General features: G+C 68.5%; 351 protein-coding genes, 2 tRNA genes and 1 other annotated feature (1 of these 354 running past the window's edge). Of the genes, 135 read left to right on the top strand and 218 right to left on the bottom strand.

Going from position 1 to position 381,784, the window contains the following annotated elements; all coding sequences use genetic code 11:
• The 6 genes from EPO52_RS13845 to EPO52_RS13870 all read right to left on the bottom strand — a co-directional run.
• A protein-coding gene (locus EPO52_RS13845) for a glycogen debranching protein (protein WP_290807474.1) crosses the window boundary here: on the bottom strand, positions 1–22 show its beginning. It extends 1,703 nt beyond the left edge of the window; only the first 22 of its 1,725 coding nucleotides appear in the window; it begins with the start codon at positions 20–22; the stop codon falls past the left edge of the window.
• Positions 19–1,959 (bottom strand): beta-L-arabinofuranosidase domain-containing protein, encoded by a 1,941-nt coding sequence (locus EPO52_RS13850; protein ID WP_290807477.1) that lies wholly within the window; start codon positions 1,957–1,959, stop codon positions 19–21. The genes EPO52_RS13845 and EPO52_RS13850 overlap by 4 nt, the downstream gene beginning before the upstream one ends.
• Positions 1,960–1,963: 4 nt before the next feature.
• A complete protein-coding gene (locus tag EPO52_RS13855) occupies positions 1,964–2,782 on the bottom strand; it encodes a carbohydrate ABC transporter permease (protein WP_290807479.1) in 819 nt (272 codons plus the stop codon).
• Complete coding sequence (locus tag EPO52_RS13860) at positions 2,779–3,747, bottom strand: sugar ABC transporter permease (protein ID WP_290807481.1); 969 nt, start codon at positions 3,745–3,747, stop codon at positions 2,779–2,781. The genes EPO52_RS13855 and EPO52_RS13860 overlap by 4 nt, the downstream gene beginning before the upstream one ends.
• A 66-nt stretch (positions 3,748–3,813) precedes the next feature.
• Positions 3,814–5,079, bottom strand: coding sequence for an extracellular solute-binding protein (locus tag EPO52_RS13865; protein WP_290807500.1), 1,266 nt, complete (start codon positions 5,077–5,079; stop codon positions 3,814–3,816).
• A gap of 46 nt (positions 5,080–5,125) precedes the next feature.
• Positions 5,126–6,130, bottom strand: coding sequence for a LacI family DNA-binding transcriptional regulator (locus EPO52_RS13870; RefSeq protein ID WP_290807502.1), 1,005 nt, complete (start codon positions 6,128–6,130; stop codon positions 5,126–5,128).
• A 385-nt stretch (positions 6,131–6,515) separates the two neighbouring features.
• Here EPO52_RS13870 and EPO52_RS13875 point away from each other — a divergent pair, with 385 nt between their 5' ends.
• The 7 genes from EPO52_RS13875 to pgi all read left to right on the top strand — a co-directional run bounded on the left by EPO52_RS13875 (position 6,516) and on the right by pgi (position 14,189).
• Positions 6,516–7,946 (top strand): FAD-dependent monooxygenase, encoded by a 1,431-nt coding sequence (locus EPO52_RS13875; RefSeq protein ID WP_290807504.1) that lies wholly within the window; start codon positions 6,516–6,518, stop codon positions 7,944–7,946.
• A gap of 128 nt (positions 7,947–8,074) precedes the next feature.
• On the top strand, positions 8,075–8,932 hold the full coding sequence (locus tag EPO52_RS13880) for a MetQ/NlpA family ABC transporter substrate-binding protein (RefSeq protein ID WP_290807506.1): 858 nt from the start codon (positions 8,075–8,077) through the stop codon (positions 8,930–8,932).
• Positions 8,929–9,993, top strand: a complete 1,065-nt coding sequence (locus tag EPO52_RS13885; RefSeq protein ID WP_290807508.1) for a methionine ABC transporter ATP-binding protein — start codon at positions 8,929–8,931, stop codon at positions 9,991–9,993. Before EPO52_RS13880 ends, EPO52_RS13885 begins: the two co-directional genes overlap by 4 nt.
• Positions 9,990–10,658, top strand: coding sequence for a methionine ABC transporter permease (locus EPO52_RS13890; protein ID WP_290807510.1), 669 nt, complete (start codon positions 9,990–9,992; stop codon positions 10,656–10,658). The genes EPO52_RS13885 and EPO52_RS13890 overlap by 4 nt, the downstream gene beginning before the upstream one ends.
• Positions 10,655–11,833: an aminotransferase class I/II-fold pyridoxal phosphate-dependent enzyme gene (locus tag EPO52_RS13895; RefSeq protein WP_290807512.1), complete on the top strand. Its 1,179-nt coding sequence runs from the start codon at positions 10,655–10,657 to the stop codon at positions 11,831–11,833. The genes EPO52_RS13890 and EPO52_RS13895 overlap by 4 nt, the downstream gene beginning before the upstream one ends.
• Positions 11,834–11,844: 11 nt before the next feature.
• Positions 11,845–12,318, top strand: a complete 474-nt coding sequence (locus EPO52_RS13900) for an S-ribosylhomocysteine lyase (RefSeq protein WP_290807514.1) — start codon at positions 11,845–11,847, stop codon at positions 12,316–12,318.
• A gap of 128 nt (positions 12,319–12,446) precedes the next feature.
• Positions 12,447–14,189: a glucose-6-phosphate isomerase gene (gene pgi / locus EPO52_RS13905; protein ID WP_290807516.1), complete on the top strand. Its 1,743-nt coding sequence runs from the start codon at positions 12,447–12,449 to the stop codon at positions 14,187–14,189.
• Positions 14,190–14,226: 37 nt separating this feature from the next.
• On the opposite strand, the gene EPO52_RS13910 is transcribed toward pgi, so the two are convergent.
• Positions 14,227–14,760, bottom strand: a complete 534-nt coding sequence (locus tag EPO52_RS13910; RefSeq protein ID WP_290807518.1) for a hypothetical protein — start codon at positions 14,758–14,760, stop codon at positions 14,227–14,229.
• Positions 14,757–15,110 carry a PadR family transcriptional regulator gene (locus tag EPO52_RS13915; RefSeq protein WP_290807520.1) on the bottom strand — a complete coding sequence of 118 codons (354 nt, stop codon included), beginning with the start codon at positions 15,108–15,110 and terminating at the stop codon, positions 14,757–14,759. Before EPO52_RS13915 ends, EPO52_RS13910 begins: the two co-directional genes overlap by 4 nt.
• Before the next feature lie 132 nt (positions 15,111–15,242).
• Between EPO52_RS13915 and EPO52_RS13920 the strand changes: the two genes are divergently transcribed.
• The 11 genes from EPO52_RS13920 to EPO52_RS13970 all read left to right on the top strand — a co-directional run bounded on the left by EPO52_RS13920 (position 15,243) and on the right by EPO52_RS13970 (position 23,227).
• Positions 15,243–16,064 carry an alpha/beta hydrolase gene (locus tag EPO52_RS13920; protein WP_290807522.1) on the top strand — a complete coding sequence of 274 codons (822 nt, stop codon included), beginning with the start codon at positions 15,243–15,245 and terminating at the stop codon, positions 16,062–16,064.
• A gap of 54 nt (positions 16,065–16,118) precedes the next feature.
• Positions 16,119–16,343 (top strand): hypothetical protein, encoded by a 225-nt coding sequence (locus tag EPO52_RS13925; RefSeq protein WP_290807524.1) that lies wholly within the window; start codon positions 16,119–16,121, stop codon positions 16,341–16,343.
• Between the two features lie 177 nt (positions 16,344–16,520).
• Positions 16,521–17,255, top strand: coding sequence for an alpha/beta hydrolase (locus tag EPO52_RS13930; protein ID WP_290807526.1), 735 nt, complete (start codon positions 16,521–16,523; stop codon positions 17,253–17,255).
• Positions 17,256–17,367: 112 nt separating this feature from the next.
• A complete protein-coding gene (locus EPO52_RS13935) occupies positions 17,368–17,718 on the top strand; it encodes a helix-turn-helix transcriptional regulator (protein WP_290807528.1) in 351 nt (116 codons plus the stop codon).
• A gap of 129 nt (positions 17,719–17,847) precedes the next feature.
• Positions 17,848–18,186 (top strand): PadR family transcriptional regulator, encoded by a 339-nt coding sequence (locus tag EPO52_RS13940; RefSeq protein WP_290807531.1) that lies wholly within the window; start codon positions 17,848–17,850, stop codon positions 18,184–18,186.
• A 2-nt stretch (positions 18,187–18,188) separates the two neighbouring features.
• Positions 18,189–18,566 (top strand): DUF1048 domain-containing protein, encoded by a 378-nt coding sequence (locus EPO52_RS13945; RefSeq protein ID WP_290807533.1) that lies wholly within the window; start codon positions 18,189–18,191, stop codon positions 18,564–18,566.
• Positions 18,566–19,372: an ATP-binding cassette domain-containing protein gene (locus EPO52_RS13950; RefSeq protein WP_290807535.1), complete on the top strand. Its 807-nt coding sequence runs from the start codon at positions 18,566–18,568 to the stop codon at positions 19,370–19,372. Before EPO52_RS13945 ends, EPO52_RS13950 begins: the two co-directional genes overlap by 1 nt.
• The gene (locus tag EPO52_RS13955) at positions 19,369–20,133 is read left to right on the top strand and encodes an ABC transporter permease (RefSeq protein WP_290807537.1); all 765 of its coding nucleotides are present in this window, start codon (positions 19,369–19,371) and stop codon (positions 20,131–20,133) included. Before EPO52_RS13950 ends, EPO52_RS13955 begins: the two co-directional genes overlap by 4 nt.
• A 64-nt stretch (positions 20,134–20,197) precedes the next feature.
• A complete protein-coding gene (locus EPO52_RS13960; RefSeq protein WP_290807539.1) occupies positions 20,198–21,220 on the top strand; it encodes an NADPH:quinone reductase in 1,023 nt (340 codons plus the stop codon).
• A 152-nt stretch (positions 21,221–21,372) separates the two neighbouring features.
• Positions 21,373–22,617, top strand: a complete 1,245-nt coding sequence (locus EPO52_RS13965; RefSeq protein WP_290807541.1) for an ice-binding family protein — start codon at positions 21,373–21,375, stop codon at positions 22,615–22,617.
• Between the two features lie 109 nt (positions 22,618–22,726).
• A complete protein-coding gene (locus EPO52_RS13970; protein WP_290807543.1) occupies positions 22,727–23,227 on the top strand; it encodes a MarR family winged helix-turn-helix transcriptional regulator in 501 nt (166 codons plus the stop codon).
• On the opposite strand, the gene EPO52_RS13975 is transcribed toward EPO52_RS13970, so the two are convergent.
• Entirely contained in the window at positions 23,184–24,170 is a 987-nt protein-coding gene (locus tag EPO52_RS13975) for an isoprenylcysteine carboxylmethyltransferase family protein (RefSeq protein ID WP_290807545.1), read from the bottom strand. The genes EPO52_RS13970 and EPO52_RS13975 overlap by 44 nt on opposite strands.
• 258 nt (positions 24,171–24,428) lie before the next feature.
• On the opposite strand from EPO52_RS13975, the gene EPO52_RS13980 reads away from it, so the two are divergent.
• Positions 24,429–24,785: a VOC family protein gene (locus EPO52_RS13980; protein ID WP_290807547.1), complete on the top strand. Its 357-nt coding sequence runs from the start codon at positions 24,429–24,431 to the stop codon at positions 24,783–24,785.
• Between the two features lie 3 nt (positions 24,786–24,788).
• Here EPO52_RS13980 and EPO52_RS13985 read toward each other — a convergent pair whose 3' ends face one another.
• Genes EPO52_RS13985 through EPO52_RS14000 form a run of 4 tightly spaced genes read right to left on the bottom strand, consistent with a single transcriptional unit; the run spans position 24,789 to position 27,393 of the window.
• Positions 24,789–25,202 (bottom strand): hypothetical protein, encoded by a 414-nt coding sequence (locus EPO52_RS13985; RefSeq protein ID WP_290807549.1) that lies wholly within the window; start codon positions 25,200–25,202, stop codon positions 24,789–24,791.
• A 29-nt stretch (positions 25,203–25,231) separates the two neighbouring features.
• Positions 25,232–26,059 (bottom strand): twin-arginine translocase subunit TatC, encoded by an 828-nt coding sequence (gene tatC, locus EPO52_RS13990; protein ID WP_290807551.1) that lies wholly within the window; start codon positions 26,057–26,059, stop codon positions 25,232–25,234.
• Between the two features lie 5 nt (positions 26,060–26,064).
• A complete protein-coding gene (locus EPO52_RS13995; protein ID WP_290807553.1) occupies positions 26,065–26,349 on the bottom strand; it encodes a twin-arginine translocase TatA/TatE family subunit in 285 nt (94 codons plus the stop codon).
• 45 nt (positions 26,350–26,394) lie between these two features.
• A complete protein-coding gene (locus tag EPO52_RS14000) occupies positions 26,395–27,393 on the bottom strand; it encodes an intradiol ring-cleavage dioxygenase (RefSeq protein WP_290807555.1) in 999 nt (332 codons plus the stop codon).
• A gap of 222 nt (positions 27,394–27,615) precedes the next feature.
• Between EPO52_RS14000 and EPO52_RS14005 the strand changes: the two genes are divergently transcribed.
• The 3 genes from EPO52_RS14005 (at position 27,616) to EPO52_RS14015 (ending at position 30,217) form a co-directional block, all read left to right on the top strand.
• The gene (locus EPO52_RS14005; protein ID WP_290807557.1) at positions 27,616–28,320 is read left to right on the top strand and encodes an RraA family protein; all 705 of its coding nucleotides are present in this window, start codon (positions 27,616–27,618) and stop codon (positions 28,318–28,320) included.
• An 82-nt stretch (positions 28,321–28,402) separates the two neighbouring features.
• Positions 28,403–29,425 (top strand): hypothetical protein, encoded by a 1,023-nt coding sequence (locus EPO52_RS14010; RefSeq protein ID WP_290807559.1) that lies wholly within the window; start codon positions 28,403–28,405, stop codon positions 29,423–29,425.
• Between the two features lie 96 nt (positions 29,426–29,521).
• Entirely contained in the window at positions 29,522–30,217 is a 696-nt protein-coding gene (locus EPO52_RS14015; RefSeq protein ID WP_290807561.1) for a 3'-5' exonuclease, read from the top strand.
• Positions 30,218–30,224: 7 nt separating this feature from the next.
• On the opposite strand, the gene EPO52_RS14020 is transcribed toward EPO52_RS14015, so the two are convergent.
• A complete protein-coding gene (locus tag EPO52_RS14020) occupies positions 30,225–31,085 on the bottom strand; it encodes a helix-turn-helix transcriptional regulator (RefSeq protein ID WP_290807563.1) in 861 nt (286 codons plus the stop codon).
• Positions 31,086–31,186: 101 nt separating this feature from the next.
• On the opposite strand from EPO52_RS14020, the gene EPO52_RS14025 reads away from it, so the two are divergent.
• The gene (locus tag EPO52_RS14025; RefSeq protein ID WP_290807565.1) at positions 31,187–31,867 is read left to right on the top strand and encodes an SDR family NAD(P)-dependent oxidoreductase; all 681 of its coding nucleotides are present in this window, start codon (positions 31,187–31,189) and stop codon (positions 31,865–31,867) included.
• 16 nt (positions 31,868–31,883) lie between these two features.
• Here EPO52_RS14025 and EPO52_RS14030 read toward each other — a convergent pair whose 3' ends face one another.
• From EPO52_RS14030 to EPO52_RS14040, 3 genes are all read right to left on the bottom strand, one after another.
• Positions 31,884–32,936 carry an alcohol dehydrogenase catalytic domain-containing protein gene (locus EPO52_RS14030; RefSeq protein ID WP_290807567.1) on the bottom strand — a complete coding sequence of 351 codons (1,053 nt, stop codon included), beginning with the start codon at positions 32,934–32,936 and terminating at the stop codon, positions 31,884–31,886.
• A 224-nt stretch (positions 32,937–33,160) separates the two neighbouring features.
• Positions 33,161–33,562: a RidA family protein gene (locus tag EPO52_RS14035; protein WP_290807569.1), complete on the bottom strand. Its 402-nt coding sequence runs from the start codon at positions 33,560–33,562 to the stop codon at positions 33,161–33,163.
• Between the two features lie 42 nt (positions 33,563–33,604).
• Complete coding sequence (locus tag EPO52_RS14040; protein WP_290807571.1) at positions 33,605–36,004, bottom strand: glycoside hydrolase family 3 C-terminal domain-containing protein; 2,400 nt, start codon at positions 36,002–36,004, stop codon at positions 33,605–33,607.
• 98 nt (positions 36,005–36,102) lie between these two features.
• Here EPO52_RS14040 and EPO52_RS14045 point away from each other — a divergent pair, with 98 nt between their 5' ends.
• The 3 genes from EPO52_RS14045 to EPO52_RS14055 are packed head-to-tail and all read left to right on the top strand — an operon-like array spanning position 36,103 to position 37,490.
• On the top strand, positions 36,103–36,969 hold the full coding sequence (locus tag EPO52_RS14045) for a glycosyltransferase family 2 protein (protein ID WP_290807573.1): 867 nt from the start codon (positions 36,103–36,105) through the stop codon (positions 36,967–36,969).
• Between the two features lie 5 nt (positions 36,970–36,974).
• Positions 36,975–37,238 (top strand): hypothetical protein, encoded by a 264-nt coding sequence (locus tag EPO52_RS14050; protein WP_290807575.1) that lies wholly within the window; start codon positions 36,975–36,977, stop codon positions 37,236–37,238.
• A 9-nt stretch (positions 37,239–37,247) separates the two neighbouring features.
• A complete protein-coding gene (locus EPO52_RS14055; RefSeq protein ID WP_290807577.1) occupies positions 37,248–37,490 on the top strand; it encodes a hypothetical protein in 243 nt (80 codons plus the stop codon).
• Between the two features lie 71 nt (positions 37,491–37,561).
• Here EPO52_RS14055 and EPO52_RS14060 read toward each other — a convergent pair whose 3' ends face one another.
• The 21 genes from EPO52_RS14060 to EPO52_RS14160 all read right to left on the bottom strand — a co-directional run bounded on the left by EPO52_RS14060 (position 37,562) and on the right by EPO52_RS14160 (position 58,704).
• Positions 37,562–38,173: a hypothetical protein gene (locus EPO52_RS14060; RefSeq protein WP_290807579.1), complete on the bottom strand. Its 612-nt coding sequence runs from the start codon at positions 38,171–38,173 to the stop codon at positions 37,562–37,564.
• Positions 38,174–38,189: 16 nt separating this feature from the next.
• Positions 38,190–39,113 (bottom strand): RluA family pseudouridine synthase, encoded by a 924-nt coding sequence (locus tag EPO52_RS14065; protein WP_290807581.1) that lies wholly within the window; start codon positions 39,111–39,113, stop codon positions 38,190–38,192.
• A gap of 1 nt (position 39,114) precedes the next feature.
• Positions 39,115–39,684: a signal peptidase II gene (gene lspA / locus EPO52_RS14070; RefSeq protein ID WP_290807583.1), complete on the bottom strand. Its 570-nt coding sequence runs from the start codon at positions 39,682–39,684 to the stop codon at positions 39,115–39,117.
• On the bottom strand, positions 39,674–40,318 hold the full coding sequence (locus tag EPO52_RS14075) for a DivIVA domain-containing protein (RefSeq protein ID WP_290807585.1): 645 nt from the start codon (positions 40,316–40,318) through the stop codon (positions 39,674–39,676). Before EPO52_RS14075 ends, lspA begins: the two co-directional genes overlap by 11 nt.
• Before the next feature lie 126 nt (positions 40,319–40,444).
• Complete coding sequence (locus tag EPO52_RS14080; RefSeq protein ID WP_290807587.1) at positions 40,445–40,750, bottom strand: YggT family protein; 306 nt, start codon at positions 40,748–40,750, stop codon at positions 40,445–40,447.
• Positions 40,751–40,757: 7 nt separating this feature from the next.
• Positions 40,758–41,249, bottom strand: a complete 492-nt coding sequence (gene sepF, locus EPO52_RS14085; RefSeq protein ID WP_290807588.1) for a cell division protein SepF — start codon at positions 41,247–41,249, stop codon at positions 40,758–40,760.
• Positions 41,250–41,288: 39 nt separating this feature from the next.
• Complete coding sequence (locus EPO52_RS14090) at positions 41,289–41,984, bottom strand: YggS family pyridoxal phosphate-dependent enzyme (protein ID WP_290807590.1); 696 nt, start codon at positions 41,982–41,984, stop codon at positions 41,289–41,291.
• Positions 41,985–41,995: 11 nt separating this feature from the next.
• Positions 41,996–43,201, bottom strand: coding sequence for a cell division protein FtsZ (ftsZ, locus tag EPO52_RS14095; RefSeq protein WP_290807592.1), 1,206 nt, complete (start codon positions 43,199–43,201; stop codon positions 41,996–41,998).
• A 141-nt stretch (positions 43,202–43,342) separates the two neighbouring features.
• Positions 43,343–44,632 carry an FtsQ-type POTRA domain-containing protein gene (locus tag EPO52_RS14100; RefSeq protein ID WP_290807594.1) on the bottom strand — a complete coding sequence of 430 codons (1,290 nt, stop codon included), beginning with the start codon at positions 44,630–44,632 and terminating at the stop codon, positions 43,343–43,345.
• Positions 44,629–46,068 (bottom strand): UDP-N-acetylmuramate--L-alanine ligase, encoded by a 1,440-nt coding sequence (gene murC, locus EPO52_RS14105; protein WP_290807596.1) that lies wholly within the window; start codon positions 46,066–46,068, stop codon positions 44,629–44,631. The genes EPO52_RS14100 and murC overlap by 4 nt, the downstream gene beginning before the upstream one ends.
• A gap of 16 nt (positions 46,069–46,084) precedes the next feature.
• On the bottom strand, positions 46,085–47,197 hold the full coding sequence (locus tag EPO52_RS14110) for a UDP-N-acetylglucosamine--N-acetylmuramyl-(pentapeptide) pyrophosphoryl-undecaprenol N-acetylglucosamine transferase (protein ID WP_290807598.1): 1,113 nt from the start codon (positions 47,195–47,197) through the stop codon (positions 46,085–46,087).
• Entirely contained in the window at positions 47,194–48,450 is a 1,257-nt protein-coding gene (gene ftsW / locus EPO52_RS14115) for a putative lipid II flippase FtsW (protein WP_290807600.1), read from the bottom strand. The genes EPO52_RS14110 and ftsW overlap by 4 nt, the downstream gene beginning before the upstream one ends.
• Positions 48,404–49,969, bottom strand: coding sequence for a UDP-N-acetylmuramoyl-L-alanine--D-glutamate ligase (gene murD, locus EPO52_RS14120; RefSeq protein WP_290807602.1), 1,566 nt, complete (start codon positions 49,967–49,969; stop codon positions 48,404–48,406). The genes ftsW and murD overlap by 47 nt, the downstream gene beginning before the upstream one ends.
• Entirely contained in the window at positions 49,969–51,063 is a 1,095-nt protein-coding gene (gene mraY, locus EPO52_RS14125) for a phospho-N-acetylmuramoyl-pentapeptide-transferase (RefSeq protein WP_290807604.1), read from the bottom strand. The genes murD and mraY overlap by 1 nt, the downstream gene beginning before the upstream one ends.
• Positions 51,060–52,484, bottom strand: coding sequence for a UDP-N-acetylmuramoyl-tripeptide--D-alanyl-D-alanine ligase (murF, locus tag EPO52_RS14130; protein WP_290807606.1), 1,425 nt, complete (start codon positions 52,482–52,484; stop codon positions 51,060–51,062). Before murF ends, mraY begins: the two co-directional genes overlap by 4 nt.
• 4 nt (positions 52,485–52,488) lie before the next feature.
• The gene (locus tag EPO52_RS14135) at positions 52,489–54,081 is read right to left on the bottom strand and encodes a UDP-N-acetylmuramoyl-L-alanyl-D-glutamate--2,6-diaminopimelate ligase (protein ID WP_290807609.1); all 1,593 of its coding nucleotides are present in this window, start codon (positions 54,079–54,081) and stop codon (positions 52,489–52,491) included.
• Between the two features lie 27 nt (positions 54,082–54,108).
• Complete coding sequence (locus EPO52_RS14140; protein ID WP_290807610.1) at positions 54,109–55,881, bottom strand: penicillin-binding protein 2; 1,773 nt, start codon at positions 55,879–55,881, stop codon at positions 54,109–54,111.
• Between the two features lie 36 nt (positions 55,882–55,917).
• On the bottom strand, positions 55,918–56,571 hold the full coding sequence (locus tag EPO52_RS14145; protein ID WP_290807612.1) for a hypothetical protein: 654 nt from the start codon (positions 56,569–56,571) through the stop codon (positions 55,918–55,920).
• On the bottom strand, positions 56,568–57,542 hold the full coding sequence (rsmH, locus tag EPO52_RS14150) for a 16S rRNA (cytosine(1402)-N(4))-methyltransferase RsmH (protein ID WP_290807614.1): 975 nt from the start codon (positions 57,540–57,542) through the stop codon (positions 56,568–56,570). The genes EPO52_RS14145 and rsmH overlap by 4 nt, the downstream gene beginning before the upstream one ends.
• A gap of 104 nt (positions 57,543–57,646) precedes the next feature.
• Positions 57,647–58,078: a division/cell wall cluster transcriptional repressor MraZ gene (gene mraZ, locus EPO52_RS14155; protein ID WP_290807616.1), complete on the bottom strand. Its 432-nt coding sequence runs from the start codon at positions 58,076–58,078 to the stop codon at positions 57,647–57,649.
• Between the two features lie 236 nt (positions 58,079–58,314).
• Positions 58,315–58,704, bottom strand: a complete 390-nt coding sequence (locus EPO52_RS14160; protein ID WP_290807619.1) for a DUF3040 domain-containing protein — start codon at positions 58,702–58,704, stop codon at positions 58,315–58,317.
• A gap of 133 nt (positions 58,705–58,837) precedes the next feature.
• On the opposite strand from EPO52_RS14160, the gene EPO52_RS14165 reads away from it, so the two are divergent.
• Positions 58,838–59,890 (top strand): polyprenyl synthetase family protein, encoded by a 1,053-nt coding sequence (locus EPO52_RS14165; RefSeq protein WP_290807620.1) that lies wholly within the window; start codon positions 58,838–58,840, stop codon positions 59,888–59,890.
• Positions 59,891–59,950: 60 nt separating this feature from the next.
• Here the strand turns inward: EPO52_RS14165 and EPO52_RS14170 are convergent, their stop codons facing one another.
• On the bottom strand, positions 59,951–60,286 hold the full coding sequence (locus EPO52_RS14170; RefSeq protein ID WP_290807622.1) for an Rv2175c family DNA-binding protein: 336 nt from the start codon (positions 60,284–60,286) through the stop codon (positions 59,951–59,953).
• A 135-nt stretch (positions 60,287–60,421) separates the two neighbouring features.
• On the opposite strand from EPO52_RS14170, the gene pknB reads away from it, so the two are divergent.
• Positions 60,422–62,422, top strand: a complete 2,001-nt coding sequence (gene pknB / locus EPO52_RS14175; RefSeq protein ID WP_290807624.1) for a Stk1 family PASTA domain-containing Ser/Thr kinase — start codon at positions 60,422–60,424, stop codon at positions 62,420–62,422.
• A gap of 125 nt (positions 62,423–62,547) precedes the next feature.
• On the opposite strand, the gene EPO52_RS14180 is transcribed toward pknB, so the two are convergent.
• From EPO52_RS14180 to EPO52_RS14190, 3 genes are read right to left on the bottom strand one after another with little or no spacing between them, the layout of a single operon-like run.
• Entirely contained in the window at positions 62,548–63,873 is a 1,326-nt protein-coding gene (locus EPO52_RS14180) for a class II 3-deoxy-7-phosphoheptulonate synthase (RefSeq protein WP_290808261.1), read from the bottom strand.
• 58 nt (positions 63,874–63,931) lie between these two features.
• Positions 63,932–64,645, bottom strand: a complete 714-nt coding sequence (locus EPO52_RS14185; protein ID WP_290807626.1) for a lysophospholipid acyltransferase family protein — start codon at positions 64,643–64,645, stop codon at positions 63,932–63,934.
• Positions 64,646–64,649: 4 nt separating this feature from the next.
• Positions 64,650–65,612 carry an ROK family glucokinase gene (locus tag EPO52_RS14190; RefSeq protein ID WP_290807628.1) on the bottom strand — a complete coding sequence of 321 codons (963 nt, stop codon included), beginning with the start codon at positions 65,610–65,612 and terminating at the stop codon, positions 64,650–64,652.
• Positions 65,613–65,716: 104 nt separating this feature from the next.
• Here EPO52_RS14190 and EPO52_RS14195 point away from each other — a divergent pair, with 104 nt between their 5' ends.
• Entirely contained in the window at positions 65,717–67,540 is a 1,824-nt protein-coding gene (locus EPO52_RS14195; protein ID WP_290807630.1) for a long-chain fatty acid--CoA ligase, read from the top strand.
• A gap of 73 nt (positions 67,541–67,613) precedes the next feature.
• Here EPO52_RS14195 and EPO52_RS14200 read toward each other — a convergent pair whose 3' ends face one another.
• Together EPO52_RS14200 and EPO52_RS14205 are read right to left on the bottom strand one after the other, a co-directional pair.
• The gene (locus EPO52_RS14200; RefSeq protein WP_290807632.1) at positions 67,614–68,105 is read right to left on the bottom strand and encodes a peptide deformylase; all 492 of its coding nucleotides are present in this window, start codon (positions 68,103–68,105) and stop codon (positions 67,614–67,616) included.
• Between the two features lie 53 nt (positions 68,106–68,158).
• Positions 68,159–71,566: a pyruvate carboxylase gene (locus EPO52_RS14205; RefSeq protein WP_290807634.1), complete on the bottom strand. Its 3,408-nt coding sequence runs from the start codon at positions 71,564–71,566 to the stop codon at positions 68,159–68,161.
• 75 nt (positions 71,567–71,641) lie between these two features.
• On the opposite strand from EPO52_RS14205, the gene EPO52_RS14210 reads away from it, so the two are divergent.
• Positions 71,642–72,451: a ParA family protein gene (locus EPO52_RS14210; RefSeq protein ID WP_290807636.1), complete on the top strand. Its 810-nt coding sequence runs from the start codon at positions 71,642–71,644 to the stop codon at positions 72,449–72,451.
• A gap of 94 nt (positions 72,452–72,545) precedes the next feature.
• Here EPO52_RS14210 and EPO52_RS14215 read toward each other — a convergent pair whose 3' ends face one another.
• The 3 genes from EPO52_RS14215 to EPO52_RS14225 form a co-directional block, all read right to left on the bottom strand.
• Entirely contained in the window at positions 72,546–73,094 is a 549-nt protein-coding gene (locus EPO52_RS14215) for a MerR family transcriptional regulator (protein ID WP_290807638.1), read from the bottom strand.
• A gap of 168 nt (positions 73,095–73,262) precedes the next feature.
• Positions 73,263–73,973, bottom strand: coding sequence for a MerR family transcriptional regulator (locus EPO52_RS14220; RefSeq protein ID WP_290807639.1), 711 nt, complete (start codon positions 73,971–73,973; stop codon positions 73,263–73,265).
• A complete protein-coding gene (locus EPO52_RS14225; protein ID WP_290807641.1) occupies positions 73,973–74,452 on the bottom strand; it encodes an FHA domain-containing protein in 480 nt (159 codons plus the stop codon). Before EPO52_RS14225 ends, EPO52_RS14220 begins: the two co-directional genes overlap by 1 nt.
• Before the next feature lie 98 nt (positions 74,453–74,550).
• Here EPO52_RS14225 and EPO52_RS14230 point away from each other — a divergent pair, with 98 nt between their 5' ends.
• The gene (locus EPO52_RS14230) at positions 74,551–75,399 is read left to right on the top strand and encodes a DUF1295 domain-containing protein (RefSeq protein WP_290807644.1); all 849 of its coding nucleotides are present in this window, start codon (positions 74,551–74,553) and stop codon (positions 75,397–75,399) included.
• Between the two features lie 18 nt (positions 75,400–75,417).
• Here the strand turns inward: EPO52_RS14230 and EPO52_RS14235 are convergent, their stop codons facing one another.
• Complete coding sequence (locus EPO52_RS14235; protein WP_290807646.1) at positions 75,418–76,248, bottom strand: aldo/keto reductase; 831 nt, start codon at positions 76,246–76,248, stop codon at positions 75,418–75,420.
• A gap of 17 nt (positions 76,249–76,265) precedes the next feature.
• Positions 76,266–76,718, bottom strand: a complete 453-nt coding sequence (locus EPO52_RS14240; protein ID WP_290807647.1) for a pilus assembly protein CpaE — start codon at positions 76,716–76,718, stop codon at positions 76,266–76,268.
• 90 nt (positions 76,719–76,808) lie between these two features.
• Here EPO52_RS14240 and EPO52_RS14245 point away from each other — a divergent pair, with 90 nt between their 5' ends.
• A complete protein-coding gene (locus tag EPO52_RS14245) occupies positions 76,809–77,906 on the top strand; it encodes an alpha/beta hydrolase (protein WP_290807649.1) in 1,098 nt (365 codons plus the stop codon).
• An 11-nt stretch (positions 77,907–77,917) separates the two neighbouring features.
• On the opposite strand, the gene EPO52_RS14250 is transcribed toward EPO52_RS14245, so the two are convergent.
• The 3 genes from EPO52_RS14250 to EPO52_RS14260 all read right to left on the bottom strand — a co-directional run bounded on the left by EPO52_RS14250 (position 77,918) and on the right by EPO52_RS14260 (position 81,911).
• Positions 77,918–80,959 (bottom strand): helix-turn-helix transcriptional regulator, encoded by a 3,042-nt coding sequence (locus tag EPO52_RS14250; RefSeq protein WP_290807651.1) that lies wholly within the window; start codon positions 80,957–80,959, stop codon positions 77,918–77,920.
• A 2-nt stretch (positions 80,960–80,961) separates the two neighbouring features.
• Positions 80,962–81,144, bottom strand: a complete 183-nt coding sequence (locus EPO52_RS14255) for a hypothetical protein (RefSeq protein WP_290807653.1) — start codon at positions 81,142–81,144, stop codon at positions 80,962–80,964.
• A gap of 143 nt (positions 81,145–81,287) precedes the next feature.
• A complete protein-coding gene (locus tag EPO52_RS14260) occupies positions 81,288–81,911 on the bottom strand; it encodes a PadR family transcriptional regulator (protein ID WP_290807655.1) in 624 nt (207 codons plus the stop codon).
• 130 nt (positions 81,912–82,041) lie between these two features.
• Here EPO52_RS14260 and EPO52_RS14265 point away from each other — a divergent pair, with 130 nt between their 5' ends.
• The gene (locus EPO52_RS14265) at positions 82,042–82,998 is read left to right on the top strand and encodes a Dyp-type peroxidase (protein WP_290807657.1); all 957 of its coding nucleotides are present in this window, start codon (positions 82,042–82,044) and stop codon (positions 82,996–82,998) included.
• On the opposite strand, the gene EPO52_RS14270 is transcribed toward EPO52_RS14265, so the two are convergent.
• Complete coding sequence (locus EPO52_RS14270; RefSeq protein ID WP_290807660.1) at positions 82,995–84,377, bottom strand: NtaA/DmoA family FMN-dependent monooxygenase; 1,383 nt, start codon at positions 84,375–84,377, stop codon at positions 82,995–82,997. The two genes, EPO52_RS14265 and EPO52_RS14270, sit on opposite strands and share 4 nt — an antisense overlap.
• A 77-nt stretch (positions 84,378–84,454) precedes the next feature.
• Here EPO52_RS14270 and EPO52_RS14275 point away from each other — a divergent pair, with 77 nt between their 5' ends.
• Positions 84,455–85,033 (top strand): XRE family transcriptional regulator, encoded by a 579-nt coding sequence (locus tag EPO52_RS14275; RefSeq protein WP_290807662.1) that lies wholly within the window; start codon positions 84,455–84,457, stop codon positions 85,031–85,033.
• A 9-nt stretch (positions 85,034–85,042) separates the two neighbouring features.
• Here the strand turns inward: EPO52_RS14275 and EPO52_RS14280 are convergent, their stop codons facing one another.
• On the bottom strand, positions 85,043–85,894 hold the full coding sequence (locus tag EPO52_RS14280; RefSeq protein ID WP_290807665.1) for a mycofactocin-coupled SDR family oxidoreductase: 852 nt from the start codon (positions 85,892–85,894) through the stop codon (positions 85,043–85,045).
• A 94-nt stretch (positions 85,895–85,988) separates the two neighbouring features.
• Positions 85,989–86,321 carry a metalloregulator ArsR/SmtB family transcription factor gene (locus EPO52_RS14285; protein WP_290807667.1) on the bottom strand — a complete coding sequence of 111 codons (333 nt, stop codon included), beginning with the start codon at positions 86,319–86,321 and terminating at the stop codon, positions 85,989–85,991.
• A 67-nt stretch (positions 86,322–86,388) separates the two neighbouring features.
• Between EPO52_RS14285 and EPO52_RS14290 the strand changes: the two genes are divergently transcribed.
• Together EPO52_RS14290 and EPO52_RS14295 are read left to right on the top strand one after the other, a co-directional pair.
• Complete coding sequence (locus tag EPO52_RS14290; RefSeq protein ID WP_290807669.1) at positions 86,389–87,321, top strand: NAD(P)H-binding protein; 933 nt, start codon at positions 86,389–86,391, stop codon at positions 87,319–87,321.
• 140 nt (positions 87,322–87,461) lie between these two features.
• Positions 87,462–88,640 carry an IS481 family transposase gene (locus EPO52_RS14295; protein ID WP_290807671.1) on the top strand — a complete coding sequence of 393 codons (1,179 nt, stop codon included), beginning with the start codon at positions 87,462–87,464 and terminating at the stop codon, positions 88,638–88,640.
• Between the two features lie 54 nt (positions 88,641–88,694).
• Here the strand turns inward: EPO52_RS14295 and EPO52_RS14300 are convergent.
• The 7 genes from EPO52_RS14300 to EPO52_RS14330 all read right to left on the bottom strand — a co-directional run bounded on the left by EPO52_RS14300 (position 88,695) and on the right by EPO52_RS14330 (position 94,782).
• Positions 88,695–88,767, bottom strand: a tRNA-Ala gene (locus tag EPO52_RS14300).
• A gap of 79 nt (positions 88,768–88,846) precedes the next feature.
• Complete coding sequence (gene rsfS, locus EPO52_RS14305; RefSeq protein WP_290807673.1) at positions 88,847–89,218, bottom strand: ribosome silencing factor; 372 nt, start codon at positions 89,216–89,218, stop codon at positions 88,847–88,849.
• 12 nt (positions 89,219–89,230) lie between these two features.
• On the bottom strand, positions 89,231–90,352 hold the full coding sequence (locus tag EPO52_RS14310) for a hypothetical protein (RefSeq protein ID WP_290807675.1): 1,122 nt from the start codon (positions 90,350–90,352) through the stop codon (positions 89,231–89,233).
• A complete protein-coding gene (gene nadD, locus EPO52_RS14315) occupies positions 90,349–90,996 on the bottom strand; it encodes a nicotinate-nucleotide adenylyltransferase (RefSeq protein WP_290807677.1) in 648 nt (215 codons plus the stop codon). Before nadD ends, EPO52_RS14310 begins: the two co-directional genes overlap by 4 nt.
• 9 nt (positions 90,997–91,005) lie before the next feature.
• Positions 91,006–91,230 carry a hypothetical protein gene (locus tag EPO52_RS14320; protein WP_290807679.1) on the bottom strand — a complete coding sequence of 75 codons (225 nt, stop codon included), beginning with the start codon at positions 91,228–91,230 and terminating at the stop codon, positions 91,006–91,008.
• 65 nt (positions 91,231–91,295) lie between these two features.
• The gene (locus EPO52_RS14325) at positions 91,296–93,425 is read right to left on the bottom strand and encodes an acyltransferase family protein (RefSeq protein WP_290807681.1); all 2,130 of its coding nucleotides are present in this window, start codon (positions 93,423–93,425) and stop codon (positions 91,296–91,298) included.
• Between the two features lie 76 nt (positions 93,426–93,501).
• Positions 93,502–94,782 (bottom strand): glutamate-5-semialdehyde dehydrogenase, encoded by a 1,281-nt coding sequence (locus EPO52_RS14330; RefSeq protein WP_290807682.1) that lies wholly within the window; start codon positions 94,780–94,782, stop codon positions 93,502–93,504.
• A gap of 63 nt (positions 94,783–94,845) precedes the next feature.
• Between EPO52_RS14330 and EPO52_RS14335 the strand changes: the two genes are divergently transcribed.
• On the top strand, positions 94,846–95,757 hold the full coding sequence (locus EPO52_RS14335; protein ID WP_290807684.1) for an EamA family transporter: 912 nt from the start codon (positions 94,846–94,848) through the stop codon (positions 95,755–95,757).
• Positions 95,758–95,810: 53 nt separating this feature from the next.
• Here EPO52_RS14335 and proB read toward each other — a convergent pair whose 3' ends face one another.
• The 4 genes from proB to rplU form a co-directional block, all read right to left on the bottom strand.
• Positions 95,811–96,650 (bottom strand): glutamate 5-kinase, encoded by an 840-nt coding sequence (gene proB / locus EPO52_RS14340; protein ID WP_290807686.1) that lies wholly within the window; start codon positions 96,648–96,650, stop codon positions 95,811–95,813.
• The gene (obgE, locus tag EPO52_RS14345) at positions 96,647–98,155 is read right to left on the bottom strand and encodes a GTPase ObgE (protein WP_290807688.1); all 1,509 of its coding nucleotides are present in this window, start codon (positions 98,153–98,155) and stop codon (positions 96,647–96,649) included. Before obgE ends, proB begins: the two co-directional genes overlap by 4 nt.
• Positions 98,156–98,257: 102 nt before the next feature.
• Positions 98,258–98,518, bottom strand: coding sequence for a 50S ribosomal protein L27 (gene rpmA / locus EPO52_RS14350; RefSeq protein WP_290807690.1), 261 nt, complete (start codon positions 98,516–98,518; stop codon positions 98,258–98,260).
• 12 nt (positions 98,519–98,530) lie between these two features.
• Positions 98,531–98,839, bottom strand: coding sequence for a 50S ribosomal protein L21 (gene rplU, locus EPO52_RS14355; protein ID WP_290807692.1), 309 nt, complete (start codon positions 98,837–98,839; stop codon positions 98,531–98,533).
• Between the two features lie 179 nt (positions 98,840–99,018).
• Between rplU and EPO52_RS14360 the strand changes: the two genes are divergently transcribed.
• Positions 99,019–99,297: a DUF4031 domain-containing protein gene (locus EPO52_RS14360; RefSeq protein WP_290807693.1), complete on the top strand. Its 279-nt coding sequence runs from the start codon at positions 99,019–99,021 to the stop codon at positions 99,295–99,297.
• An 84-nt stretch (positions 99,298–99,381) separates the two neighbouring features.
• Here the strand turns inward: EPO52_RS14360 and EPO52_RS14365 are convergent, their stop codons facing one another.
• Entirely contained in the window at positions 99,382–102,228 is a 2,847-nt protein-coding gene (locus EPO52_RS14365) for a ribonuclease E/G (protein ID WP_290807695.1), read from the bottom strand.
• Between the two features lie 310 nt (positions 102,229–102,538).
• Between EPO52_RS14365 and EPO52_RS14370 the strand changes: the two genes are divergently transcribed.
• The 3 genes from EPO52_RS14370 to EPO52_RS14380 all read left to right on the top strand — a co-directional run bounded on the left by EPO52_RS14370 (position 102,539) and on the right by EPO52_RS14380 (position 104,053).
• The gene (locus tag EPO52_RS14370) at positions 102,539–103,153 is read left to right on the top strand and encodes a vitamin K epoxide reductase family protein (protein WP_290807697.1); all 615 of its coding nucleotides are present in this window, start codon (positions 102,539–102,541) and stop codon (positions 103,151–103,153) included.
• A 236-nt stretch (positions 103,154–103,389) separates the two neighbouring features.
• Positions 103,390–103,539: a hypothetical protein gene (locus tag EPO52_RS14375; protein WP_290807699.1), complete on the top strand. Its 150-nt coding sequence runs from the start codon at positions 103,390–103,392 to the stop codon at positions 103,537–103,539.
• Positions 103,540–103,618: 79 nt separating this feature from the next.
• Entirely contained in the window at positions 103,619–104,053 is a 435-nt protein-coding gene (locus EPO52_RS14380) for a hypothetical protein (RefSeq protein WP_290807700.1), read from the top strand.
• A gap of 76 nt (positions 104,054–104,129) precedes the next feature.
• Here the strand turns inward: EPO52_RS14380 and ndk are convergent, their stop codons facing one another.
• From ndk to EPO52_RS14405, 5 genes are all read right to left on the bottom strand, one after another.
• Complete coding sequence (gene ndk / locus EPO52_RS14385; RefSeq protein WP_290807702.1) at positions 104,130–104,555, bottom strand: nucleoside-diphosphate kinase; 426 nt, start codon at positions 104,553–104,555, stop codon at positions 104,130–104,132.
• Between the two features lie 73 nt (positions 104,556–104,628).
• A complete protein-coding gene (locus EPO52_RS14390; RefSeq protein WP_290807704.1) occupies positions 104,629–105,003 on the bottom strand; it encodes a DUF4233 domain-containing protein in 375 nt (124 codons plus the stop codon).
• A complete protein-coding gene (locus EPO52_RS14395; RefSeq protein WP_290807706.1) occupies positions 105,000–106,493 on the bottom strand; it encodes a folylpolyglutamate synthase/dihydrofolate synthase family protein in 1,494 nt (497 codons plus the stop codon). The genes EPO52_RS14390 and EPO52_RS14395 overlap by 4 nt, the downstream gene beginning before the upstream one ends.
• On the bottom strand, positions 106,486–109,980 hold the full coding sequence (gene ileS, locus EPO52_RS14400; RefSeq protein WP_290807708.1) for an isoleucine--tRNA ligase: 3,495 nt from the start codon (positions 109,978–109,980) through the stop codon (positions 106,486–106,488). Before ileS ends, EPO52_RS14395 begins: the two co-directional genes overlap by 8 nt.
• Before the next feature lie 254 nt (positions 109,981–110,234).
• Entirely contained in the window at positions 110,235–110,834 is a 600-nt protein-coding gene (locus EPO52_RS14405) for a TetR/AcrR family transcriptional regulator (protein ID WP_290807710.1), read from the bottom strand.
• 172 nt (positions 110,835–111,006) lie between these two features.
• Between EPO52_RS14405 and EPO52_RS14410 the strand changes: the two genes are divergently transcribed.
• The 4 genes from EPO52_RS14410 (at position 111,007) to EPO52_RS14425 (ending at position 116,327) form a co-directional block, all read left to right on the top strand.
• The gene (locus EPO52_RS14410) at positions 111,007–112,638 is read left to right on the top strand and encodes an ABC transporter substrate-binding protein (RefSeq protein WP_290807713.1); all 1,632 of its coding nucleotides are present in this window, start codon (positions 111,007–111,009) and stop codon (positions 112,636–112,638) included.
• Positions 112,639–112,783: 145 nt separating this feature from the next.
• Positions 112,784–113,767 (top strand): ABC transporter permease, encoded by a 984-nt coding sequence (locus EPO52_RS14415; protein WP_363340451.1) that lies wholly within the window; start codon positions 112,784–112,786, stop codon positions 113,765–113,767.
• The gene (locus EPO52_RS14420; RefSeq protein WP_290807717.1) at positions 113,764–114,657 is read left to right on the top strand and encodes an ABC transporter permease; all 894 of its coding nucleotides are present in this window, start codon (positions 113,764–113,766) and stop codon (positions 114,655–114,657) included. The genes EPO52_RS14415 and EPO52_RS14420 overlap by 4 nt, the downstream gene beginning before the upstream one ends.
• The gene (locus EPO52_RS14425; RefSeq protein WP_290807719.1) at positions 114,654–116,327 is read left to right on the top strand and encodes an ABC transporter ATP-binding protein; all 1,674 of its coding nucleotides are present in this window, start codon (positions 114,654–114,656) and stop codon (positions 116,325–116,327) included. The genes EPO52_RS14420 and EPO52_RS14425 overlap by 4 nt, the downstream gene beginning before the upstream one ends.
• Before the next feature lie 80 nt (positions 116,328–116,407).
• Here the strand turns inward: EPO52_RS14425 and EPO52_RS14430 are convergent, their stop codons facing one another.
• The 3 genes from EPO52_RS14430 to EPO52_RS14440 form a co-directional block, all read right to left on the bottom strand.
• The gene (locus EPO52_RS14430) at positions 116,408–118,087 is read right to left on the bottom strand and encodes an AMP-binding protein (protein WP_290807721.1); all 1,680 of its coding nucleotides are present in this window, start codon (positions 118,085–118,087) and stop codon (positions 116,408–116,410) included.
• 347 nt (positions 118,088–118,434) lie between these two features.
• Positions 118,435–118,890, bottom strand: coding sequence for a MaoC/PaaZ C-terminal domain-containing protein (locus tag EPO52_RS14435; RefSeq protein WP_290807722.1), 456 nt, complete (start codon positions 118,888–118,890; stop codon positions 118,435–118,437).
• A 62-nt stretch (positions 118,891–118,952) separates the two neighbouring features.
• On the bottom strand, positions 118,953–119,255 hold the full coding sequence (locus EPO52_RS14440; RefSeq protein ID WP_290807724.1) for a hypothetical protein: 303 nt from the start codon (positions 119,253–119,255) through the stop codon (positions 118,953–118,955).
• Between the two features lie 171 nt (positions 119,256–119,426).
• Here EPO52_RS14440 and EPO52_RS14445 point away from each other — a divergent pair, with 171 nt between their 5' ends.
• Positions 119,427–119,888 (top strand): DUF559 domain-containing protein, encoded by a 462-nt coding sequence (locus EPO52_RS14445; RefSeq protein WP_290807726.1) that lies wholly within the window; start codon positions 119,427–119,429, stop codon positions 119,886–119,888.
• Here the strand turns inward: EPO52_RS14445 and ispG are convergent.
• From ispG to EPO52_RS14475, 6 genes are all read right to left on the bottom strand, one after another.
• Entirely contained in the window at positions 119,878–121,029 is a 1,152-nt protein-coding gene (gene ispG / locus EPO52_RS14450; protein WP_290807728.1) for a flavodoxin-dependent (E)-4-hydroxy-3-methylbut-2-enyl-diphosphate synthase, read from the bottom strand. The two genes, EPO52_RS14445 and ispG, sit on opposite strands and share 11 nt — an antisense overlap.
• An 81-nt stretch (positions 121,030–121,110) precedes the next feature.
• Entirely contained in the window at positions 121,111–122,439 is a 1,329-nt protein-coding gene (locus tag EPO52_RS14455; RefSeq protein ID WP_290807730.1) for a site-2 protease family protein, read from the bottom strand.
• Positions 122,440–122,508: 69 nt separating this feature from the next.
• Complete coding sequence (locus EPO52_RS14460; RefSeq protein ID WP_290807732.1) at positions 122,509–123,594, bottom strand: 1-deoxy-D-xylulose-5-phosphate reductoisomerase; 1,086 nt, start codon at positions 123,592–123,594, stop codon at positions 122,509–122,511.
• Positions 123,595–123,743: 149 nt separating this feature from the next.
• Positions 123,744–124,742 (bottom strand): FKBP-type peptidyl-prolyl cis-trans isomerase, encoded by a 999-nt coding sequence (locus tag EPO52_RS14465; protein WP_290807734.1) that lies wholly within the window; start codon positions 124,740–124,742, stop codon positions 123,744–123,746.
• A 44-nt stretch (positions 124,743–124,786) separates the two neighbouring features.
• Positions 124,787–126,124 carry an MFS transporter gene (locus EPO52_RS14470; RefSeq protein WP_290807736.1) on the bottom strand — a complete coding sequence of 446 codons (1,338 nt, stop codon included), beginning with the start codon at positions 126,122–126,124 and terminating at the stop codon, positions 124,787–124,789.
• Positions 126,125–126,171: 47 nt separating this feature from the next.
• Positions 126,172–127,584, bottom strand: a complete 1,413-nt coding sequence (locus EPO52_RS14475; RefSeq protein ID WP_290807738.1) for an MFS transporter — start codon at positions 127,582–127,584, stop codon at positions 126,172–126,174.
• A gap of 76 nt (positions 127,585–127,660) precedes the next feature.
• On the opposite strand from EPO52_RS14475, the gene EPO52_RS14480 reads away from it, so the two are divergent.
• Positions 127,661–128,752 (top strand): glycoside hydrolase family 76 protein, encoded by a 1,092-nt coding sequence (locus EPO52_RS14480; RefSeq protein ID WP_290807740.1) that lies wholly within the window; start codon positions 127,661–127,663, stop codon positions 128,750–128,752.
• Between the two features lie 20 nt (positions 128,753–128,772).
• On the opposite strand, the gene EPO52_RS14485 is transcribed toward EPO52_RS14480, so the two are convergent.
• Positions 128,773–129,243 (bottom strand): hypothetical protein, encoded by a 471-nt coding sequence (locus tag EPO52_RS14485; RefSeq protein WP_290808277.1) that lies wholly within the window; start codon positions 129,241–129,243, stop codon positions 128,773–128,775.
• The gene (locus EPO52_RS14490) at positions 129,206–129,706 is read right to left on the bottom strand and encodes an OsmC family protein (protein WP_290807742.1); all 501 of its coding nucleotides are present in this window, start codon (positions 129,704–129,706) and stop codon (positions 129,206–129,208) included. The genes EPO52_RS14485 and EPO52_RS14490 overlap by 38 nt, the downstream gene beginning before the upstream one ends.
• 51 nt (positions 129,707–129,757) lie before the next feature.
• Between EPO52_RS14490 and gabT the strand changes: the two genes are divergently transcribed.
• Together gabT and EPO52_RS14500 are read left to right on the top strand one after the other, a co-directional pair.
• A complete protein-coding gene (gene gabT / locus EPO52_RS14495; RefSeq protein WP_290807744.1) occupies positions 129,758–131,131 on the top strand; it encodes a 4-aminobutyrate--2-oxoglutarate transaminase in 1,374 nt (457 codons plus the stop codon).
• A gap of 268 nt (positions 131,132–131,399) precedes the next feature.
• A complete protein-coding gene (locus EPO52_RS14500; RefSeq protein WP_290807746.1) occupies positions 131,400–132,389 on the top strand; it encodes an asparaginase in 990 nt (329 codons plus the stop codon).
• Between the two features lie 598 nt (positions 132,390–132,987).
• On the opposite strand, the gene EPO52_RS14505 is transcribed toward EPO52_RS14500, so the two are convergent.
• From EPO52_RS14505 to EPO52_RS14560, 12 genes are all read right to left on the bottom strand, one after another.
• Positions 132,988–133,875, bottom strand: a complete 888-nt coding sequence (locus tag EPO52_RS14505; RefSeq protein WP_290807748.1) for an ABC transporter permease — start codon at positions 133,873–133,875, stop codon at positions 132,988–132,990.
• Complete coding sequence (locus EPO52_RS14510) at positions 133,872–134,783, bottom strand: ABC transporter permease (protein WP_290807750.1); 912 nt, start codon at positions 134,781–134,783, stop codon at positions 133,872–133,874. The genes EPO52_RS14505 and EPO52_RS14510 overlap by 4 nt, the downstream gene beginning before the upstream one ends.
• 11 nt (positions 134,784–134,794) lie before the next feature.
• Entirely contained in the window at positions 134,795–136,015 is a 1,221-nt protein-coding gene (locus EPO52_RS14515) for an ABC transporter ATP-binding protein (protein ID WP_290807752.1), read from the bottom strand.
• Positions 136,015–137,232, bottom strand: coding sequence for a spermidine/putrescine ABC transporter substrate-binding protein (locus tag EPO52_RS14520; protein WP_363340466.1), 1,218 nt, complete (start codon positions 137,230–137,232; stop codon positions 136,015–136,017). The genes EPO52_RS14515 and EPO52_RS14520 overlap by 1 nt, the downstream gene beginning before the upstream one ends.
• 191 nt (positions 137,233–137,423) lie before the next feature.
• Positions 137,424–137,966 carry an FHA domain-containing protein gene (locus EPO52_RS14525; RefSeq protein WP_290807753.1) on the bottom strand — a complete coding sequence of 181 codons (543 nt, stop codon included), beginning with the start codon at positions 137,964–137,966 and terminating at the stop codon, positions 137,424–137,426.
• A gap of 5 nt (positions 137,967–137,971) precedes the next feature.
• A complete protein-coding gene (locus EPO52_RS14530) occupies positions 137,972–140,368 on the bottom strand; it encodes a transglutaminaseTgpA domain-containing protein (protein WP_290807754.1) in 2,397 nt (798 codons plus the stop codon).
• Positions 140,368–141,690 carry a DUF58 domain-containing protein gene (locus EPO52_RS14535; protein ID WP_290807755.1) on the bottom strand — a complete coding sequence of 441 codons (1,323 nt, stop codon included), beginning with the start codon at positions 141,688–141,690 and terminating at the stop codon, positions 140,368–140,370. The genes EPO52_RS14530 and EPO52_RS14535 overlap by 1 nt, the downstream gene beginning before the upstream one ends.
• Positions 141,687–142,658, bottom strand: a complete 972-nt coding sequence (locus EPO52_RS14540; RefSeq protein ID WP_290807756.1) for a MoxR family ATPase — start codon at positions 142,656–142,658, stop codon at positions 141,687–141,689. The genes EPO52_RS14535 and EPO52_RS14540 overlap by 4 nt, the downstream gene beginning before the upstream one ends.
• A gap of 16 nt (positions 142,659–142,674) precedes the next feature.
• Entirely contained in the window at positions 142,675–148,692 is a 6,018-nt protein-coding gene (locus EPO52_RS14545; RefSeq protein ID WP_290807757.1) for an Ig-like domain-containing protein, read from the bottom strand.
• The gene (locus tag EPO52_RS14550) at positions 148,689–150,128 is read right to left on the bottom strand and encodes a serine/threonine-protein kinase (protein WP_290807758.1); all 1,440 of its coding nucleotides are present in this window, start codon (positions 150,126–150,128) and stop codon (positions 148,689–148,691) included. The genes EPO52_RS14545 and EPO52_RS14550 overlap by 4 nt, the downstream gene beginning before the upstream one ends.
• A gap of 6 nt (positions 150,129–150,134) precedes the next feature.
• Positions 150,135–150,977, bottom strand: a complete 843-nt coding sequence (locus EPO52_RS14555; RefSeq protein ID WP_290807759.1) for a protein phosphatase 2C domain-containing protein — start codon at positions 150,975–150,977, stop codon at positions 150,135–150,137.
• A gap of 31 nt (positions 150,978–151,008) precedes the next feature.
• The gene (locus EPO52_RS14560; protein ID WP_290807761.1) at positions 151,009–152,076 is read right to left on the bottom strand and encodes an FHA domain-containing protein; all 1,068 of its coding nucleotides are present in this window, start codon (positions 152,074–152,076) and stop codon (positions 151,009–151,011) included.
• A 177-nt stretch (positions 152,077–152,253) separates the two neighbouring features.
• On the opposite strand from EPO52_RS14560, the gene EPO52_RS14565 reads away from it, so the two are divergent.
• Genes EPO52_RS14565 through EPO52_RS14580 form a run of 4 tightly spaced genes read left to right on the top strand, consistent with a single transcriptional unit; the run spans position 152,254 to position 156,018 of the window.
• On the top strand, positions 152,254–152,721 hold the full coding sequence (locus EPO52_RS14565) for an Lrp/AsnC family transcriptional regulator (RefSeq protein ID WP_290807763.1): 468 nt from the start codon (positions 152,254–152,256) through the stop codon (positions 152,719–152,721).
• The gene (locus EPO52_RS14570; protein WP_290807765.1) at positions 152,718–154,106 is read left to right on the top strand and encodes an aspartate aminotransferase family protein; all 1,389 of its coding nucleotides are present in this window, start codon (positions 152,718–152,720) and stop codon (positions 154,104–154,106) included. Before EPO52_RS14565 ends, EPO52_RS14570 begins: the two co-directional genes overlap by 4 nt.
• A gap of 2 nt (positions 154,107–154,108) precedes the next feature.
• A complete protein-coding gene (locus EPO52_RS14575; protein WP_290807767.1) occupies positions 154,109–155,542 on the top strand; it encodes an FAD-binding oxidoreductase in 1,434 nt (477 codons plus the stop codon).
• Positions 155,543–155,601: 59 nt separating this feature from the next.
• Positions 155,602–156,018: a hypothetical protein gene (locus EPO52_RS14580; protein ID WP_290807769.1), complete on the top strand. Its 417-nt coding sequence runs from the start codon at positions 155,602–155,604 to the stop codon at positions 156,016–156,018.
• Between the two features lie 22 nt (positions 156,019–156,040).
• Here EPO52_RS14580 and EPO52_RS14585 read toward each other — a convergent pair whose 3' ends face one another.
• From EPO52_RS14585 to EPO52_RS14595, 3 genes are all read right to left on the bottom strand, one after another.
• Positions 156,041–157,234 (bottom strand): DUF4192 family protein, encoded by a 1,194-nt coding sequence (locus EPO52_RS14585; protein WP_290807771.1) that lies wholly within the window; start codon positions 157,232–157,234, stop codon positions 156,041–156,043.
• Between the two features lie 183 nt (positions 157,235–157,417).
• Positions 157,418–157,972, bottom strand: a complete 555-nt coding sequence (locus EPO52_RS14590) for a YceI family protein (protein ID WP_290807773.1) — start codon at positions 157,970–157,972, stop codon at positions 157,418–157,420.
• 93 nt (positions 157,973–158,065) lie between these two features.
• Positions 158,066–158,563 (bottom strand): hypothetical protein, encoded by a 498-nt coding sequence (locus EPO52_RS14595; protein ID WP_290807775.1) that lies wholly within the window; start codon positions 158,561–158,563, stop codon positions 158,066–158,068.
• A gap of 71 nt (positions 158,564–158,634) precedes the next feature.
• On the opposite strand from EPO52_RS14595, the gene EPO52_RS14600 reads away from it, so the two are divergent.
• A complete protein-coding gene (locus tag EPO52_RS14600; RefSeq protein ID WP_290807777.1) occupies positions 158,635–159,819 on the top strand; it encodes a hypothetical protein in 1,185 nt (394 codons plus the stop codon).
• 126 nt (positions 159,820–159,945) lie between these two features.
• On the opposite strand, the gene EPO52_RS14605 is transcribed toward EPO52_RS14600, so the two are convergent.
• Positions 159,946–160,968, bottom strand: coding sequence for a DNA-3-methyladenine glycosylase 2 family protein (locus EPO52_RS14605; protein WP_290807779.1), 1,023 nt, complete (start codon positions 160,966–160,968; stop codon positions 159,946–159,948).
• Positions 160,969–161,132: 164 nt separating this feature from the next.
• Positions 161,133–162,200 (bottom strand): NUDIX hydrolase, encoded by a 1,068-nt coding sequence (locus tag EPO52_RS14610; protein WP_290807780.1) that lies wholly within the window; start codon positions 162,198–162,200, stop codon positions 161,133–161,135.
• Between the two features lie 58 nt (positions 162,201–162,258).
• Here EPO52_RS14610 and folP point away from each other — a divergent pair, with 58 nt between their 5' ends.
• Genes folP through EPO52_RS14630 form a run of 4 tightly spaced genes read left to right on the top strand, consistent with a single transcriptional unit; the run spans position 162,259 to position 165,233 of the window.
• Positions 162,259–163,143 carry a dihydropteroate synthase gene (gene folP / locus EPO52_RS14615; protein WP_290807782.1) on the top strand — a complete coding sequence of 295 codons (885 nt, stop codon included), beginning with the start codon at positions 162,259–162,261 and terminating at the stop codon, positions 163,141–163,143.
• Positions 163,140–163,925 (top strand): pyrimidine reductase family protein, encoded by a 786-nt coding sequence (locus EPO52_RS14620; RefSeq protein ID WP_290807784.1) that lies wholly within the window; start codon positions 163,140–163,142, stop codon positions 163,923–163,925. Before folP ends, EPO52_RS14620 begins: the two co-directional genes overlap by 4 nt.
• Positions 163,918–164,520 (top strand): GNAT family N-acetyltransferase, encoded by a 603-nt coding sequence (locus EPO52_RS14625; RefSeq protein WP_290807786.1) that lies wholly within the window; start codon positions 163,918–163,920, stop codon positions 164,518–164,520. Before EPO52_RS14620 ends, EPO52_RS14625 begins: the two co-directional genes overlap by 8 nt.
• Positions 164,517–165,233 (top strand): trimeric intracellular cation channel family protein, encoded by a 717-nt coding sequence (locus EPO52_RS14630; protein ID WP_290807788.1) that lies wholly within the window; start codon positions 164,517–164,519, stop codon positions 165,231–165,233. Before EPO52_RS14625 ends, EPO52_RS14630 begins: the two co-directional genes overlap by 4 nt.
• Positions 165,234–165,327: 94 nt before the next feature.
• Here the strand turns inward: EPO52_RS14630 and EPO52_RS14635 are convergent, their stop codons facing one another.
• A complete protein-coding gene (locus tag EPO52_RS14635; RefSeq protein ID WP_290808266.1) occupies positions 165,328–167,847 on the bottom strand; it encodes a DEAD/DEAH box helicase in 2,520 nt (839 codons plus the stop codon).
• 90 nt (positions 167,848–167,937) lie between these two features.
• On the opposite strand from EPO52_RS14635, the gene EPO52_RS14640 reads away from it, so the two are divergent.
• On the top strand, positions 167,938–168,315 hold the full coding sequence (locus EPO52_RS14640) for an RNA-binding S4 domain-containing protein (protein ID WP_290807790.1): 378 nt from the start codon (positions 167,938–167,940) through the stop codon (positions 168,313–168,315).
• 65 nt (positions 168,316–168,380) lie between these two features.
• Entirely contained in the window at positions 168,381–170,534 is a 2,154-nt protein-coding gene (locus tag EPO52_RS14645; protein WP_290807792.1) for a hypothetical protein, read from the top strand.
• Positions 170,535–170,611: 77 nt separating this feature from the next.
• On the opposite strand, the gene EPO52_RS14650 is transcribed toward EPO52_RS14645, so the two are convergent.
• Positions 170,612–171,985, bottom strand: coding sequence for an MFS transporter (locus tag EPO52_RS14650; RefSeq protein ID WP_290807794.1), 1,374 nt, complete (start codon positions 171,983–171,985; stop codon positions 170,612–170,614).
• 75 nt (positions 171,986–172,060) lie between these two features.
• Here EPO52_RS14650 and EPO52_RS14655 point away from each other — a divergent pair, with 75 nt between their 5' ends.
• Together EPO52_RS14655 and EPO52_RS14660 are read left to right on the top strand one after the other, a co-directional pair.
• Positions 172,061–172,702: a TetR/AcrR family transcriptional regulator gene (locus tag EPO52_RS14655; RefSeq protein WP_290807796.1), complete on the top strand. Its 642-nt coding sequence runs from the start codon at positions 172,061–172,063 to the stop codon at positions 172,700–172,702.
• A gap of 88 nt (positions 172,703–172,790) precedes the next feature.
• Positions 172,791–173,387, top strand: a complete 597-nt coding sequence (locus EPO52_RS14660; protein WP_290807798.1) for a TetR/AcrR family transcriptional regulator — start codon at positions 172,791–172,793, stop codon at positions 173,385–173,387.
• Here EPO52_RS14660 and EPO52_RS14665 read toward each other — a convergent pair.
• From EPO52_RS14665 to EPO52_RS14680, 4 genes are read right to left on the bottom strand one after another with little or no spacing between them, the layout of a single operon-like run.
• Positions 173,366–174,370: a hypothetical protein gene (locus tag EPO52_RS14665; protein WP_290807800.1), complete on the bottom strand. Its 1,005-nt coding sequence runs from the start codon at positions 174,368–174,370 to the stop codon at positions 173,366–173,368. The two genes, EPO52_RS14660 and EPO52_RS14665, sit on opposite strands and share 22 nt — an antisense overlap.
• Before the next feature lie 59 nt (positions 174,371–174,429).
• On the bottom strand, positions 174,430–176,172 hold the full coding sequence (locus tag EPO52_RS14670; RefSeq protein WP_290807802.1) for an FAD-binding oxidoreductase: 1,743 nt from the start codon (positions 176,170–176,172) through the stop codon (positions 174,430–174,432).
• Positions 176,169–176,921: a lysophospholipid acyltransferase family protein gene (locus EPO52_RS14675; RefSeq protein ID WP_290807804.1), complete on the bottom strand. Its 753-nt coding sequence runs from the start codon at positions 176,919–176,921 to the stop codon at positions 176,169–176,171. The genes EPO52_RS14670 and EPO52_RS14675 overlap by 4 nt, the downstream gene beginning before the upstream one ends.
• Positions 176,921–177,778: an SDR family NAD(P)-dependent oxidoreductase gene (locus EPO52_RS14680; protein ID WP_290807806.1), complete on the bottom strand. Its 858-nt coding sequence runs from the start codon at positions 177,776–177,778 to the stop codon at positions 176,921–176,923. The genes EPO52_RS14675 and EPO52_RS14680 overlap by 1 nt, the downstream gene beginning before the upstream one ends.
• Before the next feature lie 172 nt (positions 177,779–177,950).
• Here EPO52_RS14680 and EPO52_RS14685 point away from each other — a divergent pair, with 172 nt between their 5' ends.
• The 5 genes from EPO52_RS14685 to EPO52_RS14705 are packed head-to-tail and all read left to right on the top strand — an operon-like array spanning position 177,951 to position 183,786.
• Positions 177,951–178,844, top strand: coding sequence for a hypothetical protein (locus EPO52_RS14685; protein WP_290807808.1), 894 nt, complete (start codon positions 177,951–177,953; stop codon positions 178,842–178,844).
• A 4-nt stretch (positions 178,845–178,848) separates the two neighbouring features.
• Complete coding sequence (locus EPO52_RS14690) at positions 178,849–181,233, top strand: SDR family oxidoreductase (RefSeq protein ID WP_290807810.1); 2,385 nt, start codon at positions 178,849–178,851, stop codon at positions 181,231–181,233.
• A gap of 13 nt (positions 181,234–181,246) precedes the next feature.
• On the top strand, positions 181,247–182,041 hold the full coding sequence (locus EPO52_RS14695) for a ferritin-like domain-containing protein (protein WP_290807812.1): 795 nt from the start codon (positions 181,247–181,249) through the stop codon (positions 182,039–182,041).
• Positions 182,042–182,087: 46 nt separating this feature from the next.
• Positions 182,088–182,522 (top strand): YdeI/OmpD-associated family protein, encoded by a 435-nt coding sequence (locus EPO52_RS14700; RefSeq protein ID WP_290807814.1) that lies wholly within the window; start codon positions 182,088–182,090, stop codon positions 182,520–182,522.
• Positions 182,523–182,562: 40 nt separating this feature from the next.
• The gene (locus tag EPO52_RS14705) at positions 182,563–183,786 is read left to right on the top strand and encodes an LCP family protein (RefSeq protein ID WP_290807816.1); all 1,224 of its coding nucleotides are present in this window, start codon (positions 182,563–182,565) and stop codon (positions 183,784–183,786) included.
• A gap of 62 nt (positions 183,787–183,848) precedes the next feature.
• Here the strand turns inward: EPO52_RS14705 and EPO52_RS14710 are convergent, their stop codons facing one another.
• Positions 183,849–184,010, bottom strand: a complete 162-nt coding sequence (locus EPO52_RS14710; protein ID WP_290807818.1) for a hypothetical protein — start codon at positions 184,008–184,010, stop codon at positions 183,849–183,851.
• Between the two features lie 43 nt (positions 184,011–184,053).
• On the opposite strand from EPO52_RS14710, the gene EPO52_RS14715 reads away from it, so the two are divergent.
• Positions 184,054–184,674 carry a DNA-3-methyladenine glycosylase I gene (locus EPO52_RS14715; RefSeq protein ID WP_290807820.1) on the top strand — a complete coding sequence of 207 codons (621 nt, stop codon included), beginning with the start codon at positions 184,054–184,056 and terminating at the stop codon, positions 184,672–184,674.
• A 70-nt stretch (positions 184,675–184,744) separates the two neighbouring features.
• On the top strand, positions 184,745–185,068 hold the full coding sequence (locus EPO52_RS14720) for a GNAT family N-acetyltransferase (RefSeq protein WP_290807822.1): 324 nt from the start codon (positions 184,745–184,747) through the stop codon (positions 185,066–185,068).
• Between the two features lie 28 nt (positions 185,069–185,096).
• Here the strand turns inward: EPO52_RS14720 and EPO52_RS14725 are convergent, their stop codons facing one another.
• The 3 genes from EPO52_RS14725 to EPO52_RS14735 all read right to left on the bottom strand — a co-directional run bounded on the left by EPO52_RS14725 (position 185,097) and on the right by EPO52_RS14735 (position 187,697).
• Positions 185,097–185,480, bottom strand: a complete 384-nt coding sequence (locus EPO52_RS14725; protein ID WP_290807824.1) for a VOC family protein — start codon at positions 185,478–185,480, stop codon at positions 185,097–185,099.
• Positions 185,481–185,608: 128 nt separating this feature from the next.
• Positions 185,609–187,210: an AMP-binding protein gene (locus EPO52_RS14730; RefSeq protein ID WP_290807826.1), complete on the bottom strand. Its 1,602-nt coding sequence runs from the start codon at positions 187,208–187,210 to the stop codon at positions 185,609–185,611.
• 76 nt (positions 187,211–187,286) lie between these two features.
• Positions 187,287–187,697, bottom strand: coding sequence for a nitroreductase/quinone reductase family protein (locus tag EPO52_RS14735; protein WP_290807828.1), 411 nt, complete (start codon positions 187,695–187,697; stop codon positions 187,287–187,289).
• Between the two features lie 93 nt (positions 187,698–187,790).
• Here EPO52_RS14735 and EPO52_RS14740 point away from each other — a divergent pair, with 93 nt between their 5' ends.
• Entirely contained in the window at positions 187,791–188,756 is a 966-nt protein-coding gene (locus EPO52_RS14740; protein ID WP_290807830.1) for an NAD(P)H-quinone oxidoreductase, read from the top strand.
• 3 nt (positions 188,757–188,759) lie between these two features.
• Here the strand turns inward: EPO52_RS14740 and EPO52_RS14745 are convergent, their stop codons facing one another.
• The 4 genes from EPO52_RS14745 to EPO52_RS14760 all read right to left on the bottom strand — a co-directional run bounded on the left by EPO52_RS14745 (position 188,760) and on the right by EPO52_RS14760 (position 193,031).
• Positions 188,760–190,634: a hypothetical protein gene (locus EPO52_RS14745; RefSeq protein WP_290807833.1), complete on the bottom strand. Its 1,875-nt coding sequence runs from the start codon at positions 190,632–190,634 to the stop codon at positions 188,760–188,762.
• A gap of 95 nt (positions 190,635–190,729) precedes the next feature.
• Positions 190,730–191,764, bottom strand: a complete 1,035-nt coding sequence (locus EPO52_RS14750; RefSeq protein WP_290807835.1) for a DnaJ domain-containing protein — start codon at positions 191,762–191,764, stop codon at positions 190,730–190,732.
• Between the two features lie 57 nt (positions 191,765–191,821).
• Positions 191,822–192,673 (bottom strand): universal stress protein, encoded by an 852-nt coding sequence (locus EPO52_RS14755; protein ID WP_290807837.1) that lies wholly within the window; start codon positions 192,671–192,673, stop codon positions 191,822–191,824.
• Between the two features lie 28 nt (positions 192,674–192,701).
• Entirely contained in the window at positions 192,702–193,031 is a 330-nt protein-coding gene (locus EPO52_RS14760; protein ID WP_290807839.1) for a nuclear transport factor 2 family protein, read from the bottom strand.
• A gap of 169 nt (positions 193,032–193,200) precedes the next feature.
• Here EPO52_RS14760 and EPO52_RS14765 point away from each other — a divergent pair, with 169 nt between their 5' ends.
• On the top strand, positions 193,201–194,256 hold the full coding sequence (locus EPO52_RS14765) for an LLM class flavin-dependent oxidoreductase (protein WP_290807841.1): 1,056 nt from the start codon (positions 193,201–193,203) through the stop codon (positions 194,254–194,256).
• 105 nt (positions 194,257–194,361) lie between these two features.
• On the opposite strand, the gene EPO52_RS14770 is transcribed toward EPO52_RS14765, so the two are convergent.
• Positions 194,362–194,868: a methylated-DNA--[protein]-cysteine S-methyltransferase gene (locus EPO52_RS14770; RefSeq protein WP_290807843.1), complete on the bottom strand. Its 507-nt coding sequence runs from the start codon at positions 194,866–194,868 to the stop codon at positions 194,362–194,364.
• The gene (locus tag EPO52_RS14775) at positions 194,865–196,556 is read right to left on the bottom strand and encodes an AlkA N-terminal domain-containing protein (protein ID WP_290807845.1); all 1,692 of its coding nucleotides are present in this window, start codon (positions 196,554–196,556) and stop codon (positions 194,865–194,867) included. Before EPO52_RS14775 ends, EPO52_RS14770 begins: the two co-directional genes overlap by 4 nt.
• Before the next feature lie 133 nt (positions 196,557–196,689).
• Here EPO52_RS14775 and EPO52_RS14780 point away from each other — a divergent pair, with 133 nt between their 5' ends.
• Both EPO52_RS14780 and EPO52_RS14785 read left to right on the top strand, forming a co-directional pair.
• Positions 196,690–197,799 (top strand): M4 family metallopeptidase, encoded by a 1,110-nt coding sequence (locus tag EPO52_RS14780; RefSeq protein ID WP_290807847.1) that lies wholly within the window; start codon positions 196,690–196,692, stop codon positions 197,797–197,799.
• Positions 197,777–198,151, top strand: a complete 375-nt coding sequence (locus EPO52_RS14785) for a protealysin inhibitor emfourin (RefSeq protein ID WP_290807848.1) — start codon at positions 197,777–197,779, stop codon at positions 198,149–198,151. The genes EPO52_RS14780 and EPO52_RS14785 overlap by 23 nt, the downstream gene beginning before the upstream one ends.
• Before the next feature lie 28 nt (positions 198,152–198,179).
• On the opposite strand, the gene EPO52_RS14790 is transcribed toward EPO52_RS14785, so the two are convergent.
• From EPO52_RS14790 to EPO52_RS14845, 12 genes are all read right to left on the bottom strand, one after another.
• Positions 198,180–198,953 carry a phosphate ABC transporter ATP-binding protein gene (locus EPO52_RS14790; protein ID WP_290808269.1) on the bottom strand — a complete coding sequence of 258 codons (774 nt, stop codon included), beginning with the start codon at positions 198,951–198,953 and terminating at the stop codon, positions 198,180–198,182.
• 446 nt (positions 198,954–199,399) lie between these two features.
• Positions 199,400–200,248 (bottom strand): sortase, encoded by an 849-nt coding sequence (locus EPO52_RS14795; protein WP_290807850.1) that lies wholly within the window; start codon positions 200,246–200,248, stop codon positions 199,400–199,402.
• A 104-nt stretch (positions 200,249–200,352) separates the two neighbouring features.
• Positions 200,353–201,150, bottom strand: a complete 798-nt coding sequence (locus EPO52_RS14800; RefSeq protein ID WP_290807852.1) for a hypothetical protein — start codon at positions 201,148–201,150, stop codon at positions 200,353–200,355.
• Positions 201,147–202,229, bottom strand: coding sequence for a hypothetical protein (locus EPO52_RS14805; RefSeq protein WP_290807854.1), 1,083 nt, complete (start codon positions 202,227–202,229; stop codon positions 201,147–201,149). The genes EPO52_RS14800 and EPO52_RS14805 overlap by 4 nt, the downstream gene beginning before the upstream one ends.
• Positions 202,230–202,390: 161 nt before the next feature.
• On the bottom strand, positions 202,391–203,440 hold the full coding sequence (locus EPO52_RS14810) for a hypothetical protein (RefSeq protein WP_290807856.1): 1,050 nt from the start codon (positions 203,438–203,440) through the stop codon (positions 202,391–202,393).
• Positions 203,441–203,459: 19 nt separating this feature from the next.
• Entirely contained in the window at positions 203,460–204,563 is a 1,104-nt protein-coding gene (locus EPO52_RS14815) for a hypothetical protein (protein ID WP_290807858.1), read from the bottom strand.
• A 112-nt stretch (positions 204,564–204,675) separates the two neighbouring features.
• Complete coding sequence (locus EPO52_RS14820; protein ID WP_290807860.1) at positions 204,676–207,258, bottom strand: hypothetical protein; 2,583 nt, start codon at positions 207,256–207,258, stop codon at positions 204,676–204,678.
• A 167-nt stretch (positions 207,259–207,425) separates the two neighbouring features.
• Complete coding sequence (pstS, locus tag EPO52_RS14825) at positions 207,426–209,018, bottom strand: phosphate ABC transporter substrate-binding protein PstS (RefSeq protein WP_290807861.1); 1,593 nt, start codon at positions 209,016–209,018, stop codon at positions 207,426–207,428.
• A gap of 5 nt (positions 209,019–209,023) precedes the next feature.
• Positions 209,024–210,394 (bottom strand): phosphate ABC transporter permease PstA, encoded by a 1,371-nt coding sequence (gene pstA / locus EPO52_RS14830; protein WP_290807863.1) that lies wholly within the window; start codon positions 210,392–210,394, stop codon positions 209,024–209,026.
• A 4-nt stretch (positions 210,395–210,398) separates the two neighbouring features.
• On the bottom strand, positions 210,399–211,535 hold the full coding sequence (gene pstC, locus EPO52_RS14835) for a phosphate ABC transporter permease subunit PstC (RefSeq protein ID WP_290807865.1): 1,137 nt from the start codon (positions 211,533–211,535) through the stop codon (positions 210,399–210,401).
• A 109-nt stretch (positions 211,536–211,644) separates the two neighbouring features.
• Positions 211,645–213,879, bottom strand: a complete 2,235-nt coding sequence (locus EPO52_RS14840) for a PASTA domain-containing protein (protein WP_290807867.1) — start codon at positions 213,877–213,879, stop codon at positions 211,645–211,647.
• Positions 213,872–214,834: a lytic transglycosylase domain-containing protein gene (locus EPO52_RS14845; RefSeq protein WP_290807869.1), complete on the bottom strand. Its 963-nt coding sequence runs from the start codon at positions 214,832–214,834 to the stop codon at positions 213,872–213,874. The genes EPO52_RS14840 and EPO52_RS14845 overlap by 8 nt, the downstream gene beginning before the upstream one ends.
• Positions 214,835–215,181: 347 nt before the next feature.
• On the opposite strand from EPO52_RS14845, the gene EPO52_RS14850 reads away from it, so the two are divergent.
• The gene (locus EPO52_RS14850; protein ID WP_290807871.1) at positions 215,182–215,994 is read left to right on the top strand and encodes an ATP-binding cassette domain-containing protein; all 813 of its coding nucleotides are present in this window, start codon (positions 215,182–215,184) and stop codon (positions 215,992–215,994) included.
• A 345-nt stretch (positions 215,995–216,339) separates the two neighbouring features.
• On the opposite strand, the gene EPO52_RS14855 is transcribed toward EPO52_RS14850, so the two are convergent.
• A complete protein-coding gene (locus EPO52_RS14855; protein ID WP_290807873.1) occupies positions 216,340–217,242 on the bottom strand; it encodes an oxygenase MpaB family protein in 903 nt (300 codons plus the stop codon).
• A 71-nt stretch (positions 217,243–217,313) separates the two neighbouring features.
• Between EPO52_RS14855 and EPO52_RS14860 the strand changes: the two genes are divergently transcribed.
• Entirely contained in the window at positions 217,314–218,717 is a 1,404-nt protein-coding gene (locus tag EPO52_RS14860; RefSeq protein WP_290807875.1) for a geranylgeranyl reductase family protein, read from the top strand.
• Between the two features lie 222 nt (positions 218,718–218,939).
• Here EPO52_RS14860 and EPO52_RS14865 read toward each other — a convergent pair whose 3' ends face one another.
• The 12 genes from EPO52_RS14865 to mftA all read right to left on the bottom strand — a co-directional run bounded on the left by EPO52_RS14865 (position 218,940) and on the right by mftA (position 231,662).
• On the bottom strand, positions 218,940–220,814 hold the full coding sequence (locus EPO52_RS14865) for a cellulase family glycosylhydrolase (RefSeq protein WP_290807877.1): 1,875 nt from the start codon (positions 220,812–220,814) through the stop codon (positions 218,940–218,942).
• 208 nt (positions 220,815–221,022) lie between these two features.
• Positions 221,023–222,393, bottom strand: coding sequence for a mycofactocin biosynthesis glycosyltransferase MftF (mftF, locus tag EPO52_RS14870; RefSeq protein WP_290807879.1), 1,371 nt, complete (start codon positions 222,391–222,393; stop codon positions 221,023–221,025).
• A gap of 515 nt (positions 222,394–222,908) precedes the next feature.
• A complete protein-coding gene (mftE, locus tag EPO52_RS14875) occupies positions 222,909–223,640 on the bottom strand; it encodes a mycofactocin biosynthesis peptidyl-dipeptidase MftE (protein ID WP_290807882.1) in 732 nt (243 codons plus the stop codon).
• A 64-nt stretch (positions 223,641–223,704) separates the two neighbouring features.
• The gene (gene mftD / locus EPO52_RS14880; RefSeq protein ID WP_290807884.1) at positions 223,705–225,021 is read right to left on the bottom strand and encodes a pre-mycofactocin synthase MftD; all 1,317 of its coding nucleotides are present in this window, start codon (positions 225,019–225,021) and stop codon (positions 223,705–223,707) included.
• 343 nt (positions 225,022–225,364) lie between these two features.
• Positions 225,365–226,234, bottom strand: a complete 870-nt coding sequence (locus EPO52_RS14885; protein ID WP_290807886.1) for a vWA domain-containing protein — start codon at positions 226,232–226,234, stop codon at positions 225,365–225,367.
• A 117-nt stretch (positions 226,235–226,351) separates the two neighbouring features.
• The gene (locus tag EPO52_RS14890; RefSeq protein ID WP_290807888.1) at positions 226,352–227,272 is read right to left on the bottom strand and encodes a MoxR family ATPase; all 921 of its coding nucleotides are present in this window, start codon (positions 227,270–227,272) and stop codon (positions 226,352–226,354) included.
• 26 nt (positions 227,273–227,298) lie between these two features.
• Entirely contained in the window at positions 227,299–228,141 is an 843-nt protein-coding gene (locus tag EPO52_RS14895; protein WP_290807890.1) for a mycofactocin-coupled SDR family oxidoreductase, read from the bottom strand.
• Positions 228,142–228,157: 16 nt separating this feature from the next.
• Positions 228,158–228,991 carry a mycofactocin-coupled SDR family oxidoreductase gene (locus EPO52_RS14900; protein WP_290807892.1) on the bottom strand — a complete coding sequence of 278 codons (834 nt, stop codon included), beginning with the start codon at positions 228,989–228,991 and terminating at the stop codon, positions 228,158–228,160.
• Between the two features lie 51 nt (positions 228,992–229,042).
• A complete protein-coding gene (locus EPO52_RS14905; protein WP_290807894.1) occupies positions 229,043–229,852 on the bottom strand; it encodes a mycofactocin-coupled SDR family oxidoreductase in 810 nt (269 codons plus the stop codon).
• Positions 229,853–229,914: 62 nt separating this feature from the next.
• On the bottom strand, positions 229,915–231,234 hold the full coding sequence (gene mftC, locus EPO52_RS14910) for a mycofactocin radical SAM maturase (RefSeq protein WP_290807896.1): 1,320 nt from the start codon (positions 231,232–231,234) through the stop codon (positions 229,915–229,917).
• Positions 231,231–231,521 (bottom strand): mycofactocin biosynthesis chaperone MftB, encoded by a 291-nt coding sequence (mftB, locus tag EPO52_RS14915; RefSeq protein WP_290807898.1) that lies wholly within the window; start codon positions 231,519–231,521, stop codon positions 231,231–231,233. Before mftB ends, mftC begins: the two co-directional genes overlap by 4 nt.
• 9 nt (positions 231,522–231,530) lie before the next feature.
• Positions 231,531–231,662 (bottom strand): mycofactocin precursor MftA, encoded by a 132-nt coding sequence (gene mftA / locus EPO52_RS14920; protein ID WP_290807901.1) that lies wholly within the window; start codon positions 231,660–231,662, stop codon positions 231,531–231,533.
• 94 nt (positions 231,663–231,756) lie between these two features.
• Here mftA and mftR point away from each other — a divergent pair, with 94 nt between their 5' ends.
• The 6 genes from mftR to EPO52_RS14950 all read left to right on the top strand — a co-directional run bounded on the left by mftR (position 231,757) and on the right by EPO52_RS14950 (position 238,344).
• Positions 231,757–232,371 carry a mycofactocin system transcriptional regulator gene (mftR, locus tag EPO52_RS14925; protein WP_290807902.1) on the top strand — a complete coding sequence of 205 codons (615 nt, stop codon included), beginning with the start codon at positions 231,757–231,759 and terminating at the stop codon, positions 232,369–232,371.
• Complete coding sequence (locus tag EPO52_RS14930; protein ID WP_290807904.1) at positions 232,368–234,170, top strand: GMC family oxidoreductase N-terminal domain-containing protein; 1,803 nt, start codon at positions 232,368–232,370, stop codon at positions 234,168–234,170. Before mftR ends, EPO52_RS14930 begins: the two co-directional genes overlap by 4 nt.
• Before the next feature lie 135 nt (positions 234,171–234,305).
• On the top strand, positions 234,306–235,058 hold the full coding sequence (locus tag EPO52_RS14935; RefSeq protein WP_290807906.1) for a class I SAM-dependent methyltransferase: 753 nt from the start codon (positions 234,306–234,308) through the stop codon (positions 235,056–235,058).
• Positions 235,059–235,092: 34 nt separating this feature from the next.
• Positions 235,093–235,464 (top strand): hypothetical protein, encoded by a 372-nt coding sequence (locus EPO52_RS14940; protein ID WP_290807909.1) that lies wholly within the window; start codon positions 235,093–235,095, stop codon positions 235,462–235,464.
• Entirely contained in the window at positions 235,461–236,936 is a 1,476-nt protein-coding gene (locus EPO52_RS14945) for an MDR family MFS transporter (RefSeq protein ID WP_290807911.1), read from the top strand. The genes EPO52_RS14940 and EPO52_RS14945 overlap by 4 nt, the downstream gene beginning before the upstream one ends.
• Positions 236,937–236,967: 31 nt before the next feature.
• Complete coding sequence (locus EPO52_RS14950; protein ID WP_290807913.1) at positions 236,968–238,344, top strand: LssY C-terminal domain-containing protein; 1,377 nt, start codon at positions 236,968–236,970, stop codon at positions 238,342–238,344.
• A 41-nt stretch (positions 238,345–238,385) separates the two neighbouring features.
• On the opposite strand, the gene EPO52_RS14955 is transcribed toward EPO52_RS14950, so the two are convergent.
• From EPO52_RS14955 to EPO52_RS14965, 3 genes are all read right to left on the bottom strand, one after another.
• Entirely contained in the window at positions 238,386–238,736 is a 351-nt protein-coding gene (locus EPO52_RS14955; protein ID WP_290807915.1) for a hypothetical protein, read from the bottom strand.
• Positions 238,737–238,851: 115 nt separating this feature from the next.
• Positions 238,852–239,676, bottom strand: coding sequence for a hypothetical protein (locus EPO52_RS14960; protein ID WP_290807917.1), 825 nt, complete (start codon positions 239,674–239,676; stop codon positions 238,852–238,854).
• 48 nt (positions 239,677–239,724) lie between these two features.
• A complete protein-coding gene (locus EPO52_RS14965; protein ID WP_290807919.1) occupies positions 239,725–240,399 on the bottom strand; it encodes a hypothetical protein in 675 nt (224 codons plus the stop codon).
• Between the two features lie 111 nt (positions 240,400–240,510).
• Here EPO52_RS14965 and EPO52_RS14970 point away from each other — a divergent pair, with 111 nt between their 5' ends.
• Both EPO52_RS14970 and EPO52_RS14975 read left to right on the top strand, forming a co-directional pair.
• Positions 240,511–241,152 (top strand): helix-turn-helix domain-containing protein, encoded by a 642-nt coding sequence (locus EPO52_RS14970; RefSeq protein WP_290807921.1) that lies wholly within the window; start codon positions 240,511–240,513, stop codon positions 241,150–241,152.
• 127 nt (positions 241,153–241,279) lie between these two features.
• Positions 241,280–242,857: an MDR family MFS transporter gene (locus EPO52_RS14975; RefSeq protein ID WP_290807923.1), complete on the top strand. Its 1,578-nt coding sequence runs from the start codon at positions 241,280–241,282 to the stop codon at positions 242,855–242,857.
• A gap of 13 nt (positions 242,858–242,870) precedes the next feature.
• Here EPO52_RS14975 and EPO52_RS14980 read toward each other — a convergent pair whose 3' ends face one another.
• The 12 genes from EPO52_RS14980 to EPO52_RS15035 form a co-directional block, all read right to left on the bottom strand.
• On the bottom strand, positions 242,871–243,263 hold the full coding sequence (locus EPO52_RS14980) for a type II toxin-antitoxin system VapC family toxin (RefSeq protein ID WP_290807926.1): 393 nt from the start codon (positions 243,261–243,263) through the stop codon (positions 242,871–242,873).
• Entirely contained in the window at positions 243,263–243,493 is a 231-nt protein-coding gene (locus EPO52_RS14985) for a type II toxin-antitoxin system prevent-host-death family antitoxin (RefSeq protein WP_290807929.1), read from the bottom strand. The genes EPO52_RS14980 and EPO52_RS14985 overlap by 1 nt, the downstream gene beginning before the upstream one ends.
• 26 nt (positions 243,494–243,519) lie before the next feature.
• Positions 243,520–243,774, bottom strand: a complete 255-nt coding sequence (locus EPO52_RS14990) for a DUF4253 domain-containing protein (protein ID WP_290807932.1) — start codon at positions 243,772–243,774, stop codon at positions 243,520–243,522.
• A 397-nt stretch (positions 243,775–244,171) separates the two neighbouring features.
• Positions 244,172–244,882, bottom strand: coding sequence for a TMEM175 family protein (locus EPO52_RS14995; protein ID WP_290807934.1), 711 nt, complete (start codon positions 244,880–244,882; stop codon positions 244,172–244,174).
• Positions 244,875–245,486, bottom strand: coding sequence for a TIGR03086 family metal-binding protein (locus EPO52_RS15000; protein ID WP_290807937.1), 612 nt, complete (start codon positions 245,484–245,486; stop codon positions 244,875–244,877). Before EPO52_RS15000 ends, EPO52_RS14995 begins: the two co-directional genes overlap by 8 nt.
• Positions 245,487–245,585: 99 nt before the next feature.
• Positions 245,586–246,878 carry a glycosyltransferase gene (locus EPO52_RS15005; RefSeq protein WP_290807939.1) on the bottom strand — a complete coding sequence of 431 codons (1,293 nt, stop codon included), beginning with the start codon at positions 246,876–246,878 and terminating at the stop codon, positions 245,586–245,588.
• Positions 246,875–249,415 carry a glycoside hydrolase domain-containing protein gene (locus EPO52_RS15010; RefSeq protein ID WP_290807942.1) on the bottom strand — a complete coding sequence of 847 codons (2,541 nt, stop codon included), beginning with the start codon at positions 249,413–249,415 and terminating at the stop codon, positions 246,875–246,877. Before EPO52_RS15010 ends, EPO52_RS15005 begins: the two co-directional genes overlap by 4 nt.
• Complete coding sequence (locus EPO52_RS15015; RefSeq protein WP_290807944.1) at positions 249,412–249,612, bottom strand: hypothetical protein; 201 nt, start codon at positions 249,610–249,612, stop codon at positions 249,412–249,414. The genes EPO52_RS15010 and EPO52_RS15015 overlap by 4 nt, the downstream gene beginning before the upstream one ends.
• Positions 249,613–249,644: 32 nt before the next feature.
• Positions 249,645–250,175 (bottom strand): hypothetical protein, encoded by a 531-nt coding sequence (locus EPO52_RS15020; protein WP_290807947.1) that lies wholly within the window; start codon positions 250,173–250,175, stop codon positions 249,645–249,647.
• A 57-nt stretch (positions 250,176–250,232) separates the two neighbouring features.
• Positions 250,233–250,982, bottom strand: coding sequence for a hypothetical protein (locus EPO52_RS15025; RefSeq protein ID WP_290807950.1), 750 nt, complete (start codon positions 250,980–250,982; stop codon positions 250,233–250,235).
• Positions 250,979–251,488: a hypothetical protein gene (locus EPO52_RS15030; RefSeq protein ID WP_290807953.1), complete on the bottom strand. Its 510-nt coding sequence runs from the start codon at positions 251,486–251,488 to the stop codon at positions 250,979–250,981. The genes EPO52_RS15025 and EPO52_RS15030 overlap by 4 nt, the downstream gene beginning before the upstream one ends.
• Positions 251,485–252,696 (bottom strand): hypothetical protein, encoded by a 1,212-nt coding sequence (locus tag EPO52_RS15035; RefSeq protein ID WP_290807954.1) that lies wholly within the window; start codon positions 252,694–252,696, stop codon positions 251,485–251,487. The genes EPO52_RS15030 and EPO52_RS15035 overlap by 4 nt, the downstream gene beginning before the upstream one ends.
• A gap of 149 nt (positions 252,697–252,845) precedes the next feature.
• Between EPO52_RS15035 and EPO52_RS15040 the strand changes: the two genes are divergently transcribed.
• A complete protein-coding gene (locus EPO52_RS15040) occupies positions 252,846–253,448 on the top strand; it encodes a DinB family protein (protein ID WP_290807956.1) in 603 nt (200 codons plus the stop codon).
• On the opposite strand, the gene EPO52_RS15045 is transcribed toward EPO52_RS15040, so the two are convergent.
• Complete coding sequence (locus tag EPO52_RS15045; RefSeq protein ID WP_290807958.1) at positions 253,426–254,016, bottom strand: cupin domain-containing protein; 591 nt, start codon at positions 254,014–254,016, stop codon at positions 253,426–253,428. The genes EPO52_RS15040 and EPO52_RS15045 overlap by 23 nt on opposite strands.
• A gap of 196 nt (positions 254,017–254,212) precedes the next feature.
• Here EPO52_RS15045 and EPO52_RS15050 point away from each other — a divergent pair, with 196 nt between their 5' ends.
• Together EPO52_RS15050 and EPO52_RS15055 are read left to right on the top strand one after the other, a co-directional pair.
• The gene (locus tag EPO52_RS15050; RefSeq protein ID WP_290807961.1) at positions 254,213–255,046 is read left to right on the top strand and encodes a hypothetical protein; all 834 of its coding nucleotides are present in this window, start codon (positions 254,213–254,215) and stop codon (positions 255,044–255,046) included.
• Positions 255,043–256,758, top strand: coding sequence for a polysaccharide deacetylase family protein (locus EPO52_RS15055; RefSeq protein WP_290807963.1), 1,716 nt, complete (start codon positions 255,043–255,045; stop codon positions 256,756–256,758). Before EPO52_RS15050 ends, EPO52_RS15055 begins: the two co-directional genes overlap by 4 nt.
• 113 nt (positions 256,759–256,871) lie before the next feature.
• On the opposite strand, the gene EPO52_RS15060 is transcribed toward EPO52_RS15055, so the two are convergent.
• The gene (locus EPO52_RS15060; RefSeq protein ID WP_290807965.1) at positions 256,872–257,714 is read right to left on the bottom strand and encodes a nucleotidyl transferase AbiEii/AbiGii toxin family protein; all 843 of its coding nucleotides are present in this window, start codon (positions 257,712–257,714) and stop codon (positions 256,872–256,874) included.
• Positions 257,711–258,250 (bottom strand): hypothetical protein, encoded by a 540-nt coding sequence (locus EPO52_RS15065; protein WP_290807967.1) that lies wholly within the window; start codon positions 258,248–258,250, stop codon positions 257,711–257,713. The genes EPO52_RS15060 and EPO52_RS15065 overlap by 4 nt, the downstream gene beginning before the upstream one ends.
• 210 nt (positions 258,251–258,460) lie before the next feature.
• On the opposite strand from EPO52_RS15065, the gene EPO52_RS15070 reads away from it, so the two are divergent.
• From EPO52_RS15070 to EPO52_RS15090, 5 genes are all read left to right on the top strand, one after another.
• Complete coding sequence (locus EPO52_RS15070) at positions 258,461–258,907, top strand: ArsR family transcriptional regulator (RefSeq protein ID WP_363340527.1); 447 nt, start codon at positions 258,461–258,463, stop codon at positions 258,905–258,907.
• Positions 258,904–259,392, top strand: coding sequence for an SRPBCC domain-containing protein (locus EPO52_RS15075; protein ID WP_290807970.1), 489 nt, complete (start codon positions 258,904–258,906; stop codon positions 259,390–259,392). Before EPO52_RS15070 ends, EPO52_RS15075 begins: the two co-directional genes overlap by 4 nt.
• A 77-nt stretch (positions 259,393–259,469) precedes the next feature.
• Complete coding sequence (locus EPO52_RS15080; protein ID WP_290807973.1) at positions 259,470–260,114, top strand: dienelactone hydrolase family protein; 645 nt, start codon at positions 259,470–259,472, stop codon at positions 260,112–260,114.
• The gene (glsA, locus tag EPO52_RS15085; protein ID WP_290807976.1) at positions 260,111–261,388 is read left to right on the top strand and encodes a glutaminase A; all 1,278 of its coding nucleotides are present in this window, start codon (positions 260,111–260,113) and stop codon (positions 261,386–261,388) included. The genes EPO52_RS15080 and glsA overlap by 4 nt, the downstream gene beginning before the upstream one ends.
• Positions 261,385–261,531 (top strand): hypothetical protein, encoded by a 147-nt coding sequence (locus EPO52_RS15090; protein WP_290807979.1) that lies wholly within the window; start codon positions 261,385–261,387, stop codon positions 261,529–261,531. Before glsA ends, EPO52_RS15090 begins: the two co-directional genes overlap by 4 nt.
• A 27-nt stretch (positions 261,532–261,558) precedes the next feature.
• Here EPO52_RS15090 and EPO52_RS15095 read toward each other — a convergent pair whose 3' ends face one another.
• Positions 261,559–262,395 (bottom strand): class II glutamine amidotransferase, encoded by an 837-nt coding sequence (locus tag EPO52_RS15095; RefSeq protein WP_290807981.1) that lies wholly within the window; start codon positions 262,393–262,395, stop codon positions 261,559–261,561.
• Positions 262,396–262,454: 59 nt separating this feature from the next.
• On the opposite strand from EPO52_RS15095, the gene EPO52_RS15100 reads away from it, so the two are divergent.
• Positions 262,455–263,849, top strand: coding sequence for an MFS transporter (locus tag EPO52_RS15100; protein ID WP_290807984.1), 1,395 nt, complete (start codon positions 262,455–262,457; stop codon positions 263,847–263,849).
• An 8-nt stretch (positions 263,850–263,857) separates the two neighbouring features.
• On the opposite strand, the gene zwf is transcribed toward EPO52_RS15100, so the two are convergent.
• Positions 263,858–265,330, bottom strand: a complete 1,473-nt coding sequence (gene zwf / locus EPO52_RS15105) for a glucose-6-phosphate dehydrogenase (RefSeq protein ID WP_290807987.1) — start codon at positions 265,328–265,330, stop codon at positions 263,858–263,860.
• A 220-nt stretch (positions 265,331–265,550) separates the two neighbouring features.
• Between zwf and EPO52_RS15110 the strand changes: the two genes are divergently transcribed.
• The 11 genes from EPO52_RS15110 to EPO52_RS15160 all read left to right on the top strand — a co-directional run bounded on the left by EPO52_RS15110 (position 265,551) and on the right by EPO52_RS15160 (position 277,732).
• Positions 265,551–266,174 carry a hypothetical protein gene (locus EPO52_RS15110; RefSeq protein ID WP_290807990.1) on the top strand — a complete coding sequence of 208 codons (624 nt, stop codon included), beginning with the start codon at positions 265,551–265,553 and terminating at the stop codon, positions 266,172–266,174.
• Entirely contained in the window at positions 266,171–267,466 is a 1,296-nt protein-coding gene (locus tag EPO52_RS15115) for a serine/threonine protein kinase (RefSeq protein WP_290807993.1), read from the top strand. The genes EPO52_RS15110 and EPO52_RS15115 overlap by 4 nt, the downstream gene beginning before the upstream one ends.
• Before the next feature lie 135 nt (positions 267,467–267,601).
• Positions 267,602–272,299: an FtsK/SpoIIIE domain-containing protein gene (locus EPO52_RS15120; protein WP_290807996.1), complete on the top strand. Its 4,698-nt coding sequence runs from the start codon at positions 267,602–267,604 to the stop codon at positions 272,297–272,299.
• 47 nt (positions 272,300–272,346) lie between these two features.
• Complete coding sequence (locus tag EPO52_RS15125) at positions 272,347–272,643, top strand: WXG100 family type VII secretion target (RefSeq protein WP_290807999.1); 297 nt, start codon at positions 272,347–272,349, stop codon at positions 272,641–272,643.
• Positions 272,644–272,646: 3 nt separating this feature from the next.
• The gene (locus EPO52_RS15130; RefSeq protein WP_290808002.1) at positions 272,647–272,937 is read left to right on the top strand and encodes a hypothetical protein; all 291 of its coding nucleotides are present in this window, start codon (positions 272,647–272,649) and stop codon (positions 272,935–272,937) included.
• Positions 272,930–274,528: a hypothetical protein gene (locus tag EPO52_RS15135; RefSeq protein ID WP_290808006.1), complete on the top strand. Its 1,599-nt coding sequence runs from the start codon at positions 272,930–272,932 to the stop codon at positions 274,526–274,528. Before EPO52_RS15130 ends, EPO52_RS15135 begins: the two co-directional genes overlap by 8 nt.
• On the top strand, positions 274,521–275,081 hold the full coding sequence (locus EPO52_RS15140; RefSeq protein ID WP_290808008.1) for a hypothetical protein: 561 nt from the start codon (positions 274,521–274,523) through the stop codon (positions 275,079–275,081). Before EPO52_RS15135 ends, EPO52_RS15140 begins: the two co-directional genes overlap by 8 nt.
• Positions 275,078–275,746, top strand: a complete 669-nt coding sequence (locus tag EPO52_RS15145; protein ID WP_290808011.1) for a hypothetical protein — start codon at positions 275,078–275,080, stop codon at positions 275,744–275,746. Before EPO52_RS15140 ends, EPO52_RS15145 begins: the two co-directional genes overlap by 4 nt.
• Before the next feature lie 135 nt (positions 275,747–275,881).
• Entirely contained in the window at positions 275,882–276,652 is a 771-nt protein-coding gene (locus EPO52_RS15150) for a lysophospholipid acyltransferase family protein (protein ID WP_290808014.1), read from the top strand.
• A 178-nt stretch (positions 276,653–276,830) separates the two neighbouring features.
• Positions 276,831–277,250: a helix-turn-helix transcriptional regulator gene (locus EPO52_RS15155; RefSeq protein WP_290808017.1), complete on the top strand. Its 420-nt coding sequence runs from the start codon at positions 276,831–276,833 to the stop codon at positions 277,248–277,250.
• A gap of 77 nt (positions 277,251–277,327) precedes the next feature.
• Entirely contained in the window at positions 277,328–277,732 is a 405-nt protein-coding gene (locus EPO52_RS15160) for a VOC family protein (protein ID WP_290808020.1), read from the top strand.
• Between the two features lie 138 nt (positions 277,733–277,870).
• Here the strand turns inward: EPO52_RS15160 and EPO52_RS15165 are convergent, their stop codons facing one another.
• Positions 277,871–278,344, bottom strand: a complete 474-nt coding sequence (locus EPO52_RS15165; protein WP_290808023.1) for a PGPGW domain-containing protein — start codon at positions 278,342–278,344, stop codon at positions 277,871–277,873.
• An 83-nt stretch (positions 278,345–278,427) separates the two neighbouring features.
• A complete protein-coding gene (locus EPO52_RS15170; RefSeq protein ID WP_290808026.1) occupies positions 278,428–279,126 on the bottom strand; it encodes a DUF4190 domain-containing protein in 699 nt (232 codons plus the stop codon).
• Between the two features lie 74 nt (positions 279,127–279,200).
• Between EPO52_RS15170 and EPO52_RS15175 the strand changes: the two genes are divergently transcribed.
• Positions 279,201–279,440 carry a hypothetical protein gene (locus EPO52_RS15175; RefSeq protein ID WP_290808029.1) on the top strand — a complete coding sequence of 80 codons (240 nt, stop codon included), beginning with the start codon at positions 279,201–279,203 and terminating at the stop codon, positions 279,438–279,440.
• A gap of 72 nt (positions 279,441–279,512) precedes the next feature.
• Here the strand turns inward: EPO52_RS15175 and EPO52_RS15180 are convergent, their stop codons facing one another.
• From EPO52_RS15180 to EPO52_RS15195, 4 genes are all read right to left on the bottom strand, one after another.
• Positions 279,513–279,734, bottom strand: coding sequence for a hypothetical protein (locus EPO52_RS15180; RefSeq protein ID WP_290808032.1), 222 nt, complete (start codon positions 279,732–279,734; stop codon positions 279,513–279,515).
• 9 nt (positions 279,735–279,743) lie between these two features.
• Positions 279,744–280,709 carry a DUF2599 domain-containing protein gene (locus EPO52_RS15185; RefSeq protein ID WP_290808035.1) on the bottom strand — a complete coding sequence of 322 codons (966 nt, stop codon included), beginning with the start codon at positions 280,707–280,709 and terminating at the stop codon, positions 279,744–279,746.
• 105 nt (positions 280,710–280,814) lie between these two features.
• On the bottom strand, positions 280,815–282,470 hold the full coding sequence (locus tag EPO52_RS15190) for an ABC-F family ATP-binding cassette domain-containing protein (protein WP_290808038.1): 1,656 nt from the start codon (positions 282,468–282,470) through the stop codon (positions 280,815–280,817).
• 42 nt (positions 282,471–282,512) lie between these two features.
• Positions 282,513–282,977, bottom strand: a complete 465-nt coding sequence (locus EPO52_RS15195) for a MarR family transcriptional regulator (RefSeq protein ID WP_363340542.1) — start codon at positions 282,975–282,977, stop codon at positions 282,513–282,515.
• 23 nt (positions 282,978–283,000) lie between these two features.
• On the opposite strand from EPO52_RS15195, the gene EPO52_RS15200 reads away from it, so the two are divergent.
• Genes EPO52_RS15200 through EPO52_RS15210 form a run of 3 tightly spaced genes read left to right on the top strand, consistent with a single transcriptional unit; the run spans position 283,001 to position 287,167 of the window.
• Complete coding sequence (locus EPO52_RS15200) at positions 283,001–283,288, top strand: hypothetical protein (protein ID WP_290808041.1); 288 nt, start codon at positions 283,001–283,003, stop codon at positions 283,286–283,288.
• Positions 283,289–283,338: 50 nt separating this feature from the next.
• Positions 283,339–284,070, top strand: a complete 732-nt coding sequence (locus EPO52_RS15205; protein ID WP_290808043.1) for a hypothetical protein — start codon at positions 283,339–283,341, stop codon at positions 284,068–284,070.
• A 10-nt stretch (positions 284,071–284,080) separates the two neighbouring features.
• Complete coding sequence (locus EPO52_RS15210; protein ID WP_290808046.1) at positions 284,081–287,167, top strand: DUF2207 domain-containing protein; 3,087 nt, start codon at positions 284,081–284,083, stop codon at positions 287,165–287,167.
• Positions 287,168–287,193: 26 nt separating this feature from the next.
• Here EPO52_RS15210 and EPO52_RS15215 read toward each other — a convergent pair whose 3' ends face one another.
• From EPO52_RS15215 to EPO52_RS15230, 4 genes are all read right to left on the bottom strand, one after another.
• Positions 287,194–288,909, bottom strand: coding sequence for an AarF/UbiB family protein (locus tag EPO52_RS15215; RefSeq protein ID WP_290808049.1), 1,716 nt, complete (start codon positions 288,907–288,909; stop codon positions 287,194–287,196).
• Positions 288,910–288,913: 4 nt separating this feature from the next.
• Positions 288,914–289,489, bottom strand: a complete 576-nt coding sequence (locus EPO52_RS15220) for a PadR family transcriptional regulator (RefSeq protein WP_290808052.1) — start codon at positions 289,487–289,489, stop codon at positions 288,914–288,916.
• A gap of 163 nt (positions 289,490–289,652) precedes the next feature.
• Positions 289,653–290,555, bottom strand: a complete 903-nt coding sequence (locus EPO52_RS15225; RefSeq protein ID WP_290808055.1) for a polysaccharide deacetylase family protein — start codon at positions 290,553–290,555, stop codon at positions 289,653–289,655.
• A 112-nt stretch (positions 290,556–290,667) separates the two neighbouring features.
• Positions 290,668–292,308 (bottom strand): DUF4407 domain-containing protein, encoded by a 1,641-nt coding sequence (locus tag EPO52_RS15230; RefSeq protein ID WP_290808058.1) that lies wholly within the window; start codon positions 292,306–292,308, stop codon positions 290,668–290,670.
• 219 nt (positions 292,309–292,527) lie between these two features.
• Here EPO52_RS15230 and EPO52_RS15235 point away from each other — a divergent pair, with 219 nt between their 5' ends.
• A complete protein-coding gene (locus tag EPO52_RS15235) occupies positions 292,528–294,156 on the top strand; it encodes an MFS transporter (protein WP_290808061.1) in 1,629 nt (542 codons plus the stop codon).
• Here EPO52_RS15235 and EPO52_RS15240 read toward each other — a convergent pair whose 3' ends face one another.
• Positions 294,157–294,672: a MarR family transcriptional regulator gene (locus tag EPO52_RS15240; protein ID WP_290808064.1), complete on the bottom strand. Its 516-nt coding sequence runs from the start codon at positions 294,670–294,672 to the stop codon at positions 294,157–294,159.
• Between the two features lie 99 nt (positions 294,673–294,771).
• On the opposite strand from EPO52_RS15240, the gene EPO52_RS15245 reads away from it, so the two are divergent.
• A complete protein-coding gene (locus EPO52_RS15245) occupies positions 294,772–295,710 on the top strand; it encodes an NADP-dependent oxidoreductase (protein ID WP_290808067.1) in 939 nt (312 codons plus the stop codon).
• A gap of 158 nt (positions 295,711–295,868) precedes the next feature.
• Here EPO52_RS15245 and EPO52_RS15250 read toward each other — a convergent pair whose 3' ends face one another.
• The 3 genes from EPO52_RS15250 to EPO52_RS15260 all read right to left on the bottom strand — a co-directional run bounded on the left by EPO52_RS15250 (position 295,869) and on the right by EPO52_RS15260 (position 298,212).
• A complete protein-coding gene (locus tag EPO52_RS15250) occupies positions 295,869–296,129 on the bottom strand; it encodes a DUF6458 family protein (protein WP_290808070.1) in 261 nt (86 codons plus the stop codon).
• A 263-nt stretch (positions 296,130–296,392) separates the two neighbouring features.
• Positions 296,393–297,562: a cation:proton antiporter gene (locus EPO52_RS15255; RefSeq protein WP_290808073.1), complete on the bottom strand. Its 1,170-nt coding sequence runs from the start codon at positions 297,560–297,562 to the stop codon at positions 296,393–296,395.
• Positions 297,563–297,612: 50 nt separating this feature from the next.
• On the bottom strand, positions 297,613–298,212 hold the full coding sequence (locus EPO52_RS15260) for a TetR/AcrR family transcriptional regulator (RefSeq protein ID WP_290808076.1): 600 nt from the start codon (positions 298,210–298,212) through the stop codon (positions 297,613–297,615).
• 130 nt (positions 298,213–298,342) lie between these two features.
• Here EPO52_RS15260 and EPO52_RS15265 point away from each other — a divergent pair, with 130 nt between their 5' ends.
• Positions 298,343–298,690 (top strand): DoxX family protein, encoded by a 348-nt coding sequence (locus EPO52_RS15265; RefSeq protein ID WP_290808079.1) that lies wholly within the window; start codon positions 298,343–298,345, stop codon positions 298,688–298,690.
• Between the two features lie 22 nt (positions 298,691–298,712).
• On the opposite strand, the gene EPO52_RS15270 is transcribed toward EPO52_RS15265, so the two are convergent.
• Positions 298,713–300,353 carry a hypothetical protein gene (locus EPO52_RS15270; RefSeq protein WP_290808082.1) on the bottom strand — a complete coding sequence of 547 codons (1,641 nt, stop codon included), beginning with the start codon at positions 300,351–300,353 and terminating at the stop codon, positions 298,713–298,715.
• 102 nt (positions 300,354–300,455) lie between these two features.
• Here EPO52_RS15270 and EPO52_RS15275 point away from each other — a divergent pair, with 102 nt between their 5' ends.
• The 3 genes from EPO52_RS15275 (at position 300,456) to EPO52_RS15285 (ending at position 302,628) form a co-directional block, all read left to right on the top strand.
• Complete coding sequence (locus EPO52_RS15275) at positions 300,456–300,671, top strand: hypothetical protein (protein WP_290808084.1); 216 nt, start codon at positions 300,456–300,458, stop codon at positions 300,669–300,671.
• A 141-nt stretch (positions 300,672–300,812) separates the two neighbouring features.
• Positions 300,813–301,757 carry an alpha/beta hydrolase gene (locus EPO52_RS15280; RefSeq protein WP_290808086.1) on the top strand — a complete coding sequence of 315 codons (945 nt, stop codon included), beginning with the start codon at positions 300,813–300,815 and terminating at the stop codon, positions 301,755–301,757.
• Between the two features lie 67 nt (positions 301,758–301,824).
• On the top strand, positions 301,825–302,628 hold the full coding sequence (locus EPO52_RS15285) for a hypothetical protein (protein ID WP_290808088.1): 804 nt from the start codon (positions 301,825–301,827) through the stop codon (positions 302,626–302,628).
• 12 nt (positions 302,629–302,640) lie between these two features.
• Here EPO52_RS15285 and EPO52_RS15290 read toward each other — a convergent pair whose 3' ends face one another.
• Positions 302,641–304,218, bottom strand: coding sequence for a lipid II flippase MurJ (locus tag EPO52_RS15290; RefSeq protein WP_290808091.1), 1,578 nt, complete (start codon positions 304,216–304,218; stop codon positions 302,641–302,643).
• A 68-nt stretch (positions 304,219–304,286) separates the two neighbouring features.
• The gene (locus EPO52_RS15295) at positions 304,287–304,565 is read right to left on the bottom strand and encodes a hypothetical protein (protein ID WP_290808094.1); all 279 of its coding nucleotides are present in this window, start codon (positions 304,563–304,565) and stop codon (positions 304,287–304,289) included.
• A gap of 207 nt (positions 304,566–304,772) precedes the next feature.
• Between EPO52_RS15295 and EPO52_RS15300 the strand changes: the two genes are divergently transcribed.
• Positions 304,773–305,018, top strand: coding sequence for a hypothetical protein (locus EPO52_RS15300; protein ID WP_290808096.1), 246 nt, complete (start codon positions 304,773–304,775; stop codon positions 305,016–305,018).
• Between the two features lie 92 nt (positions 305,019–305,110).
• Entirely contained in the window at positions 305,111–305,320 is a 210-nt protein-coding gene (locus tag EPO52_RS15305) for a hypothetical protein (protein ID WP_290808099.1), read from the top strand.
• Positions 305,321–305,403: 83 nt separating this feature from the next.
• Here the strand turns inward: EPO52_RS15305 and EPO52_RS15310 are convergent, their stop codons facing one another.
• On the bottom strand, positions 305,404–305,730 hold the full coding sequence (locus tag EPO52_RS15310) for a hypothetical protein (RefSeq protein WP_290808101.1): 327 nt from the start codon (positions 305,728–305,730) through the stop codon (positions 305,404–305,406).
• A gap of 220 nt (positions 305,731–305,950) precedes the next feature.
• On the opposite strand from EPO52_RS15310, the gene EPO52_RS15315 reads away from it, so the two are divergent.
• On the top strand, positions 305,951–307,183 hold the full coding sequence (locus tag EPO52_RS15315) for an exonuclease domain-containing protein (RefSeq protein ID WP_290808104.1): 1,233 nt from the start codon (positions 305,951–305,953) through the stop codon (positions 307,181–307,183).
• Between the two features lie 14 nt (positions 307,184–307,197).
• Positions 307,198–308,088: an FRG domain-containing protein gene (locus EPO52_RS15320; RefSeq protein ID WP_290808107.1), complete on the top strand. Its 891-nt coding sequence runs from the start codon at positions 307,198–307,200 to the stop codon at positions 308,086–308,088.
• A gap of 24 nt (positions 308,089–308,112) precedes the next feature.
• Here EPO52_RS15320 and EPO52_RS15325 read toward each other — a convergent pair whose 3' ends face one another.
• From EPO52_RS15325 to EPO52_RS15340, 4 genes are all read right to left on the bottom strand, one after another.
• Complete coding sequence (locus EPO52_RS15325) at positions 308,113–309,378, bottom strand: hypothetical protein (RefSeq protein ID WP_290808110.1); 1,266 nt, start codon at positions 309,376–309,378, stop codon at positions 308,113–308,115.
• A 126-nt stretch (positions 309,379–309,504) separates the two neighbouring features.
• Positions 309,505–312,789 (bottom strand): UvrD-helicase domain-containing protein, encoded by a 3,285-nt coding sequence (locus EPO52_RS15330; protein ID WP_290808112.1) that lies wholly within the window; start codon positions 312,787–312,789, stop codon positions 309,505–309,507.
• The gene (locus EPO52_RS15335) at positions 312,786–315,365 is read right to left on the bottom strand and encodes a PD-(D/E)XK nuclease family protein (protein WP_290808117.1); all 2,580 of its coding nucleotides are present in this window, start codon (positions 315,363–315,365) and stop codon (positions 312,786–312,788) included. The genes EPO52_RS15330 and EPO52_RS15335 overlap by 4 nt, the downstream gene beginning before the upstream one ends.
• A 780-nt stretch (positions 315,366–316,145) precedes the next feature.
• A tRNA-Pro gene (locus tag EPO52_RS15340) sits at positions 316,146–316,218 on the bottom strand.
• A gap of 276 nt (positions 316,219–316,494) precedes the next feature.
• Here EPO52_RS15340 and EPO52_RS15345 point away from each other — a divergent pair.
• Both EPO52_RS15345 and EPO52_RS15350 read left to right on the top strand, forming a co-directional pair.
• Positions 316,495–317,481 carry a DNA-processing protein DprA gene (locus EPO52_RS15345; RefSeq protein ID WP_290808121.1) on the top strand — a complete coding sequence of 329 codons (987 nt, stop codon included), beginning with the start codon at positions 316,495–316,497 and terminating at the stop codon, positions 317,479–317,481.
• Between the two features lie 11 nt (positions 317,482–317,492).
• Positions 317,493–318,218, top strand: coding sequence for a DUF6349 family protein (locus EPO52_RS15350; protein WP_290808124.1), 726 nt, complete (start codon positions 317,493–317,495; stop codon positions 318,216–318,218).
• On the opposite strand, the gene EPO52_RS15355 is transcribed toward EPO52_RS15350, so the two are convergent.
• A complete protein-coding gene (locus EPO52_RS15355; RefSeq protein WP_290808128.1) occupies positions 318,208–319,023 on the bottom strand; it encodes a hypothetical protein in 816 nt (271 codons plus the stop codon). The genes EPO52_RS15350 and EPO52_RS15355 overlap by 11 nt on opposite strands.
• Entirely contained in the window at positions 319,020–319,919 is a 900-nt protein-coding gene (locus tag EPO52_RS15360) for a DNA-processing protein DprA (protein WP_290808131.1), read from the bottom strand. The genes EPO52_RS15355 and EPO52_RS15360 overlap by 4 nt, the downstream gene beginning before the upstream one ends.
• A gap of 215 nt (positions 319,920–320,134) precedes the next feature.
• Between EPO52_RS15360 and EPO52_RS15365 the strand changes: the two genes are divergently transcribed.
• Entirely contained in the window at positions 320,135–320,509 is a 375-nt protein-coding gene (locus EPO52_RS15365; protein WP_290808134.1) for a sulfate permease, read from the top strand.
• A 13-nt stretch (positions 320,510–320,522) separates the two neighbouring features.
• Here EPO52_RS15365 and EPO52_RS15370 read toward each other — a convergent pair whose 3' ends face one another.
• Positions 320,523–320,969, bottom strand: a complete 447-nt coding sequence (locus EPO52_RS15370) for a hypothetical protein (protein WP_290808137.1) — start codon at positions 320,967–320,969, stop codon at positions 320,523–320,525.
• Positions 320,970–321,031: 62 nt separating this feature from the next.
• Positions 321,032–324,610, bottom strand: coding sequence for a MobF family relaxase (gene mobF / locus EPO52_RS15375; protein ID WP_290808139.1), 3,579 nt, complete (start codon positions 324,608–324,610; stop codon positions 321,032–321,034).
• Between the two features lie 281 nt (positions 324,611–324,891).
• On the opposite strand from mobF, the gene EPO52_RS15380 reads away from it, so the two are divergent.
• Both EPO52_RS15380 and EPO52_RS17825 read left to right on the top strand, forming a co-directional pair.
• Positions 324,892–326,048, top strand: a protein-coding gene (locus EPO52_RS15380) for an IS3 family transposase (RefSeq protein ID WP_290808142.1) whose coding sequence is annotated in 2 segments (ribosomal slippage) — positions 324,892–325,168 and positions 325,168–326,048 — 1,158 coding nt in all. Because the reading frame shifts where the segments join, the coding sequence is not laid out codon by codon here.
• A gap of 57 nt (positions 326,049–326,105) precedes the next feature.
• Positions 326,106–326,384, top strand: a complete 279-nt coding sequence (locus EPO52_RS17825; protein WP_363340564.1) for a hotdog domain-containing protein — start codon at positions 326,106–326,108, stop codon at positions 326,382–326,384.
• 217 nt (positions 326,385–326,601) lie between these two features.
• On the opposite strand, the gene EPO52_RS15385 is transcribed toward EPO52_RS17825, so the two are convergent.
• Together EPO52_RS15385 and EPO52_RS15390 are read right to left on the bottom strand one after the other, a co-directional pair.
• The gene (locus tag EPO52_RS15385) at positions 326,602–328,008 is read right to left on the bottom strand and encodes an FAD-binding oxidoreductase (RefSeq protein WP_290808145.1); all 1,407 of its coding nucleotides are present in this window, start codon (positions 328,006–328,008) and stop codon (positions 326,602–326,604) included.
• A gap of 145 nt (positions 328,009–328,153) precedes the next feature.
• A complete protein-coding gene (locus tag EPO52_RS15390) occupies positions 328,154–329,566 on the bottom strand; it encodes a PucR family transcriptional regulator (protein WP_290808148.1) in 1,413 nt (470 codons plus the stop codon).
• A gap of 220 nt (positions 329,567–329,786) precedes the next feature.
• Between EPO52_RS15390 and purU the strand changes: the two genes are divergently transcribed.
• From purU to EPO52_RS15410, 4 genes are all read left to right on the top strand, one after another.
• Entirely contained in the window at positions 329,787–330,647 is an 861-nt protein-coding gene (gene purU / locus EPO52_RS15395; protein ID WP_290808151.1) for a formyltetrahydrofolate deformylase, read from the top strand.
• A 70-nt stretch (positions 330,648–330,717) separates the two neighbouring features.
• A complete protein-coding gene (locus EPO52_RS15400) occupies positions 330,718–333,195 on the top strand; it encodes an FAD-dependent oxidoreductase (RefSeq protein ID WP_290808153.1) in 2,478 nt (825 codons plus the stop codon).
• 220 nt (positions 333,196–333,415) lie between these two features.
• The gene (glyA, locus tag EPO52_RS15405) at positions 333,416–334,699 is read left to right on the top strand and encodes a serine hydroxymethyltransferase (protein ID WP_290808155.1); all 1,284 of its coding nucleotides are present in this window, start codon (positions 333,416–333,418) and stop codon (positions 334,697–334,699) included.
• Between the two features lie 5 nt (positions 334,700–334,704).
• On the top strand, positions 334,705–335,598 hold the full coding sequence (locus tag EPO52_RS15410) for a bifunctional methylenetetrahydrofolate dehydrogenase/methenyltetrahydrofolate cyclohydrolase (RefSeq protein ID WP_290808157.1): 894 nt from the start codon (positions 334,705–334,707) through the stop codon (positions 335,596–335,598).
• 272 nt (positions 335,599–335,870) lie between these two features.
• On the opposite strand, the gene EPO52_RS15415 is transcribed toward EPO52_RS15410, so the two are convergent.
• From EPO52_RS15415 to EPO52_RS15425, 3 genes are all read right to left on the bottom strand, one after another.
• The gene (locus tag EPO52_RS15415) at positions 335,871–336,176 is read right to left on the bottom strand and encodes a PucR family transcriptional regulator ligand-binding domain-containing protein (protein ID WP_290808159.1); all 306 of its coding nucleotides are present in this window, start codon (positions 336,174–336,176) and stop codon (positions 335,871–335,873) included.
• Positions 336,177–336,547: 371 nt separating this feature from the next.
• Positions 336,548–338,125, bottom strand: a complete 1,578-nt coding sequence (locus tag EPO52_RS15420; RefSeq protein ID WP_290808162.1) for a carboxyl transferase domain-containing protein — start codon at positions 338,123–338,125, stop codon at positions 336,548–336,550.
• A 72-nt stretch (positions 338,126–338,197) separates the two neighbouring features.
• Positions 338,198–338,860 carry a TetR/AcrR family transcriptional regulator gene (locus EPO52_RS15425; protein WP_290808165.1) on the bottom strand — a complete coding sequence of 221 codons (663 nt, stop codon included), beginning with the start codon at positions 338,858–338,860 and terminating at the stop codon, positions 338,198–338,200.
• A 253-nt stretch (positions 338,861–339,113) separates the two neighbouring features.
• On the opposite strand from EPO52_RS15425, the gene EPO52_RS15430 reads away from it, so the two are divergent.
• Entirely contained in the window at positions 339,114–340,241 is a 1,128-nt protein-coding gene (locus tag EPO52_RS15430; protein ID WP_290808168.1) for an extracellular solute-binding protein, read from the top strand.
• A gap of 1,283 nt (positions 340,242–341,524) precedes the next feature.
• Here EPO52_RS15430 and EPO52_RS15435 read toward each other — a convergent pair.
• The 12 genes from EPO52_RS15435 to EPO52_RS15490 all read right to left on the bottom strand — a co-directional run bounded on the left by EPO52_RS15435 (position 341,525) and on the right by EPO52_RS15490 (position 355,121).
• Positions 341,525–342,601, bottom strand: coding sequence for an ABC transporter ATP-binding protein (locus EPO52_RS15435; protein ID WP_290808170.1), 1,077 nt, complete (start codon positions 342,599–342,601; stop codon positions 341,525–341,527).
• Positions 342,602–342,682: 81 nt separating this feature from the next.
• A complete protein-coding gene (locus EPO52_RS15440; RefSeq protein WP_290808173.1) occupies positions 342,683–344,455 on the bottom strand; it encodes a biotin carboxylase N-terminal domain-containing protein in 1,773 nt (590 codons plus the stop codon).
• Positions 344,456–344,486: 31 nt separating this feature from the next.
• Entirely contained in the window at positions 344,487–345,218 is a 732-nt protein-coding gene (locus EPO52_RS15445) for an MBL fold metallo-hydrolase (protein ID WP_290808176.1), read from the bottom strand.
• Positions 345,219–345,257: 39 nt separating this feature from the next.
• On the bottom strand, positions 345,258–345,854 hold the full coding sequence (locus EPO52_RS15450; RefSeq protein ID WP_290808179.1) for a CoA pyrophosphatase: 597 nt from the start codon (positions 345,852–345,854) through the stop codon (positions 345,258–345,260).
• Positions 345,851–346,579, bottom strand: coding sequence for an SDR family oxidoreductase (locus tag EPO52_RS15455; RefSeq protein ID WP_290808182.1), 729 nt, complete (start codon positions 346,577–346,579; stop codon positions 345,851–345,853). Before EPO52_RS15455 ends, EPO52_RS15450 begins: the two co-directional genes overlap by 4 nt.
• On the bottom strand, positions 346,576–347,031 hold the full coding sequence (locus EPO52_RS15460; RefSeq protein WP_290808185.1) for a MaoC/PaaZ C-terminal domain-containing protein: 456 nt from the start codon (positions 347,029–347,031) through the stop codon (positions 346,576–346,578). Before EPO52_RS15460 ends, EPO52_RS15455 begins: the two co-directional genes overlap by 4 nt.
• Before the next feature lie 2 nt (positions 347,032–347,033).
• Positions 347,034–347,474 carry an OB-fold domain-containing protein gene (locus tag EPO52_RS15465; RefSeq protein WP_290808188.1) on the bottom strand — a complete coding sequence of 147 codons (441 nt, stop codon included), beginning with the start codon at positions 347,472–347,474 and terminating at the stop codon, positions 347,034–347,036.
• Entirely contained in the window at positions 347,475–348,635 is a 1,161-nt protein-coding gene (locus EPO52_RS15470; protein WP_290808190.1) for a thiolase domain-containing protein, read from the bottom strand.
• Positions 348,636–348,664: 29 nt separating this feature from the next.
• Entirely contained in the window at positions 348,665–350,380 is a 1,716-nt protein-coding gene (locus EPO52_RS15475; protein WP_290808193.1) for an ABC transporter permease subunit, read from the bottom strand.
• A gap of 59 nt (positions 350,381–350,439) precedes the next feature.
• A complete protein-coding gene (locus EPO52_RS15480; protein WP_290808195.1) occupies positions 350,440–352,014 on the bottom strand; it encodes an AMP-binding protein in 1,575 nt (524 codons plus the stop codon).
• A 1,196-nt stretch (positions 352,015–353,210) separates the two neighbouring features.
• On the bottom strand, positions 353,211–354,176 hold the full coding sequence (locus EPO52_RS15485) for an IS481 family transposase (protein WP_290808198.1): 966 nt from the start codon (positions 354,174–354,176) through the stop codon (positions 353,211–353,213).
• Positions 354,177–354,281: 105 nt separating this feature from the next.
• Positions 354,282–355,121 (bottom strand): IclR family transcriptional regulator C-terminal domain-containing protein, encoded by an 840-nt coding sequence (locus EPO52_RS15490; protein ID WP_290808201.1) that lies wholly within the window; start codon positions 355,119–355,121, stop codon positions 354,282–354,284.
• Positions 355,122–355,436: 315 nt separating this feature from the next.
• Here EPO52_RS15490 and EPO52_RS15495 point away from each other — a divergent pair, with 315 nt between their 5' ends.
• Both EPO52_RS15495 and EPO52_RS15500 read left to right on the top strand, forming a co-directional pair.
• Entirely contained in the window at positions 355,437–356,321 is an 885-nt protein-coding gene (locus tag EPO52_RS15495; RefSeq protein WP_290808204.1) for a thiamine pyrophosphate-dependent dehydrogenase E1 component subunit alpha, read from the top strand.
• The gene (locus tag EPO52_RS15500; protein WP_290808206.1) at positions 356,314–357,300 is read left to right on the top strand and encodes a transketolase C-terminal domain-containing protein; all 987 of its coding nucleotides are present in this window, start codon (positions 356,314–356,316) and stop codon (positions 357,298–357,300) included. Before EPO52_RS15495 ends, EPO52_RS15500 begins: the two co-directional genes overlap by 8 nt.
• Here EPO52_RS15500 and EPO52_RS15505 read toward each other — a convergent pair.
• The 9 genes from EPO52_RS15505 to EPO52_RS15545 form a co-directional block, all read right to left on the bottom strand.
• A complete protein-coding gene (locus tag EPO52_RS15505; RefSeq protein ID WP_290808209.1) occupies positions 357,258–357,908 on the bottom strand; it encodes an RraA family protein in 651 nt (216 codons plus the stop codon). The two genes, EPO52_RS15500 and EPO52_RS15505, sit on opposite strands and share 43 nt — an antisense overlap.
• On the bottom strand, positions 357,905–358,762 hold the full coding sequence (locus tag EPO52_RS15510; RefSeq protein ID WP_290808212.1) for an ATP-binding cassette domain-containing protein: 858 nt from the start codon (positions 358,760–358,762) through the stop codon (positions 357,905–357,907). Before EPO52_RS15510 ends, EPO52_RS15505 begins: the two co-directional genes overlap by 4 nt.
• Positions 358,763–358,824: 62 nt before the next feature.
• The gene (locus EPO52_RS15515) at positions 358,825–359,409 is read right to left on the bottom strand and encodes a hypothetical protein (RefSeq protein ID WP_290808215.1); all 585 of its coding nucleotides are present in this window, start codon (positions 359,407–359,409) and stop codon (positions 358,825–358,827) included.
• Positions 359,406–360,641: an aconitase/3-isopropylmalate dehydratase large subunit family protein gene (locus EPO52_RS15520; RefSeq protein WP_290808219.1), complete on the bottom strand. Its 1,236-nt coding sequence runs from the start codon at positions 360,639–360,641 to the stop codon at positions 359,406–359,408. The genes EPO52_RS15515 and EPO52_RS15520 overlap by 4 nt, the downstream gene beginning before the upstream one ends.
• Positions 360,642–360,652: 11 nt before the next feature.
• Positions 360,653–362,023 carry an MmgE/PrpD family protein gene (locus EPO52_RS15525; protein ID WP_290808222.1) on the bottom strand — a complete coding sequence of 457 codons (1,371 nt, stop codon included), beginning with the start codon at positions 362,021–362,023 and terminating at the stop codon, positions 360,653–360,655.
• Positions 362,024–362,034: 11 nt separating this feature from the next.
• Positions 362,035–363,090, bottom strand: a complete 1,056-nt coding sequence (locus tag EPO52_RS15530; RefSeq protein ID WP_290808226.1) for an ABC transporter ATP-binding protein — start codon at positions 363,088–363,090, stop codon at positions 362,035–362,037.
• Positions 363,087–364,091 carry an ABC transporter permease gene (locus EPO52_RS15535; RefSeq protein WP_290808228.1) on the bottom strand — a complete coding sequence of 335 codons (1,005 nt, stop codon included), beginning with the start codon at positions 364,089–364,091 and terminating at the stop codon, positions 363,087–363,089. The genes EPO52_RS15530 and EPO52_RS15535 overlap by 4 nt, the downstream gene beginning before the upstream one ends.
• 11 nt (positions 364,092–364,102) lie before the next feature.
• Positions 364,103–365,677, bottom strand: a complete 1,575-nt coding sequence (locus tag EPO52_RS15540) for an ABC transporter substrate-binding protein (RefSeq protein ID WP_290808230.1) — start codon at positions 365,675–365,677, stop codon at positions 364,103–364,105.
• A 68-nt stretch (positions 365,678–365,745) separates the two neighbouring features.
• The gene (locus EPO52_RS15545; protein WP_290808233.1) at positions 365,746–366,663 is read right to left on the bottom strand and encodes an ABC transporter permease; all 918 of its coding nucleotides are present in this window, start codon (positions 366,661–366,663) and stop codon (positions 365,746–365,748) included.
• 245 nt (positions 366,664–366,908) lie between these two features.
• Here EPO52_RS15545 and EPO52_RS15550 point away from each other — a divergent pair, with 245 nt between their 5' ends.
• From EPO52_RS15550 to EPO52_RS15575, 6 genes are all read left to right on the top strand, one after another.
• Positions 366,909–368,549, top strand: coding sequence for a thiamine pyrophosphate-binding protein (locus EPO52_RS15550; RefSeq protein ID WP_290808236.1), 1,641 nt, complete (start codon positions 366,909–366,911; stop codon positions 368,547–368,549).
• An 11-nt stretch (positions 368,550–368,560) separates the two neighbouring features.
• Positions 368,561–371,083 (top strand): CoA transferase, encoded by a 2,523-nt coding sequence (locus EPO52_RS15555; RefSeq protein ID WP_290808239.1) that lies wholly within the window; start codon positions 368,561–368,563, stop codon positions 371,081–371,083.
• 43 nt (positions 371,084–371,126) lie between these two features.
• On the top strand, positions 371,127–371,501 hold the full coding sequence (locus EPO52_RS15560; protein ID WP_290808242.1) for a zinc ribbon domain-containing protein: 375 nt from the start codon (positions 371,127–371,129) through the stop codon (positions 371,499–371,501).
• Entirely contained in the window at positions 371,494–372,645 is a 1,152-nt protein-coding gene (locus tag EPO52_RS15565) for a thiolase family protein (protein WP_290808244.1), read from the top strand. Before EPO52_RS15560 ends, EPO52_RS15565 begins: the two co-directional genes overlap by 8 nt.
• A 28-nt stretch (positions 372,646–372,673) precedes the next feature.
• Positions 372,674–374,149, top strand: coding sequence for an aldehyde dehydrogenase family protein (locus tag EPO52_RS15570; protein ID WP_290808246.1), 1,476 nt, complete (start codon positions 372,674–372,676; stop codon positions 374,147–374,149).
• Between the two features lie 152 nt (positions 374,150–374,301).
• A protein-coding gene (locus EPO52_RS15575; protein ID WP_290808249.1) for an IS3 family transposase occupies positions 374,302–375,566 on the top strand; the annotation gives its coding sequence in 2 pieces (ribosomal slippage) (positions 374,302–374,605 and positions 374,605–375,566; 1,266 coding nt in all).
• Positions 374,601–374,735: a sequence feature (AL1L pseudoknot), on the top strand. Its footprint overlaps the gene before it by 135 nt.
• Before the next feature lie 93 nt (positions 375,567–375,659).
• Here EPO52_RS15575 and EPO52_RS15580 read toward each other — a convergent pair.
• From EPO52_RS15580 to EPO52_RS15600, 5 genes are all read right to left on the bottom strand, one after another.
• Positions 375,660–376,922, bottom strand: coding sequence for an iron-containing alcohol dehydrogenase (locus EPO52_RS15580; protein WP_363340591.1), 1,263 nt, complete (start codon positions 376,920–376,922; stop codon positions 375,660–375,662).
• The gene (locus EPO52_RS15585; protein WP_290808252.1) at positions 376,883–378,319 is read right to left on the bottom strand and encodes an amidase family protein; all 1,437 of its coding nucleotides are present in this window, start codon (positions 378,317–378,319) and stop codon (positions 376,883–376,885) included. Before EPO52_RS15585 ends, EPO52_RS15580 begins: the two co-directional genes overlap by 40 nt.
• Before the next feature lie 25 nt (positions 378,320–378,344).
• Positions 378,345–379,277 carry an ABC transporter permease gene (locus EPO52_RS15590; RefSeq protein WP_290808255.1) on the bottom strand — a complete coding sequence of 311 codons (933 nt, stop codon included), beginning with the start codon at positions 379,275–379,277 and terminating at the stop codon, positions 378,345–378,347.
• A gap of 29 nt (positions 379,278–379,306) precedes the next feature.
• Positions 379,307–380,824 (bottom strand): sugar ABC transporter ATP-binding protein, encoded by a 1,518-nt coding sequence (locus tag EPO52_RS15595; protein WP_290808257.1) that lies wholly within the window; start codon positions 380,822–380,824, stop codon positions 379,307–379,309.
• A gap of 23 nt (positions 380,825–380,847) precedes the next feature.
• The coding region (locus EPO52_RS15600) for a sugar ABC transporter substrate-binding protein (protein WP_290808258.1) at positions 380,848–381,784 on the bottom strand (937 nt) is incomplete at its 5' end.

The following is a 381,784-nucleotide window of genomic DNA, read 5'->3' on the forward strand; positions in this document are numbered from 1 at the left end:
CCGCCGCCGACGGTGCCGTCACGCTGTTCCCTCGAGCGGCAGGAAGACGCGCATCGTGGACGGGCCGCGCTCCGCCCATCGGTGATACGGAACCAACGAGAGCTCGATCGGCCCTGAGCCGACGGATGCCGGCGCGCTCGACGCATAGGGCAGGTCACTCTCCGTCCCGGGCAGAGCAACGATCTCCGCGGTGACGCGGGCGCCATCCGCCTCCGACACCGGGAGAGCGCGCACGTCGAGCCGCACCGCATCGATCCCGACCCCGGCCGGCAGATCGGTCGACTCGAGGCAGAGCACCAGCGGACCGCGCTCGATGGCCGCGCTGCCGCGCACGGCATCGATCCGGAGGTCGGGCCAGGTGAATCGCGGCTCGACCGGGAGCTCGATCACGATCCGGTCGCCCGCCGCGAAGGTTCTGCGGATGTCGGCCCAGCCCGGCTCGACCGGCTGGGGCTCTGCCCCGTCGACCATCACGGTCGCGCCGTCGGCCCAATCCGGGATCCGGAGACGCAACCGCGACTCTCTCTCCGGAGCGCTCTGCACGAGGATGCTGATCGTCCCCTCCTCCGGGTACGCCGTCTCGGTGCGGAGCGAGAACCCGCCCAGCCGCAGCTCGCCGGCCGCGTACTGCAGCACCGCGATCCCCTCCTCGTCGGCCGCCGCGAGGTAGGCACCCAAAGACGCGAGAGTGCGGGCCACATTCGTGGGACAACACGAGACGTCGAACCAGGGCGCTCGCACACCACTTTCAGCGCGGTTGTTGACTCCGTCGAACGCCTCCGCACCCCGCTCACGCTGATGGAGCGGATTCGCATAGAAGAACGACCGGCCGTCGCCGCTCGGGGAGGTGGCGACCACATTGAACATCGTGCGCTCGATGAGGTCGGCGTACCGCACCTCCCCCGTCGCCAGGTAGAGCCGCCAGGCGAGCATGATCGATCCCACCCCCGCGCAGGTCTCGCAGTAGGCGCGGTCGGCGGGGAGCTCCCAGTCGTCGCCGAACCCCTCGTCCTGGTGCCGCGATCCCATTCCGCCGGTGACATAGGTGCGGCGGGCCACCGTGTTCTCCCACTGACGCACCACGGCGTCGAACAGCACCCGGTCATCGGTCTCGACGGCCACGTCCAGAGCTCCCGCCGTGAGGTAGAGGGCTCTGACCGCATGGCCGCGCAGAACGGTCGCATCCCGGACCGGCGTGTCGTCCTGGAAGTACTCCGCCGACAGCAACGGGATCTCCGGCAGGAGGCCGTGCCCTCGGCGTTCCACGAACAGCCCTGCCAATTCGAGGTAGCGACGCTCGCCGAATGCGCGCCCCGCTTCGACGAGCGCCACCTCTATCTCGGGATGACCGCACACCGCGATGCGGCCGGCCGGCCCGAATTCTTCGTACAGCTGATCTGCCGCGCGCCGCGCGATCTGCACCAGCCGATCGTCACCACCACTGCGCTGCTGCGCCACCGCCGCCTGCAGCAGGTGACCGACGTTGTAGAGCTCGTGCCCCATCGCCAGGTCGGAGTACCGGGACGGGAGCCCGGGATGCCCGAACGCCGTGTTGAGGTACCCGTCGGCATCCTGCGCGTCGCCCACGCGCTCCACGAGCGCATCGAATGCCGTCTGCAGACCGGGATCGGCGGAGCGGGCGAGTTCCCAGGCCATCGCCTCCAGGAGCTTGTAGACCTCCGAGTCCGAGAACTGCCAGCCGGGACGGTCGGTGATCGTCTCCCCGCGGGCCACCCGGTCGAAGTTCTCCAGCCAGCCCAGCCGCTCCATCCACTGCAGGCAGTGCTGCAGGGTGGCGCGGGCATTGACGTTCTGGCGACGGCCCCAGAAGCCGATCGGATCCAGCGTCGCGTCGGTGATGCCGATCCCTCGACGAGGTCCCGACGAGGGGATGACCGGCGCCGATGCCGAGGCGGCGAGATCGGGGGCCGCCTCGGCGGCGGAGACGGACAGAGTCACGGGTTCAGTCCTTCACTGCGCCGGCGGTGACACCGGCGGCGACGTAGCGCTGGGCGACGATGAGCAGGATCGCCGCGGGGATGGAGGCCACGACGGCGGTGGCCATGATGGCGTTCCACTGCGTCGTGTTGTTGCCGATGTACGAGTAGATGCCGAGGGTCACGGGCTTCAGCACGGAGTTCCTCGCCAGGGTCGACGCGAACACGAAGTCCGACCACGCCCAGAGGAACGCGAACAGCGCCACGGTCAGAGCCGAGTTGCGGCTGAGCGGCATCACCACCGAGATGAAGGTGCGCCAGGCACCCGCTCCGTCGATGCGCGCCGCTTGGAGCAGTTCGCGGGGAAGTCCGCTCATGAAGGCCGTGAACAGCAGCACACCGAAGGGCACGGCGATGGTGGAGTCGGCGAGGATGAGTCCCCCGACGCTGTTGAGCAACCCGAGCCGCACGTAGATCGCGTAGAAGCCCATCGCCATGACGACGCCGGGGATCATCTGGGCCACCAGCAGCACGAAGTTCAGAGTGCGGCCACCGCGCATGTTCAGCAGCGCGATGGCGTAGCCCGCCGGCGCCGCGATGACGAGCGTGAGGGCGACGCAGCCCAGCCCGATCAGGAGGCTCGTGCCGAGGTTCGGCAGCTGCTGACGCAACACCTCGGTGTAGCCGTCGAGGGTCGGGTCGGTCGGGAAGATGTGCGGAGGGCTGAGTCGGAGGTCCTGCGTCTTGGTGAACGACACGTTCACCATCCAGTAGACGGGGAAGAGCATCAGAGCGGTGAACACGATGCCGAGCATCGTCTTCCACCACGGGCGCCGGGCGGTCATGAGTTCTCCTGACGCCGCTGCATCTTCAGATAGATGAATCCGAAGATCAGGGCGATGATGATGAGGATGTTGCCGACCGCGGCGGCCGGCGAGAGGTCGGGCTGGCCGGTTCCGAAAGCCTCTCGGTACGACCAGATGGCCAGGGTCGTCGTGGAGTTCGCCGGGCCACCGCTCGTCATCACCCAGATGATGTCCACGACCTTCAGGGTGTAGACGAGCCCGAGCAGGAGCGTGATGGCCGACACCGGTCGCAGCAGCGGGAACGTGATGCTCCAGAACTGCCGCCAGGCGCCCGCACCGTCGAGTGAGGCTGCCTCGTAGACGTCTTCGGGGATGCTCTGCAGGCCGGAGTAGAGGATGACCAGGTTGAACGGGATACCCAGCCAGATGTTGGCGATGATCACCGCGATCATGGAGGTGTCGGGCGAGGTGAGCCAGTTGATCTGGCCGATGCCGAAGGCCTGCAGGAACGAGTTCACGATGCCGTTGTCGCTGTTCAGCATCCAGGCCCAGGTCGATCCGGAGACGATGAGGGGCAGCAGCCACGGCACGAGGAACAGCGCCCGCAGGATGCCGCTGAGGCGGAAGCTGTTGCGGAAGAACACCGCGAGCGCCAGTCCGATCGCGTACTGGAAGATCAGAGAGCCCACGACGAACACCACGGTGTTGCCGAGGGCCTGACCGAACAGCGGTGAGGTGACGACGTCGATGTAGTTCTGCAGTCCGACGAACTCCGCATTTCCCTGCACGAAGGCCCGCACGGTGTAGTCGTGCACGCTGAGATCGATGCTGCGGATCAACGGATACGCGTAGAACGCGAGCAGGTACACCACGAGTGGTGCGGCGAACCCTGCCGCGGCCCAGCGCGAGCCGTTCAGCCCCGCCCGCCGGCGCTTGCGCGGGAGCTCCGCGACCGGAGCGGCGTCGCGTTCCGGTCGCGTGTCCGGCACTGTTTTGATGGTCATGACCAGTCCTTCATCGGATGTTCCGGGGAGGACGGGCGGTTCGCCCGCCCTCCCCGGAATCGGGTGCTACTTGCCGTTCGTCGCAGCGGATGCGGCCTGCTGGGCCGCGGTGAGCGCATCCTGAGGCGTCGACGCCCCGGAGAGAGCACTCTGCACAGCCGTCCACAACTGCTCGGAGATCAGCGGGTAGTCGGTGCCGAGGTTGTCGCTGGTGCGCCCCTTGGCGGCCTTGACGGCCGAGACCCAGGTCGTGAGCTCAGGGTGCTCCTCCAGCAGCTTCGACTGACCGTCGCTGGTCGGCGGGATGTAGTAGGCGAAGGTGTTGGCGGTCTCGACGAAGCCCTCCGGAGTCGTCATGCAGTCGACGATCTTCTTGGTGGTCTCGTAGCGGGAGGTGTCTTTCTGCACGGGAGCGGTGATGAACTCGCCACCGGTCGGGGCAGGGGCGACGCCGGAGTCGATCGCCGGCAGCTCGATGACGCCGGTCGCGAAGCTCTGCTTGGCAGCGCTGTCGACCTGCCAGGTGCCGTTCTCCGCGAAGGCGAAGTCACCCGTGATGAACTCCTCCCAGCTGGTGTTCTGCGAGTTGCCGATCACCGACTGCGGGGCGTAGCCCTGCTTCACCCAGTCGGTCCACAGCGTGAGCGCCTTGACGGCCTCAGGCGAGTCGAGCTGCGTGAGGTCGGCACCGGAGCCCCAGAACCAGGGCAGGAACTGGAACGAGCCCTCTTCGGTGTTGATCCCGGCGAAGGTGATGCCCTTGTGGCCCGCCGCGGTGACCTTGGCGAGTGCGTCGCTCAGCGCCGACCAGCTCGTGATCGAGGCCGGGTCGACACCGGCTGCCGTGAGGATGTCGGCGTTGTAGTACAGCGCGAGCGTGTTGGCGCCGATCGGCACACCATAGTCGCTGCCGTCCAGCTCACCCGCGGCGAGCAGGTTGGCGTCGAGCCCGGAGGTGTCGAGACCGAGCTCATCGGTGGTGGTGAGCATCCCGGTGTCGGCGAGGGTCGAGACGGCGGGGTTGTCCAGCAGGATCACGTCGGGCGACGTGCCCTCCTGGGCCGAGAGGAGTGCCTGGTTCGTGAGCGACGTCGTGTCGTAGGCGGTTCGCTCGATGGTGACCCCGGCCTCGGTTCCACAGGCCTGGACCCGATTGGCCCAGTCCGACCCCTCCTCGTGCTGGGGGTACGGGTCCCACCAGGTGTACGTGCCGCCGGCGGAGTCGGTCGCTGCCGCATCACCTCCGCCGGAACCGGTGCAGCCTGCGAGAGCGCCAACTGCGAGTGCTGCGACGGCGACGACGATCGGCGCGCGGAGCTTCTTGGTGATCATGCGTGTTCCTCCTTGAACAAGTCCGGAGACCGGACCCCTTGGTGTGTTACTGACGGGTCGGCGGTACAGAAGTACTGCCGCGGTCGTCGATCCTGGGCGCGAACAGATCGACAACGGGTGATTCCGCATCAACGGTGCCTTCGATGCGGGAGACGAGACGCTCGACAGCGCGGCGACCCAGTTCGTCGGCGGCACTGTCGATGGCGGAGTAGGGAAGCGAGAAGGTTCGGGCGAAGTCGTCCGAATAGCGACCGATCACGGAGATGTCGGCCGGTGAGGCGAGTCCGCGCGACTGCAGCACGTTCGGCAGCGCAGCGGCCGCTGCCTCGTTGTTCAGCAGGAGGCCGGTGGCCTCCGGATGGGCATCGAGAAGATTCGCGAGCTCCACACCGATCTGCGGCTGGCTCGATGCTCCGAAGTGGTGGTGGAGCTCGACGCCGAGCTCGGCGGCCCGCTGCTGGGCCGCGTTCGCGAGCCTCGAGACGTACGCCCCGCCCCGCTCCAGCACGTGCTCCGGCTGGGAGACCAGGATGAGGCTCCGGTGACCGAGCTCGTGCAGGGTCTCCACCATGAGCCGCCCGGCCGCGACGAAGTCGAGGTCGAACACGTCGAGGCCCGTCGGGTCGCCCGGCAGACCGACGAGAGTGCCGGGCTGGCTCGCAGCGCGGAGGAAGCCCAGCCGGTCGTCGCTCTCGGCCACGTTCAGCAGGATGAACCCGTCGACCATTCGCGATTCCGAGATGCGCCGGAGAGCGGCCACACCGTCTTCATCCGTGATCAGCAGCGTGTCGTAGCCGCGGGCTCGGGCCTCGTTCGTGACGCCGAGGATGTACTGGAGCATCGCGGGGGCGAACTCGTCTTCGAGAAAGCGGGCCAGCAGGCCGAGCACCTGCGTCTGCGAGGTCGCGAGCGCCTTGGCCCCGGCGTTGGGTGTGTAGCCCAGATCCCGAACCGCCTGCTCGACCTTGTCGCGCACTTCGGCGGAGATGGAGCGTTTGCCCGACAGTGCGTACGATGCCGTACTGCGTGAGACACCTGCGACGCGTGCCACGTCTCCGATCGTTACCATCTTCGTCTCCATCGACTTGTCGAACCGGTTCGATTCGAACCGGTTCGAAACTAGCAACGATGGTCGCCGGATGCAAGAGGCAATATGCGAAGCGCTCGCGGGCGGGTGCTGGCGACCGCCGACCGGCACCCCGGACGCGATCGCAGATGCCCGGCGTACGCGGTACGACGCGCGGCATCGGCCCGCGGAGAGCGATGAGATGAAGCGGCCACACCCGCACGGCAATCGGCAGGCCCGGTCACGCCGGGCTCATCTCCGTGCCACTACCAGGATATCGCGTCGCCGGGGGCTTGCGGCAAGCACCCCTCGACGAGGCAGAATGGCTGGTCGCGGGCCGATTGTCGGCACCGCGGGAAGGGGGATCCCGGTGTTCGACGTGATCATCAGTGGGGGCGGACCGACGGGGATGATGCTCGCCGCCGAGCTGCGGCTGCACGATGTGGAGGTGCTCGTGCTCGAGCGCGACATCGAGCCGAGCCGCGCCGTGCGATCGCTGGGCCTTCACCCGCGCAGCATCGAGATCCTCGACCAGCGTGGTGTGCTCGACCGCTTTCTCGCGGTGGGGCGGCGGTATCCCGGCGCCGGCGGCAGCCTCGCCGGAATCGTGCCGCCGCACCGGGTGCCACTCGACTCGGCGCACGACTACATCCTCGGGCTCCCCCAGCCGGTGACCGATCGGCTCCTCACCGAGCGAGCGATCGAGCTCGGCGCGCAGCTCCGCCGGGGAGCGGCCCTGACCGGCTTCGACCACGACGATCACGGCGTCACCGTCGACCTGGCCGACGGTACGCGCCTGCGTTCACGCTGGCTGGTCGGATGCGACGGCGGGCGCAGTCTGGTGCGGAAACAGCTCGGCATCCCCTTCCCCGGCGAGGCCGCCACCACCGAGTGGCTGCTCGGAGAGGTCGCCGTGACCTCGACCCCCGAGGAGATCGCCGCGGTGTCCGACCGGGTGCGGGCCGTGCATCGGGGGTTCGGGATCGGGCCCGCGGACGACGGACTGTTCCGTGCCGTGGTGCCCGCCGCATCCGTCGCCGCGGATCGCACGGTGGCTCCGGCGCTCGAGGAGTTGCGAACTCAGCTGAGGGCATTCGCGGGCACCGACTTCGGCGCGCATGCGCCGCGCTCGCTGACGCGGTTCACGGATGCCACACGACTCGCGGAGCGCTACCGGGTGGGACGGGTGCTGATCGCCGGAGACGCGGCGCACGTGCATCCGCCGCTCGGTGGGCAGGGTCTGAACCTCGGCATCCAGGATGCCTTCAACCTCGGCTGGAAGCTGGCCGCCGACGTGCGAGGATGGGCGCCCGCCGGGCTGCTCGACAGCTACTTCCACGAGCGGCATCCGGTGGCCGAGGAGGTGCTCACGCTCACCCGCGCACAGAGCGTGCTGCTCTCCCCCGAGCCCGGGCCGCAGGCGGTGCGGCGGCTGCTGACCGAGCTGATGGGCCTCGATGACGTGAGCCGCGCGATCGGCGAGAAGGTGAGCGGCATCGGCATCCGCTACGCCCTCGGCGGCGACGGGCACTCCGTGACCGGCACCCGGATGCGCGATCTCCCCCTCTCGTCAGGTCGCCTCTACGACCACCTCCACGCGGGTCGCGGTCTCCTCCTCGACACCACCGGCACGCTGTCGACGCACGGCTGGGACGATCGCGTCGACCACCTCGTCGACGGCACCCCGCGCCTCGAGGCACCCGCAGCGCTCCTCCGCCCTGATGGCCACGTGGCCTGGACGGGCACCGACCAGGATGCCCTCGAACCGCACCTCCTCCGCTGGTTCGGCACGCCCCGCTGAGGCCCACCGATCGAGTGTTGCGCTGTGTGACCTCAGGAATCGGCTGTCGCTCGCCGTCTGGCTACTGTCGATTCCGGCGTAGATACAGCAATCGGCGCCCCCTCCGTCATCCAGCAGAAGAGGCCTTCATGAAATCCGTTCGCATCGCACTCCTCGGAGCGGCCGCCGCCGCCATCCTGCTCGGAACCGCCGCCTGCTCCAGCGGCGGCGACACGAGCGCAGCCACCTCGACCGACGGCGCATCCGCCGGCAAGACCGACATCACGATCGGCTTCAACCCCGGCCCGTACAAGGAGATGTTCGACGGGGGCATCCTCCCGATCCTCGAGGCCGAGGGCTACACCGTCACGGATCAGGACTTCACCGACGGCATCGTCGTGAACGTCGCCGTCTCCAGCGGCGAGATCGACGCCAACATCATCCAGCACCCCGTCTACATGCAGTTCGTGAACGACCAGGAGGGCATCGACAACGCCGCCCTGGTGCAGGTGCCGACCCCCCGCATGGGCCTGTTCGGTGGCAAGTCGACCTCGCTCGACGACGTGAAAGACGGCGCCACGGTCACCGTGCCGAACTCGCCGTCGAACCTCTACCGCGGTCTCCTCATCCTGCGCGACGCCGGGCTGATCGATTTCGATGACATCGACGACCCCAACACCGCCGATGTCTCGATCATCACCTCGAACCCGCACAACCTGAACATCACGCCCATCGAGAACGCCCAGCAGGTGCCGTCGCTCCAGGATGTGGATTACGCCACCATCCAGGGCAACTTCATCATCTCCGGCGGCCTCGACTACAACGATGCCCTGGCGGTCGAAGACCAGCCGCTCGAGTTCTCGAACGTCGTCGCGGTGCGCTCCGAAGACGTCGACTCCGATTGGGCGAAGGCCATCAAGGCGGCCTACCAGTCGCAGGAGTTCATCGACTACATCAAGGGCGACTCGCAGTACGACGGCTACAACCTGCCCGAATGGTTCAATTGAGCGCACAGTCTCCTTCGAGCCCCGTGGCCGAACGCTCGAGTGAGGGCCGCATCGTCTTCGACGGCGTGTCGAAGACCTTCACCACCCAGAAGAAGGTGGCGACGGCGGCCCTGCGGGACGTTCGCCTGGAGATCGAGCCCGGCACGATCTTCGGTGTGATCGGCTACAGCGGTGCCGGCAAGTCGACGCTGATCCGGATGGTGAACGGTATCGAACGGCCCACCTCAGGTCGCGTGCTCGTCGACGGCATCGACGTGGGAGCGCTGCGAGGCGCGAAGCTCCGCACCGCGCAGAAGCGCACCGGCATGATCTTCCAGCAGTTCAATCTGCTCGACACCGTTCGGGTGCGCGACAACGTCGCGATGCCGCTGCGCCTCGACGGGGTGGGTGTCGCCGCCGCCCGAGCTCGGGCCGAGGAGGTTCTCGATTTCGTCGGTCTCGGTGCAAAGGCGGGAAGCTTCGCCGGGGAGCTCTCGGGCGGTCAGAAGCAACGCGTGGGAATCGCACGGGCTCTCGTGCGCAACCCGCGCATCCTGCTGTCGGATGAGGCGACCAGCGCTCTCGACCCCACCACGACGGCCCAGATTATCCAGCTGCTCCGTGACATCAACGCGGAGTACGGCACCACGATCCTCGTGGTGACCCACGAGATGGACGTGATCAAGGATCTGGCGAGCGAGGTGGCCGTGATGGCCGACGGCGCGATCGTGGAGCAGGGCTCCGTGCTTGACACCTTCCTGCACCCGCGCTCCCCCATCACCCGCGACTTCGTCACCACCGTGGTGCCCCAGGGCCTGCCCGACCGCGTGGTCGACCACCTCGGCGGAGACGGCCTCTGGCGGCTGCTGCTCGTCGACGACGAGGTGACGCAGCCGCTCGTCTCCGACCTCATCACCCGGTTCGGCGTCGAGGTGAACCTGCTGCACGCCGACATGACCGAGATTCAGGACCACACGGTGGGCCAGATGATCGTCAAGGTGACCGGCCCTGCCGCGCAGGTGCTCGAGGCGCGCGCCTATCTGCAGGAGCGGGTCGTGCACGTCGAGGAGGTGCAGGCATGAGCGGTGACAAGTGGACCCTCATCACCCCCGAGATGTTCTTCAAAGCGCTCGGCGAGACCCTGCAGATGCTCGGCGTCTCGCTCGTGCTGGGCTCGATCCTCGGCGTACTCATCGGCGCAACGCTCGCGCTCACCCGAGCGGGTGGGGTGCTCGAGAACAAGCCGATCAGCCTCGGGCTCGCCGTGGTGGTGAACCTCATCAGGTCATTGCCGTTCATCATCCTCCTCGTGGCCATCCTTCCGTTCACCCGGCTAATCGCCGGCACGAGCATCGGTGTCTGGGCAGCAATCGTGCCCCTCACCGTGATGATCGCGCCCTACATCGGCCGACTTGTGGAGAACTCGCTGCTCGAGGTGCCCCGTGGAGTAGTGGAGGCCGCGCGAGCGATGGGCGCGTCGCCCTGGCAGATCTTCTGGCGCTTCATGCTGCCCGAGGCTCGTGGGTCGCTGATCCTGGCCGTCACCATCGCCTCCGTCGGCCTGCTCGACGCCACCGCGATGGCGGGCACCGTGGGCGCCGGTGGAATCGGCGACCTGGCGATCTCCTACGGCTACCAGCGGTACGACACCTTCGCGATGATCCTCACCGTCATCACCCTGATCGTGCTCGTGCAGGGCATCCAGCTGCTCGGAACGGTCATCGCGCGCCGGTTCAGGCGGCGGTGAGCGTGGTCGACTTCCGGCCCGCGGCCCGGGTGCAGGCCCTGCCGCCGAACTTCTGGGGCGAGATGGATCGCGAGATCCTGCGTCTGTCCACCGAGCCCGGCCCGCGGATGATCGACGTCTCGAAGGGCAACCCGGATCTGCCCACCCCCGAACACATCGTGGCGGCAATGCAGCGCGAGGTGGCGGACGCGGCCAACCACCGCTATCCCGCCTACGTGGGCCGAGCCGCCTTCCGGGAGGCCGTGGCGAAGCGCTACCGAGACGACCACGGCGTCGGGATCGACCCGGATGCGCAGGTGGCCGTCTTCCACGGCTCCCACGAAGCGATCATGGCCGCCGTGCTGTCGCACGTCGACCCGGGCGAGGCCGTGGTGCTGCCGGATCCGGGCTACCCGATGTACACCTCGGCCACCGACCTCGCGGGCGGCCGGATCGTGCCGCTGCCGCTCGAAGAACCGGGCTACCAGCCCGACTTCGCCGCGCTCGACCAGCTGGAACGGGCCGCGATTCTGCTGCTCAACTACCCGAACAACCCCACCGGAGCGCTCGCCACCCCGCAGGCGTTCGAGGGCGCCATCCGTTTCGCCGAGCGCACGGGGGCGGCCTTCGTGCACGACTTCGCCTACTCGTCGCTGGGCTTCGACGGGCGCACTCCCCTGTCGGCCCTCGCCGTCGACCGCGACTTCGCGGTGACCGTCGAGGCGCAGACCCTCTCGAAGACGTACAGCATGGCCGGCTGGCGCATCGGATTCGCGGCCGGCAACACCTCGCTCATCTCTGCCATGAAGCGCTACCAGGCCCAGGCGTTCAGCACGATGTTCGGCGCCTCGCAGGAAGCCGCAGCGGCGGCCCTGGGCGGCGACCAGTCCGCCGCCCTGGAGCTGGTGCGCGTCTACGAGCGACGCCGCGACCTCGTGGTGACGGGCCTCCGACGCATCGGCTGGGAGGTCACAGCGCCGGAGGGTACGTTCTTCGTATGGGTGCGATTGCAGGGCCACGACACCGACGCGCTGCGCTTCGCGCGGGAGCTCCGGGAGGAGGCCCGGGTCGCCGTCGCACCCGGTGACGGCTTCGGGCCTCGAGGTCGGGGTCACATCCGAATCGGCCTCGTGAACGACGAGTCCACACTGAACGAGTTGATCGAACGCCTCGATGCGTTCGCGAACAAGAACTGAGGAACTGACTGATGGCCGAGATCGAGAGCTTCACCCTGGACCACACTGCCGTGCTCGCCCCCTATGTGCGCCGCATCGGCGTGGAGCACGGACCGGGCGGCGGCACCATCACCAACTTCGACGTGCGGCTGACGCAGCCGAACGTGCAGGAGATCCCCACCGCGGGCATCCACACCCTCGAGCACATGCTCGCCGGCCTGCTGCGCGACCGCATCGACGGGGTGATCGACCTCTCGCCGTTCGGCTGCCGCACCGGCTTCCACCTGCTCATGTGGGGCGAGCCCGAGGTGGCGGATGTCGTCGCAGCGCTCTCCTCGAGCCTCCGCTTCATCGCCGAGGAGGCCGTCGAGGCCGACATCCCCGCCGTGTCGGCGCTCGAGTGCGGCAACTACCGCGACCACTCGCTGCACACCGCGCGCGAGTGGGCGAAGGTCGTTCTCGACGCGGGTATCAGCCTCGACGCGTTCGCCCGCGTCGGCGTCTGACCGGTGCGGCCCGGCCGGCTCCGGGGGACGCGGAATTTCGCCCTGTGAGCCAGTCGGGACCGGTAGGTTCTGTGGTGGGCGTCTCGCGGTGTGACGGGCGCCCGCACCGCCTGCGAACTGGAGAGATCATGGCCGAAGCGACGCCCCTCGACCCCACCACCACCGACGCCTGGAAGGCACTCGGCGGCATCGCCTCCGGGTTCGCCCCCGACCTGCGCGGATGGTTCGCTACCGACGCGAACCGCGCCGAGACGTATACCTTCCAGGCCGCCGATCTGACGGTCGACCTCTCGAAGAACCTCATCACCGAGGAGATCCTCGCGCACCTCCTCGCTGTGGCGAAGGATTCGGGCGTCGCCGAACGCTACGAGGCCATGATCGCCGGCGAGCACATCAACGTCACCGAGAACCGGGCCGTGCTGCACACCGCCCTGCGCCGACCCGCTGCCGACGCATCAGGAGCCGGCGAGCTCGCTCCCCCGGCCGGCTTCGTGGTCGACGGTGCCGACATCGACGCCGAGGTGCACGCCACCCTCGACAAGGTGTTCGCCTTCGCCGAACGCGTGCGCTCGGGCGAGTGGACCGGCGTCACCGGCAAGCGCATCGAGACCGTCGTGAACATCGGTATCGGCGGCTCCGACCTCGGGCCCGTGATGGTCTACGAAGCACTCAAGCCCTACGTGCAAGAGGGCCTCGAGTGCCGCTTCGTCTCCAACATCGACCCCTCCGACATCTACGAGAAGACGGCCGGTCTCGACCCCGAGACCACCCTCTTCATCGTGGCCTCCAAGACCTTCGGCACGCTCGAGACCCTCACCAACGCCCGCCTCGCGCGACAGTGGCTGTGGGAGCGACTGGGCGCATCCGGATCCATCGCCGACACGGAGGAGGCGCGCACCGCCGCCGTCGCCAAGCACTTCGTGGCCGTCTCCACGGCCCTCGACAAGGTGGCGGCGTTCGGCATCGATCCCGAGAACGCGTTCGGGTTCTGGGACTGGGTGGGCGGCCGCTACTCGGTCGACTCGGCAATCGGCACCTCGGTGGCGATCGCGATCGGGCCCGACGGCTTCCGCGACTTCCTCGGCGGCTTCCATGCCATCGACGAGCACATGCGCACCACGCCGCTCGAGAAGAACGTGCCCGTGCTGATGGGGCTGCTGAACGTCTGGTACACGAACTTCCTCGGCGCACAGAGCCACGCCGTGCTCCCGTATGCGCAGTATCTGCACCGCTTCCCGGCCTACCTGCAGCAGCTCACGATGGAGTCGAACGGCAAGAGCGTGCGGTGGGACGGCTCCCCCGTCACCACCGACACCGGCGAGATCTTCTGGGGTGAGCCGGGCACCAACGGCCAGCACGCCTTCTACCAGCTCATCCACCAGGGCACGCGCCTCATCCCGGCCGACTTCATCGCGGTGGCCAACCCCGCGCATCCCCTGAAGGATGGCACGGGCGACGGCCACGCGGTCGAACCGGGCGCCGACGTGCACTCGCTCTTCCTCGCCAACTTCTTCGCGCAGACCAAGGCGCTCGCGTTCGGCAAGACGGCCGACGAGGTGCGCGCCGAGGGCACGGCCGAGTCGGTGGTTCCGGCGCGGGTGTTCAGCGGCAACCGCCCCACGACCTCGATCCTCGCGCCGGCGCTCACGCCGTCGGTCGTGGGTCAGCTGATCGCGCTCTACGAGCACATCGTGTTCACCGAGGGAACCATCTGGGGCATCGACTCGTTCGACCAATGGGGTGTGGAGCTCGGCAAGCAGCTCGCCCTGCAGATCGCTCCCGCGGTCGACGGGGATGCAGCGGCGCTCGAGTCGCAGGACTCGTCGACGAAGGCGCTCATCGCGAAGTACCTGTCCCTGCGCACGAACTGAGAGGTCGACCGGGGTGCCGATCGCTCGGCGCCCGTGCTCACCGCCAGGTGCGGCGGAGATACGAACTGACGAAGATGTTCGTGATCAGCGGGATGACCAGGAAGGCCGCCAAGCCGATCAGGCCCGAATCCGTCTTGCGGAACACGAGCAACGCCACGATTCCGACGACTGTTCCACCGATCGACGTGAGGATGGCGCGGCGCTTCTCCGCCGGACGCCAGCGGTCGCCCACGCCGATCATCACCAAGCCGGCGATCCACCCGAGTGCGGCGACGTACCAGCCGACCGTCAGCACGATCGCGGTGATCGTGGGATAGGTCGTCGACGCGGGCGCAGTGCGCGGTGCGCCGGAGGGGGCGTCGGATGCGCTCTGCGCTGCCGCATCCGCCGCGATCCTCTGCGGGTCGCCCAGCCCGGCGATACGCTCGCGCGCCTCGGCGTCGGTGAGGCCCTGCAGCTCGCCCGCGACATCCGTCACGATCTCGGTGCGCACGGCCGCGGGAGCCGCGGCGAGTGCGGCCTCCAAGTCGGTGACGTACTGCCGGGCGGTGTCGCTCGTGGGTTCGGTCATGAGGCCTGTCCTTCCTGGGGAGGTCGATCGGGGGCGGTGACGGCGTCGACCGCGAGCGCGAAGGGGTGCCACTGCTCGCGGAACTGCTGCAGCTGGGCCGAGCCTTCCGCGGTGAGCGTGTAGTACTTGCGCGGGCGGGCCGAGTCGGACTCGTCGGCACGGGCCACGATCAGGCCCTGCGCGCGCAACCTCGCCAGGAGCGGGTAGAGCGTGCCGATGCTGCCGATGAGGCCGAATTCGACGAGTCGTTCGGAGATCTTCCAGCCGTAGGCGGGTGCGTGTTGCAGGAGGCCGAGTACGCAGTACTCCACCACGCCTTTGCGCAGCTGGGCGCCCACCTCACTTGTCATGCATAACAGCATATGCTGCATCGCCAGGTATGACCAGTGACCTGCACAGACGCGCCCTTGCGGATTCCGCTCGAGGTTGTAGAAGGGAGAGGGGCCGCGGGTCTCAGAACGGGGGCACACATGGCGCACCACATGATCACACTGCCGTCGGGCGACACGGTCGGGTTCTCGGCAGCGGGCGATCCCCTGTCCGACCGGCTGGTGCTCTTCTGTCTGCCGACCCCGGGAGCGGGGATGTTCGACCCCGACCCGGTCGTGACGAACACCTGGGGAGTCCACCTGGTCTCCCTCGACCGCCCGGGCTACGGGTCGACTCCCCCCGGCACGCGCGGCAGTCTCATCCAACACCGGGCCGATGACCTGGCCGCCTTCCTCACCGCGTCGCGGGATGCGGCGCGCTCCTCGGGTGCGACGGTGTTCGGGCCCGCCGGAGTGGTGGGGTGGGGCACCGGAGGGATGGTGGCTCTCTCGCTCGCGGCGCGGCATCCGGAGCTCGTCGACCGGGTGGCGGCCTTCCAGACCGCCGCGCCCCAGGGCCACACGGTCGACCCGGCGTCGCAGTCGCTGCCCCCGTTCAGGATGCCCTCACTCGGCATCGCGCCCGACCACGCGCTGCTGGAGCGACCGGGCGTGAGGAGTCGGCTCGAGCGGATGCTCGCAGCCGCCGCCGAGCAGGGCGACGCGGGCACCGCTCACGACCGGCGCGCACTCGCCGATCGGTCGTGGGCGAAGGAGCTCGGCGCCATCCGCGCTGACGTGCGCCTGATCTACGCCGACGACGCGAGCGATGTGGGCCGCGACGATGGGGCGTGGTACCGGCGGCGGATCCCATCGGCACGGGTCGTGCGGGTGACGTCGGACGGAGCGCTGGCGCTGGTCACGGAGTGGGACCGCATCCTCGCCCACGTGGCGCCCGACCATGGCGGCCTGTCGGCCGCAAGCCGCGAGGGCTGAACGGCGCCGTGATCTCACGAGCCGGATCCATCCAGGGGGTCTAGGGTCACGAACATGAGCGATGAGAACACGCAAGACCAGCCCATCATGAGCGGTTCCGACGACGCCACCGACCACGAGAAGTCGGACGGGCGAGACGCCCAGGAGCGCGCCGACGCCGCCTTCTACAAGGATCACGACAAGGCGAAGGCCAACCAGCCCGACCCCGACCCGGCGGTGTCGAGCTACGCCAACCCGTCGAGCAGCGATCTCTCTCACGACGAGCGCTCCGAGGACTGAGCCGGCCCCGGCGGCGCGACGCGGATTCGCACACGGATTCGCACGAGCGGCGCGATATTCCGCTCGCCTTCCGGGATCTTTGCGCGAACCCGCATCCGCCCGATCACCCCCAGGCCGGTGTCGCTGCTGTCGGCGGAATCGGGCGCGCAAGCGGCGAGCGGGTCGTACGGTCGTCGTATGACTGACGCGAACGATCATCCCACCGTGGTCTTCATGCACGGCGCCCTGGTGTGCGACGGGGAGTGGTGGTGGCGGCCCACCGCCGAGCTGCTCTTCGAGCGCGCGGGCATCCGGAGCCGCGCCGTCGCCCTGCCATCGTGCGGGGAGGCTCCACCGCCAGCGGGCACCGAGGGACTGGTGGCGGATGCGGCAGCCCTCCGTGCCGTGCTCGATGAGTTCTCCCGCGCCTCCGCGATCGTCGTGGGCCACTCCTACGGCGGAACCGTCATCGCCGAAGCCGGACAGCATCCGGCCGTCGCGCACCTGCTCGCCATCTCGTCGTATCTGCCGGAAGCGGGGCTGTCGCAGGGCGCGATCATGAGCGGCGAGAGCGACTCGGTGACAATCGGCGACAACGGCGACGGCACACTGAGCGTGTCCGGCTACGACGCGGCGTCGTTCGGCGCTCGCTTCCTGCACGACGCGGATGAGGCCACCCGACATCACGCCTGGGAGCGGGTGACGGCGCAGAGCGTGGCCGCATTCGTGACGCCCACGAGCGCCGTCGGCTGGGAGGGCGTCGACTCGACGTACATCGTCTGCAGCGAGGACCGCAGCACATCGCTCGCTCTCCAACGCGAGCACGCTAGCCGGGCCACACGGTCTGTCGAGGTGCCGACCGGGCACCATCCGTTCGTCACCCGGCCCGACCTGGTTGTCGAGCAGATCGAAGCGATGCTCGCATCCGGCTGAATCGCGGTGCCCGCTCTCGTCGGGCTGCCCGCTGTCGGCCGACTGTCTGCTCTCAGCTGAATCCGGCCGTGCCCACTGTTCTCCGGGTCGCCGGGCGTTGTTGACTGTGCTCATGAGCCAGTCCCCGCAGCGAAACGAATCCACTGATCCCTCCGCGCGCCCGGCTCCGGAGCGCCTCTGGCGGCAGGTCGTCGGTGAAGAGCTGCGCGCCATCCGTCTCGACCGCGATGAATCGCTGCGCACGGTCGCGATGCGAGCCCGGGTCTCTCCCCAGTACCTCTCGGAGATCGAGCGCGGCTTCAAGGAACCCTCGAGCGAGATCCTCGCCGCGATCGGAGCCTCCCTCGACACCTCCCTCCTCGACCTCACGACGGCGGTGGCCGACCGTCTCGCTGCGTCGTCGGGGCCGAGTCGGGCATCCGCCGCCCGCGTCTCGGCCGCCGCGTTCGCGCTGGCCGCCTGACGAGGCGAGCAGATCCGCAGATGCCGATCTGACCTCCGGGCTCATTCGGTATTCGGTATTGCTACCTACCGGTAGTCGGCGTTACTATCTACTGGTACTCAGCGTCACTGAGTAGATGGAGGAGTCCGGATGGCGAAGCTGATGACCGAGATGCTCAAGGGCACTCTGGAGGGGATCGTGCTGGCGACCCTGGCCGCGCAGCCCGCCTACGGCTACGAGATCACCGCCCGCCTGCGTGATCAGGGATTCTCGGACATCGTCGAGGGCACCGTGTATGCGCTGTTGCTGCGCATCGAGCAGCGCGGCCTCGTGGACGTGGAGAAGGTGCCCTCGGAGAAAGGGCCGCCTCGCAAGGTCTACGCGCTCAATCCGCGGGGTCGCGAGTACCTCGATGAGTTCTGGCAGAGCTGGACCTTCCTCGCCCAACGCATCGAACAGTTGCACCACACCGTCGAAGGAGAGAACTGATCATGGCCGCCAAATGGATCGAAGCCCTCACCGGCTCGCTCGAACAGAAGAAGCAGTACAAGCACGACAAGGGCCGCATAGACGCGCTTCCCGCCCCCTATGGCGCGGCAGCGAAGGCGATGCACCGTTACCTCATGCACTCCGGCGGCATCACCGACGGCGACACGCTCATCACGATGTTCGGCGACCTCGCCGACCTGTGGGAGCGCGCCGCTGCCGACGAGACGCCCCTGCGCGACATCGTCGGCGACGACCCCGTCGACTTCGCCGAGACCTTCGCTCAGGCGTACACCGGCACGCACTGGATCGACAAGGAGCGCGCACGCCTCGTGAAGGCCGTCGACGATGCCGAGCACGGCCAGCCCCGGGACGCCGACTGATGAGCGCCGCCACAGCGGCCGTTCCCGCCTCCGCCCCCGGTGCAACGGCCGAGCCCGCAATCCGGGTGCAGGGCATCACGAAGTCGTTCAAAGACGTGCACGTCCTGCGCGGGGTCGACTTCGAGGTGGCCCCCGGCACCGTCTTCGCGCTGCTCGGCTCGAACGGAGCCGGCAAGACCACGCTGGTGCGCATCCTCTCCACCCTGCTGGCACCGGATGCGGGCACCGCGACCGTGCACGGCTTCGACGTCATCGGCGACGCCGCCCGCGTGCGCGAGTCGATCAGCCTCACGGGGCAGTTCGCGGCGGTCGACGATGTGCTGACGGGCCGCGAGAACCTGCAGCTGGTGGCTCGACTGCGGCACCTGCACAGCCCCGGCCGCATCGCCGACGACCTGCTCGCGCGGTTCTCGCTCACGGAGGCCGGCCACCGGCGCGCCGCCACGTACTCGGGCGGAATGCGGCGGCGGCTCGACATCGCGATGAGCCTGATCGGCGAGCCGCCTGTGATCGTGCTCGACGAGCCCACCACCGGGCTCGACCCACAGGCCCGCATCGACGTGTGGAGCACCATCGAGTCGCTCGCCGAGAGCGGCACGACCGTGCTGCTCACCACGCAGTACCTCGATGAGGCCGAGCAGCTCGCCGACCGCATCGCGATCCTGCACGAGGGCACCATCATCCAGAACGGAACACTGGCGGAGCTCAAGAAGCTCCTGCCGGCCGCCACCGTCGAGTACGTCGAGAAGCAGCCTTCGCTTCAGGACGTCTTCCTCGCACTCGTGGCAGGGCGGGGCGGGCAATGACCACACATGTCCTGAGCGACACGGGCGCACTCACCCACCGCTCGCTCCGCCACATCCTGCGCAGTCCCGACACGATCATCACCACGGCGGTCACGCCCGTGGCGCTGATGCTGCTGTTCGTCTTCGTGCTCGGCGGCGCGATCACCACCGGTTCCGACGAGTCGTACGTGAACTACCTCCTGCCGGGCATCCTGCTCATCACCATCGCCTCCGGCATCGCCTACACGGCGTACCGGCTCTTCCTCGACCTGCAGAGCGGCATCGCCGAGCGCTTCCAGTCGATGCCGATCGCCCGATCGAGCGTTCTCTGGGCCCACGTCTTCACCTCGCTCGTGGCGAATCTCGTGTCGGTGACCGTGGTGATGGGGGTGGCCCTCCTGCTCGGATTCCGCTCGGGCGCCTCCGTGGCGGCCTGGCTCGCGGTGGCGGGCATCCTGATCCTGTTCACGCTCGCCCTGACCTGGATCGCCGTGATCGCCGGTCTGTCGGCCAGGTCGATCGACGGCGCGAGCGCATTCAGCTACCCGCTCATCTTCCTGCCCTTCATCAGCTCTGCCTTCGTGCCCACCGACTCGATGCCGGCGCCGGTGGCCTGGTTCGCCGAGAACCAGCCGGTGACGAGCATCGTCGACACCATCCGGGCGCTGTTCGCCCAGCAGCCGGTGGGCGGGTCGATCTGGGTGGCCCTCGCGTGGCTCGTGGGGATCCTCGTGGTGGCGTACGTGTTCGCGATACTCGCCTACCGGAGGCGTCTGCGCTGACCCTCGTCCCGTGCCCGGACATTCGCCGGAATGCGTACGGGTGCTTCAGGGGTTGGATGGAGGCATGAGAGCGATCGTGTATTCCGAGAACGGTGCATCCGATGTCCTGCAGCTGGTCGAACGACCGCTGCCCGAACCTGCGGCCGGCGAGGTGCGCGTGCGCATCGCCGTGTCGGCGGTGAACCCCACCGACTGGAAGAACCGCGCAGGTAGCACCGCTCCGAGCGGCGGCGAACAGGTGCCGAACCAGGATGGCGCGGGCGTGGTCGATGCCGTCGGTGCCGGAGTCACGTCGGTGGTTGCGGGTGACCGGGTGTGGATCTTCCTCGCCGCCTACCAGCGACCGACGGGAACGGCCCAGGAGTTCACCGTGGTGCCCGCAGAACGCGTGGTGAAGCTGCCCGACGGCGCGTCGTTCGACGCCGGGGCATCGATGGGCGTGCCCGCGATGACCGCGCACCGGGCGCTCACCGTGCACGAGGACGGACCGGCACGGCTCTTCCCCGGCGCGCTCGAGGGCCGTACCGTGCTCGTCGCCGGTGGGGCGGGGGCCGTGGGTCACGCCGCCATTCAGCTCGCCCACTGGGCCGGCGCGACCGTCATCACCACGATCTCGTCCCCCGCCAAGGCGGCTCTGGCCGCCGCCGCGGGGGCGGACGTGATCGTGAACTACCGCGACGAGGATGCGGCAGCCCGCGTCCGTGACGCCGCACCCGACGGCGTCGACCAGGTGGTGGAGGTCTCGCCCGCGCGCAATGCCGCCCTGAACGCCGCGGTGCTGAGAAACCACGGCTCCGTATCGGTGTACGCCAACGACGGCGGCGACCACATGACGGTGGACGTGCGGGCGCACTTCGCGCTCAACATCCGCTACCAGTTCCTGCTGCTCTACACGATGGGTGCCGAGGCCCACCGGGCTGCGGCCGAGGACATCACGGCCGCACTCCGCGACGGCGCTCTGGATGTCGGAGAGGCGGCCGGCCTGCCCCTCACGCGGTTCGCGCTCGAGCAGACCGGCGCCGCGCACGACGCGGTGGAGCAGGGCGTGGTCGGCAAGGTGCTGATCGATCTCCCGCCCCGGAAATGAGTTCCGAGATGCACGGGCGATTGGCAGGTTTGGTTGAATAACTGAACCAGTTGCCCCATTTGGCCCCGGATTGCTGTATACCTCAAGTACCGGGGATCACGCGAGCGTCGTCGACGCTTCACATGTGCCTCTCCCACTCAGGCAGGACCATCATGGTCAGCACGCCGTCCCTCCGTCCGCTTGTCGCCCTCCTCACCGGCTTGGGGCTGGCGACCTCGATGCTTCTCGTCTCGGCCTCCTCCGCGTCGGCGGATCCTGTCGCCGATGGCCCGATCGACCTCGGCACGGCAGGCACGTACGGCGTGCTCGGCGCGAGTGAGGTGACCAATACCGGCCCGACAGTGGTGAACGGCGATCTGGGCATCTCCCCCGGCACGTCGATCACCGGCTTCGGCGGGCTGGGCAACGGCATCGTGAACGGCACCGTCCACCAGACGGATGCCGAAGCCCTCCAGGCACAGGCGGACGCCACCACGGCCTACAACACCGCTGCGGCACTCACTCCGATGCCGACCGCCTACGACGAGCTGACGGGCCTCAGCCTCACCCCCGGTGTGTACCGGGGCGGTGAGATGATGCTCTCGAACAACGGCACACTCACCCTCGCGGGTTCGGCGAGCTCGGTCTGGGTCTTCCAGGCGGCATCGACTCTCACCATCGGCTCGGCGACCCGAATCGTCATCACCGGCGGTGCGAGCGCGTGCAACGTGTTCTGGCAGGTCGGCAGTTCGGCCTCGATCGGCACCTCTGCCCGGTTCCAGGGCACGGTGCTCGCCGACCAGACCATCACCGCCACCACCGGTGCGCGGATCGTCGGCCGTCTCCTGGCCCTCAATGCCGCCGTCACGCTCGACACGAACACGATCACCGCCCGTGCGGGATGCGCTCCAACCGAAGCTCCGATCATCACCTCCGACTCGCCGCCGAACGCGACCGTGGGCACTCCGTACGAGCACATCGTGACGGCATCCGGAACCCCCGCGCCCAGCTACACGGTCACGGGCGACCTCCCCGCAGGACTCACACTCGACTCGACCACGGGCGCCATCACCGGCACCCCGACCACACCCGGAACGAGCACGTTCACGATCACGGCCGACAACGACACGTCACCCGCCGATTCCGTGGAGTACACCGTGGTGGTTGAGGGGGCTGTCGTCAGTGGCGGCGGATCCGGGACGGGTGAAGGAACAAGCCCCGGCACCTCCACCGGTGGCGGCACCAGCACGGGCGGATCATCCGGCCAGCTCGCGGCAACGGGCATCTCGCCCGCCGTTCCCGCCGTCTCCAGCCTGGTTCTCCTGCTCGCGGGTGCGGCACTCGTGATCGCCCGACGGCGCCGCGTCATGACGGTGACAGCGCGACCCATGGCCGATTCGGTCCCGCCACGGCACTGATCCAGCGAAACGATCACCACTGAGTCACGGAGTGTGCTTCACTGGCACCCTGCGGATGTTCATCGGATCATGATGACGGATGCTCGCGGACCCTGACGAAAGGTCCTTTGTGAGCCACTCCACGATGTCGATCGACGACGACCCCGAGGGGTCTCCCAGAACGCCGATCGAACTCCTGGAGGCCATGTCGGGCCTCCAGACCGCAGATGCCCTGTTGCGCTGGCGCATGCGGGACAGGCTCCAGCTGAAGGCCAACGAGATCGTGGCGATCGAGTATCTCGCCCGCCTCCTCAACATCGGCCAGCCGGTGCGCGCACTCGACCTCGCCCGCGCACTCGGGGTGACGAACAGCGCAACGAGTGTCATTGTGGCAAGCCTGATGAAACGAGGCTTCCTGACACGATCCGACAATCCTCGAGACGGCCGAGGTCATCTCCTGCACCTCACACCCGAAGCCATGACCGCCATCGCTGACTCTCTCGGCGACAGCCGCGCAGAGCTCCGCGAGCTCTTGGCGGGCCTGTCCTCCCGGGAATCCAAGCGCGTCGTCGTTCTCCTGCACGCGATCACGGATTCCCTGAATCACGGCGGACTGGTTCCTGCGGCCTGACCCCGTTGCCATCGGGATCACGGAATCGTGGGAGCCAACAGCGCACCGCGCGTCGGTAGCGGCGGAAGTCGTCACCGAAGCGGCTCTCGAGATCGGCCTCCTCGTGCGGCCTCACCACCAGGTTCCACACCAGTGACCCCGCGAGCGCGTAGACCACCACGAGCCACGAGCTCAGGATGAGGCCCACCGCGACGCCCTGTGCGATCCCGGCCAAGGCCATGGGATTTCGCACCCACCGGTACGGCCCGGCAACCACCAGGTGGTTGGGCATCGCGGAGGGCAGGGGCGTTCCTTTGCCCCAGGTCGACATCGTCACCGCCGACCAGATGCCGAGCGCGCTCGCGAACACGAGCACGGCCACGCCGAGGGGCACCGCAACGGCCGACAGGGCCGGATGCGGTTCGGTCACGCCGACCCTCCACCGCTCCTCGAGAAAATGGATGGCCAGCGGGATGACCGCGAGGAAGAGCCCCCAGAACGCGGCGATCTGCACGAATGTGAGCACGACGTGGGAGGAGTCCGCACGTCGGCGGTCGGCGACACGGAACGCGAACGGCCCCCGGACCACCCACTGAGTGGGAATTCGGCGCAGCACGACGGCGCAGCCCGCCACTCCCGAGCCGATCGCGGCAGCGCCCATGATCACCACGCCCCATCCCGCTTCGGTCGTCACCGTCGCGAAGATCGCGAGGCCGACCGCAACCAGCACGGTCCATCCGGCGCTCACCACGGCCGCCCATCGGATTCCTCCTGCCGCGAGAGCCGACCCGACCACGAAGAGCGGCACGTCGAACACCGCGACGGCCACCGGATGCAGGCTCCCGATCGTGATCTCGCGCACCCCGGGCACCAGGAAGACGCCCACCCACCAGGCGGCTCCCCCGAGCGCCTGAACGGCGAAGTACATCCGCCCCCACCAGACGAGTGATGGTGCCGCGGTCATACTCCAGGGTACCCGCCTGCGTCCGGCGGGCCTGATCCGGCCGCACGACGAACCAGCCAGCTCGCTGCGAGGGCCGGTTGTGCCTCGGAGAGGTCGACCAGCGCCCATTCCACGGAGGGATCACCGTCGTGCGGAGGAGATGGCACCCGCGCGGTCGGGATGACCCACGGGTCGCTCCACTCGCCGGGGTCGAAGAGTCGGTGCGCGACGTCGCCGACAGTGTGGCACGACGGCGCAGGGGCGTGGCACTCTGGAGGAATGGAACGTGTGAGTGGGATCGGCGGGTACTTCGTTCGGGCCGCCGATCCGGAGGCGCTGGGCGCGTGGTACCGCGACTGTCTGGGGCTCGACGCCGACGAGAACGGTCTCTGGCATCCGGATGCGGGTCCCACCGTCTTCGCCGCCTTCGACGCCGGCACCGACTACTTCGGCCGCCGCGACCAGCAGACGATGCTCAACTTCCGCGTGCGAGACCTCGACGCGATGCTCGCCCAGCTCCGCGCGGCAGGCGCCGAAGTGGCCGATGACGTCCAGGAGATGGACGGCATCGGCCGGTTCGGCTGGGTCACCGACCCGGAGGGGAACCGCATCGAACTCTGGCAGCCCGCTCCATAGCCATCAGAGCCGGATGAGGTGACCGTCGCTCGAGCGGCGGAACGCGGGTTGCGCAGGCTCTACGGGCTCGACGTCCGCCGAATCCGGAACCGCCGGAGAGGCGCCGATGGGAGCGATCGTGTCCTGGTTCTCGGCACCGGAGCCCGATCCGCCCACGGCATCCGAGTCGGGTGCCAGCGCCTCCTGCACGATCCGGCGTGGGTCGAAGCGCCGAGGGTCGAGCTTCGTCCAATCGGTCTGCTCGAACTCCGGACCGAGCTGTTCCACGGCACGTGCCTTGGCGGTCTCGGTGAAACCGCGCACGGCGCGGACCAGGTCGGCGAGCTTGGACGCGTAGTGCGGCAGGCGTTCGGGTCCCAGGATGAACGCCGCGAAGACCGCGATCACGATGAGCTTCTCGAAGGTGAGGCCGAGCATCGGATTCTCCTCTCAGGTCGGGGTGGGCGTCAGACGGGGACGGGTTCGGATTCGGGCACGAGATCCCCGAGCGGCCGGTCGGCGGATGCGGCGGCCGTGGCGGCCCGACGCTCGACGGCCCGGTCGTGCAGCAGCGCGATCACGGCTGCTGCGGCGAACAACGCCGCCATCGGGGCAGCGAGCAGGAACATCGACATCACGTCGGCCGCGGGTGTGGCGATGGCTGAGAAGAGAACGATCCCGACCAGCACGAGCCGCCAGCTCCGCACCACCGACCGCCCCGGCAGCACGCCGATCGCATTCAGCAGCACCACGAACACGGGAAGCACGAAGGCGACGCCGACGGCCAGCACGAGCTTCATCACGAAATCGACGTAGTACGAGGCCGCGAGGAGCGTGCTGTCCTCGACGGGCGCGAAACCGGCGAGCAGTTCCACGATGTGTGGAAAGAGCAGGAACCCCACCACGCACCCGGCCAGGAACAAGGGAGCGGCGGCGAAGAAGAAGCCCAGCGTGTATCGACGTTCCCGACGCGTGAGGCCGGGAACGAAGAACGCGAACAGCTGGTGCAGCCAGACCGGGCTCGAGATCGCGACACCGGCGAACACCGCGATGCGCACCTTGAGGTCGAACGCGCCGCTCACGCTGTCGTAGTTGAGGCTCGCATTGCGCGACTCCGCGAGGGCCGTGATGGGGGCCCGCAGGATCTCGAGTATCTGGTCGGACAGCAGATAGCCGATCGCGGTGCCGATCACCAGGCCGACCGCCACCCGCACGGCACGCGAGCGCGCCTCACGGAGGTGGTCGGCCAGTGGCATCGTGCGGGCATCCGGCGGTTCCGCTGTCAGCGGGGCCATGACCCTCAGCGCCCTTCAGATCCGACAGCAGACGGCCGAGGCGCGACCGGCAGTGCCGCGGCCGTGTCTGCGCCCGCGAACGGCTTCGTGGCGGCCGACGGCTCGGCCGGAGTGCCGGTCGCCGCTTCGACGCTCTCGCCCTGCGCGTCCTTCAGCTCGGTCTTGAAGATCTTCATCGACTGCCCGACGCTCTTGGCGAGCCCCGGGAGTTTCGTGGCGCCGAAGAAGAGCAGGACGACGGCGAGGAGGATGAGCGCGTGCCATCCGGTGAGGTTCTGGAGGAGTCCCATGAGAGAGCCTTTCTAGGTGGGTGTGATTCGAAGGGAGTGTCGCGGTCAGCGTCCGCCGCCGGAGGCTCCGCCGCCCGAAGGCACGGAGCCCGCCGTGGTCGCGGTGCTCGTGTCGACTCGCACGGTGAGCGACACCTGGTAGCCGGAAGTCGCGTCACCCGTCACCGTCGCCAACTGCAGCGCGCCGCTGTCATCGCTGAACACGTTGTCGGTGTCGAGGCTCACCTGCGACAGGTTGTTCGACGATCCGTCGTAGTCCGACAGGGCGTACACCGTCTCGCACGTCTCCTCCGGCATCGCGATCTGCGACGTGGAGATCGCGTTGGTGGAGTCGGTGATGTCGTCGACCGAGGGGTAGACCTCGAAGTGGATGTGCGGCCACCGTCCCGAGTAGCAGGCCGGGTAGTTGGAGGTGAATGAGACCACCCCGGAGCTGTCGGCCACCTGCACTCCGCGGAGGTAGGTCTCGTTCTCGATGCCGCTGGAGTACATGGAGTATCGTCCCTCGTTGTCGCAGTGCCACACGTAGACGGCCACGCCGGCGAAAGGCGCGTCGCCGTTCGCCATGTCGAGGACTGTGAGGGTCAGCGCGATGGGAACTCCCGTCGCCGTCGCCCCGCCGTCGATGCTCGAGCGGATGTCGCTGCGCACGATGCCCGACTGCTCGAGCACATCGACCCCGTTCGAGCCGTCACCCGGATAGGGCCCGGCCGTCTCATCCGGGATCTCACCCGCGGGGAGTGCGACGCTCGGGCTGGCGGTCGCCGTGGCGGTGCCCGCCGCGGTGGTGCCGGAGGCGGTGCTGCCCGACGCGGTTGCGGATGCGGTGCTCCCGGTGGCCGCGGACGTGTCCGTGGTGCACGCGGCGAGAGTGACGGCACCCACACCGAAGCCCACGAGGCTGAGCACGGCGCGCCGGCTCACCAGTGTGCGGATGTCGAAGGCGACACCCTGATCGACGACTTCCTCATCGGCCCGGTCGAGCAGTCGGCCTTCGTAGGCCGGGCCCTCGGGGGTGCGTTCTGGTTCGGGGATCCTGGTCATCTGAATCACTCATCTCGTCATGATCGGTAGTGGATGTCCCCACTATCGATGCGCGTTCAATGAGCATCCGATGACGTGTCTATGAGCCCCCCAAGAGATCCGGCGATAACCGTGCAGTGCGAGACATCCCCCGGATGCCACGACAAGCGCCCCCAGCACGCACATTCCGGGCGCGGCATGCCTCGCTCGCTACGGTGAGCACACACCTGAACGGAGCCGACCATGGACGACCTCGATCTGCAACGCACCTACCGCGACCTCACCACCCCGCACGTGGCCGACGCCCTCATCCGGCTCGGTCTCCCCGTGCGCTGTGCGCCGGCGCGGATGCGGCCGCTCCAGCACGGCCTCCACCTGGTCGGCCGGGTGCGGCCCGCCCGTCATTCAGGCAGTGTCGACGTGTTCCTCGAAGCCCTCGAGCGCTCGGCACCCGGTGAGGTGCTCGTGGTCGACAACGCCGGGCGGGACGACGAGGCCTGCGTGGGTGACCTCGTGACGCTCGAGGTGAAGAACGCGGGGCTCGCCGGCATCGTGATCTGGGGGCTGCACCGCGACACGGCCGAGCTCCGCGACATCCGCCTCCCCGTCTTCAGCCAGGGCGCCCTGCCCACGGGGCCGCAGCGCCTCGATCCACAAGACGCAGACGCCCTCGACGAAGCCCGGGTGGGTGACCATCGCGTGTCCCCCGCCGACTTCGCGTTCGGCGACGACGACGGAGTGCTCTTCGCACCGCTCGACCTGGCGGCCGAGATCGCAGAGCTCGCGGCACTGATCCGCGACACCGAGCGTGCCCAGGCCGAGCGGATGTCGCGGGGAACGACACTGCGTGAGCAGACGCGTTTCGGCGCCTTCCTCGCGGCCCGCGACGCCGAGGGCACCACCTTCCGCCAGCACCTCCGCCGCCTGGGCGGTGCCATCGAGGAGTGAGTCGTGGCGGCCCACCCCTCTGTGCCGTACGTTTGAGCAACCACGCGGACACCGCGCGGGGGCGGGACGAAGGGGATCTCGGATGTCGGAGCACAGGCTGAACCGCGCGGCTCTCCCTCTGCCCGCCCGCGACCTCGCCGCCGAAGCGGAGGTGCGCGCCACCGGCCGGCAGACCTTCCTGCGCCACGTCTTCACCCGGCTCCCCCTCGTGAGCGCGTTCGTGATCACCATCAACCTCTTCGTGCAGGTGCGCGGCGACGTGGGTCTCGCCGTGGCCATCGCGCAGAATCTCACCTTCGGTGCCATCGCCGTGATCGTGCTGCTCAATCTCGTGACCTACATCATGGTGGGCGTGATGGTGGCTCTCATGCCGATGGTGTTCGATCCCGACTTCAACCGCTGGGTGCGCATCGTCGGCGGTCTGGTGCTCGTGCTCTTCGCCACGGTTCTCGTGTACACGGCATCGTGGCTGCTGCTGGTCGCCCTGCTCGTGGTGTTCGTGGTGATCGGACTAGTGGTGCGGCTTGCCCGCCGCAAGAACCCCCTACCGGAAGTGGATGGCGCGTCCATCCGGGCCGAACTCGAGGCGCCGGTGCCGCCGGCCGACACCGAGCTGCGCGGATTGTGGCTCGAGGGGCGTGCACTGCTCCGCGCGATCGACGCCCCCGGCCCCCCGCCCACGGCGGCCGAGACCGCGCCCGGTCCCGAACTGGAACCACGCACGTTCGCCGAGATCGTCACCGAGTGGAACGCCCGCTCCGCTCTCATCCGCGGCTACCGCTCGAATTCGCTCACCCGAGTGGCCTTCACCGGCATCGTCGGCTTCGTGGCCCTGTTCGGCATCATGGTGCTCACCCAGCCGATCCGGTTCGCCCCTCTCGAGCTCGTCTCCATCTCGAACTCGGCACCCGAACGAGGATTCGTGCTGCTCAACGGAGCTCGGGGGTTGTTCGTGCCCGACCCGTTCGGCACGGTGCAGTTCATCACCGCGACCGACATCACGTCGGTGCAGCTGTGTGAAGACACCCCGCACTGGTGGTCGACCTCGGTGATCGAGTTGATCTCGCCGAGCACCTCGAGCGGCGTGGACTGCACCGCAGCCTGAACCACGCATCCTGAGCACGCATCCTCGAGCGCTGAAGCGGATGTCGGTGGCCGGCTCTAGCGTCGAGCCGACCCTGTTCCGACCGAATCGAGCACCATGGCACCGCGCGGCTTCGCCACGATCGACTTCGAGACGAGCGGCCTCGCGCCTTCGCGCGGCGCCCGGGCGCTCGAGATCGCGGTGGTGCACTCCGACGCCGACGGGGTGGTCACCGGCCGGTGGGACACCCTGATCGCCGTCGACGGATCGGTCGGGCGCTCCGACATCCACCGCATCTCCCGTTCGGCGCTCACCCACGCTCCGGCGTTCGGCGGTATCGCGCCGCGCCTGCTGCGCCTGCTGCGAGGGCGCGTCGTCGTGGCCCACAACGCGGGATTCGACATCCGGTTCCTCGTGGCCGAGCTCGCACTCAGCGGCTATCACGTCGATCACCCCCTGATCTCGCTCTGCACCCAGCGACTCGCCCGCACCTACCTCCCCGGCATGCGCCGGTCGTTGCGGCACCTGTGCGAGGTGTTCGGCATCCCCCTCGACGGCGCCCACCGGGCCTCGGTGGATGCGCTGGCCACGGCCCGATTGCTCGAGTGCTACATCGCGAACACGGCCGACCGCGCGCTGTTCGAGGAGGCGCTCGACCGGGCCGCCGCAGCCCCGTGGCGTCCGCATCCCGGCACGCCCGCCGAGTGGTACCCCCGGGAGGCCGCCGTCGCGCACTCCACCTGGCCGTCGTTCGCGCGCTCGGGCGATGCCACTCCTCCCCTCCCTGCACAGAGAGGGCCTGCCCCGATGTGAACCGCCCTCAGACGGTGGCCACCGAGGCGGCCTGCGCGACCGGCATCGCCTGCAGGCCCGTCACCCGGAGCAGATCGAGCCTGGCCTCGTCATCGCTTCCCGGCGCCACGGTGTACACCACGATGCGCAGGTCTCCACCCGGCACCGTCAGCACGTCGCAGTCCACGGTGATCGGCCCGACGGATGTGCGCACCATGGTCTTGCGGCTCGCCCGGTGTTCGGCCACGCGCGCCTCCGCCCAGCGCCGCTCGAACTCGGGCGACGCCTCGCGCAGGCGCACCACGAGCTGAGCGAGCGACTCGTCACGCGGATAGCGGCCCACCGCACTCCGCAGATCGGCGGCGAGATCGCTCGCGAAGTCTTCCTCGTGCTGGGCGTCGAACTCGACGCCGCTGTGGCCCTCCGTGAAATGCCGCCACACGAGGTTGCGCCGCAGGCCGGTGTACTCCGACGGGTCCCCGGTGAGCGCGGCCCAGAGGGGATTCCACAGCAGGATGTCGTGGGTCGTCGTGAACACCGCGAGCGGCACGTCGCCCAGCCGGTCGACGAGACGCTGCACTCCCGGGGTGATGTGCCGAGGCACGAGCCCGATCGCGGGCGCCGCCGCCCCGGCCACCCGGTAGAGATGGTCGCGCTCGGTCTCCGTGAGCCGCAACGCGAGAGCCAGCGCACCGAGCAGTTGAGGAGACGGATGCTCCGCCCTCCCCTGCTCGAGCCGCACGATGTAGTCGACGCTCACGCCGGCCAGCGCGGCGAGCTCCTCCCGGCGGAGGCCGGACGTGCGGCGGCCCGAGCCGGCCGGGAGCCCGACATCCGCCGGGCTGACACGGTCGCGCCAGGATCGCAGGACGGAGGCGAATTCGCTCATGCATCCCATCCTCCCCCTGACCCGCCGCCCGGGGTGGTACTCGCGGTCCCACCGTCGAGCGATGCCTGGTCGATCCGCGCACCCGGGCACAGCATGGAGACATGACGACAACACTCATCACCGGGGCCAACAAGAGCCTCGGCCTCGAAACCGCCCGCCGCCTCCTCGACGCGGGTCACACCGTCTACGCAGGGATGCGCGACCTCACGACGGGCGACGCCGTGAGCGCGCTCGGCGCCCGCCCGGTGCAGCTCGACGTCACCGACCAGTCGAGCGTGGATGCGGCCGTCGCCTCGCTGCCCGACCTCGACGTGCTCGTCAACAACGCGGGTGTGCTGGGCACCTCGTTCGGGGTCGATGACCTCGATGCCGAGGCGATGCAGCGCACCTTCGACACCAACGTCTTCGGCATCATCCGCGTCACCCAGGCGGCGCTTCCTCTGCTGGGCCGGTCGGAGCATCCGGTGATCGTGAACGTGGCCTCCGGTGTGGGCTGGCCGCGCTTCCTCAGCACCGAGGGGCACGACGAGTTCCAGGTCCCTGCCATCCCCTACGCCGCGTCGAAGGCGGCGGTGATCGCGCTCACGGTGCAGTATGCGAAGAACCTGCCCGCGTACCGCGTCAACGTGAGCGACCCGGGCTACACCGCCACCGACCTCAACCGGCACAGCGGGCACCAGACGGTGACCGAGGGAACGGATGCGACCGTCGCGCTGGCTCTGGTCGGCCCCGACGGCCCCACCGGCGAGTTCCACAACCGGCACGGCCGCATCGAGTACTGATGAGGGATGGCCGGCCTTAGACCGACTGCCCTTCCGCGGCCATCGACCTGAGGTCGAGCAGCAGCTTCGGGCGGGTGCGCCGCTTCTCGGCGAGGAGGGTGAAGGCCTCCATCGCCTGCTGCCAGGGCAGCACCCGCTCGATCAGCTGCTCGGTCGGGAACCCCGGGGTGGCGATGAGCTCGGCCATGCGGCCGTAGTGGTCGAGGCCGTGGAAGATGCCGTAGAGGGCGATGCCCTTCATCGTGATGAAGGCCGGCACGAAATCCGGCGTGCCACGGTTCACCACTCCCACGAGCGCGGCCCGGCCGCCGGGCTTCAGCATCGTGCCGAGCATCGCGATGGAATCCGGATGCCCCGACGCCTCGATCACCACGGTGTAGGCGTTGTCGCCCACCTCGTCGGGCGCGAGGCATCCGCTCGCCCCCATCTCACGCGCAAGGGCGAGCCCGTCGTGGTTCGTACCGATCACGTCGACGTGCCGGGTGACGGTGAGCGCGACAGCCAGCGCGAGGAGGCCGAGGGCGCCCGTGCCGATCACGGCCACGCGGTCGTCGAAGCGGATGCCCGTGGTGAGCACCGCGTTCACCGCGGTGACCCCGGGTTCGATGAGCACGGCATCCCGGAGCGAGGTGCCCTCGGGCAGCTTCGTGAGGGCGGTGGCGGGCATCGCGATGTAGCGCGCTGCCGCACCCTGCCGACCGGCGAGGCCCACTTCCTGGTGATCGTCGCACGCGCTACGGAACCCCGCCTGGCACGGGCCGCACGCGCCGCAGGTGACGAGCGTCTGCCCCACGACCGCATCGCCCGGCACCACCGAGGAGACGCCCTCCGAGACGGCTCGCACGATGCCGGTCCACTCGTGGCCGAAGATCAGCGGGTACTCGGAGAGGCCCTGCTCGATGAAGAAGCTCGTGCCGTTCAGCAGCTCGACGTCGGTGCCGCAGATGCCGAGGTAGGCCACCTCGACGAGCACCTCGCCGGGCGCCTCTGCAGGGATGGCGGCGGTGCCGGGCGTGATCTCGTGCGGGGAGATGCGGAGAACGGGCATGTCGCCCACGGGCCAGGTCATGATGTCGGAACCCCTTCGATCCGTCGGCTGAATGCTGTCGAAGACTAGTGCATCACGCCTTCCAGGGACTGCTGTCGCGCCACGGTGCGAGATCGACCTCGTTGCCCTCGGGGTCGGCCAGGGTCCACCACTCGGGCGCCCCCGCGTCACTCACGATGCGCCCGCCACCCGCCAGTCGCCGGTGCCCTCGGCGGCACGGAACTCGCGGGGCGAGATCGAGTCGCTCATCGCAGCACCGCGGCCACCGCCGCGATCTCCACGAGCGCACCGGGGACACCCAGTCCCGAGACGCGGGCCGCCGTGACGAGGGCGGGCTCGTCCGAGGCGAGCCGGTGGGCGATGGCGCCGTAGCCCGCACCGAGGTCGGCGCCGTCGACGAAGAGCACGGTCCATTGCACCACGTCGTCGAGCGAGGCACCGGCCGCCGCGAGGGCGGTCGTGGCGTTCTCGAGGGCGCGCACCGACTGCGCCGCCACGTCGCCCTCGCCGACGAGGGCTCCGTCGGCATCGACGGCGTTCTGGCCGCCGACGTAGATGGTTGTGGCGCCGGGCGGCACGACGGCAACGTGGCTGAAGGCCGGGCTGGAGACGAGCCCCCGGGGGCGGATGCGCTGGATCGCTGTCATGCCCCTCACGATCCCACACGCCTCCGTCATCCGGGAAGGCCTTCAGCCCGTCCGGCGGCCTCGAGCCCTCCGGCCGCGGCGCGACAGGAGATTCACCACGCGGAGCAGCCGCATCGTCCCGCGACGGCCGAGCAGCCCCTCGCTGACGGTGGGCAGCATCCGGAACGTCAGCTGCGCCACGACCTCGCCGGCCACCTCCACCACCCCGTGCTCGTCGGGCGCCCCGATCGTCCTCACGGCCTGGCGCTGCATGTAGCGGAACAGGATGCGGCCCACCCGGGTGCGCTGCATGTCGCGGATGGCGGTGTCGAGCGTGAACCGGCCCGGCTGGGCGGTCGTGTTCGTCGGAAGCGCCCGGCCGAGCAGCCGCTCGAAGTCGGCCGCCGGGAACCCGGAGGCGCGGCGGGGCGCCCGGTAGACGCCTTCGTCGGCGACGTGTGGGACCGCAGCATCCGGTCGCCCGAGCTGCACGGTGGAGTGCCACAGGATGTCCCTCGACGACCGGCCGAGGCGCAGCTCGAACCTGCCGGGTTCGAGCACCCACGCGCTCTCCGCGGGTGACCAGAACTGAAAGGCCCGCGCACCGAGACGGATGACCACCTCCCGCTTCTCCCCCGCGTCGAGCTCCACCTTCGCGAATCCGCGCAGTTCCTGCTCGGGCCGGAACACGCTCGAGTCGACGTCGTGCACGTACACCTGCACCACCTCCGAGCCCGCCCGGTCGCCGGTGTTCTCCACCACGAGGCATACCTCGACGGTGTCGTCGCCCACGGCCTCGACGGCCGCATCCGCCCACTCGAAGGTGGTGTAGGAGAGCCCGTGGCCGAACGGGAACGCGACGTCTTCGTGCGCGCTGTCGAACCAGCGGTAGCCGAGGTACAGACTCTCGCGGTATTCGAGCGCGGCCCGCCCGAGGGGCAGGTGGGAGACAGGATGGTCGGTGTACTGCTCCGGGAACGTCTCGGCGAGCCGTCCCCCGGGTTCGGAGACCCCGAGCAGAACATCGGCGAGGGCGCTGCCGCCCGCCTGGCCTCCCAGGTAGCCCTCGACGATGGCGGGCACATCGTGGCGCCACGGCAGTTCGACCGGTGACCCGTTCTGCAGCACGACGACGGTTCGGGCGTTCGCCTTCCGCACGGCCTCGACGAGCCGGTCGTGCGCCGGCGGCAGTCGCAGATGGCTGCGATCCACACCCTCGGTCTCGAAGGTCTCGGGAAGACCCACGACCACGATCGCGACATCCGCCGCCTCCGCCGCCGTCACGGCCTCGGCCACCTGCTCGGCACTCGACGCGCTGCTCGCCCGGTCGTACCCCTCCGAGAAGGTCACGTCGGCCGCCGACTCCCCGAGTGCCTCCAGCAGTGTGTCGACGCGGGTCGCCACCACGTGCGAGCTGCCCGCGCCCTGGAACCGCGGCTCCGACGCGAAGGCGCCGATCACCGCGATGCGGCTCGACGGGTCCAGGGGCAGCAGACCGTCGTTCTTCAGCAGTACGGTGCCCGCGGCGGCGGCCCGTCGCGCCAGCTGGTGGTGCCCGTCGAGGTCGACTCCGCCGGTTCCGTTCGGAGTACGCCCGTAGCGCTCGATCAGCGACAGGATGCGCCGCACCGACTCCTCGAGGTCCGCTCGCCCGAGCACTCCCGACCGCACGGCGTCGCGCACGTACCGGTCGTCGGAGCGGCCGACGCCCGGCATCGCGAGATCGGCGCCCGCCGGGATCGACAGCGTGCGATCCCACACCGCGCCCCAGTCGGAGAGCACCACCCCGTCGAACCCCCACTCCCCGCGGAGCACGGTGCCGAGCAGCCAGGGGTTCTCGCTGCAGTGCTCGCCGTTCAGCTTGTTGTAGGCGGCCATGACCGTGGCCGGACGCTCCTCCACGACGATGTGCTCGAAGCTCGCGAGATACAGTTCGCGCAACGCGCGCTCGTCGACCACGGCGTCGATGCCGTAGCGGCGCTGCTCGGTGTTGTTCGCCGCGAAGTGCTTGAGGGAGGCGCCCACGCCCGTGCTCTGCACGCCGGCCACCCAGGCGGCGCCCATGCGCGACGAGAGGTGGGGGTCTTCGGAGAAGTACTCGAAGTTGCGTCCGCCGATCGGCGTGCGTTTGAGGTTCACTCCGGGTCCGAGCAGCACGGCCACCTCGTGGCCGGCGGCCTCGCGCCCGAGCGCCTCCCCCACGAGCCGCATGAGGGCCGGGTCCCAGGTGGAACCGAGCAGCGCCGCGGTCGGGAAGCAGGTGGCCGGATGCGAGTCGAACATCGACATCCCCGAGCCGGCGTGGGGCTTCCGCACGCCGTGCGGTCCATCGCCGAGCCGGATCGACGGAATGCCGAGGCGCGCGATCGCGGTCGTGGTCCACGCATCCTCGCCCGCGGTGAGCGACACCTTCTCGGCGTCGGTCATGCGCGCGATCAGCTCGCCGGGGGTCATGTCGGTCATCTGCACTCAATGGTAGAGGGCTTCGCGCTCTGCCAGACTGGCAGCACCGCACCCGTGTGCGTCTCGCCGCCCGCCCACCCCGACCGAAGGACGCCGCCGTGACCGATGACATCACCCTCCCCACCGTCTCGATCGTGATCCCGGCCTACAACGAGGAGGCCGGCATCCGGCACTGCCTGGTGGCGGCCATCGAGCAGACCGTTCCGGCCCACGAGATCATCGTCGTCGACAACAAGTCGACGGATGGCACCCGGGCCGCCGTCGAGGCGATGCAGGCCGCGTTCCCCGAGGCGAACATCCGCCTGGTGACGCAGGATGCCGAGCAGGGCATCACCCCCACCCGCAATGCCGGGTTCAATGCGGCCACGAGCGACGTGATCGGCCGTATCGATGCCGACTCGGCACTCATGCCGAACTGGGTGGAGCAGGTGCAGCTCGCGTTCGCGGGCGGCGAGTTCGTGGCGGCGAGCGGTCCCGTCGAGTACTACGACATGCCGATGCGCGCCTTCGGGCACCACGCCGATGACACCTTCCGCAAGCTGCAGGTCAAGCTCGCCGGAAAATACGTCTTCCTCTTCGGCACCAACATGGCCATCACCCGTGAGGCCTGGCTCGCGGTGCGCGACCACACGTGCGCCGACCGCGAAGATCTCATGCACGAAGACCTCGACCTGGCTGTGCACCTCGCGCTCGATGGGTTCAAGATCGGCTACGTCTCGGCAATGGTCGTGGGCATGTCGGCCCGCCGCCTCGACTCGGCGCCGCGCGACTACTACTACTACGTGGAGCGGTTCAAGCGCACCTACGAGCACCACGGCATCCGCGACATCCGTCTGCTCGCGCCGATGGCCGTGTTCCTCGGCATCTACCCGGCCCTGCACGCCCAGCGCCGCCTCCTCGAGCGCCGCACGCCGCAGCAGTGGGGCGGCCGCCCGAAGCCCGCCGACGCGGCCGCGACCGAGTAGCCCGCATGAGTCCAGCCCCCGGCTCCCCTCTGCATGATGCCGGCCCGAAGGGTCCGATCGGCTCCGTCGTGAACGTGATCATGTGCGGTGGGTTGATCGTCTTCGCGGTCACCGCCGGCATCGTCCAATCGATGCCGCCGTTCTTCTTCATTGCCGCGATCGGCGTCTTCATCGAGATCCAATTCGTCCGCATCATGCTGCGCGCGGTCCGGCGCACGCGCGAAACCGACGCCGCTACCGACCGCGTCGACGCATCGACTCGGGACTGAGCGAACACGATGTTCGAGATAATTCCGGTCATCGGCCTGGGCGGCGCTGTCGTCGTGGGTGTCTTGCTCATCGTCTTCCGTCGGCAGTTCGCCCGATTCACGCAGGAGATGAACAGCGAGACCGAGATCGACCGCTCCGCACCTGTCCCGCGCCGCTATTCCCCCGGCTGGGTCGCCTTCGGCGGAGCGTCGTTCGTCGCATTCGGCCTCATCGTCGGCACATTCGAGGTGGTGCGCCTCGTCACAGGCTGACGCCATCACCTCGCGGCTCACCATCGGCGCCCGCGACGGCCAGCTCCCCCGGCGGCGCGCCCGGCGGTCGGTCAGATGCGCGGTGGGGGCGGCTGCGCGGCCCGCCGGAAACGGTGGCGACGCACGGCCAGAAGGATGCCCAGCGCGGGCATCCCGATCAGGAACAGCCAATACACGACGATCCCGGTCACCCAGAGTCCCTCGGCGAGCGACGCCCCCTGCCGGGCGGCCTCGACGCTCGCCTCGGTGACCGGTGCGATGCTCCCGACCGACCCGCTGCGCACGGCAATGGGGTCGTCGTCGAACACCACGAGGAACGAGAGCTCGGCGGGATGGTCTCCCGAGGGCGGGAAGCCCCAGTTCTCGTCGGCGGACAGCGTGATGGTGTCACCGGCCGATGCGCCGTGCGCGTCATCCGGGATCGTGACCTCGTAGAGGCCCGTGTCCACCGGCAGACCCGACGACGTGTCGGTTCCCACCAGCTGCCCGGTCAGCACCGCACTGCGCCCGACCGCATTCTGCTGGAGGGCGAGATCGTCGGCCGCGATGTCCTTCGCCCCACCGAGAAGACCGAGCACGACGAGGCCCGGCAGCACGAGCAACGCGAACACGAGCCACACCGGCCACGAGGCCAGAGGCCGCCGCCGAGGCACGAGGGTCGGGAGTGGCGGCAGAGCGGTCATGGGACGCGGTCTGCGGTCAGTCGTCGCGCACGACGTCGAGCGCGTGCTGCAGGTCGGCCGGGTAGTGGCTCTCGAACGACACGTACGCGCGGGTCTCCGGATGCACGAAACCGAGCTTCATGGCGTGCAGCCACTGCCGCTCGAGGCCGAGTCGCGCCGACAGCGCCGGATCGGCCCCGTACATCGTGTCGCCGCAGCACGGGTGCCGCTGTGCGGCCATGTGCACTCGGATCTGATGGGTGCGCCCCGTCTCGAGATGGATCTCGAGCAGGGTCGCCGCCCGGAATGCCTCGAGCGTCTCGTAGTGCGTCACCGAGGGCTTGCCCGCGGCCGTGACCGCGAACTTCCAGTCCGACTTGGGGTGACGGCCGATCGGCGCGTCGATCGTGCCCGAGAAGGGGTCGGGATGCCCCTGCACCAGCGCGTGGTAGATCTTGTCGACCTCGCGGTCGTGGAAGAGCCGCTTCAGCCAGGTGTAGGCCTCCTCCGTCTTCGCCACCACCATGAGGCCGCTGGTGCCCGCATCCAGCCGGTGCACGATGCCCGCTCGCTCCGCGGCGCCGCTCGTGGCGATCCGGTAGCCCGCACCGGCGAGGGCGCCGAGCACGGTGGGCCCGGTCCACCCCACGGAGGGATGCGCGGCCACGCCCACGGGTTTGTCGACCACGATGATGCTGTCGTCGTCGTACACCACGTCGAGCTCGGGCACGACGACCGGGATGATGCGCGGTTCTTCGCGCGGCGACCACTCGACCGAGAGCCAGGTGTCGCGGCGGAGCTTGTCGCTCTTGCCCACCACACGGCCGTCTACGCTCACGCCGCCGGCGTCGACGACCTCAGCCGCGAATGTGCGTGAGAAGCCGAGCAGCTTGGCGATACCGGCGTCGACGCGAGAACCATCGAGGCCGTCGGGAACCGGGAGCGTGCGCGATTCCGCCACGTCAGACCTTCTCGGATTCGTCCTCGACGGGCGCGGGTTCGGGCTGGGGCTCGGGGTCGCGCGAACCGCGCTTGCCGTCGAGACCCACGCCGCGGATCGTGAGGATCAGGAACAGCACCATGGCGGCCGTGATCGAGACATCGGCGAGGTTGAAGATGGCCGGCAGCAGCGGGATCGTGATGAAGTCGATCACGTGCCCCACACCGAAGCCGGGCTCCTTGAACAGCCGGTCGATCAGGTTGCCGATCGTGCCGCCGAGCAGTAGACCGAACACCCACGCCCAGGCGAACGAGCGGATGCGCCGGGCGAACCAGATGATGAAGACGGTGACCGCGGCGGCGAGGATCGAGAAGATCCAGGTATATGCATTTCCGATCGAGAAGGCCGCGCCGGAGTTCTTCACAAAGTGAAATTGGATGAGGTCGCCCACAACGGGGACGACCTCACCCAATTCGAGGTTCTGTACGACCAGGAACTTTGCGACCTGATCGATGACGATCGACGCTGCCGCGACGACGATCAGAACGATCAGGACCCGGGGGGTGCCTTTCGAGCTGTCGCTATCCGCCAAAGCCGCTGAAGCTCGACGTGGTCGACGGCGCCTTGTCGCTGTCGACGCTCGACGAGGTCAGGTCTTTGAGCTGGTCTTCGATGTAGGTCTTGAGACCCGCACGGTAGTCCTTCTCGAAGGTGCGCAGCTCGTCGATGCGGTGCTCGATGCCGGCCTTCTCCTGGTTGAGACGGGCCAGCTCGTTGCGCTGCTTGGTCTCGGCCTCGGCCACGATACGGGCGGCCGTGGCGTGACCCTCGGCGATGAGGGCGTCGCGCTTGTCGGCACCTTCTTTGACGTGCTCGTCGTGGAGACGACGGGCGAGCTGCAGGAGGTTCGTGGTCGAACCGGTCTCGTCGTCGACATCGGCCGCGGGGGCGGCGACAGGAGCAGCGGCGACGGGCGCGGGAACCTCGGCGACGGGTGCCGGAGCCTCGACGACCTCGTCGGCGGTCTCGGCCGCAGGGGCGGCTGCCACCGGAGCGGATGCACCGGACTCGAGCTGAGCCTTCAGCTCCTCGTTCTCCTGGGTCAGACGTCGGAGCTCGACGACCACCTCGTCGAGGAAGTCATCGACCTCGTCCTGGTCGTATCCCTCGCGGAACTTGGTCTGAGAAAATCTCTTGTTAACAACATCATCCGGAGTTAACGCCATGGTTTTCCACCTTTATTGCTTCGACAAACAGTGATAACGCGTTGCTAACCGTAGCAACATTCCGAACGAACGTCCCGTGAACAGGACGGATTCGCGTGGAGCCGTCGCTTCAGGATACATGCGCCTTCAGGCGGATCGCACGAAACCCGCGACGGAGAGGGCCACGATGACGAGGAGCATCGTGATGCTCCAGCCGAAATCCAGCGCGATCGCGCCCACCCGCAGTGGCGGGATGACTCGACGGAAGAACCGGATCGGCGGATCCGTGACCGTGTACGCCACCTCGGCGAGCACGAGCACGGCTCCGGACGGCCGCCAGTCACGACGAACCGTCCGGACGAGGTCGAGGATGAATCGACCCCACATCAGGAAGAAGTAGAGCAGCAGAGCGAAATAGACGACGGTCGCGACGATGGCGACGAGTGAACCCACTCAGTAATTATGACTGTACGAAGAAGGAGGATTCCGCACGCGCCTCGCCACCGGCGTCTCCGGAGACCGAGACGTGCGACGGCGAGAGCAGGAAGACCTTGCTCGTGACGCGCTCGATCTTGCCGTAGAGACCCTGCGAGAGGCCGCCTGCGAAGTCGATGAGGCGGCGCGCGTCGGCATCCGTCATCTGCGACAGGTTGATGATCACCGGGATGCCCTCGCGGAAGTTCTCGGCGATGATCTGCGCGTCTTTGTACTGCTTGGGGTGGACGGTGAGGATCTCGTTCATTTCAGCAGGTGCCACATTCTTGGGAGTGGTGTGCGATGTCTTGCGGAGAGGTGTCACAGGCGCACGATTGGCGACCGGCTGGGCCGGCGCGGCCTGGGGGTGCGGAACGGGCGCGACGGGAGACTTCGCGGGCGCGGCTTCCGCCTCGTACTCGAGCTCTTCGTCAGCGAGACCCAGGTACACCATGGTCTTGCGAAGTGGGTTGGCCATCAGAACCTCCGGTTGCAGTTACTTTTCCTAAACCCGAGATTAATCGCGTGGTGGCCGGTTTCCGGTGATTGCCGTGCCGATGCGCAGGTGTGTCGCGCCCTCGGCGATGGCTTCGGCGAAGTCGTGCGACATGCCCGCCGAGATCGCGCGGGCGCTCGGCACCACCGCCGTGACGGCCTCGCTGAGTGTGCGCAGCCGCGCGAAGGCGGCCCGCGGTTCCTCGTCGAGCGGCGCGACGGCCATCACACCGAGCAGGCGCAGGCCGTCGGCGGCAGCGGCACGCTCGGCGAGGGCCGGCAGCTCCTCGGGTCGCACTCCCCCGCGCGCAGGATCGTCGGTGAGGTTCACCTGCAGGAAGATGTCGAGCGGATGCTCGGCCGAAGCCAGCTGGTCGACCAGCGCCTCGCGGTCGACCGAGTGGATCACCGAGGCGTACTCCCGGGCCTGGCGGGCCTTCTTCGTCTGCAACTGGCCCACGAAGTGCCACGCCAGATCGAGGTCGGCGAGTTCGGCCGCCTTCTCCCGCGCCTCCTGGTGGCGGTTCTCGCCGAAGTCGCGGAGGCCGAGAGCGTGCAGCTCACGCACCAGCGAGGCGGGATGGAACTTCGTGATCGCGATGAGCGTCAGGGCGGAGGCGTCACGGCCGGCGGCGCGGGCCGCATCCGCGATGGCCCCGGTGACCCGCTCGACACGTTCGGCGAGCGGGACCGGGGAGTGCTCCGGGGAGTCGGTCACGGCGGAGGCTCCTACTTCAGGAAGTCGGGCACGTCCAGGTCGGCGTCATCGTCTTCGGAGGCCGGGTCGAGGGCCACGGCACCGGTGAGCCCGAGATCGGCCGCGGGGGTCGACCAGGACTGGGTCGAGGCCTCCTCGGCCGGCTCCGCCTTCTGCTCGCGCCGGAGGGTCGCGGTGGCGGTGCCGCCACGGCCGAAGGGGTCGACCTCCTCGGAGTTGCCGACGAAGCTGCCGCGACGGGTATCGGCGGCCGGAGCGCTCGAGGAGGGCTCGCCTCCGTCGAATCCGGCGGCGATGACCGTGACGCGCACTTCGTCGCCCAGCGTGTCGTCGATGACGGCACCGAAGATGATGTTGGCCTCGGGGTGCACCGCATCCTGCACCAGCTTGGCGGCATCGTTGATCTCGAAGATGCCGAGGTTCGACCCGCCCTGGATCGAGAGCAGCACGCCGTGCGCACCGTCGATCGAGGCTTCGAGCAACGGGCTGGCGACGGCCAGCTCGGCGGCCTTGATGGCCCGGTCGGCGCCGCGTGACGAGCCGATGCCCATGAGCGCGGACCCCGCACCCTGCATGACCGACTTGACGTCGGCGAAGTCGAGGTTGATGAGACCCGGCGTGGTGATGAGGTCGGTGATGCCCTGCACACCGGCGAGCAGCACCTGGTCGGCAGTGGAGAACGCCTCGAGCATGCTGATGCCGCGGTCGCTGATCTCGAGCAGGCGGTCGTTCGGCACCACGATGAGGGTGTCGACCTCGTTCTTGAGAGTGGCGACGCCGTCTTCGGCCTGGGCGGCGCGGCGCTTGCCCTCGAAGCCGAAGGGCTTCGTGACGACACCGATGGTGAGTGCACCGATCGACTTGGCGATGCGGGCCACGACGGGCGCGCCACCGGTGCCGGTTCCACCGCCCTCACCGGCCGTGACGAAGACCATGTCGGCCCCGGCGAGGGCCTCCTCGATCTCCTCGGCGTGGTCTTCGGCGGCGCGTCGGCCCACCTCGGGGTCGGCGCCGGCGCCGAGGCCGCGGGTGATCTCGCGGCCCACGTCGAGCTTCACGTCGGCGTCGCTCATCAGGAGCGCCTGCGCATCCGTGTTGATGGCGATGAACTCGACTCCGCGGAGCCCGAGCTCGATCATGCGGTTGACGGCGTTCACGCCACCGCCGCCGATGCCGACGACCTTGATCACGGCGAGGTAGTTCTGGTTTGAAGTCACGTCCGGCCTCCGCTGGAACCTTAAAGTTCAACTTGAAAGTTAAAGTTATTCCGAGTATGTATTTCCTACGACGAAGCTACGCGACGAAATTCGGCCAGCCCGGATGATCCCCCGCGTGTCGGCACGGAGTTCGCAATCGGATCAGCGGATGACGGGGCTCTGCGGGCTCGATACGTCGTACTCGACGACCTTGTTCGGATCCTGGGTGGCGATGAGGCGCTCCAGGATGCGCGACTTGAGGTCGCTGTCCTCCGCACTCCCCCACACCACGCGCTGGCCCACTCCGCCGAACACCATCGTGACGCTGTCGGGCGTACTGCCGCTGACCCGGTCGACCTGACTGAGGATCGCGTCGGGGAGCGAGGCGAGGACGGCGGCAGCGGCATCGAAGCCACGGCTGCCGATCTGGGTGCCGCCGAGGTCGATGAGGGGGAATCCCGCGATGCGCTCGGCCGACTGCTGCACGGTCACTCCGGCGGCATCGATCAGATCGAACCCCGCCGCCGACTGCACCTGCGCCACCGGTCGCCGCTCGACGATGCGCACGGCGAGGGTGTCGGGCGGCCTCGCCTCGACGGAGTACGACGCGATCAGGGGGAACCCGGCCAGCTCCGACTCGATCGCGCCGTAGTCGACGAGGGCGAGCGGCTTGCCGATCTGCGGCTGGAGCGCCGCAGTGACGGATGCCGCGTCGAGCCGCGAGGTGCCCTCGATCGCCAGCGTCCGCACGGCGAGCAACGGCGAATAGGCCGCGAGCAGCACCACGAGCACGAGACCCGCGAGGGAGGCACCGACCACGATCCAGGTGAGCCGCCGCCGGCGCGACCGCTGCGTGAAGCGCCGCGCCTCAGAGCGCTCGTAGCGCCGACGCCGACGGGTGGCCTTGCGCAGCTCGCGCCGTGCGTCGCCGCTGGCGTAGTCGGGGACCGATGGAGCGGACGGATCCGCAGTCTCCCGGCCACCGGTGCGGAGTGGGGGCGCCGTCGTGGTGGCATTGCCCGCACCGGAACCCAGCCGGGTGACCGGCACGGTCTCGGCCGCATCGGGGCCAGCGGTCGCGGCCGCAGATCCCCGGCCACGCGTGCCGAGCCGTCCGATCGGCGCGGTCTCCGCCGCATCCGGGGTCACCGACGAGGTCGGAGCGCCGTTCCGGCCGCGGGCACCGAGACGGCCGATAGGCGCTGTCTCGGCGGCATCCCGGGGAGCCGTCGGCGGCGCGACCGCACCTCGACCGCTCGTGCCGAGGCGCTCGATCGGGGCGGTCTCCGCCGCATCCCGGGCCGAGACCGAGGTGCGCGGGGGCTTCGGTGGACGGGCGGCCGCCTGCCGCTCCGTCGTCTTCGCACCACGGCCACGGCCGCGCGCAGGTGGCTCTGTCGGCTCGGGCTCCGCGGGCGGGGGTGGCGGCGTGATGCCGGGTGGTCGTTTCACGCTCCTCCTGGTGCGGAGGTGGTGGCCTCGAGCTCACCCTCTCCCGACGCCCGCTCGAGCGACTCGAGCAGTTGCGGCACGATGAGGTTCACGTCGCCGCAGCCGAGCGTCACCACGAAGTCGCCGGGCTCGGCGATCTCGCCGAGGTAGTCGGCGGCGCGCTGCCAGTCGTCGATGTACGCCACGTGCGCGGGGTCGGCGAAGCGCTCCGATACCAGGGCGCCGGTGACGCCCTCGATCGGGTCTTCGCGGGCGCCGCACACCTCGAGCACGATCGTGAAGTCGGCGGTGCGCTCGAGCGTCTCGGCGAATTCGCCGGCCATGAGCTTCGTACGGCTGTAGAGGTGGGGCTGGTGCACCGCGATGATGCGCCCCTCCCCCACGACGGTGCGCGCGGCGGTGAGGGCTGCATCGACCTCCGTGGGGTGGTGCGCGTAGTCGTCGTACACGCTGACGCCGCCGACGGTGCCGTGGAGCTCGAACCGCCGGCCGGTGCCGCCGAACGCGCCGACCGCGGCGACCGCCGCATCCGGAGCGAAACCGAGACCCACCAGAACCGCCACCGCACCCGCGGCGTTGATGGCGTTGTGGTGCCCGGGAACACGCAGGCGGCCGGGGTAGCTCGCCCCCTGGTGGTCGATCACGAACGAGACCGGGCCGTCGGCCACGATGGAGTGCACGCGGAAATCGGCGTCGGCGGCTTCACCGAAGGTCGAGACCCGCGGATGCGCCAGTCGCGACGACACCCGCAGCGCCCCTGCGTCGTCGGAGGAGATCACCACGAGTTCGTTCGCGGCATCCGCGAACTGCACGAAAGCGTCTTCGACGGCCTCTTTCGAGCCGTAGTGGTCGAGGTGGTCGGGGTCGACGTTCGTGATGAGCGCGACGGCGGTGTCGTAGAGCAGGAACGAGCCGTCGGACTCGTCGGCCTCCACCACGAAGAGCTCGCCGTCGCCGAAGGCCGACGAGGTACCGAGCTCGGAGATCACCCCGCCGTTCACGAAACTCGGCTCCTGGTCGAGTTCGAGCAGCGCGGTGACGATCATCCCGGTCGACGTGGTCTTGCCGTGCGCGCCCGCCACCGAGATGAGGCGGCGGCGGTTCGTGAGCCAGGCGAGGGCCTGCGAGCGGTGCAGGATGGTCATCCCGCGCTCTCGGGCGAGCAGGTACTCGGGGTTGTCGGGCCAGAGCGCGCTCGTCACCACGAGGGTGTCGGCGTCGCCCACGTTCGCGGCGTCGTGCCCCACCGCCACGGGGATGCCGATGGCGCGCAGCTTGGCCGCGGTCTTCGAGTCGGTGCGGTCGGAGCCGGTCACGGTGAGGCCGGATGCGGCGAACAGGCGGGCGATGCCGCTCATGCCCGCCCCTCCGATGCCCACGAAGTGCACGGCGCCGAGGGTTTCGGGGATCTCGATGTCGAGGTCGGGCTTGATCATGGGTTCAACGTTACGCTCACGCGGAGACGTCCTTGTTCAGCACGCGCCCATCGAGCGCCCGCTGCACGAGCGCCGCGAGCCGGGCGTCGCCGTCGGCGATACCGGTGCTCCGGGCCGCGGCGGCCATCGTGGCGATGCGCTCGGGGTCGGCGAGGATCGGTAGCACCGTGCTCTGCACCCAGTGCGGGTCGAACGCGGCATCGGCCACGAGGAGCGCGCCGCCCGCATCGACGAGATCGGCGGCGTTGAAGCGCTGCTCGCCGTTGCCCACGGGGTACGGCACGAGAACCGACGGGATGCCGAGGGCACCGATCTCGCACACGGTCGAGGCTCCTGCCCGGGAGAGGGCGAAGTCGGCCACCGCCAGGGCGAGATCCATCCGGTCGCAGTACTCGAGGTAGGCGTATCCGGGCAGGCCCGGGTCGGAGACCTCGGAGCGGTTGCCGGCGATGTGCAGCACGTTCCAGCCGGCACCCAGCAGGGCGGATGCCGACGCGTGCACCGTGGCGTTGATGCGCCGGGCGCCGAGCGACCCGCCTGTCACGAGCAGCGTGGGCCGGGCCGGGTCGAGGCCGAAGAACGAGTGCGCCTCGGCGGCGGCGCGGGAGCGGGCATCCGGGTCGGCCAACGCCGTCACCTCGGTGCGCAGCGGCATGCCCACGAGGGTCGCGTGCGGCAGCGGGGTGGCCGCGAATGTCACTCCCACCCAGGGCGAGTACCGCGCGCCGAGCCGATTGGCCAGCCCCGGCTTCGCATTGCCCTCGTGGATGACGAACGGCACCGACGCGCGCCGCGCGGCGAGGTACCCGGGCGCGGAGGCGTAGCCGCCGAAGCCCACCACGACGTCGACGCCACGCGTGCGGATGGTGCCGGCCACCGAGGCGATCGTGCGCCGGAAGGCCCCCGGGAAGCGCAGCGCGGCGCCGTTCGGCCGGCGCGGGAACGGCAGCCGCGGGATGGTGAGCAGCTCGTAGCCGCGCTCGGGAACGAGCCGGGACTCGAGGCCTTCTGCCGTGCCGAGCACGAGGATCTCGGCCGACGGATCACGGCGGCGCAGTTCGTCGGCGGTGGCGAGCAGGGGGTTCACGTGCCCGGCCGTGCCGCCTCCCGCGAGGAGGTACGCGGTCACCGTGCGGCCTGTTCCCTGCTCTGGCCCGCGTTCTCACGGGCCACCCCGAGCACGATGCCGATCGCCGCCAGAGTCGTGAGCAGAGCCGAGCCTCCCGAGGAGATGAGCGGGAGCGGCACTCCGAGAACCGGCAGCAGCCCCACGACGACGGCGATGTTCACGAACGCCTGGCCGACGAGCCACACCATCACCGCACCGGTGACGACCTTCGAGAACATGTCGTTCGACGAGCGGATGATGCGCACGAACGCGATGGCGAGGGCGATGAAGAGCAGCAGCACCACGATGGCGCCCACGAGCCCGAGCTCCTCGCCGATGATCGCGAAGATGTAGTCGTTGTCGGCCGCGGGCAACCACGACCATTTCGCCTTGGAGTTGCCGAGCCCCACCCCGAACACGCCGCCGTTGGCCATGGCCCACTCGCCGTGCTGGGCCTGCCAGTCGGTGCCCTCGTAGTCGGTTCCCTTGCCGTTGAAGAACGCGGCGATGCGGTCGGAACGGCTCGCGCTCGAGAAGGCCACGATCACGGCGATGATCGCACCGGCGATCACGGGGAGGATGAGCATCCGGATCTTGATGCCGGCGAAGAAGAGGGCACCGAACACGAGACCCGCCATGATCATGACGGTTCCGAGGTCACCACCGAGCAGCACCAGCAGGATGGCGCCACCCGCCACGGGCAGGATCGGGATGACGATGTGCCCCATCTTGCCGAGCAGCATCTCCTTCTTGGCGAGGATGGCGCCCATCCACACCACGAGGGCGAGCTTCACCAGCTCGGAGGGCTGGAAGGTGTAACTGCCGATGGCGATCCAGTTGAGGTTGCCGCCCACTTCGTCGCCGAGAGGGGTGAACACGAGCATCTGCACGCCGATGGCCACGAAGATGGCGAGCCAGGCCCAGCGTTTCCAGAAGCGGATGGGCAGACGCGACACCACGAGCATCAGCGGGATGCCGATCAGCGCGAAGAGTCCCTGTTTCGAGAACACGCCGAAGAAGCCCTGCCGCTGGGTGAACGAGTCGATCGAGCTCGACGAGAGCACCATCACGAGTCCGAGCAGCACGAGGAAGAGCGTGGTGCCGAGCAGGAGGAAGTAGTTGCCCGACTCGGCCGTGAACACCTGGCCGAGCGAGATGCGTGCCGAATACGCGCTTCCGGATGCGGCGTCCTGCGCGTTCTGGCTGTTCTTGGAGTTCTGAGGAGACCTACTCCGGCCGAACCGCGGGAGGGTTCGCGTGGGAGTCGTCACCATCCGTGCCTCCCACATGTCTGCGCACTGCCTGCGCGAACCGGTCGCCCCGGTCGGCGTAGTCGTCGAACTGATCCATCGAAGCCGCTGCCGGTGCGAGCAGCACCACGTCTCCGGGCTCCGCCGCGGCCGCCGCCAGAGCGACTGCACGCGACATCACATCACCAGTCTCATCGTGGTCGACCTCGAACACGGGAAGCTCCGGCGCGTGTCGCCGGATGGAGGCCAGCACCTCGTCGCGCTCGACCCCGATCACGACGACGGCGCGAACCCGAGAACCGGGCGGCGTGCCATCCGGGGCGCCCTCGGGCACGCCGACCGAAGCCCGCACGAGCGGGTCGATGTCGACGCCCTTGAGCAACCCACCGACCACCCACACGATCGAGGGATAGGCGCGGATCGACGCTTCGGCCGCGTGCGGGTTCGTGGCCTTGGAGTCGTCCACCCAGGTCACGCCGCCTGCGGTCACGATGTGCTCGATGCGATGGCGGTCGAGCGTGAAGGTGGCGAGGGCGGCACGCACGGCCTCCACCGAGATGCCGTAGCTGCGCGCGAGAGCGGCCGCGGCGAGCACGTCGGCCACGGTGTGCGGAGCACCGAGCCCGCGCGAGCGCAGCTCGTCGAGCGTGGCGATCTCGAGCGCCGAGTCCCGGCGTTCGTCGAGAAACGCCCGGTCGACGAGGATTCCATCGACCACACCGAAATCGCTCATGCCGGGAACGCCGAGACCGAAACCGATGGCGCGGGCGCCCTCGATCACCTCGGCCTCCTCCACCATCGACATCGTGAGCGCATCCGCCTTGTTGTAGACACAGGCATGCCGGGTGTTGGTGTACACGCGCGCCTTGGCGGCCGCGTAGGCCTCGAACGAGCCGTGCCAGTCGAGGTGGTCGTCGGCCACGTTCAGCACCACGGAGGCATAGGGCGACATGCTCGACGTCGAGTGCAACTGATAGCTCGAGAGCTCCACCACGAGCACGTCGAAGCCCTGCGGGTCGCGGATGGCGTCGAGCACAGGGATACCGATGTTGCCGCACGGCGCCACACGGTGGCCCGCGGCCAGCAGCATCGATGCGGTGAGTTGCACCGTGGTGGTCTTGCCGTTGGTGCCGGTGACGGCGATCCAGTCGGCCGGGGCTCCTGTGTCGGCGCGCACGACCTTGTCGCGCACCCGCCAGGCGAGCTCCACGTCGCCCCAGACGGCGATGCCCCGCTCGCCCGCCCAGACGAGCAGCGGGTCATCCGGGTGGTAGCCGGGCGAGGCCACCACGAGTTCGGGCTCGAAGTCGGCGAGTTCGGCCGGCACCTCGCCCTTCGGTGCCAGAACGAGCCGGGCACCGATCACGGGCACGAGGTCGGAGTACTCCTTCGAGGCCTTCTCGGCCACGACGAGAACGGATGCGCCCAGCTCGGTGAGGGTGTCGGCCACTGAGAAGCCGGTGACGCCGAGCCCCAGCACGGCCACCCGCAGGCCCGTCCAGTCGGCGTGCCAGCTGCGGAGCTCGTCGAGATCGCGGCTCATCAGCGCGAGAGCCACTCGAGGTAGAAGGAGCCCACGGCGCCCGCCACGAGGAGACCCCCGATGATCCAGAAGCGCACCACGATGGTGACCTCGGCCCACCCCTTCATCTCGAAGTGATGGTGCAGCGGGCTGGCCCGCCAGATGCGTTTGCCCTTGGTGAGCTTGAAGTAGGTGAGCTGCACCGCCACCTGGCCGGCCACGATCACGAAGATACCGCCGATGAGGATGAGGAGCAGTTCGGTGCGGGCGAGGATGGCGAGGGCGGCCAGCGCACCACCGAGGGCCAGCGAGCCGGTGTCACCGAGGAAGATCTTGGCGGGGTTGGTGTTCCACCAGAGGAACCCGATGAGCGCTCCCACGATGGTGGCCGCCACCACGGCGAGATCGAGCGGGTCGCGCACGTCGTAGCACTTGTCGAGAACGTCGAAGTCGAGCGTCGAGCTCTGGCACGACTGGTTGAACTGCCAGAAGCCGATGATCACGAAGGAGCCGATGGCCAGGATGCTCGACCCCGGCGCGAGCCCGTCGAGCCCGTCGGTGAGGTTCACGGCGTTCGAGGTGGCGATCACCATCACCGAGATCCAGATCACGAACGCGATGGTGCCGGCGATGACCCCCCAGGCGAGGAAGTCGAACGGCAGGTCGCGGATGAACGAGATCTGGGTCGAGGCCGGCGTCTCGCCTGCGGAGTTCGGGAACTGGATGGCCAGCAACGCGAACACCACGCCCACGATGACCTGGCCGATGATCTTCGCGATGGGGCTGAGCCCGAGGCTGCGCTCCTTGTGCACCTTCAGGAAGTCGTCGAGGAACCCGACGAGACCGAGCCCCGTCATGAGGAACAGCACGAGCAGGCCCGACACGGTGGGCGGCTCCTGCGTCACGAGTGCCGACACGAAGTAGCCGAAGAGCACCGCCAGGATGATGACGATGCCGCCCATCGTGGGCGTTCCCCGCTTGACGTGGTGGGCATCCGGGGTGTCGATGTTGATGAACTGACCCCAGGCGAAGCGCTTGAAGATGCGGATGAAGACGGGCGTCAGGAAGAGCGAGAACGCCAGCGACAGAGACGCCGATGCGAGCAGTGTGATCACGAGTAGGCCTCCGCGATGCGATCGCCGAGGAACCGGAGGCCCGCGGAGTTGGACGACTTCACGAGGATGAGGTCGTCGGCGCGGATGTCGCGCGAGATCAGCTCGAACGCCTCGTCGGCGTCGGCCGCGAACACGGCCTCGCCGTCCCAGGAGCCCTCGTGGTTGGCGGCGAGATGCAGAGCGCGGGCGCCCTCTCCCACCACGAAGAGCTTCTCGATGTTGAGCCGCACCACCATGCGGCCGATGCGGTCGTGCTCCTCCACCGAGAACTCGCCGAGCTCGCTCATCTCGCCGAGCACCGCGACGGTGCGCTGGCCGGGCTCCGCGATCTGCGCGAGCGTCTTGAGGGCGGCCGACATCGAGTCGGGGCTCGCGTTGTAGGCATCGTTGATCACGCGCACGCCGTCGCGGCCGCCCATGAGCTCCATGCGCCAGCGCTCGGCACGGATGACCGACTCGAGCCCCTCGACGATCGAATCGATCGGCACCCCGAGCACGTGGGCGGCGGATGCGGCAGCCAGCGCGTTCATCACGTGGTGCTCGCCGAGCACGGCGAAACGCACGGGCCGGCTCTCGCCGTTCGGCAGGTGCAGCACGAAGCTCGTGCCCGATCCCGTGGCGTCGATGTCGGTGGCGCGCACCTGCGCGGCGTCCGAGAGACCGAACCACAGCACCTGAGCCGCGGTCTTGTCGGCCATGCCGGCCACACGGGTGTCGTCGATGTTGAGCACGGCCGTGTCGGCCGGCAGGAGGTCTTGAACCATCTCGGTCTTGGTGGCGAGTGTCGTCTCGATTCCGCCGAACTCCCCCGCGTGGGCGAGGCCGACGGTGAGCACCACGCCGACGTCGGGCTTCGCCATGCGGATGAGGCGGGTGATCTCGCCTTTGCCGCTCGCCCCCATCTCGGCCACGAGATACCTCGTGCCGAGAGTGAGCTTCAGCATCGTGAGCGGGGCGCCCACCTCGTTGTTGAACGAATCGCGCGGCGCGACGGTCTCGCCCACCCGCTCGAGGATGGCCTTCAGCAGGTTCTTGGTGGTGGTCTTGCCGTTGGAGCCCGTGATGCCCACGATCTTCAGCTCGCCACCGGCCTGCACCCGGCGCACGACCTCGGTGGCGAAATGACCGAGCGCGAGCACGGAATCGGCCACCACGATCTGTGGCACGGCAACGGGCGCCGGCTCCTCCACGACCACGAGGGCGGCGCCGGCCTCGACGGCCTGCGGCACGAAGCGGTGACCGTCGTCGAACTCGCCGCGCTTGGCCACGAAGATGTCACCCGTGCCGATGAGGCGCGAGTCGGTGTCGACGGTGCCGTCGACGATGGAATCGGCCGACCAGCCGGCGGCTTCGGCGTCGGGAAGGATCACGAGGTCGCCTTGCAGCGCTTCGGCGATCTCGGTGAGTGTCAGGTGGAGCATGGGTTCAGAGCCATCCGTGTTCGTGGAGCGCATTGCGCGCATCGTCGCGGGCGGAGTAAGGGATCCGCTCCCCCGCGACCTCGTGGTAGTCCTCGTGGCCGGGGCCGGCGTAGAGGATGACGTCGTTCTCGCCCGCGATGTCGAGTGCGGCGCGGAAGGCGGCCCGCGGATCGGGCACCTCGTGGAGCTCTCGCTCCGGAACGGCCTCGCGGGCCGCCTTGAGCAGCACCGAGCGGATGGCCGCGGGGTCTTCGTACCGCGGGTGGAAGTCGGTGATCACCACGGCATCCGAGAGCCGGGCGGCGATGGCGCCCATGTCCTCGCGCTTCGAGGGGTCGCGGTCTCCGTCGGCACCGAACACCATGATGATGCGGCCGTCGGTGACGCGGCGGATCGACTCGAGGGTGGAGACGAAGGCATCGGGGCTGTGGCCGTAGTCGATGTAGACGATGGGGCCCTCGTCGCCCGAGATCTTCTCGGCGCGGCCCGGGATGTACACGTCGATGCCCGGCACGCGGTCGGGATCGTAGTCGGCGTCGTTCTCGTCGTCGCGCGGCTCGTTGAGCGCGTGCGCGATGGCCTCGAGATCGAAGCCCGACTCCACGAGCATCACGATGGCGAGCGCAGCATTGGCGGCCATGTAGCTGCCGAGGAGGGGAACCGAGGTGGAGAACTCACGGTGATCGGGGCCGCGGAGGGTGAAGTAGGTGCGGTCGACCGTCTCCTCGTCGACCGTGAGGACCCATTCGGCGTCGGCCTCGGTGGAGGCCGTCGTGGAGATGGTGGTGAGCGGGATGCGGGACTGCGCCACGAGCCGGGAACCCCAGTCGCCGTCGACGATCACCACGCCGCGCTTGGCGCGATCGGGCTGGAAGAGCTCGCTCTTAGCCTCGAAATAGGCCTCCATCACCCCGTAGTCGTCGAGGTGGTCGTGCGAGAGGTTGGTGAAGCCCACCACGTCGAACACGATGCCGTCGACCCGGTGCTGGGTGATGGCCTGGGCGGAGACCTCGAGCACGACCGAGCGCACATCGGCCTCGCGCATGCGGGCCAGCATCGCGTGGATCTCGGTGGCCTCGGGGGTGGTCAGCTTCGACACGATGGTCTCGTCGCCGATGCGGCGCTCGGCCGTGGTGCTCAGACCGGCGGTGATGCCGAGCTGGCGCAGGATGGCCTCGAGCAGATAGGCCACACTCGTCTTGCCGTTCGTGCCGGTGACGCCGAAGAGGGTGGGCGGGTCTTCCCGGGTGCGGTAGATCCACGCGGCGAGCTCGCCGAGGGCGAGCCGCGGTTCGGGTGTGACGATGATGGGCAGCCCGCTGTCGGCAGCGATCTCGGCACCCTCGTCGTCGGTGAGGATCGCGACCGCGCCGGCCTCCCTGGCGGCCTCGGCGAACGAGGCGCCGTGGAAGCGCACGCCCTTGAGCCCCACGTAGAGGTCGCCCGGGTGAACGTCTTTCGACGAGATCGTGATTCCGCTCACCACGTCGGCCACAGGCGCGCCGCGGTGCTCGAAACCGAAGTCCTCGACCAGATGCGGCAGCGACCGAGAGATCGGATGCTCGGGTCGTAGAGCCGAAGAGCCCCGATCAGCCACTGGTCTCCTTCGTGATCACGTGCGTACTCAGTACGTCGTCGGCAAGTCGGGTGCGGGTTCCGTTGACGGCAGCACCCGGTTCTCTTTGAGAACCTGCGACATGACCTTCTGGAAGACCGGCGCCGCAGCAAGAGCCGACTCAATGGTAACGGGCTTCGCGATGGTGACCGAAACGACGTACTGCGGATCGTCGGCCGGAGCGAGGCCGGCGAGCGACGTGATGTAGCTGTCGCCGTAGGCACCCGAGCCGTCGCTCATCTGCGCGGTACCGGTCTTCGCGGCCACCCGGTAGCCCGGGATCTGCAGGTCGGCTTTGGCGTAACCGCCGGTGACCACGGTCTCGAGCATGTTGACCGTGTCGTTCGCGGCCTGGGCCGACACGACCTGCTGGCCCGTCGTATCCGGAACGTCGGTCATGGTGCCGTCGGCCTGGCGACAGCCCTCGACGAGCTGCACCGGGAGCCGCACGCCGCCGTTGCCGAGGGTCTGGTAGAGGCTGGCGATCTGGATGGCGGTGGTCGACACGCCCTGGCCGAACGTGGTGGTGAGGTTGGTCTGGTCGTCCCACTGGTCCCACGGGGCGAGGATGCCGCCCGACTCGGCGGGGAAGCCCACCTCACTCGGGGTGGTCATGTGGAACTTCTCCATGTAGTCGTAGCGCTGCTCCGAGCTCAGCAGCTCGCCGAGCATGGCCGTACCGGTGTTCGACGACTCCTGGATGACGCCGGCGAACGTCAGCCGCAGCGGGTCGGTGTGGAACTCGCTGTCGCGCGTCGAGGCACCGTTCGGGTCGGTGAAGATGTAGGGCGCTTCGACCTGCGTCCCCACGTTCGCGAGCCCTGCATCCAGAACGGATGCGGCCGTGAGCGCCTTGAAGGTGGAGCCGGGCTCGAACGGTGCCTGGAACGCGATCGAGCCGCGGTCTTCGGCGGGGGTGGCGTCGACGTTGTTGGGGTCGACGCTCGGGTAGTCGGCCACGGCGAGCAGCTTGCCCGTCTTCACCTCCTGCACCACGACGGTTCCCCAGGCGCCGCCCACCTCCTGCACGCGTGCCGCGAGAGTCTGCTGGGCGAACCACTGCAGGTCGCTGTCCAGGGTGAGCACCGCGGTACCCCCCTGCACGGCCTGCACCGCGGTCTCTGTGGTGCCGGGGATGGCGACGCCGTCGGCGCCGCGCTGGTAGGTCTCGAGACCGTCGCTGCCGGCCAGGCACTCGTTCTCCAGCTGCTCGACACCGGCCTGGGCCGAGCCGTCCGAGCCCACGAAGCCCACGACGCTGCCGGCCACCGCTCCGTTCGGATAGGTGCGCTGCGGCTCGGAGGAGTAGTAGAGCCACGGGATCTGGAGGTCGCGGATGGAGCGGAACGCATCGACGTCGATGTTGCGGATGACGTAGGCGAAGTTCGACGTGGGGTCGGCGGTGAGGATGCCGAGCACCTGGTCTGCGGTCTGGCCTGTGATGGCACCGATCTCGGCAGCCGCCTGATCGGGCGTCACCGTGCTCACCGTGCCGTCGGCCGCGGTGCGATCGAAGGCGGCGACCGAGAGCGGCGAGGCCGTGACGTCGTAGCGCAGCACCGAGGTGGCGAGCACGGTGCCGTCGTTGTCGACGATGTCGCCGCGGAGACCGTAGGTGCTCGTCTGGGCGGAGAACTTGTCGAACGACGCGGCGTTCAACTCGTCGGCCTGCACGATCTGGATGGTGATGAGTCGCACCACGAAGACGGCCACGATGGCCACCACCGCGAAGACGGCGACCGCGGCGCGACGCTTCGTCGACCGGCTGGCGACGGCGGTCACAGGAACGGCTCCGGGGAAACGGTGATTCGCACGGCGCTACTGCGTGATCGGTGAGGGAAGTGCACCCTGCCACGGTACGTCGGTCGACTGCTGAGTCGCGGGAGGCGCGCTCGGGGCTTGCGCAGCCGCTGCCGCCTCGGCCGCCGACGCGGCCATCGGAGCGGCGAGCAGGGAGTTGGGAATGAGGGCCTGACCGCCCGTGAGGGTTGCCGTTCCGCTGGCCGCCACCGGTGAGCCCAGCACCGCGCCATCCGAGAGCCGCAGGTACACCGGAGCGCTGTTGGCCACCATGCCGAGCGACTCGGCGCTGGCCGCGAGGTTCTGCGGGGAGGAGAGCTTGTCGAACTGCTCGGTGAGCACCTGGTTCGACCGGTCGAGTTCTTTCTGCTGCTGCTGCAGCGACGAGATCTCGTAGGCGCCGTCGGAGAGGCCGATGGAGAGCATGAGCTGCGTCACCACGATGGCCAGCACCCCGGCCACCACGACGGCCGCGTAGGCGATCTTGGGCCGCTGGCGCTTCTGGGTGCGGCTCGGAACGATCTCGATGCGCGGGGTGAGCGCGGGCAGACCGTCGCCGAGGCGTTCACCCGGCAGGTCGTAGTCGGGCAGATCGAAGTCGGGCTGGGCCGAGCCGGTGCGGCCGAGGCTCATTCGTGGGCGCGCCATGGTGGCTCCGGCGGTGTTCGTCATGCGATGCTCCTGATCTTCTCGGCAGCACGGAGGCGCACGGGGATGGCACGGGGGTTACGGGCGCGTTCGGCGTCGTCGGCGAGCTCGGCACCGCGCACCAGCAGCTTCAGTTCGGGCCGGTGCTCGGGCAGCTCGACCGGGAGGCCGGCCGGGGCGGTGGAGACCGAGCGCTTCTGCAGCTCGCGCTTCACGATGCGGTCTTCGAGCGACTGGAAGGCGAGAACCACGATGCGGCCGCCCACCACGAGGGCTTCGATGGCCTTGGGCAGTGCACGCTCGAGAACGGAGAGCTCGGCGTTGACCTCGATGCGCAGGGCCTGGAAGACCCGCTTGGCCGGATGCCCCGAGTTCGAGAACTTCGCCGGGGTGGCGGCCTGGATGATGTCGACCAGCTGGCCGGAGCGCAGGATCGGCCCCTCGGCGCGGGCGGCCACGATGAACCGGGCGTAGCGGTCGGCGAGTTTCTCCTCGCCGTAGTCGCGGAAGATGCGGCGCAGATCGGCCTCGGAGTAGTTCGCGACGATCTCGGCCGCCGTGAACGACGCCGTGTCGTCCATGCGCATGTCGAGCGGGGCATCCTTCGAGTAGGAGAAGCCGCGCTCCACCTCGTCGAGCTGCATCGACGAGACGCCGAGATCGAAGAGGATGCCGTCGACACCCTCGATGCCGAGACCCTCCAGGGCCTCGTCGATCTCGTCGTAGACGCAGTGCACCAGGTCGATGCGGGAGGAGAAGCGCTCGAGCCGCTCCCCCGCGAGGCGGAGAGCTTTGGGGTCGCGGTCGAGACCCACGAGGTGCAGTTCGGGGAACGCCTCGAGGAAGGCCTCGGAGTGACCGCCGAGACCGAGGGTGCAGTCGACGAGGATGGCGCCCGGGTGGCCGAGGGCCGGACCGAGCAGGTCGATCGTGCGCTCGAGGAGCACCGAGGTGTGGATGTCGGAGAAGCGGGAGCTGTCGTGGGTGTCGGCCATGAGCATCCGGTTTCTGGTTCGTAACCCCTGATCCCCATCCATTCCGACCTGGCACCGGGGAAGTGCGCCAGGGCGATGAACGGCTGGGAGTCAGGGGCGGCGACTCAGAAGAGCCCGGGGATCACCTCCTCGTCGGTCTCGGAGAAGGCGGCCTCTTGCGCGGCGAGGTAGGTGTTCCAGGCCTCGGCATCCCAGATCTCGGCGCGGCTGCCCGCCCCGATCACCACGAGATCGCGGTCGAGGTGGGCGTAGCTGCGCAACGGGGCGGGAACCGTGACGCGGTGCTGCTTGTCGGGGGTCTCGGCGCTGGCACCGGAGAGGAACACGCGGAGGTAGTCGCGAGCCTGCTTGCTCGTGACGGGGGCCTGGCGGATCTTCTCGTGCAGGTCTTCGAACTCGCGCGTCGAGAAGACGTAGATGCAGTTCTCCTGGCCGCGGGTCATGACCACACCGCCGGCGAGTTCGTCGCGGAACTTGGCGGGGAGGATGATGCGCCCTTTCTCGTCGAGCTTGGGGGCATAGGTGCCAAGGAACACGACCTCCCCCCTTACTCTTCGGCCAGAATCGTGGGCAAGCTCCACTTTACTCCACTTTGCACCACCAATCAACGACATTCGCGCTTTGATGGTGTTTTGGGCGGGAAATATCCGCGTGATTTCAGGGATCTCAAGGGTGGAGGGAAATGGAGGGATCTCCCACTCCGCGTCCTACTTTCGGGCACAAAAAAAGACCGGCCCGAAGGCCGGTCTCATTCGTGGGGAGGGAAGTGGAGCTACTCGTCCCGATCGTCGTCGCGTCGTTCCCAGCGGTCGTTCAAGCGGTCCATGAAGCCCGACTTGGCCGCACCACTGCGGGGAGCGGATGCCGGAGCGGCACCCGGCATGGCCGTGGCGCTCGCGGAGCGCTTCGAACGACGCAGAGCCAGGAGCACGCCCGCGAACATGGCGATGAAGCCCACGATGCCGATGATCGGCTGGTGGAAGACGACACCCGCGATCACCACACCCAGGCCCAGAATGCCGACGAGAATGCCGAGCACGAGGGCCCCGTAATTCAATCGGCCTCTGCCGCCACTGACCGCCGACACGAAATCGGCATCGTTGTGGTAGAGACTGCGCTCCATCTCATCGAGGAGTCTCTGTTCTTGCTCCGAAAGCGGCATCCTATTTCACCTCAGGCTCGGGACCGACGCGTGGTAGTGCTGATTGTAGTGCGCGCAGTCTGGCTAGGCTAGGCGAGTGATGGAAAGCCCGCGCCTAGTCAATCTGGTCGACTCACGAATCAACGAATTCCTCGTGTCTCGTGACTCCATTGTCGAACGTATCGCGCCTGAGCTCGCTCCGTTCACGCAGTACTCCCGGGATCTTCTCAGCGGTGGCAAGAGGTTCCGCGCCCAGTTCTGCTACTGGGGATGGCGGGCGGTCTCCCCCGCCAACACCGCATCCGCCGTTCCGAGCGAGAACGACCTCGATGTTCTGGTCGATCTGTGCGCCGGGCTCGAGATCTTCCACGCCGCCGCGCTCGTTCACGACGACATCATCGACAACTCCGACACCCGCCGCGGAATGCCGTCGGTGCACCGCCGCTTCGAGTCGCTGCACCAGGGCGAAGGCTGGCGCGGCCCCGGCCGCACCTTCGGCGAAGGCAGCGCCATCCTGCTCGGCGACCTCCTGCTCGCCTGGAGCGACGAGCTCATCGCACACGCCGTGCTCGGTGCACCGTCGCTCGAGACGCACCTCGCCACCCGGGCGGCCGTCGACCTCATGCGCACCGAGGTGACGCTCGGCCAGTACCTCGACCTCATGGAGGAGCGCGCGTGGCCCACCGTCGGCCTCGACGAATCGCTGGACAGGGCGTTGCGCGTCATCGTCTACAAGTCGGCGAAGTACAGCGTCGAGGCGCCGCTCGTGATCGGTGCGTCGTTGCGAGGCGCATCGACCGCGCAACTCGACAGCCTGCGACGCTTCGGCCTCCCCCTCGGCATCGCGTTCCAGCTGCGCGACGACCTGCTCGGCGTCTTCGGCGATGCGGAGCGCACCGGCAAACCCTCGGGAGACGATCTGCGCGAGGGCAAGCGCACCGCGCTCGTCGCTCTCACCCGGGCACGCCTCGACCCGCCGTCACGCCGCCTCTTCGACGAACTGCTCGGCGACCCCGACCTCGACGACGCCCAGATCCGCATGCTGCAGCAGACCATGCGCGAGACGGGTGCCGTGCTGGAGATCGAGACCATGATCGCGGAACGGCTGAAGGCGGCGCTCGGGGAGCTGGAGCGGGCATCCCTCGGCGACACGGCGCGCGCCGAACTCGCGTCGTTGGCGCGGAGGATCACGCAGCGCGAGAGCTGAGTCCCGTCCCGCACCTGCGCAGACGGCTGCGCTGCGCCTGCGGCTCAGCCGGCGGCAGCCTCAGAGCGCCTGCGCGATGCGCCGCACCTCGGCCTTGCGGCCGGCGCGGAGGGCCTCGATCGGCGAGGTGTCGAGGAGGTCGTTGGGCTCGAGGAGCCATTCCATGATCTCGTCGTCGCTGAAGCGGTTGTCGGCGAGCACGATGATGGTGCCGCGCAGCTCCGTGAGCGGCTCGCCCTCACGGATGAAGCTCGAAGGCACCGACACCACTCCATCGCGGCGCACGGCCACGAGGTGGCGGTCTTCGATCAGGCGTCGCACGCGGCTGGGCGTGAGCCCGAGCAGGTCGACGAGGTCGGGAACGGTCAGCCACTCGGTGGCGGGCAGATCAGTCACGAGTACAGATTGCCACGCATTCCGCACCCCCGGTCAATCCGGTTGCGTCACGAAAGCATTAAGTTCCCCCGCGGATGCCGGATCACCCAGTGTCTATGCGGGGAACTGGATATGCCGCTCTCTAGACTCGATGGCGTGACCAGCGCCCCGCCCGACCCCATGATCGGACGTCTCATCGACGGCCGCTATGACGTGCGGTCGCGGATCGCGCGTGGCGGCATGGCCACGGTCTATCTCGCCACCGATCTGCGCCTCGAGCGCCAGGTGGCCATCAAGATCATGCACGGTCACCTGGCCGACGACGCCGTCTTCAAAGAGCGCTTCGTGCAGGAGGCCCGTTCGGCGGCCCGGCTGGCGCATCCGAACGTCGTGAACGTCTTCGACCAGGGGCAGGACAGCGACATGGCCTATCTGGTCATGGAGTACCTCCCCGGCATGACGTTGCGCGACCTCCTGAAGGAGCGCGGGCAGCTCACCACCGAGCAGACCGTCGATGTGATGGACGCCGTGCTGGGAGGCCTCGCGGCCGCCCACAAAGCCGGCATCGTGCACCGCGACCTGAAGCCGGAGAACGTCCTCCTCGCCGACGACGGCCGCATCAAGATCAGCGACTTCGGTCTCGCCCGCGCCGTCTCGGCCAACACGGCGACAGGCCAGGCATTGCTCGGCACCATCGCCTACCTCTCCCCCGAACTCCTCACCCGGGGAACCGCGGATGCCCGCAGCGACATCTACGCGGCCGGCATCATGATGTACGAGATGCTCGTCGGCGCCCAGCCCTACGTGGGCGACCAGCCGATGGCCATCGCGTTCCAGCACGCCAACGACCAGATGCCCACGCCGAGCGATGCGAGCCCGGCGGTGCCCGAGCAGCTCGACGACCTCGTGCTGTGGGCCACCAGGAAAGAGCCCGACGAGCGGCCGAGCGACGCACGCGAGATGCTCGAGCGGCTCCGCGTCGCGGAGTACGAGATCGCCGGAACCCGCCGCGCGCAGGCCGCCACCGGTCGCACCGTCGTGCTGCCCGACACGTTCGACGCCGACCTCGACCAGGCCCAGACGCAGGTGCTCGAGGCACGCAGACGCACCGGTTCCACCACGGTCGTCAGTTCGGTCACTCCCGCCACCACGGTCTACGGCACCTCCATCGCCGCTCACGACCAGGGGGCGGATGCGGGCGACATCCCGACCCGGCCGGGCGACGCCCTGGCGCGCAAGGCCGGCTCACGCCGAAAGCGCGGTGCCTGGATCCTCGCGATCATCCTCGTGGTGGCCGCCGGACTGGGTGTCAGTGCGTGGTACTTCGCCGCCGGCCCGGGAGCGTCGGTGACGGTTCCTGCCGACCTCGCCGGCAAGCCCGTCGCCGAGGCGGAGGCCTCCCTCGACGCCCTGTCGCTGCTGCACACCCAGACCCAGCAGACCGACCCCACCGTTCCCGCCGGAGTCGTGATCTCAACCGACCCCGCGGGGGGCACCCCCGTCGGGCAGGGCTCCAGCATCACCCTCGTGGTCTCGGCGGGCCCGGCCATGCTTCCCGTGCCCGGCCTCGCCGGTACCTCCGAGGCCGACGCCACGGCAGCCATCCAGGCCGCCGGATTCACGCTCGCCGACCCCGTGGCACGCCAGTTCGACTCCGACGTCGAGAGCGGCGTGGTGATCGCGGCGCTCGGCGCCGACGGCGCCGCGATCGGTGCGACCTATCCCGAGCAGCGGCCGATCACCCTCGTGGTGTCGCTCGGTGCGGTTCCGAATGTCGTGGGGCAGTCCCCGGACGATGCGATGGCGGCTCTCGGCGAGGTCGGCCTCGTGGGGGTCGACGGTTCACAGGACTTCAACGATGAGATCCCCGCCGGCGAGGTCTACCAGGCGATCACGACCACCGACCCGGTGCGCCCCGGCGACAGCATCACTCTCAACGTCTCGCGCGGCCCCGAGCCCGTCACGGTGCCCGGCAATCTCAATGGCATGTCCTGGAGCGAGGCGAAGCCGCTCCTCGTCGACCTCGGCTTCGACCTCCAGTACAACGCGGTCGCCGATGCCTTCCCCGACACCTTCAAGGTGAGTGCCACCGACCCGGCGGGGGGCGCGAGCGTGCCGAAGGGCTCGAAGCTGGTCGTCAGCTTCTCTGTGTTCTAGTTGGTGTCTACCAAAGCGATACGGCCCCGGTTTTCGTTCACGCGGCCGTGTAACTACGCAAATAGAGAGGACCGAGGCCGTATACGACCTCGGTCCTCTCTATTTCTCTAGTTGCGCGGCTGCTCCTAGCGCTTCAGTTCCTCTGCGACCAGGAACGCGAGCTCCAGGGACTGCATGTGGTTGAGGCGGGGGTCGCAGAGGGATTCGTAGCGGGTGGCGAGGGTGTCCTCGTCGATGTGCTCCGATCCGCCGAGGCACTCGGTGACGTCGTCGCCGGTGAGCTCCACGTGGATTCCGCCCGGGTGCGTTCCCGCAGCCCGGTGCGCCTCGAAGAAGCCCTTGACCTCGTCGACCACGTCGTCGAAACGACGGGTCTTGTAGCCGTTCGGCGTCGTGAGCCCGTTGCCGTGCATGGGGTCGGTGACCCACAGGGGCAGTGCGTCCGATGCCTTGATCGCCTCGAGCAGGGGCGGAAGGGCGTCGCGCACCTTGCCCGCGCCCATCCGTGTGATGAAGGTGAGGCGGCCGGGCTCCCGGTTCGGATCGAGCTTGTCGATGAGCCGCAGCATGTCGTCGGCGGTGGTGGTCGGGCCGAGCTTCACGCCGATCGGGTTGCGCACCCGGGACAGGAAGTCGACGTGACCGCCGTCGAGGTCGCGCGTGCGCTCCCCGATCCACACGAAGTGGCTCGACGTGTTGTACGGCGTGCCGGTGCGCGAGTCGATGCGGGTCATGGGGCGCTCGTAGTCGAACAGCAGCGCCTCGTGGCTCACGTAGAACTCGGTGCGCTTGAGGGCCTCGAAGTCGGCCCCGCACGCCACCATGAACTTCACCGCGCGGTCGATCTCGCCCGCGAGCTGCTCGTAGCGCACGTTGGCCGGGTTCGAGGTGAAGCCCTTGTTCCAGGTGTGCACCTGACGCAGATCGGCGAAGCCGCCCTGCGTGAATGCACGGATGAGGTTCAGCGTCGACGCCGCCATGTGGTATCCGTCGAGCAGCCGCTGCGGATTCGCGGTGCGCGACTCCGGCGTGAAGTCGTAGCCGTTCACGATGTCGCCGCGGTAGGCGGGCAGCGTGACCCCATCGCGGGTCTCCGTGTCGCTCGAGCGGGGCTTGGCGAACTGGCCGGCCATGCGGCCCATCTTGATGACAGGCATCGAGGCGCCGTACGTGAGCACCACGGCCATCTGCAGGATGGTCTTGACCCGGTCGCGGATCTGGTCGGCCGTGGCACCGGCGAAGGTCTCGGCGCAGTCGCCGCCCTGGAGCAGGAACGCCTCACCGCGGGCGGCGGAGGCGAGCCGGGAGCGCAGGTTGTCGACCTCGCCCGCGAACACGAGCGGAGGCAGGGTGCCGATCTCGCGCGACACGGCCTCGACCGCGTTCTGATCGGGCCACGACGGCTGCTGCTTCACCGGGAGGGTGCGCCAATAGTCGAGACCCGCGATCACCGATTCATCCGCTTCGACGATGAGCTCTGTTGGATCTACCACTGGTCGTTTCCCGTATCTATTTGGATGGCGCCGGCGCTGCCGGCCGCGTGACTCTCACGCGCTTCTCCTTGACCGAAGTCGCATACACGTCGGCGTATTCCTGACCGCCCAGGCGGTGGAGCTCGTACATGATCTCGTCGGTCACGGAGCGAAGGATGAATCGGTCGGATTCAAGCCCCTCGAACCTAGAGAAATCTAGTGGCTCCCCGATGATGATGCCAATCCTCCGGATCTTGGGGATCTTGGTTCCGATCGGCATCACCTTCTCGGTGTCGATCATGGCCACGGGGATGATCGGCACGTGGGCCTCGAGCACCATCCGAGCCACACCGGTGCGGCCGCGGTAGAGCTTCGCATCGGGGCTGCGGGTGCCCTCGGGGTAGATGCCCAGCAGTTCACCGCGGGCGAGCACCGCGAGACCGGTGTTGAGCGAGGCCTCGGAGGCCTTGCCGCCCGCCCGGTTGATGGGCAGCTGGCCCGAGGCGGTGAAGAACAGCCGCGACAGGAAGCCCTTGATGCCCTTGCCCGTGAAGTACTCGCTCTTGGCGAGGAAGGAGACGTGGCGGTCGACCACCACCGGCAGGAACACCGAGTCGCTGAACGAGAGATGGTTCGATGCCAGGATCGCGCCACCGGTGGCGGGGATGTTCTCGAGCCCGATCACCCACGGCCGGAAGAAGGTCTTCAGAACGGGTGCCACAACCAGGTACTTCGCGAGGAAATAGAACATCGGCTCAGATCGTCTCGGCGTAGTGGCGGGCGAGATCGGCGGCGCCGACCACTCCCGCGTCGTTGACGAGCTCGGCGATCGCGAACTCGGGTTCGGGATGGTAGCCCCGGGCGGGAAGGGTCTCGAGGAAAGCGAGACGGATGGGCTCCAGCAGCTTGTCGCCGGCCTGGGCGACGCCCCCGCCGATCACGAAGAGCTGCGGGTCGAGCACCGCGGCCAGGCTCGCGGCGGCCTGCCCGAGCGACGAACCGAGGGTGCGCAACGCGGCCAGGGCTCCCGGGTCGTCGATCTCCACCAGGGCGCTCACGTCGAGGCCGGTGAGGAGGCCGTTGCGGGCCCGGACGGATGCGAGCGCCTGCCCGATCCCGCCGGCATCCGCCAGCTCGTTCGCGATGCGCAACAGAGCGCGGCCCGAGCCGTACTGCTCGATGCATCCGTGTGCCCCGCAGCCGCAGGGCAATCCGTTCGGCACCACGCGCAGGTGGCCGAGCTCGGCGCCGGCGCCGAAGCCGCCGCGGAAGAGGGTGTCGCGGCTCACGATGGCGCCGCCCACACCGGTGCCGATGGTGAGCATCACCATGTCGCTCACGAGCCGGCCGGCGCCGAAGCGGAACTCGGCCCAGCCGGCGGCGTTGGCGTCGTTCTCGATCACGATGTGCAGACCGAGCCGCTCCTGCAGCTTCTCGCGGAAGGGCTCGTTGCGCCAGCTGATGTTGGGTGCGTAGTAGACGATCGACTGCGAGGCGTCGATGAAGCCGGCGGCCGCCACACCGACGGCGACGACGGTCTCGCCGAGCTCGGCCTGGCCGGCCGAGAGGTGCTGCACCATCGCGACGACCGTGTCCTCGATCACCTGGGGCTCCGACGCCGACGTGGGGCGGCGGTCGTGGGCCACGATCTGCCCGAGCTCGTCGACGACGGCTCCGGCGATCTTCGTTCCGCCGATGTCGATACCGATCGCCCGCATGCGACGTGGTTCCTTTCGATGGGGATGACCGCATCCAGGAAGGGCTCGGATGCACCAAGTAGAGTGTAGAGGAGATGCACTCGACCGGTACCGAAGGAGCTGCCGTGGACCAGTATTTCGTCCCTCCCGTCGTCACAGCCGACCCCGAGGCGAACGCCACCGACCTGCTCATCGAGCGGGTCAGACTCACCCCCGACAATCCCCTGTTCGCCGTCCCCGACGGCGACGGCTGGCGGGATGTGACCGCCGCCGAGTTCCTCACGCAGGTGAGGGCTGTGGCGAAGGGCCTGATCGCATCGGGCATCGAGCCCGGCGACAAGATCGGCCTCATGTGCAAGACCCGGTACGAGTGGACGTTGATCGACTTCGCCACCTGGTTCGCCGGTGCCGTTCTCGTGCCGATCTACGAGACCTCCTCCCCTGCGCAGGTGCAGTGGAACATGAGCGACTCCGGCGCCACCGCCGTCATCCTCGAGACCGCCGATCACTTCGCGCGCTTCGACGAGGTGCACGCCGACCTCCCCCTCGTCACCCGCGTGTGGCAGGTCGACCTCGGCGACCTCGACAAGCTGGCTGCGGCCGGTGGAGCGGTGTCCGACGAGGAGGTGGAGCGCCGCCGCTCGCTGGCCAAGGGCTCCGATCTCGCGACACTCATCTACACCTCGGGCACCATGGGCCGGCCGAAGGGCTGCATCCTCACGCACTCCAATTTCGTGGAGCTCTCGCGCAACGCCGCCGTCGTGATGAGCGACATCGTGAAGCCCGGCGCATCCACTCTGCTCTTCATCACGACCGCCCACGTGTTCGCCCGGTTCATCTCGATCCTGAGTGTGCACGGCGGTGTCAAGGTGGGCCACCAGGCCGACACGAAGCAGCTCCTGCCGGCGCTCGGCTCATTCAAGCCCACCTTCCTGCTGGCGGTGCCGCGAGTGTTCGAGAAGGTCTACAACTCCTCCGAGCAGAAGGCCGAGACCGGCGGCAAGGGCAAGATCTTCCGGAGTGCTGCCGCCGTCGCGGTGCAGCACTCCGAGGCCCTGGATGCGGGCAAGGTGCCGCTCGGGCTGCGCCTCAAGTTCGCCCTGTTCGACCGGCTCGTCTACTCCAAACTGCGCGCCGCCCTCGGGGGCAACGTTCAGTACGCCGTGTCGGGCTCTGCTCCGCTCGGTCATCGGCTCGGCCACTTCTACCGCAGCCTCGGCATCACCATCCTCGAGGGCTACGGGCTCACCGAGACCACGGCGCCCGCCACGGTCAACCTCACCGACAAGTTCAAGATCGGCACGGTCGGCCCTGCACTGCCGGGAGTGGGCCTCAAGATCGCGGCCGACGGCGAGATCCTCGTCTCCGGCATCAACGTGTTCGCGGGTTACTGGCAGAACGATGCGGCCACCGCCGAGGTGATGGACGGCGAGTGGTTCCACACCGGCGACATCGGCCAGCTCGACGACGAGGGCTTCCTCACCATCACGGGCCGCAAGAAGGAGATCATCGTCACGGCCGGGGGCAAGAACGTCGCTCCGGCAGCGCTCGAAGACCCCATCCGGTCGAACCCGCTCGTGGGTCAGGTCGTGGTGGTGGGCGACCAGAAGCCCTTCATCTCGGCCCTCATCACGCTCGACTCCGAGATGCTGCCGGTCTGGCTCGCCAACAACGGCCAGTCCGAGACGCTCACGGTGGCCGAGGCGGCCGAGAACCCGGCTGTCCTGGCCGAGATCCAGCGGGCCGTGGATGCCGCGAACGCGCTCGTGTCGCGCGCCGAATCGATCCGCAAGTTCGTGGTGCTCACCACCGACTTCACCGAGGCCTCAGGGCACCTCACACCGAAGCTCTCCATCAAGCGCAACGTCATCCTGAAAGATTTCGCGCCCGTGATCGAGGGCCTCTACTCGGCCGCTCCGGCAACCGAGGGCCAGTCCCTGGTGCACTGACCCTCCTGGCGACTCGCCAAAAATCGGCCTTATTCGTTCTGAATGGCCCGATTTTTGGCGAGTCGCGACGAGGTCAGAACCAGGTGGACTCGCGCACCTGCCGCATGGCCTCGCGGCGGGTGGGCTTGTCGAGACGGTCGAGGTAGAGCAGGCCGTCGAGGTGGTCGGTCTCGTGCTGCAGCGCCTGCGCCAGCACGCCCGTGCCCGACACCTCGACGGGATTGCCGTCGAGGTCGATGCCGGTGGCTCGGGCGAACGGATACCGGCTGGTCTTGAACCAGAGATCGGGCACCGAGAGGCACCCCTCGTCGATCAGCTCGGGCTCCCCCGACAGTTCGACGATGACGGGGTTGATGATGTAGCCCACCACGCCGTCGACGTTGTAGCTGAAGGCCCTGAGGTTCACCCCGATCTGCGACGCGGCGACCCCGGCCCTGCCCGGAACCCTGACGCTGTCGAGGAGGTCGTCGACGAGGCCCCGCACGCGCTCGTCGATCTCTCCGATCGGGTCGGACACGGTCTTCAGCACGGGGTCGCCGAACAGGCGGATCTCACGAACGGTCACAGCGGTGGTTCAACTACTCTCTGGTGTCTCACGGATGGGCGTGCGGGCGGCGTTCACGCGCCCGGCTCGATCACGACGATCAGGTCGCCGGCCTCGACCTGCTGGGTGGCGGGGATCGCGAGCCGGGTCACGGTTCCGGCGACGGGGGTGGTGATCGCCGCCTCCATCTTCATGGCCTCGATGGTGGCGACGGGCTGGCCGGCGGCGACGGATGCTCCCACCTCGACCTTCAGCGTCACCACACCCGAGAAGGGTGCCGCCACCTGGCCTGGTTTCGATGCATCCGCCTTCTCGGCCGTCTTCGTCTCGACCTTCACCGAGCGGTCGCGCACGTTCACCGGGCGCAGCTGGCCGTTGAGCGTGGTCATGACGGTTCGCTCGCCCTTCTCGTCGACCTCGCCGATGGCCTCGAGACCCACGAACAAGCGCACGCCCTTGTCGATCTCCACCACGTGCTCGGTACCGGGCTGGAGCCCGTAGAGGTAGTCGACGGTGTCGACCATCGAGAGGTCGCCGAACAGTTCGCGCAGCTGCTCGAACTGACGGGTGGGCGCGGGGAACAGCAGACGGTTGAGCGCGGCACGGCGGTCGAGCGAGCTGCGCGCCAGTGCCGTGCGGTCGTCGTCGGTGAGGGGGGTGACGCCGATCTTGATGTCTTTGCCCTCGAGCACCTTGGTGCGGAACGGCTCGGGCCATCCGCCGGGCAGCTCACCGAGCTCGCCGGCCATGAAGCCCACCACCGAGTCGGGGATGTCGTAGTTCTGCGGGTTCTCGGCGAAGTCGGCCGGGTCGGCCTTCACGGCCGCGAGATGCAGGGCGAGGTCGCCCACCACCTTCGACGACGGAGTGACCTTGGGGATGCGCCCGAGGATCTGGTTGGCGGCGGCGTAGAGATCTTCGATGCGTTCGAAGTCGTCGGCGAGGCCGAGGGCGATGGCCTGCTGGCGCAGGTTCGACAGCTGACCGCCCGGGATCTCGTGCCGGTAGACACGGCCGGTCGGGCCGGGCAGGCCCGACTCGAAGGGCCGGTACACCTGGCGCACGGCCTCCCAATAGGGCTCGAGGTCGCTCACCGCGGCCAGAGACAGGCCGGTGTCGCGCTCGGTATGCGCCATGGCGGCCACCAGGGCCGAGAGCGAGGGCTGGCTCGTGGTGCCCGACATGGGAGCGGATGCCACATCCACCGCGTCGGCTCCGGCCGCGCTCGCGGCGAGCAGCGTCGCGAGCTGGCCCCCGGCGGTGTCGTGCGTGTGCACGTGCACCGGCAGCTCGAACTCCTGCCGGAACGCGGCCACGAGCTTGGCCGCCGCCGCAGGCCGCAGCAGCCCCGCCATGTCTTTGATGGCGAGGATGTGTGCGCCGCTCGCCACGATCTGCTCGGCGAGCTTCAGGTAGTAGTCGAGCGTGTAGAGGTCTTCGGCGGGGTCGAGCAGGTCGCCGGTGTAGCACACGGCCACCTCGGCGATCGTGGTGCCGGTGGCCAGCACCGACTCGATGGCAGGGCGCATCTGCTCGACGTCGTTGAGGGCGTCGAAGATGCGGAAGATGTCGATACCGGATGCGGCGGCCTCCTGCACGAAGGCATCCGTCACCTCCGTGGGGTACGGCGTGTAGCCCACGGTGTTGCGGCCGCGGAGCAGCATCTGGATGGCCACGTTCGGCAGCGCCTCGCGGAGCGCGGAGAGCCGCTCCCACGGGTCTTCGCCGAGGAAGCGCAGCGCCACGTCGTAGGTGGCACCGCCCCAGGCCTCCACGCTCAGCAGCTCGGGCGTCATCCGGGCCACGTAGGGTGCGACCGTGACGAGATCACGGGTGCGCACACGGGTGGCGAGGAGCGACTGGTGGGCATCGCGCATCGTGGTCTCGGTGACCGCGAGCGGTGTCTGCGCGCGGAGGGCCGCGGCGAAACCGACCGGGCCGAGCTCGAGCAGGCGCTGCCGGGAGCCCGCCGGCGCCTCGTGGGAGAGATCGATTGCCGGCAGCTTGTCGATGGGGTCGACCGAGCCGACGCGGGCGCCGTTGGGCTGGTTGACCGTGACGTCCGAGAGCCAGTTGAGGATCTTCGTGCCACGGTCTTTCGACTGGTGCCCGTTCAGCAGCTGAGGGCGCTCCTCGATGAAGCTCGTGCTCAGGTCACCGGCCGCGAACGACGGGTCTTCGAGCACACCCTGAAGGAACGGGATGTTCGTGGAGACGCCCCGGATGCGGAACTCGGCCAGGGCGCGCCGGGCACGACGCACGGCGGCCGGGAAGTCGCGGCCACGGCAGGTCATCTTCGCCAGCATCGAGTCGAAGTGCGGCGAGATCTGCGCGCCCACATCGACGGTGCCGCCGTCGAGCCGCACGCCCGCGCCGCCCGGCGACCGGTACGCCGCGATCTTGCCCGTGTCGGGGCGGAAGCCCGCCGACGGGTCTTCCGTGGTGATGCGGCACTGCAGCGCCGCGCCGTGGAGCACGATGTCGGACTGCTTCAGACCCAGGTCGGCGAAGGTCACGCCCGACGCGATGAGCATCTGCGACTGCACGAGGTCGACATCCGTCACCTCCTCGGTGACCGTGTGCTCCACCTGGATGCGCGGGTTCATCTCGATGAAGACGTGCTGGCCCGCGCGGTCGCCCACCGTGTCGACGAGGAACTCGACCGTTCCCGCATTGACGTAGCCGATCGACCTGGCGAACTTGATGGCATCGGAGTGCAACGCGGCACGCAGCTCATCGGAGATGTTGGGGGCCGGGGCGATCTCCACGACCTTCTGGTTGCGACGCTGCACGGAGCAGTCGCGCTCGAACAGGTGGAAGGTCTCCCCCGCGCTGTCGGCCAGGATCTGCACCTCGATGTGCCGAGGCCGCAGCACGGCCTGCTCCAGGAACATGGTCGGGTCGCCGAACGCGCTGTCGGCCTCACGCATGGCCGCCTCGAGCGCACCGCGCAGTTCTTCGGGCGTCTCGACCCGGCGCATCCCGCGCCCGCCGCCGCCCGCGACCGCTTTGGCGAAGACCGGGAAGCCGATCCCGGCGGCCCCGGCGATGAGCTCTTCGATGTCGCGCGTGGCAGGAGTCGACTTCAGAACGGGCACGCCGGCGGCGATCGCATGCTCCTTCGCCGTGACCTTGTTGCCGGCCATTTCGAGCACGTGCTCACCCGGCCCAATGAACGTGATGCCGTTCTCCGCCGCGGCCTTCGCCAGCTCGGGATTCTCCGACAGGAACCCGTAACCCGGGTAGATGGCGTCGGCGCCACTCTCCAACGCGACACGGATGATCTCCGACACGTCGAGGTACGCGCGAACCGGATGGCCGACCTCACCGATCTGGTAGGCCTCATCCGCTTTCAGCCGATGCATCGAGTTGCGGTCTTCGTAGGGGAACACCGCAACGGTCTTCGCACCCAGCTCCACAGCGGCGCGGAACGCCCTGATCGCAATCTCGCCACGGTTGGCAACCAGAATCTTCGTGAACATCGAGACCTTTCGGTGGCATGCGCGCACAGCGAACAGTTAGGTTCTCTAAGCCTAGTGAAGGTAACGTTGTCGATTGTGCATGTACTCAGCGTCTCTTCCCTCAAGGGGGGTGTGGGCAAGACCACAGTGACGCTCGGGCTCGCTTCCGCCGCGTTCGCCAAGGGTCTTCGCACCCTCGTGGTCGATCTCGACCCCCAGTCCGATGTGTCGACCGGCATGGACATCCGTGTCGCCGGCCACCTCAACGTGGCCGATGTGCTGGCCTCTCCGAAGGAGAAGGTGGTTCGCGCCGCCATCGCGCCCTCGGGGTGGACGAAAGACCGCGGCGGCAAGATCGATGTGCTCATCGGATCGCCTTCGGCCCTGAACTTCGACGGGCCGCACCCGTCGATCCGCGACATCTGGAAGCTCGAAGAGGCGCTCGCCACGGTCGAGAACGAGTACGACCTCGTGCTCATCGACTGTGCTCCGTCGCTGAATGCGCTCACCCGAACAGCGTGGGCCGCATCCGACCGCGTCTCCGTCGTCACCGAGCCCGGGCTCTTCTCCGTCGCCGCCGCCGACCGCGCGCTGCGTGCGATCGAGGAGATCCGTCGTGGTCTCAGCCCCCGCCTCCAGCCGCTCGGCATCATCGTGAACCGCGTGCGGTCGCAGTCGCTCGAGCACCAGTTCCGCATCAAGGAGCTGCGTGACATGTTCGGGCCGCTCGTGCTCTCTCCCCAGCTCCCCGAGCGCACCTCGCTCCAGCAGGCCCAGGGCGCCGCAAAGCCGCTCCACGTCTGGCCGGGCGAGGGAGCCCAGGAGATGGCCCGCAACTTCGACCTCCTCCTGGAGCGCGTGATGCGCACAGGCCGCGTCGGCGAATACGCCGACCTGAAGGCCTGACCCTCTTCGCGAGTCGCCAAAAAACGCCCTAAACCGAAGGTTTTAGGGCGTTTTTTGGCGACTCGCGAGGAGTGGGGCGGCGCGGAGGATGCGCTCAGACGGCCTTGCGGGTGGCGCGGCGGGCGGCGAGCTCGTCGGCCGGGTCGGCCACCGTGCTGTCGATGTCGACGAGGCTGTTCTCGACCTCACGGAGCACCTTGCCCACGGCGATGCCGAACACGCCCTGGCCGCGGCTGACAAGGTCGATGACCTCGTCGTTGGAGGTGCAGAGGTAGACGCTCGCGCCGTCTGACATGAGAGTGGTCTGCGCCAGGTCGTTGATGCCTGCTTCACGGAGCTGGTTGATGGCCGTGCGGATCTGCTGCAGGGAGATGCCGGTGTCGAGCAGCCGCTTCACGAGCTTCAGCACGAGGATGTCGCGGAAGCCGTAGAGACGCTGCGAGCCGGACCCTGCTGCACCGCGCACGGTGGGCTCGACGAGCGCGGTTCGCGCCCAGTAGTCGAGCTGGCGGTAGGTGATGCCTGCAGCTCGAGCCGCAACGGCACCGCGGTAGCCGGCCGACTGGTCGAGGTCGGGCAGACCGTCGGTGAAGAGAAGTCCGAGATCGTAGCGAGAATCGTCGTTCTGGCTTAGCTCGCTCATCAGGGCCTTCCGTCATTCGGGCAGCCGGAGCATCCGGAGCCGTCTTGTGCTTCCTCCACGGTAGCGATGCCGACCGCCCGGAGCAACGACATCACGACTTCGCCATCGGCGTGTCGCGGCATCGGTGCCAATCGTTACCGGCCGCACCGCCCGGCGTTGCACCCGACACTAGGGAGCGATACGAGACAGCGCCGAGCGGATGAGGCTCGAGCGCACCACTTCGAGCTGACCCGCGATCTCCATCGCCATCTCGGCGACCTTGGCACGACTCGACGGGTCTCGGCGACGCGCCACCGGCATCAGCGCGCTCTCGATGAGACCGAGTTCGCGCTCCGTGGCCTGCCGGAAACCGCGCAGGTGACGTGGCTCGATGCCGCTTCGCTGCAGTTCGACGAGCGCCCTGAGCACCACGAGTGAGTCTTCGCCGTAGGCGTCTGCCGGCGCGAGCACGCCCGCGGTGAACGCATCCTGGACCAGCATGGGCGACGCGCCCGACTCGCGGGTGAGGTCGTCACGGCTGAGCCGGCGGCCGGTCTGCAGGATGGATGCCCCGCCCGGCAACGCCGCACCGGGCATCGGCGGGTTGAGACCCGCGTCGACGTCGGCCAAATAGTCTTTGATGACGGCGAGCGGCAGGTAGCAGTCGCGCTGCATCGTGAGGATGAGGCGGAGTCGGCTCAGATCGTTCTGCGAGAACTTGCGGTAGCCCGATTGCGTGCGCGCCGGATGAACAAGCCCGCGCTCCTCGAGAAAGCGCAGCTTCGACGGCGTGAGGTCGGGGAAGTCGGGAGTGAGCTTTGCCAGCACCTGGCCGATACCGAGAAGAGAGGCCGGCGCCGACTGAGCTGACGCGGAGGACGAGGATGCTGCGGACGCCACTACTGACCCGCGGCGGTGACCACGTCGATGCGTGATGGGTAGAACGTGAGGCGGAACTTGCCGATCTGCACCTCGGCGCCGTCGTCGAGGAGCGCCTCCTCGACGCGAACGCCACCGACGTAGGTGCCGTTCAGCGAGCCGAGGTCGCGCACCACGAACGAGTGGCCGTGCCGCACGAACTCCGCGTGGCGGCGTGAGACGGTGACGTCGTCGAGGAAGATGTCGGCGTTGGGGTGACGACCGGCGGTGGTGACCGAGGTGTCGAGCAGGAAGCGGGCACCCGAATTCGGGCCGCGGCGCACGATGAGAAGGGCTGAGCCCGACGGGAGCGCGGCGATGGATTCGAGCTCCTCGCCGGTGACGCCGCCCTCCAGCGCCGCGAGCTGCGCGGCGAACTCGCCGGTGAGCGAGAGCGTCGTGTCTGTCGGGGTGGGGACAGGGATACTCGTGGTGTGATCGGTGTTCGCGTCGTTCGTCATCCAGCTGCCCTCCTTGCTGCGTCCAGCGTAGCCGATCCGGCACCCCGCTCGACCGCCAATTCCCTCCGGATGCGCTGGTAGCTGGCTACACTCGGCTCATGGTTCCCGTGATCGTGTCGCTCTGGGTGCTCGCAGCCGTCTGCCTGGTCGTGTGGGTACTGTCGCTCGCCACCAAGGAGTACTCCTGGGTCGACCGCATCTGGTCGGTGATCCCGGTGGTGTACGTGTGGATCTTCGCCGCGGCAGCCGGTCTCGCCGACCTGCGGCTCGATCTCCTGGCCGTGGTGGTCACCCTGTGGGGCGCCCGGCTCACGTTCAACTTCGCCCGCAAGGGCGGGTATGCGCCCGGCGGTGAGGACTACCGCTGGGCCATCCTGCGCACGCGGATGTCGCCCTGGCAGTTCCAGCTCTTCAATCTGTTCTTCATCACGATCTACCAGAACCTCATCCTGTTCCTCATCGCGATGCCCGCGCTGATGGCGTATGAGAACCGCACGACGCCGTTCGGAGTTCTCGACGGCGTGCTGTTCGCCGTCTTCCTCGCTCTGCTGGTGGGTGAGACGGTGGCCGATCAGCAGCAGTGGAACTTCCACCAGTGGAAGAAGGCGGAGACCGCCGCGGGGCGGCAGCCGCATCCGCGGTTCCTCCAGACCGGGCTGTTCCGCCTGTCACGGCACCCGAACTTCTTCTTCGAGCAGGCACAGTGGTGGGTGGTGTTCTTCATCGGCGCGGTGGCGGCCGGCACGGTGCTGCAGTGGACCGTTGCAGGCGCCGCGTTGCTCACTCTGCTGTTCATCGGCTCGACCGTCTTCACCGAGAGCATCTCGCTCAGCCGGTATCCGGAGTACGCCGCGTACAAGAAGAGGACGTCCGCACTCATCCCCTGGTTCCCCGGAAAGGGGAACGCGGAGACGGGCACGGACGCCCCGGTCTCGGTGAACCCCTGAGCGGGGCTCACGCCGTCATCAGTTCACGCTGAGCGGGTGGCTTCCGTTGCGGCCGTCTTCGCCCCGGTCGAGGGTGGCGATCGTGGCGAGCTCGGCCGACGACAGCTCGAAGTCGAGGATGTCGAAGTTCTCGGCCATCCGCTCCTTGTTGTTGCTCTTCGGAATGACGATGTTGCCGATCTGGAGGTGCCAGCGCAGGATCGTCTGCGGCACCGACTTGCCGTGGGCGGCCGCGATGGCGGCGAGCTCCTCGGAGTCGTTGATCTTGCCCTGGCCGAGCGGGCCCCAGGCTTCGATGGCGATGCCGTGCTCGCCGGCGAATGCCCGCAGTTCGGCCTGCTGGAAGTCGACGTGGAGCTCGACCTGGTTCACGGCCGGCACCACGCCGGTCTCGGCGATGATCCGCTCGAGGTGGTCGACGGTGAAGTTCGAGACACCGATCGAGCGCGCCTTGCCCGACTCCTGGATCGTGGCGAGAGCACGCCACGCATCGACGTAGCTGTCGCGCTCGGGCGAAGGCCAGTGGATCAGGTAGAGGTCGACGTAGTCGGTGCCCAGGCGGGCGAGGCTCTTGTCGATGGCGGTGGCCGCATCGGCCTGGTCGTCGTTCCAGAGCTTGGTGGTGATGAAGAGGTCGTCGCGGGCGATGCCCGATTCCTTCACGGCGTGGCCGACGCCCTCTTCGTTGTGGTAGATCTTCGCCGTGTCGAGGTGGCGGTAGCCCACGTCGAGGGCGTCGCGCACGATGCGGTTGGTCTTGTCGGGGTCGACCTTGAAGACCCCGAAGCCGAGCTGGGGGATCTCGAGTCCATCGGAGAGGGTGACGAGAGGCACTGCATTTTCAGTCATGCATCCAGCCTATTCGGCTATCCCGGGTCATCGGCATCGCTGACGAGACTCTGCACGATGAGGTCGAGCACCGCCTCGCCATAGGCGTCTTCTGCGGTGGACGCCTCGTAGCTGCGCTCCTGCCCCCGGATGACGGCGGTCACGACATGGAGCGGCTCGCCTTCGAGGTGCTCCCGCTGCAGCGAGCGGAATCCGTCGCGCAGCACACCGCGCAACTGGTCTTCCCGGGGCAGCCAGAGGGCGTCGCTCACATCGACCGAGTCGAGCGCCCACTCGGTGGTGCCGTTGAACCCGATGAGCTGGCCGCCGGGGTGGTCGTGCACCTCCACGGTCATCTCGCTGACGGTGAAGACCTCGCCCGCGTCCTGCTCCGGGCCGTCGACGGTCTCCACCACGAACCTGTCGCCGGATCGCGGATGCCAGCGCAGACCGGCGGTGCGCAGGGCACGGGCGAGCTCGATGGAGATCATCTGCCCATCATCCCAGCGTTCGCCCTCCTCCCCCTGTGGATCTGCGCGTTCCCGACCAATCCGGCAGCACACCCGCTCCGAAGAGCCCCTATGACCCGAGTTGTGAGGGTGGGACACGAGGCCGACGGGTACGCCCCTTTCGATCTCGTACCCGACCCCGCGCGGTTCGGGCTCGACACGACGCGGGTCGCGACCGCTCTCGGCGACGTCGTGGTGCGCTCGTCGCTGCGACGCACCGGCACCGCCGCCCTCATCATGCTGCACGGCGCCGCTGGATCCTGGACGACCTGGACGCCGCTCCTGGCCGCCGCCGAGCTCCGGGGCCGGCCGCTGACCGATATGGTGGCGATCGACCTCCCGGGTTGGGGCGATTCGCCCTTCCCGGAATCCGGTCGCGATCGTGGCGTCGATGCCTACGCCCGCGCCGTGGCAGAGGTCGCACGGGTACTCGGATATGCCGAGTGGTCCGTGGTCGGACACTCGCTCGGCGGGTTCATCGCTCTGCATCTCGCCGCGATCGAGCCCCGCGCCACACGCGGCGTCGTGCTCGTGTCGGCCACGACGTTCTCCGTGATGCGGGCTGCAGCGCACCCGGTAGCCGGGGTGCGGCGGATGCCCGCGTTCGTGGGGCTGCTGGCGGTGATGCGGGCTTTCGCGCCTGGCCGAGGCGCCGCATCCGCTGTGCTCCGCGGGCTTCGCGAGATCGGGCTTCTTCGCCGGGTGATGGCCCCCCTCTTCGCCCGGCCGAGTCGGGTGCCGGCCGGAGTGCTGTCGGCCCTGGCCGACGAGATCAGGCCGCGCTCGTTCTGCGCGGCGAGTGAGGAGGCGGCGCGCTATCGGCCCGAGCAGCACTGGGGGCGCATCCGCTGCCGGGTGACCTCGTTGCGCGGGGCGCACGACGTGTTCGTGCGCCCGAGCGACGACGACGGGCTGCGGGCGCTGGTGACGCACACCGACCTCCAGGCTCTGGATACCGCCGGGCATTTCGCTCACATCGAGGTGCCGGATGCGGTGCTCGACGCGGTGGAAGACGTCGCGCGGCCGGCGTCGAAGCGCCGTGCAGGGGCGGAGGCAGGGGCAGAGGCAGGGGCAGGGGCAGGGGCAGGCGCGGAGGCAGGGGCAGAGGCAGAGGCTCTCCCGCAGGGTGACCGGCCACACAGCGGGGCGCCACGCGACCCCGCGGGCTGACCACCGGTCGGTCAGTGGTCGACGGCGCCGATCGATCCGAACGACCGGGCGAGGAACGCCGCCTCGGTGCGGGTCGTGGTGTTCGTCTTGCGCAGGATGTTGGACACGTGCACGCTCGCGGTCTTGACGCTGATGAAGAGCCGCTCGGAGATCTGCCGATTGCTCAGCCCCTGCGCGAGGAGGCTGAGAACCTGACGCTCGCGATCGGTCAATTCGTCTTCGACGCTGCGCACTGCGGGGGGTTCGGCGGCTGAGCCGCCCGCCGAAGCGGATCGCGAGCCCGAGACCTTCACCAGGCCGATCCGGCGCTCGAGGTCGTCGATTCGGGCGGTGAGCAGAGCGAACCCGATCGCGTCGGCGGCCCGGCGCGCTTCGTGGGCGATGCGATGCGCTTCGGCGCGGTCGCCCGTGACCGCTCGTGCCTCTGCCTCGCGGAAGAGCGAGTAGGGCGCGAGGTGGGCGGGCGCCGCGAACTGCGCGCAGGACTCGACCGCCGCGGCCCACAGCGCGGGGTCGGTACCGGTGCGGTCGGGCCCGCCGAGTTCGGCGTCGATCACGGCGAGATAGGCCGTGGAGGTGGGCCAGAAGGCGATCTCGGCGGCGGCTGCTCGAAGCCGCCGCTCGATTCGGTCGAGCACATCGAGGTCGGTGGCCTCTTTGTCGCGGGCATCCACCGCCGAGGCGTGATCAGCATGACTCGAGTCGGCGGAGCGCGGGTGGCTCGCCGACGTGTCGTCGAGCGCGATGCCGGATGCACGGGCGCAGCCGAGCACCCGCGCCGCGGTGGCGAGCAGGGGCAGGTCGTAGGCGGGGAAGAGACGGTGTTCGGCGGCGAAGACGATGCGCACCTCAGCCCAGGCCTCTCGCAGATGGTCGCCGGCGAGTGCGATCTCCCCCGCCACGGCCGCAAGGCCGAGCCGCGACTGGGCGTCGATGCGCCGCTGGCGGCTGAGCTCCGAACGCCAGCCCCGCAGCATCCGCTCGGCCGCAGCGAGATCGCCGGAGCGCAGGGTGGAGTGCAGCTTCAGCCGCTGCAAGTGCGCGCTGAAGCCGATCGGCGGGTCGAGGTCGAGGGCCCGGTCGAGCAGCTCATCGGCTCGTGCGGTGTGGCCCAGGGCGGCCAGCGGGGCGATGACGTTCGAGAGCAGCATCGCACCCGAGGTGCGCTCCACCCCGAGCAGCCGCGCCCTCTCGGCACCCGCCTCCGCCACCTCCACCGCCTCGGCGAAACGGCCGAGCAGGTAGAGGGCGTCGGACTCGTTCACGAGGAACCGGAGACGCGCCGAGTCGTTGCCGACCGCAAGCTCGCCCGCCAGCGCGAGGTCGGCGAGGCCGCCCTCGATGTCGCCGGTGTTCAGCCGCGACAGTCCACGGATGTTCGCCGCCACCGACATGCGGGCCCGGGACTCCACGTGCTGGGCCTCGTCGAAGGCCGCATCTGCGGTGTCGATGGCCTCGCCGAAGAGCGCGTCGAGCATGAGCCGCGCCGCGAGTTCGCCCAGCACGTTGGCCCGGAGCACGCTCCGCGGGTGACCCTCGAGAACACCGAGCGCCTCGCGGAGCAGATCGATCGAGCCCGTGTACCCCACGTTGGCGAAGAAGGAGGCCTTGTCGCGCAGCATGCGGGCGAAGAGCTCGGGATGTTCCGCCGCCGACGAGCAGGCGATGGCCTCGTCGATCAGGGCGATCGCCCTCTCGCTCTCACCCGCATTGCGCAGGATGTAGGAGGTCTCGGCCAGCAGCTCGACCCGGGTTCGCGACGCGAGGCCCTCCGCATCCGGAACCTGCTCCCAGAGCTCGAGGGCGCGCTCGCCCATGCGCGCCGCCGTCGCGTTGGCGAACGAGGCGCGGGCCTCGGCCATGGCGGCGAGCGAGGCGGTGAAGGCCGCCGTGAGGTTGTGCGCCGCCATCCAGTGGTAGGAGATGGCCGTGGCATCGGCGCCGCGGTGCTCGAGAGCCTGCGCGTAGCGGGTGTGGAAGCGCATCCGCTCCCCTGGCAGCAGCTCGTCGTGGACAGCCTCCCGCACGAGCGCGTGCCGGAAGGAGTAGGCGGTGTCGTCGACCACGAGAACGCGCGCCGCCACCGCCTCCCGCGCCGCCTCGTCGATCTCGCCGGGCGAGGAGTCGCCGACATCCGCGAGCAGTTCGTGCTCGACGCGGGCTCCCCCGGCAGCGATGAGCCTCAGGATGCGCTGCGCCGCGTCACCCAGGTTGTCGTAGCGGGCGAGGAGCAGCTCGCGCAGGGTGTCGGGCAGTGCCTCGGCCGACAGCACCTCGCACCCCACGATCTCCTCGATGAAGAACGGCACGCCGTCGGTGCGCTGCACCACCAGGTCGAGGTCGGCTTTGTCGAGCGGGGCTCCGGTGATGCTGGTGGTGAGCTGTCGCACCTGCTTGCGGTTGAGGCGTGCGAGCTCGAGGCGCGACGATCGGCGGTTGCGGTCGAGTTCGGTCATCCAGCCGCGCAGGGCGTGACCGCGGCCGATCTCGTCGCTGCGGTAAGTGAGCACCACGAGGATGCGCGCGTCTTCGAGCATGCGCAGAAGAAAGCGCAGCAGCCCCAGGGTGGCCTGATCGGCCCAGTGCAGGTCTTCGATCACGATGACGAGCGGTTGATCGCGGGCGATCACCTCGAGAGCGGTTGCGACGGCGTCGAAGAGCTGGTCAGGACCGCCCCTGCCGGCCGGGACCCCCGCAACCGAGGGTGCGGCCCCTTCGTTCAGCTCGGGCAGCAGGATGGCCAGGGACTCCCGCGCCGGCCCGGCCGCGTCGAGCATCGTGTCAGCTCCCACCGCCGCGAGCAGGCCTCGCAGTGCCGAGACGAGGGGCGCATAAGGCGGCGCGTCGCGATCGAGGTCGACGCACTGACCGCGCAGCACCACCACGTCGGCGGGCACCCCGGCGAGGAATTCGCCGACGAGCCGCGTCTTGCCGATCCCGGCCTCGCCGCCCACGACGACGACACGCGTGGAACCGGCGCCGGATCGGCCGAGGGCGTCGAGCAGCGTCTCGAGCTCGCTCTCGCGGCCGATGAGCGCCGTACTCGTCTCCATGGTTACATCGTGCCACCCGCTGCCGACACCCGTCGGAGCCAGCGCACCAGCCGCGTCGAGACGGTCTCGGGCGTGACCTGCTGGGCGAGGCGCTCCTCGACCACGCGCCGGTGCTCGAGTTCCTGCGCGAACCGTTCCTCCTCCGCCTCGTGCAGCCAGAGGAAGTTGTATTCGGTGATCATCATGGTGTCTGCCCTTCTCGATGTCTCGAGATTCCTCGCTGAGGTGGGGGCAGGACATCAGGAGGATGCCCTATCTCTGCCCGGGCACGACGAAGGCGGGGCGGACCGATCACTCGGTCCGCCCCGCGGATGTCACCCTTCCGACGTCAGTCGGCGAGGATGAGGTAGAGCGCGCGCCGCGCCTCGTCGAGCTTCTCGACAGCCTGCGTGCGCTGCTCGTCGGTGGCCGCGAAGCGGAACTGCTGCACGACTCCCATGAGCTTGCCGAGGCTCTCCTGGAACTCACTGTCAGCGGCGGAGCGGCCGGCCGTGGCCTTCCAGGCCGCAGCGAGCTCGTCGGCGTGCTCGGCCACATAGGCCGTGCCCGACTCGGTGAGCTCGAACTCGGTGCGTCGACCATCTCCGGTGGAGACGATCAGCTCCTCGTCGACCAGCTGCTGGAGGGTGGGGTACACCGAGCCGGGGCTCGGGCGCCACACTCCCCCGCTCTTCTCCGCGATCGCCTTGATCAGGCCGTAGCCGTTCGAGGGCGCCTCGGCGAGGAGCGAGAGGATGGCCGAGCGCACGTCACCGCGGCTCGCGCGCTGCGGACCACGCGGGCCGAAGCCGGGGCCGAAGCCGCCGAATCCGGGACCGCCGGGGCCGAAGCCCCGACCGCGACCGCCGTCGTGGCCGTGCGGACCACGCTGCCAGGAGCTGCGGTCGGGATGGATGCGACCCTGACGAGGGTCGTGGTCGTGATGACTGGTTTCGTTGTGAATGCGTCGCATGATGCATCCGCCTTTCTGTTCTGAAATCTGAGTGTCGCGATCGTTTCGCGATGTGTTAAAGATATATCGCTTAAATCGTCTTGTCAAGTCACCGATATATCGCTTCTTTTCACGGTCTTAGAATCGCACCATGCACGAAGAGCCCTGGGACCGCACTCCGATCGAGCCGCAGAGCGTCGACGCGCCGCTCTCCACGGCCGCCGTCTTCCTCGTCGTCACCATCGCCGACGGCGACGACGCCGCAGATCGGGCCCGCGAGGTCGTCTCCGACATCGGGTCGCTCGTGCGCGCGGTGGGCTTCCGCGATCTCAACGCCCACCTCTCCTGCAACGTCGGCATCGGCTCGGACGCCTGGGACCGCTTCGGCCAGGCCGAACGCCCTGCCCAGCTGCGCCCCTTCTTCGAGGTGCGCGGGCCGGTGCACACCGCGCCGTCGACTCCGGGCGACCTGCTGTTCCACATCCGCGCCGAACGGCCCGACCTCTGCTTCGAGCTCGAGCGGCTGCTGCTCGACAAGCTCGGCGACAGCGTCACCGTGGCCGACGAGGTGCACGGTTTCCGCTACCTCGATTCCCGCGACCTGCTCGGCTTCGTCGACGGCACCGAGAACCCCACCGGCGCCTCGATGTCCCGCGCGGCCCTCGTGGGCGAGGAGGATGCGGCATTCTCCGGCGGCAGCTACGTGGTGGTTCAGAAGTACCTGCACGACCTCACCGCGTGGAGTGCGATCCCCACCGAGCTGCAGGAGAAGATCATCGGCCGCACCAAGTTCGACAACGTCGAGCTCGAGGAGCAGCCGGGCGAGCGCAAGTCGCACAAGTCGCTCAACACCATCACCGACGCGAACGGGGTGGAGCACGACATCCTCCGTGACAACATGCCGTTCGGCCGGCCCGGGCAGGCCGAGTTCGGCACCTACTTCATCGGCTACGCACGCGAGCTCTGGGTGATCGAGGAGATGCTGCGGCACATGTTCGTGGGCGACCCCGTGGGGTCGTACGACCGCATCCTGGATGTCTCCACCGCCGTCACCGGCTCGACCTACTTCGTGCCCTCGAACGACGTGCTCGAGGGCCTCGGAGATTAGGCCTCCTTCTCCCGTCCCGCGCGGAATCCCCATCCGCGGTGAGTGGCCGGGAGATGCGCGTCACCATCGGGGAAGAGACGTTCGCGCAGCGTCGCTCCGGAGTACTCGCTGCGGGCGAGCCCTCGCTCGCGCAGTACGGGCAGCAGCAGCTCGATCAGATCGTCGTACGTCTCGGGCGTCATATGCGGCTGGATGAGGAAGCCGTCGACACCCGTCTGCTCCACGAACTCCTGCAGCTGGTCGGCCACCTCGCCCGGATCGCCCACGAAGACGCTGCCGTTGATGCCCGTGCGCCGGAAGTTCTCGAGGATGTCGCGCACCAGCGGGGCCGGCTTGCCGTCCTTGCCGAGATAGCGTTCGAGGTTCGACTGGCCCATCTCGGTTCTCGTCTGCGCGATCGGTTTATCGGGGTCGAGGGCGAGCAGATCGATGCCCGTGTTGCCCGCATAGATGGCGGCAGCGCCCTCCGGCGTCGACATCGCGAGCATCTCGGCGTGCTTCGCCCAGGCCTCCTCGCTCGTGGGGGCTGTGATGAACAGCGCGCCCACCATGATCGTGATCGAGTCGGCGGGCCGCCCCTCCGCCTCGGCGCTCTCGCGGATGCCGCGCACGTTCGCGGCGACGGTGGCGGGCTCTCCCCCGCCCACGAAGACCGCCTCGGCATTGCGGCCGGCGAACTGCCGACCACGACCGGATGCCCCCGCCTGCACGAGCAGCGGTGTGCGCTGCGGCGACGGCGGCATGCTCATGACGCCGTCGGTGCGGAAGTAGGGGCCGTGGTGGTGCACGATGCGCACCTTGCCCGGCTCGGCGTAGACGCCTCGCTCCTTGTCGAGAACGAGAGCATCGTCGTCCCACGAGCCCTCCCACAGGGTGAGATTCACGTCGAGATAGTCGTCGGCCATGTCGTACCGGAGGTCGTGGCCGATGAGTTCCTTGCCCATGAGCGCGGCCGCGGTCGCTCCTGAGGATCCGGTGACGATGTTCCAGCCGATCCGGCCGTCGGTGAAGTGGTCGAGGGTCGTGAAGCGACGGGCGTTCGCTGCGGGGGGCTCCACCGTGGTGGAGGCCGTCACGATGAAGCCGAGGTTCGTCGTCGCGGCGGCCAGTGCGCTGATGACGGGCATCGGGTCGCCCTGCGGGATGCCGCGCCCCTCCCGAACCGAGGCCTCGATCAGCTCACCGTCGAGGGCAGGGAAGCCGTAGCTGTCGGCGAGGAAGAGGAAATCGAGCTTGGCCTCCTCGAACCGCTTGGCGAGAGCCGTCCAATGGCTCAGCTTGGTGAAGTCCGACGAGGTGTCGCGCGGGTTCTGCCACGCCGACCCCACGGTGCCGTTCGGGCCGATGTACTGGAAGATGCCGAGCACGAGTGGTTTCATGCCATATTTATCTCATAAATATTTTGCGGCCCGATTTCGGGCCGTTACGAACACGTGAACAGAGTCAGGGAGGCCGGGTGAAGTCGACGGGGCCGCTCGACGCCGAGGCGATCGCCATGGGCGCGCGCATCCGGGGGCTCCGAATCGAGCGCGGCCTCACGCTGGTTCGACTGGCCGGTGAGACCGGGATGTCGCAGCCGTTCCTCTCGCTCGTCGAGCGCGGGCACGCACGCCTCAGTCTCGCCTCCATGGCGAAGATCGCGCGCGGGCTCGGCGTGCCCCCGGGGTCGCTCCTGGCGCGCCCGTCAGCCGATCGTCACTCGGGTGCGGGGACGGACGTGGTGCACGCGGATGTCCCGCGCACGCCGGAGGGAGTGCGCACCGTCTGGCAGCTTGCCCAGCTACCGGGTGGACTCTTCGGCACCGAGATGCACGGCACCGAGATGACGTTCAGCGAGTATGCGGAGCACGATGAAGACGAATTCCTCTACGTGCTCGCCGGCACCCTCGAGGTCGGGCTCGACGACGGCACGGTTCACCGCCTCTCTCCCGGAAGCAGCCTCGCCGTGGCCGCCGGAGTGGCGCACGGATGGCGTGCCATCGATTCCGGCGGCTACCGCGTTCTGACGGTCACATCGGGCGGCGACTGGCACTGATCCGGGCGGCTACTTCGGGTCCATATTGATCCCCGCCATCGCCAGGTGGCCGGAGTCGACGGGAAGGGTGATGCCCGTGACATTGGAGGCCATCGCCGAGTTGAGGAACACGGCCGCGTTCGCGATCACCTCAGGAGGCATGAACCCCGATCCCTTCAGGACGCCGAACGTGCGGCCGGCGGCAAGGAGGTCGTCGCGCGTGCCGCCGGCGTGGCCGGCCATCATGTCGTAGCCCTGCTGGTTGTCGGTCATGCCGGAGAGGATGGTGCCCGGGTTCACGGTGTTGGCCCGGATGCCCTGTGGTCCGAGTTCGAGGGCGATCGACTTCATGAGGCCCACCACGCCGAACTTGGCCGCCGCATAGTGCGAGTAGAAGGCACCCCCTTCGAGCCCGTTGACGGAGGAGGTGAGCACGATGGAGCCACTCTGGCGCTCGATCATGTGAGGGACGACGGCCTTCACCGACTGCCAGACGCCCGTGAGGTTGATGTCGATCATCTCCTGCCACTGCTCCCGCGTCATCTCGGCCACCGGACCGAGGGTCCAGATGCCGGCATTGGCCACCAGGCAGTCGATCTGGCCGAACTGGGCGAGGCCCTGCGCCACGGCGTCGTCGAGTGCAGCTTGGTCGCGCACATCCGCTTCGATGGAGAGCACCCGGCGGTCCTGCTCCTCGACCAAGCGCACCGTCTCGGCCATGTCCTCCGCGGTGGTGTGGGCGTAGGGCACCGTGGCGAACGGCTGCGTCGTGTCGATGAACACGATGTCGGCGCCCTCCTTGGCCGATACGACGGCGTGCGCACGGCCCTGGCCGCGGCCTCCGCCGGTGATGAAGACGACTTTCCCGTCGAGAAGACCCATCTCTCCTGCTCCTTCGCTCCAGGCCGCATCATTGCGGCACTCGGTGCCACAAACGATACTCGCGCCGCGGTGCAAAGACCAGAGATGTGCTGCCCTACGCCTGCGCCTCCACCGCCGGCCTGGCGCTGCGCTTCCGCACCTCGCGCAGCACGATCTGCTCGGGGCAGACCGTCGACAGGAAGTCTCCGACCGACAGGGCGAGTCGCTCGCCCACGAGGGAGTAGAGGATGCGGTTCGCGTCACGTCGCTCGGTCACGAGGCCTGCTTGACGCAGTACGGCGAGATGCCTCGAGATGGTGGGGCCGGTGGCGCTGAAACGGGCGGCGATCTCCCCCGCAGCCAGCTCGCCGTCTTTGAGGTCTTGGAGGATCTGCCGGCGGGTCGGATGCGCGAGAGCGGAGAAGATGTCTGACGCGGTATCTACCATACTTGCAATATAGCACTTCTGCAAAATACAGTGTAGCTTCATTGCTAATAAGCGAAGGAGTTCGATCATGCAGATTGCCATCACGGGTGGAACCGGTTTTGTCGGCCGGCACCTCGCTGAGCGCCTGAACCCCACGGAGACGACGATCGTCTCGCGGCGCACCGGCACGTCGATCGGCGACGTCGACGCCCTCACCGCGGCTTTCGCCGGATGCGACGCCATCGCGCACTGCGCCGGAATCAACCGCGAGATCGGCGATCAGACCTTCGAGCGAGTGCATGTGGAGGGCACGCGAGCGGTGATCGAAGCCGCTCGTCGTGCCGGGGTGACGAGGATCGTCATGCTCAGTTTCCTCCGCGCCCGCCCGAACAGCGGCTCGGGGTATCACGATACGAAGTGGGCCGCCGAAGAACTGCTGCGCCACTCGGGATTGGACTACACCATCCTCAAGGCGGGCATGATCTACGGCCCGGGCGACCACATGATCGACCACGTCACCCGCGCTGTGCGCACCCTCCCTGTGTTCGCCACCGTCGGCTTCCACGAGCGGAAGGTACGCCCCGTTCCGGTAGCTGACGCCGTCGACGTCCTGATCGCCGCGCTCGAGGGGCGGGTCGCCGATCCCACAGTGGCCGTCATGGGAGCGGAGGAGCTGGACCTCGGCGCCGCCGTCCGCAGGATCGCCGGCGTGGCAGATCGGCATCCTCTCTACGTGCGCGCGCCCATCTGGTCGATCCGTGCTCTCGCCCAGCTCACGGAGTGGCTGATGGTGACCCCGCTGGTCGCAAAGGCGCAGGCCCGGATGCTCGCGGAAGGAGTGAACGAGGCCGCGCCACCCGCGCCCGAGCTGCCGGAGGATCTCCGACCGAGGAGGCCGTTCGACGAGGCGAGTATCCGGGCCGCGATGCCCGACGGCCGATTCGACCTGGGCGACCTCCGGGTCACCCGCTGGTGTCGTGCTCGACGGGGTTCGCGCCATCGTGTCTCGGCGACGGTCTAGGCGCAGGCGGATGCGAAAAGGCCCGCGGAATACCGCGGGCCTTTCGTGTTCTCGGTGGACCCGAGGGTGTCTGGGTTCAGGACATCGTTGATAGATGAGTCGCGACATCGTTGATAGTAGGTGGTCTTCGATGATGGTTCATGTCAAAAGCCCGCGTGATTGTCTTGTCTGTCGTCCACCAGGGCCTGACCAAGGCTGACGCAGCCCGCAAGTTCGATGTTTCGTGGCAGTGGGTGAACACCCTCGTGACCCGCTACCAAACCGGTGGCCTTGACGCGCTCGAGCCGCAGAGCCGACGACCTCGCAGCAGCCCGAACACCACACCCGAGGCGACCCGGTCGCGGATTCTCCAGCTCCGCCGCCAGCTAGAAACCGATGGTCTCGACGCGGGCCCCGTCACTATCGCCTGGCACCTCGAACGCGAAAGGATCAACGTCCCCGCAATTTCCACGATCCGCCGCATCCTCAACAACGCGGGACTGATCGTGGCCGAGCCGGCGAAACGACCCCGATCTTCCTTCATTCGTTTCGCCGCAGATCAACCGAACGAGACCTGGCAGTCCGACTTCACCCACTGGGCTCTCGCCGACGGAACCGATGTCGAGATCCTGAACTGGCTCGACGACCATTCACGGCTACTGCTGTCCTGCACCGCCCACACCCGCGTCACCGGCCCTCTCGTCGTGACCAGCTTCACCCGCAACATCAATGAATACGGGCCGCCCGCATCCACACTGACCGATAACGGCACCGTCTACACCGCCCGGTTCACCCGCGGGAAGAACGCGTTCGAATACCTGCTGACGAGCCTGGGAATCACCCAAAAGAACGGCCACCCCTACCACCCTCAAACCCAGGGAAAGATCGAACGGTTCCACCAGACCCTGAAACTCTGGCTCGGAAAACAGCTCCCCGCTATGACCATCTCCGATCTTCAAGCACACCTCGATCGGTTCCAGATCATCTACAACGAGCACCGCCCCCACCGGGCACTCGATCGCCACACCCCCCAGCAGGCATACGACGCCACCCTCAAAGCAACCCCGCAGAACGCCCCGCTGGCAGCGCATTACCGAGTCCGAACCGACACCGTCGACCGCGACGGGAAAGTCTCCATCCGACGCGCCGGAAAAATGCATCACCTCGGCATCGGCCGCGCACACACCACCGAACCCGTGATGATCCTGATCGACGAAAACACGGCGACGGTCACCCATCTCACCACCGGCGAGATCCTCAGCAACCACCTCATCGAACCCGAGAAAAGCTACTGGCGAGACCACAACAAAAAGCCCGGCCGATGGCCGGGCCCTTCATGAATATCAACGATGTCCCGACACATCTATCAACGATGTCCCGACTCATCACATCGGTGGACCCGAGGGGATTCGAACCCCTGACCCCCTGCATGCCATGCAGGTGCGCTACCAGCTGCGCCACGGGCCCAGATAACTGGGCGCCATTTCCGCACTCGGCGGAAACAACTTGTCTAGATTACTACACGCTGAGAGCTCTCGCGACCACGTCAGGCGTCGGCCGCGGCGACACTCAGTGGAACGACCGGGCAGTCCTTCCACAGTCGCTCGAGCGAGTAGTACATGCGGTCTTCTTCATGGAAGACGTGCACCACGAGGTCGCCGAAGTCGAGCAGGATCCAGCGCCCCTCGGAGAAGCCCTCACGACGGATGACCTTCGAGCCGGCCTCGCCGAGGCGGTCGCTGATCTCCTCGGCGATGGCGACGACATTGCGCTCGTTGCGCCCGGAGGCGAGCAGGAACACATCGGTCAGCGGCAACGGACCCGACACATCGAGAGCCACGAGATCGATGGCCGACTTGGAGTCAGCGGCCGTCGCGGCGAGCTGAGCGAGATCGAGAGAATGAGTGGAAGCAGTCACGAAGACTTTCTTTTAGAAGACGCGGAACACGAAGACGGCGAGCAGCAGGCTGACGACGCCCACCGCGAGAACACCTGCCGTGATGGCGAGAACGACGGGGGCGTTGGCACGCGCCCGCTTGGGAGGAGCGATCAGCGACGTCGACGACGTGTTGGTGCTGATGGCACGGCTCGCAGCCACCGGCGCGACATCCGAGCCGAGCTCGACCTCGCCGCGTTCGAGCAGCGTGTCGAGGTCGTTCGACTCGAGACCGGATGCCGGAGCACCCATCGCCCCGAAGCTCGCCGGAAGATCGATCGATCCGGTGATGATGACCTCACCGGTCTCGTCGAGAGCCGTTCCGACGTCGCCCGAACCCGGGACCGTGGGAAGCACGAGCGCGCTGGTGGTGGAGATGGAATTGGCTGCGGCGGCATTGCGGAGCGACAGCAGGTCGTCGAACGACGAGGGGAGCTCCTCGCTCGACACCCGTGCACGCTCCGACGGGCTCTGGAACAACGGAGCCAGAGGAGTGCCGGCGGCCGCAGCGGCCGCGGCCTGCTCCTCGGCCGCGACGTGTGCAGCGGCCTCAGCGGTGGGGTCGACGGTCTCGGCCATCGGCACGTCGATCACCATCTCCTCCACCACCGTGTCGGCGGAGTCGACGGGGCTCGTCACGATCTCAGCGTGCTCCGCCGTGTCGTCATCGCCCTCGTCGGCGAAGTCGCTGTCGTGCGAGGGAAGCGTCACGGGCTCCGACAGGGGCACGACGTTGATCAGCGGATGCACGGTCGTGACGGGCTCGGAGTCGTCGACCGCGTCGTCGGAGACGACCTCGGGGATGATCGTGTCTTCGACGATCTCGTCGGACTCCTCAGCGGCGGCAGGAGCATCCTGAACCGGGGTGGCAGCCACAGGCGCCGGCACGTCGGCCGGACCCTGGTCGCGCAGTGCACGCCGAGAGGGCGCACCGGCATCGACGGACTCACCGGCAGCGGCAGCCTCAGCGGCTTCGCGCTCGGCTTCGGCCTTGCGCGCGGCCTCGGCCTCTTCGGCCGCCTTGGCGTCGGCCTCGCGCTCTTTGCGCGGTTTCTGGCGCTCCAGTTCACGTAGCTGGCGCCGCGTCAGCGGCTGCTCATCGTGCGACAAACTCATTCAACACTCCGATATAGATGGTGCTTGGTGATGTACTGAACGACACCGTCGGGTACCAAGTACCACACCGGAAAACCCCGGCCGACCCGGCCGCGGCAGTCAGTGGACGATATCGCGAGCGCAGGAACTTCCAAATAGCTTACGTCCTGGCGCGGCAAAGATGAAACTGCGAAGGTGTGACCTGGCCGGGAGACCGCCACGAAGTGGGCGAGATCCCACAGTTCGTCGACATCTTTCCAGCTGAGGATCTGGGTGATCGCGTCGGCCCCGGAGATGAAGAAGAGATCGGCATCCGGATACGCCGTGTGCAGATCACGCAGGGTGTCGATCGTGTAGGTGACACCGCCTCGGTCGATGTCGACCCGGCTCACCATGAACCGCGGGTTCGACGCGGTGGCGATCACGGTCATCAGGTACCGGTGCTCGGCCGAGGTGACGGGCTGCTTGTGCCACGGTCGGCCGGTGGGCACGAAGACCACCTCGTCGAGACCGAAGGACGTGGTGACCTCGCTGGCCGCCACGAGGTGCCCGTGGTGGATGGGATCGAACGTGCCGCCCATCACACCGATACGACGACGTCGCCCCGGTTCGGGCTGCACGGACTCCTCCGGCTGATCGCCCCTCGAGGGCGAACTGTTCGACATCCCGATGGTCTAGTGATCCGCACCCGTGCGATCGGCGTGCCCGTGCACGTCGTGCGTGGCCGCGAACCGCGCGGACTTGTGCGGGTGGCGGTTGGCCACGTCGCGGTAGCTCCAGGTGACGAGCCCGAGCGCGACGAACACCACGGCGGCGATGAGGCCGAAGACGATGGGAGGGAAGGGCAGCTCGTTGGGGTGGTCGACGGCGACGGCGAGAACACTGACGAGAACGGACATGACTACTCCCACGGGTATCGGCGGCCGGAAGCCGCTCGATCGGAACGAACTCTCCTACGATACCGCTACTTGCGCGATTGGCCCGAACTCACCTGATCGGGTGTTTCGGCCGGGGGGCGGGGTAACGGGTGGTCGTACAGCCGCGGAGCGAGGCCGCGCAGCTGCGCATCCACCGCCCAGGCCAGGCTCCGTGCGAACGGGTCGGTCAGGTGGTTGTCGTCACGGAAGCTGATGACGTTGCCGATGGCGGAGTAGCAGACCCCCTCGGGACAGATCACGTCGGTGACGTCGATCACGCCCAGTGCGGGATCCCGCTCGTGAACGAGACCGACCCGCGACGGCTCGACGACCCGCGCCTCGTTCATCCTCCGCGAGCACGCGGGCACATCCGGATGACTCGACGACAGGCAGTCGGCGGCACTGAATCCCGTGAACAACGGGGTCTCGGTGATCGCCACCATCGGGTAGCCCGCTGCCTGGATCGTCTCGTACTGCCGGGCGTAGTCACCCACGATCGCATCGACGAATTGCGGTGGTTGATCGAGGGCGTACCACATGGGTGAGGTCACCACGAGATCGGGGTGGAGGTCGTTCACGAAATCCGGGATCGCCGCGTTCCACGCGAGGCAGGACTGCGTGACGGGATATCCGTCTCCCACAGGCCCGTCAGGGCGGATCAACGGGCACGACCGTTTCGCAGCCAGGACCACCCGCCAATGCTCGCGGGCGCCGATCTCGTCGAGAGCGGGCAACCACATCGCCGCATGGCTGTCGCCCAGCAGCAACACGGTGCTGCCGCCGTCGGGGTCGCCCGCCTCGCAGCGGGCGATGCCCACTGTGCCGTCGAGCGCCAGACACTCCTCGGTGAGCTGCCGCTCGAGTGTCTGCAGTGCCAACACATCAGGGCCGGGCACCGTCGGCACATCGGGGAAGGTGCTCCGGTCGAACGCAGGATCGAGCAGCCGCGCGCCCGGTGAATTCGCGTCGCTCGTCGCGACCCGCTGTTCGTCGACCACCCGCACGAGGTCGGCCTGCAGCAGCCCGGCCGCGAGAGCACTGACGGCCAGCAGAGCGCCACCGAGCAGCAGAGGATGGCGGCGGATGCGGCGGCTTCGCGAGTCGTTCGAATCGGCGGCACCGGCCGCGTGCGTCTGGAAGGCCCGCTCGACGAACCGTGTCGAGACCCACGCGACGACAACCGAGCCCGCCGCCACGATCACCACCGCGCGGCGCGAGAGGGTCGGGGTGCCGAGCAGCGCAGCGGCGAACACGATCGCGGGCCAGTGCCAGAGGTAGAGGCTGTAGGAGATGTCACCCACCCAGGTGACCGGCCGCCACTCGAGCACGCGCTGCACACGGCTGACCTCGACGCCCGACCCGCCCGCGATCACCGCGGCGACACCGAGCGTCGGGAGAAGCGCCACAGAGCCCGGGAAGACGGTCGAGCCGGTGATCACCACGAGGGAAAGAGCGATCGCCGCGAGCCCGCCGAGCGCGAGCCCGCGCGACCAGGCGCGCGTGGGCCGGATCGAGGGAAGCCACAGCGCGAGAGCTGAGCCGATGAGCAGTTCCCAGGCCCGGGTGAACGTCGAGAAGTAGGCGATCTCGGGAATCGTCGACGAGGCGACGACGGAGTAGATCAGGGAGGCCACGGCCAGCACCGTGATCACGGCGCGCAGAGTCGCGATCGACCGCCACCTGCCGCGGGCGGCCGCGAAGACGGCGCCCACGATCACAAGCGGCAACGCGAGGTAGAACTGCTCCTCCACCGAGAGCGACCAGAAGTGCTGCAGCGGGCTCGGAAGCTCGGTGGCGTGCAGGTAGCTGACGGACGATCCCGCCAGCACCCAGTTCTGCACCGAGGCGGCGGAGGCCACGATCTGCGTCGCCACCGTGGTCCACTGCGAGAGAGGCAGCAGAACGACGGTGGCGATCGCCGTCGCGACCAGCACCACCGTGGCGGCCGGCATGAGGCGACGGATGCGCCGGCCCCAGAACCGGATGAGCCGCACCCGTCCTGTGCCGATCGCCTCCTTCGCGAGGTGGGAGGTGATGAGGTAGCCCGAGATCACGAAGAAGATGTCGACACCGACGAAACCGCCGGGGAGCCATCCGGGTCTCAGGTGGAACACCAGGACACTGAGCACGGCGATGGCGCGGAGCCCCTGGATGTCGAGGCGGCGCGTCGAACTCATCGGCACCTCGGTCGACTGACGGGGATCGACCCCGGTGGCCGACCGCAGTCGACTCTACACCAAACCCGAGCTTTGCTCAGCTACGCGACTGACCGCTCCCCCGCACCAGCCACTTGGTGCTCGTGAGTTCGGGCAAGCCCATCGGGCCACGCGCGTGCAGTTTCTGAGTAGAGATACCCACCTCGGCACCGAAGCCGAACTCGCCCCCATCGGTGAAACGGGTGGAGGCGTTCACCATCACCACGGCCGAGTCGACCTCGTTGAGGAACCGCTCGGCGTTGCCGAGATCGTTCGTGATGATCGACTCGGTGTGATGGGTCGAGTAGGTGCGGATGTGCTCCATGGCCTCATCGATGCCGCCCACCACGCGCACGGCGAGGTCGAGGCTCATGTACTCGGTCGCCCAATCCTCCTCGGTGGCGGCCACCGCATCCGGGAACAGTCGCCGCGTGGCGTCGTCGCCGTGGATCGTGACCCCGGATGCCGCCAGCTCGGCGAGCACGGAGGGCAGCAGGCGGGCGGCCGAGGCCTCGTGCACGAGCAGCGTCTCGAGCGCGTTGCACACGCTCGGCCGCTGCACCTTGGCGTTGTGCACGATCTCGGTGGACCAGTCGAGCCGCGCCGACTCGTCGAGGAACACGTGCACGACGCCCGCGCCGGTCTCGATCACGGGCACCTTCGACTCGGTCACCACGGTGTCGATGAGCTGGGCGCTGCCGCGGGGGATGAGCACGTCGACGGCTCCGCGGGCGTGCATGAGGCGCTTGGCGCCGTCACGGCCGAACTCGTCGATGGTCTGCACCGCGGCAGCCGGCACACCGACCGAGGCGAGTGCATCCTGGATCAGCGACACCAGCACTCGATTGGTGTTCTCGGCCGCGGACCCGCCGCGCAGCACCACGGCGTTGCCGCTCTTCAGCGCGAGCGCGGCGATGTCGACCGTGACATTCGGGCGGGCCTCGTAGATGGCACCGACGACACCGAAGGGCACGCGAACCTGATCGATGCGCACCCCGTTCGGCAGGTTGCGGCCCCGGATGCTCTCCCCCACCGGGTCGGTGAGCGCGATGATCTCGCGCACGGCCGCGGCGAGTGACGCCAGGCGGGCAGCGTCGAGCCGCAGCCGGTCTTGAAGGGCGACGGAGAGGCCGTTCTCGCGGCCGTTGGCGAGATCGAGGTCATTGGCGGGCACCACGACGTCGGCGCCGGTCTCGATCGCCTGCGCGATCGCCTCGAGCGCTCGGTTCTTCACGTCGGTCGTGGTGGTGGCCAGAGCGATCGACGCCTCACGCGATGCGGCCAGTTTCTCGTCGAAACCCGACGCGAGCGCGACGCCGGGAGCGGTAACCTCAGACATGCTCGAAGTCTACGCGTTCGTCGGGTGGCGGCGTCCGGGCCGGTGTCTCGGGCAGTACCTCCGATGATTCTGATCGTCGTTCTGGCGCTGACGTCGAGTCTCGCCTACGGTACGAGCGACTTCTTCGGCGGGGTCGCGGCTCGGCGGCTCTCGGTGCTGCCGGCGACACTCGTGAACTACGTCTTCGGTACCGCCGTGATCGGCCTCGCCCTGCTGTTCGGCGGCTTCACCTGGAGTGCGGATGCGCTGATCGCCGGTTCGGCCGCCGCGGTCTTCGCCGTGGTGGGCTTCATCACGTTCTACGCCGCACTCGCCATCGGTCCGATGTCACTTCTGGCGCCCGCCATCGCCCTGGTGTACGCGGTCGTCCCCGTGGCGGCGGCGGTGCTGCTCGGCGAGGCTCTGCGCCCGCTCGGGTGGTTCGCCGTGGCGCTGGCCATCGTGGCGACGCTGCTCATCTCGGTGCAGCCTGCCGGCTCGCCCGTGCGGGTGACCCCCGCCGGGATCGTGCTCGGACTCATCTCGGGCGTCTTCCTCGGCGCCTCGATCGTGGCGCTCGATGCGGCACCCGCCGACTCCGGCCTGTCCCCCGCCTTCATCGAGATGGCGGGTGGGGTGCTCGTGCTGCTTCTCGTCACGGGGCTCCTCCGTGTGCTTCGCCTCCGGCCGGTCTGGCTGGCTGCGGCACCGGCCGAGCCGGCCGCATCCGCCGACGGTCGTGCACTGCGCAACCGTGTCCGTCGACGCGCGTGGCTCGCCGCGATCAGCGCGGGGGTGCTGCTCGGCACCGCGAACGCTCTGCTGATGACCGCACTGCATCTCGGCAACCTCGCCGCCGTCTCCGTGCTGTCGAGCCTCTATCCGCTCACCACGGTGCTGCTCGCGGCGATCGTGTTGCGCGAACGCGTGTCACGGCTGCAGGTGGGCGGCATCGCCCTGGCGATCGTGGCGGCGGTGCTGCTCAGCCTGTCGTGAGGGCGGTTGCGAAGCCGCTGACGCGCCATCCGCTCGCTCGGTGGATCGCCCGCTCAGTCGAAGGCGAGCGCGATCGAGCCCGTGGGGGTTCGCTCGGCCGACACGGCGGACGGCTCGAACCAGGTGCCGACCTCGGCACCCAGAAGGGCCTCGGCCACCAGGGCGGTGGAGGTGATGAGCACGGCGGTGCCGGCGGCGGCCGCCAGGCGCGCCGCGGAGACCTTGGTTCCCGCTCCCCCGGTTCCGACGCCGGCTGCGCCGATGTCGCCGAAGGTGACGCCGGCCAGATCGTCGCCGATGGGCACGGTGGAGATCTTCACCGCACCGGGCTCCTGCGGTGGGCGCGTGTACAGTGCATCGACGTCGGAGAGCAGGATCAGGGCATCCGCCTGCACCAGCTGCGACACGAGGGCCGCCAGTCGGTCGTTGTCACCGAAGCGGATCTCGTGCGTGGCCACGGTGTCGTTCTCATTCACGATCGGCAGGATGCGCAGGCCGAGCAGCCTGTCCATCGCCCGCTGCGCGTTCGAGCGGTGCGTGGGGTTCTCGAGGTCGCCCGCCGTGAGCAGCACCTGGCCGGCCACGATCTTGTAGCGGTCGAGGCTGTCTTGGTAGCGGAAGATCAGCACGTTCTGGCCCACTGCCGCCGCCGCCTGCTGGGTGGCGAGGTCGGATGGCCGGGCGTCGAGCGCGAGGTAGGGCATGCCGGTGGCGATGGCGCCGGAGGACACGAGGATGATCTCGGTACCGCGCGCGTGCGCGGCCGCCAGAGCATCGACCAGGGGCGCGATCTGACCGGTGTTCTCGCCGCTGATCGACGAGGAGCCGACCTTCACCACGACACGACGGGCCGCGGGGATCTCCGATCGCGAGGCGATGAGCCGTCGGGTCACGACTCGTCCTCGTCGTGCCAGAGCCCCGCTTCCTTCTCGCGCACCAGTTCGGCACGGGCGGCCGCCTTGGCGTCCATGAGTTCGTAGTACTCCTCGCGGCGCTGGTTGCTGGTGCGGCGCTGCGGACCCTCGAGCCGGGCATCCGTTCCGCGAGGCGCGGTGACGAGCTCGGCGGTGGAGGTGAGCGTGGGCTCCCAGTCGAACACGATGCCGTTTCCCCGGCCGATCACCACGGTAGAGCCGGCGACCGCACCCGACTTGAAGAGCTGGTCTTCGACGCCCAGCTTCGCGAGCCGGTCGGCGAGGAAGCCCACGGCCTCGTCATTGGTGAAGTCGGTCTGCTGCACCCAGCGCTCCGGCTTCTGGCCGATGATGCGGTAGATGTTGCCGTGCGAACCGCCCTCGACCTTGATGACGAAGCCGGTGTCGTCGACGGCCTTGGGGCGCATGACGATGCGGGTGGGCGCGGGAGCCTCGGCGGCCTTCTTGCGCTCGGCCTCCACCAGGTCGCCGAGGGCGTAGGAGAGCTGACGCAGGCCCTCGTGGCTCGCGGTCGAGATCTCGAACACGCGATAGCCGCGGGCCTCGAGCTCGGGCTTCACGAACTCGGCGAGCTCGCGCGCCTCAGGGACGTCGATCTTGTTCAGGGCGATGAGCTGCGGCCGCTCCAGCAGCGGCAGCTGGCCCTCGGGAACCGGGTAGGCGCCGAGCTCGGCCTGGATGATCTCGAGGTCGCTGATGGGGTCGCGGCCGGGCTCGAGCGTGGCGCAGTCGAGCACGTGCAATAGGGCGCTGCACCGCTCGACATGACGCAGGAACTCGAGGCCGAGCCCCTTGCCCTCACTGGCACCCTCGATGAGGCCGGGTACATCGGCGATCGTGTAGCGGGTGCTGCCCGACTCGACGACGCCGAGATTCGGATGCAGCGTGGTGAACGGGTAGTCGGCGATCTTCGGCTTGGCGGCCGAGAGTGCGGCGACGAGACTCGACTTGCCCGCGGAGGGATAGCCCACGAGAGCGACATCGGCCACCGTCTTGAGCTCGAGCAGCACGTCGCCCTGCCAGCCCTCGGTGCCGAGCAGTGCGAAGCCGGGGGCTTTGCGCTTGGTGGTGGAGAGGGATGCGTTGCCGAGACCGCCCTGACCACCCTCGGCGACCACGAAGCGCATGCCGGGCTCGGCCATGTCGATGAGCTCGGCGCCATCCGCGTCTTTGACGACGGTGCCGACCGGAACGCTCAGCTCGAGCGTCTCGCCGTTGCCGCCTGCGCGGTGATCGCCCATGCCGGGGCCGCCGTTGGACGACGAGACGTGGGGGTGGCGATGGAAGCCGAGCAGCGTCGTGGTCTGGGAGTCGCTCACCAGAACGATGTCGCCGCCGTGACCGCCGTTGCCGCCGTCGGGGCCTGCCAGGGGCTTGAACTTCTCGCGGCGGACGGACACGCATCCGTTGCCGCCGTTGCCCGCCCGGAGGTGAAGGGTGACGTGGTCGACGAAAGTCACCATTCCGGTTCCCTCACTTGTCTCTTGTGTGTGTGTTCGTAGAAAAAAATAAAGCAGGGGCAGGCGATAAGCCCACCCCTGCTTCGAAGCTTCGGTGCTGTGGAGTTACTCCGCGGCCGCTGCGACGATGTTGACGACCTTGCGGCCGCCCTTGGCGCCGAACTCGACCGAGCCCGCGGTGAGAGCGAACAGCGTGTCGTCGCCGCCACGGCCGACGTTCACGCCGGGGTGGAAGTGCGTGCCGCGCTGGCGGACGATGATCTCGCCCGCGCCGACGACCTGACCGCCGAAGCGCTTGACGCCCAGACGCTGTGCGTTGGAGTCACGACCGTTGCGAGTGGAACTCGCACCCTTTTTGTGTGCCATCTGCCCTGATCCTTACTTGATTCCGGTGACCTTGACGCGGGTGAGCTCCTGGCGGTGGCCCTGGCGCTTCTTGTAACCGGTCTTGTTCTTGAACTTCTGGATGACGATCTTCGGGCCGCGGAGGTCTTCGAGGACCTCGGCGGTGACCTTCACCTTGGACAGCGACGTGGCGTCGGAGGTGATGTTCTCACCGTCGACGAGCAGCACGGCTGCAAGCTGGATGTTGCCGTCTTTGTCGGCCTTGATCCGGTCGAGGGTGACGATGGTGCCGACCTCGACCTTTTCCTGCCGACCACCGGCGCGCACAACTGCGTAAACCAATTTACGTACCTAACTTTTTAGGGGCCCAAAGCGCAATCTGCAACGCCTGGAAGACTTGGCGACTCGAGAGCTCACATTCTGTCGAACAAGCTCTACGCACACCAGCGGTCAAGCCTATACGATGCGAGGTACCGGGTCAAACCGGCCGAGGCCCTGTCACGGGTGCCATACTCAGCTGCGTGACCGTGTTGATCGACCAGCCGATGTGGCGTGCCCACGGTACCACCTGGGGCCACCTTGTCAGCGACGAATCGCTGGAAGAACTGCATGAATTCGCGGCGCGTGCAGGATTACCCCCGCGCAGCTTCGACCTCGACCACTACGACGTGCCCGTCGACCGGTACAACGAGCTCGTGGCGGCGGGGGCGCTGCCCGTGAGCTATCGCGACCTGGTGGTGCGCCTGCGTGCCTCGGGCCTCCGCGTGCGCGGCAAAGACCGCCCGGCCCGCCCCCACTGACCTCACCCAACCCCTCCTCGCGAGTCGGCGATTCTGGCCCTAAAGCGTCGCTTATGGGGGCAAGATCGCCGACTCGCGAAGAGGTCAGTTCGTGGGCGGGGTGTCGATCGGAGCCGAGACCACCGCTGTCGTCGAGACGCGGCGGCTGCGGGAACGGCCCTGGCCGGGCTGCTTGGGCTCGGGGAGCGCATCGAGCACCGAGTCGAGCAGGTGCGACGCCTCTTCGGGCTTCACGCGAGGGGTGCGCACCGCCTTGGTGACCGGGATGTCGAGGATGGCGATCGCCGGCTCCGGAGCGGCCGCAGGGGCTGCCACACGACGCGAGGTGCGCGCCGGGCGCTCGGCCTTGGCCTCGGGTACCTCGACCGCCGCAGGGGCGTCCTGAGCCTCGCGTACGACGGGCACGGAGACGGATGCCTCGGCGTCGCGGGGTGCGGAATCGGCGGCCTGCTCGGCGGAGGCCGGGGCCTGCTCGGCGGGCGCAGCATCCGGAGTCGCGTTCGAGACCTCGGTGTTCGCACCCCTGCCACGCGACTTGCGGCGGCGGGACGCCGACTTCTCGGCGGCCACCGGGACGCCCGAGAGAGCCTCGACGGGCTGATCGACGGCGGTCGACGTGGAGGGGGCCGACGCCGCATCCGGAGTCGACGTGATGTCGGGGACCGAGGCCGCGCCATCGACCGGGGCGTGAGCCGCCGCGATGGTGGACGCGGCGATCTTGGCCAGGGCGTTCTTCGCGTCATCCGTGATGGCGTGGGTGACTCCGGTGGCGGGGGCGCCCGAGCCGGTCGAACCCGATCCGGCGGAACCGCCGTTCGACGAGCCGCCGGTGCCGTTCGACCCCGAGTTGCCTCCGCGGCCGCCACGACGTCCACCGCCGTTGCCGCTGCCGTTCTGGCTGCGGTCGGACGACGGCGGTCCGCCCACTGAACGGTGCCGCACCACCGGATCGTGATGCACGATGATGCCGCGGCCGGCGCAGTGCTCGCAGGGCTCGGAGAACGACTCGAGCAGGCCGAGACCGAGCTTCTTGCGCGTCATCTGCACGAGACCGAGCGAGGTGACCTCGGCCACCTGGTGCTTGGTGCGGTCGCGCGAGAGGCACTCGATCATGCGGCGGAGCACGAGGTCGCGGTTCGACTCGAGCACCATGTCGATGAAGTCGACCACGATGATTCCGCCGATGTCACGGAGCCGCAGCTGCCGCACGATCTCTTCGGCCGCCTCGAGGTTGTTCTTGGTGACGGTCTCCTCGAGGTTTCCGCCGGAGCCCACGAACTTGCCCGTGTTGACGTCGACCACGGTCATGGCCTCGGTGCGGTCGATCACGAGCGAACCACCGGAGGGCAGCCAGACCTTGCGGTCGAGCGCCTTCTCGATCTGCTCGGTGACGCGGTACTCGTCGAACGCGTCGCGCTCGCCCTCGTACTTCTCGACGCGGTCGAGGAGGTCGGGGGCAACGGCAGCGAGGTAGTTCTCGATGGTGGCCTGAGCCTCGTCGCCGGAGATGACGAGCTTGTGGAAGTCCTCGTTGAAGACGTCGCGCACGATCTTGATCAGCAGGTCGGGCTCGGAGTGCAGCAGGTGCGGGCCCTGCTTGGTCTTCACGAGCTCGCTGATGTGGGCCCACTGCGCGGTGAGTCGGTTGACGTCGAGGGTCAGCTGCTCCTCGGTGGCGCCCTCGGAGGCGGTGCGCACGATCACGCCCACGTTCTCGGGCAGCACCTCCTTGAGGATGCGCTTCAGACGAGCGCGCTCGGTATCCGGCAGCTTGCGGGAGATGCCGTTCATCGAGCCGTTGGGCACGTAGACGAGGTAGCGGCCCGGAAGGCTGACCTGGCTGGTGAGGCGCGCACCCTTGTGGCCCACCGGGTCTTTCGTGACCTGAACGAGCACGGTGTCGCCCGACTTGAGCGCGAGCTCGATGCGGCGGGGCTGCGACCCCTTGCCCTCGTTGGCCTCGGCGGCGGCGTCCCAGTCGACCTCGCCGGAGTAGAGCACGGCGTTGCGGCCGCGGCCGATGTCGACGAAGGCGGCCTCCATGCTCGGCAGCACGTTCTGCACCCGACCGAGGTAGACGTTGCCGATGAGGGAGGCGTCCTGCGCCTTGGCGACGTAGTGCTCGACGAGCACACCGTCTTCGAGAACGCCGATCTGGATCTTGTCGTTCTTGGCGCGCACGACCATCACGCGGTCGACGGCCTCGCGGCGCGCGAGGAACTCGGCCTCGGTGACCACGGGGCGGCGGCGGCCGGCATCGCGGCCGTCGCGGCGGCGCTGCTTCTTGGCCTCGAGGCGGGTGGAACCCTTGACGCGCTGCGGCTCGGTGATGAGCTCGGGCTCGCGCTCACGCTCGCGGGGAGAACGGACCTTGACGACGGTGTTCGCGGGGTCGTTGTCGCCCCCGCGGTTCTCCTCGCCGCTGCGTCGGCGGGAGCGCCGGCGCACGTTCGACTCGGCCTGATCGTCACGGTCGCGCGGGTCGCGGTCGAGCGGATCGCGGTCGTCACGCCCGTCACGGCCGCCGCGGGGCGGCAGGGGCGGGAGGTCGGGCAGATCCGGCGCCTGGAAGATCAGCGAGGTGGTGCTGAGCGGACGCACGGGAGGCTTCGCCTCGGCATCGGATGCGGCATCCGGAGCCGTGTGGCTGCCCGTGAACGGTGCCAGGCCGGGCTCGTCGTCGACGAGCTGCGGCGCGATGGCGGCCTGCCCGGCGTCTGCGGCAGCCACATCCGGAGCGGCGGGCGAGGACGCATCGGGCGCGACCGGAGCGGTTACGGCCGGTTGCGTCGGGGCCTCGGGGGCGACCGGAGCCACGGGCTCCGACTTCTTCACCGCTCGGCGGCCGCCGAACAGGCGGGTCTTGCGCCGTGCCGTTCCTTCTCCGTTGTCGGTGTTGCTTCCATCATTGTGTGAATTTTTCTCCACCATCTCTGGTGCACTCCTTGCCAGCCGGGGGTCTGCACCCACCGGCAGGTACTCTCACGAGCGAAGCATCGCGTTCGCGATTTGCTCCGCCAATCTCACTAATGCGCCGGCCCGACAGTGGGTCGAACCTGGTCGCTCTGTCTGGTTCATGTCGGGTCAGGTGTCGCGGTGCGTGCCGCTCGCTGAGCCGCACATCCGGACGACGAGCCCGAAAAGCCTTCGTTGGCGGTTCACGTGACGGTCACGGGAACCTCATCCGATTATCGCACGCATTCCCAGAATGCTCGCGAAGACGCTATGCAATAATCCGAACGTGCCCGCCGATACCGCAGAATACCGCCGCCCCATCGGCCTTGCCGTCTTCCTCGTCGTGGCCGGCCTGGTGGGCTGGTACTCGTCGTTCGACCTCACGCTGGAGAAGATCCAGACGCTGATCAACCCCGACTACGTCCCCACCTGCAACATCTCGCCGCTCGTCACCTGCGGGCCGAACATGGCCAGCTGGCAGGGCTCGCTGTTCGGATTCCCGAACCCCGTGATCGGAGTGGCGGCCTTCGTGGCGCCGATCGTGGTGGGTGTGGCCATCCTGGCCGGGGCGCGCTTCGCGAAGTGGTTCTGGGTGATCTTCAACCTGGGCTTCGTGCTGGCGCTCGTGTTCGTGATCTGGCTGATGTCGCAGAGCATCTTCGTGCTGGGCACGCTCTGCCCCTACTGCATGCTGGTGTGGTCGGTCGTGATCCCGCTGTTCTGGTACGTCACGGCTTTCAACCTCAAAGAGGGTCACTTCGGCAACCGGGGAGCCAGCCGCGAGATCGCGGCGCTGCTCTATCCGTACATGTGGGTGCTGACGCTGCTCAGCTACCTCGTGATCGTGGTGCTGGCGCAGGTGCGCCTCGACGCCATCACCTCGATCATCAGCTCCCTCTGACCGAGAGCGATACCATGAATAAAACTCAGCTAAAGTACAGCATCTTCCCTCGTAGCTGAGCTAATCTCATCTCTCCCCGGTACCCTCCGGGCATGAGAGAAATTACTGACAATGATCCGCTCCACAAACCACCTATTCCGTGCGTTCTCACTCCTGACGGATCAGGCTGTTCCAACGGCGGAGGGCAAGGAGGTGCCGACCCGTGGTCGATAAGCATGTTCTACTCGTCTGGCACCGTGGGTCACGATCACCTGTATCAGCGCACCAATGGCGGCAATGTCAGCGCCGATGACGCGAACAAGCTGGCGCGCGCGCTTAACTATCGCGTCTGCATCCCCTCGGCCCGCCCGGGAGTCAAGGTGAAAGTGGCGGTCTGCCAGGACTGAACAGGGCCGCTCCGCTCGTCTGCCCGACAGGTGGGCGGAGCGGCCACGGATTGCACGAGAGTCACGCCAGGAGACCTCGATGACCTCACGCGAGGAGCCGGCCCTGTCGTATCTGGCGTTCTGCGAAGACATCCTGTGGGTGGCGCACGCGGATCGCGACAGGGTGGCCGATCGTCTCGGGCAGCCCGAGATCGAGTACGACGTCGGGGACCGTGTGTTCGCGTCGTGGGGCAAGCTCGACGTTGTCTTCGCCCGTGGGCGGATCCGCAGTCTCACGCTCGCCGGAGGGGCACTTCGCTCCCATGCGGCGCTGAGCGCGCAGGCACGGGAATGGGCGGCTGCCGTGAGCGGCGCAGAGCAGCTGCGTCGGATTCTCGATGTTGCGGGTGAACGCTATCTCGAGATACCGAGCGGTAGCGAAGAATCCGGCGACTGGACGACGTTCCGGGTCGAGAACGGGATGGAGATCGACGTCTCCGATGCTGTGCTCGCCGTCACGTGGCACCGACGCTGATCGGCACCCTCCAGCGGATGCGCGCTGTCTGACGTTCCGCGCCGGTCAGGACGGGCGCGGAACGTCAGAACGGCAGTCAGAACCAGAGGGCGAGTTCGCGGGACGCGGACTCGGGCGAGTCGCTGCCGTGCACGAGGTTCTGCTGCACGGCGAGGCCCCAGTCGCGCGCGAGGTCGCCTCGAATGGTTCCGGGAGCGGCCGTGGTGGGGTCGGTGGTGCCGGCGAGCGACCGGAAACCCTCGATCACGCGGTTGCCTGCGATGCGCAGCGCCACGATGGGGCCCGACTCCATGAACTCGACGAGGGGCTCGTAGAAGGGCTTGCCCTGGTGCTCCTCGTAGTGCTTGGCGAGCAGCTCGCGGTCGGGCTCGATCAGCTTGATGTCGACGAGCTGGTAGCCCTTCGCCTCGATGCGGCGGAGGATCTCACCGGTCAGGTTGCGGGCGACGCCGTCGGGCTTGACGAGAACGAGGGTTTCTTCGACGTACGTGGGCACGATCATCCTTCCGAGGGGCCGCCTCAGGCGGCGCGAATTGTCCGATGACACCCTAGCGGGCGAATCCGGCGGGAGACTCTCAGGCGTCGCCCTGGGCCTCTTGCGCAGCGGCCCAGGCCGCCTTCTGCCGGTCGATCTGGGCGCCCTTGACCATGCAGTAGATCCACAGGCCGATGAAGATGGCCGCCACGAAGGCGAGCATCGGCACCAGGAAGCAGGCGGCCACGATGACCGCCTGCAGCACCCAGCCGAGGGCGTAGCCACGACCGAATCGCATGACGATGAGCGAGGTGGCCAGCAGCAGGGCGCACACCACCGCGCCCCCGCCCAGGGCCAGAGGTGCGGGCAGCGCCTTCAGCCCGAAGATCACGAGAGCCGCGAAGAACATCACCACCGACTCGAAGACGAGCACGATGGAGGCGAGGCTCTGCCTGACCGATCCTCCGCCTCTCACTCGGCACCCTCCTGCTTCCAGCCCTCACGCCCCGCGAGGGTGATGACCTCGCCCACCAGGGTGATCGAGCCGGTGACGAGCACCGCACCCTTCTCCGATTCTCCCGCGAGAGCTCGTGCCTCGTCGAGAGCGGTGAACAGATCGGGTTCGACCACCACACGATCGGCGCCGACGATGCCCACCACGATCGACGCCAGCTCATCGGGGTCGATCGCGCGCTCGGACGACGAGCTGGTGATCACGAACTCCGCCACCGCAGGATCGAGGGCGCGGATGATGCCCTCCACGTCTTTGTCGGCGAGCACCGCCACGACGGCCACCACCTTGTCGAACGTGAAGTACTCCCCCAGCGCTCCGGCCAGCGCGACCGCACCGCCCGGGTTGTGCGCCGCATCCACCAGCACCGTGGGCTCGGTGCCCACGAGCTGGAGCCGGCCGGGCGAGGTGGCCGTGGCGAATCCCTCCGTGACGACGTCGTCGACGAGCGCCCGGGATCCGCCACCGAGGAAGGACTCGACCGCCGCCACGGCGAGGGCGGCGTTGTGGCCCTGGTGGTTGCCGTACAGCGGCAGGAAGATGTCGCGGTAGGTGCCCGCGAGGCCCTGGATGCTCACCAGCTGGCCCCCGACGGCCACCGTGGACTCGAGCATCCGGAATCCGTCGCCCTCCACGGCGAAGGTGGCCTCGGAGAGCTCGGCCGCCCTCTCGAGCTCGACCAGCGCCTCGGCGGACTGCGCGGCACTGACGACCTGCGCGGCCGGCTTGATGATGCCCGACTTGGTGCGCGCGATCTCGGCCACCGTGTTGCCGAGGCGCGCGGTGTGGTCGAGCGAGATGGGTGCGAAGACGGCCACCTGACCGTCGGCCACGTTGGTGGAGTCCCACTCGCCGCCCATGCCCACCTCGATCACCGCGACATCCACGGGCGCATCGGCGAAGGAGGCGAAAGCCAGAACGGAGAGCGCCTCGAAGAAGGTGAGGTGCGGCTCGCCCTCGGCCTCGAGCTCTTTGTCGGCGAGGTCGATGAACGGCTCGATGTCGCGCCAGTTCGCGGCCAGCGCCTCGTTCGAGATGGGACGGCCGTCGATCATGATGCGCTCGTTGAGCCGCTCGAGGTGCGGGCTCGTGAAGAGCCCCGTGCGGAGGCCGTAGGCGCGCAGGATGCTCTCGATGATACGGCTCGTCGAGGTCTTGCCATTGGTGCCCGTGATGTGGATGACGGGGTACGCGCGCTGCGGATCGCCCAGCAGCTCGGCCACCCGGCGGGTGGCGGAGAGCCGGGGCTGAGGCGCCGCCTCGCCGAGCCGCGCGAGCAGGGCCGCGTAGACCGCGTCACCCTCCTCGAGGAACTCGTCGGGCGCGTCGAGCCCGACATCGTCGAACTCGTTGTCACCCCGCCCGACGTACTCGGGAGCGTCGTTCTCGGTGTCGGGATCGTTCGGGTCGTCGGCGGGCGGACCGAAGTCGCCTCCGAAGAACTGGTCAGACATTCTGCGTCACCGACTTCCGGCTCACGGCGATGATGAACTCGTCCTGATTGGCGTACTTGCCCGCGGGGATGCGGGCGAAGTGCTCGGGGGCGGACTGCGCGACGCTGCCGAGCCACTCGGAGGCGAGCACGTCGCGGTTCTCCTCGAGCCCGGGCGTGCCGAACGGCGAGTGCACGGCGAAGTCGGTGGCGAGGGTCTCCCCCGCGATGTCGACCGCCCCGGATGCGACATCCGGGGTCTCCTCCCCGGCCACTGCCTCGGGCGCGAGCGCTGCGGCGACCGCCGCGGCATCCTCGTCGCCGAAGAACACCAGGTCGAGCGCGATGCGGTCGGAGACGTCGAAGCCGGCCGACTTGCGCGCATCCTGAACCGCACGGATCACGTCGCGGGCGAGCCCCTCGGCCTCAAGGGCCGGAGTGAGCGTGGTGTCGAGCAGCACGAAGCCGCCGGCCGGCAGGAGGGCGAGAGCCGTGGTGGCCCCGGCACCGGCACCCGGTTCGGCCGAAGCCGAGGCGGACGCCGCAGCGGCTTCGAGCACGAGTTCGTACTCCCCCGCGAGAAGCTGGATGCCGCCCGCGGTGACGACGCCGTTCTCCTCCGACCACTGGCCCTCGCGAGCCGCCTTGATGGCCTGCTGAACGGTCTTGCCGAGGCGCGGACCCGCGACCCGGGCGTTCACCGTGAGACGGGAGGTGATGCCGAACTCCGCCGCACTCCGGTCGGTCTGCTCGACGAAGCGCACGCTCTTCACATTGAGCTCGTCGCGCAGGATCGACTCGAACTGCACCAGATTGTCGGCCCCGTCGGCCACGATCGTGAGTCCGGCGAGCGGCAGACGCACGCGCAGGCCGTTGAGCTTTCGGAGCGAGAGCACGGTCGACGAGATCGAGCGCACGGTGTCCATGGCGTGCACGAGGCCGGGATCGGCCGGGAAGGTGTTCGCGTTCGGCCAGTCGGCGAGGTGCACGCTGCGGTCGCCGGTGAGCCCCTTCCAGATGGAGTCGGAGACGAGCGGGATGAGCGGAGCGGCCACTCGGGTGACCGTCTCGAGAACGGTGAAGAGGGTGTCGAACGCGGCGTGGTCGTCGCCCGACCAGAAGCGGTCGCGCGACCGGCGCACGTACCAGTTGGTGAGCACGTCGGCGAAGTCGCGCAGCTTGGCGGAGGCCAGAGTCGCGTCGAGACCCTCGAGATCGGCCGTGACATCCTGCACCAGCTCACGGGTCTTGGCGAGCAGGTAGCGGTCGAGCACATCCGTCGAGTCGGTTCGCCACTGGGCGTCGTAGCCGCCCTCCTCCGCCGAATTGGCGTACAGCGTGAGGAAGTAATAGGTGCTCCAGAGCGGCAGCAGCAGTTCACGCACTCCCTGGCGGATGCCCTCCTCGGTGACGATCAGGTTGCCGCCGCGCAGCACCGAACTCGACATGAGGAACCAGCGCATCGCATCCGAGCCGTCGCGGTCGAAGACCTCGGAGACGTCGGGGTAGTTGCGCAGCGACTTCGACATCTTCTGCCCGTCGGAGCCCAGCACGATGCCGTGACTGATGACGTTCTTGAAGGCGGGACGGTCGAAGAGCGCAGTGGAGAGCACGTGCATCACGTAGAACCAGCCGCGGGTCTGCCCGATGTACTCCACGATGAAGTCGGCGGGGCTGTGGGTGGCGAACCAGTCCTCGTTCTCGAACGGGTAGTGCACCTGCGCGAACGGCATCGACCCGGAGTCGAACCACACGTCGAACACGTCCTCGATGCGGCGCATGGTGCTCTGCCCGGTGGGGTCGTCGGGGTTCGGGCGGGTGAGCTCGTCGATGAAGGGACGGTGCAGATCCGGCTCGCCGTCTCGGTTCAGCGGCAGCGCGCCGAAGTCGGCCTCGAGCTCGGCCAGCGAGCCGTAGACGTCGGTGCGGGGGTACTCGGGGTTGTCGCTCTTCCACACCGGGATGGGCGATCCCCAGTAGCGGTTGCGCGAGATCGACCAGTCGCGGGCGCCGGAGACCCACTTGCCGAACTGCCCGTCTTTGACGTTCTCGGGCACCCACTCGATCTGCTGGTTGAGCTCGCCCATGCGGTCGCGGATGGGCGTGACACGCACGAACCAGCTCGACACCGCCTTGTAGATGAGCGGGTTGCGGCAGCGCCAGCAGTGCGGGTAGCTGTGCTCGTAGCTCGCCTGACGGAGGAGCCGACCCTGCTCGCGCAGCAGCTGCGTGAGCGGCTTGTTGGCGTCGAAGACCTGCAGTCCCTCGACCTCGGGCACGGTGGAGAGGAACCGGCCGCCATCGTCGACGGAGATGATGACGGGGATGCCCGCCGCCTCGCAGACCTTCTGGTCTTCCTCACCGTAGGCGGGGGCCTGGTGCACGATCCCGGTTCCGTCGGAGGTCGACACGTAGTCGGCCACGAGGATCTGCCAGGCGTTCTGGGTGCCCCACTTCTCGGTGTCGGCGTAGTGGTCCCAGAGCCGGTCGTACGCGACGCCCTCGAGCTCGCGGCCTGTGATGGTGCGCGACACGGCCGCCTTGGCCGCCGCGGCGTCGTCGTAGCCGAGCTCCTTGGCGTAGTTGCCCACGAGGTCGGTGGCGAGGAGGTACTCGGCGCCGAGCACGGTTGTGGTGACGCTGCCCGCTCCGGATGACGCATCCGCGCTCTCTCGCTTCACCTCGGCGTCTGCGGTACCGTTCGGGCCTGCCGGCACGACCGCGTATTCGATGTCGGGGCCGACGGCGAGGGCGAGGTTGGTGGGGAGGGTCCACGGCGTGGTGGTCCAGGCAAGGGCCCTGACCGCCGTCAGGCCGAGCGCCTCCGCGCGGCTGCCGACGAGCGGGAACGTGACGGTGACGGTCTGGTCCTGACGCATCTTGTAGACGTCGTCGTCCATCCGGAGCTCGTGGTTGCTGAGCGGCGTCTCGTCTTTCCAGCAGTACGGCAGCACGCGGTAGCCCTCGTAGGCCATGCCCTTCGAGTGCAGCTCCTTGAAGGCCCAGAGCACGCTCTCCATGAAGGTGATGTCGAGGGTCTTGTAGTCGTTGTCGAAGTCGACCCAGCGGGCCTGGCGGGTGACGTACTCCTGCCACTCCTTCGTGTACCTCAGCACCGAGCGGCGGCTCGCGGCGTTGAAGACCTCGACGCCCATCTCCTCGATCTGGCTCTTCTCGGTGATGCCGAGCTGCTTCATGGCCTCGAGCTCGGCGGGCAGGCCGTGGGTGTCCCAGCCGAAGCGACGGTCGACCTTCTTGCCCCGCATGGTCTGGAAGCGCGGGAACACGTCCTTGGCATACCCCGTGAGCAGGTGGCCGTAGTGCGGGAGTCCGTTGGCGAAGGGCGGACCGTCGTAGAAGACCCACTCCTGGTTGCCCTCGCGGTTCGCGATGGAGGCCTTGAACGTGTCGTCGTTCTGCCAGAACTCGAGCACGCCCTTCTCCACCTCGGGGAAGCTCGGGCTCGGTACGACTGAGGAGAACTCGTCGGAATCTTTGGGGTACGTCATGATGCTCCTGGACGGCGGGGATGCTGCAGCTGCCTGTTCCACGAGGACGGTGCGGGCTCTCGCCTCCACCGTGGTACCACCTCGCTTGCCGCACGCCGTGTCGAGCCACTTCTGCTCGACTCCGTTGCGCGGCCGCTCGTTCTTAGGCTGTGACGGGCCCGACCCGTCCGGTTCTACCGGGCACCCCTTGCGGGATGCCTTTCTTCCGGAGACTCACCGGTGATTGCCGGTTCGACGCCATGCTGCTCACCATTCTACCTGATAGGCGGGGTGGCGAAGCCGGTGAGCACCGGATGCACGACCCGCTCCAGGTAGGACTCGAGGGACTCGCGGCGCGGACCGGCCGCGGCCCAGCGACCGACGGCGGCGGCGGCCGCGCCCAGCACCGCGAGCGCGATGGCACGGGCCCGGAAGCCCGCATCCGCGCCGGTGAGACGGGGAGCGAGATAGGTCTCGATGGCGTCGGCGTGCGCGAGCGCGCGGGCGAGGCCGGTGGCGCGGAGCTCGTCGTCGACACCCATCACCTCCCACTGGGTGAGCACGAGGGGTGCGCGGGCGGCGCCGAAGCCTCGCGCGGTCTGCCGGAGGGCGTGTTCGACGCCCTCGAGGGGATCGAGGTCGTCGGGGATCGCCACGAGCGCCATCTCCAGTGCGCTGCGGCTTGCGTCGAGCTCGACCCAGAGCAGGTCGCTCTTGGAGCCGAAGTAGTTGAAGAAGGTGTTGCGGCTCACTCCGGCGCGCTGGGCGATCTGCTCGATGGTGGTCTTCGCGTAGCCCTGTTCGAGGAAGAGCTCGGATGCCGCCTCCTCGAGCATCGGCTGGGAGGAGGCTCTGGGGCGACCCGCACCGCTCATCGGCTTTCCTCTCCTGCACCATCACGGACTCCGCCGGTTCTGTACCCGGATCGGCGGATGGGAATAACTGCACCGGGTCCAACAATTAGACTGGGTGGCGATCACAGCAGATCGCTCCCCCACCATTCCACACGAGACAGGTTCCGTCGTGCCACTGCACCATCGCTCCCGCATGATTTCGCTCGCCGGCGTCGTCACCGCATCCGCTCTTCTCATCGCCTTGGCGGGCTGCGCCGCGGATGCGCCGGTGTCCGTCGATTCCACGCCCGTGGCGGGCGGCACGCTCACCTACGCGACCGGGTTCGGCGAGCCCACCTGTCTCGACCCGCACGTGGGCGGCAACATGCCTCAGGCACTCGTGGGCACGAATGTGCTGGAGTCGTTGTTCTCGCAGGACGAGTCGGGTGCGATCGTGCCGTGGCTGGCATCCGGTGCCACCGTGTCGGAAGACGGGCTCACGGTCGACGTGGCGCTGAACGAGGGCATCTCGTTCACCGATGGCACCCCGTTCGACGCCGACGCGGTGGTGGCGAACATCACGCACATGAAAGACCCGAACACGGCGTCGTCGACGGCCATCCTCGCCCTCGGCAAGGTGACCTCGGTGGAGGCGGTCGATCCCCTCACCGCACGGTTCACCCTGTCGGAGCCCGACAGTGCGCTGCAGGAGTCGCTGGCGCAGACCTGGCTCGCGATGGAGTCGCCGGCGGGGCTCGCCCGGGGAATGGACGCGAACTGCGAGGCGCCCATCGGCACCGGTCCGTTCGTGTTCTCGGAGTGGGTGAAGCAAGACCACGTCACACTCACCCGCAACGAGGCCTACAACTCGGCGCCCGCGGGCGCGGCCCACTCGGGCCCCGCCTACCTCGACACGATCGAGTGGCGATTCATCCCCGACACCGCCACGCGCTTTGCGGCGCTGCAGTCCGGCCAGGTCGACGTCATCGACGAGATGCAGCCCGACAACGTGGTGGCGGCGGCGTCGAGCGATCAGTTCGACGTGCTGACGGGAGCTTTGCCGGGCGCCTCCATCCGACTCGAGCTGAACTCGGGCTACGCCCCCTTCGATGACGAACGCGTGCGGAAGGCGTTCATCGCCTCGGCCGATGTGAACCCGGGCATCGAGAGCCTGTTCTTCGGCACGGTCGACCGCTCCTACTCGGTGCTGTCGACCTCCACTCCGTACGGTGCCTCGTTCGAAGACGACTACGCCATCGACACCGACAAGGCGAACACCCTTCTGGACGAGGCCGGCTGGACGTCACGCGACAGCGACGGAACCCGGATGAAAGACGGCGAGCGCCTCGTGGTCGACTTCCCGATCTCCACGAACCAGTCGATCCCGGCCGAGCAGTCACTGTTCGAGCAGATCCAGGCCACCACGAAGGAGGTCGGATTCGACGTGGAGCTCCACCCGCTCGACCTGTCGAGCTGGTATGCGGCGCTCGGGTCGTGGGACTTCGACGTGACGAGCGCCATCTACACGAAGAACTCGCCCGACGTGCTGCGCATCCTGTACCACTCCGACAACATCATCCCGGCGCCGAGTGGCTACCACCCCAACAACGCGCACGTGTCGATCCCCGAGCTGGATGCGCTGCTCACCGAGGCCGGTGAGACCTCCGATGCCGCGGTGCGCGAGAAAGACTACGCCGCCGCGCAGAAGCTGCTCGCTGACGGGGCCTACGTTCTGCCGCTGTACGACCACCTGCAGAAGATCGGCTACTCCACCACGGTGCAGGGGCTGACGCTGCTGCCCACCCTGCAGATCCCGTACTTCGGCGACACGTGGGTACAGGGCTGAGGCAGAAGGCCCGGGCAACGGACACTCCATGACGAATCGACGGAGTTCTGGGCTTTCGACGGCTCCCGGCTCCGTCGATTCCGGCGGAGCCGCCGATTCTCCGTCGACTCCGACGGCGGAGTGTGGGGGCAGCAGGATCGGCGGGGTGGCCGGGCGGGTGGGGGTTCGGGTGCTCGGCGGGGTGTTCGTGCTCTGGGCGGCGGCGACCCTCACGTTCTTCGGGCTGCGGCTGATCCCGGGCGACCCGGCGCAGGCCATCCTCGGCGGCCCGGGATCGCAGGCGAGCGCCGAGGCGCTGGCCGCCGTGCGGGCCGAGTACGGACTCGACCAGTCGATCTGGGTGCAGTACGTGCAGTACCTCGGGCGGCTCATCACCGGTGACCTCGGTTCGTCGTACTCCCTCCGGATGCCCGTGGCCGAGGTGATCGGCGCGCAGATCGGTGGCACGCTGCTGCTCGCCGCGCTGTCGCTCGCGGTCGCCTGGGCGATCGCTCTCGGCCTCGCCACCTGGTCGACGCGCGGCGGACGCGTGGCCGGCGCCGTCGCATCCGGGCTCGAGATCGTGGCGGCCGCGGTGCCCCACTTCTGGCTCGCCACCGTGCTGGTGCTCGTGTTCAGCACGACCCTGCGCTGGCTGCCCGCGGTCTCCACACCCGGGCCGGCGGGCCTGGTATTGCCGGTCGTCACGCTGGCACTGCCCCTCGCGGGCTTCCTGGGCCAGGTGATGCGCGAATCGGTTCTGGATGCGCTGGCCTCCCCGTTCGTGGTCTCGGCCCGGGCGCGCGGCGAGACCGAGAGCGGCGTGCGGTGGCGGCACGTTCTGCGGCACGGGGCACTCCCGGGCATCGCCCTCTCCGGGTGGGCGTTCGGCTGGCTGATCTCGGGAGCGGTGGTGGTGGAGACGATCTTCGCGCGCCCGGGCCTCGGCCGCACCCTGCTGAACGCCGTGCAACTGCGTGACGTGCCGCTCGTGATCGGCGTGGTGCTGGTGGTGGCGCTCGGCTACGTGCTCATGACGGTGCTGACGGATGCGGCCTCCCGCCTCGCCGACCCGCGACTCGCCCAGCCCGGGGCCACGGGCCGGCGAGTCGCAGATCCGGTGCTCACTCCGTCGGGGGGATCGCGATGACGCTGCTCGAACCCGAGGTCGAGTCCGATGCCGGGCGACCTGCCGACGGCCGGCGCGGTCACGCGGGATCCGGGCATGGGAGCGCGCGCGGCCGGGTGCTCGGGGTCGCCCAGTGGGTGGCACTGGGGGTGATCGGAGTGCTGCTCGTGGCGGCCGTGCTGCCCGGGCTGCTGGCGCCGGGTGATCCGCTGGCCATCGACCCGGCGCAGGCGTTCCTGTCGCCGCGGTGGGGGCATCCGTTCGGCACCGACGAATCGGGGCGCGACATCTACACACGGGTCGTGCACGGCGCGGCTCCGTCGCTCGTGATCGGCGTCGCCGCCACCGGCATCGGCATCGCGCTGGCCCTCGTGCTCGGATTGGCGGCCGCCCTCGGTGGGCGGGTCGTCGATTTCGGGGTGAGCAGGTTTCTCGAGGTGCTGTTCGCCTTTCCAGGGCTGCTGCTGGCCCTGCTCGTGATCACGGTCTATGGCCCTGGAGTGGTGACATCGACGATCGCCGTGGGGCTCGCCACGGCACCGGGGTATGCCCGCATCATCCGCTCGCAGGCCCGTGCCGTGGCCGGAGCACCCTACGTCGAGGCGGCCGTGGTGCTCGGGCGGTCGCGGGCGCGCATCCTGGGGCGGCACATCCTGCCGAACGCCCTGCTGCCCGTGTTCGTGCTGGTGACGCTCGGCATCGGTCAGGCGATCGTGTGGGCGGCGGCGCTCAGCTACCTCGGACTCGGCGCGGAGCCGCCCACCGCCGAGTGGGGTGCCATGCTCTTCGCCGGCAAGAACTACCTGGCCACCGCCTGGTGGATGACCTTCTTCCCCGGGCTCGCCATCGTGGTCGCCGCCGCAGCCACCACCGTTCTCGGCCGCGCCCTGCAGAAGCGGGGTGCGCGATGAACGATGCACCTCTCGTTCGCGTCGAGAACCTGCGGGTGGGATTCGGGGCCCCGGGCGGGCCGGCGGTGGTCGACGGGGTGTCGTTCGAGCTGCACGCCGGGCGCACGGTGGCGCTCGTGGGCGAATCCGGCTCCGGCAAATCCGTCACCGCCCGGTCGCTCGTGGGGTTGGTCGGCGCGGGCTCGTGGGTGGCCGCCGGCGCGCTCGACGTGGGCGGAGCATCCGTTCTCGGCCCGGCGGATCGCGGCGGGCGCACACGTGGACCGTCGGCCGCGGCGTGGCGACGCATCCGGGGCCGGCAGATCGGGCTCGTTCTGCAGGATGCGCTCGTGTCGCTCGATCCCCTGCGGCCGATCGAGCGGGAGATCGGCGACGCCCTGAGGCTGAACACGCCGTTGTCGGCGGCCGCGAGACGAACGCGCGTGCTCGAACTGCTCGAGGCGGTGGGCATGCCCGAGCCGGCCGAGCGGATGCGGCAGCGCTCCGGAGAGCTCTCGGGAGGCTTGCGGCAGCGGGCCCTGATCGCCTCGGCCATCGCCGCCGATCCGCCCGTGCTGATCGCCGATGAACCCACCACCGCGCTCGATTCCACCGTGCAGGCGCGGATCCTCGAGCTGCTCGAAAGCATCACCGCGCGCGGGACAGCGTTGCTGTTCATCAGCCATGACCTGGCCGTGGTGTCCCGTCTCGCCGACGAGGTGCTCGTGATGCGCGGCGGGCGCGTGGTGGAGTCGGGCCCGACCGAGGCCGTGCTCGGCGACCCGCAGCACGAGTACACCCGCGCGCTCGTGCGCGCCGTGCCCACGGGTGTGGCCCGCGGCATCCGCCTCTCGGCGCCGCGGCCCGCAGCCGCCATGCCCCCGCCCGCATCGGCGAGCAATCAGGATTCGCGCGAAACCGCTCCGGAGAGCGCTCACGATGATCCCTCGCGGCAGCGTGTGGTGCTCGACGTGCGCGGGGTCAGCAAGCGCTTCGCCCGACGGATGGCCGTCGACGACGTGTCGCTCCAGGTTCCCCGCGGGGGCACCCTCGGCGTGGTGGGGCAGTCGGGTTCGGGCAAGACCACGCTGGCCCGCATCATCCTCGGACTCACGCCGCCCGACGCCGGCAGCGTGCTGCTCGAGGGCGGGGCCTGGGTGCCCGCGCCCGAACGGGTTCGCCGGCCACGAAGGCCCCGACTGGGGGCGGTGTACCAGGATGCTCTCTCGTCATTCGACCCGCGGCTGACCGTCGGCCAGATCCTGGCCGACGCGGCCGGCGATCGCAGCCGGGTGACCGAGTTGCTCGACGACGTGGGCCTCGCCGGGCAGGTCGCGGATGCGCGGCCGCTCGACCTCTCCGGAGGTCAACGCCAGCGGGTCTCCATCGCCCGGGCGCTGGCTCCTCGGCCCGGCCTGATCATCTGCGACGAGCCCGTCTCGGCCCTCGACGTCACCATCCAGGCCCAGGTGCTCGACCTCTTCGACGAGTTGCAGGAGCGCCACGGGTTGAGCTACCTGTTCATCTCGCACGACCTCGGCGTCATCCAGCACATGAGCGACACGATCGCGGTGATGCACGACGGCAGGGTGGTGGAGCAGGGGTCCGCCGCGGAGGTGTTCTCGAACCCGCAGAGCCCGTACACCCAGTCGCTGCTCGCGGCTGCGCCGCGTCTCGGCCGCTCGGCCTGAGCGACGAGTCGTAGACAGCCGCGAGCGATTCCCTCGGGAATCCCGGCCGCACGCGACGGGCCACACTCGCGACTTGCGCGTCAGAGACGATCGCTCCGCCATTCCGACGCGATCTCCACACCGTCATCGAACGCCTCCTGCTCGCGGTCGCGCAGCTCCACCCGGCGGATCTTTCCCGAGATCGTCTTCGGCAGGTCGAAGAACTCGAGGCGGCGCACGCGCTCGTACGCCGACAGCTCCGAGGCGCTGTGCGTGAACAGGGCGCGAGCGGTCTCGGCGTCGGGCTGCCACCCTTCGGCCAGAGCGACGTAGGCCTTCACCACGGTGTGCCGCGTCGCATCCGGAGCCGGCACCACCGCTGACTCGGCCACGGCCGGATGCCGCAGGAGCACACTCTCCACCTCGAACGGCGAGATCTTGTAGTCGGACGACTTGAAGATGTCGTCGGTGCGGCCGATGAACGTGATGGTGCCGTCATCCGCCTGCTCGGCGACGTCTCCGGTGTGGAAGTAGCCGCCGGCGCGCGCTTCGGCTGTGCGTGCCTCGTCGGCGAGGTAGCCCGTCATGAGGTTCACGGGAAGGGACGCGAGATCGAGGCAGATCTCGCCCGTGGTGGCGGGCTCACCGCTCACCGGGTCGATGATCGCGATCGAGATGCCGGGCAGGGGCCGACCCATCGAACCGGGCACCACCGCACCGCCGGGTGGGTTGGCGATGAGGGCGGTGGTCTCGGTCTGGCCGTAGCCGTCGCGGATGGTGAGACCCCAGGCATCCTGAACCGCCGAGATCACGCCCGGGTTGAGTGGTTCGCCGGCCGAGAGCGCCTCGCGGAGCTTGCGGGGCTTCGTTCCGAGTTCGGCCTGGATGAGCATCCGCCACACGGTCGGCGGCGCGCAGAAGGTGCCGACGCCGGCTTCGTCGAGCTTCTGACGCAGGGCGATCGGATCGAAGCGCCCGTAGTTGTAGACGAACACGGTGGCCTCGGCGTTCCATGGCGCGAAGAACAGGCTCCAGGCGTGCTTGCCCCAGCCCGGTGAACTGATGGCGAGGTGCACGTCGCCGGGACGGAGACCGAGCCAGTAGAGGGTCGACAGGTGACCCACCGGGTACGAGACGTGGCTGTGCACCACCATCTTGGGTTTCGACGTGGTGCCGGAGGTGAAGTAGATGAGGCACGGGTCGTCCGAGTTCACGGTGACCGTGGGGCTGATGCCGATGCCCTCGAGCGACTCGTCGTAGTCTCGCCAGCCCTCGGTGGCGCCGCCCACGACGATGCGGGTGTAGTCGCCCTCGAGGCTCGCGAACTTGGCGGTGTCGGCGCGATCGACGATCACGTGACTCACCCGCCCGCGCTCGAGCCGATCGGCGAGGTCGGCGGTGGAGAGCAGAGTGGTGGTGGGCAGGATGACGGCACCCAGCTTCATGATGGCGAGCATCGACTCCCACAGCTCCACCCGGTTGCCGAGCATGAGCATCACGTGGTCGCCCTGCTCGACGCCGGCCGCGGAGAGCCAGGCGGCCACCTCGTCGGAGCGCCAGCGCATCCGGTCGAAGCTGACGCTGGTGTCACGGCCATCTTCTTCGACGATGCGCAGTGCGGTCTTCTCGTTGCCCACGGCGATGGCGTCGAACCAGTCGACGGCCCAGTTGAAGTGCTCCCCCACATCGGGCCACACGAACGCAGCCTCGGCCGCCGCTGCGTCGTCGCGGTGCTCGATCAGGGTGGTGCGGGCGGCCCGGAGGTTCTCGGTCGGGTTCATCCCTCTAGTCTGCCGCGTCCCATCGCGCGCAGTGCGCACGACATCCGTGTCGTCACGGCCTTGTACGGCGATCATGAATACGGTTCTCCACGAAGGCGGATGCAGAATGCACGCCGCGGAGAATCGGGACGATGGCGAGGAAGACTGAGCTCAGCAAGGCGCTCGAACGCGAGTGGGAGGTGTGGGTGCGGCAGAGGGCCTCCAGGACGACACCGTGCGTCACTCCCTGACCTACATGCTGGTGACTGCCCGGGTGCATCATGGCACCAACGACGGGTTCGGGGCACCCGTCGTGCCTTCATCTCCGAACCGGACCTAGGCCGCCCGGATGCGGCGAGGGCGCTCGATCAGGCGGCGGCGCGGGTGAGCATGAGCATGTCCATGCGGCCCGACTGCACCACGTCGCCGTGCTGGTTGCGGAGGGTGAGCATCCGCTCGACCACGCCTGTCGTGCCCGACGAGGTGAGCCGCAGACCCAGGATCTCCACGGTGCAGGTGAGGGTGTCGCCGATGAAGACCGGCGCCGCGAAGCGCCAGCCGTCGATGCCGAGCAACGCGACGGAGCTGCCCTCGAAGACGCCCGTGCGGGCGATGAGGCCGAGCGCCAGGGATGCGCCGTAGAGGCCGTTCACGATGCGCTGGCCGAATCTCGAGGCGGCCGCGAATTCCGCATCGGTGTGCAGCTGGTTGTTGTCGTTGGTGAGCGCCGCGAACATCACGAGGTCGGTCTCGGTGACCGTCTTGCCCGGGGTGACGAACACCTGTCCGGTCGCGAAATCCTCGAAGTAATGCGTCTCTGCCATGCAGCCAGAGTAGCGAAGCTCCCCTACTCCACTCGGGAGGGGGTCGTGGATTCGTCCACAGATCACGACGCGCCGGGCGTCGAGCGTAACCCGCACGGCACGATCGACGGATGCTCCTTGCCACCCTCGCCGCGCTCGGCGGCGTTGCGGCCACCCGCATCCTCCTGCACGAGCACGGCGTGCACGAGCGGGAGCTGCGAGCGGCTGTCGCTCGCGGCGACATCAGGCGCGTGCGCCAAGGCTGGGTCGCGCTTCCGGCGGCAGACCCCGACGTGGTGGCGGCCGTGCGGGTCGGCGGGGCACTCACCTGCACCTCCGTGCTCCGCCACACGCGCGTCTGGACCGATCACGACCATGGCGTTCACGTGCGCGTCCTGCCTACCAACGCCCGGCTCAGCTCTCCCCTGGATCGGGGCCGCCCACTTGGGGCCCGGAGCTCCGTCACGGTCCATCGTCCGGGGTGGGCGCCGACCCCGACGGAGGCTGTCGACTGCTTCACCACCGCCCTGGCAGTCGCTACCCGGTGCCAACCTCGGATGTCAGCGATCGCCACGCTGGACTCAGCACTCAACCTCAAGCTCACCACCCTGTCGGCTCTGCAGGATGTGCTCGCGCCATTGCCGGCGAAGTATCGCGCCTACCTCGACCTCGTCGGTCCCTCGGCACAGTCCGGGTTGGAGACCAAGACACGCCTCGCCCTCCGGAGCAGGCGAGTACGGCTGCGGAGCCAAGTGCGCCTGCCACGTGTCGGCAAGGTCGATCTGGTGGTGGGCGAACGGCTCGTGCTCGAGCTGGACGGCTACGAATGGCACTCCCGGAAGGCCGACTTCGAAGAAGACCGACGCCGCGACCGCGAGCTGACCTCTCAGGGCTACCAGGTTCTCCGTCTGAGCTATGCGCAGGTCACGACCGATTGGCCGGGCTGCGAAGACGCGATTCTGGGCATGATCCGGCTCCGCCGCCACCTCTGGCCACGACGAGCCCAAATCAGGCGGTGACCACCTGCGGGCTGCCGGTGACGTCGGACGGCATCTCGGCGGCGAGGCGGTTGGCCTCCTCGATCAGCGTGGCCACGATCTCCGACTCGGGCACGGTCTTGATCACCTCGCCCTTCACGAAGATCTGGCCCTTGCCGTTGCCCGAGGCCACACCGAGGTCGGCCTCGCGCGCCTCGCCGGGCCCGTTCACGACACAGCCCATCACCGCAACCCGCAGCGGCACGCTCATGCCTTCGAGCCCGTCGGTCACCGCGTTCGCGAGCGAGTACACGTCGACCTGCGCGCGCCCGCACGAGGGGCACGACACGATCTCGAGCTTGCGCTCACGGAGGTTCAGCGACTGCAGGATCTGCAGTCCCACCTTCACCTCTTCGGCAGGCGGCGCCGACAGCGAGACGCGGATGGTGTCGCCGATGCCCTCCGACAGGAGGATGCCGAACGCCGTGGCGCTCTTGATGGTGCCCTGGAACGACGGCCCCGCCTCGGTGACCCCGAGGTGCAGCGGCCAGTCGCCACGCTCGGCGAGCAACCGGTACGCCTTCACCATGATGATCGGATCGTTGTGCTTCACCGAGATCTTGAAGTCGTGGAAGTCGTGCTCCTCGAACAGCGACGCCTCCCACACGGCGCTCTCAACGAGCGCCTCGGGGGTGGCCTTGCCGTACTTGGCGAGCAGCGACGGCTCGAGCGAACCGGCGTTCACACCGATGCGGATCGACACCCCGGCAGCCTTGGCCGCCGCGGCGATCTTGCCCACCTGGTCGTCGAACTTGCGGATGTTGCCCGGGTTCACCCGAACGGCCGCGCACCCCGCATCGATTGCCGCGTACACGTAGTTGGGCTGGAAATGGATGTCGGCGATCACCGGGATCTGCGACTTCTTCGCAATGATCGGCAGCGCCTCGGCGTCATCGCGCGAGGGCACCGCCACACGCACGATGTCGCAACCGGATGCCGTGAGCTCGGCGATCTGCTGCAGCGTCGCGTTGATGTTCGGCGTGGGGGTGGTGCACATCGACTGCACGCTCACGGGGGCGTCACCCCCGACGAGCACCTTGCCCACCTTGATCTGGCGGGACTTGCGCCGCGGAGCGAGGGTTTCGGGCGGGGGCTTGGGCATCCCCAGGTTGATTGCAGGCACGGATCCAGTCTAGAACCGCAGTCTGGATACGCGGTCAGCGCAGGGTGAATAGCCCGGGACGAACCGACGGATGCCCGCGGCTCAGCCGAAGACGTTGATGGGCTTCACGATGTCGGCGTAGACGAGGAGTGCCGTCATTCCGCCGAACAGGATGACCACGGCGAACGTCAACGGCATGAGCTTGGCGGCGTCGACCGGCCCCGGATCCTTGCGTTTGAACAGCCTGGCCCAGCCGCGCCGGATGGCCTCCCAGATCGCCGCGGCCACATGACCGCCGTCGAGCGGGGTGAGCGGCACGAGGTTGATCACGAGCAGCGCAACGTTCAGGGAACCGAGGAGCCCGAGCAGGCTGGCGGCCTTGGAGGCGAGAGGGATCGTGTCGATCGACGCGATCTCGCCGGCCACCCGGCCGACGCCCACCACGCTGATCGGCCCGTTGATGTCGCGCTCCCCCGAGCCGAACGCGGCCTGCGCCACGTCGTAGAGCCGCTGCGGGAGGTTCACCACGAGGTTCACCGTGCTGGCGATGTTCTCGCCCACCATGGGCAGCACCGCGGTGATGGGCTGGGGCACCAGCTGGCTCGCGGCCCCGATGCCCACGAAGCCCACTTCCTGGGTCTGCTTGGTGCCATCGGCGTTGGTGACGACGGCACCCGTGTCGTCGGTGACGTACCGCTCGGTGAGCAGCGGGGTGATGCTGAGCGTGACCTCTTGGCCGTCGCGCTCCACCACCACGGGTAGCGCGGTTCCGGCGGAGTCGCGGATGATCTCGGTCGACTGGTCCCAACTCGTGATGGGGGTGCCGTCGATGCTCACGAGCCTGTCACCCGGCTGCAGTCCTGCCGCAGCGCCCGGCGACGCGGCGTCGCCCGCCTCGCAGTCCTGCCGGTCGCTCGTGGCCGGCAGCACACAGGCCGACACGCTGCCGACGGTGGTGGAACTCTGCGCGGTGCCGAACCCCACGAGCACGATCGAGAAGAACACCACGGCCAGCACGAGGTTCATGAACGGGCCGCCGAGCATCACGATGATGCGCTGCCAGACCGGCTTGCGGTAGAAGGCCCGGTCTTCGTCGGTGCCGATGGTGAGCTGTGACTGGGCACGCGCATCCTGAACCATCGACTGGAAGAAACCGGTGCTGTTCGCCACCGCCTTGCCGCCGCTACGACGCGGCGGGAACATGCCGATCATCGAGATGTAGCCACCGAACGGGATGGCCTTCAGGCCGTACTCCGTCTCTCCCCGCTTGCGCGAGAAGATGGTGGGGCCGAACCCCACCATGTACTGGGTGACCTTGATGCCGAAGAGTTTCGCGGGCACGAGGTGGCCCACCTCGTGGAGCCCGATGGAGACGGCGACGCCGACGGCGATGATGAGTACGCCGAGAATGAACTGCAAGACCGTTTCCACACCAGGACACTACCCTGGCGCGGAATGAGGCCGCTGATCGTTGGCTGAACGCCGGATGTGGGGTCTCCGTCAGGCGTGGGCGATGAGCTGATCGGCCGTCGCTCGAGCCCACGACTCCGCGTCGGCGAGCGACTCACGAGTCACGGTCTCCCCCGGCATCTCGTGGGCGTCGACGACCCGCTGCACGGTGTCGACGATGTCGAGGAATCCGATTCTCCCCGCGTGGAACGCGGCCACCGCCTGCTCGTTGGCGGCGTTGAACACCGCCGGGTAGCTTCCCCCCGCACGGCCCACCTGCTTCGCCAGGGCGACGGCCGGGAAGGCCACCTCGTCGAGCGGCGCGAACGTCCACGAGTGCGAGGCCGTCCAGTCGATGGGGGCGCCTACCCCCGGCACGCGCGCCGGCCAGTCGAGGCCGAGGGCGATCGGCAGCCGCATGTCGGGGGGCGAGGCCTGGGCGATGGTGGAGCCATCCGTGAACTCCACCATCGAGTGCACGACCGACTGCGGATGCACCGTCACCTCGATGTCGGCGTAGGCCACGTCGAACAGCAGGTGCGCCTCGATCACCTCGAGCCCCTTGTTCACGAGGGTGGCCGAGTTCGTGGTGACCACGAGGCCCATGTCCCAGGTGGGATGTGCGAGGGCTTCGCGGGGTGTGACATCCGTCATCTCCGCACGGCTGCGCCCACGGAACGGGCCCCCGGATGCGGTGAGCACGAGCCGCGCCACCTCGTCGGCGGTTCCGGAGCGAAGGGCTTGCGCGATGGCCGAGTGCTCGGAGTCGACGGGCACGATCTGGCCGGGCTTCGCGGCCCCGCGCACGAGGTCGCCGCCCACGATGAGGCTCTCCTTGTTGGCGAGCGCGAGGGTGCGGCCGGCCTCGAGAGCGGCGAGGGTCGGACCGAGTCCGACCGATCCCGTGATGCCGTTGAGCACGACGTCGGCCTCGACATCGCGCACGATCTGCTCGGCATCGAGCTCACCGAGCCCGGTGTCGTCGACGTGGAACTCGGCCGCCTGGGCGTCGAGCGCCGCGCGGTTCGTGCCGGCCACAAGACCCACCACATCGAACTTGTCGGGGTTGGCCCGGATGACGTCGAGCGCCTGAACGCCGATGGAACCGGTGGAGCCGAGGATGATGACGCGTTTCACGGTGCCATCCTCCCATCCGCGCCGCCGTTCCGCCTGCGCGAGCGCAGGCGGCGGGAGGACTACCGGCGTAACTAGGAGAATCCGTGAGACCGACGCCGTATAGGGCCTCGGTCTCACGGATTCGCGTAGTTACCCGGTTCTGTGTGGGATCAGCCTGCCGTCTGGGTGGCCGAGGCAGAGGCCAGGATGTCGATCACGAAGACGAGCGTGTCGGTGCCCGAGATGCCGGCCGAGCTGTTGCCGTCGGATCCGTAGCCCTGGTCGGGCGGGATCACGACGACGACCTGCGACCCGACGGTCTGGCCGACCATCGCGGCCGCGAAGCCGCTGACGACGCCGGTGGTCTGGAAGGTGCGCGGACCGCCGTTGCCCCAGCTCTGATCGAAGATGGTGCCGCTGCCCCAGATCAGACCCTGGTACTGCACGGTGACGTTGTCGCCGTCGCCCACGACCGCTCCGTCGCCCTTCTTGAGGGTCTCGACCTGCAGCGTGCTGGGCGGGTCGGTGGCCGGGATGGAGACGGTGGGGGCTCCGTCGTCGGCGAGCGTGACGGTCGGGAAACCGTCTTGTGCGGGCTGGTCGGTGCCTTCGGCCCGGGTGGGGATGATGCCCTCGATGTCGGCCACCATCACGAGCGTGTCGCCCGCGGCGATGCCGAGCGACGAGTTGCCCGAGTCGCCGAACGCGTCAGCCGGCGGGATGACCGCGACCACACGCGAGCCCACCGGGGCACACGCCACGGCCTCGACGATGCCCGGGATGTACTGCGTGGAGTCGACGGTGAGCTGAAGCTGGGTGCCGCCCTCATCGAGCGTGGAGAACACCTTGTCGCCCGAGGAGCCGTTGTAGATGGTGAAGTCGATGGTGGCCACCGACCCGAACTCGACGTTGTCGCCGTCGCCCTCGGTGACGATGGTGCGCTGGGTGGAGTCGACGGTGAGCGGACCCTGGAAGGCGGTGGTCGGGGCGGCACCGAAGTCACCGGTGACGGTGACGCTGTCGGATGCGCTGCCCGAGCTCGCGCACTCGGTGGAGCCCGCGGCACCGGCGGTGGGCGTCGAGGTGGCGGTGGGCTCCGACGAGGAGCACCCCGCGAGAAGCAGTGTTGCCGCGACGGCGGCGGCCGCGACGGCCGTGATTGAACGCATGGGTCCTCTTCGTTGGAATCGTGGGGATCGCGAGTCAGTCTTGCTCAGTCGCCTTGGTCCAAGCTGGTGACCGGCTGAGAGCGCAAACGATGTGACACAAGCGTGATGAGACCGCACACGCCCACGAACACGGCGCCGGCGGCAGTGATCCCGAAGCCTCCTCGGGCGGAGACCTCGTCGATCACGATACCGGCCAGAGCCGACCCCACGGTGACGCCGATGCTGAGCGCGGTCGACGGCCAGGCCAGCGCTTCGGTGAGCCGGGAGCGGTGGACCCGGCTCTCGACGAGCGCCATGCCGGAGATCAGCAGCGGCGTGGTGGCGAACCCGGCCACCAGCAGAACGGCACCGATCGCCGGCAGGCTCGGCATGAACGCCACCACCGGAACGAGAAGGCCGTAGACCACCGCCGACACCCCGACCCGCAGCACGAGCGGGGCGCGCAGCCGGAGCGCACCGAAGGCAAGGCCCGAGATCACGCTGCCGAGCGCGAACAAGGCCAGCACGATCCCCGCGGCGGCCGGCTGCCCCTGCTCGGCCGAGAAGGCCACGGCGGTCAGGTCGAGGGAGCCGAACACCGCGCCGACACCGAAGAACACCGGCAGCGAGCCCATGAGCCCCGACGGGATACGGCGCAGGAACGGCGCGCGATCGGGACGGGCATCCGGATGCACGGCCGGCGTCGTGCGCCGAAGTGCGATGAGCGCGCCCTGGCCCACGATGCCGAAGACGAGCCCCACCGCGAAACCGAGAGCGGGGTCGATGGCTGCGGCGAGGATGGTGACGACCGGCGGACCGATCACGAACACCGATTCGTCGGCCACGGATTCGACCGAGAACGCGGTGTGCCGGCGCCCTTCGTCGGGCAGCAGGGCCGACCAGCGCGCTCGGGTGGCCGAACCGACATCGAGGGCCGTGCCGCCCACGAGGAAGGCGAGGGGGAACCACATCCCTTCCGGTAAGCCCCCCAGCACCGCCCCCACGAAGGCGAGGGCCAGCAGCGTGGAGCTCACGAGGCCGGCGGCCAGCACGGGGCGCTGGCCCCAGCGGTCCATGGCGCGCGACCAGAGGGGGCCCACGAACGCCGTGCCGAGCACGAGTGCGCCGGCCACGGCCGCGGCGAGCGTGTAGCTGCCGGTGACACCGGCGACGAGGAGTACCGAGCCGATGCTCAGCGTCGAACGCGGCAGACGGCCGAGCCAGCCGGCGGCGAAGAACGCGGCCGATCCGGGCACGGCGAAGATGGCACGGTAGGCGTGGCGGCGGGGCGACGCGGTGCGGCGACCATCGGAGAGTAAGGAAGCGGCGTCGGATGCCCCGGGCCGGGTTGACTGCGTGGGGTGGGCGGGCTCTGCGCCAGGATGCTCCTCGGGAGCGTGCACGATCGTCTCGGCCTTCTGGTCACAGCGAAGGCGGGACAGCCCACCGGCTACTCGGGTGACGTGCCGAGCTTATCGGAGCCGGCCGCCGCCGTGGGAGCCGAGTGCCGCGGGTTGCGGATGCCGATCAGCGACACGGCGCCCCCGGCGAAGAAGAACACGGCCGTCACCATCGCCACGCGGTGGAACCCGCCGAGATCGAGCACGATGGAACCCGCGATCACGCTCGCGAATGCCACCGCGATGAGACCGGCGACGCGCGACACCGCATTGTTCACCGCGGAGGCGATCCCCGATCGTGCCGGGTCGATGGCCCCGAGGATGGCGGCCGTGAGCGGCGCGACCGTGATGGCCATGCCGAGCCCGAACACCACGATGGCCGGCAGCACCTGGGTGAGGTAGTCGGCGCTGCCGTCGATCCGCAGCATGAGCAGGAACCCGGTTCCCGCGAGGAACGGCCCCACCGTCATGAACAGGCGCGGACCGATGCGCCCGCTCAGCCGGCCGAACAGCGACGACAGACCGATGAGCAGGAGGCTCGTCGGGATCATCGCGAAGCCCGCCTGAGTGGCGCTGTACCCCGCAACCTGTTGCAGGAAGACCGCGAGGCTGAAGAACCCGAGCGAGAGCGCACCGTAGATGAGGAACGTCGACACATTGCCCACCCAGAAGTTGCGCACCCGGAACAGCGTGAGCGGCAGCATCGGCTGGCGGGTGAGGCGCTCGTTCACGATGAATCCGGCGAGCGCCAGGATGCCCACGACGAGCGGAACGAGCACCACCGGCGACCCCCAGCCGAAGTTCGACTGCTCGATCAGCGCGAACACGGGCAGACCGAGGCCGAGGATGCCGAGCACCGCCCCCACCCAGTCGATCGTCACCCCCGGGAGTCGCGGATGGTCGGCCTCGAGCTTCGTGAGGAGGATGAGGGTGATGGCGATCGGCAACACGTTGATGCCGAAGACGTAGCGCCAGGAGAGCTGGTCGACGAGAACGCCGCCGAGGATGGGGCCGGCGATGTTCGCGACACTCGTGAACGCCGTCCAGGTTCCGATCGCGCGGCCCTGCGCGGGGCCTGTGAAATTCGCGAGGATGATCGCGAGCGACGACGGCACGAGCAGCGCCCCCGCGATGCCCTGCAGCGCCCGCGAGACGATGAGGAACTCGACGGTGGGCGCGAAAGCGCAGAGCAGCGACGTCACACCGAAGCCGATCAGGCCCGCGAACAGTACCTTCTTGCGGCCGAACACGTCGGAGAGCGATCCCGCGAGAAGGATGACGGCGCCGAGGGTGATGAGGTACGCGTCCACCACCCACTGCTGCGTCGACAGGGCGCCGCCGAGGTCGCGGCTGATAGCGGGCAGCGCGACGTTGATCACGGTGGCGTCGAGGAACGACACGAACGCGGAGAGGATCGCCACGACCAGCACGAACCGTTGCTGTCTCGTCATCGACTCTGCCATGGCCTCAGTCAAGTGCATCCGGCGACGGAACGCGAGACGGGTGCGCCGCGAGGGGGCCCGCGCGTAGGGTGGGCGCGTGACACAGGATGCGGCCGACTGGCCGGCGCGGGCCGACACCGCGCAGCGTGCTCTGAGTGACGACTTCGGCACGCGTTTCGCCCGGCTCCGATACCGCAACGGCTCCCGCCCGCTGAGTGTGCGCCCCTTCGCGTTCAACTACTGGTGGTTCGCCCACCTGATCGAGGCGCGGGTCGATGCCTTCGAGCGGAGCGGCGACGAGTACTGGCTCGCCGACGCCGAGCGGGTGCTGGCCCGTCTGCGTCGCCGCAACGGCGGCCGGCTCGAGAACGACTACTTCGACGACATGGGCTGGCTCACGATCGCGTTGCTGCGGCTGCACGAGGCCTCGGGGCGGGGGCCGCGACTGGATGACGCCATCGAGCTCTGGGGCGACATCCGCCGATCGGGCTGGAACGATCTCGAGGGGCCGAGCATGGCCTGGCGCCGCTCGCAGCTCGACTACAAGAACGCCCCGAGCACCGGCGCCTTCGCGATCGCGTCGGCGCTGCTCGCACGGCTGACGGACTCGGCCGAGTACGACGAGGCCGCCCGCGAGTCACTGGCCTGGTTGGAGGCCCGGCTCGTGCGGCCCGACGGGCTCGTGGCCGACGGCGTGAACCGGCTGGGCGACGGCCGGGTCGACGATGAATGGCTGTTCAGCTACAACCAGGGGCTGTACATCGGCGCTCTGGTGGCATCACACGCCAGGTCGGGCGAGACCGCTCCCCTCTCGCGAGCTCTTCGCACCGCGAGCGCCACGCTGGCACGGCTTGCACCGGACGGCGTCATCGCGGGAGAGAACGCCGATCTCCATGCCCGCGGTGGAGGCGACATCGGGCTCTTCAAGGGCGTCTTCGTGCGCTATCTGGGCCAGCTGATCGAACGTTCGGATGCGGCGGGGATCACGTCTGGCGGCGACGCGGCTGCCCCGGTCGAGGCCGCACGCCGCTTCATCCGCCGGGGCGCCGACCTCGTGTGGGCCGAGCGGGCGCGCACCGGCTCGCTCCGGGTCGGTGACGACTGGTCACGCCCGGCGCCACCCGTGACGGCGCTCTCGACGCAACTGAGCGCCGTCATCCTGCTCGAGACGCGGGCGCGTCTGACCTGATGCCGGAGGCCGAGGGCCGCTCAGGACTCCAGCACGTGCGGCACCACCACAACCGCGCCCGGGCTCTCCACGCTCAGCACGGCCGCCCGCGAGAGGTCGAGGTGCGGCGGCCCCACGAGCGGAGCCACCCCCTCGAGGTCGTCGAGATCGATGCGGATGCCCGCATCCGCTCGGCCGCCGTGCCGATCGGGGTGCGGCACTCCCCCGAAGACCGGGTCGGCGATCGACACCTCGAGCGAGACGGGTGCAGCTCTCGTCACCGCGACGACAGTCAGCTCGACCGTGCGGCGGAGAGCCGTGAACGGCACGGATCCGGGGCCGCGCAGGTCGTCGTAGAGCTGGAGCACTCGCTCGGAGAAGGCCTGGCCCGCGCTGCCGCGGAGTGTGCGGCCGATCACGAAGAGATCGACCACGACGGCGTCGGCGGCGTGCATCGGCGTGGGCAGAACCGGTTCAGGCGACGGGATCGGCGGCAGTGCCGATGTCGGCACCCAGCACCGCCCGCGGCTCGTGGCGCACCGGGAAGTTCACCGAGTTCGCGATGAAGCACTTCTCGGAGGCCTCGCGATGCAGGGTCTCGAACAGCGCGGGGTCGATCGGCTCGGCGAGGGTCACCACCGGCTTGAGCAGCACGTCGGTGAATCGGCCCCCGTCGCCGATCTGCTCCATCGTGCCCTCTGCGGCATCCGAATAGTCGGTGACCACCACGCCATGCGTCACCGCAACATGCAGGAAGGAGAGCATGTGGCACTCGGCGAGGGCTGCGAGCAGCAGCTCCTCGGGGTTCCAGCGATCGGCGTCGCCGCGGAACGGCTTGTCGGCGGATGCCTCGATGCCGTGCTTCCCGGCCGCCGTCACCGCGCTCTGCCGACCGTAGTCGCGGTAGCCGCTCGTGCCGGTGCCTCGATTGCCAAGCCAGGCGACATCCACCCTGTAGTGATGCTCATGGTTCACCCCGCCATGCTAACGCCGCCCGGAGCAGCCCTGGCCTAAACTTCTAGGACTATGACTGACACCACCGACGCACCCGTCGCCGCCCCTGTTTACTCGATTCCCCAGGAACGGAAGATCGTCACCGCGATCCCCGGCCCGAAATCGCAGGAGCTGCACCAGCGACGTGTGGCGGTCGTGCCGCCCGGGGTGTCGAGCGCCCTCCCGGTGTACATCGCGAAGGCGAACGGCGGCATCCTCGTCGATGTCGACGGCAACCAGTTCATCGACCTGGGCGCGGGTATCGGCGTCACCACCGTCGGCCACACCGAGTCGGCCGTCGTGGCCGCTGCGGCCGCTCAGCTGCACGACGTGGTGCACACCCTCTTCACCATCACTCCCTACGAGGAGTACGTGCGGGTGGCCGAGTTGCTCGCCGAGCACACCCCCGGCGACTTCGCGAAGCGCACCGTGCTGGTGAACTCCGGCGCAGAAGCCGTGGAGAACGGCGTCAAGATCGCCCGCAAGCACACGGGCCGCAACGGCATCGCGGTGCTCGAGCACGCCTACCACGGCCGCACGAACCTCACGATGGCCATGAACTACAAGGCCGCGCCCTACTCCACCGGGTTCGGGCCGTTCGCCGGCGATGTCTACCGCGCCCCCAACTCCTACCCGTACCACGACGGACTGTCGGGTACCGAGGCGGCGGCACGCACCATCAACTACCTCGAGAAGACGGTGGGAGCATCCGATCTGGCCTGCCTCGTGGTGGAGCCGATCCAGGGTGAGGGTGGATTCGTGGTTCCGGCCGACGGATTCCTGACGGCCCTCCAGGAGTGGTGCACGTCGAACGGCATCGTGTTCATCGCCGACGAGATCCAGAGCGGCATGGCCCGCACGGGTGCGTACTTCGCCAGCGAGCACTTCGGCCTCGTGCCCGACATGGTGCTGAGCGCCAAGGGCATCGCGGGCGGTCTGCCCCTCGCGGGCGTCACGGGCCGGGCCACCATCATGGACTCCGCCCAGCCCGGCGGCCTCGGCGGCACCTTCGGCGGCAACCCGGTCGCGGCAGCTGCGGCCATCGCGGTGTTCGAGCAGATCGAGAAGAACTCGCTGCTCGACGAGGCGAAGCGCATCGAGCAGACGCTCACCGCCGGCCTGCTCGAGCTCCAGGAGAAGTACGACATCATCGGCGACGTGCGCGGCATCGGCGCGATGGTGGCCATCGAACTCGTGGAGCCCGGCACCGGAGCCACCACGAAGACGCCGCACGCCGAAGCCGTGAACGCGATCGCCGCCTACGCGGCTCAGCGCGGTGTTCTCGTGCTGACCGCGGGCACCTACGGCAACGTGCTGCGCTTCCTGCCGAGCCTCGCCGTGAGCGACGAGCTGCTCACCGACGCGCTCTCGGTGATCGACGAGGCCTTCGCCTCGCTCGCGAGCTGAGCGACGCCGTGGTGGTCGCGCTCGACACTCCACCGGCGAACGACGGCGTTCGAGGAGAACGACGGCGCCAGGCTCCGTCGTTCGCTCGCCACCGACCAGAACTCCGTCGTTTGCAGCATCGGCGATCGAGTGGCGGCGACCTGGTCGGCGCATCCGATGTCGCGAGACGACGGACCTCCGGGGAGACGACGGGGTCAGGCTCCGTCGTTCGCCGCGCATCCGCAGAGACTCCGTCGATTTCGGGCGCCAGCGCGAGGATGCCGTTGTGGTGAGCGAGCAGGGCGAGGCCGGGACGGCCTCCGTGGGCGAGTCGGTCGAGCTCGCGGTCGTCGACCGCAGCGGGTTCGTGGAGTCGCGCCACATCGGCTCGGCCGTGGTGCTGGATGCGCGGGGCGAGGTGGCGATCAGCGTCGGCTCCCCCGGCCTGCCGGTGTATCCCCGCTCGTGCATGAAGCCGTTCCAGGCCCTCACCGTGCTCGAGTCGGGCGTCGAGCTCGATCCGGTGCAGACGGTGCTCGCCACAGCGAGCCACGCGGCGACGCCCGCGCACATCGAGGTGGTCGAGTCGATCCTCGCCCGCGCCGGCCTCACCGCCGACGCGCTGGGGTGCCCCGCCGACTGGCCGGGCGACTCGGCGGCGCGCGACGGCGTCATCCGCGCGCACGGTCACCGCGAACGCCTGTACATGAACTGCTCGGGCAAGCACGCGGCCATGCTGCTCGCCTGCGTCGAGAACGGCTGGGACACCGCGAGCTACCTCCACCCCGCGCACCCGCTGCAGCAGCGAATCCTCGCGGTGGTGGAGCGGGAGACGGGTGAGCCGGTGGCGCACTCGGGGATCGACGGATGCGGCGCACCTGTTCACGCGCTCACCCTCACCGCCCTGGCGCGGGGCATCGGCCGCATCCGCCGGGCCGACTCGGGCGCGGCGAAGTGGCTCACCGACAGCATCCTGGCGAACGGCTGGGCCATCGACGGCCCCGGCCGCGCGAACACGGTGGTGATCGAGCGTCTCGGCGTGGTGGCGAAGCTCGGCGCGGAGGGCGTGATGGTGATGGCCACGCCGGACGGCGCATCCGTAGCCCTGAAGATGCTCGACGGCAGCCTGCGCGCGGCTTCGCTGGTGGCGCTCACCCTCTTGGCCCGACACGGATCGCTCACGGCACCGCAGGTCGACGACCTCACGGAGTACCTCGACCTCACGATCTTCGGCGGCGCCGAGGCCGTGGGCCGCATCCGCGTCTCCCCCACCCTCTAACCCGCCGCGACTTGCCACAACTTGTGGCAAGTCGGCCGCCACACCCACAACGAGCGGCAACTCGTTCTGCGGACACGCGCGCACTGCCGAGCCACCCTGCCGGCCCGCGCGCTCAGCGACTTGCCACAACTTGTGGCAACCAACCCGCCACACCCACAAGAAGAGGCAAGTCGATCCGCCGACGTGCTCGCGTGCGGCAGTAACCGGCCCGCACGCTCAGCGACTTGCCACAACATGTGGCAACCAACCCGCCACACCCACAAGAAGAGGCAACTCGATCCGCCGACGTGCTCGCGTGCGGCAGTAACCGGCCCGCGCGCTCAGCGACTTGCCACAACTTGTGGCAACCAACCCGCCACACCCACAACAAGAGGCAACTCGATCCGCACACGTGCTCGCGCGCGGCACCTGCCGGCCCGCGGGCACGGCGACTTGCCACAACTTGTGGCAACCAACCCGCCACACCCACAACAAGTGGCAACTCGATCCGCACACGTGCTCGCGCGCGGCACCCGCCTGCCCGCGCGCTCAGCGACTTGCCACAACATGTGGCAACCCGCGGCGACTTGCCACAACTTGTGGCAAGTCGGAGAGTGCGTCAGGGCAGGAGCTTGGCCAACCGCTTGGCTCGGGCCGCACGGGAGACCTGGGCCACCACCACCAGCACGAGCGCGAGCAGGAACACCGCCGAGGCGATCACGTTCACCTGGGCCGGGATGCCACGGGCCGCCGCGATGTAGATGAACTTCGGGAAGGTGTCCACCGAGCCCGAGTTGAAGTTCGTGATGATGAAGTCGTCGAAGCTCAGGGCGAACGAGAGCAGCGCGGCCGCAGCGATCCCCGGCAGCAGCAGCGGGAACGTGATGCGCCAGAACACCTGTGACGGCGACCCGTACAGGTCGCGCCCGGCCTCTTCGAGCGCCGGGTCGAGCGACGCCACCCGCGCCTTCACCGTCACCACCACGAAGCTGATGCAGAACATCGTGTGCGCCAGGATGATCGTCAGCAGCCCCTTCTCCGTGCCGAGCGTGAGGAACTGCGCTGCGAGCCCCGCACCCAGCACCACCTCGGGCGTGGCCATCGGCAGGAAGAGCAGAAGACTGATGGCCGACCGCGCCTTGAACCGATAGCGCACCAGGGCGATCGCGATGAGTGTTCCGAGCGCCGTGGCGAGCACCGTCGCCGTCAGCCCCACGATGATGCTGTTGCCGAACGACTCGCACAGCCCCTGCACCGAGCACACCGAGGTCCACTTGTCGAACGTGAAGCCCTGCCAGGCGATGTTGAGCTTGCCCGAATCGTTGAACGAGAACACGAACGTGTATGCGATCGGGATGAGCAGGAACAGCAACGCGAGCACCGTGTAGATCGGCAGCCCGAGCCCACGGAACCGGATGCGCCGACCCGGCCGGGAGGGGGAACCGGATGCGGGCCCCGCATCGAACATCGCCTCATCGAGCCCCCGTGCGGGCGTGACGCCGCTCATATCAGGTCCTCCGTTCCCGCGCGCCGCACGTACAGCCCCACGATCACGAGGATCACCGCCATCAGCACGATCGACAGCGCCGCCGCCGCCGGATAGTTCTGCAACACGAGGAAGTTCGCCTCGATCGCATTGCCCACCATCGCCGTCGACGTGGAGCCGAGGAAGTCGCGGCTCGCGTTGATGTAGTCGCCGGCCGCCGGGATGAACGTGAGCAGCGTGCCCGACACGATGCCCGGCATCGAGAGCGGGATCGTGACCTTGCGGAACGTGGTCCACGGACTCGCGTACAGGTCGGCACCCGCCTCGAGGTACCGCACATCGAGCCGTTCGAGCGTCGCGTAGAGCGGCAGTGTCATGAACGGGATGAAGTTGTAGGTGAGACCGAAGATCACCGAGAACGTGGTGCCCGTGAGGTGCCCGTCGGAGGGCAGGATCGCGACCGACTTGAGGAACTGCACGATCGGCCCCTCATCCGACATGATCTGCTTCCACGCCAGCGTGCGCAGCAGGAAGCTGATGAAGAACGGAGCGATCACGAGCGTCAGCATCAGGCTCTGCAGCAGCGGCCAGCGCCGGGCCTTCACCCCGATGAAGTAGGCGATCGGGTAGCTGATCACGAGCGCCAGCACGGTGGCGACCACCGCGAATCCGAAGGCGCGCAGGATGAGCGGCCAGTACTCCCCGATCGCATCGGTGTAGTTCTCCCACCGGAACGCCGTGACGTAGTCCCCGATGTCGCCGTACAGATCGGGCGCCTGGAACGACGTGATGACGAGGGAGATGAGCGGCGCCAGGAAGAACAGCAGCAGGTAGGCGATGCCGGGCAGCAGCAGCACGAGCGCGATGAAGCTGCGCTTGCGCGGCGCCTGTTCGACGGCGGCCTGCGAGGAGAAGGCGGTGAAGGCCATCGGATGCGCCCCTAGGCCTGTTCGAGCTCTTCTTCGAGCGCGATGCGGCGCTGAATGGCGATCGACTCGGTCGAGTCACCCGGCCCGACAGGAGAAAGCACTGAGCGGGGAATGTCGACCGGATCGTCGTCGAGCCCGAACCCGTGATCCGCGTTCCACGACACCCAGGCCTCGGTGCCCACCGTGGCCACCGGACCGAACACCATGTTCTGCGCGAACACCACGAGCTCTCCGATGCCGGGCACCTCGATGAGGTACTGGGTGCTCACACCGCTGAACGAGACATCCGTCACCCGACCGGGACCGAGGATGTTACGGCCCGCCGCGGGCGCGGGAGCCTCCGTGAAGAGGGTGAGCTTCTCGGGCCGCACACCGATCGCGACCTCGCCGGCGTGCCGCTGGGCGCGCGTGCGCGGCACCACGATCGGCACCCCGGCGACGTCGACCGTGATGGCGTCGGCGGTCGAGGAGACGACCGGCCCGGTGAAGAGGTTCGACTGTCCGAGGAAGTTGGCCACGAAGGCAGTTCTCGGCAGCTCGTAGAGCTGCTCGGGGGCACCCATCTGCTCGATCTTGCCCTTGTTCATCACGGCCACGGTGTCGGCCATGGTCATGGCCTCCTCCTGGTCGTGCGTGACGTGCAGGAACGTGAGGCCCACCTCGGTCTGGATGGTCTTCAGCTCGAGCTGCATCTGCCGCCGCAGCTTCAGGTCGAGGGCGCCGAGCGGCTCGTCGAGCAGCAGGAGCGCCGGGCGGTTCACGATCGCGCGGGCCAGCGCCACGCGCTGCTGCTGCCCGCCCGAGAGCTGGGCGGGCCGGCGGGAGGCGAGGTGGTCGAGCTCCACGAGCTTGAGAGCCTCGTGCGCCTTGCCCACGGGATCCGGCAGTTTGCGCCGCCGCAGCCCGAAGGCCACGTTCTCGAGGATCGTCATGTGCGGGAAGAGCGCGTACGACTGGAACACCGTGTTGACGGGCCGCTGGAACGGCTTGGTGTCGGTGACGTCCTTGCCGCCGATGAGGATCTGCCCCGCGGTCGGCTCCTCGAGTCCGGCCACGAGTCGCAGCGTGGTGGTCTTGCCGCACCCTGAGGGGCCGAGAAGGGCGAAGAACGAGCCGGCCGGGATCGACAGGTCGAGCGATTCGATGGCGGTGAAGCCGGGGAAGCGCTTGGTGATGCCGACCAGCTCGAGGTCGGCGCCGCTCTCGGCGAACGAAGCAGTGGATGCGGCCATCAGCTGCCCAACAGAACCTTCTGGAACTGGGCCTGGTAGTCGTTCTCCTCCTGCGGCGTGAGCGTGCGGAACACGTGCACCGTGGAGAGCGTGTCGTCGTCGGGGAAGATCAGCTGGTTCGCGGCGAGCTCGGGATCGATGGCATCCATCGCCTCCTTCGCACCCACCACCGGCGTGACGTAGTTGACCCAGGCGGCGAGCTCGGCGGCCACCTCGGGCTCGTAGTAGTAGTTCATGACGGCCTCGGCGTTGGCCTTGTGCGTCGCGCCCATGGGAACGATGAACGTGTCGTTCCAGAGCGTGCCGCCCGCATCCGGGATCGCGAACTCCCACTTGTCGCCCGCCGTGGCGTTCAGCGAGGTGATGTCGCCCGACCAGCAGATGGCCGCGTAGGTGTCCTCCGACTGGAGGTCGTTGAGGTAGGCGTTGCCCTTGATGTTGCGGATCTGGCCGTTGGTGACCTGCTCGGTGAACGCGTCCATCGCGTTCGCGAACTGATCGTCGCCCCACTCACCCGTGATGTCGGTGCCCTGGCTCAGCATGATGAGCCCCATGGTGTCGCGCATCTCGGAGAGCACGCCGACGCGGCCCTTGAGCGCCGTGTCCCACAGCTCGTCGACGCTCGTCAGGCCGTTCGGCACCTTCTCCTTGTTCCAGCAGATCCCGGCGAAGCCGCCCTGCCACGGCAACGACATCTTGCGGCCCTCGTCGAAGTCGGGGTTCGCGAACGACGGACTGAGGTTGGAGATGTTCGGGATGTTGGCGTGATCGAGCTCCTGCAGGTACCCCTGGCGCACCAGGCGTGCCACCATCCAGTCGGTGAGGCACACGGTGTCGGCGCCGATGTCCTGGCCGAGCGCCAGCTGGTCTTTGACCTTCGCGTAGTAGCTGTTGTTGTCGTCGACGCTCACGTTGTACGTGACCGTGATGCCCGACTCGTCTTCGAAGCCCATGAGCGTCGGGTAGTTGCCGCTGTCGTCTTCATCCATGTACGAGGGCCAGTTGTCCCAGGTGAGCGTCTTCTCCGTGGCCGACACGTCTTTCGCCGGGGTGAGTGACTTCTGGTCGGAGGAGCAGGCGGCCAGGGCGAGCGCCGTGGCGCCGATCCCCGCGGCGCCGAAGAGACCGCGACGGCTGAGCTGGAGCGACCGTGCGCGCTGCAGGGCCTGGGAGTGACGGATCGCCTGCAGGATCATCGGGTCTTGTGGTGGTGTCACGAGTCATCCTCTTCACTGGTCGCGCCGGGAAACGAAGTGAATCCGATACTGGCACAGCGGATGACTGCGAGAACAGTGACGGCAACGAAAAACACCGTCTTGAAACATAAACTTTACGAAATCGGTGGCCCCGGCCGGTGGGAGCATTGGTTTTCGTCTGCGAATCAGGCGATTCGGTGCGGACAGTCGGTTCAGTGCACGTCGAAGAACGCGTCGCCGATGCCTACCCGGGTTCCGCGCGGCACGACGGTTCGCACTCCCGGCTCCAGCTCGATCGGCTGCAGCAGGTCGAGGCCGAGGCGGGTTCCGTTCGAGGAGCCGCGGTCGGCGATCCACAGGCTGCCGTCGTCGACGCCGAACTCGAGGTGCGTCTTCGAGACGCTCCGGGCGGGATCGATGAGCTGTACGAGGTAATCGACCCGCTCGCCCTCGCGCGGGGCGGGGTTGCGGCCCACGAGGCCCGATCCGGACACCCGGATGCTCTCGCCCGTGCTGAAGACGAGGCTGAACAGCGGGCGCGGGCGCTCGGCGGGCTTGGGAGCGGGTTCGACGGCTCTGCCGGAACCGGCGGCGTCGGCCGGACGGGACTCGTTCGCGATCGCGTCGAGAAGCGCCTTGCGGTCGTACCGCGCGGTGTCACCCAGAGTGGGACGCGGTGTGATGGCGGATGTACCGCACTCCCCGCACAAGACGGCTCCGGCCGTCAGCGTGGTGCCGCAGGTTCTGCACTTCACCGGTTCTACCGCCTCTTCGTCTCGCTCACCCCATGATAGGTGCGGTGCCCGGGGTCGCGGAGCGAGCGCGGCGACACGCGCGCACGCAGGCGGGCGAACCAGCCACGGTCACCGTGCAGCCGGCGACGCTCCTCGTCGCTCGTGGCCCACAGCACGGCGAGCTGACCCTCGTCGGGCGGATCGGGCGAGTAGAGGGCGCCGTCGACGCGATCCGCGAGCTGAACCGAGCTCAGCCCGCCGATCGCCCGGGCCGCCTCGCGACGGGTCGCATTGCGCGGCGGAGCCAGGTCGGCGTCGCGAGCGGCGTCGACCAGTTCCGCCCAGCTGCCGGCGGCGCGCTCGCGCGGGCTGCCGCGTTCACGACGGCGGGCGCGGCGTCGGCTCTTCAGCACGATCACCGTGAGGAAGGGTGCCAGGACGATCGCGAGCACCGCGAGCACGATTCCGGCGATCGCGGCAATGCGCAGCAGAGTGGCGAGCAGCGCACCGTCGGGTGTCTCGTTCTGATCGTCCTGCTGCAGCGGAGCCGATTGCACCTGATCACCGAGGTCGTCGGCGGCCGGAGGCACCACCTGGGGCGGCTGCACCGCGGTGCTGTCATCGGTGATCGGCTTCTCGGGGATGGGACGCGGCTCCGGGGTCACGTCGAGGGCCACCCAGCCGGACTCGGCCGTGTATACCTCCACCCACGCGGTGGCATCGCGGCCGTGCAGGTCGACGGATCCGGACGCCGTGGACTCCGCTCCCGCCCCCGCCACGGTCGCCCCGTCGGGGATCACGAAGCCGAGCGCGACCCGGGCGGGGAAGCCCGCCGCTTCGGCGAGCAGGGCGCCGGCCGTCGCGTACTGCTCGGCATCGCCGACCATCGGCGTGGCGGTGAGCAGCTCCTGGATGCGATCGGAGCCGTGTCCGGAACGACTGAAGACCTCCCCCTCCAGGCCGCTCGAGACGTAGCCGGCGGCGAGCCCGGCGACGATCCCGGCGAGCCGCTCGCCCGGCGAGGCGGAGGCGGGCGCCCACTCGGCCGCGCGCGACGAGACCGCATCCGGTACGTCGCCCGGCGCGGTGAGCGAGACGGTGCCGGTGCCCGGCGTCAAGGCGGTGACGGGCACGCCCGCGGTCGCATCCCCCACCTCGGAGGTGAGCTGGTAGCCGTCGCCCGCGGTCAGCCCGTGCGTCGTCGCCGCGGTGCGGAGGAACGAGCTGTAGTAGAGCGAATCCTGGAGGGCCGCCGCATCCGGGCCGGTGAAGCTCACACGGAGCGGGTCGCCGAGGGTCGGCACCCAGACGCCTGTGTAGTCGCCCACCTCCACCTGGGTGGTGACGGATGCGGCGCTGCCGCCCTGGTTCGCAGCGAGACGCTCGGGCACCCGGGCGAACAGGGCACCCGCGCCATCCGCTGCGCCGACGGAGAAAACGACGCCGTCGTAGTCGTCCATACGGGCCACCACGAGTCGCGAGCCCGCCGGCGCACCGGTGACGGTGAGCACCACCGAGTCGGCCTGCGGTGCTTTGAGGTAGGCACGGTAGCCGGCGAGCGGGCTGGCGTAGTCGCCGGGCTCGAACGGCTGCTGCACGGTGTCGCGGAGGGCGGAACGCTCGGGCGTGGGCACCGCGGCCGTGACGGCCACGGCGGCCACGAGGGCCACGGCGATCACGCCGGCAGCCGCGGCCACGGTGGCCGGCCGGCTGCGCCGACCCGATCGGAATCGCGACTCGGAGTCGGCCAGTGCGAGCCACGTCACCACGAGGATCGCGAATCCCCCACCCACGACAAGCGGCGCGAAGCCCTCCGATCCGCCGAAGGCGAGGCCCGTGACGAGCACACCGGCGGCCGGGACGACCGCCAGAACACGAAGCGCCGGCCGAGCGACGCGGCAGCCGATGCTGACGCCGATCACCGAGGCCGTCAGCAGAAGCACGAAGACGGGCACGAGAAGTGCCTGGTAATCCCCCACGGGGATCTCGATGGTGAGCAGCTGCCGCCAGCCGGCGACGGTGGTGACCGCGAGATCGGCGAGCCCCGGCAGGGTGGGGAGCACGCCCCAGAGCGCCTTGGTCGGCACGGCGAGCGGAACCCCGAGCACGAGCCAGAGCACCACGACGGAGACCGCGACGGCCGGAGCCGGCCACCGGCCCCGCGCGGCGACGATGCCGAGTAGCGCACCCGCCGTGACGGTGATCACGGCGAGCAGCAGGAAGGCTCTGGACTCGTAGACCGGCCACCACGTCAGGGCGGCGACGAGAGTCAGTGCTTCGAGCACCGCTCCCGTGAGCAGCAGCCGGCCGAGCGGTGGGCGCTCGGGCGCGTCGCCCCGCCGAGCGGGCGAACTCGGCGGTGTACTGGGGGCCGCGACGGGCGGTATCGCGCCCCCCGCGCGTGCCGTGAGTGTCTGTGCCATCACACCCCCGCCGCCCGGGTGAGCACCCGCACCAGGTCGTCGAGGTAACCGATGCGTGAGATGCGCAGCGAGTCGATGCGCACGAGCGTGGCCTCGGCCTCGGGCAGGGCGACCACCGCCACCACCTCGACACCGATCGGGAAGTGGGATGCCGCGGCTCGCAGGTCGCGGGCGGTCACCGTGCTGCCGCACGCGATGAAGACCACCGAGGCATCCGGAGCGGATTCCCCCACCGACCGCGCCACGGCGCTCACCCGGGCCGCGCGCGGTGATTCCTGCACCCCGCTCAGGTCGTCGAGCAGATCACGCGGTGAGCGCACCCTCAGCCGGCCCGAGGGCGCGGCTCCCGCGACCGCGGTCGCGGCCCCTGCCCCGGCCGCGCGCGTCGCCGGCCGAGCACGCGTCCCGTTCCCGCCCGCCGGAGCACCTGGTGCGGCGCGGAGCGACCTCCACCGGCGCCCGACGGCATTCCGCGACGACGAGCGCGCAGGCTCACCCGCGAACACCGACACCGTCGAGCCGTCGACGATGGCGCGACTGCCGATCGAGGCCACGACACTCACGGCGAGCTCGAATTCCGCCGCATCCGCGTAGTCGGCCTCGGCGAGCGACTGCAGCACGATGAGGTGGCTGCGCCGCGTCTGCTCGAACTGCCGCACCAGGAACGCACCGGTCTTGGCCGTACTCTTCCAGTGGATGTGCCGCCGGTCGTCTCCGGGCATGTAGGCGCGCAGCGCGTGGAACGAGATGTCGCTGTCGGTGAGATCGGCGGTGGGGATGCCCTCCAGGTCGCGCAGCAGACCCGTGGCGGAGAGGGCGAGCGCGACGGTGGCCGGATGCACGTACAGCTCCGCCGCGGCCGAGCGCACCGAGTCGCGGCGAGCGAGTCCGAGGGGGTCGCGGCGAACCACGGTCACCGGGCCGAGCGGGATGATGCCGCGGTGCACCGTGGGCACGGAGACGAGGATGTCACGCGACTCCCCCGCGGCGAGCGGAGGCAGCCGCACGGACTCGACTCCGTCGCCCACCACCAGCTCGGCGAGGCGGGCGCGCCGACGACGCGAAGACTCGTTCGCCACACGCACCGCCACCGTCGCCACGTCGCCCGCCACCACGTGCCGGTCGCGCACCTCGATCTCGATCGTGCCCGTCGTGCGGCCCACCAGGAACGTCGCCGCGACGAGCGCCAGCACGACCGCGAAGAGACCGGCCACGAGCAACTCGGTCCAGCCGAACACGAGACCGCCCACGACTCCGGCGACCCCCATCACCACCACGACCCAGCCGCTCGCGGTGACGAGCGGGCGACGGCGCTCGGTCATGCCACCGAGGTGTCGCCCGGGGGCGGGACATCGAGGAGGATCTGCGAGATGACCCCCAAGGCGCTCACTCCGTCGAACTCGGCCTCGGGGTCGAGCACGAGACGGTGGGCGAGCACGGGGCCTGCCAATGACTTCACGTCATCGGGCACCACGTAGTGCCGGCCGGCCGAGGCCGCATAGGTCTTCGACGAGCGGATCAGGGCGAGCGCCGCGCGCACGCTCGCGCCGAGACGGGTCTCCGCGACATCCCGGGTGGCCTGCACGAGCCGCGAGACGTAGTCGTTGATCGTGGGGTCGACGTGCACGCTGCGCGCTTCGGCGGCCAGGAGGCTCACTCCCTCAGCCGTGATGACGGGTGGCAGCGACTCGCCGTGCGCCCGCTCCGTGGCACCGGCGAGGATGCGCAGCGTGGTGGAGTGGTCGGGATAGCCGATCGACGTCTTGATGAGGAATCGGTCGAGCTGCGCCTCCGGCAGACGGTAGGTGCCTGCTTGCTCGATGGGGTTCTGCGTGGCGATCACCATGAACGGCTCACCCACGGGATGCCCGGTGCCGTCGACCGTGACGCGCCCCTCCTCCATCACCTCGAGCAGAGCGGCCTGGGTTTTCGGGCTCGCGCGGTTGATCTCATCCGCCAGCACGACGTTCGCGAAGATCGGACCGGGGTGGAACGTGAACGAACCGGTGCGCTGATCGAAGACGCTGACACCGGTGATGTCGCCCGGGAGGAGATCAGGCGTGAACTGGATGCGGTTGCTCGTGCCGCGCACGCTGTCGGCGATGGCGCGGGCGAGGCTCGTCTTGCCGGTTCCCGGGGCGTCTTCGAGCAGCAGGTGGCCCTCGCTGAACAGTGCGGTGAGAGCGAGCCGGACGACGTGCGACTTGCCGTGAAGGGTCTGCTCGACAGTGGCGGTGAGCTTGTCGAACACGTCGGCGAACCGGACGGCCTGCTCGGCGGTCATCGTCATGGTGGAACCTCTTTCGTTAGCCAAGGTACACATACTCCCGTGAGCCGATCACGACGAGGAGCCACGCGTCGCCGACCGCGGCCGGGGTCGACGGGGTGCACGTGGTGGGGGTGACGGTTCGGCCGGCCGGGTCGGCCGAGGGGGTCACGGCTCGCGGCCCGCAGTAGTACTGCGGCACCAACCCTCCGTTCGAGGGGTCGGAGGTCCAGCGCCAGCTCGTGCCGTCGTACACCGGGTCGCCCGCGAACTGGAAGGTGATGCTCGGCTCGGGAGCCGAGATCGGCGCGGAGGCCGCGCCGCACACCTCGACGCCGCCCCAGACCGAGCAGGCCCGCAGGGTGAAGCGATAGGTGTCGCCGAAGGCGCCACCGGTGAGCGAACGGGGGAAGCCGCCGAGCGTGAACGACTGCGGCGACCCCACCGGGGCGTCTGCCGAGTCGAGCTGCTGCACGTAGTACCGCGGATTCGACGGTGCCGCGGGGGTGGGCGCCGAGTCGACCCGCACGTCGACGGTCTTGCCGCTCTGCACCATGGTCATCGACACCTGAGAGGCGTCGACCTGGCCGGGGCTCGGATAGGCCACGGCCGTCACGATCGACGAGGCGGTGCAGCCGGCCGCGTTGTAGCCCCAGACGACGAAGGAATAGGCGGTGTCGACGGCGGTGAGTCCGGTGAACGTGGCCGTGCGCGCATCCGCCGAGACCGCCTGCTGTGCCACGACGGATCCGCCCGCCTGCGGAGCAGTGGGGCGGCCGGGGGCGGGGGTCGACACCGAGCAGGCCTGAGCGCCGCCCGGAACCGAGGTGGTGCCCGGCGCGAGCTGCTGGGCGTAGTAGCCGGCCACCGCGTTGCCGTTGCCCGCGAAGTCGGGCCAGCTCAGGGTGACGGAGCCCGGTCCGCTGTCGAGGTTCGCGACGGCCGAGACCCCGGATGCGCTGGGAGCGCCGTACGGCGTGCCGGCTGCGCTCGACGACGGCCACACGGCGAGGGCCGGGTAGGCGCCGTTGCGGGCCGTGACGGTGATGGTGGTGGAGGAGCCGTTGGCGAGACCGCGCACGACCGTCGAGCATCCGGAGGCGTCGCACTCCGAACCCGTGGCGTCGACGGTGGCGACCGACTGAGAATTGGCCGTCACGTCGTACTGCCGCACCGCCGAACCGCCGGCACCCACCGAGGCGGCGCCCCAGCGCACCTCGAGCGCACCATCGAGGGGGGCGAGGGAGATCGCTCCGGGTGCCGAGGGCAGGAGGTCGGACCAGACCGGCACCGAATAGGTGGCGGGGTCGGATGAGCCCTGCCCGTTCACCGCCACGACGGTCAGCGTGACCGCATTGGTGGGGCCGTTGCCCGGCGTGGTGACCGCACAGCTGGTGGAGACGCACCGCGTGGTGACCGAGGACCCGGCCGCTGTTCGGGCGGTGACGTCGAATCCGGTGATGGGCGAGTTGTTGGCCACGCCCGGCGAGAAGCGAAGGGCGATGCTGCGGTCGGAGAAGCCGGTGACCGCGAGCCCGGTCACCGCCCCCGGCCTGTCCTGGACGGCGATGCGCACGGTACCCCACACCGCCCGCTCGGGGTCGCCGGTGCCGTCCTGCACCTGGTACTGCACCACGATGTCGGCCGGCGCAGCATCCGGAGCAACCGTGACCTGAAGAACGCTCTTGTCGGCGCTCGGCACGATCGTGACTCCCGCCGGCAGGGCCGCGGCGTCAGCGCCGCGTACCGCCACCACGGTCAGGGGGGTCTGCGGGAAGGGATTGGTGGCGGAGTCGTTCGCCAGCACGTCGACGGGGGTTGTCGTGCCCCGCGGCGCGATCACGGAGTCGGTGGCCGGCGCGGCCAGAGGTTTGGTGCTGGGCACCACGGTGACGTCGATGCGGCCGGACGTTCCGGCCAGCCCGTTCGAAGCGACACCGATCGCGAAGGCGCCGGTCGCCCCTTTCTTCACGCCGACGTCGACGGAGATGGTGAGCGTGGAGCCGAGCAGCACCGCCGAGAAACCTGCCGGCTTCGGATCCAGCACCTGATAGCTCAGCGTGCCGGCCGCAGACGCCGTGCTCGTGAGCTTCGTGAGGTCGATCACCTTCTGCTGGCCGGGTTCGAACTCGAGCACGGCGCCGTTGAAGACGGGTGGCTGGTTGTCTCGGGGAGTGACGGTGATCGGCAGCACGAGCGTGGCGGTGCGCGCATCCGGCCCCGTACCGTCGGCGACCTCGAACGAGAGCGAGGCGGGCCCGAAGTACTTGTCGGCACTCGTGAACACGAGCGTGTCGTCACCGGAGACGAGCGGACTGCCGTCGGCATGCGTGGCCCGCACAGTGTTGGGGTCGGAGATGACCACGTCGCGGCCGCCCACCGCCACGACGTAGTCGTTCACGTCGATGCGCAGAGTGGTGCCCGAGACGACGCTCAGTTTGGGTGCACCGGTGCGCAACTGCGGGAGGGCATCATCGCTGCCGGGCACCCAGATGAATCCGTTCGAGCGCACGTTGGGGTCGTCGGGGTGCGCCACCGTGAAGGGGATGACCTGGCGCTGCTCCTTCACCTGCACCCGGATGCGCCCGCCGTCGACCCGCGCGACGTCGGAGTAGGCCGGAAGCACCGACAGCCAGAGGTCGGCCGGGCTGCCCTCGGCGAAGAACACGTTCTTCAGCACGTCGACCTCCACCTCGTCTTTGCCGAGGATGTCGGTGAGCCCGAGCACGGTATCACTGACGAGGGGCCGCGCGAGCGGGGCATCCGACCGTACATCGACGGTGGCGAAGGCGGAACTCGTGCCGCCGCGCTCGTTCGCGATCGTGTAGATGAAGCCGTAGCGGCCCTCCGCACCCGGGAGCACCACCCGCAGCATGTCGTCGACCACGCTGGCCGTGGCACCGTCGGTGACCGGCTCGACGCCCGTGACCCGGAGCGCGCTGCCATCCGGGTCGGAATCGTTGTCGAGCACCCGCACGGTGACGGTCTTGCCGGGCCGCGCGAGTACCTCGTCGGGCGTGGCCACGGGGTTGCGGGCGCCGTTCTCGCGAGGGCTGACTCCGACCCGTATCGTGCCGCTCGCACGGGCGCCGAGCCGATCGACCACCGTGTAGGTGAAGGTGTCGGTTCCGGTGGAGTAGTCGCCGGCCTCGTAGTCGATCCAGTCGGTTCCGGTGTCGCTCACCGCGCCTTTCTCGGGAACCGAGTCGAGGCCGAGGAACTGCACGGAGTCGCCGTCGGGATCGATTCCCGAGAGGGGGATCGGGATGCGCACGGTCTCGCCCGCGATGACCCGCGCCGTGACGAGCGAGGGCACGGGGGCCGCGTTGGCCGTGGCGTCCGCCTCGCGCACGCTGATGGTGACCTCGGCGCTCGCCCACTGGCCGTCGGGCGCGTCGACGCGGTACACCGCGGTGAAATCGCCGGGGGTGCCGGGGGCCAGGTAGCGCAGGTGCGAGCCGGAGGTGAAGAGCAGCCCGGAGTCGGGCCCGAGCCCGCGCACGAGGTCGGGGGCGAGCGTGAGGGCGTCGCCATCCGGATGCACGTCGTTGGCGAGCACGGGGATGTCGACCACGTCGCCCACCCGCACCGACGCCGAGTCGGCCACCGCCACGGGCGGCTGCCGGAGGGTGGGCTCGGGCATCTCGATCACGGTGACCGAGCCGGTGGACTCGGCGAGGCCGTTCGTGACCCGGTAGCCGAACGACGCGGATCCGCTGTCGAGAGGAGCCGTGAGCGTCACCCGGATGAGGCGCTGCTCGAGCACCTCCACGCGGTAGCCCGATGTGGCCGCCACCGGGTCGACCCCCGACACGATCAGCACCCCGCCGGCCGGATCGAAGTCGCCCGCGAGCACGTCGACGAGCACGCTCGTGCCCTGGCGGGCGAACGCCGAGTGCGGCACGGTGACGGGCTTCGTGTTGGCGTCGGGCGGCAGGCTCGCGATCACCCGGATCACCCCGGACGCCGTGCGCGTGCCATCCGTCACCGCATAGTCGACGATGCGGTCGCCCGCCTGCTCGGCGGTGATGCGCACGACCCCGCCCGAGTAGTCGGGGTTCAGGGTGATCTGCTCCTGCGCGGGCACGTTCGAGAGTCGCAGTTCGGGGCCACCGCCCTGCACGTGCTCGAGCGGCGACACCTCGATCTCCTGACCCACGTGCGCGAGCACCACGAAGCCGTCGGCGGTGAGGGGCACCTGCTCGGGCGAGTGCGACTGCACCGAGAGCGTTCCGGCGGATGACGCCCGCCCGTCGCTCACCGTGAGGGCCACCTCCTTGGCGCCGGACGACTGCCCCGAGTCGGTGAACGTCACCCGGCCGTCGGGCGTGAACGCCACAGCGTCGGGTGCCGCGGTGCCCGCGGTCTGCAGGTAGAAGGCGTCGCCGTCGGGGTCGAACCAGTCGCTTCGGATGTCGGCCTCGGCGCGGCCGCCGAGCGCCACGTCGATCGAGGTCGCGCTGCTCTGCACCGGCGGGGAGTTCTCCTCCGGGGAGCGCACGGTCACCCGCACGACGGCGGCATCGGTGCCGCCGCGACCGTCGGAGACCGTGTAGCCGAAGCTGATCTCGCCGGAGGCGTTCGCCGGCAGGGTGAGCTGCAGCTGCTGATCGTCGGAGATGCGCTCGACGCTCCAGTCGACGCCGGAGGGGACATCGACCGAGTCGATCACCACGACATCGCCGTTGGGGTCGTAGTCGTTCAGCAGCACCGGCAGCACGGTGGAGCGGCCGGGTCGGGCACCGAGGTCGTCGTCGTTCGCCACCGGAGGCCGCTGGGTCGGATCGGCCACCACCGGCTGGTCGGTGACGGTGTCGGTCGCGGCGTTGTCGGTCGAGGTGTCGGGGAGAAGCGCATCCCAGTTGTCGATCGGTGCGTTCTGGCGCGTGACGTCCCAGGAGCGGCCCGACACGGCGTCACTGAGCAGCACGCCGTCTCCGCCGTTGGTTCGGAAGGTGAGCGAGTCACCGGATGCGGCGCCCTCGAGAGTGCCCGACACGGGATCGCCGGCGCACTGCGACCAGGTGGTGCCGTCGGTCCAGGCCGCGTACCAGCATCCGTCGACCCGCACGGGGCGCACGGAGGTGCCGGAGCGGCCGTCGGCCAGCACGGTGACCGAGCCGTCGGCGAGCGAGACCTGTTCGAGAGTGGAACCGGTGGCCACCAGCACGCCGGGAGCGGCAGTGGAGGCCTGTTGGAGCCACGAGCGGGCGGATGCGGCCACCGCCCCTGTTCCGGCCGAACCGGCTGGGTCGTCGACGCCGGTGTTCTGGCCGGTGGTGCCCGCGGCGTCGACGCTCGAGCCGGGGTCGGTCGCCGCGCCGCCGACCGGGAAGACCCCCGAGGTCGTGATCACCGATCCGCTGGTGCGATCGAGTACCGCCCAGGTCTCGCCCACGGCCGTGATCGACAGCGAGTCGTCGCTCTGCACCTCGATCGGCCAGCTCGCCGCACCGTCTGCTGCAGTGGCGCCCGCGCCGGGATCGATGGCGAACACCGAACCCGTGGCGCTCGACACCGCGAACACCGTGCCGTCGGCCGAGACCACGGTGTCGCCGCCGGCTCCGAGAGTGACGTCCGGCGGTGCCGAGGCGTCGAACGCCGAGAGCGCACCCGGTGTGGTGAACCAGACATCACCCGTGGTGTAGGAGGTGATCACGGCGACCCCGGCGGTGAGGGCGATGTCGACGTCGCCGACGGGGAGCGCGATCGTCTCCCCCACATCCGCCGCGGCCGTGTCGATCAACCGCGCCTGGCCGCCGCCGAGTTCGCTCACCACGACCGTCTGCCCGAACTGGCTCACCGAGAGCGAACCCGATTCGACCCGAACGGCCGAGTTGAGCTCGCCCACCATGGGGTTGGCGCGGCCCGCCGCCTGATGCAGATTGCTGGTGACCCACACAGCAGCATCGTCGAGGTCGATCTTCTGGGCGGTGTAGCCCGTCGACACAGCGGCCGAGACGGCCACGAGCGTGCCCACCAGGGTGGCGCCCGCGATGGTGGCGGCGAGCGACTTGTGCGAGGTGATCCAGGCGCCGGCGCGCGAAGCGCTCGTCATCCGAGGCTCGCGCACTTCTCGGAGCTGGCCTCACCCGACTTGCCCGAGCGCACCACGGCGACGGTGATGCACACCGACGACCCACTGGTGGGATAGGCGGCGAACTCGCGGCTGCGCTGCACCGAGCTCTGCCCGCCCGTGGTGGTGACACGGTAGCTGTCGGCCGAGCCGAGGCCCGGGTCGTCCCAGCTGAAGAGCACGCGGTCGCCCTGGGTGGTGGCCGTGATGGTGCCAACCTGGGGGATGCCGCGTGCGGAGAGCTGCTGGGCGATCGCCACGCCGCCGCCCACGAGGCCGAGCAGCACCACGACGGATGCCGCGATGAGCCAGACCCGGCGCGACTCGGGGCGGCGCCCGTCTCGCCCGCCCGACCCGCGGTCGCTGCGGCTGCGGCTGCGCGAGCCGGTGGTGGCGGTGCGCGAATCGGTCGAACCCGATCCGCCGGTGGCGGAGATGCCGCGTGACCCGGCGGCGCCGCTCCGCCGACGCCGCCGCGAGCCGCTCGGCACGGCATGCAGCACGGTGCGGTCGATCGGATCGCGGGCGAAGTCGCTCGCCCACTCCGCCATCGCGATCTCCGCGGTGGTCTGGCTGAGGCCGAGCTCGCTCTCGACGCCTTGAAGTTCGCGCAGCAGCTCGAGCGCCGAGGACTGCCGTGCGGCAGGGCTCTTCGACATGCCCCGCCCGAGGATGCGCTCGAGCGACACCGGCACATCCGTGCGCCCGATCGGAGCGAGACGTGCTTTGGCGATGCGCTTCGCGAGCTCGCCGGGAGTCGACCCACCACCGGCAACTTCGAACGGCGACCGGCCCGCGAGGAGCGAATACAGGGTGGCGCAGAGAGCCCAGACCTCAGAGGCGACCGTGCCCTGAGTGGTCTCGGCGATGACCTCGGGGGCCGACCACGGAATCGACAGGCCCACCGCCTCCGCCGCCGCGGCCGCACCTCGGGTCGACGACGAGATGCCGAAGTCGGAGAGCACCGGCGACCCGTAGGCCGTCAGCAGGATGTTCGACGGCTTCACGTCACGGTGCAGAATGCCCTGCTGGTGCGCCGTGTGCAGGGCTCCCGCGATCTTGACCCCGATGCGCAGCACCTCTGCCACCGGGAGGGGCTCACGACGGTAGCTCTGCCCGAGCGACGAGGAACAGAGCTCCATCACCAAGAAGGGCCGGCCATCGGATGACACACCCGCCTCGTACACGGTGAGGATCGACGGATGCGCGCTCAACGTGGCCATCAGGTCGGCCTCGACCTGGAACATCCGCCGCACCTGCTCGTTGACCACCTCGGGCAGCATCACCTTCACGGCCACCTGGCGGCGCGGCATGTTCTGCTCGAACAGGAACACGTCGGCGAAGCCGCCCGAGCCGAGCACCCGGAGAGCGGTGAAGCCGGGCAGCGCGGGAGGGGCGGAAGGAAGTCGACGAGCCACGTCTGCTCAGTCCAGGTCGGGATCACGCCGACGGGAACCGCTGCCCGAGCCGCCCTCCACGTCGGAACGCTCGTCGGACTCCACATCGACCACCACGACGGTGACGTTGTCGCGGCCGCCGTTGGCGAGGGCGGCCGCGAGCAGTTCGCTGGCGGCGTGCTCGGCCGAGGACGTGGTGGAGAGATAGTGCTTGATGCCGTAGTCGGTGAGTTCTTTGGTGAGGCCGTCGGAGCAGGCGAGGATGCGCTGCCCCGCCACCACCGGCAACGTGGAGTAGTCGGGGATCGGCTTCTCGTGGAAGCCCACCGCGCGGGTGATGACGTTGCTGTCGGGGTGGTGGTCGGCCTGCTCCTTGGTGATGAGGCCCGCGTCGATGAGCTCTTGAACGACGGAGTGATCGACCGTGAGCTGCTTCAGCTCGCCCTCGGCGAAGAGGTAGACACGGGAGTCGCCGATGTTGAACACCATCCAGGCGAGGTCGTCGTCGACCTCGGCGAGGGCCACGCCGGTGACGGTGGTGCCGGTGCCGAGCACCGACTCGTCTCCCACGCGGTCGATGTCGGAGAGGGCGCGCAGGAGCTGCTTCTCGATGGCCTCGGCGGTGGTGACCGCATCCGTGATCTCGCCGAGCCGCTCCACGACGGCGGCGCTCGCGATGTCACCGGCGGAGTGCCCGCCCATGCCGTCGGCCACGGCGAAGACCGGGAGATCGGAGATCGAGCTGTCTTCATTGCCGGCCCGTTTGTTGCCCACGTCGGAGAGCGCGGCCCATGACAGGGTGACGCGACGCGGGTGCGCGCCCTGGCGCGTGACGTTGACGCGCGCGCTCGTTCGACCGATCTGGGTCACTGGATTTGCTCCTGACAGTTATCCGGGAATCCTAAACGGTGATCCCGGAGGTTCCCCGGTCTCGCGACGAGATGTGGATAACGTTTCCGTCGCCGATTTCGACGATAGCCGACCCGGTCACCACCACCGAATCACCTTGCCGCAGCCGGGTGACCCGCGCGCCCTCTTCTGACACCCGCGTACCGTTGCTCGATCGGAGGTCGGTCACCACCGCCGTGGAGCCGACGGGAGCGATCTCGACGTGATTGGCCGAGACGGCGCTGGTGGGCGAGGCGACCTCGACGAGCACCGCCTGCTCGCCCGAATAACTCTGGCGTGGACGGGGTCGACGGCCGATCACCACAGGGTGGTCGAGGGGCCGGGCCGGGCCGTCGCCCACCCGCAGCTCGAAGGCGGCGGGCCCTGAGGGGGGTTGCTCGGCGGCCGGTCGTTCCGCGGCGGGTCGTTCTGCAGCGGGCGACTGTGCTGCGGGCGACTCTGCGGCGGGTTCCTCACGGCCAGGTGGAGGGGTGTCGAGGGTTCGGGCGGAGACGATGGTGTCGTCATCCGGGTCGCCTGCCCGATCGGAGGCCGCATCGTTCCTCAGGGGCGATACCGGAGCGGCATCGCACTCCGGGAGGAAGTCGTCGCTGGAGTCGGCCCAGACCACCCGGGAGGCGCGCACGATACCGGTGACGAGCCGATCCGCACCGGCGGGCAGCCGCAGCGCCGACTCGGGGACCGGAGGGAGGGTGCCGGCCGTGACGCCGATGACATCGACGAACTGGGCGAGCGCCCACGGTTCGGCGCCCTGCGATCCGAATCGCCGCGACCCGCCCACGGAGAGCACGTCGATCGCCGCCGAACCACGAACCACGGCCAGCACGGTGCGCGGCCCGCTGGAGTCGAAGCTCACCACGCTGAACGAGGCGGCTTCGGTTGCGCCCCGCAACGGGATGCTCGACACCACCGACTCGAGGGATGCACCCTCCGCCTGCATCGCCGCCCACACGGCGTCGAGCACGGCGGCGGGCAGCTCGCTCGGCAGCGCCGCCATGATCGGCCACGCGGCCAGAACGGTCCACTCCCCCTGGGCGGGAACGAATCGAAGACTCCCCATGCGGCCCACGGTACCGGCAAAGACCTCCGGACCCGGTGGATGCCCGCCATCCGCGCGGCTGACGCGCTCTCGACCGCCTGCCCACACATCGCCGACAACTGATGTTTTCGGCACTCATCGGCCTGATCTGCTACGGATTCGCTTGCCGAGGGGGTTTCCACCTGACAGGATCGAGCCATGAGCACGAAACCGCGGTCACCTCAGCTCGACGACACCTCCAAGGCCATCATCGAGCAGTTGCAGGATGACGGCCGCCGCTCGTATGCCGAGATCGGCAAGGCCGTGGGTCTCAGCGAGGCCGCCGTGCGGCAGCGCGTGCAGAAGCTCACCGACTCCGGTGTGATGCAGATCGTGGCCGTCACCGATCCCCTGCAGCTCGGGTTCTACCGGCAGGCGATGATCGGCCTCAAGGTCTCGGGCGACACCCGGGTGGTGGCGGATGCGCTCGCCACGATGCCGTCGGTCGACTACGTGGTTCTCACCGCGGGAACCTTCGACATCCTGGCCGAAGTCGTCTGCGAAGACGACGACGACCTGATCACGCTGCTGAATGCCGAGATCCGGCAGCTCGACGGCGTGATCTCCACGGAAACATTCGTCTATTTGAAGCTGCACAAGCAGCTCTACAACTGGGGTACACGATGACACGAAGCACTCGCACCGAAGCCGAACTGCAGACGATGGCGAAAGACCATCTGTGGATGCACTTCGCCCGCCAGTCGGTGATGGAGTCGGGCGGGGGTGTTCCCATCATCACCAAGGGCGATGGCCACCACATCTGGGACTCCCGCGGCAAGAAGTACATCGATGGCCTGTCGGGTCTCTTCGTGGTGAACGCCGGCCACGGTCGGCGGCGCCTCGCCGAGGTCGCGGCGAAGCAGGCGGAGGAGCTCGCGTTCTTCCCGATCTGGTCGTACGCGCATCCCTCCGCCATCGAGTTGGCCGACCGGCTCGCCGATCTGGCGCCGGGCGACCTCAACCGGGTGTTCTTCTCGACCGGCGGTGGCGAAGCCGTGGAGACGGCGTTCAAGCTCGCCAAGTACTACTGGAAGCTGCAGGGCCGCCCCACGAAGCACAAGGTGATCTCGCGCTCCATCGCCTACCACGGCACTCCGCAGGGCGCTCTGGCCATCACCGGCATCCCCGCGATGAAGGAGATGTTCGAGCCCGTCACCCCCGGCGGTTTCCGGGTACCCAACACCAATTACTACCGCGCCCACGAGGCCGGCTTCGAGGGAACCGAGGAGGCCTTCGGCCTCTGGGCCGCGAACCGCATCGAGGAGATGATCCAGTTCGAAGGACCGGAGACGGTCGCCGCCGTCTTCCTCGAGCCCGTTCAGAACTCGGGCGGATGTTTCCCCCCTCCTCCCGGCTACTTCCAGCGGGTTCGCGAGATCTGCGACAAGTACGACGTGCTTCTCGTGAGCGACGAGGTGATCTGCGCCTTCGGCCGCATCGGCAACTACTTCGCCTGCGACACCTACGGCTTCGTGCCCGACATGATCACCTGCGCCAAGGCGATGACCAGCGGCTACTCCCCCATCGGCGCCACCATCGTGAACGAGAAGGTCTACGAGCCCTTCAAGACCGGAAACACGTCGTTCTACCACGGGTACACCTTCGCGGGACATCCGGTCTCGGCCGCCGTGGCGCTCGAGAACCTCGACATCTTCGAGGAGGAGAAGCTGAATGAGCGCGTGCGCGAGAACTCGCCCCTCTTCCGCCAGAGCCTCGAGCGCCTCACCGATCTGCCGATCGTGGGCGACGTGCGCGGAGACGGCTATTTCTTCGGCATCGAGCTCGTGAAGGACAAGGCCACGAAGGAGACGTTCGACGACGACGAGTCGGAGCGCTTGCTGCGCGGCTTCCTGTCGAAGGCCCTCTACGACGCCGGGCTCTACTGCCGCGCCGACGACCGGGGCGACCCGGTGATCCAGCTGGCACCCCCGCTCACGATCGGGCCGGCGGAGTTCGACGAGATCGAGCAGATCCTCCGCGGGGTGCTCACCGAAGCCTGGACGCGACTCTGATCGTGCCGAGCTCAGGGTCCGCGGGCGCGGCGACCGACTATCGCGGCGTCTCCTTCTGGTTCGACTCGCTCGCGGAGTCGGGTGATGATGCGCTCGTGCCGCGCGCTCCTCTCGCGGGTGATCTGACCACCGATGTCTGCATCGTGGGCGGCGGTCTCACCGGCCTCTGGACGGCCTACTACCTGAAGAAGGCCGACCCTTCCCTGCGCATCACGGTGGTGGAGAAGCAGATCGTGGGCTTCGGTGCGTCGGGGCGCAATGGCGGTTGGTGTTCGGCGCTCTTCCCGAAGTCGACGGATGCGCTGCGCCGGCTCTACGGCGACGATGCCGCCCGGCGTCTGCGCGAAGCGATGATCGACACGGTCGACGAGGTGGGGCGCGTCTGCGCGCAGGAGGGTATCGACTGCGATTTCGTGAAGGGCGGAACCATCGTGTTCGCCCGCGACACGGTGCAGCGGCGCGCGGCCGTGGCGGACGTCGACGAAGCCCGTGCGTTCGGAACCGACCCGCTCGAACTCGTGACCGCCGGATCGCACGACGAGTCGCGCGCCCGTTCGCTGGCGGCCACCTCCTCGCTCGCCGCCTCGTTCGACCCGGCCTGCGCCCGTGTGCACCCGGGCAAGCTCGTGCGCGGGCTCGCGCGCGTCGTGGAGAGCCTGGGCGTGGTGATCGCCGAGCAGTCGGAGGTGGTGGAGTGGGCACCCGGTCGGGCTCTCTACGCCGGCATCGGTGGCGAGGGACTCATCACCTGCGACCAACTCGTGATCGCCGTCGAAGGCTATGGCGCGCAGTTCCCCGGTGTCGGCCGGCGGATCATGCCGCTCTACTCGCTCATGATCGCCACCGAGCCGCTCGACGACGCCGTGTGGGAGGAGATCGGGATCGAGCACGGCACCACCTTCTCCGACTACCGCCACCTTCTGATCTACGGTCAGCGCACCGCCGACAACCGCTTCGCCTTCGGCGGCCGGGGCGCCCGGTACCACTGGGGCAGCTCCGTCAAGCCGGAGTACGACCGTGTCGGCCGCGTGTTCGAGCACCTGGAGTCGACGCTGGTCGACCTCTTCCCCGCGGCTCGCGGCACGGCAGTGACGCATCGATGGGGCGGACCACTCGGGGTGAGCCGCGACTGGCACGCCTCGGTGGGTTTCAACCCGCGCACCGGGGTGGGCTTCGCCGGCGGATACGTGGGCGACGGCCTCAGCACCACGAACATCGCGGGTCGCACCCTGACCGACCTGATCCTCCGCCGGTCGACCGATCTCACCGCGCTGCCCTGGGTGAACCACCTCTCGCCGAAGTGGGAACCGGAACCATTCCGGTTCATCGGCGCGAACCTCGGTCTCGCCGGCACGAGCGCCGCCGACCTCGAGGAATCGGTCACCGGTCGCCGATCGATCACGGCCAGACTCCTCGGCCCGCTCACCGGCCACTGACACCACTCCCTCTCGGTGTCTTCTCATTCGCATCCCGTCGATGTGAGTTATCATCACGTGTGAATTCTCGTCTCTGGTCGTGGCTGCACGATGCATCGATCACCAGCGCTGACGTCGTCGACGACTGGATCGATCTCGCCATCGAGTGCGAGCTCGCCGTCGGACGCCCTCTTCTGGTGGAGCGCATCCACGTCGAGCTCCACGGAGTGGAGACGTTCCGAGTGCGGAACGTCGTCGAAGGCACCGCTGTGGAGCTGGCTCCGAACGGTGGATGGAGTTTCGACGTGCACGCCGAGCAACACCACGATGGTGCTCTTCTCGTCACGGGTGACGTACGCAAGCCGCCCGACACGTGTGACGTCGGCGAACTGACGATGACGTATCGACGCGAATTCGTGCGATTCGACGACTCGACGCGATTCACTGCCGAGCAGTTCGACGACGTACTCCTTCGCAACTGGAAGGAACCCTGGTGAGTCCGCGCCGCGTCAGCGCGCGTCAGGCGATCCACTCCGGCAAACGGCCCGAGCGCATCATCTGCCGGAGCAACTGCGCGAGCTGGTAGCCGTCGTCGGCGCTCGTGGCCGCGTCGAGGTAGCCCGCGGCGGCAGAACCGCGGCCCCGGCACCACTCCAGCCACGCGAGCATCGAGAGCACCGGGGCGGCCAGGGAGTCGGGAACTCGCTCGGCGACGGAACGCAGCACGTCGATCGACCGCCGCAGCTGTTCCGCAGCGGGTGCCCTGCTCCCGGTTCCGAGCACCGTCTCGAGCAGGTCATCCGGGGCATCCGCCGCGCCGTGCTGGCCGACGTCGAGCGCCGACACGATCGCGGCCTCGAAACCCCAGGCGCAGAGCATCAGGACGCAGTCGCGCACGCTCGTGGTGCGCAGGCTCCAGGCGAGGGCGATCGCCCGGGCGTCGCTCGCGAACGCGGCTTCCGACGCGAGCACGCTCTGCCACTCGAGGAGTTCATCGACGAGGTCGCGCTCAGGCCCGGTCTGACGCCGTTCGAGTGCCGCCACGGTCGCCATCGCCCGGGCGAGCCGTCGCTGAGTGGGCCGGACGACCGGCACGAACGGCCCGTGATGAGCATCGTGATCGCGCGACCCATCCGATCCACCCGGCCCACCCGACCCGCCCGACCCGCCCGGGCGCGACGTCGCCGACCTCGATCCGGCCGAGACGACGGGCGCGGATCGAAGCCTGGTGCGCTCCCCGCAACTCACGAACTGCCGACCGCCGAGGGTGTTCGCCGCCACAAGGTGCGACCAGTATCCACCCCTGACGCGATAGACGCCGCCGAGAGGGAAGCCGGCCGCGTGCATCCGCTCGGCGACGTCGTAGACGAACTGGCCGAGCGGGCGATACGCATGATCGTGATACATCACCAGTTCGACCGACCGGGCGCCGGAGAGCTGCGAGACCATGCCGGTGACCGTATGGGCGAAGTGATCGGCCTCCTCGAGCTCACGCCCACTGCGGGCTCCGCTGCGCCCGCGGGTGCGCGCCGCATCAGAACCGAGAGACGGCGGGAGATCGACCCTCAGCACGGCGGAAGCCATGCGGGGCCGTCGCACGAGGACGGCGAGGCTGTGCTCCGGGCGGAAACCCAGAACGGCCTCGATCTCGTCGAAGACGGTGGTGGGAGCGGGACCGGTGCCGGTGACCGGCGAGGCTGAGATCGTAGACATGACGCCAGTGTCGCGACCACCGAGGTCAGGATGCGGGCAAGACCGCCTTCTGTGCAGAACTCAGCCCGGGCGCCGACCTGTGCACAACCGCCTGACCCCGGCCCGCACGCAGAGAAGGGCCGCTCCCCGCCGCATCCGGACACCGGACGAACGAGAAGCGACCCTTCGGGACGTCGCTGCGGACTACGCCTGCAGAGCGGCCTGCACGTTGAGCGTGATGGTGACCTTGTCACCGACGAGCACGCCACCGGACTCGAGTGCGGCGTTCCAGTTCACGCCGAAGTCGTTGCGGTCGATGACGGTGGAGGCCTCGAAGCCGGCCTTGTAGTTGCCGTACGCGTCGGCGCCGAAGCCGCCGAACTCGAAGTCGAACGTGACCGGCTTGGTGACACCCTTGATGGTGAGGTCGCCGTCGACCTTGTAGTCGCCGCCATCCTGGCGCACGCCCGTGGACACGAAGGTGATCTCGGGGAACTCGGGGGCGTTGAAGAAGTCGTTGGTGGCGAGGTGGCCGTCACGGTTCTTGTCGTTGGTGTTGACCGAGGCGACGACCGCCTTGGCGGTGACCTTGGTGTCGAGGGGGTTCTCGCCGGTCACGAAGGTGGCGTCGAAGTTCTCGAACGTGCCCTTGACCTTGCTGATGAGCATGTGGCGAACGCTGAAGCCGACCTCGGAGTGCGAGGGGTCGATGGTCCAGGTGCCGGCCTTGTAGCCGGGGATCTCGATGGTGTCAGTCATGGTGTCTCTCTTCGTGTCGTGAATGAGTCGTGGTGAGGCGCGAAGACGGCCCAGTCAATACAAATGCATCGACCGACGAGATTATTCCGGATCTCACCGAAGAATCTCGATCATCAGCACCCAGGCGTTCAGAACCGCCGTGATGAAGATGGTGATGAAGCCGGCCGCGACGTGCACCAGGCCCGTGGGCGATCCCGTGGCTGTCACGATGCCGCCGAAGACGACCCAGAGGAGAGCCCCCACCCCGAGGATCGCGTTCACGATCTTGCTCACCAGCGGGGCACCGGTGGAGGCGGCGAACATCCGCCTCGCCGCGTCGATCTGGAAGCACACGGCGACGAAGCCGAATGCGGCCAGCTCGACGCCCAGCCACAGCGCGGCCTGGCCGGGGATGAGCATCGCCGACGCGGAGACCAGGATCACCATGACCGAGGCGATCGTCGCTCCTGCTCGGGCCGCCAGGCCCGGACCGGCGATGATCTCCTTCACGTTCACGGAGATCGCCACCATGATGAGACCCGCGAGTGCCCCGGCGGCACCGGCCGTGGCCACGGCGAAATCATGCCACGGTTCCAGATCGAGCGGTTCCATGGCGAAAGCGTATCGGGACGCGCGACACGCGATCCCCTCAATTTTCACTTTCGTCACATACCCTGGAGGTCATGTGGAAGCCCTCTGCCCGTGGCTGGGGTGCGGCCGTCGCCATCGCCGCACTCGTGGCGGGTGCGAGCCTGCCCGCATCGGCGGCCCCGATCGGAGCGGATGCGACATCCGCCGTCTCCGCCTCGAACCTCATTCGCGACGACTACCCCACGTGGGACCAGGTGAATGCCGCCAAGGCGAATGAGCAGGCCAACCAGGCCGAGGTGGCGAACATCAACGCCCTGCTCGACAATCTCGAGGCCGAGTCGGCACGGCTCGCCGACGAGGCCCTGCAGCGCGGGCAGGAGTACCTCAAGGCCAGCTACGACCTGCAGGCGGCCACCGGCTACGCCGACACCCTCTCCGCCCAGGCCGACACGGCCACCGCCGACGCCGACCGGGCCACCGCGCAACTGGGCAAGCTCGCCGCCCAGCTCTATCGCTCGAGCGGCGACTCCACCCTCAACCTCATCCTGAATCAGAACGATTCGGACTCCCTGCTCTATCAACTCGGCACCATGTCGAAGATCACGGAGCAGACGGCGCTCGTGCAGGCGAGCGCCGAGACGGCCCGGAACACCGCCGATGCCCTCACGAAGCAGGCCCAGACCGCCGAGGCCGAACGCGACCGCCTCGCCCAGGAGGCCGACGCGCGCCTGAAAGACGCCGAGGCCGCGCAGGCCGATGCCGACGCCCAGCTCGCCTCTGCGCAGGCCACCAGCTCCACTCTCGTGGCCCAGCTCTCGTCGCTGAAAGACACCACCGTGCAGGTCGAGAACGCCTACCGCGCCGGCGAAGCCGCGAAAGCGGAGGAACAGGCCAAGCAGCGCGCCGCGGCGGCCGCCACCGACGCCCCGGGCAGCGCCTGGGTTCCGAGCAGCAGCGAGATCGCGTCGCCCGCCGAGGCTCAGGCCTACGCCCAGAGCATCCTGGGCAACTACGGATGGGGCGGCGACCAGTTCTCGTGCCTCGTGCGGTTGTGGATCGGCGAGTCCGGATGGCGCGTCAACGCCTACAACGCCTCGAGCGGCGCCTACGGCATCCCGCAGTCGCTGCCGGCGTCGAAGATGGCGTCGGTGGGTGCCGACTACATCACCAGCGCATCGACCCAGATCATCTGGGGCATGAACTACATCTCCGACCGCTACGGAACGCCGTGCAACGCGCTCTCGCAGTGGACGGCACGCAACCCGCACTGGTACTGAGCGCCGGCGCCCGAGGTGCGCATCCCGCCGGGTAGTTCCCCGCGGGCCGCACCCCTCGCGAGCCGGCGCCCTCGCGAGCCGGCGCCCTCGCGAGCCGGCGCCCTCGCGAGCCGGCACCCTCGGCGGTCAGTGCCCTCGGTGGTCCTGGATGGTCATCCGCGGCCCGTGCCGCTCCGGCCTGAACCCGCTCGCGAGCACCAGGCGCACGATGCGCTGACGCTGGCCCGCCCACGGCTCGAGCAGCTCCGCGAGGCCGTCGTCGTCGACCGGCTCCCCGACGAGGGCCGAGCCGATCCACGAGGCCAGGTGGTAGTCGCCGAAGCTCACCGCGTCGGGGTCGCCGTGCGAGCGCTGGGCGGTCTCGGCCGCCGTCCACCCGCCCACGCCGTTCACGGTGCGGAGCAGCCGCCAGAGGTCGTGCCCTCCCGTGTGCACCGCGGTCGACCGCTCGAGCGACCGGGCAACGACGGCGGCCTGGATGACGGTCTTCGACCGCCGCGGATCGACACCCGCCCGGTGCCACTCCCACGAGGGGATGCGCCGCCAGTGCTCGGGCAGGAGCGGCAGCCGCATCCGCTCGGGTGCCGGCCCCGGCGCCGCTTCACCGTTCCGGGTGACCAGGATGCGCCACGCCCGCAAGGCCTCCGCCGACGTGACCTTCTGCTCCACGATCGCGGGAGCCAGTGAATCCAGCACGCGGCCCGTGCGGCAGAGCCGCAGCCCGGGGTTGCGATGCGCACTCGAGGCGAGCAGATCGTGCGCCGAGGTGTCGAGGTCGCTCCAGTCGTCGTCGAGACCGAGCAACTGCGGCGCCTGGTGCAGAGCCTCGGATGCTCCGCTCCCCCATGCACGCAGGCGCACCTCGGTGCGGGTGCCGGTGACGAGGAGCGTGACAGGCCCGGCGACCGTGCGGTAGGCCAGCCAGACACCGGCATCGTCGAAGACCACGCACGGATCTCCGGGGCCGCGTCGGAGAGGCCCGAGCGTGGCCCGCACATCGAGCGGGAACCGCAGCGCGATGCGCGCCTCGAGCGACGGCGTGCCCGCATCCGGAGCCGCGGATGTCGCGAGGCCACGGTGCTCGGCGACCCGCTCGCCACGGGCACGCGTCGCCCCGGGAGGGCGCGGGTGCGATCGGGCGATGCTCATCGTGCCAGAAGACTACGCGACACCACGGACGCCGGCTCGCCCCGCGACGCGACGCCCTCGGATGTGCTCGCGAACGAAGGAGTTCGGCGGGATATCCGGTGTGAGACTCCGTCGTTCGCCGGTATCCGCACGGAAATCCGTCGTTCGACGTGGCGTGCGGGCGGTCAGGCCGCCGCGAGGTCGTCGAGCAGGGCCAGCAACCAGCCCGGGCCGCGCACGTCGGCACCCAGGGCACCCACCCGTGTGGCGAGCTCACGATCGGCCGTGACCACGATCGTGGAAGCCGGGGCAGGGACAGGGGCTGGCGAGCCAGCGGCACCCGGTGCGCCAGCGGCACCCGGCGCCGCGAGCATGCCGGCGATGGTCGCCACGATGGTGTCGTCACCGGAGCCCTCCGCCGGCACCACGCTGAGGAGCCCGGCCACGAGTCCGTCGTCGGGCGCATCCGGAGTCCGTGTGGTCGACGCGGCGGGCAACTCGGCCTCGCGCGCCTTTCCTTCGACGATCACGGTGATGCTCGGCCAGGAGCGGCCGATCGGGCCGGCCGGAGCAGAGGTGGCCGGGCTGCTCGAGGGCGCGAAATCCCCCGAGGTGCCCGACGCCTCCGCCCGCGAGAACTCGGCCGATGCGATGCCGCGCCGTGCGAGCTCGGCGAGTCGAACGAGCAGGGCCTCGTTGGCACCGAGCCGGTCTCTCCACCAGCCATCGGGCCGCGAACCCACCACGTTGGCCGCATCGACGACGACCCGGATGCGCTCACCGAGCCGGCTGCGCAGCTCCGGCCACGCCGACTCGAAGCCCGGATGGAGGGGAAGCGTCTCGACCTCGTCGACCGGCACCCACCGCAGCTCGAGGCTCTCCGCGTCACCGATCGCCGGCTCGAACGGGCGGGCGGCTCGCATGACGACCGTGACGTACGACCAGTAGCCGAGATCGAGGGTGGACGTGAACGCGATCTCGAGCGCATCCGCCGGCACTCCGGCCTCCTCGCCCGCCTCGCGGATGGCGCCGTCGACCGCCGACTCACCCGCGTGCCGCGCGCCGCCCGGCAGGCCCCAGGTACCGCCGAAGTGGCTCCACTCGGCCCGGTGCTGCAGGAGCACGCCCGCCTTGTCGTCGTGCACGAGTAGTCCGGCCGCGCCGTAACGCCCCCAGAACCGGCGGCCATCAGGACCCTCCACCCAGGCGTCTCCGCTGTCGCGCGGATGCAGGCGGGGCGGAACTCCGGTCATGCCTCCACCTTCTCACGGGTACGAGCGCGGCACGGCCCCGACCGACCATTATGGACACATGATCGCCCTCCCCCCGATCCGCCGGCCGGTGCGCAGCTTCGGTTCGCGGCAGATCGATTTCGACCGACGCATCGCCGTGATGGCGATCGTGAACCGCACCCCCGACTCGTTCTTCGACCAGGGCGCCACCTTCGCCCTCGACCGCGCCGTGGAGGCCGCCCTGCGCGCGGCCGACGACGGGGCCGACTGGGTCGACATCGGGGGCGCCAAGTTCGCACCGGGGCCCGAGATCGCGGCCGCCGAAGAACTCGACCGCGTGCTGCCCGTGGTGGAGGCGGTGGCGGCGCGGAGCGACGTCGTGATCTCGGTCGACACTTTCCGTGCCTCCGTGGCCGAGGCCGTCGTGGCGGCGGGTGCCCACGTGATCAACGACACCACAGGGCTGAGCGACCCGGCCATGGCCGAGGTGGTGGCCGCATCCGGAGCCTCGCTCGTGATCACCCACTCGCTCGCCGAGCCGCGCCGCCCCTACCCGCAGCCGCGGTACGACGACGTGGTCGACGAGGTGCGCGCCTTCCTCGAGGAGCGGGTCGATCGGGCTGTCGCCGCCGGCATCGGTGAGCACAAGCTCTTCATCGACCCCGGCCACGACCTCAACAAGAACACGCTGCACAGCCTCGAGATCACCCGCCGCTTCGACGAGATCGCCGCCATCGGGCTGCCGGCCCTCGCCGCGGTCTCGAACAAGGATTTCGTGGGCGAGTCGCTGGGCGCCCCGCGCCCGGAGCGGCTCGAGGGCTCGCTGGTGGCGGCCACGACCTGTGCGCTGCTCGGCGCCCGGATCGTGCGCATGCACGATGTGGTGGCCTCGGTGCGGGCGATGCGGATGCTCGAGGCCGTTCTCGGGTTCCGCGAGCCCGTGTTCGCGGAGCACAACGTATGAGCGGCATCATCCGGGCCGATGTGAGCGGGGCGGCTGCTGCCCTGGGCACCGCCGAACTCCTCGACCTCTACGCCCCCGCCGACCGTGCGCAGCCCTGCATCCGCGTGAACTTCATCCAGTCGCTGGATGGTTCGGCCACCGTGGCCGACCTCTCCGGCGCGCTCGGCTCCCCCGCCGACAAGGCGGTGTTCGACGTGCTGCGCGCGGTCTCCGACGTGGTGCTCGTGGGGGCGGGCACAGCCCGTGCGGAGGGCTACGGCGCGCTCACCGTCGGCGACTCGTTCGCGAGCTGGCGGCGTGCGGCCGGACTCTCCGAGCATCCGGCCATGGCGCTGGTGAGCGGCCGCCTCGCCCTCGACCCGGCGAGCGACCTCTTCGCGAAGTCTCCCACGCCGCCGCTGGTGTTCACGACGGCATCCGCCCCGCGGGAGGCGCGAACCCGCCTCTCCGAGGTCGCCACGGTGATCGACGCGGGCGACGAGCACGGACGGGTCGACCCGTCGCTCGTGCGCACGGCCCTGCTCGATCGCGGACTCGCACAGGTGCTCTGCGAGGGCGGCCCCTCACTCTTCGGCGACCTGATCGCGGCCGACCTCGTCGACGAGTTCTGCCTCACTCTCAGCCCGATGCTCGAGGGGGGTACCGGCCCGCGCATCGCGGCAGCGCACGGCGATCCCGCCGTGGGCCTGCCCCACGCGATGCGCCTCGCCCATCTGCTGCGGAGCGACAGCATGCTCCTCACCCGCTGGGTGCGCCCCCGCGACGAGGCCACCGATGCCTGAGCGAGCGGATGCCACGACCGTGCGCCTCTGGAACCGCGATGACGACGCCGAGACGAGCCGTCTCTCCGAGCTCCTCACGCACTACCACCGTGCGACGGAGAGCGAGAAGGCGCAGTGGGCCGCGACCGAACCGTGTGAGAAAACGGGGGTCCATCGACACTATGTCGATGCCACCCCCGAATCCCATACCGTTCGGAATCAAGTTCGTGCCGCGAGGCTGCCCGAGGCCTATCGCGCCGAGATCGACGACCCCCACCGCGCCTTCCGCACCGCCGCCGTGCTCCTCGCCCACGCTCCGGATACGGTCGTCGGATGCGCCGTGCTGGCGGATGCCGGCGACGGGCACCGGAGCGAGCCGCCACAGCTCGAGCTGAAGCGGCTCTGGGTCGAACCGGCTGCACGCGGACACGGCGCCGCGGCCGGCCTCGTCCGAGCGGCCATCGAGAGCGCAGAACACGCGGAAGCCGTTCTGCGCCTTTCGGTCTGGAGCTGGCGCGACGGTGCCATCCGGCTCTACGAACGCCTCGGCTTCGTTGTCGTCGCGTCGTGGGATGCCCGTCCCGACCTCGTCTGCCTCGAACGGAGCCCATCGTGATCGCTCGCCCACCCGCCGAAAAGTCCCGCGCGACGGCGACGCCGACCGGCGGCCGCACCTCATCCCGGCCGAGCGGCTGGTCGCGGCACTCGAGTCGCAGCACGCTCGCCTTCACGGTGGCCGACCTGCTCGCGACGCTCCTGTTCGCCTTCGAGGGCGCCCGGCTCGCGGCCGATGCCGGGCTCGACGTGTTCGGCATCGCCGTCGTGGGCTGCGTCTCGTCAATGGTGGGCGGCATCCTGCGCGATCTGCTGCTGGGCGACGTGCCGCCGTTCGCGTTCCGCTCGCCCTCGCGCATCCTCATGGGCCTGCTCGGCTCCGTGGCCGCGTTCCTGGTGGTGGCATCGGCCGCCCAGACCCCGGATGACGTGTTCGCGGTGCTCGACGCCCTCGGCCTCGCGCTCTTCGCCATCACGGGCGCCGAGAAGGCCCTCGATCACGGCTCGAACGGCTGGGTCGTCGTCATCCTCGGCACGCTCACCGCGGTGGGCGGCGGGATGACGCGCGACGTCCTGCTCGGCGGCATCCCGAGCGTGCTCACCTCGAGCGTCTACGCCTCGGCGGCCGCCGCGGGCGCCCTCGCGGTGCTCATCTCGGCGCGAGCGAGGCTCACGCCGCCCGTGGCCATGACGATCGGCTTCATGGTCTGCGCGAGCCTGCGCATCCTCGCCATCGCCTTCGACTGGCAGCTCCCCACCCTCGTAGCACGCTGACCCCGCGGCCCCACCCGCGCGGGGTCGCAAGATTTGTCGCGAAATCCCTCGAAGGGCGACAAATCCTGCGACCCCGCGCGGAACCCGGTCCTTGCTAGAGCTGGTCGACCGCGAGGATGCGCACGATGGCGGCGCCCTGGTCGTTCGAGGCGGCCAGGTCGATCTCGGCCGTGATGCCCCAGTCGTGGTCGCCGGCCGGGTCGTCGAAGATCTGGCGGGCGCGCCACACCGTGGGGGTCTCCTCGAGGATCAGCAGCGCCGCACTCCGTGCGTGCGGGCCGATTCCCACCGAGTCGTGCACGTCGTAGTAGTCGTCCATCGCGGTCGCCCAGCGGTCGGCCGTGAACCCGGATGCCGCATCCAGCTCCCCGAGCTCGTCCCACGCCTCGCGTGCGGCGAGGGTGACCCGCCGGAAGAGCTCGTTGCGCACCAGGATGCGGAAGGCCCGCGGATTCGACGTGAGCAGCTTCGGCGCCGGTGGCACGATCGGCTCCTCGAAGGCGCCCGACGCCGAGCCCGCGGCGAGCGCCGCCGCGACCGCGTCCGGGTCGACCAGGGCCTCCCACTCGTCGAGCACGCTCGAGTCGGTCTGCCGCACCAGTTCGCCGAGCCACTCGATGAGGTCGAGGAGGTCGTCGTTCTTCAGCTCGTCGGGCACGGTCGAGCGCAACGTGCGATACGCATCCGAGAGGTAGCGCAGCACGAGGCCTTCCGAGCGCGCGAGCTTGTAGAACGCGATGTACTCGCCGAACGACATGGCCCGTTCGTACATGTCGCGGATCACCGACTTCGGCGCGATGTCGAAGTCGCCGATCCACGGCTGGGTCGACCGGTAGGTGTCGAACGCCTCCGTGAGCAGCCCCTCGAGGGGTTTCGGATGCGTCACCTCCTCGAGCAGGTCCATGCGCTGCTCGTACTCGATGCCCTCGGCCTTCATCGCCTGCACCGCCTCGCCGCGTGCCACGAACCGCTGCGCCGAGAGCACGGGGCGCGGGTCGTCGAGGATCGCCTCCGTCACCGACACCACATCGAGCGCGAAGGTCGCCGACGACTCGTCGAGCAGTTCGTAGACGGCGAGCGCAAACGGCGACAGCGGCTGGTTCAGCGCGAAGTTCGGCTGCAGGTCGACCGTGAGCCGGATGCTCACCTCACCGGTGGCCGTGTTCGTCACCTGCTCCACGACCTCGGCGGTGCGCAGCGTGCGGTAGATGGCGAGGGCCTGCCGGATGAGGGCGAGCTGCTTCGGGCGCGGCTCGTGGTTGTCTTCCAGCAGGGCCCGCATGTTCGCGAACACGTCGCCCCCGCGGGCGATCGTGTTGAGCACCATCGCATGCGTGACGGTGAGCTGCGAGGTGAGCGTCTCGGGCTGGGCCGCGATGAGCTTCTCGAAGCTCGGCTCCCCCCACGACACGAAGCCCTCCGGCGCCTTCTTGCGGATGAACTTGCGGCGCTTCTTCGGGTCGTCACCGATGCGCGCGAGCGCCTTGAGGTTCTCGGTCTCGTGCTCGGGCGCCTGCACCACCACGGTGCCCGCGGTGTCGTAGCCCGCGCGGCCGGCGCGACCCGCGATCTGGTGGAACTCGCGGGCGGTGAGCTGGCGCATCCGGGTGCCGTCGTACTTCGTGAGCGCCGAGAGCAGCACGGTGCGGATCGGCACGTTGATGCCCACACCGAGCGTGTCGGTGCCGCAGATCACGCGCAGGAGCCCGCGTTGCGCGAGACGCTCGACCAGCCGGCGGTACTTCGGCAGCATGCCCGCGTGGTGCACGCCGATGCCCATCCGGATGAGCCGCGACAGTGTCTTGCCGAACGCCGTCGTGAAGCGGAACGGGCCGATCAGCTCGGCGATCTCGTCGCGCAGCTCGCGGCTGGCCACCTTGATGCTCGAGAGCGCCTGGGCGCGCTCGACGGCGGCGAGTTGGGAGAAGTGCACGATGTACACGGGGGCGCGGCTCGTGGAGAGCAGCTCTTCGACGGTCTCCTGGATGGGCGTGGTGGCGTAGGTGTAGCTGAGGGGCACGGGACGCTCGACCCCCGTGATCACGGTGGTCTCGCGGCCGGTGCGGCGGGTGAGGTCGTCGGCCAGCCAGTCGACGTCGCCGAGTGTGGCCGACATCAGCACGAACTGGGCCTTCGGCACCGCCAGGATCGGGATCTGCCAGGCCCAGCCCCGGTCGGGCTCGGCGTAGAAGTGGAACTCGTCCATCACGATCTGGCCGACCTCGGTGTCGGGCCCGTGTCGCAGCGCGAGATTCGCCAGGATCTCGGCGGTGGCGCAGATGATGGGCGCGTCCGGGTTCACCGAAGAGTCGCCCGTGACCATGCCCACGTTGGCGGCGCCGAAGATGTCGACGAGGTCGAAGAACTTCTCCGAGACGAGCGCCTTGATGGGGGCGGTGTAGTAGCTGCGGATGCCCTGGGCGAGTGCCGTGGCGTGCGCCCCCACCGCCACGAGCGACTTGCCGGTGCCGGTGGGCGTGGAGAGGATGACGTTCTCACCCGACACGATGGCGAGCACCGACTCGTCCTGCGCCGGATACAGGGTGGTGCCGCGAGCGTCGGCCCAGGCCGCGAAGGCGTCGTAGGCCGCATCCGGATCGAACGGGGTCGGCATCGCGGGAGGGTTGGGCACGCACCAAGCCTAGGTGCGGGTGCTCGCCTCGGCGCCGATGTGGGTGTCAGGGGGATGTGCCAGGCTCGGGGCATGTCCGAATCGGTGCGCGTCGACAGTTGGCTGTGGGCCGCGCGCGTCTACAAGACGCGGTCGCTGGCCACCGCGGCGTGCCGAGCCGGGCACGTGCGCGTGAACGGCGAGCGGGTGAAGGCGTCGCAGAGCATCCACGTGGGCGATGAGGTGCGGTCGCGCATCAGCGGTTTCGACCGCATCCTGAAGGTCACCGGGCTCGCGGTGAAACGCGGTTCGGCCACGGTCGCGGCCACCATCTTCACCGATCTGACACCGCCCCCACCGCCGCGCGAGGCCGTCGCCGCCGTGCCTGTTCGCGATCGCGGTGCCGGCCGGCCCACGAAGCGCGACCGTCGCGAGATGGAACGGCTACGCGGTGTCAGGGACGACTACTAACCTTGTCTCCGACGGCCTGTAGCGACGAGCGGCCGCCACCCGACACCGACGCCCCCAGGAGCATCATGTCCAACCCAGACCCCACCGACGCCACGAGCATCTTCGACGAGCAGAACGCGCACGAATACGCACCGGATGGCACGGTGGCGCCGGCCGCGGCCGACCCCGTTCCGGCTGCCGCACCCGCGCCCGGCTCCGTTCCCGGCGGAGGTACCGTTCCCGAGACCGGCTACGTGCTCACGGGCCGCGATCGCACCGCGCTCAAGTTCGTGGGAGCATCCCTCTCCATCGGCACCAGCGAGTTCAAGGCGCGCTACGACGCGGCCATCGACGACCTCTACCGTCAGCACTTCATCGACCCCAAGGCCCGCCCCGCCTACGAGCCGCCCGTGATCGTGCCCGCCGAAGAGGTGGAGGGCGACGACGACCCGCTCGAGATCATCAAGTCGCAGCTCGGTCTCGTGATCGACGACCGCCGCGTGCGCGACACCGCGCGAACGGACGCGGAGCACCAGCTCTCCGTCACGTCCGCGCAGCTCGCCGACATGACGGCCCGCTACGAGAGCACCCAGGCCCGGCTCGACGCCACCGAGGAGGCGCTGCGCGGCCGCGAGGCCGAGCTCGCCGCACTGCACCAGCAGCTCGCCGACGAGACCGCGGCCCTGCGCACCCAGCTCGCCGACGAGAACGCGGCGCACGAGGCCCGCTTCGCCGACGAGACCGGTCGGCTGCAGGCAGAGCTGGCCTCCACCACCACGCGCCTCACCGAGGAGCACCAGGCCTCGAGCGCCGGGTACGAGCAGCAGATCGCCGGTCTCGTGGCCGCGCACGCCCTGCAGCTCGACGAACTGCGGGGCGCGCACGCCACCCAGATCGAGCAGCTCACCGGCTCGCACTCGACTCAGCTCGAGCAGCTGAACGCATCGCACTCGACTCAGCTGCAGGAGCTGAGCGCGGGTCACGCCGCCGAGCTCGAGCAGCTGCACTCGGGGCACGCCACCGAGTCGGAAGAGCTCCGCGCCCACGACGAGCGGATGCGGGCCGAGAACGCCGCCGCACTCGAACAGCTCACGGCGGCCCATGCGGCCGAACTCGAGCAGGTCCGCGCCGCCCAGGCCGCCGAGACCGAGCAGCTGCGGGCCGCGGCGACCGCCGAGGCCGAACAGCTGCGCGCCGAGCACCAGGCCGATGTCGAGCGTCTTTCGGGCGAGAACGAGTCGCTGCGCGCCGAGCACGCCGACGAGATCGCCCGGCTCGCAGCAGAGGCCGACGACCTGCGCAGTGCTCACGAGGGTTCGACCTCGGAGCTCGAAGCGGGTGCCGCGGCAGCCGCCGCCACCGCGTCGGCACTCGAGGAGGCTCAGGCGCGCGTGGCCGAGCTCGAGTCGGAGCTCGCCGAAGCCCGCGCCGCCGGCGGCGCCACCCTCGACGAGGAGCGCGAGCGTGTGGCCGTGCTCGAGAGCGAACTGGCCGAGGCCCGGCTCGCCGGCGCATCCGATTCCGACTCCGACGCACTCGACGCCGCACAGGCTCGCGTGGCCGAGCTCGAGTCGGAGCTCGCCGAGGTGCGCCAGGGGGTACAGCAGGGCGACGCCGCCGACACCGAGCTCGCCGAAGCGCGGGGCCGGGTCGAGGAGCTCGAGCGGGAGCTGGCCGACGTGCGCGAGTCCGAGGCATCCGGTTCGGGCGATGCCGACCTCGCCGAGAGCGTCGACACTGCGGCCCTCGACCAGGCGCAGGCGCGGGTGGCCGAGCTCGAGAGCGAGCTCGAGGCCGCACGGGCCGAGAACGAGCGGCTCGTCACGGCGCACGATGAGGCCCTGGCGGTGGCCGGTGCCGAGACCGTCGTGGTCACGGGCGATGCCACCGCGCTGGAGGAGTCGCGCGCGACCATCGACACGCTCGAACGCGAGCTCGCCGATGCCCGGGCCGAGATCGGCATCCTGGCCGACGAACGCGACCGGGCGCTCTCCGACGCGGCCATCGCACTGAACGACCGCGAGCAGCTGAGCGACTCCCTCATCCAGCTCCAGGCCACCCGCAACATCTCCGAGCGCACTCTCGAGACGGAGCTGCACGCGTCGAAGGCGCTCGTGGCCGAGATCGAAGACATCGCCACCAGCCAGCTCTGCGCCGAAGACGAGACCGACGACTACGCCGTGGGTGCCAACGACTCAGCCGTGCTCGTGCTCAATGCCATCGCGGGTGCCGCCGACTGACCCGCGCCTGCAGGTCGCGCGAAGGTGTCTCCCACCACGGATCGAGACACATTCGCGCGACCTGAGTTGCGTGGAGGCTAGGCGGGCTTCAGATCGAGCGGATGCGCGAGCTCGTCGCTCGGCATACGCGCCCAGATGATGGCCACCACCGCGATCACCACCGGCACGGCCCCGGCCACCACGAACGCCGGGGCGATGCCGATCGCCTCGCCCACCGGCCCCGCGATCGCCATCGAGACCGGCATGAACGCGAGCGACACGAAGAAGTCGAGACTCGAGACCCGCCCCAGCATCTCGGGTGGCACGCGGCGCTGCAGCAGCGTTCCCCAGATGACGGTGGCCGCCGCGGCGGTCACGCCCACCACGAACACGGCCACGGCCATCACCCAGAGCTGCGAGGTGAAGCCGATCACGACGAGGGGCAGCGAACCGGCGCCCCAGAGCAGCACCATCACCGTGAGATAGCGACGCGGCAGAGGGCGCGATGCCACCACGATCGACCCCACGACCCCGCCCACGCCGTAGGCGGCCAGCACCACGGCGAACGCGCCCGGCCCGCCACCCGTCTGATCGCGCACGGCGAACGGCAGCAGAACCTCGATCGGACCCATGATCACGAGGATCAGGAGGCTCGCGAACAGCAGCGTGCCGAGCAACCAGGGCGTGCGGCCCATGTACCGGAAGCCGGCACCCAGGTCGGCGAACACCCCGCGCACGGCTGTCGGTCCGCCGGGGCGGGTCGCTGACGACGTCTCCCCCGCGGGCCGCCCCGGTGCGGCAGCGCCGTGCTCGGCCGCGAACGCGGGGCCGTCGGTCGAGGCCTCGGCCGCGAGGGCGACATCCGATCCCCCGCGTCGAAGAGGGGTGGGTTCGAGAAAGGCGAGACCCGTGACCGCGAGCAACTGCGAGCCGGCCACCACGGCGAAGGCGAGGCCGGGAGAGGCCGCCGCGATGACGGCGCTCGCCACTGCGGGGCCGCCCGCGTAGAGCACGGCCGGCCGGAGCACACCCTCGACGCCATTGGCGGCAAGCAGATCGTCCGCGGGCAGTACCGAGGGCAGCAGGGCCGAATACGCGGGATAGAAGAAGCCGCCCGCTGCGCCCAGCACGATCGAGAGCACCACGAGGTGCCAGAGCGCGAGGTGGCCGGTGAGGGTGACCGCGGCCGTGAGAGCCACGATCACGGTCTTCGTCGATTCGACGGCGATGAGGATGCGCCGCTGCGGCACACGGTCGGCGACCACTCCGCCGAACAGAACTGCCGCGATGAGCCCGGCGCTCGCCCCCGTGGCGACCAGTGAGAGGTCGACAGGGCTGCCGCCGACGGCGATCACCTGCCACACGATCGCCACCAGCCAGACGCCTTCGCCGAAGAGCGATAGCGTGAGAGCGCTGACCAGAACGCGGTACTGACGAACGCGGAAGGGGCGCAGGGCGCGCGGTGCGGCCATGCGGCGTCACCTCCCGTTCATTCGGATGTTCATGTGTACACTGTCCACAAGAGTAGCGGGAACCCGAGGACCACCATGAGCGACGAGCGTGCGGTCAATGCTCGCACGACCTACCGACACGGAGACCTGCGCGAGGCTCTGGTCGAGGCCGGCGTCGAGATGGCGCGCGAGGGAGGGCCTCGCGCCGTCGTGTTGCGCGAGGCCACCCGCCGCGCCGGGGTGTCGCCCAATGCGGCCTATCGTCATTTCACCGACCGGGATGCTCTGCTGCAGGTCGTCTCCGACACCTGCCTCGGCTTCGCGGCCGATCGCATCGAAGCCGAGTTCGACGCGCATCCGCCCACGGGCGACGCGGAGGCGGACGCCCGGATGATGCTCCGCTCGGTCGGCACCGGCTACATCGGTTTCGCCCGCGAGGAGCCGGGCCTGTTCCGCACGGCCTTCTCGGTGCCCGACAACCTGCAGCGCGCCGGCGACGCGAGCAAGGCGGGCCGCCGCGGTCGTACTCCGTTCCAGCTGGTGGGCCTCGCGCTCGACGCGCTCGTGGCCACGGGGGTGCTGCCCCCCGAACGCCGCCCTGGCGCCGAGTTCCAGGCCTGGGCCACCGTGCACGGCCTCGGCATGCTCGTGATCGACGGCCCCCTCCGCGGCCTGACCGACCCCATGATCGACGCCGCGACAGAACGCCTGCTGGACATGGTCGACCGCGGGCTCTAGGTCATGCAAGCGACCCCGTCGCGGTGCGTGCGGCGGACCGGCCACCTCCCTCACGGCCCCCACCGCCCCCTCCACTAGACTCACCCTCATGACCGACGCCGTCGAGCCCTCCCCCGCGGGAGCCGACGAGCGGATCGTGGCCGCCACGCTGCAGTTGCTGCGCGACCGAGGTCCGGCTGGGGTGAACGTGGAAGCGGTGGCCGCCGCATCCGGTGTCGCGAAGACCACCATCTATCGCCGCTACGAAGACCGCGAGGCACTGCTCGCCGCCGCCATCGATGCGGCCACGACCGAGGTCACGCTGCCGAGCGGCATGTCGACCTACGACACTTTGCACTGGCTCCTCGGCGCGGCCCGTGTCCGGGTGCAGGAGATCGTGGGGCGCGGCACCGTGGCCGCCATCCTCATCGACGACGACGCACCGTTCACCGAACAGCTGCGTCTCATGATCCGGATGCGCAGCCACCAGCTCGTGTCATTCCTCGACGAGGCGGTGGCCCGAGGCGACCTGCGCGAGGGCCTCGACGTGAAGCTCGTGGTGAGCGTACTCCTCGGCGCATCCGTGGGTCACGTCATCCGGGGCGGCGAACCCGACGAGGAATGGGCCGACCGCCTCCTCACCCTCCTCTGGCCGGCCCTCACACCCCCACCTCCAGTGCCGCCTCAGGGGCGATCGATCCGGTAGAAGTCCGTCACGACAGTGCGATGGTTGACGGCCGCGCTTCCCTCATTGACTTTGGTCTTCACCGCGCCGATGGATGACACGCCGACATCGACGCTCTCTCCGCCGTCTCCGCCCGACGAGTGCAGAAGCAGGACAATCGTCTCCGTTTGCCCTGGGAGCAGATCGTCGGTGTAACAGACAAGTCCCTCGGCCACCTGACAGTACGCGTCTTTCGGAAGCGTGGGGAACCCGTCGACGGAGTATCCGGCGAGATCGAACTGCACATCGGCGATGTTCAGCTTGCTGCTCGAGTTCGTCAGATCGACTCGTAACAAGAAGTTCGCCGAGCCGAGCCTGGTCATCACCCCCTGAACCGCGACAGCGCCGTTCACTGCCGGAGTGGCGGGTACACCTGGCACCGACATGAGGTCAGCCGACGGCGCGACACTTGTCGTCATGTAGATCGGACCATCTTTCGAGGTGCGACAGTCGAAGAAGACGTTCTCGGACGGGATTCCATCTCGCCCCCAGGTGTCGATCGACATCGTGAAGGTCTGGTCATCGCGCTTCATCACAGCGATCTGTCCGACGAGCTTTCCGCGGAGCCGGAAGGACGACGTGCTGACCGTCACTCCGTCGTAGGGATGAGTGTCCTTTCGAGTCACCCACGTCGATCCGAGGAAGTCCATGATCCCTCGAGGAAGACCGGACGACTCCCATCCGAATTTGCAGGCACCACCTGCCGCACCCCAGTGCTCTTCTCCGCCCGCGCCGTCGACGGACGGGCAGCTGATACCGGCAGCTTTGGCAGCACTCGCCAGACTGGGCCCGAGAACGCAGCCGAGAGCCTGTGCCGGTTCGGCCGAGACCACGGCTCCTCCGGCGAGGAGAGCAGCGCATGCGGCCACGGCAGCAGCTCGTGCGCCGAGGCGCGCCAAAGACATCTTCAATCTCATCATCGGGATCCATTCATAGAAACTGTCGGCCTGCGCTGGACCGTTCATGGGTGCGCGGCAGTCACCGTAACAGTTTTATGAGTTTTCCTCAATACAAGACCGAGGCGCTAGGGGGCGGGCACCTCTGTGGGGGTGGCGCGCGGGGCGTTGGCCAGGACCTCGGCCACGTCGGCGGCCGTCAGGGAGACCGTGCCCAGCACCTTGCCCGGGTTGAACTGCTGCGCCGGGTCGGCCGAGTCGAAGAGGCCCTGCATGAGCGCCACACCCCCGGAGGAGATGTCCTGCTCCATCCACGGGGCGTGCTCCGTGCCCACACCGTGGTGGTGCGACAGCGTGGCGCCGGTGTCCATGAACGACTGCTGGATCGACGACTTCACCACCTCGTACTGCGCGATGGGGTCGTCACCGTGCACGAAGGCGAAGGTGAAGTAGAGGCACGCGCCCGAGTGGTAGGAGTGCGAGAGGTGGCACATGATCCAGCCGTGCACACCCAGCGCGTCGTACGCGGCCTGCGCGGCGGCGACGGTTCCGTCGTAGACCTCCTGGAGCTTCGACCACGGCGCGGCCGTCTCCGAGACATCCGCGGCCGCACCCCGGTCGAGCAGGAAGTCGCGGAGGTAGGGCGTGTCGAACTTCTTCTGGTCGTAGAGGGCACCGGGGCCCTTGCCCACGCCGAGTCCGCCGTGCTTCTTCACGATCGCACCCACGAGCTTCTTCTCGTAGGAGACGTGCGAGGCCGATCCCTCGTAGCCGATGAACGAGAGGCACATGTCGTCGAGCACCCAGCCGCGGCGCTTCAGCACCGACATCAGGATGCTCTGCGCGGCCCCCGAGACGCCCTTCGACGCCTTACGGGTGGCCAGGGAGAAGCCGCTCTCGCGCGCATCCGAGACGCGGGTGATCGACGGTGAGGCGTCGGACTCCGAGATCTCGTGCATGGCCGCGAGCCCGGCCTTCCAGTTCGGGAAGAAGTAGGCCTGCACCTCGCGCACCTCGGGGGTGCGGTGCACCTGCACGGTGACCTCGGTGATGACACCGAGACGGCCTTCGGAGCCGATGATCATCTCGCGCACCGACGGCCCGGTGGAGGTGGAGGGCAACGGCCGCAGGTCGACGATGGTGCCGGGACGCACCATCCGGAGCCCGCGCGCGATGTCGGCGATGTCGCCGTACTTGTCGCTCTGCATGCCGGAGGAGCGGGTGGCCACCCAGCCGCCCACGGTGGAGTGGGTGAAGCTGTCGGGGAAGTGCCCCATGGTCCAGCCCTTGGCGTTCAGCTGCTCCTCTATGTCGGGGCCCTGGGCACCGGCCTGGATGCGGGCGAGGCCCGACCCCTCGTCGATCTCGAGCACGCGGTCGAGACGACCGAGGTCGATCGACACGATGGTGCGCTGCTCGTCGGGCAGCGGCTCCAGCGAGCCGGCGATGTTGCTGCCGCCGCCGAACGGGATGATCACGGCGCCCTCGGCGACCGCGGCGTCGACGATCTGCTGCACGTCCCACTCGTCGCCGGGGTACACCACGATGTCGGGAACGCGCGCGATCTCGTTGCGGCGGATGCGCAGCAGGTCGCGGATCGACTTGCCATAGGTGTGGATGACGCGCACCTCGTCGGTGGTGAACGCGTTCTCCTCCCCCACGATGGCCACGAGCGAGGCCTCGAACGAGGGCGAGAGCCGCGGAGGTGCGATGGTGAGCTCGTCGAACGAGAGCGGCGGCACGGGAGGCGTGCGAACATCCAGGGCGACGGCCTTCTGCACGAACGGCACGAAGTCGGGCTTGTCCTCGAAGTGGAAGCCGATACCCTCGAGGCCCCAGCCCCACCACTTCATGTGCTTGACGTCGGTCATGCGGCTCCCTTCGTGGAGTTCCTGGAGATCGTGCGCAACGGCACGGCGGGGATGGCGGCGGTGCCCGACCCCGTCGAGTGCAACCGGCGCACTTCGGATGCGATGCGGTTCGAGAACTGGTCGGGCGTCTCGCCCGGGAGGCTCAGCATGGGAGCCCCGAAGATGACGGCCACGGGCGGCCGACCGGGGAGCGGCCAGTTGCGGCCGCGCGGCATCGCGAGGCTCGCGCCCACGATCGCCACGGGCACGCACGGCACGTCGCACGCCATCGAGAGTGCGGCGGCGCCGGCCTTGAAGTCGGCCATCTCACCGGTCTTCGAGCGGGTGCCCTCGGGGAACACCAGCAGCGGCACACCACGGCCGAGCAGCTTCTTCGACACGCCCTGCTTCTGTGCGGTGCCGGTGCGGTCGATCGGGAAGGCGTTGAAGAAGAGCGACGTCAGGATGCGCCGCCACCAGATGTCGAAGAAGTAGTCGGCGGCGGCCCCGGCGGCGAGGTACCGGCCGAGACGGCGGGGCAGCGAGCACATGATGAGCGGGGCATCCAGGTGGCTGGAGTGGTTGGCCACCGCGATGAACGCGCCCTGCACGCCCTTCACGGCGTCGTGCCCGCGTACGGTGACACGGGTGATCGACCAGACCACGGGCTTCAGCACCATGCGCTGCGCGACGAAGCGCATGCTGGCCATCACGCCGGAGGTGAAGCGGTCTTTGGGTGCTCTCAGAAGATGCGGATGCTTGTCGGTCATCAGTTGTCGTTCGACCCCACCTTCTCGTTCTCGGTGTTCGATGCGGACGGATGCTGTGCAGAGGTGTTCGAGGCGGGCGCCGCTGCCGGTTTGTTGCGGCTCGACGAGATACGCCCGGAGATCCAGCGGATGACCCGGCGCGGCAGATGCCGGGTGAAGAAGAACAGCACCTTGAAACGCTTCGACGGCACCGACAGCACCTTGCCCCGGGCCACGTCGCGAAGGCACTCCTCGACGAGCTCGTCGACGTCGAGCCACAGCGCGTTCGGGATCGACTTCGTGCGGATGCCCGCCCGGTCGTGGAACTCGGTGTGCACCCAGCCCGGCAGCACCGCGCTGACCTGCACGTTGGTGCTCTTCAGCTCGACGGCGAGCGACTCGGTGTAAGCGGTCGTCCACGCCTTCACCGCCGAGTAGTCGCCCGTGGCGATGGTGCCGGCCACGCTCGAGACGTTCAGGATGGTGCCCTTGTGGCGCGCCGTCATGGCGCGTCCGGCGGCGCCGCCCAGCACGAGGACGGCGAGGCACATCACGGCGAGCGCCCGCTCGTGGATCGACACGTCGCGATCGAGAAGCGAGCCGTGGATGCCGAAGCCGGCGTTGTTCACCAGGAAGTCGATGGGGCTGTCGGTCGACTCGAGCCGGGCCGCGACCCGGTCGATGTCGGCGCGCACGGCGAGGTCGGCCGAGATGATCTCGACCTTCGTCGCACCGTCACGGCCGAGTTCTTCGGCCATGCTGCGGAGCCGGTCTTCGTCGCGCGCCACCAGCACGAGGTCGTAACCCCGCAAGGAGAGTGCACGAGCGAATGCGGCACCGATACCGGATGTGCCACCGGTCACGAGAGCCGTCGCCATGCTGCTTAGGATACGCTACGGAGTGCGTAGCGTCAGACGTGCGCCGCAGTCCAGCACCTCACATACGCCACGGGTATGCCGCCCACGCGGAGGGATTCCGTTGTCCGGAGAGCACACGATGTCGGTCGAAGAACCAGCCCCAGTCGAAGATTCGGCACCCGCGCGTTTCGACGTGCGCGATTTCGCACGCACCGCGGTGGGCAGCCACCGCGACGAGATCGACCTCGAGGCATTCGAGTCGCAGCCCCTCGAGCCCGCGTCCCTACGAGTGCTCGCCTACGCCCGTGAGCTCGAACGCTCGACCATGACGTATCTCCGCAACGTGCTCGTCACCCCCACCCACAAAGACGCGCGGGTCACCGCCTTCCTCACCACCTGGGCGTTCGAGAAGTTCTGGATCGCCGACGCCTTCGACGTCATCGTGCGCGCCCACGGCATCGACCCCACCGCCGGCCCGAAGCCCGGCCGCGTCAAGGCGTTCTCGCTCGAGGTGGCCGAACGTGCCACACCGATCGTCGAGGCGTTCCGCGCCAACTCGATCGGCCCCGATGTCATCGGCCTCCACCTGTCGAGCGTCACGATCGACGAGTGGATCACCGAGGCGGCCTATTCCCGCCTCGCCGAACTCGACCCGCACCCCGTGCTCGTGGCTCTGCTCGAGCGCGTGCAGCAGGTCAAGGCCCGCCACCGGCTCTTCGTCGAGGTGGATGCGCGGCGGCGCCTCGAGCAGTCGCCCAAGGCACGTTCCCTGGCGAAGCGGGCGCTCCCCCGCGTCGCCCTCCCGATCGGCGCGGCGAGCAACGCGGCATCCGAAACCGCCTTCTTCTACGAAACACTGGTCGACGCGGCTCTGGCCTCGTCGATCGACGACCGGGTGCGCGCCCTGCCGAGCCTCGGTTCGCTCCACCTCGTGACGACGGCACGCACCAAAGCCCTCAGCGGAGACAAGGGTCGGCAGAACAGCGCCGCCTCCGTCGCCCGGTGGATCGGCCGCACCACCGCCACACTCACCCACCCGCTCCACACCGACTCCCCCACCAGCCCCAGCACACGAAAGGCGGACTGACCGGATGGCCAACACCACCCCGAACGACACCGCGATGCAGCCCGCGAACCCCGAGTTCCCCGATTTCACCCTGGGCTCGTCGCATGTGCTGCTCACCGGCGCGACCGGATTCGTGGGTCAGGCCGTGCTGGAGCGTCTGCTGTCGTCGCATCCCGACACCCGCATCTCCCTGCTCATCCGGCCGAAGTCGACGACCACCGGCGAGGCGCGCCTCACCACGCTGCTGAAGAAGCCCGTGTTCCGTTCCTGGCGAGAGCGCGTCGGTGAAGACGAGGTGGCCCGCGCGGTGCGCGAGCGCCTGACCGTGGTGCAGGGAGACCTGGCGAACCCGGGCGAACTGCCCGGCGACCTCGACGTCGTCATCCACGGCGCCTCCACCGTCTCGTTCGACCCGCCCATCGACGAGGCGTTCCAGACCAACGTCGACGGCGCGACCGGCATCTACGGCGCCCTGCTCGCCTCCGGCAGCAATCCGCACGTCGTGCACGTCTCCACCGCCTACGTCGGCGGCATGCGCAAGGGCGTGTCGCCCGAGGCCTCGCTCGAGCACGACATCGACTGGCGGGCCGAGAACTACGCGGCCCGATCCGCCCGCCGTCGGGTCGAGATGGCTTCGCGCCAGCCCGAGGTGCTGCGCTCGCTGCTCGCGAAGTCGCGCGCAGCGCTCGGCAAGGTCGGACCCCAGGCCGTGGCCCAGGACGCCGAGGCCGCCCGGATCGAGTGGGTCAACAAGCGCCTCATCGACTACGGCCGCATCCGCGCCGAGTCCCTCGGCTGGACCGATGTGTACACGCTCACCAAGGCCTTCGCCGAGCGCGCCGCCGAAGAGCTCTGGGGCACCGCCGGCCATCGGCTGTCGATCGTGCGCCCCTCGATCATCGAGAGCGCTCTGCGGCATCCGTTCCCCGGCTGGCTCGACGGCTTCAAGGTGGCCGACCCGCTGATCATGGCGTACGGCCGCGGACAGCTGCCCGAGTTCCCCGGCGTGCCCGACTCGATCCTCGACGTGATCCCGGTCGACTTCGTGGTGAACGCCATCCTCGCCGCCGCCGTCACACCGGCGAAGGTCGACGAGCCGAACTACTACCAGATCGTGTCGGGCGCACGGAATCCGCTGCCCTTCCACACGATGTACGAGAACGTGAAGGAGTTCTTCACGACCAACCCGATGTCGCGCGAGGGCGACGAGATCGTGGTGCCGTCGTGGCGCTTCCCCGGTGGCCGCTCGGTCGAGCGCACACTGCGCCTGCAGGAGCGGCTCGCCGCCACCGCCGACAACGCGGTGGCCCGGATGCCCTCCACCACCCGCACCCGCAAGTGGACGCAGGCGCTCCACCAGCGCCAGCGCGGCCTCGACCAGCTGCGCTACTTCGCCGAGCTCTACCGCGCCTACGTGCAGACCGAGCTGATCTTCGACGACCGCAACACGCGGGCCCTGAACGCAACCCTCCCCGACGACGTCACGGCCGACCGCGGCTTCGACGTGGTGGAGATCGACTGGCACGACTACTTCCAGAACATCCACTTCCCCTCGATCACGGGTCTCACGAAGGCCTACGCCAACCGGCCGGCCGGCAAGGCCCGGGCGAAGCGCGCCCTGCCGGTGCGCAGCGACGTGCTCGCCGTCTTCGACTTCGAGGGCACCGTCGTCGAGTCGAACCTGGTCGAGCAGTACCTGTGGGTGCGGCTCTCGTCGATCCCGAAGGCGCAGTGGCCGCAGGAGTTCGCGTCGCTCATGCTGTCGGTGCCGAAGTTCCTCCGTGTCGACCACCGCGACCGGGGCGAGTTCATCCGCACCCTGGTACGCCGGTACAAGGGCATCCGCGTCGACGACCTGCAGCAGCTGGTGCACGGCAGCTTCGGCGCCGCCATGCTGTCACGGGCGATCCCGGATGCGCTCGACCGCGTCGCGCAGCACCGCGCCGCCGGTCACCGCACGGTTCTCGTGACCGGGGCGACGTCATCCGCCGCCGAACCGTTCGCGCCGTTCTTCGACGAGGTGATCGCCGGGGAGATGCACTCCTCGAAGGGCGTGCTCACGGGGTACCTCGCAACTCCCCCGCTGGTCGACGAGGCGCGTGCCGCCTGGCTGCGTGAATACGCGGCGACGCACGGCGCGAATCTCACCCAGTCGTACGGCTATGGCGACTCGCTGGCGGATGTCGCGTGGCTCCAGTTGCTGGGAAACGCCACAGTGGTCAACCCCGACACCGAACTGTATCGGCACGCGCAACGAACCAAGTGGACGGTGGAGGACTGGACCAGACGTTCATCCGAACGTCAGCTGGCGCCCGGTAATCTAGCTGTACTGCCAGATGTGACCCGCAAGGGTGGCACCTCCGCCGAACCCGAGGAAGGAGACCGGTCGAACACGGGCGACGCCCGCTGACACCGAGACACCCATGGCTTTCGATATCGACCGCTACACCGAGACCTCGCAGAAGGTCGCCTGGCAAGACCTCGACTTCTCCGACTTCCGCACCAACCCGCTGCCCGAGGGCACGCTGCGCTCACTGCGCTACATGTGCGACATCGAGTACCACACGGTGTGCTACCTGCGCGACATGCTGGTCACGCCCTCGCACAAGGATGAAGACGTCACCGCCTTCATGACCATGTGGAACCGTGAGGAGTTCTGGCACGGCGAGGCCCTCGCCGCCGTTCTCGCCGAGCACGACGTGATCGTCGACTTCGACGAGCTGAAGGCCACCCGCCTGAAGCTCGGCTGGAAAGACCGCCTCGACCCGGTGAAGCAGTCCCTGCTCGGCAACATCGTGGGCTCCGGCTTCATCGCCGTTCACATGGTGTGGGGCGCCGCGAACGAGTGGTCGGCGGTCGCCGCCTACAACCGCCTGGCCGACCTCGAGCAGCACCCCGTGCTGGCCGAGCTGCTGCGCCGCATCGCGAAGCAGGAGGCCCGCCACGTGGCGTTCTACGCCACGCAGGCCCGCGAACGCCTCGGCAAGAGCAAGAAGGCGCAGGTGCTCGCGCGCTTCGCGCTGAAGAACTTCTGGGGCCCCGTGGGGTCGGGCGTCATGACGGATGACGAGGTCAAGCACGTGATGGGCCACCTCATGGGCGGCGCAGAAGGCCGCAAGGAGGCCGCCAAGATCGATGCCCACATCGCCAAGATGCCGGGTCTCGAGGGTCTCACCATCGTGCAGGACGCACTGACGGCTCGCGGTATCGCCGCATAGCATTCCGCGCCTGCCGCCACCGGCGCTTCTGCGCCATACTGCTGACATGAAGTTCACCACCACCGTGCTCTCCAGCGGCAAGACGTCGACCGGGCTGCCTGTTCCCGAGAGCGTGGTCGAGGCGCTCGACCGGGGCAAGCGCATCCCCGTCGTGGTCACCATCAACGGCTACAGCTATCGCTCCTCGATCGTGTTCTACAGCGGTCAGTACCTCATCGCGCTGAGCGCCGAGAACCGCACGGGCGCCGGCGTGGCCGCGGGTGACGAGATCGAGGTCGACGTGGAGCCGGATGACGCTCCGCGCGAGGTGGAGGTTCCGGCAGAGCTCGCCGCCGCGCTGGCGGCGGATGCCGATGCCGCGGCCGCGTTCGCCGCGCTCTCCTACAGCAACAAGCGCCGTATCGTGCTCTCCGTCGAGGGCGCGAAGACCGATGCCACCCGGGAGCGCCGCATCGCGAAGGCGCTCGACGAACTGGTCTGAACCCGTCGAACTCTCAGGTGAACGTGGGTACCTTCGAGGAATGAGTTCGAGTCAGGTGCAGCACGGGCGCCAGCGCACCCCCTCCCGAGTCGGCCTCGTGATGCGCACCATCGGCATCGCCGTCGCGGTCGCGCTGGTCAGCACGGTCGCCGTCGCCGGATACGCGTACACGAACATCACGGGGCAGATCAGTGCCGCCGCCGTCGACATCGGCGGCGACGAGCCCGTTGTCGCTCCCCCGTTCCTCGGTGCCATCGAGGGCGGCTTCAACATGCTCGTGGTCGGAACCGACAACGACAGCAACCAGGGCACCGCCTACGGCGAGCGTGATGCGACCCTCAACGACGTCAACATCCTGATCCACGTCGCGGCCGATCACCAGAGCGCCGTGGTGGTGAGTTTTCCGCGTGACCTCGTGATCCCGCAACCCGAGTGCGACGACTCCGACGCCGTGAGCGCGCAGCCGCTCAACGCGTCGTGGGAGCGCGGCGGGGAGAACGGACTCGGCTGCGTGGTCGCCACCATCCGCGACCTCACCGGGCTCTCCATCCCCTACGCGGCCGCCACCTCGTTCAACGGCGTGATCGAGATGACCAATGCCGTCGGCGGCGTGCAGGTCTGCCTCGCCGGGCCCATCGACGATCCCTACTCCGGACTCAATCTGCCGGAGGGCTACAGCACGATCGCGGGCGCGGATGCCCTGGCCTTCCTGCGCAGCCGGCACGGCGTCGGCGATGGCAGCGACCTCGCCCGCATCGGCTCGCAGCAGCAGTACCTGTCGTCGCTCCTGCGCACGATCAAGGATTCGAGCACACTGAGCGACCCCACCAAGGTCTACGGCCTGGCCCAGGCGGTGGCGCAGAACATCACGCCGTCCACCAGCCTCAAGGGCGCAGACACGCTCGTGTCGCTCGCGCTCTCGCTGAAAGACGTCGACCTCTCGAAGGTCAACTTCGTCTCCTACCCGGTGACGGCCTACGTCGACGACGCCAACAAGGTGCAGCCGAACGAGAGCCTCGCGGCCCAGCTCGTGGAACGCATCGCCACCGATCAGCCGTTCTCGCTGGATGCCAACTCCACCTCGACCGGGTCGGTGGTCGAGCCGTCGACCGACGCCGCCACCCCGACCCCCACCGAGACGGCGGAGCCCACGGTTCCGGACGCCACAGCGGCGCCCACCGACTCGGCGGCGACGCCCGACGTGATCGAGGGTCTCAAGGGCCAGCCGGCGAGCGTGCAGACCTGCGCCGAGCCCGCCGACTAGGGAGCGGACGGCAGCGAGCCGGAGGGAAGCGGCCGATCGGCGGCTCAGCCGCCGGTGTGGTTCTAGTGGCGACGCTGCGTCGGCAGCACCGAGAACACGATGAACAGCGACGCGGAGACGCAGAGGATGCCCGCGAAGAACACCCAGGCGTTCTCGAGCAGTCCGAACAGGAACAGACCGAGGAGGAAGAGCAGGATGGCTCCGATTGCTGCGAGCACGTTCATTCTGTGATCCTCCGATTCCGTGGCTTGTTCAATACTAGAGGGTGTGAGCGATGCGACCGGGGTTGTGCGGGGCGACGACGGGCTGGCCCGGCCGGTGTGGGCATCCGTCGACCCGCTGCTGCGGGAGTACTACGACACCGAGTGGGGCATGCCGGTGCGCGACGAGCACGGGATGTTCGAGCGACTGAGTCTCGAGGGGTTCCAGTCGGGGTTGTCGTGGGCCACCATCCTGCGGAAGCGTCCGGCGTTCCGGCGGGCCTTCGACGGCTTCGACCCGGAGATCGTGGCCGGCTACGGCGAGAGCGACGTGGAGCGGTTGCTCGACGATCCGGGGATCATCCGGAACCGGGCCAAGATCGTCGCCACCATCGGGAACGCCCGGGCCGCACTCCGCCTGCGCGACGACAGGGACGCGCCGGGCGGTGGAGGTCTCGCGGCCTACATCTGGTCGTTCCGGCCGGCGGCGACACCGGAGCCCGAGACGTTCGCCGACATCCCGACCACGTCGCCGGAGTCGATCGCCCTCGCTGAGGGGTTGCGGTCGCGCGGCTTCCGCTTCGTGGGACCCACCACCATGCACGCCCTGATGGAGGCGGCGGGCATCATCGACACCCACCTGATGGCGAGTCACCGGCGCGGATCGTCGGGAGTCTGGTCGCGCTGACCGGCGTCGGGCCGTGAACGGGATGCCCCAGGGTCTGGTCACGACGGCGCGCATCTGGTTCCCTGGAGGAATGAGCGACGAAACCGAGACCCCCGAGGTCGTGCACACCCCCGACAGCCACCGCTACGTGCTCGAGGTAGGCGGCCGCATGGTGGGCTTCACCGAGTACACCGATCGCGGCAACCAGCGCGTGTTCCTGCACACGATCATCGATGAGGCCGAAGGCGGCAAGGGCTACGGCAGCACCCTCATCGCCGGCACCCTCGCACAGGTTCGGGATGCGGGCCTGCATGCCGTGGCCATCTGCCCGTTCGTCGACGCGTATGTCAAGAAGCACCACGAGTTCGACGACATCATCGACCCCGTGTCGATCGAGCTGCGCGCGTCGCTCTAGTTCTCGGGTCCTCTCGTTCTCGGATCCTCTAGTTCTCGATGAACGAGAGGATGTTGCCCGACGGGTCGAGGAACCACGCGATGTCGGGGCCTCTGTCGATCGCCTTGCCGCGCATGATGCCCTTGTCGTCGTGCGGCATCCCCTCGTAGCGCTCCATCACGACGCCCTCGACCGCGAGCGCATCGACCGCCGCGTCGATGTCGTCGACCACGAGGTTGAGGATGGTGAACACCGCCGGCACGTGGTCGGCTTTCGGGTAGGCGATCACGTCGGCGCCGCCGGGCAGGGTGATGTTCAGGATGCCCATCTCGTTCAGCTCGGCCGGCAGACCGAGGGTCTCGCCGTAGAAGCGCTTCGCCTCGTCGACGTCCTTCACGCTGAAGCCGCTGAACCCGTGCGTGAAATCGATCATGGTGTCTCTCTCCTCCCACTCGCTGGTCTGGATCTTCTACCGCTGTTCATGACGCTCCCCGCCGATCATGACGGGCGCAGAACGTCACTGAGGGCGCCGAGCCGAACGGCGCGGCGCGGGCGTCACGGTCAGGCGAGCGCGGCGTGGCGTCCTGTTCGCGCCCGCAGGTCCTTGCGCAGGATCTTGCCCGACGTCGACTTCGGAATCACCTCGATGAACTCGACGAGTCGCACCTTCTCGTGCGGAGCGACGCGCTCGGCCACCCACTCGATCACGATCCCCTCGTCGAGCCCGGAGCTCTCCCGGCGCACCACGTAGGCCTTGGGCACCTCCTGGCCGTCGTCGTCCTCCACGCCGATCACGGCGGCGTCGACGACATCCGGATGCGACAGCAGCACCGCCTCCAGCACGGCGGGCGCCACCTGGTAGCCCTTGTACTTGATGAGCTCCTTGAGCCGGTCGACGATCGCGTAGACGCCCGAGGCATCGACCGTGGCGATGTCGCCGGTGTGCAGCCATCCGTCGCTCTCGAGCGTGTGCGCGGTGGACTCCTCGTCGTTCAGGTAGCCGCTCATCACCTGCGGGCCGCGCACGAGCAGCTCACCCGGCACGCTGGGGCTGCCGTCGGCGGGAACGTCGACGTCGAGCCCCGTCTCGGGATCGACCACGCGGCACTCGGTGTTCGGCACCGCCAGCCCGATCGACGAGCGGTCGATCTCGGTGCGCCCGACCGGGATGACATGCGTCACCGGGCTCGTCTCCGTCATGCCGTAGCCCTGGCACACGGTGCAGCCGACGCGAGCGGCCACGGCATCCGCGAGACTGCGGTCGAGCGGCGCGGCGCCCGAGAAGATGACGTCGACACTCGAGAGGTCGAAGTCGTCGACCAGCGGATGCTTCGCCAAGGCCACTGCGATCGGCGGGGCGATGAAGATCCACGTGCACGAGTGCTCGCTCACGGTGCGCAGGAAGTCGGCGAGGTCGAACTTCGGCATGGTCACGAGGCTCGCGCGTTTGAGCAGCGCGTAGTCGAGCAGCACCGACATGCCGTAGATGTGGAAGAAGGGAAGCACGGCGAGCGCCCGGTCGTCGCGTTCGAGCGGAATGATCTCCCGGCACTGCAGCACGTTCGCCACGAGGTTGCGGTGCGTGAGCATCACGCCCTTCGGGTGGCCCGTGGTGCCCGAGGAGTAGGGCAGCACGGCGAGGTGTGTCGCAGGGTCGAAGGTGACCTCGGGCGGAGCCGCACGGTCGAACAACAGGTCGCGGAGCGACGGGTGCCCCTGCGCGCCGTCGATCACCACGAGCCGCTCCGGCGGGATGCCGACCGCCGTGGCCGCCTCGAGCGCCTGCGGGTACAGCGGCGACACGGTGAAGAGCCAGCCGGCATCCGCACTCTGCAGCTGTTTGGCGATCTCCCCCACGGTGTAGAGCGAGTTGATCGTGGTGGCGGTGCCACCCGCCCGCAGAACGCCGTGGAACACCGTGGCGAATGCCGGAACGTTGGGGCACAGGATGCCCACCCGGTCGCCCACGACGAGCCCGCGTGCTGCGAGCGATCCGGCGAGCGCATCCACCTGGGCCACGAGCTGGCGATAACTGGTCTCGTCGCCGGAGGGGCCGTCGACGAGCGCCACGCGGTCGAGGTCGGTGTCGTCGAGCCCCGCGAAGAGGAGGTCGTAGACACTCACATCGGGGATGTCGATGTCGGGGAAGGTCGAACGGGCCATGAGCTATCTCCTTCGATACTCGTTGGGCTATTTGACTACCGAGTACACCTCTGCCGCAAGGGTCTCTCCCGGTTGCTCAGCGTCGGTGCAGGGCCAGCACGGGAATCGTGCGGCTGGTGCGCTCCTCGTACTGCCGGAATCCCTCGCTCGCGGCCGTGAAGCGCGCCCAAGCGGCATCCCGCTCGCCACCGTGCAGTTCTTCGACATGCACGGCCACGTCGCCATCCGGCGTCTCGATCACGATGTCGGGGTGCGCGAGCAGGTTGTGGTACCAGGCGGGGTTGTCGGGCGCACCCGCCTTCGAGGCGGCCACCAGCCAGCCGGTGCCGTCGTCGGTCCGCAGAGCCATCACCGGGGCGACACGCTCGATGCCCGACTTCGCGCCCACGTGGTGCAGCAGCACGAGGCTGCGGCCGAATCCGGCCAGGGTGACGGTGCCGCCGTTGGCGCGGAACTCGTCGATGACCTGCTGGGTGAAATCAGCCACGGATGTCTCCTTCGGAACGGACGCTCACGGTCGCCGCCCGGTCGACCGGGCACCGTGCTCACGATGGTATCGCCGTCGGCGTAGCGTGAAGGCATGAGAGCGATCGTCGTGAAGGAACCCGGAGCTGCATCGATGCTGGTCGAGGCGGAGGTGGAGGAGCCCGTCGCCGGCCCGGGCGACGTGCTGATCGAGGTGGCCGCCGCCGGAGTCAACCGGGCGGATGTGCTGCAACGCGAGGGTCACTATCCGTCACCGCCCGGATCGCCCGCGTGGCCGGGGCTGGAGGTCTCCGGAACCGTGCTCGAGGCGCCCGAGCTGAGCGGCTTCGCGGTGGGCGACGCGGTGTGCGCACTGCTGGGCGGGGGCGGTTACGCCGAGCGGGTCGCCGTACCGGCCGGCCAGGTGCTGCCCGTTCCCGTCGGGATCGACCTCGTGGATGCCGCGGGACTGCCCGAGGTGGTGGCCACCGTGTGGTCGAACGTGTTCCTGCTCGCCGACCTGCGCGCCGGCGAGACCCTGCTCGTGCACGGCGGATCGAGCGGCATCGGCACGATGGCGGTGCAGCTCGGCCGGGTGTTCGGCGCTCGCGTGGCGGTGACGGCTCGGTCGTCGTCGAAGCTCGAGGCGTGCGCGGAGCTGGGTGCCGACATCCTCATCGACTACACGGTCGACGACTTCGTGGAGCGGATCAGGGCGGAGGCCGGTGGGGCCGACGTCATCCTCGACGTCGTCGGCGGCGACTATCTGTCCCGGAATGTTCGGGCGCTCGCGGTGAACGGGCGCATCGCCAACATCGCCAGCAGGGGCGGCACCTCGTCGCTCGACCTGAACGCGCTCATGATGAAGCGGGGAACGATCCGCTCGACGAGCCTCCGCGCCCGCCCGGCCGACGAGAAGGCCGCGATCGTGGCGAGCGTGCGCGAGAACGTCTGGCCCGTGATCGAGAACGGCGCGGTGCATCCGGTGATCGGCGCGCGCTTCCCCTTCGCCGAGGCGGCGGCGGCTCACGAACTGATGGAGAGCTCGTCCCACATAGGCAAGATCCTGTTGGAAGTGTGACCCCTACTCCTCCGCCAGCACGATGATCTTGTCGCCCTGCCCGAGGGTGATGCGGTCGGCCTTCGGTGGATTCACGTGCACGCCGTAGGCGCGGTCGGGGTTGCGGGCGTCGGCGGCGAGGCGATAGCCGATGGCGGTCTCGCCCGCGCGGGCACAGGCCTCGAGCACCGTGTAGAAGTCCACCGGGGCACCTGCGGCGATGTAGGCATCCGCCGGGCGCAGGTAGATCTCGCTCCCCTCACTGGAGAAGAGCGTGGCGAACACCTCGGCCAGCAGCCGGTTCTCGCTCACCTGCGAGAGCATGAGGCTCACGAGTTTCTCGCTCACGATGAAGTCGTCGGCGTTCGTGACCTCGGCCAGCTCCCGGTTGCGGTCGTCGAGCATCTCACTCACCACGTTGAGGTCGATGGCGGTGCGCTCGGCGATGTCCCGCAGATGCAGCAGGGTGATGAGGGTTCGCGCATCCGCCCGCTGCGCCGACTGCGTCTCCTTCGCGGCCAGCACGATCACGTGGTCGGTCTCATCGACGTGCAGGGAGTCGAGCACGGCACGATTGGTGGGATCGGCGTTCTGGTACGAGACGTCCACGCCGGGCAGCAAAGGCAGCTCTCCGGGATCGTCCTGCGCGACGATGCGCACGGTCGATCCGGCGGAGACGTATTCCTGCAGTTCGCCGAGCATCATCCGCAGCCCCGAATTCGTGCCGAGGATGAGGGTGTGCTCGGGATGGGCGGGGAGCTCCTGCGGGGCCACGATCGCTGATTCATCCGGAGCCACCGGCGGGGCGAGCGCGATCGTGCTGTCGTCCTCGGCGATCACGATGAGCCGGTCGGATGCGCCGAGCACGGTGTCGCCGGGCGGGTTGATGGCGACCTCCGCTCCCCGGATCACCCCGATCACGCTCGAGCGCGCGAAGGAGCGTTGCGCCTCGGCATAGGTCGAGCCCAGCAGCGCGGGCTGGTCGGTGAAGTAGATCTCGTCGCCGCCGAAGTCGAGCAGCTCGGTGTAGACCACGCTGAGGCCGCTCTGCCGGCAGGTCTGGACGGTGACCCGGCTGATGAGCTCGCTCGCGAGCACCCAGTGCACCTCGTCGCGGCCCACGAGACGCGCGGCCTCGAGGTTGGCGGGGTCGTCGAGCTCACCCACCACGTGGTACTGCGTCTCGGGGCGGCCCGGGCGGTGGGTGAGCGCGAGGGCGATCTTGATGGCCGTGGAGTCGGGATCGTCGTCATCCGACGACGAGAGCAGGATGATGCTGCGCGCGTCGTCCGGAGCGCCGAGCAGCAGGTCGATGGGGTTCATCGGGTCGCCGCTCCGGCAGATCACCCGGGTGCGCCCGGTTGGGCCCACCTCGGCGCGGATCGCCTCCTCCATCTCCACCTTGTCCCGATCGGCCACGATCACGATCGCGCTTGTGCGCCGGGACTCGTTGGCCACCACGAGTTCGGAGATGATGGTGAACACCTTCGGGCTCCAGCCCAGGATGAGGGTGTGATCGGACTCGAGCACGCGTGACCGGCCCTTGCGCAACTGGTCGACCTTGGAGTCGAAGGCGCCCGAGACGATGCCGATGAGGCTCGCCACGATGAGCAGGCCACCGATCGTGACCACGAGCATCAATCCGCGGAAGCCCCAGCCCACGTCTCCGCCGAGCGTGCCCGCGTCGATGGCGCGCATGAAGTTGCCCCACACGATCTCGAGGAAGTCGGCGCTCTCGGCGTCGTCGGGATAGGCATGGACGACGTACACGATCACCGCGAGAACCACCACGAACACCACAGTGGCCGCGCCGAGCAGGAGCATGAGGGCGACGGGGCCCCGCGACATCCAGTTGTCGAACCGGTACCTCAGGCGTTCTCGCAATGGCGCCTTCGTCATCGTTCCCCCTTCGGCACGGTGATTGAACACTAGTGGCCGCTCCGGGGTCGCTCACGCCTCCGGTGCCCCCGTTTTCGGGGGGTGCGGGCGGCCTCTCAGGCGAGCCGGATGCCGCTCTGCAGGCGGGTGCGCAACTCGAACGCGCGGTCGATGCTCGTGCGGTCGGCCCCCGCGAACGAGCTCGCCGCCCCGCCCGCGCCGTTGCGCAGCAACTGCGGCAGGAGCGAGCGGCGCACCACCACCGAACCGGCGAGGCGGCCGCGCGTCACCTCCTCGAGGGGCTCCGTGAGCGCGTCGTCGGGAACCACGATCACGAGTGCGGTGAACCGCACGCCGAGGGAGCGGCCGAGCGCCTTCGCACCCCGGCTCAGCTCGTGCAGGGGCTCGGCATCCGGATGCAGCGACTCGCCCACGAGCTCGTCTTTGCGCAGGCGCACCGCCCCGCCCCAGTCCTCCGACTGGATGGCGAACAGACCCGCGGGACCGAGAACGACGTGGTCGATGGTCTCGGGCACGCCGCCCGAGGACCGGCCGGTGAGCACGTTGTTCCAGATCGTGTACCCGATGCCGAGGGTGGAGACGAGGCCCGCGGTCGACTCCTCGGCGATGGCCTTGGCGAGCCAGGCGCGCACCTCACGCGGTGCCGAGCGCACGAGGGCGGGGTCGTAGGGATCGTCGATGGTGACGCCGCGGCCCACCCACTCGCGGATGAGATTCAGATACTGCTCGCGCTCCTGGCCGCCCGGATGGCCGTAGGTGCGGGCACGCACGGAGGAGCTGGCGGCGCGGCCGTTGCTCGCGCTGCTTCCCCGGCCGCCCGGGCCGTATGCGGAGCCGAAGCCTGTGGCCGAGGTGGATGCGGACCCGGATGCGCCGGCCGGGTGCGCGCCGCCGTCGCCGCCGCGGCCCCCGAATGCCGAGGCGCCGCGATCATAGGCGGCGCGTTCTTCGGGGGTGCCGATGCGCTCCCAGGCGCGCTGCACGGCCACGAAACGCACAGAGTCGCCGCCCGTGTCGGGATGCGTCTGCCTCAGCAGCCGACGGTACGCCCGCCGCAGCTCGTCGTGTCCCACGCCGGGATCGACACCCAGGACCTCGTAAGGGGTGGGGGCGGCAGGACTGTCGGGCACGGGTTAACGATAGCTGGGCCCGCTGTGCTCATTGCTGACTGTGCTGGTCGCCGGCGACTAGACACTCACGCGGATGACCAGGGTCGGGGTCGTGGCGTGCACCAGCACGTCGTGGCTGACGGAGCCGAGGAGGAAACGGGAGAGGCCGCGTCGGCCGTGGCTGCCCACCACGAGCAGGGCGGCATCCGTCGACGCGGTGAGCAGTGCGGTGACCGGCGAGTCGAGCACCACCTTCGTCGCCACCGTGACCGCGGAGGTGTCGACGTGCGCGAGCGCGGTGGCGACACCGGCCTGCGCGCGCTCCTCGAGAGCGTCGTAGAGAACCGTGTCGTCGCCGAACTCCGACATGGTCATGGGCGGCAGGGTCCAGGCCGAGAGAACCGTGAGGGGCTCCCCGAGCCGGGCGGCCTCGGCCACCGCCACAGCCAGCACCGACGCGGAGGCCTCACCGCCGTCGATTCCCACGACCACCCCGGTGCGGTGCCCGTGCGAGACGTCGGGGATGACCGCCACCGGCACCGTCGAGGCCGCGGCCACACGCAGGCTGACGGCACTCGTGGTGAGACGTTCGTAGAGGTCTTTGCGGTAACTGCCGACCACGAGCATCTGCGCGCCGGTCGCCTCCGCTTCGGCGCACAGGACCGCAACGGGATCACCCGCGAGCACGCGCGGTGTGACCTGGGCGTGCGGAGCCTTCGAGTCGGCGTGGAAGGCGGCTTCCGCCAGCACGACCGCACCCTGCTGCTCGAGATGAGGGGTGGCGGTGAAGGCCTCCGAGTCCCAAGAGGTGTCGGCCACATAGAGCACGTCGACGTCGAGACCTGCGGCCTCGGCGCGGCGGAGCGCCCAGTCGAGGGCGACCTTCGCCGAGGGTGATCCGTCGTAGCCCACCAGAATCGTGTCGCTCATGAGCGTCTCTCCCCCTCAGCCGGTGCGGTCAGCCCGTGATGTCGACGCGGCTGATCAGGTCGTCGACGATCGTGAAGGCCATGGTGCCCCCGCCGTTGAAACCATTGCCGGTGACCTGGATCGATACCGCGTAGATGCCATTGTGCACCGTGAACCCGGTGACCTCGAAATGGCTCTGCACGCCCATGTTGTCGGTCTCGTTCCACCGTGCGACCTCATCGCGGCCGGTGTACGTGTGACCCCAGTCGTCGAGCACGGCATCGGCGGCGAACGCGGAGAGGAACCTCTCGCGGTCGGCGTGGTTGGTGGCGTCGAAGAAGTGGGCGATGGCGGGCGGGAGCGTCTCGGAGCCGGTCATGTCTCCATCCTGGCGGCTCGTGCAGCCTCTCGGGGCGGATTCGAATGGGGCTCACAGAAGGCGGTGCCCGCACGGAATACTGGAGCGGCAGGGGGCGTTCTCGACTTCATACGTTCGCATGAATCACCGTGCGCCCACCCCGCATCGTGCACCAGACAGAGGAGCCACCATGGCCGCCACCGCAGACAGCATCCAATTCGGGCTCGACACCTTCGGTGACGTCACCGCCGACGAGTCCCCGGATGCGGCGGGCGAGCTGCTCCCCCCGGCTCAGGTACTCCGCCACCTCGTCGACCAGGGCGAGCTCGCCGACCAGGTCGGCATCGACTTCATCGGCCTCGGCGAGCACCACCGCGACGACTTCGCGGTCTCCGCCCCCGAGGTCGTACTGGCGGCCATCGCCGCGCGCACCTCGCGCATCCACCTCGGCTCGGCGGTGACGGTGTTGTCGTCGGACGACCCGATCCGCGTGTTCCAGCGCTTCTCGACGCTCGACGCGGTGTCGAACGGCCGCGCGGAGGTCATCCTCGGGCGCGGCTCGTTCACCGAGTCGTTCCCGTTGTTCGGGTTCGAGCTCAGCGACTACGAGCGCTTGTTCGAGGAGAAGCTCGAGCTGTTCGCGGCGGTGCGGTCGCAGAACCCGGTGACCTGGTCGGGGTCGACGCGGGCTCCCCTCACGGAGCAGCGCGTGCATCCGCCGCTCGAGAACGGACTGCTGAAGACATGGGTGGGCGTGGGCGGGAGCCCCGAGTCGGTGGTGCGCACGGCGCGCTACGGATTCGCGTTGATGCTCGCCGTGATCGGCGGCGACCCGGTTCGCTTCGCGCCCTACGTCGATCTCTACCACCGGGCACTCGCCCAGTTCGAGCAGCCGGAGCAGCCCATCGGATTGCACTCCCCCGGGCACGTCGCTGCGACCGACGAGGAGGCGCGCGAACAGCTCTGGCCGCACTATCAGCGACAGATGAACCGCATCGGCCGCGAGCGCGGCTGGTCGCCGATGGGTCGCGCACACTTCGAGCAGGAGGCAGGCCCGTCGGGTTCGCTGTACGTGGGCTCGCCCGAGACGGTGGCCACGAAGATCGCGGCGACCATCCGCACCCTCGGGGTCGACCGCTTCGACCTCAAGTACGGCAACGGACCGCTTCCCCACTCGGCTCTCATGACGAGCATCGAGCTGTACGGCACGCAGGTGATCCCGCGAGTGCGCGAGCTGCTGGCCTGATCAGCGGGCCGGCGGCCACGGCACGATTCAGCGACTCTCGGCACAGCCACGCTTCTCCGGCGGAGCCTTCGCCGAGAATCGCTGATTCCGGCGGGCCATCGCGCCCTAAGCCGACGCGGCGGCGGCCTCTCGGGCGAGGAGGGATCGCTTCACGTCGACACCCCAGGCGAATCCGCCCATCGAGCCGTCGGTGCGCAGCACGCGATGGCAGGGCACGAAGAGCGCCGGAGCATTGCGGGCACAGGCGCTGGCCGCGGCGCGGACAGCGGTGGGACGGCCGAGAGCGACCGCGAATTCCTGGTAGCTGAGGGGGTGCCCGGGCTCGATCTCGCGAAGGGCGGCCCAGCCCTTCTGATGGAACTCGCCGCCCGTCTGCACCACCTCGACGGCATCGATCGCCGTCACGTCGCCGGCGTAGTAGGCGCGCGCGGCCGCGGCGGCCGCCGTCTCCCCCTGCTCGAGCTCCGCCGGCCGGATGCTCGGCGCGAGCCGGCCGAGGAGGGCGGCCGGGTCATCGGTCCAGCCCGACGCCAGCACCCTGTCGTTCTCGTCGGCGATGATGCCGAAGGGGCCGTCGGGGGTGTCGATGAACTGGATGGTCGCGGCGGTCATGAGATCTCCTCGGGGGTGCGGATGCGGGTGGATCGGGTTCGTGGTGTGGTGGCAGCGGTCGGCGTGGTGGGCGGGGCCGGGGTGCCGCCCGCCGGAGCCCGCTTGGCGTCGGCGGCGGCCCGCCAGAGGTGGAGGGAGAGGTAGGAGCGCCAGGGCGAATACGCGGCCGCCCACTCCGAGAGTGCGCGGGGAGCATCCGGAGCTCCGAGCGCGCGGGCACCCGAGCGGATCGCCACGTCTCCCGTGAGCAGCTCGTCGGGCCGGCCGAGAACCCGCATCGAGACGTAGCCGGCCGTCCAGTCGCCGATGCCCGCGAACGCGGTCAGGCCACGGCGCTGCTCCCCGGCGTCGTCACCGAAGGAGAGTTCGAGCGACCCGTCGGCGAGAGCGCGGGCGACCGCGACCACCGTGGCGATCTTGGCGCGCGGGCCGGTGAGCACGGATTCGGCGTGCTCCGCGATCTGCGCCGCGGTCGGGAACAGCAGCGTCGGCTCGAGCGCTGCGTCCGATGACGATGCACGCGGCGACCCCGCGGCGGCGGACGACCCTGCTCCCACCATTGGCTCCGCCGGCTCGGCGGCGCCCGTCGGTCCGGCTCCTGCGGGGCCAGGCCGATGGTCGGGTCGGTGTGCCGGGGCCAGCGGCGTGCCGGCGGCCGCGGCGAGACGGTGCAGCAGCGTGCGGGCCGCCACGACGGTGATCTGCTGGCCGAGGATCGCGCGGAACAGCATCTCGTGGGCGTCGACCGCGCCCGGCATCCGGATGCCGGGCACCGCATTCACCCGCGCCGCCACGGCCTCATGGCCCACGCCGACGAGCGCCTCGTCGATCGCCGACGGATCGGCGTCGAGATCGAACAGGCGACGGATGCGCGCCACCAGGGTGGGCAGATCGGAGAGCGCCGTGAGCCGGGCATCGAGCATCAGACGCCCCGCACCCGAGTGGGCGAAACGGACGGTGAAGCGGGCCGGACCGCCGGGAAGCAGGAGGGAGCGGTGGTAGCTGTCGGGCTCCGCCACCTCGACTCCCGGGATCGCCCGCTCCGCGAGCCACGTGAACACACCCGCTGCATCGAAGGGCTCCCGATAGGGCAGGGCGAGGCTGATCGAACCGGGGGCAGCCCCATCCGCCGCCGCCGATCGCGACCGGATCTCACTCGGCGTGAGCTGGAACACCTCGGCGACGGTGTCGTTGAACTGCCGGATGCTGGCGAACCCGGCCGCGAAGGCGATGTCGCTCATCGAGAGGGCGGTGGACGTGAGCAGGGTGCGCGCGGTCTGCGCGCGGTGGGCACGGGCGAGCGCGAGAGGACCCGCTCCGAGCTCGTGCTGGAGCACGCGGGCGAGGTGTCGCGACGAGTACCCGAGCTGCGCGGCGAGGCCGTCGACGCCCTCGCGCTCGACCACGCCGTCGCCGATGAGGCGCATCGCGCGCCCCGCGAGGTCGCCGCGCAGGTTCCAGTCAGGCGTGCCCGGCACCGCCTCGGGCAGGCAGCGCTTGCAGGCGCGGTAGCCGGCCTCGTGGGCGGCGGCGCTCGTGACGTAGAACGTGACGTTCGCCGGTTTCGGCGTGCGCGCCGGACAGCTCGGACGGCAGTAGATGCCCGTGGATCGCACGGCGGTGATGAACTGACCGTCGAAGCGGGAGTCGCGCGACTGGATGATGCGGTAGCGCTCGTCGAAGTCCATGACACGAGTCTCACACGGGGCGACGACACTCTCTAGCGGAAATCGGACACGGCAGTGAGCACCCGTCGACAGCGGTCACCGGATGCGCCGACCTCCCCTGTGCGCTGTCGGCGGCCCGACGTAGGGTCGCACCATGGCGCATTCGATCGTTCCTCCGTACCTCCTGGCCCGTCTCGCCGAAGCCGACGCCGCGTCGATGCAGCGCGCCGCGAGTGCCGCCCGGCGCTCGTTGCGCAGTGAGCCCGCGGTTCGGGCGGAGCGCCGGCGCGAAGGGCTGGCCGCACCGCTGCCTGCCGCATCCGCCTCACAGAACGCCGCACTGAAGCGCACCATCGCCGATGCGGCGAACACCGAGCTGCTGCCCGGCCTCGTGGTGCGCAGCGAGGGCGCACCCGCCACCGACGACCCCGCGGTCAACGAGGCGTACGACGGGCTCGGCGCCACCCATGCTCTGCTGCTCACGGCGTTCGGGCGCAACTCCGTCGACGGGCGCGGACTGCCGCTCGACGCCACCGTGCACTACGGCGACGACTACGACAACGCGTTCTGGGACGGCGCGCGAATGGTCTTCGGCGACGGCGACGGCGAGGTCTTCAATCGCTTCACCGCGTCGCTCTCGGTGATCGGCCACGAACTCGCGCACGGCGTCACGCAGTACACCGCCGCCCTCGTCTACGCGGGGCAGTCGGGCGCTCTGAACGAGTCGTTCTCCGACGTGATCGGAGCATTGGTGGAGCAGCATGCCCGCGGTCAACGAGCGAATGAGGCGAGCTGGCTCATCGGCGAGGGCCTCTTCACGGCACAGGTCGAGGGCACGGCGCTGCGCTCGATGGTGGAGCCGGGCACGGCCTACGACGACGACGTGCTGGGCCGCGATCCGCAGCCGGCCGACATGGCGGGGTATGTGCAGACCCGAGACGACAACGGGGGCGTGCACCTGAACTCCGGAATCCCGAACCGGGCGTTCGCTCTGGCCGCGATCGAGCTCGGTGGTTTCGCGTGGGAGCGCGCGGGCCGCGTCTGGTACGACGCGATCTCGGGCGACGGCGCACGCGATGAGGGGGATGGCGCCGCTCCGCCGCGCGCGCGTCTCAGCTCGACGGCGACGTTCCTCGAGTTCGCCGATGCGACGGTTGCCTCCGCCCGAGCGTTGTTCGGCGAGGGGTCGGCGGAGGCTGCCGCCATCGCGGCCGCATGGGTTACCGTGGGCGTGAGGAGCGATGACCGACCAGCAGCAGGATGATCGAGACGGCGACGTGGCCGACCGGGGCCCGGCGCTGCACGAGCGCGGCTCCGACGCCGCTCCGCGCGGAGCGCTGCGCATCACGGTGTCCCGCACAGGCGGCGTCGCCGGACTCGCCCCGCACTGGAGCGTGATGGTCACCGAGGAGAAAGACGTCGACTCCTGGTTGTCGCTCGTGGAGTCGTGCCCGTGGGATGCACCCGCTCCCGGCATCGGCGGAGAACCCGACCGCTTCGTCTACACGATCCGCGTGCTGCAGCCCGACCATGAACGCGACGCCCGGGTGCCGGAGCGCGCGCTCGACGGCCCGTGGGCCGACCTCGTCGCCCGCGTCAAAGACGCGAGCCGCTGAGCGGCGACCGCGTGGGCGGAAGCGGGGATCAGCCGAACACGCCGTTCACGTAGTCGTAGGTGCGGGGGTCGATCGGGCTCGAGAACATGGCCTCCGTCGAGCCGTGCTCCACGATGTGGCCCGGCTGGCCCTGCGACGCGAGGAAGAAGGCGCACTGTGTCGACACCCGCTGCGCCTGCTGCATGTTGTGCGTCACGATCACGATGGTGACGTCGTTCACCAGCTCGAGCATCGTCTCCTCGATCACGCGGGTCGACGTGGGGTCGAGCGCCGAACAGGGCTCGTCCATGAGCAGCACCCGTGGCGTGACGGCCAGCGATCGGGCGATGCAGAGACGCTGCTGCTGGCCGCCCGAGAGGCCACCACCCGGCGCCCGCAGGCGATCCTTGACCTCTTTCCAGAGCCCGGCCTTGGTGAGGCTGGTCTCGACGAGGTAGTCCTTGCGATCGCGGTCGGCCTTGGTTCCCGTGAGCTTCAGACCGGCGAGGACATTGTCGTAGATCGACATCGCGGGGAACGGATTGGGCTTCTGGAACACCATCCCGATGCTCTTGCGCGCCTCCACGAGCTTGCGCGACGGGTCGTAGATGTCGTCACCGTCGAGCAGCACCTCTCCCGCGAGACTCGCCGACGGGATGAGCTCGTGCATCCGGTTCAGGATGCGCAGGAACGTCGACTTGCCGCAGCCGGAGGGGCCGATGAGCGACGTCACCACACCCGCGGGCATCGTGAGCGACACCCGGTCGAGCACCTGGTGGTCACCGAACCACGCGGTGATGTTGCGCGCGTCGAGCTCGGCCAGCGGCGGCCGGTCGAGCAGCAGCACCTGCTGCTCGAAGGCGCGCGCCGAGTCGGCTCCGTTCACCTGCTGCTGGACCGTGACCGGCCCGCGCGGCACGGGCGGCACGAACGGAGCGGTGAGCGGCATGCCGGAGTCGGGGTGCGTCGCACGAGGCGGCTGCTGAGCGGCGATCGGATGCGCGCCCTGCCAGCCATCGCGGGTGACCGTCGGGCGGCCCTTCATGATGCGGCGCTGCTCCCGGCGGCTGAGGGGCGGCATCATCACGGTGATGTCGGACGGCACGTAATGGGCCTCCGCGGCGGGCTCGACCGGCTCGGGGTCGGAGGCGGGAACGTGGTCGAGCGTCGTGCCGGGCGAAGGAGCCGCGGGGAGCTCGGTGTTCGCCGCATCCGGAGCGGTCGCGTCGTCGGGTGTCACGTCGGTCATCGGGTTCCGTTCTGCGGATGTCACAGCAAGTTGGGCAGGAGTCGGGTGATCTGGTCGGCCACGAGCAGCCCGGCGAGGAACATCACGGGCACGAACACCACCCACATCTTCTGGGCACCGATGCGGCGGTAGGCCCACACCGCGGCGATCTCGGCCACGATGAAGAACTGCAGCGCGAACACGAGAGCCCAGACGGTGGTGGTGTCGGTGGCCATCGGGAGGTACTCCGGCGACATCGTGCTGAAGACGGTCTGACGTTTGCCGGCCGGCTCGACCGGGGAGGTCAGTTCGGCGTCGACCCAGGCGGTGCCGCTCGGGATGTAGGCCGGTCCACGCGCGGTCTGCAGGATGAGGCGGCTCTCGCTGCCCGTGGGGTTCGGCGGCCCGGGGTCGCCGGCGTAGCGCACGCCGATCACCTCGAACTCCTGGATTCCCTGACCCGTGAGCACCGTGAACGGCGTGCCGGGCGTGAGCTCCTGGATGCGGCTGAACGGCCCGCCGTAGGAGGCGGCTCGGCCCATCACGACGCTCATCCCCTGCTGACCGGGCAGGACGGTGTCTCGACGATGGCCCGGTCCCGACTTGGTCTCGGCGGAGGAGGTGCCCTCGACCACCGTCTCGTACACCCCGATCGAGGGGATGGAGATGATGGCGACGGGGGCGCCGTCGACCAGCAGCTTGTCGTCGAAGTCGCCCTCGCTCACCGGCGCGGTGCCGGCGGCGAGCTGCGCCCGGAACGTGTCGGTGAGCTGCTGCTGCGCCACGACGTGCTGCAGGTGGCTGAGCAGCATGAGATTCAGGACGAAGGCGAGCAGCAGCGCGGCCACGATCGTGAGCAGGGTTCTCGAGAGCACCTGCGTGGGACTCATCGGCTCGAGCGGTTGCATCGACCGCGGCATGCGGCGCGGCATCCGCGGGGGCTTCATGGGCGGCGAGGCCGGGGGCGGGGGTGGCCCCTGGAGCGGAGGAGCGGTCACGCGGTCGACCCCGCGGCCGGCTCGACGGCGAGCCCGGACACCGAGCCTGCGCGCACGATCCGCACCACCGCGTACGCCACGCCGCCGATCGCGAGCAGTGCCAGCAGGAACCACGGCGGCAGCACCACGAAGGCGTCGCGGGTGAGCGGCTGCAGTTCCTCCCCCGCCACGGTCGTGGGCGGCGTGAGGGTCATGTGCGCGGTGGCGAACGTCCACTGGCCGACGCCCGTGAGGGTCGCCGAGACCACCCGCGACTCGCCGGGCTTCAAGGCCGTGACCTCCACCGGGTCGACGGCGCTCAACTCGGCGCCGAAGGCATTGGTCACCCAGAACCGCGAGGTGCTGTCGATCGTCTCGCCGGAGACGTTGCGCACGGTGTACTGGACGGCCAGATCGCCCGCGAGCGGATCGATCGACGGCGAATACGCGGTCGTGAGCCCGCTGACGTAGAGGATGCCGCCGATGCTGAACTCGTCGGCCGCCGGCGCGGGCGGCGTGATCGACCCCGTCACCACGGTCGAGGCGTCGACCGTGGTCTGCGTCTGTGTGGTGGTCGCACGGCTCGCACCCGCCGGCGCACCGGCGGACGACGAGCCGCTCCCACCCGCCGTCTGTCCGGGTGCCACCTGCACGGTGATGTTGTAGTCGTTGTCGCCGCCATCGACGGCCTGGGCCGTGCCACCGCCCGACAGCACGGCGAGGAACCCCACCACCGCGACTCCGATCAGGGTCGCCTCGCGAAGAGGATGCCGTCGCGCGCGGCGCTGAGGACCGGCGGACCGGGCCGTCATCATCGGGTCTCGTTCGAGCCGGGTGCCGTGCCCGCGCCCGTGCCGACCGCCACCGGGGCCTCCTCGCGCGCCTTACGACGCGCCTCGGCCTCGGTGTACGCGATCCAGTCGCGCGCGGTCTTCTCGTCACGACGACGGCGCAGCACCAGGAAGCCCCAGACGCCCAGGCCGAGAACGATCAGAACGAGCAGGAGCCACGGCACGGCGAAGGTGATGGTGTCGCGATTCACCTGGGTGAGCGGGCCGGGATCGAGCGCATCCGGGTCGACGGTCGGCTGCAGGGAGACGTAGGGGTTGAGGTAGCCCAGCTGCGGGATGCCCGAGACGGTCATGGTGATCGTGCGGGTCGCACCGGGCAGCATCTCCGCGAGGTCTTGCCGCGTCTGCTCGCCCGCACCGATTCCGAAGTAGGTGTTGACCCCGGCCACCATGGTGGCTCCGAGCGCCACGTTGCCGGAGTTCTGCACGGTGAAGGTGATGTTCGTCTGGCCCGTGAACGGGTTGAACTCGCCCTGGTAGTCGGCGGCGATGCTCGAGATCGTGAGAGCCGGCTCGAGATCGCCGGGAACGCGGATGTACAGCCGGGTGGCCACGCGCCGGTCGACGAGGATCTGACCGTCGGTGGACGTCGACGAGATCACCATGCCCGACGCGTGGTCGCCGGGTGCCGCATCCGCCGGCACGGTGACCGTGAAGGGGACGACCTGCGAGGCGCCCGGGTCGAGCGGGATCTCGAGCGACGTCGCTCCCCCGTCGAAGGTCACCCAGCTGCCGCCGTCGGTGGGCACCGAATCGGTGTCGAGGAGGCCGTAGGAGCCGTCCTCTGTGTTGTAGGCATCCGTGGCGAACACCTTGAGGGTTCGCGCGGTGGTGCCGGTGTTCTGCACGACGTAGTTGTCGGTGACCTGCTGGCCCGGCTCGACCGAGTAGCTGAACCGCGTGCGGCCGTCGCTCGCGGTCTCGCTGGAGGGCGCTCCGGAGATGCCGTCGGTGTCGTCGGCGTGAGCGGATGCGACAGGCAGCGCCACGAGGACGCCGGCGAGTGCCAGCGTGGCGAGGGCCGCGGCGAGAGGGCGGCGCACAGCGCGATTCAGAGCGGGGATGAGAAGCACAGTTGATTAATCCAAGAGGAGTTGGCGCAGCGGCGGCGGGATGATGAAGGAGGGGTGAACGGCACCCTGCCGGTGGGTGCCGTGTGCGAACGGAAAGGGGGCCGCGATCTCTCGCGGCCCCCTCCCGGTGGTTACTTCGAGGCCAGCGTGAGCGTGAGCTTCGAGGTGTAGGTACCGGCCGGCATGTTCGACGGGGAGACGAACTGCAGGTCGGCGTTGAGCTTCACGGCACCGGATGCGGCCGTCGAGTTCGACTGGGCGAACAGCGACGGGTACGAGGCCGAGCCGGCCACCTGGGCGGCCGAGACGGTCACGTTGGCGTTCGTGCCCACGAGCTTCGGCGCGACGCCGAGCTGCGAGGCCGCGATGACCTTGGTGTTGTCGGCCGCGTTGGTGAACTGCGTGACCGTGGTGGTCAGAGTCCAGCCCGGGTGCGAGGTGTAGCGCTCATCGGTGACGGTGAACTCGCCGAGAGTACCGGTCGAGGTCGAGAGACCGTTGACCATGGCGGGGTTGCCGATGGCCGCGGTGGTGACCGACGGAGCCGACAGGCTGAGGGCGCCGTCGGGAGCCGACATCGTGGTGGCGTTCAGGTTCACGTCGAACGAGTTCGCCGAGGGCTCCTCGGGGGTCGTCGCCGTGGGGGTCGCGAACGTCCACGCGCCGCCGGGCGCCACGGTGATGTACGTGTAGTACACGCCGCCGTCGGCCACGGTGAGCTGGTTGTTCTTCATGAAGGCGAAGCCGACGCTGAAGTTACCACCGGCACGAACGGTGGCCTGCGCGCCACCGGTCTGTGCGCTGAGCTGGAGCTGGGGAAGCCAGACATCCTTGCTGCCCTCGACGAAGTCGCTCAGACCGAACGCGATCCACTTGGTCTGGTCGAGCTCGTCGCCGCGGTTGGAGATGAAGGTACGCACCGAGGTGGCGTCGGAGGAGCCGGGGAACTTCGCCTCGACGTCGGTGTCGTTCGGGCGGCCGATGACGGCCTGCTCGAACGGCAGCGAGGTGCCGGGGGCGTAGATGTCTCCGTTGTTGGCGTCGGCGATGTACACCGGGCCCTTGGAGCCGACGGTCGCGACGGGCTCGCCGGCGGCCTGAGCGCTGAGCGCGCTGCCCGCGACGAGGGCGGCGGCGAGAACGCCGACGGCCGCGACGCGGATGGTTTTCGTGCGGAACATGGTGAGGATGCCTTTTCTGCTAGAGGGTGGCGAACGCGCGGATGAGGGTGGTGCTCGAGGGGGCGAGGAAGCCGAACTTGCGCTTGGCTGCTCCGGCGGTGCTGCTGAAGGTTCCGGTGTTGGTGAGGCTGAGTGCGTTGTCCGGGTTCAGCAGTGCTGCGAGGTTGGCGTCGTACTTGGCATCGCTGGGGTTGATGCGGGCGTACTCCACGACGAGGTAGGTGTCGCGGCCGAACGGAGCGGCGTTGTAGAACGAGGCGTTCGCCGCGAGAGCGGTGCCCGTTCCGGTGAAGGGAGCGACGCCGTTCGGCGACCCGAGCTTCACGTTGCTGCCGGCGGCGATGGTGCTGACGCCGGTGACGCCGTTCGTCTGGGCGATCCAGCTGGCGGCCGAGAACGGGATGATCTCGTCGGCCGCGAGGATCGACGCGTCGTTCTCCGGGGTGAGGTTGTTCACGTCGTTGACGGTCGAACCGAGGGTGGTGACACCGATCGCGCTCAGGAAGAAGCTCCGGGTACCGGAGGTGCTCTGCGGGATGCGGGGCTTCACGGTGGTGGTGCCGATCACGACGGGCGTGTTCGACTCGTAGATCTGCTTGAGCTGAGCGGTGGTCAGCGAAGCGAGGTCGGAGTTGGTGCCGTTGTAGGCGTAGGCCACGGCGTCACGGGCGTAGGGCACGTAGGCCAGCAGGCCGTTGGCGTTGGCGTTGCTGCCGGCGCCGCTCGACGAGCGGGCGATGTCGACCTGGCCGGTGATGGCCTTGGCCGGAACGCCGGCGTTGCCGGAGTAGTTGGCACCGGTGATCGACGCGCGGAGAGCGGTCACACCGGCGCCGGAGCCGGACGGACGGCCGAAGAACGGGCCGCCCTGCTTGGTCTGGATGGCGGCGGTGCCGAAGGCGTCGAAGCCACCGATCGTGTTGCCGCCCGAGGTGATGCGGATGGACGAGCCACCGGCGCGGGTGCCGTTGATCAGCGCGTTGGTGGAGTCCTGGAGGGTGTCGGAGCCGACGAGCACGTAGCCGTTGGAGACGGGCTCCGCGTTCGCGGGAAGAGCGAGGCCGAGGCCCGCCAGAGCGACGCCGACGGCGGCGCCGATTGCGACCACTTTCTTCATCTTCACTTCGAGTTGTTCCTTTCGGGAAGGGTGACCGAGCGTCCGCGGCGCGGCAGCTTCGACTTGGGATCCCAGCGACCGCTGTGAGCGCGGGAATCGGGTCCAAGAATGAGGGGCATCAGACACGTCTCCTGATGCGGGTGATGATGGGCACGGCGAGGGCGGCCAGCAACCCGGCGACGATCGCCAGAGGAACGGCCGCCGAGAGCGCTCCGATGTCGGCGTCGGCCTTCGTGGGACTGCCGAGCAGGGAGCCGGATGCGGTACCCGTGGCCGACGGGTCCGATGCCGGGGCCGCCGCGGCCGGCACCGCTGCCGCTGCAGCGGGCGCCGCCGCAGCCGCGGGTGCGGCGGCCGCGGGGGCTGCGGCCGGGGCCGAGGTGGCTGTCGGAGCCTTCACCGGGCCGGCGGCGATCTTCGCGGCCGCCGCGATGGCCTGGGTCTGCCAGCCGGACGGGATCGGGGCGTACCCGGCCGGCAGGGTGCCGATCGCGGTGCCCTGCTCCTGACCGGAGGTGGCGGCGTAGTTGATGAAGTTCGCGTAGTCGGCGCGCACCGTGGCATCCGTCATGGCCGGATTGGCGGCGACGTATACGGCCATGGCGAGCGGATAGGCATCCGGAGCGCCCTTGGCCGCCGACGACGTGGGGTCGAAGCGGTACACCTGGGGCTGCGCGGGGTCGGCCGTCATCGCGGCGGCCGCGGCGGCGAGCGAGTCGTCATCCGGCCCCACGAACTTGCCCGCCGGATTCAGCAGCTTCGCCTGAAAGACCTGGTACTTGGCCGCCGAGCCGGTGTCGGTGATGCCCATGACGCGCTGGAACCCGGGGAGGTTGCGGTCGGCCTTCTTGTACTTCGGCGGAACCGAGACCGCGTCCCAGTCGCCGAGGATCTGACCGTTGCCCCGGAGGATGAGCCGTGCGCTCGTGGCGAAGTCGTTCGTGTAGGGGCGCCAGGTGACCACGTTCACCGGCCCCTTGCCGGTGGAGTCGGTCGCCTGCTCGGTGGGGTCGCCCTTGGGGAAGTTGTCGCGGGGGTAGGTGATCATGGTGTCGCCCGTGCCCTGGGTGTGGAAGACGTCTGCATTCGGCGAGCTCCACGGGTTCACCTTCATGCCGTAGCCGTCATCCGCGCCATTGAGGAAGGCGACGGCGTCGGCGTCGGCGAGGATGTAGTCCCACACGGCCCGGGCGCTGTCCGAGCGTCCCTGCGGCACGATGAGGTCGGCGAGTGCGGGTGAGGCGATCGACTGGTACTGCCAGTCGCTGTCCTGGTTCACCGCGAGGAAGTCGGGGTCGAAGGTGATGCTCCGGGGATTGTTCCCCAGATGCGCCTTGTCCTTGGCCGAGCCGGGAACCGAGTCGGTGTAGGAGTACGTCAGCAGCTTGGCGAGGAGCCTCGGCGTGAGATTCATCGACTCGTACGGCAGCCGCTGCCGCCCCGTGACCTCGTCTTTGATGTCGGCCGGGATGTTCGCGAACTGGTTCACCTCGCGGTCGATCGAGAAGCCGATCGAGACGCCCGTCAAGGCGATCGGCGCGTACGTGAGCGAATCGGTGGTGTCGGGTGTGCTCAGGGCGCGCGATGTCAGAGCCATCGGTTTCGTGGCGGTGCCGCTGTTGGCCGCCTGGAGGGCATCCGACTCGGCCGAGACGATCGCGGTGTAGGCCGATCCGCCCTTGGCGCTGCAGAGGGTGGGCTGCCAGGAGGCGATGGCCACCGAGGGCAGCTCGCTGCCGGCCAGCTGGCGCTCCGTGCCGCCGATCTTGCAGCGGGAGTCGGCGGGGAGGAAGTCGAGCTTGATGGCGATGCGGTGCTTCCAGCTGTCCCAGAAGAGACCGGAGTTGCGGATCGACGTCTCGTTGGCATCGTTCGTGCCGCGGGGCACCACCACGAGCCAGCACGCCAGGTGCGGTGTCTCCCCCTTGGCGTCCTTCTTGCTGGATCCGCAGCCGAGACCGGGCGACTGCACGACGGTCTGCATCTCGAACTTGACCGCGCCCGTGCCATCGGCGCCCGAACCGGCCCAGTTGATCTCGTTGGTCGTGAACTGGGTGAAGTACTGGTTGTTGTTGAGGTCGATCTTCTCGCTGGCGTCCTTCTTCGCGTCGGCGTAGACGTTCTGACCGGTGATGTCGTTGAGAACGACCTTCTCCACCGAGCCGCCGTCGGCGCCGTGGAACGGGATGCCCGTGTAGGTGGGGCTGTTGGTCGAGGTACCGGGGATCGTGTACGGAGCGTCCTGCTCGGGGATCGGGTTGCGGTAGCTCACGAGCGCGTCGCGCTGAGAGCCCTGTGACACGAAGCCGCCGTACTGGCAGGTGGTGCGGTCGGGGCCGCCGTCGGCATCCGTTCCCCAGCACTGCATGATCTGGAGGAAGTTCGAGCCCGCCGTACCCCCGGAGGGGGCTTCGGACTTGATGCCGCCGGTCCAGCTGATCTGCACGCCCTCGGCCTGGAGGTCGCGCGTCTTCGATACGGTCACCGCGAGGTCGGGCATGGGGGCGTTGTCGATGTCCTTGTCCTGCAGGTTCGCCGCGACCGTCACGACGGAGGAGGTGTCCGCCTGCGCGGGCGTGCCGAACGAGATGCCGCTGACGACGCTCAGCCCTCCGACGAGCACGCCGGTGACGACTCCGGCGACGACGGAGGCCAACCAGGGACGCCGGGGTGACCGGCGGTGGCGGGCGGAACGGGACACGGGTGACTCCAAGCTGAACCCAGGGGATTCGTGGTAACGGCGCCAAAGTATGGGCGCAGGGTGTCGGTGGGATGAACAGCGTGGGAAGGAGACTTCCCTCCGAGGTTTCGCCCTGTGGTCAGATGCGCCCGGATGCCCCGCGAGCGGGGGTCAGCGGTGCGGAGGCGTCAGGAATCGCGGCCCGCGCGCTTGATGCGGCGGGAGGCCAAGGGGGGCACGACGATGACGACGATCAGCAGGACGCCCGCGGCGATCATGAGCACCTGCTCCGGGCCGAGACCGGAATCCGGCAGGGAGAAGGGACTGGACACCGCGGCACCGCCGACCGAGCTCCCCCCGCTCACGAGGGCCCCGTTCTCGTCGTAGACGGCTGCGGCTCCGGATGTCGCAGCCCCCGCTGCGGTGCCGGCCGCCGCCGCGGCACCCGCCGCAGCCGCCGTGGCCGCATCCGGAGCGTTCGCGGTCTCGGTCGGCGTGGCGGCCGCACCCGCGGTGCCCTTCGCGCACTGGGTGGGACCCTTCTGGTCGCATGCCTCGGGCTGGGGGGCATTGGCGGCGAGCACGCTCGAGCCGTCGGCGCCGATGTTCGGGTTCTTGCAGGTGCTGACGTCGATGCCCGTGCCCCCCGCGCCCGGGATCTTCGAGATCTGTTCGGATCCCGCCTCCACGAGGTTGAGCGGCAGCGCCGAGTAGCCCAGGGCACCCGCGACGCTCTGCCCTTCGCAGAGCATGTACCGCGCGAAGGTGCCGAGGGTGGCGCCCTTCTTCTCGGTGAAGACCTTGTTGGTCGTGGTGGGGATGATCATGTACGAGTAGCTCGACAAGGGGTACGTGCGCGGGTCGCTCGAGTTGTAGACGTTGTCGAGGATCTGCGTGAGGTACCGGTCGGGGCTCGGATCCGTGTCGATCTGCGCCTGCGTCAGCGCCACGGCCACCGACGACTCGGTCGGCTCGATGTAGTACCCGGCGTTGTTGAGCACCTTGGCCACCGGGAACCCGGAGTTGAGCGCATAGGAGTACTCGACGTAGGTGATGGCGCCCTCGCCGTAGCTCTGCGAGACGTAGCCCGCCACACCGAGGGAGCCGTTCTGGGCCTTCATCGAGCCCTTCACGACGTATTGCGAGGTCATGAGTCCGCTCGGCTGGTAGGCGCTCCACAGGCTCGGGTACTGCTTCGACATCCAGAGCGTGAACTGCGCGGTCGAACCCGATCCGTCGGATCGCACGACCGGCACGATCGGCTTGTCGGGCATCGTGAGGCCGGGATTGTCGGCCTGGATGGCCGGGTCGTTCCAGTTGGTGATCACGTTGGTGAAGATCTTGGTGATCACCTCGCCGCTCAGGCGGAGATTGGTGACCTGCTTGCCGTTGATCTTCACGTTGTACATGAACGCGGTGCCACCGGCCACGATCGGCATGTAGGCGTAGCCCGACGTGGGCACCTCGGGCGGCGATCCGTCTTCCGGGTTCGTCTGGAACGGGATCTCGCTGACCGCGAAGTCGACGGTCTGGTTGATGAACTCCCGTCGCCCGGCCGAGGAGCCGAGTCCGTTGTAGTTGACGCTCATCGAGTAGTTGTCCTGCACGGTCTTGCGCCACTGGTCGATCGCGTTCTGCGACCAGGTGGAGCCCGCGCCCGTGATGGGCTCGTAGCTGTCGGCCTGAGCGGGCACGGCGGTACCGGCGAAGGCGCCGAGCACGAGGAGCACGAACGCCAGGACGGCGGCGGACGTGCGGGCGATGCGGAGGGTCGGGGTCACGCGGGTCATTCCTCGGGTGTCGTGGCAGGGGCGGGGGTGGGTGCGGGTGCGGATGCGGATGCGCTCGGGCGAGAGGGGTAATCGCCGCGGGCGACCCGGTCTTCGAGGATCGTGATGCGGTGCAGGTCGCGCATCGACTCGGCCCGCGCGTTGCGGCGCTGCCGGTCGGAGAGCTGGCCGGGGCCCTTGCCGCCGATCATGCGCGCCACGATGAAGAGGGTGAGCACCAGCAGGATGAGCACGGCCGCCGTGCCGAACCCCCGGGCCACCATGTTCGGCTCGGGCGAGCGCACGAAGTCGAACACCTGCAGCGGGAGCGAGATCATCGGCCCCGAGAACGGGTTGACGTTCATCACGGCGGTCACGCCCGAGGTGAGCAGCACGGGCGAGGTCTCGCCGATGCCGCGCGCGGTGCCGAGGATGACGGCGGTGACGAGGCCGGAGCGCGCGGTCGGCAGCACCACGTGCCACACCGTGCGCCAGCGCGTGGTGCCGAGCGCGTAGGAGGCCTCCCGGAGGTTTCCCGGAACGAGGCGCAGCACGACATCCGAGGCCCGGATGACGATGGGCAGCATCATGACCGTGATGGCGAGGGATGCCGCGAAGCCCGACCTCTCGTGCGTCACGAGCTGGATGACGGCCGCGTAGATGAACAGGCCGGCCACGATCGACGGCAGGGCGGTCATGGCGTCGGAGATGGTGCGCACGAAGCGGGCGAACTTTCCGCCCACCTCGTTGAGGAACACGGCGGTGGTGACGCCGAGCGGGATGGTGATGGCGAGGGCGATGGAGATCTGGATGAGCGTGCCCACCACCGCGTGCAGGATGCCGCCCGAGGTGAGCGGGTCGAGCGGGCCCGTGGTCTTCATCGTCTCGGTGAAGAAGTTGAGGTGCAGCACGGCGTCACGGCCACGGGCGAGCGTGTAGATCGCGATGAACACGAGGGCGCCGACCAGGATGGTGCCGGCGCTCACCATGAGCACGGTGGCGAGCTTGTCCTTCACCTCCTGGCGGTCGGCGCGCACCGCCACCAGCAGCAGGTAGATGCCGATGAAGGCGACGTAGGCGATGATGAACCACCCGATCGCGCCCGTGAGCGGGGCGATCCAGCCGAAGAGCAGGGTGGAGAACGCCATGCCGCCGGCGAGCGCTCCGATGATGTTGAACTTCTCGTCGATGGTGACGGCGTGCAGGCCGCGACGCGGGCCGATCTCGATGCCCTCGCTCGAGGGGATGACGGTCGGCGCTGCCCCGCCGTGGTCGGAGTCGGAGTCGGAGTCGGTCTCTGAGTCGTCGAACTCGAGGGCGTCGAGCTCCTCGGTCATCGTGTCGTCGAGGAGGCCGTCGCCAGCCGGATGCTCGTAGGTGGTCGTCATCCGATCACTGGCTCTCTGCGCCGGAGCGCGATCGGGCCACGATGGTCGAGGCGGTGAAGTTCACGATGAGCGTGATGATGAAGAGCACGAGGCCCGCCGCCATCAGGGCCGAGAGGCCGAACTCGCTGGCCTCGCCGTAGCGCAGGGCGATGAGCGCGGAGATCGAGTTGGTGCCGGTCTTCAGCACCTGCCAGTTGATGGTGAACACCGGGGAGATGATCATGTACACCGCGATGGTCTCGCCGAGGGCGCGGCCGAGGCCGAGCATGGTGCCTCCGATGATGCCGCCGCGGCCGAACGGGAGCACGACAGCGCGGATCATGCCCCAGCGGGTGCCGCCGAGCGCGAAGGCGCCTTCGCGCTCGCCGATCGGCGCCTGAGAGAAGGCCTCGCGCATGACCGAGGCCTGGGTCGGCACCACCATGAGGCCCACCACGATTCCGGCGATGAAGGCCGAGGAGGTGAAGGCGCTCGCCTCGGTGAGCGTCTCGCCGTTCTCGCCCGTGACGGCGAAGATCGGGATGAAGCTGAAGTAGTGCGAGATCCAGCGGGCCACCGGGATCATGGCGTCCTGCAGGAAGAACACACCCCAGAGACCGAACACGATGCTCGGCACGGCGGCCATCAGGTCGACGAGCGAGATCATGAAGGAACGGAGCGTGCCGCGCACCACCTCGGAGAGCAGGAGGGCGGTGCCGAACGCGAGCGGGAAGCCGGTGCAGAGCGCGACGAGGGCCACCGTCACCGTGCCGAAGAGCACGGCGGCGATGCCGAAGTTCTGGGTCTCGGGCGACCACTCCTGCGTCCAGAGGAACGACGGACCGGCCACCTGCAGCGCCGAGCCCGCCCGGAGGGTGAGGAAGAGGCCCACGAGGAGCATGATGCCGACCGTGGTGGCACCGGCGGTGTACGCAACCGTCTGGAAGACCGTGTCGGACGTCGAGCGGCGCGACACCAACGACCTGGGCCGCGGAGCCGAGTCCGCGGCGTCGTTGCGCGGCGCGCCGCCCTCGCCTCCGGCTCCACCAGCACCGGCGGTGCCTTCGCGGTCGGTCGCACCCTCGAGAGGAGCGATCACATCCGTGCGCTCGTTCTCGAGTAAGACGTCCTCGATCGTCTGGAAGACGTCCTTATCCGTCACGAGCAACCAACCATGCCGCTGATGCTCGGGGCCGGAGGTGAACGAAGGGAAGCCGTGGAGTGAAGGGGCCGTTTCGGGGGAATGGAGAGAGCGGCGGGAGCATCGTCGGTCACCCCCCGTTCGCGGGGGCACCGGGATCGTCGGGGTCGGGGGCGGGTGTGCCGGTGGGAGTGGGTGTCGAGGTGGGGGTGGGGGTCGGCGTCGGCAGGGGCGCGGCCGAGCGCGGCACGGCCACCAGCAGAGTCACCGTCGAGCCGAGCCTCGCCTCGGTCCCTTCGACGGGAACGGTGCCGAGCACAGTGCCTTGCGGCGCATCGTCGCCGCGGGTGGTGATGATCACCTCGAAGCCGGAGCTGCGCAGGCTCGAGAGCGCGTCGGACTGCGCGGCACCGCCGGTGCGCGGCACGACGTTGGAACCGGATGCGACCACCAGGTCGACCGTGCTGCCGACCGCGGCCTGGCTGCCGCCCGCCGGGTTGTGGCTCAGAACCGTGTCGGCCGACTGGGTGGAGTTCTGCGGCGTGACGGTCCCCACGGTCAGGCCGGCTGCGGTCAAGGCGTCGCGGGCCGCGGAGAGCGAGAGTGCGGTGAGAGGGGGCACGGCGATCATCGGGGCGGCGACGCTCTGCACCACCGGGGTGGTCGTGGGGGTGACGGAGACGGTCGGCTCGGGAGCGGGTGTCTCGGGGCCCGCACCGAACGTCGCGGAGCCGGCATTGCCCGCGGCGAGGGCCCAGGCCACCACCACGATGGCGGCGGCGAGGGCGACGAAGACCCAGAGCGCGGCTGATCCGCGGGGCGTTGGAGCCGTGCCGGCGCCGGTGCCGGCGCCGGGACCGCCTCCGCTGCCGCGACCGGCTCCGGCGGTGGCCGGTGCGGTACTGGGCGCGCCGGTGCGTGTGCCCGACGGGTAGGCGGCCGTGGGCCGATTCGGGGACGCCTGGACCGTGGATGCCGCCGAGCCCCCGGAGCGGGCACGGGCACGCGGGAGTACCGCGGTGGCGGTGTCATCGCCAGACGCGGGTACATCGTCCGCCGTCAGTCGGGCCGCCGACGCCAGGGCCGCTGCGCCGGCACCCGCCATCACCCGGGTGGCGTCGTGCGAAGCATCCGGGGCCGGGCCATCGATCGCGCGCAGGTGCTGGGCCGCGGCGCGCACGGCCACCTGCATCGCGGCGGCGTCGGGGAAGCGGGATGCGGGGTCTTTCAGCATCGCCCGCACCACCAGGCGGTCGAGGGAGCGGGGCGTTCCCGGCCGTTCGACCGACGGCACGGGTGGCGGCGAGTTGAGGTGGGCGAGCATGACCGCGCGACGGGAGTCACGGACGAACGGCGCGTGGCCCACGAGCGCGAAGTAGAGCACCGCGCCGAGCTGGTACAGGTCGCCGCGCTCATCGACCGGCTCACCGCGTGCCTGCTCGGGCGAGAGATAGCTCACGTTGCCGAGCACGCCGAGCGCGGTGTCGGGAGGGGCCGGCGCGGCATCGGCGGGGGCTGGGGCGGCGGCGGGAGCGTCGCTGGAGGTGGTGGTGGTGGTGGTGGCGGCGGTGGCACCCGGAGCGGGGGGACCGGCGATGGCGAGGCCCTCCAGGGCGGGCACGGCTTCGGTCGTGGGCGCCGCATCGGGGAAGGTCGCCGCGCCGGGGGTGGCAGCCGCGCGGGGTGTGGCGGCCGCGCCGGGGGTGGCGGCCGCGCCGGGGCTGGCAGCCGCGCGGGGGGTGGTGGCCGCGCGGGGGGTCGTGGCCGCGCGGGGGGTCGTGGCCGCGCGGGGGGTCGTGGCCGCGCGGGGGGTCGTGGAACGGAGCACGTCGGAACCCAGGGCGGCGCGGCCGGCGGCATCCGCGAGTCCGAAGTCGACGAGACGCACCCCGGAGGCGCGCAGCACGCCGCGTGGGTCGCGGGCGATCATGATGTTGGCCGGAGAGATGTCGCGATGCACCAGGCCGGTGTCGTGCGCGTGAACGAGAGCCGACAGAACACCGTCGGCCACGGCGAGCGTCTCGGCGAACGTCAACTCGCCCTCGTGCTCGACCAGTTCGGAGAGGCTGACCCCGGGTGCGAACTCGAAGGCGATCCAAGCCTGCGGGTCGTTGTCGCCCGCGTGCACGCCCATCCCGATCACCTCGACGATGTTCGGATGCTTCAGGTCACCGGCCGTGCGGGCCTCGGCGAAGAAGGCCTCGCGGGCCTGTTCCGAGCGCGAGAAGTGCGGGTGCAGGATCTTCAGCGCGATCGTCTCGCCGGTGTCGAGATCGACCGCTTTGAACACCGAGGCCGAACCGCCGCTGCCGAGCAGTTCGCCGAGCCGGAAGCGGGAGGAGATGAGTCCGTCGGCCTCAGCCATTCGACGCCGCACCCGACGCGGCCCGCGCCATGTACTCGTTCGCGGTGGCCGCGACGAGGTCGACGTAGCTCTCGACGTGGTTGTAGGAGAACACGGCCGCGCGCCAGCCGGCCGCATCCGTCACGCTGCCGCTGTGGCACAGGTAGCGCGCCGCCGCCAGCGCCGCATCGTCGATCTGCTGCGGGTCGGCCCGGCCGTCGCCGTTGCCGTCGGCGCCCCAGCGCTGCCAGGTCTGCGGGATGAACTGGAGCGGTCCCACCGCGCGGTCGTGCGTGGTGTCGCCGTCGAAGGCTCCGCCGTCGGAGTCGGAGATCGCGTCGTACTCGCCGCCGTCGAGGGCGGGGCCGATGATCGCGGGCGTCGTGGCGCCGTCGCTGCCGATCGCGGAGCCCGCGTGTGTGCCGTGGCCGGATTCGACGGCACCGAGCGCGGCGAGGGTGTTCCAGCCGAGGCCGCACGAGGGTTGCTCGGATTGCAGGGCGAGCGCTGCGCCGGCGTAGCCGATGAGGGCGCGCACGGGGATGCCGGTGGTGGCGGCGGTGGTTGCCGCCCAGTCGGCGGAGACCGTGGTGGCGGCTGTCCAGGAGCGGTCGGAAGCGGGGGTTGTGGATGCGCCCGAACCCGTTGCAGGAGACGAGGTCGCGGGAGCGGATCCGGAGTCTGAGTCTGTGCCGGTGCCTGTGCCGGTGCCGGTGCCGGTGCCTGCGCCTGCGCCTGCTCCTGCTCCAAGGGTCGTGCCGCCGGCCACCTGGCCGGTCGCGGCACCTGTCGAGGCGGCGCCCTCCCCCACGATCGGCGCGGGCACGACCGCCGCCGCCGAGTCGGCTCCGTCGCCCCAATCGGAGGCGGTCGACGTGCTCCGCGGTGGCGCGGCCGAGACCGCGCCGACCGCGAGCCAGGAGGCGAGCGCGACCAGGGCGGAGATCAGCAGTCCGAGACCGACGCGGGCACTCATGCCACGAACCTTTGCGCCGCGTCATGAAGGGGAGGCGTCCACGAGGTGAAGGAGGGGTGTCGCGCCGCTGACCGGCCGCCGGGGCGCTCTCCGTCCCGGGCGACAATCGGGGCCGACCCACCACCGGCTTGCCACAAGATGTGGCAACCCCCGCGCGGAACCAACACTTAGCGGCAAGTGCACGCGCAGATAGCGGCAAGGCACGCGCAGCCCCGCGATCCCACACATCGACTTGCCACAAGATGTGGCAACCCACGTGCGGTACCAACACTTCGCGGCAAGTGCACCGGGCCGCGGGAGCTCGACGGGTGACCGGGAGATCGAGTGCGGTATCGGAGAATGGAGCGGTGACGACCGCCGCTCCCCCGCACGACACCGTTCTCGAGCTCCGCTCCGTGCGATTCGTGCGCGGCGGGCGCGCGCTGCTCGACGACATCTCGTTCTCGGTCCGGCCCGATGAGCACTGGGCGCTGATCGGGCCGAACGGGGCGGGCAAGAGCACGATCCTCAGCCTGTGCGGGGCGGTGCAGCATCCGACGAGCGGTGAAGTGTGGGTGCTCGGCGAACAGCTCGGTCGGGTGGAGCTGCAGGCGCTGCGGCGGTCGATCGGGCACGTGAACCCGCGGCATCCGCTCACGTCGGGCCTGAGCATCCTCGATGTCGTACTCACCGGGCTCACCGGCACTGTCGAGCGGGTGCCGCGGTGGGTCCCCAGCGGTTCTGAGCGCGATCGGGCGCAGGCGACCATCGCGCTGCTCGGGCTCTCGGGCAAGACGGATGAGCCGTGGACCACGCTCTCACAGGGCGAGCGTGGGCGCACACTCATCGCGCGGGCGCTGATGACCGACCCGAGACTGCTGCTGCTCGACGAGCCGTCGACGGGGCTCGATGTCGCCGCGCGGGAGCAGCTGCTCGATACCCTCGACGAGGTGCGGGCGGCTCATCCGGGACTCGCCTCAGTGCTCGTCACCCATCACCTCGAGGAGCTGCCCACCACCACGACGCACGCCCTGCTGCTGGCCGACGGCCGCATCACGGCGAGCGGCCCGGCCGCCGAGGTACTCACGACCGCTGCAGTGAGCGCCTGCTTCGACCATCCGATCGCGATCGACCGTGCCGAGGGCCGCTGGCACGCCCGCAGCGGCCGCGCGCCGCGCTGACCGGGTGGCGCCCGCTTCCGGACCGCAGAAGAAAACGCGGGTTCACCCACAGAGTGTCGACGAGGGCCCGCTTTCTGGTGCATATCGGCAGCCAGGCCACCCGCAGCACCGACGCACCACCTGACATGGCACTGGGGCCGCTTCCGAACCGCAGAAGAAAACGCGGGTTCATCCACAAAGTGTCGACGAGGGCCCGATTTCTTCTGCGGTTCGGCGCTAGAACGCCCTCAGCCTCGGCGCGCCCGACCACGTGAGCCTGGGGCTGAATGCCAACCGTATGAGAAAAGGGGGCGCCAGCTCCCTAGTGTCGATGGGGGGCCGGTTTCTCATACCGTTCGGCCGAACCTACGGGGTGCCCGCGCCATAAGTGACGCGGATGCGCGCCAGGTAGCGCCGGCTCGGCCAACGCCGCACGCGTGGGGGCAGCACGCGGTAGACGCGCGTCGAGACCGCCATCAAGCGGTCGAAGCGGCGCTGCTGCGCCTTCGACCAGGTGAAACCGAAGGCGCCGCGAAGCGCGTCGGGCAGCAGCGCCACGGTTACGAAGCGAGCGAGCGGCATGCCTGCCCGCAGGGCGACCGGGGCATTCTGCGCCCTCAGAAGAGCCGCGGCAACCGACCGCACCGTGGCGTCGACCCGCAGGCCGGCGATGGCGTGGTCCCAGTAGGCGCGGAAGTCGGCGCGCGTCTCGGGCCAGAGCTCGAGTGGCATCTGAAGCGCGGTTCCGAGAACGGCGTACTCGCGGTAGACGTGCTCCGCGGCATCCGGCGCGAGGGGGCCGTAGGTCTTCTCGTACAGCGTGATCGCCGTGTCGTACAGCGTGGCCGCGACCCAGAGCTGCAGCTGGGGGTCGCGCGCGTCGTACCGTGGATCGGTGTGGTGCGCATCCTGACGTCCGGCGGTAGCCGACACCGCCGCCGGCTGTGCGGAGGCAATCCCTTCCGTGACGGTGGCTGCGCGAAGATCGGGGACGGGCGCCGAAGGCGCAGCACCCCGGGGCGGGTTGCTCACCGGGGCGTGCGCGCGGTTCACCGCCCTGCGCATGGCACGGATGTCGTCATCGGAGCCGTTCGCCAGCGCATAGACGTAGCTCAGAGTGGCGTTGAGACGCTTCATCGGACGGAGCGCGAAATCGCTGTGGCGGGCGACGCCGTAGCCGATCGCCGGATTCGCGATCTGCAACAGGATGGCCCGCCCCGCACCGGCGAGAAGGATGCTCTCGGGTGCGATGTCGGCGAGCCTCGGCATGGCGGCGACGATAGCATCCGAACCCGTGCGATCGAGCGGCGGAGCACCGCCGCGAAGGCTAGCCTTGAGCCATGCCGCGCGGTTCAGACTCCCCCGATGCGGATGCCCCGCCCGGTGCCTCACCCGATTGGGCCGGCGACTCCGATCTCTGGGACGTGATCGTCGTGGGCGCAGGCCCCGCCGGCTCCACGGCCGCCCGCACGGCCGCACTCGGCGGCGCGCGCGTGCTCCTGCTCGACAGGGCGCGATTCCCCCGCTACAAGACCTGCGGCGGCGGGCTTCTCGGCGAATCGCTGGCGCTCATCCCGGAGGCCGCTCGCGCCACGATCGAGTCATCCGTGCAGGAGACGGTGTTCACCGACCGCTTCCGCCGACCCTTCACCCTCCGACGCCCCGCCGCCTACCTCGCGATGGTTCGCCGCCAGGAGTTCGACCAAGCCCTCGTCGACGCCGCCGTCGAGGCGGGCGTGCACTTCGTCGACGGCGTCGCCGTGCGCGGCATCGAAGAGACCGAGCGGATGCCGGCCGCCGCACCCGATGGGCTCGGTGGAACGGCAGAACCACGGTGCGCTGCCGGCTCGCACCCCACCGTGACCGTGCGCACCGACCGTGGCAGCGCATCCGCCCGCGTGCTGATCGGAGCCGATGGTGCCGGCGGACGCATCGGGCGGTACGTCGGCGTCGACCTCGGCGGGATCGACCTCGGACTCGAAGACGAGGTGGCGATGCCCTCCGACGACTCCGGATGGCGCGACCGCGTCTTCCTCGACTGGGGCGCCGCCGCCGGCAGCTACGCCTGGGTCTTCCCGAAGCGGGATTCGCTCACGGTCGGCGTGATCCAGCGCAAGGGCTCGCCCGACGAGACCCGCGACTACCTCGCCGCCTGGCGCAGCCACCTCGGGCTCACGGATGCGGCCACCCTCCACAGCTCCGGACATCTCACCCAATGGCGCACCACCGCCTCTCCGCTCCGCCGTGGTCAGGTGATCGTTGCGGGCGAATCGGCCGGGTTGCTCGAGCCCTGGACGCGGGAGGGCATCTCGTTCGCCCTCCGCTCCGGCGCGTGGGCCGGCGAGGCGGCCGCCGCCGCGACCACCCGCACTGGCGCGGGAATCGGAGTTGCGACCACGCTCGCCGCCGCGACGACGCTCGCCGATGCCGATGCCGATGCCGATGCCGATGCCGATGCCGGGGCCGGGGCCGGGGCCGATGCCGGAGCCGCGACCGCCCACGGCACCGCCGCATCCGCCGCGCTCGACACCTACGTGGCTCGGGTGCGCGCTGTGCTCGAGCCCGAGCAGGTCGTGGGCGACCGCATCCTCGCGGCTTTCGAACGCCGCCGCGGACTCGTTCACGCGCTGCTGCGTACTCCCGCCGGTGCCCGCTACTTCGTTCGCTTCTGCCGCGGCGAGACCACACTCGCACGCCTGGCCAAGCACCGGGTCGTGATGCGCGTCGTGCGCGCCCTCTCCTGACGCGGGAACACACCCACCCCGCGCGATCGAGGATCGACGATCGACGATCGACCAGGCTCACCCGATGAGCGATCAACACGCCGCCCCCACGGGCACCACCAACGAGCGAGCGGCGCGCCTCCGGTGGGCGCAATCCGTGGCCCAGGCCGAGCGCACACAGGCGCGACCGGCGAGAGATGCACGGCCGCAGCATCCATCGCGCGCCCCGGCGCAGCCGCCGCGTCAGTTCGTGGTGGTGAGCGAGAACGCGGGCGACTTCGGCGCCGAGGTCGCAGCCACCTGCACACCCGCGGTGAGGGTCTGCCCCGGAGCGATGTAGCGGCCCCAGTCGGCGCCGGTGCAGGTGACGGTCTTGTCTTTCACGGCGCAGGCCATGCCCCAGGCGTTCACGATGGAGGTGGCGTTGGCATCGGGCCACGAGATCGACCATCCGGCCGCGCCTCCGGAGTTCGAGATCGACACTTCGGCGACGTAGCCCGCCGGCCACTCGCTCTGCAGGTCCCATTCCGCGGCCAGTTGCCCGGCCCCTCCGGCGTCGGGCACCGATGGCGTAGAGGGTGCCGAGGGCCCGGGGAGGGTCGGCACCGCGGGCTTGGCCGGCCCCGGATTGCCCTCCCCCGCCGCTCCGCCGATCCTGCCGCCCGGTGACGGCACCGCCGTCGGTGACGGCGACACGGGGGGAGCAGGCACGGGCGTGGCGGGCGCCGTGGTCGGCGCAGGCGCAGGCGCAGGCGCGGCCGGAGCGTGCGGCTCCACCGCCGACCCCGTGCCGATCAGCGGGGCGAGCAGCGCCAGCTTGTCGGCCTGAGGCGTGACCCAGTCGTCTTTGACGATGCCGCCCGTGTCGCCGCTGTTCGGGTTGAACGACCAGTACGCGAAGCTGATGCCGGTGTCGGAGAGGTACGACACGATGCTCTCGAACCAGGCCCGGTCGGATTCCGTCTCCACCTTCGACCCGAACTCGCCGAGCAGCACGGGCGCGATGTTCTGCTCCGCCAGGTAGCCCCAGTTCGACGACCACACCTCGCGCAGGTTCGCGGGATAGTCGGATGCCGAGAACCACGTCTGTGCGTAGATCGACGCCGGGTAGTCGTGCGGCGAGTACACGACGCGATCGGCCACGTCGAGCGACACGGGAGCGTCTCCCGCATCCGCAAGACCGCCGCCCCACCAGGTGCTGCCCGTGGACTGCTTCTCGACACCCTCGACCACGATGAGCAGATTCGGATTCGCCGCCAGCACGGCATCGCCCGCCCGCTCGGCCGCGGCCTGCCAGTCGGTCGAGGGATCGCCGCACCCCCAGCACGCGGTGCCGTGGGGTTCGTTGTGCAGATCGACCCCGATCACGGCGGGCTCGGCCGCGTAGCGCTCGGCGAGCATCACCCAGTCGGCGATCCAGGTGGCCTCGGGGTAGCGGTCGGTGTACCAGAGCTCCGACTGTGCACCCGAATCGGGCCGGTGCCGGTCGAGGATGACGTTCAGCCCGTACGACTTCGCCCCCTGGATGACCGCGTCCATCAGCTGCAGCGGCGAGAGCCCCGCGAGGGTCGGGTTGGCCGCTTCGTTGATCGACGAGCTCGCGGACTGCGCGAGGCACTCGTTCGAGTACGGCAGGCGGATGGTGTTGAACCCCATCGACGCGATCTGCGCGAGGCCGGAGTCGAGGCTGATCGACCAGAGACCGTGCGGCGCGCAGTTGCCTGTCTCGAGCCCGAACCAGGAGATGGCCTTGATCACGTACGGCGATCCGTCGGCCGTCTCGATGGTGGCGCCGTCGGTGTGCAGCCATCCGGAGACCGGCCGCTCGGCCACGACGGGAGCGACTTCGGCGGGGAGTGGGGTCGCCGCTGCGCCCCCGATGGGGTCGGAGGTGGCGCTGCCCGAGTGCATGACACCGCTCGGCAGTACCGCGGATGCCTCGGCGCTGCCTGGCTCCGCGTCAGAGGCGGAGCCGCCGATCGGCTGGGCCGATGCGCTCGCCGGGAGCGCGGAGAGCGAGCTCGTTCCGACCGTGCCGAGAACCAGGAGGACGGCGGCGGCGAGCGCGACGACGCACGCGCGAACCCGGCGCCCTCTCCTGCCACTCGATCGACCCACGGTCGCCCTCCCCTTGATCTGCTTGCCGCACCCGATCGGTGCGCTCGCGGGCGACGACTCTGCGCACCGCGGCCGAGCCCTCTCTGCTCAGAGGCGCAGAATATCACCCGCCCGTGTCGCGGGCATTTCGCTCGACCGCGCCTGTGGAACCCAGCCGGCTGTCGAACGCTGTGGAGGAGTAGTCAGCCCGCCGGCACCCGGACTCGCGTCAGCGACGGCGCCGGATGTCGGGCAGCAATGCCCCCCACGACCGCCCGCGAAGGGCGCTCATCCACACCCCCGCGCCGTACGCGAGGTCGTCGAGCCGACGCGCCACCGCGAACCGCACCGGGTCGAGCTGCGCCTTGGTGCGTCGCCGCTCGATGGCCACGTCGACGAGATGCGCCACCAGCACGGCCCGACGGAGCCGCGGGGAGAAGAGGCATCCGATCGCCACCGCGGGCCACCAGTGCCGCAGCAGAAGCGCCATCGCCTGCACGAGCGAGGCCGCGAGCCCGTTCGCGGTGAGGCCGGCCGCGACGCGCACCGGATGCTCGCTGGCCCTCAGCTTGCCCGCCAGCTGCCACACCGTGACGGCACAGATGCCGAGCGCCACCGGCACCGACCAGCGGCGCTGAGCGAGCAGGGCGGCCACCGCCGCCGCGCTCCACGGAGCGAGCACGGCGGGGGCGATGTCGTGCGGATGCCGCTCGGCGAGCGGATGGGCGCCCGTGCCGTAGAAGGCCTTGCGTTTCAGCCAGGAGCCCACCGAGGTGCGGTGCTCGTGCCACACGGTCGCCGCGGGCTCGTAGCGCACGCGCAGGCCGCGATCGGCGAGAGTCCACACGAGGTCGACGTCTTCTCCCACGCGCATCCCGTCGGCGAACCCGTCGCCGAGCAGGTCGACCCGGGCGAGCAGGAATGTGCTCGACACCCACGACACGGGGGCCCGCTGCCGCACGATCGCCGGTTCCTCGCCGAGGTCGAGTGACGACCGCGCGTCTTCGTACCGCCCGATCCAGTTGAGCCCCTGCTCGCCGGGGAGCCCGAGCACGCGAGGCGCGGCCAGGGCGACCTTCGGGTCGGCGAAGTGGCGCAGAAGGGTGTCGACGGCATCCGGATGCGCCACCACATCCGAGTCCACGAACGCCACGAACGGCGTCGTCACCGCGCGCAGTCCCGCATTGCGGGCGCCGGCGGGTCCGAGATTCTCAGGGAGGGCCACGAAGCGGGCGCCGTGCCGCTCGGCGATCGCCCGCTGGCCGGGCACGTCGTCGGAGCAGTCGTCGACCACGATCACCGCTCTCCCCGCGCCCAGGCTGTCGAGCAGCCGTTCGAGTGCGGCGGGTCGATCGCGCACCGGGATCACGTAGGTGACCTGGCCGATGTCACCCGCGGGCAAGGAGGACACGACGGGATCGGCGATCCCGCTCTCGACGAGCCGATCGGCCAGCACGGCGGTCTGGCGGTCCCGGATGCGCAGGGTGCGCCCCTCGAACAAGGCCGCGGCCGCGGGCTTGAGGTACAGCACCCGCGTCGGGGCGCCGCCGATGAGCGCTCGGCCGCCATCCTTCACCCGCACCCGACGGTTGAGCCGCACCACGCTCCCGATGGGCAGGCCGTCTCGCTCGCCCGGCGCCGCAGAGGCACCACTCGCCCCGCGATCCCCACTGCGAGGCGCGGGCGCAGCTCGCTCCGGCTGCGCCGACCCGGCGCCATCCGCCCCGCGATCCCCGCTGCGAGCCGAGGGCGCAGCTCGCTCCCGCTGCCCCGACCCGGCGCCACTCGCCCCGCGATCCCCGCTGCGAGGCGCGGGCGCAGCTCGCTCCGGCTGCGCCGACCCGGCGCCACTCGCACGGGAGCCTCCGTCGTGAGGCAGGGCTGCGCCCGCCGCTGACGTCGCCGCGGCATCGTCACCGGGCCCGGGCCCGGGCGCACCATCGTGAGGCTGGGCTGCACCCGCCGCCGACGTCGCCGCGGCATCGTCGCCGGGCGCGGGCGCACCATCGTGAGGCTGCGACTCGTCACGAAGCGCCGTCGCATCCGCGATCCCATCCGACGAGCGGCCTGGGGCGGGGTGCACGGGTTCGCCGCGCGAGTCGGAGGGCGGGAGGATCACGGGCGCGGCACCGCCAGCTGTCCGCGGGAATCGGGGGCGTGGGCGAGCACGCGGGAGGTCGCATCCGCCACCATCGTCGCGAGGAGGGCGGCTCCCTCCTCCGCGGTCGCACCGGTGGGGTCGCCGAGCACGCCCGTCGGCGACACCGCGGTGACACCCCCTGAGGTGAGCTTCGGCAGGAGCTCGGCCATCGGTGCGGTGGCTCCCGCCTCCGGGAGCGGCGACGCGACGGCGGATGGCCGCAGCCAGAGCATGAGCGACGTCTCGGTGCGGCCCGCGTGCGCGTCGGCGCCCGGCGCCGCACAGGGCAGCCAGCCCACATCGTGCCCCTCACCGAGCATCTGCGGCACCGCCGACGCGAGCGTGGGCACGTTGCCGCCGTGCGCGTTCACGAACACGATCCGGCCGGCCCAGGTCGACAGCGACCGCACCAGTTCCACGATCACGAACCGCAACGCCTCGTGCCCGATCGACACCGTACCGGCGAACGCCTGGTGCTCGCCGCTCGCCCCGAAGTTCAGCGCGGGCGTCACGACGACGGATGCCGCACCGACCGCCGCTCGTTCCAGGGCGTCAGCCGCGCCTTGCGCTACGGCGGTTGCGATCGCCGCATCCGTGTCGAAGGGCAGATGCGGCCCGTGCTGTTCCGTCGATCCGATCGGCACGAGCACGAGCGGGCGCGGGGGCACGGACGGCCACGCGATCTCGTCCAGTCTCAGCGCGCTCACCCGTTCAGGCTAACGCCGACCGAACGCACTCGGCCGGGTCGTCGACGAGGCAGAGCACGCGTCGCTATTTCGCCTCGGCCTCGGCCTTGGCGAGCGGCTTCGTGGTGGACGTGCGGCGCACCGTCTTGGGTGCGGCCTTCGCCGGCGGTGCGGTCGGCGCATCCGCGGCCACGGCCCCCGTGCCCCCGGTCGCCGCCGAGCCCTCGTCGCCCGTGCCGATCGCCCGCTCGAAGCCCGCCGGGATCGACAGGTCGGAGCGACCCAGCTCGTGCACCGAGGCGTGTCCCGTGCCGAGCACCGCGGAGTCGAGCCCGCCGCGAAGGATGTCGAGCACGTTCTCCACGCCTGCCTGCCCGTTCGCGGCCAGGCCCCACAGGTACGCGCGACCGATCATCACGGCGCGTGCGCCCAGCGCGAGCGCCTTCGCCACATCGCCGCCGCGCCGAACACCGCCGTCGAGCACGACCTCGATCTGGTCGCCGACGGCCTCGGCCACCGCGGGCAGCATCCGGATGGTCGCCGGCGTGGTGTCGAGGTTGTTGCCACCGTGATTCGACACGGAGATGGCGGTGACCCCGATGTCGACGGCGCGCTTCGCGTCATCGACCCGGGACACTCCCTTCAGCATGAACGGCCCGCCCCATTCCGTGCGCAGCCACTCCACGTCCTCCCACGAGGGCGGAGGAGTCTGCATCCACTCGTAATAGGCGCCGAAGAACGTCGGAGCGTCGCCTCCGGGAGGCTGCAGGTTGGGGGCCGTGAGGTCGGGCAGCGTGAGCGAGCGGGCGAACTGCCACAGCCACTTCGGATGCGGCAGCACGTTCGGCGCGAACTGCACCATGGTCTTGAGGTCGAGTTTCTCGGGAATCGACGGGCTGCCCCAGTCGCGTCCATTCGAGAACGACCAGTCGAGCGTGGCGATGAGGCCCTTCGCGCCGGCCTTGCGGGCGCGGTCCATTCGCTGGATCATCGCGTCCCGGGTGCCCGTCCAGTACATCTGGTACAGCGTGTTCGGGTTGGCGGCCGTGACCTCCTCGACGGGCTTCGAGGCGAAGGAGGAGAGCCCCATCGGGATGCCGCGATTGGCGGCGGCGCGGGCCACGGCGACTTCGCCATCCGGATGCACCGCCTGCACGCCCGTGGGCGAGATCATCACGGGGAACGAGAGGTCGAGCCCCATCACGCTCGTCGTCAGGTCGCGTTCGGCCTTGTGACCGGCGACGTGAGGGGCGAACCCGAGCTCGGTGAACGCGGCGAGGTTGTCGTCGATCGTGGCTCCACGCTCCGAGCCCGCCACGAGGGCTCCGTAGACCGAGCTGGGCAACCGCTTCTTCGCGCGGCGCTGGGCCTCGGCCACCGTCTCGAACCATGCATTCGCCATCGAAGTGCCTCTTCTCTCGTCAGATCACCAGCGATCCACATCATTGTAGTCACCTATTGACACCGGGTGCCATAACTACTTCGCGGCCCACAATCCACTTGCCACAAAGTGTCGGCCCCACCCGCGACTTGCCACAACTTGTGGCAACCCGACGCCTACACCCGCGCGCCAGCCCGCGCCCGCACATCCACTTGCCACAAAGTGTCGGCCCCACACGCCGCTTGCCACAACTTGTGGCAAGCCGACGCCCCACACCCGCACGCCAGCCCGCGCCCGCACACCCACTTGCCACAAAGTGTCGGCCCCACACGCCGCTTGCCACAACGTGTGGCAAGCCGCGGGCTCAGCGGTCACGGAAGAGCGCGCCGAGCGCCGGCGCGATGTCGTGGAACGTGCGGATGGCCCGGAACCCGCCCCGCCCGATGCGCGCCAGTTCCCGCCCGAGCTCCACATCCTTCTCCCCACTCGTGTCCAGCAGCACATCGAGTCGCGGCAGGCGACCCGCGAACGGCCGCGGATCCGGTCCGGCGTTGTGCACGCAGTCCGAGAGCAGCACCACGCGCGCGTTGCGTGGTGGCACGCCGGCGAGCTGCTGAGCGGCGAGCTGCAGCGGGAACGCCACGTTCGTGAGCCCCCGTGCCGGGATGCGCAGCATCTCGTCGAGCAGCTCCATCGGGCGCACGGGGGCGCCCAGCTTCTGGAGCACGGCCGCATCCGACCAGAAGGCGATCACCCCGAGCTGATCCTGAGCGAGCTCGGCGGCGAGCGCCCCCACGGTCGCCGCCGCCGTGCGCACCCGCTCCCCCTTCATCGACCCCGACACATCCACCAGCAGCACCACGGAACGTCGGGCGCGCACCCGCTCGCGCACGATGATGTCCTCGTCGTCCGGAACGGGACGCTCGGCGAGCATCTCCAGTGTGCGATCGAGGTCGATGTCGTCGCTCCCGCCGCGGTACGGCACCGATGCGAAGTGCCCGGCCCCCCGATCGCGCGCCGAATCGACCTTGGGCTTCGGTACCGACAGCCGCGCCGCGATCTCGGCCGCCCGCGCCCGCACGACGGGGTCGAGCTGCAGATCCTCGTCGGAGAGCACGGTCACGTCCGACGGGTCGTCGGTGAACCCCGCGCCCGACCCCGTCGGCTTCGAGGCACCCGGCCGCCCGCGCCCCGGTTGCGGGCGCAACACCAGTCCACCGGCCCCGGCCGCCACATCGAACGCCGTCGGATCTTCGTCGAGCTGCTTCGGCTTGCGCTTCAGCGGCGTGCGCGACCCGCCCTTCGCATCGGGGTTCCGGCGCGTGATCGGCGAGTCGGCCTCGACCGCTCTTCATCCCGGATCGGCGCGAGCCGGCTCCAGGATGAAGCGGTCCTCCCAGATCTCCCGCAGCACCCGCTCGGGCGTGGTCTCCGCGGCCTCATCGACATGGATGCGGCCCGACAGCGCCACGAGCATCGCGTCGTAGACCGTGTCGCGATACTCGTCGTCCGACGGATCGCTGAGCTCCCGCAGCGCGAACAGCTCGTGCGCCACGAGGGCGCAGTCGATCGCGCCGCGCACGCTCGAGCCCTGCCGCACATCCGGATGCTCGCGGGTCGCCCGGGTGACGGCCACCGCGTCCGGGATCAACCGCTCCGCCAAGCCACCGAGGAGACCCGTGCGCAACGCCACGATCCCCCGCTCGGCCTCGGCATCCTGATACCCGACCACGATCCTGTTCAGTCGGTCGGAGACCGAGGTCGACAGTCGCGTCGTGCCGACGTTGTCGAACGGATTCATCGACGCGATCACCCTGAATGTCGGCAGCGCCTCGATGCGGCCCACCCTCGGCACCTCCACGGCACGGTCGGCCATCGCGGTGAGCAGGGTGTTGAGGGTGTCCTCGGGGGCACGGTTGAACTCCTCGATGTAGAGGAAGCCGCCCTGCCGCATCGCTTCGACGAGGGGGCCGGCCACGAAGTTGTCGGCGCTGTAGTCCTCCCGCAGCACGCGCGCGGGGTTGTGGTGCCCCACGAGCTTCGCGGGGGTGAGATCCGCGTTGCCCTCCACGAAGAGCAACGGGATGCCCCACTCCTCAGTGATCGCCTTGAGCATCGTGGTCTTGGAGGTACCGGGTGGGCCCTCCAGCACGAGATCGCGCCCGGCGGCCACCGCCGCGAGCGCGAGTTCCAGCTCGCGCTCGCGGCCCACGAGGTGCGCAGCGATCCGGCGCCGTGTGTCGCCGACATCCGTGCCGGTCTCGGTTCCCATCCGCATCCTCTTTCGTGACTCGTCGCTTACTTCACCGTGTAGCCGGCGTCGACCTTGAGCTCGGTGCCCGTCACGTAGCGCGCCTCATCCGAGGCGAGGAACAGCACGGCGTTCGAGATGTCGACGGGCTCCACCCACGGGATGGGCAGCGCGTTGATGCCCACGAAGATGGGTGCCGCCTCCTCTTTCGTGGGATGCGGGTTGTCGGGCATGAAGAGGCGGTAGGTGGCCTCGTTCTGGATCATGTCGGTGTTCACCGAGGTGGGGTGCACCGTGTTCACCCGGATGCGGTGCGGGGCCAGCTCCAGCGCCAGGGTGCGCATGATGCCCACCACCGCGTGCTTCGAGGCGGTGTAGGCCACGACATTCGGCGTTCCCTTGAGACCGGCCGTCGAACTGGTGAGGATGATGGACCCACCCGTCCCCTGCTCGATCAGGTGCGGGATCACCGCCTTGGCCGTGTGCCACACGCCCTTGGCGTTGATGTCGTTCACCATCTCCCACTCGGCATCCTCCACCAGCTGAGACTGCTCGCCGAACGCGAAGATACCCGCATTGGCCGAGACGATGTCGACGTGCCCGAGCTCGGCCACGCCCTCATCCAGCGCCGCCTTCAGAGCGGGGTAGTCGCGCACGTCGGCCTTGCGGGCCACGATGCGGCGGTCGAGCGCCTCGACCTGGCGCACCGTCTCGGCGAGATCCTCCTCCGTCGCCCCGGCGTAGTACTTCTCCATGCCGGGTATCGATTCACAGATGTCGACCGCGATGATGTCGGCGCCCTCCTGGGCCAGCCGCAGCGCATGGCTGCGCCCCTGACCTCGTGCCGCGCCCGTGATGAACGCGACCTTGCCTTCTACTCGTCCTGTCATGATGCTCTCCTCTCGCTCACTTGATCGCGGCGCCCGCATCGACGGGGAGCATGACTCCCGTGACGTAGCGCGACTCGTCGGATGCCAGCCAGAGCACCGCGTTGGAGATGTCCACCGGCTCCACCCACGGGATGGGCAGCGCGTTCATGGCGATCGCCGCATCCGCGAAGTCCTTCTGCGTCGGGTTCTCGATGTCGGGCCTGAACAGCTTGTAGGTGCCCTCGTTCTGCACCATCGGAGTGTTCACCGTGGTGGGGTGGATGCTGTTCACCCGGATGAAATGCGGCGCGAGTTCGAGAGCCAGCGTGCGCATGAGCCCCACCACTCCGTGCTTCGCCGACACGTAGTGCCCGATGTTCGGATACGCGAAGATGCCCGCGTCGGAACTCGTGAGGATGATCGATCCGCCGTTGCCGCTCGCCTTGAGGTGCGGGATCGCGGCCTTCGCCGCGCGCCAGACCCCGTTCAGGTTGATGTCGATCATGTCGGTCCATTCCTCTTCGGGAATGTCTTCCGCGGCGTGCGGCGACCCGGCGATGCCGGCGTTCGCCGACACGATGTCGAGCCGGCCCAGTTGGGCCACACCGTCGTCGAGCGCCGCCTTCAGCTGATCGAAATCGCGCACATCCGCCTTCGTGGCCACGATGCGGCGGTCGAGAGCTTCGACCTGGCGAACGGTCTCCACGAGATCTTCCTCGGTGGCGGGCGGAGCGTTGTTCGCGGCGACTCCCTGGCAGATGTCGATGGCGATGATGTCGGCGCCCTCCTGGGCCAGCCGGAGCGCGTGGCTCCGGCCCTGGCCACGGGCCGCGCCCGTGATGAATGCCACTTTTCCTTCTACACGCCCCATTGCGTGCTCCCTTCTCGTGTACTGCGGGTGCGCCCGTCGACGGGCGCGGGTTCAGAACTGGGTGTTCCCCGCGTCGACCGTGAGCTCGAGGCTCGTGACGTAGCGCCCCTCGTCGGACGCGAGGAAGAGCACGGCGTTCGACTGGTCGACCGGTTCGGTGATCTCGATGGGCAGCAGGTTGGCGAGCATCCCCCCGAGCTTCGGATGCGCCTCGAGGAGCGGCCCGAAGGCGCCGCCCCCGAGGGTACCCATCGGGGTGTTCACACCGGTGGGGTGGATCGTGTTGACCCGGATGTTGTACTCCGCCAGCTCGGTGGCGTACGAGCGCATGAGCCCCACCACCCCGTGTTTCGAGACCACGTAGGCCGACAGGAACGGCAGACCCTTGATGCCGGCCGCCGAGCTGGTGAGGATGATCGATCCCCCGCCGTTGGCGATGAGGTGCGGGGTGGTGAGCTGGAGCGTGTTCCAGGCACCGGTGAGGTTCGTGCCGATGGTCTGGTTCCACACGTCGACCGAGGTGTTCTCCCAGTCGGCGATCACGCAGATGCCCGCATTGGCCACCACGATGTCGAGCTTGCCGAGCTGCGCCACGCCGTCGTCGATCGCGGCCTTCATGGCGTCGCGGTCACGGATGTCGGTCTTCGTGGCGATGATGCGCCGGTCGAGCGCCTCGACCTGGCGCACGGTCTCGGCGAGGTCTTCCTCGGTCGACGACGGGTAGTCGATGTTCGGGATGTGGTCGGCCAGGTCGACCGCGATGATGTCGGCGCCCTCCTGCGCCAGTCTCAGAGCATGGCTACGCCCCTGACCACGGGCGGCTCCGGTGACGAATGCGACTTTTCCTTCTACACGCCCCATTGCGTGCTCCTTTCTGTTGTGCACGCGGGTCGCGATTCGGCCCGTGGCCTTTCTGCCGGAGGTCAGGCCTCCGGGTTGAATCCGGCGAGGGGGTTCTCCTCGCACGCGCTGACGGGCGGCCGGTCGGGCCGGGTTAGCGACAGGGTGATCGGCACGCCACGCTTCTTCGTGCTGATGAGCCCTGTCGGGATGGGCTTGCCGTCGCGGCGGGGGCCACGCACGGTGGAGTGCGAGTGGTCGCCGTCGGGCTTCGGGATCGAGCCGTCCATCGTGCGTTTGGTGAGCGCGTCCTCGCCGAAACCGCGCACGCACTCCGGGTCGGGCCCGTCGAGGGGCAGGCCCGTGAAGAACTTGGCGGCCATGCATCCGCCCTTGCACGAGTCGAAGAACGAGCAGCTCGTGCACGCGCCGCCGGACTGCGGCTGGCGCAGCCGCGTGAACAGCTCCGAGTTGCGCCAGACCTCCTGGAAACCACCGGTCTCGCGCACATTCCCGGCGAGGAATTCGTCGTGGATCGCGAACGGGCAGGCATACACGTCACCGATCGGATCGATCAGGCACACCACCCGTCCCGCGCCGCAGAGATTGAGGCCCGGGAGGGCCGATCCGTAGGCCGAGAGGTGGAAGAACGAGTCACCGGTGAGCACGCCGTCGCCGTGGGCGACGAGCCAGTCGTAGAGTTCGCGCTGCTGCTCGGGCAGGGGATGCAGTTCGTCCCAGACATCCGCGCCGCGCCCCGACGGGCGCAGACGGGTGAGACGCAGCTGGGCGCCGTACTCATCGGCGAGGGCCTTGAACTCGTCGAGCTGCGGGATGTTCTGACGGGTGCAGACCACGGAGATCTTGAAACCGGTGAAACCGGCATCCTTCATGTTCTGCATGGCGCGCAGCGCCGTGGCATAGGAGCCGGGGCCACGCACATGGTCATTGACCTCGGCCGTGGCGCCGTCGAGCGAGATCTGCACGTCGACGTAGTCGCTGCTCGCGAGCTTCTGAGCCACCTCCGGGGTGATCTTCACCCCATTGGTCGAGAACTTCACGCCCACCTTGTGAGCCGTCGCGTAGTCGACGAGCTCCCAGAAGTCACTGCGCACCGTGGGCTCGCCGCCACCGATGTTCACGTAGAACACCTGCATGCGCTCGAGCTCGTCGATGACGGCCTTGCACTCGTCGGTGCTCAACTCCCGCGGGTCTCGGCGGCCCGACGACGAGAGGCAGTGCACGCAGCTCAGGTTGCAGGCGTAGGTGAGCTCCCAGGTGAGACAGATGGGCGAATCGAGCCCGAACTCGAAGAGATCGACCAGGCGGCCGGGCTTCGTGGGGCTGGATGGCGCGGGAGGGGCGGGCTTCGGAGGTTCGGGGCGAGCATCCAGAAGGGTCATGACTGCCTTTCGATCACCATCGACGACTGAGCGAGGGTGCCGAGCGCCGTCTGGTAGCGCGGAGCATCCGCCTCGGAGATGCCCGCCGTGGCGAAGGCGACTCGGAGAGAGGACGAATCCGCGAGCGACTGCACCGCTCGGAGCAGCGTGCGGTCTTTGAGGAAGGAGAGCTTGCGGGTGCCGAAGTGGTACAGCAGGGCACCGAAGGGCTCGGGTCGCACGGAGACTTGGGGATGGAGATCCCACGCCGTGTCCAGATCGGGCCCGGACGTGATCGGGGCTACCATGTCAGCGACTCAGTAGACGCCGCACATACCGTCGATCGAGACCTCCTCGACCAGCGAATCGGCTTCGATCACCGACTCCACGTCTCTCGCGGCACCGGAGTCGGTGGCCTGGTCGATGGTGGTGCTGTCACGTTCACTCATGGGATTCTCCTCATGGTCGTATTCGTCTACGTCGTCGAACCGCTGTGGTGAGACGATACTAATGACACCGAGTGCCGAATGGAAGGGGGAACCGGTGACCGACTCGCAGACCGGCACCGCGCGCCTCGGCCGCCTGCCCTCCACCACGCGGTCGGAGCTCAGCCATCTGGCGCTCCAGCTCTTCATGGAGAACGGCTTCGAAGCCACCACGATCGACGACATCGCGCTCTCGGCGGGCATCGGACGGCGCACCTTCTTCCGCTACTTCCCGTCGAAGAACGATCTCCCGTGGGGCGACTTCGACGCTCTGCTCGCGCAACTGAGAATCCGCTTGCACGACCTGCCGCGGGAGCAACCGCTCGTGGAGTGCCTCCGGCTGGCCGTGATCGAGTTCAACCGGTTCCCCGCCGAGGAGATCCCCTACCACCGGCGCCGAATGGACCTGCTCCTGAACGTGCCGTCGCTGGTGGCGCACTCCACCCTCCGCTACGCGTCGTGGCGACAGGTGATCGCCGAGTTCGCCGCCGACCGCCTCGGGCTGCCGCACGACCACCTCGAACCCCAGGTGATCGCGTGGACCGCCCTCGCCGTGTCGATGTCGGCCTACGAGGAGTGGCTGAAGCACGACGACGCCGACCTCAGCGAGCTCCTCGACACGGCGTTCCGCATGCTCGGCAAGACGGTCACGGAGGCCGGTTCTCCGTCGTGAGCGACTCCGCAGCGCGAGCCGACGCCGTCGCTGCCGCCAGCGGCGCCGACATCCACGTCGGCGCCGACACCACTGTGGACGTCATCGTCGTCGGGGCCGGCGGCTCGGGCGCGCCGCTCGCGGCCCGGCTGAGCGATGATCCCGGATGCCGCGTGCTCGTGCTGGAAGCCGGGCCCGTGCCGCGCACGGCGAACGAGTTCCCTCCCGAGCTGCTCGATGCGGCGGGGCTCCGTGGAGCCGACCCCGCGCATCCGGACACGTGGGAGCACCCGGCGCTCCTCACCCCCTCGCGGCCGTATGCGCTGGCGCGCGGCCGCATCCTGGGCGGATCGACCACGATCAACGGCGCCTACTTTATGCGCGCCCGGCGCGCCGATCACGACGACTGGGTCGCGGCGGGGCTCGCGGAGTGGAGCTTCGAGGAGTGCCTGCCGTTCTGGCGGGCGCTCGAGACCGACGAGCGCTACGGCGACACCGCGTTGCACGGAGGATCCGGCCCGATGCCGGTGACGCGCACCGTGGGCGCCGACGGCGGGCGGGCACCCGAGGGCGCACCGATCGATTCGATCATCGAGGCGGCCACCGTGCCCGCCAGCCCTGGCCCGCCCGCCGCGCCCGGCTCCCCCACACGGCCAGACGCCCGCCCCGCGGCCGGCTCCCTCACACACCCGGAAACGCCCGCCGTGGCCCGCCGGACTCACGTGGATTCTCGCGGCCGGCCACAGACGATCACGACATCGTTCGCCGCGGCGTGCCGCGCGCTCGGGTTCGCGGTGGAAGCCGACAAGAACGGCGACGAGGCGGCCGGGTGGGGTCCGCTGCCGATGAACGTGAAGGGCGGCATCCGCTGGAACACGGGGCTCGCCTACCTCGTGCCGCTGCTCGGCGTGCGGCCGAACCTCGAGGTCCGCGGCGGCAGCGAGGTGCGCCGCGTGCTGTTCGAAGGAACCCGTGCGGTGGGAGTCGAGTACGTCGACACCCACGGCTCGGTCGGCGTCGCTCGCGCCGAACGGGTCGTGCTCGCGGCAGGGGCGATCGCCTCTCCCACGATCCTGTTGCGCTCGGGTGTCGGACCGGCCGCCCAGCTGCACCACCACGGCATCCGCCTTGTCGCCGACTCGCCCGTGGGCGCCTCCTTCAGCGACCACCCGCAGATCGCCCTGCGCTGGATCCCGGCCGAATCACCCGTCGGGACCGCACCGTCCGGCACGGCGCTCGAAAGCGTGCTGAATGCCGAGCTCGACGACGGCGGGGACGTCGAGCTGCTGCCGCTGATGCGGCCGCTCGACGAGCTGCTCACGGGCGAGCTCTCGGGTGATTCTGCCCTCACGATGCTCGTGGCCCTGCAGAATCCGGAGTCGCGCGGCGAACTGCGACTGTCGGAGGACGGGCCCGAGCATCCGCCCCTCCTCGACTATCGCTCGCTGGGCACGGCGGCCGACGTCGAGCGGATGCGCGCCGCCGTGCGCCTCGTCGTCGCGGTGCTCGAGTCGGCCGCATTCGAGGCGGTCTCCGACGGGCTCGCCGACCTCGATCGCGCCACGATCGACGACGACGGGCGCCTCGATGCGTGGATCCAGGCGAACCTCGGCACGGCACTCCACCTCTGCGGCACCGCGCCGATGGGCCCCGACGGCGACGAGCGCTCCGTGGTCGACCCGCACGGCCGCGTGCGCGGCGTGACGGGGCTGCACGTCGCCGACCTCTCGATCATCCCGGCGGTGCCGCGTCGCGGCCCCGCCGCGACGGCCGTACTCGTGGGCGAACGCGTCGCGGCCTTCCTCCGCGCGGGCAGCTGATCGGCCAGCACGGCCGCGACCCGAGTACCTGCCGGATTGCGAGGCACCGGAGGGGCTGACGACATCGGCCGTGCAGAATACGGCGATCATTCGGGCGAACAGCGCGACGCCAAGGCACGATGCGAGGATGAGGGCATGGAGAAGGATCACGATCTCGCCCGCACGTTCGGCGCCGAAGCCGCCGCCTACGACCGCGGCCGCCCGGGCTACCCCGCCGACGCCGTCGAGTGGATCCTCACCCGCGCCGCCACCGACGACGGCGCGCTCCCCGATGTGCTCGACCTGGGCGCCGGCACCGGCAAGTTCACCGCCCAGCTCGTCGGCCGCGCCGCATCCGTCACCGCCGTCGAACCGGATGCCCGCATGCGCGCCCGCCTCGAATCGAACCTGCCCGGTGTGGTCGCCTTGGACGGCTCGGCCGAGAGCATCCCGCTCGGCGACGACTCGGCCGATGTGGTGACCATGGCGCAGGCCTGGCATTGGGTCGACGTTCCCGCGGCGTCGGCGGAGATCGCGCGCATCCTGCGCCCCGGCGGCGTTCTCGCCCTCGTCTGGAACGTTCGTGACGCCGCCACCGCGTGGGTACGCGACCTCACCGCGGTGATGGGCTCCTCGATCGCCGAGGACTTCGACACCGTCGAGCCCCCGCTCGGCGCTCCGCTCAGCCGCGACGCCTACGCCGAATTCCGCTGGAGCAACCCGCTCGACCGCGATGAGATCGTGGCCATGGTGACGTCGCGCAGTTATGTGATCGCGATGGAGGAGGGAGCCCGAGCCATTCTGCTGCAGAACCTCGACGAGCTCCTCACCACGCACCCTGATCTCGCCGGCCGAACCGTCTTCGATCTTCCGTATGTCACCCGCGTCACCATTGCCCGGGCCTTCTGAACAACGCGCCCGCCCGGGAGGTTACGATCGAGCAATGGCTTCCGTCACGCTCCTCCGGCCGAGCCGCCACACCGTTCTCCGATCCTTCGCCGGCCACCTCGAGAAGCCGCCGGCCGAGGTCTTCCCCGCACTTCTCGATCGCCTCGCGGCGCTCGACGGCGTCGACGCCGACCACCTGGTCGCGGATCCGGCCGAGCGGTTCGCCGTGGTTCAGGGCGACTGGTGGTACCGCGGCGAGTACCGGGTGCGCGCCGCCGACGCGGGAGCGGATGCTGGCTCGGTGGTCGAGTACGAGATCGTGAACGTGGCGCCGACCTGGCACTGGGCGGGTCCCGTGGCGGGCCGGGGCGTCATCCGGTCGGCCCCGGCCGACTTCCAGGCCGTGCTCAGCGAATTGGCCCGATGACCGCCGTCGCCGACGGCATCGGCTTCCGCTCCGCCCGCGGTCCGGTGCTGATCGCCCTCATGCTCTCCACGGGCCTCGTGGCGATCGACTCCACGATCCTCGCCACCGCCGTGCCCTCGATCGTCGACGACCTCGGCGGCTTCGCGCAGTTCCCGTGGCTGTTCTCGATCTACCTGCTCGCGCAGGCCGTCGCGGTGCCGCTCTACGCCAAGCTCTCCGACATGGTGGGGCGCAAGCCGATCATCCTGATCGGCATCGGCCTGTTCCTCACCGGCTCGGTCTTGTGCGGCTTCGCCTGGAGCATGCCCGCGCTCATCGCGTTCCGCGCTCTGCAGGGCCTCGGCGCCGGGGCCGTGCAGCCCATGGCCATCACCATCGCGGGCGACATCTACACGGTCACCGAACGTGCCCGCGTGCAGGGCTACATCGCGAGCGTCTGGGCCGTCTCGTCGGTCGTCGGCCCGACACTCGGCGGGCTGTTCGCCGAATACCTCTCGTGGCGCTGGATCTTCTTCGTGAACGTGCCGCTCTGCATCCTCGCCGGTGGGATGCTGCTGCGCCGGTTCCACGAGAACGTCGCGCGCCGCCGCCACACGCTCGACTACGCGGGCGCCGCACTGCTGGCCGTGGGCGTCAGCGCCATCATCCTGGGCTTGCTCGAGGGAGGGCAGGCCTGGGCCTGGGACGCGCCGCAGAGCTTCGCCGCCTTCGCCCTCGGACTCGTGGCGCTCATCGCGTTCGTGCTCGTGGAGCGCCGGGCGGCCGAGCCCATCCTGCCGCTCTGGGTGTTCTCACGACGTCTCCTGCTCACCACCACCGGGCTCAGCCTGATGGTGGGGGCGATGCTCATCGGACTCACCTCCTACGTGCCCACCTACCTCGAGGGCTCGCTGAACGTGTCGCCCCTCGTCTCGGGGCTCGCCCTCGCGGCGCTCACGCTCGGCTGGCCGGTGTCGGCCTCGCTCTCGGGCCGCATCTACACGCGCGTGGGCTTCCGCCCCACGGTGCTCATCGGAGTCGCGTTCGCCGTGATCGGCACCGTCTCCCTCGCGCTCACGGCAGGCACCCCATCCGTGGCCACCGTCGCCATCACCTGTTTCGTGATCGGCGCGGGCTTCGGCTTCATCGCCTCGCCGGGGATCATCGCGGCGCAGTCGAGCGTGCCATGGCACGAGCGCGGAGTCGTGACCGGCACCAACCTGTTCGCGCGATCCATCGGGAGCGCGGTGGGCGTGGCCATCTTCGGCGCCATCGCGAACTCGATCCTCGCCGACGCGGCGGCCGGCGGCCCGGATGCGCCGGGTGCCGGTGCCGCTCCCACCCAGCCGGCCGGAATCGTCGCGGCCGGCGGCGCGGTGTTCCTCGCGGTCGCCGTGTGCGCCGTGTTCCTGATCGTGGCCGCGGCTCTCATGCCGCGAACCCGCGTCGAAGATGTGCAGGCGTACGCGCCCGCTGAGCACGACGGGGTGTGACCGCCCGGCGCGCGGACGCTATCGTGGCAGCATGGCCGACATCGTGAAGCCCGCGCGCCGGCGCCGGTTCTCGATCAACGCCGTGCTCGACAACCTCTTCTTCGTGGTGGCCGGTGCGGCGGCCGTCTGGCTCGCCTATCTCGTGCTCACCGAGGGATTCTCCTCGGGCTGGGCCCAGCTCTGGTTCTACCTCGTGTTCTGGGTCGTGGTGGCCTACATCGCGCTGCCCCGGCTGCACCGCATCCTCACCAACATCTACGTGCCGAACTACTTCATCGGCCGCACCCGCACGAGCGACGGACTGCTCGGCGATCCGGTGAACCTCGGCCTGGTCGGCAATGAGGAACAGCTGCACACCGCGATGACGGCAGCCGGATGGACCCGCGCCGACGATCTCACACTCCGCAGCGCCCTGCGCATCGTGGCCTCCACCGTTCTGCGCCGCAGCTACAACGAGGCGCCGGTGAGCCCGCTCATGCTCTTCGGCCGCAACCAGGATTTCGCCTACCAGCAGGAGGTGAAGGGCAACCCGGCCAAGCGCCACCACGTGCGGTTCTGGCGCTGCCCCGACGGCTGGCTGCTCCCCGGCGGGCACGCCACCGACTGGCTCGCCGCGGGCACCTACGACCGCGCCGTGGGCTTCTCGCTCTTCACTCTGCAGATCACCCACAAGATCGACGAGAACACCGACGTCGAACGCGATCACATCGTGCAGACCGTCACCGAGGCGGATGCGGCGGTCGGGGTGAACGTGCTCAAGGACTTCGCCACCGGCTACCACTCGCGCAACGGCGGCGGCGACACCATCATCACCGACGGCGACCTGCCCGTGATCGATCTGCGCCGGGTGACTCCGAGCGCTGCGGCGTTCCAGGAGTCGAGCGCCCCCGTGCCGATGCCCCACACCGACGGCGGATCTCCGAGCGACCCGCTGCCGGAGAAGGCGGTTCGGCGACCGGCTCAGATCACGTTCGGCGCGGCCGTGGTACTGATCAGGGCGTTCTCCCCCGCCATCATCATCCTGGCGATCCTGCTCGACTGGCAGGGCGTGCGCGACTCGGCGGTGTTCGACTTCGGCGATGGCATCACGCCCAATCTCGAGGCGAGGGATGCGGCCCTGTGGATCGTGATCGGCGTCACCGCGGTGTTCGGGGCAGCCGAGTTCCTCTTCGGCCTGTTCGTGTTCTTCGGCAGCAACGTCGCGCGCATCGCGGTGATGGCGTTCAGCACGATCAACATCCTGATCGCGGCCATCGAGCACGTCAACGATCATGTGGCCATCACCCTCGGCACGAACCTCGTGGGGGTGTCTCTCGACATCCTCATCCTGATCGCGCTCTCGAGCGGCCGCGCCCGCGACTACGCGCGGCGCCCACGCGAGAAGAAGGCGTCGCGCGCCGCACTGTGAGGTGCGGGTCGCGACGCCTTCTGCGTCCCCTGCAATACGGCTCAGGCCGCGATCATGCTGATGCTCATGCCCGCGATCGAGATCGCGATCACCGCCGAGATGATCGCCACGTTCGAGAGCACGCCCTCCGGCAGCCGGTGCTTCTGGGCACCGGTCGCGACCGACGCGAACGCGTCGTCGAGAGACCCGAAGCGGCCGAGCTCTTCGCCCACCTCGCCGGAAGCGAGGTAGAGACCGTTCGTGAATTCCACCATGCCGGCATACTCGCCCGACCGGTTGCCCACCCAGAGTCCCGGCTCGGGAGCGTTCCAGCTCACCGATGGTCGCGCGGCCGTGGTTCCGGTCTCGGCGCGATGCCGCCCGGTTGCACGATGTTCTGTGAGAAGTGCCACCCCTGTTCCTCCCCTGATGCGATGTTGTCTAGTTAACCTAACAAAAGAAAGATCCTCGCCATCAGGGATTGCGCCCAACCCCTGAGCGCGGTATGCGGACTCACGCACCCGGGTGTCAGAGCGGCGGGAACTGCTCGCCGAACAGAGCCTGCAGGTACGACCCCACACGGTCGAGATCGTCGTCCAGGGAGGCGTTCACGGCTCCTCGCGCGCTCGACGCCGCACGCTCGAGCGCGAACTGCGCCTCGATCGCCCGCGCGATCGAGGCGGCGGGGCGGATGCTGCGGCTGCCGCCCGGGCTCGAGGGGTCGGCCACCGGCACCAGGCCGTCGGCGGCCAGCGACTCCCAGATCCAGCACAGGTCCCACAGCGGGCTGAACGAGCGCTGCTGCAGGGTCTGCCGGATGGCCACGGTCTCGAGGTAGTACGAGGAGATGCCGGGTGCCGAACGGTACTTCCAGGCCAGGAGGAGGCGAACGAGCATCCGGAGCGCGCCGTCGTCGTCGATGCGGGAGAGGAGCACACCGCGCGCACCGGGTCGGTGCCGCACCCAGCGCCCGGCCGAGTCGGGGATGACCACGAGGTCGCTCTCGGCGCTCGGCCCCGGCACCTCGAAGGCGGGGGTGAGCCGCACTCCCCCGGTACCGGTGTCGTCGCGCTGAGAGGCAGTGACGGATGCACCGAGAAGGTCACGGGCCCGGGCTGCGCTCCGCGGCCGGGCGCCATCGAGCACCACCACGAGGTCGAGTGCACTCAGTCCGCGCACGGCCGTGTCGTGCGCCCAGGCGCCGGTCTCGATCACCCGCAGCACCGGCGCTCCGCTCCCCGCGAGCGCACGCACGACAGCGGCCTTCTCGGCCGCCACCCGCTCGCGATCTCCGGCCGTCGGACGCAGCTGCGCGTCGAACGCCCGGAACACCTCGGCGATCTCGTCGGCCACGGTCATCCCTCCCGCTCCCGAATGTACTCCGAGCCGGTGGCGCGAGCGTCAGCGGAACCAGCGCCGCGACTTGCCTTTCTCTTTCGTCTCTTTCGCCGTGGGCTGCGGCTTCGGCGCGTAGCGCGAATCGGCGAGCTCCCAGAGGTCGAATTCGCGCAAGCGCCGCATCCGCTCGCCGCGCTGACGGAGGTAGTCGTCGTCGACGACGATCTCCGTGCGGCGGGTGGCGTCGAGTCGCGCCTCGATCTCCCGGCTGATCTCGTCCCAGGCGCGGCTTCGGGCGCTCTCGATGAGGGTGGCCAGAGCCTCGGGGTCGGCCGCATCCGCCCGGAGTCCCTCCGCCACCGCCTGGTACACCCGTCGGCGCGCGGCGAGCAGCTCGGAGTCGCGAGCCTTGTAGTCGTGCTCGTGGCGAGCGGCACCCTCGTCGTCGTACTCGTCGTCGAGCCGCTCCATCACGTCGTCGGCGTGATCGATGTTGCCGTCCTGCTCGCGGGCGAGCGCGTCGAGCACCTCCCGGGCGAGAACGGCGGCCGTCTCGGGGTCGAAGTCGACATCGTCTCGGAGAGCCGCCACGATCAATCGGTTCTTGAGCGCCAGAACGGCGGAGAACCGGGCGATCGAGAGCCCATCGGCGACGGCCGCGTCGATGTCGCCCGCGGGCAGCGGCTCGATCGGTTCGCCCGTGGCGACCCATCGTGCACCTTTCCCTCGCTTGGCCATCGACCCTCCTCCGATTCCAGGATAGCTGCGGCGCACCGGGCCGGAGCTGAACAGTGGATGCCGCGAAGTTTCCCTTTGAGAAAACTTTCACGGTGTGCAATTATGGGTGCCATGACGTCGACCATCGCACCCGCCGAGGAGGCCACCGGCCTCCGCGAGCGCAAGAAGCGGGAGACCTCTCGGGCGATCGAGGTGGCGGCCGTCGAACTGGCGGCGGAGCTCGGTCTCGGCGAAGTGACGGTGGAGTCGATCAGCCAGCGCGCCGATGTCACGAGCCGCACCTTCTTCAACTACTACGCGAGCAAAGAAGACGCGGTGCTCGGCAATTCCCGCGCGTTCCCGCGGCCGTCGCTGCACGATCTGAAGCTGCGTCGAGGTGCGTCCGTTCGCACCACCGTGCTCGAGGCGGTGCGCGACCAGCTGTCCGGATTCGACTTCGGCACCCCTGCCTACCAGCACAAGAAGCGCGCCGTGCTGCTCGCGAGCCCGCAGCTTCTGGCGAAGGACTTCCAGTCGCTCGGCGACATCGAGACCGACATCGCACAGCAGACCCGGCGACTGCTCGACGAGGAAGGGCTCGTGCCCCCGGCCGAGCGCGACGCCCACGCCTGGGCGATCGTGTTCTTCATCTGGGCCGTGGTGCGGCTGGCGCTGCAGACGTGGAGCCAGTCCACCGACACCCGGCGAGCGCTGGCCGACCATGTCGACAGCGCGAGCCGCATCCTGAGCGAGGTCGGCCGCGCGCGCAGCTGACCGTCGCCCTCTCCACCCCACGCCCTCTCCACCCCACGCCCCTTCCCGATCACTCGTCACCGCCCGTCGAACCACCGTTCCGTTCACCGACATCCGTTCTTTCCGCCTCCCGACCTCGAGGATGACCATGACCACCAGCCGCACCACGAACGAGCCGGCCGTTCCGCCCTCCGCCGAGAGCACGAACGCCTCCGGCATGTCGAAGAAGCGCGTCAACCTGATCTTCGCCGCACTCATGGTGGCGATGCTGCTCTCCGCGCTCGACCAGACCATCCTCGGCACGGCGCTGCCCACCATCGTGGGCGAGCTCGACGGGGTGAACCACATGCTGTGGGTGGCCACGGCCTACATCCTGGCATCGACCATCGTGATGCCGGTGTACGGCAAGCTCGGCGACCTGATGGGGCGCAAGCCGCTCTTCGTGATCGCGTTGTCGATCTTCGTGTTCGGCTCGATCCTCGGCGGTTTCGCCAACTCGATGGAGTGGCTGATCGCGGGGCGTGCCGTGCAGGGGCTCGGTGGCGGTGGCCTCATGATCCTGTCGCAGGCCATCATCGCCGACGTCATCCCGGCGCGTGACCGCGGCAAGTACATGGGCTTCATCGGCGCCGTGTTCGGCCTCTCCTCCGTCGCCGGGCCCCTTCTCGGTGGGCTGTTCACGGATGTGCTCAGCTGGCGCTTCGCGTTCTGGATCAATGTGCCCCTCGGCATCGCCGCGATCGTGCTGGCCGTGCTGCTGATCAAGTTGCCGAAGTTCTCCGGCGACCGGCCGAAGATCGACGTGGCAGGCATGATCACGCTGGCGCTGGCCGCATCCGGTCTCGTGCTCACCGCCTCGTGGGGTGGAACGGAGTTCGACTGGAACTCGCCCACCATCATCGGCCTGATCGTGATCACCGTTCTGGCCGCCGTCGCGTTCGTGCTGATCGAGCGCAGGAGCGCCGAACCCGTGATGCCGCTCACGCTCTTCACGAACCGCAACTTCGTGCTCACCACCGCAGCCGGCCTCGCGATCGGCATCGCGATGTTCGGTGCCATCGGCTACATGCCCACCTTCCTGCAGATCGTGAACAGCGTGAACGCCACGGTGTCGGGCTTCATGCTGCTGCCGATGCTCGGCGGCCTGCTGATCACGGCGATCGGCGGCGGCTTCCTGGTCTCGAAGACCGGGCGCTACAAGTGGATGCTCATCACCGGCGCCTTGGTGGTGGCCGCCGCCCTCGTGCTGTTCTCGACCATGCGCTCCGACACGCCGCTGCCGCTCATCCTGACGTACCTCACGATCCTCGGGCTCGGCCTCGGGCTCTGCATGCAGGTGCTGGTGCTCGTGGTGCAGAACTCGGTGCCGCACTCGATGGTGGGAACCGCCACCGCCGGCAACAACTTCTTCCGCGAGATCGGCGCCTCTCTCGGGTCGGCGATCGTGGGGTCGCTCTTCGTGGCACGGCTCACCGAGCAGCTCACCGCTTCCGCGGCGTCGCTGGGAGGCGGGGCCGGCGCCCTGCCCACCGACACGAATTCGCTGACGCCCGCGGCCATCAACGCCCTGCCGCCCGAGATCCACCAGATCATCGTCGATGCGTATTCGACGGCCCTGAGCCCGGTGTACCTCTACCTGGTGCCGCTCATGCTGATCGCCGCCGTGCTGCTCTGCTTCGTGAAGGAGATCCCCCTCGCCACCACCGTGGTGCAGTCGGAGGCCTAGACCCGGCCTGTCGTCACCGCCACGCGACCCTCACACCACCGAGGGTCGCGAAGGCGGCGTCGGCGGTGACGAGCACCGCGTTCTCGATGATCGCCTGCGCTGCGAGCATGCGATCGAACGGATCGCGATGCGCCCACTCGAGCTGACCGGCCGCGAGTGAGTGCTCGATACTGATGGGCAACTCGGATGCGCCCAGTGTGTCGACATAGCGATCGAGGGTGAGCAGGAACGGGCCCGCCTCGGGGAATCGCCCCGAGCGGTGCTTGATCCCCAGCTCCCACGGCGCGACCGCCGAGACCAACAGCTCATTGGCGGGGTCGATGATGAGCCGGGTCGCCGCATCCGGGATGCGGTCGGGCTCACGCACCGCCCAGTAGAGCGTGTGCGTATCGAGCAGGAGACGCACTACAGACCCCACTCGTCGAGTTCGTCATCGCTCAACGCACCCCAGACGTGGTCAGCCACAGCAGGCCCGGGAGCGAATCCGAGTTCGCGGGGCGGCGCCGGCTCGATCGCCCGGAGCGTGGCGATAGGCCTGCCTCCACGAGCGAGGATGAAGTCGTCGCCGCGCTCCACGCGGGCCAGGATCTCAGACAATCGCGTCTTCGCATCTTGCACATTCACCATCTCGGTCATGTTGACCAACTCTAGTTGGTCAGGTATCAATCCCACCAGAAGTCCCACCAGCTGTTTTCCACCAGTCCATCCACGTACGGACCGATTCCTCCGAGTCCATGAAATTGACTGTCGTAGCGGCAGAAATGGAAGTGCTCCCGAGCAACCATCCGCGCTTCGACGAGGGTGCGCGGAGGACGTGTCACAACCATCCGCAGCGAACCGCCCCAGGCCGAATGAACGTAGGCGCCGAAACGGCGCTGCCACGATTGGAGCACGACTCGCGCGTCGGCACCGAACATTCCGGCATTGATCGCGACATTCCGGCATTGATCGCGCCCGACCAGCCGAGTTCTGCCAGACAGTCCGCGGGGTCTTTCACGCTGACCAGCGCCAGCGGGCCCGGGTGAGTGACTTCGGCGACCGTTGCCAGACGAGAGAAGTCGTTCGCCTCGTCTCCGATGGAGAGCTCCCCCGACCGATCGGAGACGATTCCGCACTCAAAGCAATAGTCGTCTTCCTGAATCGAGCAGTCGCCTCTCGGCTCGAGCCCGAACTGCTCCCGCAGCGTTGCGCACGGGCTTCGCTCGCCGCCGCGCCAGTGATGATGGGCCTCCCACGGTCTCTCCCTGTGTTCGCGGTCACCGTCGAAGTGAATCGGCCACCGGCCAGTGGTGGGAAACCTCGCCGTGTGGAGAACTACAGCGACGGCTCGCCCGTGGAGGAGCGGATGCGGCGCGGTCGGCGCCAGAGCCACTGGATGGGGGCCGAGAAGAGGAGGAGGAGCAAGGGGTAGAGACCGAGTGCCGGCCACACCGTGGCGATCACCAGCGCGGCCGTCGTGAGCACCACCGGAGTCCAGTGCGCGGCCAGCCGGGACAGGGTCGGCGTGAAACCCGCCTGGTAGAGACCGGCGCGGGTGAGCACGAACTCCTCCACCCGCAGCAGAGTCGATGTGACGCCGATCGTGCCGATGTAGATCACGTTGGCCAGCGCATCCGTGCTCGGTGCATCGACTTTCAGCACGGTCGCGAGGGGCAGGAACGCGATTCCCGCGAGCCACAGCAGGTTGACCGTGATGAGCAACCGGTTCGAACGTGCCGCGTGCAGGAAGATGCGGTGGTGCTCACGCCAGTAGGAGGAGATCACCGCGAAGCTGACGGCGGCGGCCAGGAGTGCGAGGCCGTTGTCGGCGAAGAAGTCGGCCGTCGTGCGGGCGCTCTCGCCGGTGCCGGTGCCGATGCCGGTGGTCGCATCGCGGGCGACATCGACGAGAGGGAGCACCACCAGGGTGATCGCGATCGCGATCACGGCGTCGGTGAAGAAGACGAGCCGGTCAAGACCTCGCCGGTCGTCCTCCGCCGCGACGACCGCCGTCACCTCGTCGAGGGTGTCGGGTTCGTCAGCCACGGTCGGCCGATGCGGCCCCGTCTCCCGGAGCCCAGGCACCGGGGTCGCGGCCGATGAAGGCGATGAGGCGCTCGACCACCGGAGAGGCCTCCGGGATGTCGACACGCGGGCCGTACTGGCCCGACGAGCGCATGAACTCCTCGATGGGTTTCATGCCCTCGAGCAGCTGCTCGGCGAAGTCGTCGTCGAGCGAGAGGGCGTCGAGCTGGCCGGTGCCGGCCGCGAGATCCCAGCTGTGCATGAAGACGTCGGCCGTGTAGAAGCGGTCGATGGCGTCGGCCAACGGGAGGTCGCCCGTGTGCGGGTTGGAGAACATCCGCTCGCTCGTGGCCGGGTCGTCGAGAACCGCCTGCACACCGTCGGCATGGATGCGCCAGGCGCCCACCGGGTCGTCGTCGACCGACGGTCCCGACAGCAGCACGACATCGCTGCCACCGGCCAAGAAGCCCGGGAACCAGGTGGTGAGGTGCCGCACGACGTCACGCGCGGCCCAGTCGGCGACGGGAGTGGGTGCATCCCACTCCCCCGCGGGCACGCCGCGGGTGAGCACCGCGAACCCCTCGGCGACGACTCGATGACGCTCGGCAGCACTCTCGGGAAGCATGCCGCCACCCTACCGCCCGCCCTCCTCGCGACTCGCCAGAATCCGGTACACAAATGAGGCGGAAGGCCGGATTGTGGCGAGTCGCGAGGAGGGTTGGGGTCAGTGTTGGGGGACCTCGGCGCGCGGGAAGCGCTCGAACAGCTTGTCGAAGACCACGTGACGGTCGAACTGCAGGGCGTAGGCGCGGGCCTCATCCGCCCAGACGCGCCGCTGCTCCGGCGTCGTGTGCAGCACGGCCCGGTCGATCGCCGCCGCGACCTGGTCGGGCGCGTTCACGTCGACCACGATCGCGTGGTCGCCGATCGCCTCGCCGATCCCGCCCGTGAGCGTGGTGATCACGGGTCCGCCGCCCGCCAGCATCTTCTCGGCCAGCGCGATGCCGAAGGTCTCCACGAACTCCGGTCGCGGCTTCGACGGCAGCACGAAGGCCGCGCAGCCGGCCATGAGGTAGGGCTTCTCGGCGTCGCCCACATCGTCCAGGAATCGGATGCGGTGGGCCAGCGGCGAGGCGGCCCCCAGCTCTTTGAGCGCTTCGGCTTGAGGCCCACGCCCCGCGATCACCAACGGGATCTCGGTGGTGCGCCCCACCTCGCTCCGCTCGAAGCCGGCGATGAGGTCGTCGACGCCCTTCGCATCCGTGAGCCGGGAGAGGAAGAACAGGTAGCCGTCATCGACGAGTCCTCGAGCATCCAGCTCCGCCGCCTTCGCCGCCGGGTCGAGATCGAGGTACTGCGCGGCGTCGATGGCCGGGTACGACACCACGATTCGATCGCGGCACTGGTCGGCGAACCGTGTGCCGTGCTGCGCGTCGACCTGCTCGGCCTCGCTGATGATGAGATCGCGGGTGTACTCCGACACGGCCACGCAATGGTCTTGCGACAGATACGACGACAGGATGTGCGCTGCCGCCCCGAGCCGGCCCTCCTCGACGGCCTTGCGCACCACGTTCGTGACGTCCGACCCCACCGCCTCCGCGATGGTGGTGACGTTCACGGGCAGGCCCGTGCCCCAGGCCGCGCGCACCGCATCCGCCACCGCGATGGTGTGCGGGCTGAGGTAGAGCGACAGCGCCACGGTGGGCACGCCGTCGGTGAAGAGCTCGACGAGGCGGCCGGTGATGCCGGCGAGGTAGCGGCCATCCGGAACCTTGTAGTCGCCCACGGGTGCCGGGCGCTCGACGATGATGCCGGGACTGTACGGCAGCACCGTGTCGAGCGGCTTCAAGGGCAGGCCCGCGGCTTCGAGTCGTTCGATGGGCCAGGTGACGATGCGCACCTCGTCGAAGCCTCGGGTGAGCGCGGTCTCGGCGAGGTTTCGGCCCTCGACGGAATGGCCGCAGATGACCGGATCGGCTCGGACCACGATCACGAGGCGGTTACGGATCGCATTCATGGGGTGTCTCCTGTCGTGCGGGGCTTTTCGCCGCCGACCCGGTTCTGGTCGGCGGTATCGGTGGACGTGACGGGATCGGCCGGGTCGGCCACCGTCGTGCCGGCCGGATCGGCCGTGTCGGTGACGATGGTGGGCACCGGGCTGAGGGGCGAGTCGTCGTCACCCGGCTCGGCACCTGTCTCGATGTCGAGCGTCGGCGATCCGCCCGCTTCGAGAGTGTCGGAGATGATCGTCTCGGGCCCGGCATCCTGGGCGGCTGCGGATGTGGCAGCGTCAGCGGCCTCGGCGGCGGCGCCGACCGAACCCGCTCCGGAGGCACCCGCCGGTGAGCCCGACGCATCGCCCGCAGCCCGCATCGACGGCGGAACGTCCTCCGTGCCCCAGGCGCTCGGCGAGTCTCCGAGATGCACCACGAGCTCGCCGCCGCCGTGGAACTCGTCGCCCGAGATCCAGGTGCGCTCGAGCGGCGCTCCGTTGAGGGTCACCGATTGCACGTACTGAACGGGCCCGCCCGGCACCGGTTCGACGAAGCCGCGCGCACGGATGACGAAATCTCCCCCACGAACCGCCACCGACGACTCCGAGAACGCGGGCGCATTCACCAGGAACATGTTCTGGCCCGCCACCGGGAACAGCCCGAGCGACGCCCACACGAACCACGAGCTGAGTCCACCCGAGTCGTCGTTGCCGGGGAGCCCGCCGCGCCCCGTGCCGAACTGCTGGTGCACGATGTTGTGAACCACTTCGGCGGTGCGATCGGGGCGACCGGCGTAGTGGTAGGCCCACGGGGCATCCATGTCGGGCTCGTTGTTGAGACCCTCGAAGCGGCCGAGCACGTAGCCCGCGAGCAGTTCATCCGCGCCGGGCTTGTTGCCCGGCTGCACCACGGGTTCGGCGCCGTACCCGAAGAAGGCGTCGAGCTGCTCGAGGAACCGCTCACGCCCGCCGCTCACCGCGATGCGCCCGGCCATGTCGTGCTGGATGCGGAACGAGTAGTTGTAGCGGCTGCCCTCGTAGTACGTCGAGTCCTTGAGCAATCCGGTCGACGGGTCGTAGGCGTTGATCCACCGCTCGGCCAGGGCCTCGAACTGGGCGGCGAGCGCCTTGTCGCCCACGTGCCGGGCCACCTTGGCGGTGCACCAGTAGCCGAAGGCGAGGTCGAGGGTGTGGGTGATCGGATGCGCCTCCCCGCGCAGCAGGTACTCCTCGCCGTAGGTGCGGCGCAGGTCGTCGCTCATGTGCACGAGCGCCCAGTCCCAGTCGATGCCGGGCAGGCCCAGCTGGCAGAGGTCGGCCAGGAAGGTGTGCGCGAGCGCGCTCCCCTGCCGCGAGAAGCGGTCGCCGCCGCGGGCGAGCCGGTAGCCGATGGGGAAGTTGCCCTCTTCCTCGCAGATGGTGAGCAGCGCGTTGGCGAGTTCGACGGCCTTCTCGGGCTGGGTGGCGGTGAGCAGGGGCAGCTGGGTGCGGTAGATGTCCCACATGGTGGAGATGTCGAACGCGAACGCGCCGTCGCTCGGCCAGAACGGGCTCTCCGAGTTGGCGTAGCTCGGCTTGATCAGCGAGTGGTACATCGCCGTGGCGAACACGGTCTTGCGATCGGGTGACGGGGTCTCGATCGAGACCGTCTTGATGTGCTTGCGCCAGGTCTTGCGTGTGCGCTCGCGCCGCGCGTCGAAGCGCGCCGGGCCGGGGCCGCAGTCGGCGCGCAGGTTCTTCTCGGCCTGCTCGGCACCGCGCAGCGAGAAACCGATGCGAAGTTCGACCGTCTGACCAGGCTCGCTCGGACCTGCCCACATGAGGCCGAACGGCCGCAGCGTGGTGGGCCGGATGTGGTCGAGCGCGAGTTTGGTGCCGCCGGGCATGAGTCGCCGGTCGTACCAGAGCATCTGGCGCCACTGCGGGGTGTCGCACTCGATGTGCACCGCGATCGGCGCGCCCTCGGCCACCACTTCGCCCCGCGCGACTCCCGGTTCGAGAGTCTCGAGGTGAGCACGCAGCGGCACGGTGGCGCCGTAGGGGATGGCGAGCCCGCCGAGCGAGAAGTCGATCACGATGCGGGCGTTGGAGTGACGCGGGAAGGTGTAGCGGTGAACGGCGCTCTTCGGTCCCACCGTGATCTCGGCCGTCACACCGGAGTCGAGTGTGGCGGTGTAGTAGCCGGGTTCGGCGCTCTCCTCCGTGATGTCCCACGTGCGGCCGAGCACGTCGAGGGGCTCGACCATGGGTGTCACCCGGAAGTAGTTGTAGTACTTGCGGATGGCTCCGGTTCCCGACTGCTGGAAGTGCGTGAATCCGGATGCGAGCTGCGTGTCGTGGATGGTCGACGGCACGCCCTCGAGGCTGAGGTCGTAGCGCCCGTACCCCGTCGGATATGCGCCCGAGTAGGCGCAGGCCGACACCATGCCGAGGGGATACGTCGCTCCCGGATGCGTGTTGCCGATCTGCGGCTTCGGCCACCACCACGTGGCAGCGAGCCCTGTCTGCGGCGGCAGATCGGTGACCTCGGTACCGATGAACGGATCGACGTGGTCGCTCACGAGAGCACCCGCATCCGCTCGCCCGCGGTGGTCGTGGGCCGCGCGAGGGCGCGCGCCGCAGAGCTCGTCGGGGAGTCCATCGCGGAGCTCATCGGGGTCGGCATCGTCGGAGCGTAGGTTCCGGATGCGTCCGCCGGGTGAACCAGCGGTGTCCGAACGGCGAACGGGCGCATCCGGTCGGTCTCGTGTCGTTGCATGGGGCTCCTCGGCTCGGTCGTGCGGGTCGGTGTTAGGGCGGTGGGGCGGTGAGTAGCTCGGCCCGATCGCTGAGGTACGCCCCCAGCTCGGTGAGATTGTCGTCGCCGGGTTGCCGGTTCCACCGCACCATCACGGTGTCGCCGCGGAGGGCGAGGAGGCCCTCCCCGGAGCGGATGCTCGCGACATCCAGGGGCACGGGCTCGGCGTCGAAGTTCACCGATTCGCCCTCGTCGAACCTGCCGTTGAAGGCAGCACGCCGGTAGTCGCGGCGCTCCTCAGCGCGCGCCGACTGGTTGGTGACCCTGCCCGGTTCGACGGCCCGGGTCAGCCGGCCGGCGGCGTAGAGCCGCCCGTCGGCATCGAGGAGCAGCACGCCCAGACGCCATACCCGTGTGCGCGGCTGCATGACGGGCGAGCGACGGATACCCAGCACGGCCTTGCGCTCTTCGAACGAGGCCAGCGCTTCGGTGCGCGCCCCCGAGTCCTGGAGTGCGCGCACGGTTCGCCGCAGCAGGTCGCGGAGCTGACCGGCGATGAGCTCGTCGTGGGCGAGGCCGTCCATAGGGAGACGTTACTAGGCGAGGCGCGCGGGTCAAATTCGGCGCGGCGGGTCGGACCGCTATCGGTGCGAGCCGGCCGACCAGTGGCGGAAGACGGGGTCGGCCAGCCTGCGCACCGGGCGCGGGAGGTTCTGGCCGTGGCGGGCGAAGAGGTGGTCGCGGGAGTCGAAGGTGCCGAGATCGCGGCGGAGGAACCGGTGCAGACCGGAGGGGCCGCCTGCGGTCCAGGATGCCGCGCCGCGGGTGATCGCGTCGAACAGTGTCTCCGGCCCCTCGTTCGTGAAGGGCCCCGCCGCATTCGCTTCCGCATCAGCGTCTCCGGCGAACAGGTCGGAGGCGCTCAGCCACCCGTCGTCGAGCCGGAACTCGGGCCAGGCGATCACCACCAGATCGGGCAGGACGGGAGCCAGCACCCCGAAGCGCGCCGCCCAGAACCTGCCGTCGACCAGGAGCCCGCGCGATCGCGTCACGATTCCCTGCCCCCGGGCCACGGCCTCGAGTACCGCGAGCCGCTGGCTGCACGATCCTCGCCCACGACGCAGCGTGGTCGACGCCGGCTGCAGCTCGTCGATCCCGTAGACGGGACGGGTGAGCCGACCGATGGCGGCGTGCGCGCGGCGGAGGCGCACGCGAGGCGAGGGCGATCCCGGGAAGGATGCGCCGATGAAGCGGGCGATCGCGGGCGACGGGAAGTCGAGGATCGGGGTCGGCGCCGATGAGCCCGCGGAACGCGCGGCACCGCCGAGAACGTGCACATCGCCGGCCAGCGCGGCCTGGAGCCTGCCGGTGGTGAGGAGACGGCCCATCATGGCCGCTCCACTCCGCGCCGCACACCGTCATCTCCGAGCCGTCGAGGTGTCGCCACCCGGACCAGCACGACCACGCCGCCCGCACCGCACACCGAGGCGTAGGCCGCGAACCAGAACAACGGCGCGCTCGCACCGAACCAGAGCAGCAGAAGACACGTGCTCGCGAGAGCCGCGGTGACCGCGCCGATCACGGATGTCGCGATGCCGCCGAACCGGGCCACCCACGCCGCCGCGAGCGCACCGCTCACGACCAACCCGACGAAAGCGCCGGCGATCACCCCGACACCGACCGCGATCACCCCCTCCAGCAGGGCGAAGCCGAGCCACGACCCGAAGCCGGATCCGCGGAGCTGATACGCCTGCGCGATCGTGTCGACCAGAGCGAACTGCGATCCGATGAGCGCACCCTGCGCCGCGCCGCCGGGAACGGCCAGCGCGGCCGATCCGAGCGACGAGGAGGAGCGGCGCGCTCCGCGGGGAGCGCGCCGCCCAGCCGGTGATGTCACACGCCGCCGCTTCCGCCGCCGGCGGTGTCAGCCACGCGCTGCCAGAACGTGAGCCAGGCGACGCCCGCCGCTTGCGCGTTCGCCGCATTGATGACCGGACCACGGTCGACCATCACCATGGCGTGCACGAAGAGGTGGAGGTAGCCGCCTGCATCGTTGTACCAGGAGAAGGTGATGGTCGATCCGCCACCGTCGAAGTGGCCGTAGGTGGCGACGAACTGCATGGCCCCGCCGCTCACGGTCTGCACGCGCACCGGCGCCGGCACCTTGACGAGCGAGAACGGGCTGGCGTTCAGGTTCATCACGGCGCCGTCGACCGGATAGGCGCGGGAGGCCCCGCTGATCGGGAAGGAGCAGTTGAAACAGCGGTGGAGGAGTGAATCGACGTCCCAGTCGTGCGCCTTCGGGTACCGCGCGTGGTAGCCGGGCAGCTTCGCCGAGAAGTCGTAGTCGTAGTACCAGGTGGGATCGAGCAGCACCGGGTACGCGGTGTCGGCGGAGAGCACCACGTGCTGCGTCAGGGTGGAGCCCGACCACTCGTAGCTCGTCTCGAGGGGAGTGCCGGAGGCATCCGTGGCCCAGGCGGCGCCGAGGGTGCCGATGTAGCGGCCCTCCGCGGTGGCCAGGAGGGTCAGGCCGTCGGCGACCGGGGTTGCCGTGAAGCCCTCGGGGAGGCCGACGTCGTAGGAGAACGACTCCCCCGCATCCGGCGACCCGAGAGCGGTGAGCAGGCGAACGCCGTTCGCGAGGGGCTGCACGAAGGAGGAGGCTCGGCCCTGGTCTCCCTGGGCATAGCTCGTGATGCCCTGGGCGACGACGGCCTGGCCGGAGGCGCCCACGATGCCGATCGACACGGGGAGGCCCGCGCCCTCGGTCTCGGCGGGCGTGAGCGCGATGGGGGCGGACGGATCGGCGGGCACGTCGATGCGCAACCCCGGGTGCCCCGTCTGCGCCTCGACGGAGGCGGTCTGCTCGGCTGTGGCGGGCTGCCGCGTCTGGGCGAGGAGGTCGGGTGCGAGCGCGCCGATCACGGCGATGGGATCGGAGATGGCCGGGGCGGGGCCGCCGGCACCGGAACCCGAGTGGGATGCAGCGGATGCCGGAACAGTGCCGGCGGTGACACACGCGATGGTCGCAACCACGGCAAGTGCGACGGGGACGAGCCGCAGCTTCGATCGTTGGAGACGAGACAACAGGGGACCTTTCATCGGATGGATTCGTCCCCCGACGACTGCCGCGAGCACAGCATATACACATATGGCGTTCGATACTCATGCTTTGCGAGCATTTCTCACCCGAGCCGTCGACGTCGCCCTCGCGAGTCGCGGATGTCGGCGGATGGCGGCAGGGTCGGAGCATGAGCCACGACACCGACAAAGAACTCCTGCACGGCTACCTGCGCGTGCGACGCGCCGACCTGCTCGCCAAGCTCGACGGGCTCGGCGAGTACGAGGTGAGGCGCCCGATGACACCCACGGGCACGAGCCTGCTCGGGCTCGTGAAGCACACCGCGAGCGTGCAGCACGACTATTTCGGTCTCGTGTTCGGTCGCCCGGGGCGCGCGCTCCCCTGGCTCGCCGAGGGCGCGGAGCCCGACGCCGACATGTGGGTGCCGGCGGATGAATCGCGCCAATCCATCATCGAGCTGCACGAGTTCTCGGCGGCGCACAGCGATGCCACGATCTCCGAGCTGCCGTGGGATGCGCGCGGCGAGGTGCCGTGGTGGCCCGAGGAGCGGCGCTCGGTCACGCTGCAGCAGATCCTCGTGCACATGTGCGTCGAGACGGCCCGGCACGCGGGGCACGCCGACATCATCCGCGAGCTCATCGACGGCGCCGTGGGCAACGGGCAGGGCGATCCCAACATCCCGGCCGGGCGAACCGCCGAGGAGTGGGCGGCCTACCGCGCCCGCATCGAGGAGGCGGCGCGGGCGGCCGCTAGCGCGGGTCGCAGTGGGTGAGGTCGGTCTCGGCGAGCGGATCGCCATCGGGGATGACGTAGGTCACGAGCAGCACCACGTTCTCCGTGCCCTCGTTCTTGCCCTCGTGCACGTAACCCGGGCCCTCGATGATCGAGTCGCCCGCCTCGTAGACGTGCACGCCTCCGGGATAGATCGGGGCGTAGTGCGTGAGCGTGCCCTGCTCCACGACGGCGATCAGTTGGCCGTCGTGGCAGTGCAGGCCCGTGCCGGCCCCGGGCTTCAGGGTGATGCGGCGGAACGCGACCTGGGTCGGGCCCGTCACCTCGACATCGACCGAGGCCTCCTGCTCGCCACGACCCAATTCCTCGACCACCACGGGGGCGTCGGTGGCGGGCGCGGTGGAAGTGGGGGTGGCGGTGGGCGACGACGGCGACGAGGAGGCCGAGGTCGCGAGCGACTCCGATGTGCTCGGTGCGGCGCATCCGCTCATCGTGAGAACGGCGATCAGCGCGAGCCCGATCGCGAGCCGCGGGAGAGGTCGGGTCTGAGTCACGGGAACCTCTTCGTCGGGGATGCGGTCGCGCAGAGTGGCGCGGTACGTCACCATGCTGGCAGCGGGAGCGCCCCGGTACAGGTCCGACGGCACCCCCATTTCGGGGCGGATCCGCATGATTCCGGGCCTCGCCGCATAACGACTCGGCCACGGCCACGGTGTTCACCGCGTGGTCGTGATCGACAACTGTGCCTGTCGCTTAGTCTGTCGCCACCGCAGCTCTGCGGCTGGAATCCTCGAAGGCGCACCGATGACCACGACCCGCGAACGGCTCGACCGGCGCAACCGGGTTGCCCGCATCCTCGTCATCGTGCTGGGTGTCGTCGTGGCGCTCGCCCTCGCGGCGGCCGCACTGGGGCTCTGGCTGCTGCCCCCGATGCTCGCCGACAGCCCGCGCGAGCGATTCTCGAGCGCCACCGAGATCACCCTGCAGACGGAGGCGACCACTCCCGTCAGCTCCTCCGCCCCCGCTGGCGCGTCCCCCCGGCCCGGATCCGGAGGGGCGCCGGAGTCGACGGCGACGACGACGACAGCCTGGACGGTGACGGCGAACGCCTCGATCGGTGCGGGATGGCTGGCGCTCGGCGTCGGACCGTTCCTTGACCCCTCCGTCGCGGTGTTCGTCTCCCCCGACGATGCCTACCGCGCCGATCTCGCCCTGCTTCCCTTACGGGGCACGAACCCCGACGACGCGCTCGCGACCTACCTCGCCGCCCACGACCTGGGCGACGCCTCGGCCGGAGCGGCCTGGAGTGAAGAGACCCTCACCTCGGGCCTCACCGTGCGCTACGCCGACGTCGCTCAGGGCGCCGACACCATCACGGTGGCGATGATCGAGCAGCCCGCCGCGGAGACCGATCCCTCCGCGCCGACCGGCCCTGATCCGGTTGCCGACCCCTCTGCATCCACCGACCCGCCGACCGCCGACACGGGCGCCACGCCCGCCACCCGCGCCACCACCGCACCGGCGGTCGTCATCCTGCGGGCCACCGTCGACTCGGCCGACGCCGCCCGCTACCGTCCGGTCACCGCCGATCTCGCCGCCTCCGTGACCCTCACCACCACGATGGGGCCCGCATCGTGATCCGCCTCGATCGCGCGCTGACGATGGCGGCCGTGGCCGCTCTGGCAGCAGCCCTGGCGCTGGCCGGATGCACGAGCATCCCGCCCGCTCCCGCGTGGTCGCCCCGCGCGGCCGACCCCGCCGCCCTCGAACTCGGCACCGGCGAGGTCACCGCCACCCCACCGGGCACCCCGGATGCCGGCATCGACCCGTCGGCGACCGACCCCGCCAGCACACAGCCCGCCACGCCCTCTCCCGCGACTCCCGCCGCTCCCGCCGCTGAGCCCGCCATCACCACCCCGCCGGCCGTCTCCGGCCTCGACGTGAGGCTGCTCTCGAACGCCGACCCGGCATCGCCCGTCGGCGCGCGCTGGGGCGAGATCCCCGGCAACCAGCCCTTCACCCAACTGCTCCGCGACCGCGTGACCGCCGCCATCGCCGAGCACGCCGCGCTGACCGGCACCCCGTATCGGCCCGCGGCGAACGCCCCGGCGATCCCTCCCGAGCAGCGCGGCTGCGTGCCCGGTTCCACCACCCGTCCGGCCGAGGAGCTCATCGCCGATCCCGCATTCACCCCGCCCTCGCCCAACGGCGCACCGACCCTCACGGTGACCTGCGAGATCGTGGCCGCAGCGGGCTCGATCCTGGTGGAGGCACTGCGGGTGACCACCGCCACCGGCGGCCAGATCACGGCCGACCAGACCACGATCTACTACGCCGAGACCTCGGGCGCCTTCGTCACGACGAGCGACACCCTCATCAGCGACGACGGACTGCGCGCCCTGCTCCCCCAGATCGTGCAGTCGCTCAAGGTGCGCGCCGGCGCACTGCAGCCGGCGATGACCGAGAGCATGGACGACTTCCCGATCGAGCAGTTGAGAGCACTCTTCGCCCACTTCTCCTTCGCCGCCGACGGCGCACTCGTGCTGCACCTCCCCGACGATTTCAGCACCCCCGAACTCGACCGCCTGGCCGGTGCCGCCACGGCCCGCCCGAACCCCTTCTTCGTCACGGTTCCGGCCGCGACGGCCACCGGCTACCTGAGCGAGCAGGGTCGCCAGGTGCAGGCGGTGCTCGCATCCGGAGCCGCCGTCACGCTGCCGGCCGCCCCCTGGCGCGGCCAGGAGAGCATCGATTGCGGCCTCTTCGCCTGCGTGGCCGTGACGTTCGACGACGGCCCGGGCGAGTTCACGGATCAGGTGCTCGACGACCTCGATGCCCGCCGTGCAGCCGCGACCTTCTTCGTGCAGGGCTATCGGGTGGTGCAGCACACGGGCACGATGGCCCGGATGAGTGCCGAAGGCCACGAGATCGGCAACCACACGTGGAACCATCCCGACCTCACCAAGCTCACCGACGAGCAGATCAAAGACCAGCTCGAGCGCACCAGCAGCGCGGTGAAGGCCGCCACCGGCTCGCGGCCCACCACCTTCCGGCCCCCGTACGGCGCGGTCGACCAGCGAGTGCTGGCGCAGACCTCGCTGCCCGCCATCCTCTGGACGATCGACACCAACGACTGGCAGATCCCGGATGACGCCACGCTGCTCGCCCGAGCGGTCGACGGCGCGAACCCCGGCTCGATCGTGCTGCTGCACGACGTGCACGACAACACCGCGCGCATGACGCCCGCCATCCTCGACGGGCTTCTCGGCCGCGGATTCACCCTGGTGACCGTGCAGCAGCTCCTCGGCGGCTCCCTGCCGGCGCCCCACACCACGACTTCGCACGGCTGAGACCGGCAGGTCGAAGACACCGAGCCGGACGAGAAAGTCGGGGTCTTCGACATCGACGCCGCAGACGCCGCCGAGTGGAAGGCCGAGGATTTCGCCTCGCGGAGGACCTGACGTCAGGTTCTCTCGGCAGGAAGTGCCGAATCGATTCGCCGGATGAAGTCGTTCGCCCAGTCTGCGGCAGCTGCAACATCCGGGAGAACCTCCACCCCGGCAGCTGACGCTTCGTAAAGAGTGTCCCAGTTGTCGTTCACGACGACGGTGGGCGGCCACTCGTGCCCACCGCGGTATGTGAACAGGCGTGAGCATGTCTCGCGCACCAAGGTGAGGTCGAGATCCTCTTCGCGTTCGAGCAGCTGCAGGTCGATGAGATCATGCGCGCGCTCGCTGCCGGTGCCGGTCGCCGCGTGGAGCTTCTGCGCAATCTGGTGGTCGCTCCGCATCACGCTGACGGGCTCCGGGCGGGGAAGCCCAACAGATTGGAACAGGTCCGCAAGGTCGTCCGCAAGTGCCGTTTCTGGCTCATCAGCGTCACCGATCTCATTGTGACCGAGCTCGAACTTAACGGTGCACCACGATTTGCCGAGGTAGTCGAGCTTCACATCGAAGGGTTGCATGACGTACGGAGTTGGGACATTTGCCGGCCTCGGGGCTGTGCGTTCGATGAGCCGTCCAGTGAATCCGGACCACCCCTGGCTCAACCGCTCCTCAAAAGCAGTGATGAACTCAGCCAGCGTTCCCGATCGAGCAGCATCGAGGTCTTTGGTGAACCGGGTGGCCCGGCCGTAGCGGAGCGCCATTGCGCTTCCACCCTTGATGGCCCCGATCGGGAGCATCTGGCCGACCACGACCAGCGCCATCCCGACGGTGCGCCTGTTCACCAATCCTTCATCACCCTCGATGTTCATGAGTCGCTGACGTAGCGAACTGACGTTCGCCGGGACAGTGTCGTATGTCATGCCGCCAGCGCCTCTCGCACACGTGACATCTCTGCCGTCGTGAGATATCCCTCTGCGCGCGCTTGGACGGCAGCTTCGAGGAGCCGTCCAGCCTGGACGCGGCCCTGACATTCGAGGAGTGCATCCACCACAGGCTGCGCCGCGATGCCCTCGTATACGGTCGGCTTCGCGTCCGCAGGGGCGGGGGTTAGTGCAATGCGCGCCGGCACCGTGCGCCGAGTGCGCTTCGGCGTCGCAACAGTGATGGTCCGGGGGTTCACATCCGCAAGCCCGAGAAGCGCGAGTACCGTCTCACCTCGCAGAAACGCACCTTCTCCCGCACGGAGTGTCGCCTCCGCATACTCGTCGAGGGGCGTGTGCGGGATGGTCTCATCGCGGTACAAACCGTAGGCGATGTGCGCGAACCTGTTGCGTGTGGCGAGCTTCACCAACTCGACATTGGGGACGCCAGCCCTCTCCGCCTCGCGCGTGGTGACGTAGCCGTAGTTGTCGGCGGCAATCATGTGCACGACATCGCGGTAGGTTGTCGAAGGCATGTCAAAACTATACCACTTTCGGTATAGTTTTGACATGCTGCGACATGAATTACGACCGCCGCGCAGAGAATCCGATGCCCGGACGGTCTGCGGTGATTGGCCGGATGATGGCCTTATAGAACCCACGTCGACCCGCGACCAGCTTGCGAGTGAGCAACGACCAAAGCATGCCCTTGCGAGCAGCGCGGGTTCGCCCTAACATACAACCAAATGGTTACACGAGAGTTGAGCGAGACCGAGACGGATGCGATCTTCCGCGCTCTGGCCGATTCCACCCGCCGCGACATCGTGCGGCGGGCCATCCTGCAGGAGCAGTCGATCTCGACGCTGGCCGAGCACTACTCGATGAGCTTCGCCGCGGTGCAGAAGCACGTCGCCGTGCTCGAGCGCTCGGCCATCATCGAGAAGCAGCGCCGCGGAAAGGAGCAGATCGTGCGCGCACGGCTCGACACGATCCGGCGCGCAGGCCGGCTGCTCGGCGAGTTCGAACAGCTCTGGCGCGGCCGGCTGCAGCGCATCGACGACCTGCTCCGCGACGAGCCGATCCGCGACGAGCCGCCCACCGACGCGCCGCCCACCGACGCCCCGCCCACCGACGACCCCTCCGGCAACCAGCCAGCACGTGAAGATCCACCCCGGAAAGGACACCCCTCATGACCGTCATCAGCTCACACAAAGACCCCGAGGCACTCACCCTCACCTTCGTGGCCGAGTTCGACGCCCCCGTCGAGCGCGTCTGGCAGGTGTGGGAAGACCCCCGTCAGCTCGAACGCTGGTGGGGTCCGCCCACCTGGCCCGCCACCTTCACCCACCACGACTTCGTGGTCGGTGGGGAGTCGCACTACTTCATGACCGGTCCCGACGGCACACGGGGGTACGGCTGGTGGCGCAGCACGGCCATCGACGCGCCCACCCGGTACGAGTTCGAGGACGGGTTCTCCGACGAGAACGCGGTGCCGATCGCCGACGGACCGGTCGGCCGGATGGCGGTCACCATCGAGCCATCCGGATCCGGCTGCCGCATGACCACCACGAGCCACTTCGACTCGCTCGACGACCTCGACAAGCTCGTCGCGATGGGCATGGAAGAGGGCATGAAGCAGGCGCAGGGCCAGATCGACGACATCGTCGCCTCCGCCTGACACGCGGCCCCGCGTGAGCCCATCGGAGCCGGCGGGTTGGTTGTAGACACAACCAATCGCTGCAGTACGGTGGAGACATGACCGAGCCGCTCACCGTGTCCGCCGCGATCACCTCCTGGGGCGGCGGGCCCGCTCCTGCCGACACCCGGCGGGTGGTGGTGATGATGCACGGCTACGGTTCGAACGAGGCCGACCTGGCTTCGCTCGCCCCCGCGCTCCCCCGCGGGCTCGCGTGGGCGAGTCTGCGCGCGCCCTTGACGCTCGCGCCGGGGTCGTACTCCTGGTTCCCCCTCACGGTTCCCGGCAATCCGCAGCCCGAGCCGGTGCTCGCGGCCACCGAGGCCATCAGCGCGTGGATCGACGAAAACATCCCCGTCGGCGTCGGCGTGGTGTCGCTCGGGTTCTCGCAGGGCGGCCTGATGGCCTCGCAGCTGCTCCGCGCCGTTCCGCGCCGGGTGGAGGCCACGGTGATCCTCGGCGGTTTCGTTCTCGCGAGCCCGCTGCCGGGAGACGACGCGCTGGCCGACGACCGGCCGCCCGTGTTCGACGGCCGCGGAGCATCCGACACCGTCATCGCCGCCGACGCCGTGGCGCGCGCGCACGACTGGCTGCCCGGGCACTCCACCCTCACCGAACGGATCTACCCGGGCCTCGGCCACGGCATCGACGCGACCGAGCTGGCCGACGTCGTGGCCTTCCTCGAGGCGCTCCCGAACCCATGAACGGCGGCGAGGCGGCGGGCACGGGCGCGGTGATCGATCCGCTCTGCCATCCGGTGACGGATGCGCTGGGCGACCTGCTCGCCACGGTGCGCCGCATCGACCCGGCCGGCGAACTCGCCGACTACATCCCCGAGCTGGCTCGTGTCGACGCCAACGGCTTCGGCATCGCCGCCACCGCCACGAGTGGACACAGCTATGCCGCAGGTGACGCCGATCGCCTCTTCACCATCCAGTCGGTGTCGAAGCCCTTCGTCTACGCCCTCGCCCTCGAGGCGCTCGGCCGCGAGGCGGTGCTCGAGCGCGTCGGCGTCGAGCCGAGCGGCGAACCCTTCAACGCCATCAGCTTCGACCAGATCGGCCGGCCCGCGAACCCCATGATCAACGCGGGGGCGATCGTCGCCACCTCGCTCATCCCCGCCGCGGATGCCGAGGAGCGCTTCGCCGTCATCCGCGCCGGCCTCTCGGCGTTCGCCGGCCGGCCGCTCGATCTCGCCCACGACGTCTACGAGTCCGAGTCGGCGACCGGCGACCGCAATCGCGGCCTCGCCCATCTGGCCCGCGCGAGCGGCATGCTCGGCAGCACGGTAGCCGACGCCGTCGAGCCCTACTTCCAGCAGTGCTCGCTGCTCGTCGACACCGGCGACCTCGCGATGATGGCGGCGACCCTCGCGAACGGCGGCGAGCATCCGCTGACCGGTGAACGCGTGGTCGCCGAGGCCGTGGCCCGCGATGTGCTCTCGGTGATGGCCAGCTGCGGCATGTACGACCGTTCGGGCGACTGGATGTTCCGCGTGGGCATGCCCGCGAAATCCGGTGTCGGCGGCGGCATCGTGGCGGTCACACCCGGCCAGTACGGCATCGGCGTGTACAGCCCGCCGCTCGACTCGGCGGGCAACAGCAGCCGCGGCGTGGCCGCGCTGCAGCTGCTGTCGGCCGAGTTCGGGCTGCACATGCTCGACCGGCCGCGCGAGTCGGTGTCGGCGGTGGAGAGCATCCGCACCGACGCGGCGACCGGCGCGATCACGGTCGAGGTGCGGGGCGAGATCGACTTCGTGGCGGCCGAGCAGATCGTCTACGCCGCCATGGAGGCGGTGGGCGGCGATGGCTCGGGGACGCACACCGGAACGGAGACGGCCGCCCTCGTGATCGACCTCGGCTCTGCCACCCGAGCCACCCCGGTCGCCGCCCGTCTGATGCGCGCGATGGCCGGGGATGCAGGCACGCGCGGCTACCGCATCTCGGTGCGGGATCCGGCCGGTATCCTGGTGCCATGAGTGATTCGAAAGGCGCCGACGCCCGCGACGCGGACGAGGGTTCGGGCGAGGAGGTCGACACGTTCGACAGGAAGCTCGAGGGCTTCATCCACGAGTACATCGCCGACGCGCGCCCCACCGACGGGCCCGCTCCCGGCGCCTGATTCGTCGCGCCCGCGGAGCCCGCGCCCTCAGTCGCGCAAGAACGGCTCCTGTCGGTAGCCCGTGCCGTCGGCCACCACCACGGTCGACTCCGGCACCTCGATGAACGCCCCGGGCAGATCGGTGAGCGGCTCCGACACGATCACCCGCGCGCCGCGCCCGAACACCTTCAACCGATCGATGTCGGGGTAGGTGGCCTGCAGCGTCTCGATGTCCTCGGAGTAGTACAGGGTGCGCGAGGCGTGCTCGCTCGAGTAGCGGAATGCCCACACGGTCGATCCGTCGCTCACCGCGAACGTGCCCTGAACCGGGTTCGGCACGCTCAAGCGCGCTCCGATGGCCTCGATCTCGCGAAGCGTCACGGCCATGGCCGCCTCGGGATCCTCGCGCAGCCCCCGGCTCAGCGCCAGGTAGAACACCGCCTCCGAATCCGTCGTGCCCCGGATGTCGCCGAACAGCGCCGGGTCGATGGCCAGCAGGATGTCGCGCTTCATCACCTCGAACTGACGGAGCCCGCCGTTGTGCATGAACATCCAGTTCTCGTGCCGGAACGGATGGCAGTTCGTCTGCTGGATCGGCGGCCCGGCGGCCGCGCGCACGTGCGCGAAGAACAGCGGGCTCTCGACGGCGTGCGCGATCTCGCTGAGGTTCTCGTCGAACCAGGCGGGCTCGATGCTGCGGAAGAGCGCGGGTGCCGTGCCGGGTGCAGTGTCGGCCGGGTACCACCCGATGCCGAACCCGTCGCCGTTCACGGTCTCCTTGCCGAGCGGCGAGTTGAGCGACTGCGCCACGAGGGAGTGCGGGGTGTCGAGCACGAGGGTGGCGGGATGCAGGGGCTCACCGCGATAGGCGATCCACCGGCACATGCGCTCACCTCCTCGGTGGCGCTGAGCCTATCCTGGTCTCCACGAGAGCGGGGGCGATCATGACCGGAGCGGCGGGTGGGCCGGCGGCGGCACCGGATGCCTCGCTGCTCGCGACCGCGGGGCGCTACGTGCCCGTGGGCCTCGCGCTGTTCGCCATCCAACTCGATTTCTTCTCGCTGAGTCTCGCGCTGCCCACCATCTCGAGGGACCTCGGGGTGCCGGTGACCGATCTGCAGTGGCTGCTGAGCGCCTACCTGCTGAGCCTCGGTGCCTCGTTCGTGCCCGCCGGGAAGGTGGGCGACCTCATCGGCCGCAAGCGCACTCTGATGATCGGGCTCGTGGTGTTCGGCGTCACCAGCCTGGTCTGCGGTCTCGCGTCCGACGTCGGCCTGCTCATCGGGTTCCGTGCCGCTCAGGGAATCGGCGCCGCGCTCATCATGCCGAACGCCTTCGCCCTCATGGGCGCGTCGCTCGATGAGGCCCATCGGGCGAAGGTGATGGGTCTCATGCTCGGCATCGCCGGCGTGGGCACCGCGCTCGGACCCGTGGTGGGCGGGGTGCTCGCCTCCACCGCCGGGTGGCGCTGGGTGTTCTTCATCAACCTGCCCGTGGCTCTCATCGCCGTTCTCGGCGCGCAGCGGCTCCACGAGTCGTACGGCACCGGGAGTCGCGGTTCCCTGCGAAGTCTCGACTGGCCGGGAGTCGTTCTCGTGATGGCGGGTCTCGCAGCTCTCAGCGTCGGTGTCGACGACGTGAGCACCTTCGGCATCGCGAGCCCGGCCACCTGGGGCCCGCTCGCCGCGGCCGTGCTTCTGCTCACGGCCTTCGCGCTCCGCGAGAGCCGGGCCGTCTCCCCGTTGGTCCGGCCCGCTCTGCTGCGCAATCGGGCCTACGTGGTTCTCGTCGTCGCGAGCACGGTCGCCAATGTGGGCCTGAACGTCGGCGTTCTGGTGGCGACCCTCGACCTGCAGTCGGTGCGCGGGTTGTCGGCCGGGGCATCCGGTCTCGTGTTCATGCTCGGGTCGATCGGCCTGGCGGTGGGCGGACCGGTCTCCGGATGGCTCACCGCACGTTTCGGGGCGCCCTGGGTGCTGTGCGGCGCCCTGGTGGTCGGTGCCGGCGCGCTCCTCGCACTGGCGGTGGCGCCCGATCTCGTTGTCTTCGTGATCGCCCTCGGCGTGACGGGCTTCGCCTGCGGCATGGGGTATTCGGTGTCGCAGATCGGCATCCCGGGCATCCTCGCGCCCGAGGAGGTGGGCGAGGGCAGCAGCCTGCTGCTCACGGTGCTCGTGTCGGTCGGCGGCATCGCCGTGGTGGCGGCCGGCGCGGTGATCGAGCTTCAGGGCCCGACGCCCACGACCGCCTCACTCGACTCGACCCTGCTCGGCACGGCGGCACTCCTCGGCGCGGTAGGCCTCACCACCCTCGTCTCCGCGGCGCTCCGCCGCCCCTGACCCCCTCCTCAGGACTTCTGGGGGCGCCAGGCTCGTTCGAAGGGGAGACGCCAGGCGTGCGGCGCGATCATCTGGTGGATCGCGTTCGGGCCCCAGGTGCCCGGGGCGTAGATCTTCACCGGCGGCGGGTCATCCAGCAGCGGCTGTGCGATCTCCCACAGGCGCTCGATGCCCTCGGCGGTGGTGAAGAGCGTGTGGTCGCCGCGCATGGCGTCGAGGATGAGGCGCTCGTAGGCCTCGAGCACGTCGCCCGCCCGCTCGTGGTCGTGCAACGCGAACTGCATCGAGAGCTTGTCGAGCTTCATGCCGGGGCCCGGCCGCTTGCCGTAGAACGACAGCGACACCTTCGAGGCGTCGGCGAGGTCGAACGTGAGGTGGTCGGGCCCGGACCGGCCCACGCCCGAACCCGCGGGGAACATCGACTTGGGCGGCTCGTTGAAGGCGATCGAGATGATGCGCTGCCCCTCGGCGAGCTTCTTGCCGGTGCGCAGATAGAAGGGCACTCCGGCCCAGCGCCAGTTGTCGATCTCGGCTTTGAGCGCCACGAACGTCTCGGTGTCCGACTCGGGGTTCACCCCGGGCTCGTCACGGTAGCCGCCGTACTGGCCACGCACCACGTTCGCGGGGTCGAGCATCCGCATCGACCGGAACACCTTGTTCTTCTCCTCGGAGATCGCCCGCGGCTCGAGCGCGGTGGGCGGCTCCATGGCCATGAACGCGAGGATCTGGAAGAGGTGGGTCACCACCATGTCCTTGAAGGCGCCGGTCGACTCGTAGAAGCCTGCCCGGCGGTCGAGGCCGAGCGTCTCGGGCACGTCGATCTGCACGTGGTCGATGAAGTTGCGGTTCCAGATCGGCTCGAAGAGGCCGTTCGCGAACCGGAAGGCGAGGATGTTCTGCGCCGGCTCCTTGCCCAGGAAGTGGTCGATCCGGAAGATCTGCCGCTCGCCGAAGGTCTCGTGGAGCGTGCGGTTGACCTCGATCGCGGAGGTGAGATCGGTGCCGAACGGCTTCTCCATGATGATGCGGCTGTGCTCGACCAGCTTGGCGTCGTCCAGCGTCTGCACCGCGGCGAGCGCGGCTCGAGGCGGAACGCTCAGGTAGTGCAGCAGGCGCGCGCCCTCGCCGAGCGACTTCTGCGCGGCCCTGACGGCTTTGGCGAGTGCGGCCGGCCCCTCCTCCGACTTCACGTAGGTGACGCGGGAGGCGAACTCCTTCAGCTGTTCCGGGGTGAGCGGGCGGCTGCTGAACTCCGTGCAGGCCTCCACGGCATGCTGGCGGAACGACTCCTCCGTGTAGTCCTCGAGACTCGTGCCGACCACCCGGATGCTCGGGGCCAGCGACGAGAGGATGAGGTGGGCGAGGCCCGGCAGCAGCTTGCGCTTGGCCAGGTCGCCCGCGGCCCCGAACAGCACGATCACGTGCGGGGCGATGGTGGCGCTCAGGTCGAATTCGTCGACGTCGTCTGTTTTCGGGCTCACGAGGCGATAGTGGCAGCACGCATCCATCCACGGGGGTGCGGGTGCGCACTCTTCACGCGCCCGTAACACCGCGGAATTCTCCCGTCTTCCGGGCCGGCCGAGAGCGTCCGATTTCCCCCTCGACTAGGGGGTTCGCAGGGGTTAGCGTGTAACCGTTCGTGCCTGCAGTACACGCCATCGCAGCCTGGGGTGATCGCCGATGTCATCGGATCATGCGTCTGTGCCGTCTGAGAAGCGTCGCGCCTGGCCGGTGATCCACATCGTTCTGCGCTCGGTGCTGGGGGCGGCGCTCGTGGTGATGCTCGTCATCATCGGGCTGCGCGTGTTCGGGCCGGGCGCCCCGAACACCGCGGTGGCGGATGCGAGCGCGACTCCCACCGCGGCGGCCACCCCGACTCCGACGCCCACACCCACCCCGACGCCGATCCCGACTCCGACCACCACCACGCCGTCCGGTGGTGGCAGCAGCGGAGGCGGCGGTTCCGGAGGAGGCACCGGCGGCGGCTCGGGGAGCGGCACGACCGCCCCGGTCATCACCTCGTTCAACGGCCCGGCCACGATCGACTGCCCGGTGCCGTCCGAAGCCCCGGTTCCCGGCGTGCCCGCCGCAGAGACCCCGTACGTGAGTTTCACCTGGACGAGCACCGGGGCCGACACCGCCTACTTCGGTATCGGCACCGCGGATGCCGAACTCGCCCCCTTCTCGGAGGTGGGCGTGAACGACGGCATCGCGGTCGACTACCAGTGCTCGAACGCGAGCGTCACCTACGCCATCACGATGATCGGCCCCGGCGGCAAGACCAGCAAGACCCTCGACGTGGTGAACACGGGGTACGTCGGATGACGCCTCCCTCTCCCCAGTCGCCACCGCCCCCGCTGCCCGGATTCGACTACCTCGACACCCTCGGCTCCGGCGGCTTCGCCGAGGTGCACCTCTACGAGCAGCATCTGCCCCGACGGCGCGTGGCCGTGAAGGTGCTCACCGGGGGTGTGCTGGACGAGGCATCCGCGCGGCAGTTCCGCGACGAGGCGAACCAGATGGCTCAGTTGTCGTCGCATCCGTCGATCGTCACGGTGTACCAGGCCGGCATCGCGCAGACGGGGCAGGCCTACCTCGTGATGGAGTACTGCGCCCTGCCGAACTACGGTGAGCGGTACCGGCACGAGGTGATCCCACTCGAGGAGGCGCTGTCGGTCGGGGTGCAGATCGCGGGGGCGGTCGAGACCGCGCACCGGGCCGGCATCCTGCACCGCGACATCAAGCCCGCCAACATCCTGGTCACCGACTTCCACCGGCCCGCGCTCGCCGACTTCGGCATCGCCGGTGTGCTCGGCAGCTCCACCGCGGTCGACGCCTACTCGGTGCCGTGGGCGTCGCCGGAGTCGCTCGGCGAGGGCGGGGTGCTGCGGGCGCCGTCCGACGTGTACTCGCTCGCCGCCACCGTGTACACCCTGCTCGCGGGGCGGGCGCCATTCGAGATCCCGGGCGGGGACAACTCGCCCGAGGCACTCATCCACCGGCTGAACACCGGCCCCGCTCCCGCGACGGGACGACCGGATGTCCCGCCGGAGCTCGAGGCCGTGCTCGCCACCGCCCTCTCCCTCTCCCCGGCGGCGCGCCACACCACGGCGCTCTCGTTCGGCCGCGCGCTGCAGCAGGTGCAGCAGCAGTACGGGCTGGCGGTCACCCCGATGGACGCGATCGACGACCCGTTCACGCGCACGGGGGCAGGCATGGGGGCGACGGGTTCGTACGGCGGCACGGTGCCGCCGGGGCCGGCCTACCCGACGGGCGGTGTTCCTCTGGCGGGCACGGTGCCGGGGGGCGCGGTCGGCACGGGGCCCGCGACGGGTGCGACCGAACCGCCGACCACGCCGTATCCGTATGCGCCGGCCCCGCAGACCGCGCCCACGGTCGCCTACGCCCCGCAGCCACCCACCACGCCCACGGTCGCCTACGCCCAGCCTTCCGGTGCGCCACTGGAGTCGACCGTGCGCCGGGCCCCTGCTCCGAGCACCGCCCCCGTGTACACCGCGGAGGCACGCCGCCGCCCGCGCTGGCCCGGTGTCGTGCTCGACCTCGTGCTGGTGCTCGGCGTCGCCGGGGCCGCCGCGTACCTGGTGTTCGGCGGCTGAGATGACCTGTGCGAGCCGCTCCCGCCTCGCCGGTGACGTGTGCGCGCGGGCGGGAGCCCCTGACCCGTCCGAGAGGGTCGCCGTCGGGCAGACGGATGCGCCCCAGGGCGGATCCGCGGCCGGAGGTGGGCGGCCGTGAAGCTCAAATTCACTCTGCAGCGGGCCGACTCCTCCGTCGCCGACATCGTGGTGACCACCGACGCCACCGCCTCCGTCGGTGACATCGCCACCGCGATCGCACTGGCCGACACCTCGATGCCCCTCCCGGCCACGACCGCACCTCCGCCACCGCGAGCCCCCGACCGCTCCGCCACCGCCCCGGCGTTCCCGGCCACCGCATCCGTCTCGCCACCGCCGGTCCCGCCGCGCCCCGAGTTCACCCTCGTCTCCTCGCCGCCGGCCTTCGCACGCGAGACGACGCTGGCGCCGTCGACCCCGATCGGAGAGGCCGAGATCGGCTCGGGGTACAGCATCCGTATCGCCCGGGTCGCGTCGCCGGGGCCGTCGGCGGCTGCCGGAGCCCCCGCCGCCGCAATCGCACGCGTGATCTCGGGCCCGGATGCCGGCCGCGAGTTCCCCCTCGCCCTCGGTGAGAGCACGATCGGCCGCGACCCCTCGTGCACGATCACGCTGCACGACCCCCTGGCCTCGAAAGTGCACGCGAAGGTGATCGTCACCGACACCATCGAGGTGGCCGACCTCAACTCCGCGAACGGGCTGCTGATCGACGGTGGCATCGTCACCCGCGTGGCCGTCGACGAGCACCAGACCGTCACGATCGGCGACACCGAGCTCGGCTTCCGGCACCTGGGCACCGCGCGCGAGACGCGCCCCTCGGAGCGCGGCGGCATCCTGCCCTTCAATCGCGCACCACGGGTGGAACGGCGCTATCCGGGCCGCACCTTCACCACGCCACTCGCCCCGGCCGAGCCCGACAAGGCGCGCTTCCCGTGGATCTCGCTCGTCGCGCCACTCATCACGGGCGTGGCCATGTACGCGCTCTTCCAGAGCCCGTTCGCCCTGCTGTTCGTGGCGCTCGCGCCCATCCTCGTGCTCGGCAGCTACGTCGACGGCGGCATGAACCGCCGGCGCCGGCTCGAACGGGACACCGAACGCTTCGACACCGAACTCCACGACCTCACGGTCGAGCTGGCCGAGGAGGTGCCCCGGGAACGAGCCGCCCGCGCGTCCGAGGCGCCCGCCACGGCCGAGGTCTACGCCGACGCGATGCAGCTCGGACCTCTGCTCTGGACCCGCCGCCCCGAGCACTGGTCGTTCCTCACCGTGCGCTTGGGCCTCGGCACCCTCGAGAGCCGCAACACCGTCGAGAAGGCATCGAGCGACGACGCGCGATCGATCCTCGAGCTGCGCCTTCGCGCCGAGGCGGCTCTCGCGCCCTTCGAGCGCATCGCGGATGTGCCCCTGGTCGAGAACGCCCGCTCGAGCGGTGCCATCGGCATCGCGGGCCGTCGGGAGGCGTCAGCGGATGTCGCCCGCGCGCTCCTCGTGCAGCTCATCGGTCTGCACTCCCCCGCCGAGGTCGCCGTCGCCGCCCTGACGAGCGCCTCCTGGTCGCCCGAGTTCGCCTGGCTCGGCTGGCTGCCGCACACCTCGTCGCCCCAGTCCCCGCTCGGCGACCAGGTGCACCTCGCCGACAGCGCGGCCACCGGACAGGCGCTGCTCTCGTCGCTCGAGGCGCTCGTGGAGGCGCGCACCGCCGGTGCGGCATCCGAGCGCGGTGCGATCGCCGACGACGACAGCGTTCTGGCCGAGGGGAAGAAGGTGGGCCGCGCGGGCTCGGCCGGTTCGAGCGCCGGCCGGCCCGCGCCCTCTCTCGTGGTGATCGTCACCGACGACGCGCCGGTCGATCGCGCCCGGCTCGTGCAGATGGTGGAGCGCGCCGCCGACGCCGAGGTGCACATCGTCTGGATCGCGCCCACCGCGCGCGATCTGCCCGCCGTGTGTCGCAGCTGGATCGACGTCTCGACCGGAACCGACGACGCGCGGGTCGCCCTCGTCCGGCTCGGCGATGTCGTCACCGGGGTTCGCACCGAGCGGGTGGACGTGCCGCAGGCCACTGCCCTGGCCCGGCGGCTGGCTCCCCTCGTGGATTCGGGAGCCCGCATCCTGGATGCCAGCGACCTGCCACCCTCGGTGTCGTTCCTCTCGCTCGTGGGCCAGGACGTCGCCGAGTCGGCTGCGGCGGTGATCGACCGGTGGCAGCAGAACGACTCCCTCACGGGATCGATCGGTGACGGCAGCCGGATCGATCAGGGAACCCCCGCCCCGATTCTCGCGGTGCCTCTGGCGCCGCGGCGCGCCGGCAGCCTCCGTGCCCTCGTGGGGGTGGCCGGTGCCGATTCCCTCCACCTCGACCTGCGCACGCAGGGCCCACACGCACTGGTCGGCGGAACGACCGGCTCCGGCAAGTCGGAGTTCCTGCAGGCCTGGGTGCTCGGCATGGCCCTGGAGTACAGCCCCGACCGCGTCACCTTCCTCTTCGTCGACTACAAGGGCGGCTCGGCCTTCGCCGAGTGCGTCGCGCTTCCGCACTCCGTGGGTCTCGTCACCGACCTCAGCCCGCACCTCGTGCGCCGAGCGCTCACGAGCCTGCGCGCCGAGCTGCAGTACCGTGAGCGCCTCCTCGGCCGCAAGAAGGCGAAAGACCTGATCGAGCTCGAGAAGCGAGGCGACCCCGAATGCCCGCCCGCCCTGGTGCTGGTGATCGACGAGTTCGCCGCGCTCGCCTCCGACGTGCCCGAGTTCGTCGACGGCGTGGTCGACATCGCTCAGCGCGGCCGCTCGCTCGGCATCCACCTCATCATGGCCACGCAACGGCCGGCGGGCGTGATCAAAGACAACCTGCGCGCCAACACCAACCTGCGCGTCGCGCTCCGGATGGCCGACGAGCACGACTCCTCCGACGTCATCGGCGACAAGACGGCCGCGGGCTTCGATCCGTCCGTGCCGGGGCGCGGCATCGCGAAGACGGGCCCGGGCAAGGTCACCGGGTTCCAGACCGCCTACATCGGCGGGTGGACGAAGCGCGGCCCCGAGCGGGCGGCGGTGAAAGTGGCCGAACTGCGCTTCGGCGCCGAGATCATCTGGGAGCCGCGCAGTGTGGGCACGCCCACCCCGACGGCCGACGAACTCGGCCCCACCGACGAGGCACGACTCGTGGCCACCATCGGCACGGCGGCGGTCGCCGCAGAGGTCGTTCCCCCGAGGCGCCCGTGGCTCGACGAGCTCGCTCCCGCCTACGACCTCGCGGAGTGGAACGTCGACTCGGATGCCGCGCTCCCCCTCGCCCTCACCGACGTGCCCGAGCACCAGCAGCAGGCGATCGCCTCGTTCCTGCCCGACGTCGACGGCCACCTCGCCGTCTACGGCACCGGAGGCTCGGGCAAGACCGTGCTGCTGCGCACCCTCGCCGCCGCCGCGGGACTGGCCCGGATCTCGGGAGCCGCGGCATCCGGCCCCGTCGACGTGTACGCGCTCGACTTCGCCGGCGGCGGGCTGCGGATGCTCGAGCAGCTCCCCCAGGTCGGCTCCGTCATCGCGGGCGACGACTCCGAACGCGTGGCCCGCCTCCTCCGCACACTCGGCGAGCTGCTCGACGAGCGAGGCCGGCTCTTCGCCGAGGTCAACGCCGGTTCGATCGCCGAGTACCGGGCGCTCGCCGGTGCGCCGGAGACCCCGCGCATCCTGCTGCTCATCGACGGCTTCCCCGTGTTCCGCACCGACTGGGAGGCGGCGTCGGGGCGGTCGGCGCGGTATGCCGACTTCCTGCGCATCCTCGCCGAGGGCCGTCGGCTGGGGGTGCACGTGGCCTTCACGGCCGACCGCCCGGGCAGCGTGCCCACCTCGGTCAGCTCCTCGGTGCCGCGCCGCGTCGTGCTGCGGCTCTCCGACGACTCGGCCTACCTCATGCTCGACGTGCCCGACGATGTGCTCTCCGCCGCCTCGCCGGCGGGCCGCGCCGTGATCGACGGGCACGAAGGGCAGGTCGCCGTGCTCGGCGGCGAGCGCAGCGTCGTCGCCCAGGCCGACGCCGTCACCTCCCTCGCCGAGCGGATGCGCGCAGCCGGCGTGCCGGATGTCGCCCCGGTGCGCTCCCTGCCCGCCGAGATCCCGATCGCGACGCTGCCCCACCACCTCGCGGGCCGCCCCGTCATCGGCGTCTCGGACGACACGCTCGCGCCCATGGGCTTCGAACCGACCGGGGCGATGGTGCTGGCCGGCCCGCCGGCGAGCGGCCGCAGCTCCGCGCTGCTGGCGCTCGCTCAGTCGCTGCAGCGTGCGGAGCCCGCCATCCGGGTGTTCTACCTCGGCCATCGCCGCTCGTCGCTCGTCTCCGCCTTCGACTGGGCGGGCACCGCCACCGACCCGGATGCCGTAGCCGGCCTGGCCCGCACCCTCCGTGACGAGGTGACCGCATCCGACCCCGATGCCCCCTCCACCGGCCGCATCGTGGTTCTCATCGAGAGCCTCGGCGACTTCCTCTCGACCCCGGCCGACTCGCCTCTCGTCGACCTGATCAAGACCGTCAAGCGCAGCGACCACCTGCTCGTCGCCGAGGCGGAGACCAGCGCCTGGGTGTCGTCGTGGCCGCTGTTCGCCGAGATCAAGAACACCCGCCGCGGCATCCTGCTGCAGCCCGAGCCCGCCGAGGGCGAGACGATCCTGCGCACGAGCCTGCCGCGGGTGGCCCGCTCCGAGTTCCCGCCCGGCCGCGGCTACTACGTGGCGGGCACACCCGTGCGCCTCCAGCTGCCGCTGCCGGCCGCCGCCACCGACTCCACTTCCGTTCCCCTGCTCACGATCCGCACGTAGTCCCCATCCACAGAACCGCACCACCGACACCACGAAGGAGTTCCACCATGGCGAATCTCAACGTCACCTACGAGGAGATGACCGAAGCCGCTCAGCGCCTCGACGCGGGCCGTGACCAGATGACCTCGACCCTCACCGATCTGCGCCGGCTCATCGACCAGCTGGTCGCGGGCGGGTTCCAGACCCAGCTGGCCTCCGGCGCCTTCGACGAGACCTACGAGAAGTTCACCTCGGGCACCACGCAGGCCGTCGAGGGACTGCAGGGGCTCTCCCAGTTCCTGCGTTCGGCCTCCGAGGCCATGCAGAAGACCGACGAGGAGCTCGCCAAGGCCATCAGGAACTAGGCGATGGCCGATCTGCGCGTCGACACCGATCTGCTGCACGAACTCGACTCCGCCCTGAAACTCATCGTGAACACGCTCGACTCGGCCGGTGGCATGAGCCGGTCGACGTCGCACGCGGTGGGCGACGGCGACCTCGCGGGCGTGGTGATCGACTTCGCCGACGACTGGGAGGACACCCGTGACGACATGCTCGAGGCTGTGCGCAACATCAGCGACGCCGTGCACATGATCACCGACGCGTTCGACACGCTCGACTCCGAGCTCGTGAAGAGTCTGCTGGGCCGGCATGGCTGATCTCGGCCCACTCCCCGGCGACCCCGACATCGTGCTGCGCGACGCCACCCAGTATCTCCGCGCGGCCGAGGCCATCGCGCAGGCCGCCGACCAGCTGCGGCAGCTCTCGAGCGACCGCTTCCGCAGCCAGGCCGTCGACGCCATCGTGGGGTCGGCGGCGGATGCGGCGGGCACCATCACCGAGGCCCACCACCGCTACTCGGAGGCGGCCCAGGCGCTGCTCGACTACGCCACCCCCATGCGCGAGGCGCACGACCGCGCGAATGCGCTCACGGCGATGAACCGCGATCTCGTCGATCGCGCGAACGCCTTGCGCTACCAGGTCGAGGACGCCGACCGGCAGGCCCAGGCGCCCGGCCCCGACCAGGTTCTGGCGATCGCGCACGCTCAGCAGCTGCACCAGGAGTGGGACGCGCTCGCCCAGCAGATGAGCCAGGCCGAGTCGGAGTGGAACGCCGCCCGCGACCTGATGCACCAGGCCGCGCGAGCGGCCGCATCCCGCATTCACGACGGCAACGAGTTCGGCGACCTCAACGACAGCTTCTGGGACGACCTCGGCGACCTGTTCGACATCGTGAAACTGGTGGCGAACATCGTCTCGGTGGTGCTCAAGATCGTGTCGCTCGTGCTGACGGTGCTCGCCGTGGTGTTCGCGGTGCTCGCTGTGTTCTTCCCGCTGCTGGCGGTGATCTCGGCGGCGCTGTTCCTCTATGCGCAGGTGGTGAACATCGCGATCGCCATCCTGGCGCTGCTGCAGTTCGCGATGAACGGGTTCCACCTGCTCGACCTCGTGCTCGCGGGCGTCGCGGTTCTCGCCGCATTCGGCGGGGCGGCGCTCGGCAGCGCGCTGGGGGCGGCGGCGCGAGCGGCCGCATCCGGAGCCACGCAGGCGCTCGGCAGCGCCGCGAGCTCGGCCATCGGCGAGATCGCGAAACAGGCGGTGACCTCGGCGGTGGAGTCGGTCACCGACACGGTCGTCGACGGCGTGCTGGATCTCGGCAGCGCCGAGGCGCGCTCGCTCTACGAATCGCTCGACCCGATCGCGGGCGACTTCCTCGACAACGCCTTCGGCTCAGACCTCGAGGGCTTCACGGACACGATGACCGGGCTCGGCGAGAAGGTGGGGGCCGACTTCGCGGAGGGCGTTCAGGCGAGCGGCCTCGGGAATCTCGTCGATGCGATCGGGGGGATCGCGCGGCCTGGTGCGTCGGCGTTGGGGAGCGTGTACGACTCCGTCTACGACGTGGGTTCTTCGATCGCCGACACGGTCGGGCAGGTGCGCGACTCCGTGTCGAATGCGCTCTCGCAGGCCTCGAGCGACGCCCTCGGGCCGCTGCTCGGACAGGGGCTGGATGGCGTCTCGTCGCATCTCTCGCACGACCTGGGCCAGGTGCTCGGCGGGCCCGACGTCGGTGAGACCATCGGTGGAGCGGTGCAGAAGCAGCTCGCCGATGTGATCGGCGGCCTGCCCGGTGGCGACTCGGTGGCGCACGCGATCGGCGACGAGTTCGGCGGACTCGCACAGCGCGCCTACGACTCGAGCACCGACCCGAAACTGCTGGCGACGACGGGTGGTGCCTCCCGTGGCTGAGCAGGTCGGCTTCACACTGCGCTTCCCGGAGGGCTGGAGCGAGGTGCCTGCGGCTCCGGATGCGGCGGCGAGTGCCCGGCGCCGCTTCGTGTTCGCGCCCCGGGAGGCCGCCACCGGCGCCCAGCTCGTGAGGGCGATCGCCTCGATCGAGGTGCGGCCGCGGCGCGGCATCACGGTGGAGCAGTTGCTGGCCCGTGCGCTGAGCGAGCGCCCCGACGCATCGAGCCCGACCCCTCCGCCCTCGGCGGCGACATCGGGGGCGGTTCCCGGTGGCTACCGGCTCTGGCGCCGCGAAGCCGACACGGTGGAGCTCGCGGGCCTGCCCTGCGTCGTGGTGCACGACGTGTTCCGGCCGGCGGCCGGCGGGCATCCGGCCCTGCAGCAGCGGCTGCTCGTGACGTATTTTCCGCCCGGCGGGGAGGTGGCTGTGCAGTTCACCCTCTCGAGTCCCGACCTGCTCGCCTTCGACGACTTCCTCGCCGACGGGCTCGCCATCGCCGCCACTCTGACGCTCAGCGCCCCTCCCATCGACCTGAAACGGACCCCCGCATGACCACGAGTCCCGAGGCCGGGCCCGAGGCGAACCCCACGTCCTCCCGGGCGGCGACCGGCTCGACGGAGTTCGGCTTCGACGTGGCACTGCCCGGCACGTGGTGGGCCATCCCGGTGGCCGACCCGGCCGAGACCGAGCGCGCGGTGGGCGACATCGTGAGCGCCACCATCGGTCGCCGCGATCAGGATGCCCGGCTGCGTGCCGAGCTGCGAGCCAGGTTCCTGTACGCCGCCGATCGGGCGCGCTCGAGCGGTGCCGTGCAGCTGCACCTCTGCCGCGAGGTGATGCCCGACGTGCCCCTGCCGGCGACCCTCACGGTGTACTGGCCGCGGATCGCCCTCCGGGCATCCGATGACCCGGTCGAGGCGCTGAGGGGCGTACTCGGCACCATCACCGAGGCGAGCGATGCGGGTGCCGAGAACCTCGGCGACGACGACCGCGCGTTCCCGTGCGGGGCCGCCGTGCGGCGCCGCCGCATCGTGACGGCCGAGCCCGGCAGCCCGGAGGAGGGCGTGCGCACGGTCGAGATCGACTACTGGATCGCCACCCCGTCGCACCGCGTCCTCCTCCTCTCGTTCGCGTGCGGCCTCCCCGACCTGGCCGAGCAGTTGGCGTCCCTCTTCGACCTCGTGGTGACGACCCTGACCTGGACCCCGCGCGCCTGACCGTCCCGCACCCGTCCCCGACACCTCGAACGTGCGCCGGATCGGCCCCGGAAGCCCACTTCTTCGACCTCCCCGCGAGCGAGAGCACAGCGGATGCCCTGTGAACGCCCATGTCGGCCCGCTACGGTGGGCCGCATGGCCCGCCGTGCATCCGAACCCGTGTACACCCTCGCCATCGGTCTCGGCCGAGCGCTCTTCGCGAGCTGGCGGCTGAAACGCCACGCATCCGGGCTCGAGAACATCCCGGCCACGGGAGGTGCCGTCTACGCCATGACGCACTTCGGCTACCTCGAGTTCGCGCTGGTGGAGTGGCAGACCTGGCTGCACAACCGACGCCGGGTGCGGTTCATGGCTACGAAGCGCGCCTTCGACAAGCCCGTGGTGGGCGGCCTGCTGCGGAGCATGAAGCACATCGAGGTCGACATGTCGGCCGGCGGCGACGCGTATGCGCAGGCGGTGGCGGCGCTGAAACGGGGCGAGATCATCGGGGTGTTCCCCGAAGCCGGTGTGAGCGCGAGCTTCACCGTGCGCGAACTCAAGTCGGGAGCCGTGCGGCTCGCCGCAGAGGCCGGCGTGCCCATCATCCCTGTGGCCGTGTGGGGCGGTCAGCGGCTGCTCACCAAGAACCGCACGATCCGGATGCGCGACCGCTTCGGCGTGGAGGTCGACTTCGCGTTCGGCGCGCCGATCACCGTGACACCGGCCGACGACGTGGCCACCGCCACCGCCGCTCTGCGGGAGACGCTCACGCACCTCTCCGACACTCTGCAGCGCGACTACGCGCAGGACGGCAGCGGCCAGTGGTGGCAGCCCCGCCACCTCGGCGGCTCGGCGCCCACCCCCGAGGAGGCCGCCGCCGCCGACGCGGCCCGCGCCGAGCGCCGCGCCGCAGCCGCAGCGGGCTGACGCCGCAGCGCCACCACCGCCCGACCCTGCCGGAGGAAACGACGGAGTCCGACGACGAATCCGCCCTGAGACTCCTTCGTTTCCGTCATCCGCTGCGAGACTCCGTCGTTTCCGTGCCACGCGCTGAATGCGACCGATGCGGCCGACAACTCCTGCGCCCCGCAACCATAATGGAGCCATGAGCGGTGCGAACCTCGAGGAGCTGCGGCGGCTCCGCCGCGCCCGCGACCGGATGGACCGCGAGTTCGCGCGGCCCCTCGATGTGCCGGCCCTCGCCCGCACCGCGCTCATGTCGACAGCCCATTTCAGCCGCCGCTTCCGCGAGGCCTACGGCGAGACCCCCTACTCGCACCTCATGACGCGGCGCATCGAGCGCGCCAAGGCGCTGCTGCGGCAGGGATCTAGTGTCACCGACGCGTGCTTCGCCGTGGGCTGCTCGAGCCTCGGCTCCTTCAGCTCGCGCTTCACCGAGATCGTGGGCGAGACGCCGAGCGCCTACCGGGCGCGGGATCACGACGACATCCTGGTGGTTCCCGGATGCGCGGCCATGATCCTCGGCCGCCCCCGACGCGACCTCGCGCGGGCGGGCACCGGGTAGCCGCTCCGCCGGAGCGACGCACCAGGTCGAGCAGGATCGGAGAAGCATCCGTCGATCTGTCTCACTACCGTGAGGCCATGACCATTTCACTCAGCCACGTTCACGTGCTCGTCGACGACCCCGATGCCGCACTCGCCTTCTACCGCGACATCCTCGGTCTCGAAGTGCGCAACCAGGTGGCCAACGACGGATTCACGTGGGTCACGCTCTCGACCCCCGACCAGCCCGAGGTCGAGATCGTGCTCTCGCAGCCGCACGCGGGGGTCTCGCAGGAGGACGGCGACGCCCGCGCGGCGCTGCTCGCGAAGGGCGAGCTGCCGGGCGTGCTCTTCCGCACCGACGACCTCGACACTCTCTTCGAGAGGGTGCAGGCCGCGGGCGACGCGGAGATCCTGCAGGAGCCCACCGATCAGTTCTGGGGTGTGCGCGATGCGGCGTTCCGCGACCCGGCGGGCAACCTGGTGCGCATCAGCCAGGCCTGACGCGGGCGCGGGCCCCTCCCGCCCTGACCACAACCGGTCGACACCCTCCCGTGCGGCCGACCGTGGGAGTGCGACGGCAGGTGCAGCCGGGGTCGTCGCTGCCGGGCTGCGGCGACGGACCGGCACCGGCGAGTCCGGCTAGTCGGCGGAGTTAGCGGCGGCGGCTTTCGCGGCGCGGCGGCGGTCGCGCGCATCCTTCGCCACGTCGACGGCCTTCTTGGCGGCCGAGCTCGCCTTCGTGCGGGCCTTCTTGGCGCCCTCGAACTCGGTCGACAGGATGCCGAGGCCTCCGAGAGCCACCAGAGCGCCGGGCCCGGGCAGCGGGATCATCACGACGCCGAGGGCGACCGTTCCCCCGCCGACCACACCCACGCCCGTGCGGTACACCGCGTTCGTAGTGGGGTTACGGCGGATGCGCTCGCGTGCCCCGTGCGCCGCCTTGCCGGCGGTGCGACCTGCGGCCCGGCCGACCGCGCGGCCGAGGTTCTTCGCGGCGGTTGCGACGTCATCCTGCGAAGAGGCCTTCGACGAGGACGGCGGAGTCGCCGACGATCCGGCGCTCGGCTCACTCGGCTGGATGACGATGGTCTCAGGCCTGCGTGACTCGCTCATGCTCCCAGCCTAAGAAGGATCGCCGTGATCGGGCCGCCGCAGCACCATTCATCGGGCGGATTCCCGGGAGGAGCACGCCCGCCCTATTTCGGCAGGATCGCCGTGCCGCTCGCGGTGCAGCTGGCGGTGGAGTACGAGCCCGTGCTCGTCTGCTCGGCCACGACCGTGCCGTCGAGGATGATGCGGCACGTGACGTCGCCGTCGACCGCACCGTTGGTGGCGGTGAGTGTGTAGCTGTTGTAGGTGGCGGCGCCGCCCGTGCCCACGGTGTACTCCTGCTCGAACGGGAGGGTCTGGCCGGTCTGCTGCTGCGTCGCCGAGATGCCGTCGGCGTAGGTGGTGTAGCTCACCGAGACGTCGGATCCGGTGCCGCCGACCTGGTAGATCAGCGAGATCTGGCGGGTGCTGCCGTCGATGCCGGTGCCGCTCGAGCCGGAGCCGGAGCCGGAGCCGATGCTCGTGGCGAGGTTGCCGAAGAACACGAACGTGTAGACGATGGCGAGAACGATCGCGACGAGGAGCGCGATGAACCCGATGATGAGACCGGCGATGGCCGTGCCCCGGCCCCGGCCCTTGATGAAGAGCGCGATGATGCCGAGCACGAGCGCGACGAGGGCGATGAGACCGGCGACGTAGTTGAAGAACGGGATGAACGCGCCGACGAATGCGACGATCGCCAGGATGAGCGCGACGAGCCCGAACGTGTTGCGCCGCTTCGGCGATCCGGGCGGCGGAACGGGCTGAGGCGTCGTCGGATAGGCGGGCGGCGGCGAATAGCTCATGATCCGATGATGCCAGAGACTCTCGGCGGCGTCCGATAGTCTCCGGCTACGCCACGACGATGCGGAGACCGCTGATGGACAAGAGCGACTACAAGATGACCCAGACCGAGATGCACGCGTTCGAGATCCACGACAAGCCGAGCGGAGCACTGCTGGCGACGATCACCCGCGAGCCGGGCGGCGCGTGGTCGACTCAGCCCGCAGACTCCGTCCCGGGCGACCCGTTCGACGACCAGGCCAAGCCCCAGGCGGCCTTCGACGCGTTCATCGCCCGCATCACCCCCGACGCGGATCCCGACTCCCCCGAGGCTTGAACCCGCTCCGGCACGCTGTGCGGAGGACCCCGGTGGGGAAGTCATGGTGCGCAAGCACGACGCCGGTCACGATCAGCGCCTGATCACGGCGACCACGAGCAGGACCACGCCCACCATTGACGTCAGCACTCCGATGCCTAGCGACACGAACAGCGGAACGAGGCTGATCGGTGGGATGCGCTGCTCATCGAGCAGATAGCCCGCCGCCACCATTGCCACGGCGCTGATCAGGGCGATGGTGGCTCCGGCGATAGCGAGACCAGCAGCCCACCGCCCTCCTGATGGCCGGATCATGTCACGCTCCTAGTTGCATCCGTGCGCGACGTAGTCGGCGTAGGAGCCGCGCACGATGTAGCTGTCGAGGTTCCACTCGCTCTTGAGCGGCGCGAACTGCATGTGGCAGCCGAGTTGCCACCACATCCCGTTGGTGCGGTACGGGCTCGAGACCTTCGAGAAGTACTCGTCACGCATCCCATTCACCGCGGTGGGGTTGTTGCCGTTCAGCCGACCCCACGCCGTGGGAGTGACGACCTTGGTCACACCTCGCGGGTCGCGATACGCGTTTCTGATCGAGTCGATCTGGGCTAGGCCGAGATATGGATCGGCGACGACAGGGTACTGTGCGCCGGCATGCTCGACGACCTGAGTCAGAATCGGCCCATCGATCACGTAGTGCGTTGCCACGGTCCGCTGCGCCCCGTCGGTGGCCCACGCGGCGCCGATGATTCCTTCCAGCTCCCCGCGCGCGTCGCGCACGGTCACGAGCCCATCGGGTTGCAGTTCAAGGGAGGCGTTGCCGAACGAGTAGGAGTACGAGAGTGGTGCCGAGGCGTCGTGGATGACGGTCGTGAACTGAATGGAAGCATCTGTCTTGACCAACGGCACGGTGCTGAATCCAGCGTTGTCGTAGACCACGATTCCTCGGCCCGTGACGTGCGGGCGGGCAGCCGTGGTTGCAGCAGGCAGGGTCACCTCGATCACGTGGCCTGCCGACGCGAGACGCACCGGCCGCAGTGAATCGGTTGGCAACGAAATCTCGGATCCCGCGATAGACGCGTGGAGACCAGAACTCTGCCCGTTGTCGAACGGCTCTTCGACGAGATCGGAGAGCACAGACTGCACACTCCCGACCGACGCCGACTCGGTGAGCGCCGCCAAGGCGTCTGCAGTCGGATCGACAGGCGCCGAGGCGAAAGCGGGAGGGGCGCTGTACAGGGCGGTGCCGACGACCACAGCCACTGCGAGGAACGGGGTTACTCGGAATCGCACAAGAGCTCCTTTCAGAGCCCGCTCCCCCGAGTAGAAGAGAGCATCTCACATATTCGAGTATTTGTCAGCATCCGCGTGAAGCCGGGGTCCAAATAGCTATGGCGCTCAGGTCTCGACGACCTGGCCCGCCTCCACGTGCCAGTGCCGGTTCAGACGCACCGTCGAGAGCATCCGCCGGTCGTGCGTCACGAGCAACAGCGTGCCGGTGTACGACTCGAGCGCCTCCTCGAGCTGCTCGATCGCCGCGAGATCGAGGTGGTTCGTGGGCTCGTCGAGCACGAGCAGGTTGACGCCGCGCGCCTGCAGCAGGGCCAGCCCGGCGCGGGTGCGCTCCCCCGGCGACAGCTCGTCGACCGGGCGGCTCACGTGGTCGGCCTTCAGCCCGAACTTCGCCAGCAGCGTGCGCACCTCCGCCACCGGCCACTCCGGCACCTGCGCCTCGAAGCTCGACGCGAGCGACGCCGAGCCGGCGAGCACGGCCCTCGCCTGATCGATCTCGCCGATGGCGACGGATGCCCCGAGGCTCGCCATCCCCTCCGTCGGCGCGACCCGCCCGAGCAGCAGCCGCAGCAGCGTCGACTTTCCCGCCCCGTTCGGCCCCGTGATGCCGATGCGGTCGCCCGCATCCACCTGCAACGACACCGGCCCGAGCGTGAACGAGCCCTGCGCGACGGATGCCGCCGACAACGTCGACACCACCGACGACGAGCGGGGCGCCGATCCGATGGTGAACTGCAGCTGCCACTCCTTGCGCGGCTCCTCCACCTCGTCGAGCCGCGCGATGCGACTCTCCATCTGCCGCACCTTCTGCGCCTGCTTCTCGCTCGACTCGGTTGCGGCGCGCCGGCGGATCTTGTCGTTGTCGGGTGACTTCTTCATCGCGTTGCGCACGCCCTGGCTCGACCACTCGCGCTGCGTGCGGGCGCGCCCCACCAGATCGGCCTTCTTCTCGGCGAACTCGTCGTACTCCTCGCGCGCGTGCCGCCGGGCGGTTTCGCGCTCCTCGAGGTAGGCGTCGTAGCCGCCGCCGTAGATGCGGTTGCTGCCCTGCGCCAGATCGAGCTCGAGCACCCGCGTCACGCTCGACGCCAGGAACTCGCGGTCGTGACTCACGAGCACCACACCACCGCGCAGGCCCCGGACGAACGCCTCGAGCCGGGCGAGCCCGTCGAGATCGAGATCGTTGGTGGGTTCGTCGAGCAGCACGATGTCGAACCGGGAGAGCAGCAGAGCCGCGAGTCCGACCCGGGCGGCCTGCCCGCCCGAGAGCGAGGTCATCAGCGCATCGGATGAGAGCTCCAGCCCCAACTCGGCGAGCACCACCGGCAGCCGTTCCTCCAGATCGGCGGCGCCGCTGGCGAGCCACCGATCGAGGGCGGCCGAGTACACGTCGGCCGGGTCGGCGGCGCCGGGTTCGGTCGGCGCCGGTTCACCCAGGGCCGCGGCCGCGGCATCCATCTCGGCGGTGGCGGTGGCGGTTCCCGTGCGCCGCCCGACGTAGGCGGCGACGGTCTCGCCCTCGACCCGCTCGTGCTCCTGGGGCAGCCAGCCGATGAAGGCGTCGGCCGGCGCGAGGCTCACGCTGCCCTCCTGCGGTTCGTCGATGCCGGCCAGGATGCGCAGCAGCGTCGACTTGCCGGCGCCGTTCGCGCCCACGACCCCCACGACGTCGCCGGGCGCCACCACCAGATCGAGCTCGCTGAACAGGGTGCGGTGGTCATGCCCTCCGGCGAGGCCTTTGGCGACGAGTGTTGCGGTCATACCTCAATGCTCTCGCATCCAGCCGCCCCTCCCGGCCGCGACTCAGGTGGCGGCGCGGAGCGGGGCGATCCGCTCGATGACGGCCGTGAGGCGCGCCTGCAGCTCCACGAGTTCGTCGAGATCGACCCCGAGCGCCGCCACCACCTGAGGGGGCACCGTCTCGGCTTGGGTGCGCAACGACTGACCGGCCGGCGTGAGACGCACCGCGAGATGGCGCTCGTCGTCGGCCGAGCGCTGGCGGGTCACCAGCCCCGCCGACTCGAGCCGTTTCAGCAGGGGAGACAGGGTGGCGGGTTCGAGCCGCAGCACCTCGGCGAGATCGGAGAGCGACCGCGGCTCCCGCTCCCAGAGGGCGAGCATCACGAGGTATTGCGGATGCGTGAGCCCCAACGGTTCGAGGATCGGCTTGTAGGCCCCGATCACCGAGCGCGACGCCACAGCCAGTGCGAAGCACAGCTGCCGATCGAGGGCCAGCAGATCGATCTTCTCGAGGTGTCCATCCGTCACAATTGATTAGTATACTAATCGTTATGACACGAAGGAAAGATGAGGCTGCCCCCGGTGCGCCGACGCCGGCTCCGAAGAGCGGCGGGCGCACGCCGAACCCCATGAACCCCTTCGACGGCAAGCCGGGCTTCATCAACAAGCTGAACCGCATCGTCTTCACGTTCACCGGCCCCGCCCAGGTGGGCATCGGCAGGCCCGAGGAGGCCTACGTGCCACCCGCCGACCCCCGCTGCCCCCTGTGCGGCAAGTCGATGAACCTGCACGAGATCGACCGCTCGGGAGAGCGCACGCAGCTGCACTGCCCCGCCTGAGAGACACAGTCGGAACACCGCTCGACGGCGCATCCCGATAGGTTGAACGGATGCTCGTCATCGCTGCGGTCGCCGCCCTAGCGGGTCTGTGGTGCCTTCTCGCCCCTCCCCGCGCCATGCTGTTCGGCTCGCGCTGGCAGCTCCGCGACGGAGACCGAGCCGAACCGAGCCAGGCGTGGATCACGTACACGCGCGTCTCCGGCGTCGTTCTGCTCGTGGCCGCCGCGGGTCTGGCGGTGTGGTTCTTCGTGGCCCAGGCCCAGGCGCAGACCCGCGAATCGCTCAAGGAGGCGTGGGACATCGGTCAATACAGCGCGGTGGGCGACCTGGAGATCGAGCTCGATCCCGCCGTGCAGGAGGTCACCGACGTCGAAGCGACCCTGGCCGGCTACCCCGGGACCGAGCAGGGCCTCCGCGTGTGGAAGTCGGCGGTCGTGGGCACGGATCCCGTGGGCGATCTCGGGGGCGATGTCGCCGACGGCGACCTCGTGCTGGCGGTGCACGCGGGCGGCTGCCGCCCCGGCCCGGTGCTCGTCGACGAGACGGATGAATCCGTCACCGTCTCCGTGACGGGGATCGGCAACACCCTGTCGAAGGGCATCGTCATCACCTGCGGGGCGAGCAGCACGCGTCTCGGCGTCACACCGAAGGCCACCGAACTGAGGATCGTGCGGGTACTCCTCTCCTCCCCCCTCGGCGACCGGGAGCTGATCCTCCCGGATCCGCCGGAGCGCGACCAGCCGTCGTTGTTCCCCGTGCCGGATCTCACGCCGTCGACCTAGGATCGAGAGGATGACGGGGGAACACGGCGAGCACGGCGACGGCACGGAGCCCTCCGCCCTCGAAGAGTCGATCGCTCCCCGGGAGACCCGGCCCGACGACCGTATCGATGACCCGGCGCCCCGGCACACCCCGCTCTGGGCTCTGCTCTCCCGCTGGCTCCTGGCGCTCGAGGCCTGGCTCCGCTCGCACGGCGGTCGTCGCCTGCGGGGTGCACTCTGGGCGTTCTGGGGCGTCGTGGGCCTGGCCGGAGGCATCCTGCTGGTCGGTTCGGTGATCAATCCCCCGATGACGCTCGACGACATCACCGACTCGGCCTCGAGCGCCACCGACCGGTGGATCGCCCGCGACTTCGACGTCGACTACACGATCGGCCGCACCGACGACGGCCGGCTGGTGGCGGATGTCGTGGAGACGATCGGTGCTCTTTTCCCCGACGACGTCGACGAGACCGGCATCGTGCGCGTGCTGCCCACGCAGTACCAGGGGCACGCTCTCTCTCCCACGGGCATCGAGGCCACGATCGACGGCGAGCCGGCCGACATCCGTTCGTCCGAGAGTTCCGACCAGCTGACGCTCACGCTCGATTCCGCGGCCGGTACGCGCCTCGATGGCGACCATCAGTTCGTGATCCGCTACCAGCTGCACGACCTCGCCTACACCTCGACCGACGAGGCCACCGGCGCCCCGGTCGACCTGCTGGCCTGGGACGTGTTCGGCCCGTCATGGCCGCAGGCGTTCTCCGCGCTCGATGTGAGCATCACCCTCCCCGACGATCTGGACGCCCAGCTGCTCCGCCAGCCCCGCGGCTACCTCGCCTGGACCCTGCTGAGCGCCGGTTCCTGGCTCGACCCCGACAACCCGAGCCCGCCCGGCACGGTGACCTACGGCTTCACGAACGACCAGAACATGCCGCCGCACGCGTCCGCCGGCTTCACGCTGCCCTTCGAGTCGGGCACCTTCACCATGCCGCCGCCCACCCCGCTCTTCCTGCTGCAGAGCTTCGGGCCGCTGCTGCCGCTGGCGTTCCTCGCGATCACTCTGCTGCTGGCGCTCGCCGCCCGCGCGGTGGCGTGGAGCGACGAGCGCGGGCGACCCTGGTTCGTCGCCCAGTCCGAGCCGCCGGATGGCGTGTCCGCGCGCCTGGCCGCGCAGATCCTGCGCACCCCGAGAACGCGGGAGCTGGCATCGGCCCTCGCAGATCTGCGGGGCGGCGGAGGCGATGGCGGCGGCCGTGGTGGGAGAGCTTCTCGAAGCCGCGGACGCGCCCGCCGCGCGCCAGCGGGCATCCCCTCCGATCGTCTGCGGGCCGCAGCGCGCGCCGCGCAGCGCACCGGCCGCATCGGCGACCTGCTGCGCGCAGGTATCGCCTACCTCCGCGCGCCGGAGCACGCGGCCCAGCTGGGTCGCGGGCTGCGGCGGGTGCCGACGGGCTTCGTGCGCGACCTCTTCATCGCCGCCCCGATCGCGCTCACCCTGGTGCAGTGGGGGCTCGTGCGCCAGCTCTCGCACCAGACCACGCTCGCGGTGGTCTGGTGGCCGGCCGCGTTCGTGCTGCTCTCCTCCGCCTTCGCGCTGATCATTCTGGTGATCGCCCTCTCGGCACGCCCGCTCACGAAGACCGGTGCCCTCGTCAAGCAGCATCTGCGGGGAATCGCGGTGTACGCCTCGCGCACGTCGCTGCTCGACCGCACCACGCTGCGCGATCCGGTGCTCCCCTATGCCGTGCTCGAGGTCGAGCCGCGCGACGCCGGGCGACGTGTGCTGGCTCTGATCGAGGCGGAGCCGGCCGTCGCGGGCGTCGCGGGCGGGAATGCCGGCGCGGGAGACGGAGCCTCGAGCGGATGGCGCACGCGCGACTTCCTCAGCTGGCCGCGCATCCTCGTGCGGGTGTTCGCGGTGCTGCTGGTGGCGGGGTCGATCACGGCGGCGGCCGTGCTGCCGAACCCCTATCCCCGCTCCCCCGATTACAGCGCGAACTCGGGAGACATCCCGGGCACCTACTGGAACCATGTCGACGCGTTCGATGCGGCAGCGTCGCTCAGCCACGACGACACCGGCCGTGCCTCACTGGCCGTCACGGAGACGCTGACGGTCGACTTCTCGTCGGAGGAGAGCTCCGAGGTGCCGCAGTTCGCCCGGCAGTGGCCGGCCGAACTCGACGGCCAGGATCTCGGCCTGCGCATCGAATCCGTGCGCCTCGACGGAGCGGATGCCGGCTACACGACGGTGCGTGAAGGCGACTCGCTCCTGCTCACCACCACGTTCGCACAGGTGCTGAGCGGCACGCACGACATCGAGATCGGGTACGCCGTCGATTCCCCGGTGGTCGCAGCGCACGGCTCCGGGCTCAGCTCGGATGCCGCGACGGTCGACCGCCTGCGCTGGGTCGCTCTGCTCGAGGACTGGGACGACAGCTCGTCGTGGGAGGACCCGGCCCCGTCACCGCTCACGATCTCGCTCACCGTGCCCGACGACCTGGCGACGACAGCCCTGGCTGCGGGGTGGATCACCGTCGACACCGACTCCGCCGAGAGCCCGCGCCAGTGGGAGGACTCGGTGCTGCCGTTCGGCACCCTCGCCGACGTGGTGGGCGACCAGGGCACCTCCGAGTCGAGCAGCGCCTCCGGCGGCCGGACGACCTACGCCCTCGACCTGCACGACGATGTCGACACCGGCTATCCGTTCGAGCTGAGGGTCGACGACCTCGGCGCCATGCTCGACTTCCCCGCGGGCACCTTCACCGGCCCGGATGCCTCGGCCCTGTCCGCCGCCGATCTCCGCGGCGTGCTGCCGATGGTGGTGGTCGTCTCCCTCGGCGTGTTCGCGCTCCTGCTCGGTCTCGTGAGCCTGCTCGCTGCCGCGCGGCGGGGATCGCGGCGCACCCGGCCGGGCTTCCTGCGCGACCTGGCCTGGTGGCTCGGCACCGGCTCCGCGGTCTCCGCGGTCTGGCTGTTCGTCTGGGCCACATCCGACATGCCCGACGACTGGCAGGAGTTCCCGCCGCTCGCGCTCGCGGGGCTCGCGGGCATCGTCGGTGGCGTGCTCAGCCTCGTGATGACCCGCGGCGAGACCGCCCCGCCGCCCCGCCGCCCGTAGGGCGGCCGGCTCTGATCCGATGACCCTCAGAAGCTGCGGCGGCCCGAGAACACGGCGTGCAGCAGCGGCAGCACGCTCGCGATCATGAGCACCGTGCCGAACACCGCGTCGTCGGCACGCACGATCGCGCCCGCCACGAGCAACGCGCCGAAGAGCACCGCCGACACCACGCGCCCCACGGAGCGCTCGACCCGCGCCACCCGCCGCTCGAGCGTCGGACTCGACACCGAGAGGGAGCCCTCGTCGACCCGCGTCACCAGTTCGTCGAGGCGCTTCGGCAGCCGCCAGGCGATGCCGAGGTTCTCGAGGGCCTGCTTGCCGAGATCCTGAGCGAGGTTGCCGCGCTCCTCCCGGATCAACTGCTGCGCATACGGCTCCACCGAATTCCACAGGTTGAATCCCGGATCGAGCGCGCTGCACACCCCCGAGGTGAGCGACATGGCCCGGATGATGAGCAGGAAGTTCTCGGGCAGCTGGAACGGCAGCGACCTCACCACGTGCCCGAACTGCTCGCCGAACTCGCGGAACTCCCGCGGATCCACCTCGCGCAGTTCCGCGAACCCCATGCCGCCGAACCGCGCGAAGAGTTGTGTCAGGGCGCGTTCGAGCTCGGCCGTCTCGGCTGTTTGCAGCAGCACGCCGAGCTCTTGAGCCGCCGCCACGAGCCCCTTGCCGTCGCGCGACGCGGCGGCGATGAGCATCTTGCGCAGACCACTGCGGGTGGTGGCGCCGACCTCGCCCATCATGCCGAAGTCGATGAAGGTGAGCTTCCACGACGGTGCGCCCTCCGGTGCATCCGCAAGCGGGGTCACGAAGATGTTGCCGGGGTGCGGGTCGGCGTGGAAGAAGCCGTTCGTGAAGAGCTGGTCGAACATCACGGCGGCGAACACCGGTGCCACCGTGGCGGGGTCGATGCCCGCAGCGGTGAGGGCAGCCGCATCCGTGATCTTGATGGCCGTCACGTCTTCGAGGGTCAGCACCTTGCGGGTCGACCGCTCCCACACCACCTCCGGCACGCCGACCCGCGGGTCGTCGGCGAAGGCGGCGGCGAACCGCACCGAGCTCGCGGCCTCGTGCAGGTAGTCGATCTCTTCGAGTGAGGTGGCGGCGAACTCCTCCACGAGCGCCGGCGCATCGACGCGGGAGTAGACGAGGCGCACGTGGCTGAGCCAGCCTCCGACGCGGCGCAGGGCCGCGAGGTCGACCGTGACGATCTCGTCGATGCCGGGCCGTTGCACCTTGAGCACCACGGCCTCGAGCCCGGTGTCGGCGGCATCGGACGGTGCCAGTCGCGCGCGATGGGCCTGGCCGAGGGATGCGGCGGCCACCGGCGTCTCGTCGACCCACGCGAAGGCGCGCGACAACGGCATCCCGAGTTCGGATTCGGCCAGCTGTTTGATCAGGGCGAAGGGAACCGCCGGCACCTCGTCCTGAAGCCCTTCGAGCTCCTTCGTGATCTCGGGTGGAAGCACATCGAGGCGCGACGACATGAACTGCCCGACCTTGATCATGAGCCCGCCGAGATCGACGGCGAGCACGTGGAAGCGGCGCGCGAAGCGCGTCATCCGTCGCGCCCGGGTGCGTTCGGTGATGCGGGTGAGACCGATGCGTGGCAGCAGCAACTCGTACCACCACGTCACCGCGAGGTTCCAGCCCGCGAACCGCAGGATGCGGCGGTAGCGGGCTTTCGCCACCCGGGCATCGGGAACGGCGTCGCCCCGGTCGGGGCGAACGGATGTCACCCGGTCAGTCCTGGGCGAGGATCGAGTAGAGGCGCTTGCGCGACTCCTCGAGCTCGGCGACGGCGGCCTTGATCTGCTCCGGGGTTCCGGTGCGGCCCACCTGGGCTGCGGCCTGGGCGAGCTCGAAGCCGGCCTTCGGCAGAGCGCCGAAGTCGCCACCCCTGCCGCTGCGGCCACCGGCGCCGCTGTCGTCTCCGGATGCGGCCCATGGCGAGGCGTCGGCGCTCGCCACGGCACGACCGGCCTCGGTGAGCGAGTAGGTCTTGCGGCCGTTCGATTCCGCGGCTTCGACGAGCCCCTCATCGGCCAGCAGCTGGAGCGTGGGGTACACCGAGCCGGCGCTGGGCTTCCAGCTGCCGCCGCTGCGCTCCTCGATCTCGTGGATGATCTGGTAGCCGTGCATCGGCTGCTCCGCGAGCAACGCGAGCACCGCCGCCTTCACGTCGCCGCGACCCATCCGGCTGCCGACGCGCTTCTCGAACTTGGCGCGGAACTGCTCCATCGCCTCCCAGATGCCGTCGGCGCCGCTGCCCCTACCGGCCCCGGCTCCGCCGAACCCTCCCGCTGAGAACCCACTCATGACGAACCTCCTCTGTAGCGCCGCAACGCGCGAACGATACTCAACGATATACACCCCGCCGCGCATCCGACGTGCCGGAATCCGTTCATTCAGCCGATCACCAGCCAGCGGCCGATGGCGACGGCGCGATCCCGACGAACTCGATCATCGGCGCGCCGGGCGGTCACGGCTCGAAGACGTCGTTCAGGGTCACCGTGCGGAGGCCGCGCGCGGCGATGAGTGCCTCGAGCTGCGGGAAGACGTTCGTCACCGTCATGAAGTTGAGGTGCCCGATCACGATGTGCTGCGGCAGGAACCACTGCGTCGCGAAGTCGACCTCCTGCTGCTCGGTGATGAGCCCCGAGTCGGAGAGCGAGCCGTACCAGAGCACCGGGCAGGTGTAGCCGATGCTGGCGGCGAGCGCGTCGACCCGGTCGTCGTGATAGCCGTACGGCGGCCGGAAGTACGGCCGCGCATCCACGCCGAACGTGCTCTGGATGAAGTCGTGGTTGCGCTGCAGCTGATCGATGACGCCCGCGTCGCTCAGGCTGGTGAGGTCGGCGTGGTCGAACGTGTGGTTGCCGAGCTGGATCTGCCCCGACTGCACGAGAGGCCGCAGGATGTCGGCGTGCTGCGCCCAGCCCGGGTAGGTGGCGTTCAGGAAGAACGTCAGTCGCGTGCCGCTGCGGGCGGCGAACTCGGTGTAGAGGCGGATGACCTCCGCATCCGACCCGTCATCCACCGTCCAGGCGAGCAGGTTCCCGTCGCCCGGCAGCCCGGTGAGGGTGCCACCGGGAAGCGGCACCTTGTCGAGTGGGGGCACGGATGCTACGAGCGTGGCCGTCGGTGTCGGCGTGGGGGTGGGGGTAGGGGTCGGTGTGGGCGTCGCGGAGGGGCTTGGCCCACCACTCGGCGTCGGGCCGCCCGACGCCCCGGCAGCTGTCGTGCCGGACGGCACCGCGGCGACCGACATTCCGACCACGACCGTGCCGACCGCCACCGCACCGAGCCCGAGCGCCCCGAGGAACACCCGCCGGGTCACGACCCCGGACGGCTCGGGCCCACGCGCGTGCCGTGGGGTGGTCACCATCAACTCCAATGCGCCAGACCACGATGGCCGACCCACTCACCCTAGGTGAGACCCGCTCACTTTGATACCACCCGTTCGGGTGTCACCCTCGAGACGACGGCCCCGGGCGTCAGAGCTCGTCGGGCAGACCTGCTCTGCGGAGGAAGGCGGCGCGATCGGCATTGCGCGCCGGCGGCTTGGCCGGCACGCGACCGTTCGAGCGCCCGGGCAGAGCACTCGCCGCGGGGTCGACGGGCATCGTGGCGTCGGGGTCGAACCCGAGCTGGGCCAGATCCGCGGTGAGATCCGCCGTGGCCCCGAGATCGACCGCCACGAACGGTGCGGTGGCCGCATCCTGCAGCGATGCGCGGTCGGGCGCAGGGGCGATCTGCCGCGCCGACGCGGCCGGGGCCGCCGCACCCGCGGCGCTCTCCGACTCCTCCAGCTCGCGCTCCCACTCCCCCATGCGCGCCGCGGCCCGCTCCGACGCGTACGAGCCCCACACCTCGAGCGCCCGCGTGATCACGGCCTCCTGCTGCGCGAGAACAGCCTTGTTGACCTTCTTGCCGAACTTCACCTGACGCGCCGCCCGATCCTCGGCCACCGCGACCTGCACCGAGGCCTCGACCCCGATCGCATCCGCGCGGGCTGCCGCCCACTGGGCACCGCCCGACACCTCGCCGTCTTCCCGCAGCTCGAGAATCCGGTCGTACGCCGTCGGCACGCCCAGGTTCGACAGCACCTTCACGATCACCGGCAGCAGTTCGATGCAGATGAACAACAGCGCGATCATGATGTGCGCCACGTTCAGCAGCGCATTCGTCTCCCCGAGCCGGAACAGCGCCTCGAGCCGCGACAGCAGCCCCGCGCTGTTGTCGACGGCGCTGTCGTACGCCGCCTGCTCCGAGTCGCGCTGCGACTGGGCGGTGGCGAGCGTCTGCTTGTCGGCGGCCAGCTGTTCGGTGGCGGCATCCAGCCGGCTCTGGGCGGATGTCGCGAGATTCGCCGTGGCCGTGGCCTCGGCCGCATCCTGAGCCGCCTGCGCGGCGGTGAGCCGCGCCTCGGCGGCCTGCATCGCGGTGAGCTTCGACTGCGTCACCGCTCCGTCGCCCCGGATGCCCGTGCCCCCGGTGCCGTCGATCTCCGCCAGATAGGCCGCCTGAGCCGCGTCATAGGCGGCCTGAGCCGAGGCCGTCGCCGCCACCGCGGCGGCATAGTTCGGGTCGGACGACAGATCGGTCTGAAGCCCCTGGTCGACGATGGCTTGATTCGACGCGATCGACGTCTCGAGGTCGGGGATCGCCGCGAATCGCGGATCCGACGCCATCCGCTCCTCGAACGCCGCCTTCTGCTCGGCCTGCATCACCTGGATCTCCGAGTTGATCTCGGCGGAGAAGATCTGCAGCGTGAGCGGTGTGGAGATGACGGTGCCGATGATGAGCGCGAGGGCCACGCGGGGCAGCGCGAGCCCGATGTTGCGCGCCACGCCCTTCTGCTTGGCCATGCCGATGATCAGCAGACGGTCGAGATTGAGGATGATCACGCCCCAGAAGACACCCACCAGGATCGCGACGGCGATCGGCGCCCCCACGGCCATCTTGAGCGCGAACGCCGCCGACACGGCCGACAGGAACGCGGTGCTCAGGATGACGCCGCCCATCGCGACGAAGCGCGCGCGATCGCCGGGCGAGTCCCTCAGCACATCGAGCCGGGCACCGCCGAGCCACGACATGAAGTCGGAGACGGGGTTGGTGGTGTTGCGACGAGCCATGCGGCGGCGACCTTTCGGGAGGTGACGTCGGCCAGGACGACGGATGCGCGCCCGAAGCCGCGCGCCCGGCCTTCCCGACACGAGGAGCGAAGCTACCCCATGAGCATCCGCGTTCCCTGGCATGCGCCTGTGCCCTGACTTTGGTCCCGCTGGTCAGGCGGGCCCGGGAAGAGGATGATGTCGCTCACCCGAGTTGCAGCCCCGTGGAGGACGTCGAACATGAAGAAGTGGTCGGTGGTGATCATCCTGGGCGCCGCGCAGTTCGTGATGGTGCTCGATGGCACGGTGATGAACGTGTCGATCTCGACCGTGGTGCGCGACCTCGACACCTCGGTGGGGGCCATGCAGGCGGCCATCACGTTCTACACGCTCACGATGGCGGCCGTGATGCTGCTCGGTGCGAAACTCGGCGACATCTGGGGTCGTCGCCGCGCGTTCGTGATCGGCGCCTGCGTCTACGCCACGGGTTCGCTCATCACCGCCCTGAGCCCGAACATCGCCTTTCTCTTCTTCGGGTGGTCGATCATCGAGGGCCTCGGTGCCGTTCTGGTCATCCCCGCCATCGCCGCCCTCGTGGCCGACAACTACAAGGACAGCGATCGCATCACCGCGTATGCGATCATCGGCGCCGTGTCGGGGGCCGCGGTGGCGGCGGGCCCGCTCATCGGCGGCTTCGTCACCACCTACTTCAGCTGGCGCTACGTCTTCCTGGCCGAGGTGGTGATCATGGCGGCCGTGGTGCTCTTCTCCCGCCGGGTGACGGATGCGACCTCCCGCGTGCCCGGCCGCATCGACATCCCGAGCGTGCTCCTGTCGGCCTCCGGCCTCGTGTTCGTGGTGTTCGGAATGCTGCAGAGCAAGACCTGGGGCTGGTTCCAGCCGCTCGCCTCCCCCGAGATCGGCGGGGTCGCGATCGCGCCGCTCGGCATCTCACTGACCGCGTGGTTGATCCTCGCCGGGGTGGTGCTGATCTCGGCCTTCATTCGCCGGCAGTCGTCGCTCGTACGACGTGGTCGGGATCCGCTCGTGCACGTCGAGATGTTCTCGATCCGCCAGCTGCGGAGTGGACTGTCGGTGCTCGGCGCCCAGTATGCGGTGACGGCCGGGCTCTTCTTCATGGTGCCGGTGTACCTGCAGATGACGCTGGGCCTCGACGCCCTCGACACGGGCATCAAGATCTTTCCGCTCTCGGTGTCGCTCATCCTGTTCTCGATCGTGGGCACACGGCTGTCGACCCTCTGGTCGCCGCGGCGGATCGTTCGCGTGGGGCAGCTGACACTCGTGCTCAGCGCGCTCCTTCTGCTGGCGGCGGCGACGGAGGATCTGCGCAGCGCGCTCTTCGCCGCCGGGATGTTCCTGGCGGGTGCCGCGCTCGGCCTTCTCGCCTCCCAGCTCGGCAACGTGAACATGTCTGCCGTCACCGAGAAGGAGTCGAGCGAGGTCGGCGGCCTGCAGGGGGTGTTCCAGAACCTGGGTTCGTCGCTCGGCACCGCGCTCATCGGGTCGATCCTGATCGGTGCGCTCGCCACGTCGTTCGCGGGCGGTGTCGCCTCGAGCGATCTGCCGGCGCAAGCACGAAGCCTGATCAGCGAGGCCACGGAGAAGGGCGTCACGATCGTGCCCGCCGACACGGTTGCGGCACTCGGCGAGAAGGCAGGCCTCAGCGACAGCGAGGCCGGGCAGCTCGCCACGATCTACCGGGACTCGCAGCTGTCGTCGTTGAGGGTCGCCTTCTTCGGGCTCATCGTCATCTCCGCGCTGGCGCTGCTCTTCTCCCGGGGCATTCCGTCGGAGGTTCCGCGGCGACCGAAGAGGGATCCGCGCCTGAGCGCTTCCCGGCGCGCCTGATCACTCGGCGCCGCGGCCACCGGCGCGACGCCTCCGTGGGGCGGCCGAGCGCGGAGGCGTCGAGCGCATGTGGTCTCGCACCACCGTGAGCGAGCGCCCCAGCTGCTCGACGTCGTCGCGCCGGAGCGGGGCCAGGAACATCTTCTTCAGCACGTCGATGTGCCCGGGGAAGACCTTCGCCAGCACGGCGCGCCCCGCATCCGTGATCGTCACCGTCACGCTTCGCTCGTCGTCGACCGAGGGGGCTCGGGTGACGAGGCCGGCCGCCTCGAGCAGCCCCGCCTGGTGGGTGAGCCCGCTGCGGCTGTAGACCACGCCGTCGGCGAGGTCGGTCATCCGCTTGCTGCCGGCCGGCGCGTCGCCGAGCGTCGCCAGCAGCTGGAACTGCACGTAGCTGAGACCGCCCGCGTCTTTCAGCTGCAGCTCGATGGCATGGCGCAGCAGGCTGCTCACCTCGATCAGGGCGAAGTAGGCGCCGAGCTCGGCGGGGTCGAGGGAGGCGGCGTCATCGGTCATGCCACCATCCTACTTGCTTCGATATCGAAGCAGTGCTAACGTCATCCTCAGTTGCTTCGACATCGAAGCACTCTTCGACGAAGCGAAAGCGAGATCATCATGAAGGCAGCACGTTTCCACCAGCACGGCGCACCCGAGGTTCTGCAGGTCGAGGAGGTCGCGACGCCGAACCCGGGCCCCGGCGAGGTACGCATCCGCGTCGCCGCAGCGGCGTTCAACCAGGCCGACAACGGCATCCGGGCCGGCTACCTGCCCATCCCCGTGACGCTGCCGCACACGCCGGGCTACGACGTCGCAGGAACGATCGACGCGGTCGGGGCGGATGTCACCCTGCTCGCCGTGGGCGACGCGGTCATCGGCTTCCTTCCGATGACGGCACCGGGCGCGGCGGCGGAGTTCGTGATCGCCCCCGCGAACGTGCTGGTGGCCGCACCCACGAGCATCCCGCTGACGGATGCGGCAGCCATCCCCTCGGTTGCGCTCACCGCCTGGCAGGCGCTGCTCGAGGAGGCGGCCCTGCAGTCGGGCCAGCGCGTCCTCATCGTGGGAGCGGGCGGAACGGTGGGCGGATACGCGGTGCAGTTCGCGAAGCGCGCGGGCGCCCACGTCATCGCCACGGCCAGCCCGCGCAGCAGCGCGAGCGTGCGCGCGGCCGGGGCCGACGAAGTCATCGACCACACGTCATCCGCTCTTCTCGACGCGGTCGCCGAGCCGGTGGACGTGCTGCTCAACCTGGCTCCGATCACGCCGGAGGAGTTCACGGCGCTGGTGGCGCGGGTGCGCGACGGTGGAGTGGTGGTGAGCACCACGGCGTGGATGCCGGCGCCCGACGACGCCGACCGCGGTGTTCGCTCGGTGGTCGTCTACGTGCGGAGCGATGCCGCACAGCTCGCCGACATCGTGTCTCTCGTCGATGCGGGTGAACTGGGAGTGGAGGTGGCCCGCCAGGTGCCGCTCGAGGAACTGGCGAGCATTCACGAGCAATCCGCGGCGGGAACGCTGCGCGGCAAGGTCGTGGTGGTGCCGGCTCTCGCCTGAACGAGACGAGGCCGCGCCCGTGAGCAACTCACGGGACGCGGCCTCTCGATCGGCGGGTCAAACCCCTCTAGGGCCTCCAGCGCTGAGCGCGACCATCGTGGAGCCCACCGGTGACGGGGGAACTCCGCGGCGTGGCGTCGGTGGCGGTGTTGCGAGGCTCAGACGAGCGGATCGTTGCTGTCACGCGTACTGCGGGTGACCTGTTCTCCACTGGCGGGGTCGACCGCGGTGCGGGTGGTCGCGACCGTCTGGCGGCGACGCAGCACGAAGATGAGGCTGAGCAGGAACACCACGACGCCGGCACCCATGAGGATGTATCCGATCAGCGCGAGGTCGACGACGCCGCCGAGATCGATGTTCACCGCGAACGCCAGAATCGCTCCGATCACGAAAAGTGCGATGCCTGTGCCGATACCCATGATGTCCTCCGAGTGACAGGGCGAGATTTTCGCCCGGTCGAGACGGCGTGACTGCACATCACGTGATGATGAAGTGGTCGTTGCCGCCGTCTGCGGTCATGCCTACCATGACGCGTGGTGTTCGGTGCACGGAGGATTCGGGGCGATCGCAGCCGGCCGAGGTGATCTGGCGCGATCCCAGCGACATCCCCACGGCGTCGGCGGGCCTGCATCCGGGCCCCTGAGTGAACCGCGGTGCAGCCGAGGCCCAGCGGGGTCCGGCGTCAGTGCGGGATGCCCTGCGCCGATTTCGTGGGGGCGCCCGAGTCGGGCTGCGGCCGCATCCGGCCCGTGGCCCAGGCGGAGAACGCAAGAGCCACGACCGCGCCGACCAGGAGCGCGCCGTCTTCCCCCGGAGCGAGCAGGCCCGACTGCAGTCCGAGCGTCACGGCGGCGACCGGCACACCCAGTTGGCCCGCCGCCGCCACGGCCTGCACCGCCGGCAGTCCGGTGGCCCGGGCCGCCAGGTGCGCGAGCACCGCAGCCGCGCCGAGGGCGAGGCCGAGCAGGATCATCGACGGCTGGGCGACGACCGCCCGGAGGTCGACCGAGGCGCCCAGCCACACGAAGAACAGAGGACCGAAGAACCCCTCGGTCAGCCCGAACAGCTGCCGCGCCAGACGCCGCGGCTCGCCCACGGAAGCCAGCACGAGCCCGAAGGCGAAGCCCGCGAGCATGATCGACAGGCTCGCGAACTGCGCGATCGCCGCAAAGGCGAACAGCACGAGCAGGCTGAACCGCAGCTCCAGGGCGAACCGACGGCGCTCGGAGAAGGCGTGGAATCGCCGGCGCCGATCGGTGTGCCGGCCCACCCGTCGCAGCACGACGGCCAGCAGAACGGCGGCGATCGCGATCACGATGGCCCCCACGGCCGGCCACAGCGCCGCATCCGGAGCGATGACCAGCGGGAGCAGCACGATGCACACCACATCGGCCACCGCGATCTGCGCCACCAATCGGGTGAACGACGTGCCCTTCAGCCCGAGCGACTGCATCATCGGCAGCACGAGCGCCGCCGACGACGACGCGATCACCACCCCGTAGAGGGCGGCGTGACCGGTGCCGAAGCCCACGGCGATCGCGGTACCCAGCAGAGCCGCGGCGGCACCCACGGCGACGGCCCCGAGCAGCCCGCGCACCAGCGCCTGCCGCACCGTGGGGTCGGATACGGGGACGTGGGATCCCGCCACCACCATCGTGAGGCCGAAGCCGATGTTCGCCAGGAGCTGGAAGTCGTCGAGCCGAGGATCGACCAGCTGGAACCCGGTCGTGCCGATCACCAGTCCGCCGACGATCTCGCCCACGACGACCGGAATCCGCCATGCCGACCGCGCGGCGAGGAGCGGGCCGAGCAGGCCCACCAGCACCACGAGTGCGAGTAGCAAGAAGCTCACATCTGCAGGCTAGTGCCGCCGTGCACTCCCGCGTCGCCTGTCTCGCCCCGTCAGATGAGTGTGGAGCACGCGGTCGAGCCGGAGGGCAGGGGCGTGGGCGTGGGGGTGCGGATGCCGTCGAGGATGATGTCGAGGTGCCGGCTCCAGGCGAGCGGATCCAGGTCCTTCGTCGCCTCGATCACGCCGGCCACGGAGAGGATGATCACCGCGAAATCGGCCGCGACGACGTCAGCCCGGATCGACTTCTGCTCGTGGGCCCGCTCCACCAGGGCGTCGATGCTGTTCCGGATGCCGGCACGCAGCTCGGCCAACCGGGGAGCGCCGTCGAACGAGGCGGTCATCAGGGTGGTGAAGCCCTCTTCCTGGGCCTCGAACTCGCAGAGGCCGCGGAGGAACTGCTCGAGACCGAGCCACGCATCGTCGCGCTCGAGGGCCGCCGCGGCGAGTTCGGTGACCTCGAGCAGCGGGTCTTCGAGAACGCTCTGCCAGAGATCGGCGCGGGTCGGGAAGTGCCGGTAGAGGGTGGCATTGCCCACGCCGGCGGCGCTCGCGATCGGCTCCAGGGGCGCATCGAGGCCGTGGCGCGCGAAGGCGTCACGGGCGGCAGCCACGAGGCGGGCGCGATTGCGCACGACGTCTTTGCGAGGCATCCGGTTCTCCGCTCTGTCGGTTGCGGTCGTCTTCAGATGCTACGGAAGAAATACACGAAAAGGAGGAATACGGAGAGTACTCTCCGGATTGAAACGGAGACACCTGTTCGTTTCACACATCGGAGCACTCATGCACATCATTGCCATCGTCGTCTCGATCCTCCTCGCCCTGGCCCTGGCCGGCTCGGGAATCCAGAAGCTCCGCCGCGCGCCCGCCATCGTGACGCAGCTCGGCGGCCTGGGCGTGACCCCGCCGATGTTGACGGTGCTCGGTTCGCTCGAACTGCTGGCGGCGATCGGCCTGATCATCGGCATCTGGTGGATCCCGCTGGCGATCGCCGCGGCCATCGGCACCGTGATCTACTTCATCGGCGCGATCATCGCGCACGTGCGCAAGCGCGACCGCGGCGTCGCACCGGCCGCCGTTCTGCTCCTGCTCGCGATCGCGACCTTGGTGCTGCTGATCCTGAGCGTGTGACCGACGGTCGTGGCCGCCTCGGTCAGAGGCGGTCGCGGTTCCTCGGCGGGTCATCCGTTCGGGAATCGGGTTCGACCACCTCGTCGGTGGCGGACGCCACGTCGTCCAAGAACTCCTCGAACGACGGGAAGAGGCGCTCGCGGCTCACCCGCTCGGCTTCGACGCCGATGCGCAGCACATCCCTCAGCGGCATCGCGTCGGCGTCGAGCCCTCGTCTCAACTCCGCCACCCGGTCGAACGGCGAGCGCGCCTGGGCCTCCGGCCCGGAAGACCCGGAAGCACCGGAGGACCCGGAGGCACCGGACACCGGCGCCAGCGAGATGCCCATCGCCGCCTCCAGCGAAGACAGATCGGGCAGCACTCCGAGACCTTCCGGCACCACGGGGGTCGCGACGGCGAGGTGCGACGGTGTGGGCACGGGCAGCACCCGCACCACGTTCGTCACCGCGGTCGCCTCCCCGTGCTCGTTCGAGACGCGGATGCCGATGCGCCCGGTCTGCCGCGCTGTGAACCGCTCGGTCACCACCCGCGACCCCACATCGCGCGTGATGTCGGCCCGCCCGGGCATCTCGATGGTGAGCCGCGACGCGCCCGAGACCTCGACCGTCAGCCGCACCTCGTCGCCCTCGGCCACGAGAGCCGGGCTCACCGAGACGCGCGAGATCACGGGTGCCGAGAGATTCGCGATGATCACTCCGCGCAGGTACTGATACCACTCCGATGCGGTCGGCCGCCCCACGGGATCGTCGCCGAGCCCGTCGTGCATCATCCGCTGCCCGGTCTCGTCGAGCACGCTCCGCATGCGGTCGGCGTCCCGGCTGCGCTCGAGCCCGTCGCCGGCCGGCGCGAGCACCCGCAGAATCAGCAGGGCGAGCTTGTACCGATCGGTGCCGACGGTCTGCACCGACGGCACCGTCGAGAGCGAGACATCCGTTCTGTCGTCGCCCTCGGGCATCTCGGGGAACGACTCGGGCGCCGCCCACCCCGCGCTGTTGCGCTGAAGCCGAGGCTCGTCGTCACCGGCATGCGCCACCGCGGCGCCTTCGCCGCCGACCACGAATGCCTCGGCGACCTCACCGGCGCCGAACAGCACCGATCGCTCCGACAGATCGCCGAACACGATCCCGTTCCGATGCAGCAGCTCGAACAGCAGGCTCACCCGCGCGAGCACGGTGCAGCGGGCAACCAGATCCCGTTCGCCCAGTGCGGCGGCCCCGGCGCGGCGGGCTCGCTTCGGCGCCACGACGAGCCACTTCGCGCTTTGAGGTGCTTTGTTCTGTTTCGAGTCATCCGAGGGCACGTAGTAGAACGGATGCGGCGCCAAGGGCACGAGGCACCCCACCACGGCCCCGTCGTCGCCCTCCACGACAGCGACAGGCCAGGCGGCGATGCCATCGAGTGTCGCGCGCTCCCCCGCGTCGAGGGCCCACCGCATCGCCACGAGCTGGGAAAGGGCGGCCGAATCGCTCTGCGTCGCGGCCCGATCACGGATGCTCACGAACGCGAGCCCGCCCTGATGCCCGGGCACGGTGAAAGCCTGGAGCCGGTGCACCTCGGTGGCGGCTCCGCTCCCGATGAGGGAACGGGCCCCGAGGTCGGCCTCGCGCACGCGGATGCCCGCTCCGCGCGACACCCGCTGCTCCTGACCCGCTTCTTTCGACACGAACAGCGACGCTAACGCATCCGAATCCGTGTTGCCTGGGGCAAGCTCGGAGGGGGCCCAGAACCGGCCCGGCTGATTCAGAACACCATCTAGGGGGAACTCATGGACACATCCGGCGCGATCATCGCCATCGTCATCTACGTCATCGGCTTCGTCATCGCGATCCTGATCCTCTCGGCGGTCATCCGGGCCGCCGTGAGACGCGGTATCGAAGACGTTCTCTACAAGAAGGGTAAAGACGGCCTCTGGTCGGCGAACCCGTGGGTGGTGTCGATCGCGAAGGAGATCGCCGCGGAGACGCGCAAGACCGACTCGTGAGGCGGCCGGGCGACCCGGATATCCCCCGAGCGGCGGACCACTCTCAGCCCAGGGCCTGATCCCCGTCGCCCTCCCGATCGCGAGGATGGGAACACCGCATCCTCCCGGGCGGCTCCACCCTGCTCTCCGCGATCGGTTCCCATGCACAAGCCCATCACGATCACCCTCCTCTCCCTCGCATCCGTGGTCGGGATCCTGGCGCTCGGCCTGGTGACGACCACGACGGTGAACGCCGTCGCCTCGGCGTCGGAGGACGCCGAGCTCGAGACCTACGGGCACCTGGTGCCGGTCGACGGCAAGAACATGAACGTGGTCGTCAGCGGCAGCGAATCGGATGGGGCCGACACGATCGTGCTCCTGCCCGGCCTCGGCACCCCCTCACCCGCACTCGATTTCGCGCCTCTCGTGCATCGGCTGGATGACGACTTCCGCGTGGTGGTGGTCGAGCCGTTCGGGTACGGGCTCAGCGACCAGACCGACGCACCCCGCACATCCGCCGCCATCGCCGGCGAGGTGCACGAGGCCCTTCAGGCCCTGGGGATCGACCGCTACGTGCTCGCCGGCCATTCGATCGCGGGCATCTACGGGCTCGAGTACCTCAGCCGTTTCCGCGACGAGGTGACCGCGTTCGTGGGCATCGACACGAGCGTTCCTGGCCAGCCCGGCAGCGAGGAGCCGACCCCGGTCGACGGCCTGGATGCGCTCAAGCAGCTCGGCATCCTCCGTGTGCTCAGCTCTGTCTCCCCCGGCGCCTACGACGGTCTCGCCGACTACGACGATGCCGCCCGCCGCCAGCTCGCCATCCTCAGCAACCGCAACACGATGACCCCGACCCTCCTCGACGAGATCGCCCGCACCCCCGAGAACTTCGCCGCGGCCCGCTCCCAGCAGTTCCCTCGCGACCTGCCGGTGCTGCTGTTCGTGGCCGGCGACGATCCGGAGGTCGCGGGCTGGGTGCAGCTGCACGAGACCCAGCTCGCCCAGGTCGATCGTGGCGAGCTGGTGCAGCTCGATGGCGGCCACTACCTGCACCAGACCCTCTCGGCCGAGATCGCGGCGAAGACGACGGAGTTCCTGAGCCGCTGACCCGTCGGCTCCGGCACGATGCTCCTTCGGTCTCGCGCTGCGGCACTCGAGCGGCGAGAATCGGGTGGTGGCCGATGTGAGCGAGACGTTTCCGGATGCGCCGACCCGCGAACCCGACGTGCGCGACGACTTCACGTCGACGACGCTCCGGGACGATCTGTGGATCGGCCACTACCTCCCCCACTGGACCACGCCCGAGAGATCCCTCGCCCGCTATGAGCTGACAGGCGAGCCGGGCATCCGTCTCCTGATCGAGGAGGATCAGCCCGACTGGAGAGAAGAGGATGCCCCACTGCGTGTCTCGAACCTCCAGACCGGCGTCTTCTCGGGCCCCGTTGGCTCCGAGCGGGGAACCCAACGGCATCGGCTTGACGGTCTGACGGTTCGAACGGAGACTCCGGAGCGGCTCCTCTGGGCGCCATCATCCGGCCGCATCGATCTGACGGTCAGCGCCAGCGTCGACGAGGGCTGCATGCTCGCGGCCTGGCTGGTCGGTGCAGAGAACCTCTCAGCCCTCCACAGCGGCGAGATCTGCCTCTTCGAGATCGACGCGGCCGCAATCGGACGCACCCAGACGCGGGCGCGCTGCGGCATCAAGGCCCACGGCGACGATTCACTCGTCACCGACATGACGGAGGTCGCCATCCCCGTGAACGCAGCCCAGCCGCACACCTGGTCGGTGATCTGGGGCCCCGAGGGAATGCTGATCGGCTGCGAGGGCGTGGTGGTCACACGCTCCTCGCAGGCTCCGGACTACCCGATGCTGCTGATGCTCGACCTCTTCGAGATCGGCCCGCGCTCGACCACCCCCGGCGCGTACCCGAAAGCAGCCCGAATCCACTCCCTCCGCGGCTGGAACGGGATCCACTAGCGGAGCCCTGGCTCACCCCTTCCGGCGCAGCACCCGCGCGATATCGGCCACGGCGGTCTCCCCGAGCGCGTGCGCAAGCCCGATGAACACGCCCACGGCGACGATTCCCCCGATCCCTGCACTCACCAGCGCGGTGACCTGAGTCGACCACCCAGGATCTCCCACGGGAACGGATGCGGCCAGCCAGGCGCATCCCGTCGCAACGAGCACCACGACGGCCAGTCTGATCGATCGAGCCATCGCGGAGTGACGGACCGATCTCATGGCGTCGCGAAGCCGCGCACGCCGTTCCAGAAGCGCGATCCCCACCAACAACCCCATCCAGGTGGCCGCGCTGATCACCAACGCCACGAGCACGACCACATGGGCCGGCTGCGCCACCAGGCCCACCAGGAGCACGCCGAGAACTGTTGCCACCGCGATGACCAGCTGCACGATGAAGGGCGACCGCGCATCGCCGAGGGCGTAGGAAACGCGTTGCACGAGCAGGACGAGACTGAACGCTCCGAGCCCTGTGCCCAGCGCGGCGAGCACGCCTCCGATGGGCGCGGCATTCCAGACTGCGACGCCGATGTGAGGCCCGAGCGCCACGAAAATCACGGTGAAGAGCGCGGAGACGACCGCGACGAGCCGAGCAGTGCGCCGGATCTCAGCCCACGCGGGCGTGATCTCGCCCGCGACGAGGTGATGACTCATCCGGGTGTACGACGCCGTGATGAGCGAGACGGCGATGACTCCGTGCGGCACCAGGAAGAGGAGGTAGGCGTTCGAGAGGGAGTTGAGGCTGGCCCCGTCGATTCCGGATGCCGTGAGGTGCGCCCCGGCTGCGGAGGCGACATTGGAGATGACGACATACGACCCCTGCCAGCACAGCACGGCGAGAAACCCCCACAGCACGTTGACCCCGATGCGGGCGAACCGCTGCGGCCGGATGCGGAACCGCGGTCGGTGGCCAAGCCGGAGCACGGGAATGCCGACGAGCACGAACTGGGCGATCGCTCCCAGGGTGGCACCACCGCAGACGAGAGCGACCATGGAAGGGGTCCACTTCTCCACGTCGACGAGCCCGCTGGGAACCACGGCCAGGAACACGAGTAGCGATCCGATCGTGGCAGCGTTGGAGAGCGCCGGCGCCCAGGCGACGAAGGCGAAGCGCCCGTGAGCGAGCAGCACCTGGGAGAACGTGCCGAACTGGATGAGGAAGAACACCTGGGGGATGCACCAGAGCGCCATGAGTGTGCCGAGCCGCAGCCACGATTCCGGCCAGGCCAGGGCGTAGACGTTGACCAGCATCGGAGCGAACATCAGGAGCGCCGCGGTGAGGATGACGGCTGCGAAGGCGGTGAGGCTCAGAATCTGGTCGATGTGCTCCTGCCCGGAGATGTCGTTCGCGACCGACGATTCGCCGACCTCCCCGGCGTGGTCGCGTCGGATGGCGCCGGCGATCTCGGGAATCAAGATCGACGAGAGCGCCCCGCCGGCGACGAGGGCGAACAGCGCGGTGGGCAGCGTGTTGGCAACATCGAAGATCTGGCCGCCGGCGGTCGAGCTCGTGCCCCCGATGGCCGCCACAAGCAGAATCGCCTTCACAAACCCGAGCGCGCGAGACGCGAGAGTACCTGCCCCGAGCAACAGCTCGGGACGGGCACGCCACCGCGTCACGCAGCGACTGCGCTCATCAGCAACCGCAGCCGATCTTCCGCGACAAGCACATCTACGTGTGAGCAATTCGCCAGCTTCGGCGCCCCCTCGAAGGCAATGGTGACTTCTTCCGGCAGCACCATCCCGCCCGACGTCGCGGCTCGAAACGGGTAACGCGCCCCCTGATCATCGAGCAATTCGAACTCCAGCTGAAGCACTCGACGCACGAACCCCTCAGCGAGCCCGACCATGCGCACCACCACGCCCGACTCCCACAGCTCCACGAACGAAACCACGTACGGAGATCCATCCGGCAGGGTGAAAGCCCGGTTGACCGTGATCAGGACAGGGCCTCGCGGGGCGTGTTTCTGACTATTCCTCATACACTTATTCTGACCGATTTCCTCGTGAACTCCACCGAGTTCGAACCCTCCTCCTCGAGGCGGTGATCACGCCGCCGCGCCTCGAGCTCCGATCCGCCGCACCTGAACACTGGAGTCCACATGCCCCCACGCCTCACCGCCCGCCAGATGTTCATCGCGGGAGCGACCCTGACGGCAATCGGCACCGCACTCGCTCTCGTAACCGACGGCTGGCTAGCCTTGATCTTCGAGTCTGCCGACTTCCCCCACGCAGTTGCCGGCACGATCGCCACCCTCCTGCGGGAGATCGCCATGACGCTCGGCCTCGTGCTGGTCGGAGGATCGGTTGTGACGAGGTCACTCGGCGAGACGAAGGCGACGGAATAGGGCCTTGGCGTCTCCACCGCGATCCCCGACCCTTCGGCAGCACGCGCACAGCACACTTATGCCCGGCCGATCACACGAGTAGCGTGACGAGCATGACAAGGGGAGCCGGGCGCATGACGCTCATCATCGTCGGTGTCGTCGCTCTGCTGATCGGAGCCCTCTTCGCCGGCCAGGGCGCGAACCTCATCCCAGGAAGCTCCATGACCGGCGACCGCACCTGGCTCTACATCGGCCTCGTTCTAGCGGTAGTAGGCATCGTGCTCCTCGTGGTCGGAGTGCGACGTCGCAGGAACGACCGCTGACCCCGGGACACCTCCACAGAATCGCGCAATCTCAGCCGGCACCGCCGCCGCCCTGAGCGACCGACAGCCCGAGAGACGACCGTTCAGAAGACGGGTCGGTCCAGAACCCCAACGACGATAGGCGCACCGACGGCGAGCAGTGTGCACACAGCTGCGGAGATCCACATCCAGCGCGCCGCGGGTCGTCGGAGAACGACGATCAGGTGAGTTGCGAGCGCGACCACGGCGAGCGAGGCGACGACCGTACCAACGATCGCGGGACCGAAGAACGCGACCTGCTTGGTCGCAAGCCCAGAATCGTCGGGAGCCTGGTAGTACGTCGCGGGAATCTGAGAGGCGACGGCCGCGAGACCCAGCACGGCGATCACGAGAAGGATGGAGGCGACGATGACGCGAACCCGCTGGGACATCCACCCATTATGCGAGGCGCACGAGCCCTCGCCTATCTCTCCGCCGCCAGGCCTCATTCCCTCCGACCGCGGCGGCAGCTGGTCCGTCTCCCCCAGCACCCCCGACAACGCCACAAAGATCCGCAGCGTCGCCGACGCGCACATGCCTGTAGCTCAATCCCCGCGCGTACCCCCCATCTAGGGTGAGAGCGCACCGACACCTGTCGGATACGGTGTGCAGATGAGCGCTCCCGGCTTTGCCACCATCGACTTCGAGACCACCGGCCTCTTCCCCAACGGCAACGACCGCGCAATCGAGGTCGCAGTCGTCCACTCCGACCCCGACGGTACGATCACCGGCCGCTGGGACACCCTCCTCAACCCAGGCCGAGATCTCGGGCGCCAAGACATCCACCGCATCTCAGCCGCGGAGACCCTGCGAGCTCCCACCTTCGCCGACATCGCACCAGAACTGATCGAGTTGCTCGACGGTCGCGTGCTCGTCGCGCACAACGCCAGCTTCGACACCCGCTTTCTCCTGGCGGAGCTCGCACGTGCAGACGTATGGGCCAGTCAAGATCTGGTCACCCTCTGCACAATGCAGCTCGCTCGCGTCTACCTCCCGGGGTCGGGCCGAGCGCTTGTCGACTGTTGCGCAGCCTTCGACATCCAACTCGAGGGGGCCCACCGGGCTTCCGTCGACGCGGGTGCGACGGCACAACTGCTCGCCTCCTACATTGCCCACTCGGAAGATCGCTCCGGATGGACCGATCACCTCGACCGCGCAGCTGCATACTCGTATGGCCGACTCCCCAGCCGGGGCACCGCGTGGTATCCGCGGGAGAACGCGCAGAGCGGCAACGATCACCACTTCCTCGAACGCATCACCGATAACCTCGGCGAATTCTCGGGACCAGACGAACACAACGAGTACCTCGCGCTGCTCGACCGTGCTCTCCTCGATCGAATACTCTCAGCGCACGAGGCCGACGGACTCATCGAACTCGCCGACTCCCTCGGCATCAGCCGCTCGGCCTGCGAGAAGCTCAACCTCGAGTACTTCTGGGCGCTCGGTGCGGCGGCCTGGTCGGACGGCATCCTCACCGAAGCCGAGACCGCCGACCTGATTGCCGTCGCTGGACTCTTGCGTATCCCACCCTCTCAGATCGAGAAGGTACTCACTCCTCCAGATGTTCTCCCGACCTCACCGAAGCGGCCTGGTTCCTCCATCGGAGGCTTCACCTTGAACCCGGGCGACCTGGTCACCCTCACCGGAGAAATGTCGCTCCCCCGCGAACGCTGGCACGACATCCTCGTGGCCAATGACCTAGTGCCGAAAGATGCGGTTACGAAGAAAGTCAAGCTCGTCGCGGCCGCCGACCCTGACTCGCTCTCTGGCAAGGCAAAGAAGGCACGCGACTACGGCATCCCGGTGGTCAGCGAGCAAGGCCTTGCCGGCATGCTCGGTATCTAGGAACGGAAGCTACGATGGCGAAATCGGACTGGAAAGAAACCGGCTGGTATATCGAGGCGAAAGGTTCACGCCATCTCTTCTCGGTGATCGGATCGATCGGGGGTTATAGCTCCGACGCCAAGATCGCATGGCGAGGACAAGCCAGTACGGAATACGACCTGGTCTCGTCGCTGCAGCGATCACCCGGTATCAGCTCCGAGGAGGAGATGCGAAAGCGAGAGTTGTTGCTGTTGAAGTCCGCGCGACAATGGGGACTCGGATTCGGGCCGTCCGGATGGGCGAGCGACCTCCAGCTCTTGGCGGATCTCCAGCACTACGGCACGGCCACCCGGCTCCTGGATGTGACGAGCAATCCCATGACCGCGCTTTGGTTTGCATGCCAAGACGTGCAGCCAAAGGGATCGACCATCAACGACGGGATTCTGCTCGCGTTGAACACCGCGGGATGGAAGTCGTACGGACGAAGTCATCCGTCCGGAAGCTATAGGGCCGTTGAGAGTCCGCTGTCATGGGAACTCGAAGCGGCACTGGATTCGGCACAGCCTTTCATTGTCGAGTCGCTGTCTCCGAACGATCGACTTAGAGCGCAAGAGGGCTTCTTTGTGGCCGGCCGAATTCCCGAGCGATCCGCGCGGGATCCGTTCAAGAGCTTCCACGTCAACTACGAACCCACAACCTACGAAGAACTATCGACGAGGCTCAACGATCAAGTCGGTGGGTCAGAGCAACGCAGAAGGCTCCCGTTCGTCGCAGTGATAATCCCAGCATGGCTCAAGGGGCGTGTGCTGTTGCGCCTGGCGAACTCGTACAACAGACGCCCCAATGTGTTGTTCCCCGACTTCACGGGTTTCCGCGATCACGGTGCGTATGTGGAGCCCCGCAAGACGTTCGAAGGCTCCTCCTAAGTCGATTGACCCCGAAAGGCACTTCTACCGATCGTCGTCTTCGCGTTTCTTCGACCGGAACCGATCCCGAATGCCCCCACCCACCGCACCGGCAGCGCCCGTGATGGCTCCGCCAACGCTCTTAGCGGCTGTGACGGCCCGCGCTTCATCGGGTATGCCATCGCCATCGATGTCGACGCTCCGGAATGGACTCGACACTGTTGCAGCGGCGGTGGCCACGCCTGAGCCAGCGGCAACCGCTCCCGCCGCAACGCCACCTCCAACAGCACCGGCAGTTCCCGTTATCCGGCTCCCAGTGGACTTCGCTGCCTCCTGCAGGGCTGCGACCGCCGCATTGCCCTCGGAGTCATCGTCGTCTGGCTTCGCCTTCACCGGTATCGCAAGATTCTCGGGGAACTCGTCGGGCGGCTCCGGGAACGCAGTGCGCGACGAGAGGATGACATCACGACCGAACACGAAGCGCGTGATCCCACTCGACAAAGCGGCCACTCCGTAGTCCACCGCGGTTTGTTGTTTGCTGCTCAGGCTGTCGCGAACAGGGTCGAGTTGCCCTGTCTGCATGGTCCGCACCAGACTCTGAGCGCGCCCAGCCGGAAGCGAATTCGCGAGAGTATTCGCCCAGTCCGAGCGACCAGCGGCAGCATCCGTCCCGGCCGCGACCACACCGTCCGCAGATATCGTCGCGACATCCGCAGCCATCGTAGCGATCTGCTCCTGACTGATTCGTTCATTCGACAATCCGAACACCAGAGCCTGTGCCTGATCCTGATCGAGGCGCATCCCATGAATCTCAGCGAGCCCAAGGCCGAAGATGGCAGTGATCTCAAACTGCAGTTGCTTGTCCCCAGCGGGAAGGTAGGTGGAGACGTGTTGCGCACCCGTCTTCGCTGCGCTCAGCCCGACGTTCTTTGCCGCCGCCTTAACCGCAGCTTTTCCCGTGTGCGCGCTCACGCTCTTGACGCCGGCGGTCGCGGGCCCAGCGACGGGAATCATCGCGATGCCGACATCCGCTGCGATCGCTCCGACCGTGATTGCTGTACCGGCCGCGGTGATGGCGGACCCGTAGTGGCGTTCGAGAATCCGGATGATCTCGGCTGGTGACGCGTCGGGCTTCCTGCGTCGAAGCCACTTCACATACCTACGCGCGATCGAGTGTCGCGCACTGACCGCCTTCGCAATCTCGTGCGAAGCCTCGTCGCTGTCCAGGTCGGCCCCGACTGTGATGACCTCGGCATCAATCGGCACGTTCGCTGATTCGCCGTCGATCGGCGGCACTGGCGTTTCACTCATCGAATCCCCCTCGACAGCCGTCGATTGCAACGCTAACGATAGAGCAACGCTCGGTGGAGACGCCCTTGTCGCTCTTAGTCAGCGAGGCCATGCGCGTCTGCAAGCTTGCCTGCACTGACTCCCGTCTCAGCATTCGCCCTCTTCTCCATCAACGATACGAACCTCGTACTCCCGCGCGGGGCCGCCCCCACCGTCGAGGAATGCCAGTACGAGCCGCGTGCTCGCACCCGTAGCAGCTATGAGGGCCCGCCCATATGCGAGCAACTGCGGAGCGTAGTACGCAGCCCGAACCGGTATCGCAGCATCCGGCACCGTATCTGTCTTATAGTCCACCACGACGAGAGTCCCATCTTCCTCGCGCACGATCAGGTCAACATACCCTTCGAGCACTGTCCCGTCCTCGACCGTGCCAACGAACGATTCCTTCCAATGCTGCAGCCCGCCCGCTCTCTGCACGATCGGCAGCCCGAGCGCAGACAGTACATAGCTCAGTACCACGTCAGCATGCTCGGTCACTCCCTCCGCCACGCACTGCGCCGCGACGAGAGCCTCCAAACCCGTCGGTAGCGCCAGGTCCACAGACTGCAGCACCCCATGCACCGCGCGCCCTACCAGGTCGCCGTAGCGCCCCTTGAGCCACGGTGCCGTTTCCAGATCACGAGCGCCCTTCGCCGCTCCCGCGATCTGCTCGGCGAGACCCGGATCCGCCTGCAATGCGATCTGCGGATCCGACCCCTCGAGTCCCGACGCACTCTGAGAGGCCGCCCGCGCTCCGAGCACTCGTGCAGCATGAACTCCCGCGCTCCACTCCGCGAACGTCAACGGCGGGTCAACCGGAACCGCTGTAGACATAGCGAACGGCACGGCCGTCGGCTCGAGAACGGCCGCGCCGAACGCATCCACCGCTCCCGCTTCCACAAGCAGTCGCGCATTGGTCTGGGTCTTGCCGACCTTGCGATGGAGTGACACCACGAGATGATCCGTCGCCCTCGTCGCAGCCACATACAGCAGCCGCTTCCGCTCGAACGCGTCCATCTGCTCATCGAGCGGCTGCACAGCATCGAAGTCGTTTGTCTGCATCCGCGAATTGAGCTTCACCGCGTAGTCGCCATCCGTCCACAGCAGCTGCACTCCCCGCGACGTCGACGGCTGCGACGACATACCTGAGAGCACCACCAGCGGAAACTCGAGCCCCTTGGCCGCGTGCACGGTCATGATCCGGATTACGTCCACATCCGTCTCCGGCAATACCGCCTCGATCACGCGCGACGAGTCGTCCGCCTGCCGCGACGCCCAAGCGAGGTAAGCCCGCAGCCCGCCATGCTGCACGCCCGACCACGCCCGCGCCTGATCCACGACGAACCGCAACCGTCGCCACTGCTCCCGCCCGCGCGGCCCCGCGAATGATTCCGCCACCTCGAGCATCCGCCGATCGGCGATGATGCGATCGAGGATCTCCCCGGGCGGCAGCCAGCGCGCCTGATTCCGGATGCCTCGCAGCGCTCCCAGTGCACGACCCACAGGATGCTGCACCAATTCGGGCGGCACGGACCAGTCGAGCGATATCCGGCCCCCGGCCCGCTTGTAGGTCCACAGATCGTCATCGCCGCATCCGAAGAGCGCCGACCGCAGCGCCGAGACGCAGGCCAGCTCATCGCTCGGGTCGGCGATTGCTCGCGCTGTCATCATGAGGTCGCGTACCTCAGCCCCCTGGTACACCAGCGAGCTAGACTCCGCGCGATACGCCAGACCCGCCGCGTCGAGCGCTTCCTCGAGGAACGGCAGCGAGGTCCGCGCCGGCACCAGCACGGTGATGTCACCGCGGGCGATCGGCCGCCACAAGTCGCCATCGCGCACGGTCCATCCCTCGTGCAGCGCCTGCGTGATCGTGGCAGCCACGTCAGTCGCCTCGAACTCGCGCAACTCGGCCGCGTTGGTGTCTTTGTCGTGCTCCTCGGCGCCCAGGATGCTGACGGCCGGCCCCGAGAGACCGTCCTCAGAGCGGTGCTCGTCGAGCGGCTGATAGCGCGGCTGTGAGTTGTCGGTTTCGACGATCAGCTCGCTGAAGACTGCGTTGACCCACCCCAGCACCGACGGCACCGTGCGGAAGTTGGTAGTGAGCTGCACCTGCTCACCGATGTGCTGCGAGGCCTCGAGGTAGGTCTCAATGCTCGCGCGGCGGAAGCGGTAGATCGACTGCTTCGGGTCGCCCACCACGAAGACCGATCCGGCCGGCACCACGATGTCGCGCCAGTCGTCGGCATCCCCCGACTCCCCGGCCGCAATGCGCAGCGCGAGCTCGAGCTGAATCGGATCGGTGTCCTGGAACTCGTCCAGCAACAGGTGGGGGAAGGTCGCCTGCAGCTCCCGGCGCACCGAGGCATCCCGCCGCACTACATCGCGAGCAAGCACGAGCAGGTCGTGGAACTCCAACGCACCCTCAGCCCGACGCGCCGATGCTGAGTCGAGCACAGCCTGAGCGATCCACCGCACCAGCGGGCGCAACGCTGCATCAGCGATGCGCTGGTACTCCGTTGCGACGCGGTCCTTCAGATCGATGCAATCCCTCCTGAGGTCGGCCAAGGGTGTCCTCCAATTGCCTGCCTGGCCGTAGCTCGTCTTGAGGTCGCCGACGTCCGCCAGAACGCCGAACACCTCGGCTCGGCTCGTCGCTGCAATCAGTCGCTGCCCCCACACCTCGAACCGATCGAGATTAGGCAAGTACTTGTCGGCAGGGTCGCGGCAATCGGCGCGCCGCCACGCAAGCGCCACGGCCTCCTCACCGAAGTGCGTCAGCGGCGGCACAGTCATGGCGGGAGCCGGATGGGCGAGCACGTGCGACTCGATCAGATCCCAATCGTTCCCCAGCGCCATCGCCAGCGAGCGCAGGTGGTCGAGGCTGATCCCGGCCGACAACGCCAGCTCGACGGCATCCGCCAGCACTTCGTCGTCGAGCAGCGCCCGCCGCACCTCCGTCCAGCGCGACTCGAACGCCACCGATGACCCCACCTCGTCGAGCACCTCGATCAGCGGAGGCAGCCCCGCCTCGACCGGAAACATCGATAGGATCCGCTGCGCGAAGGAGTGCAGCGTTCCGAAGGCGGCCGAGTCAAGATCATCCAGCGCGCTTTCGAGGCGAAGCCGCCGCGCGGCATCCGTCACCGACTCGTCCTGAAGCATCGTCTCGAACGCCACCCGCAGTCGATCACGCAGCTCGGCGCCCGCCTTCTCGGTGAACGTCACCGCGGCGATACAGCCGAGCGGCACCGCTTCTCGGTCGACGAGCGTAGTGACCCGGTCTACGAGCGACTTGGTCTTGCCCGACCCGGCACCGGCCTCCACAAACAGCGACGAGGCTGTATCGAACGCGATGCGGTCACGAGCAGGCCGATCACGCAGCGAGGGACTCATGAGGTGGCCCCCGCATCCACAAGAGCAATGAGCGAGGCGAGCGCAGGATCGTGCCGCTTGCGTTCATATCGCAACCGCGCCTCCCCGTGACCGATTTCGTCGGGGTTGCAGTATCGGCATCGTGTGAACATCACATCCGGCGCCTCGGGCGGCTTCGCAGGGAACAGCCCCGACGCGATCGACCCCACCACCGTGCCGACCACATTCCGGTACCGCTCGCGCCGAGCATCATCGAGTGCAGCGCCGATTCGCGTTCCCCGGTCGCGCCGCACGAACCAGTACTCGGCTTCGATCTCGTCGGCATCCACACCGAACTCCCGCGCCGCCGCCGCGACATACACCGGCAGCTGTAGCTTGGTGCCGCCCACCACGATGTCGTCCTCGATGCCCTTGAACGAGGCCGCCTTGCCGGTTTTGATGTCGGTGACGATGAGCCTGCCGTCGCTCGTGCTATCGACCTTGTCGATGCTGCCCGCCATGTGAACCACCCCGCCGTCGACCGCAACCTCGACCGGCGGCCGGCCCCGCATTCCAAACACCACCTCTGTCGCAACGACCTGCGACGAATTCGCCGCCCGGTACTCCGAGTCGGCGTCGAGCATCAGGTCGAGATCGTGCAGGATGGCGGCCCGCTCGCGAGCCCACAGCCGCGGATGCCCGGCGAGACCCTGAGCAACGTACTGATCACCGAGCCCTGATGCGATATCGCGCAGCAGCAGCTTGTCGGCATCCGTCCATGGCTGTCCGAACCCTGGCAGACCGCCCTCGTCTGTCAGCTGCCGCACGAACCGGTCAAAGGAGTCGTGCACGAGTTGTCCGCTGTTGAGCGGCGAGATCGTCACGATCTCCTCGGGCAGTTCGACCGGTTGGATGCGCAGCAGCCGCTTCACGAAGTAGGCGTACGGGCAGTCCGCGTACTGCTCGAGTGTCGTCGGCGCCACCGTGATCGGTTCACGCGCGTAGTCGGGCAGCCCCTCGACGCCACGAAGATCGCCGTCGAAGCGCGAAAGCCCATCGGCGGCACGGGCCTCCAATAGCACGAGTGACGAGTCGATGATCGCGTCGCTCGGCGGCGTGCCCGCGGCAACGGCCCGGATGCGCCACTCCTGCTCGGTGGCGGGTTCAGCGGTAGTGCGCAGCTCATTCCAGTGCGAGGGCGCGACGAGGATGGCGTCGGAACGAGCGTCCTCCCACTCTGTCGCCGCAAGATCGGGGCGCCCGCTGAGCGCGCGAAGCGTCGGCAGTAGCCACCGACTCGGTAGCCGCCCCACGTTGCGCCGCAGGTCCCCGCGCGCAAAGGTCGCCACGACATCGGGCGCACTGCCAAACGCGATCAGCAGCTGCCGCCGTTTGTCGGCGATCGATTCCCGAGCAAGCGGCAACTGCCCCGGCACCAGCCGGCGCACGCTGTCGGGCAGAATCGGATCGGGCGTCAGCCGTCCCGGGAAACTGTCTTCGGCCAACCCCACCACGTAGGTGATGTCGGTGCTGAGCCCCACGGATGCCGAGATCGGCGCGAGATATACGCCCTCACCGAACCGCCCCACGTTCGAGAGGGCATCGTCGAACTCGAGCTCAAGCACATCCTGCAGCAGCGCCAGTGAGGCGGTCGGCTGCACTGCATCGAGTTCGCCGAGCCGACGCAGCGTCTGCTCGAGCACTACGGCGGCGTACTGCTCGTCGAGGGGTAGGTGTCCAGCTAGTTCCTCGGGCGCCCCGAAGCAGCGATGAAACATCTCGACCGCCCAGGAGGAGAGGGCACTCCACGATCCAAGCTCCTCACCGCGCTCAAGCTCCGAGCGCAGCCCTGCCACGAAGGCCCGAAGCTTCTCGATCGACTGCACCCTGCCGTTGAGGCGTACGACCCGTTCCCGCGTCTCGTCATCGAGTTCGGATGCGGCGGCCACTTCCTCGTCGCCGCCCCGGTCGACGCCATCACGCGCCACCAACTCCGAGGCCTTGGCCTCGAGCTCGCCGATGAGTCGCGAAAGCCGCACTTCCCAGTCGTCCCCGCGCACCACGCCGGCCTCGCGTGAGATCCGCTCCCACCGCGCCGCCGGTATCCGTCCTCCATCAGCCGCCCGAATCGGCGCTTGATCGATCGCCGCGAACACGTCGGCCCGCGCGAACTCACCCCGAGGCAGGTCGAGCACTGCGAGAAACCCGCGCACCAGCGCGCGATCTCGGATGGCGGCCACGCCCGGCCCGTTCACCACGATGCCCGCGGCAGCGAAGTGGTCGTGCAACAGTCGCGCGTATGGCTCGCGCGAGGCGTAAAGCACGGCTATGCGATGCCCGGGTGTCGCGCGCATCCGCTCGAGCACCTGGCGGGCCACCCACCGCACTTCGTCATCGGAATCGGAGGCGTGAAACACGAGCCCAGCCGTCGGGAAGGCGGCGGCGTCATCGCTATGCTCAACGTCGACTCCCGCGAGCCGAAGGGAGTTCACGACGGGTTCATCCGCCGCTCGATCCCCGATGACCCCGACGATGGCCCGCCAATCGGCAGCCTCAGTCAGCACCTTCAGCAGAGCCGTTTCCCGATTCGAGAGCACCTGCGGCAGATAGATCACCACCTGCCCGAGTCGCTGAGCCCGCTGAGGCTCCCGCTCGAGCACGGCCCGTGCGACATCCAGCAGCTCTGGAGAGTCATACCATCCGGATGCGCGCCCCCACGCATCCCGGTGCAACCGCACCACCTCTGCGGCGAGCGTCTCCGATCCCGCGAGCACGTCGAGCGCCGGCTCATTCAGATCCCTCAGAGCAAACCCGGCTCGCACCAGAGCCCTCACAGTCGACGGATGCTCGGCTACAGCCACCAGCGATCCAGGCGCCTCCCCAAGCGCCGCCCGATACAGCGCGGCCGTCACTGCCGAGGTGGCGGGCCGCCGCTCCCCCAGTTCGCCCACCGTCAGCTGTTCAGCGAGCCGCGCCAGCGTGGTGACCTCGATCGCGGCGACCCCCTCGCGCCCGCCCACCCCCCGCGCGAGATGCCGCCGGGCCACCATCCCCGCCGCATTCGACGGCACGATCACGGTCACCGGCGCCAGCGAATCCGCAGCCTTCGCCTCGCCGACAACCTCCGTCAGCGCCGCGAGCGCCGCCGCCCCGTATCGCGTGTATCGAATGCGCTCAGTCATACTCTGGCCCCCCGGCCCATGTCACGCAGAGCCCCATCGACGCCTGCGAGCCTCAGGTTAGTCCCCACCGGTGACATCGCGTCGCGCGCGATCTGCCTGACCCAGATCTTGCTTGAGTAGTTGCTACTCAAGCGAGCTATCGTTGAAGAGGAATGCCGGGACCCTAGTCGGCGTGCGAATTTACGAGTCGGGGGACTCCATGGCGATTGTGTTCGGTCGAATTGACGGAATTGAACCCGGAACCCCGTCGTCCCGAACGACGTGCGCTACCAAGCTGCGCCACAACCCGGTAATCACCGATTTCCTAGTGTTAGTAAGGAACTCGGCTGAGAACCACTTCTCATTATAGTCAGTCATTTTGGGTTGCTTGCGGTTGTTTTCCATGAGTTTCGCGTGACCATTCGCGCCGGTTCACGCCGCATGGGAACCTCGTTCGTGAAGCCACCGCTACCCGACTCTCGCAGTTGCGCAAACACGATGGGCTCACCCCCGTGAACAGCTTACTTCTCGGTCTCCGTGTTCTACCTCTTGGATGCTCCAGCATCGTCAGGAAGGAACCCCGGATATGGCCGAGAGCTTCTCGTTTGAGAACATTTCTGATGAACGCATTGCGCGACAAGTGCTCGCCTGTGTGGTTCCACCCGAGGACGAGATCACCGGGGATCTGCTGCGTAAGCACTCCGCCGTTGAGACAATACGACTCGCGCTCTCCGACGAACCTCTGCCGAGGGTAGACCGAGCGAAGACGCTGTTATGGCGTCGCCGGTTCGACATCGCGGATCGTGATGAGATTCGAGAGAGCTTCATCCGGGGAGTGGAGGCTGGGTGCGGGGTACTGATTCCCGGCGACAAGGACTGGCCGACAGTTCTCTCAGAAGTCGAACCGTCACCGCCCTATGCGCTGTGGGCTAAGGGGGACACGTCGCTCCTGCGCCTCAGAACCCCCGGGCGCATTGCTTTCTTGGGCACTGACACCCCGAGCGAGTATGGCACTTGGTGGGCGTCCACGGTCGCAGACGAGCTCTCCGGTGAGGGTCTGCACGTTGTCGCCGTGGGAGGCAAAGGGATTCCCGCTGACGCGGTGCAGGCGGCATTGGATGGCGGAGGAAAGCCGCTGGTTATTGCGCCGCACCCGCTCGATGCGCCAGACGACGAACTGCTCCCCATGTATGAAGCCATCTCAGAGCAGGGGCTGCTGTTGAGCGAGTGCCCTCCGGGTATTGCTCCTCGGAGGGATGCCGTGGAGAAGAGCCACAGGATCGCCACTGGGATCTCGGGAACCACGCTTGTCGTTGAGACCTCGGACGACGCAGCGCCGATGGCAGCCGCACGTCGCGCGCACGCAGTGGGGGCTGACGTGTTTGCGGTTCCCGGCGACGTGCGCCGCGAACACCTTGGAGCGAATACGCTGATCGCCGAACAGACGGCAGACCTCGTGAGCGACGCCGAGGACATCTTTGGGATCGTACACATCAAGATCAACATCGACCTGTTCGGCCCAGAGAGACGACCCACTGAGCGATCTACCGCGCGCCCCGTATTGAGTAGGTGAGGTTTCCAGACGTGCCTATCGACGGTCAACTTTCGTTTGATATTGACGAACTCATCCGCGAAGACCTGCGCGCGAACGCACCTGAGTGGCAGGGCGCGCCGTTGTACTTCACCACGGACTATTACTCACCCAGCGAACTGGACGCAGCGTTCCAGCATTGGAAGGTGCTCTACGGGAACTTCGGCTGTATTCCGCTCAGCCATATGTGGCACCGGGGGTTCTCGGGAATCAGCGACCGTCTGACGTTCCAAGAGCACAGTATCGCGATGTTCACCGCCGATCTCAGAGCCGAACCAGAAGCCGAGGGCCCAGGGGACTTGATCTATCAAGCGGTCTGCGAACCTTGCGATTGGCATCACGTCAGCGGTACGGAAAATGGCGCTGTGGAGGGATGGCATGATCACGCTGTGCCTGGGTGGCGCGAACTTCCGGTGATCCCGGCGCAGGTTCGGGTGAGAGAGCAATCCAGCCTTACCAAGCTTGGCCGAAGATGGATCGAAGCCCACTACCCACCCGAGATGCAGGTGCCCGGTGCACCGATGATCACCGAGCGGGCACGCTACGCGACTCGGCATGTCGCCGGGCACTCGCCCTGGGGAGGCTATGACCTCTCATCTACTGCACTCGGCCAGCCCGCGTCAGACGACAACGCCGTTGCGCGTTCCTCGCCCAAGCTCCTATCTGCGCCAACCGCACAACCAGCGGTTTCTCCTGGGGCTCAGGTTCTCAGGCGGTAACACCGTGTTCGGAGCCGTGCTGCACTCGATGAACCGGGCAGATACTGCTATCAAACAGGGCCGGGCGATGTTCAGCGAGGTAGCTGCCGTGGTCGTTGCGTCTCGGGTCGAGTGCTCGGCCGAGCACGATCACTCGTGCTGACACGCCGATGGCCGCAAAGGCTGCCGCGAGTGACTGCGCGTGGCCGCCGGTCACCCAGGTATCGTCAAGGATCAGCACCCGCTCTGCCCCTTGCATCTGGGTCGGGTCGATGCGCCAGTTACTCGGGTTGAGCTGCCGCCGGTGCGCTCGAGGCGCACCAACTTCACCCACATACTCGGGTGTGACGCGGGGGCGGTCATCACGAAAGTTGCCGTAGAGCAACGTCTCAATCGGATGCGTGCCATTTCGTTGTCCGCTGGTGCTCGGCACATGCGTGATCGCGTAGGCGCGGCTGTCTGAGTCGGGCACAATACATGCGCTGTGCTTCGCAAAGGCAAGGATGAACAAGGATCGCAGTCGACGCCATTGCGTCTGTACCGCCTCCGGTGTCTTGTACTGGCGAAGATCGAGGTAGCCCTGGCCGCTATAGCTGTGGGTGCCGTAGTCGAGGCCCTCGGGCATGGGTGCCCAACTCAGCGGCACCACATCATGTGCGAGCTGGTGGCCGCTCGACTGCGCGCTCTCGCATGGGGAGCACAGAAGATACTGCTCGCTCGTGGTCGGCGCGGTGCAGACTTGGCACAAGCCTGGCGCTGCTGGCGGCGCGTTGTAATACGCGCCGCGTATCTCGGCTTCGAGACCGGCCAGGAACTCCTCGTTCACAAGCTCAGGAAAGATCCCGCTGAAGCTGCGAATGCGCGGTCGCGGTCAAGAATCTGCCGCACCGCTTCGTGCGCCTCATCAGCATCGCCAACGACAGAGATGTCAAGACCCGCATCAACCATGTCTCGGCCCCAAGTGGTATGGTTCACCACAGCCCGCGTCAGGATCAAGGGGCGACCATGCTTCACCGCGACTCGCGCCTGGATGCGGGTGCCCGAGTGTTCACCAGCCTGCACGATGACCGACATCGCTGAGCAACCACTCATCACGACGTTACGCATCGGGAAGTTGCGCTTGTGAATCTGCGTGCCCGGCGGGAACTGCGACAACAGAAGATGCCCGGCCACCTCGGCTTGAAGCGCGCGGTTCTCGGTTGGGTAGCTGAGATCGTGCCCGGTGCCGATCACACCGATGGTGCGGCCAGGCGCGTCGAGCGAAGCTCGCATTGCAGCCTCGTCGATGCCTTTGGCGAGGCCACTGATAACTGGGGTGTTATCGTTCGCGAGTAGTGTCGCGAGTCTGCTCGCAAAGTCTCTCGCTTCGGGCGCTGGGTTGCGCGTGCCGACGATCGCGACCGCATCTGAATCGCGCACGTCCATGTGCCCTTGCCAGTACAGCACGGGTGGGGCATCGTGCGCCGTGCGCAGCTGACGCGGGTAGTCGTCGCCCCAGAGCGTCGTGACGTGCACGCCCTGCGCTTCGAAGTCGCGCATCAGTTCTGCCGCCCCGTTGAGTGCCGCCTCAACGCGGTCATCGAACAGAGCGTTGCCGAACTGGGCTTCGAGCGCGGCAGACGGGGTGCCACATTCCTCGATCAGACGCCGCGTCCTCGCCCACGAGAAACCGGGGGCGCTGGCGAGAGCAAATAGCGCCAGATTCTCCGATTGATTCTCCATGTTCCAAGAGTAGTCTCGACCGCTGACAAAGTGGCTCCGCGCGCCAGAGAACTATGGACTCTGATAAGAATCGAGTGCATTCTCTTGCAGTCAGGCGTACAGTGGGAGTCACACAGGCGATCTTCTTTAGGCCCTCAGCGGCATGACGGAACGGTCTTGACCGGGATGTCCTTTTCTCAGCGTGTACGTCGCCGCGAGAATCAAGGACGCCCAAAATGCTCACTCTCATCTGGCATCTCAGCAGCTTCGCGAACGATCTGTTGCAGCGGTACGCTCCGACGAACCGGCTGATCGGCTTCCTGCGCCGCCGCGAGAATCTCCGCTTCGGCGTACCGGCGATGCTGCTCTCGATCCCCTACCTGTTGATCGCACGCGGCGCTCTCGCTCTGATTGAGGTGGGCGCTCCCGAGTGGCTATATCTCGTGTTCATTCTCTGCATCTGGAACGCGATCAAGTTCCTCGTGTGGGGGCCGATCAGCCTGACGGTACTCGGCAAAGCGAGGTTGCGCGAGGCACGCGAGCTGAAGCGCATGGCGCAAGAGACCGTCGTTGACGAGTGCGGCGCCGAGCCTACGACTTCTCGCCGGTAGCGGAGCCACTTGCTCAGAACAGTGTCGGGCCGTCGTACTTTGGTGCGGCGGCTCTATGCGCGCCGGATGCCGTTCGAGCGGTTCGCGCGGCGCGCGCGGTCTGAGGTTCGGATGGGTTCAAGCGTTCGGCGAGCACGGCTTTCACGTCGCTCCAGATGTCGGGCCGGTCAGTGTGGCGGTCTCGCTCGCACGAGCGGCGCAGGTCAGCGAGGAATCTGGTGCGCCGCTCTGGTGTGGAGAGTTGCTCGTAGTAGAACCCTGCACGGTCGTAGTGGGCGATGAACCCGAAGTAGCCCGAGTTGTATAGGCCCTCGTAGAGCTGGTTCGTGAATCTGTCCTCCGGGTAGTCGTCTGCGATGAATCGGAGTAGCGCGTTCACGAATCGGGCTTTGCGCGCTGCGGTTCCTGACGGATAGCCAGAGTCGAGGAACTTGTCGACGGGTTCTCGCTTCACGGCCATCGCTCACTCCTCGCTCACGGTTCTCGGGGTGAGAACGAGGTGCGCCTGACTGGCCGTGCTCGCTATCGTGCCGGGCCGCGATGCGAGCGCCCGGCTGCCGGTCTCGGCATGTCTGACGGTGCAGTTTGGCGGGCGATCTGCTGAGCACGGATAAGCGCCGCCGCAGCGCGTTCGTAGTCGATGCGTTGCCCGATGCTCTCTGGCTCGGCTCCGAGCGGCTGTGTCTCGTTGGTGTCGATGCCGTGCCGGTCGCGGTATGCCGCAACGGTCATCAGCCCAGTCCGCCAGCGCGCCCGATCCTGCTCATTCTCCGGCGCGGCACCGACAGCGGTCACCCACTGCTCGCCGCGTTCGAAGGCGGTGTCGATGATCGCGGCGGCGCGCGCTTCGATGAGTTCCCGCCGCTCATCGAGTGCGGCACGCATCTCGGCGCTCATCTCTCCGACCGCTTCGGGCAGTAGTCCTACGATGAACCGAGCGCGCGGCAGCGCGCCACCCGTGCCGAGCCGGGTCACGGCTTGTTCGAGTCGGTAGTGCAGCACGGAGGCGATGTCGTCGGCGTCCGCGAAGCCACGCGCCCGCACAAGCCTCGGCATGAGCGTATCGACCGGGTGCCTGCTGGCCTCTGCGCGTCGGAGCTCAGCGACAAGCGCCCCGAACGTCTCCGCACTCACCGCCTCGTCTACCTGCGCGTCGGTCAGCCCGGATGCCGCAAGCAGCCGCGCCCATCTGTCTTGTTGCGCGGCGGCGGCGATGGTCTCGTACTCGGCGACAAGCTGCGCGATCCCGCCCCAACGTTCCTGCTCGGCAGTGATCGTCTCGTGTGCCGAGAGTTCAGTCCCGACATGCTGAAGCACGCCCTGGAGCACGGTGCGGGCGGTCGCGTCACGGTTCTCGCCGGGCTGCGGCACGCTGTGCGCGGGATCGAGCCGATCCGTGGCGACATAGGCTCGGTTCGAGTATCGGCCGCGCGTCATGGAGACGTAGAGCACTTCCCTGGTCGTGGTGGCTTCGACAAGGGTGTGCGCGGTGTCGACGGTGACGCCCTGGGCGCGATGCGCGGTCACGGCGTAGCCGAGGTCGACGTGCTCGGCAACGTAGGCGGCGGGCAACAAGATCCCGCCCCCGCGTCGCATGGTGGGTGGTCGCACGAAGACCGAACCGTCATCGCGCACGTTCGTCACTACCCAGCGTTCACCGTTGCGCACCCATCCGTGTGCCGAGCGCAGGCGGCGGTCGTTCTTCCTCGTGATGATCGTGTCTCCCACACTCATGCGGCTGCCGTCGCCCAGTTCGATTTCGCGTTCGGCGTCGACAAACCCGTGGGCGATGAGGTCGCGGCGTGCCCGTTGGTTCAGTTCGGTGACATTCTCGACGGTTTCTGCGATCAGGATCGTTCCTCGCCCTGCCTGCCGGTCTTCCCACCAGGCCCGGTATGCGGCCTCGGCCATCTCGTCAATGGTGCCGCCCCTGATCCTGCCGTGCTCCATATAGGTGTCGATTACCGGGGCGCGGCGGTGGCGCAACTCGAGCGAGGCGCGCTTCTCCCAGTCGTGTTGCAGCCGCCACACCTCCGTCAACTCCGGCGTGCCCTCAGCGCGGTCGTTCACGATCAGGGAGAACGCGCCGCCCACGCCGACCGACTGCAACTGCGCCGGGTCACCAGCAAGCAGCACTTTCGCCCCGGCCCGCTCAGCCTCACGGGTGATGAGGTCGAGCGAGTGCGTGCCCGCAAGCGACGCCTCATCAAGAATCACCAGCTGACCGCGCGTGAAGGTCTGCCCGGTGCGCTCGAACACTTCCCGCCATTTCGCGGTGTTATCGGTCGGGATACCAAGTTCATCAGCGAGCACCCCTGCCGCAACTGCTGACGGGGCAAGCCCCACCACTGACCCCTCACCGTGCTTCCATTCCCAGGCACGACGCAAAGCGCCCAGCGTCGTAGTCTTCCCAGTACCTGCAGGCCCCACGAGAACATCAACGATGCGCCCTGAGACCGCGATCCGGGCGAGCGCGTCGCGCTGGTCGGGGCCGAGAATGCGACCCTCATCATCGGGTTCACTCGCGAACCGCTCGATCGTGTCGAGCGCGAGCCTGGGGCCGGCCATGCCCCGCGCTCTCGCGATCAGCCAATCCTCCGCAGCAAGCAACGCCGTCGATGAGAACAGCGTCGAGTGCTTCGGCCGAAATCTTGTAGAGCCGTCAGCACGCTGGAACTCGGCGGGAGTAACGGCAAGATCGGGCGGGGTAAGCGTCAGCGATGCCTGCTCGGCAGCATCAGCGATCATGCCGACTACGCCCTCGCGATCCTCGGTCGACGCGAACCTGAGCCACATCGACTGCCGGGATGCTTCGGCCATGAGGTTCCAGCGCCGCCAGGTCGAACGCTTCTCACCCACCGTCTCGATGACCTGTTGCCCGAGTGCTGCGATCATGTCGAGCGGCACATCGTCGGCGCGCAACAACCGCACGCCCGAGCTTCTGGGGTCGTGTTGCCACGCAACACGGATCGCCCACGCCGTCGCATCTTCGCCGAGGATCACTGTTGCACGATCCCGCCACTCGCTCGTGAGGTCATCCAGCGATCGCACGTCTTTCTCGGGGCGTGTTGCGAGCGTGGCCTCCTGCAACAGCTTGATGACCTGAGCCGACGACGGCCTGCGACCATGACGCGCCACGAACTCCTCGATCAGGCGTTCTTTCTCGACTTCAATATCGCGTGCGCGTCTCGAGAACGCTTTGATCAGTTCCTCCGGCACATCACTGATCGCCCACGACTGATTCCGGCCCGCGCTCTGCTCGCGTGATTCCCACGAGACCCCGAGCAGCCGGGTGAGTGAGTCAGCGAAGATCGCCTCATGCAACTCGCTCAGCGCGACCGTCGCCGCGTGCAGGGGTCGCCCGTCAAGCGCGAGCCAACGCCCGGTCTGGGCGTGCTGCACCTTGTTCGACACCACCACATGCGTATGCAAGTAGGGGTCGTGCAACCTGGAGTCGTAGTGGTCATACGCGGCTGCAACAACCCCGGTGACGTCGAGTTGCAGCACCGCACCGTCAGGGCCGCGTGCGCCACCCCGTGTTGCAGCGACCTCGCGCTCCATGAACTGCAACACATCAGCTATGGCGGCGTGGTGCGCTTCCCAGATGAGTTGTTGCGTGCCCCCATCAGCCACCGCCCACAACACCGATGCCGACTTCGGGATCGAGAACGTAAAATCGAAGCCCGCGACCGCTTTACGGCTCTTCTTCGCCGCTTCCTCCGCTTCAATCACGGTGACCGCTTCGGCGCGCTGTGAGGGCGTGAGTTCAGGATCGAGCGCGGCAATGCGAGCGGCAACGCGCTCATCGAGCGTCTGGAACTGGCTGTAAGGTCGCCCCAGCGCGTCGCCGGATACCGGATCTCGGCCCATTCCGATGAGCAGTTGGAGCTGCGTCTCGGTCACCGTATCGCCAGTCACAATCTGCCCGTCAGCGAGGCCGCTCAGACCCGAACCGAGCCACCTGCCAGGCGGGGTACCTTCTTCGCTGTAGTAGCGCGTCAACGGGGTCGACATGGCTCTATCGCCGTCACCATACGCGACCGACTTCAAGAGGTACTTGTACCCGTCACCCGCCGTCATGCGACGCATAGAAACTGTCATCGGAGGCCACCTTTCACATTCGAAAGGTGGCCTCGACAGCCCTCGCTACGCGGTCAAATCAGAGTCGACTCGCGGCCTTTCAGCCATGATTGCAAGATATGTGAACCTGAAGGAAGTGGTGGCTTGAAGCATCCTACGAAAAGGACATACATGTCATCTCTGCACCGTGGGCTGAAGAACTAATGGGTCTGATGCACGTTTAGGTGACATTCTGACCTGACCTACAGTTTGGTTTCCACTCGGGGTAGCTAGTCGATGGCCTCCATGAAAGGCTCACCAACATGCCACGCCCGTATCCACCAGAGTTTCGTGCACGCGCGATCGCGCTCGTCCGCGAGGGCCGACAGGTCACGCAAACCGCTGCACACCTCGGCATCCACGAGGTCACGCTGCATTCCTGGCTCCGTCAAGACGATATAGATTATGGCCGCAGACCCGGTAGATCTACCAGCGAAGACGCTGAGCTGCGAGCAGCACGACGCCGAATCAGACAGCTCGAGCAGGAGCTGAAGATCGTGAAACTGGCATCGAAATGGCTCTCCGAGGAGGAACGAGTCGACCCAAAAGGGCGCACCCGGTGATCGACCGTCTCGTCGACACCGGGGCACCCGTAGAGACCTGTTGCCGCCTTCTGGGCGTCTCCCGGCAGGGCTATTACAGATATCGGAAGCGTCCCACGAGCGCCACGCAATTGCGGAGGCAGTGGCTCACGGGTCTGATTCGTGAAATTCACACGGCCTCGCGCGGAACATACGGGTACCGGCGCATTCATGCTGAGCTCACGATCGGGATGGAGATACCGTGTTCGAGTCGACTGATCTCAGTGCTGATGACTCGGGGCGCGATGTACGGGCTTCCGGGCCCGACCCGGGTGAAGCGATTGAAGGGAGTGGCTACTGCTGATGATCTCGTGCATCGCAAGTTCCACCGGCTGTCGCCGAACGAGCTCTGGGTGACGGATATCACGGAGCATCCCACACGGGAAGGAAAAGTATTTTGCGCGGCCGTACTTGACGCGTGTAGCCGCAAGATCGTGGGATGGGCGATCGATTCCAAGCAAGATTCAACTCTTGTGGTGAATGCCCTCGATATGGCGCTTCGCGCGCGAAAGCCTGCCCCTGGTGGCATCGTCCACGCTGATCATGGAGTTCAGTTCACCTCGTGGGCGTTCACCCAGAAGATCCGCTCTGCAGGGCTTCTGCCGTCGTTCGGAACCGTCGGTGATGCCCTTGATAACGCGATGATGGAATCGTTCTGGTCATCGATGCAGATCGAGTTGCTGAACCGGAAGAAATGGAGAACGCGGATTGAGCTCGCGAACGCGATATTCGAGTACATCGAGGTGTTCTACAATCGCAGACGAAGGCATTCGTCGTTGGGATATCAAACGCCCACGGACTTCGATCTCGCCCTCTCAAAGCAGTTAACATCCGCCTGAAGCTAGCGACCGGGACTGGAAACCAAACTGTAGGTCAGGTCAAACTGTCACCTAAACGTGCATCAGACCCCCCACATTCGGTTCCTCCGACCTGGACGATTTGATGACATCGTCGAGGTTGCTGTGGTTTGCTCTCACGTCGGCACCTCGAGCTTCACACTAAGCATGCGATTGGCTTGCGAGAACACAATCCTCGCCGAAATCAAGAATGTCTACGTCAACGTCGATTCTGCAGCGGCGAGATCTCGCCCTCTTCCCCATGCAGTGGCGACAGCACTTCATGGCGAGATGATGTCATCCGCACTGCTTGACGTCGACCAGCAATCAGAAAGCTGAGCAAGACAATGGCGCTCAAGCCCTACGAGCAGGAGCTGCTCGATCGCGTCAAGTCCGGTCGCGGGATCCTGCACGTCGAAGGTCGCGCCGGAGATTGACGGCATCCAAGACCCGGCGACTCCAAGACCCGACTGCACCCGTTCGAGCAGCTCTCGCTCGAGTTGGGACAAGGCCGTTGCGCCCGTCTCGCTGGTCCTCGTTCTCATCACGGCCGCGCTCACCGCCCACTCACGAGATTGGCGGCGCGCGCGGTCCAGTGCGTCTTCGACTCGTCGCGTGCGTACTCACGGCTGTCGGCATAACCGTAGACCTTGTAGAGCGCGGTCGCCCCGAGCCATCGCACCGGCTCGAACTCCCAGTTGCGCGCCTGACGCCCGACCCAGGGCAACTTGGTCAGCTTCGTGTCCTCTCCTAGAATCAGGTCGCGCATGGTGCGCGCAGCGAGATTGGTGCCTGATAACCCGTGGCCCACGTAGCCACCGGCGGACAGCACTCCACTCGAGCGATCGAAGTTCACGGCGGCGCACCAATCTCGGGGCACCCCGAGCACGCCTGACCACGACTGCGCGAGGCTCACATTACGCAGAACCGGGAAAACCTCGCCGAGGCGTTTCTTCAACTGCAGCACTGCCGAGTCGGCGGTACGACCGTCACGATCGAAGCCCGAACGGAAATTGTACGGTACGCCGCGGCCGCCGATCGCAATGCGTCCGTCTTGTGTGCGGTGCATGTAGGTGAAGCTGTGAGCCATGTCTCCGACCAGCTCGGCGCCGTGCCAGTTCACCGCATCGAGCTGGGCGTCGGTTAGGCGTTCGGTAACAACCATGCTGCTGTTCATCGGCAGCAGCTTGCGCGCCTTGCCTTTGAGCGAGAGTGTGTAGCCTTCGAGCGCCTCCACGACGAACTTCGCAGAAACGACGCCGCGGTCGGTGTTCACGCGATGCGGTTCCACGCTGAGCGCCGTGGTGCCCTCAAAGATCGTGACGCCGAGCCGTTCAACCGTTTCGGCCAGGCCCCGCGTGTACTTCGCGGGGTGCACCCGGGCGCAGTGCGGCGTCCAGTAGCCTCCCCGCGCACCTTCGATGCGTACCCGATCTGCGAGCTGCGATGGCGATAACTCGAACACGTCCTCATCGCCCCAGCCCTGCTCCTTCATTTCCGAGATATGTGCGCGAGCACGGCCGAGCTGCGCGGCATTCGTCGCCGCGTGGATCAGCCCGTCGTGCACCAGGTCTTCTGCGAAGCCTTCCGCACGGGCTACCTCGACGGACTCGTGCACGGCACCGAACATCTCGCGCTGCAGTGCCCGTGCGCTTTCGACACCGCCCGATTTGGCGTAGCGGCGGAACTGGCCAGCCGGTTCGGCGCTCATCCAGCCACCGTTTCGGCCCGATGCCCCGAATCCCACTTTTTCCTTTTCGAGAATGGCGATCTCGAGCTCTGGCCTCGCCTTCTTCAGGTAGTACGCGGTCCAGAGCCCGGTAAGACCACCACCGACGATGGCTACGTCGACGGAAGTGTCGCCTATGAGTGGAGCGCGCCGTTCGGTCCCCACCGAAGATCGCATCCAGAATGAGATCTCACCATTTACGGGGCTTGAGTACAGGTGTGTTTGCTGCGTCATGTGTGTCTAGATCCTCTTCGAGGCGAAGGTTCGATGACGCGAGCCTAATTCGAGATTACGCCTCACCTGATCGTGGAAGCGTATGAGAATTGGTGTCGGTTCGTATGGTTGTCTAGTCCTAGCGAAGGGGGTGCCACGCCTTGCCTCATTGGCTTTGGGTGGCCTCCCAGGCCTGATAAGCGATCCAGAACGCTGCGAGGTCGGCCGATCTGGTCGCGCTCATGCCAGTTTCTTCCTCGATCCGATTGAGCCTGTATGAAAGCGTCTGTCGGTGGATGCCGAGTTCGTCGGCAGTGATTTGCCAGTGGCGATCATTCCGCAGGTAGGCGAAGAGGGTTTCCCTGAGTTTTTCGGCAGCAGCGCCGGGGCCCGCCAGGGTGCCAAGCACACCGGAGATGATCTCTTCCGAATCTCGAAGGGATCTGGCGAAGACGGCTATCGTCGTACCTTCGAACTCCACCCACGGATTATCGCTGTGTCGAGAAGCCACGAGCACCTTAGCCGCTTCTTCCGCGGCCGCGCGTGCATCCCGATAGTCAGTGAATACTGAGGAGACGCCAAAACGGATGTCCGATGCCATCGCGAGCTTCTTCATCGATTCAACTGCGGCACGGGGTAGCAGGGCGAGGTGGCTGGTGCGCCCCGGCCCCACGAGTACGGGAGCCTCGCGCAGCGCCACGCTGAGAGCCACCCTTTGGCCGGCTTCTGGCGTGAAAGCCACGAGATGATAACCATCGGCTATCGAAAACCCGCCGAGCAGATCATCCGCGTCATGGGCCTCTGCGCCGGAGAGCAGCAGACTCAACGCGTTGGCGGAGCGTTCGGCTCGCAGGCGCGCAGCATCGAGCAGGCGGTCGACGCCGACTTCTAGCACCTTCATAAGGTGCACCAGGATGAAGCTATCTAGCGGTTCCCCTTCGTGCTCGAGCACGAGCAGGTCCGCCGGGTGGCGTCCGCGCAGGGGATAGCGTCGTTGCGAGCACCCCGCGGCACCGAGATGCAGGGAGTCTGAGTCGAGCACAGACATGCGAGTGATGCCGTCCTCGACAACCAGGCCGACTCGCAGCAAGGTGGAGAGACTCGTGATGAGTTCTTCTGGGTTCTGCGCGTTTGCGGAGACCTGGTAGAGCTTGCTTAGTTTGAGCACCTGCAGAATCTGGGAAGAGGAAGTCGCCGCGGCGACATGCCGCGAAACCACAGCGTAGGGGATCTCGGCGGCAGTGAGCAGGATCGGGAAACCCAGTCGGTCCGCGGCGGCGAGCATGTCGTCGCTGAGTGGCGGAGCGATGTCGTGATCCCCGACCATGAGCCCGGAAAGCCCCGCCATGTCGAGTCGTTCGACGAAGGCGGCCTGATCCTCCGCCCGCTGCGGTATGCACAGCCCTACCGTAAGCAGCAGCTCGTGAGGCCCGAGCCACCGCTCAGGAGCACTCATTTCGCAGCTGTGGGCCCAGAGCACCTCTCGGGAGAGGCCGTCGCGGCCTGCCAGCACCGATATTCCGAGACTTTCGGTCGAGACGAGATCCTCGAGCCGCATCACGGCTTCCGTGTTTGCCATACTCAGATCATGCCACAGAATTCTAACCCAATTCATATCAAAGTATAGTTGAGCAATTTTACGGCATCACTTTTTATGGGAAGGAACCTTTCCCGCCAGAACTACCAACAAGGAAGTTGACCGACTGTGTCTATCGGATCGCGGCGCCCATCGAGTAACCGGCGCCACGAAACAACCACGGCGACCTGCCTCCTCCGTACTTCGTTCTAAGGAGAACCGAATGTCTGCTGACCAGCGCGAACTTGTCCTGGCACTGAGCTGCCCCGACCAGAAGGGCTTGGTCAGTGCGGTCGCTGGATACTTGTTTGCGCATGGTTGCAACATCGTGTCGTGTCAGCAGCATGAGGATGCGCTCAGTGGCAATTTCTTCATGAGGGTGCGTGCCAGTTACCTTGCGACGACTTCGCTAGAAGCGCTGCAAGCGGCATTCCAGGCGACGGCAGACACCTACGGAATGACCTGGATCATGACCGACTCGGCAACCCGTCAACGAGTCGCGATCCTCGTCTCCAAGGCCGAGCACTGCCTCAATGACTTGCTCTTTCGCTGGCGCAGCGGCCAATTGAAGATCGACATCCCGTTTATCGCCTCGAACCATCCCGACCTCGCGCCGGTGGCTGAGGCTGCGGGCATCCCCTTCCATCACATCCCCGTCACGCCGGCCACGAAGCCCGAGGCTGAAGCGAGACTGCTTGAACTGATCGATGAGCACGATATCGACCTCACCGTGCTTGCCCGCTACATGCAGATTCTCAGTGACGACCTCAGCCGTGCGCTCGAAGGCAAAATGATCAACATTCACCACTCGTTCCTGCCCGGGTTTAAGGGCGCAAAGCCCTACCACCAAGCGTATGACCGCGGTGTCAAGCTGATCGGGGCCACCGCTCATTATGTGACGAGCGATCTTGACGAGGGGCCGATCATCGAGCAAGAGGTGCTGCGGGTCAACCACAAGCTGATGCCAGAAGACCTTGTTGCCGTAGGCCAAGACGCCGAACGCGTAGCCCTGTCGCGCGCCGTGCGGTGGCATACCGAGCACCGGGTGCTGTTGAACGGCACGCGCACCGTCGTCTTTAACTAGGTCCGAAACGTAGCTCTGAGAACAAATAGGACATACAGCCGAGCAAGCCGGCTCACGGAAGGAAACCAATATGGAACGCATGGTTGATCGCTCGGTGAGCGCCGCCGCATTCACCGATGAGGCTGGAGCGGCCCTGCCCGAGCACGCCGATGTCATCGTGGTGGGAGGCGGCATCGTTGGCGCGAGCATCTCCTATCACCTGAACCTGCTGGGCAAGACGGACGTGCTGATGCTCGAGGCAAACGTGCTCGCCAGCGGCACAACCTGGCACGCTGCGGGTCTCGTGAACGCGGGGCGAGGCTCGGCAGCGATGACCGAACTCTCGAAGTACGGTGCTCAGTTCTATAAAGAGTTAGAAGAAAAGAGCGGCATAGACGTTTCGTTCGTGGAGGCCGGTTCACTCAGCGTTGCACGCACCCCTGGTCGGGTTGACGAGATTCTCTATGCCAAAGACGTGGCGGATCAGTGCGGAGTGCGCAATGAGTACCTGAGCGAGGAGCGCCTGCGCGAGGTGTGGCCCATCGCGGAGACCGAGGGCGTGCTGGGTGCCCTGCTCATGCTCGACGACGGATATATGAATCCAGGCTGGGCCAGCGTCGCGATCGCGAAGCTCGCCCACGAGGCCGGCACGACTGTGCGCGAGCAGGCAAGGGCCACAAACCTGCTCGTAGAGAACGGTCGAGTCACGGGTGTCGTCACCGAGCGCGGCGCGGTCACCGCGAACACCGTGGTGCTCGCTTGCGGACTGTGGACGAGGGATCTCGCCGACAAGGTCGGCGTGCCGGTTCCGCTGTACCCGGCTGAACACGTGCACGTGCGCTCGAACGAGGTCGAGGGTGCTGTGCCCACGCTTCCCGTCTACCGCGACCTCGACAACAGCTACTACCTGCGCCATGAGCACGGGCGACTTCTCGTCGGCGCGTTCGAACCGGACGGGCTCCCCAGGGGCACTCACGAGTTCTCGACGGAGGGCTTCGCGGAGTTTCCCGAAGACTGGGCGCACTTCAGCAAGATCCGCACCCAGGCAGAGAAGACGGTGCCAGGCCTTGCTGACGCGGGCTACGACCGCTTTCTTAACGCACCCGAAAGCTTCACCCCCGATGCCGAGTTCATTTTGGGTGAGACCGCCGAGGTCGAGGGGCTGTTTGTGGCGGCCGGCTTCAACTCGCAGGGCATCATCTATGGCCCCGGCGTCGGTAAGAAGCTCGCCGATTGGATTGTGAGCGGCAGCTCCGACTTCGCTTCGACCTCGGTCGACGTGCGCCGATTCTCGAAGCAGCAGAACAATCGCCACTACCTGCACGCGCGCACCGTCGAGGCGCTGGGCCGCTTGTACGCCATGCATTGGCCAGCTAAGCAGGTTGACACCGCCCGCTACGTGCGCCGCACGCCGCTCTATCAGCGCCTCGAAGAGCACGGCGCTTGCTTCGGCGAGGTCAATGGCCTCGAGCGGGCATTTTGGTACGGTGATCCGGGATCCCGACCCGAGTACGACTATAGCTATGGGCGTACGAGCTGGTTCGAGAACGTCGCTGCGGAGCATCGTGCGACGCGCGAGGGGGTCACCCTCTTCGACCTGAGCCCGTTCGCCAAGTTCGAGGTCGTCGGCCCCGATGCGCTTGCAGTCTGTCAGCGCGTTGCGACGGCAGACATCGACGTGTCGGTCAACAAGGGTGTGTACACCTTGTTCCTCAACAAGAACGGCACGATCGAACTCGACGGCACAATCACGCGCCTGGCCGAAGACAAGTTTCTTGTGGTCACACCCTCGTTCACCCAGCACCAGACGGAGGCGATGCTGAACAAGGAGGCGAAGGGCCGCGCGGCGGCCGTGTTCAACGCGACGGCGAGCCTCGCAACCATCGCGGTGAACGGCCCCCGCAGCCGCGAGCTGATGCAACTGGTCGCGCCTAACGAAGACTGGTCGAACGAGGCCCAGCCCTATACTCACGGTCGGATGATCGAGATTGCCGACGGCTACGCCTACTGCCTGCGCGTCAGCTTCGTTGGCGAGCTCGGCTTCGAGATCTACCCCAGCGCCGACCTCGCGATCAATGTGCTCGATGCGCTGCTCGATGCGGGCAAGCCGCTCGGTGTGAAGTTTGCCGGCTATCACGCGCTCGATTCCCTGCGCTCCGAAAAGGGCTTCCGCCACCACGGCCACGACATCGGCCCCGATGTCGATCCCTATTCGGCAGGCCTCGGGTTCACGCTTGCGAAAGATAAGCCGGGCGGCTTCATCGGCCTCGAGGCCGTGCGGCAGCTCGATCCCAAATCGCCCCGCCTGCGCACCGTCTACGTGAAGCTCGATGATCCCGAGCCACTTTTCGTGCACGACGAGACGGTGTATTGCAATGGCAAACAGGTGGGGCGCCTGACGAGCGGCGCATACGGACACACCATAGGTGGTGCTGTCGGGATCGCCCTCATCGACCCGAATGTCGACTTCGAGGGTGTATTCGAGGTGAAGTGCAAGGGTGTGCTCTACCCCGCGACCGTGCAGCGGCGACCCTTCTACGATCCGAAGGGCGAGCGACTCAAGGGGTGAACTCGGCGGAGGTCGAAAGCGATCGAAGCTGACCCGCGCCCTTCCAAAGCGTGTAGGCGTTGAAGAATCGTCTCGTCGTGACTGGCGTACAGGCGGGTGACCATCGGGGAGCGACGAACACCGTATACCGAATTGCCCGCGCGCCTGGGGCCCGGGTCGCGACCACGCGATCTCGGCATGAGTACATTTCCTGGAAACATCACAACAAAGGGAGACCCACGTGTCAGACCAGTCCGAATTCTTCAACGAGCCCATCGAGGTCGTCGATCCCGAGATTGCAGAGGTGCTGCAGAACGAGCTAAACCGCCAGCGCACTACACTCGAGATGATCGCGAGCGAGAACTTTGTGCCCCGCGCCGTCCTCGAGGCCCAGGGCTCGGTGCTCACCAACAAGTACGCCGAGGGCTACCCGGGCCGCCGCTACTACGGCGGCTGCGAGTTCGTCGACGTCGCGGAGGAGCTGGCCCGCGAGCGTGCGAAGAGCCTGTTCGGCGCCAAGTACGCGAACGTGCAGCCCCACTCCGGCGCCTCGGCCAACGCGGCCGTGCTGAGCGCCATCGCCGAGCCCGGCGACACCATCCTCGGCCTCGAGCTGGCCCACGGCGGCCACCTCACCCACGGCATGAAGCTCAACTTCTCGGGCAAGCTCTACAAGGTCGCCTCCTACGGCGTCGATCCCGAGACCTTCCTCATCGACATGGACGTCGTGCGCCGGCAGGCGCTCGAGCACAGGCCGAAGGTCATCATCGCCGGCTGGTCGGCCTACCCCCGCACGCTCGACTTCGCGAAGTTCCGCGAGATCGCCGATGAGGTGGGCGCGATCCTGTGGGTCGACATGGCGCACTTCGCCGGCCTCGTCGCCGCGGGCCTCTACCCGAGCCCCGTGCCGCACGCCCACGTCGTCTCCTCGACCGTGCACAAGACCATCGGCGGCCCCCGCTCCGGCTTCATCCTCACCAACGACCTCGAGCTGTACAAGAAGCTCAACTCCAACGTGTTCCCGGGCCAGCAGGGCGGCCCCCTCATGCACGTCATCGCGGCGAAGGCCACCGCCTTCAAGCTCGCCGCCACCGACGAGTTCGCGGACCGCCAGGTGCGCACCCTCTCGGGCGCGAAGATCGTCGCGGAGGCGCTCACCTCCGAGGCGTCGAAGGCCGCCGGAGTCGACGTGCTCACGGGCGGCACCGATGTGCACCTCGTGCTCGCCGATCTGCGGGGCAGCGAACTTGACGGCCAGCAGGCCGAGGACGCGCTGCACGCCGTCGGCATCACCGTCAACCGCAACGCGGTGCCCTTCGACCCGCGCCCGCCGATGGTCACCAGCGGACTGCGCATCGGCACCCCCGCCCTCGCCACCCGCGGCTTCGGCGACGCCGAGTTCGCCGAGGTCGCCGACGTCATCGCGCAGACCCTGCAGCAGGCGGGCGACGTGGAGGCTCTGAAGGCCCGCACCACCGCGCTGGCCGAGGCCTTCCCGCTGTACCCCGGCCTCGAGACCTGGTGAGCCGCGTGACCGCGCAGAGGCTCGACGGGACGGCTGCCGCGGCCGCGATCAAGCAGGAACTGCAGGAGCGCGTCGCCGTGCTGCGCGAGCGGGGCGTCGTGCCCGGGCTCGCGACCGTGCTGGTCGGCGAGGATCCCGGATCCCAGTGGTACGTCGCGGGCAAGCACCGCGACTGCGCCGAGGTGGGCATCGCGTCGATCAAGCGCGAGCTGCCCGAGACGGTGACGCAGGAGGAGCTGGAGGCGGTGCTCGACGAGCTCAACGCCGACCCCGCCTGCACCGGCTACATCGTGCAGCTGCCGCTGCCGAAGCACATCGACACCGACCGCATCCTCGAGCGCATCGACCCCGACAAGGACGCCGACGGCCTGCACCCCACCAACCTGGGGCGGCTCGTGCTCAACGCCAACACCCCGATCGCGAGCCCGCTGCCGTGCACGCCGCGCGGCGTGATCGAGCTGGTCGAGCGCAACGGCCTGTCGTGGGCGGGCAAGCGCGTCGTGGTCGTGGGCCGCGGCGTGACGGTCGGCCGGCCGATCGGCCCGCTGCTCACGCGCCGCGAGTACAACGCGACGGTCACGCTGACGCACACGGGCACCGCCGATCTGGGCGCCGAGCTGCGTCGCGCCGACGTCATCGTGGCCGCGGCGGGCGTCGAGGGCATCGTGCGCGCCGAGGACGTGCAGCCCGGTGCGATCGTGCTCGATGTGGGGGTCTCGCGGAGGACGGATCCCGAGACCGGCAAGAGCCGCGTGGTGGGAGACGTCGATCCCGCGGTGGCCGAGGTGGCGGGGTGGATCTCGCCGAACCCCGGCGGCGTCGGCCCGATGACGCGCGCGCTGCTCCTCAAGAACGTCGTGGAGATGGCGGAGCGCGAAACGGACGCGAAGCGTTCGTGATCACTCGGCCTCCGCTCACAAGCGGAGTTTACGAGCGCACTGCCTCCTTGCCGCCCATCAGCCCCCTGCGGGTGGCCTGTACGATGGCCCCTTCGCGGCGGCCGACGCCGAGTTTGCGGTAGGCGGCGCCGAGGTGGTTTGCCGGTGCCTTGGAAAGCGGGTGTGTGACGATCGGATGCGAAGAAGAGGTAGCGGCAGCGACATGCCGAGATACAACCGCATACGGAGTCTCCGTCGCAGCCAGCAATAGTGGAAAGTCCCGACAGTCTGCCTCAGCGAGCATCTCCGATGCTTACCGGAGGTGCAACGTCGTGATCTCCAATCATCAGCCCTGAGAGACCAGCATCGTCGAGCTTTTGGATGAACTCCACTTGTTCGATTGGATCCGTTGGAACACAGAGGCCTACAGTCATCAGAAGCTCGTGCGGCCCCAGCCACTGCTCGGGCAACTGTATCTCACGGCTGTGCGCCCAGAGAACCTCTCGCGCAAGCCCATCACGTCCCGCCAATACCTTGATGCCTAGGTTGGCGGTCGACACAAGGTCTTCGATCAGCAGTACCGCTCCCGATGATTGCATGATCAGATGATGACTCAATAAATCTGAGCATTTCATATCATCGAACAGAAGAATGCATCTGACGAGGCAGCTCTTGGTCGAGGCACTCCATCGCATTGGGTGGGGGCTGGAGGATCCGAAGACACCTGCTCTCGACGCAAGAACCCATAGCGCAGAGTGATCCGGACCGCCCGTTCAATGCATCTCGATCGGAGGAGAATCCTCGACCGCCCACTTGGAGCTCCACATCCTAGACAACCAGCCCAGAGTTGGCTGCCGACCAGGTCGCGATCCCCGAGCGCGACCTACGAGCCCGTGGTATCAATTATTCACTTTGAGTCGAGTAAGGCGAGAGGTTATCTCAGCAGCCACGTGCGGCCGTAGGACCGCCGCTAAGGCCGGTAAGTGGGACCATTCTTCTCTCCCGCCTTCGCAGACGCACCGGCCAGCTCAAGCATGCTGAAAAGCCGCATCCTGGTGTCACGTGGATCGATGATGTCCTCGATTCCGAACTTCTTGATCGTGCGCCAGGGCGAATTCTGGTTCTCGTACCGCGTCTTGAGCTCTGCGCGCAACGCCTCGGGATCCTCAGCTGCAGCCAGCTCAGCGCCGTGCGCGGCCTCAAGGCCGGCCTCGAGCGGCAAGTCACCCCAAATGCCGGTTGGCCAGGCGAAGTGCATGCTCTGCGGATTTGCATTGCCGGTCGCGGCCGCCGCAAGTCCGTAGGAACGGCGGATCTGGATTGTGTAGACAGGTACGGTAACCATCTGAATCGCGTGCACGGCACGGATACCCGCCCGCATGACGCCGCTGCGCTCAGCCTCAGGACCAATCATGAAGCCGGGCACGTCAGCGAAGTAGACGATTGGCAAGTGGAACGTGTCGCACATCTGCGTGAAGCGCGCCTGCTTCTCCGAGGCTGGCCGATCCAACGCTCCAGCATTGACGAGCGGGTTCGATGCGATCACTCCAACCGGGTAGCCACCGATGCGCGCCATACCCGTGATCACGGCATCACCGAAATTCTCCGCTACCTCGAAGAACGAATCCTCGTCAACGATCTCCTCGACGATCGGCCGCACGTCAAACGGTGCCCTGGTGTCGGTCGGCATCAGGTCTAGTAGCGTATTGCCCTGCCGCTCGAGGCTCTTAACGAACGGCGCACGCGGCGGCAGCTCATCGACGCTGCCGGGCATGTACTCGAGGAAGATGCGCGCCTGATCGATTGCGTCCTCGTCGTCGATCGCCTCATTGTCGATGAGACCGGAGTAGACGGTATGGATCTGGCTGCCTCCGAGATCCAGCTTGTCGATGTCGAGGCCCAGTGCCTGCTTTACAAGCGGCGGGCCACCAGCGAAGAGGCACGCCTGATCCTTGGTCATGACGGAGAAGTGCGACATACCCGCGCGCGCCGCGGAGGATCCGGCAGTCGGCCCCATCACGGCCGCAATCACGGGCACCCGCGTGAGCAGCTCGGCGATCGGGAAGATCGGCTCGGCCGAGACGAGGTGCGGGTAGCCGATCTCCTCTTGAATCGCGACCGTGCCGCCCACGCCATGGATGAGCAGGATCAGCGGCACCCGGTAGGTATAGGCCACCTCCTCGATGAAGCCACCCCAGCCGCCCTTGACCTTCGAGAGGTGCATTCCGGTGCCACCACCCTGCACGGTGAAATCCTCCGCGCCAATCGCAACGAGGCGTCCGTCGACGCGCGCGAGCCCGCAGAGAAAGGACGGTGGCATCTCACCCTCGACGCTCGGAGTCGTCACGAACATGCCGAACTCGACGAATGTGCCGGGATCAGCGAGCCGGTCGATGCGCTCGCGCGCCGTCAGGCGCCCCAGTGCGTGCTCACGATCGATGCGCCGCTGTCCGCCCGCCCGGAGCGCCCACTCGCGGCGCTCTTCGAGATGACTGATCAGACTAGCCCAATCCTCCGACATGGTCTCCGTTTCGGTGCACTTTTCCATACTGCAGTCCTCCTTGACTTTGGTCTGTGTCGTTGCGAGCTTCTACGCGCGTCGGCCGGAATCTGGTGCCGCTCACAAGGCGGCGGCTTCCTCGACAACCAGACCCGGAGCCCCCGGTTTCGCGGCGGCCGATTCGCACACATCGCATCGGGTGAAATTGCGGATCCACGCTTCGACCTTCGTCTCAGGGTCGATGCGGCCCGCGAGGGTGTCGTCGATGATCAGGTTGACGCTAACGCCCCACGTTACTCCGATAAGATCATCGGCCACCGCGCCAGCGTCGAGATGCTCACACACCTCGCCCGCATCCTGCGCCTGGCGCAACGCCTTGAGCACGATCTTGGTCCACGCCTGCAAGTAGGCGCGCGTCTCCTCGCGCAGCAGCGGTTCCACTACGCCCTCAATGTAGAAGAAGAGGAACGTCTTCACTATCGCAACGCGCACCGTATCGGTCGGCAGCGTATCCCGTAGCAACGCCCTCACCGCACCAAGCCCAGAGGAGTCCCGCATAATCACGCGCTGCCGCTCGGCCTCGATCGATGCCGAGCGGCGCAGCACCTCGATGAGCAGACCATCGCGGTTGACGAAGTAATGGGCGATCACGCCCGTCGACCAGTTGGATCGTTGCGCGACCTCGCGCAACGTCACTCCGTCGAGCCCTTTCTCGCTGATCAGTTCAAGCACTACGTCTGAGATCTCCCGACGTCGCTCCTCGTGATCGATGACCTTTGGCATGTACACACTCTCCTCACAGCTCGCGGCGTAAGGCGAGCATCTCACGCCGCTGAAAGGAGAACGACCGCGATAACCGTGGTCGACATCATTGATGCGGCGTGCATCTTATTTATAACATACGTTCGACATACTTGCGATTTCCGCTTAGTATGCAAATGCGGCATCCGATTCTCTACCTCAGAGGCGCGGGTCCGCGCTCAACCCGACAGGGGGCCGCACCAGTCCGCGATCCCTGCACATCCAAGGAGCAATCATGAAACAACGACGTTATCTTCTCCCCGGAATCGCTCTCGCCTGCGGACTCGCACTTGCCATCACCGGCTGCAGCGGCAATGGCGGAAACCGAGCCAACGCCTCCGATTTCGATCCGGAAGTCTTCCCGGATTCCACCTATGGCGATCTCTCAGGCGACATCATTCTCCACGACGGCAGCGGTGGCGCGACGCTCGACGCCTACACCGACACCTTCCTCAAGCGTTTCCAGGAGCGCACCGGCGTCAACACCAAGACCGAGTTCAACGGAGACCAGTCGAAGTTCTTCGCGGCGGCGGAATCGGGCAACGTACCGTGGAGCGCGATCGCCTTCCCGACTGTCGCCGACTTCGTGAAGGCACGCGACGGGGGCTACCTGCAGAAGATCGACACCTCGAAGGTGCACACCGACGAACTCGAGGACGGCACTTACGACGACTATGGCTTCTACACGCAGCGCTACACGGCAAACATCGCGTACAACACCGACTCTTTCCCCGACGGCAAGGGGCCTCAAAATGCGAAGGACTTCTTCGACACGGAGAAGTTCCCCGGCAAGCGCTGCCTCTACGACTACCCGCAGCTGGCAAGCACCCTCGAACTCCCTCTCATCGCCGACGGCGTGAGCCACGACGACCTCTATCCGCTCGACCTGGATCGCGCGTTCAAGAAGCTCGACACCATCAAGGACGACATCGTCTGGTACAGCGACGGCGATTCCGCGATCCGATACCTCACGAGCGGCGAGTGCGACATGGGCACCATTTGGAGCGGCCGGGGATTCAACGCGGTGGTGAAGGATGACGCACCCATCGAGATGGTGTGGGACGATGCGCAGATCGCTGACGCAGTGCTCGCTGTGCCGAAGGACGCGCCGAGCCCCGAGGCCGGCCAGGCGCTACTCGCGATGAACATCGACGACAAGGAGTCGTACGCCAACTTCGTGAACAAGATCACCTACACGACCCAGTTCACGGACCCGGCTGCACTTGACGGCGTGGATGAGGACGTCAAGCCGTGGCTCGCGACGAAAGAGAACACAGCGAACGGATACAATCTCGATTCTCAGTGGTACGCCGAGAACCTCGACGATATCCTCAGCAAGTTCAACGCCTACTTGCAGAGCTAGGGAAGATTCGGCCTCTGAGCTGACCCCGGGAGTCGGACTGAAAGAATCAGTTCCGCCTCCCGGGGTCACTGCTTTATGACGAACAGAGTTCCTTGACCCAACCGCAGCGCGAACGAGCGTACGTCGCTCAAAGTGATATGGATGGCAGAGCCGTCCCGACACGCAGATGTGGCCTCACGCTGGGCGGTAAGGCATCTCTATCAGCGATGGAAGATGCATAAGTGATGAAGCAGTCGTACTCGTTCGAGGTGAAGTCCGCTCTTGCAACGGTTCGTTGCGGGCGAGTCTCCGTTCGCGTCGGCAGAAGAGACAGAGCTGCCAGTAGCCGGCATTGCCCGAGGTATCGAATTCAGGGCGAGAAAGACTTGCGTCCAGAGCCGAGGGGTCAGCCCGCGAAGATACCGGACGAGACATTGGAGCTGATCGAGGTCGAGCGGCTTCTTCGCGAAGTCGAGTACCTCCAGGGAGAGAACTTAGCTGGGAAAATCGCGGAGCTGGAGGGAACACGAACATGGCTCCGAGCCACGGCCTCCGTGATCCTCAATGCAGAGCACGCTCTCAACGACCCCCTGCGCGGCCGCGGGCTTGGCGAGGCCGACATGTATCACCAAGGCCAAGCTCGATGCGGAGGATCCGCATACGAAGTTCAAGGCCGAGACCCGGCATCAGTTCAACCGGTTCAAGCACCGTTACGGGCATCGCGATAGTCCTGACAGTCTGCGCAAGGCTAACTGGGTGTTGCATAGATGAGGAGTGTTGAAGCTCATCTGCACGTTGGGGCCACAGTGTAAGGTCCCGTGCCGGAAATATTGCGACTCAGGCTAAGGCGAAGTCGGCAAGACTGTGCCGAACCCGGCCGCCTTCGAAAACGCCGCTGGAAACTTCCCTGGCTCTTCTAAAGCGGGGACAGAAATCGATCGTTCTCGGTATCGGGGCGTCCAGTTCTCAGCAGGCCACTTGGCGCAAGCTCGGCACCGAACGTGCTGATGTCTCGCGAGGACGACTGTCTCGACTACACCATCATGGAAGCGCTTCTTGGGCACCTCAAGGACGAGTTCTATTTCAGCACCACATTCACCTCGACGGACCTCTTGATCGCCACGATCGATGTCGAACAGATTCAGTACCGAGCAAGGACCCTTCAACGCTGAAGGGCCTGTTCCCGGTACGTTGTCGGGCCCAGGTACTTACCGTGTGACCCGCTGCCACCGCGATTGACCAGCCCAACGAAACGGGGACCAGCCAGGTCATCATGAGCCCGGGGCGCCTTTCGTTGCTCCGAATCAAGCCGTGGCGGGTGCCCGGGTCTCGAGGCGCACCATGGCTTCTGGATCCCAAGCGACCGTGACCGGCGCCCCTTGGGTGAGATGTTCGGCGCTCAGGTGGGTGTCAATATGCAGCAGCGCCTCTCCCGCTCGCACCGTCACCTTGGTTGAACTGCCCATGAAGTTCACGAGCTCGACCGTGCCGTCGAGCGCGTAGTGGCCAGCCGGCTGCGACTCCCCCATCGCGTCCACGACAACTATGTCCTCGGGACGCAGTGAGTATCGTCCATCGCCTTCGAGCTCGACCGGATCACCACCGACCGCGCGGATGCCTGCCAGGTCGCTCGCCAGAATATTGGTATCGCCGAGGAAGCGCGCCACGAACTCGGTCTCGGGGTGGTTGTACACCTTCTCAGGGGCGCCTCGCTGCACGATACCCCCGTCGTCCATCACGACGACCGTGTCAGAGAGGAGGAAGGCTTCCTCCTGGTCGTGTGTCACATATACGGCGGTGGTGCCGGTCTCCTGCTGAATCCGCCGGAGCTCAGCACCCAGCTGCTGCCGGAGCTTGCGATCGAGCGCGCCAAGAGGCTCGTCAAGCAGCAGTACGTCGGGCTCATAGACCAGGGCGCGCGCGATCGCGACGCGCTGCTGCTGGCCGCCGCTGATCTGGCCTGGCATGCGGTCCGCGAGGTGGCTGAGTCCCACCAGATCGAGCACGCGATCCACTTTCTCCCTGCGTGCCGCTTTGTCGATCTTGCGGGTCTTGAGCGGGAAGTCGATGTTGTCGCGCACGCTCAGATGCGGGAAAAGGGCGTAGTGCTGGAAGACGAAACCAATGTTGCGCTCCTGGATCGCGACATTCGTGACGTCACGATTTCCGATGATGATAGCACCTTCGGTGGGGGTGATAAGCCCGGAGATGATCCGGAGCAGTGTCGTCTTGCCTGAACCGCTCGGTCCGAGCAGCGTGCAGAAGGTGCCCGGCTGGATCATGAGGTCGGTCTCGTGTAGCGCTTGGAAGCCGTTGTCGAAGGTGTGGGCCACGCCCTGGATCGTGACTGGGAGCGCAGTGCGCTCGGATACGTTCGCCATGAGGTTCTCCGTGTTTCTGTTCTGGCCTGTTCGGGGGGGAGGTATCGAGTTCTGGACGTGAGGATCAGTGGTACTGCGCCGTCATCCGTCCCCTTCGAGAAGCACGAGCAGGTCTCCCGAAGTCACGGGCTGCCCGGCGGCGACCTTGACCTCGCGTACCGTACTCGCGGCCGTCGCACGGATTGGGAGCTCCATCTTCATCGCTTCGATCACAAGGAGCACGTCGCCGACACCAACGGCGTCGCCCGGTACGACGTCGACGCGCGTCACCTCCCCGCGCATCGGAGCGACGAAGACGCCGCTGTCAGTGTTGCCCGCCACGGCCCGGCGGCGCTTCGCGCGGGGACGTTGGGGGACAGCCTCAGCGGCCTCGACAGCAAACGCTCCCGGATTTGCGCGCACCGTGGCGCGGCGTCCGTCGACCTCGATCACGAAGGTGTCGAGTGCGAGCGGGGCCGGCGAGGCGATCTCGCCGGAGTCGGCCACCACGCCTTCGGGCGTCCACTCGTTCTCGATCCACTGGGTGTAAACCTCGAACCCACCTTCGTAGCCAGTGAACGCCGGCGTCTCGACGATGGATCGGTGGAACGGGATCAGCGTTGCGATGCCATGCACATGGTATTCCGCCAACGCGCGTCTAGCCCGTTCGAGGGCCTCCTCGCGCGTGCGTCCAGTGACGATGAGCTTTGCGAGCAGCGAGTCGAAGGTGCCGCTGATCTGCGTGCCGGACCCTGCGTCGGTGTCAAGGCGAACACCCTCGCCCTCGGGAGCGATCCAGGCAGTCACCCGCCCCTGACTGGGCAGGAAGCCGGAGAGCGGATCCTCCGCGTTAATGCGGAACTCGATCGCGTGCCCAATGGGCTCCGGATCGGCGTCCAGGCTCAGCCGCTCGCCGCGGGCGATTCGGAACTGCTCGCGCACGAGGTCGATCCCGAACGCCTCTTCCGAGACCGGGTGCTCAACTTGCAGACGGGTATTCACCTCGAGGAAGGTGGAGCGGCCGTCCGGCGACACTAGGAACTCGACGGTTCCCGCCCCGACGTAGCCTACCTCACGGAAGATGCGGCGCGATCCCTCGACGAGGTCGGCCCGGATGCCTGCGTCGAGGTACGGCGCGGGCGCCTCCTCGATCACTTTCTGATTGCGCCGCTGCAGCGAGCAGTCGCGCGTGCCGACGACCACAACGTTACCGTGCTCATCGGCGATGACCTGCGTCTCGACGTGACGGGGGCGATCAAGGAACACCTCGACGAAGCACTCTTCGCGGCCGAATGCCGTGCGGGCCTCGTCGCGGGCGCTCCGCAGCTGCGACTCAACCTCGTTCTCCGAGCGAACAACGCGCAGCCCACGACCACCGCCCCCAAACACCGCTTTGATGGCGATGGGGTACCCGTGCTCGGCGCCGAATGCGGCGACCTGCTCTGCGGACTCCACATAGCCGTCGGTTGACGGCAGCAGGGGGGCATCTGCGGCAGCGGCAGCGGCGCGGGCTGACACTTTGTCACCCAGTCGGTCGATGACTTCGCCACTCGGGCCGATCCAGATGAGCCCCTCCGCGGCCACTCGCCTCGCGAAGTCCGCGTTCTCGGAAAGGAAGCCGTAGCCGGGGTGGATCGCGTTGGCGCCGGAGCGGCGAGCGATGGCGATGAGCTTTTCCGCGTCGAGGTAGGTTTCCGCGGGCGTCTCGCCGTCGAGCGCGTACGCCTCATCCACGAGTTCCAGGAAACCGGCGTTGAAGTCCGAGTCGGCATAAACGCCCACCGAACGGATACCCTCCGCTCGGGCTCCGCGCGCGATCCGCGCGGCGATCTCACCGCGATTCGCGATGAGGACCTTCGTGACATTGTGGTTCATGCTTCTCCTGGGATTCGGGGCCACGGTATGCTCACCGGCCGGTCGACGATGGGAAGAGATGTTCGAGGGCGGCCTGCGTGTTCTGCAGCGCTGCGGGGCGGAGGGCCGGGGCGACTCCGGGATAGCAATGGTCGACGATCCGTTCGGCATCGCGGTGGAGCTGGTCGGCAACCTCACGGACGCGGTCGACGCGGGCTCGGCGATGGGCGAGGTTCCAGCCGAGGACCTCATAAGCGTCCTTACGCGAGCGGCCGTGGCCGGGGTGCACCGCCCGCAGCCCTGGCAGGGCGAGCGCCGTCTCGAGCGAGGTGAGGTAGTCGGTCGCCGAGCCGTCGGGGTAGTCGATCATGGTGGGACCATCGCCGAGCGCGGTATCACCCGTGAAGAGCACGCCGGCCTCCTCGCCCCAAACCATCACCGAGTCGTGGGTATGACCCGGTGTCGGGATCACGCGGAGCTCGCCAAATGAGGTCTCGATGCACCCAGGCAACCCGGTGAAGAGGCTGTGCAACCGCACCTCAGGTTGGCGCAGCGCGACCCGCCACAGATTGCCGAGATGATCGTCGTGGGCGTGTGTGACGATGACGTCGCTCAGGCGCATGTCTCGACGCTCGAGCTCGGCCTCGACAGACGCGAGATGCACTGGGTCGTCGGGTCCCGGGTCGATAAGCACGGCATCCGCGCATCCGGGCGAACCCACGATCCATGAGTTCGTGCCATCCTGGGTGTACTCCGAAGCGTTGGACGCGGTCACGCGGATCACATCGTACGGGCTGGCACTCATCCTCGATCTCCTGCATTCCTACTTCGACGCGAACCGTGGCTCGCTGAACTGTTCGATGTCGGGGGCCGTGCCGGTCGCCCACAGCTCCAGGAACTGGTACACAATCGCACCCGTCGGGGGAAACAGGGCGAACTCTCCGACGCTGCACTGCATGCTGCCGTCGGCGAGTTCGTGGGAACCGACCTCCTCGAGCAGATGCAACCCGTCAATCGGGATTCGGTAAGCCTCGGCGACCTCGTCGGCGCTCGGAACAATCGCCGCCGTCCCCGTCTCGTGCAGCAACACGAACGCCGCGATGACTGTGCCGTTGCGCATCACGAAGTCGTCGAGCCGACCGATGGTCCGCCACCGCGCGTCGCCAATCTCCTCAGCGACCTCGCGGAGGACAGCCTGCTCGGGGGTCTCTCCCGCCTCGATCTTCCCCCCGGGCAAGGCGAATTGCCCTGAGTGGGCCCGCAGCGAGCTCGTTCGCAGTGTGAGCATAAAAGTGGGCTCGCCCACTTCAGCCTCGACAGAGCCCCACTCCACGGCAACCGCGACCGCCGCCCGGGGGCCACCGGCGGCGACCTTCGGAGCGTACCCGGAGATCCGATCGATTGAGGCGGAGAGACTCAATGCTTCGCACCTCCGTCGATCGCGAGGACGTGGCCGTTGACATAACTGCTTCGGTCAGAGATCAGGAAGTCGATCACTTCTGCCACCTCCTCGGGCTGGCCGAAGCGACCGAGCGGGATCGTCGCCAGCCATTCGGCCTTAACGTTCTCGGGGACCTCCCCCAGGATCTGGGTTTCGATCGTGCCCGGGGCCACGGCGTTGCAGCGAATCCCCCGGCGACCCTGCTCGAGAGCGATCGAACGAGTGAGGCCCACGATGCCGGCCTTCGCCGCCGCGTAGTTTGTCTGCCCGAAGTTGCCGTCCTTCGAATCGGAGGACAGGTTGACGATCGCACCTCCCTCGGCCATCAACGGAATGATGTATTTCGCGCCGAGCCAGGCCCCCTTGAGGTTCACGTCGATGACGAAGTCCCACTGCTCCTCGGTCATCTTGAGCATGGTCTTGTCGCGCACGAGACCCGCATTGTTGACGAGGCCCGTGACGGTGCCAGGGAGTTCAGCGAGCTTGGCTGCGATACCCTCCCACCCATCGCGACTTGAGACGTCGAGCGCCATCGTCGTCGCCTGCCCGCCGGCCTCGACGATCGCGGCCGCGGTTTCTGCGGCACCGTGAGTGTTAACGTCGGCGCAGATAATATGCAGTCCGTCCGCGGCGAGCCGCTTCGCTGTCGCCCGTCCGATCCCGGAGCCGGCTCCTGTCACCACGCAGTAGTGGATATCGCTCATGCGTTCTCTCCTGTCTCAGTTCGCCGCGCGACCAGGTAGGTGTCGAGGCCACGCTGTAGCACGACTCCGTCCTGATTGAACAGCTCGGTCTCGATAGCCACAATCCCCCGGGTGGGATTGCTCGATGACGGGCGCGTCTCCATCACCGTCGATACCGCGTGGACGGTGTCCCCCGGATATGCGGGACCGACGAAGTCGCGTGACACCGCGAGGTAGGCGAGGATCTTGAGGTCGTCGAGACCAGGAGACGATAGACCCGAGGTGATCGCCGTCATCAGCAGACCGTGCGCGATCACCGAGCCGAATCCGGTGTTCGCTCTCACCCATGCCTCGTCGACGTGCAGCGGGTTGTGGTCGCCCGAGAGCTTCGCGAACTTCACGATGTCGTCGTTCGTGACGGTGCGCTCGACCGTTTCGAAGCGGTGTCCCAGCTCGAGGTCGTCGAAGTACATCGCTATGCTCCCTCGACCGCGGCGCCCGAACGGGCGGGCCGGAACACCGGGAAGATCGTCTCGCCTCCCAGGGAGCGGAAGTCGACCTCGACGGGCATGTCACAGCGCACCTCGTCGGGATCGATGTCGACAATGCGGGTCGTCATGTGCGGTCCCTCCTCGAGCTTCACGATCGCGAACACGTACGGGCAGTCTTCGCGGAACTCGGGATTCGCGTTGAAGTTGACCACGCTGAACGTGTAAATAGTGCCTCTTCCCGAGGCCTCGACCCACTCGGGCCGCTCGGCGAGCGTACCGGGCGTCAGCCAGCGGGGGTAGAAGAACACCTCGCCGCTCGAGGGCGAGCGCTGAATCAACAGCTTGCGTTCGGCTGCGGCATCCCACCACTCCTTCGAGTAGTCGTCCATCAGCGGCTCGAGCCGGATCTTCTCAGCAGTCATCATTCACACTCCCAGGATCAGCGTCGAATTGGTGGAGAGGTTCGCGCCCGTACCGTTGACGAGAGCGATCTTTGGGTTGTCGAGCTGCACACCCGGGCTGCGGCCCTGCAACTGGCGCACGGCCTCGATGGTCGCGAGCGTGCCGCGTCGCCCCGGGTGGTTCGAGCTCAGGCCGCCGCCATCGGTGTTGAAGGGCAGACTGCCGGTTGGCGCCAGGTTGCCATCCTCGATGAAGGCTCCCGCCTCGCCGGGACCGACGAACCCGAGATTTTCGAGCGCGAGCAGTACCGTCACGGTAAAAGAGTCGTAGAGCTGGGCGACGTCGACCTCGTCGTGCGTAATGCCGGCGCGCTCGAACGCGTCGCGAGCCGAGCGTTGCGCGGCTGTCTTCGTCATGTCGTGCATCTGATTCATCTGGATCTGGCCGATGGCTTCGCCACCGCCGAGCACGTAGACGGGCTGTTTCGTGAATTGCGCAGCGCGCTTGGCGCTCGTAAGCACGATTGCTCCGCCCGAATCGCTGACGACGCAGCAGTCGAACTTGTGCAATGGCGACGAGAGCAACGCGCTGTTCAGCACGTCGTCGACCGTAATCGGGTCTCGGTACATCGCATCAGGGTTACTTGCCGCATTTGCCCGGGCCTGCACCGAGATCTGTGCGAAGTGTTCGGGCTTGGTGCCGAACTCGTGCATGTGGCGCTGAGCGGCGAGCGCGTACGCCGTGATCGTGCTGAGGCCGTAGGGCACCTCCCACTGACCGGGGCCATCGTGGCCGGAGTTGTAGTCAGGCATTGGGAGCAGCGAAGAGCGACCGAGCGCGCCATAGCTGATGACGACCGTCTCGCATAGGCCCGCATTGATCGCCGCGACTGCGTGCGTAATCTGCGACAGGGTGGCTGGACCGCCAACGTCGGAGTTGTCCATCCACTTAGGGGTGATCCCGAGGTACTCAGCCAGCTCGGCGGTCGCAAACTGCCAGGCGGACTCGGTCGCGAGGCCGGCCGCTGTAGCGAAACCGTCGACCTCGTGCGGCTCGATGCCAGCATCCTTCAACGCACCGGCGACGACCTCGGCCTGGATGTAGAAGGGGTGCATACCCGGCGCGCGCCGACGCGGGGATTCGTAGACGCCGACGATGGCGACCGAACCGGAGGGGAAGGTCATGTTCGATTCCTTACTACTTGTGGAGAGACTCACTGGGCGGCCTCGGCCGGGTTCTGAAGCTTCTTGGACTTCCGGGGGAGCTGTCGGATGATGAGCACCAGCGTGACGATGACCACAGGCAGCATGAGCAGCACCGAGATCGCCGGCACCGCGGGCGTCACGCCGCTCTTAATGAGCGAGAAGATCTGCACAGGCAGGGTCGGGTAGCTGCCAGTCTGAAAGTAGGACAGCACGGCCTCATCCCACGAAGTCACAAACGACAGCACGGCAGCCGCCATGAGCGCGGGCACGATGCTTGGCACGACTATGGTCCAGAAGGTGCGGATCCTGGAAATGCCCATCGACCACGCCGCTTCCTCGAGCGCGCGATCCTGGCGATTCAGGGCGTTGGTGATTACGAGCAAGGCGAGCGGATAGGAAATGATCACGTGCAGCGGGATGAGGCCGATGGTGGAGCCAGTCATCCTCAGACCGTTCTGCACGTCGAAGTTGCCGATAGCGAGCAGGATCACGGGGATGACGAGCGGCGCGAAGGAAACCACCATGAGCAGAGACTTCACCCATGGGCGCCGTGTCTGCTGGATGACCCGGGCGACGCCCAGCGCCATGAGGGGCGAGAGTATCGCGACCGAGAGGCCGACAACGAAGCTCTTACTGATCGCGTCGGTCCAGGTGGGGCTCGTGAGGACCTCGCTGAACCAGTCCAGCGTGAACCCCTTCGGTGGGAACTGCACCTGAGAGGTGTCGCCAAAAGCCGTAGGAACCACCACCAGCAGCGGCAAGATCATGAAGGCCATGAGCGCGACAGTGAAGATCCAACTGACCGCCGTGGTTGCGTTCTTCGGGAGCGGTTCCGCCTGAGTCGAGCCCTTGCTGCCCGCTCCCGCGGACGGGATAAAGATCGAGGTGCCTGCGATCCGCATGGCGATCGCGTAGCCGATAAGGCTGACCACCGCAAGCACGATGCCCGTGGCGCTCGCTGATCCCCACTGGTAGATGCCAATCTGCTGCTCGATGTAGACCGGGATGGTCATGTTTTTCGGCCCGCCGAGGATGGCTGGAGTGAGGAAGAAACCGAGGGCGAGCACGAAGACGAGCAGGCTCCCGCTGATCAGGCTCGGCATAATGAGCGGCATGATAATGCGGCGGAAGATCTGCATCCCGCTCGCCCCCATCGTCTTCGCGACGGTCACTAGGCTCTGGTCGATGCCGGTCATGCCCGCATAGAGAATGAGCAGCATGTAAGGCGAGAGGTAGGCAATCATGCCGATGACAACCGCGGGGGTGTTGAACAGTAGTTCTACTCCGTCGCCACCGAAGAACTTGATGATGCCGTTGATGATGCCGTTGCGACCGAGGATCGTCGTGTACGAGAACAGGCGGACCAGGATCGAGACCCAGAACGGGAGGAGCAACACGAGCAGCAGGACTCCGGCCGTGCGTGCCTTGAGCCGCGAGAGCAGGTAGGCCACGGGGAAGGTAAAGATCACCGTGCCGACGGTGGAATAGACGCCGAGCTTCAGCGTCCCCCAAGTGACGTTGCGAAGTACGTCATCGGCGAAGATTGAGGCGTAGTGTTCGAAGGTGAAGCCGTCGGAGAAAGACGCCGTGCCCTCGGGCGTGAAACTGCGTAGCAGGATGCTCCCCATGGGCCAAAGGACGGCCAGACCGATGATGACAATCAGCGGTAGCACGAGCAACCAGCGCGTGAACACAGCGCGCGAGGGCGGACGCTGCCGCTCCATGACAGGGATGCTACCTGTGACAGGAGCAGGGGCAATTCCGTCCCGCAGTTGTGATGTGCTCATCGGCTTGTCCTTTCGATCACAAGCTCCAGCACTTGGTCCTTAAGGACCTTCTGTGAGGGATTGCGCGGCAGGGTTTCGAAAAACTCGACGCGGCGAGGCTTCTTAAATGACGCGATGTGATCACGAGAGAAGTCGATGAGCTCTTCGGCGGTGACGCGGGCACCGGGCTCTAGCACCACTGCTGCGCATACGATCTCGCCGAATTCGTCGTCAGGAAGGCCAACGACAGCGACGTCTGCGACATCCGGCGACAGCCGCAGCGCGTTCTCGATCTCAGCCGGATAAATATTCTGACCTTTCGAGATAATCATGTCCTTGCTGCGACCCGCGAGATAGAGATAGCCCTCTTCATCGATGCGGCCAAGGTCACCCATGCGGCACCAGCCTTCGCGGAAAGTGCTCGCCGTGAGTTCGGGGGCCCGCCAGTAGCCCGAGCTCGTACCGGGGCCGCGCGTCCAGATTTCTCCAGTTTCTCCAAGCGGCAACGGATTGCCTTCGAGGTCGCCGATGTAGAAGGTCTGTGTCGCGGCTGCCTGGCCGACCGAGCCGGGGTGCTCGAGCATCTCCTCGTTCGAGATAACCGACATGAAACCGCTCTCGCTCGAGCCGAAGGCCTGAAGGAAGTGCACGTCGGGTAGCGTGCGCAGGAACTCTTCGATGAGTACCGGCGGCAGGTTCTCCCCGCCCGTGAGCACGAACTTCAGGGACTGCATACTCTTGGTTCGGAGCCGGTATGCGGCAAGAACCGCCTTGATCATCGAGGGATAGATGATGGTGTGCGTCACCTGCCAGCCGTCGATGTGGTCGATCATGCGGTCGGGCGTCCAACCGCGACTCGGCAGGATCGCGACGGTGGCCCCCATGACGAACGTGGGGAGGCTCTGCTCGTTGATTGCGGCCTGGTTGTACATGGGACCGGTGAGCATTGTCACGCTGCGCCGGTCGAAGTGCTCGAAGAGGTAAGCCTGCTGCATGGCGAAGGTCATGACATTGTCGTGGGTGAGCACGACGCCCTTCGGCGTGCCTGTGCTTCCGGAGGTGTAGAGGATCACCTGGATGTCGGTGTCGTGGCTCTCGGCGAGCAGACCGGTCGCGGTGGAGATCCTGTCATAATCCACGCCCGCCTGCTCGTCCTCGAGCTCGACAATGGAACAGCCGGGGAGGTCCGCGTCGACGACCGAGCCTCGCGCAACATCCGCGAGCTCGCGCGCTACGAAGACGGCCTTCGGCTCGCAGTCGGTAAAGACCTTGGTCACCTCGTTGGAGTGCAGGCGGAAGTTGATGGGCACGTAAGTGAGACCGGCGAGCGCGCACGCGAAATAGATGTCGAAGATCTCACCGCGGTTGTACATGAGACCGGCAACTCGATCCCCATCCTGCAGTCCCTGTTCGCGCAACCAGCGGGCGATGTTGAGCGCGCGCTCACGTAGCTGCCTATAGCTGCGCTCCCCGTGCTCCCACAGCACCGCCGTTCGATCCTGCGTTGCTAGATGGCTTGGGCTCTGTGCATCCCCGAGGATCCATTTCACGCTCATCGTCGTTCCACGCTGCGAAGCGGTGAGGCTTTCCATCGACACTCCTTTATGTCCAGATACAGGCGAGCTCATGCACCCGTGCGCCATCATATTATTTCGCACGTTTGTTATAAGTCAAGTCCTCGACGCCGACAAGGGACGAGGCGCAAGAAGCGATCGACCGCCCCGCTGGGTCGAACTCGTATGTCGACTAGGCAGCATGCCGTGGATAGACTCGCGAAGAAAGACCCCTCCAGCAACCAAGTCTTAGCCAGGTGCGTTTCACTTGCGGCAATGGTGAAGGCCAGAATTAGACCCCGCTTCATAGGCAACCCATCAGCGATTTGACAACCCTGATAGAGGATAGAGCGGCTTAGGAGTCGCCCTGGCGACGGGCGGCGTAGCGCCCTTCATACTAGTGCGACCATATTGCGCGCTGTTCATACAATCGCACGAATGCCTAGGGTTCTTGGGCAAGTTACCTTCGAACTAGCACCCCAACAGATCGATGAGGATGTGCATTCGATATGACACAACAGAGTGGTCCGACCACCAGATTCGTCAGCGGCGAAGTGTCGCTCTGGTCGCCAAGCCTGGAGAGCCTACTCCACAACGCACGCTGCCAGATTTCGCCTGCCCGGATCTCAATACTCACTTGACAGCTTTAGGGAAATAGGGCCGTCAGTCACGTGAAGTTAGTCACGTCCGAATCTAGAGTCGCCACCGTAAAGCAGAGGTTCGCGACGCATGGCGTCTGATCGCGAGCGTGTTGTCCATCAGCGCCGACTGAGCTTGGAACGCTGCGAGGCAATCCCCACGCTCAGCTTGACCTCACGTGTTCGATGCTTCGACGCAGAAAGAGTAGGGAATTCGAAACCCGTCACCCATTTGCATGACAGTCAATTTCAGTCGCTCAGGAACTCATGCATCCCGGAGCCAGGTAGCCATCGATGTGTGAACGGCACCTCACCGGCTACCAAGCGCTAATCGCACGCACCTACACAATTCGCCGCTCAATCAGTCCGGCGGCCTACGACTGTGTAAAACTGATGGCCGTTCGTTCCGGCAGCGCGACTCTTTGGAGCGAGTTCGGTGAGCGCTCTATCAGCGTGGGGGACATGGTGTTACTCGGCTCAAATGTGCTGTGCGGACTATGTCCGGAACGGACTGTGACGGTGACAACGATTTACTTGGACACCGATTACGTATTGGATCAACTGCTATGGCAATACGTTGGCACCCTACGGGACCGACTAGATGTAATTCCTCGTGAGGTTGTGAACACGATCTGAGGGTGTCAGCCCTCCGATCCCGGTATGGGGTCGGTGATGATTGTAGTGATGGAGCCAGGCGGCGTAGGTTGCGGCCCTGGCCTCATCACTGCCGTAGACCTCGGCGTACGCCCATTCTTCGCAAAGGGTGCGGTTGAACCGTTCGACCTTGCCATTGGTCTGCGGACGATATGGGCGTGTACGACGATGCTTCACATCCGGCCCGATCGCGGCAGCGAACGCGTGTGAGCGGTAACGGGCCCCGTTATCGGTCATCACCCCGGTTACGCTCACCCCGGCATCGGCGAAGAACGTTCGCGCTCGCTTCCAGAACCCTGCCGCGGTCTCTTTGCGTTCATCGCCGAGGATCTCGGAATAGGCCAGGCGTGAGTAGTCATCGACGGCGTGATGCAGATAGGCGTACCCGCGGCCCTGCTTCTTGTTGTTCTGATTCCCCAGCGTTCTGCCGAGCATGCGATGCCCGCCACCGTCAGGGATCCGGCTGAGCTTCTTGATGTCCACATGCACCAACTCGCCCGGGCGGGTCATCTCGTAACGCGTGGGTCGGACCTTTCGGACCGGGAGGCCAGTCGCCTGATCAATGTGGTCCAGGCGCGGCATTCGGTAACGCTCGAGGACCCGGCTGACGGTCGAGCGCGGGATACCGAGGTGATAGCTGATCCGGTGCGGACCCCAACGGTGGTTGAACCGGAGCGAGATGATCCGGTGCTCGCGTCTTCTCGGGAGACGGTTCGGGGTGGTGTGTGGGCGTGAGGAGCGATCCGTTAGCGGGAGGCGGGCCCGATACCGGGCCGCCCATTTCTGGGCGGTCGCGGGTGAGACTTGGAAGCGTTCGGCTGCACGCCGGATCGGCCAGCCCTCCTCGACGATTACCACGGCGAGACGGCGGCGTCCTTCTGGGGTGAGGGGTGCGTTAGCGTGGGGCATGAAGACCTCCGGTGTAGGGATGCGAGTGTGGTAACCCACATCCTGCCCGGAGGTCTTCGCCTCAGTTCAGGCGTTCACAACGTCCCAGGGAACTACAACTAGGTATCAACGGAGCATTGATCCACGCTGCTTAGCGTAATAGTTGGTCGCCATGATCGCCGTCTCCCGCACCGCGTGGATGAGGGGCATCTGGTCCTGGCGCAGTCGACTCAGGTCGATCGAAATGGTGAATGAACCCTGAGGGCTCATCGGCGAGTCGAAGTAGGGCGCCGAGATGCACCCGACTCCCTCTTGGAACTCCCCCATCTCGAGCGCGTAGCCGCGATTGCGCGTGTTCGCCAGCTCCACGAGCAGATCGTCGTAGTCGTTGACCGTGTGCGGCGTCAGCTTGCTCAGGGCGACCCCGCGGAACATCTTCTCGATGTCGGCCTCGGCGAGGAAGGCCAGGACCGACCGGCACGACGCACGCGCGTGCATGTTGTAGGTGTAGCCCACGGCGAGGCGGTCGATCCGCACCGACCCCTCCATCTCGATGCTCTGCTTCAGCAGAATCTTTCCGTGGTGCCACCCCGACAGATAGGCGGTCGCGTGCGTCTTATTGTGCAGGCGGGCGAGCAGCATCTCGAGCTCGGGCGGCACGGCGGTGGACTGCTGCAGCGAGCGCCCGAGCGACAGGCTGTTCGGCCCCACGTCATATCGGCCTCCCTTGAGCCTCACGACGTGGCCGGTCGCGCGCAGCGTGCGCAGGATGTGATAGATCGTGCCCGGCTTCAGACCGAGGTCATCGCCGATGGATCTGGCGGTCGCGTTACCTCGATCAGCGGCGACCTCCTGCAGCACCTCCAGTCCTCGCACGAGCGTGGTGAGGACGGTCCCTCCCTCCGACTGCTCTCGCTCCGAGGTATCGGCAGCGGGTCGTGCGAAACGAGAGATTTCGTGCAGCATGAGGCATCCCCTCCATGACCGTGCGGCCGATCGGTCGACTTCGTCGGTGACCGCGGTGACTCAAGCGTCTCTCACTTTACGACCAGGCTGCGAAATTCTCACCAAGCACCTCAAATAGTCGCAATTGTGCGGGCAAGGCCTGGTTTCGAGTGGAACCGAGCCATTAAATCGAAACCGATTCTCACGTTCGACTCGACCAGGGAGGGGAGCCGGATGGCCATGACGGTCACGGAACTCGAGGAGCGGCGTCTGACGCACGACCCCCGATTGCAGTACCTGCACGACATGTGGGTCATCAGATACTTCGAAGACCGCGTGAAAGCGCTGAAGGCGGAGGGTGCCATCGCCGGCTCCGTGCACCTGTGCTCTGGCCAGGAGGCGATCTACACGGGGGCCTGCGCGGCGCTGGACCTGCCCCGCGACGCCGTCTTCTGCACGTATCGCGGCCACGGGTGGGCACTCGGGTGCGGAGTATCCGCGTTCGAGATGTTCTCCGAAATGCTGGGGAGGGCGACCGGGACCAACGGCGGTCGTGGAGGTTCCGCCTATCTCTCCAGCCCGTCGCACGGGATGTGGGGCGAGAACTCGATCGTCGGAGCCGGCGCACCCATCGCCGCCGGCGCGGCCCTGGCCGCGCGCTACGACGGGTCCGAGAGGGTCGTGCTGACCGCGTTCGGCGACGGCGCCGTCAATCAGGGGTCGGTGCACGAGGCGCTGAACTTCGCGAGCCTGCTCGCACTCCCCCTGATCGTGCTGGTGGAGAACAACCGGTGGTCGGAACTCACACCGACCGACACCATGGTGACCAACGATCGGTTGTTCAAGCGCGCGTCGGCCTACGGGATCACCAGTGCGCGCATCGACGGAAACAACGTCGTCGCGGTGCAAAAGGCGGTCACCGAGGCCGCGCGCCGCGCCCGTTCCGGTGCCGGTCCGGTGCTCCTCGAAGCGATGACGGAACGGCTGGAGGGCCACTACATCGGCGACGCGCTGACCTACCGCTCTCGCGAGGAGAACGAGCGCATGCACGCCGATGAGCCGCTCGCCCGGCTGACCGCCGAACTCGCGACCTCTCACTCCACGACCGAGCTGGACGACATCCGGCGCGCGGCACTCTCGCTCGTCGAGGAAGCGGCGGCCGCCGCTCTCGCCGCCCCGACCGCGGACCCCGCTACTGCAGAGGAGCACCTCTATGCCTGACCAGATCGCTCGACTGACATACGCACAGGCCGCCAACGCCGCCCTGCGTCGCGCGCTCGACGAGCTGCCGAAGACGCTGTTGTTCGGCGAGGACGTCGCGATCCCGGGCGGCGTGTTCGGCGTCACGAAGGGCCTCCGCAAAGAATTCGGCGATCGGGTGTTCGATACGCCCATCTCGGAGTCCGCCATACTCGGTGGCGCGGTCGGCACCGCGCTGATGGGGCTGCGGCCGATCGTCGAGATCATGTGGGTCGACTTCTCGCTCGTCGCCCTCGATCAGATCATCAACCAGGCCGCCAACGTGCGGTACCTCTCGCGAGGATCGGTCAGCGCCCCGATCACCATCCGCACCCAGCAGGGCACCATGCCGGGCGCCTGCGCGCAGCACTCGCAGAGCCTCGAGGCGCTGTTCTCGCACATCCCCGGTCTGCAGGTCTGCATGCCGGGAAATGCGCAGGACGCGTACGATCTGCTGTGGACCGCGATCAACACCGATGACCCGTGCCTCGTCATCGAGAACCGCACCCTCTATCACGGTGAGCGCACTGAGGTCAGCGTCGGCGGCCCCGCCCTGCCCGTGGGAGCCTCCCGCCTCGTGCGGCCCGGGCGGGACCTGACCATCGTCTCGTGGGGAGCGACCGTGCATCAGTGCGAGCAGGCCGCTGAGGACCTGCTCGCGCACGGCGTCGACGCGGAGATCATCGATCTACGGTGGCTGCGCCCCCTCGACACCGCGACGGTGCTGGAATCGGTCGCGCGCACGGGGCGGCTCCTCGTCGCTCACGAGGCGCATCGCTTCGCGGGGATGGGAGCCGAGGTGGTAGCGACGGTCGCCGAGTCAGGGGTGCACCTGTCGGCCGCGCCCGTGCGCGTGGCGATGCCCGACGCACGGATCCCCGCCGCTCCCACCCTGCTGGCGGCGCTGGTGCCGAACGCTCAGTGGATCAGCTCGGCCGCGGAGCGGCTCGTCGCCGTCTGACCGGCACGACGGCGAGCTTCGGCGAGCACCTCGTCGGCGAAGGCAGCCGGGACGGCGACAGCGCCGTTCCGGTCGGCCACGACAACGTCGCCGGGGCAGACCAGGGCACCCGCGCAGGCGACGGGCACGTTCACCTCACCCGGCCCCTCCTTCGGTGGGCGTCGGATGCACGTGCCGCGCGCCAGTACCGGGAGCCCAGCCTCCTCGATCTCCTCGATGTCCCGCACGCAGCCGTCGATGACCACGCCCGCAAGCCCCTGATCGCGCAGCCGACTCGCCAGAATGCCTCCCAGCACGGCGAACGAGGATACGCCCTGCACATTCACCACGAGCACGTCTCCCTCGCCTGCGAGGTCCATGGCTCGGGTGCGGACGCTCACGGCGCCCGTCGGGGCTGCGACCGTGACGGCCGTCCCCGCGAATCTCGGCATCCCCGCATACGCCGGACGAAGCGCGGAGTCCATCGAGAAAGCGCCGTTCATGGCGTCCGAAAGATCGGTCGACGTGAATGCGCGGAGTCCGGCGACGATCTCCGCGGCCGGGCCGTGCTGGCGGGGGAATTCGCGCATGCCGAGCGGACGACGCTCGATCGGGTGGGTGGAGGTCATTCCTTCTCGACTTTCTTCGGAGCGACGGTGTTCGCCGGGACCGGTAGCCCGGACGCGGATGCGGCAAGCCGCTCGCTGCGAATGCGACGAGCGGTGACGGGGTCGGGGTCGGGACAGGCGAGAACGAGCTCGCGGGTGTACTCTTCGCGGGCGTCGCCGATGACCTCTCGGGCAGTGCCGGTCTCGACGATCCGCCCCTCGAAGACCACCGCCACGCGGTGGCAGACATAACTGATGACGCCGAGGTCGTGGGAGATGAAGATCACCGTGAGGCCGAGATCCCGCTGAAGCTTCTTGAGCAGATTGAGGATCTGCGCCTGCACCGAGACGTCGAGCGCCGAGACGACCTCGTCGCACACGAGCAGCTGCGGCCGCGCCGCGAGCGCTCGCGCGATGGCGACGCGCTGCATCTGGCCACCTGAGAGAGAGGCCGGACGCACGCCGAGATAGTCGGGATTCAATCCCACCTGTTCCAGCAGGTCGATGGCGCGCGCGCGACGCTCGACGGCGCGCATCGCGGGCTCGTGGATGACCAGCGCCTCCTCGACCAGCTGCTGAATGGTCATCCGCGGGTCGAGTGATGCCTGGGGATCCTGATAGACCATCTGCGCGAAGCGACGAAACTTCCGCAGCTCCCGCCGGCTCAGCGACAACACATCCTGACCTCCGACGACGATGGTCCCCTCCCTGGTGGGGGCGAGGCGCAGCACCGCGCGCGCGGTCGTCGTCTTCCCCGATCCCGACTCGCCGACGATGCCGAAGCACTCGCCGGCGTTCACCGTGAACGAGACGCCGTCGACCGATCGGGTGACGCCTCCGCCGCGACGTGGGTACTCCACCACCAGGTCGCGCACGACCACCAGTTCCTCGGTCGTGGGCTGCGTACGCGGCTCGATCTCTGCCTCGCTGATCATGCTCATGCGGTCGGCCTCCTCGCCGTGCGGTTGGCACCACCGGTCGCCGCGGCGGGTGACGCCTGTGGAGGCAGGTAGCCGGCGCGGCGCAGCCGGGCGATGACGCCCCCCGCCGCGACGATCTCCTGCAGCTCGGAATGCATGGGGGCAACGCTCAGGCTCTCCCCGGTCGTGATGTCGGCAACGGTGCCGGTCACGGGATCGATGGTGACGCGGTCGCCCTCGGTCACCATCCGGGTCACCCCTGGGCACGCGACGATCGGGAGCCCCGCATTGATCGCGCTGCGGTAGAACAGGCCATTGACCGAATCCGCGGCGATCCCGGCGATGCCGAGCTCCTGCAGCACGGTCGACACCGGCCGGCCCGACCCCACGCCGAAGTTCTCGCCGGCCACGATCACGTCGCCCGGTCGCACGAGTTCTGCCCATCCCGGACGGTTCGCGCTGAACACGAGCATCGGACGCTCGTGCACGGGCACACGATAAGCGCTGATCGGCAGCATCAGGTCCGTGTTCATGTGGTCGCCGAACATCCAGGCCCGGCCCGTGACGACCACGCTCCTCTCGGGCGCTGACCCGGCGCTCATGAGAGCAACTCCCTCGGATCCGTGATGAAGCCCCGGACGGCCGACGCCGCGACGGTGGCCGACGATCCGAGGTAGATCTGGGCCTCCGCGGACCCCATGCGCCCCTTGAAGTTACGGGTGCTGCTCGTGATGCAGACCTCCCCGTCACCGAGGACCCCGAGATGCGCGCCCCAACAGGCCCCGCACGTCGAGTTGGTGACGATGGCCCCGGCCTCCGTGAGGTCGGAGACCAATCCTTCCCGCACCGCCTCCCGGTACACGTGCTGAGACGCGGGCGTCACTACCAGGCGTACCCCGGGCGCTACGCGTCGACCGCGTACGATCTCGGCGGCCACGCGCAGGTCGCTGAGCTTGCCGTTCGCACAGGAGCCGATGAACGCCTGGTCGATGCGGCGGGTCACGTCCGTGGCCGGCCCGGTGTTGCCGGGAACATACTCCGGCAGCGCGACCATGGGCACGAGTGCACCGAGGTCCAGCTCGCGGATCGCCGCGTACTCGGCGTCGGGATCCGGGTCGGCCGGTTGACCCCGTTCGGCTCCGATGGCGTCGAGATGCGCAGCGGTGACGTCGTCGAAGGGGAACAGCGCGAACTCGGCCCCCACTTCGGCGCACATGGTGGCGATGGTCGCGCGGTCATCCATTGCCAGCGTCGCGACCCCCGGGCCGCCGAACTCGACGTTCTTGTTGGTGTGGTCACCGTAGCGCCCCGCGAAGGCGAGGAAGACGTCCTTGCCGTAGACCCCCGATGCGAGAGCGCCCGTCAAGTCGTACCGCACCGTCGGCGCCACCTCGTACCAGGTACGTCCCGTACAGAGCACCTGCGTCATCTCCAGCCGCCCCAGCCCGCGGCCGGCGGCGTTGAGGGCGCCCGCCGCGCAGGTGTGCGAGTCCGAGCAGGCGATGATGCCTCCGGGGAGCACCAGCGCGTGCTCCAGCACTACCTGGTGCACGATGCCGCTGTCGCGGCCGACGTCGACGAAACTGCGCAGGTCGAATTGCGAGGCGAAGTCGCGAGCCCGGCGCTGACCGTTCGCGTCCGTGACGGTGGGAGCGGGAATCGCGTGGTCGAGGATCACCGACACTCGCTCGGGATGATCCATGCGCAGCGGCAGCGGCTCGGTCATGGTCGCGAACGCCTGATCGAGGTAGATGATGCTGTCGACATCGCAGAAGGCGATGTCGCCGGGGCGGACGGTCGACCCACTCGATCTCGAGAGGATCTTCTCGGTCATGGTCATGCCCATCACTGCACCACCGGCATCGACGCCCCGCTCAGCACGAGACCGGGAACGAGCTCATCGTGCTCTTCGACCGACAGCCAGAATGCCGCGAGCGCGCCGGCCTCGGCTTCGCCGAGCACCGGCGTCACGAGACCCAGGAACTTCTCCCGCAGCTGGTCTCCCGTGAGCGGATTTCGCCAGTGGCCGGGCGGGTCGACGATCAGCACGTGATGCGTTTCCCCGGTGCGGGTGCGCGCCGAGACGGCGAGACGGATGTGCTCGGGGAAGGCCTTCTCGGACTCGTCGTCCAGGTGGACGCCGATCCGCTGCATGAGGGGACGCAGCACCGGATCGAGGTAGCTCTCCGGCTCGTACGTCGCCTCGGTGATGGTGCCGTCGAGCATCGCTCGAGTGAACAGATACGGCATGCTGTGGTCTGCGGTTTCGCGCGTCCGGGGATCCCACTTCAAGGGGTCGCTGCCGATCTCGTGCCAGGACGACCAGTGCGTGCCGATGCTGATCTTCTCCACGTCCTGCAGCGACACCTTCTCGCGCAGCTGCACCGCGGCGGCGACCGCGGCCGTGGCGTTGTACTCCACGGGCCACGGCTTGAAGCTCGTGCGCAGGATGCGGAAGTCTTCCTCCGCCACCGGGAAATGGTCGAGCGTAAACCGACCGGTGACGAGATCCCACAGACCGTGGCGGCCCTCGATCGGGTCGTCCGGCCCGGTCATCCCCTCCCCAGCCAGCTGAATCGCGAACGTCGCGTTGCGCACCGCCGCCGCGGTCGCCGCGCCCTTCCACATCGACAGCAGACCGGCACGCGTGTTGCGCAGCGGGATGTTCGATACGGCGGTGATCGCAAGCGCATCTCGGATCGTCGCCTCATCGTAGCCCAGCATGGCACCGAGCCCGGCGACCGACCCGAGTCCGATCGCGTACCCCTGATCCCACCCCTTCTCCCGCAGCTGCGTCGCATCCGCCAGGCGCATCGACACCTCGTAAGCGACGACCACGCCGGTGAGGAACGCCCGCCCCGTCACCCCCGGCCGTGCGCCGAGCGCCAGCATCGCTCCCAGCATGTCGCTCGGATGGCCGCCCGGGTAGAAGTCGTTGAAGTCGAGGAAGCGGATCGCGCAGGTGTTCGCGAACGCCGCGAGGTCCGCCGACCCCGTCGGCCCCGATCCGAAGGCCACGCCTCCCCCGGTGCTCTCGGGATCGGAGGCCGGGAGCAGCTTTCGAGCGATCTGCGCCGGCGGTCCGTCCAGGCCGCCGAGGCCGCAACCGAGAGCGTCTAGGGTCACGGACTTGGCTTGGGTCGCCACCGAATCGGGGAGCGACTCCCAGCGCTGGGCGGAGGCGTATCGGGCGATGCTGAGCAGTGTGTGGTCCACAGTGGGTTTTCCTATCCGTTGTGCGATGTCGAGGCGACGGAAGCGGCGGGGATCGGCCCGTGGGCCTGGACCTGCTCGGCGAAATGACAGGCCGACCGGTGATCCGACTGGTCGGCAAGGGGCAGCAGTGCGGGCTCCTCTTCTCGGCAGAGCGCAGCGGCGCGCGGGCAGCGCGGAGCGAACCGGCAACCCGCCATGCGCACGCTCGGGGGCGGCGGCGAGCCCGGGATCGGCACGAGCGGCGGGTGGTCGTATGCATCCAGCCGGGGCGCCGACGAGATAAGCCCGTCGGTGTACGGATGGGCCGGGCGATCGAACAGCCGATCCACCTGTGCGCTCTCCTGCACGGCGCCCGCGTACATCACGGCCACGCGGTCGGCGAAACCGGCCACGAGCGCGAGGTCGTGCGACACGAGCATCACGGACATGTCCCGCTCCTGCGACAGCACCCACAGCATGTCGAGCAGTCGAGCTTGCAGTCGAACGTCCAGCGCCGTCGTCGGCTCATCGGCGATCAGCAGCTCGGGCGCCCCCATGAGGGCGGCGGCGATCACCACGCGCTGACGCATCCCGCCCGAGAAGTGGTGGGGGTACTCGTCGAAGCGGTCCGACGGGCGCGGGATGCCGAGGCTCCCGAGCAGGTCGATGGCCTCCGCCCGAGCTTCGCGACGCCCGAGGCCGCGGTGGCGCCCCGCCTCGACAACCTGGCTGCCGATTGTGCGCACCGGGTCCAGTGACGTCATCGGGTCTTGGAACACCATGCCAATCTTCCGACCTCGAATGCCTCGCATCTCGGAGCTGCTCGCCGAAACCAGATCCTTGTCGCCCATCATGATGCGGCCCGAGATCTGCGCGTCGGGCATCAGCCGCAGGATCGTGTGCGCCGTAACCGATTTGCCGGAGCCGGATTCGCCGACGATCCCCAGCCTCTCGCCCTTCCCGACCCGCATGTTCACCCCCCGAACGGCATGGACCACTCCGCGTGCGCTATCGAACCGCACGTGCAGGTCTTCGATCGATAGAAACGGCACCGGCTCGGAGGCCGTCATGGCAGGAGAGGTCATCATCGCCTCACTTTCGGATCGATGAACAGGTAGGCCAGGTCGACGATGAGGTTGACGAGGACCGCGACGGCCGCGATCACCGCCACACTCGCCGTGATGAGGGGAAGGTCACGCTGCTGGATCGAGGTGATCAGCATGCTGCCAATGCCGGGCCACGCGAAGATCACCTCGATGATCACGATGCCGTTGAGCAGCGACGCCACCTCGCTGCCGATCAGCGTCAAGACGGGGATGGCGGCATTGCGCAGCACGTGCTGTCTGCCGATCGCCCCCTCGGCGAGCCCGCGCGTGCGGGCGGCCGTGACGTAGAGCTTGCCCATCTCGTCGGCGACCGACGACCGGGTGATCTGGGCGATGCGCCCGAGCGGCAGCAGTGCCATCGCGCAGGCGGGCAGCACGGCGTAGTGCAGCCCCCCGTAGCCGTTCGTCGGGAACCAACGGAGCGTGACCGCGAACACGAGGATGAGCAGCAGACCGAGCCAGAACGTCGGCATCGAGACGCCGAGCGCCGAGATCGAGGTGATGAGGCGGTCGACCCACGAGTTGGGTCGCCGGCCGGCAGCGAGCCCGAAGATCACGCCGAGCGGCACCGCTACGATCAGGGTCACCTCCGCGAGATAGAGGGTCTTCGCGAACGACTCGATGGCGAGCGGCAGGGCCGGCATGCCCTGCCAGGTCGACACCCCGAAATCGCCCGTGATCCACCCCGAGAACGACTCGGCGAATTGCACGAACAGCGGGCGATCCAGCCCGAGTTCGGTGCGGAGCGCTTCCACCTGCTCCGCCGTGGCCTCCGGCGGCAGCATGAGCACTGCCGGGTCGCCGATGACGTTGCTGATCAGGAAGACCACTGCCAGCACCACCAACACGGTGGCAACACCCGCAAACAGCCGCTTCACGACGAGGGCTATCAGGGAGTCGGCCCAGAAGAGCCTGATGGTGCGCCAGACCGACGTGCCCGACGACCGCTCCTCGGCGGTCCTGGTGCGCTCGATGGTTGTCATACGTCCGTTCCTCACGCGCCTCGTGTGATCTCGGTCAGCAGCACCAGGCCGTCATTGCGGGCCTCCCAGTCGATGGACTCCGAGATGGCGTTGAACCGGGCCGGCTGCGCCACGGGGATGACCGAGTAGTCGCCCCACAATCGCTCGGCCGCGGCGGCGAAGAGCTCCTGACGCTCGTCGCCGCTGGTCGCCATCGCCTGCTCGGTGAGCGCGTCGAGCTCAGGGTCGCACATCGTCGAGACAGACCCATCGCACGTGAACCACCCGGTGGTCGCGGACATGTCGCCGAGCTGATTACTGTGGGAGTACAGCAGCACCCACCCGCGGTCGGGCGATGCCGGCTTCTCGCGCAATCCTGCCTGCAACTGCGAGTTCTCGGTCAGCGCGGACGTCGCGTCGAACCCGAGCTCGGCGAGCTGCGCCTGGAGCACCTGGATGATCTCTCCGCCCTGGTCCACGAAGCCCGTCCGAGCGACCACCCGCAGTGGAAGGCTGAGGTCCACGCCGTCGGCGCGAGCCTCGTCGAGCAGCTCCTTGGCGTGCTCCACGTCGTGCGGATACGGCTCGAGATCGGGGTTGTACCCCGTGACGCCCTCGCGGATCAGCTGGGACGCGCGTGCCCCCTCCGGCACGTACTGCTCCACGAGGCCGGAGAGGTCGAGCCCCTCGGCGATCGCCTGGCGCACTCGCACGTCCTTGAGCATGGGGTTCGTCTCCGCGTCGAGTCGCAGCAGGATCGTTTCGACGGAGCCGGTCTTGGCGCACGCCGGGAGACACTGGGCGGGCTGCAGCTGCACCCCGATATCGGCGTTCGCGGCCTGCACCGCGGACGCGCGCACCGCGGGGTCGGCGTTGAAGGCGAACCGAGCCGATTGCACCGTCAGAGCCGTCTGATCGGAGTCGGCCTCGAGGCCCCACCAGTCTGGGTTCGCCTCGACGTCGAGATACTGTCCGCGCTCCCACGAGACGAACGAGTAGGGACCGGTGCCGACCGGCGTGGTCTCGTAAGTGCCGTCCTCCAGCGTCTTCGGCGAGAAGATCGGGCTGAAGAAGAGACGCGACGGGAGAATCGGATCCTCCTCGGGTGTGGTGATCACCAGTTCGTGCTCGCCCGACGCTTCGGCCGTGATCTGGGGGCCCATGAACTGCAGCAGCGGGTAGTTGTTCTCTGGCTTCCACGTCCAGTTCAGGGCCGCAGCCGCAACCTCGGCGTCGAACGGAGTACCGTCGTGGAACGTGACGTTCTCGCGCAACTGGAACGTCCACGCGGTCGGGTCGGTCTGCTCCCAGCTCACGGCGAGCCCGGGGAGAGCCTCGCCCGTCTCGGCGTCGCGCATCACCAGGGGTTCCTCGATGTTGTAGATCCAAGGCGATCCCTCGTCAGATACCGCCGCCCAGCTCCCCATCGAGCGGGGCTCCTGCGCGAGCGAGACGGTCACGCGCTCCTGCGTGCCGCCGGATTCGTCGAGGCCCGGCGGCGCGCAGGCGCTGAGCGCGGTGACGGCTCCCACGCTGATAACCGCGGCGAGCATTCGGAGGGCGCGCACCGCCGGACGGCGCGTTCGCAGGGTGTGAGAAGAACTCATCGATGAACCTTTCTCGAGAGGATGGGATAAGCGACACCGTCGTCGTCGTATCACTGCGGCGACGGGGATCAGACGCCGGATGCCTTCGGGAGCGGCATCCGGCGGCCGCTGCGACCACCGGAGGCTCCGATGCGTGCGGCGAGGATGTTGAGACTGAGGGCGGTCAGCGCGATCGCGATGCCGGGAAGCGTGACCTGCCACCAGGCCGTGGTCATGTAGTTCTTGCCCTCGGAGAGCATCAATCCCCATGACGCGGTAGGCGGCTGCACCCCCAGTCCGAGGAAGTCGAGCGAGGCCTCGAGGAGCATCATCATCGCCATCTCCAGCGTGGCGAGCACGCCCACCGACCGCAGCACATTGGGCAGCGCGTGGCGGATGATGACGCGTGCATCGCTCGCTCCCAGTTGAACGATGCCCTCGAAGAACTGGCGCTCCCGCATCGAGAGCATGATCCCGCGGACGAGACGCGCGTAGACCATCCAGCGGGTAATGGCGAGCACGAGGACGACATTGAGGATGCCGGGCCCGAGTACGTAGAGGGCCAGGAGAGCGATCAGGAGCGACGGAAGCCCCATCTGGAGGTCGACGGTCCGCATGATGAGCCAGTCCGCGAACCCGCGGTAGTAGCCGGCGATCAATCCCAGGGTCACCCCGATGAGAACGGATCCCGCAACGCTCAGCACGCCAACCGTGAGAGAGATGCGAGCGCCGAAGATCAGTCGGCTGAGCTCGTCGCGGCCGAGGGAGTCGGTGCCCAGAAGATGACCCGGTGTGCCCGGGCCCTGTCCTGCCCGGGCCACGTCGATGGTCATCGGATCGTACGGCGCGACCCACTCCGCGAAGATCGCGGCGACCACCATGCACGCGAGAAAGGCAGCGGCCGCCACCGCGAACCCGTTGCCCCGCACCACTCGAGGGGCGGCCCGAAGACGCTCGCCGGAAGCCGTCCCGACGCGCGGTGCCCGTCCGACCTGGGTGGAGATCATCGTCCTACTCCTCTCGCCCGGCGGTGACTTCGGTGTCACTCGAGGCGCCGGTGCCTGCGTCGGCAATGCTCGAACGGTCCGCGGCACCGAACCAGCGACAGGCGGCGAGATTTCGTCTATATGAACAAGACCTCGGTTGTTGCGGGTATCTGATACTTCGAGACGAGACCCTGGTTCGCGTGGGCCGTGCGAATGCAGGCTGACGATGACCGGTCAGGTGGCCGGCTGAATCTACTGGAGGTCCCGTGTCAGAGTCGACATCCGAACTCACCGTCGCCGCGCGCATCCTCGACCTGCTCGGCGAGCTGGGCGTGCAGGAACTCTTCGGGCTTCCCGGCGTCCATAACCTGCCGTTCTGGCGGGACCTGGGCGCCGGACGCCCGCGAATCGTGGGCGTGCGCCACGAGCAGACGACGGTGTACGCGGCCGACGGCGCCGCCCGTGCCTCGGGAGGGCTCGGCGTCGCTTTGACGACGACCGGCCCCGGCGCGGCGAACGCCGCCGGTGCCCTCGGCGAAGCTTGGTTCTCATGCAGCCCCGTCCTACTGATCGCGAGCGAGGTCTCCTCTCAGCAGCGCAAACCCGGCAAGAGCCGCCGGCTGCTGCACGAGTCACCGGATCAGGCGGCCATCTTCGAGACCATCAGCAAGGCGGTCTACCGACCGCGCACACCCCAGGAGGTGGCGGAGGTGCTGCCGGAGGCCGTGGCCCTCGCGCTGACCTTCCCGCGCGGTCCCGTCTACCTCGACGTCCCCTTCGACGTGCTGAACATGCCGTGCCCCCCTATCCCCCATCCGGCCGCGCTCGAGCGCGCCGGCGCCGCGGAGGCCGAAGTGCGTGACGCGGTCGAGGCCATCGACGCGGCCGAGAAGGTCGTGATCTGGGTCGGTGGAGGTGCCGTGGCGTCCGACGCCGGGGACGAGGTCGCGAACCTGGCGGATGCCCTGGGCGCACCGGTCATCACGACGTACGGCGGGCGAGGAATCCTGCCGCCGGATCATGCCTCTTCGGTGAGCTATCCCGCGCACGAGCCCCCGGTGGCCGACCTGCTGCGCGAGGCCGATCTGCTCCTCGGCGTCGGATCGGATTTCGACGCGATCAGCACGAAGGCTTGGACGATGCCGCGCCCGCCGAAGCTCGTCTCCATCAACGTGGATGCCGCCGACGCCGCCAAGGACTACCAGCCTGATGCGCTCGTGGTGGCCGACGCGCGCGCGACCCTCGAGGTCCTGACGCCGCTGCTGCGGCGGCGAGACGGAGCGTGGGCCGATGTGCCGGCCCTGCGTGAGGGGGTGCGCGCCGGTCTGATCGACGACCCGCGCACCACCTCTCCGATGACACTCGTATCCGCGGTCGAGACGGGCTGGCCCGACGGGGGGCGCATCGTCTGCGACATGGCGATCGGCGCGTACTGGGTGAACGCCTACGCCCGCGTCCCCGGAGTGCGGCGCATCCAGTGCCCGATCGGATGGGGCACACTGGGCTACGGGCTTCCCGCTGCGATCGGACCGGCCGCGGCGAACCTGGGTCCCACACTCGCGATCGTCGGCGACGGGGGCGTGATGTACGGTCTCGGAGAACTGGCGACGCTCGTGCAGGAGAACCTGCCGGTGACCCTGCTCATCGTCGACGACGGCGGGTACGGGATGCTCCGCTACGACCAGATCCATGACGGCGACGAGGAGCGCGGCGTCGATCTCGCCCGACCCGACTTCGCAGCGCTGGCGGAGAGCTTCGGGATCCCGAGCTATCGCATGGACGGCATCGACGACGGGTCGCTCCGGGACCTGCTCACGGAGTGCGCCGCCGCAGGCGGCCCCAGGGTCATCTGGCTGAATCAGACGCTCATCCCGCCGCGCACCACGTCGCCGCGTTGGAACGACTGAGGAGGCCGACGATGACATCCTCATTCGACGGCATCCGCGTACTCGAGGTCGGCTCTCGCCGATCGGTGCAGGTCGCCGGCCAGCTGCTCGCCCTGCTCGGCGCAGAAGTGCTCGTCGTCGAGCCGCCGGCGGGTTCATCGGAGCGCCACCAGGGCGCACTGGCCCCCGCCGACGGCCCGGCGGAGGAGCGCAGCATCTCGCACTGGTACTACTCGGCGGGCAAGTCGTCGACGATCCTCGACCTCGATGACGATCGGGGCAGGGCCGCCCTCGACGCGCTCATCGAACCCGGCGTGATCCTGCTCGACGGCCTCGACGAGCCGCTCGTTCCGAGTTCAGCGCGGGACGACTGGAACCTTGCCCGCCCGCAGTCGGTGTACTGCCGTGTGAGCGCGTTCGGTGACGACGGACCGTGGTCCGGCTTTCTCGACAGCGACCTCGTCTCGCTCGCGCTCGGCGGAGTTATGGCCTCCTGTGGGTACGACGACGAGGAGGATCTCTCCCCCATCGCTCCCGCGGGCGGGCAGACCGGCCACATCGGCGGCGTCACCGTGGCAATCGCGGTGCTCGCAGCCCTGCGCGATCTCGGCAGGACCGGACTGGGCCAGTCCGTCGACGTCGCCGAGCACGACGTGCTGGCGGTGTGCACGGAGATGGCCAACACCTATTGGGAGGCGCAGCACATCAACCCACGGCGAGCCACCGGCAGGCACGCGCGCCCCTACCCCAGCCCGCCGTGGAACCACCCCACCGCCGACGGCAAGTACTTCTGCTGTCTGCCGCTGTACCTCGATGACAGCCGGTTCCGCGCGATGGTCGAGTGGTTCGGCGCGCACGGCATGGCCGAGGACCTGCACGACGAGAGGTACCGTGTCCTCGCCGAGCGCTCCAAGCACATGGACCACATCGTCGCGGTGATCCGCGACTTCTGCCGCACCCAGCCGGCCGACGTGCTCTTCCGCGAGGCGCAGCGGCGCCGGCTCCCATGGTCCGTCGTGAACGGTCCGGAGGAGCTGCTCGCCGACCCGCACCTCTCGGCGCGCGGCGCATTCGTCCCGGTGGTGGACCGCGACCGCGGAGCGACCTGGCTCGCCCCGGCAGTGCCGTTTCGGCTGCACGGCTCGCCGGCCACCCCGCCCGCCCGCCCGCCCCTGCTCGGCGAACACGACTGCGTCTGGGACTCCGAGGCCCCCGGCTGGCTGGGCGACCTGCCGATGTCTCCGGGAAACGACGCCGCGCGGCCCCTGGACGGCTTGCGCGTGCTCGACTTCTCGTGGAGCGTCGTCGGCCCCACGATCACTCGCACCCTCGCGGCGCTCGGCGCCGACGTGATCAAGGTCGAGTGGCCCGCGCACGCCGATCCCATGCGCACCACCATGTACCGCGCGGGCGAGCAGGCGAAAAGCCTCGACAACGGGCCGTTCTTCGCGAATCTCAACATCGGCAAGCAGGGGCTGAGCCTCAATGCCAGGTCCGAGGAGGGCATGCGCATCGTGCGTCAGCTGCTCGCCGAGAGCGACCTGGTCGTCGAATCCTTCTCGGCCACGGTCTTCCGACGCTGGGGGCTCGACTACGCCGAACTGCGCCGGATCAACCCCGGCATCATCTACGTGAACGCTTCCGGATTCGGGCACTCTGGCCCGTACGAGGAGTTCGTCACCTGGGGCCCGACCGCGCAAGCGTTCAACGGCCTCACCGCCGTCTCGGGCCTGCCGCATCGCCAGCCCGCGGGGTGGGGATGGTCGTTCATGGACGTCATCGCGGGAGCGGTGGGCACGGTCGCGACTCTCGGTGCCCTGTGGCATCGCGATCGCACGGGCGAGGGCCAGGAGGTCGAGCTCGCCCAGGTCGAAACCGGCCTCGCGTTTCAGGGCCCGTCGCTGCTGGCCGCACAACTACTCGACTCGTTGCCGGTGCGCGTCGGCGCCCGCACCATCGACGCCGACGAGGAGATCGCGTGCTTCCGCGGTGAGGCCGGGGTGCCCTACAACGTGTACCCGACCGCCGGCGGCGACCAGAACGACTACTGCGCCGTGACGGTGCTCACCGACACGCAGTGGAGACGGCTCTGCCGGGTGATCGGAGCTGACGACTGGCTCGACGATACCGAGCTCGACCACGTCGAGGGACGCGCGCGCCGACAGGACGAGATCGACGAGCGGATACGCGCCTGGACCGCCGAGCGAGACAAGTGGACGGTGATGGAACTGCTGCAGGCGGCGCGGGTGCCGGCCGGGGCCGTCCAGTCGCCCGAGGACCGGCTGGAGGCCGATCCGCAGCTGCGGCACCGGGCCATGTTCCAGACGCTCGAGCATCCGGATCTCGGTAACTACCGGTTCGAGGCCGCACCATTCCGGCTCTCACGCACACCCCCGCGCCTGTGTGCCGTGTGGCCGTCGATCGGGGCGCACAATGCCGAGGTTCTCGGAGGCATCGGTCTCGATGAGCACGACCTGGCGCGCCTCGACGAGACGGGCGTCACGTGGCCCGTCGGCATGCCCCGCCGTATCACGGTCGAACGGTCGCTGTGGTGATGACGCGCGCTTCCATTGTCGGACGCCAGGAAAGGATGTGATCGTGGACCGGTATGCCGCCCACTGGTGGGCTGCGGTGTCTCGGGGGCTGTTGCTGCTGCAGCACTGCGAGCGCTGCGACACGCTGCAGCACCCGCCCTCCGCCGTGTGCCGCTCTTGTCATGAGGACCGCGGGCTTGGCTGGCGCGAGCACGACGGGGCCGCGCGGCTCACCGCGGCGACCACGGTCCGCTCCACCACGTACCCGCAGTTCCCGCCTCCCTATTCCATCGGAGTGGCCGAGATCGCGCGAGGATGCCACCTCATCGCGGGGCTCCCGACCGTGCTGCCCGTCGGCGCGCCCGTGCAGATCGTCTTCCGCGACTGGGGCGGCAGACACCTTCCCGTCATCGAGCCGAAGGAGGATCGCAATGGCTGACCGCACCGGCCGCGCAGCGATTCTGGGGGTCGCAGACAGCGCGCTGGGCAAACTCCCCGACCGTACGCCGCTGGATATTGCCGCAGAGGTTGCACTAGCGGCCTGCGCCGATGCGGGGATCGCGCTCGACCGCATCGACGGGGTGCTCGTGAACCCGCCGATGGTCGACGGGTTCTCGCGACACGCGCTCGCGCTCGCCGAGTACCTCGGCATTTCGGAGCAGCTGACGCACGCGTCGACGGTGGCGCTCGGAGGCGCAGCGGCGATCGTCGCGGTGCACGAGGCTCTGTCACTCGTGGAGTCCGGCCGCTGCAGCGCCGTGCTCGTCGCGTTCGCCGACACCCCGCGGACCGGGCAGGATCGCAGCTCGTCGGTTGAGAGCTTCGCGCGCATGCGCCACCCGCTGTGGGAACAGCCCTTCGGCATGATGAACGTCTCGGCGTACGGGTTGCTGGCGAGCGCCTATCTCGCGCGCTTCTCGCTCGATGAGGACGCTCTTACGGTGATCCCTCCGGTCTTCCGACAGAATGCCTCGACGAACCCGGCGGCCGTCTACCGGACACCCTTGAGCGTGGAGGATGTGCGGGCGTCGCGACTGGTCTCAGACCCGCTACACCTGCTGGAGTGCAGCCCCATTTCCGACGGCGGCGCTGCGATCGTGATCGGCCGCGCGGGCGCGGGGCGACGCGAGGTGGCGATGCTCGGCTGCGGACAGGGCTACCGCTACGACAGCGTGAGCTTCGCCGGCGACCTGAGTACCACGGGAGCGGGGCTCTCCGGCGCGCGCTGCTATGCCGACAGCGGGCTCACCGCGACGGACGCGGACGTCGCCCTCATCTACGACTCCTACTCCATCACCGTCGCCATGGAGATGGAGGAACTCGGTATCTGCCCGCCCGGCACCGCGCCCCGATTCGTCGCCGATGGCGGCATCTCGATGGATGGGCGGATCCCGGTCAACCCGCACGGCGGTCTGCTCTCGCACGCGCACTGCGGCGGCGCCGCCGGCATCCACCACGTCACCGAGGCCGTCAGGCAGTTGTCGGGTGACGCGGTCAACCAGGTGGCGGGGGCGCGCACCGCACTCCTCCACGCAGAGGGCGGCATCGTCTCCGCCAATGCCACGGCGATTCTCAGCACATGACGTCAGGCCTCAAGAGAAGGAGCACACCATGATCCCGAACGACGCGCCCTCGAATCCCTGGGAGCGCACCTCCCTGCCGAACGGCCGGCATCTCATCGGAGGCGAGTGGGTGCCGGCGCGCACGGGCGAAGTCGTCGACGTGATCGACCCGTCGTCCGGAACCGTCATCACCACGGTCCCCCGGGGCGACGCGACCGACGTGGACGACGCCGCTCGGGCGGCCGAGGAAGCCTTCCCGGCCTGGCGAGACGAGTCGGCGACCGTGCGCGGCGAACTGGTCCACCGCTGGGCCGAACTCTGCCGCGAGCGCGCGAGCGACCTCGACGCTCTCGAGGCCTTCGAGGTCGGGCGCCCGCTGCTCGGATCCTCACCGATTCCGCGCACGATCGCGTACGTCGCCGGTGCCGCCGACAAGGTCGCGGGCCTCACCCTGCCCTCGCACCACCCCGACGCGCTCGGGATGACCCTGCGCGAACCGTACGGCGTGTGCGGCAGCATCATCCCGTGGAACGTGCCCGGGAAACTGATGGCGGCGGATGTCGCCCCAGCCGTTGCGGCCGGTAACACGATCGTCGTCAAACCCGCCGAGGACGCCCCGCTGACGGTGCTCTACCTGGCAGCTCTCGCGCAGCAGGCGGGGCTCCCGGCCGGCGTGCTGAATGTGGTCACCGGGTATGGCGCCGAAGCGGGCGCCGCACTGCCGGAGAACGCGCGCATCAGGCGGATGAGCTTCACGGGATCGCCGGACACCGGACGGCGCGTCATGGAGGCCTGCAGCCGACGCCTCATCCCGGTGCACCTCGAGCTCGGCGGAAAGTCGCCGCAGGTCGTGCTGGGCGACGCCGACCTCTCTCGCGCGGTCCCGGCGATCGTGACGAGCATGACGTTCAACGCGGGCCAGGTCTGCGCCGCGGGCACCAGGGTCGTGGTGGATCGGTCGCGTCACGCCGAGCTTGTAGATCGAGTAGCGGAGCGGGTGGCGAACCTACGCATGGGCAGCTGGGACTCCGGTGCCGACATGGGACCGCTGATCAACGCCCGCCAGCAGGATCGCGTACTCGGATACCTCGACGTAGGGCGGGGAGAGGGCGCCGATGTCGTCGTCGGCGGCTCGCGCCCGAGCGGTGCCGAGTTCGACTCGGGCTTCTACGTGCAGCCGACCATCTTCGACTCCGTCACGCCCGAGATGAGAATCGCACAGGAGGAGATCTTCGGGCCAGTGCTCGCCGTGCTGCCGGTCGACGGCGCCGAAGAGGCGGTCTCGGTCGCCAACGGCACGGAGTACGGTCTCGTCGCCTCGGTCTGGACCCACGACGTCGGCACCGCTGTGCGCACCGCCCGGCGCGTGCAGGCCGGTCAGGTGTACGTCAACACCATGGGCTCGACCGATGTCATCGGCGCACCGTTCGGCGGGTACAAGCGCAGCGGCTTCGGACGAACGATGGCGGCAGACACAATCCTCGACTACACGCAGGTGAAGACGCTCATCATCAAGGCCGAATGATCGGATTGAACGTCGACGCAGCGGTGGAGCGGTAGGCGTTCCTTACCCCATTTGAAGGTTTGGCTAGACTCGAACTAAGAACGGATGCATCATCCATTTGAAGCGCCCTGAGTTTGTTGGAGGCTCCTGATCTTGGAAACGAGGATGGGGTTATGCCGAAGGAACTGGCGTCGGGGAAGCCGACGACGCGTCGCTACTCGAGCGAGGAGAAGGCCGCCGCGGTGCGGATGGTAAGAACGCTGCGCGCTGAGCTCGGCTTCACGCAAGGAACGGTGCAGCGGGTCGCGACGCAGCTGGGTTACGGGGTCGAGTCCGTGCGGATGTGGGTGAAGCAGGCCGACGTCGACGACGGTGTCGCCCCCGGTGTGAGCTCGGTGGAGGCGCAGCGGGTGAAAGAGCTCGAGCAAGAGAATCGGGAGCTTCGCCGGGCCAACGAGGTGCTCAAGCGGGCGGCGTCTTTCTTCGGGGCGGAGCTCGACCGCCACTACCGGAAGTAGTCGCGTTCATCGACGCGAACAAGGATGACGTCGTCGACGGTCGCAGGCTCGGAGTCGAGCTCATCTGCAGACTGTTGCAGGTGGCTCCGAGCAGCTACTACGCCGCGAAGACCCGTGCGCCCTCGGCCCGTGCGCTGCGTGACGAGGAACTGATCCCGCAACTGGTCGACCTGTGGGAGAGCAACTACCGCGTCTATGGGGTCCGCAAGCTCTGGAAGGCAGCCCGCCGCGCGGGGATCATGATCGGCCGCGACCAGACCGCGAGGCTGATGCGCGTCGCAGGGGTCGAAGGTGCGAGGAGATCGAAGCGGGTGAAGACCACACGGCCGGATCCTTCGTCGGCGCGGCACCCGGACCTCGTGAAACGGGAGTTCACCGCGATGGCGCCGAATCGGCTTTGGGTCACCGATCTGACGTTCGTGCCGACGTGGGCCGGCGTCGCCTACGTATGCTTCATCGTCGACGTGTTCTCTCGCATGATCGTGGGCTGGCGAGTCGCGTCGCACATGCGCACCGAGATGGTCCTCGACGCGATCGAGATGGCGCGTTGGTCGCGCGGTGCTCACCATCAGGATCTGCGGTGTCACAGCGACGCGGGCTCTCAATTCACGTCGATTCGCTACGGCGAACGGTTGGCCGAGATCGGCGCCACGCCGTCGATTGGAACTGTCGGCGACAGTTACGACAATGCCCTGGCCGAGACGGTGAACGGCTACTACAAGGCCGAACTCGTCCGCGGACCCGCCCGCTCAGGGCCGTGGAAGACCGTTGAGGATCTCGAGCTCGCGACGCTCGGCTGGGTGCACTGGCACAACACGCAACGCCTCCACGGATACCTCGGCGACCTACCGCCCGTCGAGTTCGAGAACGCGTTCTATGCTGTCCCTAACGACCGCAATCTGCTGATCGGAATCAAATAGCGCGAGTCTCCATCAGACCCAGGGCGCTTCACTGTCGTGGATGAGCCCCGACCTTGCCCCTAACCAGTCTGCGCTGACCCGTCTACGGTCGAGTCAGGGTGCACCCCCAACATATGCGTTCCTGACGATCTCTCCCACAATCTCCGTGTTCGCCTCGAACGGAGCATTTCCTATAAGCCGGGCAATGCCGAGACTCTTCTCGACGATCTCATCAAGCTGCGACTTGGCTACACCCATCTCGCGCAATGAGCGAGGCAGCCCGATAGCCCGAGTGATCCCCGCGACACGACTGATCGCAGCCTCCGCCCGTTCTTCAGCGGTCCCCGTCATCGCAGGGACGAGTGCCGTTCCAACCTCAGCGAGGCGCTCGACTCGCCATGGCATGCATGCCCGCATGACATATGGGAGCAGCAGCCCAGTTCCCATACCGTGAGGCGTTTTCGTGAGCGCCCCGAGCGGATACTGAACGGCATGGCCGAGATGCACCCCCGCGTTACTGAATGCGATGCCCGCGAGTGTCGCGCCGTAGGCATTGTTCCGGCGGGCAGCTCGGTCGCCGCCATCCCGGTACGCATCGACCAGACTCGCTCCGAGCGCTCCGATCGCTCCGAGAGCGAACCCGGAGTTCAGCCGGTTAGCCCCGGTCGCAACGGGCAACGTCTTCGACCAGTCCAGCCGCATATCCCGGGCGGTGTGCGATTCGATCGCGTGCGCAAGTGCATCGATACCGGAGTACGCGGTGATGCTCGGCGGCGCCCCAAGCGTCAGTTCAGGGTCGACGATTGCCACTCTGGGAATTAGGACAGGATCGGAGATTCCCACCTTCAGCGCATGCGAGGGATCGGAGACCACCGCGACGGATGTCACTTCAGACCCAGTACCGGCCGTGGTGGGGACTGCGATAAGAGGCAGCACCGTGCGGCCTACCCGATTCTCACCATAGAATTCGGCGAGAGGCTCGGAAGTGACAAGCCTGAGCGCAACGAGCTTCGCAAGGTCGATGGCGCTCCCCCCGCCATAGGCGAGAAGAGCATCTGGTTCCAGACCGGAGAAGCGGGCCGCAGCAATCTCCACCGAATCGAGCGGAAGCTCAGGGACGACATCCGAAAAAGTCCTGTACTCAATACCTCGGTCATCGAGCGACTTCAGCACCTCGAGGAACTCCGGGGAATCGAGGAAGAACGCGTCCACGATCACGCCAAGTCTACGCCCGAACTTTTCCACCGCAGGCGCGATGGAGACTCGCGCTCCTTCCCCGAAGTGGAGCGCATCCGGCGCGCGCAGCACGCCATGGCCCATTGACACCGGCGCCGGCATTACTCGACCCCCCAAGGCTCGGGCCGCAGGTGCGCCCATGGCCGCACTTGCTCGAATGCGTGCGAAGCTCGGAGCACGAGCGCATCGGCGAGGTGACCACCCGAGATCTGCAGCCCGACGGGTTTGCCGCCGGGAGTGAAACCCGCAGGCACGGAGGCCGACGGGGTGAGCAGCGTGTTGAAGGGATAGGTCAACAACCAGCCGAAGATCTGGTGCCCAGTCGACGAACCTTGGAGCCGCTCAGGCGTCACCATCCCGTGTGGAATCGCCGTGTCGGCGAGCGTCGGGGTGATGAGCAGGTCGTATTCCGAAGTAAAACGCGCCCATTCATCCCACATTTTGCCGCGGAAGTTCGCTGCGTCGGCGCGTTCCCGGCCCGAGACGTTGAGCGCGTACTGGATCATATCAATGAGATTGTCGTCGATCTGACCGCGGTACGACTCCCAGTCGAGAAGCGCATATTCCTCACCCCATCCGGGTGCGAACACACCCGCCCAGAAGGCTTCTTCCGGGTCACCCCAATTCGGTCGATCCTCCACTATTTCAGCACCGAGCTCAACGAATCCCTGGAGCGCATCGAAACACACCGCAAGCACCTCCGGGTCGACGGGACCCAGACCAAGGTCCGGGGACCAAGCCAGCTTGAGACCTTTAAGCGGTCGATCAAGCTCCGCAACATAGTCGACGCCATCAAACGGCAAGCTCGTCGGGTCCTCAGCGTCCGGACCGACCATCACGTTCATCATGAGAGCAGCGTCCTTCACCGTGCGAGTCAGCGGCCCATGGCAGATCCAGGGGTTGTAACGGCTCGCCTTCAGGCTGTGAGGGATGCGTCCACCACTCGGTTTGAATCCGTAAACACCGCACAGCGAGGCCGGGATGCGGATGGAGCCGCCGCCATCACCGCCCTCCGCGAGTGGCGCCATACCTGCAGCAACAGCCGCGGCCGACCCGCCGCTCGAGCCCCCGGCACTGTGACCCGGAACCCACGGGTTGTGTGTCGGGCCGTAGACATGATTGTCGCTGAAGCTCGCGTAGGCAGTCTCGGGGAAGTTCGTGCGACCGAGAAAAAGTCCACCAGCATTTCTCAGGCGTTTGACAACCACTGCATCATAATCCGCGGTCTGTCCTCGAAAAGCCTCAAGACCGAGATCCATTGGGTAACCCTGCATCGAAGTGGTGCCTTTGATCGCATACGGCACGCCGAGGATGGGTTTCGTCTTCCCTTTTCCCTCCGCAACCTGCTGGTCAAGCCGCTTCGCCTCTTCCCGGACCTCGTCTGCCTCGAAGTAGATGTACGCGTTTACCGAGGGGTTTGTGGTCTCGATCTGTTCGATGAATGCTTCGGCGATCTCGCTCGGACGCAAATCACCCGAAATGACAGCGGTTGCCAAATCATCCGCGGTTGACCAGACGATCTCTTGCTGCTGATTCATGTTAATACCTTTCGAGTAGTGAAGATCACGCTCGGCGCCGGAGCCAGACGGTGAGCGCTTCGAGGCCAGCTGCGACGACGAGCACGCCACCGGTGACCATGCCAGCCACTTCCGGGCCGAAATTCATCAGAGTGAGACCGTTCTTGAGAATGGCAAGCAGCCATACGCCAATCAGGACTCGCCAGATACTTCCGCGACCGCCGGTGAAGGGAATACCGCCGAGCAGAATCGCCGTAAGAATGGTCACCTCGAAGCCCAACCCGAGAGTGCCCGACGGAGCGCTGTCGAGTCGAGCAACCTGCAATAAGCCGGCGATACCAACGGCAAGGCCGACAGCGGCGTAAAGCGCGACGACCGTCCATTTGACCCGGATCCCCACGAGGAATGATGCGCGAGGGTTCACACCGATGGCTTGTATGCGCTTCCCGATCGGGAGCGCGCCCATCACGAACACGAGAATGAGCGACACAATAATCGCAACCCATCCGACGTAGGTGATACCTAGGAAGCTCGTGTTCGCGAAGGCACCAACTGGGGGCGGGAACCCAAAAATAGAATCGGGAGCAAGGAACTGTGCCATGGCACGCCCGCCTGCTAATCCTCCGAGCGTCACCACGATCGGGGACAGCCCCAGCACGCCTATGAGAATGCCGTTAACGACGCCAACAAGCAAGCCGACCGCGAGCCCGGTGACCACACCTGCGCCGACTCCGGCCGAATTGAAAACGATAGCGGCCGAAACGCCACTCAACGCCATCATGGATCCGACCGACAGGTCGACGTATCCACTCATCAGTAGCATTCCGGCAAAACCAGCGACGACGAAGGTCGGCGCATTCTGAGTAATAACCGTCGAGATATTCGCGAATGTGAAGAAAGCTTTCGTCGCGAACGCAAAGTAGACCATGAGCACTGCGCACGCGAGCGGCATTATCCAATCAACGAATCCGATCAGCACAGAAGTTCGGCTCTTGGGCTGTAGCGCATTCATACTGATACGTTCCTTTCAGTGGATTCAGGCTGAGCCAGCGCTGTAAGCTCCGCCTCATCGAGTTCGTTAGGACCGGAATATCGGACCTCCCCGTCGACCAAGACGATGACACGGTCGGCGAGCGCCACGATCTCCTCAGGATCGCTCGATGCAAAAATCACCGCCATACTCTCCGCTTCTGCAACACCCCGGATCAGGTCGTATAGGTCGCTTCGAGCGCCGACATCAACGCCCTGCGTTGGCTCATCGAGGAGCAGCACCTGAACATCGGCCGACCCGGCGGCCCACCTGCCGACTGCGATCTTTTGCGCGTTCCCGCCGGAGAAGCTGTCCGCCGGCAACAGCGGGTTGTTCGGGACCAGACCAACGCGACCGGCGACATCTGCGAACTCAGCGAGTTCCCCTGCACGATTACGCATACCCTTCGCAAGTTTGCTCAGGTGCGGCATAAGGAGATTGTCGACAGCGGCCATTTCACCGAAGAGCGACTGCTCCTTGCGGTCTGAGGCAACGAGCGCGATACCTGCACTGATCGCGGCACGGGGCGACCTGTGATCAACCGGCTTGCCACCGAGCCTGATGGTGCCACCTGCACGCGGACGCACCCCCGCAATGGTCTCAAGCAGGTCCGTGCGCCCAGAGCCAAGCAGGCCGAACACACCAACGATCTCGCCTTCTCGGAGCGCGAGGTCGATCGGTCCGGTGAACCCCCCTGACAGCTGTTCAAATTCGATCTTGACAGCGGTATCCAGCGCTCTGTTGCCTTGCTGCTGCTCACGACGATCGGGCGAGATCGCGTCAACGAGGTCGCTCAGGCCGATATCCGCACGTGCGCGGGACCAGAGCACCTCCCCGTCGCGCAGAACCGTCACATCGTCGGAAATCTCGAGAATTTCTCCGAGGAGATGAGACACGTAGACAACCGAGATCCCGGTGCCGCGTGCGAGTCGACGTACCAACGCGAGGAGCGCATCGACTTCATGCACACCGAGCGCCGCCGTTGGCTCATCAAGGATGAGCACCGATGGCTTACGCCGGACGGCTCGGGCTATTTCCACCATCTGCTGTTCACCGACGCTCAGCGTCTCGACCGCGCGCTTCGGGTCCACGTCCAAGCCGAGGAGTCTGAAGACCTCTCGGGTTTCGGCCTCCTGACGTGCACGGTCTGTGAGCCCAAGGTTTGTCTTGAGCTCGGATCCCAGAAATACGTTGTCGGACACTGAGAGCGGTCCGATGAGTTGAAAGTGCTGGTAAATGATCGCGATGCCCGCGTCGAATGCCTGGAGTGGGGTGAATCCCGCATGCACGGTCCCGGCGACCGTGATGTCGCCGCTGTCGGGTCTCGCCGCCCCGCTCAGGCAGCTGAGCAAGGTGGACTTACCTGCGCCATTCGCTCCGAGCAGAGCGTGAACGCGCCCTGCTCGGAGCTCGAGGTCAACACCCTTCAGCACCGTATTCGATCCATAGCTCTTCCACAGATCAGTAACGACGAGGCTGGACTGCTGTTCGCTCATAAATGGGTTGTACCTTTGTTCAATCAGTCGAACTGAGCCAGGAGCTCGTCGATTGTGGCGTCGTCGCCGTGGCGAACCAACACTGGAGGCGTCTGACGATTCGTCTCGCCCTCTCCTGTGATCGCTGCGAGCGACACCTGAAGGATGTCGTCAGCCAATGGGGCCGGAGGGATCGCGGCGGTCACGCGGAATGCGCCGCCATTCTTGATCGCGGCGAGTGCATCAGGCGTACCATCGGAACCCGCGATGAAGACTGTCTCCGGGTCAATCCCTGCATTATCAAACGCTTTCTTCGCGCCGAGCGCTACGTCGTCGTTCACGCCAATGAAGACTCTGAGGTTCGGATTCTCCCGTAGTGCGTCCTCCGCGATCTGCAGGCCACAGGCCTGATCCGCGCAGTTCTGCTGCGACACGACCTCGATGCCATCGGCTTCAAGCTGCGCTGCTGGCTTCTCCCAACGGCCCGAAAGGGTACCGAGCGCAGTGATCTCGGTCACCGCCGCGGAGACATCTCCATCAGGGTAGTTCTCGGCGATCCAGGCCGACATCTCATCGGCGATTGCCTGACCGCTCTCATCGCTGTCGAAACCGACACCGCCGTCCTCGCCCTCCATCGGGCTTGCATAGGTGAGCCACTTAATGCCCTGGTCTTGGGCCTGCTTCTGCAGGGACGTGAATGCGGATTCATCGACCGGCCAGAGCAGGATCGAGTCGACGCCCTGGGTAACCCAGTTCTCGACCGCGGCACGCTGACTCTCGAGATTGCTCTCAGTGGTGTTGTCGAGCAGCACCGTCGTGCAGCCCTGTTCCTCACCGTATTGTTCGAGGAAGTTCTTGACCGCCGCCGGAGTCCCGCGGGGTGGTGGTCTTTCGGGCCCGCGGCGTCGTGACCGCGACGGGGTGAGCCATCGTGCGATGGTCAGTGAGAACGACCAAGAACTCACACAGAAAGACGACACC

The sequence above is a fragment of the Herbiconiux sp. genome (assembly GCF_004297105.1).
GTDB lineage: Bacteria > Actinomycetota > Actinomycetes > Actinomycetales > Microbacteriaceae > Herbiconiux.

Excerpts from the sequence above, each read along its gene's own strand:
- EPO52_RS13855 (WP_290807479.1), bottom strand. The coding sequence starts at position 2,782 with ATGACCGCCCGGCGCCCGTGGTGGAAGACGATGCTCGGCATCGTGTTC.
- EPO52_RS13860 (WP_290807481.1), bottom strand. The coding sequence starts at position 3,747 with ATGACCATCAAAACAGTGCCGGACACGCGACCGGAACGCGACGCCGCT.
- EPO52_RS13865 (WP_290807500.1), bottom strand. The coding sequence starts at position 5,079 with ATGATCACCAAGAAGCTCCGCGCGCCGATCGTCGTCGCCGTCGCAGCA.
- EPO52_RS13880 (WP_290807506.1), top strand. The coding sequence starts at position 8,075 with ATGAAATCCGTTCGCATCGCACTCCTCGGAGCGGCCGCCGCCGCCATC.
- EPO52_RS13890 (WP_290807510.1), top strand. The coding sequence starts at position 9,990 with ATGAGCGGTGACAAGTGGACCCTCATCACCCCCGAGATGTTCTTCAAA.
- EPO52_RS13900 (WP_290807514.1), top strand. The coding sequence starts at position 11,845 with ATGGCCGAGATCGAGAGCTTCACCCTGGACCACACTGCCGTGCTCGCC.
- pgi (WP_290807516.1), top strand. The coding sequence starts at position 12,447 with ATGGCCGAAGCGACGCCCCTCGACCCCACCACCACCGACGCCTGGAAG.
- EPO52_RS13910 (WP_290807518.1), bottom strand. The coding sequence starts at position 14,760 with ATGACCGAACCCACGAGCGACACCGCCCGGCAGTACGTCACCGACTTG.
- EPO52_RS13915 (WP_290807520.1), bottom strand. The coding sequence starts at position 15,110 with ATGACAAGTGAGGTGGGCGCCCAGCTGCGCAAAGGCGTGGTGGAGTAC.
- EPO52_RS13920 (WP_290807522.1), top strand. The coding sequence starts at position 15,243 with ATGATCACACTGCCGTCGGGCGACACGGTCGGGTTCTCGGCAGCGGGC.
- EPO52_RS13925 (WP_290807524.1), top strand. The coding sequence starts at position 16,119 with ATGAGCGATGAGAACACGCAAGACCAGCCCATCATGAGCGGTTCCGAC.
- EPO52_RS13930 (WP_290807526.1), top strand. The coding sequence starts at position 16,521 with ATGACTGACGCGAACGATCATCCCACCGTGGTCTTCATGCACGGCGCC.
- EPO52_RS13935 (WP_290807528.1), top strand. The coding sequence starts at position 17,368 with ATGAGCCAGTCCCCGCAGCGAAACGAATCCACTGATCCCTCCGCGCGC.
- EPO52_RS13940 (WP_290807531.1), top strand. The coding sequence starts at position 17,848 with ATGGCGAAGCTGATGACCGAGATGCTCAAGGGCACTCTGGAGGGGATC.
- EPO52_RS13945 (WP_290807533.1), top strand. The coding sequence starts at position 18,189 with ATGGCCGCCAAATGGATCGAAGCCCTCACCGGCTCGCTCGAACAGAAG.
- EPO52_RS13950 (WP_290807535.1), top strand. The coding sequence starts at position 18,566 with ATGAGCGCCGCCACAGCGGCCGTTCCCGCCTCCGCCCCCGGTGCAACG.
- EPO52_RS13955 (WP_290807537.1), top strand. The coding sequence starts at position 19,369 with ATGACCACACATGTCCTGAGCGACACGGGCGCACTCACCCACCGCTCG.
- EPO52_RS13960 (WP_290807539.1), top strand. The coding sequence starts at position 20,198 with ATGAGAGCGATCGTGTATTCCGAGAACGGTGCATCCGATGTCCTGCAG.
- EPO52_RS13965 (WP_290807541.1), top strand. The coding sequence starts at position 21,373 with ATGGTCAGCACGCCGTCCCTCCGTCCGCTTGTCGCCCTCCTCACCGGC.
- EPO52_RS13975 (WP_290807545.1), bottom strand. The coding sequence starts at position 24,170 with ATGACCGCGGCACCATCACTCGTCTGGTGGGGGCGGATGTACTTCGCC.
- EPO52_RS13980 (WP_290807547.1), top strand. The coding sequence starts at position 24,429 with ATGGAACGTGTGAGTGGGATCGGCGGGTACTTCGTTCGGGCCGCCGAT.
- EPO52_RS13985 (WP_290807549.1), bottom strand. The coding sequence starts at position 25,202 with ATGCTCGGCCTCACCTTCGAGAAGCTCATCGTGATCGCGGTCTTCGCG.
- tatC (WP_290807551.1), bottom strand. The coding sequence starts at position 26,059 with ATGGCCCCGCTGACAGCGGAACCGCCGGATGCCCGCACGATGCCACTG.
- EPO52_RS13995 (WP_290807553.1), bottom strand. The coding sequence starts at position 26,349 with ATGGGACTCCTCCAGAACCTCACCGGATGGCACGCGCTCATCCTCCTC.
- EPO52_RS14000 (WP_290807555.1), bottom strand. The coding sequence starts at position 27,393 with ATGACCAGGATCCCCGAACCAGAACGCACCCCCGAGGGCCCGGCCTAC.
- EPO52_RS14005 (WP_290807557.1), top strand. The coding sequence starts at position 27,616 with ATGGACGACCTCGATCTGCAACGCACCTACCGCGACCTCACCACCCCG.
- EPO52_RS14010 (WP_290807559.1), top strand. The coding sequence starts at position 28,403 with ATGTCGGAGCACAGGCTGAACCGCGCGGCTCTCCCTCTGCCCGCCCGC.
- EPO52_RS14015 (WP_290807561.1), top strand. The coding sequence starts at position 29,522 with ATGGCACCGCGCGGCTTCGCCACGATCGACTTCGAGACGAGCGGCCTC.
- EPO52_RS14020 (WP_290807563.1), bottom strand. The coding sequence starts at position 31,085 with ATGAGCGAATTCGCCTCCGTCCTGCGATCCTGGCGCGACCGTGTCAGC.
- EPO52_RS14025 (WP_290807565.1), top strand. The coding sequence starts at position 31,187 with ATGACGACAACACTCATCACCGGGGCCAACAAGAGCCTCGGCCTCGAA.
- EPO52_RS14030 (WP_290807567.1), bottom strand. The coding sequence starts at position 32,936 with ATGACCTGGCCCGTGGGCGACATGCCCGTTCTCCGCATCTCCCCGCAC.
- EPO52_RS14035 (WP_290807569.1), bottom strand. The coding sequence starts at position 33,562 with ATGACAGCGATCCAGCGCATCCGCCCCCGGGGGCTCGTCTCCAGCCCG.
- EPO52_RS14040 (WP_290807571.1), bottom strand. The coding sequence starts at position 36,004 with ATGACCGACATGACCCCCGGCGAGCTGATCGCGCGCATGACCGACGCC.
- EPO52_RS14050 (WP_290807575.1), top strand. The coding sequence starts at position 36,975 with ATGAGTCCAGCCCCCGGCTCCCCTCTGCATGATGCCGGCCCGAAGGGT.
- EPO52_RS14055 (WP_290807577.1), top strand. The coding sequence starts at position 37,248 with ATGTTCGAGATAATTCCGGTCATCGGCCTGGGCGGCGCTGTCGTCGTG.
- EPO52_RS14060 (WP_290807579.1), bottom strand. The coding sequence starts at position 38,173 with ATGACCGCTCTGCCGCCACTCCCGACCCTCGTGCCTCGGCGGCGGCCT.
- EPO52_RS14075 (WP_290807585.1), bottom strand. The coding sequence starts at position 40,318 with ATGGCGTTAACTCCGGATGATGTTGTTAACAAGAGATTTTCTCAGACC.
- sepF (WP_290807588.1), bottom strand. The coding sequence starts at position 41,249 with ATGGCCAACCCACTTCGCAAGACCATGGTGTACCTGGGTCTCGCTGAC.
- murC (WP_290807596.1), bottom strand. The coding sequence starts at position 46,068 with ATGATCAAGCCCGACCTCGACATCGAGATCCCCGAAACCCTCGGCGCC.
- ftsW (WP_290807600.1), bottom strand. The coding sequence starts at position 48,450 with ATGGTGACGACTCCCACGCGAACCCTCCCGCGGTTCGGCCGGAGTAGG.
- murD (WP_290807602.1), bottom strand. The coding sequence starts at position 49,969 with ATGAGCCGCGATCTCGACGAGCTCCGCAGCTGGCACGCCGACTGGACG.
- murF (WP_290807606.1), bottom strand. The coding sequence starts at position 52,484 with ATGCTCCACCTGACACTCACCGAGATCGCCGAAGCGCTGCAAGGCGAC.
- EPO52_RS14145 (WP_290807612.1), bottom strand. The coding sequence starts at position 56,571 with ATGACGAACACCGCCGGAGCCACCATGGCGCGCCCACGAATGAGCCTC.
- rsmH (WP_290807614.1), bottom strand. The coding sequence starts at position 57,542 with ATGGCCGACACCCACGACAGCTCCCGCTTCTCCGACATCCACACCTCG.
- EPO52_RS14160 (WP_290807619.1), bottom strand. The coding sequence starts at position 58,704 with ATGCCGCTTTCGGAGCAAGAACAGAGACTCCTCGATGAGATGGAGCGC.
- EPO52_RS14185 (WP_290807626.1), bottom strand. The coding sequence starts at position 64,645 with ATGTTCTATTTCCTCGCGAAGTACCTGGTTGTGGCACCCGTTCTGAAG.
- EPO52_RS14190 (WP_290807628.1), bottom strand. The coding sequence starts at position 65,612 with ATGCGGGCGATCGGTATCGACATCGGCGGAACGAAGATCGCCGGAGCC.
- EPO52_RS14205 (WP_290807634.1), bottom strand. The coding sequence starts at position 71,566 with ATGTTCACGAAGATTCTGGTTGCCAACCGTGGCGAGATTGCGATCAGG.
- EPO52_RS14215 (WP_290807638.1), bottom strand. The coding sequence starts at position 73,094 with ATGAGCGAGCTAAGCCAGAACGACGATTCTCGCTACGATCTCGGACTT.
- EPO52_RS14225 (WP_290807641.1), bottom strand. The coding sequence starts at position 74,452 with ATGACGAACGACGCGAACACCGATCACACCACGAGTATCCCTGTCCCC.
- EPO52_RS14230 (WP_290807644.1), top strand. The coding sequence starts at position 74,551 with ATGGTTCCCGTGATCGTGTCGCTCTGGGTGCTCGCAGCCGTCTGCCTG.
- EPO52_RS14235 (WP_290807646.1), bottom strand. The coding sequence starts at position 76,248 with ATGACTGAAAATGCAGTGCCTCTCGTCACCCTCTCCGATGGACTCGAG.
- EPO52_RS14240 (WP_290807647.1), bottom strand. The coding sequence starts at position 76,718 with ATGATCTCCATCGAGCTCGCCCGTGCCCTGCGCACCGCCGGTCTGCGC.
- EPO52_RS14245 (WP_290807649.1), top strand. The coding sequence starts at position 76,809 with ATGACCCGAGTTGTGAGGGTGGGACACGAGGCCGACGGGTACGCCCCT.
- EPO52_RS14250 (WP_290807651.1), bottom strand. The coding sequence starts at position 80,959 with ATGGAGACGAGTACGGCGCTCATCGGCCGCGAGAGCGAGCTCGAGACG.
- EPO52_RS14255 (WP_290807653.1), bottom strand. The coding sequence starts at position 81,144 with ATGATGATCACCGAATACAACTTCCTCTGGCTGCACGAGGCGGAGGAG.
- EPO52_RS14260 (WP_290807655.1), bottom strand. The coding sequence starts at position 81,911 with ATGCGACGCATTCACAACGAAACCAGTCATCACGACCACGACCCTCGT.
- EPO52_RS14265 (WP_290807657.1), top strand. The coding sequence starts at position 82,042 with ATGCACGAAGAGCCCTGGGACCGCACTCCGATCGAGCCGCAGAGCGTC.
- EPO52_RS14270 (WP_290807660.1), bottom strand. The coding sequence starts at position 84,377 with ATGAAACCACTCGTGCTCGGCATCTTCCAGTACATCGGCCCGAACGGC.
- EPO52_RS14280 (WP_290807665.1), bottom strand. The coding sequence starts at position 85,894 with ATGGGTCTTCTCGACGGGAAAGTCGTCTTCATCACCGGCGGAGGCCGC.
- EPO52_RS14285 (WP_290807667.1), bottom strand. The coding sequence starts at position 86,321 with ATGGTAGATACCGCGTCAGACATCTTCTCCGCTCTCGCGCATCCGACC.
- EPO52_RS14290 (WP_290807669.1), top strand. The coding sequence starts at position 86,389 with ATGCAGATTGCCATCACGGGTGGAACCGGTTTTGTCGGCCGGCACCTC.
- EPO52_RS14295 (WP_290807671.1), top strand. The coding sequence starts at position 87,462 with ATGTCAAAAGCCCGCGTGATTGTCTTGTCTGTCGTCCACCAGGGCCTG.
- EPO52_RS14310 (WP_290807675.1), bottom strand. The coding sequence starts at position 90,352 with ATGAGTTTGTCGCACGATGAGCAGCCGCTGACGCGGCGCCAGCTACGT.
- nadD (WP_290807677.1), bottom strand. The coding sequence starts at position 90,996 with ATGTCGAACAGTTCGCCCTCGAGGGGCGATCAGCCGGAGGAGTCCGTG.
- EPO52_RS14320 (WP_290807679.1), bottom strand. The coding sequence starts at position 91,230 with ATGTCCGTTCTCGTCAGTGTTCTCGCCGTCGCCGTCGACCACCCCAAC.
- EPO52_RS14325 (WP_290807681.1), bottom strand. The coding sequence starts at position 93,425 with ATGAGTTCGACGCGCCGCCTCGACATCCAGGGGCTCCGCGCCATCGCC.
- EPO52_RS14330 (WP_290807682.1), bottom strand. The coding sequence starts at position 94,782 with ATGTCTGAGGTTACCGCTCCCGGCGTCGCGCTCGCGTCGGGTTTCGAC.
- EPO52_RS14335 (WP_290807684.1), top strand. The coding sequence starts at position 94,846 with ATGATTCTGATCGTCGTTCTGGCGCTGACGTCGAGTCTCGCCTACGGT.
- obgE (WP_290807688.1), bottom strand. The coding sequence starts at position 98,155 with ATGGTGACTTTCGTCGACCACGTCACCCTTCACCTCCGGGCGGGCAAC.
- rpmA (WP_290807690.1), bottom strand. The coding sequence starts at position 98,518 with ATGGCACACAAAAAGGGTGCGAGTTCCACTCGCAACGGTCGTGACTCC.
- EPO52_RS14365 (WP_290807695.1), bottom strand. The coding sequence starts at position 102,228 with ATGGTGGAGAAAAATTCACACAATGATGGAAGCAACACCGACAACGGA.
- EPO52_RS14380 (WP_290807700.1), top strand. The coding sequence starts at position 103,619 with ATGACCTCACGCGAGGAGCCGGCCCTGTCGTATCTGGCGTTCTGCGAA.
- ndk (WP_290807702.1), bottom strand. The coding sequence starts at position 104,555 with ATGATCGTGCCCACGTACGTCGAAGAAACCCTCGTTCTCGTCAAGCCC.
- EPO52_RS14395 (WP_290807706.1), bottom strand. The coding sequence starts at position 106,493 with ATGTCTGACCAGTTCTTCGGAGGCGACTTCGGTCCGCCCGCCGACGAC.
- ileS (WP_290807708.1), bottom strand. The coding sequence starts at position 109,980 with ATGACGTACCCCAAAGATTCCGACGAGTTCTCCTCAGTCGTACCGAGC.
- EPO52_RS14405 (WP_290807710.1), bottom strand. The coding sequence starts at position 110,834 with ATGAGCGGTGCGGGTCGCCCCAGAGCCTCCTCCCAGCCGATGCTCGAG.
- EPO52_RS14410 (WP_290807713.1), top strand. The coding sequence starts at position 111,007 with ATGATTTCGCTCGCCGGCGTCGTCACCGCATCCGCTCTTCTCATCGCC.
- EPO52_RS14420 (WP_290807717.1), top strand. The coding sequence starts at position 113,764 with ATGACGCTGCTCGAACCCGAGGTCGAGTCCGATGCCGGGCGACCTGCC.
- EPO52_RS14425 (WP_290807719.1), top strand. The coding sequence starts at position 114,654 with ATGAACGATGCACCTCTCGTTCGCGTCGAGAACCTGCGGGTGGGATTC.
- EPO52_RS14430 (WP_290807721.1), bottom strand. The coding sequence starts at position 118,087 with ATGAACCCGACCGAGAACCTCCGGGCCGCCCGCACCACCCTGATCGAG.
- EPO52_RS14435 (WP_290807722.1), bottom strand. The coding sequence starts at position 118,890 with ATGGCAGAGACGCATTACTTCGAGGATTTCGCGACCGGACAGGTGTTC.
- EPO52_RS14445 (WP_290807726.1), top strand. The coding sequence starts at position 119,427 with ATGTCAGCGATCGCCACGCTGGACTCAGCACTCAACCTCAAGCTCACC.
- EPO52_RS14465 (WP_290807734.1), bottom strand. The coding sequence starts at position 124,742 with ATGCGTTCAATCACGGCCGTCGCGGCCGCCGCCGTCGCGGCAACACTG.
- EPO52_RS14475 (WP_290807738.1), bottom strand. The coding sequence starts at position 127,584 with ATGGCAGAGTCGATGACGAGACAGCAACGGTTCGTGCTGGTCGTGGCG.
- gabT (WP_290807744.1), top strand. The coding sequence starts at position 129,758 with ATGACTGACACCACCGACGCACCCGTCGCCGCCCCTGTTTACTCGATT.
- EPO52_RS14505 (WP_290807748.1), bottom strand. The coding sequence starts at position 133,875 with ATGAGCGGCGTCACGCCCGCACGGGGGCTCGATGAGGCGATGTTCGAT.
- EPO52_RS14510 (WP_290807750.1), bottom strand. The coding sequence starts at position 134,783 with ATGGCCTTCACCGCCTTCTCCTCGCAGGCCGCCGTCGAACAGGCGCCG.
- EPO52_RS14515 (WP_290807752.1), bottom strand. The coding sequence starts at position 136,015 with ATGGCCGCATCCACTGCTTCGTTCGCCGAGAGCGGCGCCGACCTCGAG.
- EPO52_RS14530 (WP_290807754.1), bottom strand. The coding sequence starts at position 140,368 with ATGGCACAGACACTCACGGCACGCGCGGGGGGCGCGATACCGCCCGTC.
- EPO52_RS14535 (WP_290807755.1), bottom strand. The coding sequence starts at position 141,690 with ATGACCGAGCGCCGTCGCCCGCTCGTCACCGCGAGCGGCTGGGTCGTG.
- EPO52_RS14540 (WP_290807756.1), bottom strand. The coding sequence starts at position 142,658 with ATGACGATGACCGCCGAGCAGGCCGTCCGGTTCGCCGACGTGTTCGAC.
- EPO52_RS14545 (WP_290807757.1), bottom strand. The coding sequence starts at position 148,692 with ATGACGAGCGCTTCGCGCGCCGGCGCCTGGATCACCTCGCACAAGTCG.
- EPO52_RS14560 (WP_290807761.1), bottom strand. The coding sequence starts at position 152,076 with ATGGGGAGTCTTCGATTCGTTCCCGCCCAGGGGGAGTGGACCGTTCTG.
- EPO52_RS14565 (WP_290807763.1), top strand. The coding sequence starts at position 152,254 with ATGAGCACGAAACCGCGGTCACCTCAGCTCGACGACACCTCCAAGGCC.
- EPO52_RS14570 (WP_290807765.1), top strand. The coding sequence starts at position 152,718 with ATGACACGAAGCACTCGCACCGAAGCCGAACTGCAGACGATGGCGAAA.
- EPO52_RS14585 (WP_290807771.1), bottom strand. The coding sequence starts at position 157,234 with ATGTCTACGATCTCAGCCTCGCCGGTCACCGGCACCGGTCCCGCTCCC.
- EPO52_RS14590 (WP_290807773.1), bottom strand. The coding sequence starts at position 157,972 with ATGACTGACACCATCGAGATCCCCGGCTACAAGGCCGGCACCTGGACC.
- EPO52_RS14595 (WP_290807775.1), bottom strand. The coding sequence starts at position 158,563 with ATGGAACCGCTCGATCTGGAACCGTGGCATGATTTCGCCGTGGCCACG.
- EPO52_RS14600 (WP_290807777.1), top strand. The coding sequence starts at position 158,635 with ATGTGGAAGCCCTCTGCCCGTGGCTGGGGTGCGGCCGTCGCCATCGCC.
- EPO52_RS14605 (WP_290807779.1), bottom strand. The coding sequence starts at position 160,968 with ATGAGCATCGCCCGATCGCACCCGCGCCCTCCCGGGGCGACGCGTGCC.
- EPO52_RS14610 (WP_290807780.1), bottom strand. The coding sequence starts at position 162,200 with ATGACCGGAGTTCCGCCCCGCCTGCATCCGCGCGACAGCGGAGACGCC.
- folP (WP_290807782.1), top strand. The coding sequence starts at position 162,259 with ATGATCGCCCTCCCCCCGATCCGCCGGCCGGTGCGCAGCTTCGGTTCG.
- EPO52_RS14620 (WP_290807784.1), top strand. The coding sequence starts at position 163,140 with ATGAGCGGCATCATCCGGGCCGATGTGAGCGGGGCGGCTGCTGCCCTG.
- EPO52_RS14625 (WP_290807786.1), top strand. The coding sequence starts at position 163,918 with ATGCCTGAGCGAGCGGATGCCACGACCGTGCGCCTCTGGAACCGCGAT.
- EPO52_RS14635 (WP_290808266.1), bottom strand. The coding sequence starts at position 167,847 with ATGCCGACCCCGTTCGATCCGGATGCGGCCTACGACGCCTTCGCGGCC.
- EPO52_RS14640 (WP_290807790.1), top strand. The coding sequence starts at position 167,938 with ATGTCCGAATCGGTGCGCGTCGACAGTTGGCTGTGGGCCGCGCGCGTC.
- EPO52_RS14645 (WP_290807792.1), top strand. The coding sequence starts at position 168,381 with ATGTCCAACCCAGACCCCACCGACGCCACGAGCATCTTCGACGAGCAG.
- EPO52_RS14650 (WP_290807794.1), bottom strand. The coding sequence starts at position 171,985 with ATGGCCGCACCGCGCGCCCTGCGCCCCTTCCGCGTTCGTCAGTACCGC.
- EPO52_RS14655 (WP_290807796.1), top strand. The coding sequence starts at position 172,061 with ATGAGCGACGAGCGTGCGGTCAATGCTCGCACGACCTACCGACACGGA.
- EPO52_RS14660 (WP_290807798.1), top strand. The coding sequence starts at position 172,791 with ATGACCGACGCCGTCGAGCCCTCCCCCGCGGGAGCCGACGAGCGGATC.
- EPO52_RS14665 (WP_290807800.1), bottom strand. The coding sequence starts at position 174,370 with ATGAACGGTCCAGCGCAGGCCGACAGTTTCTATGAATGGATCCCGATG.
- EPO52_RS14670 (WP_290807802.1), bottom strand. The coding sequence starts at position 176,172 with ATGACCGACGTCAAGCACATGAAGTGGTGGGGCTGGGGCCTCGAGGGT.
- EPO52_RS14675 (WP_290807804.1), bottom strand. The coding sequence starts at position 176,921 with ATGACCGACAAGCATCCGCATCTTCTGAGAGCACCCAAAGACCGCTTC.
- EPO52_RS14680 (WP_290807806.1), bottom strand. The coding sequence starts at position 177,778 with ATGGCGACGGCTCTCGTGACCGGTGGCACATCCGGTATCGGTGCCGCA.
- EPO52_RS14690 (WP_290807810.1), top strand. The coding sequence starts at position 178,849 with ATGGCCAACACCACCCCGAACGACACCGCGATGCAGCCCGCGAACCCC.
- EPO52_RS14695 (WP_290807812.1), top strand. The coding sequence starts at position 181,247 with ATGGCTTTCGATATCGACCGCTACACCGAGACCTCGCAGAAGGTCGCC.
- EPO52_RS14700 (WP_290807814.1), top strand. The coding sequence starts at position 182,088 with ATGAAGTTCACCACCACCGTGCTCTCCAGCGGCAAGACGTCGACCGGG.
- EPO52_RS14705 (WP_290807816.1), top strand. The coding sequence starts at position 182,563 with ATGAGTTCGAGTCAGGTGCAGCACGGGCGCCAGCGCACCCCCTCCCGA.
- EPO52_RS14710 (WP_290807818.1), bottom strand. The coding sequence starts at position 184,010 with ATGAACGTGCTCGCAGCAATCGGAGCCATCCTGCTCTTCCTCCTCGGT.
- EPO52_RS14720 (WP_290807822.1), top strand. The coding sequence starts at position 184,745 with ATGAGCGACGAAACCGAGACCCCCGAGGTCGTGCACACCCCCGACAGC.
- EPO52_RS14725 (WP_290807824.1), bottom strand. The coding sequence starts at position 185,480 with ATGATCGATTTCACGCACGGGTTCAGCGGCTTCAGCGTGAAGGACGTC.
- EPO52_RS14730 (WP_290807826.1), bottom strand. The coding sequence starts at position 187,210 with ATGGCCCGTTCGACCTTCCCCGACATCGACATCCCCGATGTGAGTGTC.
- EPO52_RS14740 (WP_290807830.1), top strand. The coding sequence starts at position 187,791 with ATGAGAGCGATCGTCGTGAAGGAACCCGGAGCTGCATCGATGCTGGTC.
- EPO52_RS14745 (WP_290807833.1), bottom strand. The coding sequence starts at position 190,634 with ATGACGAAGGCGCCATTGCGAGAACGCCTGAGGTACCGGTTCGACAAC.
- EPO52_RS14755 (WP_290807837.1), bottom strand. The coding sequence starts at position 192,673 with ATGAGCGACACGATTCTGGTGGGCTACGACGGATCACCCTCGGCGAAG.
- EPO52_RS14760 (WP_290807839.1), bottom strand. The coding sequence starts at position 193,031 with ATGACCGGCTCCGAGACGCTCCCGCCCGCCATCGCCCACTTCTTCGAC.
- EPO52_RS14765 (WP_290807841.1), top strand. The coding sequence starts at position 193,201 with ATGGCCGCCACCGCAGACAGCATCCAATTCGGGCTCGACACCTTCGGT.
- EPO52_RS14770 (WP_290807843.1), bottom strand. The coding sequence starts at position 194,868 with ATGACCGCCGCGACCATCCAGTTCATCGACACCCCCGACGGCCCCTTC.
- EPO52_RS14775 (WP_290807845.1), bottom strand. The coding sequence starts at position 196,556 with ATGGACTTCGACGAGCGCTACCGCATCATCCAGTCGCGCGACTCCCGC.
- EPO52_RS14780 (WP_290807847.1), top strand. The coding sequence starts at position 196,690 with ATGGCGCATTCGATCGTTCCTCCGTACCTCCTGGCCCGTCTCGCCGAA.
- EPO52_RS14785 (WP_290807848.1), top strand. The coding sequence starts at position 197,777 with ATGACCGACCAGCAGCAGGATGATCGAGACGGCGACGTGGCCGACCGG.
- EPO52_RS14795 (WP_290807850.1), bottom strand. The coding sequence starts at position 200,248 with ATGAGTCCCACGCAGGTGCTCTCGAGAACCCTGCTCACGATCGTGGCC.
- EPO52_RS14800 (WP_290807852.1), bottom strand. The coding sequence starts at position 201,150 with ATGATGACGGCCCGGTCCGCCGGTCCTCAGCGCCGCGCGCGACGGCAT.
- EPO52_RS14810 (WP_290807856.1), bottom strand. The coding sequence starts at position 203,440 with ATGTTCCGCACGAAAACCATCCGCGTCGCGGCCGTCGGCGTTCTCGCC.
- pstA (WP_290807863.1), bottom strand. The coding sequence starts at position 210,394 with ATGACGACCACCTACGAGCATCCGGCTGGCGACGGCCTCCTCGACGAC.
- EPO52_RS14840 (WP_290807867.1), bottom strand. The coding sequence starts at position 213,879 with ATGGCTGAGGCCGACGGACTCATCTCCTCCCGCTTCCGGCTCGGCGAA.
- EPO52_RS14845 (WP_290807869.1), bottom strand. The coding sequence starts at position 214,834 with ATGAGTGCCCGCGTCGGTCTCGGACTGCTGATCTCCGCCCTGGTCGCG.
- EPO52_RS14855 (WP_290807873.1), bottom strand. The coding sequence starts at position 217,242 with ATGCCGAGGCTCGCCGACATCGCACCCGAGAGCATCCTTCTCGCCGGT.
- EPO52_RS14860 (WP_290807875.1), top strand. The coding sequence starts at position 217,314 with ATGCCGCGCGGTTCAGACTCCCCCGATGCGGATGCCCCGCCCGGTGCC.
- mftD (WP_290807884.1), bottom strand. The coding sequence starts at position 225,021 with ATGGCGAATGCATGGTTCGAGACGGTGGCCGAGGCCCAGCGCCGCGCG.
- EPO52_RS14890 (WP_290807888.1), bottom strand. The coding sequence starts at position 227,272 with ATGGGAACCGAGACCGGCACGGATGTCGGCGACACACGGCGCCGGATC.
- EPO52_RS14895 (WP_290807890.1), bottom strand. The coding sequence starts at position 228,141 with ATGACAGGACGAGTAGAAGGCAAGGTCGCGTTCATCACGGGCGCGGCA.
- EPO52_RS14900 (WP_290807892.1), bottom strand. The coding sequence starts at position 228,991 with ATGGGGCGTGTAGAAGGAAAAGTGGCATTCATCACGGGCGCGGCCCGT.
- EPO52_RS14905 (WP_290807894.1), bottom strand. The coding sequence starts at position 229,852 with ATGGGGCGTGTAGAAGGAAAAGTCGCATTCGTCACCGGAGCCGCCCGT.
- mftC (WP_290807896.1), bottom strand. The coding sequence starts at position 231,234 with ATGACCCTTCTGGATGCTCGCCCCGAACCTCCGAAGCCCGCCCCTCCC.
- mftB (WP_290807898.1), bottom strand. The coding sequence starts at position 231,521 with ATGGTAGCCCCGATCACGTCCGGGCCCGATCTGGACACGGCGTGGGAT.
- mftA (WP_290807901.1), bottom strand. The coding sequence starts at position 231,662 with ATGAGTGAACGTGACAGCACCACCATCGACCAGGCCACCGACTCCGGT.
- EPO52_RS14935 (WP_290807906.1), top strand. The coding sequence starts at position 234,306 with ATGGAGAAGGATCACGATCTCGCCCGCACGTTCGGCGCCGAAGCCGCC.
- EPO52_RS14940 (WP_290807909.1), top strand. The coding sequence starts at position 235,093 with ATGGCTTCCGTCACGCTCCTCCGGCCGAGCCGCCACACCGTTCTCCGA.
- EPO52_RS14945 (WP_290807911.1), top strand. The coding sequence starts at position 235,461 with ATGACCGCCGTCGCCGACGGCATCGGCTTCCGCTCCGCCCGCGGTCCG.
- EPO52_RS14950 (WP_290807913.1), top strand. The coding sequence starts at position 236,968 with ATGGCCGACATCGTGAAGCCCGCGCGCCGGCGCCGGTTCTCGATCAAC.
- EPO52_RS14965 (WP_290807919.1), bottom strand. The coding sequence starts at position 240,399 with ATGGCCAAGCGAGGGAAAGGTGCACGATGGGTCGCCACGGGCGAACCG.
- EPO52_RS14970 (WP_290807921.1), top strand. The coding sequence starts at position 240,511 with ATGACGTCGACCATCGCACCCGCCGAGGAGGCCACCGGCCTCCGCGAG.
- EPO52_RS14975 (WP_290807923.1), top strand. The coding sequence starts at position 241,280 with ATGACCACCAGCCGCACCACGAACGAGCCGGCCGTTCCGCCCTCCGCC.
- EPO52_RS14985 (WP_290807929.1), bottom strand. The coding sequence starts at position 243,493 with ATGACCGAGATGGTGAATGTGCAAGATGCGAAGACGCGATTGTCTGAG.
- EPO52_RS14990 (WP_290807932.1), bottom strand. The coding sequence starts at position 243,774 with ATGTTCGGTGCCGACGCGCGAGTCGTGCTCCAATCGTGGCAGCGCCGT.
- EPO52_RS15000 (WP_290807937.1), bottom strand. The coding sequence starts at position 245,486 with ATGCTTCCCGAGAGTGCTGCCGAGCGTCATCGAGTCGTCGCCGAGGGG.
- EPO52_RS15005 (WP_290807939.1), bottom strand. The coding sequence starts at position 246,878 with ATGAATGCGATCCGTAACCGCCTCGTGATCGTGGTCCGAGCCGATCCG.
- EPO52_RS15015 (WP_290807944.1), bottom strand. The coding sequence starts at position 249,612 with ATGCAACGACACGAGACCGACCGGATGCGCCCGTTCGCCGTTCGGACA.
- EPO52_RS15020 (WP_290807947.1), bottom strand. The coding sequence starts at position 250,175 with ATGGACGGCCTCGCCCACGACGAGCTCATCGCCGGTCAGCTCCGCGAC.
- EPO52_RS15025 (WP_290807950.1), bottom strand. The coding sequence starts at position 250,982 with ATGATGGGCCGTCTCCTCACCACCGGCAGGCTCCAGGCCGCGCTGGCC.
- EPO52_RS15035 (WP_290807954.1), bottom strand. The coding sequence starts at position 252,696 with ATGAAAGGTCCCCTGTTGTCTCGTCTCCAACGATCGAAGCTGCGGCTC.
- EPO52_RS15040 (WP_290807956.1), top strand. The coding sequence starts at position 252,846 with ATGAGCCACGACACCGACAAAGAACTCCTGCACGGCTACCTGCGCGTG.
- EPO52_RS15045 (WP_290807958.1), bottom strand. The coding sequence starts at position 254,016 with ATGGTGACGTACCGCGCCACTCTGCGCGACCGCATCCCCGACGAAGAG.
- EPO52_RS15050 (WP_290807961.1), top strand. The coding sequence starts at position 254,213 with ATGACCACGACCCGCGAACGGCTCGACCGGCGCAACCGGGTTGCCCGC.
- EPO52_RS15060 (WP_290807965.1), bottom strand. The coding sequence starts at position 257,714 with ATGACATACGACACTGTCCCGGCGAACGTCAGTTCGCTACGTCAGCGA.
- EPO52_RS15065 (WP_290807967.1), bottom strand. The coding sequence starts at position 258,250 with ATGCCTTCGACAACCTACCGCGATGTCGTGCACATGATTGCCGCCGAC.
- EPO52_RS15070 (WP_363340527.1), top strand. The coding sequence starts at position 258,461 with ATGGTTACACGAGAGTTGAGCGAGACCGAGACGGATGCGATCTTCCGC.
- EPO52_RS15075 (WP_290807970.1), top strand. The coding sequence starts at position 258,904 with ATGACCGTCATCAGCTCACACAAAGACCCCGAGGCACTCACCCTCACC.
- EPO52_RS15080 (WP_290807973.1), top strand. The coding sequence starts at position 259,470 with ATGACCGAGCCGCTCACCGTGTCCGCCGCGATCACCTCCTGGGGCGGC.
- glsA (WP_290807976.1), top strand. The coding sequence starts at position 260,111 with ATGAACGGCGGCGAGGCGGCGGGCACGGGCGCGGTGATCGATCCGCTC.
- EPO52_RS15090 (WP_290807979.1), top strand. The coding sequence starts at position 261,385 with ATGAGTGATTCGAAAGGCGCCGACGCCCGCGACGCGGACGAGGGTTCG.
- EPO52_RS15095 (WP_290807981.1), bottom strand. The coding sequence starts at position 262,395 with ATGTGCCGGTGGATCGCCTATCGCGGTGAGCCCCTGCATCCCGCCACC.
- EPO52_RS15100 (WP_290807984.1), top strand. The coding sequence starts at position 262,455 with ATGACCGGAGCGGCGGGTGGGCCGGCGGCGGCACCGGATGCCTCGCTG.
- EPO52_RS15115 (WP_290807993.1), top strand. The coding sequence starts at position 266,171 with ATGACGCCTCCCTCTCCCCAGTCGCCACCGCCCCCGCTGCCCGGATTC.
- EPO52_RS15125 (WP_290807999.1), top strand. The coding sequence starts at position 272,347 with ATGGCGAATCTCAACGTCACCTACGAGGAGATGACCGAAGCCGCTCAG.
- EPO52_RS15130 (WP_290808002.1), top strand. The coding sequence starts at position 272,647 with ATGGCCGATCTGCGCGTCGACACCGATCTGCTGCACGAACTCGACTCC.
- EPO52_RS15135 (WP_290808006.1), top strand. The coding sequence starts at position 272,930 with ATGGCTGATCTCGGCCCACTCCCCGGCGACCCCGACATCGTGCTGCGC.
- EPO52_RS15145 (WP_290808011.1), top strand. The coding sequence starts at position 275,078 with ATGACCACGAGTCCCGAGGCCGGGCCCGAGGCGAACCCCACGTCCTCC.
- EPO52_RS15150 (WP_290808014.1), top strand. The coding sequence starts at position 275,882 with ATGGCCCGCCGTGCATCCGAACCCGTGTACACCCTCGCCATCGGTCTC.
- EPO52_RS15155 (WP_290808017.1), top strand. The coding sequence starts at position 276,831 with ATGAGCGGTGCGAACCTCGAGGAGCTGCGGCGGCTCCGCCGCGCCCGC.
- EPO52_RS15160 (WP_290808020.1), top strand. The coding sequence starts at position 277,328 with ATGACCATTTCACTCAGCCACGTTCACGTGCTCGTCGACGACCCCGAT.
- EPO52_RS15165 (WP_290808023.1), bottom strand. The coding sequence starts at position 278,344 with ATGAGCGAGTCACGCAGGCCTGAGACCATCGTCATCCAGCCGAGTGAG.
- EPO52_RS15170 (WP_290808026.1), bottom strand. The coding sequence starts at position 279,126 with ATGAGCTATTCGCCGCCGCCCGCCTATCCGACGACGCCTCAGCCCGTT.
- EPO52_RS15175 (WP_290808029.1), top strand. The coding sequence starts at position 279,201 with ATGGACAAGAGCGACTACAAGATGACCCAGACCGAGATGCACGCGTTC.
- EPO52_RS15180 (WP_290808032.1), bottom strand. The coding sequence starts at position 279,734 with ATGATCCGGCCATCAGGAGGGCGGTGGGCTGCTGGTCTCGCTATCGCC.
- EPO52_RS15190 (WP_290808038.1), bottom strand. The coding sequence starts at position 282,470 with ATGACCGCAACACTCGTCGCCAAAGGCCTCGCCGGAGGGCATGACCAC.
- EPO52_RS15200 (WP_290808041.1), top strand. The coding sequence starts at position 283,001 with ATGACACGAAGGAAAGATGAGGCTGCCCCCGGTGCGCCGACGCCGGCT.
- EPO52_RS15205 (WP_290808043.1), top strand. The coding sequence starts at position 283,339 with ATGCTCGTCATCGCTGCGGTCGCCGCCCTAGCGGGTCTGTGGTGCCTT.
- EPO52_RS15210 (WP_290808046.1), top strand. The coding sequence starts at position 284,081 with ATGACGGGGGAACACGGCGAGCACGGCGACGGCACGGAGCCCTCCGCC.
- EPO52_RS15220 (WP_290808052.1), bottom strand. The coding sequence starts at position 289,489 with ATGAGTGGGTTCTCAGCGGGAGGGTTCGGCGGAGCCGGGGCCGGTAGG.
- EPO52_RS15230 (WP_290808058.1), bottom strand. The coding sequence starts at position 292,308 with ATGGCTCGTCGCAACACCACCAACCCCGTCTCCGACTTCATGTCGTGG.
- EPO52_RS15235 (WP_290808061.1), top strand. The coding sequence starts at position 292,528 with ATGAAGAAGTGGTCGGTGGTGATCATCCTGGGCGCCGCGCAGTTCGTG.
- EPO52_RS15240 (WP_290808064.1), bottom strand. The coding sequence starts at position 294,672 with ATGACCGATGACGCCGCCTCCCTCGACCCCGCCGAGCTCGGCGCCTAC.
- EPO52_RS15245 (WP_290808067.1), top strand. The coding sequence starts at position 294,772 with ATGAAGGCAGCACGTTTCCACCAGCACGGCGCACCCGAGGTTCTGCAG.
- EPO52_RS15250 (WP_290808070.1), bottom strand. The coding sequence starts at position 296,129 with ATGGGTATCGGCACAGGCATCGCACTTTTCGTGATCGGAGCGATTCTG.
- EPO52_RS15260 (WP_290808076.1), bottom strand. The coding sequence starts at position 298,212 with ATGCCTCGCAAAGACGTCGTGCGCAATCGCGCCCGCCTCGTGGCTGCC.
- EPO52_RS15265 (WP_290808079.1), top strand. The coding sequence starts at position 298,343 with ATGCACATCATTGCCATCGTCGTCTCGATCCTCCTCGCCCTGGCCCTG.
- EPO52_RS15275 (WP_290808084.1), top strand. The coding sequence starts at position 300,456 with ATGGACACATCCGGCGCGATCATCGCCATCGTCATCTACGTCATCGGC.
- EPO52_RS15280 (WP_290808086.1), top strand. The coding sequence starts at position 300,813 with ATGCACAAGCCCATCACGATCACCCTCCTCTCCCTCGCATCCGTGGTC.
- EPO52_RS15300 (WP_290808096.1), top strand. The coding sequence starts at position 304,773 with ATGCCCCCACGCCTCACCGCCCGCCAGATGTTCATCGCGGGAGCGACC.
- EPO52_RS15305 (WP_290808099.1), top strand. The coding sequence starts at position 305,111 with ATGACAAGGGGAGCCGGGCGCATGACGCTCATCATCGTCGGTGTCGTC.
- EPO52_RS15310 (WP_290808101.1), bottom strand. The coding sequence starts at position 305,730 with ATGTCCCAGCGGGTTCGCGTCATCGTCGCCTCCATCCTTCTCGTGATC.
- EPO52_RS15315 (WP_290808104.1), top strand. The coding sequence starts at position 305,951 with ATGAGCGCTCCCGGCTTTGCCACCATCGACTTCGAGACCACCGGCCTC.
- EPO52_RS15320 (WP_290808107.1), top strand. The coding sequence starts at position 307,198 with ATGGCGAAATCGGACTGGAAAGAAACCGGCTGGTATATCGAGGCGAAA.
- EPO52_RS15325 (WP_290808110.1), bottom strand. The coding sequence starts at position 309,378 with ATGAGTGAAACGCCAGTGCCGCCGATCGACGGCGAATCAGCGAACGTG.
- EPO52_RS15330 (WP_290808112.1), bottom strand. The coding sequence starts at position 312,789 with ATGAGTCCCTCGCTGCGTGATCGGCCTGCTCGTGACCGCATCGCGTTC.
- EPO52_RS15345 (WP_290808121.1), top strand. The coding sequence starts at position 316,495 with ATGGCCGAGAGCTTCTCGTTTGAGAACATTTCTGATGAACGCATTGCG.
- EPO52_RS15360 (WP_290808131.1), bottom strand. The coding sequence starts at position 319,919 with ATGGAGAATCAATCGGAGAATCTGGCGCTATTTGCTCTCGCCAGCGCC.
- EPO52_RS15365 (WP_290808134.1), top strand. The coding sequence starts at position 320,135 with ATGCTCACTCTCATCTGGCATCTCAGCAGCTTCGCGAACGATCTGTTG.
- EPO52_RS15370 (WP_290808137.1), bottom strand. The coding sequence starts at position 320,969 with ATGGCCGTGAAGCGAGAACCCGTCGACAAGTTCCTCGACTCTGGCTAT.
- mobF (WP_290808139.1), bottom strand. The coding sequence starts at position 324,610 with ATGACAGTTTCTATGCGTCGCATGACGGCGGGTGACGGGTACAAGTAC.
- EPO52_RS15385 (WP_290808145.1), bottom strand. The coding sequence starts at position 328,008 with ATGACGCAGCAAACACACCTGTACTCAAGCCCCGTAAATGGTGAGATC.
- EPO52_RS15390 (WP_290808148.1), bottom strand. The coding sequence starts at position 329,566 with ATGGCAAACACGGAAGCCGTGATGCGGCTCGAGGATCTCGTCTCGACC.
- purU (WP_290808151.1), top strand. The coding sequence starts at position 329,787 with ATGTCTGCTGACCAGCGCGAACTTGTCCTGGCACTGAGCTGCCCCGAC.
- EPO52_RS15400 (WP_290808153.1), top strand. The coding sequence starts at position 330,718 with ATGGAACGCATGGTTGATCGCTCGGTGAGCGCCGCCGCATTCACCGAT.
- EPO52_RS15415 (WP_290808159.1), bottom strand. The coding sequence starts at position 336,176 with ATGCAATCATCGGGAGCGGTACTGCTGATCGAAGACCTTGTGTCGACC.
- EPO52_RS15420 (WP_290808162.1), bottom strand. The coding sequence starts at position 338,125 with ATGGAAAAGTGCACCGAAACGGAGACCATGTCGGAGGATTGGGCTAGT.
- EPO52_RS15425 (WP_290808165.1), bottom strand. The coding sequence starts at position 338,860 with ATGCCAAAGGTCATCGATCACGAGGAGCGACGTCGGGAGATCTCAGAC.
- EPO52_RS15430 (WP_290808168.1), top strand. The coding sequence starts at position 339,114 with ATGAAACAACGACGTTATCTTCTCCCCGGAATCGCTCTCGCCTGCGGA.
- EPO52_RS15435 (WP_290808170.1), bottom strand. The coding sequence starts at position 342,601 with ATGGCGAACGTATCCGAGCGCACTGCGCTCCCAGTCACGATCCAGGGC.
- EPO52_RS15440 (WP_290808173.1), bottom strand. The coding sequence starts at position 344,455 with ATGAACCACAATGTCACGAAGGTCCTCATCGCGAATCGCGGTGAGATC.
- EPO52_RS15455 (WP_290808182.1), bottom strand. The coding sequence starts at position 346,579 with ATGAGCGATATCCACTACTGCGTGGTGACAGGAGCCGGCTCCGGGATC.
- EPO52_RS15460 (WP_290808185.1), bottom strand. The coding sequence starts at position 347,031 with ATGTACTTCGACGACCTCGAGCTGGGACACCGCTTCGAAACGGTCGAG.
- EPO52_RS15465 (WP_290808188.1), bottom strand. The coding sequence starts at position 347,474 with ATGATGACTGCTGAGAAGATCCGGCTCGAGCCGCTGATGGACGACTAC.
- EPO52_RS15470 (WP_290808190.1), bottom strand. The coding sequence starts at position 348,635 with ATGACCTTCCCCTCCGGTTCGGTCGCCATCGTCGGCGTCTACGAATCC.
- EPO52_RS15475 (WP_290808193.1), bottom strand. The coding sequence starts at position 350,380 with ATGGAGCGGCAGCGTCCGCCCTCGCGCGCTGTGTTCACGCGCTGGTTG.
- EPO52_RS15480 (WP_290808195.1), bottom strand. The coding sequence starts at position 352,014 with ATGGAAAGCCTCACCGCTTCGCAGCGTGGAACGACGATGAGCGTGAAA.
- EPO52_RS15485 (WP_290808198.1), bottom strand. The coding sequence starts at position 354,176 with ATGCCCCACGCTAACGCACCCCTCACCCCAGAAGGACGCCGCCGTCTC.
- EPO52_RS15490 (WP_290808201.1), bottom strand. The coding sequence starts at position 355,121 with ATGCTGCACGAAATCTCTCGTTTCGCACGACCCGCTGCCGATACCTCG.
- EPO52_RS15500 (WP_290808206.1), top strand. The coding sequence starts at position 356,314 with ATGCCTGACCAGATCGCTCGACTGACATACGCACAGGCCGCCAACGCC.
- EPO52_RS15505 (WP_290808209.1), bottom strand. The coding sequence starts at position 357,908 with ATGACCTCCACCCACCCGATCGAGCGTCGTCCGCTCGGCATGCGCGAA.
- EPO52_RS15515 (WP_290808215.1), bottom strand. The coding sequence starts at position 359,409 with ATGAGCGCCGGGTCAGCGCCCGAGAGGAGCGTGGTCGTCACGGGCCGG.
- EPO52_RS15520 (WP_290808219.1), bottom strand. The coding sequence starts at position 360,641 with ATGACCGAGAAGATCCTCTCGAGATCGAGTGGGTCGACCGTCCGCCCC.
- EPO52_RS15530 (WP_290808226.1), bottom strand. The coding sequence starts at position 363,090 with ATGATGACCTCTCCTGCCATGACGGCCTCCGAGCCGGTGCCGTTTCTA.
- EPO52_RS15535 (WP_290808228.1), bottom strand. The coding sequence starts at position 364,091 with ATGACAACCATCGAGCGCACCAGGACCGCCGAGGAGCGGTCGTCGGGC.
- EPO52_RS15540 (WP_290808230.1), bottom strand. The coding sequence starts at position 365,677 with ATGAGTTCTTCTCACACCCTGCGAACGCGCCGTCCGGCGGTGCGCGCC.
- EPO52_RS15545 (WP_290808233.1), bottom strand. The coding sequence starts at position 366,663 with ATGATCTCCACCCAGGTCGGACGGGCACCGCGCGTCGGGACGGCTTCC.
- EPO52_RS15555 (WP_290808239.1), top strand. The coding sequence starts at position 368,561 with ATGACATCCTCATTCGACGGCATCCGCGTACTCGAGGTCGGCTCTCGC.
- EPO52_RS15565 (WP_290808244.1), top strand. The coding sequence starts at position 371,494 with ATGGCTGACCGCACCGGCCGCGCAGCGATTCTGGGGGTCGCAGACAGC.
- EPO52_RS15570 (WP_290808246.1), top strand. The coding sequence starts at position 372,674 with ATGATCCCGAACGACGCGCCCTCGAATCCCTGGGAGCGCACCTCCCTG.
- EPO52_RS15580 (WP_363340591.1), bottom strand. The coding sequence starts at position 376,922 with ATGGGCGCACCTGCGGCCCGAGCCTTGGGGGGTCGAGTAATGCCGGCG.
- EPO52_RS15585 (WP_290808252.1), bottom strand. The coding sequence starts at position 378,319 with ATGAATCAGCAGCAAGAGATCGTCTGGTCAACCGCGGATGATTTGGCA.
- EPO52_RS15595 (WP_290808257.1), bottom strand. The coding sequence starts at position 380,824 with ATGAGCGAACAGCAGTCCAGCCTCGTCGTTACTGATCTGTGGAAGAGC.